This is a genomic window from Streptomyces sp. NPDC026522 (assembly GCF_055567555.1).
The window spans coordinates 1-452,781 of record NZ_JBVHQF010000004.1 but is presented as its reverse complement, the minus strand read 5'-3'; the positions used below and the strand labels follow the sequence as shown (position 1 = coordinate 452,781).

398 protein-coding genes, 14 tRNA genes, 4 pseudogenes and 1 riboswitch (1 of these 417 only partly in view) are annotated in these 452,781 nt (G+C 72.6%); of the genes and pseudogenes, 228 read left to right on the top strand and 188 right to left on the bottom strand.

Features of this window, described 5'->3' with window-relative positions:
• Positions 1–486 carry the start of a hypothetical protein gene (locus ACZ4M3_RS13460; RefSeq protein WP_467732030.1) on the bottom strand. It extends 522 nt beyond the left edge of the window, so only the first 486 of its 1,008 coding nucleotides appear in the window; it begins with the start codon at positions 484–486; the stop codon falls past the left edge of the window.
• A gap of 56 nt (positions 487–542) precedes the next feature.
• Between ACZ4M3_RS13460 and ACZ4M3_RS13455 the strand changes: the two genes are divergently transcribed.
• The 4 genes from ACZ4M3_RS13455 to ACZ4M3_RS13440 all read left to right on the top strand — a co-directional run bounded on the left by ACZ4M3_RS13455 (position 543) and on the right by ACZ4M3_RS13440 (position 3,587).
• Positions 543–1,343, top strand: a complete 801-nt coding sequence (locus ACZ4M3_RS13455; RefSeq protein WP_467732028.1) for a class E sortase — start codon at positions 543–545, stop codon at positions 1,341–1,343.
• Positions 1,340–1,726, top strand: a complete 387-nt coding sequence (locus ACZ4M3_RS13450) for a DUF6412 domain-containing protein (RefSeq protein WP_467732026.1) — start codon at positions 1,340–1,342, stop codon at positions 1,724–1,726. The genes ACZ4M3_RS13455 and ACZ4M3_RS13450 overlap by 4 nt, the downstream gene beginning before the upstream one ends.
• A 144-nt stretch (positions 1,727–1,870) precedes the next feature.
• Positions 1,871–2,545, top strand: a complete 675-nt coding sequence (locus ACZ4M3_RS13445) for a YidC/Oxa1 family membrane protein insertase (protein ID WP_467732024.1) — start codon at positions 1,871–1,873, stop codon at positions 2,543–2,545.
• A 181-nt stretch (positions 2,546–2,726) separates the two neighbouring features.
• Complete coding sequence (locus tag ACZ4M3_RS13440) at positions 2,727–3,587, top strand: fumarylacetoacetate hydrolase family protein (protein ID WP_467732022.1); 861 nt, start codon at positions 2,727–2,729, stop codon at positions 3,585–3,587.
• Between the two features lie 108 nt (positions 3,588–3,695).
• Here ACZ4M3_RS13440 and ACZ4M3_RS13435 read toward each other — a convergent pair whose 3' ends face one another.
• Positions 3,696–4,808: a Gfo/Idh/MocA family oxidoreductase gene (locus tag ACZ4M3_RS13435; RefSeq protein ID WP_467732020.1), complete on the bottom strand. Its 1,113-nt coding sequence runs from the start codon at positions 4,806–4,808 to the stop codon at positions 3,696–3,698.
• A 50-nt stretch (positions 4,809–4,858) separates the two neighbouring features.
• On the opposite strand from ACZ4M3_RS13435, the gene ACZ4M3_RS13430 reads away from it, so the two are divergent.
• From ACZ4M3_RS13430 to ACZ4M3_RS13370, 13 genes are all read left to right on the top strand, one after another.
• Positions 4,859–5,968: an ROK family protein gene (locus ACZ4M3_RS13430; protein ID WP_467732018.1), complete on the top strand. Its 1,110-nt coding sequence runs from the start codon at positions 4,859–4,861 to the stop codon at positions 5,966–5,968.
• A gap of 694 nt (positions 5,969–6,662) precedes the next feature.
• Positions 6,663–7,514 (top strand): hypothetical protein, encoded by an 852-nt coding sequence (locus ACZ4M3_RS13425; RefSeq protein ID WP_467732016.1) that lies wholly within the window; start codon positions 6,663–6,665, stop codon positions 7,512–7,514.
• A 29-nt stretch (positions 7,515–7,543) separates the two neighbouring features.
• On the top strand, positions 7,544–8,314 hold the full coding sequence (locus tag ACZ4M3_RS13420; RefSeq protein ID WP_467732014.1) for a GntR family transcriptional regulator: 771 nt from the start codon (positions 7,544–7,546) through the stop codon (positions 8,312–8,314).
• A gap of 148 nt (positions 8,315–8,462) precedes the next feature.
• A complete protein-coding gene (locus ACZ4M3_RS13415; protein ID WP_467732012.1) occupies positions 8,463–9,584 on the top strand; it encodes a TIGR03364 family FAD-dependent oxidoreductase in 1,122 nt (373 codons plus the stop codon).
• Positions 9,585–9,589: 5 nt separating this feature from the next.
• Entirely contained in the window at positions 9,590–10,306 is a 717-nt protein-coding gene (locus ACZ4M3_RS13410) for a phosphonatase-like hydrolase (protein ID WP_467732010.1), read from the top strand.
• Complete coding sequence (locus tag ACZ4M3_RS13405) at positions 10,303–11,352, top strand: ABC transporter ATP-binding protein (protein WP_467732008.1); 1,050 nt, start codon at positions 10,303–10,305, stop codon at positions 11,350–11,352. The genes ACZ4M3_RS13410 and ACZ4M3_RS13405 overlap by 4 nt, the downstream gene beginning before the upstream one ends.
• A gap of 91 nt (positions 11,353–11,443) precedes the next feature.
• A complete protein-coding gene (locus ACZ4M3_RS13400) occupies positions 11,444–12,310 on the top strand; it encodes a 2-aminoethylphosphonate ABC transporter permease subunit (RefSeq protein ID WP_467732249.1) in 867 nt (288 codons plus the stop codon).
• A complete protein-coding gene (locus ACZ4M3_RS13395; RefSeq protein WP_467732006.1) occupies positions 12,297–13,094 on the top strand; it encodes an ABC transporter permease in 798 nt (265 codons plus the stop codon). Before ACZ4M3_RS13400 ends, ACZ4M3_RS13395 begins: the two co-directional genes overlap by 14 nt.
• A 47-nt stretch (positions 13,095–13,141) precedes the next feature.
• Positions 13,142–14,227 carry a 2-aminoethylphosphonate ABC transporter substrate-binding protein gene (locus ACZ4M3_RS13390; protein WP_467732004.1) on the top strand — a complete coding sequence of 362 codons (1,086 nt, stop codon included), beginning with the start codon at positions 13,142–13,144 and terminating at the stop codon, positions 14,225–14,227.
• A 90-nt stretch (positions 14,228–14,317) separates the two neighbouring features.
• Positions 14,318–15,949, top strand: coding sequence for an alkaline phosphatase family protein (locus ACZ4M3_RS13385; RefSeq protein WP_467732002.1), 1,632 nt, complete (start codon positions 14,318–14,320; stop codon positions 15,947–15,949).
• Positions 15,950–16,140: 191 nt separating this feature from the next.
• Positions 16,141–16,920 carry an HAD-IIA family hydrolase gene (locus tag ACZ4M3_RS13380; RefSeq protein ID WP_467732000.1) on the top strand — a complete coding sequence of 260 codons (780 nt, stop codon included), beginning with the start codon at positions 16,141–16,143 and terminating at the stop codon, positions 16,918–16,920.
• 111 nt (positions 16,921–17,031) lie between these two features.
• The gene (locus ACZ4M3_RS13375; RefSeq protein WP_467731998.1) at positions 17,032–17,634 is read left to right on the top strand and encodes a hypothetical protein; all 603 of its coding nucleotides are present in this window, start codon (positions 17,032–17,034) and stop codon (positions 17,632–17,634) included.
• A 10-nt stretch (positions 17,635–17,644) separates the two neighbouring features.
• Positions 17,645–18,313 (top strand): class F sortase, encoded by a 669-nt coding sequence (locus ACZ4M3_RS13370; protein WP_467731996.1) that lies wholly within the window; start codon positions 17,645–17,647, stop codon positions 18,311–18,313.
• 55 nt (positions 18,314–18,368) lie between these two features.
• Here the strand turns inward: ACZ4M3_RS13370 and ACZ4M3_RS13365 are convergent.
• Positions 18,369–18,442 (bottom strand) — tRNA-Lys (locus tag ACZ4M3_RS13365).
• Positions 18,443–18,671: 229 nt separating this feature from the next.
• Between ACZ4M3_RS13365 and ACZ4M3_RS13360 the strand changes: the two genes are divergently transcribed.
• The 6 genes from ACZ4M3_RS13360 to ACZ4M3_RS13335 all read left to right on the top strand — a co-directional run bounded on the left by ACZ4M3_RS13360 (position 18,672) and on the right by ACZ4M3_RS13335 (position 27,412).
• A complete protein-coding gene (locus ACZ4M3_RS13360; protein WP_467732248.1) occupies positions 18,672–20,027 on the top strand; it encodes a peptidoglycan-binding protein in 1,356 nt (451 codons plus the stop codon).
• A 2,366-nt stretch (positions 20,028–22,393) separates the two neighbouring features.
• Entirely contained in the window at positions 22,394–24,055 is a 1,662-nt protein-coding gene (locus ACZ4M3_RS13355) for an SPFH domain-containing protein (protein WP_467731994.1), read from the top strand.
• 174 nt (positions 24,056–24,229) lie between these two features.
• On the top strand, positions 24,230–24,835 hold the full coding sequence (locus ACZ4M3_RS13350) for a lytic polysaccharide monooxygenase auxiliary activity family 9 protein (protein WP_467731992.1): 606 nt from the start codon (positions 24,230–24,232) through the stop codon (positions 24,833–24,835).
• Positions 24,836–24,861: 26 nt separating this feature from the next.
• Positions 24,862–26,532, top strand: a complete 1,671-nt coding sequence (locus ACZ4M3_RS13345; protein WP_467731990.1) for an AMP-binding protein — start codon at positions 24,862–24,864, stop codon at positions 26,530–26,532.
• Between the two features lie 47 nt (positions 26,533–26,579).
• Entirely contained in the window at positions 26,580–27,275 is a 696-nt protein-coding gene (locus ACZ4M3_RS13340) for a hypothetical protein (RefSeq protein ID WP_467731988.1), read from the top strand.
• Between the two features lie 63 nt (positions 27,276–27,338).
• Positions 27,339–27,412, top strand: a tRNA-Lys gene (locus tag ACZ4M3_RS13335).
• An 85-nt stretch (positions 27,413–27,497) separates the two neighbouring features.
• Here ACZ4M3_RS13335 and ACZ4M3_RS13330 read toward each other — a convergent pair.
• Positions 27,498–28,256 (bottom strand): IclR family transcriptional regulator, encoded by a 759-nt coding sequence (locus tag ACZ4M3_RS13330; protein ID WP_389662630.1) that lies wholly within the window; start codon positions 28,254–28,256, stop codon positions 27,498–27,500.
• A gap of 238 nt (positions 28,257–28,494) precedes the next feature.
• Between ACZ4M3_RS13330 and ACZ4M3_RS13325 the strand changes: the two genes are divergently transcribed.
• Both ACZ4M3_RS13325 and ACZ4M3_RS13320 read left to right on the top strand, forming a co-directional pair.
• On the top strand, positions 28,495–29,697 hold the full coding sequence (locus ACZ4M3_RS13325) for an LLM class flavin-dependent oxidoreductase (protein WP_467731985.1): 1,203 nt from the start codon (positions 28,495–28,497) through the stop codon (positions 29,695–29,697).
• Positions 29,698–29,951: 254 nt separating this feature from the next.
• Entirely contained in the window at positions 29,952–31,646 is a 1,695-nt protein-coding gene (locus ACZ4M3_RS13320) for a glycosyl hydrolase family 18 protein (RefSeq protein WP_467731983.1), read from the top strand.
• 78 nt (positions 31,647–31,724) lie between these two features.
• On the opposite strand, the gene ACZ4M3_RS13315 is transcribed toward ACZ4M3_RS13320, so the two are convergent.
• Positions 31,725–33,638: a putative bifunctional diguanylate cyclase/phosphodiesterase gene (locus tag ACZ4M3_RS13315; RefSeq protein ID WP_467732246.1), complete on the bottom strand. Its 1,914-nt coding sequence runs from the start codon at positions 33,636–33,638 to the stop codon at positions 31,725–31,727.
• Between the two features lie 321 nt (positions 33,639–33,959).
• On the opposite strand from ACZ4M3_RS13315, the gene ACZ4M3_RS13310 reads away from it, so the two are divergent.
• On the top strand, positions 33,960–35,195 hold the full coding sequence (locus tag ACZ4M3_RS13310; protein WP_467731981.1) for a M6 family metalloprotease domain-containing protein: 1,236 nt from the start codon (positions 33,960–33,962) through the stop codon (positions 35,193–35,195).
• 82 nt (positions 35,196–35,277) lie between these two features.
• On the opposite strand, the gene ACZ4M3_RS13305 is transcribed toward ACZ4M3_RS13310, so the two are convergent.
• The 8 genes from ACZ4M3_RS13305 to ACZ4M3_RS13270 all read right to left on the bottom strand — a co-directional run bounded on the left by ACZ4M3_RS13305 (position 35,278) and on the right by ACZ4M3_RS13270 (position 41,654).
• A tRNA-Lys gene (locus tag ACZ4M3_RS13305) sits at positions 35,278–35,351 on the bottom strand.
• Entirely contained in the window at positions 35,342–35,917 is a 576-nt protein-coding gene (locus tag ACZ4M3_RS13300) for a bifunctional DNA primase/polymerase (protein WP_467731979.1), read from the bottom strand. Before ACZ4M3_RS13300 ends, ACZ4M3_RS13305 begins: the two co-directional genes overlap by 10 nt.
• Positions 35,918–36,027: 110 nt before the next feature.
• Positions 36,028–36,375 carry a hypothetical protein gene (locus ACZ4M3_RS13295; protein ID WP_467731977.1) on the bottom strand — a complete coding sequence of 116 codons (348 nt, stop codon included), beginning with the start codon at positions 36,373–36,375 and terminating at the stop codon, positions 36,028–36,030.
• A gap of 112 nt (positions 36,376–36,487) precedes the next feature.
• Positions 36,488–37,045, bottom strand: coding sequence for a hypothetical protein (locus tag ACZ4M3_RS13290; protein WP_467731975.1), 558 nt, complete (start codon positions 37,043–37,045; stop codon positions 36,488–36,490).
• A gap of 23 nt (positions 37,046–37,068) precedes the next feature.
• The gene (locus ACZ4M3_RS13285; protein WP_467731974.1) at positions 37,069–37,485 is read right to left on the bottom strand and encodes a hypothetical protein; all 417 of its coding nucleotides are present in this window, start codon (positions 37,483–37,485) and stop codon (positions 37,069–37,071) included.
• 103 nt (positions 37,486–37,588) lie between these two features.
• Positions 37,589–38,920 carry an AAA domain-containing protein gene (locus ACZ4M3_RS13280; RefSeq protein WP_467731972.1) on the bottom strand — a complete coding sequence of 444 codons (1,332 nt, stop codon included), beginning with the start codon at positions 38,918–38,920 and terminating at the stop codon, positions 37,589–37,591.
• Positions 38,917–40,485, bottom strand: a complete 1,569-nt coding sequence (locus ACZ4M3_RS13275; RefSeq protein ID WP_467731970.1) for a hypothetical protein — start codon at positions 40,483–40,485, stop codon at positions 38,917–38,919. The genes ACZ4M3_RS13280 and ACZ4M3_RS13275 overlap by 4 nt, the downstream gene beginning before the upstream one ends.
• Positions 40,473–41,654: a hypothetical protein gene (locus ACZ4M3_RS13270; protein ID WP_467731968.1), complete on the bottom strand. Its 1,182-nt coding sequence runs from the start codon at positions 41,652–41,654 to the stop codon at positions 40,473–40,475. Before ACZ4M3_RS13270 ends, ACZ4M3_RS13275 begins: the two co-directional genes overlap by 13 nt.
• Before the next feature lie 214 nt (positions 41,655–41,868).
• Here ACZ4M3_RS13270 and ACZ4M3_RS13265 point away from each other — a divergent pair, with 214 nt between their 5' ends.
• A complete protein-coding gene (locus ACZ4M3_RS13265; RefSeq protein ID WP_467731966.1) occupies positions 41,869–42,465 on the top strand; it encodes a histidine phosphatase family protein in 597 nt (198 codons plus the stop codon).
• Positions 42,466–43,526: 1,061 nt separating this feature from the next.
• Here ACZ4M3_RS13265 and ACZ4M3_RS13260 read toward each other — a convergent pair.
• Positions 43,527–44,861, bottom strand: a complete 1,335-nt coding sequence (locus ACZ4M3_RS13260; protein ID WP_467731964.1) for a tetratricopeptide repeat protein — start codon at positions 44,859–44,861, stop codon at positions 43,527–43,529.
• Positions 44,862–45,105: 244 nt separating this feature from the next.
• On the opposite strand from ACZ4M3_RS13260, the gene ACZ4M3_RS13255 reads away from it, so the two are divergent.
• Together ACZ4M3_RS13255 and ACZ4M3_RS13250 are read left to right on the top strand one after the other, a co-directional pair.
• Entirely contained in the window at positions 45,106–45,549 is a 444-nt protein-coding gene (locus ACZ4M3_RS13255) for a hypothetical protein (RefSeq protein WP_467731962.1), read from the top strand.
• A 67-nt stretch (positions 45,550–45,616) separates the two neighbouring features.
• Positions 45,617–46,483 carry a spermidine synthase gene (locus tag ACZ4M3_RS13250; RefSeq protein WP_467731960.1) on the top strand — a complete coding sequence of 289 codons (867 nt, stop codon included), beginning with the start codon at positions 45,617–45,619 and terminating at the stop codon, positions 46,481–46,483.
• Here ACZ4M3_RS13250 and ACZ4M3_RS13245 read toward each other — a convergent pair.
• Positions 46,480–47,979 carry a class I adenylate-forming enzyme family protein gene (locus ACZ4M3_RS13245; RefSeq protein WP_467731958.1) on the bottom strand — a complete coding sequence of 500 codons (1,500 nt, stop codon included), beginning with the start codon at positions 47,977–47,979 and terminating at the stop codon, positions 46,480–46,482. The two genes, ACZ4M3_RS13250 and ACZ4M3_RS13245, sit on opposite strands and share 4 nt — an antisense overlap.
• Positions 47,980–48,023: 44 nt before the next feature.
• Complete coding sequence (locus ACZ4M3_RS13240; protein ID WP_467731956.1) at positions 48,024–48,566, bottom strand: hypothetical protein; 543 nt, start codon at positions 48,564–48,566, stop codon at positions 48,024–48,026.
• A 78-nt stretch (positions 48,567–48,644) separates the two neighbouring features.
• Here ACZ4M3_RS13240 and ACZ4M3_RS13235 point away from each other — a divergent pair, with 78 nt between their 5' ends.
• Positions 48,645–49,331: a response regulator transcription factor gene (locus tag ACZ4M3_RS13235; protein ID WP_453355518.1), complete on the top strand. Its 687-nt coding sequence runs from the start codon at positions 48,645–48,647 to the stop codon at positions 49,329–49,331.
• Positions 49,332–49,341: 10 nt separating this feature from the next.
• Positions 49,342–50,718 (top strand): HAMP domain-containing sensor histidine kinase, encoded by a 1,377-nt coding sequence (locus tag ACZ4M3_RS13230; protein WP_467731954.1) that lies wholly within the window; start codon positions 49,342–49,344, stop codon positions 50,716–50,718.
• Positions 50,719–50,743: 25 nt separating this feature from the next.
• Here ACZ4M3_RS13230 and ACZ4M3_RS13225 read toward each other — a convergent pair whose 3' ends face one another.
• From ACZ4M3_RS13225 to ACZ4M3_RS13210, 4 genes are read right to left on the bottom strand one after another with little or no spacing between them, the layout of a single operon-like run.
• Positions 50,744–52,072, bottom strand: coding sequence for a GH1 family beta-glucosidase (locus ACZ4M3_RS13225; RefSeq protein WP_467731952.1), 1,329 nt, complete (start codon positions 52,070–52,072; stop codon positions 50,744–50,746).
• Between the two features lie 5 nt (positions 52,073–52,077).
• On the bottom strand, positions 52,078–52,902 hold the full coding sequence (locus ACZ4M3_RS13220) for a carbohydrate ABC transporter permease (RefSeq protein WP_467731950.1): 825 nt from the start codon (positions 52,900–52,902) through the stop codon (positions 52,078–52,080).
• Positions 52,899–53,852 (bottom strand): carbohydrate ABC transporter permease, encoded by a 954-nt coding sequence (locus ACZ4M3_RS13215; RefSeq protein ID WP_467732244.1) that lies wholly within the window; start codon positions 53,850–53,852, stop codon positions 52,899–52,901. The genes ACZ4M3_RS13220 and ACZ4M3_RS13215 overlap by 4 nt, the downstream gene beginning before the upstream one ends.
• A gap of 28 nt (positions 53,853–53,880) precedes the next feature.
• The gene (locus ACZ4M3_RS13210) at positions 53,881–55,212 is read right to left on the bottom strand and encodes an ABC transporter substrate-binding protein (protein WP_467731948.1); all 1,332 of its coding nucleotides are present in this window, start codon (positions 55,210–55,212) and stop codon (positions 53,881–53,883) included.
• Between the two features lie 112 nt (positions 55,213–55,324).
• Between ACZ4M3_RS13210 and ACZ4M3_RS13205 the strand changes: the two genes are divergently transcribed.
• Positions 55,325–56,350 (top strand): LacI family DNA-binding transcriptional regulator, encoded by a 1,026-nt coding sequence (locus tag ACZ4M3_RS13205; protein WP_467731946.1) that lies wholly within the window; start codon positions 55,325–55,327, stop codon positions 56,348–56,350.
• Positions 56,351–56,418: 68 nt separating this feature from the next.
• Here the strand turns inward: ACZ4M3_RS13205 and ACZ4M3_RS13200 are convergent.
• The 4 genes from ACZ4M3_RS13200 to ACZ4M3_RS13185 all read right to left on the bottom strand — a co-directional run bounded on the left by ACZ4M3_RS13200 (position 56,419) and on the right by ACZ4M3_RS13185 (position 59,155).
• Positions 56,419–56,491: transfer RNA gene (locus tag ACZ4M3_RS13200), tRNA-His, on the bottom strand.
• A 109-nt stretch (positions 56,492–56,600) separates the two neighbouring features.
• Positions 56,601–57,203, bottom strand: a complete 603-nt coding sequence (gene orn, locus ACZ4M3_RS13195) for an oligoribonuclease (RefSeq protein ID WP_467731944.1) — start codon at positions 57,201–57,203, stop codon at positions 56,601–56,603.
• 88 nt (positions 57,204–57,291) lie between these two features.
• Complete coding sequence (locus tag ACZ4M3_RS13190; protein WP_136214349.1) at positions 57,292–58,458, bottom strand: helix-turn-helix domain-containing protein; 1,167 nt, start codon at positions 58,456–58,458, stop codon at positions 57,292–57,294.
• 376 nt (positions 58,459–58,834) lie between these two features.
• Positions 58,835–59,155 carry a hypothetical protein gene (locus ACZ4M3_RS13185; protein WP_467731942.1) on the bottom strand — a complete coding sequence of 107 codons (321 nt, stop codon included), beginning with the start codon at positions 59,153–59,155 and terminating at the stop codon, positions 58,835–58,837.
• Positions 59,156–59,579: 424 nt separating this feature from the next.
• On the opposite strand from ACZ4M3_RS13185, the gene ACZ4M3_RS13180 reads away from it, so the two are divergent.
• Both ACZ4M3_RS13180 and ACZ4M3_RS13175 read left to right on the top strand, forming a co-directional pair.
• A complete protein-coding gene (locus ACZ4M3_RS13180; RefSeq protein WP_453356308.1) occupies positions 59,580–60,110 on the top strand; it encodes a universal stress protein in 531 nt (176 codons plus the stop codon).
• Between the two features lie 99 nt (positions 60,111–60,209).
• Complete coding sequence (locus ACZ4M3_RS13175) at positions 60,210–60,779, top strand: GPR1/FUN34/YaaH family transporter (protein ID WP_467731940.1); 570 nt, start codon at positions 60,210–60,212, stop codon at positions 60,777–60,779.
• 101 nt (positions 60,780–60,880) lie between these two features.
• Here the strand turns inward: ACZ4M3_RS13175 and glmS are convergent, their stop codons facing one another.
• The 3 genes from glmS to ACZ4M3_RS13160 form a co-directional block, all read right to left on the bottom strand.
• A complete protein-coding gene (gene glmS / locus ACZ4M3_RS13170) occupies positions 60,881–62,698 on the bottom strand; it encodes a glutamine--fructose-6-phosphate transaminase (isomerizing) (protein WP_467731938.1) in 1,818 nt (605 codons plus the stop codon).
• Between the two features lie 77 nt (positions 62,699–62,775).
• The gene (locus tag ACZ4M3_RS13165) at positions 62,776–63,051 is read right to left on the bottom strand and encodes a hypothetical protein (protein ID WP_467731936.1); all 276 of its coding nucleotides are present in this window, start codon (positions 63,049–63,051) and stop codon (positions 62,776–62,778) included.
• Between the two features lie 107 nt (positions 63,052–63,158).
• The gene (locus ACZ4M3_RS13160) at positions 63,159–64,043 is read right to left on the bottom strand and encodes a DUF4429 domain-containing protein (RefSeq protein WP_467731934.1); all 885 of its coding nucleotides are present in this window, start codon (positions 64,041–64,043) and stop codon (positions 63,159–63,161) included.
• Positions 64,044–64,095: 52 nt separating this feature from the next.
• On the opposite strand from ACZ4M3_RS13160, the gene ACZ4M3_RS13155 reads away from it, so the two are divergent.
• On the top strand, positions 64,096–65,706 hold the full coding sequence (locus tag ACZ4M3_RS13155; RefSeq protein ID WP_467731932.1) for a beta-N-acetylhexosaminidase: 1,611 nt from the start codon (positions 64,096–64,098) through the stop codon (positions 65,704–65,706).
• A gap of 39 nt (positions 65,707–65,745) precedes the next feature.
• The gene (locus ACZ4M3_RS13150; RefSeq protein WP_467731930.1) at positions 65,746–66,774 is read left to right on the top strand and encodes a toxin glutamine deamidase domain-containing protein; all 1,029 of its coding nucleotides are present in this window, start codon (positions 65,746–65,748) and stop codon (positions 66,772–66,774) included.
• Here the strand turns inward: ACZ4M3_RS13150 and ACZ4M3_RS13145 are convergent.
• Positions 66,705–67,301, bottom strand: a complete 597-nt coding sequence (locus ACZ4M3_RS13145) for a DUF2867 domain-containing protein (protein ID WP_467731928.1) — start codon at positions 67,299–67,301, stop codon at positions 66,705–66,707. The genes ACZ4M3_RS13150 and ACZ4M3_RS13145 overlap by 70 nt on opposite strands.
• 235 nt (positions 67,302–67,536) lie before the next feature.
• On the opposite strand from ACZ4M3_RS13145, the gene ACZ4M3_RS13140 reads away from it, so the two are divergent.
• Positions 67,537–68,271 (top strand): hypothetical protein, encoded by a 735-nt coding sequence (locus ACZ4M3_RS13140; protein ID WP_467731926.1) that lies wholly within the window; start codon positions 67,537–67,539, stop codon positions 68,269–68,271.
• A gap of 10 nt (positions 68,272–68,281) precedes the next feature.
• Here ACZ4M3_RS13140 and ACZ4M3_RS13135 read toward each other — a convergent pair whose 3' ends face one another.
• The 11 genes from ACZ4M3_RS13135 to ACZ4M3_RS13085 form a co-directional block, all read right to left on the bottom strand.
• Positions 68,282–68,911, bottom strand: coding sequence for a class I SAM-dependent methyltransferase (locus ACZ4M3_RS13135; protein ID WP_467731924.1), 630 nt, complete (start codon positions 68,909–68,911; stop codon positions 68,282–68,284).
• 83 nt (positions 68,912–68,994) lie between these two features.
• The gene (locus ACZ4M3_RS13130; RefSeq protein WP_467731922.1) at positions 68,995–70,776 is read right to left on the bottom strand and encodes an IucA/IucC family protein; all 1,782 of its coding nucleotides are present in this window, start codon (positions 70,774–70,776) and stop codon (positions 68,995–68,997) included.
• Entirely contained in the window at positions 70,773–71,351 is a 579-nt protein-coding gene (locus ACZ4M3_RS13125; RefSeq protein ID WP_467731920.1) for a GNAT family N-acetyltransferase, read from the bottom strand. The genes ACZ4M3_RS13130 and ACZ4M3_RS13125 overlap by 4 nt, the downstream gene beginning before the upstream one ends.
• Entirely contained in the window at positions 71,348–72,649 is a 1,302-nt protein-coding gene (locus ACZ4M3_RS13120; RefSeq protein WP_467731918.1) for a lysine N(6)-hydroxylase/L-ornithine N(5)-oxygenase family protein, read from the bottom strand. Before ACZ4M3_RS13120 ends, ACZ4M3_RS13125 begins: the two co-directional genes overlap by 4 nt.
• Positions 72,633–74,126 carry a pyridoxal phosphate-dependent decarboxylase family protein gene (locus ACZ4M3_RS13115; RefSeq protein WP_467731917.1) on the bottom strand — a complete coding sequence of 498 codons (1,494 nt, stop codon included), beginning with the start codon at positions 74,124–74,126 and terminating at the stop codon, positions 72,633–72,635. Before ACZ4M3_RS13115 ends, ACZ4M3_RS13120 begins: the two co-directional genes overlap by 17 nt.
• A 143-nt stretch (positions 74,127–74,269) precedes the next feature.
• The gene (locus tag ACZ4M3_RS13110; protein ID WP_467731915.1) at positions 74,270–75,187 is read right to left on the bottom strand and encodes a siderophore-interacting protein; all 918 of its coding nucleotides are present in this window, start codon (positions 75,185–75,187) and stop codon (positions 74,270–74,272) included.
• A 49-nt stretch (positions 75,188–75,236) separates the two neighbouring features.
• Positions 75,237–76,277 (bottom strand): ABC transporter substrate-binding protein, encoded by a 1,041-nt coding sequence (locus ACZ4M3_RS13105; protein ID WP_467731913.1) that lies wholly within the window; start codon positions 76,275–76,277, stop codon positions 75,237–75,239.
• Positions 76,278–76,427: 150 nt separating this feature from the next.
• Positions 76,428–77,588: an acyl-CoA dehydrogenase family protein gene (locus ACZ4M3_RS13100; protein WP_467731911.1), complete on the bottom strand. Its 1,161-nt coding sequence runs from the start codon at positions 77,586–77,588 to the stop codon at positions 76,428–76,430.
• 8 nt (positions 77,589–77,596) lie between these two features.
• Positions 77,597–78,529, bottom strand: a complete 933-nt coding sequence (locus ACZ4M3_RS13095) for a hydroxymethylglutaryl-CoA lyase (RefSeq protein ID WP_467731910.1) — start codon at positions 78,527–78,529, stop codon at positions 77,597–77,599.
• Positions 78,526–80,640 carry an acetyl/propionyl/methylcrotonyl-CoA carboxylase subunit alpha gene (locus tag ACZ4M3_RS13090; RefSeq protein WP_467731908.1) on the bottom strand — a complete coding sequence of 705 codons (2,115 nt, stop codon included), beginning with the start codon at positions 80,638–80,640 and terminating at the stop codon, positions 78,526–78,528. The genes ACZ4M3_RS13095 and ACZ4M3_RS13090 overlap by 4 nt, the downstream gene beginning before the upstream one ends.
• Before the next feature lie 16 nt (positions 80,641–80,656).
• Positions 80,657–82,273 (bottom strand): carboxyl transferase domain-containing protein, encoded by a 1,617-nt coding sequence (locus ACZ4M3_RS13085; protein ID WP_467731906.1) that lies wholly within the window; start codon positions 82,271–82,273, stop codon positions 80,657–80,659.
• Positions 82,274–82,385: 112 nt separating this feature from the next.
• Here ACZ4M3_RS13085 and ACZ4M3_RS13080 point away from each other — a divergent pair, with 112 nt between their 5' ends.
• Complete coding sequence (locus ACZ4M3_RS13080; RefSeq protein ID WP_467731904.1) at positions 82,386–82,964, top strand: SACE_7040 family transcriptional regulator; 579 nt, start codon at positions 82,386–82,388, stop codon at positions 82,962–82,964.
• 56 nt (positions 82,965–83,020) lie between these two features.
• A complete protein-coding gene (locus tag ACZ4M3_RS13075; protein WP_467731902.1) occupies positions 83,021–83,842 on the top strand; it encodes a phosphatase in 822 nt (273 codons plus the stop codon).
• A gap of 80 nt (positions 83,843–83,922) precedes the next feature.
• Here the strand turns inward: ACZ4M3_RS13075 and ACZ4M3_RS13070 are convergent, their stop codons facing one another.
• Positions 83,923–84,774, bottom strand: coding sequence for an SDR family NAD(P)-dependent oxidoreductase (locus tag ACZ4M3_RS13070; protein WP_467731900.1), 852 nt, complete (start codon positions 84,772–84,774; stop codon positions 83,923–83,925).
• A gap of 99 nt (positions 84,775–84,873) precedes the next feature.
• Here ACZ4M3_RS13070 and ACZ4M3_RS13065 point away from each other — a divergent pair, with 99 nt between their 5' ends.
• Positions 84,874–85,341 (top strand): MarR family winged helix-turn-helix transcriptional regulator, encoded by a 468-nt coding sequence (locus ACZ4M3_RS13065; protein WP_467731898.1) that lies wholly within the window; start codon positions 84,874–84,876, stop codon positions 85,339–85,341.
• Here the strand turns inward: ACZ4M3_RS13065 and ACZ4M3_RS13060 are convergent.
• The 4 genes from ACZ4M3_RS13060 to ACZ4M3_RS13045 all read right to left on the bottom strand — a co-directional run bounded on the left by ACZ4M3_RS13060 (position 85,313) and on the right by ACZ4M3_RS13045 (position 89,887).
• Complete coding sequence (locus tag ACZ4M3_RS13060) at positions 85,313–86,299, bottom strand: cation diffusion facilitator family transporter (protein WP_467731896.1); 987 nt, start codon at positions 86,297–86,299, stop codon at positions 85,313–85,315. The genes ACZ4M3_RS13065 and ACZ4M3_RS13060 overlap by 29 nt on opposite strands.
• Before the next feature lie 19 nt (positions 86,300–86,318).
• On the bottom strand, positions 86,319–87,197 hold the full coding sequence (locus tag ACZ4M3_RS13055; RefSeq protein WP_467731894.1) for an acyl-CoA thioesterase: 879 nt from the start codon (positions 87,195–87,197) through the stop codon (positions 86,319–86,321).
• A gap of 19 nt (positions 87,198–87,216) precedes the next feature.
• A complete protein-coding gene (locus tag ACZ4M3_RS13050) occupies positions 87,217–88,374 on the bottom strand; it encodes an acyl-CoA dehydrogenase family protein (RefSeq protein ID WP_467731892.1) in 1,158 nt (385 codons plus the stop codon).
• Between the two features lie 106 nt (positions 88,375–88,480).
• A complete protein-coding gene (locus tag ACZ4M3_RS13045) occupies positions 88,481–89,887 on the bottom strand; it encodes a PucR family transcriptional regulator ligand-binding domain-containing protein (RefSeq protein WP_467731890.1) in 1,407 nt (468 codons plus the stop codon).
• Positions 89,888–90,000: 113 nt separating this feature from the next.
• Here ACZ4M3_RS13045 and speB point away from each other — a divergent pair, with 113 nt between their 5' ends.
• Positions 90,001–90,963, top strand: a complete 963-nt coding sequence (gene speB / locus ACZ4M3_RS13040) for an agmatinase (protein WP_136216469.1) — start codon at positions 90,001–90,003, stop codon at positions 90,961–90,963.
• Between the two features lie 25 nt (positions 90,964–90,988).
• Positions 90,989–92,656, top strand: coding sequence for a thiamine pyrophosphate-binding protein (locus tag ACZ4M3_RS13035; RefSeq protein ID WP_467731888.1), 1,668 nt, complete (start codon positions 90,989–90,991; stop codon positions 92,654–92,656).
• A gap of 4 nt (positions 92,657–92,660) precedes the next feature.
• On the opposite strand, the gene ACZ4M3_RS13030 is transcribed toward ACZ4M3_RS13035, so the two are convergent.
• The gene (locus ACZ4M3_RS13030) at positions 92,661–92,957 is read right to left on the bottom strand and encodes a helix-turn-helix domain-containing protein (protein WP_467731886.1); all 297 of its coding nucleotides are present in this window, start codon (positions 92,955–92,957) and stop codon (positions 92,661–92,663) included.
• 103 nt (positions 92,958–93,060) lie between these two features.
• Between ACZ4M3_RS13030 and ACZ4M3_RS13025 the strand changes: the two genes are divergently transcribed.
• The 4 genes from ACZ4M3_RS13025 to ACZ4M3_RS13010 all read left to right on the top strand — a co-directional run bounded on the left by ACZ4M3_RS13025 (position 93,061) and on the right by ACZ4M3_RS13010 (position 99,694).
• Positions 93,061–93,684, top strand: coding sequence for a GntR family transcriptional regulator (locus tag ACZ4M3_RS13025; RefSeq protein ID WP_467731884.1), 624 nt, complete (start codon positions 93,061–93,063; stop codon positions 93,682–93,684).
• Between the two features lie 124 nt (positions 93,685–93,808).
• Positions 93,809–97,648: an ABC transporter ATP-binding protein gene (locus tag ACZ4M3_RS13020; protein WP_467731882.1), complete on the top strand. Its 3,840-nt coding sequence runs from the start codon at positions 93,809–93,811 to the stop codon at positions 97,646–97,648.
• A gap of 90 nt (positions 97,649–97,738) precedes the next feature.
• On the top strand, positions 97,739–98,170 hold the full coding sequence (locus ACZ4M3_RS13015) for a hypothetical protein (protein WP_467731880.1): 432 nt from the start codon (positions 97,739–97,741) through the stop codon (positions 98,168–98,170).
• Between the two features lie 90 nt (positions 98,171–98,260).
• Complete coding sequence (locus tag ACZ4M3_RS13010) at positions 98,261–99,694, top strand: S28 family serine protease (protein ID WP_467731878.1); 1,434 nt, start codon at positions 98,261–98,263, stop codon at positions 99,692–99,694.
• Positions 99,695–99,730: 36 nt separating this feature from the next.
• On the opposite strand, the gene ACZ4M3_RS13005 is transcribed toward ACZ4M3_RS13010, so the two are convergent.
• Both ACZ4M3_RS13005 and ACZ4M3_RS13000 read right to left on the bottom strand, forming a co-directional pair.
• Positions 99,731–101,590: a glycoside hydrolase family 3 protein gene (locus tag ACZ4M3_RS13005; protein WP_467731876.1), complete on the bottom strand. Its 1,860-nt coding sequence runs from the start codon at positions 101,588–101,590 to the stop codon at positions 99,731–99,733.
• Between the two features lie 10 nt (positions 101,591–101,600).
• Positions 101,601–102,584 carry a LysR substrate-binding domain-containing protein gene (locus tag ACZ4M3_RS13000; RefSeq protein ID WP_467731874.1) on the bottom strand — a complete coding sequence of 328 codons (984 nt, stop codon included), beginning with the start codon at positions 102,582–102,584 and terminating at the stop codon, positions 101,601–101,603.
• A 104-nt stretch (positions 102,585–102,688) separates the two neighbouring features.
• On the opposite strand from ACZ4M3_RS13000, the gene ACZ4M3_RS12995 reads away from it, so the two are divergent.
• Positions 102,689–103,615 (top strand): EamA family transporter, encoded by a 927-nt coding sequence (locus tag ACZ4M3_RS12995; protein ID WP_467731872.1) that lies wholly within the window; start codon positions 102,689–102,691, stop codon positions 103,613–103,615.
• Here ACZ4M3_RS12995 and ACZ4M3_RS12990 read toward each other — a convergent pair.
• On the bottom strand, positions 103,566–103,916 hold the full coding sequence (locus ACZ4M3_RS12990; protein WP_467731870.1) for a hypothetical protein: 351 nt from the start codon (positions 103,914–103,916) through the stop codon (positions 103,566–103,568). The two genes, ACZ4M3_RS12995 and ACZ4M3_RS12990, sit on opposite strands and share 50 nt — an antisense overlap.
• 155 nt (positions 103,917–104,071) lie before the next feature.
• Positions 104,072–104,620 (bottom strand): DUF937 domain-containing protein, encoded by a 549-nt coding sequence (locus ACZ4M3_RS12985; protein ID WP_467731868.1) that lies wholly within the window; start codon positions 104,618–104,620, stop codon positions 104,072–104,074.
• Between the two features lie 312 nt (positions 104,621–104,932).
• Here ACZ4M3_RS12985 and recD2 point away from each other — a divergent pair, with 312 nt between their 5' ends.
• Both recD2 and ACZ4M3_RS12975 read left to right on the top strand, forming a co-directional pair.
• On the top strand, positions 104,933–107,176 hold the full coding sequence (gene recD2 / locus ACZ4M3_RS12980) for an SF1B family DNA helicase RecD2 (protein ID WP_467731866.1): 2,244 nt from the start codon (positions 104,933–104,935) through the stop codon (positions 107,174–107,176).
• Between the two features lie 182 nt (positions 107,177–107,358).
• Positions 107,359–108,648: a citrate synthase gene (locus ACZ4M3_RS12975; protein ID WP_030229520.1), complete on the top strand. Its 1,290-nt coding sequence runs from the start codon at positions 107,359–107,361 to the stop codon at positions 108,646–108,648.
• A 398-nt stretch (positions 108,649–109,046) separates the two neighbouring features.
• Here the strand turns inward: ACZ4M3_RS12975 and ACZ4M3_RS12970 are convergent, their stop codons facing one another.
• The 5 genes from ACZ4M3_RS12970 to ACZ4M3_RS12950 form a co-directional block, all read right to left on the bottom strand.
• Positions 109,047–111,338: a heavy metal translocating P-type ATPase gene (locus ACZ4M3_RS12970; protein ID WP_467731864.1), complete on the bottom strand. Its 2,292-nt coding sequence runs from the start codon at positions 111,336–111,338 to the stop codon at positions 109,047–109,049.
• Between the two features lie 92 nt (positions 111,339–111,430).
• Positions 111,431–111,664, bottom strand: a complete 234-nt coding sequence (locus ACZ4M3_RS12965) for a heavy-metal-associated domain-containing protein (protein WP_467731862.1) — start codon at positions 111,662–111,664, stop codon at positions 111,431–111,433.
• 134 nt (positions 111,665–111,798) lie between these two features.
• Positions 111,799–111,999 (bottom strand): helix-turn-helix transcriptional regulator, encoded by a 201-nt coding sequence (locus ACZ4M3_RS12960; protein ID WP_467731860.1) that lies wholly within the window; start codon positions 111,997–111,999, stop codon positions 111,799–111,801.
• Between the two features lie 264 nt (positions 112,000–112,263).
• Positions 112,264–113,277, bottom strand: coding sequence for a Gfo/Idh/MocA family protein (locus ACZ4M3_RS12955; RefSeq protein ID WP_467731858.1), 1,014 nt, complete (start codon positions 113,275–113,277; stop codon positions 112,264–112,266).
• Between the two features lie 28 nt (positions 113,278–113,305).
• Entirely contained in the window at positions 113,306–114,274 is a 969-nt protein-coding gene (locus tag ACZ4M3_RS12950) for a sugar phosphate isomerase/epimerase family protein (protein WP_467731857.1), read from the bottom strand.
• Positions 114,275–114,385: 111 nt separating this feature from the next.
• Between ACZ4M3_RS12950 and iolC the strand changes: the two genes are divergently transcribed.
• Genes iolC through ACZ4M3_RS12930 form a run of 4 tightly spaced genes read left to right on the top strand, consistent with a single transcriptional unit; the run spans position 114,386 to position 119,517 of the window.
• Positions 114,386–115,297, top strand: coding sequence for a 5-dehydro-2-deoxygluconokinase (gene iolC / locus ACZ4M3_RS12945; RefSeq protein ID WP_467732242.1), 912 nt, complete (start codon positions 114,386–114,388; stop codon positions 115,295–115,297).
• A gap of 20 nt (positions 115,298–115,317) precedes the next feature.
• Positions 115,318–116,130 (top strand): 5-deoxy-glucuronate isomerase, encoded by an 813-nt coding sequence (gene iolB / locus ACZ4M3_RS12940; protein ID WP_467732240.1) that lies wholly within the window; start codon positions 115,318–115,320, stop codon positions 116,128–116,130.
• Positions 116,127–118,004 carry a 3D-(3,5/4)-trihydroxycyclohexane-1,2-dione acylhydrolase (decyclizing) gene (iolD, locus tag ACZ4M3_RS12935; RefSeq protein WP_467731855.1) on the top strand — a complete coding sequence of 626 codons (1,878 nt, stop codon included), beginning with the start codon at positions 116,127–116,129 and terminating at the stop codon, positions 118,002–118,004. Before iolB ends, iolD begins: the two co-directional genes overlap by 4 nt.
• A gap of 13 nt (positions 118,005–118,017) precedes the next feature.
• Positions 118,018–119,517, top strand: a complete 1,500-nt coding sequence (locus tag ACZ4M3_RS12930; protein ID WP_467731853.1) for a CoA-acylating methylmalonate-semialdehyde dehydrogenase — start codon at positions 118,018–118,020, stop codon at positions 119,515–119,517.
• Positions 119,518–119,615: 98 nt separating this feature from the next.
• On the opposite strand, the gene ACZ4M3_RS12925 is transcribed toward ACZ4M3_RS12930, so the two are convergent.
• From ACZ4M3_RS12925 to ACZ4M3_RS12905, 5 genes are all read right to left on the bottom strand, one after another.
• Positions 119,616–120,650, bottom strand: coding sequence for a WxL protein peptidoglycan domain-containing protein (locus ACZ4M3_RS12925; RefSeq protein ID WP_467731851.1), 1,035 nt, complete (start codon positions 120,648–120,650; stop codon positions 119,616–119,618).
• A gap of 87 nt (positions 120,651–120,737) precedes the next feature.
• The gene (locus ACZ4M3_RS12920; RefSeq protein ID WP_467731849.1) at positions 120,738–122,030 is read right to left on the bottom strand and encodes a hypothetical protein; all 1,293 of its coding nucleotides are present in this window, start codon (positions 122,028–122,030) and stop codon (positions 120,738–120,740) included.
• Positions 122,031–122,201: 171 nt separating this feature from the next.
• On the bottom strand, positions 122,202–123,434 hold the full coding sequence (locus ACZ4M3_RS12915) for a S8 family peptidase (RefSeq protein WP_467731847.1): 1,233 nt from the start codon (positions 123,432–123,434) through the stop codon (positions 122,202–122,204).
• Between the two features lie 76 nt (positions 123,435–123,510).
• The gene (locus ACZ4M3_RS12910; protein WP_467731845.1) at positions 123,511–123,948 is read right to left on the bottom strand and encodes a GNAT family N-acetyltransferase; all 438 of its coding nucleotides are present in this window, start codon (positions 123,946–123,948) and stop codon (positions 123,511–123,513) included.
• 458 nt (positions 123,949–124,406) lie between these two features.
• Complete coding sequence (locus ACZ4M3_RS12905; RefSeq protein WP_467731843.1) at positions 124,407–125,120, bottom strand: 4'-phosphopantetheinyl transferase family protein; 714 nt, start codon at positions 125,118–125,120, stop codon at positions 124,407–124,409.
• Between the two features lie 91 nt (positions 125,121–125,211).
• Between ACZ4M3_RS12905 and ACZ4M3_RS12900 the strand changes: the two genes are divergently transcribed.
• A complete protein-coding gene (locus ACZ4M3_RS12900; protein ID WP_467731841.1) occupies positions 125,212–125,982 on the top strand; it encodes an alpha/beta fold hydrolase in 771 nt (256 codons plus the stop codon).
• Between the two features lie 48 nt (positions 125,983–126,030).
• Here the strand turns inward: ACZ4M3_RS12900 and ACZ4M3_RS12895 are convergent, their stop codons facing one another.
• Positions 126,031–126,603, bottom strand: a complete 573-nt coding sequence (locus tag ACZ4M3_RS12895) for a hypothetical protein (protein ID WP_467731839.1) — start codon at positions 126,601–126,603, stop codon at positions 126,031–126,033.
• A gap of 412 nt (positions 126,604–127,015) precedes the next feature.
• Between ACZ4M3_RS12895 and ACZ4M3_RS12890 the strand changes: the two genes are divergently transcribed.
• Positions 127,016–127,498 (top strand): phospholipase, encoded by a 483-nt coding sequence (locus ACZ4M3_RS12890; protein WP_467731837.1) that lies wholly within the window; start codon positions 127,016–127,018, stop codon positions 127,496–127,498.
• Positions 127,499–127,619: 121 nt separating this feature from the next.
• On the opposite strand, the gene ACZ4M3_RS12885 is transcribed toward ACZ4M3_RS12890, so the two are convergent.
• A complete protein-coding gene (locus ACZ4M3_RS12885) occupies positions 127,620–128,732 on the bottom strand; it encodes a hypothetical protein (RefSeq protein WP_467731835.1) in 1,113 nt (370 codons plus the stop codon).
• A 266-nt stretch (positions 128,733–128,998) separates the two neighbouring features.
• Here ACZ4M3_RS12885 and ACZ4M3_RS12880 point away from each other — a divergent pair, with 266 nt between their 5' ends.
• The gene (locus ACZ4M3_RS12880) at positions 128,999–130,093 is read left to right on the top strand and encodes a tetratricopeptide repeat protein (RefSeq protein ID WP_467731833.1); all 1,095 of its coding nucleotides are present in this window, start codon (positions 128,999–129,001) and stop codon (positions 130,091–130,093) included.
• A 96-nt stretch (positions 130,094–130,189) separates the two neighbouring features.
• On the opposite strand, the gene ACZ4M3_RS12875 is transcribed toward ACZ4M3_RS12880, so the two are convergent.
• Positions 130,190–130,262: transfer RNA gene (locus ACZ4M3_RS12875), tRNA-Arg, on the bottom strand.
• A 332-nt stretch (positions 130,263–130,594) separates the two neighbouring features.
• Between ACZ4M3_RS12875 and ACZ4M3_RS12870 the strand changes: the two genes are divergently transcribed.
• The 9 genes from ACZ4M3_RS12870 (at position 130,595) to ACZ4M3_RS12830 (ending at position 141,106) form a co-directional block, all read left to right on the top strand.
• A complete protein-coding gene (locus ACZ4M3_RS12870) occupies positions 130,595–132,202 on the top strand; it encodes a dynamin family protein (protein WP_467731831.1) in 1,608 nt (535 codons plus the stop codon).
• A 4-nt stretch (positions 132,203–132,206) separates the two neighbouring features.
• Positions 132,207–134,030 carry a YfjP family GTPase gene (locus ACZ4M3_RS12865; RefSeq protein WP_467731829.1) on the top strand — a complete coding sequence of 608 codons (1,824 nt, stop codon included), beginning with the start codon at positions 132,207–132,209 and terminating at the stop codon, positions 134,028–134,030.
• 97 nt (positions 134,031–134,127) lie between these two features.
• Positions 134,128–134,535 (top strand): single-stranded DNA-binding protein, encoded by a 408-nt coding sequence (locus ACZ4M3_RS12860; RefSeq protein WP_467731827.1) that lies wholly within the window; start codon positions 134,128–134,130, stop codon positions 134,533–134,535.
• A 299-nt stretch (positions 134,536–134,834) separates the two neighbouring features.
• Positions 134,835–135,962: a TQXA domain-containing protein gene (locus ACZ4M3_RS12855; RefSeq protein ID WP_467731825.1), complete on the top strand. Its 1,128-nt coding sequence runs from the start codon at positions 134,835–134,837 to the stop codon at positions 135,960–135,962.
• 98 nt (positions 135,963–136,060) lie between these two features.
• Entirely contained in the window at positions 136,061–137,584 is a 1,524-nt protein-coding gene (locus ACZ4M3_RS12850) for a phosphatase PAP2 family protein (RefSeq protein ID WP_467731823.1), read from the top strand.
• A 29-nt stretch (positions 137,585–137,613) separates the two neighbouring features.
• Positions 137,614–138,000, top strand: coding sequence for a barstar family protein (locus ACZ4M3_RS12845; protein ID WP_467731821.1), 387 nt, complete (start codon positions 137,614–137,616; stop codon positions 137,998–138,000).
• A 243-nt stretch (positions 138,001–138,243) separates the two neighbouring features.
• Positions 138,244–139,908, top strand: a complete 1,665-nt coding sequence (gene ettA / locus ACZ4M3_RS12840; RefSeq protein ID WP_467731819.1) for an energy-dependent translational throttle protein EttA — start codon at positions 138,244–138,246, stop codon at positions 139,906–139,908.
• An 11-nt stretch (positions 139,909–139,919) separates the two neighbouring features.
• Positions 139,920–140,393, top strand: a complete 474-nt coding sequence (locus tag ACZ4M3_RS12835; RefSeq protein WP_467731817.1) for an acyl-CoA thioesterase — start codon at positions 139,920–139,922, stop codon at positions 140,391–140,393.
• A complete protein-coding gene (locus tag ACZ4M3_RS12830; protein ID WP_467731815.1) occupies positions 140,390–141,106 on the top strand; it encodes a DUF8010 domain-containing protein in 717 nt (238 codons plus the stop codon). The genes ACZ4M3_RS12835 and ACZ4M3_RS12830 overlap by 4 nt, the downstream gene beginning before the upstream one ends.
• A 54-nt stretch (positions 141,107–141,160) precedes the next feature.
• On the opposite strand, the gene ACZ4M3_RS12825 is transcribed toward ACZ4M3_RS12830, so the two are convergent.
• Positions 141,161–141,562, bottom strand: coding sequence for a globin (locus ACZ4M3_RS12825; RefSeq protein ID WP_467731813.1), 402 nt, complete (start codon positions 141,560–141,562; stop codon positions 141,161–141,163).
• Positions 141,563–141,688: 126 nt separating this feature from the next.
• On the opposite strand from ACZ4M3_RS12825, the gene ACZ4M3_RS12820 reads away from it, so the two are divergent.
• The gene (locus ACZ4M3_RS12820; protein ID WP_467731811.1) at positions 141,689–142,675 is read left to right on the top strand and encodes a methyltransferase domain-containing protein; all 987 of its coding nucleotides are present in this window, start codon (positions 141,689–141,691) and stop codon (positions 142,673–142,675) included.
• 12 nt (positions 142,676–142,687) lie between these two features.
• Here ACZ4M3_RS12820 and ACZ4M3_RS12815 read toward each other — a convergent pair whose 3' ends face one another.
• The 14 genes from ACZ4M3_RS12815 to ACZ4M3_RS12750 form a co-directional block, all read right to left on the bottom strand.
• Positions 142,688–143,710: an FHA domain-containing protein gene (locus tag ACZ4M3_RS12815; protein ID WP_467731809.1), complete on the bottom strand. Its 1,023-nt coding sequence runs from the start codon at positions 143,708–143,710 to the stop codon at positions 142,688–142,690.
• Positions 143,711–143,725: 15 nt separating this feature from the next.
• Positions 143,726–145,054 carry a vWA domain-containing protein gene (locus ACZ4M3_RS12810; protein WP_467731807.1) on the bottom strand — a complete coding sequence of 443 codons (1,329 nt, stop codon included), beginning with the start codon at positions 145,052–145,054 and terminating at the stop codon, positions 143,726–143,728.
• 11 nt (positions 145,055–145,065) lie between these two features.
• Positions 145,066–147,042 carry a protein phosphatase 2C domain-containing protein gene (locus ACZ4M3_RS12805; RefSeq protein ID WP_467731805.1) on the bottom strand — a complete coding sequence of 659 codons (1,977 nt, stop codon included), beginning with the start codon at positions 147,040–147,042 and terminating at the stop codon, positions 145,066–145,068.
• 3 nt (positions 147,043–147,045) lie between these two features.
• Positions 147,046–149,619 (bottom strand): serine/threonine-protein kinase, encoded by a 2,574-nt coding sequence (locus ACZ4M3_RS12800; RefSeq protein WP_467731804.1) that lies wholly within the window; start codon positions 149,617–149,619, stop codon positions 147,046–147,048.
• Complete coding sequence (locus ACZ4M3_RS12795) at positions 149,616–150,935, bottom strand: hypothetical protein (RefSeq protein ID WP_467731802.1); 1,320 nt, start codon at positions 150,933–150,935, stop codon at positions 149,616–149,618. The genes ACZ4M3_RS12800 and ACZ4M3_RS12795 overlap by 4 nt, the downstream gene beginning before the upstream one ends.
• A 37-nt stretch (positions 150,936–150,972) precedes the next feature.
• Complete coding sequence (locus tag ACZ4M3_RS12790) at positions 150,973–151,908, bottom strand: glutamate ABC transporter substrate-binding protein (RefSeq protein ID WP_467732238.1); 936 nt, start codon at positions 151,906–151,908, stop codon at positions 150,973–150,975.
• Between the two features lie 137 nt (positions 151,909–152,045).
• Complete coding sequence (locus ACZ4M3_RS12785; RefSeq protein WP_467731800.1) at positions 152,046–153,455, bottom strand: hypothetical protein; 1,410 nt, start codon at positions 153,453–153,455, stop codon at positions 152,046–152,048.
• A 242-nt stretch (positions 153,456–153,697) separates the two neighbouring features.
• Positions 153,698–154,756, bottom strand: coding sequence for an N-acetylglucosamine kinase (locus tag ACZ4M3_RS12780; protein ID WP_467731798.1), 1,059 nt, complete (start codon positions 154,754–154,756; stop codon positions 153,698–153,700).
• Positions 154,747–156,018: a 6-phospho-beta-glucosidase gene (locus ACZ4M3_RS12775; RefSeq protein ID WP_467731796.1), complete on the bottom strand. Its 1,272-nt coding sequence runs from the start codon at positions 156,016–156,018 to the stop codon at positions 154,747–154,749. Before ACZ4M3_RS12775 ends, ACZ4M3_RS12780 begins: the two co-directional genes overlap by 10 nt.
• A gap of 5 nt (positions 156,019–156,023) precedes the next feature.
• Positions 156,024–156,929 carry a carbohydrate ABC transporter permease gene (locus ACZ4M3_RS12770; RefSeq protein WP_467731794.1) on the bottom strand — a complete coding sequence of 302 codons (906 nt, stop codon included), beginning with the start codon at positions 156,927–156,929 and terminating at the stop codon, positions 156,024–156,026.
• A gap of 1 nt (position 156,930) precedes the next feature.
• Complete coding sequence (locus ACZ4M3_RS12765; protein WP_467731792.1) at positions 156,931–157,875, bottom strand: carbohydrate ABC transporter permease; 945 nt, start codon at positions 157,873–157,875, stop codon at positions 156,931–156,933.
• A 4-nt stretch (positions 157,876–157,879) separates the two neighbouring features.
• Positions 157,880–159,214, bottom strand: a complete 1,335-nt coding sequence (locus tag ACZ4M3_RS12760) for an ABC transporter substrate-binding protein (RefSeq protein WP_467731790.1) — start codon at positions 159,212–159,214, stop codon at positions 157,880–157,882.
• Between the two features lie 66 nt (positions 159,215–159,280).
• Positions 159,281–160,498, bottom strand: coding sequence for an ROK family transcriptional regulator (locus ACZ4M3_RS12755; protein WP_467731788.1), 1,218 nt, complete (start codon positions 160,496–160,498; stop codon positions 159,281–159,283).
• A gap of 122 nt (positions 160,499–160,620) precedes the next feature.
• Positions 160,621–161,661 (bottom strand): mechanosensitive ion channel family protein, encoded by a 1,041-nt coding sequence (locus ACZ4M3_RS12750; RefSeq protein WP_467731786.1) that lies wholly within the window; start codon positions 161,659–161,661, stop codon positions 160,621–160,623.
• Positions 161,662–161,949: 288 nt separating this feature from the next.
• Between ACZ4M3_RS12750 and ACZ4M3_RS12745 the strand changes: the two genes are divergently transcribed.
• Positions 161,950–162,486 (top strand): HNH endonuclease, encoded by a 537-nt coding sequence (locus ACZ4M3_RS12745; protein ID WP_136216423.1) that lies wholly within the window; start codon positions 161,950–161,952, stop codon positions 162,484–162,486.
• 12 nt (positions 162,487–162,498) lie between these two features.
• Here ACZ4M3_RS12745 and ACZ4M3_RS12740 read toward each other — a convergent pair whose 3' ends face one another.
• Positions 162,499–165,477 (bottom strand): beta-N-acetylglucosaminidase domain-containing protein, encoded by a 2,979-nt coding sequence (locus tag ACZ4M3_RS12740; protein WP_467731784.1) that lies wholly within the window; start codon positions 165,475–165,477, stop codon positions 162,499–162,501.
• 195 nt (positions 165,478–165,672) lie between these two features.
• Between ACZ4M3_RS12740 and ACZ4M3_RS12735 the strand changes: the two genes are divergently transcribed.
• The 3 genes from ACZ4M3_RS12735 to ACZ4M3_RS12725 are packed head-to-tail and all read left to right on the top strand — an operon-like array spanning position 165,673 to position 168,227.
• Positions 165,673–165,900 carry a hypothetical protein gene (locus tag ACZ4M3_RS12735; RefSeq protein ID WP_467731782.1) on the top strand — a complete coding sequence of 76 codons (228 nt, stop codon included), beginning with the start codon at positions 165,673–165,675 and terminating at the stop codon, positions 165,898–165,900.
• Between the two features lie 30 nt (positions 165,901–165,930).
• Complete coding sequence (malQ, locus tag ACZ4M3_RS12730; protein ID WP_467731780.1) at positions 165,931–167,967, top strand: 4-alpha-glucanotransferase; 2,037 nt, start codon at positions 165,931–165,933, stop codon at positions 167,965–167,967.
• Between the two features lie 20 nt (positions 167,968–167,987).
• The gene (locus ACZ4M3_RS12725; protein WP_467731778.1) at positions 167,988–168,227 is read left to right on the top strand and encodes a hypothetical protein; all 240 of its coding nucleotides are present in this window, start codon (positions 167,988–167,990) and stop codon (positions 168,225–168,227) included.
• Between the two features lie 124 nt (positions 168,228–168,351).
• Here the strand turns inward: ACZ4M3_RS12725 and ACZ4M3_RS12720 are convergent, their stop codons facing one another.
• Positions 168,352–168,849, bottom strand: a complete 498-nt coding sequence (locus tag ACZ4M3_RS12720) for a MarR family winged helix-turn-helix transcriptional regulator (RefSeq protein WP_467731776.1) — start codon at positions 168,847–168,849, stop codon at positions 168,352–168,354.
• Positions 168,850–168,999: 150 nt separating this feature from the next.
• On the opposite strand from ACZ4M3_RS12720, the gene ACZ4M3_RS12715 reads away from it, so the two are divergent.
• From ACZ4M3_RS12715 to ACZ4M3_RS12705, 3 genes are read left to right on the top strand one after another with little or no spacing between them, the layout of a single operon-like run.
• Positions 169,000–169,941, top strand: coding sequence for an EamA family transporter (locus ACZ4M3_RS12715; RefSeq protein ID WP_467731774.1), 942 nt, complete (start codon positions 169,000–169,002; stop codon positions 169,939–169,941).
• A 41-nt stretch (positions 169,942–169,982) separates the two neighbouring features.
• A complete protein-coding gene (locus ACZ4M3_RS12710; RefSeq protein ID WP_467731772.1) occupies positions 169,983–170,945 on the top strand; it encodes a DMT family transporter in 963 nt (320 codons plus the stop codon).
• 10 nt (positions 170,946–170,955) lie between these two features.
• Positions 170,956–171,870, top strand: coding sequence for a LysR family transcriptional regulator (locus ACZ4M3_RS12705; RefSeq protein WP_467731770.1), 915 nt, complete (start codon positions 170,956–170,958; stop codon positions 171,868–171,870).
• 57 nt (positions 171,871–171,927) lie between these two features.
• Here ACZ4M3_RS12705 and pepN (ACZ4M3_RS12700) read toward each other — a convergent pair whose 3' ends face one another.
• The 4 genes from pepN (ACZ4M3_RS12700) to ACZ4M3_RS12685 form a co-directional block, all read right to left on the bottom strand.
• Positions 171,928–174,525 carry an aminopeptidase N gene (gene pepN, locus ACZ4M3_RS12700; protein ID WP_467731768.1) on the bottom strand — a complete coding sequence of 866 codons (2,598 nt, stop codon included), beginning with the start codon at positions 174,523–174,525 and terminating at the stop codon, positions 171,928–171,930.
• Positions 174,526–174,692: 167 nt separating this feature from the next.
• Complete coding sequence (locus tag ACZ4M3_RS12695; RefSeq protein WP_467731766.1) at positions 174,693–175,724, bottom strand: aspartate-semialdehyde dehydrogenase; 1,032 nt, start codon at positions 175,722–175,724, stop codon at positions 174,693–174,695.
• Positions 175,725–175,997: 273 nt separating this feature from the next.
• Entirely contained in the window at positions 175,998–179,333 is a 3,336-nt protein-coding gene (locus ACZ4M3_RS12690) for a S8 family serine peptidase (protein ID WP_467731764.1), read from the bottom strand.
• Positions 179,334–179,607: 274 nt separating this feature from the next.
• Positions 179,608–180,177 (bottom strand): CGNR zinc finger domain-containing protein, encoded by a 570-nt coding sequence (locus ACZ4M3_RS12685; RefSeq protein ID WP_467731762.1) that lies wholly within the window; start codon positions 180,175–180,177, stop codon positions 179,608–179,610.
• 150 nt (positions 180,178–180,327) lie between these two features.
• Here ACZ4M3_RS12685 and ACZ4M3_RS12680 point away from each other — a divergent pair, with 150 nt between their 5' ends.
• Entirely contained in the window at positions 180,328–180,786 is a 459-nt protein-coding gene (locus ACZ4M3_RS12680) for a VOC family protein (RefSeq protein WP_467731760.1), read from the top strand.
• Positions 180,786–181,691 (top strand): pyridoxamine 5'-phosphate oxidase family protein, encoded by a 906-nt coding sequence (locus tag ACZ4M3_RS12675; protein ID WP_467731758.1) that lies wholly within the window; start codon positions 180,786–180,788, stop codon positions 181,689–181,691. The genes ACZ4M3_RS12680 and ACZ4M3_RS12675 overlap by 1 nt, the downstream gene beginning before the upstream one ends.
• Here the strand turns inward: ACZ4M3_RS12675 and ACZ4M3_RS12670 are convergent.
• The gene (locus tag ACZ4M3_RS12670) at positions 181,667–182,629 is read right to left on the bottom strand and encodes a hypothetical protein (protein ID WP_467731756.1); all 963 of its coding nucleotides are present in this window, start codon (positions 182,627–182,629) and stop codon (positions 181,667–181,669) included. The genes ACZ4M3_RS12675 and ACZ4M3_RS12670 overlap by 25 nt on opposite strands.
• A gap of 164 nt (positions 182,630–182,793) precedes the next feature.
• Positions 182,794–185,355 (bottom strand): aminopeptidase N, encoded by a 2,562-nt coding sequence (gene pepN / locus ACZ4M3_RS12665; protein WP_467731754.1) that lies wholly within the window; start codon positions 185,353–185,355, stop codon positions 182,794–182,796.
• A gap of 126 nt (positions 185,356–185,481) precedes the next feature.
• On the opposite strand from pepN (ACZ4M3_RS12665), the gene ACZ4M3_RS12660 reads away from it, so the two are divergent.
• Complete coding sequence (locus tag ACZ4M3_RS12660) at positions 185,482–186,129, top strand: mycothiol-dependent nitroreductase Rv2466c family protein (RefSeq protein WP_467731752.1); 648 nt, start codon at positions 185,482–185,484, stop codon at positions 186,127–186,129.
• Between the two features lie 131 nt (positions 186,130–186,260).
• Here ACZ4M3_RS12660 and ACZ4M3_RS12655 read toward each other — a convergent pair whose 3' ends face one another.
• The 3 genes from ACZ4M3_RS12655 to ACZ4M3_RS12645 all read right to left on the bottom strand — a co-directional run bounded on the left by ACZ4M3_RS12655 (position 186,261) and on the right by ACZ4M3_RS12645 (position 190,026).
• On the bottom strand, positions 186,261–186,917 hold the full coding sequence (locus ACZ4M3_RS12655) for a superoxide dismutase (RefSeq protein WP_361311048.1): 657 nt from the start codon (positions 186,915–186,917) through the stop codon (positions 186,261–186,263).
• A 171-nt stretch (positions 186,918–187,088) separates the two neighbouring features.
• Entirely contained in the window at positions 187,089–188,501 is a 1,413-nt protein-coding gene (locus tag ACZ4M3_RS12650) for an amino acid permease (protein ID WP_467731749.1), read from the bottom strand.
• A gap of 115 nt (positions 188,502–188,616) precedes the next feature.
• Positions 188,617–190,026, bottom strand: coding sequence for an amino acid permease (locus tag ACZ4M3_RS12645; RefSeq protein ID WP_467731747.1), 1,410 nt, complete (start codon positions 190,024–190,026; stop codon positions 188,617–188,619).
• A 287-nt stretch (positions 190,027–190,313) separates the two neighbouring features.
• Here ACZ4M3_RS12645 and ACZ4M3_RS12640 point away from each other — a divergent pair, with 287 nt between their 5' ends.
• Entirely contained in the window at positions 190,314–190,895 is a 582-nt protein-coding gene (locus tag ACZ4M3_RS12640; RefSeq protein ID WP_467731745.1) for a biotin transporter BioY, read from the top strand.
• Positions 190,896–190,985: 90 nt separating this feature from the next.
• On the opposite strand, the gene ACZ4M3_RS12635 is transcribed toward ACZ4M3_RS12640, so the two are convergent.
• A complete protein-coding gene (locus ACZ4M3_RS12635; RefSeq protein ID WP_467731743.1) occupies positions 190,986–192,419 on the bottom strand; it encodes an amino acid permease in 1,434 nt (477 codons plus the stop codon).
• 230 nt (positions 192,420–192,649) lie between these two features.
• Between ACZ4M3_RS12635 and ACZ4M3_RS12630 the strand changes: the two genes are divergently transcribed.
• Together ACZ4M3_RS12630 and ACZ4M3_RS12625 are read left to right on the top strand one after the other, a co-directional pair.
• Positions 192,650–193,135, top strand: coding sequence for a ribose-5-phosphate isomerase (locus tag ACZ4M3_RS12630; protein WP_467731741.1), 486 nt, complete (start codon positions 192,650–192,652; stop codon positions 193,133–193,135).
• 115 nt (positions 193,136–193,250) lie between these two features.
• The gene (locus ACZ4M3_RS12625; protein WP_467731739.1) at positions 193,251–194,057 is read left to right on the top strand and encodes an Fpg/Nei family DNA glycosylase; all 807 of its coding nucleotides are present in this window, start codon (positions 193,251–193,253) and stop codon (positions 194,055–194,057) included.
• A 10-nt stretch (positions 194,058–194,067) separates the two neighbouring features.
• Here the strand turns inward: ACZ4M3_RS12625 and ACZ4M3_RS12620 are convergent, their stop codons facing one another.
• Positions 194,068–195,303, bottom strand: a complete 1,236-nt coding sequence (locus tag ACZ4M3_RS12620) for a GNAT family N-acetyltransferase (protein WP_467731737.1) — start codon at positions 195,301–195,303, stop codon at positions 194,068–194,070.
• A 144-nt stretch (positions 195,304–195,447) separates the two neighbouring features.
• Between ACZ4M3_RS12620 and ACZ4M3_RS12615 the strand changes: the two genes are divergently transcribed.
• The 6 genes from ACZ4M3_RS12615 (at position 195,448) to ACZ4M3_RS12590 (ending at position 200,396) form a co-directional block, all read left to right on the top strand.
• Positions 195,448–196,563 (top strand): PP2C family protein-serine/threonine phosphatase, encoded by a 1,116-nt coding sequence (locus tag ACZ4M3_RS12615; protein WP_467731735.1) that lies wholly within the window; start codon positions 195,448–195,450, stop codon positions 196,561–196,563.
• 601 nt (positions 196,564–197,164) lie between these two features.
• Positions 197,165–198,568, top strand: coding sequence for a pyridoxal phosphate-dependent decarboxylase family protein (locus ACZ4M3_RS12610; RefSeq protein WP_467731733.1), 1,404 nt, complete (start codon positions 197,165–197,167; stop codon positions 198,566–198,568).
• Positions 198,565–199,020 carry an HD domain-containing protein gene (locus ACZ4M3_RS12605; RefSeq protein ID WP_467731731.1) on the top strand — a complete coding sequence of 152 codons (456 nt, stop codon included), beginning with the start codon at positions 198,565–198,567 and terminating at the stop codon, positions 199,018–199,020. The genes ACZ4M3_RS12610 and ACZ4M3_RS12605 overlap by 4 nt, the downstream gene beginning before the upstream one ends.
• Before the next feature lie 135 nt (positions 199,021–199,155).
• Positions 199,156–199,350, top strand: coding sequence for a hypothetical protein (locus ACZ4M3_RS12600; protein WP_136216973.1), 195 nt, complete (start codon positions 199,156–199,158; stop codon positions 199,348–199,350).
• 43 nt (positions 199,351–199,393) lie between these two features.
• Entirely contained in the window at positions 199,394–199,714 is a 321-nt protein-coding gene (locus ACZ4M3_RS12595; protein WP_467731729.1) for a hypothetical protein, read from the top strand.
• A gap of 325 nt (positions 199,715–200,039) precedes the next feature.
• Positions 200,040–200,396 carry a hypothetical protein gene (locus ACZ4M3_RS12590; protein ID WP_467731727.1) on the top strand — a complete coding sequence of 119 codons (357 nt, stop codon included), beginning with the start codon at positions 200,040–200,042 and terminating at the stop codon, positions 200,394–200,396.
• On the opposite strand, the gene ACZ4M3_RS12585 is transcribed toward ACZ4M3_RS12590, so the two are convergent.
• On the bottom strand, positions 200,393–200,905 hold the full coding sequence (locus ACZ4M3_RS12585) for a hypothetical protein (RefSeq protein ID WP_467731725.1): 513 nt from the start codon (positions 200,903–200,905) through the stop codon (positions 200,393–200,395). The genes ACZ4M3_RS12590 and ACZ4M3_RS12585 overlap by 4 nt on opposite strands.
• A gap of 31 nt (positions 200,906–200,936) precedes the next feature.
• Positions 200,937–201,656, bottom strand: a complete 720-nt coding sequence (locus ACZ4M3_RS12580) for a GntR family transcriptional regulator (protein ID WP_467731723.1) — start codon at positions 201,654–201,656, stop codon at positions 200,937–200,939.
• Positions 201,657–201,682: 26 nt separating this feature from the next.
• Between ACZ4M3_RS12580 and ACZ4M3_RS12575 the strand changes: the two genes are divergently transcribed.
• Together ACZ4M3_RS12575 and ACZ4M3_RS12570 are read left to right on the top strand one after the other, a co-directional pair.
• On the top strand, positions 201,683–202,021 hold the full coding sequence (locus ACZ4M3_RS12575) for a hypothetical protein (RefSeq protein ID WP_467731721.1): 339 nt from the start codon (positions 201,683–201,685) through the stop codon (positions 202,019–202,021).
• Positions 202,022–202,431: 410 nt separating this feature from the next.
• Complete coding sequence (locus ACZ4M3_RS12570; protein ID WP_467731719.1) at positions 202,432–202,956, top strand: hypothetical protein; 525 nt, start codon at positions 202,432–202,434, stop codon at positions 202,954–202,956.
• Positions 202,957–203,294: 338 nt separating this feature from the next.
• On the opposite strand, the gene ACZ4M3_RS12565 is transcribed toward ACZ4M3_RS12570, so the two are convergent.
• Positions 203,295–203,365: transfer RNA gene (locus tag ACZ4M3_RS12565), tRNA-Gly, on the bottom strand.
• A gap of 179 nt (positions 203,366–203,544) precedes the next feature.
• Between ACZ4M3_RS12565 and ACZ4M3_RS12560 the strand changes: the two genes are divergently transcribed.
• The 5 genes from ACZ4M3_RS12560 to clpX all read left to right on the top strand — a co-directional run bounded on the left by ACZ4M3_RS12560 (position 203,545) and on the right by clpX (position 208,294).
• Positions 203,545–203,621 (top strand) — tRNA-Pro (locus ACZ4M3_RS12560).
• Positions 203,622–203,830: 209 nt separating this feature from the next.
• Positions 203,831–205,225: a trigger factor gene (gene tig, locus ACZ4M3_RS12555; RefSeq protein WP_190182467.1), complete on the top strand. Its 1,395-nt coding sequence runs from the start codon at positions 203,831–203,833 to the stop codon at positions 205,223–205,225.
• A 287-nt stretch (positions 205,226–205,512) separates the two neighbouring features.
• A complete protein-coding gene (locus ACZ4M3_RS12550) occupies positions 205,513–206,130 on the top strand; it encodes an ATP-dependent Clp protease proteolytic subunit (RefSeq protein ID WP_136216948.1) in 618 nt (205 codons plus the stop codon).
• Between the two features lie 48 nt (positions 206,131–206,178).
• Entirely contained in the window at positions 206,179–206,853 is a 675-nt protein-coding gene (locus ACZ4M3_RS12545) for an ATP-dependent Clp protease proteolytic subunit (RefSeq protein ID WP_136216947.1), read from the top strand.
• Between the two features lie 154 nt (positions 206,854–207,007).
• Entirely contained in the window at positions 207,008–208,294 is a 1,287-nt protein-coding gene (gene clpX, locus ACZ4M3_RS12540; protein ID WP_361310959.1) for an ATP-dependent Clp protease ATP-binding subunit ClpX, read from the top strand.
• A 64-nt stretch (positions 208,295–208,358) separates the two neighbouring features.
• On the opposite strand, the gene ACZ4M3_RS12535 is transcribed toward clpX, so the two are convergent.
• Complete coding sequence (locus ACZ4M3_RS12535) at positions 208,359–209,294, bottom strand: hypothetical protein (protein WP_467731716.1); 936 nt, start codon at positions 209,292–209,294, stop codon at positions 208,359–208,361.
• A gap of 93 nt (positions 209,295–209,387) precedes the next feature.
• Entirely contained in the window at positions 209,388–210,029 is a 642-nt protein-coding gene (locus ACZ4M3_RS12530; RefSeq protein WP_467731714.1) for a hypothetical protein, read from the bottom strand.
• Positions 210,030–210,126: 97 nt separating this feature from the next.
• Between ACZ4M3_RS12530 and ACZ4M3_RS12525 the strand changes: the two genes are divergently transcribed.
• On the top strand, positions 210,127–212,748 hold the full coding sequence (locus ACZ4M3_RS12525) for a valine--tRNA ligase (RefSeq protein ID WP_467731712.1): 2,622 nt from the start codon (positions 210,127–210,129) through the stop codon (positions 212,746–212,748).
• A 144-nt stretch (positions 212,749–212,892) separates the two neighbouring features.
• A complete protein-coding gene (locus ACZ4M3_RS12520) occupies positions 212,893–214,041 on the top strand; it encodes a sensor histidine kinase (protein ID WP_467731710.1) in 1,149 nt (382 codons plus the stop codon).
• A gap of 7 nt (positions 214,042–214,048) precedes the next feature.
• Here the strand turns inward: ACZ4M3_RS12520 and ACZ4M3_RS12515 are convergent, their stop codons facing one another.
• On the bottom strand, positions 214,049–215,098 hold the full coding sequence (locus tag ACZ4M3_RS12515) for a rod shape-determining protein (protein WP_467731708.1): 1,050 nt from the start codon (positions 215,096–215,098) through the stop codon (positions 214,049–214,051).
• Positions 215,099–215,216: 118 nt separating this feature from the next.
• Between ACZ4M3_RS12515 and folC the strand changes: the two genes are divergently transcribed.
• From folC to galE, 20 genes are all read left to right on the top strand, one after another.
• Entirely contained in the window at positions 215,217–216,755 is a 1,539-nt protein-coding gene (gene folC, locus ACZ4M3_RS12510; RefSeq protein ID WP_467731706.1) for a bifunctional tetrahydrofolate synthase/dihydrofolate synthase, read from the top strand.
• 3 nt (positions 216,756–216,758) lie between these two features.
• A complete protein-coding gene (locus ACZ4M3_RS12505; RefSeq protein ID WP_467731705.1) occupies positions 216,759–217,109 on the top strand; it encodes a DUF4233 domain-containing protein in 351 nt (116 codons plus the stop codon).
• A 62-nt stretch (positions 217,110–217,171) separates the two neighbouring features.
• Entirely contained in the window at positions 217,172–217,582 is a 411-nt protein-coding gene (ndk, locus tag ACZ4M3_RS12500) for a nucleoside-diphosphate kinase (protein ID WP_136216939.1), read from the top strand.
• Between the two features lie 373 nt (positions 217,583–217,955).
• Positions 217,956–218,975, top strand: a complete 1,020-nt coding sequence (locus tag ACZ4M3_RS12495) for a rod shape-determining protein (RefSeq protein WP_008738981.1) — start codon at positions 217,956–217,958, stop codon at positions 218,973–218,975.
• A 167-nt stretch (positions 218,976–219,142) separates the two neighbouring features.
• A complete protein-coding gene (mreC, locus tag ACZ4M3_RS12490) occupies positions 219,143–220,087 on the top strand; it encodes a rod shape-determining protein MreC (protein WP_467731703.1) in 945 nt (314 codons plus the stop codon).
• 13 nt (positions 220,088–220,100) lie between these two features.
• On the top strand, positions 220,101–220,805 hold the full coding sequence (gene mreD, locus ACZ4M3_RS12485; protein ID WP_467731701.1) for a rod shape-determining protein MreD: 705 nt from the start codon (positions 220,101–220,103) through the stop codon (positions 220,803–220,805).
• Between the two features lie 13 nt (positions 220,806–220,818).
• Positions 220,819–222,993, top strand: a complete 2,175-nt coding sequence (gene mrdA, locus ACZ4M3_RS12480) for a penicillin-binding protein 2 (RefSeq protein ID WP_467731699.1) — start codon at positions 220,819–220,821, stop codon at positions 222,991–222,993.
• Positions 222,994–222,999: 6 nt separating this feature from the next.
• Complete coding sequence (rodA, locus tag ACZ4M3_RS12475; protein ID WP_467731697.1) at positions 223,000–224,202, top strand: rod shape-determining protein RodA; 1,203 nt, start codon at positions 223,000–223,002, stop codon at positions 224,200–224,202.
• Positions 224,203–224,300: 98 nt separating this feature from the next.
• Entirely contained in the window at positions 224,301–225,821 is a 1,521-nt protein-coding gene (locus ACZ4M3_RS12470; protein WP_467731695.1) for a CYTH and CHAD domain-containing protein, read from the top strand.
• An 88-nt stretch (positions 225,822–225,909) separates the two neighbouring features.
• Complete coding sequence (locus ACZ4M3_RS12465) at positions 225,910–227,835, top strand: TIGR03960 family B12-binding radical SAM protein (protein WP_467731693.1); 1,926 nt, start codon at positions 225,910–225,912, stop codon at positions 227,833–227,835.
• Positions 227,836–227,990: 155 nt separating this feature from the next.
• Positions 227,991–228,209: a type II toxin-antitoxin system VapB family antitoxin gene (locus ACZ4M3_RS12460; RefSeq protein WP_467731691.1), complete on the top strand. Its 219-nt coding sequence runs from the start codon at positions 227,991–227,993 to the stop codon at positions 228,207–228,209.
• Complete coding sequence (locus ACZ4M3_RS12455) at positions 228,209–228,640, top strand: PIN domain-containing protein (protein WP_467731689.1); 432 nt, start codon at positions 228,209–228,211, stop codon at positions 228,638–228,640. Before ACZ4M3_RS12460 ends, ACZ4M3_RS12455 begins: the two co-directional genes overlap by 1 nt.
• 93 nt (positions 228,641–228,733) lie before the next feature.
• Positions 228,734–229,384 (top strand): hypothetical protein, encoded by a 651-nt coding sequence (locus ACZ4M3_RS12450; RefSeq protein WP_467731687.1) that lies wholly within the window; start codon positions 228,734–228,736, stop codon positions 229,382–229,384.
• Between the two features lie 172 nt (positions 229,385–229,556).
• On the top strand, positions 229,557–230,336 hold the full coding sequence (locus tag ACZ4M3_RS12445; RefSeq protein ID WP_467732236.1) for a TIGR03936 family radical SAM-associated protein: 780 nt from the start codon (positions 229,557–229,559) through the stop codon (positions 230,334–230,336).
• A 233-nt stretch (positions 230,337–230,569) separates the two neighbouring features.
• Entirely contained in the window at positions 230,570–234,604 is a 4,035-nt protein-coding gene (locus tag ACZ4M3_RS12440; RefSeq protein WP_467731685.1) for an Rne/Rng family ribonuclease, read from the top strand.
• A 277-nt stretch (positions 234,605–234,881) separates the two neighbouring features.
• Positions 234,882–235,202, top strand: coding sequence for a 50S ribosomal protein L21 (gene rplU / locus ACZ4M3_RS12435; RefSeq protein ID WP_030159347.1), 321 nt, complete (start codon positions 234,882–234,884; stop codon positions 235,200–235,202).
• Between the two features lie 13 nt (positions 235,203–235,215).
• On the top strand, positions 235,216–235,470 hold the full coding sequence (gene rpmA, locus ACZ4M3_RS12430) for a 50S ribosomal protein L27 (protein WP_030013081.1): 255 nt from the start codon (positions 235,216–235,218) through the stop codon (positions 235,468–235,470).
• A 167-nt stretch (positions 235,471–235,637) separates the two neighbouring features.
• Entirely contained in the window at positions 235,638–237,083 is a 1,446-nt protein-coding gene (gene obgE, locus ACZ4M3_RS12425; RefSeq protein WP_467731683.1) for a GTPase ObgE, read from the top strand.
• A 69-nt stretch (positions 237,084–237,152) separates the two neighbouring features.
• A complete protein-coding gene (locus ACZ4M3_RS12420) occupies positions 237,153–238,778 on the top strand; it encodes a glycosyltransferase (RefSeq protein ID WP_467731681.1) in 1,626 nt (541 codons plus the stop codon).
• A 59-nt stretch (positions 238,779–238,837) separates the two neighbouring features.
• Positions 238,838–239,839, top strand: coding sequence for a UDP-glucose 4-epimerase GalE (gene galE / locus ACZ4M3_RS12415; RefSeq protein WP_467731679.1), 1,002 nt, complete (start codon positions 238,838–238,840; stop codon positions 239,837–239,839).
• 84 nt (positions 239,840–239,923) lie between these two features.
• Here the strand turns inward: galE and ACZ4M3_RS12410 are convergent, their stop codons facing one another.
• Together ACZ4M3_RS12410 and ACZ4M3_RS12405 are read right to left on the bottom strand one after the other, a co-directional pair.
• Entirely contained in the window at positions 239,924–241,117 is a 1,194-nt protein-coding gene (locus tag ACZ4M3_RS12410; protein ID WP_467731677.1) for a glycosyltransferase, read from the bottom strand.
• Positions 241,114–243,984 carry a bifunctional glycosyltransferase/CDP-glycerol:glycerophosphate glycerophosphotransferase gene (locus tag ACZ4M3_RS12405; protein ID WP_467731675.1) on the bottom strand — a complete coding sequence of 957 codons (2,871 nt, stop codon included), beginning with the start codon at positions 243,982–243,984 and terminating at the stop codon, positions 241,114–241,116. The genes ACZ4M3_RS12410 and ACZ4M3_RS12405 overlap by 4 nt, the downstream gene beginning before the upstream one ends.
• Before the next feature lie 183 nt (positions 243,985–244,167).
• Here ACZ4M3_RS12405 and ACZ4M3_RS12400 point away from each other — a divergent pair, with 183 nt between their 5' ends.
• From ACZ4M3_RS12400 to ACZ4M3_RS12370, 7 genes are all read left to right on the top strand, one after another.
• Positions 244,168–245,157 (top strand): glycosyltransferase family 2 protein, encoded by a 990-nt coding sequence (locus tag ACZ4M3_RS12400; RefSeq protein ID WP_467731673.1) that lies wholly within the window; start codon positions 244,168–244,170, stop codon positions 245,155–245,157.
• Positions 245,154–245,648 (top strand): GtrA family protein, encoded by a 495-nt coding sequence (locus tag ACZ4M3_RS12395; RefSeq protein ID WP_467731671.1) that lies wholly within the window; start codon positions 245,154–245,156, stop codon positions 245,646–245,648. Before ACZ4M3_RS12400 ends, ACZ4M3_RS12395 begins: the two co-directional genes overlap by 4 nt.
• 78 nt (positions 245,649–245,726) lie before the next feature.
• Positions 245,727–246,854, top strand: a complete 1,128-nt coding sequence (gene proB / locus ACZ4M3_RS12390) for a glutamate 5-kinase (RefSeq protein WP_467731669.1) — start codon at positions 245,727–245,729, stop codon at positions 246,852–246,854.
• 42 nt (positions 246,855–246,896) lie between these two features.
• Positions 246,897–247,361: a hypothetical protein gene (locus ACZ4M3_RS12385; RefSeq protein ID WP_467732234.1), complete on the top strand. Its 465-nt coding sequence runs from the start codon at positions 246,897–246,899 to the stop codon at positions 247,359–247,361.
• A 378-nt stretch (positions 247,362–247,739) separates the two neighbouring features.
• Positions 247,740–249,014: a glutamate-5-semialdehyde dehydrogenase gene (locus tag ACZ4M3_RS12380; protein ID WP_467731667.1), complete on the top strand. Its 1,275-nt coding sequence runs from the start codon at positions 247,740–247,742 to the stop codon at positions 249,012–249,014.
• A gap of 77 nt (positions 249,015–249,091) precedes the next feature.
• Positions 249,092–249,649 carry an SCO2584 family spore wall biosynthesis protein gene (locus ACZ4M3_RS12375; protein ID WP_467731665.1) on the top strand — a complete coding sequence of 186 codons (558 nt, stop codon included), beginning with the start codon at positions 249,092–249,094 and terminating at the stop codon, positions 249,647–249,649.
• Positions 249,650–249,729: 80 nt separating this feature from the next.
• Positions 249,730–250,887, top strand: coding sequence for an SCO2583 family membrane protein (locus tag ACZ4M3_RS12370; protein ID WP_467731663.1), 1,158 nt, complete (start codon positions 249,730–249,732; stop codon positions 250,885–250,887).
• Here ACZ4M3_RS12370 and ACZ4M3_RS12365 read toward each other — a convergent pair.
• On the bottom strand, positions 250,874–251,977 hold the full coding sequence (locus ACZ4M3_RS12365; RefSeq protein WP_467731661.1) for a M48 family metallopeptidase: 1,104 nt from the start codon (positions 251,975–251,977) through the stop codon (positions 250,874–250,876). The genes ACZ4M3_RS12370 and ACZ4M3_RS12365 overlap by 14 nt on opposite strands.
• A 140-nt stretch (positions 251,978–252,117) precedes the next feature.
• Here ACZ4M3_RS12365 and ACZ4M3_RS12360 point away from each other — a divergent pair, with 140 nt between their 5' ends.
• The 14 genes and pseudogenes from ACZ4M3_RS12360 (at position 252,118) to ACZ4M3_RS12295 (ending at position 266,045) form a co-directional block, all read left to right on the top strand.
• The gene (locus ACZ4M3_RS12360; RefSeq protein ID WP_453354997.1) at positions 252,118–252,285 is read left to right on the top strand and encodes a hypothetical protein; all 168 of its coding nucleotides are present in this window, start codon (positions 252,118–252,120) and stop codon (positions 252,283–252,285) included.
• 77 nt (positions 252,286–252,362) lie between these two features.
• Positions 252,363–252,980: a nicotinate-nucleotide adenylyltransferase gene (nadD, locus tag ACZ4M3_RS12355; RefSeq protein ID WP_361310888.1), complete on the top strand. Its 618-nt coding sequence runs from the start codon at positions 252,363–252,365 to the stop codon at positions 252,978–252,980.
• A 29-nt stretch (positions 252,981–253,009) separates the two neighbouring features.
• Positions 253,010–254,638 carry an LCP family protein gene (locus ACZ4M3_RS12350; RefSeq protein WP_467731659.1) on the top strand — a complete coding sequence of 543 codons (1,629 nt, stop codon included), beginning with the start codon at positions 253,010–253,012 and terminating at the stop codon, positions 254,636–254,638.
• A 118-nt stretch (positions 254,639–254,756) separates the two neighbouring features.
• Entirely contained in the window at positions 254,757–255,203 is a 447-nt protein-coding gene (gene rsfS / locus ACZ4M3_RS12345; protein WP_136215683.1) for a ribosome silencing factor, read from the top strand.
• Between the two features lie 86 nt (positions 255,204–255,289).
• Entirely contained in the window at positions 255,290–255,910 is a 621-nt protein-coding gene (locus ACZ4M3_RS12340; RefSeq protein WP_467732232.1) for a histidine phosphatase family protein, read from the top strand.
• Positions 255,911–256,023: 113 nt separating this feature from the next.
• Positions 256,024–256,096, top strand: a tRNA-Ala gene (locus tag ACZ4M3_RS12335).
• Positions 256,097–256,239: 143 nt separating this feature from the next.
• The gene (locus tag ACZ4M3_RS12330; RefSeq protein ID WP_136215681.1) at positions 256,240–256,473 is read left to right on the top strand and encodes a hypothetical protein; all 234 of its coding nucleotides are present in this window, start codon (positions 256,240–256,242) and stop codon (positions 256,471–256,473) included.
• A 148-nt stretch (positions 256,474–256,621) separates the two neighbouring features.
• Positions 256,622–256,694: transfer RNA gene (locus ACZ4M3_RS12325), tRNA-Ala, on the top strand.
• A 251-nt stretch (positions 256,695–256,945) separates the two neighbouring features.
• Positions 256,946–259,816: a leucine--tRNA ligase gene (gene leuS, locus ACZ4M3_RS12320; RefSeq protein WP_467731656.1), complete on the top strand. Its 2,871-nt coding sequence runs from the start codon at positions 256,946–256,948 to the stop codon at positions 259,814–259,816.
• A gap of 146 nt (positions 259,817–259,962) precedes the next feature.
• On the top strand, positions 259,963–260,676 hold the full coding sequence (locus ACZ4M3_RS12315; RefSeq protein ID WP_467731654.1) for a hypothetical protein: 714 nt from the start codon (positions 259,963–259,965) through the stop codon (positions 260,674–260,676).
• Between the two features lie 87 nt (positions 260,677–260,763).
• Positions 260,764–261,609 carry a DegV family protein gene (locus tag ACZ4M3_RS12310; RefSeq protein ID WP_467731652.1) on the top strand — a complete coding sequence of 282 codons (846 nt, stop codon included), beginning with the start codon at positions 260,764–260,766 and terminating at the stop codon, positions 261,607–261,609.
• Between the two features lie 143 nt (positions 261,610–261,752).
• Entirely contained in the window at positions 261,753–262,658 is a 906-nt protein-coding gene (locus ACZ4M3_RS12305; protein WP_467731650.1) for a ComEA family DNA-binding protein, read from the top strand.
• Positions 262,655–265,039 (top strand): annotated as a pseudogene (locus ACZ4M3_RS12300) (ComEC/Rec2 family competence protein); the annotation flags it as partial. The gene ACZ4M3_RS12305 and the pseudogene ACZ4M3_RS12300, both read left to right, overlap by 4 nt.
• A gap of 124 nt (positions 265,040–265,163) precedes the next feature.
• Positions 265,164–266,045, top strand: coding sequence for a YceI family protein (locus tag ACZ4M3_RS12295; RefSeq protein ID WP_467731648.1), 882 nt, complete (start codon positions 265,164–265,166; stop codon positions 266,043–266,045).
• Positions 266,046–266,062: 17 nt separating this feature from the next.
• Here the strand turns inward: ACZ4M3_RS12295 and ACZ4M3_RS12290 are convergent, their stop codons facing one another.
• A complete protein-coding gene (locus ACZ4M3_RS12290; protein WP_467731646.1) occupies positions 266,063–266,305 on the bottom strand; it encodes a hypothetical protein in 243 nt (80 codons plus the stop codon).
• A gap of 79 nt (positions 266,306–266,384) precedes the next feature.
• Between ACZ4M3_RS12290 and holA the strand changes: the two genes are divergently transcribed.
• Complete coding sequence (holA, locus tag ACZ4M3_RS12285; protein ID WP_467731644.1) at positions 266,385–267,377, top strand: DNA polymerase III subunit delta; 993 nt, start codon at positions 266,385–266,387, stop codon at positions 267,375–267,377.
• 777 nt (positions 267,378–268,154) lie between these two features.
• Here holA and rpsT read toward each other — a convergent pair.
• Positions 268,155–268,421 (bottom strand): 30S ribosomal protein S20, encoded by a 267-nt coding sequence (rpsT, locus tag ACZ4M3_RS12280; protein ID WP_030159297.1) that lies wholly within the window; start codon positions 268,419–268,421, stop codon positions 268,155–268,157.
• Positions 268,422–268,628: 207 nt separating this feature from the next.
• Here rpsT and lepA point away from each other — a divergent pair, with 207 nt between their 5' ends.
• The 3 genes from lepA (at position 268,629) to hemW (ending at position 273,885) form a co-directional block, all read left to right on the top strand.
• Positions 268,629–270,494, top strand: coding sequence for a translation elongation factor 4 (gene lepA / locus ACZ4M3_RS12275; RefSeq protein ID WP_467731642.1), 1,866 nt, complete (start codon positions 268,629–268,631; stop codon positions 270,492–270,494).
• 239 nt (positions 270,495–270,733) lie between these two features.
• Complete coding sequence (locus tag ACZ4M3_RS12270) at positions 270,734–272,620, top strand: AMP-dependent synthetase/ligase (protein WP_467731640.1); 1,887 nt, start codon at positions 270,734–270,736, stop codon at positions 272,618–272,620.
• 32 nt (positions 272,621–272,652) lie between these two features.
• Entirely contained in the window at positions 272,653–273,885 is a 1,233-nt protein-coding gene (gene hemW / locus ACZ4M3_RS12265; RefSeq protein WP_467731638.1) for a radical SAM family heme chaperone HemW, read from the top strand.
• 257 nt (positions 273,886–274,142) lie between these two features.
• Here hemW and ACZ4M3_RS12260 read toward each other — a convergent pair whose 3' ends face one another.
• Positions 274,143–274,949, bottom strand: a complete 807-nt coding sequence (locus tag ACZ4M3_RS12260; RefSeq protein ID WP_467731636.1) for a DUF3097 domain-containing protein — start codon at positions 274,947–274,949, stop codon at positions 274,143–274,145.
• A gap of 28 nt (positions 274,950–274,977) precedes the next feature.
• Positions 274,978–275,703 carry an MBL fold metallo-hydrolase gene (locus ACZ4M3_RS12255; protein WP_467731634.1) on the bottom strand — a complete coding sequence of 242 codons (726 nt, stop codon included), beginning with the start codon at positions 275,701–275,703 and terminating at the stop codon, positions 274,978–274,980.
• 167 nt (positions 275,704–275,870) lie between these two features.
• Here ACZ4M3_RS12255 and hrcA point away from each other — a divergent pair.
• The 12 genes and pseudogenes from hrcA to ACZ4M3_RS12195 all read left to right on the top strand — a co-directional run bounded on the left by hrcA (position 275,871) and on the right by ACZ4M3_RS12195 (position 286,449).
• Positions 275,871–276,888, top strand: a pseudogene (gene hrcA, locus ACZ4M3_RS12250) (heat-inducible transcriptional repressor HrcA).
• Positions 276,889–278,028, top strand: a complete 1,140-nt coding sequence (gene dnaJ / locus ACZ4M3_RS12245; RefSeq protein ID WP_190182426.1) for a molecular chaperone DnaJ — start codon at positions 276,889–276,891, stop codon at positions 278,026–278,028.
• Positions 278,029–278,175: 147 nt separating this feature from the next.
• Positions 278,176–279,267, top strand: a complete 1,092-nt coding sequence (locus ACZ4M3_RS12240; protein ID WP_467731632.1) for a nitronate monooxygenase — start codon at positions 278,176–278,178, stop codon at positions 279,265–279,267.
• Positions 279,264–280,010 carry a 16S rRNA (uracil(1498)-N(3))-methyltransferase gene (locus ACZ4M3_RS12235; protein WP_467731630.1) on the top strand — a complete coding sequence of 249 codons (747 nt, stop codon included), beginning with the start codon at positions 279,264–279,266 and terminating at the stop codon, positions 280,008–280,010. Before ACZ4M3_RS12240 ends, ACZ4M3_RS12235 begins: the two co-directional genes overlap by 4 nt.
• A gap of 98 nt (positions 280,011–280,108) precedes the next feature.
• Positions 280,109–280,468: a histidine triad nucleotide-binding protein gene (locus ACZ4M3_RS12230; RefSeq protein ID WP_467731628.1), complete on the top strand. Its 360-nt coding sequence runs from the start codon at positions 280,109–280,111 to the stop codon at positions 280,466–280,468.
• 3 nt (positions 280,469–280,471) lie between these two features.
• Positions 280,472–281,377 (top strand): ribonuclease Z, encoded by a 906-nt coding sequence (locus tag ACZ4M3_RS12225; RefSeq protein WP_467731626.1) that lies wholly within the window; start codon positions 280,472–280,474, stop codon positions 281,375–281,377.
• 169 nt (positions 281,378–281,546) lie between these two features.
• Positions 281,547–282,644 (top strand): PfkB family carbohydrate kinase, encoded by a 1,098-nt coding sequence (locus tag ACZ4M3_RS12220; protein ID WP_467731624.1) that lies wholly within the window; start codon positions 281,547–281,549, stop codon positions 282,642–282,644.
• 155 nt (positions 282,645–282,799) lie between these two features.
• Positions 282,800–283,858 carry a PhoH family protein gene (locus ACZ4M3_RS12215; protein WP_467731622.1) on the top strand — a complete coding sequence of 353 codons (1,059 nt, stop codon included), beginning with the start codon at positions 282,800–282,802 and terminating at the stop codon, positions 283,856–283,858.
• 13 nt (positions 283,859–283,871) lie between these two features.
• Positions 283,872–284,369 (top strand): rRNA maturation RNase YbeY, encoded by a 498-nt coding sequence (gene ybeY / locus ACZ4M3_RS12210; RefSeq protein WP_136215662.1) that lies wholly within the window; start codon positions 283,872–283,874, stop codon positions 284,367–284,369.
• The gene (locus tag ACZ4M3_RS12205; RefSeq protein WP_467731620.1) at positions 284,366–285,676 is read left to right on the top strand and encodes a hemolysin family protein; all 1,311 of its coding nucleotides are present in this window, start codon (positions 284,366–284,368) and stop codon (positions 285,674–285,676) included. The genes ybeY and ACZ4M3_RS12205 overlap by 4 nt, the downstream gene beginning before the upstream one ends.
• Positions 285,673–286,026 (top strand): MmcQ/YjbR family DNA-binding protein, encoded by a 354-nt coding sequence (locus ACZ4M3_RS12200; RefSeq protein WP_467731618.1) that lies wholly within the window; start codon positions 285,673–285,675, stop codon positions 286,024–286,026. The genes ACZ4M3_RS12205 and ACZ4M3_RS12200 overlap by 4 nt, the downstream gene beginning before the upstream one ends.
• A gap of 69 nt (positions 286,027–286,095) precedes the next feature.
• Positions 286,096–286,449 carry a cytidine deaminase gene (locus tag ACZ4M3_RS12195; RefSeq protein WP_467731616.1) on the top strand — a complete coding sequence of 118 codons (354 nt, stop codon included), beginning with the start codon at positions 286,096–286,098 and terminating at the stop codon, positions 286,447–286,449.
• A gap of 19 nt (positions 286,450–286,468) precedes the next feature.
• On the opposite strand, the gene ACZ4M3_RS12190 is transcribed toward ACZ4M3_RS12195, so the two are convergent.
• On the bottom strand, positions 286,469–287,119 hold the full coding sequence (locus ACZ4M3_RS12190; RefSeq protein WP_467731614.1) for a class I SAM-dependent methyltransferase: 651 nt from the start codon (positions 287,117–287,119) through the stop codon (positions 286,469–286,471).
• Positions 287,116–288,426 carry an MFS transporter gene (locus ACZ4M3_RS12185; RefSeq protein ID WP_467731612.1) on the bottom strand — a complete coding sequence of 437 codons (1,311 nt, stop codon included), beginning with the start codon at positions 288,424–288,426 and terminating at the stop codon, positions 287,116–287,118. Before ACZ4M3_RS12185 ends, ACZ4M3_RS12190 begins: the two co-directional genes overlap by 4 nt.
• A gap of 70 nt (positions 288,427–288,496) precedes the next feature.
• Here ACZ4M3_RS12185 and ACZ4M3_RS12180 point away from each other — a divergent pair, with 70 nt between their 5' ends.
• From ACZ4M3_RS12180 to era, 3 genes are all read left to right on the top strand, one after another.
• Positions 288,497–289,525 (top strand): GlxA family transcriptional regulator, encoded by a 1,029-nt coding sequence (locus ACZ4M3_RS12180; RefSeq protein ID WP_467731610.1) that lies wholly within the window; start codon positions 288,497–288,499, stop codon positions 289,523–289,525.
• A gap of 47 nt (positions 289,526–289,572) precedes the next feature.
• Positions 289,573–289,833: a hypothetical protein gene (locus ACZ4M3_RS12175; RefSeq protein ID WP_467731608.1), complete on the top strand. Its 261-nt coding sequence runs from the start codon at positions 289,573–289,575 to the stop codon at positions 289,831–289,833.
• 741 nt (positions 289,834–290,574) lie between these two features.
• Complete coding sequence (era, locus tag ACZ4M3_RS12170; protein ID WP_229873350.1) at positions 290,575–291,525, top strand: GTPase Era; 951 nt, start codon at positions 290,575–290,577, stop codon at positions 291,523–291,525.
• Positions 291,526–291,663: 138 nt separating this feature from the next.
• On the opposite strand, the gene ACZ4M3_RS12165 is transcribed toward era, so the two are convergent.
• The 4 genes from ACZ4M3_RS12165 to ACZ4M3_RS12150 all read right to left on the bottom strand — a co-directional run bounded on the left by ACZ4M3_RS12165 (position 291,664) and on the right by ACZ4M3_RS12150 (position 294,691).
• Positions 291,664–292,329 (bottom strand): class I SAM-dependent methyltransferase, encoded by a 666-nt coding sequence (locus ACZ4M3_RS12165; protein WP_467731606.1) that lies wholly within the window; start codon positions 292,327–292,329, stop codon positions 291,664–291,666.
• 132 nt (positions 292,330–292,461) lie between these two features.
• On the bottom strand, positions 292,462–293,283 hold the full coding sequence (locus ACZ4M3_RS12160) for a GNAT family N-acetyltransferase (protein ID WP_467731605.1): 822 nt from the start codon (positions 293,281–293,283) through the stop codon (positions 292,462–292,464).
• A gap of 64 nt (positions 293,284–293,347) precedes the next feature.
• A complete protein-coding gene (locus ACZ4M3_RS12155; protein ID WP_467731603.1) occupies positions 293,348–293,617 on the bottom strand; it encodes a protealysin inhibitor emfourin in 270 nt (89 codons plus the stop codon).
• Positions 293,618–293,626: 9 nt separating this feature from the next.
• Positions 293,627–294,691 (bottom strand): M4 family metallopeptidase, encoded by a 1,065-nt coding sequence (locus ACZ4M3_RS12150; RefSeq protein WP_467731601.1) that lies wholly within the window; start codon positions 294,689–294,691, stop codon positions 293,627–293,629.
• 376 nt (positions 294,692–295,067) lie between these two features.
• On the opposite strand from ACZ4M3_RS12150, the gene leuA reads away from it, so the two are divergent.
• The 6 genes from leuA to ACZ4M3_RS12120 all read left to right on the top strand — a co-directional run bounded on the left by leuA (position 295,068) and on the right by ACZ4M3_RS12120 (position 302,180).
• Positions 295,068–296,831 (top strand): 2-isopropylmalate synthase, encoded by a 1,764-nt coding sequence (gene leuA / locus ACZ4M3_RS12145; protein ID WP_467731599.1) that lies wholly within the window; start codon positions 295,068–295,070, stop codon positions 296,829–296,831.
• 230 nt (positions 296,832–297,061) lie between these two features.
• On the top strand, positions 297,062–297,757 hold the full coding sequence (locus ACZ4M3_RS12140; protein ID WP_467731597.1) for a TerB family tellurite resistance protein: 696 nt from the start codon (positions 297,062–297,064) through the stop codon (positions 297,755–297,757).
• 499 nt (positions 297,758–298,256) lie between these two features.
• Positions 298,257–299,924, top strand: coding sequence for a nucleobase:cation symporter-2 family protein (locus ACZ4M3_RS12135; RefSeq protein ID WP_467731595.1), 1,668 nt, complete (start codon positions 298,257–298,259; stop codon positions 299,922–299,924).
• A gap of 102 nt (positions 299,925–300,026) precedes the next feature.
• Positions 300,027–300,773 carry a DNA repair protein RecO gene (recO, locus tag ACZ4M3_RS12130; RefSeq protein ID WP_329195083.1) on the top strand — a complete coding sequence of 249 codons (747 nt, stop codon included), beginning with the start codon at positions 300,027–300,029 and terminating at the stop codon, positions 300,771–300,773.
• A gap of 11 nt (positions 300,774–300,784) precedes the next feature.
• Complete coding sequence (locus ACZ4M3_RS12125; RefSeq protein ID WP_467731593.1) at positions 300,785–301,609, top strand: isoprenyl transferase; 825 nt, start codon at positions 300,785–300,787, stop codon at positions 301,607–301,609.
• A 43-nt stretch (positions 301,610–301,652) separates the two neighbouring features.
• On the top strand, positions 301,653–302,180 hold the full coding sequence (locus ACZ4M3_RS12120) for a YcxB family protein (protein WP_467731591.1): 528 nt from the start codon (positions 301,653–301,655) through the stop codon (positions 302,178–302,180).
• A gap of 10 nt (positions 302,181–302,190) precedes the next feature.
• On the opposite strand, the gene ACZ4M3_RS12115 is transcribed toward ACZ4M3_RS12120, so the two are convergent.
• The 4 genes from ACZ4M3_RS12115 to ACZ4M3_RS12100 are packed head-to-tail and all read right to left on the bottom strand — an operon-like array spanning position 302,191 to position 305,313.
• A complete protein-coding gene (locus ACZ4M3_RS12115; RefSeq protein WP_467731589.1) occupies positions 302,191–302,643 on the bottom strand; it encodes a Fur family transcriptional regulator in 453 nt (150 codons plus the stop codon).
• 20 nt (positions 302,644–302,663) lie between these two features.
• Positions 302,664–303,530, bottom strand: coding sequence for a metal ABC transporter permease (locus ACZ4M3_RS12110; RefSeq protein WP_467731587.1), 867 nt, complete (start codon positions 303,528–303,530; stop codon positions 302,664–302,666).
• Positions 303,530–304,324 carry a metal ABC transporter ATP-binding protein gene (locus ACZ4M3_RS12105; protein WP_467731585.1) on the bottom strand — a complete coding sequence of 265 codons (795 nt, stop codon included), beginning with the start codon at positions 304,322–304,324 and terminating at the stop codon, positions 303,530–303,532. The genes ACZ4M3_RS12110 and ACZ4M3_RS12105 overlap by 1 nt, the downstream gene beginning before the upstream one ends.
• A 32-nt stretch (positions 304,325–304,356) precedes the next feature.
• Positions 304,357–305,313 carry a metal ABC transporter substrate-binding protein gene (locus ACZ4M3_RS12100; protein WP_467731583.1) on the bottom strand — a complete coding sequence of 319 codons (957 nt, stop codon included), beginning with the start codon at positions 305,311–305,313 and terminating at the stop codon, positions 304,357–304,359.
• A gap of 154 nt (positions 305,314–305,467) precedes the next feature.
• Here ACZ4M3_RS12100 and ACZ4M3_RS12095 point away from each other — a divergent pair, with 154 nt between their 5' ends.
• The gene (locus tag ACZ4M3_RS12095) at positions 305,468–306,850 is read left to right on the top strand and encodes a glycine--tRNA ligase (RefSeq protein WP_453357712.1); all 1,383 of its coding nucleotides are present in this window, start codon (positions 305,468–305,470) and stop codon (positions 306,848–306,850) included.
• 75 nt (positions 306,851–306,925) lie between these two features.
• Here ACZ4M3_RS12095 and ACZ4M3_RS12090 read toward each other — a convergent pair whose 3' ends face one another.
• The 4 genes from ACZ4M3_RS12090 to ACZ4M3_RS12075 all read right to left on the bottom strand — a co-directional run bounded on the left by ACZ4M3_RS12090 (position 306,926) and on the right by ACZ4M3_RS12075 (position 311,643).
• The gene (locus ACZ4M3_RS12090; protein WP_467731581.1) at positions 306,926–307,639 is read right to left on the bottom strand and encodes a VC0807 family protein; all 714 of its coding nucleotides are present in this window, start codon (positions 307,637–307,639) and stop codon (positions 306,926–306,928) included.
• A gap of 133 nt (positions 307,640–307,772) precedes the next feature.
• The gene (locus ACZ4M3_RS12085) at positions 307,773–308,366 is read right to left on the bottom strand and encodes a TetR/AcrR family transcriptional regulator (RefSeq protein ID WP_467731579.1); all 594 of its coding nucleotides are present in this window, start codon (positions 308,364–308,366) and stop codon (positions 307,773–307,775) included.
• Positions 308,367–308,387: 21 nt separating this feature from the next.
• Positions 308,388–309,458, bottom strand: a complete 1,071-nt coding sequence (locus tag ACZ4M3_RS12080; protein ID WP_467731577.1) for an aldo/keto reductase — start codon at positions 309,456–309,458, stop codon at positions 308,388–308,390.
• A 760-nt stretch (positions 309,459–310,218) separates the two neighbouring features.
• Entirely contained in the window at positions 310,219–311,643 is a 1,425-nt protein-coding gene (locus tag ACZ4M3_RS12075; RefSeq protein WP_467731575.1) for an MFS transporter, read from the bottom strand.
• 64 nt (positions 311,644–311,707) lie between these two features.
• Here ACZ4M3_RS12075 and dusB point away from each other — a divergent pair, with 64 nt between their 5' ends.
• From dusB to ACZ4M3_RS12055, 4 genes are all read left to right on the top strand, one after another.
• Positions 311,708–312,850, top strand: a complete 1,143-nt coding sequence (gene dusB / locus ACZ4M3_RS12070) for a tRNA dihydrouridine synthase DusB (protein ID WP_453354155.1) — start codon at positions 311,708–311,710, stop codon at positions 312,848–312,850.
• Positions 312,851–313,226: 376 nt separating this feature from the next.
• Entirely contained in the window at positions 313,227–315,935 is a 2,709-nt protein-coding gene (ppdK, locus tag ACZ4M3_RS12065) for a pyruvate, phosphate dikinase (protein ID WP_467731573.1), read from the top strand.
• A gap of 443 nt (positions 315,936–316,378) precedes the next feature.
• On the top strand, positions 316,379–317,431 hold the full coding sequence (locus ACZ4M3_RS12060; RefSeq protein WP_467731571.1) for an ArsR/SmtB family transcription factor: 1,053 nt from the start codon (positions 316,379–316,381) through the stop codon (positions 317,429–317,431).
• 141 nt (positions 317,432–317,572) lie between these two features.
• On the top strand, positions 317,573–317,983 hold the full coding sequence (locus ACZ4M3_RS12055) for a VOC family protein (protein WP_467731569.1): 411 nt from the start codon (positions 317,573–317,575) through the stop codon (positions 317,981–317,983).
• 12 nt (positions 317,984–317,995) lie between these two features.
• Here the strand turns inward: ACZ4M3_RS12055 and nirD are convergent, their stop codons facing one another.
• The 3 genes from nirD to ACZ4M3_RS12040 are packed head-to-tail and all read right to left on the bottom strand — an operon-like array spanning position 317,996 to position 322,161.
• Positions 317,996–318,334: a nitrite reductase small subunit NirD gene (gene nirD, locus ACZ4M3_RS12050; protein ID WP_467731568.1), complete on the bottom strand. Its 339-nt coding sequence runs from the start codon at positions 318,332–318,334 to the stop codon at positions 317,996–317,998.
• Positions 318,331–320,910 carry a nitrite reductase large subunit NirB gene (gene nirB, locus ACZ4M3_RS12045; protein WP_467731566.1) on the bottom strand — a complete coding sequence of 860 codons (2,580 nt, stop codon included), beginning with the start codon at positions 320,908–320,910 and terminating at the stop codon, positions 318,331–318,333. Before nirB ends, nirD begins: the two co-directional genes overlap by 4 nt.
• A 3-nt stretch (positions 320,911–320,913) precedes the next feature.
• Positions 320,914–322,161: an NAD(P)/FAD-dependent oxidoreductase gene (locus tag ACZ4M3_RS12040; RefSeq protein WP_467731564.1), complete on the bottom strand. Its 1,248-nt coding sequence runs from the start codon at positions 322,159–322,161 to the stop codon at positions 320,914–320,916.
• Positions 322,162–322,332: 171 nt separating this feature from the next.
• Here ACZ4M3_RS12040 and ACZ4M3_RS12035 point away from each other — a divergent pair, with 171 nt between their 5' ends.
• Entirely contained in the window at positions 322,333–323,109 is a 777-nt protein-coding gene (locus tag ACZ4M3_RS12035; RefSeq protein WP_467731562.1) for a sulfite exporter TauE/SafE family protein, read from the top strand.
• A gap of 10 nt (positions 323,110–323,119) precedes the next feature.
• Here ACZ4M3_RS12035 and ACZ4M3_RS12030 read toward each other — a convergent pair whose 3' ends face one another.
• The gene (locus ACZ4M3_RS12030; RefSeq protein ID WP_467731560.1) at positions 323,120–323,755 is read right to left on the bottom strand and encodes a class F sortase; all 636 of its coding nucleotides are present in this window, start codon (positions 323,753–323,755) and stop codon (positions 323,120–323,122) included.
• A 129-nt stretch (positions 323,756–323,884) separates the two neighbouring features.
• Positions 323,885–324,427 (bottom strand): hypothetical protein, encoded by a 543-nt coding sequence (locus ACZ4M3_RS12025; protein ID WP_467731558.1) that lies wholly within the window; start codon positions 324,425–324,427, stop codon positions 323,885–323,887.
• Positions 324,428–324,711: 284 nt separating this feature from the next.
• Here ACZ4M3_RS12025 and ACZ4M3_RS12020 point away from each other — a divergent pair, with 284 nt between their 5' ends.
• Positions 324,712–325,197: a gamma-glutamylcyclotransferase family protein gene (locus ACZ4M3_RS12020; protein ID WP_467732230.1), complete on the top strand. Its 486-nt coding sequence runs from the start codon at positions 324,712–324,714 to the stop codon at positions 325,195–325,197.
• On the opposite strand, the gene dnaG is transcribed toward ACZ4M3_RS12020, so the two are convergent.
• The 4 genes from dnaG to ACZ4M3_RS12000 form a co-directional block, all read right to left on the bottom strand.
• The gene (gene dnaG / locus ACZ4M3_RS12015; protein WP_467731556.1) at positions 325,194–327,092 is read right to left on the bottom strand and encodes a DNA primase; all 1,899 of its coding nucleotides are present in this window, start codon (positions 327,090–327,092) and stop codon (positions 325,194–325,196) included. The two genes, ACZ4M3_RS12020 and dnaG, sit on opposite strands and share 4 nt — an antisense overlap.
• Before the next feature lie 34 nt (positions 327,093–327,126).
• Positions 327,127–328,401 carry an NAD(P)/FAD-dependent oxidoreductase gene (locus ACZ4M3_RS12010; RefSeq protein ID WP_467731554.1) on the bottom strand — a complete coding sequence of 425 codons (1,275 nt, stop codon included), beginning with the start codon at positions 328,399–328,401 and terminating at the stop codon, positions 327,127–327,129.
• Between the two features lie 93 nt (positions 328,402–328,494).
• Entirely contained in the window at positions 328,495–329,823 is a 1,329-nt protein-coding gene (locus ACZ4M3_RS12005) for a deoxyguanosinetriphosphate triphosphohydrolase (RefSeq protein ID WP_467731552.1), read from the bottom strand.
• A gap of 66 nt (positions 329,824–329,889) precedes the next feature.
• Complete coding sequence (locus ACZ4M3_RS12000) at positions 329,890–330,603, bottom strand: sirohydrochlorin chelatase (RefSeq protein ID WP_467731550.1); 714 nt, start codon at positions 330,601–330,603, stop codon at positions 329,890–329,892.
• 391 nt (positions 330,604–330,994) lie between these two features.
• Between ACZ4M3_RS12000 and ACZ4M3_RS11995 the strand changes: the two genes are divergently transcribed.
• The 4 genes from ACZ4M3_RS11995 (at position 330,995) to ACZ4M3_RS11980 (ending at position 335,966) form a co-directional block, all read left to right on the top strand.
• Positions 330,995–331,693, top strand: a complete 699-nt coding sequence (locus tag ACZ4M3_RS11995; protein WP_467731548.1) for a SanA/YdcF family protein — start codon at positions 330,995–330,997, stop codon at positions 331,691–331,693.
• Between the two features lie 39 nt (positions 331,694–331,732).
• Positions 331,733–332,497: a glucose 1-dehydrogenase gene (locus tag ACZ4M3_RS11990; RefSeq protein WP_467731546.1), complete on the top strand. Its 765-nt coding sequence runs from the start codon at positions 331,733–331,735 to the stop codon at positions 332,495–332,497.
• A 112-nt stretch (positions 332,498–332,609) separates the two neighbouring features.
• On the top strand, positions 332,610–334,691 hold the full coding sequence (locus tag ACZ4M3_RS11985; RefSeq protein ID WP_467731544.1) for a molybdopterin oxidoreductase family protein: 2,082 nt from the start codon (positions 332,610–332,612) through the stop codon (positions 334,689–334,691).
• Positions 334,692–334,805: 114 nt separating this feature from the next.
• A complete protein-coding gene (locus tag ACZ4M3_RS11980) occupies positions 334,806–335,966 on the top strand; it encodes an RNA polymerase sigma factor (protein ID WP_467731542.1) in 1,161 nt (386 codons plus the stop codon).
• A 68-nt stretch (positions 335,967–336,034) separates the two neighbouring features.
• Here ACZ4M3_RS11980 and ACZ4M3_RS11975 read toward each other — a convergent pair whose 3' ends face one another.
• From ACZ4M3_RS11975 to ACZ4M3_RS11960, 4 genes are all read right to left on the bottom strand, one after another.
• Positions 336,035–337,957, bottom strand: coding sequence for an ABC transporter ATP-binding protein (locus ACZ4M3_RS11975; RefSeq protein WP_467731540.1), 1,923 nt, complete (start codon positions 337,955–337,957; stop codon positions 336,035–336,037).
• The gene (locus tag ACZ4M3_RS11970; protein ID WP_467731538.1) at positions 337,954–339,687 is read right to left on the bottom strand and encodes an ABC transporter ATP-binding protein; all 1,734 of its coding nucleotides are present in this window, start codon (positions 339,685–339,687) and stop codon (positions 337,954–337,956) included. The genes ACZ4M3_RS11975 and ACZ4M3_RS11970 overlap by 4 nt, the downstream gene beginning before the upstream one ends.
• Positions 339,688–339,807: 120 nt before the next feature.
• A complete protein-coding gene (locus tag ACZ4M3_RS11965; RefSeq protein ID WP_467731536.1) occupies positions 339,808–341,271 on the bottom strand; it encodes an FGGY family carbohydrate kinase in 1,464 nt (487 codons plus the stop codon).
• 103 nt (positions 341,272–341,374) lie between these two features.
• Positions 341,375–341,674: a YtxH domain-containing protein gene (locus tag ACZ4M3_RS11960; RefSeq protein WP_467731534.1), complete on the bottom strand. Its 300-nt coding sequence runs from the start codon at positions 341,672–341,674 to the stop codon at positions 341,375–341,377.
• 145 nt (positions 341,675–341,819) lie between these two features.
• On the opposite strand from ACZ4M3_RS11960, the gene ACZ4M3_RS11955 reads away from it, so the two are divergent.
• The 3 genes from ACZ4M3_RS11955 (at position 341,820) to ACZ4M3_RS11945 (ending at position 342,219) form a co-directional block, all read left to right on the top strand.
• Positions 341,820–341,892, top strand: a tRNA-Asn gene (locus ACZ4M3_RS11955).
• Between the two features lie 5 nt (positions 341,893–341,897).
• Positions 341,898–341,970: transfer RNA gene (locus ACZ4M3_RS11950), tRNA-Asn, on the top strand.
• Between the two features lie 175 nt (positions 341,971–342,145).
• Positions 342,146–342,219: transfer RNA gene (locus tag ACZ4M3_RS11945), tRNA-Ile, on the top strand.
• A gap of 260 nt (positions 342,220–342,479) precedes the next feature.
• Here ACZ4M3_RS11945 and ACZ4M3_RS11940 read toward each other — a convergent pair.
• A pseudogene (locus ACZ4M3_RS11940) lies at positions 342,480–343,625 on the bottom strand (site-specific integrase); the annotation flags it as partial.
• Positions 343,626–343,633: 8 nt separating this feature from the next.
• Entirely contained in the window at positions 343,634–344,386 is a 753-nt protein-coding gene (locus ACZ4M3_RS11935) for a helix-turn-helix domain-containing protein (protein WP_467731532.1), read from the bottom strand.
• Between the two features lie 106 nt (positions 344,387–344,492).
• Between ACZ4M3_RS11935 and ACZ4M3_RS11930 the strand changes: the two genes are divergently transcribed.
• From ACZ4M3_RS11930 to ACZ4M3_RS11905, 6 genes are all read left to right on the top strand, one after another.
• Positions 344,493–344,690 (top strand): hypothetical protein, encoded by a 198-nt coding sequence (locus tag ACZ4M3_RS11930; protein WP_467731530.1) that lies wholly within the window; start codon positions 344,493–344,495, stop codon positions 344,688–344,690.
• Positions 344,691–344,889: 199 nt separating this feature from the next.
• Complete coding sequence (locus ACZ4M3_RS11925; protein WP_467731528.1) at positions 344,890–345,783, top strand: bifunctional DNA primase/polymerase; 894 nt, start codon at positions 344,890–344,892, stop codon at positions 345,781–345,783.
• Positions 345,780–346,877, top strand: coding sequence for an AAA family ATPase (locus ACZ4M3_RS11920; RefSeq protein WP_467731526.1), 1,098 nt, complete (start codon positions 345,780–345,782; stop codon positions 346,875–346,877). Before ACZ4M3_RS11925 ends, ACZ4M3_RS11920 begins: the two co-directional genes overlap by 4 nt.
• 263 nt (positions 346,878–347,140) lie before the next feature.
• Positions 347,141–347,500, top strand: a complete 360-nt coding sequence (locus tag ACZ4M3_RS11915) for a hypothetical protein (protein WP_162688419.1) — start codon at positions 347,141–347,143, stop codon at positions 347,498–347,500.
• Positions 347,500–347,823 carry a hypothetical protein gene (locus tag ACZ4M3_RS11910; protein ID WP_467731523.1) on the top strand — a complete coding sequence of 108 codons (324 nt, stop codon included), beginning with the start codon at positions 347,500–347,502 and terminating at the stop codon, positions 347,821–347,823. Before ACZ4M3_RS11915 ends, ACZ4M3_RS11910 begins: the two co-directional genes overlap by 1 nt.
• Positions 347,824–348,107: 284 nt before the next feature.
• Positions 348,108–349,022 (top strand): hypothetical protein, encoded by a 915-nt coding sequence (locus ACZ4M3_RS11905; RefSeq protein ID WP_467731521.1) that lies wholly within the window; start codon positions 348,108–348,110, stop codon positions 349,020–349,022.
• A 599-nt stretch (positions 349,023–349,621) separates the two neighbouring features.
• Here ACZ4M3_RS11905 and ACZ4M3_RS11900 read toward each other — a convergent pair.
• The 7 genes from ACZ4M3_RS11900 to ACZ4M3_RS11870 all read right to left on the bottom strand — a co-directional run bounded on the left by ACZ4M3_RS11900 (position 349,622) and on the right by ACZ4M3_RS11870 (position 355,916).
• Positions 349,622–350,425: a phosphotransferase gene (locus ACZ4M3_RS11900; protein ID WP_467731519.1), complete on the bottom strand. Its 804-nt coding sequence runs from the start codon at positions 350,423–350,425 to the stop codon at positions 349,622–349,624.
• An 85-nt stretch (positions 350,426–350,510) separates the two neighbouring features.
• Positions 350,511–350,972 carry a glycine-rich domain-containing protein gene (locus ACZ4M3_RS11895; protein WP_112446312.1) on the bottom strand — a complete coding sequence of 154 codons (462 nt, stop codon included), beginning with the start codon at positions 350,970–350,972 and terminating at the stop codon, positions 350,511–350,513.
• Between the two features lie 134 nt (positions 350,973–351,106).
• Entirely contained in the window at positions 351,107–351,298 is a 192-nt protein-coding gene (locus tag ACZ4M3_RS11890; protein ID WP_467731517.1) for a hypothetical protein, read from the bottom strand.
• Positions 351,295–351,594, bottom strand: coding sequence for a hypothetical protein (locus ACZ4M3_RS11885; protein WP_239515950.1), 300 nt, complete (start codon positions 351,592–351,594; stop codon positions 351,295–351,297). Before ACZ4M3_RS11885 ends, ACZ4M3_RS11890 begins: the two co-directional genes overlap by 4 nt.
• A 197-nt stretch (positions 351,595–351,791) precedes the next feature.
• Complete coding sequence (locus ACZ4M3_RS11880; protein ID WP_467731515.1) at positions 351,792–353,021, bottom strand: helix-turn-helix domain-containing protein; 1,230 nt, start codon at positions 353,019–353,021, stop codon at positions 351,792–351,794.
• Positions 353,022–353,151: 130 nt separating this feature from the next.
• Positions 353,152–355,569 (bottom strand): caspase family protein, encoded by a 2,418-nt coding sequence (locus ACZ4M3_RS11875; RefSeq protein ID WP_467731513.1) that lies wholly within the window; start codon positions 355,567–355,569, stop codon positions 353,152–353,154.
• A 5-nt stretch (positions 355,570–355,574) separates the two neighbouring features.
• Complete coding sequence (locus tag ACZ4M3_RS11870) at positions 355,575–355,916, bottom strand: Pepco domain-containing protein (protein ID WP_467731511.1); 342 nt, start codon at positions 355,914–355,916, stop codon at positions 355,575–355,577.
• Positions 355,917–356,198: 282 nt separating this feature from the next.
• Here ACZ4M3_RS11870 and ACZ4M3_RS11865 point away from each other — a divergent pair.
• Positions 356,199–356,284, top strand: a tRNA-Ser gene (locus ACZ4M3_RS11865).
• A 434-nt stretch (positions 356,285–356,718) separates the two neighbouring features.
• On the opposite strand, the gene ACZ4M3_RS11860 is transcribed toward ACZ4M3_RS11865, so the two are convergent.
• The 3 genes from ACZ4M3_RS11860 to ACZ4M3_RS11850 form a co-directional block, all read right to left on the bottom strand.
• Positions 356,719–357,282 carry a DUF6233 domain-containing protein gene (locus ACZ4M3_RS11860; protein WP_467731509.1) on the bottom strand — a complete coding sequence of 188 codons (564 nt, stop codon included), beginning with the start codon at positions 357,280–357,282 and terminating at the stop codon, positions 356,719–356,721.
• A gap of 14 nt (positions 357,283–357,296) precedes the next feature.
• A complete protein-coding gene (locus ACZ4M3_RS11855) occupies positions 357,297–357,536 on the bottom strand; it encodes a hypothetical protein (RefSeq protein WP_467731508.1) in 240 nt (79 codons plus the stop codon).
• Between the two features lie 204 nt (positions 357,537–357,740).
• On the bottom strand, positions 357,741–357,995 hold the full coding sequence (locus tag ACZ4M3_RS11850) for a hypothetical protein (RefSeq protein ID WP_467731506.1): 255 nt from the start codon (positions 357,993–357,995) through the stop codon (positions 357,741–357,743).
• A 146-nt stretch (positions 357,996–358,141) separates the two neighbouring features.
• Here ACZ4M3_RS11850 and ACZ4M3_RS11845 point away from each other — a divergent pair.
• The 6 genes and pseudogenes from ACZ4M3_RS11845 to ACZ4M3_RS11820 all read left to right on the top strand — a co-directional run.
• A pseudogene (locus ACZ4M3_RS11845) lies at positions 358,142–358,356 on the top strand (hypothetical protein); the annotation flags it as partial.
• A gap of 214 nt (positions 358,357–358,570) precedes the next feature.
• The gene (locus ACZ4M3_RS11840) at positions 358,571–359,752 is read left to right on the top strand and encodes a hypothetical protein (protein WP_467731504.1); all 1,182 of its coding nucleotides are present in this window, start codon (positions 358,571–358,573) and stop codon (positions 359,750–359,752) included.
• Positions 359,753–359,819: 67 nt separating this feature from the next.
• Complete coding sequence (locus ACZ4M3_RS11835; RefSeq protein WP_467731502.1) at positions 359,820–361,553, top strand: glycosyltransferase family 4 protein; 1,734 nt, start codon at positions 359,820–359,822, stop codon at positions 361,551–361,553.
• 437 nt (positions 361,554–361,990) lie between these two features.
• A complete protein-coding gene (locus ACZ4M3_RS11830; RefSeq protein ID WP_467731500.1) occupies positions 361,991–363,274 on the top strand; it encodes a cation:proton antiporter in 1,284 nt (427 codons plus the stop codon).
• Positions 363,275–363,465: 191 nt separating this feature from the next.
• A complete protein-coding gene (locus ACZ4M3_RS11825) occupies positions 363,466–363,879 on the top strand; it encodes an SHOCT domain-containing protein (RefSeq protein WP_467731498.1) in 414 nt (137 codons plus the stop codon).
• A gap of 108 nt (positions 363,880–363,987) precedes the next feature.
• On the top strand, positions 363,988–364,668 hold the full coding sequence (locus ACZ4M3_RS11820) for a GAP family protein (RefSeq protein WP_467731496.1): 681 nt from the start codon (positions 363,988–363,990) through the stop codon (positions 364,666–364,668).
• An 18-nt stretch (positions 364,669–364,686) separates the two neighbouring features.
• Here the strand turns inward: ACZ4M3_RS11820 and ACZ4M3_RS11815 are convergent, their stop codons facing one another.
• The 3 genes from ACZ4M3_RS11815 to ACZ4M3_RS11805 all read right to left on the bottom strand — a co-directional run bounded on the left by ACZ4M3_RS11815 (position 364,687) and on the right by ACZ4M3_RS11805 (position 368,671).
• The gene (locus ACZ4M3_RS11815) at positions 364,687–365,661 is read right to left on the bottom strand and encodes a hypothetical protein (RefSeq protein ID WP_467731494.1); all 975 of its coding nucleotides are present in this window, start codon (positions 365,659–365,661) and stop codon (positions 364,687–364,689) included.
• Positions 365,662–365,777: 116 nt separating this feature from the next.
• On the bottom strand, positions 365,778–367,400 hold the full coding sequence (locus tag ACZ4M3_RS11810; protein ID WP_467731492.1) for an MFS transporter: 1,623 nt from the start codon (positions 367,398–367,400) through the stop codon (positions 365,778–365,780).
• Between the two features lie 104 nt (positions 367,401–367,504).
• Positions 367,505–368,671 (bottom strand): carboxylate-amine ligase, encoded by a 1,167-nt coding sequence (locus ACZ4M3_RS11805; protein ID WP_467731488.1) that lies wholly within the window; start codon positions 368,669–368,671, stop codon positions 367,505–367,507.
• A 216-nt stretch (positions 368,672–368,887) separates the two neighbouring features.
• Here ACZ4M3_RS11805 and ACZ4M3_RS11800 point away from each other — a divergent pair, with 216 nt between their 5' ends.
• The gene (locus tag ACZ4M3_RS11800; protein WP_467731486.1) at positions 368,888–370,150 is read left to right on the top strand and encodes an MFS transporter; all 1,263 of its coding nucleotides are present in this window, start codon (positions 368,888–368,890) and stop codon (positions 370,148–370,150) included.
• A 511-nt stretch (positions 370,151–370,661) separates the two neighbouring features.
• Here ACZ4M3_RS11800 and ACZ4M3_RS11795 read toward each other — a convergent pair.
• Positions 370,662–372,014 (bottom strand): carboxyl transferase domain-containing protein, encoded by a 1,353-nt coding sequence (locus ACZ4M3_RS11795; protein WP_467731484.1) that lies wholly within the window; start codon positions 372,012–372,014, stop codon positions 370,662–370,664.
• 51 nt (positions 372,015–372,065) lie between these two features.
• Positions 372,066–372,779, bottom strand: a complete 714-nt coding sequence (locus ACZ4M3_RS11790) for a LysE family transporter (RefSeq protein WP_467731482.1) — start codon at positions 372,777–372,779, stop codon at positions 372,066–372,068.
• A 70-nt stretch (positions 372,780–372,849) separates the two neighbouring features.
• On the opposite strand from ACZ4M3_RS11790, the gene ACZ4M3_RS11785 reads away from it, so the two are divergent.
• Positions 372,850–373,284 (top strand): Lrp/AsnC family transcriptional regulator, encoded by a 435-nt coding sequence (locus ACZ4M3_RS11785; RefSeq protein WP_467731480.1) that lies wholly within the window; start codon positions 372,850–372,852, stop codon positions 373,282–373,284.
• Positions 373,285–373,295: 11 nt separating this feature from the next.
• On the opposite strand, the gene ACZ4M3_RS11780 is transcribed toward ACZ4M3_RS11785, so the two are convergent.
• Both ACZ4M3_RS11780 and ACZ4M3_RS11775 read right to left on the bottom strand, forming a co-directional pair.
• A complete protein-coding gene (locus tag ACZ4M3_RS11780; protein ID WP_467731478.1) occupies positions 373,296–374,912 on the bottom strand; it encodes a sensor histidine kinase in 1,617 nt (538 codons plus the stop codon).
• On the bottom strand, positions 374,909–375,946 hold the full coding sequence (locus ACZ4M3_RS11775; protein WP_453357110.1) for a rod shape-determining protein: 1,038 nt from the start codon (positions 375,944–375,946) through the stop codon (positions 374,909–374,911). Before ACZ4M3_RS11775 ends, ACZ4M3_RS11780 begins: the two co-directional genes overlap by 4 nt.
• A gap of 223 nt (positions 375,947–376,169) precedes the next feature.
• Between ACZ4M3_RS11775 and ACZ4M3_RS11770 the strand changes: the two genes are divergently transcribed.
• The 3 genes from ACZ4M3_RS11770 (at position 376,170) to ACZ4M3_RS11760 (ending at position 377,664) form a co-directional block, all read left to right on the top strand.
• A complete protein-coding gene (locus tag ACZ4M3_RS11770; RefSeq protein WP_467731476.1) occupies positions 376,170–376,478 on the top strand; it encodes a lipase family protein in 309 nt (102 codons plus the stop codon).
• A gap of 162 nt (positions 376,479–376,640) precedes the next feature.
• Positions 376,641–377,486: a recombinase family protein gene (locus ACZ4M3_RS11765; protein ID WP_467731474.1), complete on the top strand. Its 846-nt coding sequence runs from the start codon at positions 376,641–376,643 to the stop codon at positions 377,484–377,486.
• Positions 377,428–377,664, top strand: a complete 237-nt coding sequence (locus ACZ4M3_RS11760; protein ID WP_467731472.1) for a hypothetical protein — start codon at positions 377,428–377,430, stop codon at positions 377,662–377,664. Before ACZ4M3_RS11765 ends, ACZ4M3_RS11760 begins: the two co-directional genes overlap by 59 nt.
• Before the next feature lie 292 nt (positions 377,665–377,956).
• Here the strand turns inward: ACZ4M3_RS11760 and ACZ4M3_RS11755 are convergent, their stop codons facing one another.
• Both ACZ4M3_RS11755 and ACZ4M3_RS11750 read right to left on the bottom strand, forming a co-directional pair.
• On the bottom strand, positions 377,957–378,634 hold the full coding sequence (locus tag ACZ4M3_RS11755) for a class I SAM-dependent methyltransferase (protein WP_467731470.1): 678 nt from the start codon (positions 378,632–378,634) through the stop codon (positions 377,957–377,959).
• Positions 378,635–378,709: 75 nt separating this feature from the next.
• Complete coding sequence (locus ACZ4M3_RS11750; protein ID WP_467731468.1) at positions 378,710–379,177, bottom strand: hypothetical protein; 468 nt, start codon at positions 379,175–379,177, stop codon at positions 378,710–378,712.
• A gap of 380 nt (positions 379,178–379,557) precedes the next feature.
• On the opposite strand from ACZ4M3_RS11750, the gene ACZ4M3_RS11745 reads away from it, so the two are divergent.
• Both ACZ4M3_RS11745 and ACZ4M3_RS11740 read left to right on the top strand, forming a co-directional pair.
• Complete coding sequence (locus ACZ4M3_RS11745) at positions 379,558–380,337, top strand: helix-turn-helix domain-containing protein (RefSeq protein WP_467731466.1); 780 nt, start codon at positions 379,558–379,560, stop codon at positions 380,335–380,337.
• A 151-nt stretch (positions 380,338–380,488) separates the two neighbouring features.
• Entirely contained in the window at positions 380,489–380,713 is a 225-nt protein-coding gene (locus ACZ4M3_RS11740) for a hypothetical protein (protein WP_467731464.1), read from the top strand.
• A gap of 15 nt (positions 380,714–380,728) precedes the next feature.
• Here ACZ4M3_RS11740 and ACZ4M3_RS11735 read toward each other — a convergent pair whose 3' ends face one another.
• Positions 380,729–381,322 (bottom strand): hypothetical protein, encoded by a 594-nt coding sequence (locus ACZ4M3_RS11735; protein WP_467731463.1) that lies wholly within the window; start codon positions 381,320–381,322, stop codon positions 380,729–380,731.
• Positions 381,323–381,400: 78 nt separating this feature from the next.
• Here ACZ4M3_RS11735 and ACZ4M3_RS11730 point away from each other — a divergent pair, with 78 nt between their 5' ends.
• Positions 381,401–382,294 (top strand): SCO2400 family protein, encoded by an 894-nt coding sequence (locus ACZ4M3_RS11730; RefSeq protein ID WP_467731461.1) that lies wholly within the window; start codon positions 381,401–381,403, stop codon positions 382,292–382,294.
• A 3-nt stretch (positions 382,295–382,297) separates the two neighbouring features.
• Here ACZ4M3_RS11730 and ACZ4M3_RS11725 read toward each other — a convergent pair whose 3' ends face one another.
• A complete protein-coding gene (locus ACZ4M3_RS11725; protein WP_361136527.1) occupies positions 382,298–382,720 on the bottom strand; it encodes a MarR family winged helix-turn-helix transcriptional regulator in 423 nt (140 codons plus the stop codon).
• A gap of 115 nt (positions 382,721–382,835) precedes the next feature.
• Here ACZ4M3_RS11725 and ACZ4M3_RS11720 point away from each other — a divergent pair, with 115 nt between their 5' ends.
• The 3 genes from ACZ4M3_RS11720 to ACZ4M3_RS11710 all read left to right on the top strand — a co-directional run bounded on the left by ACZ4M3_RS11720 (position 382,836) and on the right by ACZ4M3_RS11710 (position 385,245).
• The gene (locus ACZ4M3_RS11720; RefSeq protein ID WP_467731459.1) at positions 382,836–383,858 is read left to right on the top strand and encodes an NADP-dependent oxidoreductase; all 1,023 of its coding nucleotides are present in this window, start codon (positions 382,836–382,838) and stop codon (positions 383,856–383,858) included.
• A 64-nt stretch (positions 383,859–383,922) separates the two neighbouring features.
• On the top strand, positions 383,923–384,345 hold the full coding sequence (locus ACZ4M3_RS11715; protein ID WP_467731457.1) for an organic hydroperoxide resistance protein: 423 nt from the start codon (positions 383,923–383,925) through the stop codon (positions 384,343–384,345).
• A 69-nt stretch (positions 384,346–384,414) separates the two neighbouring features.
• Complete coding sequence (locus ACZ4M3_RS11710; RefSeq protein ID WP_467731455.1) at positions 384,415–385,245, top strand: EI24 domain-containing protein; 831 nt, start codon at positions 384,415–384,417, stop codon at positions 385,243–385,245.
• 66 nt (positions 385,246–385,311) lie between these two features.
• Here ACZ4M3_RS11710 and ACZ4M3_RS11705 read toward each other — a convergent pair whose 3' ends face one another.
• Entirely contained in the window at positions 385,312–385,893 is a 582-nt protein-coding gene (locus tag ACZ4M3_RS11705; RefSeq protein ID WP_467731454.1) for a TetR/AcrR family transcriptional regulator, read from the bottom strand.
• A gap of 155 nt (positions 385,894–386,048) precedes the next feature.
• On the opposite strand from ACZ4M3_RS11705, the gene ACZ4M3_RS11700 reads away from it, so the two are divergent.
• Positions 386,049–388,502: a beta-glucosidase gene (locus ACZ4M3_RS11700; RefSeq protein WP_467731452.1), complete on the top strand. Its 2,454-nt coding sequence runs from the start codon at positions 386,049–386,051 to the stop codon at positions 388,500–388,502.
• Between the two features lie 78 nt (positions 388,503–388,580).
• Here the strand turns inward: ACZ4M3_RS11700 and ACZ4M3_RS11695 are convergent, their stop codons facing one another.
• Positions 388,581–389,477, bottom strand: a complete 897-nt coding sequence (locus ACZ4M3_RS11695; protein WP_467731450.1) for an SGNH/GDSL hydrolase family protein — start codon at positions 389,475–389,477, stop codon at positions 388,581–388,583.
• A gap of 250 nt (positions 389,478–389,727) precedes the next feature.
• Between ACZ4M3_RS11695 and ACZ4M3_RS11690 the strand changes: the two genes are divergently transcribed.
• Positions 389,728–390,222, top strand: a complete 495-nt coding sequence (locus ACZ4M3_RS11690) for a DUF3145 domain-containing protein (protein ID WP_467731448.1) — start codon at positions 389,728–389,730, stop codon at positions 390,220–390,222.
• 65 nt (positions 390,223–390,287) lie between these two features.
• Here the strand turns inward: ACZ4M3_RS11690 and fabF are convergent, their stop codons facing one another.
• The 5 genes from fabF to ACZ4M3_RS11665 form a co-directional block, all read right to left on the bottom strand.
• A complete protein-coding gene (gene fabF, locus ACZ4M3_RS11685) occupies positions 390,288–391,553 on the bottom strand; it encodes a beta-ketoacyl-ACP synthase II (protein WP_467731446.1) in 1,266 nt (421 codons plus the stop codon).
• An 81-nt stretch (positions 391,554–391,634) separates the two neighbouring features.
• Positions 391,635–391,883, bottom strand: coding sequence for an acyl carrier protein (locus ACZ4M3_RS11680; RefSeq protein ID WP_053677848.1), 249 nt, complete (start codon positions 391,881–391,883; stop codon positions 391,635–391,637).
• 55 nt (positions 391,884–391,938) lie between these two features.
• Positions 391,939–392,943, bottom strand: coding sequence for a beta-ketoacyl-ACP synthase 3 (locus ACZ4M3_RS11675; RefSeq protein ID WP_467731444.1), 1,005 nt, complete (start codon positions 392,941–392,943; stop codon positions 391,939–391,941).
• A gap of 20 nt (positions 392,944–392,963) precedes the next feature.
• Positions 392,964–393,881, bottom strand: coding sequence for an ACP S-malonyltransferase (locus tag ACZ4M3_RS11670; RefSeq protein WP_467731442.1), 918 nt, complete (start codon positions 393,879–393,881; stop codon positions 392,964–392,966).
• An 89-nt stretch (positions 393,882–393,970) separates the two neighbouring features.
• The gene (locus ACZ4M3_RS11665; RefSeq protein ID WP_453355226.1) at positions 393,971–395,200 is read right to left on the bottom strand and encodes a PucR family transcriptional regulator; all 1,230 of its coding nucleotides are present in this window, start codon (positions 395,198–395,200) and stop codon (positions 393,971–393,973) included.
• A gap of 115 nt (positions 395,201–395,315) precedes the next feature.
• Here ACZ4M3_RS11665 and ACZ4M3_RS11660 point away from each other — a divergent pair, with 115 nt between their 5' ends.
• Entirely contained in the window at positions 395,316–395,972 is a 657-nt protein-coding gene (locus ACZ4M3_RS11660; protein WP_467731441.1) for a pirin family protein, read from the top strand.
• A 7-nt stretch (positions 395,973–395,979) separates the two neighbouring features.
• Here the strand turns inward: ACZ4M3_RS11660 and ACZ4M3_RS11655 are convergent, their stop codons facing one another.
• On the bottom strand, positions 395,980–396,798 hold the full coding sequence (locus tag ACZ4M3_RS11655) for a serine hydrolase domain-containing protein (protein ID WP_467732228.1): 819 nt from the start codon (positions 396,796–396,798) through the stop codon (positions 395,980–395,982).
• Between the two features lie 70 nt (positions 396,799–396,868).
• On the opposite strand from ACZ4M3_RS11655, the gene ACZ4M3_RS11650 reads away from it, so the two are divergent.
• Together ACZ4M3_RS11650 and ACZ4M3_RS11645 are read left to right on the top strand one after the other, a co-directional pair.
• On the top strand, positions 396,869–397,249 hold the full coding sequence (locus tag ACZ4M3_RS11650; protein ID WP_467731439.1) for a MerR family transcriptional regulator: 381 nt from the start codon (positions 396,869–396,871) through the stop codon (positions 397,247–397,249).
• Entirely contained in the window at positions 397,246–398,280 is a 1,035-nt protein-coding gene (locus tag ACZ4M3_RS11645; protein ID WP_467731437.1) for an aldo/keto reductase, read from the top strand. The genes ACZ4M3_RS11650 and ACZ4M3_RS11645 overlap by 4 nt, the downstream gene beginning before the upstream one ends.
• A 740-nt stretch (positions 398,281–399,020) precedes the next feature.
• Here ACZ4M3_RS11645 and ACZ4M3_RS11640 read toward each other — a convergent pair.
• The 3 genes from ACZ4M3_RS11640 to ACZ4M3_RS11630 form a co-directional block, all read right to left on the bottom strand.
• Complete coding sequence (locus tag ACZ4M3_RS11640; protein ID WP_467731435.1) at positions 399,021–399,854, bottom strand: DUF4429 domain-containing protein; 834 nt, start codon at positions 399,852–399,854, stop codon at positions 399,021–399,023.
• A 76-nt stretch (positions 399,855–399,930) separates the two neighbouring features.
• The gene (locus ACZ4M3_RS11635) at positions 399,931–401,097 is read right to left on the bottom strand and encodes an alpha/beta hydrolase (RefSeq protein WP_467732226.1); all 1,167 of its coding nucleotides are present in this window, start codon (positions 401,095–401,097) and stop codon (positions 399,931–399,933) included.
• A 197-nt stretch (positions 401,098–401,294) separates the two neighbouring features.
• Complete coding sequence (locus ACZ4M3_RS11630; protein WP_467731433.1) at positions 401,295–401,960, bottom strand: TetR/AcrR family transcriptional regulator; 666 nt, start codon at positions 401,958–401,960, stop codon at positions 401,295–401,297.
• Between the two features lie 286 nt (positions 401,961–402,246).
• Here ACZ4M3_RS11630 and ACZ4M3_RS11625 point away from each other — a divergent pair, with 286 nt between their 5' ends.
• Together ACZ4M3_RS11625 and ACZ4M3_RS11620 are read left to right on the top strand one after the other, a co-directional pair.
• Complete coding sequence (locus ACZ4M3_RS11625; RefSeq protein WP_467732224.1) at positions 402,247–403,734, top strand: MFS transporter; 1,488 nt, start codon at positions 402,247–402,249, stop codon at positions 403,732–403,734.
• 198 nt (positions 403,735–403,932) lie between these two features.
• The gene (locus ACZ4M3_RS11620; RefSeq protein WP_467731431.1) at positions 403,933–404,328 is read left to right on the top strand and encodes a peptidase inhibitor family I36 protein; all 396 of its coding nucleotides are present in this window, start codon (positions 403,933–403,935) and stop codon (positions 404,326–404,328) included.
• Here the strand turns inward: ACZ4M3_RS11620 and ACZ4M3_RS11615 are convergent.
• The gene (locus ACZ4M3_RS11615; RefSeq protein WP_467731429.1) at positions 404,309–405,145 is read right to left on the bottom strand and encodes a potassium channel family protein; all 837 of its coding nucleotides are present in this window, start codon (positions 405,143–405,145) and stop codon (positions 404,309–404,311) included. The genes ACZ4M3_RS11620 and ACZ4M3_RS11615 overlap by 20 nt on opposite strands.
• Positions 405,146–405,215: 70 nt before the next feature.
• Positions 405,216–407,948, bottom strand: a complete 2,733-nt coding sequence (gene aceE / locus ACZ4M3_RS11610; protein ID WP_467731427.1) for a pyruvate dehydrogenase (acetyl-transferring), homodimeric type — start codon at positions 407,946–407,948, stop codon at positions 405,216–405,218.
• 449 nt (positions 407,949–408,397) lie between these two features.
• Here aceE and ACZ4M3_RS11605 point away from each other — a divergent pair, with 449 nt between their 5' ends.
• The 6 genes from ACZ4M3_RS11605 to ACZ4M3_RS11580 all read left to right on the top strand — a co-directional run bounded on the left by ACZ4M3_RS11605 (position 408,398) and on the right by ACZ4M3_RS11580 (position 413,008).
• Positions 408,398–408,823, top strand: coding sequence for a DUF3052 domain-containing protein (locus ACZ4M3_RS11605; RefSeq protein ID WP_030009300.1), 426 nt, complete (start codon positions 408,398–408,400; stop codon positions 408,821–408,823).
• Between the two features lie 183 nt (positions 408,824–409,006).
• Positions 409,007–409,465, top strand: a complete 459-nt coding sequence (locus tag ACZ4M3_RS11600; RefSeq protein ID WP_467731424.1) for a peroxiredoxin — start codon at positions 409,007–409,009, stop codon at positions 409,463–409,465.
• 127 nt (positions 409,466–409,592) lie between these two features.
• Entirely contained in the window at positions 409,593–410,168 is a 576-nt protein-coding gene (locus tag ACZ4M3_RS11595) for a TerD family protein (RefSeq protein ID WP_136214179.1), read from the top strand.
• A gap of 224 nt (positions 410,169–410,392) precedes the next feature.
• Positions 410,393–410,968 carry a TerD family protein gene (locus ACZ4M3_RS11590; RefSeq protein ID WP_136214178.1) on the top strand — a complete coding sequence of 192 codons (576 nt, stop codon included), beginning with the start codon at positions 410,393–410,395 and terminating at the stop codon, positions 410,966–410,968.
• A 25-nt stretch (positions 410,969–410,993) separates the two neighbouring features.
• On the top strand, positions 410,994–412,112 hold the full coding sequence (locus ACZ4M3_RS11585) for a DUF475 domain-containing protein (RefSeq protein WP_467731422.1): 1,119 nt from the start codon (positions 410,994–410,996) through the stop codon (positions 412,110–412,112).
• Between the two features lie 128 nt (positions 412,113–412,240).
• Entirely contained in the window at positions 412,241–413,008 is a 768-nt protein-coding gene (locus ACZ4M3_RS11580) for a TerD family protein (protein ID WP_467731420.1), read from the top strand.
• Between the two features lie 54 nt (positions 413,009–413,062).
• Here ACZ4M3_RS11580 and ACZ4M3_RS11575 read toward each other — a convergent pair whose 3' ends face one another.
• Positions 413,063–413,845, bottom strand: a complete 783-nt coding sequence (locus tag ACZ4M3_RS11575) for a TerD family protein (RefSeq protein WP_467732222.1) — start codon at positions 413,843–413,845, stop codon at positions 413,063–413,065.
• Between the two features lie 208 nt (positions 413,846–414,053).
• Between ACZ4M3_RS11575 and ACZ4M3_RS11570 the strand changes: the two genes are divergently transcribed.
• The 4 genes from ACZ4M3_RS11570 to ACZ4M3_RS11555 are packed head-to-tail and all read left to right on the top strand — an operon-like array spanning position 414,054 to position 419,330.
• The gene (locus tag ACZ4M3_RS11570; protein ID WP_467731418.1) at positions 414,054–415,220 is read left to right on the top strand and encodes an HpcH/HpaI aldolase/citrate lyase family protein; all 1,167 of its coding nucleotides are present in this window, start codon (positions 414,054–414,056) and stop codon (positions 415,218–415,220) included.
• A gap of 38 nt (positions 415,221–415,258) precedes the next feature.
• Positions 415,259–417,847, top strand: coding sequence for a phosphoribosyltransferase (locus ACZ4M3_RS11565; RefSeq protein WP_467731416.1), 2,589 nt, complete (start codon positions 415,259–415,261; stop codon positions 417,845–417,847).
• The gene (locus ACZ4M3_RS11560; RefSeq protein ID WP_467731414.1) at positions 417,844–418,674 is read left to right on the top strand and encodes an HAD family hydrolase; all 831 of its coding nucleotides are present in this window, start codon (positions 417,844–417,846) and stop codon (positions 418,672–418,674) included. Before ACZ4M3_RS11565 ends, ACZ4M3_RS11560 begins: the two co-directional genes overlap by 4 nt.
• Complete coding sequence (locus ACZ4M3_RS11555) at positions 418,671–419,330, top strand: O-methyltransferase (protein ID WP_467731413.1); 660 nt, start codon at positions 418,671–418,673, stop codon at positions 419,328–419,330. The genes ACZ4M3_RS11560 and ACZ4M3_RS11555 overlap by 4 nt, the downstream gene beginning before the upstream one ends.
• Positions 419,331–419,395: 65 nt before the next feature.
• Here ACZ4M3_RS11555 and ACZ4M3_RS11550 read toward each other — a convergent pair whose 3' ends face one another.
• The 3 genes from ACZ4M3_RS11550 to ACZ4M3_RS11540 all read right to left on the bottom strand — a co-directional run bounded on the left by ACZ4M3_RS11550 (position 419,396) and on the right by ACZ4M3_RS11540 (position 421,610).
• The gene (locus ACZ4M3_RS11550) at positions 419,396–419,614 is read right to left on the bottom strand and encodes an FmdB family zinc ribbon protein (protein WP_467731411.1); all 219 of its coding nucleotides are present in this window, start codon (positions 419,612–419,614) and stop codon (positions 419,396–419,398) included.
• A 78-nt stretch (positions 419,615–419,692) separates the two neighbouring features.
• Positions 419,693–420,262, bottom strand: coding sequence for a DUF4383 domain-containing protein (locus ACZ4M3_RS11545; RefSeq protein WP_467731409.1), 570 nt, complete (start codon positions 420,260–420,262; stop codon positions 419,693–419,695).
• Between the two features lie 103 nt (positions 420,263–420,365).
• Positions 420,366–421,610, bottom strand: a complete 1,245-nt coding sequence (locus ACZ4M3_RS11540) for a hypothetical protein (protein WP_467731407.1) — start codon at positions 421,608–421,610, stop codon at positions 420,366–420,368.
• Positions 421,611–421,715: 105 nt separating this feature from the next.
• On the opposite strand from ACZ4M3_RS11540, the gene ACZ4M3_RS11535 reads away from it, so the two are divergent.
• From ACZ4M3_RS11535 to ACZ4M3_RS11515, 5 genes are all read left to right on the top strand, one after another.
• Positions 421,716–421,790 (top strand) — tRNA-Val (locus ACZ4M3_RS11535).
• 227 nt (positions 421,791–422,017) lie between these two features.
• Positions 422,018–422,728, top strand: a complete 711-nt coding sequence (locus tag ACZ4M3_RS11530; protein ID WP_467731405.1) for an acyl-CoA thioester hydrolase/BAAT C-terminal domain-containing protein — start codon at positions 422,018–422,020, stop codon at positions 422,726–422,728.
• A gap of 129 nt (positions 422,729–422,857) precedes the next feature.
• Entirely contained in the window at positions 422,858–423,445 is a 588-nt protein-coding gene (locus ACZ4M3_RS11525; protein ID WP_467731403.1) for a DUF4352 domain-containing protein, read from the top strand.
• A 114-nt stretch (positions 423,446–423,559) separates the two neighbouring features.
• Positions 423,560–424,204 (top strand): TRADD-N-associated membrane domain-containing protein, encoded by a 645-nt coding sequence (locus tag ACZ4M3_RS11520; RefSeq protein WP_467731401.1) that lies wholly within the window; start codon positions 423,560–423,562, stop codon positions 424,202–424,204.
• A 7-nt stretch (positions 424,205–424,211) separates the two neighbouring features.
• Positions 424,212–424,445 carry a DUF2277 domain-containing protein gene (locus tag ACZ4M3_RS11515; RefSeq protein ID WP_467731399.1) on the top strand — a complete coding sequence of 78 codons (234 nt, stop codon included), beginning with the start codon at positions 424,212–424,214 and terminating at the stop codon, positions 424,443–424,445.
• Between the two features lie 9 nt (positions 424,446–424,454).
• On the opposite strand, the gene ACZ4M3_RS11510 is transcribed toward ACZ4M3_RS11515, so the two are convergent.
• The 4 genes from ACZ4M3_RS11510 to ACZ4M3_RS11495 form a co-directional block, all read right to left on the bottom strand.
• The gene (locus ACZ4M3_RS11510) at positions 424,455–424,949 is read right to left on the bottom strand and encodes a hypothetical protein (RefSeq protein ID WP_467731397.1); all 495 of its coding nucleotides are present in this window, start codon (positions 424,947–424,949) and stop codon (positions 424,455–424,457) included.
• Between the two features lie 205 nt (positions 424,950–425,154).
• On the bottom strand, positions 425,155–425,787 hold the full coding sequence (locus tag ACZ4M3_RS11505) for a DedA family protein (RefSeq protein ID WP_453354575.1): 633 nt from the start codon (positions 425,785–425,787) through the stop codon (positions 425,155–425,157).
• A gap of 215 nt (positions 425,788–426,002) precedes the next feature.
• Positions 426,003–427,664: an alkaline phosphatase D family protein gene (locus ACZ4M3_RS11500; RefSeq protein ID WP_467731395.1), complete on the bottom strand. Its 1,662-nt coding sequence runs from the start codon at positions 427,662–427,664 to the stop codon at positions 426,003–426,005.
• A 129-nt stretch (positions 427,665–427,793) separates the two neighbouring features.
• On the bottom strand, positions 427,794–428,456 hold the full coding sequence (locus tag ACZ4M3_RS11495; protein WP_467731393.1) for an HNH endonuclease family protein: 663 nt from the start codon (positions 428,454–428,456) through the stop codon (positions 427,794–427,796).
• Positions 428,457–428,940: 484 nt separating this feature from the next.
• Between ACZ4M3_RS11495 and ACZ4M3_RS11490 the strand changes: the two genes are divergently transcribed.
• Positions 428,941–429,522 carry a TMEM165/GDT1 family protein gene (locus ACZ4M3_RS11490; RefSeq protein WP_467731391.1) on the top strand — a complete coding sequence of 194 codons (582 nt, stop codon included), beginning with the start codon at positions 428,941–428,943 and terminating at the stop codon, positions 429,520–429,522.
• 146 nt (positions 429,523–429,668) lie between these two features.
• Here ACZ4M3_RS11490 and ACZ4M3_RS11485 read toward each other — a convergent pair whose 3' ends face one another.
• On the bottom strand, positions 429,669–430,361 hold the full coding sequence (locus tag ACZ4M3_RS11485) for an HAD-IA family hydrolase (RefSeq protein WP_467731389.1): 693 nt from the start codon (positions 430,359–430,361) through the stop codon (positions 429,669–429,671).
• A gap of 256 nt (positions 430,362–430,617) precedes the next feature.
• On the opposite strand from ACZ4M3_RS11485, the gene ACZ4M3_RS11480 reads away from it, so the two are divergent.
• Positions 430,618–430,959, top strand: a complete 342-nt coding sequence (locus tag ACZ4M3_RS11480; protein WP_467731387.1) for a DUF5713 family protein — start codon at positions 430,618–430,620, stop codon at positions 430,957–430,959.
• A 34-nt stretch (positions 430,960–430,993) separates the two neighbouring features.
• On the opposite strand, the gene ACZ4M3_RS11475 is transcribed toward ACZ4M3_RS11480, so the two are convergent.
• A complete protein-coding gene (locus tag ACZ4M3_RS11475) occupies positions 430,994–432,016 on the bottom strand; it encodes a peptidoglycan-binding domain-containing protein (RefSeq protein ID WP_467731385.1) in 1,023 nt (340 codons plus the stop codon).
• A gap of 203 nt (positions 432,017–432,219) precedes the next feature.
• On the opposite strand from ACZ4M3_RS11475, the gene ACZ4M3_RS11470 reads away from it, so the two are divergent.
• A complete protein-coding gene (locus ACZ4M3_RS11470) occupies positions 432,220–434,271 on the top strand; it encodes an MDR family MFS transporter (RefSeq protein WP_467731383.1) in 2,052 nt (683 codons plus the stop codon).
• Between the two features lie 63 nt (positions 434,272–434,334).
• On the opposite strand, the gene ACZ4M3_RS11465 is transcribed toward ACZ4M3_RS11470, so the two are convergent.
• A complete protein-coding gene (locus tag ACZ4M3_RS11465; RefSeq protein WP_467731381.1) occupies positions 434,335–434,847 on the bottom strand; it encodes a GNAT family N-acetyltransferase in 513 nt (170 codons plus the stop codon).
• 106 nt (positions 434,848–434,953) lie between these two features.
• On the opposite strand from ACZ4M3_RS11465, the gene ACZ4M3_RS11460 reads away from it, so the two are divergent.
• Entirely contained in the window at positions 434,954–435,349 is a 396-nt protein-coding gene (locus ACZ4M3_RS11460; RefSeq protein ID WP_467731379.1) for a nuclear transport factor 2 family protein, read from the top strand.
• A 66-nt stretch (positions 435,350–435,415) separates the two neighbouring features.
• Here ACZ4M3_RS11460 and ACZ4M3_RS11455 read toward each other — a convergent pair whose 3' ends face one another.
• A complete protein-coding gene (locus tag ACZ4M3_RS11455; protein WP_467731377.1) occupies positions 435,416–435,751 on the bottom strand; it encodes an antibiotic biosynthesis monooxygenase family protein in 336 nt (111 codons plus the stop codon).
• Positions 435,752–435,872: 121 nt separating this feature from the next.
• Between ACZ4M3_RS11455 and ACZ4M3_RS11450 the strand changes: the two genes are divergently transcribed.
• Entirely contained in the window at positions 435,873–437,915 is a 2,043-nt protein-coding gene (locus tag ACZ4M3_RS11450; protein ID WP_467731375.1) for a bifunctional glycosyltransferase 87/phosphatase PAP2 family protein, read from the top strand.
• 41 nt (positions 437,916–437,956) lie between these two features.
• Here the strand turns inward: ACZ4M3_RS11450 and ACZ4M3_RS11445 are convergent, their stop codons facing one another.
• Positions 437,957–438,247 (bottom strand): DUF6193 family natural product biosynthesis protein, encoded by a 291-nt coding sequence (locus ACZ4M3_RS11445; RefSeq protein WP_467731373.1) that lies wholly within the window; start codon positions 438,245–438,247, stop codon positions 437,957–437,959.
• Between the two features lie 453 nt (positions 438,248–438,700).
• Positions 438,701–439,951 (bottom strand): cytochrome P450, encoded by a 1,251-nt coding sequence (locus tag ACZ4M3_RS11440; protein ID WP_467731371.1) that lies wholly within the window; start codon positions 439,949–439,951, stop codon positions 438,701–438,703.
• Between the two features lie 241 nt (positions 439,952–440,192).
• Here ACZ4M3_RS11440 and ACZ4M3_RS11435 point away from each other — a divergent pair, with 241 nt between their 5' ends.
• Positions 440,193–441,362, top strand: a complete 1,170-nt coding sequence (locus ACZ4M3_RS11435; RefSeq protein ID WP_467731369.1) for a steroid 3-ketoacyl-CoA thiolase — start codon at positions 440,193–440,195, stop codon at positions 441,360–441,362.
• A 154-nt stretch (positions 441,363–441,516) separates the two neighbouring features.
• Here the strand turns inward: ACZ4M3_RS11435 and ACZ4M3_RS11430 are convergent, their stop codons facing one another.
• From ACZ4M3_RS11430 to ACZ4M3_RS11400, 7 genes are all read right to left on the bottom strand, one after another.
• Entirely contained in the window at positions 441,517–441,921 is a 405-nt protein-coding gene (locus ACZ4M3_RS11430; RefSeq protein WP_467731367.1) for an aggregation-promoting factor C-terminal-like domain-containing protein, read from the bottom strand.
• 388 nt (positions 441,922–442,309) lie between these two features.
• Positions 442,310–443,116 (bottom strand): ECF transporter S component, encoded by an 807-nt coding sequence (locus ACZ4M3_RS11425; protein WP_467731366.1) that lies wholly within the window; start codon positions 443,114–443,116, stop codon positions 442,310–442,312.
• Entirely contained in the window at positions 443,113–444,921 is a 1,809-nt protein-coding gene (locus ACZ4M3_RS11420; protein WP_467731364.1) for an ABC transporter ATP-binding protein, read from the bottom strand. The genes ACZ4M3_RS11425 and ACZ4M3_RS11420 overlap by 4 nt, the downstream gene beginning before the upstream one ends.
• On the bottom strand, positions 444,918–446,042 hold the full coding sequence (locus ACZ4M3_RS11415; protein WP_467731362.1) for an energy-coupling factor transporter transmembrane protein EcfT: 1,125 nt from the start codon (positions 446,040–446,042) through the stop codon (positions 444,918–444,920). The genes ACZ4M3_RS11420 and ACZ4M3_RS11415 overlap by 4 nt, the downstream gene beginning before the upstream one ends.
• Before the next feature lie 119 nt (positions 446,043–446,161).
• Entirely contained in the window at positions 446,162–446,818 is a 657-nt protein-coding gene (locus ACZ4M3_RS11410) for an SCO2322 family protein (RefSeq protein ID WP_467731361.1), read from the bottom strand.
• Complete coding sequence (locus ACZ4M3_RS11405) at positions 446,818–448,059, bottom strand: prenyltransferase/squalene oxidase repeat-containing protein (protein WP_467731360.1); 1,242 nt, start codon at positions 448,057–448,059, stop codon at positions 446,818–446,820. The genes ACZ4M3_RS11410 and ACZ4M3_RS11405 overlap by 1 nt, the downstream gene beginning before the upstream one ends.
• A gap of 128 nt (positions 448,060–448,187) precedes the next feature.
• Positions 448,188–448,267: riboswitch (cobalamin riboswitch) on the bottom strand.
• Positions 448,268–448,369: 102 nt separating this feature from the next.
• Positions 448,370–449,422 (bottom strand): MBL fold metallo-hydrolase, encoded by a 1,053-nt coding sequence (locus ACZ4M3_RS11400; protein ID WP_467731359.1) that lies wholly within the window; start codon positions 449,420–449,422, stop codon positions 448,370–448,372.
• Positions 449,423–449,603: 181 nt separating this feature from the next.
• Between ACZ4M3_RS11400 and ACZ4M3_RS11395 the strand changes: the two genes are divergently transcribed.
• Together ACZ4M3_RS11395 and ACZ4M3_RS11390 are read left to right on the top strand one after the other, a co-directional pair.
• Positions 449,604–451,076, top strand: coding sequence for an aldehyde dehydrogenase (locus ACZ4M3_RS11395; protein WP_467731358.1), 1,473 nt, complete (start codon positions 449,604–449,606; stop codon positions 451,074–451,076).
• A complete protein-coding gene (locus ACZ4M3_RS11390) occupies positions 451,076–451,309 on the top strand; it encodes a ferredoxin (protein WP_467731357.1) in 234 nt (77 codons plus the stop codon). The genes ACZ4M3_RS11395 and ACZ4M3_RS11390 overlap by 1 nt, the downstream gene beginning before the upstream one ends.
• A 16-nt stretch (positions 451,310–451,325) precedes the next feature.
• On the opposite strand, the gene ACZ4M3_RS11385 is transcribed toward ACZ4M3_RS11390, so the two are convergent.
• Positions 451,326–452,465, bottom strand: coding sequence for an FAD-dependent oxidoreductase (locus ACZ4M3_RS11385; protein WP_467731356.1), 1,140 nt, complete (start codon positions 452,463–452,465; stop codon positions 451,326–451,328).
• Positions 452,466–452,781 lie beyond the last annotated feature (316 nt).

The following is a 452,781-nucleotide window of genomic DNA, read 5'->3' as shown; positions in this document are numbered from 1 at the left end:
GACCATGTCCCAGTCGTCGTGCGGGCGCCCGAGGAGGCGGCGGACGCGGTGCCGGCCCGTGAGGAGGGCGGTGGTGGCCTGGGTGAGGGGGGTGTTCTCCGGGATGAGGAGGGCCGCCGCCTGGGTGAAGCACTCCTCCGAGGCGGTCAACTCGTCGTGGGCTTCGAGGGCTTCCGCGATCACCTCCCAGGGGGCCGGGTCTGCGGGGGCCGCCGTACGGATGCCCTGGATCAGCGCGCGGGCCTCGGCCTCGTGGCCGTACTCCCACAGGTTCGAGGCCTGGAGCGCCTTGATCAGGTGCGGGTCGTCGGGGTCGGAGGCGAGGAGTTGGTCGTAGAGCGCGCTTGCCCGTTCCCGTGCGTCGGCCAGTTCGAGGTGGGCCGCGGCCTGGAGGAGCAACGGCTCCTGGTCCTCGGGATAGCGGGTCGCCGTGCGGATGAGGCGCTCGGCTTCGGCGATGTGCTCGGCAGGCGTGTCGGGGCGCATGGTTCACACCGTACTGCTGCTGGTCAGTTGACGGGGGAGGTCTTAAGGTGCCGCCCGTGCGGGATCACATACCTGTGGTGGTGCAGGGGGGCGGTCGGCGGGGGCGCCGGGCCGGCCTCGCGGCGGTGCTGTGGGCGGCCGCCGAACTGGCCGTCACGGTGGGGGCGGTGGTGATGTTGCTGGTGGTGCACCAGATGTGGTGGACCAACCGGCAGGCGCTGGCGGGGGCGCGGGAGCAGGTCCGGGCGTTGGAGCGGGAGTGGGAAGCGCCCGCGGCGAGGCCGCGGCAGGAGCAGGAGCCGGAGCAGAAGCAGGAGTCACGGCAGGAGCCGGAGGAGCAGCCGGGGCAGGAGCCGGAGCCGGAACGGTCGGGTGTGCCTTCGGCGGCTCCGGCGGCTCCGGTCCGGGCGCCCGAGCGGGACCAGTCGTACGCCGTGCTGCGCATCCCGCGCCTCGGGCTGGTCGTGCCCGTCGCGCAGGGGATCGACAAGAAGGCCGTACTGGACAAGGGGTACGCCGGACACTACCCCGGGACCGCGCAGCCCGGCGCGGAGGGGAACTTCGCGCTGGCCGGGCACCGCAACACGCACGGGGAGCCGTTCCGGTACCTGAACCGGCTCAGGGCGGGGGACGAGGTGACGGTCGACGTGCGGGGGCAGCGGTACACGTACGTGGTGGGGCGGATCCTGCCCGAGACCACCGAGCGGGACACGGGCGTGGTCGCACCCGTGCCGCGCAGCGTGGTGAAGCCGGAGTACGGCTACAGCGCGCCCGGTGCGTACATCACGCTGACCACCTGCACGCCCGAGTACACGTCCAAGTACCGGCTGGTGGTGTGGGGGACGCTGAAACGGTGACGGAAGTCGGGAACACCGCCCCGAGCCGGTCCGTTGTGCGGGTACGGGAGTTCGTACGGGTGGGCCGGCAGCGGAAGGGGGTGGATGGCATGGTCGGGCGTTTCACCGGGATGTTCGTCACCCTGCTGCTGCTCGGAGGCTTCCTCGGGCTGCTGCTCGGGGAGAGCGGGCCGGCCGGTGTGGTGGTGGTCCTCGCGGCCGCCTTCGCGCTGGGCGCGGCCGCCTTGGCGGCAAGCCGGGTCCGGTCGGTGCCGCCGCATCGAATACGTACCGCGATCCGTGATCGCGAGCAGCGCACGGCGTTCCTGCCGCAGCGTGATCCCGACGCCTCGGGCCGGTCGCGGCCCCGGGCTCCAGGCCGCCTCGTCCCGACGGCCGCGTAGGGGCGCGCAATGCAGGGCGGGGCCTTTCGGTCCCGGCCGGTGGCACCGTTCTACCGTTCACTGATCACTGTCGTCGCCCCTCGCGGGTCGTCACGCCGAAATGCATCTCTTTCGACGTTTGACGAGACCCCTCGGAGGGCCCACGTGTCCGTTTTCACCCACCTTGTTGCCCAGTTGGGCCGGCTGTTGGAGCCGGTGCTGGCCGGGTCCGCGACCGCTGTGGCGATCGTGCTGTTCACCGTGCTCGTACGCCTCGCGCTGCATCCGCTGAGCCGTGTGGCCGTGCGCGGTGCCACGCCGGTGGCCGGCTGCCTGCCCGTGCTGTTGCAGCTGCCCGTGTTCTACGTGATGTACCGCGCGTTCTCCTCGGCGGAGGTCGGCGGGGCGGCCAACGAGCTGCTGGGCCACCGGCTGCTCGCCGCGCCCCTCGGGGACCGCTGGGCCGACGCGCTCGGGGCGGGCGGGGTGTTCGGGGCGCCGGGGCTGGTGTTTCTCGCGCTGTTCGCGGCGATCGCGGCAGTGGCGGCCTGGAGTGCGGTGCGCGGGCGCCGGACGGCGCTGGCCGCGGACGGCAAGGCCGGGGTCGGGGCGAAGGCCGTGGCCGGTGGGCGCGGGCTGTCGAGTGGGGCTGCGGGGGCGCTGACCGCCGAGCAGGAGGCGGCGATGCGGAAGCTGAGCGGTGTACTGCCGCTGCTCTCGTTCGGGACGCTGATCACCGCTGCCGTGGTGCCGCTCGCCGCAGGGCTCTACCTGCTGACCACCACCGCCTGGTCGGTCGCCGAGCGCGCCTGGCTGCAACGGGGCGCGGCGCACGGCTGAAGCAGGGCAGCCGGGGCCGGCTGGAGGGGCCGGCTGGAGGGGGGCGTTCCAGTCCGTGAACAGGGTCTTGCGGATTGGCCGGACTTCTTGGAGGATCGGCCAATCCTCCGATGGCCGCAACCCATCGTCCGGCCCGGGGCATGCCCAAGGGCCGACCACCCTCGACCACGGGAGAATGCCCATGAAGCTGCTGCGTGTCGGACCCGTCGGGTCGGAGCGCCCCGCGCTGCTCGACCAGGACGGAACCCTGCGGGACCTGTCCGGGCTGATCACGGATGTGGACGGCGCGCTGCTCGCCGACGACTCCGCCCTGTCCCGGGTACGGGACGCGGCGGCAGCGCCGGGGGACCTGCCCGCGCTCGACGCCGAAGGGCTGCGCGTGGGTGCTCCGGTCGGCCGCATCGGCAAGGTCGTGGGCATCGGCCTGAACTACTTCGGGCACGCCGCGGAGATCGGCGCCGAGCCGCCCGCCGAACCGATCCTGTTCCTCAAGGCACCGGACACGGTCGGCGGCCCGGACGACACCGTCCTCATCCCGCGCGGCAGCGTGAAGACGGACTGGGAGGCCGAGCTCGGCGTCGTCATCGGCGCCACCGCCCGGTACCTGTCCTCCGCCGCGGAAGGCCTGGCGCACGTGGGCGGGTACACGCTGGTCAACGACCTATCGGAGCGCGAGTTCCAGATAGAGCGCGGCGGTACCTGGGACAAGGGCAAGAACTGCGAGACCTTCACCCCGCTCGGCCCCTGGCTGGTCACCGCCGACGAGATCCCGGACCCGCAGGACCTCGGCGTCCGGCTCTGGGTCAACGGCGAACTCAAGCAGGACGGCAACACCTCGGACCAGATCTTCCCGGTCGGCGAGGTCGTCCGGTACCTGAGCCAGTTCATGACCCTGTACCCCGGTGACGTCATCGTCACCGGCACCCCGGCGGGCGTGGCCATGGGGCAGCCGGAGCCCAAGCCGTACCTCCGCGCCGGTGACGTCGTGGAGGTCGAGATCGACGGCCTCGGGCGTCAGCGCCAGGAGTTCAAGGGCGCGTGACCGGGCCGTCGGCCGGCCGGCGGTGCGGGAGGAGCGGACCCCCGGGGGGCGGCCCGCCCCTCCCGGCTGCCGGGCAGCGGCCCCGGACGGCCGGCTGCCGAGCGGCGGCTACGCCGCGTCGCCGAGGGCGAGCGTGACCGTGACGCCCTCGCGCGACGACCGGCGGGCCGCCTCCAGTACGGCCAGGCAGTGCGCCGCCTCACGCGCCGTCACCGGAGCCGGTCCGCCCTCGCGCAGCGCGGCGGCCACCGCCGCGTAGTACGCCGGGTAGTCGCCCGGCACGGTCGGCACCGGACTTCCGCCGCCGGTCAACGGAGATTCCCCGGCGCCCAGCCGGCCCCACAGGTGCTCGGGCTCCAGGCCCCACGCCCCGCCGTCCGCGCCCGGCCGCAGCCCTTCGCGCAGCGCCGCCTCCTGGGGGTCCAGGCCGTACTTGACCCAGCCGGCGCGCGAGCCGAGTACCCGAAAGCGCGGCCCGAGCTGGGCGGTGGTCGCGCTGACGTAGAGGTGCGAGCGGACGCCGCCCGCGTGGGTGATCGCGATGAAGGTGTCGTCGTCCGCCTCCGCGCCCGCGCGGCGCACGTCGGTCTCCGCGTAGACCCGTACGGCCGGGCCGAAGAGCACCAGCGCCTGGTCGACCACGTGGCTGCCGAGGTCGTACAGCAGCCCGCCGATCTCCTCCGGCGCCCCCGACTCCCGCCACCCGCCCTTGAGCTGCGGCCGCCAGCGCTCGAAGCGGGACTCGAAGCGCTGGACGTCGCCGAGTTCGCCGTCGGCCAGGAGCCGGCGCAGGGTGAGGAAGTCGTTGTCCCAGCGGCGGTTCTGGAAGACGGACAGGAAGGTGCCGGTCCGCTCGGCGAGCGCGGCGAGTTCCTCGGCCTCGGCGGCGGTGGCGGCCAGCGGCTTGTCCACGACCACGGGTACGCCGGCGGTGAGGGCGGCGGTGGCGAGCGGGACGTGCGTCTTGTTGGGGGAGGCGATGACCACGAGGTCGACGGGAGCGGCGCCGTCCGAGCCCTCCCAGAGCACGGCGGGGGACTCGGCGATCCGGACTCCGGGGTAGGCCTCGCGCGCCTGGGCCTGGCGGCCGGGGTCGGAGGTGACGACCGCGTCGAGGACGAGCCCTTCGGTGGCGGTGACCAGGGGGGCGTGGAAGACGGAACCGGCCAGTCCGTAGCCGACGAGTCCGACGCGGAGGGGGGAGGTGGCGTTCAGGGGCATGGGTCATACTTTGGCAACAGTGTTGCGTAAGTGCAAGGAGAGGCGGCGGGGTGAACCGGGGCAATCGGGACGGCGAGGGCCGGGGCGGGGTGAACCTGCCCGCGGTGCGCGGGCACAACGAGGCGCTGCTCCTGGGGTTGCTGCGGGGTGCGGGGCCCGGCGGGCTGGGCCGCGCCGACCTCGCGGTGCGTACGGGGCTGACCCCGCAGGCGGTCAGCAAGATCACGGCGCGGCTGGCGGCGGAGGGTCTGGTGGCGGAGGCCGGGCGGGGCGCGTCCACGGGCGGCAAGCCGCGGACGCTGCTGCGGCTGGTGCCGGACGCGGGGTACGCGGTGGGCGTGTACCTGGACCGCGACGAGCTGACGGCGGTACGGGTCGACCTGGCGGGGGACGTCGTCGCGCGGTGGCGCGGGGGGCTGGACCTGGGGGTGGGTGCGGCGCGGCCGGGCGGGGCGCGGCCGGAGGCGGCGGTGGAGGCGGTGCTACGGGGGGTCGCGCGGGTTTCCGGCCGGGGCGGGGCGGGGGCGCCGTTGCTCGGGGTGGGGGTCGCGGCGCCGGGTCCGCTGGACTGGCGGGACGGGGTACTGGGGCGGGTGACGGGGTTCCCGCAGTGGGAGGGGTTCCCGCTGCGGGAGGTGCTGGCGGGGCGGCTGGCGGCGGGGGCCCCGGTGGTGGTGGACAAGGACACCAACGCAGGGGTGGCCGCGGCGGCCGGACGGCACCCGGGCAATTGCGTGTACCTGCACGTCGGGACCGGCCTGGGGGCGGGGCTGCGGCTGGACGGTGCGGTGTTCCGGGGGCCGCGCTCGCTGGCGGGGGAGTTCGGGCACCAGGTGCTGGAGCTGGACGGGCCGCCGTGCCGGTGCGGGGGACGGGGGTGCGTGGAGGCGTTGTGCCTGGCGGCGCTGGAGCGGGGGGACCCGGCGGGGGCGGCGCGGGTACTGGGGGAGGGGGCGGCGAACGTGGTCGCGCTGCTGGATGTGGACCGGGTGCTGTTGGGCGGGCGGGTGGTGGAGGCCGAGCCGGGGGTGTTCGTGGAGGGGGTCCGGGCGGTGCTGGGGCGGCGGCGGGTGGGGGCGGCCGTTGCCCTGGCCGGGGCGGGGGTGGCGGAGGGGGCGGCGGAGCTGGTGCTGGGACCGGTGTTCGGTCGGGGGCGTTGACGGGGCACCGCTGCGCTGCGCGGCCCCGGCTGCGCCGGGCTTTGCGGGCCTCCGCCCCGCGGCCCGCGCCTCAAGCGCCGGCGGGGCTGGGTTTGGCCGGCGTGGGCTGGATGGTGCGGGCGCCCGCGCGGGTCTGGCTGCGGCACCGTTGCGCTGCGCGGCCCTGGCTGCGCCGGGCTTTGCGGGCCTCCGCCCCAGGCCCTGCGCCTCAAGCGCCGGCGGGGCTGGGTTTGGCCGGCGTGCGCTGTAGGGTGCGGCCTCCGCCCCAGGCCCTGCGCCTCAAGCGCCGGCGGGGCTGGGTTTGGGCGGCGTGGGCTGGATGGTGCGGGCGCCCGCGCGGGTCTGGCTGCGGCACCGGCTGCGCGGCCCCGGCTGCGCCGGGCTTTCTGGGTCCGCCCCAGGCCCTGCGCCTCAAGCGCCGGCGGGGCTGGGTTTGGCTGGCGTGGGCTGTAGGGTGCCGCCTCCGCCCCGCGGCCTGCGCCTCAAGCGCCGGCGGGGCTGAAATTGGCCGGGGACACCGCCCGCCTGAAGGGGGTGGCGTCCGATCAGGCGTAAAGGGGGGTTACCTGCGCGCCCCGGGATCGGGTGGGGTGGGCGGCGTGGGAGAGTGCGGGCGGGGGCGGGGTGATTGTCGCCTCGTCCGGTCATCGTCCGATCACCCCTGTTTCCGTCCGGCGAGCTGCGAAGGTCCTCCATGCGACTGCGCGAAGCCCTTGCCCCTCCCGCCCTGCTGGCCGCCGTGGTCCTCTCCCTCCTCGCACCCGGCCCCGCCACCGCCGACGTCGGCAACGGCTCCCTCCTCGCGACCGGCCCCGCCGCCGACGTCGGCAACGGCGGCGGGGCCCGCCCGGCCCCCGCGCCCGCGCTGCCCTCGCGCGCGAAGGCCACCTGCGGGGACGCCAAGAGCAGCGCCTTCCCCATCGGCGCCCGGATCCGCGGCGGGCCGGCCGTGTACCGCACCGGCGACGGCCCGCAGACCTGGTACCTGGACCTGACCAACACCACCTCCGGCGCCTGCACCGCCATCCACCCGGTCGTGGTCTTCACGGACAAGGCCCGCACCCTGCGCCCCGCCCACCTCCGGATGGACTTCGAGACCCCCGGCGGCCCCCGCCCCGTCACCCTGGAGCGCAGCGACCGCGACGAGATCATCGCCGTGTTCGACGGCGACGGAGGCGGCGGCGGTAGCGGCGGCGGTGGCGGCGGCGGTGGCGGCGAGGCCTTCCCCGGGTTCACCATCGGCGCCGGCGGCTCCCGTACCGTCCGCGTCTCGCTCGCCTTCTCCCCCGACGCCCCCCACGGCGAGGTCCTCGCCGACGCCGCCGTCGTCCAGCGCAAGGGTGACGACGGGGACTGGGTCGGCGAGGCGGGCGGCTACCGGTTCTCCGTCGAGGGGCCGCAGGACGACGAGGCCGGCGAGGCGGGCTCGCTCGCGCACACCGGTCCGCGCCCCTGGGTGGCCGCCGCGGCGGCCGTCGCCACCCTCGCGACCGGCGGCGCGCTGCTGCTCGGCGCCCGCAGGCTGCGCCCCCGCGCGGGAGGCTGACGTACACCTGGTCCACGTACAGTCCGAGGGTGGAACATCAGAGCCAGAGCCCGCCCCACCGCCCCGGTCAGGCCGTGCGGTCCGGCATCCCCGAGCACGGGCGCATCCCCAAGTACTACGCGGTCAAGGCCCGTATCTCCGTTCTGGTCGAGGAACTCGGAGAGGGCGGCCTGCTGCCCACCGAGCGTGATCTCGCCGAGCAGTACGAGGTCTCCCGCGAGACCGTCCGCCAGGCCCTGCGCGAGCTGCTGCTGGAGGGCCGGCTGCGCCGCTCCGGGCGCGGGACCGTCGTCGCCGGGCCCAAGCTGGAGCAGCCGCTGTCCCTCGCGAGCTACACCGAAGGCGTGCGCCGCCAGGGCCGCCGGCCGGGCCGTCACCTCATCGGGCTGGAGCGCTTCCCCTGCCCGCCCGAGCTGGCCCGCGGCATCGGCGCAGAGACCGGTGAGCCCGTCTGGCACCTGGAGCGCGTCCTGCTCGCCGATGACGAGCGGGTCGGCCTGGAGAGCACGTACCTGCGCGTCGCCCGCGCGCCCCGCCTCGACAGCGATTTCCAGCCGGACTCCTCCTTCTACGGATACCTCCGCGAGCGCCTCGGCATCTCGTTCGGCGACGCCGACGAGAAGCTGGAGACGGTCCTCGCGACCCCCCGCGAAGCCCTGTTGATCGGCACTCCCCCCGCCCTCCCCATGCTGCTCATCCACCGGTTCTCCCGGGACCAGGACGGCCGCCCGCTGGAGCGGGTGCGTTCGCTCTACCGTGGTGACCGGTTCAGCTTCACGACCCGTCTGCGTCCCGAGTAGCCTCGGCCATTCCGCCACCAGAACGAGCGAAAGGGACGTACTCATGTCACGGGAAGATAACGGGTCTAGTCCAAGCGTCGAGGCTTGTTCACCCGCACGCCACCACGCCGCCCCTCCCGGGCCACGGTCCGCCCGCACCGTGGACGGCGTGAGAGTCATAGTCGTCGGAGGCGGCGTGGTCGGCACCATGCACGCCTGGCAAGCAGTCGAACGCGGCCACGAGGTCGTCCAAATCGAACGGGAAGCCGAGGCCCGCGGCGCGTCCCTGCGCAATTTCGGCCAGATCTGGGTCAGCGGCCGCGCCGGGGGCGAGGAGCTCGACACCGCCCTGCGGGCCCGCGAGCTCTGGGAAGGGATCGGCGCGCGGGTGCCCGGCCTGGGCTTCCGCGCCATCGGCTCCCTGACCCCCGTCCGCAATTCCCGCGAACTCGCCGTCGCGGAAGCGGCGGTGGCCGGCCCGGACGCCGCCGCCCGCGGCTACAAGCTGGTCACCGCCGAGGAGGCCCGGGCGGTCAACCCGGCCCTGCGCGGCGCGTTCGAGGCCGCCCTGTGGTGCGAGCGGGACGCGGCCGTCGAGCCGCGCACCGCGCAGCTCCACCTGCGCGAGGCGCTGCGCGCCACCGGCCGGTACACCTTCCTGCCGGGACGCGAGGTGCGCGAGGTCGTGGGGACCGGCGCGGTCCGCGACGACCACGGCGACGTCCACCGCGGTGACGCCGTCGTCCTCGCCACCGGCGCCTGGCTGTCCGGCCTGGTCCGCGAGCTGGTCCCCGACCTGCCCGTGCGCCGCGTCCGCCTCCAGATGATGCAGACCGCCCCGCTCGGCGAGCCGCTGACCACCTCGGTCGCGGACGCCGACAGCTTCCGCTACTACCCGGCGTACCGGTCGCCGGCCCTCGACGCCCTCAACGCCGGGCAGGAGCAGGCGCCGGTCGCCGCCGCGCACAAGATGCAGCTGCTGATGGTCCAGCGCCAGGACGGCGGACTGACCATCGGCGACACCCACGAATACGAGCACCCGTTCGCGTTCGACACCGTCGAGGACCCCTACGAGCACCTCACCGGGGTGGTCGAGTCCTTCCTGGGGCGCCCGCTGCCCAGGATCCAGCGCCGCTGGGCGGGCGTGTACGCGCAGTGCACCGACACCACCCGCGTCGTCCACCGCCAGCAGGTCGCCGACGGCGTCTGGCTGGTGACCGGACCCGGCGGGCGCGGCATGACCTGCTCGCCCGCCATAGCCGAAACCACCGCGAACGAACTGGGCTGGTAGCCGACATGACCGACAAGACCACCGAGAACACCACCCCCGGGACCCGCAACCTGGTCGTCCTCGACATGGCCGGCACCACCGTCTCCGACGGCGGCCTCGTCGAGCGGGCCTTCGAGCGGGCCGCCGAGCGCCTAGGCGTCGAGCCCGGCAGCGCGGACCACGCCGCCAAGCTCCAGTACGTCCGCGACACCATGGGCGAGTCGAAGATCTCCGTCTTCCGCCACCTCTTCGGTACGGAGGACCTCGCCCAGCGCGCCAACTCCGCCTTCGAGGAGGCGTACGGGGAACTCGTCGACGGGGGCCTGATCGCCCCGGTCGCCGGCGCCCGCGCGGCCGTCGAGAAGCTCCGCGCCGACGGCCGCACCGTCGTACTGACCACCGGCTTCGCCCGGGTCACCCAGGACGCCATCCTCGACGCCCTCGGCTGGCGCGACCTGGCCGACCTCACCCTCTGCCCGGCCGACGCCGGCGGCCGCGGCCGCCCCTACCCCGACATGGTGCTGGCCGCGTTCCTGCGCACGGGCGCGGTGGCCGACGTACGGGAGACCGTGGTCGTGGGCGACACGGCGTACGACATGCTCAGCGGGGTCCGGGCCGGCGCCGGGATCGTGGCCGGCGTCCTCACCGGCGCCCACGGCCGCGAGGCGCTGACCGGCAACGGCGCGACCCACGTCCTCGGCTCCGTCGCCGAACTCCCGGCCCTGCTGGCGGAGTCGGCGTGAGCGGCATCCGCTTCGACGCGGTCTCGGTCGCCTACCACGGCACCACCGTCCTGGACCGGCTCGACCTCACCGTCGAGCCGGGCGAGGTGATGGCGCTGCTCGGTCCCTCCGGTTCGGGCAAGACCACGGCGCTGCGCGCGGTCGCCGGATTCGTGCGGCCCGTCTCCGGCCGGGTGCTGATCGGCGGCCGCGACGTCACCGGGCTGCCGCCGCACAAGCGCGGCATCGGCATGGTCGTCCAGCAGTACGCGCTGTTCCCGCACATGCGGGTGGACGAGAACGTCGCCTTCGGCCTCAAGGCGCAGAAGGCGCCCAAGGCCGGGATGGCCGGGCGGGTCGCCGAGGCCCTGGAGATGACGGGGATGGCCGCCTACGCGAAGCGCTATCCGCGCGAGCTCTCCGGAGGGCAGCAGCAGCGCGTCGCCATCGCCCGCGCCCTCGCCATCCGCCCCGGCGTCCTGCTGCTGGACGAGCCGCTGTCCGCGCTCGACGCGCAGCTGCGGTCCGGGATGCTCGCCGAACTGGCGCGGCTGCACCGCGAGCTGCCGGACGTCTCGATCCTGTACGTCACGCACGACCAGGTCGAGGCGCTGACCCTCGCCGACCGGATCGCGGTCATGGACCGGGCCCGGCTGCAGGACTGCGGCACCCCGCAGCAGCTGTACCGGACGCCGGGTACGGAGTTCACCGCCTCCTTCGTCGGCAACGCCAACCTGCTCCCGGTGACGGTGGCCGACGGCGGCGCGGTCTTCGAGGGGCACGCGCTGGAGCTCGACCGGGGTCTCGCCGCGCCCGGCGCGGGGGCCACCCTGTGCCTCCGGCCCCACCTGCTCGCCCTGGGCGAGGGCCCGAACGCGCTGCGCGGCACGATCACCGAGGTGCAGTGGCGGGGCTCGACGCACCGGCTGTACGTCGACATCGACGGCCACCGCGTCAAGGCGGACCTGCCGGAGCTGCGCGAGACCCCGGCGCTGGGCGACGAGGTGACCCTGCACTTCGAGCCCCGGGACGCGGTGCTGCTCTCGGCGGGGGTGTCCGGTGCCTGAGGTCACGGACAGCCGCCCGCCGGGCCCGGCGCCGACGGCGGCCGCCACACCGCCCGCGCCGGGGTCCGCCGCCACGCCAGCGGCGGCCCCGCTGCCCGCCCCGCGCGGGGCGGTCCCGGCCCGGGCCCCGCGCCCGCGCGGCGTGCCCGCCTGGGGGTGGTCCCTGCCGCCGCTCGCCGCGCTCGCGCTGGTCTTCCTGTACCCCCTCGCCCTGGTCGTCCAGCAGTCCTTCACCCCCGACAACGGCGGCGGCGCCCTCGACGCCTACTCCGCCGTCTTCGCCTCCACCGCCTTCCGCGAAGCGCTCGGCACCACCGTCTGGCTGGCCGCCGGCGCCACCGTCGGCTGCCTCGTCCTCGGCTTCGCCCTGGCGCTGGTCATCGCGTTCGTGCCCTTTCCCGGGGCGAAGGGGGTGGCCAAGTTCATCGACGTCTTCCTCTCCTTCCCCTCCTTCCTCATCACCCTCGCCCTCCTCTTCGTCTACGGCACCGCCGGTATGGCCAACGGGCTGTGGAGCGACGCCTTCTCCACCCCGGAGGGTCCGTTCCACTTCCTCACCACCCCCTGGGGCGTGCTGCTGGCCGAGATCACCTACTTCACGCCGTTCGTGATGCGCCCGCTGCTCGCCGCGTTCTCCCAACTGGACACGGCGCAGCTGGAGGTGGCCTCCTCGCTCGGCGCGCGTCCGGCCCGGATCATCCGCAAGGTGATCCTCCCCGAGGCCCGGCCGGCCCTCGCCGCGGGCGGCAGCCTCGTCCTCGTCATGTGCCTCAACGAGTTCGGGATCGTCCTGTTCACCGGCGCCAAGGACGTCACGACGCTCCCGATGCTCATCTACGGCAAGGCGATCCTCGAATCCGACTACGCGGGCGCCTGCGTGGTCGCCGTCGTCAACATCGCGATCTCCGTCGGCCTGTTCGGCCTCTACCGGGTGGTGAGCAAGCGTGCTGGTGCATAGCAAGGCGGGCCGCTGGGCCGCCTGGGGGCTGTTCGGCTGCCTCTTCCTTCCGATCTTCGCGCTGCCCCTGCTCGTCGTGGTGGCCGCCTCCTTCGCCACCCACTGGTCCGGCGCCTTCCCCTCCGGACCGACCACCCAGAACTACGCCTCCGCCGTGCAGGGCGAATCCCTCCAGGCGCTGACGGCCTCGCTGGTCACCGCCCTGGTCGCGAGCCTGCTCGCCCTCACCGTCGGCAGCTGGGCCGCACTGGCCGCCGCCGGGCTGGGCAAGCGCGGCAGGCGCTCGCTCGACGCGCTGTTCATGCTGCCGGTCGCCGTGCCGTCCGTCGTCGTGGGCCTGGCCGTGCTCGTCGCGTTCAGCAAGCCCCCGCTGCTGCTCAACGGCACGAGCTCCATCGTCATCCTGGCGCACACGATTCTTGTCACGGCGTTCGCCTATCAGTCGGTTTCGGCCGCCATCGTTCGTCTCGATCCCGCGTACGAGCAGGCGGCGGCCTCCCTGGGCGCCCGTCCCTCGTACGTCCTGTGGCGGGTCAAGCTCCCCCTGCTGCTGCCCTCCCTGACCGCGGCCGCCGGGCTCTGCTTCGCCCTGTCCATGGGTGAGCTGAGCGCCACGATGATGCTCTACCCGCCGGACTGGATGCCCCTCCCGGTCCGGATCTTCACCGCCACCGACCGCGGTTCGCTGTTCAGCGGCTCCGCGATCGCGGTGGTCCTCATGGCCGCCACCCTGCTGGTCCTGCTGGCCGTCTCCCGCGTCCGCACCAAGGCGTCCTACCGCTGAAGCCCCGCTCCAGACCACCAGACTCCCTTTCCCCGTAAGGAAGTTCCATGCCCAGCACCCGCATGCCCCTGCGCACCGCCGCCGCCGTCACCGGCAGCCTCGCCCTCGCCGCCTCCCTCACCGCCTGCGGCGGCGGATCCGCCTCCTCCGCCGCGGGCGCCGACAACGCGGAGAAGATCGTCACCGTCTACAGCGCCGACGGCCTCAAGAGCGACAAGGGCGACGGCTGGTACGACAAGGTCTTCGCCGACTTCACCAAGAAGACCGGCATCGAGGTCAAGTACGTCGAAGGCGGCTCGGGCGAGATGGTGCAGCGCGCCTTGCGCGAGAAGACCAACACCCAGGCGGACGTCCTCGTCACCCTGCCGCCCTTCATCCAGCAGGCCGACGGCAAGGGCCTGCTCCAGGCGTACAAGCCGCAGGGCTCCGACAAGGTCAACGGCGGCGACAAGGCCGCCGACGGCAAGTGGACCTCGGTGGTGAACAACTACTTCGGCTTCGTCCACAACAAGAAGGAGCTGACCGAGGCCCCCAAGACCTGGGAGGAACTGCTCGACGCCAAGTACAAGGGCAAGCTCCAGTACTCCACCCCGGGTGTCGCCGGCGACGGCACCGCCGTGCTCGTCAAGTCGATGCACGACTTCGGCGGCAAGGAGCCGGCGATGGAGTACCTGAAGAAGCTCCAGGCCAACAACGTCGGCCCGTCGTCCTCGACCAGCAAGCTCGCGCCCAAGACCGACAAGGGCGAGCTGCTCGTCGCCAACGGCGACGTCCAGATGAACTTCGCGCAGTCCAAGTCCATGCCGAACCTCGGTATCTGGTTCCCGGCCAAGGACGGCGGCAAGCCGACCACCTTCGCCCTCCCGTACGCGGCCGGTCTGGTCGACAAGGCCCCGCACACCGAGAACGGCAAGAAGCTCCTCGACTACCTGCTCGGCGAGGACGCCCAGAAGCTGGTCAGCGAGGTCGGCGGCGGCTTCCCGGCCCGTACCGACGTCAAGCCCACCGACGCCAACGCGGTCGAGCTCGCCAAGATCATGACCGGCGTCGAGGTCTTCGAGCCGGACTGGGCGGACATCGACAAGAACCTCTCGGGCTACGTCGACGCGTGGAAGTCGGCCACCGGCAGCTGAGCGGTCGCCTCCAAGTCACCTGTGACCGGCAAGGTGTCTTTTGGATAACGGGTCTGGACCGAAGCCGCGCCTTCGGTCCAGACCCGCCGCGTGTCCCCCGTGCATGCACCAGCCCTGCGCATCCACCACGACCACTCCCCGGAGGAGTACGTGCCCCCTGTCCTGTCCGGACGGACCCTCGCCGTGGCCGCCACCGCCACCGCCCTGCTCGGCACCGCACTCGTCACCGTCCCGGCCACGGCCGCCGTCTCCGGCGCCGCCACCACCGCCGCCGCCGCCGTCGCCACCACCGCCACCACCGACAAGGTCCTCGTCATCGGCCTCGACGGCGTGGTCCTCGACCGCCTCAAGGCCGCCAACGCCCCCAACCTGCAGGGTCTGATGAGCCAGGGCCTGACCGCACGCAGCACCCTGTACGCGAGCCCGATGGCCGCGACCTCCTCGGGCCCCGGCTGGTCCACCATCGCCACCGGCGTCTGGCCCGACAAGCACGGCGTGAAGGACAACACCTTCACCGGCAAGAACTACGCGGCCCACCCGGACTTCCTGACCCGCATCGAGAACGCCGACCCGGCGCTCAACACCTACGCCGCCGCCGACTGGGAGCCCCTCACCTCCACCGACCAGAACGGCCCGGTCTTCTCCGCCAAGATCGACAAGCGGCTCAGCCTCAAGGGCGACCGCGACGGCTACGGCAGCGAGGACCCCAAGATCGCCGACGCCGCCTCCGCCGAACTGCGCGACCAGAACCCCGACGCCGCCTTCGTCTACTTCGGCGAGGTCGACCACGCCGGGCACGCCTACGGCGCGGCCAGCCAGCAGTACCTCGACACCATCGCGCGCGTCGACACCCTGGTCGGCCGGCTGCTCACCGCCGTCCAGGCCCGCCCGACCTACGCCCGGGAGAACTGGAAGATCCTGGTCACCACCGACCACGGCCACACAGACGCCGGCGGCCACGGCGGCTCCACCCTCCAGGAGCGCGGCACCTTCGTCATCGCGAAGGGCGCCGGGATCCCGGCCGGTTCGGTACGCGACGACGTACGCCTCGTCGACGTCGCCGCCACCGCCCTCGCCCAGGTCGGGGTGAACCCCGGCCCCGCCGTCGACGGCATCCCCCTCAACGCCCCCGACGACAACGACCCCTTCGACACCCTGCGCCCCAAGCTCCAGGGCCGCGTGGACGAAACGGGCATTCCCGCTTCCACGAAGGGCTTCACCCACACCCCGCCGTCCGGCTGGGCCGTCGACAACTCCAAGATGGGCACGGGCGGCGTCACCGAGTGGGCCGGCTGGGCCTTCACCACCGACGAGTTCTGGACCCAGTCACAGCGCGACCAGTGGCGCGAGCTGAACGTCCGCTCCCGTGACGTGTTCGCCGTCGCCGACTCCGACGAGTGGGACGACAAGAGCCACACCGGCTCCTTCGACTCCACGCTGATCACCCCCAAGTGGCCGGTCACCGGCGGCCCGACCGGTTCCACGGTGAACCTCACCTACCGGACCCACTACCGCCACGAGGCCGGCCAGACCGCCCAGGTCCTGGTCTCCTACAACGGCGGTACGCCGGCGGTCGCCAAGAGCTACACCGCCGACGCCGTCGCGAAGGGCGAGTCCCTCACCCTCCAGGTCCCGGCCGGAGCCACCGACGTACAGGTCCGGTTCCGCTACAGCGGCACCAACAACTGGTACTGGACGGTCGACAACGTGAAGCTCGGCTGACGCCGGTCTCCCGCCGGTCTCCCGCCGGTCTCCCGCCGGTCTCCCGCCGGTCTCCGGCCGGTCTTCCGCCGATCTCCCCGTCCCGGTCCGGGCCGTGGACGCGCCCCGCGCCCACGGCCCGTTCCCGGTTAGGGTGGTACGGACCGGAGGCCCCCCGAGGTCAGAGGCACCGCAGAGCGGAGAACAGTCCCGTGGCAGAGCGCAAGCCGATCGAATCCTGGCTCACCGACATGGACGGAGTCCTCATCCACGAGGGGACCCCGATCCCCGGCGCCGATGCCTTCATCAAGCGGCTGCGCGAGTCCGGCAAGCCCTTCCTGGTCCTGACCAACAACTCCATCTACACCCCGCGCGACCTGCACGCCCGGCTCAACCGGATGGGCCTGCACGTCCCCGTCGAGAACATCTGGACCTCGGCGCTCGCCACCGCCAAGTTCCTCGACGACCAGCGCCCGGGCGGCACGGCCTACGTCATCGGCGAGGCCGGCCTGACCACCGCCCTGCACGACATCGGCTACATCCTGACCGACCACGAGCCGGACTACGTGGTCCTGGGCGAGACCCGTACGTACAGCTTCGAGGCGATGACCAAGGCCGTCCGCCTGATCAACGGCGGCGCCCGCTTCATCTGCACCAACCCGGACGAGACCGGCCCGTCCACCGAGGGTCCGCTGCCCGCCACCGGCGCCGTCGCCGCGCTGATCACCAAGGCCACCGGCAAGCAGCCGTACTTCGCGGGCAAGCCCAACCCGCTGATGATGCGGACGGGCCTGAACGCGATCGGCGCGCACTCCGAGAGCAGCGCCATGATCGGCGACCGGATGGACACCGACGTGCTCGCCGGCCTGGAAGCGGGCATGCAGACCTTCCTCGTCCTGACCGGCCTGACCACAGTCGAGGACACCGAGAAGTTCCCCTACCGCCCCACCAAGACGGTCGACTCCATCGCCGACCTGGTCGATCTCGTCTAGCTCCGGTACCTACGGCTGGGGCGTACGGCTGACTCGTACGGTCCAAGGGCGCGCCGCTCCGGATGCGGAGCGGCGCGCCGCGCGTGAATCTCCTTGTTGAGGAGGTTCACCATGCGCAGTGCTCTGATCGCTCTCCGTGCCACCGGGGTGGCCGTCGCCCTGACCGCCCTCGGCGCGGTGACCGCGCCCGCAGCCGTCGCCGAGGACTGGGGCCGCGGCGGCGTCTCGGTCAGGCCGGATCCGGCCGAGCCCGGCGACCTGGTCAAGCTGGAGGTGCGGGGCTGCGACGGCGGCTGGGCGTCGGCCAGGTCCTCCGTGTTCGTGTCCGAGGTCCACCTGTCCGCCGGGCACGACGACCGCCGCGTCCTGTGGGGTGACGCGCTCATCGCCACGCACGCCCGGCCGGGCTCGCACGAGATCCGGGTCAAGTGTGACGGCCGCGACGACCGGGTCAGCGGCTCCGTCCGGATCCGGGAGGGGCACCACCCCGACCCGCACCACTCGCCCGTCCGGCCGGTCCACGCGGGCGGTGGCGCGATGGCCGCCGAGGTGGCCAGGACGACCGAGCTGGCGGCCGCGCCCGCGAAGAAGAACCACGGCGGCGACGGCCCGGGGCTGCCCCAGACGGTGATCGGCGCCGTCCTCGCCGCCGTGGCCACCCTCGCCGTCGCGGGCAGGGCGCTGGCGCTGCGCCGTCGTCGCGGCAGCGAGTGAGGGCCTGCCGGTGAACGAGGAGCCCCGCGGCTCCGGCGGCTCCCGCCTGCTGACGTTCGCCGCGTGGACCGTGCTGGTGCTCGGGCTGTGGCTGTGGGGGCGGGAGATCACCGGGGTTCCCGTGCCGCCCGGGGGGCAGGCCGGCGGCGCCGGGACCGCGGCTCCCGGCCTGCCCGTGGCCCACGCCCCGCTGGCGGCGGCCCCGCCGGCGCGGCTCGACGTACCGTCCCTGGGCATCCAGGCGCCGGTGATCTCGCGCGGCCTGGACCGCGAGGGGGCGATCGAGCCGCCCCCGTACGAGAACCCGGGCACGGTCGGCTGGTGGAGCGGCGGCACCCAGCCGGGCAAGGCCGGTACCGCCCTGCTGATCGGCCACGTGGACACGCGGTCGAAGCCGGCGGTGTTCTACGGGCTGAGCACGGCGCAGCGGGGGGACAAGGTCGGCGTGGTCCGGGCGGACGGGTCGGTGGCCGAGTTCACGGTCGAGGAGGTACGGGTCTACGAGCGCGCGGGCTTCGACCCCCAGAAGGCGTACGGCCCGAAGGTGCCGGGCCGCGCCGAGCTGCGGCTGGTGACCTGCGGCGGAACGTACGACAAGACGGCCAAGCAGTACTCGGCGAACGTGGTGGTCGCCGCCTACCTGACGGGCGTGCGGGCCAGGGCCGGTACGCCCGTATGAGGGACGGGAACGAAGAAACCCCCGCAGCTTTCGCTGCGGGGGTTTCTCCCGTCTGTGCGCCGCCAGGGACTCGAACCCCGGACCCGCTGATTAAGAGTCAGCTGCTCTAACCAACTGAGCTAGCGGCGCTTGCTGACAGGGAAAACTCTACCCCACCTGCGGGGGTGCTCAGGACCAGCCGCGCCCGCGTTGTCCGATTAACCCATGTTTGAGGGGTTTGTCGTGCACGATATGTCTGGGCCGAGCCGAATCTGATGCCCCGCCAGATGCGTGCCCGGCCGGACGAGTGGACGAGCAAGGGGAGTGGACGGAACGCATGACGACGCAGCCTCCGATGCAGGTGCAGATGGCGCCATCGATGCCGATGCCGGTCTTCGAGGAGTACGAGCCCGCGGGCGACTGTGGCTGCCCGGGCTGCGTGCACCGGCGGCGCACCCTCGCCCGCGGGCGGGCCATACCGCTCCGGGACGGCGGGCACCCCGCCGCGCGCGGCGCGCGCCGCGCGCTGGTACTGGCCACGGCGGCCGGTGTGGTGCTGAGCGGCGGCGGCGCGACCGCCGTGGCGACGGCCCGCCCCACCCCGGGCCCGGGCCCGGCGCAGCCGACGCCGCCGGGGCCCGTGAAGCCGGACGGGCCGGGGTCCCCGCAGGGCGGCCGGGCGCCGCTGCACGGGCCGAAGGGATCGCCGGCCAAGCCGCCGGGCCTGCCGGGGGCGCCCACGGCGGTGCGCCGGATCGACCGGTCGACGATCATCAACCGGGCCAAGGTGTGGCTGGACGAGCAGGTTCCGTACAGCATGAACGACTACTGGTCGGACGGATACCGGCAGGACTGCTCGGGCTTCGTCTCCATGGCCTGGAACCTCGGTACGAATGAATGGACCGGCAGCCTCGACAAGTTCGCGAAGAAGATCACCAAGGAGGAGTTGCTGCCGGGGGACGTGCTCCTCTTCCACAACCCCTCCGACCCGAACAACGGCTCGCACGTCACCCTCTTCGGCGGCTGGGTCGACGAGACGCGCACGCACTACATCGCCTACGAGCAGACGCGCCCGACGACGCGCAGGCTGGCGACGCCGTTCGGGTACTGGAGCAACGCGACCAAGTACCTCCCGTACCGCTTCACCGGGGTGACCGGCGGGTTGGTGCCGGACGGCCCCGGGACGGACCCGAAGCCGGCGGTTCCGTCCGCCTTCCCCGGAGCGAAGATGTTCGGGCCGGGCGCCGACAACCAGTACGTGGCGCGGCTGGGCCGGATGCTGATCGACCGGGGCGGGCGCCGCTTCTACCCCAAGGGCCCGAGTACGAAGTGGAGCGAGTCCGACCGGCTGGCCACCCAGGCCTTCCAGACGGCCCAGGGCTGGACGGGAGCCGAGGCCGACGGCATCCCGGGCGCGCACACCTGGCGGCTGCTGGTCGAGGGCCAGGGCAACGACATCGTGCCCACGCCGGACGCCGCGCCGGGCCCGGGCGGCCACCCGGCGTACCCGGGCCCGGCGGCCTTCCGGCCGGGGCAGTCCGGCCCGGCCGTCGCCGCCCTCGGCCGCCGGCTGGTGGCGAAGGGGTTCGGCAAGCACTACACCTCCGGCCCGGGTTCCGTCTGGAGCGAGGCCGACCGCCGCAACGTCGAGGCGTTCCAGCGCGCGCAGGGCTGGCGCGGGGCCTCGGCCAACGGCTATCCGGGCCCGGAAACCTGGCGCCGGCTGTTCGCATGACGGAGGCAACCATGTACCCCACGCGCACCACGACCACGACGGGCACCTTCACCGTCCCCCCGTCGCGCCCCGGCCGACCCCCCCGCCCGGGCCGCTGGACCACCCGCTTCCGCCCCACCCCGGCCCCGGCCCCGATCCCGGCCCACCCGGAGGCGCCTTGGCCGGTGGCCCCGGGTGAGGCCGGGGCGGCCCCGGTCCCGGCTCCGGCCGAAGCCCCGCTCCCGGACCCGGCCCGTACGGAGGCCACGCCTTGGGCGGCCCCGGGCAAGGCCGGCGGGGCGGCCCCGATCGCGGCTCCGGCCGAAGCCCCGCTCCCGGACCCGGCCCGTACGGAGGCCACGCCTTGGGCGGCCCCGGGTAAAGCCGGCGGGGCGGCCCCGGTCCCGGCTCCGGCCGAAGCCCCGCTCCCGGACCCGGCCCCGGGCGAAGGGTCGGCTGCCGAGCCGACCGTGCCCCGTTCCCCCGTCCGCGGGGTGGCCGCAGCCCGGGCGGAGACCTCGGCGTGGCCTCCGCCTCCGCCCCCGGCCTCGGTACCCCACCCGAGCCTGACGCCGGCGGCAGCCCCCGGCGCGGACCCGGCGCGGCCGAACGAGTCCTCCGCCCGCCCTGCGACGCCGCAGGCGGTGTCGGTGGCGGAGCCGGGCGCGTCCCCGTACTCGGCCGCCGTCCCGGGCGAGGCCGCGGCCCGGAACGCGGGGACCCCTGCGACGGTGCCGCCGTCCACCGCCCGGTCGGCACCCTCGGTGGCTCCGGATCAGGCGCCGGAGCCGGCTGCGGCTCACCTCCCGACCCGGGACCCGAACCCGGCGGGCCCCGGCGGAACTCCCGCGACGGTCCCGGGCCCGACTCCGCCTGGGTCCCCGGCCCCACCTGTGGCCCCGTACCTGAGTTCCGCTCCCGCAGCGGCGGCCTCCGCCCCGCAGCCGGGCCAGTCCTCCGCCCGGGCGTCGGCCCCGTACGCCGCGCCGACGGTTGCCGCGGCTGCGGGCCCGGAACCCGCCCGGACGGCCGCTTCCGCTGCGGCTCAGGCTCCGGCCCCGGACATGTACACGGCTCGCCCGACGGCCTCCGGCCCGCAGCTGGGCCAGTCCTCTGCCCGGACGGCAGCCCCGTTCTCGGTGGCGCCCCCGGGCGCGGCGGCATCAGCGGCGGCTCCGGTCTCGGACGTGAGCGCGGCCCGTGCGGCGGCCTCCGGACCCGGCCAGGTCCCGGCTCCGCAGCCGAGCCGGTCCTCTGCCTGGACGGCAGCCCCGGACGCCGCTCCGGCACCCGCCCGGCCGGCGGCCTCGCCTCAGGTCCCGGCCTCGGGTGCGGACTTGAGCTCCGCCCGCGCGGCGACCTCCGCCGGGACGGCGGCCCCGGCCGCGACCTCGTCCCTCGCCTCGACGGTGGCTCCGTCTCAGGTCCCGGCCTCGGCCGCGGTCTCGGACCTGGGCGCGGCCCGCGCGGCGGCATCCGCCCCGAGCCGGTCCTCGGCCCGGCCCGAGGTCCCGTACGCCGCTGCCGCTCCGGCACCCGGCCGGGCGGCGGCTTCCGCTGCGTTCCCGGGCGGGGCCCCGGCAGCCGGTTCGCCTCAGGGCCGGGCCTCCGACGTGGGCGCGGGCCCTACGGCGGCTTCCGCCCCGGGCCAGGTCTCGGCTCCGCAGGAGAGCCGGTCCCCGGCGCTGACAGCGTCCCCGTACGCCGCTTCGGCCGCGGCTCCGGCACCCGGCCGGACCGCAGCCTCCGCTGCGGTCCCGGGTGACGCCTCGTACGCAGCTTCGCCGCAGGGCCGGCCCTCGGATGCGGGCCGCGACGTGAGCGCGGGCCGCGCAGCCGTCTCCGGCCCGGGCCAGGTCTCGGCTCCGCCGGCGAGCGGGTCCTCTCCCTGGACGGCAGCCCAGGTCTCCGGGGTGGCTCCGGCCGCGAACTCGTACCCCGCCTCGGCGGTGGCTTCGCCTCAGCTCTCGGCCCCGGACACGGCCCGCGCAGCGGCCCCGGGCCCGCAGTCGAGCCAGTCCGCTGCCCGGTCGGCCGCTTCGTACTCGGTACCGGCCCCGGGCGGGGCCGGTACGGCGGCCCCCGGCCCGCAGCCGAGCCGGCCCTCCGGCCGGTCGGCGGCTCCGTACGCCGCGCCCGCATCTGTTTCGGCTGCGGCCGCCGACCCCGCCTCGGCGGTGGCTTCGCCTCAGGCTCCGGCCCCGGATGCGGGTCCGGACCTGAGCGCGGCCCGTGCAGCGGTGTCCGGCCCGGGCCACGCCTCGGCGACGCAGGCGAGCGGGCCCTCTCCCCGGGCGGCCGCCCCCGGCTCGGCCGCCACCTCGGTGGCGGCCCCGGATGCAGCCCCCGCCCCGGACGCCCCGGGCGCGGCCCGTGACGGTGGGGCCGTGCGGGTGCCGGTGCCGGGCGATGGCGAGCGGCACGACCGGCCCGCCGGGTCGTCGGAGCCGGTGCTCACCGCGGTGGGCGGGTCGGGACCGGTCCCCGAGGCCCCGGACGGAAGCCATGCCGGGGCCGAGGACCCGCGTCGGCACCCGGACGGGATCCGGGCCCCCGGGGCCGAGGACCCGCGTCGGCACCTGGACGCGATCCGGGCCCCCGGGGCCGAGGACCCGCGTCAGCACCCGGAGGTCCCGGCCGCCGGGGCCGAGGGCTTGCGTTCGCACCCGGCCGAGGACCCGCGTCGGCACCCGGACGGGGTCCGGGCCCCCGGGGCCGAGGACCCGCGTCGGCACGCGGAGGGGGTCCCGGCTGCCGGGGCCGAGGGCTTGCGTTCGCACCCGGCAGAGGACCCGCGTCGGCACCCGGACGGGATCCGGGCCCCCGGGGCCGAGCAGCCGCGTCCGCACCCCGACGGGGTCCCGGCCGCCGAGGTCAGCGATGGGATTCCGGCCGCCCGGGTCCAGGGGGAGGACGGGGCCGGCCCGCGGCAGGGGATCGTCGCCGAGCTCGTCGGCCGGGCCGTCGCCCGCGTCATCAGCCCCGGGGACGAGGGCGAACGCGACGACACCCGCCGCCCCGCCGCCACCGAGGTCCCCGTGCACCTGCCGTTCCTCGGCCGGGGCCGGCCGCCGCTGCCCGCCCCGCAGCCCCGGCCGCAGCCCCCCGCGCGCCCGGCCAAGCCGGATGCCGCCGACCGCCGCGTCCCCCGCGGGGACGACGGCCTGCGTGAGCACCGCGGCCCCGTCCTGCCCGGCTGGGTCGCCGTCGGCACCGGCGCCCTCGCCCTCACCGGCTGCGCGGCAGTGCTCTGGCGGGCCGGCGCCGTCCCCGACGTCCTCGCCGTCGCCTTCGGGTTGGCCCCCCGCCCCTACCACGGGCTGCCCGCCACCTCCTGGCCCCCGCTCGCCTTCCTCGGCGTCGTCGCCCTGCTCGCCCTCGGCGGACTCGGCCGCGCCAAGACCGGTCACGCCTGGGTGCTCACCCTCTTCGGCCGCTACCGCGGCACCGTCCGGCGGACCGGGCTCACCTGGGTCAGCCCGCTCCTGCTGCGCCGCCGGGTCGACGTCCGGCTGCGCCACTGGCGCAGCGAGCCGATGCCCGCCGTCGACGCCGGCGGCCTCGCGCTCCAGGCCGTCGTCCAGGTGGTCTGGCAGGTCAAGGACACCGCCCGGGCGGCCCTCGCCGTCGCCGACCACACCGCGTACCTCTCCGAGCAGGTGGAATCGGCCATGGCCCGGGTCCTGTCCCGGCTCCCCGCCGACGCCTTCCACGAGGACGCCCCCACCCTGCGCGACGCCGAGGCAGTCGGCGACGCGCTGACCCGGATGGTGGCGGCCGAAACCGAGGCCGTCGGGATCGAGGTGTTCTCCGCCCAGCCCACCCGCATCGAGTACGCCCCCGAGGTCGCCCAGGCGATGCGCCGCCGCCGGATCGCGGCCATCGACGCCAAGCACCGGGATACCGTCCTGACCTCGGTCGTCGACGCCGTCGACGACACCGTCCACCGGCTCACCTCGCGCGGCATCGTCGAGCTCGACGACTACGAGCGCAAGGCCCTGGTGAAGGACCTGACCGTCGCCTTCTACACCGGGCGCGCGGACCAGTAGCCGCACGGAAGGCAGGGGAACGGGTGGCCGGTCACGACCGGACCACCCGTTTTCCCGTTGGTATGGACATGGCCAACTCCCGTCAATAACCTGAACTTGGTCTAGACCTGAATGTCATCCCCACCGCGTGCGCACGCTCTCCCGGCTGACTCCCCCCCACGTCCAAGGAGCATCATGCGTCTCCTCCGCATGCCCAAACGGTCCGCCGCCGCGCTCGGTCTCGGCGTCCTGGCCACCGTCACCCTCACCGGCGCCCCCACCGCCAGCGGTCACGGCTACACCGACACCCCCATCAGCCGCCAGAAGCTCTGCGCCAACAAGACCGTCCCCGACTGCGGCCCCATCCAGTGGGAGCCGCAGAGCGTCGAGGGCTACAAGGGCTTCCCGGCGGCCGGCCCCGCCGACGGCCAGATCTGCTCCGGCGGCCACAGCGAGTTCGCCCAGCTCGACGACCCGCGCGGCGGCACCTGGCCCGCCACCAGCGTGACCAGCGGCCAGAGCTACTCCTTCCGGTGGCAGTTCACCGCCAACCACTCCACCACCGACTTCAAGTACTACGTCACCAAGAACGGCTGGGACCCGAAGAAGCCCCTCACCCGGGCCGCCCTCGACCCCCAGCCCTTCCTCACCGTCGCCTACAACGGCGCCCGCCCCGCCATGACCACCGTCCATCAGGGCACCATGCCGGCCGGGAAGACCGGCCGCCACATGATCTTGGCGGTCTGGACCGTGAACGACACCCCGATGGCCTTCTACGCCTGCTCCGACGTTCAATTCTGACGCAACGTCAGCTAACCTCCGGCGGCATGCGGACGACACCCGAAACCGTCGCGGAGCTCATAGCGCGCCAATGGGGCGACCATCGGCCCGGGCTGAAGTACGAGCACACCGTCCTCACCCACCACCAGAGCGCCCAGCAGGCCGCCGCGCGCGCCGCGCTGCTCGTCGACCTCCTGCCGCCGGGGGCCGAGCCGCACATCGGGGTGCTGCTCGACAACACCCCCGAGTTCCCCTTCTGGCTCGGCGCGGCGGCCCTCGCGGGGGCCGCCGTCGCCGGGATCAATCCCACCCGGCGCGGCCCCGAGCTGGCCCGCGACATCCTGCACACCGACTGCCGGATCCTGGTCACCGAGCCCGCCCATCTACCGCTGCTGCGCGGCCTCGACCTGCCCGGCGTACGGATCCTGGTCACCGGCGGCGAGGAGTACGCCGGACTCCTCGCCCCCTTCGCCGCGGCCGCCCCCGGTGACGCGGTCCTCGGTGGCGGCCCGGGACCCGGCTCCCGCCTCCTCCTCTACTTCACCTCCGGCTCCACCGGCGCCCCCAAGGCGGCCCTGTGCAGCCAGGGCCGGCTCGCCGCCGCAGGCGCCTCCCTGGCCCGCACCTTCCGGGTCACCCCGGACGACGTCCACTACGTGTGCATGCCGCTCTTCCACGGCAACGCCGTCATCGCCGACTGGCTGCCCGCCCTGGCCGGCGGCGCCTCGGTCGCGCTGCGCCGCCGCTTTTCGGCCACCGCCTTCCTGGACGACGTACGGGCGTACGGGGCGACGTACTTCACCTACGTCGGCCGGGCCGTCCAGTACCTCCTCGCCACCGAACCCCGCCCCGACGACCGCGACCACCCCTTGCGCGTGGGCTTCGGCACCGAAGCCGGCGCGGTCGACGCCGCCCGCTTCGCCGAGCGGTTCGGGGTCCGGCTGGTGGAGGGGTACGGGGCGACGGAAGGCGGCGCCTCCGTCCAGCGGACCCCGGACACCCCGGCGGCCGCGCTGGGCCGGGCCGCGCCCGGCGACGACCTCGCCGTCATCGACCCGGAGACGGGCCGGGAGTGCCCGCCGGCCCGACTGGACGGACGGGGCCGCCTCCTCAACGGGGAGCAGGCCATAGGCGAGCTGGTCAACCGGGGCCGCAGCCTGTTCGAGGGCTACTGGCGCAACCCCGAGGCGGAGGCGGCCCGCACCCGCGAGGGCTGGTACTGGACCGGGGACCTCTTCTTCCGGGACCCCGAGGGCTTCCTCTACTTCGCGGGCCGCACCGACGACCGGCTGCGGGTCGACAGCGAGAACCTGGCCGCGGCGGTGATCGAGAACGTCCTGGCCCGCTGGTCCGACGCCTCGGCGGTCGCCGTGTACGCGGTCCCGGACGAGGTCGCGGGGGACCAGGTGATGGCGGCCGTCGCCCTGCGCGAAGGCGCGTCCTTCGACCCGCGGGCCTTCGCGGCCTTCCTCGCGGCCCAGCCCGATCTCGGGACGAAGATGGCCCCGCGCTACGTACGGGTCCTCGACGCCCTGCCGGTGACGGCCACGAACAAGATCCACCGGGTGGCCCTGCGCCGGGCCGGCTTCCGCGTCCCCGAACCGGTCTGGTGGCGCCCGCCGGGCACCGGCGCATACCGCCGCCTGGACGCGGAGGACCTGCACGCGCTGCTGGCGGCGTACGGGGCCCAGGGCCGCCGCGACCTGCTGGACCGCTGAGGCAACCGGCCGGGCCGGGTGCCCGTCTTCGATGCGGAGGGGGTGCGATGAACACGAAGACGACGGCCGCCGTCGCCCGGTCGGTGGCGGCCGGGGCCCTGTGCGCGCTGCTCGCCGGGTGCGGCACGCAGGTCGCGGGCCGGTCGGCCGCCCCGCCGGCCGCCGTCCCGGCCCCGCCCAGCTGCGCACCGAACCTCCCCACCGAGGAGGAGACGGGCGGTCCGCCGAACCTCCCCACCGAGGAGGAGACGGGCGGTCCGCCGAACCCGCCCACCGGGGAAGAGACGGGAAGCACCCCGAACGTCCCGACGGAAGAGGAGACCGGCACCGGCCCGAACGTCCCTACCGAGGAGGACCCGGGCCCGCCGAACCCGCCGACGGTCCCGCCCACCGACCAGGACGACGGGGTGCCCGGGCCGCCCACCGACGGTGCGCCGCCCTGCCAGGTGGTCGACGGCTGGTACGACATGACCCGCGAGTTCAACGAGTACTACGCCCGCCACCGCACGGACGAGGACGTCTTCATGCCCGCGGGCAGCGTCACCCGGGTGCGGATCCGCAAGGCGGCCGGGACCAACGAGGCGTGGATCACGTTCGCCACCGGAGCGGTCGGCAAGGGCGAGGGCGAGGACGCCCGGCGGGTCGCCCGGGTCTTCGGCGCCTGGCGGCGGGAGGTCTTCGGGGACCGGGGCACGGTCGGGGTGCGGACGGAGCAGGATGTGAAGGTCACCACGTCCTGGTGATCGCCGGCGGCCCGGAACCGGTTTTGAGCACCCCTGGGGACCAGGTAGTATTTTCTCTGTCAGGCGCCGCTAGCTCAGTTGGTTAGAGCAGCTGACTCTTAATCAGCGGGTCCGGGGTTCGAGTCCCTGGCGGCGCACCTGTACTTCGGGCGGTTACCGGTTCACGGTAACCGCCCGAAGTGTTTCCGGCCTTGAAATCCCGTCCCCCCCGTCGCACCGTTCTCACAGCGTCAGCGACAGCAGCAGCGGCGCGGCCTTCCGGTTCAGCGCGTCCGCGGCGGCCCGCAGCCGGTGCGCGTGCTCGACCGGCATGGACAGGGCCAGGCAGCCGACGGAGGCGCCGGCGGTGATCGGGACCGCCGCGCAGACCGTGCCGACCGCGTACTCCTGGAGGTCGAGCACCGGTACGGTGGCCGGCTGGCTGTCGAGCTTCGAGAACAGGATCCGCTCGTTCACGATGGTCTTCGACGTGAGCCGGGCGATCTTGTGCCGGGCCAGGTGGTCGCGGCGCCCGTTCTGGTCGAGCTGGGTGAGCAGGCACTTGCCGACCGCGCTGGCGTGCGCCGCCGAGCGGAAATCGACCCACTCGTGCACCTTCGGGGTGCGCGGGCTGTCGGCGAACTGCGTGATGCGGACCTCGCCGTCGACGTACCGGCTGATGTAGACCGCCGCGCCGACCGAGTCCCGCAGCCGGTCCAGGGTTTCCTGGAGCTTCTCCTGCAGCGCCTGTTTCCGGTCGGTCCCCGAGCCGAGCAGGACCAGCGAGTCCCCTATGGCGTAGGCGCCGTCGGACACCTGCAGGACGTATCCCTCCCGGCGCAGCATGAGGAGCATCGGCGCGAGATGGGCCGCGGGCAGGCCGGTCTCACGCGCGATCTGCGCGTCCGTCACACCACCGGTGTGCCGGGCGATCGTTTCGAGTACGCGAAGTGCGTACTGCACCGAGTGGAACGGCGCGGTCGGCTCGGGCTTCAGCGCCACGGTTTCCCCCTACCAGGTTGTTACCGCTTGCCCTACCACGATAGCCATCAAGAGGCCCATCCGGAGCGCCTGTTGATGAGATTGATGGCTCAATCAAGTCGCTCCGCCAGCAGGTACCCCTCTGGCATATGCCTGGGGCATTGACATCCTTCCGGTCTGCCGGGAATGCTCCGCCCCGGCCCATGGTTCGACTTCTTCGTACGGACGTACAGGAGAGCGGCATGGGACGGGAGCGACGATGAACGACGCCGGGGACGCCGGGGACGCCGGAACGGGCGTGGATGCGGCCGGGGGCCCGAACGTGAGTACGGGGACGGGGTCCGGCGTACGAGGGGGCGCGGGCGCGGAAACCGGCGCGGCCCCGGCGGACGCCGTCCGCGGGGTGGCCCGGGGCCGGGCGCCGGTGCCACTGTCGGTGCTGGACCTGGTCACCGTCGGGGCGGGCAGCACCGCGCACGAGTCGCTGCGCACCAGCGTGGCGATCTCCCGGCTGGCGGAGTCGCGCGGCTACCACCGCCACTGGGTCGCCGAACACCACTCCATGCCCGGGGTGGCCAGCTCCTCCCCGGCGGTGATCCTGGCCCACCTCGCCGCGCACACCTCCCGGATCCGGCTCGGATCGGGCGGCGTCATGCTGCCCAACCACGCCCCGCTGGCCGTCGCCGAGCAATTCGGCACCCTGGAGGCCTTCGCCCCGGGCCGGATCGACCTCGGCCTCGGCCGCGCCCCCGGAACCGACCCCGGTACGGCGGCCGCGCTGCGCGGGCCCGCGCGGGCGGAAGAGGCGCACGACGAGTTCCCGCGCCGCCTGGGGGAGCTGATCCGCTTCCTCGACGACAGCTTCCCCGACGGGCACCCGTACGCCCGGGTGCACGCCGTACCCGGACCGGTCCAGGGCCCCGCCGGGCGGCCGCCGGTGTGGCTGCTCGGTTCCTCCGGGTTCAGCGCCCGGCTCGCCGGCGAGCTGGGCCTGCCCTTCGCGTACGCCCACCACTTCTCGGCGGCCGGGACGCTGCCCGCGCTCGACCTGTACCGGCAGAGCTTCCGCCCCTCGGCGGTGCTGGACGCCCCCTACGCCGTCATCGGGGTCTCGGCGCTGGCCGCGGACACCGGGCAGGAGGCGCGGGCCCAGGTGCTCACGGGCGCGCTGTCGATGCTCCGGCTGCGCTCCGGCCGGCCCGGTCTCGTCCCGACGCCCGAGGAGGCGGCCGCGTACCCCTTCTCCCCGCTGGAGCGGGAGTTCGTCGACGGCTGGATGGCGAACATCGTCCACGGCACGCCCGAGGAGGTCCGCTCCGGGCTCGACGCGCTGGTCGCGCGGACGGGGGCGGACGAGCTGATGCTGACGGCCAACGCCCATGGCGGAGCGGTCCGGTTGCGCTCCTACGCGCTCGTAGCAGATGCGTACGGGATGCCGGTGGAGGGATCGCTTCCGGCTTGAGCGGAGGTGAACGGGGTTCGGCTGGTTCATTGCGGAAACCTTGCCGGAGTGTGGCTTAGGGGAGGCTTAAACCGCTCGTCACCTGGGGTGGCGGGCGGTTTCTGATGTGCGCTCAGGTCTCTGACGAGCGGATTTGACCGGCGAGTGGTCTAGTCCTTCTTTGGTCCAAACCATTGACTGGGGTACGAAGTGATCGCTATCACTTCTCTCACCCGAAGCTGACGCATCCCCTCCCACCCCCACGGAGTCAGTTCATGCACATCCGTAAACCCCTCATCGCGGCCGCCGCCACGGCCGCGCTGGCAGCCGGAGCGCTGGCCGCCTTCGCGGGAATCGGCACCGCACAGGCCGCGGGCACCGCCACCGCCGCCACGGCCGCGGGCAACGTCAAGATCGCCTACTACGACCAGTGGAGCGTGTACGGGAACGCCTTCTACCCCAAGCACCTCGACACCCGTGGCATAGCGGGCAAGCTCGACGTCATCAACTACTCGTTCGGCAACATCCACCCCACCGACCTCACCTGTTTCGAGGCCAACAAGGCGGCGGGCGACGACAACAACGCCAGTGCCGGTGACGGTGCGGGCGACTCCTACGCGGACTACCAGAAGTCGTTCAGCGCGGCCGACAGCGTCAGCGGGGTCGCCGACAAGTGGGACCAGCCGATCGTGGGCGTCTTCAACCAGTTCAAGCAGCTCAAGGCGAAGTACCCGAACCTCAAGATCAACATCTCGGTCGGCGGCTGGACGTACTCGAAGTACTTCAGCGACGCGGCGAAGACCGACGCCTCCCGCAAGAAGCTCGTCTCGTCCTGCATCGACCAGTACATCAAGGGCAACCTGCCGGTCGAGGGCGGCTACGGCGGCCCGGGCAGCGCGGCGGGGATCTTCGACGGCATCGACATCGACTGGGAGTACCCGGGCTCGGCGGGCGGCCACCTCGGCAACCACTACGCCCCCGAGGACAAGCAGAACTTCACGCTGCTGCTCAAGGAGTTCCGTACCCAGCTCGACGCCTACGGCCAGGCCAACGGCAGCAAGAAGTACCTGCTCACCGCGGCGCTCCCGGCCGGCCAGGACAAGATCAAGTACATCGAGACGGACAAGATCGGCGCGTACCTCGACTACGCGAACATCATGACCTACGACATGCACGGCGCCTGGGACGGCGACGGGCCGACCTACCACCAGTCCCCGCTCTACCCCTCGGCGGCCGACCCGACCGACCCGATCGCGCCCGGCACCGAGAAGTACAGCATCAAGAACGCCGTCGACTCCTGGCTCGACGGCAACCCGGCCTACGGCATCGCGGGCGGATTCCCCGCCGGGAAGCTGACCCTGGGCTACGAGTTCTACTACCGCGGCTGGAAGGGCGTTCCCGCCGGGACCACCAACGGCCTGGCCCAGTCGGCGACCGGTCCCTCCGCCGCCCGGCCCACCAGCCAGCAGGCCGGCATCGCGAACTACAAGGAGCTCGGCGGGATCGTCGACAACCCGGCGACCACCTTCTGGGACGACCAGGCGAAGGCCTCGTACTTCTACAAGGACGGCGAGTTCTTCACCGGCCTGAACCAGAAGTCCGTCCAGGCCCGGGTCGACTACGGCAAGCAGCGCGGCCTGGCCGGCGCGATGATGTACTCCCTGCTCGGCCTGGACGACAAGGCCACGCTGCTGAGCCAGATCTCCACCGCCCTCGGCGGCCCCACCCAGCCCCCGGTCACCCCGACCGCGACCCCCACGCCGACGGCGACGCCGACCGCGACCCCGACGCCCACTGCCACGCCCACGACGGGCTGCACCGCCCCCGCCTACGTCGCGGGCACGGTCTACACCGGCGGCAGCGAGGTCTCGCACAAGGGCCACAAGTGGAAGGCCCAGTGGTGGACGCAGAACGAGGAGCCCGGCACCACCGGTGAATGGGGTGTCTGGAAGGACCTCGGCGCCTGCTGATCTCCCCCCACCCCGCGCCGAGCGCACCTCCGCCCCGCCCCCCACCCAGGGGGTGCGGGGCGGAGGTGCGCCCACGGTCTAGCGCTGGTCCCCCGCCTCCGGGCGGGTGCCGATCATCTCCGCGATGCGTTCCGGGGCCACCGCGCGGGAGTAGAGCCAGCCCTGGCCCGTGTCGCAGCCGACGCGGCGCAGCCGGGCCGCCTGGCCGGCCGTCTCCACGCACTCCGCCGTCACCGTCAGGCCCAGCCGGTGCGCCAGCTGGACCAGGGCCTCCACGATGGTCTCGTCGGCCGGGTTGGGGTGGGCGCCCTCCTCGTAGCGGAAGCCGCGCACGAAGGAGCCGTCCAGCTTGAGCACCGACACCGGCAGCCGGCTGAGGTAGGCGAGGTTCGAGTAGCCGGTGCCGAAGTCGTCGATGGCGATCCGTACGCCCATGTCGCTCAGCGCCTGGAGCGCCTGGAGCGGCCGTCCCGCCGAACCCATCACCGCCGACTCCGTCAGCTCCAGCTGGAGCAGCTGCGGCGCGAGGCCCGTCTCGGCGAGGATCTCCGCGACGTCGCCCACCAGGTCCGAGTCCCACACCTGCCGCACGGCCACGTTCACCGACACGAACACCGGCGAGTCGCTGGGCTGCTCGATCTGCCAGCGCCGCGCCTGCCGGCAGGCGGTCCGCAGCACCCACTGCCCCAACTGGACGATCGACCCGTCCTCTTCCGCAATTCCGATGAACCGATTCGGCGTCAACGTCCCGAACTGCGGGTGGTTCCAGCGCACGAGCGCCTCCACCCCGCGCACCGCGCCGCTCTCCAGGTCCACCAGCGGCTGGTACTCCAGCGCGAACTCGCCCCGCTCCACGGCCGGCCGCAGCGTGGAGGAGAGCGCCTGCCGGGTCATCCGGTGGGCGTTGCGCTCCGGGTCGAACAGGGTCCAGCGGGCCTTGCCGTCCGCCTTCGCCCAGTACAGGGTCGTGTCCGCGGCCTGCATCAGCCCGGTCGCCGAGGTCCCGGCGGCGGCCCGTTCCACCACGCCGATGGACGCCGACACCGACAGCCGCTGCCCGGCCAGGTCGAACGGCTCCTGTACGGCGGCCAGTACGCTGCGCGCCAGCTCCGCCAGCTGCTCGGTACCGGTGGAGTCCTCGACGAGGAGGGCGAACTCGTCGCCGCCGAGCCGCGCCACCAGGTGCCCGCTGGTGCGCCCGTAGCCGGACTGGTCGGCGCACTGGGTCAGCCGCGCCGCCACCGCGGTCAGCAGCCGGTCGCCGACGCGGTGGCCGAGGGTGTCGTTGACCGCCTTGAAGCCGTCCAGGTCCAGGTAGCACAGGCCGATCCGGCCCGTGCCGCCGTCCTCGTACGAGGCGGCCTCCAGGGCGGCGGAGAGCCGTTCGAAGAACAGGGCCCGGTTGGGCAGGCGGGTCACGGGGTCGTGCATCTGGAGGTGGCGCAGCCGGGCCTGGAGGTCGCGCCGGTCGCTGATGTCGGCGACGGACAGCAGTACGTCCCGGGTTCCCGGCACCGGCCCCAGCGTCACCTCGGTCCACAGCGAGTGCCCGTCGGGGTGCTTGAGCCGACGGGTGCAGCGCAGCCGCGCCTGGCGCCCGCGGAGCACCTCCTGGTACGCCTGCCAGGTGCGGGCCTCGGTCGCCAGGTCGACCAGCTCCGCCGCGGCCCGCTCGACGAGTTCGTGCGGGGCGGAGCCCAGCAGTGCGGCCAGGGCCCGGTTGGCGGCGACGACGTAGCCCTCGCGGTCGACGACGGCCATCGCGAGGTGGGCCGCGTCGAAGGCGGCCCGGAAGTCGCGGGCTCCCGGCGCGGGCCGGGCGGCCGAGCTCAGCATGGGCGGGACCTCCGGCTCGCTCGACATGCCCGGCAGGGCCGGCACTGCTGGGTGACGCTCCGTAATGGCCGATCGGGTGCGGTCGGCCGCCGAACCGGTTCCCTCTGAGGTTCCGCTCACCGTTGGCTCCCGCAGTGCTCGTGAGTGTCCGTGCAGGAAAGTGTGCCGATCATAGAGGCTGCCGGACGGCCCTATCCAGCGGCGTCGCCGGGTGGAGGAACCTACTTCGGCGGGATGACGCCGTGATGACGGTGCGTCGGGCCGATCGGGGGCGATCGTTTCTGCGCGGCTGTGAGCGCGCCCGGCCCGTCGTTGATCTCGGGTGATCGGTCGTGACGTTCTGTAGACGGGGCCGTGAAGCGCGGGGGTCACCGACTTGCCCTACTGCTCACTCATGTGGGGCACCGGAACAGGGCATAAGTAAGACAATCGCCTCAAGGTGGACGGGAGGGTACGAATCCACCACCGGAGGTCGATGTGCCGCCCCAGCAGACACCCGGGGGAGTGGACCATCCCGGCATCCGAAGTGCCGCGGCGGTTCTCACCTCCATGGCGGCGGTCGCCGCCATGTCGCTCGTCGCCACCCCCGCCGCCGCCGCGTCCGGCGCCGGCCCCTGCACCCTGACCCGTACGGCCGCACACCACTCGCTCGGCCTGGACACCTGGAACCGCGCCTACCCCAGACCCGTCCGCACCCTGAACGCGGTGATGGTCTTCCTCTCCTTCCCCGACCACCGCGCCGCCGTCACCCCCGACGAGCTGACCGCCGACTACTTCCCCGCCACCAGCAACTTCTTCGAGCGCGCCTCCTACGGACGGTTCCGGCTGGTCCCGCACCCGCAGAAGCAGTGGATCGCGATGCCCAAGCCGTCCACGGCGTACGGGATGCAGCGCGACTGGGCCCCGGAGGACCGGGCGGCCTACCTGCGGGACGCGGTCGCGGCCGCCGACCCCGCGGTGGACTTCAGCCGGTACGACGTCGTGTACTTTGTCGCCGACCCCAACGCGCCCGGGGTCGACTCCGACGCCACCAAGGTCGTCAACTTCGACCGGCCGCTCATCGCCGACGGCACGGAGCTGCGGCGGATCGTGACCGTCTTCGAACGGCACCCGCCGGACCGCAACGTCCTGGCCCACGAGACCGGGCACGTCTTCGACCTGCCCGACCTCTACCACCGGCCATCGGACGGCAAGGGCGACTGGGACACGTACGTCGGTGACTGGGACGTCATGGGCAGCCAGTTCGGGATGGCCCCGGACCTGTTCGCCTGGCACAAGTGGAAGCTGGGCTGGCTCGACGCCTCCCAGGTGGACTGCGTACCGTCGGGCACCTCCCTGCACACCCTCCAGCCGATCGCCGAGGGCGTCCCGAGGGGCGGTTCCGGCGGGACCCGGCTCGCGGTGGTCCGCACCGGACCGGGCAGCGCCATCGCGATCGAGGCCCGCGGCTCCGCCGGCAATGACGGGGACACCTGCACCGAGGGGGTACTGGTCTACCGCGTCCGCAACGAGGCGGCCTCGGGCGGCGGCCCCATCGAGGTGATCGACGGCCACCCGCGCACGGAGGCGTGCTGGGACCGCTCGGTCTACCCGCCGCTGGCGGACGCCCCGCTGGAGGTGGGGGAGGCGTTCACGGTGCCGGGCGAGCGGATCCGGATCGAGGTGGCGGACCGCACCCCGTCCGGCGCGTACACGGTCAAGATCACGACGTAGCGGTCCGGTCGCCGGGGGTCCGCACCGGGCGGCCGGGCACACGAAAGAGGCCCCCACTCGCGTGGGGGCCTCTTTCCGTCTGTGCGCCGCCAGGGACTCGAACCCCGGACCCGCTGATTAAGAGTCAGCTGCTCTAACCAACTGAGCTAGCGGCGCCTGCTGACGTCGTAGACATTAGCATCCCGATCGGCGGAACGAAAAATCGATACCTGCAGGCGGGCGGCGTGCAGGAACGCCCAGAGCAGGGCGTCGGGCCCGGGCAGCCAGGGCCGCCGGGAGTCCGGCGCCACCAGCCAGCGCGCCGGTCCGGGCGTCGCGACGAGCGGCGGCACGGTGACGGCGTCGCCGAGCCCGTGGCAGATCGGCGCGGCCACGTCCGGGTTCCACTCCTCCCAGGCGAGCAGGGCGGGCACCCGGTGCGCCGTACCGGGGGCGCCGAAGATCAGCATCCGGCCGCGGTGCACGGCGGCGGGCCCGCAGCCGGGGCCTTCGGCCCAGAGCAGGTCCAGCATCCGCCGGCCGAGCACGAGCGGGACGTTGACGACGTCGAACGCGGTCCCGCAGGGCAGTACCGCCGGAGCGGCGGGCCGCTCCTCCCAGGCCGCGAGGGCGCCGCGCGGGTGAGCGCACGCGGAGGTGAGCCAGGAGGCGCCCTCGTGGGTGACCTCGGTGGCGGGAGCGGGCCGGACGTGGAGGGCGGAGCAGCCGGTCAGGGTCGTCATGCCCCAGGTCTACCGTGGGTAGCGGGACAACTCCCCGGAGTTACCGAATTCCGGGACAGGACGGTGCGGCCCGGAGTATGGTGCGCCCCGCATATGCCACGGGCGCGGCCCTATGCCTCTTCCGGCCCGCCGCCGCGCAGCAGGCTCTCGCCGAACTCGATCATCTTCACGGCGTAGTCCTCGGTCCACTCCGCCTGCTCGGCGATCGCGGAGGCGGGCAGCCGGTCGAACCGCCGCGGGTCCGCCAGCTGGGCCGCCGCCAGCGCCTGGAACTCGACGGCCCGGTCCTGCGCCGCCCGGAAGGCCAGCGTCAGCTCGGTCGCGCGGGCCAGCAGCTCCCGCGGGTCTTCTATCGACTCCAGGTCGAAGAAGTGTTCCGGGTCCGAGGTCGCCTCCGAGGGCTCGAAGAGCAGCGGCGCGGGCCGCAGCCTCCGCCGGGTCCGCTCGGGCTCTGCCATGCCTGTCCTCCTGGGTGCTGCGCGCGAATCCTTCCGGGCCACCCTCCATTGTCCAACGCCCCGCAAGGGCGCACGCGTGCCCCCGCGCGCCGCACCCGCCGGCCGCCCGCCGTCACCCGTGCCGGGAACGCCCGCGCAGCCGGTCCGCGCCGAGCAGCAGTTCGTCCGGTGAACCGTCCCGCGTGTCCACCAGGAACTCCGCGATGACCTGTCCGTCGTGGTGCACGAGCACCAGCTCGCCCTCCGCCCTCAGGCGCAGCGTCCGCCAGGGATGGCTCCAGAGCTGCTCGGCCCCGTCCCAGAGGCGGAGCCCCCGGTTCGTCACCCACAGCTTGAAGCGGGCGCTCTCGTACGTCGTGTGCACGCGCCCGCCCGCGCCGAGGGGGTGGACGGCGTAGGGGGTCAGCAGGATCCCGCCCGGTTGGAACGCTTCCTCGCGGGTGCCCTCCATCCGGCCCGTCCGGGCGCCCGCCACCGCCCCGCCGACGCCGAAGAGGAGGGCGAGCGGCGCCGCGATCCACCAGGCGAACCCGGCGGACCATGACGCCAGCGCGATCTTCGCGGCGAACACCGCGCCCATGGAGCACGCGCCGACGATCGCGGAACGGCGGATGCGCCGCCGGCCCGCGGCCGCGGCCTCCGTGTCCGCGACATCCCCGACCGTCGCCACGCGGCATCCCCCCGAACCGTCCGTCACAGCGACGGTGTCCCCATCGGACCAGTTCGGTGATCGGTACGGAGCACCTGGACGGCCACGGGCTGCGACGCGAGGGCCGCGACCTCGTCCAGCTGGGCGGTGAGTTCGGCGGCCAGGCCGTCCGGGGCGCGGAAGCCGTCCGGGCCGATCAGGGCGTTGATGCGGGGGACGGCCGGGCGGCGCTCGGTGGGGAGCATGCCGAGGCGGGTCAGCACCGGCAGCAGCATCTCGGCGGCCGGGGCGCCGCCCGTGGGGCCCGCGCTGTAGCTGAGCAGGGCGATCTCGGCGAGGCCGACCGCGGTGACGTCGAAGCCGCCGCGGGCGCGGGCCTGTTCGCTGACCCGGGCGGCGAGCGGGCGGCCCGAGGAAGCGGGGCGGGTGGCGGCGGAGACGACGTGCAGGCGGATCCTCATGGGCGGGAACTCCCGTAAGGCGTGGGCGACGTGGTCCGGCGCGAGTCCGCGGGCCGCCGCGCCGCCGAGGAAACCCGCGGCGGCGCGGCTGGCTCCGGGCGGCTCACGGGCGCCAGGGGATGCGGTGGTCGGACCAGAAGTCCCAGGTGGACATCATCGCCTCCCAGCCGTCCGGGAACTTGACCGTCACCCCCAGTTGGACCGGCTCCGTCGAGGGGTGGTCGTCCAGCAGCGAGGCGACGCCCGCGCGGGCCACGATCACGCAGGCGTGCCGGTGGCGGGAGGCCAGGACGCACAGGCGGCCCGTCTCCAGGTGGAAGGCCGTGGCGTCGGGGCGGCCCGAGAGGGGGTGGAGCACCACCGTCAGGTCGTACTCACGGCCCTGGAGGCGGTTCGCGGTGTCCACCGTGACGCCCGGCACGCCCAGGCCGGCCAGGGCCGCCCGGACCGCGGCGGCCTGGTCGCGGTGCGCGGTGCCCACGGCGATCCGGTCCGCCGTCAGCGGGGCCGGGCCGCCGGGGTGCTCGTCCTGCGTCACCGCCCCCCGGTCCAGGGCCCGGCGGACCACCAGCGCCACCGCCGCGACCGCCTCCGGATCGGTGCGCGGGGTGTGCCGCGCGGGCAGTTCCAGCAGGCCCCACCCCGACTCGGCGGCCTCGTCCAGGACCCGGTCCGGGCCCGACCCGTCGGAGGCGACCCCGTACGACAGCAGCCGCTCGCCCGGGCCCGTACCGCTGCGGAACTGGCTGTACGGGTAGAAGGCGCGCGAGACCAGCGGGGCCGCCGACGCCGGGAGCCGCCACGACACCGGCAGCCGGTGCTGCGGCAGCTGCGGGTTGTGCGCCAGCAGGGTGGAGACCGCCGACGCCGAAGGGTCGTAGGACAGCCCCGCCCACTGCTCGGCGCCGACCACGCTGAACGGATCCAACTGCCCCGGGTCGCCCACGAACAGGGCCCGTTCGAACAGCCCGGCGACGGCCAGCAGCGCGTCCGAGCGCATCTGGTAGGCCTCGTCCACGATGGCGTGCTCCCACGGCTCGACGTCCTTCACGTACGCCCACTTCGCCGCCGTGGACACGGTGATCGGCAGCTCCGCGAGCTCCCCCGGCTTGGCCGAGAGGGTGACCGAGGGCAGTTCGCGCAGCGCCGGGTCGTAGGCGTCGCCCTCGCTGCTGTGCAGCCGGCCGACCTTCAGCCCCGGGTCCTTCTCGTGCAGCCGCAGCACCAGGTCGTCCACCTGGGCGTTGGTCTGCGCGACCACCATCAGCCGGCGGCCCGCGGCGGCCAGTTCCCGCGCGGCCCGCACCACCAGGGTGGACTTGCCGGCCCCGGGCGGGGAGTCCACGACGACACCCCGCTCGGTGCCGTGGAGGGTGTCGTGCAGGATGGCGGCGTTCGCCCGGGCGGCCGCCGCCCCCGGGTCGAAGGCGGTCAAAGGATGTCTCCGTCGGTGACCGGGTCGGGGAGGGGGAGCGCGGCGGTCGCCGATCCCGGCGGCCCGCCGTGGGTCCAGGGCGTCTGCTCCGGGTCCGGCAGCTTCGGGCCGCCGCGCGCGTCGTGCTCGAACAGCGTCCAGCAGAGCCGGTCGCCCTTCTCCGGCACCGTGCCCGGCGCCGGCTCCCGGCCCGAGCCCATCTTGTCGAGCAGTCGCAGCACGATCCCGCCGGACTCCTCGAAGCCCACGAACTCGGCGGCCTGCGGGCGCCCGTCCAGCGACCGGAACACCTTTCCGCCACCCCCGTCGGCCAGTTGCGGGCGGTCCTCGGTGACCACCGTCACCAGCGGCCGCGGGCGCGGGCGCGCCGACTGCGTCCACTCCATGACCACTTCGGTCACCTCGCCCGCGAACGCCTCGCCCGCGAGCCGCCGCCCCGCCATCACCAGCGGGTCGTCCAGCGCCTCCTGGGCGTCGAGCCGCACCTGTTCCGTCTCCCGGGTGGCCAGCTTCTGCGCCGCGGTCACCGCGTCGTCACGGCGCGGCTGCGGCGGCTCGCCCGCCCGTACCCGGTCGCGGTGGCCGGTGTACGACCAGCGGTCGCGGGTCCAGCGTTCCCCGGTCCGCTCCCCGGCGGGCAGGGTGCGCAGCAGGTCCAGGGAGCGCCACACCGCGTCCCAGGTGGGCCGGAGCTGGCCGCCGACCAGCTCGCGCACCGTCCGCTCGGCCTGCTCGGCGGCCGCCCGGTCGCCCGCTGCGCGCGCCGCGTCGTAGCGCGCCATCGCCGGGGCCAGCAGCTTGTTGTCGAAGGCCGGGTCGGTGGCGGGCCCGGCGGGCGGGACCAGCAGCTGCCCGTCCCGGTCGCGGGCCAGTTCCGCGCGCAGGGCGGCCTCCGCGCCGCTCTCCCCGTCGGGCGGTGCGATCCAGGCCAGCAGGGCGCCCAGGTGCTGGTCCTCCACGCTGCTCTGGCCGGTCGCCCAGTGCCGGGCGAGCAGCTCGGTCGCCGACAGCAGGAGGGCGGAACCGGGCACCCGGGAGCGCTCGGCGAGATGCGTGAACCAGCGTCCCAGCAGCGGAACTTGGGTCGGTACCGGGTAGGGGTTCGCGGGGTCCTCCTCGGCGGTGCGCCGGAACCGCATCGACCGGCCGAGCAGCCGGACGTACTCCACGCCCGCCCGGCTCGGCACGATCAGCTGCGGCGCGTCCACGCACAACTCGGTCTCCACCTTGACCCGCTTGCCGCTCTCCGGGTCGGTCTCGGTGCGTTCGGCCGGCTCGACCGCATCGGCGTACCCGTCGATGTACGGCATCACCTGGCGCGCCAGCTCCGCCAGGAACTCCCAGCGCAGGTCCCGGTCGCGCGGCTGCGGTATGACCAGCAGACGGGGGTGGTTCCGGTCGGTGCCGACCAGCGCTCCGAGCGGCGCACCGGCCTCACCGGAGGTCGTCAGCGGTACGAGGACCAGCGGGCGCTCGCTCAGGTGCCGGTGCCGTACGGTCGCCAGGGCCCGGGCCCGGCCCGCGCGGACCGCCTCCAGCCGGGCGAGGGTGGTCAGCAGGGGCATGCGGAGTCCTCCGACGGGGTGCGGGCGGGCGCGAGCGCCAGTGCCTCGGCGCGCAGCCGGGCGGCCTGGCGCAGCGCGGCCGCGGCCGGGTCCTCGGCGGGTCCGGCGCCGGCGGCGGCCGCCAGGGCCTCCTCGACGGTGCCCAGGCCGCCCAGTTCGGCCCGCAGCGACCGGCCGAGGGCGCCCACCTCGTCGGCGGCGCGGGCCCGCCGGCGGCAGTGGAAGGCCAGCTCGCAGGCGGCCAGACACTCCGGGGCGTAGGCGGCGGGGACCGCCGAGACGGCCTCGGTGAGCTCCTCGGCCGGCCGGGAGGGGTCGAAACACAGGCCCGCGGGCAGCAGGGCGGCCAGCTCCTCGACCCGGGTGAGCCGCTCCAGCTGGCGCCGGGTGACGGAACGCTCCCGGCGGACGTCGACCAGCGCGGCGGTCGGGAGATTGGAGAAGTCCTTCGGGCAGACCAGCACCACCTGGTGGCCCACGGTGGCCCCGGGCAGCTTCCCGGCGGTGCTCTCCAGGGCCAGTACGTACACGGCGGCCTGCCGGGCCGCGGCGCCGACCTTCGCCGGGTCGGCCCTCCCGTCGATCATCGGGAACGACTTGATCTCCACCACCGTCCAGCGGCCGTCGGGGTGCACGACGACGGCGTCCGGCTCCAGGTACGCGGGGGAGCCCGCGACCTCCAGGGCCAGCATCGGGTGGTCCAGCAGGGTCCAGGCGCCGGCGGCGGTCGCCTCGCGCAGCGCGAGCGCGGTGCGGGCGGCGCGGCCCTGGGGTCCGGCGGCGGTCAGGTCGGGGACGAGGGCGGCCGGGCCGGGCGGCCCGGGCGGCTCGGCTCCGGCGCCGAGCCGCTCGTACACCAAGCGCAGCAGCTCCGCTCCGCCGTCGCCCTTGACCTTGGCCTCGAAGGAGTTGCCCCGGATGATGGCGAACTGCGACTGCCCGAAGGCGGAGGGCGAGCCGAGGGCCGCGGCGAGGGCGGTCTTGTCCACGCCGGCGCCGTCGAGCAGGGCGCGTCTGCCGCAGCCGGGGTTGGCGGCGAGGGCGGCGAGCGCGCGGGCGTCGAGCGGGCGGGGCGGCACGGCCGGGCCGCGCAGGTCGGCGAGCCGCTGCCGCAGGGGTGGCGTCTGCGGTGTCGTCTGCGGAGGGACGCTGGGCGGGTAGGAGCTCACGGGCGGAAGTGTCCCATCCGCCACTGACAATCGTGGCCCTACGTCCGAAATCCGGCTGCGTCGCGGCAACGGGGCGGCGGCGGGGGCGGGACGCGGCGCGGTGGCCCGTTCCCGCGTCATGGATGATGGACGGACGCATCCGTCCCGATATGCGGGTGTATCCGTACATCGCGTACATCGGTGTATCCATCCACCCGGACCGGGAGAAAAGCACATGGCCCCCCGCATCCTGCTGGCCCGCCACGGCCAGACGGCGTGGTCCCAGCTCGGCAAGCACACCGGCCGCACGGACGTGCCGCTGCTGGAGGAGGGCCGGCAGGGCGCGAAGCTGCTCGGCGAACGGCTGGCCCGGGACCCGTGGGCGGGCCTGCGCGGCGTGGAGGTGCGCACCAGCCCGCTGGTCCGGGCCAGCGAGAGCTGCGACCTGGCGGGCTTCGGAGCGCAGGCCGAGCCGTGGGACACCCTGATGGAGTGGGACTACGGCGACTACGAGGGCATGACCCCGGCCGAGATCCAGGCGGTCCGGCCGGGCTGGCTCATCTGGCGCGACGGGGTGCCGGGCGGTGAGTCCGTCGCCGATGTGGCGGCCCGCGCGGACGAGGTCGTCGCCTGGGCCCGCTCGGCCGAGCGGGACGTCCTGGTCTTCGCGCACGGCCACATCCTGCGCACCCTCGCCGCCCGCTGGCTCGGCTTCGACGCCTCCTTCGGCGGCCGCATCCGGCTGGACCCCACCTCCCTGTCGGTACTGGGCTGGGCCTACGGCGCCCCCGCACTGGAACGCTGGAACGACACGGGCCACCTGGACGGGTAGCACGGCCGCTCGCCAAGTGCCTTTCCCGGCGAGGCCCTTGGGGGTCGGCCGGAGAACTGGGCGGCCGCCGCCCGGTTCGCCGGGGTGTCGCGATGGCGGCGCCCGGCGCAGGCGTCGACCGTACCGTCGCCACCCCGGCGGCGGGGTGTCCGCGCGCGTCGGCGAAGCGTCCGCCCGGGCCCCGGGGCGCTCTTCGACGGGCCGCCCGAGCTGCGCGGCCGCCGCCCGGTTCGCCGGCGCGGTGGCGGCCGGCGTGGACGGCGGCGCCTGAGCGGGCACGTCCGACGGGCGTCGACCGTACCGGCGGCGGGGGTAGGCGTATGCCGGCAGCCGTCCGCCCGGGCGCCGGGGCGTTCTTCGACGGGCCGCCCGAGCTGCGCGGCCGCGGCCCGGTTCGCCGGCGCGGTGGCGGCCGGCGTGGACGTCGGCGCCTGAGCGGGCACGTCCGACGGGCGTCGACCGTACCGGCGGCGGGGTAGGTGTATGCCGGCAGCCGTCCGCCCGGGCCCCGGGCCGCTCTTCGACGGGCCGCCCGAGCTGCGCGGCCGCCGCCCGGTTCGCCGGCGCGGTGGCGGCCGGCGTGGACGTCGGCGCCCGAGCGGGCATGCCCGACGGGCGCCACCCCGGCGGCGGGGTGTCCGCGCGCGTCGGCGAAGCGTCCGCCCGGGCCCCGGGGCGCCCGGGCAGTGCGGCCGGCCGGTTCGCCGGCCCCGACGCGGTGGTGGCGGGCGTGGACGCCGCCCCAGTGCTGCGCCACCCCCGGCGGCGGGGGTAGGCGTATGCCGGCCCGCCGACCCGGGTCCGGGGCGCTCTTCGACGGGCCGCCCGAGCAGCGCGGACGCGGCCCGGTTCGCCGGGGAAGAGGCCGTCGGGCTGCGGCGGGCACGCCCGACGGGCGCCAGTACCGCGCCACCTGGCGGCGGGGGTAGGGGTATGACCGGCGAGGTCGGCCCGGTAGCCAGCGAACGCGATCTTCCCCGCGGCGCGGCGCGGTGCGGTTCGGCCGCCGGGACGCCCCGCCGCCCCGCCGCCCCGCCGCCCCGCCGGGCCGGGCGGGGGCGTCAGGGGGTCGACTGGCGGGACAGGAACGCCGCCACGCGTGGGGAGCGCTGGTGGGGGAGCAGGGCGCGGGCCGTCGTCGCCAGCATGGAGCGGATCCGCGTCGACTGGACCTCGGCGAGCAGGTCCAGCACCCGGCCCCCCGCCCAGGCGGCCTCCTCGGGCGCCCCCGCGTGGGCCAGGTCGCCGGCCAGTTCGGCGGTGTAGAAGGCGACGTTCCGCGCGAAGTGCGGGTCCTGGAGGTCCGCCGCGCGCCGGGCGTGCCGGGCCGCGCGCGCGTGCTCCCCGAGCGCTGCCCAGCACCGGGACTCCAGGGACTCCAGTTCGGCCTCCCCGAAGAAGCTCATCCACTCCGGGTCGGCGCTCGCCGCGCCCCGCGCGAACTCCGTGTGCGCCCGGGTCAGCGCCTCCTCGCAGGACTTCCGCTCGCCCAGCCCCGCCCAGCCGCCCGCCTCCCGCAGCGCGAGGAGCGAGAGCAGCCGCGGGGAGCCCAGCGAACGCGCGGCGCGGCGGCCCGCCTGGGCGGCCCGCACCGACTCGCGGGGCCGCCCGCAGTCCCGGGCCAGGAACGCCATGTTGCTGAAGGCGTGCGCCTCCAGCCCCGCGTTCCCCGCCACCCGGGCCGTCGCCAGCGCCTCCGCGTAGTGCGAGCGGGCGTCCTCGAAGCGGCCCGAGTCGTGGGCCAGCCAGCCCACCGAGACGGCCAGTTCCCCGGCGCCGGCGTGCAGCCGGTCCTCGGTCGACTGGCGGGTGGCCCCGGCGTCGAGCAACGCGTAGGCGGCGCGCAGCGGTTCGGCCGCCCGCCGGTAGAGGGCGTCGGCGCCGTGCCGGTCGTCCAGCAGCCGGATCTGACGTACGGCGTCCTCGACGGCGGCGGCCTCCGCCGCCCCGGCCCGGGACGGCGGCCGGCGCGAGTCGCCGAGCACGGTGAGGCCGAGCGTCGCGGCCGCCACGGTCGCGGAGCCGCCGGCCATGAACGCGCGACGCAGCACGTCACTCTCCTTGGAACGGTGGACGAGGTGGGAGGGGGCGGGGACGGGGACGGGCGGCGCGGGTGCGGCGCGCCGTCCCGCGCGGCCGCGTACCGACTCGCGCGGGCAGAACCCGAGATCGGCCGGCGTACGGCCGGGGAACATGTGCAGGAACACCCGCTCGTAGGCGTAGTTGGGGCAGCGGATCTCCCCCGACTCGACCCGGCCGATGTAACGGGCGTCGCAGGAAACCGTTTCGCCGATCTCTCGTGCCGCGCGGCGCACCATGGCCGCGAACTCTGCGGGGGAGTGGGCGCCGCGCAACCGCCGGAACGCGGTGTTGGGTGAGTGGGGGGACGCCGCCATGGACGTGGCCTCTCTGGACTTCGGGCTTTGTACACACTGGTGCCCGGCGGGCACGAACGTACCGCCGCCGGAGGACCGTTCATGCGATGTTTGCCTACAAAACGGATATCTCACCCGCGATCTGCCATGAACTGCCATCCTTTGCGGCAACGTTGCGCCGCACCCGTTGACGTTCCGCCGCGTTGAACCCATGCGGAGTGGCTCGTACGCGGATCGAGGAGGGGTTCCCTTGATGGAGGGCGGCATGGAGAGCACTGGAACGAACACCGCGCCCCGGCCGGGCGCAGCCCTGACCGCGGGAGGGCCGGCCGACGCGCCCGACCTGGTGACCGTGCCCACCCGCCAGGGCCTGGAGGCGGTCGACATCATCCGCCGGGCGACCGGCCGTACCGCCCCCGGGGTCGGCCCCGTCCTGCACGACGGCTCCGGCGACACCCTGGGCTTCCTCGTCCCGCCCGGCACCGCCGACGCCTGGGACCTGCCCGGCAGCGCCTGTACGCAGACCAACGGGCGCGGCATGCGCTTCGGGGACCTGGTCGGCGGCGCCGCGGACGCCCCGCCCGCGGCCGGGGACACCGCCTGGCTGCTGCCGCCGGAAGCCGTGGGCCCGGTCACCGATCCGGAGGTGCTGCGCGCCGCGCTCGGCGAGGCCGCCCGGCTGATCGAGGCGGCGGACAACTGCCGCTGAGCCCCCGACCGGCCAGGACACCCACGGGCCCGGCGGTCCGGGCGGCCCTGCCGGTCATAATGGGGCAATGGCCGGTAAGAGCAGGGGCAAGCGGCGCGGGGCCGACGAGGCGCTCGTCGGGCAGGTGGACGGTGGTCTGGCGGAGCTGGCGCCCGACCGCGAGCGCGCCCGGGCCTGGACCCTGCTGATCGACGGGGCCCCGCAGTCACACGTCGACCTGGCCGACCCGCTCCACCTCGACTTCGCCTACCAGCGGCGGATCGGCCACCTCATCGACCTCGCCGCTCCCGCCCGCCGTCCGCTGAACGTGGTGCACCTGGGCGGCGGAGCGCTGACCCTGGCCCGCTACACCGCCGCGAGCCGCCCCCGCTCCACCCAGCAGGTGGTGGAGATCGACGCCGCCCTGGTGGCCTTCGTACGCGAACACCTGCCGCTGGACCCCCAGACACGGGTCCGGATCCGGGCGGTGGACGCGCGGGCCGGGCTGGCCAAGGTGCCGGACGGCTGGGCGGACCTGGTCATCGCGGACGTGTTCAGCGGCTCCCGCACCCCCGCCCACCTGACCAGTACCGAGTTCCTGGACGACGTACGCCGGGCTCTGGCGCCGGCCGGGTGGTACGTGGCGAACCTGACGGACGGGCCGCCGCTCGCGCACCTGCGGGGCCAGATCGCCACCGCCGCCTCCCGGTTCGCCGAACTGGCCCTGGCGGCGGACCCGGTGGTGTGGCGGGGAAAACGTTTCGGCAACGCGGTCCTCGTCGCCGCCGACCGGGAGCTGCCCGTCGCGGAGTTCACCCGGCGGGTGGCGAGCGACCCGCATCCCGGACGGGTGGAGCACGGCCGGGCCCTGGCGGACTTCGCGGGCGGCGCCACCCCCGTCGCGGACGCCTCGGCGGTGCCCTCGCCCGAGCCCCCGCCGTCGGTGTTCCGTTAGCTCCCCGCCGCGGCCGCCGTCGCGCGCAGGCGGCGCTTGTCCGGCTTGCCGCGGTCCGTCAACGGCAGGGCCGGTACCCAGAACACCGCCGTCGGCCGGTGGCCGGGAGCCAGCTCGGCGGCCACCAGCGCGCACGCCGCGGCGGCGGCCGCGTCGCCGGGGGCGGGCCCCGGGGCCGGGACGAGGAAGGCGCACACCTGCTCGCCGGTGACCGGGTCCGGCCGGCCGACCACCGCCGCCTCGGCCACCGCGGGGTGCCGGGTCAGGGCCGCCTCGACCGGGCCGCAGTAGATGTTCTCCCCGTCCACCATCACCACGTCCTTGACCCGGTCGTCCAGGTACAGGTAGCCGTCCGCGCCGAGGTGCCCGAGGTCGCCCGTCCGCAGCCAGGCGTCGCGCAGCACCCCGGCCGTCAGCGCGGGCCGCTTCCAGTAGCCGGCCATCACGGTCCGGGAGCGCACCCACACCTCACCGGTGGTCCCGGGCGGGAGCGCCGCCGCCCCGTCCGCGCCCCGCACCTCCACCTCCACCCCGGGAGCGGGCCGCCCGACCGACCCCAGCAACTCGGGCCGGGTGGCCCGGGCGGCGTCGTGGTCGGCCTCCGAGAGCCGGCACACGACCCCGGCCTCGTTCATCCCGTACCCCTGCCGCCAGCGCACGCCGGGACCCCAGCGGGTCAGGGCCTGCCGCAGCCGGTCCGGGGCGACGGGGGAGTCGCCGTACGAGACGCGCTCCAGGCCGGGCACGCCGTCGGCGGTCACCGGGTCGTCCAGCAGCCGGTACACCATCGAGGTGGTCAGGTACGTGGAGACGGGCCCGAGCCGCCGGCACGCGGCGGCGAACCCGCGCGGGACGAACGGGCCGCCGAGGATCTCCGAACGCCCGCCGGCCCGCAGCTGCTCCAGGCAGCGGCCCCCCGAGCGCTGTGCCAGGGAGGTCACCGACAGGTACACCGTGTCCGCGCTCCGGGCGGCGTCCCGGGCCGCCAGCGCGGCGAACGTGGAGGCGACCCCCTTGGGCCGCCCGGTCGTACCGCCGGTGTAGGTCACCCGGGCCAGGTCCTCCTCGCGCGCCCGCACCGGCACGGGGCGCGCGGCGCCGGCGGCGGCCCGCTCCAGCAGCGCCGCGAGGGGGGTCCGCGCGGCGCCGGTGTCCGGGACCGGGGTGTCGTGCACCACCAGGACCGGCTCGCAGTCGCGCAGCAGGAAGTCCATTCCGTAGGTGGCGGGGCCCACGCTCACCTGGGTCAGCCGCGCCCCCAGCACGTGGGCGGCCAGCCGCACCAGCAGCGCCTCGTACGGGTTCCCGGCCGTCACACAGGCCAGCCCCGTCCCGCGCCGCACGCCGAGCTCCTCCAGGGCGCCCGCCAGCCGGTACGTCCACGCCAGCACGTCGGCGTACGACAGCAGCACCGGACCGGCGCCGAGCGCGGGCGCGGCGCCGAACCGTTCGCACGCCGCGACCAGCTCCGTGACGTACCGCGCCCCACCAGCCATGCCCACCGCTCCCGCCGTCCGCCGTGCCCGGGGCGACCGTACCCCTACCGCTCGTCGAGCTGCACGCGCGGCGCCTCGTTGTACCAGGTGCAGAACACCGATGCCTCGCGGCCGTCGCGGGTGAAGGTGACCCGGATCCAGTACTCCTGCTTCCACACCTGCATGCGCCAGCCGCCCGCCGGGGTCGCGGAGACCAGCTCGGCCGAGGAGTCGCCGAGGTCGAAGACCACCCGGCCGCCCGAGACCGTGTAGCCCTTCACCTCCCCCGACTCCCCGTCCGCCGTCCGGCGCGGCGGCTGCGGGGAAGCCGCCCTGGCGGCGGACGAGGGCGGCACGGAGGCGGCCGCGGACGGCGACGGCGACGGCGACGGGGAACCGGACGCGGGCGCCGGCGCATCCGTGGGCGTGGGCGCGGGCGCCCGCGAACCCTGCGTGGCGGAGGACAGCGGCAGCGCGGCCAGCGGAACGGCGCGCGGCGGATCGTAGGCCGTTCCGGACATGACGGTATGAACGCCCCACCACGACAGCGTCACCGCCGCCCCCGTGGCGAGCGTCCAGGCGAACGCGTGCAGAAGTCCCCGGTGCATCAGGGCACATACTGCACCACCCGCCCCAAGGGTGGACCGACACCCCGCCCGGTCGCCCGGATGGACTACGGTGCCGCCATGGCAAGTGTGCTCGTGGTCGAGGACGACCAGTTCGTACGTTCCGCCCTCATCCGGCACCTGACCGACGCCTCCCACACCGTGCGCAGCGTCGGCACGGCCCTGGAGGCGCTGCGCGAAGTCGCCCACCACCGCTTCGACGTGGTCATCCTGGACCTCGGGCTGCCCGACCTCGACGGGTCCGAGGCGCTCAAGATGCTGCGCGGCATCACCGACGTACCGGTCATCATCGCGACCGCCCGGGACGACGAGGCCGAGATCGTCCGCCTGCTCAACGACGGCGCCGACGACTACCTCACCAAGCCCTTCTCGGTCGAGCACCTGTCCGCCCGGATGGCCGCCGTGCTGCGCCGCTCCCGGGCCGCCGGGGCCGAACCGCCCTCGCGCGTCCTGCGGGTGGGCGGGCTCGCCATCGACCCGCTGCGCCGCCAGGCCGAGCTCGACGGGGCGGTACTGGACCTGACCCGCCGGGAGTTCGACCTGCTGGCCTTCCTCGCCGGGCGCCCCGGGGTCGTGGTGGCCCGGCGCGAGCTGCTCGCCGAGGTGTGGCAGCAGTCGTACGGGGACGACCAGACCATCGACGTCCACCTGTCCTGGCTGCGCCGCAAGCTCGGCGAGACCGCCGCCAGCCCCCGCTACCTGCACACCCTGCGCGGGGTCGGGGTGAAGCTGGAGCCACCTCGGTGAGGCGGCAGCCGTGAGGTGGGCGCTGGTCAAGGTGTGCCTCGCCGTCACCGCCATGGTGGTCATCGCCTTCGCCGTGCCGCTCGGTCTGGTGGTCAAGGAGATGGCCCGGGACCGGGCGTTCTCCAACGCCGAGCGGCAGGCCGCGAGCATGGCGCCGACCCTGTCCATCACCACCGACCCCGGCCAGCTGCGCAAGGCGGTCGAGTCCACGCTGATGGGCGCCGCCCGGCGGATGGCCGTCCACGTCCCGCCGGTCGGCGGCCGGCCGGCGGTGGACGTCGGCGCGGGCTGGGCGGGCCCGCACGCCGTGGAGGAGACCCGGCGGATGGGCCGCGCCACGACCGCCTCGGTGGCCGGCGGCGGCTCGGCGCTGCTCCAGCCGACCGCGCTGGGCTCCGGCGACATCGCGGTGATCGAGATATACGTACCGGAGCGCGAGGTCAGCAACGGCGTCACCACCGCCTGGCTGGTGCTCGCCGGGGTCGGGCTCGCCCTGATCGTGGGCTCGGTGGCGGTCGCGGACCGGCTCGGCGCCCGCCTGGTACGGCCGGCGGAACGGCTCGCGGACGCCGCGCACCGGCTGGGGCAGGGGCGGCTCGGGGTACGCGTACCGGAGCAGGGGCCGAAGGAACTGCGCTCGGCGGCCGTCGCGTTCAACGCGATGGCGGACCAGGTGGTGGAACTGCTGGCCAACGAGCGGGAGCTGGCGGCCGACCTCTCGCACCGGCTGCGGACGCCGCTGACGGTGCTGCGGCTCAACGCGGCCTCGCTCGGGGACGGCCCGGCCGCCGAGCAGACGCGGGAGGCCGTGGAGCAGCTGGAGCGGGAGGTCGACACCATCATCCGGACCGCCCGCGAGCAGCGCGCCCCGGCCGTCTCGGGCGGCCCCGGGGCGGGGGCCGGGTGCGACGCCTCGGAGGTGATCCGCGACCGGATGGCGTTCTGGTCGGCGCTCGCGGAGGACGAGGGGCGCGAGGTCCGCCTCGCCGGGGTGCAGCGACCCGTACGGATCCCGGTGGCGCGGCCCGAGCTGGCGGCCGCCCTGGACGCCCTGCTGGGCAACGTCTTCCGGCACACCCCCGAGGGCACCCCCTTCGCGGTGGACGTGCACGACGCGGGGGACGCCGTGATCGTGCTCGTCTCGGACGCCGGTTCCGGGATCGCCGACCCGGACGCGGCCCTGCGGCGCGGCAACGACGGCGGCCGGGACGGCTCCACGGGGCTCGGCCTGGACATCGTGCGCCGGGTCGCGGAGTCGACGGGCGGCGACGTCCGGCTGGGCCGCTCGGTGCTCGGCGGCACCGAGGTCCGGATGTGGATCGCCCTGGACGGCCGGACGCGGGGCGAGGGCCGCCGCAGCCGCCGCAAGGCCCGCGGCGCCAAGTAGGCGCCCCCGCCCCGGCGGTCCCCGCTCAGACCAGTCGGCCGCTACGGGCCAGGGCGGCGTACCAGCGGGCGCTGGAGCGCGGGGTGCGGGCCTGGGTCGCGTAGTCGACGTGGACGATGCCGAACCGCTTGGCGTAGCCGTAGGCCCACTCGAAGTTGTCCATCAGCGACCACAGGAAGTACCCCTCCACCGGAGCGCCGTCCGCGAGGGCGCGGTGGACCGCCGCGAGGTGCTCGCGCACGTACCGGATGCGCTGCGGGTCGTGCAGGTCGGGGCCGTAGGCGGCGCCGTTCTCGGTGACCAGCAGCGGCAGGCCCGGCGCCTCGCGGGAGAAGCGCACCAGCAGGTCGTGCAGGCCGCTGGGGTCGATCGACCAGCCCATGTCGGTCAGCTCGCCCGGCGGCTGGTGGAAGGCGACCGAATCCGCCCCCGGCCAGGGCGTGTGGCCGCCCGCGCCGTGCCCGTCCGCCCGCGGGCCGCCCGGGCCGGCCGCCGCCGACACCACCGCCGGGGTGTAGTAGTTGACGCCGAGGAAGCCCAGCGGCTGCCGGATCAGTGCCTCGTCGCCGGGCCGGACGAACGCCCAGTCCGTCACCGCGGCGGTGTCCTCCAGCAGGTCCTGGGGGTAGCCGCCGTGCAGCAGCGGCCCGGTGAAGATCCTGTTCGCCAGGGCGTCGATCCGGCGCGCCGCGTCCGCGTCGGCCGCCGATCCGGTCAGCGGCCGTACCGCGCTCGGGTTGAGTGCGATGCCGGTCCGCGCCGAGGAGGGCAGGACGGCCGCCGCCAGGCCGTGGGCGAGGTTCAGGTGGTGCGCCGCGCGCAGCGAGTCGGCGGGGGAGGTGCGGCCCGGGGCGTGCACCCCGGCGGCATAGCCCAGGAAGGCGCTGCACCAGGGCTCGTTGAGCGTCGTCCACATCCCGACCCGGTCGCCCAGCGCCCGCCCGACCTGCTCCGCGTACGCGGCGAAGGCGTAGGCGCTCTCGCGCTCCGGCCAGCCGCCCGCGTCCTCCAGCTCCTGCGGCAGGTCCCAGTGGTACAGGGTCGGGCAGGGCTGGATCCCGCACGAGAGCAGCTCGTCCACGAGCGCGTCGTAGAAGCCGATCCCGCCCGCGCGCACCCGCGGCCAGGACACCGAGAACCGGTAGGCACCCAGCCCCAGTTCCGCCATCAGCGCCACGTCCTCGCGCCACAGCCGCAGGTGGTCCGTCGCCACGTCCCCGGTGTCACCGCCGCGCACCTTGCCCGGCGTGCGGCAGAAGGTGTCCCAGATGCAGGGGCCGCGCGACCCGGCGCCGCCCTCGATCTGGAACGCCGCCGTGGCCGCCCCCCACAGGAACCCCTCGGGGAACTCCATCGCGCTCAACCCTTCACCGCCCCCTGCATGATGCCGCCGACGATGTGGCGGCCGAAGACCAGGAACACCAGCAGCAGCGGGAGCGTGCCCAGCAGCGCACCCGCCATGATCACGGACTGGTCGGGGATGTAACCGCGGCCCAGTCCGGTCAGGGCCACCTGAACCGTCGGACTGCCGTTCTGCGTCAGCGCGATGATCGGCCAGAAGAAGTCGTTCCAGGTCATCACGAAGGTCAGCATCCCCAGCACCGCCATCGCCGGACGGGCGGTGGGGAACACCACGTGCCACACGATCCGCAGCGAACTCGCCCCGTCCGTCCGCGCCGCCTCCACCAGCTCCACCGGCAGCGCCTGCGCCAGGTACTGCCGCATGAAGAACACCCCGAAGGCGGACACCAGCGCCGGCAGGACCACCGCTTGGAGCCGGTCCGTCCACGACAGCTCGGCGATCAGCATGTACAGCGGTACGACGCTCAGCTGCGGCGGGATCAGCATCGTCGCCACCACCAGCGCCAGCAGCCCGCGGCTGCCCCGGAACCGCAGCCGCGCGAACGCGAAGCCAGCCAGCGTGGACAGCAGCACGGTCCCCGCCGCGACCGTGCCCGCGACCACCAGCGTGTTCAGCAGGGCGGTACCCATGTGGGCGTCGGTCCAGGCGATCGACAGGTTGCGGCCCAGGTTCCCGCCGAACCAGAACGGCGGCGGGGTCTGCGCGAGCCGGGTGTTGGTGCGGGAGGCCGCGATCGCCGTCCACACCAGGGGGAAGAGGGAACCGGCGGTGAACAGCGCCAGGACGACGTACGTGGGCTTGCCGGCCCGCAGGACCTTCACCGGGAACCTCCCCGCACCAGCCGGGCCGCGCCCGCGATCAGCAGCAGCATCAGGAACATCGCCCACGCGATCGCCGAGGCCCGCCCCAGGTGCAGGTTCACCCAGCCCTGCTCGTACAGGTACAGGCCCAGGGTCTGGAACTGGTGGTCCGATCCGCCCGTGGCGCCCGAACCGCCGTTGAACAGCAGCGGCTCGCCGAACAGCTGGGTGGCCCCGATGGTCGACACCACACACGTGAAGAAGATCGTCGGGCGCAGCGAGGGCACCGTCACGTGCCGGAACTGCTGCCACCGCGAGGCCCCGTCCAGCGCGACGGACTCGTACAGGTCCGCCGGGATCGCCTGCATGGCCGCCAGGTAGATCAGCGCGTTGTAGCCGGTCCACCGCCACACCACGATCGTGGACACCGCCACCTGGGAGGCCAGGGTGCCGTTCTGCCAGTCGACCGGCCCGAACCCGACCGCCGACAGGGCCCAGTTGACCATGCCGTAATCACGGCCGAACAGCAGCACGAACACGAGCGTGGCGGCGGCCACGGAGGTCGCGTACGGGGTCAGCACCGCGACCCGGAAGAACGCCGAGCCCCGCAGCCGGTGGTTCAGCAGGTGGGCCAGGCCCAGCGCGATCAGCAGCTGCGGCACCGTCGACAGCAGCCCGATGGTGACCGTATTGCGCAGCGCGTTCCAGAAGAACGCGTCGTCCCACAGCCGGGTGAAGTTCCGCAGCCCCACCCAGGTCATCGAGGTCGGGTCGGTCAGCTCCACCTGGTGCAGCGCCGCCCACCCCGTGTACAGCAGCGGGAAGAGCCCGAAGGCGGTGAAGAACAGGAAGAAGGGCGCCACGAAGGCGTACGGACTGAAGCGCAGGTCCCACCGGTAGCGGCGCGAGCGCCACAGCTGGCCCCGGCCGCCCGCGTCCGCCCCCGCCGAGGGGGAGGACGCGGGCGACAGCAGGACGGTCTCGTCGGTCACCGCCGCCTCACTGGTCCAGGGCGTTGTCGATCGCCGCCACCGCGGCGTCCCAGCCCTCCTGCGCCGACCGGCCCTTCTGGTCGACCTGGAGCATCCCGACGTCCGCCAGGTTCTGCGCGATGACCAGGTCCTTCGGACCGACCACCGTCACCGGCACGCCCTCGGCCGCCCGGGCGAAGATCTCCCCGATCGGGGCGTCGCCGAAGTACGGGTGGTGCGCCCCGGCCACCGCCGGCAGCTGGTACGCGGCGCTCGCGCTCGGGAAGCTCCCGCGCTTCTCGAACAGCTTCGCCTGCTGCGCCGGAGCCGTCAGCCAGGCGGCCAGCTTCGCCGCCTCCTGGGCGTGCTTGCCCGCCTTGGGCACCACCAGGAACGAGCCGCCCCAGTTGCTCGGCTTCGGGGCCGCCGCGACGTCCCACTTGTCCTTGCCGTCCGGGCCCGCCTTGTCCTGGATGTAGCCGAGCATCCAGGCCGGACAGGAGACGGTCGCGAAACCGCCGTTGGAGAAGCCCTGGTCCCAGGCCGGGGTGAACTGCTGGAGCTTCGCGCTCAGCCCCTCGGAGGCGAACCGGGCCGCCAGGTCGAAGGCGCCGCGCACCGCGGGGTTCGTCTTGTAGACGACCTTGCCCTGGTCGTCGTAGTACCGCTGGGCGTTGCCGCCGGTGACGGCCGCCATCACGCCGGAGGCCGAGTCGACGAAGGCCTTGCCGTCGGCCGCCTTCGCCTTGTAGGCCTTGCCCGTCTCCAGGTACTTGTTCCAGTCGCCCGCCCAGAGCGCGCCGACCGCCGCCCGGTCGGTGGGCAGTCCGGCCGCCGCGAAGAGGTCCTTGCGGTAGCAGATGCCCTCGGGGCCGATGTCGGTGCCCAGCCCGACGGTGGCGCCGCCCTTGGCGGTGCCCTGCGCCCACTTCCACGGCAGGTACGCCGCCTTGTCCACACCGGGCGCCTTGCCCAGGTCGACCAGCTTGTCCGCCTGCGTCGCGGTGATCTCCGCGATGTTGTTGACCTCGACGGCCTGGACGTCGGCGAGGCCGCTGCCCGTGCCCAGGTGCGTCAGCAGCTGCGGGTAGTAGTTCTCGTTGCGCTCGATGGAGGTCTGCTCGATCCGCACGCCCGGGTTCTGCGCCATGTACTCGTCGTACAGGCCGGCCTCCTTGAGCCCGAACGCGCCGAACACCCCGACGGTGAGGGTCGTCGTCGCCTTGCCGCCGGCCCGGGCGTCCTGCCCGGGGGGATCGGCGGGGTCCTGGGAGCAGCCCGCGAGGAGCAGGGCCGCCGCGGCGGCGACGGCCAGGGCTCTGAGGGGCGTGGGGCAGTGGGGCCGGGATCGGGCTCGCATCAGGATCCTCCTGAAGGACAGGACGTGCCGGGTGTCGTGTGCCACAGTGTGGGAGCGCTCCCACGGTCGTCAAGAGGCGGTCGAGAGGTAGATTCGCAGCCGGGAGGAAGCCATGAGCGGGCAAGGGCGCAGCGGGGGACGGCCGACCCTGGAGGAGGTCGCGGTCCGCGCCGGGGTGGGGCGCGGCACCGTCTCCCGGGTGATCAACGGCTCCGCCAAGGTCAGCGAGCACACCAGGGCCGTCGTGCAGGCCGCCGTCGCCGAGCTGGGATACGTACCCAACCGCGCGGCCCGGGCCCTGGCCGCCAACCGGACCGACGCCGTCGCCCTCGTCATCCCCGAACCCGAGGCCCGTTTCTTCGCCGAGCCCTACTTCTCCGACGTGGTCCGCGGCGTCGGCGCCACCCTCGCCGAGACCGACGTCCAGCTGGTGCTCACCCTCGCGGGCGGCGAGCGGGAGCGCCGCCGGCTGGCCCAGTACCTGTCCGGGCACCGCGTCGACGGGGTGCTGCTGGTCTCCGTGCACGCCGGGGACCCGCTGCCGGAACTGCTGGCCGAGCTGGGCATCCCGGCGGTGATCAGCGGCCGCCGCTCGGCCGCCGAGGCGCTGCCCTGCGTGGACTCCGACAACCTGGCGGGCGCCGCCGCGGCCGTGCGCCACCTCCTCGGCCGGGGCCGCCGGGCGATCGCCACCATCACCGGGCCGCTGGACGTGTACGGGGCGCAGTGCCGCCTCGACGGCTACCGGCAGGCCCTCGCCGCCGCCGGGCACGCCGCGGACGAGTTGCTGATCGCCACCGGCGACTTCACCGAGGAGGGCGGCCGGCGGGCCATGCGGGAGCTGCTGGAGCGCCGCCCCGCCCTGGACGCCGTCTTCGCCGCCTCGGACGTCATGGCGGCGGGGGCCCGGCTGGAGCTGCGGGCCGCGGGCCGCCGGGTACCCGAGGACGTGGCGCTGGTGGGCTTCGACGACTCGGTGGTCGCCAGGCACATGGACCCGCCGCTGACCAGCGTGCGCCAGCCGATCGAGGAGATGGGCCGGACCATGGCGCGGGTGCTGCTGGAGCGGATCGCGGGCGGCCCGGCGGACGCCGCGGTGGTGCTGCCGACCGAGCTGGTGGTCCGGGAGTCGTCCTGACGCGCCGGCCGACCCGCCGGACATGCGGAAGGCCCCGGCCGCTTCCGCGTACCGGGGCCTTCCCACAGGGTGAGTGACGGGACTTGAACCCGCGGCCACCTGGACCACAACCAGGTGCTCTACCAACTGAGCTACACCCACCATGCCCGGTCGCGTGAGCGACCGGCCGAAGAAAAGGGTACAGGGTCCGGGAGGGTGCTCGCTCCCCCCTTTTCCCCGCGCCCCCCTCCGGCGGAGCTGTCCAGTGCTCCTATTCGCCGGCGACGACGTACTTCGCGGCGATGGTGCGGGCCGTGTCGGAGTCGGGCCCGGGCTGCGGGACGAACACCGCCTCGCGGTAGTAGCGCAGCTCGGCGATGGACTCCTTGATGTCCGCGAGCGCCCGGTGGTTGCCGTTCTTCGGCGGGCTGTTGAAGTAGGCCCGCGGGTACCAGCGGCGCGCCAGCTCCTTGACCGAGGACACGTCCACGATCCGGTAGTGCAGGTAGGACTCCAGCGCGGCCATGTCCCGCAGCAGGAAACCGCGGTCGGTGCCGACCGAGTTCCCGCACAGCGGCGCCTTGCCGGGCTCCTTGACGTGCTTCCGCACGTACGCCAGGACCTGCGCCTCGGCGTCCGCGAGGGTGGTGCCGCCGGCCAGCTCGTCGAGCAGGCCGGATGCGGTGTGCATCTGGCGCACCACGTCGGGCATGGTCTCCAGGGCCGCGTCCGGCGGGCGGATCACGATGTCCACGCCTTCGCCGAGCACGTTGAGCTCCGAGTCGGTGACCAGTGCGGCCACCTCGATAAGTGCGTCGTCCGTCAACGAGAGCCCGGTCATCTCGCAGTCGATCCACACCATGCGATCGTTCATGGGCCCCAGCTTATGCCGCGCGACGCGAAGGTCCCCCACATCGGGGACACCGATGTGGGGGACCTTCGTCGCGCGTTCGCGGTACGGACTACGCGTGCTCGCGCAGGACCCGGCCCGGCGAGTACAGCTCGGTGACCGTCGGACCGGCCGCGGCCAGGGCCGCCGCCGCCCGCTGCGGGGTGCGCTGGTGCGGCACCGGACCGCCCGACAGCTCGGCCACGTGCGGTACGTCGGCCTGCGGCCGGCGCGCCCGGTAGGCGGAGCGGTAGGCGGCCGGGGAGGACCCCAGCTGGCGCCGGAAGTGCCCGCGCAGCGCGACGGGCGAACGGAACCCGCAGCGTCCGGCGACCTCGTCGACCGAGTAGTCGGAGGTCTCCAGCAGCCGCTGTGCCTGGAGCACCCGCTGGGTGATCAGCCACTGGAGCGGCGCGCTGCCGGTGAGCGAGCGGAACCGGCGGTCGAAGGTCCGCCTGCTCATGTAGGCGCGGGCGGCCAGCGTCTCCACGTCGAACTGCTCGTGGAGGTGTTCCAGCGCCCAGGCGACGACCTCGGCGAGCGGATCGGCGCCGATCTCCTCCGGCAGCGACCGGTCGAGGTAGCGCTCCTGGCCGCCGGTGCGGCGCGGCGGGACGACGAGCCGGCGGGCCAGTGCCCCGGCCGCCTCGCTGCCGTGGTCCGTGCGCACGATGTGCAGGCACAGGTCGATTCCGGCCGCGGTGCCCGCGGAGGTCAGTACGTCGCCGTCGTCCACGAACAGCTCGCGCGGATCGACGTGGACGGACGGGTACCGCTTGGCCAGCGTCGGCGCGTACATCCAGTGCGTCGTCGCGGGCCGGCCGTCCAGCAGACCGGCGGCGGCGAGCACGAAGGCCCCCGTGCACAGTCCGACGATCCGGGCCCCTTCCTCGTGCGCCAGACGCAGTGCGTCGAGCGCCTCGGGCGGCGGCGGTGAAGTGATGGACCGCCAGGCCGGAACGACGACCGTGCCCGCCCGGGCGATCGCCTCCAGCCCGTACGGCGCGGTCAGTTCGAGTCCGCCGGTGGTCCGCAGCGGACCGTCCTCACCGGCGCACACGAGCAGTCGGTAGCGTGGAACTCCCGCGTCCTGCCGGTCGATGCCGAACACGGAAAGTGGAATGGAACTCTCGAAGATCGGCCCGCCGCTGAACAGCAGCACCGCGACGATCTCCCTGCGGCGACGCCCCGCGAGTTTCCGGCCCGCGTCCGCGACGACTGCGGTGGAATCCTGGCTCATGGCGCTAAGCCCCCCTTGGGTGTCGCGACTCCTTGGTCTGGTCGCACCTGCACGTTTCCCCTCGGCCTTGCACGTGGATCCCCCGCCGTAAATACATGATCGAATCTACTGCGTCCCGTGGTGTCGGCGTGACAAGTTCAGCACGCAGCGCTATGTCGACTTGGCAACTTGGCGAAAAGCATTCGATCAGTAAGCGTTCCACTCCGCTACCCGTTCAGGAAGCGCTCGGTCCGGCCATGGCCAGTACTCATGGGGTCGACAGCGCACCGGTGCTCCGTCGTCGCTGGTGGTAGGGGGGTCGGGGGGACATTCCGGCAAGGAACGGACCCTGCCGGGAAGTTGGCCGAAAACCGCTGGGTGTGTACGTGCGAACCGGTCAGTCGTGCGGGGACAACGCGCCGGGAGCGTGACAGCCGCGGTGCGAACCGGCCCCGCCGCGCGAATGCCGGCCGCGGTGCGTGGAGGGGGGTCCTTCCTCGGTGCGGACCCGGGCGGCGGCCCGCTCCGCCTTCTCGGAGTGCCGCAGCAGCACCCGGCAGGCGGCCGTGACGGCCGCCAGGCCGAGCGTCGCGACGGCGGCCCCGCCGAAGGAGGTTCCGTAGACCACCAGCACCACGGGGACGAGCAGACAGCTGAACGCGGCCCAGCGCACCACCTCCCCGGCCGGGTCGTCATGGGAGTGCCGCGCCGAGCGCACGGACGGGTGAACCGCAGAAGGGATGAAACGGGGTCCCGGTCCGGCGGACCGGGTGGGCTGGGTAGGCGGAGCGGGCTGGACGGGGTGATCCGGGTGGCCGGGCACGGCGTACTCCCTGCGGGCTCTTCCTGGACGGTCGGACCCTTGTCCAACGGCGGGCGGCGCGGCTCGGTCACTGCGCGCACGGGTGGCGCGCGGCGCCCTCGTCACTGGCTGTAGGGGGCAGTCGCCATTGCCAACGCGCCGCCCCTCGGGCATGCTCCCTGGGACGCTCCTCAAGGGCGGCAAGCCCTGTGCAGGACAAGGGTGTCGCCGTACCCTGAGGGGTAAGGGCTTGGGAAGATGCTTCCCGGACAGAGCTCCGTCACAGTGCGTCGCCGAAACCCCCTGTCGCTTCCCCCGAGGACCCTTCGCCGAGACATCCATGGCCGGTCACGAATACTCCGAACCCGCGGACCGCAAGCGCAAGCGCCTCGCCGACTCCGCGTCGGCCGACCTGCGCGCGGTGGAACAGACGCGCCACCCCTGCGACCCGGCCTTCCGGCACGGCGTCGTGGTCGGCTTCGACGGCTCCACGTCCAGTGAGCGCGCCCTCGCGTACGCCATCGGGATGGCCCGGCGCTCCGGCTCCGGTCTGATCATCGTCCACGTGGCCAACCGGCTGCCCACCACCGTGTGGGCCGGCTGTGAGCCGCCCGTCTTCGTGGACGTCCCGGACCACCGCACCGAGGTGCTGGGGCTGGAGCTCGCCTGCGCGGACTACCTCACCGAGGTGCCGTGGATCCTGGTCGAGCGGGGCGGCGACATCTGCCACGAGTTGGAGGAGGTCGGCCGCGAGTACTCGGCGGACGCCATCGTGGTCGGCTCCACGCACGGCATCGTGGGGCGGATCTTCGGCTCGGTGGCGGGACGGCTCGCCAAGCGCGCCCAGCGACCTGTTGTTGTGATTCCGTAACACTCCGTTCGCCGGTTGTGCGGTTGTGAACCCCGGTGTAAGGGGTAGATAAATGCTGCTGGGACGCAGCAAACAACTGCAGATCGAAGGGAGCCCGCCGTGGACAATGGTGTCTCTGCGGGAAGCACGGCCTCGACTTCGACCCTCGGGCACATAGCCCTGGGTCTCACCCTTCTCGCATTCGGTATCGGCCACACCGGCATCATCAGCGGCGTGAGCGCGGCAGACTCCGTATCCCTCGCGATGTACGTGGGCGGTCTCGCCCTCTTCGCCCTCGGACTCCTGGAGTTCCGCGGCGGCAACGGCTTCAACGGCACCGCGTTCGCGGGCCTCGGGGCCTTCTGGTTCACCTGGGCCGGCGGAGCCGACGCCAAGGTGTCGGCGCACGCGGCCGGTCTGTTCCTGGTCCTCTTCGCCCTCCTCGCCCTCACCCTGACGGTGGGCGCGGCCGGCGGACCCTTCGGGCAGGGCGTCTACGGCCTGCTCACCCTCTCCCTGGTGCTCCTCGCGGTGGGCACCTTCGCCGGCAGCGGCGGACTGGGCAAGGCCGCCGGCTGGGTGGCGGCGGTCGCCGGCCTGCTGGCCTGGTACGGGGCGACGGCCGCCCTGGCCCATTGGCCGGTGGCGGTCGGCCGGGGCTCCCGGCGCGGCGCCGTCGCCGCCGGGTGAGGACCCGCGGATGAGAACGGGCCCCGGGGAAATCCCCGGGGCCCGTTTCACGTGCCGGTGTGCCGCGCAGGTGCGATGTGCCGCTGCGATGCGCCGTGTGGCTACTCGACCGTGACCGACTTGGCCAGGTTGCGCGGCTTGTCGATGTCCCGGCCCAGGGCCAGGGCGGTGTGGTACGCCAGCAGCTGGAGGGGGATGCCCATCAGGATCGGGTCCAGCTCGTCCTCGTTCTTGGGGACGACGATCGTGTGGTCGGCCTTCTCCTGCTCGCGGTGGGCCACCGCCAGGATCCGGCCGCTGCGCGCCTTGATCTCCTCCAGCGCCGCGCGGTTCTTGTCCAGCAGGTCGTCGTCCGGGACGATCGCGACCGTCGGCATCGCCGGCTCGATGAGCGCGAGCGGACCGTGCTTGAGCTCGGAGGCGGGGTAGGCCTCTGCGTGGATGTAGGAGATCTCCTTCAGCTTGAGGGAGGCCTCCAGGGCCACCGGGTAACCGCGCACCCGGCCGATGAACATCATCGACTTGGCCTCGGCGTACTCGGCCGCCAGCTTCTTGATGTCCTCCTCGCCCTCCAGGATCTCCTGGATCTGGGCGGGCAGCTTGCGCAGGCCCTCGATGATCCGCTTGCCGTCGGTCACCGACAGGTCCCGGATGCGCCCCAGGTGCACGGCGAGCAGCGCGAACGCCACGACCGTGTTGGTGAAGCACTTGGTGGACACGACGCAGACCTCCGGGCCGGCGTGCACGTACACGCCGCCGTCCGCCTCGCGGGCGATGGCGGAGCCGACCACGTTGACCACGCCGAGGACGCGGGCGCCCTTGCGCTTGAGCTCCTGGACGGCCGCGAGGACGTCGTACGTCTCGCCCGACTGGGAGACCGCGATGTACAGGGTGTCCGGGTCCACGACCGCGTTGCGGTAGCGGAACTCCGAGGCCGGCTCGGCGTCGGCGGGGATGCGCGCCATGCCCTCGATGAGGCCGGCGCCGATCAGACCCGCGTGGTACGAGGTGCCGCAGCCCAGGATCTTGACCCGGCGGATGCCGCGCGCCTCGCGCGGGTCCAGGTTCAGGCCGCCCAGGTGGACGGTGGAGAAGCGGTCGTCGATCCGGCCGCGCAGCACGCGGTCGACGGCTTCCGCCTGCTCGGAGATCTCCTTGTGCATGTACGTGTCGTGGCCGCCCATGTCGTAGGAGGCGGCCTCCCACTCCACGGTCTCCGGCGTGGCGGTGGTCGTCGTACCGGTGGTGGTGTACGTACGGAAGTCGTCGGCCTTCAGGGTGGCCATCTCGCCGTCGTCCAGGGTGACGATCTGGCGGGTGTGGGCGACCAGCGCGGCGACGTCCGAGGCGACGAACATCTCCTTCTCGCCGATGCCGAGCACGACCGGGGAGCCGTTGCGGGCGACGACGATGCGGTCCGGGAAGTCGGCGTGCATGACGGCGATGCCGTAGGTGCCCTCGACGACCTTGAGCGCCTCGCGGACCTTCTCCTCCAGGGAGTCGGCCTGGGAGCGGGCGATCAGGTGGACGAGCACCTCGGTGTCGGTCTCGGAGAGGAAGACGACGCCGTCGGCCTCCAGCTTGGCGCGCAGCTCGGAGGCGTTGTCCACGATGCCGTTGTGGACGACGGCGACCTTGTTCTCTGCGTCCAGGTGCGGGTGGGAGTTGATGTCGCTCGGGGCGCCGTGGGTGGCCCAGCGGGTGTGGGCGATACCGGTGGTGCCGGCGAACCGCTTGGGCACGCGGGACTCCAGCTCGCGGACCCGGCCCTTGGCCTTGACGACCTTGAGGGCCGCGGACTTCGGGCTGTTGACGACGATGCCCGCGGAGTCGTAACCCCGGTACTCCAGGCGCTGGAGACCCTCCAGCAGCAGCGGTGCGACGTCACGCTTGCCGATGTAACCCACAATTCCGCACATACGGTCTTGCCCCTCCTGAAGTCCGGTGGATCGTGCTCGTACCTGGCCCGGTGGGGCCCGGCCCTGGTGGGGCCCGCTCAGCCGTAGACGATGCGGCGCAGCTGCCGGAGCGAGAGCTCCGGGGGTGCCACGGCGCGGTGCGGCAGTTCGGCCGCGATGCGTTCGAAGATCTCCGCGTTGACGGAGCCGCCGGACTGCAGTTCGCGGTGGCGGCGGCGGACGAACGCCTCGGTCGTCTCGTCGAAGTAGGCGAGTACGTCGAGCACCACCCGGGTGGCTTCGCCTCGCTGGAGCGAGGTGCTGCGCACCAGGTGGTCGACGAGGTCGTCATGCGACGGGCGGCGGTCGAGCACGGGTAGATACTGACGGCCAACGGGCCGGAACGCAAAAATTCTGCCCGGAAGCGGGCAGGATCCTGCTGGTCTGGACCACAGGAATGTCTGGTTCCGATCTGGCTCGGTTAGAAATGCCCCAAAATGGCAGCTTTCGCGGTGAGGAACTCCTCGGAGGTGAGGACGCCCTCCTTGTGCAGCTCGCCGAGCTCGCGCAGCCGGCGCAGGAGTGCGTCGTGGTCGGCGGAGGCGGGGCGGGGAAGCGCGGCGGGGGCGGTCGCGGTGAGCGCGGGGGGCGGGTCGGCCGCCGCGGCCGGGTGGGGGAGGCGTACGGTCACGGCCGCCGCGACCAGCGCGGTCAGCAGCTCCTTCTTGCCGAAGCCGAAGAGTTCGGCCGCGTAGGGGTCGTACTTGGCGGCGGCCGCCGCCTGGCCACCCGTCAGAGTGAACCGGAGCCAGCCATTGGAGAGGCCCTTCGCCGGGACCCAGTCCACCGCCCGTACGTCCGCCACCCGGAACCGGCTCGGGCCGGCCGAGTGCTTGGCGTCCTCCGCCGTCCAGTTCCAGTCCAGCGTGATCGTGTCGCCGTCGAAGGACACCGTCGCGTCGCCCGCCTCGGCCGTCACCGGCACCGGCGGCCCGGGCAGCAGGTACGCGTCCGCCGGGCCGGGATCGACCTGGTCGAGCAGCAGCGCGTTGCGCACCTCGTCCACGAAGTACTCCGCGACCCCGGCCCGGGCCGCGTCCACGGCCAGCTTGTACGGGTCGGCGGCGTCGGGCAGCCGGCCGCCGGTGCCCTGGGTCAGCGGGTCGGCGCCGTCGCGGAGCCGAAGGCGCAGCCGGCCGGACTTGCGGCCCGGCTCATAGGAGACCCCGGCGATCGCGTGGAGCGGTACCGAGAGTTCCCCGAGGGCCTGGCGCAGCGGGCCGACGTCCTTGTCCCGGCCCGGGACGATGCGCACCGCGTCCCCGTCGAAGGTCCATGTGCCGTCCTTCTGGATGATTTCCGCCATCTTGTGATTCTGTCACCGGTGTTGACGGCCGCGGTGGCCTATACCTGGGCGCATGAGAGTCCTGCGACGCACGCTCGGTACCCTCCTCGTCCTCGGCGGCGCCGCAGCCGCCCTTTCCTGCGCCGCCTTGTCCTGCGCCGCCGCCCACGGCGCGGATGCCGGGGACGGCCGCCCGGGCGCCGCCCGTCCCGCCGCGCCGGCCCCGTACGCACGGCTGCTGCCCGCGCCGGCCTCCGTACGGGTGGCGGGCGCCGGGTACCGGTTCGGGGCGGGCACGGTGATCCGTACGTCCGGGCCGGACGAGGAGGTCCGCCGGGTCGGCGAACTCCTGGCGGAGCAGCTGCGCGGGCCGAGCCGGCTGCCGCTGCCGGTGGTCGACGGGGTGGACGGCGACGGGGTCCGGCTGCGGCTGGATCCGACGGCGCCCGGGCTCGGCGCGGAGGGCTACCGGCTGGAGACCCGGGCGGACGGGATCACCCTCACCGCCCGGACCCCGGCCGGGCTGTTCCACGCGGGGCAGACGCTGCGGCAGCTGCTGCCGGTGAGCGGCCCGGGGACGGTGCCGGGCGGGACGGTCACGGACGCGCCGAGGTTCGCGTACCGCGGCGCGATGGTCGACATCGCGCGGCACCACTTCACGGTCGAGCAGGTCAAGCGGTACGTGGACCAGCTCGCCCAGTACAAGGTGAACACCCTGCACGTCCACCTCACCGACGACCAGGGATGGCGGCTGGAGTCCGCGTCCTGGCCGAGGCTCGCGGAGTACGGCGGCGGCAGCGAGGTGGGCGGCGGACCGGGCGGCCACTGGACGAAGGACGAGTACCGGGACCTGGTGGCGTACGCGGGCGAACGGTACGTGGACGTGGTCCCGGAGATCGACATGCCGGGCCATGTGAACGCGGCGCTGGCCTCGTACGCGGAGCTGAACTGCGACGGCAGGGCGCGAGAGCGGTACACGGGGACGAAGGTCGGGTTCAGCTCGCTGTGCGTCGGCAAGGAGCGGACGTACGAGTTCATCGACGACGTGCTGGGGGAGCTCGCGGAGCTGACCCCGGGCAAGTACCTGCACATCGGCGGCGACGAGGCGCACGCGACGCCGGCGGCGGACTACGCGGCCTTCATGGACCGGGCGCAGGCGGTGGTGGGCAAGTACGGCAAGACGGTGGTGGCCTGGCACCAGCTGGCGGCGGCCCGGCCGGCCCCGGGGGCGGTGCTCCAGTACTGGGGCCACGGCGGGACCCCGGTGAAGGAGAAGGAGCGGCTCGCGCAGGTGGCGCAGGCGGGCCACCCGTTGATCCTGTCCCCGGCGGACCGGCTGTACCTGGACATGAAGTACGACGTGACGACGAAGCCGGGCCTGGCGTGGGCGGGCTACGTCCCGGTGAAGCGGTCCTACGACTGGGACCCGGGGGCGTTCCTGCCGGGGGTCCCGGAGTCGGCGGTCCTGGGCGTCGAGGCGCCGCTGTGGACGGAGACCATCGGAACCCGGGCCGACTGGGAGCTCATGGCCTTCCCCCGCATGCTGGGCCTCGCGGAACTCGGCTGGTCCCGGGCGGCCTCCCACGACTGGCCGTCGTACAGCCGCCGCCTGGCAGCCCAGGCCCCCCGCCTGGACGCCCAGGGCATCACGTACTACCGCGCGCCGGACGTACCGTGGGGATAGCGGCCGGGGGGCCGGTCGGCGCGCGGCAAACGGGCGTACGTGCGCCACGGTGGCTGGGACACGGCAGCCAAGGCGAAGACCCGTAAGGCCGAGCCGTGGCAGCGGGGCCTGGAGTGGCTCCTCACCGCTTACCACGGGCTGGTCGAGCTGGTGGGGATCGAGCCGGTCGCCGAGGACGCCGGTACGTGGTTGTTCGCTTGCCGGACCAGAGAGCAGCCGGCGTACCCGAGGACGCCCATGCTGGCCGCCTCCGTGGTGGTGCCCAAGGACCTCGGACGGCCCTTTCATCCCGCCTCGAACGACCCGTGGGGTGACGCGGCGGCGTACGCCAGGACTCAGTCGGAGCCGGACCCGGAGGAGCGGGCGCGGCGGCTGAACTCGCGCGGGTGCGTGGTCACGGTGGCCGCCATGATCGCCGGGGCGCCGTCGTCACCGTTGCCCTGGCAGCCGGCGCACGAGGCGCCGGGGTGGTGGGAGTTGCTGCTCAAGCGGTACTTCCCGACCGCCGAGCAGCTGCGGTGCGCGAGCTGGGACGAGGTGATCCAGCGCGCCGAGGAGACCGGGCCGCAGACCCAGGGAGTGGTATGGGTGCGCCGGGCGATCGGCGGCACCGAGGTCAGCGGGCACCTGGTGTACGTGCACAACAAGCACGGCAGCGTCGTGTTCCTGGACGGCATGACCGGCGGCCTGGCCCGGCTGGACACCGTCGGTGTACTGGGTCTGGTGTTCGCCCGGTTCCGCCCCGCGCCCCCCCGGCCCGGCTCTCTACCTCGTCGCCGCCCTCGCCGACCGGTGGGCCGTCGGGGAGCGGGTCGGGCCCGGGAAACGGGTGTGGGCCGAGCTGGAAGGGAAGAAGGTCCCCCGGTGAGGGGGGTGGTGAGCCCGTCCGACTGGCTGCTGATCGCCGACCGGACCGGAAGCAGCCCCGTCCACGAGGTCGAGTGCACCACCTGCCTGGCCGGCTCCGGCCCCGACGCCTGGGTCCTGCACCACACCGGCTACCGCCGCAGCGGCCCGGACGCGCGTTCCCGCCACGCACGCTCCCACTGGCGGGTCAGTCCCGGGTAGATGACCAGGCGGCGGAACGGCGCGATGAGGGCCATGTAGAGCCGGCCGAACCGGCCGTTGGGCTTCACCAGCACCGTCATCCGCAGCTCGTACCCGCCGTCGCGGGCCGGCACCCAGCCCAGGTGCATGAGGGCGTGGACGGTCCTGTTCGCCAGTTCGCGGACCGCCTCGTCGTGGGTCTCGTACACGGTGGTGAACGGGCCGTCCGCACCCGAGCCGTCCGCCGTTTCGCGCAATTCGGCCGGAACGCGGTCGCGCAGGGACTCGACCCGCGCGCCCACGCCCGTACCGGGCCGGTCCCAGTCGAGGAGGTCACCGAGCTTCCGGCGCACCGCGAACAGGGCGCGGGCCAACGGGCCCTGCTGGTCAGGCCGGCCGGCCGCCGAGATCGCGGCGAGCATCACGGGGAAGTCGTCCGGTCCGGCGCCGGGCGTTCGGTACGACCACACGTCCTCGACGTCGAAGTCACGGGCGAACTCGTGGATCCGCCAAGGCTGCTCGGTGTGGGCTGTGCGGGGAAGCTTCATGCTGCCGCCACCTCTTGTGCGCACGAGATGGTCCGCCCCGGTCCGGAACGTCCACGCCATCCCGTTCAGGAGTTCGGCGGCGGACCTTAGCAGAATCCAATCCCGGACGGGCGGATTCCGGTAAACGTTTCCTATCTTCTGGCAAAGCATGTGCCGGGCTCTTGTCCTGCTGGGAGCAACCCGATGGGATGCGCGAGTCTCTTGCTGCATACGAACATCGAGGTCGAGTCACATCGTGCGTCAGATATCCCCCGCCGTCAGACTGCTCACCGTCGCGGCCCTTCCGCTGGCGCTGACCGCCTGCTCCTTCGCCATCCCGAAGGCCGCCCCGAAGCCCGCCGCGTCGGCCACGGGCTCGCCGAAGGCCACCGCGGCGCCGGCCGCCGGCCCGAACAAGGGCCTGCTGACGGGCGAGCAGCTCAAGGCGGCGCTCGCGCCCGCCTCGTTCTTCCCGGCCGGCTTCGCCGTCGAACCGGAGGGCGCGCGCGACACCGGCAAGGGGTACCAGCTGCCGGCCACCGCCGACGTGCCCACCCCCGACTGCACCAAGCTCGGCGGAACCTCGTGGGTGGAGATCACCGGGATCGACGGCGTCTCGTTCGCGCAGAACGACTACGTGAACAAGAACTCCTCCGAGGAGTTCGCCCAGGAGATCGACGTCTACCGGGACACGACCGCCACGACCGTGCTCGACGCGCTGGGCAAGATCTCCAAAGCGTGCCCCAGCTATACCGACAGCGATAGCCACGCCAAGGTGACGGTCACCGAGAAGCCTCTGGCCGGCGTCGGTGACGGCGCCTGGACCATCACCCTGACCAGCAGCGCCTGGAAGGGCGGCACGACGCTGGTGGCCGCGCGGGTCGGCACCTCGGTGGCGACCGTGCTCGTCAGCAGCAGCACCGACAAAGGCCTGGCGGGCGGCACCAAGCTGACGAAGCAGCTGGTGTCGTCCCTCACCGGCAAAGCCTGACCGCAGGGGCCTACGGGCGCCGCGCCAGCAGGTGCGCGTCGAGGAAGCCCCGCTCGGAGACCGGGTCGTGGAGCAGCCGGGCGAACGGGACGAGCCCGGCCCCGGTCAGCAGCTCCGCGAACCGGTCCACCGGCCAGCTGTAGGCGGGCGTCACCTTGTGGTCGAAGCGGACCGGCTCCGGCCCGTCCGTCGCGAAGAACGAGACCAGGAGCAGGCCCCCCGGCGCCAGGACCCGCGCCTGCTCGGCGAGCAGCGCGGGCAGCTCATCGGGCGGCGTATGGATCATCGAGTAGTGGGCCAGTACGCCGCCCAGCGCGCCGGCCCCGACCGGCAGGGCCTCCATCCGCGCCTCGTCGAACCGCAGCGCCGGATGGGCCCGCCGGGCGTGGTCGACCATGCCCGGGGAGAGGTCGAGCCCGAAGGCGTCCAGCCCCAGGTCGTGCAGCATCGCCGTCAGATGCCCCGGCCCGCACCCGACGTCGGCCGCCCGCCGGTTCCCCGTCCCGCGCACCAGCTCGGCGAAGGTGGCGATCATGTTGCGCGTGAACGGCCGGGTCACCAGCCGGTCCGCGAACATCGACGCGTACAGCCCCACGACCCCGTCGTAGGCCGCCCTGGTCTCGTCCTGGTGCTCCGCCACGGGGACGAAGCTAACACCCGGGGCACGTTCGCGGCCGGGGCGGGCGCCGAGGGACCGTATCGGCGCCCGCCCCGCCTCCCCGGTCAGCGCCGGGCGAAGGGCGCGACGGGGTTCTTGAGGGTGCCGACCAGCTGGAGGGCCGCCGAGGGGTCGGCGAGGTCGACCATCTGCCGGTTGTTGCGCAGCTGGAGGCGGTTCAGGCAGGACAGCTGGAACTCCGGCGCGAAGAGGTCGTAGCGGGCGAATCGTTCCGCCAGCTCCGGCACCGAATCCTGGTAGGCGTGGGCGCAGTCGGCCACCGCCCGCCAGAAGGTTTCCTCCCCGCAGATGCCCTCCGCCGCCAGGATCGGGCCGAGGAAGCGGAAGAAGCAGTCGAAGACGTCCGTGAAGACCGACAGGAGCTTCATGTCCTCCGGGACCTCCACCCGGATCCGCTCGACCGCCGGCGGCAGGACCGCGTCCGGGTCCATGACCACGATCTCCTCGGCGATGTCCTTGAAGACCGCCCGCTTCACCACACCGCCCTCGATGACGAGGATCGTGTTCTCCCCGTGCGGCATGTACGCGAGGTCGTACGCGTAGAAGCAGTGCAGTAGCGGGACCAGATAGGCGCGCAGGTACGCGGCCAGCCAGTCCTCGGCCGGCAGCTTCGACTCCTCGATCAGGGCGCCGACGAAGGACCGGCCCTCCGCGTCGACGTGCAACAGGGACGCCATCGTGGCGAGCCGCTCGCCCTCCCGCAGCGAGGCCACCGGGGACTCGCGCCACAGCGCCGCCAGCATCTTGCGGTACGGCGAGTAGCGGTCGGTCGCGCGCTCGTACTGGCGGTGGTGGTAGCCGATCGCCGCCCGCTCTCGGATGATCGAGAAGTCCACCGACCGCAGCACCGCGTCGGACCCGATCAACTGGTGCAGCCAGTCGTTGATGGCCGGGGTGGCCTCCATGTACGCCGCCGACAGGCCCCGCATGAAGCCCATGTTCAGCACCGAGATGGCGGTCTTGACGTAGTGCTTCCCGGGGGCGGTGGTGTTGAAGAACGTCCGGATCGACTGCTGGGCCAGGTAGGCGTCCGGGCCCTCGCCCAGTAGGACGAGCCGGCGGTTGGCGATCTCCGCCGCGAAGGTGACCGTCGTCTTGTTCCACCACTGCCAGGGGTGGACGGGGAAGAGGTGGTAGTGCGCCGGGTCGAGGTCCAGCGCGGCGAGACGGGCGGCGAAGTCAGCGACGGTCTCCCCGCCCAGCTCCTCGCGGATGAAGGAGTCGTAGTCCAGGCCCGCGCCCGCCGTGAAGGTGGAGACGTCCTTGTGGGCCGCCACCCACACCAGGTGGACCGGGCTCGCCGCCTCCGGGGCGTACGCGAGGTAGTCGTGCACGCCGAAACCGAGGCGGCCGTTGTTGGCGACGAAGCAGGGGTGGCCCTCGGTCATGCCGGTCTCGATGTCCTGGAAGGACGACTTGGCGAGGACGGCGGAGGAGACCTGCGGCTTCGTGTACTTGAATCCGGCGCCCGCCAGGGTGGAGGAGATCTCCTCCAGGTACACCGGCAGGACCTCCGCGCCCAGACCGAGGGTCTCGCGCAGCTCGATGTGGAAGTCCAGCGCGTCGAGCGGCAGCTCGGCCCCGGCACGGTGCCGGGTGATCGAGGACTCGTCCACCGCCCAGTGGTCCAGCGCGTACCGGACGGCGCGGAAGCGGTACTCCACGCTGCCGTCGTCGCTCGTGACCGCGTACTGCTGGTCGTCCAGCGGCCGGGGGGTCAGCAGGCGCTCGTGGGAGAACTCCGCGAGGGCCTTGCGGACCAGGGCGCGGTTGGCCCGCGCCCACAGCTCCGGGGAGAGGTGGGCGACGGCGTCGGCGAGGCTCATATGGATCCCTCCCGGGTGGCCGCTTCGAACTGCTCACGGGTGCAGAAGCTCAGCAGGGCGTCCTTCTCGGGCTTGCGCACCGGGCCGTCCGCCACGAAGCCGACGGCCGCGTTGAGCGCGTGGACGGCGGTGTTGCGGACGTCCGGCTCGACCACCACCCGGCGGGTGGCCGGGTCGGCGAACAGGGCCGCCATGACGGTGGTGATCACCGCGCGGGTGAAACCGTGGACGGGCGTGTCGCTGGGGGCGACCAGGAAGTGCATGCCGACGTCGCCCGGTCGGGCGTCGTACAGGCCGACCAGCTCCAGCCGGCTCGGATCGTACGTCTCCATCAGGAAGGCGGGCCGGCCGTCGTGCAGGCCGATGAACGCCTCGTGGTGCGCGGCCGCGGCGATCCGCATGTACTCGCGTTCCACGTCCGGCAGGGAGGCGCCCCCCATCAGCCAGAAGGCCGCCTTGGGGTGGGTGACCCAGCCGTGCAGCAGCTCCGCGTCGGAGAACGGGTCGAGCGGGCGCAGGGCGAAATCACCGAGGGCCGGATCGGTACGGGTGAAGAGGAGTTCGGTGGTGCTCATACCAGGGTGCCTTCCGGGGCGGCGAACTGCTGGAACGCGATGGACTTCTCGACCTTGTAGTGCTCGCGCCCGAGGAGCTCGCCGATGATGTACGCGTTGCGGTACGCGGCCATGCCCAGGTCGGGCGCGGTGACGGAGTGGTTGTGGACGGTGCCGTTCTGCAGGAAGATCCCGCGCCCGGTGACGTCGATGCTGTAGTTGCGGGCCGCGTCGGGCCGGCCGTGTCCGTCGAAGCGCAGCCGCTCGCGCACGGGCGCCAGGAACTCGGGCAGCGCGTAGCGGTAGCCGGTGGCGAGCACCAGGCCCTCGGTGCTGAGGGAGAAGTCCCGCTCCTGCTCCTCCTGGCGCAGGCCCAGCGTGTACCGGCCCGACGTGGTGTCGTACGCGGCGGAGTTGAGGGAGGTGTTGGTGAGCAGGGTGGTCGGGACCTGGCCGGGGCTGCTGATCCGCTTCTGGTAGAGCAGGTCGAAGATGGCGTTGATCAGCTCGCCGTCGATGCCCTTGAACAGGTTCTTCTGTTGCGACTCCAGCCGGTAGCGGGTCTCCTCGGGCAGCGCGTGGAAGTAGTCCACGTACTCGGGGGAGGTCATCTCCAGCGTCAGCTTCGTGTACTCCAGCGGGAAGAACCGAGGGGAGCGGGTGACCCAGTTGAGCCGGTAGCCGTGTACGTCGATCTCGCCGAGCAGGTCGTAGTAGATCTCGGCGGCGCTCTGCCCCGAACCGACGAGGGTGATCGACTCCTTCTGCTGGAGCTGCGCCTTGTGCTCCATGTAGGCGCTGTTGTGGGTGAAGTCGCCGCCCAGACCCGCGCAGGCGGGCGGGACGAACGGCGGGGTGCCGGTGCCCAGGACCAGGTGGCGGGCCAGGTGGGTCTCACCGCGGTCGGTGTGGACCTCGTACAGCCCGGCCCGTTCGTCGTAGGTGACCTCGGTGACGGAGGTCGAGTACCGGACGTTGTCGAGGCGGTCCGCGGCCCAGCGGCAGTAGTCGTTGTACTCGGCGCGCAGCGGGTAGAAGTTCTCCCGGATGTAGAAGGAGTACAGCCGGTCCTTGTCCTTGAGGTAGTTCAGGAAGGAGAAGGGCGAGGTCGGGTCGGCGAGGGTGACGAGGTCCGACATGAACGGCGTCTGGAGGTGGGCGCCGTCCAGGAACATCCCGGCGTGCCACTCGAAGTGCGGCTTCGACTCGATGAAGAGGCCGTCGAGTCCGTCGATCGGCGCGGTCAGGCAGGCGAGTCCCAGGTTGAAGGGGCCGAGGCCGATGCCGATGAAGTCATGGGGCTCACGAGTGGACGGCAAGGGATTCTCCCAGGTACTGCTCGGCGTGTGCGGCGAGGAGGTCGAGGACGGCCGTGATGTCGGACGTCGTGGTCTGCGGGTTGAGGAGGGTGAACTTCAGGTACTGCCGGCCGTCGACCTTGGTGCCGGCGACGACGGCCTCACCGGAGGCGAACAACGCCTTGCGGGCGTGCAGGTTGGCCTCGTCCACCAGGTCGGGCCGCAGGTCCTCGCCCACGGGGACGTAGCGGAAGACGAGGGTGGAGAGCTGCGGACGCACGACGACCTCGAAGCGCGGGTCGGCGTCGAGCAGCTGCCAGCCGGCCGCGGCCAGCTCGATGACCTCGTCGAAGAGCGAGCCGACGGCGTCGGCGCCCATCACGCGCAGGGTCATCCACAGCTTGAGGGCGTCGAAGCGGCGCGTCGTCTGGATGGACTTGTCGACCTGGTTCGGGATCTTCTCCTGCACCATGCGGCGCGGGTTGAGGTAGTCCGCGTGGTAGGTGGCGTGCTGCAAGGTGTCGCGTTCGCGGACCAGGACGGCGCTGGAACTGACGGGCTGGAAGAAGGACTTGTGGTAGTCGACGGTGACGGAGTCGGCGTGCTCGATGCCGTCCAGGAGGTGCCGGCGGGTGGGGGAGACCAGCAGTCCGCAGCCGTAGGCGGCGTCCACGTGCATCCACGTGGAGTGCTCGGCGGCCAGGCGGGCGATCTCGGGGAGCGGGTCTATGGACCCGAAGTCGGTGGTGCCGGCGGTGGCGACGACGGCCATCGGGATCAGGCCTTCGCGGGCGCAGCTCTCCAGTTCCAGGGCCAGGGCGGAGGTGTCCATCCGGCGGTTCCGGTCGACGGGGACGGAGATGACGGCCTGGTAGCCGAGTCCCAGCATGGCGGCGGACTTGCGGACGCTGAAGTGGCTCGCCTCGGAGGCCAGGATGCGCAGCCGGGGCAGCAGCGCGGCCTTGGTGAGGTCGCGTCCCTCGGTGCGGGCGCGCTGCGCGGCGATGCGGCAGGCCTCGTCGCGGGCGAGCAGCAGGGCGTGGAAGTTGGACTGGCTGCCGCCGGAGGTGAACACGCCGTCGGCGCGCGGGCCGAGGCCGATGCGCCCCGCGGTCCAGCCGATCAGGCGGCGCTCGATGAGGGTGCCGCCGATGGACTGGTCCCAGGTGTCCAGCGAGGAGTTGACGGCGGAGAGGATCGCCTCGCCGAGTACGGCGGGGATGACGACGGGGCAGTTGAGGTGCCCGAGGTAGCGGGGGTGGTGGAAGTACACCGTGTCCCGCAGATAGACCTCTTCGAGTTCGTCGAGGGCGGCAGCCGGGTCTTCGAGGGGCTTGTCGAGGTCGATCCCGTTGATGACCGGGGCGAGTTCGGCGACGGAGATACCGGTGTGGGGCCGTTCCGTGGTGGCCAGTTTGGCGGCGACGCGGTCGACGCCTTCGGTGACGGAACGCCGGTAGAGGTCCGCGGTCGTCTCATTGAGCAGATGCGAACGCATCAACTTTCCTCCGGGCAAGGGCAAGTGGGGGTGGGCTGTGCTGCTTAGGTTAGCCTAACCTAACTTCCCCACCAAACGGAGAGGGCCCCGGCCGACCGGCCGGGGCCCTCTCTGAAATGGGGCGTACGTGGAGCGCGTTGGGGCTACAGCTCCGCGCTCGGGTCCTCGCTGGGAGCCGTGCCCGAGTACGCCTCCGCGAGGAGCTCCTCCTCGCTCGCGCCGAGCCGCCAGTAGCCGGTGAACCGCACCCGGCGCCGGTCGACCCCGCGTTCGCGCACCAGGTGGCGGCGCACTGCGCGGACCGTGCCGGACTCGCCCGCGATCCAGGCGTACGGGGCTTCGGCGGCGGGCGGTTCGGCCGCCCGGACGACCTCCAGCAGTTGCCCGGTCCGCTCCCGGCCGGGGCCCGCGGCGCGCACCACCCAGGTGATGTCGGCGTCCGCGAGGGTGCTCGGGGTGAGCCGGTCGTCTTCGTGCGGGACTTCGAACCAGGCCTTGACGCGCGTGCCGGAGGGGAGCCGGTCCAAGATCGCGGCCGCGGCGGGCAGCGCCGTCTCGTCCGCGTACATGAGGATCATGTCGGCGTCGGCCGGCGGCTGGAACCGTACGGACTTGTTCTCCGCGACGGCCGGCCCGATCGCCAGGATCCGCCGGCCGGTGACCGCCCGCCCGGCCCAGGCGGAGGCGGGGCTCGTGTCCCCGTGGAGCACGAAGTCGATGTCGACCTCGTCCACGCCCTGCGGCGTACGCCGTTGCTCGCGCACGGTGTAGGAGCGCATCACCGGGCGCTCGGCCTCCGGCAGGGCGCGCCAGGCCCCGAACCAGGTGTCCTCATCGGTGGACGGGAGCTCGGTGTGTTCCCGGTGCGGGGGCGGGAGGAAGAGGGAGAGGCTCTGGTCGTAGCCGCCCGAGCGGAAGCCGGCGAGGGCCTCGCCGCCGAAGGTGACCCGCAGGAACGAGTGGCCGAGCCGGCGGGTGCGGAGCACTTCGAGTGCGAAGAACCGGAAGTGCGCGACGTCGGTGGCGGTGGCGGTACCGGTATCGGCGTGGGTGGCGGTCATGCGGCGGGTCCCCCTGGGAGTTGATCGGCGGCGCCGGAAGGCAGGCGGGTCAGCTGACCTTCTTGGCGTTCTGGATCGACGTGGCGAGGTCTTCGAGGATCTTGGCGCACTTGTCGTACGAGTAGATCGGCTCGGTGACGCGCGGGGTGATCTGGCCGGCCTTGACGGCGGGCAGCTCGGCCCAGGTCGGCTTGGCCTTGAGCTCCTCCGGCTGGAGGGTGCCGGTCCGGTTGTCCAGGAGGATCACGTCGGCCTTGTACTTGCCGGCGTTCTCCCAGCTCAGGCTCTCGTAGAAGCCGCCCTGGTCCAGCTTCTCCGGGACGACGAACTCGACGCCGAGCGACTCGAAGTACTTGAGGTCGGCGGAGGTCTTCGGGGTGGAGACGTAGAACAGGTCGGCGGCCCCGGAACCGACGAGCACCTTGATGCCCGGGTTGGCCTTGGTGGCCTCGCGGACCTTGGCGGAGGCGGCCTCGAAGCGGGCCTTGGCGTCGACGGCGGCCTTGGAGTTCAGGTCGGCGCCCAGCGACTTGGCGAGGGCTGCGGTGCGTTCCAGGGACTTGTCGAGGGAGGCGTCGCCGCCCACCGAGATCGCGGCGGCCGGGGCCAGCTTGAGGATCTTGTCCTTGGCAGCCTCGGGGACGTACCAGTAGCTGCCGTCCCAGGTGTTGGTGACGAGCAGGTCGGGCCGCAGGGCCGCGTACTTCTCGACGTTGAACTCGTCGTAGACGTTGCCCAGGATCTCGACCTTGGAGATGTCCATCGTGCCGGCCTGGACGTCGGGCTTGCCGTCGGCGGTCTTGGTCGGGCCGAACACGCCCTTCACCTTGACGCCGTAGTCCGAGAGCGCGGCCGCGGTGCCGGTGAAGGCGACGATGTTCTTCGGCGTCGACTTGGCCGTGACCTCCTTGCCCAGGTCGTCCTTGAAGCTCCAAGGGCCGGAGGCCGCGGCGCCCTTGTCCGATTCGCCCGCGCCGCCCTTGGCCTGGTCGGTGCCGCCGCAGGCGGAGAGCGCCGCGACGAGACCGAGGGCGCCGCCGGCGGCGATGAGGCCGCGACGGGTGAGGGGGGAGGTCCGGGACTTGGGCATGTGGATGTCCGCTTTCGTGCGTGGTGCGTGCCGGGCGGCCACGAAGGCCGTTCGAGGGAAGGTTAGCCTAACCTTGCTCGAAATGAGTAAGGGGGCCCTAACTTCCGCCGGGCCCCCTCGTCCGTCACGCGTCCGCGAGCGGACCGGCCGTCAGCCCGCGAAACCCAGTTCGCGGGCGATGAGCATGCGCTGCACCTCGCTCGTGCCCTCGCCGATCTCCAGGATCTTGGAGTCGCGCCACATCCGCGCCACCGGGTACTCGTTCATGAAGCCGTAGCCGCCGTGGATCTGCGTCGCCTCACGGGCGTTGTCCACGGCGACGGTGGAGGAGTACAGCTTCGCGATCGCCGCCTCCTTCTTGAACGGCTCGCCCGCCACCAGCCGCGAAGCCGCGTCACGCCAGCCGACCCGGGCCATGTGGGCGCGCATCTCCATGTCGGCCAGCTTGAACTGGATGGCCTGGTTGTCCCCGATCGGCCGGCCGAAGGCCTGCCGCTCCTTGGCGTACTTCACCGACTCGTCCACGCAGCCCTGCGCCAGACCGGTGGCGAGCGCCGAGATCGCCACCCGCCCCTCGTCCAGGATGCGCAGGAACTGGGCGTAGCCGCGGCCCTCCTCGCCCACCAGGTTCGCGAGCGGGACGCGTACGTTGTCGAAGGCCAGCTCGCGGGTGTCCGAGGAGTTCCAGCCGACCTTGGAGTACGGCGCCGCGACCGTGAAGCCGGGGGTGCCGGACGGGACGATGATCGAGGAGATCCGCGGCCGGCCGTCCTCGGTGCGCCCGGTGACGGCGGTGACGGTGACCAGGCCGGTGATGTCCGTACCGGAGTTGGTGATGAAGCACTTCGAACCGTTGATCACCCACTCGTCGCCGTCCTTGACGGCGGTGGTGCGACTGCCGCCCGCGTCCGAGCCCGCGCCCGGCTCCGTCAGCCCGAAGGCGCCGAGGATCTCGCCGGAGCACATCCGCGGCAGCCACTCCCGCTTCTGCTCCTCGGAGCCGAACCGGAAGATCGGCATGGCGCCGAGGGAGACCCCGGCCTCCAGGGTGATGGCGACCGAGGAGTCGACGCGGGCCAGCTCCTCCAGGGCGATGCCGAGGGCGAGGTAGTCACCGCCCATGCCGCCGTACTCCTCGGGGAACGGCAGGCCGAACAGGCCCATCCGGCCCATTTCGCGGACGATCTCGTACGGGAACTCGTGCCGCTCGTACAGGTCGCCGATCTTCGGCGCGATGACGTCGTGGGCGAACTCCTCCACGGTGCGGCGGAGTTCCTCGTGCTCGGGGGTGAGCCGGTGGTCGAGGGACATGGTTCTCGTTACTCCTTGTGGGAGAGGGCGCGGACGGTACGGGATGGGCTCGGCCGGCCCAACTGCTCGGCCATCCACACGCTCGTGGCGGTGAGGGCGGCCAGATCGACCCCGGTCTCGATGCCGAGGCCGTCGAGCATCCACACCAGGTCCTCGGTGGCGAGGTTGCCGGTGGCGCTCTTCGCGTACGGGCAGCCGCCGAGGCCGCCGGCGGAGGCGTCGACCGTGGTCACGCCGTGCTCCAGCGCGGCGAGCGTGTTGGCGAGGGCCTGGCCGTAGGTGTCGTGGAAGTGCACCCCGATCCGCTCGGTGGCGACGCCTTCCGCGTTGAGGGCGGACAGCAGCGCCCGGACGTGGCCGGGGGTGGCGACGCCGATGGTGTCGCCGAGGCTGAGTTCGTCGCAGCCGAGGTCGAGCAGCGCCTTGGCGGTGCGGACCACCTGGGGGAGCGGGACCGCGCCCTCCCAGGGGTCGCCGAAGCACATGGACAGGTAGCCGCGGACGTGGGCCTTTTGGGCCTTGGCGCGGGCCACGACGGGCTCGAACATGGCGAGGGACTCGGCGACGGTGCGGTTGAGGTTGCGGGCGGCGAAGGTCTCGGTGGCCGAACCGAACACCGCGATCCGGGAGGCGCCGAGGGCGAGCGCGCGGTCGAGCCCGCGCTCGTTGGGGACGAGGACGGGCAGGGCCGCGTCCAGGCCGGCGAGGAGGGGGAAGAGCTGCTCGGCGTCCGCCAGCTGGGGCACCCACTTGGGGTGGACGAAGCTGGTGGCCTCGATGGTGGTCAGCCCGGCCGCGGCGAGGCGGTGGACGAACTCGGCCTTCACGGCGGTCGGGACCGTGGTCCGTTCGTTCTGGAGGCCGTCGCGGGCGCCGACCTCGTGGATCCGGACGCGGGTGGGGAGGCCGGTGCCGGGGACGGTCATGGGGAGGCCGTTCATGCGCTCTCTCCCTCCGCTTCGGGGGTGACGACGGCCAGGACCTGGTCCATGGCGACGGTGGTGCCGGGCGAGACGTCGAGCTCGGTGACGGTTCCGGCGTGCGGGGCGGAGATGACGTGCTCCATCTTCATCGCCTCGACCACGAGGAGGCTCTGGCCGGCGGTGACGCGGTCGCCGACGGCGACCTTGACGACGGTGACGGTGCCGGGCATGGGGGCGGCGAGGGTGTCGGCCCCTGCGCGGCCCGCTCCGCTGAGGTTGGCGGTGACGGGGTCGTGGGTCTGGACGTGCCAGGTGTCGCCGTCGCGGCCGAGCCAGGTCCCGTCCGGGGAGGTGGCGTGGGTGAAGCGGTGGGTGACGCCGTCGAGTTCGATGGTGACGGTGTCGCTGGTGCCGGTGACGATCCGGCCGCGGGCCGGTGCGCTGGGGCTCTGTCCCAGACCCCGCGCCTCGAACTCCCCCAGACTCCGTCCGGGGGTACCCCCACGCGAGGCCGGGTTCGGCCCGGCGCCGTCGTCGGCTGACAGGAGCAGTTCCGTTTCGGCGCCCAGAGGGCGGGTGCGGACCTGGACCGGGTCCTGGCCCGGGAGGCGGAAGTGGTGGACCGTCCAGGCGGGGGTGCCGCCCAGGCGCCAGCCGTTGGCGGCGTCGAAGGGGTCCACCCAGCCGGTGCCCCCGGCGGGGTTCCGCGAAGGGGCGGGGCGGCGGAGGTTGAGCAGCGCGGCCGCCGCGTAGACCTCCGGCGGGACGCCGTCCGGCAGGAGCCGGTCCAGGTCGCGCTCGACCAGGCCCGTGTCCAGGTCGCCCGACACGACGTCCGGGTGGGCCAGCAGGCGCCGCAGGAAGCCCGCGTTGGTCTGGACGCCCAGGATCACGGTGTCCGCCAGCGCGCCGCGCAGCACCCGCAGGGCCGTTGCCCGGTCCGGCCCGTAGGCGATGACCTTCGACAGCATCGGGTCGTACGTCGACCCCGTGTCCACCCCGGCCACCAGGCCCGAGTCGGTACGGACCGCCCCGCCCGACGGCTCCGCCAGCGCCAGCACCGTACCGCCCGACGGCAGGAACCCGCGCGCCGGGTCCTCGGCGCAGATCCGGGCCTCGATCGCGTGGCCGGTCAGCGTGACCTCGGCCTGCGTGAAGCCCAGTTCGGCCCCGGCGGCCACCCGCAGCTGCTGCTCCACCAGGTCCAGCCCGGTGATCAGCTCCGTCACCGGGTGCTCGACCTGGAGCCGGGTGTTCATCTCCATGAAGTAGTACGAGGACGGGTCGCCGCCCGGCACGATGAACTCCACCGTGCCCGCGCCGACGTACCCGCAGGAGCGGGCCGCCTCCACCGCCGCCGCGCCCATCGACGCCCGCAGTTCCGGCGTCAGCAGGACCGAGGGGGCCTCTTCGATGACCTTCTGGTGGCGCCGCTGGAGCGAGCACTCGCGCTCGCCGAGGTGCACCACGTTGCCGTGGGCGTCCGCCAGCACCTGGATCTCGATGTGCCGCGGCCGGTCCACCCACCGCTCCACCAGCAGCGTGTCGTCACCGAACGACGAGCGGGCCTCGCGGCGGGCCGCCGCGATCTCCTCGCCGAGCAGGTCCGCGTCCCGCACCAGGCGCATGCCCTTGCCGCCGCCGCCCGCCGAGGGCTTCAGCAGCACCGGCATGCCGATCTTCTCGGCGGCCGAGACCAGTTCGGCGTCGCTCAGGCCGCTCCCGGACGAGCCGGGGACGACCGGGACCCCGGCCGCCTTCACCGTCTCCTTGGCCCGGATCTTGTCGCCCATGAGCGAGATCGCCGAAGCCGGCGGCCCGATGAACGCGAGGCCGGCCTCCGTGCAGGCCGCCGCGAAGGCCGCGTTCTCCGCGAGGAAGCCGTAGCCGGGGTGGACCGCCTCGGCGCCGGTGCGCCGGGCGGCGTCCAGCAGCCGCTCCACCGACAGGTAGCTCTCGGCGGCGGCCGCCGGGCCGATCCGGACGGCCGTGTCGGCCTCCCGCACATGGCGCGCGTCCGCGTCCGCGTCGCTGAAGACGGCCACGGAGCGGATGCCGAGCTCCCGCAGGGTGCGGATGACGCGTACCGCGATCTCGCCCCGGTTCGCGACCAGAACAGTGCTGAACATCAGTGTGGTCCTCACGTCACATACGGAAGATGCCGAATTGCGGGTCGCCCAGCGGGGCGTTCGCGCACGCGGTCAGGGCCAGCCCCAGCACCTGCCGGGTCTCCAGCGGGTCGATCACCCCGTCGTCCCACAGCCGCGCGGTGGCGTAGTAGGCGTTGCCCTGCTCCTCGTACTGCGCGCGGACCGGGGCCTTGAAGGCCTCCTCGTCCTGCGCCGGCCACTCCTGGCCCGCGCCCTCGATCTGGTCGCGCTTGACGGTCGCGAGGACGGAAGCGGCCTGTTCGCCGCCCATCACCGAGATCTTGGCGTTCGGCCACATCCACAGGAAGCGGGGCGAGTACGCGCGGCCGCACATCGAGTAGTTGCCCGCCCCGTACGAGCCGCCGACGACCACGGTCAGTTTCGGGACCCGGGTGCAGGCCACCGCCGTGACCATCTTCGCGCCGTGCTTGGCGATGCCGCCGGCCTCGTAGTCGCGGCCGACCATGAAGCCCGAGATGTTCTGGAGGAACAGGAGCGGGATGCCGCGCTGGTCGCACAGCTCGATGAAGTGGGCGCCCTTCTGGGCGGATTCGGAGAAGAGGATGCCGTTGTTGGCGACGATGCCGACGGGGTGGCCGTGGATCCGGGCGAAGCCGGTGACCAGCGTCTGCCCGAACTCCGACTTGAACTCCTGGAAGCGGGAGCCGTCCACGATCCGGGCGATGATCTCGCGGGCGTCGTAGGGCGTGCGCGAGTCGACGGTGACCGCGCCGTACAGCCCGTACGGGTCCGCCTTCGGCTCCTCGGGCGCCTCGACCGGCCAGGGCAGCGCCCCGCGCCCGGGCAGGGTCGCCACGATGTTGCGGACGATCCGCAGCGCGTGCGCGTCGTCCTCCGCGAGGTGGTCGGTGACGCCGGAGATCCGGGAGTGGACCTCGCCGCCGCCGAGCTCCTCCGCCGTGACGACCTCGCCGGTGGCGGCCTTCACCAGCGGGGGGCCGCCCAGGAAGATCGTGCCCTGGCCGCGGACGATGACGGCTTCGTCGCTCATCGCCGGTACGTAGGCCCCGCCCGCGGTGCAGGAGCCGAGGACGGCGGCGATCTGCGGGATGCCGGCGCCCGACATGCGGGCCTGGTTGTAGAAGATGCGGCCGAAGTGGTCCCGGTCGGGGAAGACCTCGTCCTGCATCGGGAGGAAGGCGCCGCCGGAGTCGACCAGGTAGAGGCAGGGGAGACGGTTCTCCAGCGCCACCTCCTGGGCCCGCAGGTGCTTCTTGACGGTCATCGGGTAGTACGTGCCGCCCTTGACGGTGGCGTCGTTCGCGACGATCACGCACTCGCGGCCGCTGACCCGGCCGATGCCCGCGATGACCCCCGCGGCCGGGGCCGCGCCCCCGTACATCCCCTCGGCGGCCAGCGGGGCCAGCTCCAGGAAGGGGGAGCCCGGGTCGAGGAGGGTGTCCACGCGCTCGCGCGGGAGCAGCTTGCCCCGGGCGGTGTGGCGGGCGCGGGCCTTCTCGCCGCCGCCGAGGCGGGCCGCTTCCAGCCGGGCGCGCAGGCCCTCGGCGAGTTCCCGGTGGGCGGCCTCGTTGGTCCGCCAGGCCTCGGACGCCGGGTCCGCGGCGCTCGTCAGCACTGGTGCCTGCTGCATCGGTCGAGCTCCCTTGCTCGGTCCACGTAAACCGGTCACGCCGTTAATGAGCGTTAACGCTTGTGGGGCTTAGGTTAACGAGCGCTAACGGCCCTGTCTAGAATGGATTCCCATGAGCACCAGAGCGGCCGCCCCGACCCGTCGCGAGCAGATCCTCAGTGAGGCCGCCCGCCTCTTCGCCGAGCGCGGCTTCCACGGCGTCGGCGTGGACGAGATAGGGGCCGCGGTGGGCATCAGCGGACCCGGCCTCTACCGCCATTTCGCGGGCAAGGACGCGATGCTCGCCGAGCTGCTCGTCGGGATCAGCGAACGGCTGCTCACCGGTGGCCGGCGCAGGGTGGAGGAGGCGGCCGGGGACCCGGCGGCCGTGCTGGCCTCCCTGGTGGAGGGGCACATCGACTTCGCGCTGGACGACCGCGCGCTGATCACCCTGCACGACCGGGAGCTGGACCGGCTGCGCGAGGCCGACCGCAAGCTCGTGCGCCAGCTCCAGCGGCAGTACGTCGAACTGTGGGTGGACGTCGTCCGGCAGCTCCATCCGGAGGTGGGCGAGGCGGAGGTACGGGTCTCGGTGCACGCCGTCTTCGGCCTGCTGAACTCCACCCCGCACCTGGCGGCCCCGGGCCGGGAGGCCACCGAGTCGCTGCTGCGCCGGCTCGCCAACGGGGCGTTCGGAGCGCTGTCGGGGTGACCCCGGGTGTCCGCCGACCGGGATGGAACAGACGGCTCCGCCCGGGCGGCGGCAGAATGACCCGTATGCCTAAGCCGATAGAGACGCCCGCCCAGCCCGAGGGAACTCCCAGCCGCGCCGAACTGGTCGACCACCTGGTCCGCACCCGGATCGCGGGCGACGTGGCCACGGCCCGCGAGAACAACCTCTCCCACTACCGCAAGCTCGCCAACGGCGACCGGCACTACTGGCTGGGCCTGGAACTCGGCGACCGCTGGACGGACGAGCAGGACGTCCTGGCCGTGATGGCCGAGCGGTGCGGGGTCGTCGACGACGCGGAGCACCGGTACGGGCAGGACACCATCGACCCGGAACTGACGGTCGCCGCCCTGGACCGGATGGCGGCCCGGCTGCGCAAGGCGGCGGCGGACCGCCAGCGCGTGCTGCTGGCCACCGGTCACCCGGGCGGCCTCCTGGACGTGCACCGGGCGACGGCGGCCGCCCTGCGCGGGGCGGGCTGCGAGATCGTGGTGGTCCCGCCGGGCCTGACCGCCGACGAGGGCTCGGTGTGGCAGTTCGCGGACGTGGCCGTACTGGAGCGCGGGGCCACGCTGTGGCACACCCACTCCCCGGCGCCGATGGCGGCGATCCTGGACGGCCTGGCGGCGACGGGCCGCCCGCAGCCGGACCTGGTCGTGGCCGACCACGGCTGGGCGGGCTGCGCGGCGCAGCGGGGGATCGACGCGGTGGGCTACGCGGACTGCAACGACCCCGCGCTGTTCCTCGGCGAGGCGGAGGGCACCCTCCAGGTGGCCGTCCCGCTGGACGACCACGTCCGCGACCCGCGGTACTACGACCCGATGGTGGCCTACCTGCTCGCGACGGCGGGCCTGCGGTAACGGCCCCCGGGGCGGGGCGGGTTCCGGCGGCGGGCCTTGCGGCGGAGCCGGCCGCCCCGTCGGCGGAGCCGGCCGCCCCGTCAGCGCAGCCAGCCGCCCGTGACGGCCTGCACGGCCGAGCCGTCGAGGTCGGCCAGCTTCGGGGCGACGAACTCCCGCGCCCAGTCCGAGGTCTGGACCCGGAACGGCACCTGCGCCGCGTCCAGCAGGGCGACCACGGGCTCGGCCGCCTCCGCCGAGGTCTGCGAGGTCTCGGCCCCGTACGACTTCATCGTGCGCTCGACGTACGCCTGGAGCGCGCCCCCGTACGGACCGGCAGCCTCCACCATCGCGGGCACGTCGAGCTGCTGGTTGGCCACGAACTCACTGGTCACGGCGCCGGGTTCGACCACCGCCACCCGGACGCCGACGCTCGCCGCGACCGGTGCGAGCGACTCCATGAACCCCTCCACGGCGAACTTGGCCGCGCAGTAGGCCTCGTTGAACGGCTGGCCGACCACTCCGCCGACGCTGGTCACCGTGACGATCCGGCCGCCCGACGCCCGCAGGTGGGGCAGCGCCGCGAGGGTGAGTTCCACGACCCCGAAGTAGTTGACCTCCATCGCGGCCCGGACCGGGCCCATGCCCTGCTGTTCGACGGTGCCGGCGAACCCGGCGCCCGCGTTGTTGACGACCGCGTCCAGCCGGCCGTGCTCGGCGACGACCTCCGCCACGCACCCGGCCACGGACCCGGCATCGGTCACGTCCAGCCGCTTGACCTGGACGAGGTCGGCGACGCCGGCCTCGCGGGCGGCCGCCAGCAGCGCGTCCGCCCGGCCCGGGTCGCGCATCGTCGCGACGGTGTGCCAGCCGGCCCGGGCGGCGCCGACGGCGGCGGCCAGGCCGATGCCGGAGGAGGTGCCGGTGATGAGGACGGTCTTGGTGGTGGTCATGGGGATCTCCGTGGGGCGTCGGGCACGCATAAGTGCGTGTGCACACACATTATCTTTGTGTGCGTGTGCACGCAACCTTCCTGCCGGTAGGCTGCCCCCATGGCGCAGAACAACCTCACCCTGGGCGACCTCACCCCCCGCGACCACGCCTTCTACGGCCTCGTCTGGGCGGGCTCCACGCTCAGCGCCCGCGTGGACCAGGCCCTCGCGCGCCGCCACGACCTGCCGTTGTCGTGGTTCGAGGTCATGCTGTGGCTCCGCGCGCAGCCCGAGCCGGTCGCCGCGTCCGAGCTGGGCGCGATGACCCTGCTCAGCCGCAGCCAGGTCTCCCGGGTCGCCGACTCCCTCCAGGCGCGCGGCCTGGTCGAGCGGATACCGTCCCCGACCGACGCCCGCTCGGTCCGCATCGCCCTCACCGAAGCGGGCCGCCGCGCCTTCGAGGAGGCCGACGCCACCCGCCGCGAAGTCCTCGCCGAGGTCTTCGACGACCTCCTGGACGACGCGGACATCGCCGCGCTGGAAGGCATCTGGGCCAAACTCAAGTCCCGTCCGGCGCCCCGGGGGTAGGCGGGGTCGGGTCCAGGTACACGCGGCGGACCGCCGGCCAGCGCTCGCGCAGCTGCGACTCCGCGTCCTCGCAGGCCGCCTCCACCTGGCGGGCCGACGCCAGGTCGTGGAAGTCGATCTTCGCCGCGATCAGCACCTCGTCGGGGCCCTGCACCAGCGTGGTCAGCTCCAGTACTCCCTCGATGTGCGGCACCGAGAGCAGTTCCTCCCGCACCTGCGCGCGCGTCGCCGCCGGCAGCGGCCGCCCGATCAGGTACTGCGCGTTCGAGCGGCCCAGCTCCCACGCGACCCACACCAGCAGCAGGCCGATCAGCAGCGACGCGACGCCGTCGTACCCGCCCGAACCCGTCAACTGCGCCCCCAGCAGCCCGCCGGCCGCCAGGACCAGGCCGATCAGCGCGGCGACGTTCTCCAGCAGGACGGCCTTCACCGCCGTGTCCGGGGTGTGCTTCACGTACCGGACCAGCGGCGCCCGCAGCCGCGCCGCCTCGCCCCGCACCTGTCGCCAGGCCACGAGCAGCGAGTAGCCCTCCAGCAGGAAGGCCACCGCGAGGATGACGTACGAGACCGTCGGATCGCCCGGGTCCTCGCCCTGCACCAGGGTGTGGACGCCGTCGTACACCGCGAAGACCGCGCCGCCGACGAAGGTCGCGATCGAGGCGAGCAGCGCCCAGATGTAGCGCTCCGGCCCGTACCCCAGCGGGTGCGCCTCGTCCGCCGGGCGCGCGCTGCGTTTCAGCGCCGCCAGCAGCATCACCTCGGTGACGGTGTCGGCCACCGAGTGCGCGGCCTCCGACAGCATCGCGCTCGACCCGCTGACGATCCCGCCGACCGCCTTGGCGGCGGCGATGCCGAGGTTGGTGACGACCGCGACGACGACCGTCCCCACGCTCTCCGAATGCGCGTCCGACGGCGCCGCTCCGGTCGCTTCCGGTGGTCCGGGTGCTTCTGAGGCCATGCAGCGACGGTAGGCGCGGCTATCCGCGCGGGACGCGTACGACACCCTCCTGGATGACCGTCACGGCCAGCCGGCCGTCCTGCGTCCAGATGCGGGCCTGGCCGAGGCCCCGGCCCGCGGCCGCCGTGGGCGACTCCTGGTCGTACAGCAGCCACTCGTCGGCGCGGAAGGGCCGGTGGAACCACATCGCGTGGTCCAGGGAGGCGCCGACCACGTCGCCGACGGCCCAGCCGCCGCGGCCGTGCGCGAGCAGCACCGAGTCGAGGAGCGTCATGTCGGAGACGTACGTGGCCAGGCAGGTGTGCAGCAGCGGGTCGTCGGAGTCGAGCTTGTCGGCCGTACGGAACCACACCTGCGAGTGCGGCTCGCGCGGCTGCCCGACCGAGCCCCACGGGGGAGTCGTCGCGTACCGCAGGTCCACCGCGCCGCGGGCGTCGATCAGCCGCTCCACCGTGCCCGGGTCGCGGAAGACCTCGCGGTACAGGGGGAGCGACTCGGCGGCCGTCGGCAGGGTCTCCGGGTCGGGCGCGGCCGGCATGACCGCCTGGTGGTCGAGCCCTTCCTCGTACGTCTGGAAGGACGCGGAGAGGTGGAAGACGGGCTGTCCGTGCTGGACGGCGACGACCCGGCGGGTGGTGAAGGAGCGCCCGTCGCGGATCCGGTCGACCGAGTACACGATGGGCGCGCCGGGGTCGCCGGCCCGCAGGAAGTACGAGTGCAGCGAGTGCGCGGCGCGGTCGGCGGGCACGGTACGGCCGGCCGCGACCAGTGCCTGGGCCGCGACCTGACCGCCGAAGACCCGCGGTACCAGCGACGGACGGCTGGTACCGCGGAAGATGTCCTCCTCGATCTGCTCCAGGTCGAGCAGGTCGAGGAGGATCGTCAATGCCTCGTTCATGGGACGGGGACTGGCCTCCCTACAGGCCCATGGACTTGGCGATGATGGACTTCATGACCTCGCTGGTGCCGCCGTAGATGCGGTTCACGCGGTTGTCGGCGTACAGCCGGGCGATCGGGTACTCGTTCATGTAGCCGTACCCGCCGTGCAGCTGGAGGCACTTGTCGATCACGCGGTGCGCGACCTCGGTGCAGAACAGCTTCGCGGACGCGGCCTCGGCGGCCGTCAGCTCACCGGCGTCCAGGGCCTCCAGGGCGCGGTCGGCGACGGCCTCGGCCGCGTCCACCTCGGCCTGGCAGGCGGCCAGTTCGAACTTGGTGTTCTGGAAGTGGGCGACCGGCTTGCCGAAGACGGTGCGCTCCGTCACGTACTGCTGGGCGAACCGTATGGCGGCCTTGGCCTGGGCGTACGCGCCGAACGCGATGCCCCAGCGCTCGGAGGGCAGGTTCGCGCCGAGGTAGTAGAAGCCCTTGTTCTCCTCGCCGAGCAGGTCCTCGACCGGCACCTTGACGTCGACGAACGCGAGCTCGGCGGTGTCGGAGGTGCGCAGGCCCAGCTTGTCCAGCTTGCGGCCGATGGAGTAGCCCTCGGACTTGGTGTCCACGGCGAAGAGGGAGATGCCGAAGCGGCGGTCGTCCTCGCGCGGGGCGGAGGTACGGGCGCAGACGATCACGCGGTCGGCGTGGACGCCGCCGGTGATGAAGGTCTTGGCGCCGTTGAGGACGTAGTGGGTGCCGTCCTCGGAGAGCTTGGCGGTGGTCTTCATGCCCGCGACGTCGGAGCCGGTGCCGGGCTCCGTCATCGCCAGCGCCCACATCTCCTCGCCGGTGACGAACTTCGGCAGGTAGCGCTTCTTCTGCTCGTCGCCGGCCAGCATCTTGATGTACGGGAGGGCGAGCAGCACGTGCACGCCGGAGCCGCCGAAGTTGACGCCCGCGCGCGAGGTCTCCTCGTAGAGGACGGCCTCGAACTTGTGGGTGTCCAGGCCGGCGCCGCCGAACTCCTCGGGCACGTTGATGCCGAAGACGCCGAGCTCGCCGAGCTTGTAGTAGAAGTCGCGCGGCGCCTGGCCGGCCTGGAACCACTCGTCGTAGACGGGGACGACCTCGGCCTCGATGAAGGCGCGGATGGTCTCGCGGAACGCCTCGTGGTCCTCGTTGAAAACGGTGCGGCGCACGGCCGGCTCCCCTCTGCGGCTCAACCGCCGCCCGCTTCGTGCGGAGGTGGTCGCGCGCCGTCGTGGTGGCTCAATTCGATGGCATGCGTCTAAGCGCTTGCTCAGATTAAGTTACCGGCGAGTTGCCGCCGCTGTCCAGGGTGCGTAGCGCGAACCACAGTTCCATCCGGGTGTCCGGGTCGTCCAGGTCGCGCCCGAGCAGGGCGGCGCAGCGGGCGATGCGCTGGCGGACCGTGTTGCGGTGGACCCCGAGGGCGGCGGCGCTGCGGTCCCAGCTGCCGTGGTGGGCCAGCCAGCCGCGCAGGGTCGCCGCCTGGGCCGGGCTCAGCGGGGCGAGCAGGGCCTCGGCGTGCGCGCGGGCCCGCGCCGGGTCCAGCAGGCCGGGGAGGCCGCCCTCGGAGTGCCGCACCAGCGGGGCCCGGGCCGCCTCGGCGCGCTCCAGCGCCCGGCGGGCCTGGGCGTCGGCCGCCGCCAGCGCCCCGGGGGCGGCCGGGGCACTGACCCCGAGCCGCCACCCGGGCTGCGCGGCCGGGTCCCGGTCGGTGAGCAGCCGCAGCTCCGGGCCGTGCGCGTCCAGCAGTACGGTGCCCAGCGCGCCCGCGAGGGTCTGCGGATCACCGCCGCCCCGGGCGTGCACCACCTGCCAGGGCCCGGCCGCCAGGGCCGCGGCCGGGTCCCCGTCCAGCAGCAGCCGGGTCAGCGCGGCCGCCTCCGTCCCGGCCGGGCGGTGCGTCGTGAGCAGGCCCAGCAGCACGGCGGCGATGGCCGTGATGGCGTGGTCCCCGGCGGTGCGCTCCGGGACGGCGACGCCCAGCACCGGGCCGGGCCGCGGCCCCGGGCCGCCGCCCAGGGCGTACGCCGCGAGCTGCCAGCCCGCGGCGGAGTCGGTCGCGGTGGCCGGCCCGCCCGGTGCGGCGACCCGCGCGAGCAGCGCCTCCTGCGCCGCGCCGGCCCCGGACGGCAGCTCCCGGCCCGCCTCCCGCCCCCCGGGCAGCAGGACGACCCGGCCGCCCAGGCTCGCCGCCAGCCGGCGCAGCACCGCCGGAACCGGATCCGGCCGGGCGGCCGCCGCGGCCAGCGCCTGCTGCGCCTCCGTGACCCGGCGCAGCTCCCGCGTCCGGGCCTCCGCCATCAGCCGCCACACGGTCCGGGCGACGGCGGTGAACGGGGTCCCGGGCGGCACCTCCAGCAGCGGCAGCCCGTGCCGCGCGCAAGCCGCCACCAGCTCCGGCGGCACCTCCTCGTACACCGGCGCCACCCCGAAGCCGAGCGCCGCCGCGCCCGCCGCGACGAGCCGGGCCACGTACCCGTCGGCGTCCGGACCGAGCTGTGCCCCGGCGGTGAGCAGCAGTTCCCCGCCCAGCAGGTACGGCGAGGGGTCGGCCATCTCGGAGGCGTGGACGGCGTGCACGGCGGCGGAGCCCCCGGCCGCGTGCAGCCCGCGCAGGCCGAGCTCCCGGTCGGCGAGCAGGGCGGAGAGCGCGACGCCCGGGGTCGGCGGTTGGTCCGGCATGGATACTCCGTACATATGTGAGCTGCCCGATGGAGGAAACGTACACTCCGCGGTCCCCGGGTGTCCGCTTACGCTCGAAGGACCGCACACCCCCTCCGGAAGGCACCCCCCCCATGAGCACGCAGCCGCGCGGACCCGTCGACTCCTCCCGCATCCCGCGCTACGCGGGTCCGGCGACCTTCGCCCGGCTGCCGCGCCTGGACGAGGTCGGCTCGGCCGACGTGGCCGTGGTCGGCGTCCCGTTCGACTCCGGTGTCTCCTACCGGCCGGGCGCCCGCTTCGGCGGCAACGCCATCCGGGAGGCCTCGCGCCTGCTGCGCCCGTACAACCCGGCGCAGGACGCCTCCCCGTTCGCGCTCGCGCAGGTCGCGGACGCCGGCGACATTGCCGTGAACCCCTTCAACATCAACGAGGCCGTCGAGACGGTCGAGGCCGCCGCCGACGAACTGCTCGGCGCCGGCTCCCGCCTGATGACCCTCGGCGGCGACCACACCATCGCGCTGCCGCTGCTGCGCTCGGTCGCCAAGAAGCACGGCCCGGTCGCGCTGCTGCACTTCGACGCCCACCTGGACACCTGGGACACCTACTTCGGCGCCGAGTACACGCACGGCACCCCGTTCCGGCGCGCCGTGGAGGAGGGCATCCTCGACACCGAGGCGCTCTCGCACGTCGGCACCCGCGGCCCGCTCTACGGCAAGCAGGACCTGGACGACGACGCCAAGATGGGCTTCGGCATCGTCACCTCGGCCGACGTCTACCGGCGCGGCGCCGACGAGGTCGCGGACCAGCTGCGCCAGCGCATCGGCGACCGCCCGCTGTACATCTCCATCGACATCGACGTGCTGGACCCGGCGCACGCGCCCGGCACCGGCACGCCGGAGGCGGGCGGCATGACCTCCCGCGAGCTGCTGGAGATCATCCGCGGGCTGTCCTCCTGCAACCTGGTCTCCGCGGACGTGGTCGAGGTCGCCCCGGCGTACGATCACGCCGAGATCACCTCGGTCGCGGCCTCGCACACCGCGTACGAGCTGACCACCATCATGAGCCGGCAGATCGCGGCGTCGAAGACGAAGTAGGACCCGAGAAGGGCGAGCAGCACACGTGACGCACGACCACGACCTGGTACTCCGTCCCACCGAAGCCCAGACGGCCGCCGCGCTCGCGCCGCCGCCCGGGCGGACGGGCGGGGACCTGGTCGTGGAAACGCTGCGCTCGCTCGGCGCCACCACCGTGTTCGGACTGCCCGGGCAGCACGCGCTGGCCGTCTTCGACGCGGTGGGCCGCTCCGACCTGCGGCTGGTCGCCCTGCGGACGGAGAGCAACGCCGGGTTCGCGGCCGACGCGTACGGCCGGCTCACCGGCGAGGCCGTCCCGCTGCTGCTGTCCACCGGCCCGGGCGCGCTGATGGCCCTGCCGGCGCTGGCGGAGGCGGCGGCCGCCTCGGCCCCGGTGCTGGCCATCTCCTCGCAGGTGCCGAGCGCCGGGCTGGGCGGCGGGCGGCGCGGGCACCTGCACGAGCTGCGGGACCAGTCGGCGTCGTTCCGGGACGTGGTGAAGTCGGTCCACACCGCCCGCACCCCGTCCCAGATCCCGTCCGTCATCGCGGCGGCCTGGGAGTCGGCGCTGAGCGCCCCGCACGGGCCGGTCTGGATCGAGATCCCCGAGGACGTCCTGCGCGCGGAGACGATGATCCCCCAGGTCACGGGCGTGGACGCGACCCCGCACGAGCTCGTCCCGCGCCCGGAGCTGACGGCCCTCGCGGCGCACTGGCTGTCCGGGGCCGCCCGCCCGGTGATCATCGCGGGCGGCGGAGTGGTGCGCGCGGACGCGGCGGGCAAGCTGAAGCAGCTCGCGGAGCGGCTGGACGCGCCCGTCGTCACCACCTTCGGCGGGAAGGGCGCCTTCCCCTGGAACCACCCGCTGTCCCTCCAGTCCTGGCTGGAGGACCGCCACATGACGGACTTCCTGGAGGACGCGGACGTCCTGCTGGTGGTGGGCTCCGGGCTCGGGGAACTCTCCTCGAACTACCACACGTTCTTCCCCACGGGCCGGGTCATCCAGATCGAGGCGGACCTCGGCAAGCTGGAGTCCAACCACCCGGGCCTCGGCATCCACGCGGACGCCCGGACGGCGTTGCAGGCCCTGCTGGAGACGGTCGCGGAACGGGACGACCCGTCGGCCCCGGCTCGGGTCCGGATGGTGCTGGACGAGATCACGGCCCGCCTGGCCGACCAGGACGTGGCGCTGGAGCAGGAGCTGCTGGCCTCGGTCAGGTCGGCCCTGCCGCCGCGCTCGCCGTCGTTCTGGGACATGACGATCCTGTCCTACTGGGCGTGGTCCGCCTTCGACGCGAAGCACCCCAACACCATGCACTCGGCGCAGGGCGCGGGCGGCCTCGGCTACGCCTTCCCGGCGGCCCTCGGAGCGTGCGTCGCGGAACCGGGCACGCCGGTGCTGGCCGTCTCGGGCGACGGGGGCGCCATGTACTCGGTCGCTGAACTGGCCACGGCGAAGCAGCACGAGCTGGACGTGACCTGGCTGATCGTCGACGACGGCGGCTACGGCATCCTGCGCGAGTACGGCTGCGCGACCGGTACGGACCTCACCGGCCCGGACTTCGTCGCCCTGGCGGCCTCCTTCGGCGTCCCGGCCGCGATCACCTCGGCCGCCACCCTCCGCGAGGACCTGGCGACGGCCCTCGCCTCCCCGGGTCCCTCGGTCCTGGTCCTCCCGACCACCCTCAAGATGTTCGCCCCGACCCACCTCTGACGGGTCATGCGGCGGTGAAGGTCACCCGGGCCGTCTCGCCGACGAGCTTCAGGGTCAGCTCCGACTCCATGGCCCGGGCCAGCCGTGCGAGCAGCGGCACGGTCGGCACGGTCCCGCCCAACTCCAGCTTCGACACCTGCGGCTGCGTCATCCCGGCCCGCCGCGCCAGCTCGGTCTGCGACATCCCGAGCCCGGTCCGCCGGTCGTGCACGGCCCGCCCGAGGTCCCGGGCGAGCCGGATCTCCTCGCGCCGCCGGGCCGGCTCGGGGCCGAGTCCGCGTCGGAGTGGTTCAGCGGCCACGGCCGAACCTCCGGTTCAATACCGGTATCGGTTGGTACGTCATGCATCGGAACGTATGGCTGCTCCGGTGCATGGCACTCGGGAAAGGGAGGGAAACCCCCGAATGGGTGAGGATCGCATGCAGGGTGACGACGCCGCCGAAGGGCGGCCCGCGGAGGCGCGCAAGGACGCCGGGGTGTTCGTACCCGAGGCGCCGGCCGGCGTCCGGCGGCGCGGCATCCAGCGGCTGGGCACCGACGTCTGGGGTGCGGGCCGGTCCATCTGGGCGGCCGATACGGAGGACCGTGACACCGAGGTCGAGCTGCTCGGGATCACCGAGGAGGCGCCGCCCGAGGCCGTCGCCGGGGTGCTCGGGGCGGCGGCCGGGGCGGTGGCCTGCGTGCGGCGCCGCAGGTTCCTGCTCGACGGCAAACCCGTCATGCTGGCCACCTCCTACCTCGACGCCGACCTGGTCGCCGGCACCCCCGTCACCGAGCCCGACACCGGCCCCGGCGGGATCTACGCCCGCCTCGCCGAGCTCGGCGTCGCACCCGCCCGGTTCCGCGAGGAGATCCGCTCCCGGATGCCCGCCCCCGACGAGGCCGCCCGGCTCGGCCTGGCGGCCGGCACCCCGGTCCTACTGGTCTGCCGTACCGCCTTCGCCGCCGACGGCCGGGTGGTCGAGGTCAACGAGATGGTGCTCGACGCCTCCGCCTACGTCCTGGAGTACGCGTTCGACGCGCCCTGACCCGGACGGCCCGGCGCGGCTCGCCCGGCGGAGCGGAAAGCCGTTCGATTGTTGCCGCGGGATGAAATCCGCCGGTCGCGGCGTTGGGGCTTCCGGCAGGGCAGGATCGACGGGGAGGCACGACGTGGCGGCGGCGGAGACGGCAGCGGGCGGGAAACGGGGCTGGGGCAAGCGGCTGGCCGGCTACACCTGGCGGTACAAGGCCAACGTGCTGCTCGCCCTCGGGTCCTCGCTGGCCGGCATGGCCGTCATGGCGCTCGTACCGCTCGTGACCCGGACCATCATCGACGACGTCATCGGCGACAAGAGCAAGCCGATGGGCCCCTGGGCCGGCATGCTCATAGCCGCCGCCCTCCTGGTGTACGTACTCACCTACATACGCAGGTACTACGGCGGGCGCCTCGCCCTCGACGTCCAGCACGACCTGCGCACCGACATGTACGCGGCCATCACCCGGCTGGACGGCCGCCGCCAGGACGAACTGTCCACCGGGCAGGTCGTCGGCCGGGCCACCAGCGACCTCCAGCTGATCCAGGGCCTGCTCTTCATGCTCCCGATGACCATCGGGAACTTCCTGCTCTTCGGGATATCCCTCGGCATCATGCTGGCGCTGTCCCCGCTGCTGACCGTCGTCGCCCTGCTCATGGCCCCCGCCCTCTGGTACATCGCCAAGCGCAGCCGCAAGAAGCTGTTCCCCGCCACCTGGTACGCCCAGAGCCAGGCCGCCGCCGTCGCCGGGGTCGTCGACGGGGCCGTGACCGGCGTCCGCGTCGTCAAGGGCTTCGGGCAGGAGGAGCAGGAGACCGGCAAGCTCCGCGAGGCCGGCCGCCGCCTGTTCGCCGGGCGGATGCGGGCCATCCGGCTCAACTCGAAGTACACCCCCGCCCTCCAGGCCGTGCCCGCGCTCGGACAGGTCGCGATGCTGGCCCTCGGCGGCTGGATGGCCACCCGCGGCCAGGTCACCCTCGGTACCTTCGTCGCCTTCTCCACCTACCTCGCCCAGCTCGTCGGCCCCGTCCGCATGCTCGCCATGGTGCTCACCGTCGGCCAGCAGGCCCGGGCCGGCGTCGAGCGCGTCTTCGAGCTGATCGACACCGAGCCGGTGATCGAGGAGGGCACCACGGAGCTCCCCGCCGACGCGCCCGCCACCGTCGAGTTCGAGGACGTCCGCTTCGGCTACGACCCCGAGCGGCCCGTCCTCGACGGGTTCTCGCTGCGGATCGCGGAGGGCGAGACCGTCGCCCTCGTCGGCTCCTCCGGCAGCGGCAAGTCCACCGTCTCGCTGCTGCTGCCCCGCTTCTACGACGCCGACGCGGGCGCCGTCCGCGTCGGCGGCCGGGACGTGCGCGAGCTGACGTACGCCTCGCTGCGCGGCGCGATCGGCCTGGTGCCCGAAGATTCGTTCCTCTTCTCCGACACCATCCGCGCCAACATCGCCTACGGGCACCCCGGGGCCGACGAGGAGCAGATCCGGGCCGCCGCCCGCGCCGCCCAGGCCGAGGGGTTCATCGAGGCCCTGCCCGCCGGGTACGACACCAAGGTCGGCGAACAGGGCCTGACCCTCTCCGGCGGCCAGCGCCAGCGCATCGCGCTCGCCCGGGCCCTGCTCACCGACCCCCGGCTGCTGCTCCTGGACGACGCCACGTCCGCCGTCGACGCCCGCGTCGAGCACGAGATCCACGAGGCGCTGCGCGCCGTCATGGCCGGCCGCACCACCCTGCTCATCGCGCACCGCCGCTCCACGCTCGCGCTGGCCGACCGGATCGCCGTACTCGACCGCGGCCGCCTCTCCGACATCGGCACCCACGAAGAGCTCGAACGCCGCTCCCCCCTCTACCGCAGGCTGCTGACCGACCCCGAGGCCCTCGGTGCCGCCTCGCCGCGCGTCCCCGAGGCCGCCGCGATGGCCGAGTTCGAGCGCGACCTCGAACGGGACATCGAGATCGAGGCGGAGATCGACTCCGAGCCGGTCAACTCCAAGCGCCGGGTCTCGGGCGGGATCACCCCCGAGCTGTGGCGCCGCGAGGACCAGGCGAAGGCCGACTCCCCGGCCCCCGCCGGTACGCCCGTCGCGGTCGCCGTCGGCGGTCCCCCCGCTGCCGCTGCCGCCGCCGGCGGCCCGGCCACCCCCGAACTGCTCGCACAGGTCGCCGCCCTGCCGCCCGCCGACGACCTGCCCGACGTGGACGAGGACCGGGCCGCGTCCGCCGAGGAGAGCTACGGCCTGCGCCGGCTGCTGCGCGGCTTCTGGGCGCCGCTCGCCATCAGCCTCGGCCTGGTCGCCGTCGACGCGGGCTCCGGACTGCTGCTGCCGATCCTGATCCGGCACGGCATCGACAAGGGTGTCGAACAGGCCGCGCTCGGGGCGGTCTGGGTGGCCGCGGGCCTGGCCCTGGTTGTCGTCCTCGGCCAGTGGGCCGCCCAGTTCGCCGAGACCCGGATGACCGGGCGGACCGGCGAGCGCGTCCTGTACGCCCTGCGCGTCAAGATCTTCGCCCAGCTCCAGCGCCTCGGGCTCGACTACTACGAGCGCGAACTGACCGGCAAGATCATGACCCGGATGACCACCGACGTGGACGCGCTGTCCAGCTTCCTACAGACCGGGCTGGTCACCGCCGTCGTCTCGGTCCTCACCTTCTTCGGCATCCTGATCGCCCTGCTCGTCCTCGACGTGGAACTGGCGCTGATCGTCTTCGCCACGCTGCCGCTGCTGGTCATCGGCACCGTCGTCTTCCGCCGCAAGTCCGTCGCCGCGTACGAACTCGCCCGCGACCGGGTCAGCGGCGTCAACGCCGACCTCCAGGAGTCGGTGGCCGGGCTGCGCATCGTCCAGGCGTTCCGCCGCGAGGGCGACGGTGCCGTCCGCTTCGCCGGGCGCAGCGAGTCCTACCGCGAGGCCCGGGTCCGCGGCCAGTGGCTGATATCCGTCTACTTCCCCTTCGTGCAGCTGCTGTCCTCGGGCGCCGCGGCCGCCGTGCTGATCGTCGGCGCGGGCCGGGTGGAAGCCCAGACGCTCACCACGGGCGCGCTCGTCGCCTACCTGCTCTACATCGACCTGTTCTTCGCGCCGGTCCAGCAGCTCTCCCAGGTCTTCGACGGCTACCAGCAGGCCACCGTCTCCCTCGGCCGGATCCAGGACCTGCTGCGCGAGCCGACCACCACCCCCCGGCCCGCCGACCCGCGCCCGGTGGCGGAGCTGCGCGGCGAGGTCGCCTTCGAGGACGTGCGCTTCGCCTACGGCACCGCCGAGGAGCGCGGCGAGAAGGGGGAGGCGCTGGCCGGGATCAGCCTGCGCATACCGGCCGGACAGACCGTCGCCTTCGTCGGCGAGACCGGCGCCGGAAAGTCCACGCTGGTCAAGATGGTGGCCCGGTTCTACGACCCGACCTCCGGCCGGGTCACCGCCGACGGCACCGACCTGCGGGAGCTGGACCTGACGGCGTACCGACACCGGCTGGGCGTCGTCCCGCAGGAGGCCTACCTCTTCCCGGGGACGGTCCGTGACGCCATCGCCTACGGTCGGCCCGCGGCGAGCGACGCCGAAGTGGAGGCTGCCGCCCGCGCGGTCGGCGCGCACGACATGATCGCCACCCTCGACGGCGGCTACCTGCACACCGTCGCCGAGCGCGGACGCAACCTCTCGGCGGGCCAGCGCCAGCTGATCGCGCTGGCCCGCGCCGAGCTGGTGGACCCGGACGTCCTGCTGCTGGACGAGGCCACGGCCGCGCTCGACCTGGCCACCGAGGCGCAGGTCAACCTGGCCACCGACCGGCTCGCCGGCAAGCGCACCACCCTCGTCGTGGCCCACCGCCTGACGACCGCCGCCCGCGCCGACCGGGTGGTGCTCCTCGACCGCGGCGCGGTCGTGGAGGACGGCACGCACGCCGAGCTCCTGGCGCGCGGCGGCCGGTACGCCGAGCTGTGGCGGACCTTCGCGGGAGAGGACGAGCGGGCCGCCGCCTGAGACCGCCGCCCGACGGCCCGGTGCAACCTTCCGGGGACCCGGGGCGTCGTACGGACGTACGTGTTACGTACGACTGATCGGGGGGCCGGGATGTTGACGCAGGCGTGGCGGCGGGGGAGCGGGGGGCGCGGCCAGGGGCGTGCCCTGGCCCTGGGGGCGTTCGCGGCGGCGTTGTCGCTCGCCGGGGGCGCGCTGCTCACGGCGGCTCCGGCGTGGGCCGCCGCCGAGGACGAGCTCTGCCCGGGCCGGCTGGTCAAGGTGCTGCCGTTCCCGGCCGGCGAGGGGGAGGTGCGCGTGTACAAGAGCCGCGCCCACGTGTGCGCCCTGACGGTCGCCACCAGGCCGGGCGGGCGCCGCCGGATGGTGGTGAGCGTTCAGCCGCGTGGCGGTGTCCCGGTCGCCGATGCGGGGCGGTTCACCCGTTACGCGGGCCCCGTCACCGTCGGCGCGATCAGCCGGTGCGTGTATGTAAGGGGGAACGTAGCGGCCGGATCGGTCGATACCGGCTGGATCCTGTGCTGACGAGTTCCCCGCGGCCCAACTTGGTCTGTTCAGAGGCGCGTTGGCCCCGCTAGGTTCACGGCGACCGAAGTGAACGCAAGGGGAGGGCGAATGCGCAAGACGCTCGGATGGCTGCTGTCGCTCGTGGTGCTCATCGGCACCATGGGCGCGGCCGGCACCACGGCACAAGCGGCCACCGCCGCGGGGCCGGCCGCCGCCGCGGACATCAAGGACCAGATCCTCGGCATCCCGGGGATGAGCCTGATCGAGGAGAAGCCGTACCCCGGGTACCGCTTCTTCGTGCTCGACTTCGAGCAGCCGGTCGACCACCGCCAGCCCTCGAAGGGCACCTTCAAGCAGCGCCTGACCCTGCTGCACAAGGACACGTCCCGGCCCACGGTCTTCTACACCTCCGGCTACAACGTGAACACCAGCCCGCGCCGGAGCGAGCCGACGACCATCGTCGACGGCAACCAGGTGTCCCTGGAGTATCGATTCTTCACGCCCTCCCGGCCCGACCCGGCCAACTGGGCGAACCTGGACATCTGGCAGGCCGCCAGCGACCAGCACCGCATCTTCACCGCTCTGAAGAAGATCTACAGCAAGAACTGGATCGCCACGGGCGGCAGCAAGGGCGGCATGACGGCGACGTACTACGAGCGGTTCTACCCGCGCGACATGGACGGCGTCGTCGCCTACGTCGCACCGAACGACGTCAACAACAAGGAGGACTCGGCCTACGACCGGTTCCTCGCCAAGGTCGGCACCAAGGAGTGCCGCGACAAGCTCAACGCGGTGCAGCGCGAGGCGCTCGTCCGCCGCGAGCCGCTGGAGGCCAAGTACGCGGCCGCGGCCGCCGAGAACGGCTGGACCTTCACCACCGTCGGCAGCCTCGACAAGGCGTACGAGGCCGTGGTGCTCGACTACACCTGGGCCTTCTGGCAGTACAGCCTGCTCGCCGACTGCGCCGGCATCCCGGCCGCGGCGACCGCCTCCGACCAGGAGATCTGGGACACCGTCGACACCATCTCCGGCTTCTCGGCCTACACCGACCAGGGGCTGGAGACGTACACGCCGTACTACTACCAGGCGGGTACGCAGCTCGGTTCGCCCGACATCAAGCAGCCGCACCTCAAGGGGCTGACCCGCTACGGCTACCAGCCGCCGCGCGACTTCGTACCGCGTGACATCCCGATGACCTTCCAGCCGGGAGCCATGGCCGACGTCGACGCCTGGGTGCGCACCCACGCGGACCGGATGCTGTTCGTGTACGGGCAGAACGACCCGTGGGGCGCCGAACCGTTCCACCTCGGCTACGGGGTCAAGGACAGCTACGTGATGATCGCGCCGGGCGCCAACCACGGGGCCAACGTCGCCAAGCTCCAGGACGGCGAGCGGACCCTCGCGACCGCGCGGATCCTCCAGTGGGCCGGAGTGGCCCCGGCCGCCGCCCTCGCCGACGCGGGCCGCGCGGCGCCGCTGGCCAAGCCGGACCCGCGGCTCGACCAGCAGGACCTCCCGCGCGAGGCGCAGTTGCGCCCGTAGCTCCGGGGCCGCGGGGCCGCGGGCCGGCGCACGCGCTCAGTCGTACGCCAGCCCGTGGCCCAGCGGGTAGCGGCCCGGCACCGCGACCGGCAGCCGGCCCGCCGGGCGCCGCGCACCGGTGAGCACCCGGGCCGCCGCCCGCATCTCCACGTCCGTCCAGCCGTACGTGGCCACCTCCGCGGCGCACTCCGGGAGCCGGGCGCCGTCGTAGGGGTTGCGGACCGCGACGGCCACCACGGGTACCCCGGTGGCCAGCAGGTCCGCCACCAGCGTCCGCTGCGGGCTGTCGCCCTCCGGGACGTCGTACGTGCACACCAGCACCGCCGCGTGGCCCGGCGCGGCCGCCACCGCCCCTTCGGGAGGCACCGCCGTGGCCCGGCAGCCCAGGGCCGCCAGTTCCCGCGCCAGTACCTCCGTAGGGGGCCCGGTGGTACCGCTGGGGGAGGGCGGGGCGGCGCCCGTCACCAGTACCCGGGGCGCGGCCGCGGCGTCCAGCGGCAGCAACCCGGCCGGATTGGCCAGCAGGGTCGTGGTCCCGGCCGCGATCTCGTCGGCGGCCGCCAGGTGGCCGGCCGGCCCCACCACGTCCGCCAGGTCCGCCGCCGCGGTGTACGGCGCGGCGAACAGGCCCCGGCGCGCCTTGAGTTCCAGGATCCGCAGCACCGACTCCTCGATCCGGGCCACCGTCAGCTCGCCCGACTCGACGGCGGCCAGCACGCTGCGGTACGCCAGCGCCAGGTCCGGCGGGTTCAGCAACTGGTCGCAGCCCGCCTTGAGCGCGAGCACCGGGATCCGGTCGTTGCCGTACTTCTGGCGGACCCCGGCCATGTCCAGCGCGTCGGTGACCACCACCCCGCCGAAGCCGAGCCGGTCGCGCAGGATGCCGGTCACGATCGGCCGCGAGAGGGTCGCCGGGTCCCCCGAGGGATCGAGCGCGGGGAAGACGATGTGCGCCGTCATGACCGCGTCCACGCCGGCCGCGACGGCCGCCCGGAACGGCGGCTCGTCCAGCTCCTCCCACTCGGCGCGGGTGTGCCGCATCACCGGGAGCCCCACATGGCTGTCGGTCCCGGTGTCCCCGTGCCCGGGGAAGTGCTTGGCGGTCGCCGCCACCCCCGCGCCCTGGTAGCCGCGCACCTGGGCGGCGGTCAGCGCTGCCACCGCCAGCGGGTCGGCGCCGAAGGACCGTACGCCGATCACCGGGTTCGCCGGGTTCACGTTCACGTCCGCGACCGGCGCGTAGTCCTGCCGGATGCCCAGCGCGGCCAGCTCCGCGCCGGCGATCCGCGCGGCCCGGCGGGCCTCGGCGGTCGAACCCGTCGCGCGGTGGCCGGCGCCGAGCGCCATCGCCCCCGGCAGCAGGGTCGCGGGCTTGCCGATCCGGGCGACCGCGCCGTGCTCCTGGTCGATGGACAGCAGCAGCGCGACGCCCGAGCCGGAGCCGGTGGCCGCCTGCTGGAGGCCCTGCGACAGCGCGGCGATCTGCTGCGGGCCGCGGGTATTGTGCGCCCACCCGAAGTAGATGATCCCGCCCAGGTGGTAGCGGGCGACGAGCTCCGCGGCGGTGCGCACCCCGAACTGCGCCAGGTTCAGCTCCGCGTCCGCCGGGTCGGGAGCGGTCGCGGAATGCCCGTAGGCCCGGGACACGAACAGCTGGCCGACCTTCTCGGCCAGGCTCATCCCGTCCAGCAGCCGGCGCAGCGCCGCCCGGTCCGGGTAGCGGCCCGGCGCGCCCCCGGGCCCGGAGTCCGGTGGGTGCGGGTCGTCGGTGGCACCGTCAGGGCTGCTGTCAGGTCTGCTGCGGACGCCCGAGGCGGAGGAGGCGGCCCCGGTGGCCGTGACGGCGGCCAGGGCGGCCGCGGTGAGCAGGGACCGGCGGGAGGCGTGGTTCGGCACGCGCCGGACCCTACTGCCGGGCGGCCTCCCCGCAGCCGCGGACACTCGCGCGGTCCCCCGGAAGTGGCCCCTCGGGAGCAGCGGAGCGGCCGTCCGCCCGGCCCGTCCAGTGCGCCTGGAGCGCGTGGACCGCCGCGGTGATCGCCGGGCGGCGGGCCGCCCCCGTGCGCCACAGCGCGTACAGCCGCCGGACCGGCCCCGGCTCCAGCGGCACGGCCACCGCCCCCTCGGGCAGTGTGCCCGTGCCCAGCCGCGGTACGACCGCCACCCCGAGCCCCGCCGCCACCAGGGCGACGATGGTGTGGTTCTCCTCGGCGACGTGCGCGATGTCGGGCTCGAACCCGGCCGAGCGCAGGGTCCGCACCAGCCAGTCGTGGCAGACCCGCCCCGGGGGCTGGCACACCCACCGCTCGCCGCCCAGGTCCGCCCGGCGGACCACGGCGCGCGCGGTGAACGGATGCCCGGCCGGGACCACCAGGTCGCAGTGGTCGTCGCCGATCACCGCCTGCTCGATGCCCTCGGGGGCCGGGAGCGGGGCGATGTCCCAATCGTGCGCCACCGCCAGGTCGGTGACCCCGCGCGCCACGAGGTCCACCGACAGGTGCGGGTCCACCTCCGTCAGCCGGACGTCCAGCGCCGGATGCCGCGCGGCCAGCTCGGCCAGCACCCCGGGCAGCAGCCCGCGCGCCGCCGAGGCGAAGGCGGCCACCGTCAGCAGCCCGCTCGGCTGTCCCCGGCGCTCCTCCAGCGTCGTCTCCGCCCGCTCCACGATCGCCAGCAACTCCCGTGCGGTATCGGCGAGATGGCGGGCCTCCTCGGTGAGGGCGACCCCGCGCCCGCGCCGCTCCAGCAGTGTCGTGCGGGTCTCCCGCTCCAGTTTGGCGATCTGCTGCGAGACGGCCGAGGGGGTGTAGCCGAGGGCGGCCGCCGCGCCCGCGACGGAGCCGTGGACCGAGACGGCGTGCAGGGCGCGCAGCCGGGAGAGGTCGAGCATGCCGCGATGGTAGCGCCGCCCGACCGGACGCGTAAGCGTTGCTTCATCCATATCGGAAGAGATCCGCGCTGGTGCTACACGGTCCGGCCGCCGATGCTCGGAGCATGCGTCCCGTACACACCGCACTCGCCGTACTGGTCACCGCCGTATGGGGGTTCAACTTCGTCGTCATCCAGATCGGGCTCGGCCACTTCCCGCCGCTGCTCCTGTCCGCCCTGCGGTTCCTCGTCGCCGCGCTGCCCGCCGTGTTCTTCGTCGGCCGCCCCAAGGTGGCGTGGAAGTGGGTCGCGGGCGTCGGAGTGGCCCTCGGCATCGCGAAGTTCGGCCTGCTGTTCACCGGCATGGCCGCCGGGATGCCCGCCGGGCTGTCCTCGCTCGTCCTCCAGGTCCAGGCCGTCTTCACCGCCGTCCTCGCCGCCGTCGTGCTGCGCGAGCGGCCCGGGCCGCTGCGGGTGCTCGGCATGGGCGTGGCGCTCGCCGGGATCGTGGTCGCCGCCCTGGACGAGGGCGCCTCGGGGCCGGTCACCGGCTTCACGCTCGTCGTGGCGGCCGCCGCCTGCTGGGGCGTGTCCAACGTACTGACCCGCAGGGCCGCGCCGCCCGACGCGCTGAACTTCATGGTGTGGGTGTGCACCGTCCCGGTGCTGCCGCTGGTCGGGCTGTCGCTGCTGCTGGAGGGGCCCGAGCGGGACCTGGCGGCGCTGCGCGCCCTTGACTGGTCCGGCCTCGCCGTCATCGGGTACGTCGCCTGGGTGTCGACGGTGTTCGGCTTCGGCGCCTGGGGCTATCTGTTGCGCCGCTACCCGGCCTCCGCGGTGGCCCCGTTCTCGCTGCTGGTTCCGGTGTTCGGCATGTCGTCGGCCGCGCTGGTGCTCGGCGAGGGCGTCTCGGGCCCGCGCTGGCTGGCCGCCGCGCTGCTCGTCGGCGGGGTGGGGCTGACGTCACTGGCCCCCGCGCGCGCGAAGCCCCGTACGGCGGCGGTCAGCCCGGCGGCTCCTGCCGCAGCGGCAGCCGCCAGTCCCGCCCCGTGAGGGCGACGCCGCAGGACCGGCGCGGAGGCTCCGCGACCAGCGTGAAGCCGGCCCGCTCGTACGACGCCGTGGCCGCGCGCCCGCGGCTCGACCCGGAGCAGCCGCAGTCGCGCCGTGCCCGCCCGCCCTCGGGTACGCACATCACCGAGCCGACCGGCCGGCCGTCGAGCTCGGCGGTCCAGACCCGCTCCACGTGCGGGTCGTGGTCCTCGGCGAAAGCGGCGACGATCCGGGCCACCAGGCCCTCGAACTCCTGGTTCCAGCCGTACTGGGCGGCGTAGAGCGCGCCGTGCCGCTGCACGACCCAGCCCAGCTCGCCGGGCTCCGGGCCGCGCAGCCGTACCGGCCCGGCCGGCGGGTCTCCAGGGGCCTCATGGGGCCCGAGGACAGCGAGGCCCAGGGCCCCGCTCCCGGCCCGCTCCCCTCCGGCTCCGGCCCGGTCCGCTCCCGTTCCGGTTACTTCTTCCCGCCGCCCAGGATCTGGCCGAGCAGGTCGCCGAGGCCGCCGCCCGCGGACGGGGCCGTGCCGGGGGCCGGGGTCCCGGCACCGTTGCCGGCCGCGCGCTTGGCGAAGACCGCGAGCACCGCCGGGATCAGCATCTCCACGACCCGGCTGACGGTGGCCGCCGGGATGCCCGTCTTCTTCGAGACGGCGTTCGCGACGGGCCCGCTGGCCTTGGCCAGCACCCCGGCCATCATCGAGCCGCCGAGCAGGCCGCCGAGGCCGCCGCCCAAGGTGGCCACGCCCTGGAGCGGGGCGCCCGCCCCTGCCGTCCCTCCCGGCCCTTGCGCCCCGCCCACCTCGGCGAACGCCTGGCGCACCGAGCGGCCCTCGTCGTCGTCGGAGCCGGCCTTCTGCCGCAGGTCGCCGGTCATGGCGCCGACCGTGGTGGTGACGGTTTCGCGCGCGCCGTCGGTGTCCGTGCCGAGCAGACCGGCGATCTCGGTCAGCCGGTCGTCGCCGAGCTCGGTCAGCACGTCGTCCTGGAAGGAGGATTCGCTCATGCCGGAAACGCTACGTGCGGCCCGGTTTGCCGGCACCCCGGACGCGCCGGTCGCCGTACGACGGACGCCTTGAGTAATGGTGAAGTAAAGACCTGGGTCCGGGTGCAACCACCGGTGGCGGAGGCGGGTCGTATGGAGCGTCGGTACTTCCGGGAGGGGATCTGGGGGGATCGGGAAGTCCGGCACGGGAGGGGTAACCGTGAGGGGGTCCGGCCGCAAGGCCGGGCCCCTTTTCGGTTCACCGCCGGGGCCCCCGTTCCGGTTCGTCCACAGGCGCGGCGCGCTGTCGGCGGCGACCGGTACTTTCTTGGCATGACGAGCAACGGGGCAGTGCAACTCGCGGTGGTCGAGGGGGTGCTGGAACGCATCACGTACGCCAACGAGGAGAGCGGCTACACGGTCGCCCGGGTCGACACCGGCCGGGGCGCCGGAGACCTGCTGACCGTCGTCGGGTCACTGCTCGGCGCGCAGCCCGGCGAGTCGCTGCGGATGGAGGGCCGCTGGGGCTCCCACCCGCAGTACGGCAAGCAGTTCAGCGTGGAGAACTACTCCACCATCCTGCCCGCCACCATCCAGGGCATCCGGCGCTACCTCGGCTCCGGCCTGATCAAGGGCATCGGCCCGAAGATCGCCGAGCGCATCGTCGACCACTTCGGCACCGACACCCTCGATGTGATCGAGGGCGAACCGAAGCGGCTGATCGAGGTCCCCGGCCTCGGCCCCAAGCGGACCAAGCTGATCGGCGCCGCCTGGGAGGAGCAGAAGGCCATCAAGGAGGTCATGGTCTTCCTCCAGGGCGTCGGCGTCTCCACCTCCATCGCGGTCCGCATCTACAAGAAGTACGGGGACGCCTCCATCTCCGTGGTCCGCAACCAGCCCTACCGGCTCGCCGCCGACGTCTGGGGCATCGGCTTCCTCACCGCCGACCGCATCGCCCAGGCCGTGGGCATCCCGCACGACAGCCCGGAACGGGTCAAGGCCGGGCTCCAGTACGCCCTGTCCCAGTCCACCGACCAGGGCCACTGCTTCCTCCCGGAGGAACGGCTGATCGCCGACGGGGTCAAGCTGCTCCAGGTCGACACCGGGCTGGTCATCGAATGCCTGGCCGAACTGGCCGCGGACCCGGAGGGAGTCGTCCGTGAGTCCGTACCCGATCCGCAGGGCGGTCCGCCGCTCACCGCCGTGTACCTGGTCCCCTTCCACCGGGCCGAGCTGTCGCTGGTCGGCCAGGTCCGCCGGCTGCTGCACGCCGAGGAGGACCGGATGCCCGGCTTCCAGGACGTGGACTGGGACAAGGCCCTGGCCTGGCTGGCCACCCGCACCGGCGCCACGCTCGCCCCGGAGCAGCGGGACGCCGTCCAGCTGGCCCTCACCCGCCGGGTAGCCGTCCTCACCGGCGGGCCCGGCTGCGGCAAGTCCTTCACCGTGCGCTCGATCGTGGAACTGGCCCGCGCCAAGAAGGCGAAGGTGGTCCTGGCCGCGCCCACCGGTCGGGCCGCGAAGCGGCTCTCGGAGCTGACCGGGGCCGACGCCTCCACCGTGCACCGGCTGCTGGAGCTCAAACCAGGCGGTGACGCGGCCTTCGACCGGGACCGGCCCTTGGAGGCGGATCTCGTCGTGGTGGACGAGGCCTCGATGCTCGATCTGCTGCTGGCGAACAAACTGGTGAAGGCGGTGGCCCCCGGCGCGCACCTGCTGCTGGTCGGGGACGTGGACCAGCTGCCGTCCGTGGGCGCGGGCGAGGTGCTCCGGGACCTGCTCGCCGAGGGCGGCCCGGTGCCCGCCGTCCGGCTGACCCGGATCTTCCGCCAGGCCCAGCAGTCGGGTGTGGTCACCAACGCCCACCGGATCAACACCGGTGTGCCGCCCATCACCGACGGGCTGCCGGACTTCTTCCTCTTCCCCGAAGAGGACACCGAGGAGGCCGGCCGGCTCACCGTAGACGTGGCCGCACGGCGGATTCCGGCCAGATTCGGCCTCGACCCGCGCCGCGACATCCAGGTGCTCGCGCCGATGCACCGGGGCCCCGCCGGGGCCGGCAACCTCAACGGCCTGCTCCAGCAGGCGGTCACCCCGGCCCGCCCCGGCCTGCCCGAGAAGCGGTTCGGCGGCCGGGTCTTCCGGGTGGGCGACAAGGTGACCCAGATCCGGAACAACTACGAGAAGGGCGCCAACGGCGTCTTCAACGGCACGGTCGGTGTCGTCACCGGCCTCGACCTGGACGAACAGCGCCTGACGGTGCGCACGGAAGAGGACGAGGAGGTCGCGTACGAGTTCTCGGAGCTCGATGAGCTGGCCCACGCGTACGCCGTCACCATCCACCGCTCGCAGGGGAGCGAGTATCCGGCCGTCGTGATCCCGGTCACCACCGGCGCCTGGATGATGCTCCAGCGAAATCTGCTCTACACGGCGGTGACGAGGGCGAAGAAACTGGTCGTCCTGGTCGGGTCACGCAAGGCGCTCGGCCAGGCGGTGCGTACCGTTTCCGCAGGCAGGAGGTACACGGCGGTCGCCCCCAGGCTGTCCGGCCGGATACCGGTGGGAAACATCACCTAGATGATCGATCATTTGGGGTTCCCGGCAGTGCGCGCAGGGGGCAGGATATTCAGATTGAAGGCACTCAGTGCCGTCAGAAGCACCAAAGGCCGACCCCGAGTGCACTCTCCTGCGCCAAATGGGGGAAGGTAGAGGCAGTCAGGGCACCTCGAAGAAGAGGCACTACGTCGGTGAGGGATGACGTGAGCGACAACTCTGTAGTACTCCGGTACGCGGACGGTGAATACACCTACCCGGTGGTCGAGAGCACCGTCGGTGACCAGGGCTTCGACATCTCGAAGCTGCGGGCCCAGACCGGGCTCGTCACCTTGGACAGCGGCTACGGCAACACCGCCGCCTACAAGTCCGCGATTACCTACCTCGACGGCGAGCAGGGGATCCTGCGCTACCGCGGCTACCCGATCGAGCAGCTCGCCGAGCGTTCGACCTTCATCGAGGTCGCCTACCTGCTGATCAACGGGGAGCTGCCGACCGTCGACCAGCTCGCGTCGTTCCGCAACGAGATCACCCAGCACACGCTGCTGCACGAGGACGTCAAGCGGTTCTACGACGGCTTCCCGCGCGACGCGCACCCGATGGCGATGCTCTCCTCCGTGGTCAGCGCGCTGTCGACGTTCTACCAGGACAGCCACAACCCGTTCGACGAGAAGCAGCGCCACCTCTCGACGATCCGGCTGCTGGCCAAGCTGCCGACGATCGCGGCGTACGCGTACAAGAAGTCCGTCGGCCACCCGGTGGTCTACCCGCGCAACGACCTCGGCTACGTCGAGAACTTCCTGCGCATGACCTTCTCCGTGCCGGCCCAGGAGTACGACCTGGACCCGGTCGTGGTCTCCGCGCTCGACAAGCTGCTGATCCTGCACGCGGACCACGAGCAGAACTGCTCGACCTCCACCGTGCGTCTGGTCGGCTCCTCGCAGGCGAACATGTTCGCCTCGATCTCCGCCGGCATCTCGGCCCTGTGGGGCCCCCTGCACGGCGGCGCCAACCAGTCGGTGCTGGAGATGCTGGAAGGCATCAAGAACGACGGCGGCGACGTCGACGCCTTCATCCGCAAGGTGAAGAACAAGGAAGACGGCGTCCGCCTCATGGGCTTCGGACACCGCGTCTACAAGAGCTTCGACCCCCGGGCGAAGATCATCAAGGCTGCGGCGCACGATGTCCTCTCGGCGCTCGGCAAGAGCGACGAGCTGCTCGACATCGCGCTGAAGCTGGAAGAGCACGCGCTGGCCGACGAGTACTTCGTCTCGCGCAACCTCTACCCGAACGTGGACTTCTACACCGGTCTCATCTACCGGGCCATGGGCTTCCCGACCGAGATGTTCACCGTGCTCTTCGCGCTCGGCCGGCTCCCCGGCTGGATCGCCCAGTGGCACGAGATGATCAAGGAGCCCGGCTCCCGCATCGGCCGCCCGCGGCAGATCTACACCGGCGAGGTCCTGCGCGACTTCGTCCCGGTCGAGGCCCGCTGACCCGAGGCACCCCCAGCCTGAAAAGGCCCGCGCAACGAAAAGCGCCCCGCCGTCGATCCCCCCACGGGTCGACGGTCGGGGCGCTTTCCTTTCCCCGGAACGGATTCCCCCCACGGGACCCGGACCGGGGTGTCGGCGAGGAGTGCGGACGCGAAGCACTCCGACGGGGTTTCTGCCGGGACCCGTACGGGTCGGGAGGGCCGCTCAAAGCTCCCCGGGGCGCACGTGTCCCGGCCGGCTGATGCCCGGGACGTCCCCCAAGACCTCCCGCGAACGTCCCCCAAGACGTTCCTGGCATCACCCCATTAGACCCGCGCATCCGCCGGATGGTTACGTTCGAATCACTGTGATCTGCGTCTCCTGTGAAGGACTTGTGTGTGCGGTGCGAAGGCAATCCTCTAGCGGAAGGACCGCAACCGCAGGCTGTTGGTCACCACGAAGACCGAAGAAAAGGCCATGGCCGCCCCGGCGATCATCGGGTTGAGCAGCCCGGAAGCCGCCAGCGGCAGTGCGGCCAGGTTGTAGCCGAAGGCCCAGAAGAGGTTGCCCTTGATGGTGGCCAGGGTCCGGCGGGAGAGGCGGATGGCGTCCGCCGCCACCCGCAGGTCGCCCCGGACGAGCGTGAGGTCGCCCGCCTCGATCGCGGCGTCCGTACCGGTCCCCATGGCCAGGCCCAGATCCGCCTGGGCGAGGGCCGCTGCGTCGTTGACGCCGTCCCCCACCATGGCGACCGTACGGCCCTCGGCCTGGAGCCGGCGCACGACCTCCACCTTCTCCTGCGGGAGCACCTCGGCGATCACCTCGTCGATGCCCACCTCGCGGGCCGCGGCCTCGGCCGCGGCCCGGTTGTCGCCCGTCAGCAGCACCGGGGTGAGCCCGAGCGCCCGCAGCCGGGTCACCGCCTCGGCGCTGGTCCCCTTCACCGCGTCGGCCACGCTCAGCACCCCGCGCGGCTGCCCGTCCCAGGCGACCAGCACGGCCGTGGCGCCCGCGGCCTCCGCGGCGGCCAGGGCCCCGGCCAGGGCGGCCGGCAGGGCGGCGACGCCCCGCTCCGCCAGCAGCCGCTCCCGGCCCACCAGTACGGAGCGCCCGCCGACCACGCCCCGTACGCCGAGCCCGGGGAAGTTCTCGAAGTCCGCGGGGACCGGCAGGGCGCCCACCCGCTCGGCGGCGCCCTCCGCGACGGCCCGGGCGACGGGGTGCTCGGAGGCGTGCTCCAGGGAACCGGCCAACCGCAGCAGCTCGGCTTCGTCCACGCCCGGGGCGGGGTGCACCCCGGTCAGGGTCATCCGGCCGGTCGTGACGGTGCCGGTCTTGTCCAGTACGACGGTGTCCACCCGCCGGGTCGACTCCAGCACCTCCGGCCCCTTGATCAGGATGCCGAGCTGGGCGCCCCGGCCGGTGCCGACCATCAGCGCGGTCGGGGTGGCCAGTCCCAGGGCGCAGGGGCAGGCGATGATCAGGACGGCCACGGCGGCGGTGAACGCGGCCGTCGGATCGTCGGTGATCAGCAGCCAGGTCACCCAGGTCCCGAGGGAGAGCAGCAGGACGACGGGCACGAAGACGGCGGAGATCCGGTCGGCGAGGCGCTGCACCCCGGCCTTGCCGTTCTGCGCCTCCTCGACCAGCCGGGCGATCCGGGCCAGCTGGGTGTCCGCGCCGACCCGGGTCGCCTCGACGAGCAGCCGCCCGGAGGTGTTGACGGTGGCGCCGGTGACGGAGTCGCCGACGCCCACGTCGACGGGGAGGGACTCGCCGGTCAGCAGGGACACGTCGACGGCGGAGCTGCCCTCGGCCACCGTGCCGTCGGTGGCGATCTTCTCGCCGGGCCGGACCACGAACCGGTCGCCGACGGCGAGCGCGCCGACCGGGATCCGCACCTCGCGGCCGTCGCGCAGCACGGCGACGTCCTTGGCCCCCAGCTCCAGCAGCGCCTTGAGGGCCGCGCCGGCCTTCCGCTTGGAGCGGGCCTCCAGATAGCGGCCGAGCAGGATGAAGGTGACGACGCCGGCGGCGACCTCCAGGTAGAGGGAGTCGCCCGTCCCGGACGCGGTGAAGGTGAAGCCGTGCCGCATCCCGGTCATTCCGGCGTGGCCGAAGAACAGCGCCCACAGCGACCAGCCGAAGGCGGCGAGCGTGCCGAGCGAGACCAGGGTGTCCATGGTGGCCGCGCCGTGCGTCGCGTTCGTCCAGGCGGCCCGGTGGAAGGGCAGGGCGCCCCACAGGGCGACCGGCGTGGCCAGGAGCAGCGAGAGCCACTGCCAGTCGTCGAACTGGAGGGCCGGGACCATGGCCAGGACCACGACCGGCAGCGCCAGGGCGGCGCTGACAACCAGGCGCCGGCGCAGCGCGGCCGGCGCCTGGTCGGCGGCGTCGGCGGCGCCGGTGGCGGCGTCGGCGCCGTCGGCGGTGGCCTCGCCGGGCTCCGGTGCGGGCGGCGGGGGCTCCTCGGCGGTGTAGCCGGTCTTCACGACGGTCGCGATCAGGTCGGCCACCCGCACGTCACCCGCGTACAAAACCTTCGCCTTCTCGGTGGCGTAGTTCACCGTGGCGCTGACCCCGGCCATCCGGTTCAGCTTCTTCTCGATGCGGGCGGCGCAGGAGGCGCAGGTCATCCCGCCGATGGCCAGCTCGACCTCGGCGGTGCCGGCCACCGCCACCGGTCCTTCGTGCACTGCGCTGCCGCTCATTTCCGGCTCCAAGGGAAAGGCCGGGCCGTACGGGACCAGTATGAGCGGTCCCGTACGACCCGGCGGGGGTCCTTCCGCTGTTCTACCGGGCCTCAGGCCCGGCCGGCCAGCTCGTACCCGGCCTCGTCCACGGCGGCGCGTACGGCCTCCTCGTCGAGCGGGGCGGCGGAGACCACGGTGACCTCACCGGTCGCGGCGACGGCCTTGACCGAGGTCACCCCCGGCAGCGCCGAGAGCTCTTCGGTCACCGCGCCCTCGCAGTGCCCGCAGGTCATGCCGGTCACCCGGTAGACGGCGGTGGTCTGGGTGTCCGTCTCGGCGCTCATGTCGTTCTCCTCTTCGAGGGCGGGTCGGTCGGGGGCGGGGAGGCGTCTTCCACCCTCCTCCCCGGTCCTTTCGCCAGTGTACCCCCAGGGGGTATTCGGGGAAGCGCGGCGCGGTGCGGTCGAGGCATCGCGGCTCACGCGTCGCGCCGGCCCCGGTTCCCTGGTCGGCGAGCCACCCAGGCGCGGATCGTATCGTCGTACCAGTAGGGCTTGCCGTGCTCCACCTTGTCCGGGGCCGGCAGCAGTCCGTGCTTGCGGTAGGAGCGCACCGTGTCCGGCTGGACCCGGATGTGGGCGGCGATCTCCTTGTACGACCACAGCTGTCGGTCGCTCATGCACGACACCTCCTTGTCCACGGCGCCGGGGCCGGCCGGGGAGGCCGTCGGGGGAGCCGGCGCGTGGACGGACGATCACTCGGGTTGTGCCCGGGGAACGACTTTCGGTGACCGCAGGGGAGGGGCTGTCGACCGGCTGTGACGGAAAGCCCGCGTAACGCGGACATGCGTGACACACCGGGGATCTCTGTGACCGGTGTGGCACACCGGCCGGGGGGCTCAGGGATGGGGCGCGGCGACCGGTGTGGCACACCGGCCGGGGGCTCAGCGGTAGAGCGCGGGCCGTTCCACGAGCTCCACCGGGGTCCGGGCACCGCTGCGCGCAGCGGCCAGGCCCGCCTCGGAGACGGCGGCGGCCGCATAACCGTCCCACACGTCGGGCCCGTCGATCCGGCCCCGCGCGGCGGCCGCCACCCACCGCCGCACCTGGCGGTCGTAGGCATCGGCGAACCGGGTGAGGAAGTCCTGGGCGATCTCCCCGCCCCACCGGCCCGCCGACTGCACGACCATCGCGTGGGCGTCTCCGATCCGGGCGCTGCCCGACTCGCCGACCGCCTCGCACTGCACCTGGTAGCCGAAACCGCAGTTGACGAAGATCTCCACGTCGACGATCGCCCCGCCCGAGGTCTCCAGCAGCACGAAGCGGGGATCGCTCAGGCCCTGCGGCGCGGCCGCGGACGGGGCGGGCGCAAGGACGGTCACCGCGGTGATCTCCTGCTCGAGCAGCCAGCGGGCCGCGTCCACCTCGTGCACCACGGAATCGCTGATCAGCATGTCGCTGGTGAAGAACGACGGCGAGGCCGCGTTGCGGTGCCGGCAGTGCAGGAACAGCGGCCGGCCGATCCCGCCCCCGTCCAGCAGCGCTTTCAGCCGCTCGTACTCGGCGTCGTGGCGCCGCATGAAGCCCACCTGGACCAGCCTGCGGCCCAGCCTCAGCTCCGCCTCCAGCACCCGCAGGGCGCCCGCCGGATCGGGGGTCAGCGGCTTCTCGCACAGCACCGGCAGCTGCCGGGCCAGGGCGTGCAGGAGCGCCTCCTCGTGGGCGGGCCCGGGCGAGGCGATCAGTACGGCGTCCACCCCGGGCGCGGCCATCGCCGCCGCCGCGTCGGTGTGCGCGCTCACGCCGTCCAGACCCGCCACGGCCTCCTTGACGCGGTCGCCGTCCGGGTCCGCCACGGCCACCACCCGCGCCCCGCCGACCGTCCGGCCGATCCGGCGGACGTGGTCGGCGCCCATCCTCCCGGTGCCGATGACGGCGATGCCGAGCGTACTGGTCATGTGGGGTCCCCCTCGATGTGTCGGGTGGTCAGCGGGCGCCGCAGGAGCGCAGGTAGGCGCGGGTCCGGCGGGCGATCGGCAGCGGCCGGTCCGGCGGACACGGGTACATGTCCTGCTCGACGATCGCGAACAGGTCCGCGCCGAGCGCCTGCGCGGCGGCCAGTACGGGTTCCAGCGCGGGTACCCCCGCCGGCGGCTCGCACATCACCCCGCGCGCCACGGCCGGCCCGAACGGCACCTGACCGGCGACGACTTCGGCGAGGATGCGCGGATCCACCTGCTTGAGGTGCAGGTAGCCGATCCGTTCGCCGAAGGTCTCGACGGCCCGGACGCTGTCCCCGCCGCAGTACGCGTAGTGCCCCGTGTCCAGGCAGAGCGAGACCAGCTCCGGATCGGTGGCGTCCAGGAACCGGGCGACGTTCTCCGGGGTGTCGATGTGGGTGTCGGCGTGCGGGTGGACCACGATCCGCAGCCCGTACCGCTCGCGCACCTCCCGGCCCAGGCGCTCGGTCTGCGAGGTCAGTTCGCGCCAGCCGGACGCCGAGAGGGTCCGGTCCTCCAGCACCTCGCCGGTCTTGTCGTCGCGCCAGAACGACGGGATGACCACGAGGTGCGCCGCCCCCATGGCCCGGGTGAGTTCCGCGATCCGCGACACGTGCTCCCAGGTCTGCTCCCACACCCCCGGCCCGTGATGGAGTCCGGTGAAGACGGTGCCCGCGGACACCCGCAGGCCGCGCTTGGCGGTCTCGTCGGCGAGGCGGGCCGGATCGGTGGGCAGGTAGCCGTACGGGCCGAGTTCGATCCACTCGTACCCGGCGTCCGCGACCTCGTCCAGGAACCGCTCCCACGGCGTCTGGCGGGGATCGTCCGGAAACCAGACGCCCCACGAGTCCGGAGCGGAACCGACGCGGATACGGGTCAGCGCGGGTGGGGAGGACGGGGGTGGGGAGGACGGAGGAGCGGAGGGCGGGGGAGTGGAAGACGGCGAGGACGTCATGGCGGCCACCTTAGGGTGCGAGGCTCGAAAGGGGACGGGGAAGCAGTGGGAGAGGAAGTGGCAGCAGTGGCACCGACCAGCGCGGACGGGGACGCGTTCGACCTGATCACGATGGGGCGCATCGGGGTGGATCTCTACCCGCTGACGACCGGCGTACCGCTCGCCGAGGCGGACACCTTCGGCAAGTTCCTGGGCGGCTCCCCGACGAACGTCGCGGTGGCGGCGGCCCGCCTCGGCCGCCGGGTCGCCGTGATCACCCGGACCGGAGCCGACCCCTTCGGCGCGTACCTCCGCGCCGAGCTGCGCGGATTCGGCGTCGATGACCGGTGGGTGCGCGAGGTGGCGGCCTACCCGACGCCCGTCACGTTCTGCGAGATCTTCCCGCCGGACGACTTCCCGCTGTACTTCTACCGGTTCCCGAAGGCGCCGGACCTGGAGATCGCGGCCGACGAGATCGACGCCGGCGCGGTACGGGCCGCCCGGGTGTTCTGGATGACGGGTACCGGCCTGAGCGCGGAGCCGAGCCGGAGCGCCACCCTGGCCGCGCTCGAAGCCCGCTCGAAATCCGGGACCACGGTGTTCGACCTCGACTGGCGGCCGATGCTGTGGAGCGACGAGCCGGGGCCCTGGTACGAGCGGGCGCTCGGCCTGGCCACGGTGGCCGTCGGCAACGCCGAGGAGTGCGCGATCGCGACGGGCGAGCGGGAGCCGTACGCGGCGGCGCGGGCGCTGCTGGCGGCCGGGGTGGAACTGGCCGTCGTCAAACGCGGCCCGGCCGGGGTGCTCGCCGTCCACCGCGACGGGACGGCCGTGGCGGTGCCGCCGGTGCCGGTGGAGGTGGTCAACGGCCTCGGGGCGGGCGACGCCTTCGGGGGCGCGCTGTGCCACGGGCTGCTCGCGGGCTGGGACACGGAGCAGGTGCTGCGGTTCGCCAACGCGGCGGGCGCCATCGTCGCCTCCCGGCTGGCCTGTTCGACCGCGATGCCCTACCCCAAGGAGGTCGAGGAGGTGCTGGAACAGTGACGGTGACCGCCTCCCACGCGATGGCCTCCACGGCCCTGCGGGTGCTCGACCTCGCCCCCGGCGAGACGTACGCGCACTCCTGCGGCGACCACGAGTGGATCGTCCTGCCGCTGGCGGGCGGCTGCGCGGTCGCCTGCCGCGCCCCCGACCCGCAGGTCATCGAAGTACGCGGCCGGGAGGACGTGTTCGCTTCGGTGAGCGACTTCGCCTACCTGCCGCGCGACGGCCGCGCCGACATCAGCTCCCCGGGCGGGGGCCGGTTCGCGCTCGTCGGGGCGCGCTGCGAGCGGGCGCTGCCCGCCCGGTACGGGCCGGCCGAGCAGGTGCCGGTCGAGCTGCGCGGCGCCGGGCAGTGCTCCCGCCAGGTCAACAACTTCGCCGCCGCCGACGTGTTCGCCTGCGACCGGCTCATCGCGGTCGAGGTGCTCACCCCCGGCGGGAACTGGTCCTCGTACCCGCCCCACAAGCACGACGAGCACCGGCCCGGCGAGGAGTCCCGGCTGGAGGAGATCTACTACTTCGAGATCGCCCCGCACGACGGCACGCCCGGCGTCGGCTACCAGCGCGTCACCCCCTCCCCGGCCGGGAAGACCGACATCCTCACCGAGGTGCGGACCGGGGACGCGGTGCTCATCCCGGACGGCTGGCACGGGCCGTCCATCGCCACGCCCGGGCACGACATGTACTACCTGAACGTGATGGCCGGACCCGAGGGCCCGCGGGAGTGGCTGATCCGCGACCACCCCGACCACGGCTGGATCCGGTCCACCTGGGCCGCCGGGGAGACCGACCCCCGACTGCCGTTCTACCGAGCGGAGGACCCCCGCCCATGACCACGATCAGGCTCACCGTGGCGCAGGCCCTCGTCCGGTTCCTCGCCCGCCAGTACACCGAGCGCGACGGGCACCGCCGCCGGCTGGTCGCCGCCACCTGGGGGATCTTCGGGCACGGCAACGTCGCCGGGATCGGGCAGGCCCTGCTGGAGAGCGGCCGGGCGGAGATGCCCTTCCTCCAAGGGCGCAACGAGCAGGCCATGGTGCACGCGGCCGTCGGGTACGCCCGCCAGTCGGGGCGGCTGTCGGCGCACGCCGTGACCACCTCCATCGGGCCCGGCGCGACCAACCTCGTCACCGGGGCCGCCCTCGCGACCGTCAACCGGCTGCCGGTGCTGCTGCTGCCCGGGGACACCTTCGCCACCCGGCCCGCCGATCCGGTGCTCCAGCAGCTGGAGGTGCCCCACGCCGGCGACGTCTCCGTCAACGACACGCTGCGGCCCGTGTCCCGCTTCTTCGACCGGGTCGGCCGCCCGGAGGCGCTGATCCCCGCCGCCCTCCAGGCGGTACGGGTGCTCACCGACCCCGTGCAGACCGGCGCCGTGACCCTCGCGCTGCCGCAGGACGTACAGGCCGAGGCCCACGACTGGCCCGAGGAGTTCTTCGCCGAGCGGGTGTGGCGGGTGCGCCGGCCCCGGCCCGACCGGGACGAGCTGGCCGCCGCCGCCGGAGCGGTACGGGGCTCCGCGCGCCCGCTGCTCATCGCCGGGGGCGGCATCCGGCACAGCGCGGCCCAGGCCGCCCTCGCGGAGTTCGCCGACGCGACCGGGATCCCGGTCGCGGCCACCCAGGCCGGCAAGGGCGCCCTGCCCTTCGACCACCCCGCCGAGGTGGGCGGCGTCGGGCACACCGGCACGGCCACCGCCGACGCGCTCGCCCGGGACGCCGACCTGGTGATCGCCGCGGGGACCCGGCTGACCGACTTCACCACCGCCTCCGCGACCCTGTTCCGGAACCCGGCCGTGCGCTTCGTCGGGCTGAACCTCGACCCGTACGACGCCCACAAGCTCGCCGCCCGGCCGCTGGTCGGCGATGCGCGGGTGGGCCTGGAAGAACTCCGGGTCGCGCTCGCCGGGTACCGCGTGGACCCCTCGTACGAGACGACGTACAAAGAGGGCAAGCGCGGCTGGGAGCGGCTGGTCGAGCAGGCCTACGCGAGTCCCGACGAGGACGCCGCCCCGACGCAGGCCCAGGTGCTCGGCCTGCTCGACGCCACCGTCGACGACTCCGACATCCTGATCAACGCGGCCGGCTCGCTCCCCGGGGACCTGCACAAGCTGTGGCGCGCCCGTTCCGCCGACCAGTACCACGTCGAGTACGGCTACTCCTGCATGGGTTACGAGATCCCCGCCGCGATCGGGACGGCGCTCGCCGCGCCCGGCCGGCCCGTGTGGGCGCTGGTCGGCGACGGCACCTACCTGATGAACCCGACCGAGCTGGTCACCGCCGTGCAGGAGGGCGTCCCGGTCAAGGTCGTCATCCTCGACAACCACGGCTACGCCTCGATCGGCGGCCTGTCGGCGGCGGTGGGCGGCGAGGGCTTCGGGACGGCGTACCGCTTCCGGGCGGCCGACGGCGGGTACACCGGCGCCCCGCTGCCGGTGGACCTCGCGGCCAACGCGGCCTCCCTGGGAATGGCCGTCATCCGCGCCGAGACCGTACGTGACCTGCGGAAAGCCCTCGTGGAGGCGCGGGCTTCGGACCGTCCCACATGTGTCTACACGCAGACCCGAACACCCGACACTGTGTCGGGCCCACCCCCGGCACAGGCGTGGTGGGATGTTCCTGTGGCCGAGACCGCGACCCGTGCGGCGGCGGCCTCGGCCCGCGAAGAGTACGACCGGCAAGCCGCGCAGCGACGTCGCCATCTGTGAAGGAGCAAGGCACATGAAGACCGTCAACCACTGGATCGGTGGCAAGACCGTCGAGGGCGCGTCGGGCAACTACGGCCCGGTCACCGACCCGGCCACCGGCGAGGTCACCACGCAGGTCGCGCTCGCCTCCGCGGCGGAGGTCGACGCGGCCGTACGGGTCGCCGCCGAGGCCTTCCAGAGCTGGGGCCAGTCCTCGCTGGCCGCCCGTACGAAGGTGCTGTTCGCCTACCGCGCCCTGCTGGACGCCAACCGCGACGCGATCGCCGAACTGATCGTCGCCGAGCACGGCAAGGTGCACTCGGACGCGCTGGGCGAGGTCGCGCGCGGCCTGGAGATCGTCGAGCTGGCCTGCGGAATCACCACGCAGCTCAAGGGCGAGCTGTCGACGTCGGTCTCCAACCGCGTCGACGTCTCCTCCATCCGCCAGCCGCTTGGCGTGGTCGCGGGCATCACCCCGTTCAACTTCCCGGCGATGGTGCCGATGTGGATGTTCCCGCTGGCCGTCGCCTGCGGCAACACCTTCATCCTCAAGCCGAGCGAGAAGGACCCGTCGGCCGCCAACAAGCTGGCCGAGCTGGCCACGGAGGCCGGTCTCCCGGCGGGCGTGCTGAACGTCGTCCACGGTGACAAGGTGGCCGTCGACGCGCTGCTCGCCCACCCCGGCATCGCCGCCGTCTCCTTCGTCGGCTCCACGCCGATCGCCCGCCACATCCACACCACCGCCGCCGCCAACGGCAAGCGGGTCCAGGCGCTGGGCGGCGCCAAGAACCACATGCTGGTCCTGCCGGACGCCGACCTGGACGCCGCCGCCGACGCGGCCGTCTCGGCCGCATACGGTTCGGCGGGCGAGCGCTGCATGGCCATCTCGGCGGTCGTGGCGGTCGGTTCGATCGCCGACGAGCTGGTGGACAAGATCCGCGAGCGCGCCGAGAAGATCAAGATCGGCCCCGGCAACGACCCGACGTCCGAAATGGGCCCGCTGATCACCGCCGCCCACCGCGACAAGGTCGCCTCCTACGTCAAGGGCGCCGCGGCCCAGGGCGCGGACGTGGTCCTGGACGGCACCGGGTACACGGTCGAGGGCAACGAGAACGGCCACTGGATCGGCCTGTCGCTGCTGGACAACGTCAGGACCGACTCCGACGCCTACCGCGACGAGATCTTCGGCCCGGTGCTGTGCGTGCTGCGCACCGAGACCTACGAGGAGGGCGTGGCGCTCATCAACGCCTCGCCGTTCGGCAACGGCACCGCGATCTTCACCCGCGACGGCGGCGCCGCCCGCCGCTTCCAGCTGGAGATCCAGGCCGGCATGGTCGGCGTGAACGTGCCGATCCCGGTGCCGGTGGGCTACCACTCCTTCGGCGGCTGGAAGGACTCCCTCTTCGGGGACCACCACATCTACGGCAACGACGGCATCCACTTCTACACCCGCGGCAAGGTCGTCACCACCCGCTGGCCCGACCCCTCCGAAGCCCCGGCGGGCGTCGACCTCGGCTTCCCGCGCAACCACTGAGCCGCCCTCTCCTTCGTCTTTCCCCCGCTTCGCCGGACCGCCCGCCCCCCGCACCCTCACGCGGGGGGCGGGCCCCGTTCCGCCAGGCCCCCGGGCCGTCAGCGGGCTGCGGCCAGGTCCTCCGCCGGAGCGGGCGGGCCGGGGGCGGGCCGGCGGCGGTGGTGGAGGGCGCGGCGGGTGAGGGCGGCGGCCGTCAGGAGGAGGACGGCGCCGACGGCGGGCCAGGGGACGGCGAGGAAGTCCGTACCGCCCTGCGCGCGCAGGTCCGGCTGGGCGGCCCCGTCGGCCTTGACCCGTACGTGCACCCGGTCCGACTGCGGGGCGTCCGGCCAGGGCTCGGTCAGCTCGATCCGCTCGCCCGGGAGCAGCACCAGCTTGAGGTCACGGGCCGGCCGGTTCAGTACCGTACGCCCGAACAGCCCCCCGGCGGTCACCGCCACCCGCGGCTCGACCACCACGTTGCCCCGGTTGACCAGGCTGTACGAGATCCGCGCCGAGGCGCTCATGACCCACGGCAGCAGCGGCGCGTCCCGTTCGACCCTGACGTCCTCCACGGACAGCGCCGGAGTCACCGGCCCCGGTACCCGGAAGTACAGGCGGGCGCCGACCGAACGCTTCACCCCGACCTGGACCTTGCCGTCCTGCTGCACCCCCTCCACCGCGGTGTTCAGCGCCACTATCCCGCCGACGTGGTCACCCGGAGCGGCGTCCGCGGGGACCCGCACGGTGAACGGGAGGTCCTTGCGGCCCTTGGGCGGGACGGTGACCGTCCGCGCCGTCTCCGGCGGCAGGGTGATCCACGCGCCGACGTCCTTCGGCTTCGTCTCGACCGGCAGCAGCGCGAAGGCGCCGCCGACGGGGGTGTTCATGGCGTCGGTGGCGAAGACCTGGAAGGTCAGCTCCTTGTCGGAGGAGTTCAGGACCGTCACGCTGTCGGCGACGGTGGTCCCGGCGGCGCCCTGGTGGAAGAAGTACGCCCGGTCCGACAGCGCCGCGCCGGGAGGCGGCGTCGGGAAGACCCCCCACGTGCCGTTGTCCGCGGCGCTCGCCGCGGGCCCGCCGAGCAGGAGCGCCACGACGGGCAGCAGCAGGGCGAGGAACAGACCGTACGGGGAAGCGGTGCGGGGGCGCATGTCGGTCCTCCAGTCACGCCACGGCTGCGGGCGGGGCACCACCGGGGACGGCACGGCAGGTGCCGCACCGACCCCGGTGGCGGTGGATCAGGCGATCGAGAAGGTCACGACCGACCGGTAGGTGTCGGCGAACATGAACGGCGGCAGCTGGAGCATCGCCGCGCCGCCCACCGCGAACTCGCCGCCGGTCAGCTCGTCACCGCCGGCCGCCTGCGAGGCGATCTTCATCGGGGTGTCCGTGATGGCACCCGGCGCACCGGCGGTGCAGGTGCTCGGGCTGTCCGGGTTGGTCACCGTGCAGGACGGCTGGATGCCGAGCTGCGCCTTGGCCATGGAGTGGCCCGTGGCCGCGTTCAGGAACGGCGTACGGGTCGCCGTGACGTCCCAGCCGAGCGAACCGCCGCGGAAGTCCTGCACGGTGGCGGCGTTGAACGCGCCGAACACCGACTGCGCCTTGCCGTTGATGGTGACCGCACCGAAACTGACGGCCGGCTGGCCGTCCTTCGGGCCGAGGGCCAGCGGACCGGGCAGCACCTCGACGTCGACGGGGTTCTTGACGCCCGCCTGGTCCTCCACGAACACGAACGACTTGTACGGGGTGACCGAGCCGTCGATCCTGATCGCGTCGGCCTTCTTGGTGACCGTCAGGTTGCAGGTCGCGGCGCCGGACGCGTCCGCCGTGCCGCTGCCGGTGTCACCCGTGGCCGCACCCGCGAGGAGCGCGGAGCATGTGACCGGGCCGGCCGGGAAGTTGGCACCCGTCACGGCGACGGCGGTGCCCGCCTTGCCGCTGTTGGGCGTGACCTTGGTCGTCACCGGGTCCTTGGGCAGCGCCTCGACCGCGATCGACGCGACGGAGGCGCTGGGCCGGGGCTCCGGCGTGCAGGTGGTGGTGTAGACGGTGCCGCCGAGGTCGGCGTCCGTGATCACCTGGTCGATGGTGATCTGCAGCGTCGTGCCCTCGCTGCCTTCGGGGATGGTGACGGTCCCGCTGAAGGCGGGCGGGTCGGACTTCTTGTTGGCCTCTTGGTGGCTGGGGACGGCGGGGCTGGTGACCGTCTGCGCGACCCCGCCGACGAGCAGCTTCGCCTTGATGGTGTTGACTGTGTCGATGGTGAACATCGGGATGACCGGGGTCTCGCCCGGATCGATCGTGATGGGCACGCTCTGACCGGCCTTCGCCGTGTCCGGCACCGTGATCGTGTAGTCCTGGGTGCCGTTGGCGCCCGGCTGGGGGGCGGGGGCGACGCACTTCACCGGCACCGGGGTGGTCTTGGTCGCGGCCTGGGCCGTCCCCGTCATGGCCACGACACCACCGGTCAGGGCCAGGGACAACGCGGCCGCCCCGGCCAGCACTCTTCGTCGGAACGTCGTACTCACTGGGTCGCGACTCCTTCGTCAGACGAACCCTCCCCCCACCCGCTGTGAGGGGGAGGCCGAGCCGGTGCGGAGGCCGACATTGACGCGTCGCGGTGATGAGAAGTCAATGACTTGCTTCGGGCCGAAGCGCACACACATTGATGTCCCATCAGGCCGGGTGAGGACGAGGGGCTAGCGGGTGGTCGGGGTGTGCAGGAGGAGGTTCGGGGTGCCGGCCGGGAGACCGGTGATCCGGCCGGGGCTGGCGTCGCGCAGGAGGCTCTGGGTGACCTGGGCGGGCGTCCTCGGCGTGCCGTCCGCCAGGAGCAGCGCGGCGGCGCCCGCGACGTGCGGGGCGGCCATGGAGGTACCGGTGGCCCGGGCGAGGGCGGTGGCGGAACCCTTCCAGGCCGAGGCGATGCCGACGCCGGGGGCGGAGAGGTCGACGCACGGCCCGTACGCGGAGAAGGCGGCGCGGTGGTCGGCGGTGTCGGTGGCGCCGACGGTGACGGCGTCCGGGACGCGGGCGGGCGAGCCGGTGCAGGCGTCCTTGCCGGAGTTGCCGGCGGCCACGGTGAAGGTGATCCCGGCGGCGACGGCATGGGTGACGGCCGCGTCGAGGGCGTAGCTGCGGGTGCCGCCCATGCTCATGTTGGCGACGGCGGGCGCGGCGGCGGTGGCGGTGAGGGGGGCGGGGGCGGGGGTGCCGGCGGTTCCCTTGGCTGCCTTCGCCGCTTTGGCCGCTCTGGTGGCGTCCTTGACCATCCAGTCGATGCCGTTCACCAGGGACGACAGGCGTCCGCTGCCCCGGCAGTTCGCCACCTTCACCGAGACGAGCGAGACCCCCTTCGCCACCCCGTACGTCGCCCCGCCGATCGTGCCCGCCACATGGGTGCCGTGGCCGTTGCAGTCGTCGGAGCCCTCGAACCACACGGTGTTGACGCCGGCCCGCGCGCGGCCCCCGAACTCCTGGTGCACGGTGTTGATGCCGGTGTCGACGACGTACACGGTGACGCCCTCGCCGTTGGTGGCGTACGTGTACGAACCGTCGAGCGGGAGGTCGCGCTGGTCGATCCGGTCGAGGGACCAGGGGGCCAGCGGCTGGGTGTCGCTGGTCCGGAACTCGGTGTCCGGCTCGACGGACGCCACCCGCGGGTCGGCGGCCAGTGCGGAGGCGCGGGCCGCGGTGGTGCGGACCGCGAAGCCGTGGAGGGCGGTGTCGTAGACGGCCATGACCTCGTCGCCGGCCCGCTCCGCCTCCGCGGCCATGGCGCGGGTCGCGGCCAGGGCGCGGGCGTCGCCGTCCTTGAGGACCACGACGTAGGGGGCGGTGGGGGTTTCGGGGGCGTCGGGGGCCGGAGCCGTGGACAGGGCGGCCGTCGCCAGCAGGGCGGCGGCCGGGAGCAGCGTGCTGAGTGCGGTCATGCCGCGATCCTCGGCCGGGTGGGGGGCGCCCGCGCGGGGGGTGCGCCGACTGGCCCCCGACACGCCGCCGCACGGGTTACGGGGTGTCAGGCGCGGCGGCGTCCGGCGAGAGCGGCCAGCCGCGCATGGCGAAGACGCCCTCGTCGCGCGCGCCGGCGGAGGCGTAGGTGGCGAGGGCGGCCTCGTTGTCGGTGTCGACCCCCACCCACATGCCGTAACAGCCACGCGCCCGGGCCTCGTCGGCGAGGGCCAGGGCGAGCTGGCGGCCGATGCCGCGGCGGCGGTAGCCCTCGTCCACCGCGAGCTCGTACAGGCACATCTCGGTGCCCTTGTCGGGGTGGCTCATCTCGACGCCGGAGACCATGCCGGCGGGGACGCCGTCGACGTAGGCGATCAGCATCAGGTGGCCGGGCGCGGCCAGGAACCGGGTGGCCCACTCGGCGCGGACGGGGCCGTCGAAGAGCCCTTCGGCGGCGGTGAGCTCGGCAACGCTGCGGGCGCGGCGGATATCCACACGGCCGATGCTAAACCGCCCCGGCCGCCCGCTACGGCTGGACGCCGCCCGCCCGGCCGGTCAACCCGTCTGCTGGACGGTGCCCGCTCGCCGCGCCCCTTGTCCCGTCCGGCCGCGCCGCCTACCGCCGGGCGGGGCATGCGACCCGGCACGCCACCGCTCGCGGAAGCTGCCGTGAACGCGCTCGGGCCCCTCGTTCTTCCGCTGGAAGAGGCCCGCTCGACCGGGGGCGGCACCCCCTACGCGGTAAGCGGCGACGAAGCCGAACGCGCGGGCCCGGCGCAGGCGGCGGCGCAGGCCGCACGGGCGGTAGCCCGGTTCATCGAGGGCGAGCCGAGGTTCTCGCTCGCGAACGGGACGCCAAACCGGTGGGCACACTGCACCGGTAGCGCCTGCCGCCGGGCCGGGGCCGTGGCAGCTGTGAAGGCCGGCCGCCGGCCGCGTCCCGACCCGCTGCGTCAGCGCCCGGCCGGGGCAGTGGCCACAGCGACGGCCGCCGCGTAGCCCGGAGGGGCCGGAAGGTCGCGCAGGGTCCACTCCGGCACCTGCGCCGGGGCCGGGCCCGAGCCGACGTACGGTTCGGCCACGCCCCGCGCGAGTCCCGCGCCCGTCGCCTTGAGGACGGCCTCCTTGCGGGCCCAAAGACGGCCCAGCGCCACCGGGCGGTCCGCCTCCGCCAGCGCCGTGAGTTCCGCCGTCTCGGCCGGATGCAGCGTGCTCAGTACGTCCGTCACCACCGCCGCACCCGGGGTGCCCTCCACGTCCACCCCGATCGGCGTCGCGGCGAAGGCCAGGTACGCCAAGCCCGCGGTGTGCGACAGCGAGAAGTGCACCCCGCCGCCCGCCACCGCCGGGCGCCCGTGCGGACCGCCGCAGCACGGGCACTCCTCGCGGATCAGCGAGACGTCCGCCGGAGCCGTCCCGAGGTACGCGCCGAGCAGCGCCCGCAGCCCCAGGTGGGAGGCCAGGTAGCCGTGCCGGTCGGCGGGCCGGACCAGTCGCCCGGCCCGCTCCCGCTCCGCCGCGTCGAGTACCGCCGCGGCCTCTTCCACCGCGTGCCCGGCCACGACGCCGCGCCGCGTGTCCAAGGCCCACACGGTCAGGCCCCCGCCCTCGGGCGGCGGGCCGACGCGCGGTGGGTCACCGCCGAGTTGGTTCACGTACACCGTCACCTGACGAGGGTAGACGAGGCGGCCACCGCCCTCAGCGCCCCGGTTAGCCTCGTGCCAGCTCCGCCGCACCACCGTTCCAGGGGGAAACACCGTGCACAGTGCCGTCGTGACACCGCAGGACGACCGCATCCGCTGGGTCGAACTGCCCGGGGAGGAACCCGCGCGGGTCTACCTCCACGGGCTCGGCGCCACCTCCCCCGCCTACTTCGCGGCCGCCGCATGCCACCCGCTGCTGGCCGGCCGGCGCTCGCTGCTCCTCGACCTGCTCGGTCACGGACACAGCGACCGGCCCGAGGAGTTCACGTACACCCTGGAGGCGCACGCGGACGCCCTCGCCAGCGCTCTCGGCCAGGCCGGTGCCACGGGCGCCGAGGTGATCGCCCACAGCATGGGCGGTGCCGTGGCCGTCGTACTGGCAGCGCGCCACCCCCGACTGGTCTCCCGGCTCGTGCTGGTCGACGCCAATCTGGACCCCGCGCGGCCCGACCGGCGCACGGCAGGCAGCGCCGGCATCGCCTCCTACACCGAGGAGGAGTTCCTGGCCCGCGGCTGGGCCGAACTGGCCGACCGGGTGGGCCCGCACTGGTGGTCCACCGTGCGGCTGGCCGGCCGTACCGCCCTGTACCGCTCCGCCGTGCACCTCGTCGCGGGAACCACACCCACCATGCGAGAGCTGCTTGTGGAACTGGAGATCCCACGCACCTTCCTGCTCCCGGAGGCGGACGGGCCGCTGCCCGGAACCGAGGCTCTCACGGCCGCCGGCGTCGTGGTCGTCCCGGTCCCCGGCTGCGGGCACAACATCATGCTGGACAACCCCGACGGCTTCGCCCGGGCCACCGCCGAGGCCCTGCGAGCGGCCTGACCGGTCGGCGACCCGCGCGGCGCCGGCGGGTCACCGCACGGGCACGGCCTACCGCTGGGCTGACGCCCGCACCGCCGGGGTGGCCTGCCGGGTCGCCTGCTGGGTCGCCTGCTGGGTCGTCGGCTGGGTCGTCGGCTGGGATATGTGGCCGCCCGGCGAAGCCGTTCCGTCGGTCCAGGCGTAGACCCGCTTGCCGCGTACCGCGACCTGGTACTGGTACTGGTCCCGGCACTCGGGCCGCGCATCCTGCCGGGTGTCACCCGGCCACCACCGGGCGTTCAGGACCGGCCCGCGGACCTTGCTCGGCGTCCCCGCGGCACACTGCGGGCCGTCCAGCGGAGTCGCGCCGAGGGTGAACCGGATCAGCCGGGCCTGGCCATCGGTCCGCACCCGTACCCGTATGTCCGTGGCGTCCTTCGGGACCCAGCTCGGCAGGGCGAACGCCCGGTCGCCGCGCGCGGGCGCATCGGCGGCGGTCGCGAAATGCTTCCCCTTCTCCTTGAACACGCTCTCGTTGAAGGAGTCCGAGACCGGGTTGGGCGGAAGGTGGGGCAGGGCGAGGGCGGCGGTGGTCAGGACTCCCGCTGTGGCGGCGACGAGGACGAGCGGACGGCGGTTCATGACGACAAGTGTTCGCCCGGGGGACCCGTTCGCGCGTCCCTCCGCAGGACGAACCGAGAATCTGCCGTAAGTCTGACGGGACTCATACCTGAGAGCGGTGTCCGTTCCCCACGCGCCCTCCGCCCCTGCGCGGAACTCGCTCGTCCGCCCACGCCCCGGCGCGCCCTCCCTGCCCCGCCGGCCGAACGGCCCCGGTCACGGCCCCGGTCACGGCCTCGCCTGCCGGCGCGCCTGGCCGGCCGACGCCCCCGGCCGGCGTATCGCCGTCGAGTGACGCGCTGTCATACCTGAGGCGTACACACCCCGCCGCCCTGCGACACCCGCGCCGCCGCGCAGCGTTAGAGGAGCCGTACCCGCCGGCGCCGCCCCCGTCCGGCACGTCCCCGCCGCCGTCGCCCTCCGGAGGACCGCCTTGCGCCTCATCGCCCCGCTCCTCGCCTCCGCCGCCGCAGGCCTGCTGGCCCTCACGCCCCCGGCGGACAAGCCGCAGGTCCTGAACGGCTGGACCAGCACCAGCGCCGCGAGCTACGACGCCTGGGCCGCCGCCCGCGCGAACCGGCGCGACTGGGCGGCGTACGCCTTCGACTGGACGACGGACTACTGCACCACCTCCCCGGACAGCCCGTTCGGCTTCCCCTTCCGGATGGCCTGCGCCCGCCACGACTTCGGCTACCGCAACTACGGCGCGGCAGGCCGCTTCCGCGAACACAAGCCGCGCCTGGACGATGCCTTCCACGCCGACATGAAGCGCGTGTGCGCCCATTACGCGGGGGCCCGCCGAGCCTCCTGCCTCAGCACCGCGTGGACCTACTACCAGGCCGTCAAGACCTTCGGCGTCGCCCCGGGCACCGCCGTGCCGACCGCCACCGGCCCCGCCGCCGCCCCCGTCTCATGACCCGCCCCCCTGACGCCCCCGGACGCGACAGTGTGCTGCGTCCCCGGCATACCGGCGGACACAGCACACATCACCGCACTACCTCAGTGCTTCGGTACCTCGTACGCCACGACCCGACGGGTCAGGGGCGCTTCATGCCCTTCGGGGCGGCCTTGGGCATCGCGGCGCCCTTGGGCCCGGCGGCGGGCTTCATCGCTGTCGTGTGCTTCTTGGCCCGGAGCGGGTTCACCGGAGTCGGGGTCGTCTGCTGGACCCACGGCTCGTCCCAGGTGAAATTGGTGTCGTTGACGTCGCCGTGTGTCTGCCACACGGTTCCGCTCACCGTCACCGCCTTGACGTAGGCGTCGGCGCCCTGCGCCTCAATGGCGATGCCGCAGACGCCGGCGGGGTAGTTCGGGTTCGCGGGGTCGGTCATGGTGCCCGTGGTGTTGCTGAGGTCCTGCCAGACGATGGTCCCGCCCAGCGAGGGCCCCCTGCCGACGAACGTCCTGCCGTTGGTGAGCACGGCCTGGAAGTCCTCGGTGGCCGAGGGCGCAAGGGCGTCGATGTCGGAGCACGGGCCGGTGGCGCCCGTCGCCCCGGTCGCGCCGGTCGCCCCTGCCGGTCCGGCAGCACCTGCCGGGCCCGCCGGTCCGGCAGCGCCCGCCGGGCCCGCAGGCCCCGCCGGTCCGGCCGCACCCGCCGGGCCGGCCGGCCCGGCAGCGCCCTCAGGACCCGCAGGTCCCGCCGCGCCCGCAGGTCCCGCCGCGCCCGCCGGGCCCGCAGGTCCGGTGTCACCCGTCGGACCGGTGTCACCCGTCGGTCCGGTGTCGCCGGTCGGACCGGTGTCACCCGTCGGTCCGGGCGGCCCGGTCGGACCCGTCGGTCCGGTCGGGCCCTCGCACTGGTCGCCGTGGACCGCCTTCCCGGCCGTCTGCTGGCCGGGAACCACCTTCTCCGGGCCCGGCTGACCGAGGCGGGCCTGCCCGTGGTCCTCCTGCCCGTGGCCGTCCTCCGGACGTCCGTCGTGGTGGTGCGGCGGCCTGCCCTGGCAGTGGTCTTCGTCGCCACCGTTCATCGGACCCGACAAACGGATGTCGGCTGTGGTCGTGATGGCGTTCGGCGCCATGGCGATCGCGGGACTCGCGATTCCCGTCAGCAACAGGGCGAGCGACGCGACGACGCCGCCTTTCAGCCAGCTGCCGCGTTGGGGAAGCGGTCCAAGAGAGGACCGGTTCGTGGGCCCAGGACTCATTCGTGTGCTCCTTGTCGAGCCGGATCAGGGGTTGGTGCCGGAAGCGGGTTCACGCTTCCCCTGCCGTCATCGGAGTCCTGATGTGGTGACTTGAGAGTTTTGTCGGCCTATTAACGGATTGGCCTACAAGGCGAGCTCCAACGGGCGCGTGCCCTCCGGCGAACCCGCCCGGGTGGTCGGCGCGGCGCCCGTGGTCCTTCCGGACCGGTCCCTAAGGTCGCATCTCGCCAGGTCGCCCGGCCCGTCCCGCACGAAATGGTGATGCCGTGAAGCCGTCCGTCTGCCTCTGCATGATCGTCAAGAACGAGTCGAAGGTCATCGACCGGTGCCTCGCAGCCGTCCGCGACCTCATCGACACCTGGGTCATCTCCGACACCGGCTCGACCGACGGGACCCAGGAGCTCATCCGCGCGGCGCTCCAGGGCATTCCGGGCGAACTGTACGAGGAGCCCTTCCGCGACTTCGGCCACAACCGGAGCCTGAACATCGCGCGCGCCCGCGGCCGCGCGGACTACCTGCTCCTCCTCGACGCCGATCTGGTGATCCGGCGCGAGGGCCCGCTCCCCGCGCTGACGGCCGACTCCTACATGCTCCGTCACGAAGGCCCGACCGAGTACCGCATCAAGCGCCTGGTCCGCGGTGACCTGCCCTGGCGCTACGAGGGCGTCACCCACGAGTACCTGACCGCCGACCAGGAGCACTCCCAGCAGAACCTGGACGCGCTCGTCATCGAGGACTACGGCGACGGCGGCTCCAAGCACGACAAGTTCGAACGCGACGAGCGGCTGCTGAGCGCCGAGCTGGCACGCGACCCCGGCAACGCCCGGACCGTCTTCTACCTGGCGCAGACCCTGCGCGACATGGGCCGCAGCGACGAGGCGATCACCCTGTACGAGCGGCGGGCGCAGATGGGCGGCTGGGCCGAAGAGGTGTACTTCGCGCTCCTGCAGTCCGGGATCCTGCGGGCCGACTCCGGTGACTGGCCGTCCGCCATGGACGCCTTCTCGCGCGCCTGGGAGTGCCGCCCCCAGCGCCTGGAAGCCTGCTACGAACTGGCTTCGCGGCTGCGCCGGATGGGCCGGCACCACTCGGCGCACGCCTTCGTCCGGTCCGCGCTCGGCCGGCCGAGACCGGACGACCTGCTCTTCGTCCAGCCGTGGGTGTACGGCTGGGGGCTGCTGTTCGAGTACTCGATCACGGCTTACTGGGTGGGCGACCACGCGGCTTCGCTCGAAGCCTGCGACCACCTGTTGACCCTGCCGGAGCTCCCCCCGGCGTACCGCGAGCAGACGATCGTCAACCGCGAATTCGCCGTCCGCCGGCTCGCCCAGGTCCCCGAACCGGCCACGGCGCCGACCTGACCCCAGCCGCCCGTGCCGGCTCGCCCGAGTGCCGTCCACCCCGGTACGCACGGAAGCCCTCCACGGGGGAGGGCTTCGGGGTGGGGAAGTGGAGAGTGCCCCCGGCAGGACTCGAACCTGCGGCCAAGTGCTTAGAAGGCACCTGCTCTATCCACTGAGCTACGGGGGCCGGAAGGTGGCCGTGGTGGCCTGGAGCCCCTGGGTGGGGGTGGGACTGTGGTCCGTGCCGGGTCAAGGATAGGGCTCCGGTCGCCTTGTCCCGGTTGCTTCACCCGCGTGCCACGATGTGGAGGTTCGGTGAAGCGGTCCGATAATCGCAGGCAGGTGCGATTCTCGCATCGCTTTTGCGCCGCGGCGCCCCTGGGTGTTGTGCACTCGTTATGCCTGCGTCCCACTCGTCCGCCGTGTCCATGATGTCCCGCTGGAGTCGCGGTCGGCGCGCAGAGGGCGTATAAGCTTCAAAAATGGCCCTAAATTGGGCATTCTTCGCATGTGGTGACCTTGGATGTTCGGCCTCAGCTGCTCGATGCCCTGTCCGCCCTGCGCGACCGGGTCGCGTCCGTGCGTCTGCCGCTGCCCCTGCCCGGCGCCCCGCGCGCCCGCCAGACGAGAGCCGAGCTGCTCGCGCAGCTCGACGACTACCTCGTACCCCGGCTCAAGGCGCCCGAGGCGCCGCTGCTCGCCGTCGTCGGCGGGTCCACCGGGGCCGGTAAGTCCACCCTCGTCAACTCCCTCGTAGGACGCCAGGTGAGTGAAGCCGGTGTGCTGCGCCCCACGACGCGCGTCCCCGTACTGGTCTGCCACCCGGACGACCACCACTGGTTCGCGGGCATGCGGGTCCTGCCCGACCTCACCCGCGTATGGGCGCCGCAGGACGAGGAGGACGTACGCCCCGCACCCAGAAGGACGAATCCGCGCGCACCTCACCACGCCACCCGCGAACTGCGGATCGAGACCGTCTCCACCCTCCCCCGCGGCCTCGCCCTCCTCGACGCCCCCGACATCGACTCCCTCGTCGTCGAGAACCGGACCCTCGCCGCCGAGCTCATCTGCGCCGCCGACGTATGGGTCATGGTCACCACCGCCTCCCGGTACGCGGACGCCGTCCCCTGGCACCTGCTGCGTACCGCCAAGCAGTACAAGGCCACCCTCGTCACCGTCCTCGACCGGGTCCCGCACCAGGTGCTCGCCGACGTCTCACGGCAGTACGGGGCCCTGCTCACCCGGGCCGGACTCGGCGACGTACCGCGGTTCACCGTCCCCGAGCTGCCCGAATCGGCCGGTGGCGGCGGACTGCTGCCGGCCAGTGCCGTCGCGCCGCTGTTCGAGTGGCTCAGCCACCACGCCACGGACCCGGCGGCCCGCCAGTACGCCGTCGGACGGACCGCGCTCGGCGCGCTCGACTCCCTCGGCCGCCGCATGCCGGAGCTCGCCTCCGCCGTCGCCGCCCAGCACGCCGCCGCCGTACGGCTGACCGCCGCGGTCGAGGACGCGTACAAGCGCGAGGGCCGGCGGGTGCGCAACCGGCTCGACCGCGGGGCCGTACTCGCCGGGGACGCCCTGACCCGCTGGCGCGGTTACCCCCTCGACACCACCGCCGACGAACTGCTCGACTCGCTGGCCGAATCCCTCGCCGCACTGCTCCAGTGCGCGGTCGCCGCCGCCGACGAGCGGATCGCCGAAGCCTGGCGGCGCGAACCCGCAGCCGCGGCCGTACCGCTGCCCGCCCCCGACCGCGAGGCGGCGGAACGTATCGGCATGGCCGTACGGCGCTGGCGGCGCGTGCTGGAGGAACTCGCGGAGGAAGAGGTCGCCCAGCTCGACCGGCAGCCCGCGCCCGACCCCGACGGCGTCGCCGCCCTCCTGGTCTCTGCGCTCCTCGGCGGCAAACGGGCCCGGCCGGCCGGGGAGAAACTGGCCGAGCGGATCGGCGCACAGGCCGCCCTGCGCCTGCGCGACCGGGGCGGGGAACTCGTCGGCGAACACCTCGACCAGGTGCTGCGCGCCGAACGGGACCGCCGGCTCGCCCCGTTGGAAGCCCTTGAAGTGACCCCCGAACCACAGGCCGAGCTGATCGCCGCGTTGTCCGTACTGCAGAAGGAGAGGTGACACGGTGAGCGCCTTGACCGACCGCAGCGAGGAACGCTGGGACGACGGCTTCATCGCACGCTCGCGCCCCCGCCCCAACGGCGAGGGCCCGGACGGCGACGGCGACGACAGCGACGAGGCGCTCGTCCGGGCCGTCTCGGGAGCCGACAACGACGCCGGCAAGGCGCCCGCGCCCCCCCTCAGCCCCGAGGCGCAAGCCCTGCGCACCCGGCTGGACGCGCTGCGCCAGCTCGTCGGGCTGTCGCGGACCCGGATCCTCGACGGCAAGAGCCTCGCCGAGGCCGGCCGCGTGCTCGACGAGGCGGCGGCGCGGCGCGGGCTCTCCCCCCAGCACACGGTCGTCGCGATCGCCGGAGCCACCGGAAGCGGCAAGTCCACCCTCTTCAACGCCCTCGCCGGAGTACAGATCTCCGAGACCGGGCTGCGCCGCCCGACCACCGCCGCGCCCATCGCGTGCAGCTGGTCGGACGGGGCCGCCGGGCTGCTCGACCGGCTGGAGATCCCGGGCCGGCTACGGCGCCGGCCTCGGGAGACCTCGGAGGCCGAGGCGCTGCGCGGGATGGTCCTCGTGGACCTGCCCGACCTGGACTCGGCGGTCGTCGCGCACCGCGAGCACGTGGACCGGGTGCTGGCGCTGGTCGACGCGGTGGTGTGGGTGGTCGACCCGGAGAAGTACGCCGATGCGGTGCTGCACGAGCGGTACCTGCGGCCGCTGGCCGGGCACGCGGAGGTGACGTTCGTCGTACTGAACCAGGTGGACCGGCTGCCCGGGGAGGCCGCCGACCTGGTCCTGGACGATCTGCGGCGGTTGCTCGACGAGGACGGCATGGCGCTCGGCGAGCACGGCGAGCCCGGCGCCACCGTCCTCGGCCTGTCCGCGCTGACCGGCGAGGGGGTCGGGGAACTCCGTGAGCTCCTCGGACAGTTCACCCAGGAGAAGGGCGCCGCGACCCGGCGGATCTCCGCCGATGTCGACCGGGCCGCGGCGCACCTGCATCCGCTGTACGTCGCCGGCGGGCACTCCGGGCCCGAGATCGGGGAGGCGGCGCGCGCCGCGTTCGAAGACCGGCTCGCGGAGGCGGTCGGGGCGTACGCGGCGGGCCTCGCCGCCGAGCGGGCCTGGCGGCGCAACGCCGGCAAGGCGTGCGGGACGCCGTGGCTGCGGCTGTGGCGCTGGTACGAGAGCAGGCGCGCCCCGCGCTCCCTGTCGGGCCTGGCCGCCCTCGCGGCGATCGGGCGCTCCCCGGGAGCCGGACCGGCGCCGGCCGAGGAGGAGGTCACGGCCCGGCAGCGGGTGGAGCAGGCGGTACGGACCGTCGCGGACGAGGCGGCCGTAGGACTGCCCGAGCCGTGGGCGCAGGCGGTACGGGAGACCGCGGTGCGCGGAGCCGAACGGCTGCCGGAGGCGCTGGACGAGATCGCGGTGACCCTCGGCACGGCCCTGGCCGTGCCCAAGGTCAAGCCGCCGCGGCCCAAGTGGTGGCCGGCGGCGGTACTGGCGCAGGCGGCCATGACGCTGCTGCAGGTCTTCGGCGGGGCGTGGCTGACCGGGCAGATCATCGGGGTCCTGGAGCCGCGCCTGATGCCGCCGGTGCTGCTGATGGTGGCGGGCATCGTCGGCGGGCCCCTGGTCGAATGGGCCTGCTCGATGGCGGCGCGGGGCCCGGCGCGCCGGTACGGGCAGGACGCGGAGCAGCGGCTGCGGCAGGCGGCGGCCGGGTGCGGGCGGGCCCGGGTGCTGGAGCCGGTCGCGGCGGAGCTGCTGCGGTACCGGGAGGTGCGCGAGCAGTACGCGACGGTGGCGAGGTTGTCCACAACCCGCCAGTAATCCACAGGCCCGAGCGGGATCGGGGGCGGCGGCCCAGCATGGTCCTACCCCGTGCGGACGGTCCGGGCGGGGGCGGATACGGGGGAGGGCAGCCGGGATGAACGACACCCTGGTGACGCTGGTGGGCCATGTGGCGACCCAGATCGACTTCAAGGAGACGCCGACGGGTCCGTCGGCGAGGTTCCGGTTCGCGGTGACACCGCGGTACTTCGACCGGCGCAAGGAAGCCTGGTCCGACGGCTCCACCAGCTTCTACACGGTGTGGGCGCGGCGCACGCTGGCGGTGAACCTGGCGAGTTCCGTTTCGGTCGGCGAACCGCTGGTGGTGCACGGGCGGCTGCGGGTCCGGGAGGACCCGCCCGACGGGGACGGCGTCCGGTGGTTCTCGGCGGAGATCGATGCCTTCGCCATCGGACACGACCTCAACCGCGGGACGGCGGCGTTCCGCCGGGTCGTCGGAACGGACGTCCCGCTGATGGGTCCTCAGAAGGCGGCGGTGGTCTGAGTGTTCGAGGCGGCTAAGATCACCCGGTACTCACGGGCACCTGGGCCTTCGGCCCGAAGGGGAAGACTGTGTCGATCGCTGTTCCCGCATCCTCCGTTCCTGCTCCCGCTGTTGTTACTGTCACCGGTCCGCCGCCGGTCCCGCCCGTCCCAGGGGCCGACGGTGGTCCGGTCCGCCCTGACGGTGGTCCGGCTCCTCTCGGCCGTGGTCCGGCCCCTCTTGACGGTGCTCCGGTCCGGATTCCGGTTCCGGTCTCCGGCCGGGCTTCCGTACGGGCCTCCGCGCGCCGGCCGCTGGCGGTGGCGCTGCTGGCGGCGGCGCTGGCCGCCGCGCCCGGAGCGCAGGCCGCGGCCGACTCCGGTTCGGCGTCGGAGCGGGCGCCCGGGGGCGCGAGCGCCGTGCTGGACGGCCTGAAGACGTACGGGCAGGCGGTCCTGCGCGGCGGGGACGGATCGGTGCGGCAGATCCCGGCCGGCCTGTGCGAGATGCGCGTCGACGGCGGCGGCATGCTCCAGACGTACGGAGTCGGGGTGGCGGGCTACGCGCAGCCCGAAGCCCGGTACACCGAGAGCGAATGGGGCGGGACCCCGCTCGCCGCCAACCAGGAGGCGGGCCGGATCCGCTGGGTGCTGGAGCACTCCTACCCGCAGCTCAACGATCTGGCCGGGCTCGCGAAGGCGGCCGGGGCCGGTTCCCTCACCGCCGAGAGCGCGGCGGCCGGCACTCAGGTGGCGATCTGGCGGCTGGCCGACGGGGCGCAGGTCGAGGCGGCGGACCCGGCGGCGGAGAAGCTCGCCGACTACCTCCAGCGGGAGGCGGCCCGGCTGCCGGAACCGCCGGCGTCGCTGGGGCTGGACCCCGGGGAGGTGTCCGGTCCGGTGTCCGGGCCGACGGGCGCCCGGCTCGGGCCGGTCACGGTGCGGACGGGCGCGCAGAGCGTGACGGTCACCCCGGACGCGGCGGCCGTGGCCATGGGGGTGCGGGTGGTGGACGCCGACGGGCATCCGCTGACCACCGCGGCCAACGGGACCCGGCTCTACTTCGAGGTGCCCCCGGGCACCCCGGACGGGCACGCCTCGGTCATCGTCCAGGGCTCCACCAGGGTCCCGGTCGGCCGGGTCTTCGCCAACGGGGTCCCGGGGCAGGCGCAGATCGTGGCAGGCTCCAGCGCGGTCGCGACGGCCGCCACGGCGACGGCGCTCTGGCCCGCGCCCGGGACGGCCCCGATGGGCGGGGCGGCCGCGGTGGCGCTGACGTCGCCGGACGACTCCGCCGCGGGGGAGCGCCTCGCCACCAGCGGCAGCTCGGCGGCCACCCCGGTGATCGCGGCCCTGGCGGTCGGCCTGGTGGTACTGGGCGGCATGGTGGTCCTGCTCCTGCGCAAGCGCCCCCTGGAGGACGAGCCCGGCCCCCAGGACGACCTCTAGGAACCGCCGGAGCTGGGCGCGCCCGCGGCCGGTCCGGCCTTAGGGGCGCGGGCGGGACCGGGCTGATTGAGATCACGTTCGCCGGGTAGGCGGTGGCAATGGCTGATCAGGAGCTGACCTGGCAAGGCGCGCTCGCGCGATGGGACCGGCGGCTGTTCGACGCGGTGGCCCAGCGGCACTGGCCGGGGGCCGACCGGGTGCTGCCCCGCCTCGGCCGGGCCGCGAACCACGGCGTGCTGTGGGGCGGGGCCGCCGCGGCGATCGCCGTGTTCGGCTCGACCCGGTCCCGGAAGGCCGCCGTACGCGGCGCGGCCTCGCTCGCGCTGGCTTCGGCGGCCATCAACACCGTCGGCAAGTGGTCCGTGCGCCGTGCCCGGCCGGTGCTGGACGGGGTCCCCGCCGTCCGCCGACTGAGCACCCAGCCCTGGACCACCTCCTTCCCGTCGGGCCACTCCGCCTCCGCCTTCGCGTTCACCACCGGGCTCGCTCTGGAGGCCCCCGGCTGGGGCGCGCTGCTGGCGCCGGTGGCCGTCTCCGTGGCGTTCTCCCGCGTGTACACCGGGGTGCACTACCCCTCCGACGTGGTCGCGGGCGCCGCCCTCGGCGTCGCCGCCGGGCTGGTCGTCCGCCGGCTCGCCCGCGGAGTGGAGGAGGCGCGGGTCGTACCCGGCGACGAGCGCAAGGTGGTCGGGGCGCCCGCCCTGCCCGACGGCGACGGGCTCACCGTCGTGGTGAACACCGACTCGGGCACGGCCGCCCGCGCCGGACTGGACTCCGTGCTGGACCGCCTGCCCAAGGCCGAACTCGTCGAGTGCGCGGGCGCCGACCTGCCCGCGGAACTCGCCGCCGCGGCCGCCGGCGCCAAGGTGCTCGGCATCTGTGGCGGAGACGGCACCATCAACGCCGCCGCCACCGCAGCCCTGCGCGCCGGGATCCCGCTGGCGGTCTTCCCCGGCGGCACCCTCAACCACTTCGCCCTCGACCTCGGGCTCGCCGGAGCCGAGAACACCTGCCGCGCCCTGGCCGACGGGCACGCGGTCCGCGTCGCCGTCGGCCGCTTCACCCCCGGCCCCCACCCCACCCCACCGGGGGCCGGCTCCGAGGACGGCGCCCCCGCGCGGCCCGCGGAGTCCGGGTACTTCCTGAACACCTTCAGTGTCGGCGCCTACCCCGAACTGCTGCGGCACCGGCTGCGCTGGGCGCCCCGGATCGGCGGCGGCCCCGCGGCGCTGCTGGCGGCCTGGCGGGTGCTGCGCGCCGAGCACCCCGTACCGCTGCGGCTCGCCGGCCGCCCCCGCAAGGTCTGGCTGCTCTTCGCGGGCAACGGCACCTACCACGGCACCGGCCCCACCCCGCGCCGCCGGGACAGCATCGGCGAGGGCCTGCTCGACGTGCGCATGGTCTACGGCGGCGGCCGCCCCGGCCCGCGCCTGCTCGCCGCCGCCTTCGCCGGCCCGCTCAGCCGTTCCCCCGTGCACACCGCGACCAAGCTGCGCAGCCTGCGCATCGCGGACATCCCCGAGGGCACGCCCCTGGCCTACGACGGCGAGTACGCCCATGCCCCCTCCGCCCTCGTCCTCGACGCGCTGCCCCACGCCCTCACCGTCTACCGCCCGCACTGAGGTCAGCCCCCAGCCCCTACGCTCGGCCCGTGACCACCACCTACGTGCTCGACGGCGCCCGGATCCACAGCCTCCAGGACTTCTGGACGGTGATCGGCGAAGCCGTCGGCGGCCCCGGCGGCTACTTCGGCAGGAACCTGGACGCCCTGAACGACTGCCTCCGGGGCGGCTTCGGTACGCCCGAGGACGGCTCCTTCGTCTTCGAGTGGCGCGACCACGCCGCCTCCCGGCTGGCCCTCGGCCACCCCGAGACCGCCCGCTACCTGGAGGGCGTCCTCGCCCGCTGCCACCCCACGAACCGCGAGCGCGTCGCCGCGGAGCTCGCCCAGGCCCGCGCGGGCCACGGCCCCACCCTCTTCGACCGCCTGACGGAGATCTTCGCGGGCCACGCCCCGGACCCGCTCCGCCTCCTCTGACCTCCTCTTCAGCCCACGGGCTACCTGGACTGATACGCGGCACGGCGTTGACGTGGCGGCCTGTGACACCGTCGGAGCGCCTCCGGCGGCTACCGGTGACGACGGATGGTGACCAGAGCGTGAGACCGGGCCCGGTGGGCGGCCCGGCTCAGGGGGCCGGGAGCTTACGCGTTTCCCCCGGGGGATGGACGTCAGGCAAGATGGGGTGTATCTGCCCACCATCGATCTGCCGGACGGTTTCTCTTGGCTGAGTTCATCTACACCATGCGCAAGACGCGCAAGGCGCACGGCGACAAGGTGATTCTCGATGACGTCTACCTGAACTTCCTGCCAGGCGCCAAGATCGGTGTGGTCGGCCCCAACGGCGCCGGTAAGTCCACCGTTCTGAAGATCATGGCCGGGCTGGAGCAGCCGTCCAACGGTGACGCCTTCCTCTCGCCCGGTTACAGCGTCGGCATCCTCATGCAGGAGCCCAAGCTCGACGAGTCGAAGACGGTGCTGGAGAACGTCCAGGACGGCGCCGCCGAGGTCATGGCCAAGCTCAAGCGCTTCAACGAGGTCGCCGAGCTGATGGCGACCGACTACACCGACGCGCTCATGGACGAGATGGGCAAGCTCCAGGAGGACCTGGACCACGCCAACGCGTGGGACCTGGACGGTCAGCTGGAGCAGGCCATGGACGCCCTGGGCTGCCCGCCCGGCGACTGGCCGGTCACCAACCTCTCCGGTGGCGAGAAGCGCCGTGTCGCGCTCTGCAAGCTGCTGATCGAGGCGCCTGACCTGCTCCTCCTCGACGAGCCCACCAACCACCTCGACGCCGAGTCGGTGAACTGGCTGGAGCAGCACCTGTCGAAGTACGCGGGCGCCGTGGTGGCCGTCACCCACGACCGGTACTTCCTGAACAACGTCGCCGAGTGGATCCTCGAACTCGACCGCGGCCGCGCCCACCCCTACGAGGGAAACTACTCCACCTACCTGGAGAAGAAGGCCGCGCGCCTCAAGGTCGAGGGCCGCAAGGACGAGAAGCGCCAGAAGCGCCTCAAGGAAGAGCTGGAGTGGGTCCGCTCCAACGCCAAGGGGCGGCAGACCAAGTCCAAGGCCCGCCTCGCCCGCTACGAGGAGATGGCGGCCGAGGCGGACAAGATGCGGAAGCTGGACTTCGAGGAGATCCAGATCCCGCCGGGCCCGCGGCTGGGCTCGATCGTGGTCGAAGTCAACAACCTCTCCAAGGCGTTCGGCGACAAGGTCCTCATCGACGACCTGTCCTTCACGCTGCCGCGCAACGGCATCGTCGGCGTCATCGGCCCGAACGGCGCCGGCAAGACCACGCTCTTCAAGATGATCCAGGGCCTGGAGACGCCGGACTCCGGCAGCATCAAGGTCGGCGAGACCGTCAAGATCTCGTACGTCGACCAGAGCCGCGCCAACATCGACCCCAAGAAGACCCTCTGGGCGGTCGTGTCGGACGAGCTGGACTACATCAACGTCGGCCAGGTCGAGATGCCGTCCCGCGCGTACGTCAGCGCCTTCGGCTTCAAGGGCCCGGACCAGCAGAAGCCGGCCGGCGTGCTGTCCGGCGGTGAGCGCAACCGCCTGAACCTGGCGCTGACCCTCAAGGAGGGCGGCAACCTGCTCCTCCTCGACGAGCCCACCAACGACCTCGACGTGGAGACCCTGTCCTCGCTCGAGAACGCGCTGCTGGACTTCCCCGGTGCGGCCGTGGTCATCTCCCACGACCGCTGGTTCCTCGACCGCGTCGCCACGCACATCCTGGCGTACGAGGGCGAGTCCAAGTGGTACTGGTTCGAGGGCAACTTCGAGTCGTACGAGAAGAACAAGATCGAGCGTCTCGGCCCGGACGCGGCCCGCCCGCACCGTGCCACCTACAAGAAGCTCACCCGAGGCTGAGGTCTGAGGCCATGGCCAGACACCACTACCGGTGCCCGCTGCGCTGGGCGGACATGGATGCCTTCGGGCACGTCAACAACGTCGTCTTCCTCCGCTACCTGGAGGAGGCGCGCATCGACTTCATGTTCCGCTTGGCGCCGGGGGAGGGCAGCGAGTCCTTCACGGGCGGCTCCGTCGTCGCCCGGCACGAGATCGACTACAAGCTGCCCCTCGTACACCGGCACGAGCCGGTCCTCATCGAGAGCTGGGTGACCCGGATCGGCGCCGCGTCCCTGACCATCCGCTACGAGGTCAAGGACGAGGCGACCGAGGACGCACCGGAGACGGTCTACGTGCGCGCCGAAACCGTGGTCGTGCCGTTCAACCTCGCCGAGGGGCGGCCCCGCCGCATCACGGCCGAGGAGCGGCGCTTCCTGGAGGAGTACCTCGACGAGCCGGCTCCGGCCGGTGCCCCGAAGCGCAGCGAAGGGCGCATCGCGGCATGAACGAGCAGTTGCGCTTCGCCGATTCCGGGGAGGCGGCGGACCTCGCCGCCTTCCTGGGCCGGCTGGTGCACTACGACCGCGCCGCCGCCGTCCGCCTGCAGGCACCGGCGGCCGGCGGCGCGCTCGCCGTCTTCGGCCGGCCGCCGTCCTTCGACGTCCTGGCCGTCCGTACGGTGCGGCTCGCCGCGCCCGTCGGCCGGCCGCTGGACCTGACGGTGTCCGCGGGCGAGCTGCTGGAGTCCGTGGACGAGGGCGCCGCCGGCGCCGTCGTGCCGCGGCCGGTCACCGGGCCCCCGTGGGCCGGTGTGCTGCCGCCGCGGGGCGGCTGGGAGCAGGTGCCCGGGCTGCCCGGCGCCGAAGCGATGCGGGCCGCCGTGGCCGGGGCCGTCGCGGAGTTCCGCTCCCGCGACGAAGCGCTGCCGCCGCAGCACCGGACCCGGTCCGAGCGCGACCGGATCGGCCGCGACATCTGGTCCCGGACCCTCGGCGACACCGAACTGCCGCTGCGCGCCGTGCACGCGGCCCAGTCCCTGGGCTTCCTGCGGCCGGTCCGCACCACCGTCCCGGCCCAGGCGGGCCAGGAGCGCCCCGAGCCGGTGGCGCTGTTCACCTCCGGGGGCTGGCTGCGGCTGCGCACCCCGTACGGGTCCGTCGCCATGCGGCGTCCCGGGCGGACCGGGGGGCTCGGCGCCCTGCTGGTCCGGCCCGTCTGAGCCGCTCGGCCCCCGCCGCCCCCTCGGCCTCCGCCGCCCCCTCGGCCGTACCGGTCAGGCCGTGTTGATCATCGAGGCGGCCGCGTACGTCAGGTACCGCCACAGCTGCGCCTCGTGCTCCGGCGCCAGCCCCAGCTCGTCCACCGCCACCCGCATGTGGCCCAGCCACGCGTCGTGCGCGGCCGCGTCCACCTGGAACGGGGCGTGCCGCATGCGCAGCCGCGGGTGGCCGCGGTTCTCGCTGTACGTGGTCGGGCCGCCCCAGTACTGCATCAGGAACAGCGCGAACCGCTCCTCGGCCGGGCCGAGGTCACCCTCCGGGTACATCGGACGCAGCAGCGGGTCTTCGGCGACGCCCTGGTAGAAGCGGTGGACGAGCCGGCGGAAAGTGGCCTCGCCGCCCACCAGCTCGTAGAAGGTCTGCTCCTGGACCGTGCCCTGCGGATTGTCATTCACCCGACCATCGTCTCAGACACCCGGACGGAGGACCGGGGTCCTAGGACTCCCTTGGCGGGTACCGGGCGGTAGCCGGGCCGGGGACCACCGCTCGCCTTCGCCGCCGCCGGGCAGGACAGTGGAGGCATGGGAGCACACACCGCGGGACGGGACGTGCGCGAGGTCGCGCACGCCGCCCAGGTGCGCGAGCTGACCGCCGCCGGGGTCCTCCAGGACCCGGCCTGGCGGGCGGCCTTCGCAGCCGTGCCCCGGCACGTCTTCGTGCCGTACTTCTGGACCGGCCGCGGCGCCGGGCACGAGCGGCTGTGGGGCGAGGACCCGGACCCCGAGCGGCGGGCCCGCTGGCTCCGCGGGGTGTACACGGACACGCCCCTCGCGACCCGGCTGCGCGACGGCGAGCTGCTGTCCTCCAGCAGCCAGCCCTCCCTGATGGCCAAGATGCTGGAGGCGCTGGAGGTGCGGGACGGGGACGACGTGCTGGAGATCGGCGCGGGCACCGGCTACAACGCCGCGCTGCTCTGCCACCGGCTCGGCGACGAGCACGTCACCACGGTGGACCTGGACGAGGAGATCACCGAATCCGCCCGGTCCCACCTGGCCCGGCTCGGCTACCGGCCGACCGTGGTCACCGGCGACGGGGCGCGCGGCTGTCCCGCGCGCGCCCCCTTCGACCGGATCCTGGTGACCTGCACGCTGCCGATGATCCCGTCGGCCTGGCTCGGGCAGTGCCGGCCCGGCGCGCGCATCCTGGCACCCCTGTCGACGGGCCTGATCGCGCTCACCGTCCAGGGCGCCGACTTCGCCGAGGGCCGGTTCCTGCACACCCCCGCCTACTTCGTCCCGCTGCGCGGGGCCACCGCGGCGGCGCCCGGCTCGGCCGCCGCGCAGGAGGCGCTCCCGTACGAGCTGGTGGAGAACGAGCGCTTCCAGTTCATGCTGATCCTCAGCGGGGGCGCGCTGCACCCCCGGGAGGCGCTGGACCTCTGGCGCGGCGAGGGCCGCCCCGGCCGCGAGCGGTTCGGCGTGACGGTCACCCCGGAGGGCCAGTGGTCCTGGCTGGACGATCCCCGGGGCCCGTACGTATGGCCCCTGGGGGAAGCCGCGTCCGTGTGACGCCCGGGCCGGCTAGCCGCGCCGGACGGTGATGGTGGTCCAGGCGCCCACGTGGACCCGGTCGCCGTCGGCGAGGGGGACCGGGACGTAGGGCTGGATCGGTTCCTCGCCGCCGTTGATGGTGGTGCCGTTGGTCGAGTTCTGGTCCACCACCGCCCAGCTGCCGTCGGGCTGCTGGACCAGGACGGCGTGCTGGTGGGAGACGCCCGGGTCCTCCGGCGGCACCGAGAGGTCGATGTCGGGGGACTCGCCCGTGGAGGCACGGCGGCGGCCGATGGTGATCTGGCCGCCGGCGAGCGGCAGGTGCTGCTCCGGGGAGTAGGCGGGGAGGTTGAGCGCCGCCGCCTCGGGGCCGCTGCGCTGCATCATCGCCATGAAGTACGACCGGTCCGGGCCGACCGTCGCGCTCCAGGCCCCGCCGCCCTGGGACGGGAAGGGCTGCTGCGGCTGGTGCTGCTGCTGGTGTTCCTGCTGGGCCGGCTGCGGCGCGTACTGCTGCTGCTGGAACTCCTGCGGCGCCTGCTCCTGGTAGTGCTGCTGCTGCGGGGCGTACTCCTGCCGCAGCGGCTGCTGCTCGTGCGCCGGGGGCGGCAGCAGCCAGTCGTCCTCGCGCTGGAGCGGCTCGGCCGGGCGGTTCACCCGGGACGGACGGGAGCCCTGGTAGTCGAAGTGGTCCTGCGAGTAGGCCGGCGGCGCCGGTACCGGCGGCGGGGGCACGGGCGGGTGCCCCTGGCCGGCCGGCGCCTCCGGCGCGAAGGAGGCGGGCGTCGGCGTGCGCGTCAGGAAGTTGAACCGGCACTCCTCGCAGAACGGCGCCATCGCCTCGCGCGGGGTGCGGCACTGCGGGCACAGCTCGGCCTGCGCGGTCGGCTCACCGGCGGTGGGAGGGTAGCCGTAGCCGTAGGAGGGCGCCGCGGGAGCGCTCGTAGCGGCAGCCATGCGGTGGCCGCAGACCTCGCACCAGTCGTCGGAGGCGGACCGGTGTCCGTTCGGGCAGGTCGGCATGGCGACGCTTCCCCCTTCTCCCTGCGTCATCGCGTCAGGTTCTTCTCAGGTCTTCTTCACTCGGACGGTCTGCGTCGAACGCGTTTCAAGGGTCATCTCGTCGGCATCGGCGACCTTCGCTTTCAGCCGCACAGTACCCGCCGCCGCATCCACGACATCCACCACCTTCGCCAGAAGCCGGGCGGTGTCGGCGTTTCCGGACGCGCTCGCCAGCTGCACGGCACGCCCCAACTTGGCCGTCGCGCCGTCGACGTCGCCCAGTTTGCGGGCTTCCAGGCCCTGCTGGATAGCCTGAGCCAGCTCCGCCTGTCCCGTGTAGTGCGCCACCTGCGGGCTGATGGCGGTGGAGGCGGCGAGGTCGTCCGTCCACACCGCCCGGACCAGGCCCTGGGCGAGCGTGGCCGACGGCTCCCCCGGAAGCCCCGGCAGGACCAGCATGGCCCGCGCGGCCAGCATCTCCTGGCCGACGGGCGCGCCCGGCACCCGTACGCACACGTGGTACTCGCGGGACTCGTCGCCCCACGAGCCGGTCGGGTAGTCGCCGGCCCGCGGCCCGGCCTCGGTCCGGCGGCCGGTGAGGTCCTGGACGGAGGGCGCGACCTGCTTCACGTACTGGATCTCCGCGCCGACCGGGGTCCAGAGGCGCAGCGAGACGTCCGCGACCTCCTTGCCCATGACGTTCTCCATCATGCGCGTGAAGTCCTCGCTGAGGTGGGCCGGATCGGCCACGATGTCGGCGGTACCGAGCAGCGCGCCCGCGATGTCCGTGACGTCCTTGACCTCCCAGTCGGTGCCCACCCCGCGCGCGTCGCAGGTGAAACGGCCCGCGCAGGCGTCGAGGGTGGCGCGCAGGGCGGCCGGCTCCTCGTGCTCGTTGCGGCCGTCGGTGAGCAGGATGCCGTGCCGGATGGTGGCGCCGGACCCGCGCAGCAGGCCGTCGGCGAGGCGCAGCCAGGTGCCGATGGCGGTGCCGCCGCCGGAACCGAGGCCGCGCAGCGCCTCCTTGGCCTCGGCGCGGGTGGCGGGGCCGGCGGTGGCGAGCCGGCCCTGGCCGGGATAGACCTCGCGGGCCACGTGGGTGCCGGCGATCACCGCGAACGAGGTGCCGTCGCGCAGGGTGTCGATGGCGGCGGCGGTGGCCTCGCGGGCGCCGCGCATCTTGGCCGGCGGGTGCTCCATCGAGCCGGAGCAGTCGACCATGATCACGACGGCGGCGCCGCCGGGTGCGAGGGCGGCGGAGCGGGTGGCGGTGGCACCGCCGGTGGAGGTGACCGTGACGATGGCGTGGACGTCGCGGCCGCCCTCGGGAAGGAACTCGTTCTGGTACACCTCCACGCTGAAGCGCGGGGCGCTCGGCTTGGCGAAGTTCGCCATCGGGGGCACTCCTAGGAAGTCGGTCGAGGGGCGGCGTCAGGCCTGGGGCGGGGTTCCGTTTCCGCTTCCGCTTCCGCTTCCGGTACCGGTCCCGCGTGGGCCGGGGGGCGCGGCGGGGCGCTCGGCGTCGGCTCGGCGAAGGGGACGACGGCCACGGTGACGTTGTCGTGGCCGCCCCCGTCGAGGGCGTGACCCACCAGGACCTGCGCGCTGTGCAGCGGCCGGGTCGCCGCGTCGGGGGGAAGGACCTCGGCCATCTCCCGCGCGGACTCGGCGTAGTTCCACAGGCCGTCGGTGCAGACGACGACCACGCCGGGGTGGTCCGGCTTGAAGCTGGCGGTGTGCGGTTCGAGCTCGTACGCGTCGGCGCCGAGCCAGCCGGTGATGGCGTGGGCGCGGACGTCGGCGTAGGCCTCGGCCTCGCCCATCAGCCCGGCCGCGACCATCTGGGCGGCCCAGGAGTCGTCCTCGGTGAGGCGGCGGGGGAGGGCGGCGCGGTCGTCGGGGACCCAGTAGGCGCGGCTGTCGCCGACCCAGCCGATGGTGAGCACGCCGCCGCTGACGACGGCGCCGACGAGGGTGCAGGCGGGGGCGTTCTGGGCGCCGGGCACCTCCGGAGCCAGGGCGTTCACGGCGGCGGCCGCAGCCAGGATCGCCTCGTGCATGGCCTCCTGGGGGTGGGCGCCGCGGGGCAGGGCGTCGAGCAGCGCCTCGTTGGCGGCGCCGGCGGCCGCGGCCGAGGCCTCGTCGGGGCGGCTGGCGGAGGAGACGCCGTCGCAGACGATGGCCACGGTGGCGGCGGACCCGTCGGGGAGGGCGGTGGCGGCCACCGCGAAGGAGTCCTCGTTGCGGTGGTGGCGCAGCCCGCGGTCACTGACGGCGGCGACGCTGCCGAGCTCCTCTTCGAGGTGGTCCCGTTCCCGTGGCTGCGCGTGGCCGCAGTTCTCGCAGTACCCGTCGGTGTCGACCCGCCCGGCGCGGCAGGCGACGCAGGTCTTGCCGTCGCCCTGCGGGGCGGCGTACGGGGCTTCTTGGGCGGGGCCGTTGTCCTGCGGGGCGGTGTACGGGGGCTCGTGGGCGGGGCCGTTGTCCTGCGGGGGGCTGTACGGGGGTTCGTGGGCGGGGCCCGATGGCCAGGGGGCGGCGTGGCCCGGGTCGGAGGGGGTGGCGGACCAGTCGCCCGCGTCCCCGACCAGCGTCGGGGCGGCGCTGGTCACACTGCCCCAGCCGGGCGCGGGCGCGGCGGGCGGTTCGGGGTGCTCGCCGTACGGCCGGCCCCCGCCGGGCGCGGATGCCGGGTGGCTGGCCGGCGGCTCCTCGGGCTGGTCGAAGTGGCCGCGGGCCCGGTACCCGCCCGAACCGGCCGCGGTCGGCCCGTCGGGAACTCCCGCCCCCCAGCGCCCTGCCCCGCCCGGATCGGGGTGATCGACCCCTGTCGGGGCCCCGGCCGGGACGTAGCCGCCCCGGTCATCCCCACCGGGGTGGCCGTCCGCGGCCGTGGCGTAGCCGGTCCGGGCGGGGCCACCGGGGTATGCCGCTCCGTCGGGGCCGTTGGGCACGGGCTCGGGGACGGTCGCTCCGGCCGGTCCGGATTCCGCCGGTCCGGATTCTGCCGGGCCGGGGTAGCCGTCCGGGCCGGGCTGGGCGTGCGGCCTGCCGGGGCCGGCTTCCTCGGCACCGGCCAAGAAGTAGCCGCCCTGGTCGAAGCCGGTGGAGGCCGCACCGGCGCGGCCACTGGCGTCGGGCGCGGCCGGGCTTGAGCCGCCCGGGGCTTGCGCCTCGGGGTGGCCGTCCGCGGCCGTGGCGTAGCCGCCCCGGGCGGGGTCGGTGGGGTAGCCCGCTCCGGTAGGGGCGTTGGGCGTGCCGGGGGCGGGCGCGGGGGCGCCCGCCGGGATGGGGACCGGGGAGCCGCAGACTCCGCAGAAACGGTCACCCTCTTCCAGGGGCTCCGCGCAGCTGGGGCAGCCCGACAGCCGATGCATCGACATCAATCACACCCACGTCCGGGGACGGAAACGGTTTGCCCGCTCCACCAGTTCGATCCTCTCCTCGCCCCGCTGCGCCAGCCGAGCGAGGACGCGGTACGAGCGCTCCAGGCCGAAGCGCAGCCCCCGCTCGTCCAGTTGGCTGCCGAGCAGCGAGGTCCGGCCGGGGTCGGCACCCCGGCTACCCGACAGTACCCAGTCCAGGGCCGAGCCCAGAACCTCCACCGAGAGCCGTTCCCGCCGCACCGAGTCCAGCCCGAACCGCCCCAGCGCCTCCACCTGCGCGGCAGCAGCCACGAGATCCGGCAGCAGGGGCTCTTCCGGGGACCGGTCGCGCAGGCGTGCCCGTACCGCCGCCACCCGGGCGGCGGTGTAGTGGATCGACACCTCCGGCACCGACTCCAGCGTCCGCACCGCCCCCGCCCGGTCGCCGGCGGCCAGTTGCACCCGGGCCAGCCCGAACGCCGCGCTCACGAAGCCGGGATCGGTGATCCAGACGAGCCGGTAGTACTCGGCGGCGTTGTCCAACTGCCCCAGGACCTCGGCGCACAGCCCCAGCGCCAGCTTCGGCGCCGGCTCGCCGGGGAAGGCGTCGTAGACGGCGTCGAAGGACAGGGCGGCTACCTCGTCGTCCCCGGTGGCCAGGGAGGCGATGCCGCGCGCCCACACCACCCGCCAGTCGTCGGGGTGCCGGACCTCCAGCTCCGCCAGCGCCCGCCCCGCCACCGCGAGTTCGTCGAGCTCCAGCCGGGCCCGCAGCTCCCGCAGCCGCAGTTCGGCGGAGTCGGCCGGTGCCGAGCCCAGCGCCCCGAGGAGTTCGGCGGGCGCGGCGGTGAGCAGGCCGGCCAGGAACCCGGCGTTCGGGTCGGCCGGGTCCACCAGCGGGACCGGCAGCGCCAGCGCCGTGTCCCGGGCGTCCAGCGCCGCGAGCCCGCTGCCGCTGTGCCGCACCAGCGGTACGGCGCCCGTCGGCTCCCCGGCCCGGCGCGGCGCCGGCACCACCGCCGCGACCGCACCCGCCGGCCGCCGGCCGAACAGCCGGCCCCGCCCGGCCCCGGTCCCGGCGTCGGCGCGCACGCCCAGCCGGGACGCGTCCGCCCCCGGCTCGTCCGCGTACAACCGGGTGTCCGGAACCCGCAGCTCCGGCCCGAACAGCGTCGACAGCTGGGGGTGCGGCCGGCCCGTCTGGAGCGCGACGACCTCCCGCAGCACGCCCGTCAGCTGGTCCGCCATCTCCTGCGCGGACGCGAACCTGCGCCCCGGATCCGGGTCGGTGGCCCGTACCAGCAGCCGGTAGAACGACTCGTACCGGCGGAAGACCTCGATGTGCTCCGGATCCGGCAGCGCGTCCACGAACACGTTCGTGTAGCCCTGGAAGTCGAAGGTCAGCACCGCCAGGGTGCGCGCCACCGTGTACAGGTCCGACGCCACCGAGGGGCCCAGCTCCGCGACCTCCGGCGCCTGGTAGCCCACCGTGCCGTAGATGGCGGACTCCACGTCGTCCATCCGCCGGACCGCGCCCATGTCGATCAGCTTGAGCTGGTCCTGCTGCTGGATCGCGTTGTCGACCTTGAAGTCGCAGTACAGGAGGTTCCTGCTGTGCAGGTGGCCCAGCGCGTCCAGCGCCTCGATGCCGTACGCGCACGCCTGCTCCACCGGCAGCGGGTCACGCCGCCCGTCCGGCCGCCGCCGCTCGTTGGCGATCTCCTTGAGCGACTTGCCGCCGACGTACTCCATGACGATGTACCCGTCCAGCGAACCGGTCCGCTGGTCCAGGTGCTCCACGAAGTTGTAGATCCGCACGATGTTGGAGTGCTCGATCTCCGCGAGGAAGCGGCGCTCGGAGATCGCCGCCTCCATCGCGTCCTGGTCCCCGGTGTCCAGCAGGCCCTTGAGCACCACCCACCGGTCGGAGACCGCCTTGTCCACCGCCAGGTACACCCAGCCGAGGCCGCCGTGGGCGAGGCAGCCCGCCACCTCGTACTGCCCGCGCACCACATCGCCCGGGTTCAGCTTGGGCACGAAGGAGTACGGGTGCCCGCACTTGGTGCAGAACCCTTCCGTCCGGCCGGGCCGCTCCCCCCGGGCGCGCCCCACCGGTGCCCCGCAGTCCGAGCGGGAGCAGAACCGCTTGCGCTCGGGCACCTCCGGGTTCTCCAGCACCGCCGCCGACGGGTCCGGCCGCGGCACCTGCGGCACCGTGACCAGTCCGGCGCCCAGGCGGCCGCGGCCCGAGGCCGAGCCGGCCGAGCCCGAACTGCGCACCGACACCGACCGGCTGGACGCCGTCCCCGGCAGGGAGCGCGACAGCCGGCCGGACACCGAGCGCCGCGAGGAGGACGAACGCGAGGAGCGCGAAGAGCGGGCCGACGCCGACGAAGAGCGCCCCGAGCCGCGGGAGTCACCGTGCCGTGCGGCGCTGGTCATGCCCGTGGGCGGCGACACCAGTTCCTCCGCGCCCGCCGCGACGACCCCGATCGGCGCCAGCCCGCAGGTGTCGCAGTAGACCTCGCCGCCCCCCATGTCCTCGTACGTCCCGGGGCAGCCCGGGCGCACGCACGCGGTTCCGATCAGGCTCATCCGTCTTCCCTCTCCGCCCCGTCCACGGCCGGCCGCGACTCCCGCGGCTGCGGCGCCAGTGACTCCGCCGCCGCCCGCTGGTAGCGCAGGACGGCCTGCTCGGCGGCCCGCAGGTCGCAGGGCGCGCTCCACAGCATCCGCCGGGCGGTGTCGTAGCGCTCCATCAGCAGCGGATCCTCCGCCAGGCCGTGCCGGGCGACCTTCGCCCGGTACGCGTCGAGCCGGCCCCGCAGCTCCGCCCGCACCGCGAGCGGCGCGGTCACGGCCGTCAAGGACTCGCGGGCGCGGCGCAGTTCGTCCTCGGCCCGCTCCTCCAGGGACTCCAGCAGCGGGGACAGCCGGTGCCACTGGGCCTGACGGCGGTACTCGGCCGCGGCCGCGAGCTGCTCCTGCAACGCCGTCGGCGGACCGCTGACCGCCGGCACCTCCGACGCGGCGATCTTCGCCAGTACCTCGCCGCGCGCCGTCCGCGCCTCCGCGAGGGTCCGGTCGGCCCGCGAGAGGACGTCCCGTACGCCGATCAGCCGCTGCTCGGCGTCCTGTCGCACCGCCAGCACCGCCTCGATCTCCCGCCGTACGTCATCCAGCGCGCGCGCCGCCCGGTCGTAACGGGCGGTGTCCGGACGGCCGCCGCCCGGGGCGGAGCTCCCCGCCACCGGGACCCAGAACGCCAGCGGGTCCGCGATCACCTGCTCCCGCAGGTGCGACAGTTCGGCCGTGATGTCCTCCAGGTCGTCCCCGGAGGGGTGCTCACCGGGCCGAACGCCCACCGAGCGCGCCAGCGAACGCGTCCGGTGCAGCTCGGCGGCGAGCAGGTCGATCCGCGCGGGCAGCGCCGACCAGACCGCGTCCGCGGCGACCACCACGTCCAGGGAGCCGGCGTACAGCTCGTTCATCCGCACCACCAGCTCCGCGAGGGAGAACCGCTCCGCGAGGGCGGCGCCCTCGGCCCCGGCCCCGGCGATCACCACGCCGGGCCCGCGCAGCCGGTCGGTCAGCTCGACGAGGTCCTCGCGGCTGGGCCAGCGCCGCCGCTCGCGGATCTGCCGGGCAGCGGCCAGCGCACCGCTGTAGGCGTCGAAGTACGTCCAGAGCCGGGTGATCGCCGCGTCGGCGGCCGTCCACCGCTCCTTGGTCACCCCGGTCAGCCCCGCGCCTTCCAGCAGCCGCCGGCCGGCATGGTCCTGGAGCGCGAGCAGGGAGGTCTCCACGGCCTCGTGCTCCGCGCACAGGCGGGCCAGCGCCCGGTCGACCTCGTCCCGGTCCATCACCGCCGGTCCCGGTTGCGGTCGGCCCACCCGGCTCTCCCCGCTCATGTAGGGCTCCGATCCCGATCCCGATCCCGCCACGGTCTCAGCCGTCCCGGTACTTGGGCTCGGGCGGCGCGGTCACGTTCGGCAGCACGGCCGCCAGGTGGGTGCGGTAGGCCTGCATCCAGGGACTGTCGTTGCCGCCCGCGCGATAGTTCTCCAGCACCTTGTTGACCCGGCGCACCAGGTCGCCCGCGTCCTTGTTCATCGCGACCCCGTAGAACTCCCGGGTGAACGGCGAGCCGACCAGTTGTACGGACGGGTCCTGGGCGGCCTGGCCCGCCGCGAGGGCGTTGTCGGTGATGATGCCGTCCACCTCGCCCAGCTGGAGCCGGACCAGGCAGTCCAGCTGGTTCGCCACGGAGACCGGGACCGCGCCGTACGACTGGGACTTGAGGGCCGCCTCCGCGGTGGAACCGGCGGCCGTGCAGATCTTGCGGCCGTTCAGCGAGGCGTCGTACCCGGTGATCGGGGAGCCCTTGGGGGCCAGCACCTGCTGCCCGGCCTCGAAGTACGCGGTCGAGAAGGCGACGTCCTCCAGCCGCTTGCAGTTGATCGTCATGGTCCGCACCACGATGTCGACGCGGTTCTCCTTGAGCGCGGGGATGCGCTGGCTGGTCGGGATGGCCCGGTAGATGACGGCGTTCTCGTCGCCGAGGATGTCCTTGGCGATGGCCTTGACCAGCGCGATGTCGAAGCCGTCGAGGTGGCCGTCCGGCTTGCGGTAGCCCCACTTGAAGCTGTTCTGGTCCACACCGGCGACGAGTTTGCCCGCCTTGCGGATCCGCTCGATCGCCGGGCCGTCCACCCCGGAGGGGCGCAGGCTGGCCTCCGGGTCCTGGCAGGTGTCGACGGGGGCGGCCGGAGCCAGCGCCATCGTGGCCGGCGGGCGGACCGCGCCGGGCCGGACGCCCTCCGGCGCGGCCTGGGCCAGCGGGAGCAGCACGGCCGCCGCGGTGAGCGCGCAGGCGGCCGCCATCGCGGCGACACCGCCCCAGCCGCGCAGCCGCCCCGCGGACCGCCGGGCCGGGGGGAGCCCGGCCCGCCCGGCCCCGGCGGCCGGGCTCCCGTCGCAGCCGTACCCCTGGTCCCGTCCCGCGCGTATCCGCATCGATCTCACCTGTACTCCGAAAGCCTGCGACCGATGCCGAGCAGTGCCGCCGCCGCGCCGACCACCGCCAGGGCCGCCGAGCCGGTCACCAGACCGCCCAGCGCCCCGAGTCCGCCCCGGGCCGCCTGGGTGAACTGCTGCTGTTCGTGGGCCACGGCCTGCTCCAGGGAGGTGTCCACCGTGTCGAACGAGGCCCCGCTGCTGTCCTTGTGGTCCTTGTCGCCGATGACCTGGGGCAGCGCCAGCTCGTAGTCGCCGCGCAGGTCGGTCTCCCGGGCCGCCGCGTGCCGCTGCTTCCACTGCGCCACGCCGTCGATGGCCTGCTGGACGGGCCGGCGGCCACTGCCGTCATCGGCCAGCCGCAGCGCCGTCGCCAGCCCCGCGTCCAGCTCCTTCATGTTCTTCGTGAACTCCACGTCGTACTTGTCGGAGGTCTTGTCCTCGGCCAGTACGGCGCCGCGCGCGATCAGCGTCAGGTTCTCGCCGGCCCGCGCCTGGAGTGAGGCGATCCGGGCGTCGTTCAGCACTTTCAGCGACTCCTGCCCGCCCGACCGGGCCTCGCTCAGATCCGACCGCACCAGCGTCTGCCCGACCGTCAGCCACAGCAGCACCACCACCGCGGCGGCCGTCGCCGCGACGAGACCGTGGTTGAAGACGCGGTTCGTCCGAAGGTAGTTGCGCCGCTGCGCCCACACCAGGGCGCCGAGGGCGAGCAGGCCGGTGACCGTCGCGGCCGGAGGCCAGGAACGGGCGTCGTCGTAGTCCGCGTAGAGCCGGCCGGTCTCCGCCTCGTAGAGCCGCTGGGCGGCCGGCAGCAGCACCGTGCTCATCTGCTCGTTGGCGTAGCGCAGGTACGCCCCGCCGAGCGGCAGGCCCTGCCGGTTGGTGGCTCGCGCCTGTTCGATCAGGCCCGTGTAGCGCGGCAGCTGCTCCCCGAGGAGGGCTATCTCCTTGCGGGAGTCGCCGCCGGCGTCGGTGTTGGCGGCCGCGTTCACCAGCAGCCGGGAGGCGTTCGCGATGTCCTTCTCGTACCGCTCGCGGACCTCGCGCGGCTCCTGCGCGCCCGCGAGGAAACCGCTGGAGGAGGCCGTGTCGGCGTCCGCGAGGGAGCGGTAGATGCTGGCCGCGTCGGCGCTCAGCGGCTGGCTGTGGTCCACCACGTCCGCGGCGGCGGTCACCCGGTCGGAGACCTCCCACACCGCCGCGGTGCCGAACAGCAGTACCAGGGCGGCGAGGACGGCCCCGATGATGCGCAGCCGGCCCGGTTCGGTCATCGCCGCCGCGCGCAGCCGGGCGACGCCCTCGGCCCAGGCGGTGCCCGGTTCGGGCGCCGCGGGCTCCCGCGCGGGCGGTCCGGCGGGCGGCGTCGAGGAGACACCGCCGCCGGGCGCGGGCGCGCGTGCTGTGATGGCCACCGTGACCTCCCCCTCGGTCGTGACTTTCCCCCGGCTGCCGGGCCGGGACGTCCCCCGGCTGTCACCGGGGGAGTACTCGTCGCAGCAGTATGGCCGCATCGGAGGTCAACCACAGCACCCGGTACCGGATCTTGGACGATCCTTCCCCCGGTCCGGCGCCGCGGCCGCTTCCGTCTCCCCTTCACCGTCAATACGTCCGCACGCCCGCCACGGTTCCAGACCGGCCGCGCCCGCGGGCAGGTTCACCCGAAATGGGCACGGAGTTTGCCGTACGCCTCGGGCGGCGCTCCCGCCGCGTCCAGCCCCAGCAGCCCCGCGCCCAGCACCGGCGGGGCCACCACCACCGACACCCGGGCCAGCGGTGCCACTTCCGCCAGCCCCGCCCCGATCGCCCCGGTCAGCTGCGCGTGCCCGGCGGCGAGCACCCCGCCGCCCAGCAGTACGGGCACCTCTTCGGCCAGCAGTCCGAGCCGCCGCAGCGCCACCGACGCCATGGCCACCACCTCGCGGGCCTGCCGCTCCACCACCGCCGCCGCCACCGGATCCCCGGCCGCGGCCACCGCGAACAGCACCGGCACCAGCTCGTGCGTGCGCTCGTACGCCACTGCGCCCAGGTGCAGGGCCTCGATCAGCTCGCCCATCGTGGCGAACCCGAAGTGTCCCGGCACCGCCGACGCCAGCTCCGTCGGGCCGCCGCGCCCGTCCTCGGCCCGGGCCGCCCACCACAGGGCCTCCGCGGCCAGCCCCGAACCGCCGCCCCAGTCGCCGGAGATCTTCCCGAGGGCCGGGAACCGTGCGGTCCGGCCGTCGGGCGCCACTCCGACGCAGTTGATCCCGGCCCCGCACACCACGGCGACCCCGTAGGGGGCTCCGGGCCCGGTCAGCCCGGCCCGCAGCACGGCGAAGGTGTCGTTGCGCACCTCGGTCGCCCCGCCCCAGCCGCGGGCGCCGATCGAGTCCGCGAGCCGCCGTTCCTCCACCGGCAGGTCCGCGTTGGCCAGGCAGGCCGACACCTGCCGCGCGTACGGGCGGCCGGGTCGCAACGGGGGCAGCCCGGCGGCCTCGGCCGCCTCCGCGACGGCCTCACCGAGCACGTCCACGGCCGCCTCGACCCCGGTCCGGGGCGGCTGGAAGCCGCCGGAGCGGCCGGTTCCGAGCACCGTGCCGTCGGCGCCGATCAGCGCCGCGTCCGTCTTGCTGTTCCCGGCGTCGACGGCGAGCACGGCCGCCGGCAGCGGGGCGGTGGGGTGCGCGGCGCTGGGGTGCGGGGCGGCGCGGGCCGCGGCCGGGTTCACGCCCATGCCAGGTGCTCCTTGTTGTGCGCGAGCAGCCGGTCCGTCAGCCCTTCGGCGAGGTCGAACTGCCCGACCAGCGGGTGCGCCAGCAGCGCCCGGAACACCCGCTCGCGCCCGCCGCGCAGCGCCGCGTCCAGCGCGAGTTCCTCGTACGCGGTGACGTGCGAGACCAGCCCGGCGTACAGCGGATCCAGCCGGGGCACCGCCAGCGGTACCGGGCCGGCGCCGTCGACGCGCGCCTGCACCTCGATGACGGCGTCGTCCGGGAGGAACGGCAGGGTACCGGCGTTGCGGGTGTTGACGACCTGGACCGGGGAGGCGCCCGAGCCGTCGCCCAGCAGGGCCGCCGCCAGGTCCACGGCCGCCTCCGAGTAGAACGCCCCGCCCCGCTTGGCCAGCAGGGCGGGCTTCTCGTCCAGCGCCGGGTCCGCGTACAGGGCGAGCAGCTCCCGCTCCATGGCCGCGACTTCGGCCGCCCGCGAGGGCTTCGAGCCGAGCTCCCGGACCACCTCGTCGTGCGCGTAGAAGTAGCGCAGGTAGTACGACGGCACCACGCCGAGCCGGTCCAGCACCACCCGCGGCAGCCGCAGATCGGCGGCGACGGCCCCGCCGTGCTCGGCGAGCAGCCCGGGCAGCAGGTCCTCGCCGCCCGGGCCGCCCCGGCGCACGCCCAGCTCCCACGTCAGGTGGTTCAGGCCGACGTGGTCGAGGTGGATCTCGGACGGGGCCAGTTCGAGCAGCGCGGCGAACTTCCGCTGGAGGCCGATGGCGACGTTGCACAGCCCGACCGCCCGGTGGCCGGCCGCCAGCAGGGCCCGGGTGACGATGCCGACCGGGTTGGTGAAGTCGATGATCCAGGCGTCGGGGCTCGCCCGCCGGACCCGTTCGGCGATGTCGAGGACCACCGGGACGGTGCGCAGGGCCTTGGCGAGCCCGCCCGCGCCGGTGGTCTCCTGGCCGACGCAGCCGCACTCCAGCGGCCACGTCTCGTCCTGGAGCCGGGCCGCCTGCCCGCCGATCCGCAGCTGGAGGAGGACCGCGTCGGCGCCCGCGACGCCCGCGTCCAGGTCGGCGGTGGTGGTGATGGTGCCCGGGTGGTCCTGCTTGGCGAAGATCCGCCGGGCCAGGGCGCCGACCAGCTCCAGCCGCTCGGCGGCCGGGTCGATCAGCACCAGTTCGCTGACGGGCAGGGTGTCGCGCAGCCGCGCGAACCCGTCGATCAGCTCGGGGGTGTAGGTGGAACCGCCGCCCACCACTGCGAGTTTCATCGTCGCTAGCCTTTCACTCCGGTCAGGGTGACTCCCTCGACGAACGCCTTCTGGGCGAAGAAGAAGAGGACGATCACCGGCGCCATGACCAGCACGGTCGCCGCCATGGTCAGGTTCCAGTTGGTGTGGTGCGCCCCCTTGAAGGACTCCAGGCCGTAACTGAGGGTCCAGGCGGCGGGATTGTCGGAGGCGTAGATCTGCGGGCCGAAGTAGTCGTTCCAGGCGTAGAAGAACTGGAACAGCGCGACGGCGGCGATCCCCGGCCTGGCCATCGGCAGGACCACCCGCAGCAGCGTGCGCACTTCGCCGCAGCCGTCGACGCGGGCCGCGTCCAGGTACTCGTCGGGGATCGTCAGCAGGAACTGGCGGAGCAGGAAGATGGAGAACGCGTCGCCGAACGCCATGGGCACGACCAGCGGCCACAGCGTGCCCGACAGGTCCAGCTGCTTGGCCCAGAACAGGTACATCGGGATGACCACCACCTGCGGCGGCAGCATCATCATCGCGATCACCAGCAGCAGCGACAGCCGCCGCCCGCGGAAGCGGAACTTGGCGAGCGCGTACGCCACGGGCACCGAGGAGACCACGGTCAGCAGTGTGCCGACTCCCGCGTACAGCAGCGTGTTGCGCCACCAGGTCAGGAAGCCGGGGGTGTGCCACACCTTGGCGTAGTTGTCCCAGTGCCAGGTGTGCGGCCACAGGTCGCGGGTCAGCGCCTGCTGGTCACCCATCAGGGAGGTCAGGAAGAGGAAGACGAAGGGCAGGACGAAGAACAGGGCGGCGGCCACTCCCAGGCTGTGCACGGCCAGCCAGTGCAGCAGCGCCCTGCGGTCGCGCCGGGGCGGGGGCGCCGCCGGTGCCGCGGTGCTCCGCGCGGCGGGCGCGCCGGTCGCCGTCGTGGTCACGGTCATGTCAGTCACCTGATCCGATCAGTCCGCCGCGGCGGCGCATCAGCAGCGCGGTGAAGGCCATGGAGAGGGCGAAGAGGACGAGGGCGACCGCACACGCCGTGCCGTAGTCGAAGCGCTGGAAGCCCAGGTTGTAGACGACCTGCGGCAGGGTCAGCGTGGACTTGTCCGGGTAGCCGGGCTCGAACTGCTGGCCCGAGCCGCCGATCACCCCGGCCGCCACCTTCCCCGCGACCAGCGGCTGCGTGTAGTACTGCATGGCCTGGATGACCCCGGTGACCACGGCGAACAGGATGATCGGGGAGATGTTCGGGAGGGTGATGTGCCGCAGCCGCGCCCACGCCCCGGCCCCGTCCAGCTCGGCGGCCTCGTACTGCTCCTTCGGTACGTCGAGCAGCGCGGCCATGAAGATGACCATCAGGTCGCCCACCCCCCACACCGCGAGCACGGTCAGCGCCGGTTTGGACCAGTCGGCGTCGGTGAACCAGCCGGGCGAGTGCAGCCCGATGCCCTCCAGCAGCACCCCGGCCGGCCCGGTACCGGGGTTGAGCAGGAAGACGAACGCCAGCGTCGCGGCCACCGGCGGGGCCAGGTAGGGCAGGTAGAACAGGGTCCGGAAGAGCCCGGGCGCCGTCTTGATCTTCGTGATGAGCAGTCCGGTGCCGAGGCCGAAGACGACCCGGCAGCCGACCATCACCACGACCAGCCACAGGGTGTTGCGCATTGCGGGCCAGAACAGCGGATAGTCGGTGAAGAGGTACGTCCAGTTGCGCAGGCCGTTGAAGACGGGCGGGCGGAAGCCGTCGTACTTGGTGAAGGAGAAGTACGCGGTGGACAGCAGCGGGTAGGCGAAGAACAGCGCGAACCCGATCAGCCAGGGCGCCATGAAGGCGGCGGTGCGCAGCGCCGAACGGCGCCGCTTCGCCTGCGCGGTGCGCGGGGCGGCCATCGGCCTACTCGGCCTTCGCGATGTCGGTGTCGATCTGCTGGTCGGTGCGGGCGAGCCCGGCCGGGACGTCGGCCACGTCGCCCTTCTCGACCCCGTACGCGAAGTCCTCGAAGGTCAGCTGGTAGGTGCCGCCGTCCGCCTGGGCCGGAGTGGTGGCGGACTTCGGGTGCCGGGCGATGTCTATGAACGTCTTGAACTCCGGGGTGACCTGGAGCTGCGGCGATGCCAGCGCTTCCAGGGTGGAGGGCACGTTGTGGATGGCGTTGGCGAAGGCCACCACCGCGTCGGTGTCGGTGGTCATGTACTTCACCAGCTCCCAGGAGGCGTTCTGCTTGCGGCTCGCCGAGGAGATGCCCATGACCGTGCCGGAGACGTAGCCCTTGCCGTAGTCGGCCACCTGCTCGTCCGGCACGGGCAGCGGCGCGGTGCCTATGTCGAAGGCGACGCCGGCCTCCTTCGCCATCGCGGGCCGCCATTCGCCGTCGATCTGCATGGCGACCTTGCCGGTGTGGAAGGGGTGTTCGGCGCTCCACTCGTCCCCGAAGGTGGCGCGGTACTTCTCCAGCTTCTCGTAGCCGCCGAGCTTGCCGACGAGGTCCCGCTGGGCGCTGAGCATCTTCGCGAAGGCCGGGTCCTTCGCCAGGTTCGACTTGCCCCGGGCGTCGAAGTAGGTCCCGCCCCACTGGACGGCCAGCCGGGTCGGCTTGGTCTCGTAGCCGTGGAAGGTGGGCATCACGCCGAGCTGGTCGTAGGTGTCGCCGCGGGCCACCGTGAGCTTCTGGGCGTCCTCGGTGAACTGGCTCCACGTCTTGGGCGGTTCGGTGATCCCGGCCGCCGCGAAGGCGTTCTTGTTGTAGACGAGGCCGTACGCGTCGCTCAGCAGCGGCAGGGTGCACTGGTTGCCGTTGAACTGGGTGTACTCCAGCAGCGTCTCGGGGAACACCTTCGCCTTGTCGACGCCGGACTTGTGGAGGAAGGGGTTCAGGTCCGCGAAGGCGCCGGAGTTGCAGAACTTGCCGACGCTGTCGGTGGTGAAGGAGGAGACCACGTCGGGCGCCTTGGTCCCGCCCGCGCGCAGCGCCTGGTTGATCTTGTCGTCGGTCATGTTGGCGGTGACCTGGACCTTGATGTTCGGGTGGGCCTTCTCGAACCGGGCGATGTTCTCCTCGATCGCCTTCACCTCTCCGGGCGCGGACCAGCCGTGCCAGAAGTTGAGCGTGACCTGCGCCTTCGGGTCGTCGTCGGCGGAGCTGCCGCTCTGGCTGGTACAGGCGGTGGCGAGGGCGGACAGCGCCGCGAGGAGGGCGAGGGCGGTGGTCGGGCGTCCGGTTCTGGGCATGGCGGGGCTCGCTCTCTGGGTGAGGAACTTCCGTGGGGGTGCCGTGGACGGGGTGGGGGAAAAGGGTCAGCGTCGGCGGGAGGTGTCGAACACCTCGTCGCGGGTGGTGATCAGGGCGCTCTCCAGTGCGCCGCGCAGCACGGGCCGCTCGCGCACCTGGCCGGGGACCAGGCGGGGCCGGGAGGGAGCCAGTTCGGCGAGTTCCGCCTCCAGCAGCGCGCGCAGCGGTTCGCCGCCCGCGCCGATCGCGGAGCCCGCCAGCACCACGATCTCCGGGTCGAGTACGGCGACCAGGGAGGCCAGGCCGGTCGCGAGGACGGTGGCGTACGACTGGAGGAAGCGCAGCTGCGCGCCCTCGGGCCGGGCGGCGGCCCGCTCCAGCAGGGCGACCCCGGCGGCGACCTGCGGGCCGTCCGGGTCCTCGGTCCCCGCCGGGGTGTCGATCCCCAGCTCCCGGGCGAGGCGGGGCAGCACCTGTACGCCCGCCAGCTCCTGGTAGCCGCCGGTGTTGGCGCGGGTGACCTGTCGGACCAGGGGGTGGCCGGGTACGGGCAGGAAGCCGACCTCGCCGGCGCCGCCGGTCCAGCCGCGGTGCAGCCGGCCGCCGAGCACGAGCGCGGCGCCCAGCCCCTCCTCGTTCCACAGCAGGACGAAGTCCTCGTGGCCGCGGGCCGCGCCGAGCCGCTGCTCGGCGATCGCGGCGAGGTTCACGTCGTTCTCGTACTCGACCGGCATCGGCAGGGCCGCCGCCAGTTCGTCGAGGAGGGTCGGGGAGTGCCAGCCGGGCAGGTGGCTGGCGTAGCGCAGCTGGCCGGTCTGCGGGTCGAAGGCGCCCGGCGTCGCGATGACCAGCCGGTGCAGATCGGTGCGCCGGAGCCCGGCGGCCTCGACGGCCGCACCCAGCGCCTCGGTGACCTGCTGGACGGCGTCGCTGCCTTCGGCGTAAGGGAGTTCGAAGCTGCCGACCACCTCGCCCGCCAGGTCGGAGACGGCCGCGGCGACCCGTTCGGGGGTGACGTCGAGCCCGCCCACGTACGCCGCGCGGGCGTTCAGCGCGTAGAGCTGGGCGTTGGGGCCGGGCCGGCCGCCGTCGGTGCCGGTGGCCACGACCAGCCCGGCGGCCTCCAGCCGGGCCAGCAGCTGCGAGGCGGTGGGCTTGGACAGTCCGGTCAGGTGCCCGATCCGGGTCCGGGACAGCGGTCCGTGCGTCAGCAGGAGCTCCAGCGCGGCGCGGTCGTTCATGGCGCGCAGCAGGCTGGGAGTGCCGGGGGTGGTGGCGGGCATGGGGCTGTTTTCTCCCTCACCGGAGTGAACTGTTAGGTAAGTTTCCTATTGGGGTCCGAGCCGTGTCAATGCCGCTGCCCCGCAGGTTGTGACCTGCGGGGCAGCGGGAGAGAACGACGGGCCTACTTGGTGATGCGGGGGTTTCCCGGTGCCTGCTGCGGCGGTATCGGGCTGGTGGCCAGGGACTGCACGGAGGCCGGGTTGGCGAGCGCCGAGGGCGGTGCGACGGCGGCCGCCGGGTCGGGGGCCTCCTCCTCGCCGTCGGCGGCCGGCAGACCGCCGATGATGCCGATGCCCGCGGCGTCGAAGGCCTCCTTGATCCGCCAGCGCAGCTCCCGCTCCACGGCGAGCTGCCGGCCCGGCATCGTCTTCGCCGACACCTTCACCGTCATCGAGGCCAGCAGCACCTCGTCCAGACCGAGCACCTCCACCGGGCCCCACAGCCGCTCGTCCCACGGCGACTCCTTCGCCATCCGGTCGGCGACCTCCTGGACCACCTCGCGCAGCCGGGCGAGGCTCTCCGACGGCTTGACCTGGATGGCCACGCCCGCCGTGGCCCAGCCCTGGCTGAGGTTGCCGATGCGCTTGATCTCACCGTTGCGCACGTACCAGATCTCGCCGTTGTCCCCGCGCAGCTTCGTCACGCGCAGCCCGACCTCGACGACCTCGCCCGAGGCCACCCCGGCGTCGATCTTGTCGCCGACGCCGTACTGGTCCTCAAGGATCATGAACACACCGGACAGGAAGTCCGTCACCAGGTTCCGGGCACCGAAACCGATTGCCACACCGGCCACACCCGCACTCGCCAGCAGGGGCGCGAGGTCTATCTGGAGCTGGGCGAGCACCATCAGCACGGCCGTGCCGAGGATCAGGAACGAGGCCACCGAGCGCAGCACCGAACCGATCGCCTCCGAGCGCTGGCGCCGCCGCTCCGCGTTGACGAGCAGCCCGCCCAGCGCCGTTCCCTCGACGGCCTCGGCGCCCCGGTTCATCCGGCTGATCAGCTTGGTCAGCGACTTGCGGATGACCGAGCGCATGGCGAAGGCGATGACCAGGATCAGCAGGATCCGCAGGCCCATGGCCAGCCAATCGGCCCAATTCTTCTGGATGAAGTCCGCGGCGTTCGTCACGCTCTCGGTCGCGTCGTCAGTGGTCGCTGCCATCGGTAGCAAAGTGGCGGGCGAGGGCACGGCGGGGAACCTCCAGGCATAGCGGTCCGCCCGCGGGGGAAAAGCGGACGGCCCAACCACACTAACGGTGCGGCCGCCCCGACCACGTTGCCGTGTCCGGGGGAGAGACCCGGCTCACGCGCGGACGGCGGCGGGTGTGGTGGAAAACACTTCCGACCCGTTACGAGCGCGTGGTGGCGCTTCGACCAGCCGTAAGGGGAGACTGGAGAGCAGATCGTCCCGGCGCGAGCCACGCGCCGCCGGCGTACAAGGAGGCAGTCCGTGCCGCACGTCCTGGTCCTCAACGCGTCGTACGAGCCCCTCGGCGTCGTACCGCTCCGCCGCGCGCTCGTCCTCGTCCTGGAGAACAAAGCGGTCTCCCTGGAGGAATCCGGCGCCTTTCTGCACAGCGCGACGAGAGCCGTCCCCGCGCCCAGCGTGGTCAGGCTCAAGCGCTTCGTGCGGGTCCCCTACCGGGGGCCCGTTCCACTCACCCGGCGCGCGCTGTTCGCCCGTGACGGCGGCCGCTGCATGTACTGCGGGGCCGTCGCGACGAGCGTCGACCACGTCGTCCCGCGCAGCCGGGGCGGCCAGCACGCCTGGGACAACGTGGTCGCCGCGTGCCGCCGCTGCAACCACGTCAAGGCCGACCGGCACCTGCTGGAACTCGGCTGGCGACTGCGCCACCAGCCCGCCCCGCCGTCGGGCCTGGCCTGGCGCATCATCGGGACGGGCCACCGCGACCCCCGCTGGATGCCGTACCTGGAGCCGTACGGGGCGGAGGCGGCGCTGGACCGGATCGGGGTGGCGGCGTCATAGGGGCCGGGAGAACTACGGCGTGACGGCATTGGCCGACGCCGACCAGAGGCTGCAGCCGAACCGGGTCGCGCGGGTCTCGCAGGTGACGCGGAGGAAACGCGTGTCCGGCGCGTCCAGCCGGACCGCGTCCACGCCGCCCCGCGAGGTCACGGACGCCGCCCGGCGCCACGACACGCCGTCCGCGGAGGTCTCCACCCGGTACGCCGAGGGGTAGGCGTCCTGCCAGTGCAGGGTCAACAGGCCCACCCGCGCCGGGGCCGCCAGTTCGGCCTGCCACCACGCGCCGTCCACCGCCGGGGACGACCACCGCGTGGTGTCCGAGCCGTCGACCGCCGCCGAGGCGGGGAACGCCGGGGTCTCGTTCCCCGAGGAGGTGGCCCGCGCGCCCCGCAGCAGGTCCGGGCCGCCGGTGCGCGGCACCGCCCGCACGGTGAGCACCCGTGTCTGCCCGGCGAAGGTGACCGGGACCGGGTACTCCCCGGCCGGGGTCCCCGCCGGGACGGTGACCTCGACCGGGACGGCGACCCGCGTGCCCCGGGGCGCCTTCGCCTCGGCCGGCAGCCGCACCCGCACCCCCGGTGGGGGCGCCGCCGACAGCGGCCCGCGCACCTCCCGGGGGCGCTGCGCGGACAGCTCCGCCGACACCTGCCGCGGGGCGCCGCCGATCTCCACGTCCGTGCGCGCCCCGTCGGGCAGTTCGAAGCGGGCCTCCGGCTCGTCCGCGAACCACGGCACGACCTGCCGCACCGCCGGGGCGGCGCCCTGCCAGGACAGCCGGACCGCGTCGGCCCGTACGCCGCTCGTGTCGGCCTGGGTCCAGCCGGAGGCGGCGGCGTCGGCGAGCTTGCGCCAGCCCTCGCCCGGAACGTGCGCCTCGACCGCGCCCCGTACCCCTTCGGGCAGCGGATCCGTCATCACCGTGACCGCTGCCACGGGCCGGGGCGCCGCCAGCCGGACGGTCCAGGAACCGGGTTCCCGCTCCACGGTCCCGGCCGGCCGGGACGCGCCCGTCCAACTGTCGGACTCCGCCGCCGCCCTCGTCAGGAACGGCTCCAGCACGGCCGTGTCCACCCGGGCCCCGGCGGCCCCCGCGAGCTCCTGCCGGACCTCGGTCAGCGCCCGCGAGGCCTGCCAGGCGGCCGCGCCGTCGCCCCGGGCCTGGGCGGTGAGCACGTCCACCGCGAGTTCCCCGGCGGCCCCGTACCGCGAGAGCCGCTCCAGCCAGGGGCCGGCCTCCGCCGACAGTCCCGGCAGCCGCCCCGGCGCCTCCCGCAGTTCCGAGAACGCCGAGCGCAGCCGCGCTCCGGCCGCCGGGTCCCCGCCGGCGCGGGCCCGCCAGAACTCCTCGACCAGCGGTTTCAGGTACGAGGACTCCTCCACCCTGAGCCCCGACGACGCGGTGTTCCCCGCGAGGGCGCCCAGCGCCGCCCGGGCCCGCGGGTCGGGCCCCGCCAGCTCGCGCACCGCCGCCGCCCAGGACGCGCCCTCCCGGTAACCCCGCGGGTTCCACGCGTAGTCCGCGGCCGTGAACACCGGGATCCGGGACAGGGCGGCCTCGGGCATCGCGTTCAGCAGCAGTCCCGCCGAGCCGCCCGCCACCGCCGGGTCGCGACCCGCGTAGGGGCCGAGGAAGATCCGGCCCGGATCCCAGTCGTTCACCGGGTAGTTGTCCATCGTGACCAGCGGGTGCCCCAGGGCCGAGCGGGCCCCGGCCAGTTCCCCGCCGGTGATGGTGCGCGGCACCACGCCGACGCCCGTCCACGCGACCTCGACCCGCCCGTCCAGCGCCCCGGCCAACGCGGTCCGGTAGGCGGTGGCGCCCTGCTGGTGGTACTCGGTCGGCAGCAGCGACAGCGCCGGCGCACCCGGGTAGCGGGCCGCGAGGTGGGCGGCCAGGTCGTCCGCGACCTCCGCGTGGGCCTTCGCGGCCGCCTCCGGGCCCTTCCCGTACCGGTCGCGGTCGGCGTCGCAGCCCCACTCGGTGTAGCTGACGTCCGGGAACTGGAGCTGGAAAGCCCTGAACCCCAGGTCCCACATCGCGTCGACCTTGCGGGCGAGCGCAGCCCGGTCGGCCGCCGACGACAGGCACATCGCCTGCCCGGGCGCCACCGCCCAGCCCAGCACCACCTTGTCGGCGCGGGCCCGCTCGGCCAGCGTCCGGAACTCCGCGCGCTGCCCGGCCGGATAGTCCTGGCGCCAGGCCGTGGTGCGGTACGGGTCGTCGCCCGGCGCCAGCAGCAGCCGGTTCTGCTTGGTGCGGGCCATGAAGTCCAGCTGCGCCAGGCGCTGTTCCAGCGTCCAGGGCGCCCCGTAGAAGCCCTCGGTGATCCCGCGCACCGGCGCGGACGGCCAGTCCCGCACCAGCACCCCGGGCACCTTCGCAATGCCCGGCGCCAGCAGCCGGCGCAGGGTCTGCGCCGCGTGGAACAGCCCGTCGTCGCCCACGCCGGCCAGCGCGACGGTGTCCCGGCCGCCGGTCCGGCCCACCGCGAGCCGGTAGCCCCCGGCCGGCAGGTCACCGGCGTCGGCCGCGCCCAGCGCCCGCAGCGCGGCCAGCGCGTCGGGACCCTGGAGCCGGACGACCGGGCCGCCCGCGGGCAGTTCCGCGCCCGGCGCGCGCTCGTGCAGGGTGGTGACGCCCGCCTCGCGCAGCCCGGCCCGTACCACCGCGACGGCGTACGGGTCCGCGTCCGCCGGCGCGACCAGTACGGCCTGCGCCCCCAGCGGCACCTCGCGCGCCGTATCTGCGGTCATCGCCTGCGGCCGCGGCCACACGGGCGGCCCCTCGGCGGCGGCTCGGGGAGCGTCGGAGCGGGGATCCAGGACCGGTCCGGCAACGGACTGCCGCGGGCGCGCCGGCGGGCCGGCCGCGGCGGGCTGCGCGGGCCCGCCGGAGGACCCCGGCGGGCCGGTGACGACGGAGCCGCCGAGCAGCGACCCGAGCACGGCCACCGCCGCCGCCGTGGTCAGCCTTCTGCTCCTGAGCTGCACGGAGCCTCCCCGTCCCGAGTCGTCCCCCGCCCGTACGAATCCGCCGAGCCCACCACCCGGGCGGCAGAGGTGTCAACGTGCGCGGGTGATCTTGGACGGATACGCCAGGAATGCCGGGCGTTCGACGGGGTAGTGCTGCGGTGTTCGCCGGGCGTGCTACATCGGTCCCACGAACCCGCGCGAAGGAGTGCTTCCATGAAAGCCCGACCCGTCCGCACCTCCACCGGCCACCCCTCGACCACCCGCGCCCCGCTCCGCCACCTCCGCGCCCAGAGCGGTCCGGCGGACGTGTCCTGCACCCCCCTCACCAGCGAACCCCCGCTCGCCTGCACCGCGTACGCACCGCTGACCAGCGAACCCCCGCTCAGCTACGAGGCCGCGCTGACGAGCGAGCCCACCGTGCCCGCCCGCGCGGGCGACTGACCCCCATCCAGCGATCAGACAGGGACTCATATGGACGACCTCGACCGGCTCGCGGCGCTGCACGGCGTCGCCACCGCCTACCAGCCCTCCGAGGACGTCACCCTGCGGGTCCCGGAGACCACCGTCGCCGCCGTGCTCGGCCGACTGGGGGTGGCGGCCGCGGACCCGGAGTCCGTACGCGGCGAGTTGGCGGCGGCGGAGCGGGCCGCGGCGCAGCGGCTGCTGCCGCCGGTCCTCGTCAGCTGGGCCGGAGCGACCCCGGACGCCCTGGCCGCGCTGCCGCCCGGCACCGCGGTCCGCGTCGCCCTGGAGGAGGGCGGCGAGCTGCCCTGGGGGCCCGGACTGCCGCTGGGGGTACACCGCCTGACGGCCGACGCCCCGGACGGCCGCACCGCCACCGTCACCCTGATCCTGGCCCCGGACCGGGCCCCGGCCGCGCCCGGCCGCACCCACGGCCTGCTCGTCCAGCTCTACTCCCTGCTCTCCGAACGCTCCTGGGGCATGGGCGACCTCGGCGACCTGGCGGCGCTGGCCGACTGGGCGGCCCGCACCCACGGCGCCGGGTTCCTCCAGGTCAACCCGCTGCACGCGGCCGTTCCCGGCAGCCCGACCGACCCGTCCCCCTACCGGCCGTCCTCGCGCCGCTTCCCGGACCCGGTCTACCTGCGCGTCGAGGACGTCCCGGAGTACGCCGCCTGCCCCGACCGCGAGGCGCTGGCCGGACTGGCCGCCCGGGCCGGGGAGCTGCGCCGCGCGGTGCTGGAGAAGGGCGCCCTCATCGACCGGGACGCGGTGTGGGCGCTCAAGCGCGCCGCCCTGGAACTGCTGTACGCGGTTCCGCGCACGCCCGCCCGGGACGAAGCGTTCCGCGCCTTCCGTACGGCCGGCGGCTCCGCGCTGGCCCGGCACGCCACCTGGTTCGCGCTCTCCGAGCGGTACGGCAGCGACCGCGCGGGCTGGCCCGAGGGCGTCGAGGACGCACCCGAGACGGCCCGGTCCGCGGAGTTCCACTGCTGGCTCGCCTGGCTGACCGACGCTCAGCTGACCGCCGCCCAGCGCGCCGCCCGGGACGCCGGCATGACCGTCGGCCTGGTGCACGACCTGGCCGTCGGTGTGCACCCGCAGGGCGCGGACGTCTGGGCCGCGCCGGACACGCACGCCGAGGCGGTCACCGTCGGCGCCCCGCCGGACGCCTTCAACGCGCGCGGCCAGGACTGGGGGCTGCCGCCCTGGCGCCCGGACGCGCTCGCCGCCTGCGGCTACGCCCCCTTCCGGGCCCTGCTGCGCGGGGTGTTCCGGTACGCGGGCGCGCTGCGCATCGACCACGTCATGGGCCTGTTCCGGCTCTGGTGGATCCCGCGGGACACCCCGCCCGCCGAGGGTACGTACGTCTCGTACGACGGGGAGGCGATGCTGGCCGTGCTGGTCCTGGAGGCCCACCGGGCCGGAGCCCTGGTCATCGGCGAGGACCTCGGCACGGTCGAGCCCGGGGTGCGCCGGGCGCTCGCCCGGCGCGGGGTGCTCGGCACGTCCGTGCTGTGGTTCGAGCGGGACTGGCAGGGCGACGGGCAGCCGCTGGAGCCGGCGGACTGGCGGGCGGACTGCCTGGCCACCGTCACCACCCACGACCTGCCGCCCACCGCCGCCAAGCTGGCCGGGAGCCACGTCGAACTGCGCGACCGGCTCGGCCTGCTGACCCGGCCGGTGGACACGGAGCGGGCCGAGGACGCCGCCGACACCGCCGAGTGGCTGGCCGTGCTGGACCGGCTGGGCCTGGAGGCCAAGGGCGAGGAGGCCGCCGTCCGGGGCCTGTACGCCTTCCTGCTCCGCACGCCCGCCCGGCTGGTCGGGGTGTGGCTGCCCGACGCGGTGGGGGACCGGCGGCCGCAGAACCTGCCGGGCACCTGGGACCAGTACCCCAACTGGCGCCTCCCGGTCGCCGACGCGGCGGGCCGGCCGGTGACGCTGGAGGCGCTGATGTCCGCACCCCGCGCGAACGCGCTGTTGAGCGCCGTGCGGGAGGGCGCGCGCACCCGTACGGCACCCCCGGGCGCGCGCCCCCTTTAGGTGTTCGCTACGTTTGCACCGTGGACAAGAAGAACGCTCTGCGCGCCGGCGCCGTCACGGCCGGAACGACGCTGATGATGCTGCTGATGACGTCTCCCGCCCTCGCGGCGATCCGCGACGACGGCGATGACCCGGGTCCGGGCCTGAGCGTCGGCGAGACCCTCGGTCTGTTCGTGGGCCTGCCGATCGCGCTGTTCCTGATCATCGCCGGTCTGGTGGTCGTCGGCGACAAGTCGCGCAAGCAGCGTCCGACCGCCTGATCCGGCCGCCCCTTGACGGGCGGTCCCATAGAACTTCCGGGGCGCCGGAGGTCCGTACGACGGCATGTAGCCGTGGGTGCGCGGCCTTCGGCGCCTCGTCGTGCCCCGGCGCCGGCGGGGAGGCTCAGCCCACGCCGGCCATGAGCTTGCGGAGCAGCCCGCTGAGCGCCTCGACCTCTTCGCCGTCCAGCCCGGACAGCGCGGCACGCTGCACCTCCAGGCCCGCGGCGACGGCCTCGTCGATGAGCTTGAGCCCGCGCTCGGTGATCGTCACCTGGAGCCCGCGCCGGTCGTTCGGGTCGGGGTTGCGGCAGAGCAGCCCGGCCTTCTCCAGCTTGTCCAGCCGCCCCGTCATGCCGCCGCTGGTGAGCATCAGCGTGGCCGAGAGCTGGCGCGGCGAGAGCGTGTAGGGGGCTCCGGACCGGCGGAGCGTCGCGACCACGTCGAACTCGCCGAGGGAGACCCCGTAGCGGTTGTAGGTCCGTTCCATCTCGTCGCTGACGGCCCGCGCGATCCGGTTGATACGGCCGAACACGGCCATCGGGACGGTGTTCAGATCCGGTCGCACCGCGTGCCACTGGTCGGTGATCGCGTCGACGGCGTCCTTGCTGGCCTCGGTCATGAGCACAGTATCCGGCCTCCTCTTGTTGGATCACCAAAAGTCGCTTGACGAAAAGTAGCTTAGCGCTAAGCTACTTACAAGCAACCTAAACGAGGGATTGGGCAGCCGACCCGCCGCCCCTCGTCGCCGTTCCCCTCCCGAGGAGTCGCCGTGAACCGCCTCGCCACCGTCGCCCTGACCGCACTGGCCCCCATCTCCTGGGGCTCCACCTACGCCGTCGCCACCGAACTGCTGCCACCCGACCGGCCGCTGTTCACCGGCGTGATGCGGGCGCTGCCCGCGGGGCTGCTGCTCACCGTCCTGTCCCGGCGGCTCCCCAAGGGCGAGTGGTGGTGGAAGTCCGCCGTCCTGGGGGCGCTCAACATCGGCGCCTTCTTCCCGCTCCTCTTCCTCGCCGCCTACCGGCTGCCCGGCGGCGTCGCGGCCGTCCTCGGCAGCGCCGGCCCGCTGTTCGTCGTCGGCCTCGCCGCCCTGGTCCTGGGCGAGCGGGCGAGCCTGCGCACGGTACTCGCCGCCGTCACCGGCGCGCTGGGCGTCAGCATGGTGGTGCTGACCGCCGCCGCCAAACTCGACCTCCTCGGGATCATCGCCGGTGTGGTCTCCTCCGCCTCCATGGCCGCGGGCACGGTGATGACCAAGCGCTGGGGCCGCCCGGACGGCGTCGGACCGCTGGCCATGACCGGCTGGCAGCTCACCGCCGGCGGGCTGATCATCATCCCGATCGCGGCCCTCCTCGAAGGCGCCCCGCCCGCACTCGACGGCAAGGCCTTCCTCGGCTACGGCTACATGATGCTCATCAACACCGGCACCGCGTACTGGCTCTGGTTCCGCGGCATCGGCAAGCTCTCGGCCACCTCCGTGACCCTGCTCGGCCCGCTCTCCCCGCTCACCGCCGCCGTCATCGGCTGGGCGGTCCTCGGCCAGGCGCTCTCCCCGGTCCAGCTCGTCGGCATGGCGATCGCCTTCGGCGCCACCGTCGCGGGCCAGCTGTTCGCCGCCCGAGCCGCCCGCCCCTCCGAACCGTTCACTTCTACTGAAAAGACCGATCGGAACATTTCGATGGACCTGACGGCTGAGCCGGTGCGACCGTAGCCACACGAACCGTCGACCGAATCCCGAAGGGGAGACTCCCAGTGGCCGTCCTGGACCGCGCACCGACCGCTTCACCCGCCGAACAGCCCGCCGGCGCCCGCCCGCCGGCCGGCCCGGGGAAGATCCCGGGGAAGAAGGGAGCCGCCGGCCTCGGCGTCCTCCTGGCGCTGGTCGCGACGGTCGTCTGGTCCGGCAGCTTCGTCGCCACCCGGGGAATGGCCGAGACGGTACCGCCCGTCCAGGCCGTGTTCTGGCGCTGGGTCATCGCGGCCCTGGCAGTCGCCCCACTCGCCGCCCGCCAGGCCTGGCAGCAGCGGACCCTGGTCCGGCGCAACCTGCGCTACATCGCGCTCGCCACCCTCTTCGGCGTCACCCTCTACAACACCCTCGTGCACCAGGCGGGCCTGACCACCTCCGCCTCCAACATGGGCATGATCATGGCGGCCTCACCGGTCGTCATGGCGCTCTACGCCCGCCTCGGCGGCGAACGGCTCGGCGCCCGCCGCGTCCTCGGGATGCTGCTCGCCGCCTTCGGGGTCCTGCTCCTGGTCGGGGACGGCTCGCTCGGCTTCGACTTCACCGCCGGCGACCTGTGGATGTTCGGCGCCGCCCTCTCCTTCGCCACGTACAGCGCACTGCTCAAGCGCAAGCCCGCCGAACTGGGCGGCCTGGCCTTCCTGCTCACCACCTTCGTGCTCGGCGCGCTGATGCTGGCGCCCGCCTACGCGGTGTCCGTCACCGTCCAGGGCGGCTTCCGGCTCACCCCCGGCACCGGCGGCATGCTGCTCTACGTCGGCGTGATGTCCTCCGCCGTCGCCTTCTTCGCCTGGAACAAGGCCGTCTCCCTGATCGGCGCCGCCCGGGCCGGCGTCGTCTACTACCTCCAGCCGGTCTGCGTCGCCGGCCTCGGGCTGCTGCTGCTGGACGAGCGGACCGGCCCGGCGCAGCTGCTGTGCATGGCGCTGATCCTGCTGGGCGTGGGGCTGGGGAGTGCCCGCCGGTAGGTTCGGGCCCATGACCGAGTGGGACATCAAGAAGCTGCGGATCCTGCGGACCCTGGCCGACCGGGGAACCGTGACCGCGACGGCCGGGGCGCTGCACATGACGCCTTCGGCCGTCTCGCAGCAGCTGACCAACCTGGGCCGGCAGCTGGGGGTGCCGCTGCTGGAGGCCCAGGGGCGCCGGGTGCGGCTCACGGACGCCGCCCACCTGGTCCTGCGGCACGCCGAGGCCGTCTTCGCCCAGCTGGAGCGCGCCGACGCCGAGCTCGCCGGGTACCTGTCCGGGGAGGTGGGCGAGGTACGGATCGGCGCCTTCTCCACCGCCGTGCCCGCCCTGGTGGTGCCGGCCGTCGCCGCGCTGCGCCGGACCCGGCCCGGGGTGGAGGTGCGGGTGTGCGAGACCGAGGCCGCCGAGTCCTACGAGCTGCTCTCCGCCGGGGCCGTCGACCTCGCGCTGTCCCTCGCGGCCCACGCGCCGACCGCCCGCGACCCCCGCTTCACCCGGGTCACCCTGCTGGAGGACCCGCTGGACGTGGCGCTGCCGCCCGACCACCCGCTCGCCGCCGCCCCGGTGCTGCGGCTGGCCGACCTGTCGGGGGACCGGTGGATCTACGGAGGCAGCGGGCCCTGGTCGGAGATCACCCGCTCCGCCTGCGAGGCGGCCGGGTTCGTCCCCGAGCAGGCGCACTCGGCGTCCGGCTGGAGCGCGATCCTGGCCATGGTCGAAGCGGGCATGGGGGTGGCCCTCGTACCCCGCATGGTGAGCGAACGCGCCTGCGGCACGGCGGTCCGCGTACTGGCCCAGGACCGCCCCGCCCGGCACGTCATCGCCGCCACCCGCAGCGGCGCCGAGTCGGCCCCCGCGCTGGCCCCGGTGCTGGAGGCGCTCCGGGACGCGGCCGCCGCGCGCGGCGCGCCCGCCAGCTGATCCGGGTCCGGACAGCCGGGTGCCCCGGCCGCCGGGGCGGGCCGGGGCACCCGGGACTCAGGACGCGGCGGCCGCGTCCGCCGCCTGGGCCTTGAGGGCCCGCTCCACACCGGAGCGCGCCTCCGAGACCAGCCGGCGCAGGCCCGCGTTCGGCTCGGCCGAGGCCAGCCAGGCGTCCGTCGCGTCCAGCGTTTCCCGCGACACCTGGAGGGACGGGTAGAGCCCGACCGCGATCTGCTGGGCGATCTCGTGGCTCCGGCTGTCCCAGACCTCCTTGACCGCCGCGAAGTACTTCTCCGCGTACGGCGCGAGCAGCTCGCGCTGATCCATCTGGACGAAGCCGCCGATCACCGCCTCCTGCACCGCGTTCGGCAGGTCACCGGAGTCCACGACCGACGCCCAGGCCTCCGCCTTGGCCTCCGCCGTCGGGCGCGCCGCCCGGGCGGTGGCCGCGTGCCGCTCGCCCGCCGCCGTGGCGTCCCGCTCCAGCTCGGCCGCGATCGCCGCCTCGCCGGCCACGCCCGTCGCCACCAGGCGCTCCAGGAACGCCCACCGCAGCTCGGTGTCCACGACCAGGCCCTCGATCTCCGCCGAGCCGTCCAGCAGCGCCGACAGGTACGTCAGCTGCTCCTCGGTGCGGGCCGTCGCCGCGAAGGCGCGGGCCCACGCCAGCTGGTGGTCGCTGCCCGGCGCCGCCGCCCGCAGGTGCTCCAGCGTGGCACCGGTCCAGATGGCCAGGCCCTGCTCGCGCCAGGCCGGGTCGGCGTACAGGTCGACGGCCAGCTTGACCTGGCGGTGCAGCGACTGCACGACGCCGATGTCCGACTCCTTGCCGATGCCCGACAGGACGAGGGCCAGGTAGTCGCGGGTGGCCAGCTCGCCGTCACGGGTCATGTCCCAGGCGGAGGCCCAGCACAGCGCGCGCGGCAGCGACTCGGTGAAGTCGCCCAGGTGCGCGGTGACGTTCGCCAGCGACACCTCGTCCAGGCGGACCTTGGCGTACGACAGGTCGTCGTCGTTCAGCAGCACCACCGCGGGCCGGGCGCGGCCCACCAGCTCGGCCACCTCCGTCAGACCGCCGTCGATGTCCAGCTCGATCCGGTCCGTACGGGTCAGCAGACCGTCGCGCAGGTCGTACAGGCCGATCGCGATGCGGTGCGGGCGCAGCACCGGCTCGCCCTTGGCGCCCGCCGGCAGGGCCGGGGCCTCCTGGCGGACGGCGAAGGCGGTGATCACGCCCTGTGCGTCCGTCTCGATCTCCGGACGCAGGACGTTGATGCCGGCCGTCTCCAGCCACGCCTTCGACCAGGTGGTCAGATCGCGGCCCGAGGTCTGCTCCAGGGCGCCCAGCAGGTCGGACAGGCGCGTGTTGCCGAAGGCGTGCGCCTTGAAGTACGCCTGTACGCCCTTGAAGAAGGCGTCCATGCCGACGTAGGCGACGAGCTGCTTGAGCACCGAGGCGCCCTTGGCGTACGTGATCCCGTCGAAGTTGACCAGGACGTCGTCCAGGTCGCGGATGTCCGCCATGATCGGATGCGTGGACGGCAGCTGGTCCTGCCGGTACGCCCAGGTCTTCATGGAGTTGGCGAAGGTGGTCCACGCCTGCGGCCACTTCGAGCCCTCGGCGTAGGCCTGGCAGGCGATCGAGGTGTAGGTGGCGAACGACTCGTTCAGCCACAGGTCGTTCCACCACTCCATGGTGACCAGGTCGCCGAACCACATGTGCGCCAGCTCGTGCAGGATCGTCTCCGCACGCACCTCGTACGCCGCGTCCGTCACCTTCGAGCGGAAGACGTACTGGTCGCGGATGGTGACCGCCCCCGCGTTCTCCATCGCCCCCGCGTTGAACTCCGGCACGAAGAGCTGGTCGTACTTGGCGAAGGGGTAGTCGTACGCGAACTTCTCCTGGAACCAGTCGAAGCCCTGCCGGGTCACGTCGAAGATCGCGTCCGCGTCGAGGAACTCGGCGAGCGAGGGCCGGCAGTAGATGCCGAGCGGCACGAACTGTCCGTCCTTGCCCTCGTAGGAGCTGTGCACCGCGTGGTACGGGCCGGCGATCAGCGCGGTGATGTACGTCGAGATCCGCGGGGTCGGCTCGAAGCGCCAGACGTTGTCCTTGACGTCCGCGGGCTCGGCCCCTTCCGGCGTCTCCCGCGGCGAGTTCGAGATGACCGTCCAGCCCTCGGGCGCCGTCACGGTGAACCGGAACGTGGCCTTCAGATCGGGCTGCTCGAAGCTGGCGAAGACCCGCCGCGCGTCCGGCACCTCGAACTGGGTGTACAGGTACGCCTGCTGGTCGACCGGGTCGACGAACCGGTGCAGGCCCTCACCGGTGTTGGTGTAGGCGCAGTCCGCGACGACGCGGAGCTCGTTGTCGCCCGCCGCCAGGTGCTCCAGCGCGATCCGGGAATCCCGGAAGACGGCGGCCGCGTCGAGGGCCTCGCCGTTCAGCACGACCTCGTGCACGGCCGGCGCGACGAGGTCGATGAAGGTCGCGGCGCCCGCCTCGGCCGACCGGAAGCGCACGGTGGTCACGGACCGGTAGGTGCCGCCCTCCTGCGCACCGCTGAGATCGAGTTCGATCTCGTACGAGTCGACGGTGAGCAGCTTCGCCCGCTGCTGAGCCTCTTCACGGGTGAGATTCGTGCCTGGCACGCGGTCATCTCCTTTGATGGTGACGTTGCCGCCCCATCCTTCCACGCGCCCCGCACCACCGGGCCGGAGTAATCCACGGGCGAACAGGGGCGGCGCGCGGCCGCCCTCCGGGCACGCCGGAGGGCGGCACCCGAGCGGTGCCGCCCTCCGTGGGAACGCGCGCGGGATCAGCCCTGCCGGAGCTCCTCGGCGACCAGCTCGGCGATCTGGACCGCGTTCAGCGCGGCGCCCTTGCGCAGGTTGTCGTTCGAGAGGAACAGCGCCAGGCCGTTGTCCGCCGTCTCGTCGGCGCGGATGCGGCCGACGTACGAGGCGTCCGTGCCGGCCGCCTGGAGCGGGGTCGGGATCTCGGAGAGCTCGACGCCCGGGGCGTCCTTGAGGAGCTCGTAGGCGCGCTCCACGCTCAGCGGACGCTCGAAGCGGACGTTGACCTGGAGCGAGTGGCCCGAGAAGACCGGTACGCGCACGCAGGTGCCGGAGACCTTGAGCTCCGGGATCTCCAGGATCTTGCGGGACTCGTTGCGGAGCTTCTGCTCCTCGTCGGTCTCGAAGGAGCCGTCGTCCACGATGGAGCCGGCGAGCGGCAGCACGTTGAACGCGATGGGCCGCTTGTAGACGCCCGGCTCGGGGAACTCGACGGCCGCGCCGTCGTGGACGAGCGCGGTGGCCTCGCCGGCCACGGCCTTGACCTGGCCGTCGAGCTCGGCGACGCCGGCCAGGCCCGAGCCCGACACGGCCTGGTAGGTGGTGGCGATCAGCGCGGTCAGGCCGGCCTCGTCGTGCAGCGGGCGCAGCACCGGCATCGCCGCCATGGTGGTGCAGTTCGGGTTGGCGATGATGCCCTTGGGGCGGTTCTTGACCGCGTGCGGGTTCACCTCGGAGACGACCAGCGGGACCTCCGGGTCGCGACGCCAGGCCGAGGAGTTGTCGATCACGACGGCGCCCTGGGAGGCCACCTTCTCGGCGAGCGCCTTGGAGGTGGCGCCACCGGCGGAGAAGAGCACGATGTCCAGGCCGGAGTAGTCGGCCGTGGAGGCGTCCTCGATGGTGATCTCGCGGCCTTCCCACTCCAGGGTCGAGCCGGCCGACCGGGCCGAGGCGAACAGCCGCAGCTCGTCCACCGGGAACTTCCGCTCGGCGAGGATGCCGCGCATGACTCCGCCGACCTGTCCGGTGGCTCCGACGATTCCGACCCTCACGGTGACTCCCTCATGTGTGCGTTCGACGCGTGCGCGCGTAAGGCCATCATGCGTTCGACCCCACGAGCCTTGTCCAATCCATTGTCCGAGGAACGGACGGTGTCCCCGGCGCGCACCCCGGTGACCTTGGTGCGACGGGCCGGCCGGGGCCCGTGCGGAAGTACGTCCTGCCTGGTCAGGGGCGGGGCGGGGACGTCCGCTCGGGAGGCGGGAAGCCCAGAGGGGCGGTGCTCGGTCGAGCACCGCCCCTCCGGGATCCCTACTGCGGCCGGACTACGGCAGGACCTTCTCGATCTGCACGCTGCCGGTGCCCGCGGCGGTGCCGCGGCCGTTCAGCAGCTGGACCTGGCCGAAGAACTGCCGGCCCTCGGGGGCGGCACTGCTGACCAGGACGTTCGCCGAGACCTGCGCGCTCGCGCCGGTGGCGAGGTTCACCGCGGCGGCCTCGTCGACCTGGACGGAGCCCAGGGCGGCCGAGAAGTACACGTCGCGGTAGTCGTACGTGGTGCTGCCGGACGGGACGGCGTAGCCGATCACCTTGATGCTGTAGGTGCCGGCGGCCGGGTTGAGCAGGGTCACGGCCTCCTCGGAGTCGCCGTCGGCGGAGGAGCCGACCTTGACGCCGTCCTTGTAGACCTCCAGGTCGAGGTCGGCGGCGGCGTCGGAGACCTTGCCGATCGCGACGTCGAGGCGCGAGACGCCCTCGCCGACCGTGACCTCGGTGGTCTGGGTCTCACCGGCGGCGATGGTCGGCTTGGCGACCTTCGCGGAGCCGAGCGGGCCGCCCTTGAGCTTGCCGCCGGCGATGGCCGCGGCGTCGTTCTTGATGCTCCACTGGACGGGCGCCGGGGTGCCCTGCTTGACCTCGGGGAGCACCTTGACCGCGGGGTCGAAGGAAGCGCCGAGGACCGAGACGTCCAGCTTGAACGGGTTGTCGAGCAGCGGCGACGTACGGCGCGACTCGACCTCGATCTCCCAGACGCCCGGGGTCGGGTCGGCGTAGGAGCGCAGGTCGGGGCGGCACTGGTTCGCCGGGTTGTCGTAGTTCGGGTAGCACTGGGTCGTCGCGCTGTCCTCGACGCCCACACCGTACGGGTGGATCGAGATGAAGCGCGTCTGGCTGCCCGCCGCGAGACCGCCGAGGGCGACCTCAAGGGTCTTGGCGCCCTGCGGGACCGTGACGAAGTACGACTTGGTGCTGTTGCGCTGCACCGAGGAGGTCTGCGACAGCGCGAACGAGGGGTTGCTCAGCGGGGTCGAGGCGATGACCGTGGTGAGGATCTGCTTGTCGATGCCCTCGGTGGTCTCGTCGTCCAGCTGGAGGATCCCGCTGTGCACGCCGGCCGACTTGGGGTTGGCCTCGACCTTGATGGTGACGGGCTTGTTCAGCGGCAGGGTGACGTAGTCGTAGCCGCCGACGACCTTGAAGGTGCCGTCGTTGTTGCGCCAGGTCAGGTTGTGGCGGGTGCCGTACTTGACGCCGGTGGTGCGGGTGACGACGACGTCGTAGACCTTCTTCTGGCCGACCTTGAGGCCGCCCTCGCGGTCGTACAGGCCGGTGCCGAAGCCCGGCGTCTTCAGGAACTGGTCGATCGCGGTGTCGACCGGCGCCTTGACGGTGAACTCGTTGGCCTTCGCGCCGCGCTGGAGGGACTCCCACGCGCCGAGGACGTTGATCAGACCGGAGCCCTGGGCGTGCGCCGGGACGTCGGCGATCTTCTTCGCGGTGCTGGTGAGCGCCACGCGCAGGCTCGCCGGGGTCACGGCGACGTGCTGCTGCTTGGCCGCCGAGAGGAGCAGGGCGCTGGCGCCCGTCGCCTGCGGCGAGGACATCGAGGTGCCCTGCAGCATGGAGTAACCGGCCGGGAGGCTGTAGCCGGCCTCCTTCACCGGGGAGCCGGGCAGCCAGGTCTGCGTGGTGTTGATGGCCGCGCCGGGGGCGCTGATGGTCGGCGTGAACCCGCCGTCCTCACGCGGACCGCGCGAGGAGAAGGGGAACATGTCGTACTTCTTGGTGACGCCGGAGCCGTAGTTGGCCGCCCAGGTCTCCTTGGAGACCGCCGCGCCCACGGAGATGACCTTGTCCGCGAGGCCGGGGTCGCCGATCGTGTTGACGCCGGGGCCCTCGTTGCCGGCCGAGATGACCAGCTGGACGCCGTAGGTGTCGATCAGGTTCTTGTAGAGCTCGGCGCGCGCGTTGTTGCCGTCGTTGAGCGCCGGCAGACCGCCGATGGACATGTTGACGATGTCCACGCCGCGGTTCGCGACCAGGTCGATCATGCCCTCGGTCAGCGCGACGTTGGTGCAGCCGCCGGACCAGGAGCAGGCGCGCGAGGAGACGATCTTGGCCCCGGGCGCCTCGCCGTTCATCTTGCCGCCGAAGAGGCTGTTGGCGGCGGTGATGCCCGCGACGTGCGTGCCGTGCTCGGACTCGATGATGCCGATGTTGACGAAGTCGGCCTTCTTGCCGACCCAGTCACCACCCAGCGGGTCCATCGGGACGTCCTTGCGGATCTGGATCACGAACGGGACGCGCTCGACGACGTCGGTCGCCGGGTTGTCCGTGCCGAAGTAGCCGATCTGGTAGCCGTCCTTGTACGGCTTCATCGGCTCGTTGTTCGTGAAGTCGCCGTCCTGGTCGGTGTCGACGCGGACGGTGCCGGCGACCGGGTCGTAGAGCATGCCGAACTTGTCGGTCGTGTCCCCGTCGCGGTTGACGTCGCCCTTCTCGTCACCGGTGGCGGTGATCGACTCGCTGAAGCGGCTGAACTGGAAGGAGCCCTCCGGGGCCTTCCAGCTCTGGCCGCCCGCGGTGAAGGTGCCGCCCGTGGCCGTGACCGGGGTGATCTGGGCGCGCCAGGTGGCGTCGTTGTCCGTGATCGGGTCGGTCGCGGTGACCCAGTCGACGATCTTGCGCTCGCCGGTGGTGGTCTTCTGGAGCGCGGGGTGACCGAGGTCGACGCCGGAGTCCAGGATGCCGATGGTCACGCCGCGGCCGTCGGCCTGGGGGTTCTTGGCGACGAAGTCGACGGCGCCCGTCTCGAAGGACGGGTTGTACGGGTTCTTCGCCGGGGTGTCCTTGCCCGGCCCCGGGTAGGTCTCGGCCGCGGTCTTCTGGCTCGCGCCCGCGTCCTTGCCCGAGTCCGGCCGCGGGTCCGGCAGCTGGATCTCGTGCTTGAGGTCCATGGCGTGGACCGAGGACAGCTTGCCGGCTTCCTTCAGCGCGGCCTCGGCCTTGCCGGTGGGGATCGTGGCGCGCACGTAGCCGAGCTTGTCGTTCGTCTGGCCCACCGAAGCGCCCTGTACGGCGCCCAGCTGATCGGCGACCTGCTTGGTCTGGCCGGGCGCGGTGGCCACCATGACGGTGACGGTCGCGTCACCCTTGGCCTTGGCGTCCTGGAGCAGTTCCGCGTCGGACGAACCGAGCTTCTGGTCCGCGGACTTGACCGCCGCCGGGGCGCCGGGGTCGGTGGTTCCCGTCGCGGCGAAGACGGGCATCGCCCCGGTCGCGCAGAGCGCGGCCACCAGGCCTGCGGCCGCCGCGACGCGGGCGACGCGCCTGGAGGCCGGTATTGCCCCGGATATGGAGCTGGGGGATTCGAGGGTCATCAGCATCCCTGGCTAAGTGAAAGATACGGTCCGGATTTCGGTGCCGGATGACCGGTCAGCCTTGCGCAAGTGACCGCTGTTTGGGGAGACATGTCATTGACCGATACCTGACATGGCGGACTCCCGCCACTGCGGAGCATGTGCCAGTGGGGACGCACTCGGGCATAGCGGTGCGACTCGCAGAGGTCGGCGAGTGGCTTTGTCGATATTTCGACGGCGTGTCAGGCCTGCGCGGGCGCCCGGACCTGCCGCAGGTGTGACAACTTTCGCCCGTTCAGCGCTCGCGCGTGCGCGCGTAATGTCGCGAGGCCTTCGCCCGGTTTCCGCAGACGGCCATCGAGCACCAGCGCCGGGTGCCGTTGCGCGAGGTGTCGTGGAAGTGCAGTACGCAGGTCTCGGAAGCGCACTTGCGGATCCGGTCGGGTGCGGAGGCCAGCAGTTCCAGGTAGTCGCGGGCCGCCGTCCAGGCCGGCCCCCAGGCGGGATCGGCGAATTCGGCCCGCTCGCCCGGTCCTTCGGCGGTCAGCGTGGCCCGGATCCGGCCGTGCTCCAGCACGGCGTCGACGAGTGCGCGCGCGCCCTCGTCGGCGGGGTCCGCCACCGCGCGGGCCAGCGACTCGCGGGCGGTCAGCAGGTGCACCAGGGTCGGGGCGTCGGCGCGGAAGCGGCCGGCCAGCCCGCTGCTCTCCAGCCAGACGGCGAGCCCTTCGAGGCGGGTCAGCCCGAAGGCCCCGCCGAAGAGGTCCGCGACCTCGCCGTCCGCCATCCAGCGCGTGTTCAGCAGGTTGAGGGAGACCGGCTCGCCGGTCAGCGGGCGCGGATCCGCCGGACTCTGCGCCGTCATGAAAGGCCTCCTCGCCCGGTCCGCGGCCCGTCTCCCGCGCCTTCGCTAACCCGTCAAGCGTACGTGACCGGTTGACGCCGCCACCTCTAACCTCTAATTTTAATTAAGAAGGTTAGAAACCTCGCTGGACAACTCCGGAAGGGGGCAGCCGTGACGGCTGTCATCAGCACGCTGCGCACCGGCCACGTGGGCCTGAACGTCACCGATCTCGACCGCTCGCTCGCGTTCTACCGGGACGCCCTCGGCTTCGAACTCCTCGGCGAGGGCAAGGAGGACGGCCGCCGCTTCGCCTTCCTCGGCCAGGACGGCGCCCTCGTCCTCACGCTCTGGCAGCAGGCCGCGACCGGCTACGAGCCCGCCTCCGCCGGCCTGCACCACCTGGCCCTGTCCGCCGGCACCATCGAGGAGGTGCGGGAGTACGAGACCCGGCTGCGCCACCTCGGCGTCGACTTCGCCCACGACGGCGTGGTGGCCCACCGCGAGGGCGCGGCATCGGGCGGCATCTTCTTCCACGACCCGGACGGGACCCGCCTGGAGATCTCCGTCCCCAACGGCGCCGAGGGTGCTCCCGTACCCACCCCCGGGGCCCCGACCTGCGGATTCTTCTAATGCCCGGGTACCACTGGGGCTCCCTGGCCGTACAGGAGCAAGTCGGTGTCCGAGACCTCGCCGAGCACGTCGGCCGCTCGATCGGCGCCGACATCCGCGACGTCGCCGCCGCCTTCCTCGCCCAGCAGCCGCACCTCGTCGTCGGCGCGGCCGACGGCGGGGGCCGGTTGTGGGCCTCCCTGCTCACCGGCGCCCCCGGCTTCGTACGGGCCACCGGCCCGCGGCGGATCGAGGTCGAAGGCGGCCTGCCGGAAGGCGATCCCCTCGCCGGAGCCCTCGCGACCACCGGTACCGCGGTCGGCACCCTCTCGCTCGACCCGCGCACCCGGCGCCGGATGCGCCTCAACGGGACCCTGGAGGCCACGCCGGGCGGGTTCGCGGTGGCGGCCGAGCAGGTCTTCGCCAACTGTCCGAAGTACCTCCAGAAGCGGCAGCCGCTGCTGCGCGAGCAGGCGGGCCGCGGTGTCGTCAGCCGCACGGGCGTGCTCGCCCCGGGCCAGGCGCGGGCCGTCCGGGCCGCCGACACCTTCTTCATCGCCACCACCGCCGGGCGCGACGGGACCGACGCCAGCCACCGGGGCGGCCTGCCCGGCTTCGTGGAGGTGCACTCGCCGACCGAACTGTCCTGGCCGGACTACCCGGGCAACGCGATGTTCATGACCCTGGGGAACCTGGTCGCCGACCCCCGGGCCGGACTGCTGTTCCCCGACTGGGAGAGCGGGGCGGTGCTCCAGCTCAGCGGGCGGGCCCGGACCGAGTTCGGGGCCGGCGGCGAGCGGCGGGTGCGCTTCGTGGTGGAGTCGGCGGTGCAGAGCCTGCATCCGGGGCGGCTGCGGTGGAGCGCCCCGGAGTACTCCCCGGCCAATCCGGCGCTCCCGGCTCACCGGGGCAGTACGACCAGGTAGGCCGCGGGTTCCCGGTCGCCGGAGGCCGTCAGGGCGGTCCGGACGACCGCGGCCTGCTGCTCGGGCCAGTCGCGGAGCTTGCGCGGGGTGATGTGGATGACGGTCACCCCGAGCCGCTCCAGGGCGTCGCGCTTGCGGACGGCCTCCGACCACTGCTCGTCCTCGCCCTGGCGGGGCGCCCGGGTGTCGATCTCGACCGCGACGGCGTGGTCGGGCCAGTACGCGTCGACCCCGCCGACGTGGGGGCCGCCGGGCAGCCGCAGGTCCACGTTCCAGACCGGCTCCGGGAGCTCGTAGCCGCGTACGAGCTGGTAGAGCCGGTCCTCGGCGATGGCCCGGCCCTCGGCGAGGAGGGCCTCGACCGCGTCGACCACGTGCGGCCGGTTCAGCAGCCGGGCCATCGTCAGCTCCCGGACGAGCGCGGCCGGTTCGCAGTGCCCCGCGCGGACCGCCTCGCTCAGCAGGCGGCGTACGGCAACGGCGTCGGAGAGACGGGCGACGGCGTCGGCGACGGCCCGGGCCACCGGGGCCACGGGCAGGCCGGTCACCTCCACCGGCCGGGGCGGGGTGTGCGCGCGGATGATCCGGACGCCCCCGGTGGAGCGGAGCCGACGGGTGTTCGAGACGAGTACGTCGATGTGCGAGAGCGCCGTGAGCGCGGGGGCCGCGCTGAACCGGTACAGGGCGAGGGCGGCGAGCCCGGTGATCATCGCCTCGTCGGCGGTGCGCCGCCCGGCGTACAGCAGGGCGGCGTGCAGCCGCTCCTCGCTGGTCGCGGCGCCGGAGTGGAGCAGGAACACCCCGGGCAGGATCTGCTGCCACGGCCGGCCCGCGGCGTCGGAGGCGCTGACGCCGTGCTCGCGCAGCTGCGCGAGGGTCAGCACGCGGGGGCGGCTGCCGGTGAGGTGGGTGAGGGGGAGGGGCGTGTTGTGGTTCATGCCGCGGAGATTCCCGCGCGGCGGGGGCCTGCTAACCCCTGTTACATGCCCGTCGACAAATCGGGACAAGACCGCACTAAAGTACGGCCGTTCGAAAGCCGATACCGCCGTTCGCTTCCCGTCCGGAGCCGGACGCCCCGGTCCGGACGGGAAGCGCGTCCGCGCTATCCGGCGGTGCCGGCGCCCGCGTCACAGGCCTGCGCACGCAGCGCGCGGGCCAGGTCGTCGCGGGACTCGATCACCAGCCGCCGCAGCGCGGGCGGGGCCGACTCGTGCGCGCCCAGCCAGGCGTCCGTCGCGTCCAGCGTGGCCTGCGAGTCCTGCAGGGCGGGGTACAGGCCCTTCACCACGTCCATCCCGATCTGGATCGACCGCTGTGCCCACACCCGCTCGATCGCCTCGAAGTAGCGCGGGGTGTGGGACGCCAGCAGGGCCCGCTGCGAAGACTGCTGCATCCCCGCGATCGTGGCCTCGACCAGTGCGTTCGACAGCGCGTCCGACTCCACCACCGCCGCCCACGCCTGGTCCTTGACCGCCGCCGACGGCCGGGCCGCCAGGCACCGCACGTGGTGGCGGCGCCCCGACGCCGTGTCGTCGCGCGCCAGTTCCGCCGACAGGGCGCCCTCGTCCACCGCCCCGTGCGCGGCCAGCGGCAGCAGGAAGTCCCAGCGCAGCTCCTGGTCGACCTCCAGCCCGTCGATGCGCGCCGAACCGTCGAGCAGCCCCAGCAGCAGCTGGAAGTCGCCCTCCGTGGTCGCGCCCGCCGCGAAGAACCGGGCCCAGACCAGCTGGTGCTCGGACCCCGGCTCCGCGAACCGCAGTTCCTGGAGCGCGACCGCCGACAGCGCCCGGCCGCCCTGCTCGCGCCAGTCGGGCGCCGCGTAGTGGGTGACGGCCGTCAGCGCCTGGGCGTGCAGCATCTGGAGCACGCCGAGGTCGCTCTCCCGGCCCGCGTGGGCCAGGACCAGCGAGACGAAGTCGCGGGCCGGCATCAGGCCGTCGCGGGTCAGGTTCCACAGCGCCGACCAGCACAGCGCCCGGGCGAGCGGGTCCCGTACGCCGCCCAGGTGCGTGCGCAGCGTCGCCAGCGAACCCTCGTCGAAGCGGATCTTGCAGTAGGTGAGGTCGTCGTCGTTGACCAGGATCAGGTCGGGCCGCTCCTGCCCGGCCAGCTCCGGCACGGCCGTACGCGCCCCGGCGACGTCCGCCTCGGTCCGCGCGTACCGCACGAGCGCGCCGTCCTCCAGCCGGTACAGGCCCACCGCGACCCGGTGCGGGCGCAACGGGTCGCCCTCCTGCACCACCGCGAGTTCGGTGATCCGGCCGGCCGCGTCGTAGGCCGTCACCGGCGTCAGCGCGTTCACCCCGGCCGTCTGGAGCCAGGCCCGCGACCACGCGGCCATGTCCCGGCCGGAGACCTCCCCGAGCACCGACAGCAGGTCGTCCAGGGTGGTGTTCCCGTACGCGTTGGCCTTGAAGTAGCGCCGCGCGCCCTCCAGGAACGCCTCCCGGCCGACGTACGCGACGAGCTGCTTGAGCACCGCCGCGCCCTTGGCGTAGGTGATCCCGTCGAAGTTCAGCTTCGCGGCCTCCAGGTCACGGATGTCGGCCGTGATCGGGTGCGTGGAGGGCAGCTGGTCGGCCCGGTAGGCCCACGCCTTGCGGTTGTTGGCGAACGTCACCCACGCCTGGTCGAACCGGGTCGCCTCGACCAGCGCGAACGAGCCCATGAAGTCGGCGAAGGACTCCTTCAGCCACAGGTCGTCCCACCACTTCATGGTGACCAGGTCGCCGAACCACATGTGCGCCATCTCGTGCAGGATGACGTTCGCGCGCCGCTCGTACGAGGCCTGCGTGACCTTTCCGCGGAAGATGTACTCCTCCCGGAACGTCACCATGCCCGGGTTCTCCATCGCGCCCAGGTTGTACTCCGGCACGAAGGCCTGGTCGTACTTGCCGAACGGGTACGGGTAGTCGAACAGCTCGTGGAACAGGTCGAAGCCCTGCTTGGTGACGAGGAAGACGTCGTCGGCGTCGAAGTGCTTCGCCAGGCCCTTGCGGCACATCGCGCCCAGCGGGATCGTCAGGTCCCCGCGCGTGTAGGTGTCGGTGACGTAGTGGTAGGGGCCCGCCACCACACAGGTGATGTACGTCGAGATCGGGGCGGTCTCGGCGAAGCGCCGGGTCTGCCCCTCCCGGGACTCCTCGACCCCGTTGCTCCACACCTGCCAGCCCTCGGGCGCGGTGACCTCGAAGCGGTAGGGCGCCTTCAGGTCCGGCTGCTCGAAGTTCGCGTACACCCGCCGGGCGTCGGCCGGCTCGTACTGGGTGTAGAGGTAGACCTCGCCGTCCTCCGGGTCCACGAAGCGGTGCATGCCCTCGCCGGTGCGGCTGTAGGCGCAGTTCGCGTCGACCACCAGCACGTTCTCGGTGGCGAGGCCCTCCAGCGCGATCCGCGAGCCGTCGAAGACGGCGGCCGGGTCCAGGGCGCGCCCGTTCAGGGTGATCGCGTTCACCGAGGGGGCGATCAGGTCGGCGAACGTGGCGGTGGCCGGAGCCGCGGCCCGGAAGCGGATCGTCGTCACCGAGCGGAAGGTGCGCGGCCCCTCGGCCGGTTCGGCCTCGTCCACCGCCGACCTCAGGTCGAGGGACACCTCGTAACCGTCGACGGACAGCAGCTCGGCCCGTTCGCGGGCCTCGTCACGGGACAGATTCTCTCCGGGCACGTGCACTCCTTCGTGCGTGATCGCGGTCTTGCGTCGAATCCTCGCACGGGGGGAATGTGAGCGGCCCGGTGCTGGTTGGGCTGGGGGCAGGCTGACCGGATACGGGTGTATGACTTGAGGAGAGACATGGCCGACACGCAGGTGCGCGGGAAGACCCCGGTCGATTTCTGGTTCGACCCGCTCTGCCCCTGGGCGTGGATGACCTCGCGCTGGATGCTCGAAGTCGAGAAGGTGCGCGACGTCGAGGTGCGCTGGCACGTGATGAGCCTTGCCGTCCTCAACGAGAACAAGCTCGAAGAGCTGCCCGAGCGCTACCGCGAGATCCTCGGCCCCAAGGGCTGGGCGCCGGTGCGGGTGGTCATAGCGGCCCAGCAGAAGCACGGTGACGAGGTCACGGGCAAGCTCTACACGGCTCTCGGCACCCGCATCCACAACGAGGACAAGGGCGCGACCCGCGAGGTCATCGCGGAGGCGCTGGCGGAGGTCGGGCTCCCGGCCGAGCTGCTCGCCTACGCCGACTCCGACGAGTACGACGAGGTGCTGCGCGCCTCGCACAACAACGGCATCGAGCGCGTCGGCCAGGAGGTCGGCACCCCGGTGATCTCCGTACCCGGTGCCGACGGCGCCGAGGTGGCCTTCTTCGGGCCGGTCGTGACCCCGGCCCCGCGCGGCGAGGCCGCCGCCCGGCTGTGGGACGGGACGCTGCTCGTCGCGTCCACCCCGGGCTTCTACGAGATCAAGCGCACCCGTACCCGGGGCCCCGTCTTCGAATAGGCGCAGCTCCCGCGGATCCCGCGCACAGAAGACCCCCCCTGAGTCACGTCCTCAGGGGGGTCTTCCGCTCTGCACGCCCGCCGGTGAAGGCTGAGAAGACGATCACGAGGCGGACGGGCCGGTGCCGCCGATCAGCCCTTGGCGGGGATCAGCAGCGGGGTGTTGGCCTTGGCGTCGGCGTAGCGCTTGGCCACGTCCTGCCAGTTGACGACCTTCCACATCGCCTCGATGAAGTCGACCTTCTGGTTCTTGTACTGGAGGTAGAACGCGTGCTCCCAGGCGTCGAACACGAGGACCGGCACCGAGGCCTGGCCGACGTTGCCCTGGTGGTCGTAGACCTGCTCGACGATCAGCCGGCCGCTGATCGGCTCGTACGCGAGCACGCCCCAGCCGGAGCCCTGGGTGGCGGACGCGGCGAAGGTCAGCTGCTTCTTGAACGCGCCGAACGAGCCGAAGGATTCGGTGATCGCGTCGGCCAGGTCGCCCAGGCCGTCGGCGGCGGTGGGCTCGCCGCCGCCCTCGCCGGTCTTGGGGCTGGCCATGTTGTGCCAGTAGATGCTGTGCAGGATGTGGCCGGAAAGGTGGAACGCGAGGTTCTTCTCCAGGCCGTTCAGCGCGCCCCAGTTCTCCTTGTCGCGCGCCTCCGCCAGCTGTTCCAGCGTGGTGTTGGCGCCGGCGACGTAGGCCGCGTGGTGCTTGTCGTGGTGCAGCTCGATGATCTGCGGGTTGATCACCGGCTCAAGTGCCGCGTAGTCGTACGGAAGCTCAGGAAGCGTGTAGATGGCCATGCGTGTATCCGGTCCCCTCAGCGTGCCAACTGCTTATTGCAATCCATGCGCAACTGCACGCTAACAGTATCTATTCCTGAACACACGTAAGGGTCACCTGCCTTCCACCGGCACGCGAAAGGCGCGCCCCGTGCCTTCGCGCGGGACGCGCCTGGGGACGCGCGGCAGGGGTCAGGTCCGCGCGGCGGCGGACGCGGCCCAGCGCTCGCGCACCCGGCCGGTCACCGCGAGGGCGGCGGTCAGCCCGCCGGTGAAGAGGACCTGGACCCGGGTGTCCTGGCCCACGGCCATCAGCACCAGCACCCCGGCGACCCCGGCCACTGCCACCCACGTCAGGTACGGGAAGCCCCACATCCGCACGACCAGCTTGCCCGGCGCCGCCCGCTCCAGGCGGCGCCGCAGCACCGCCTGCGAGACGCCGATGAAGCCCCAGACGACGAGGATCACCCCGCCCACCATGTTCAGCAGCCAGGCGAACAGGGTGTCCGGGTACCAGTAGGACAGCAGCACGGTGACGAAGCCGAACCCGGAGGAGGCCAGCACCGCCCGGCGCGGCACACCGCCGCTCACCTTCCCCAGCGCCCGCGGCCCCTGGCCCCGGGACACCAGCGAGTGGGCCATGCGCGAGGAGCCGTAGATGTTGGCGTTCATCGCGGACATCAGGGCGATCAGGATGACCACGTTCATGATCTGGCCGGCGCCCGGGATGCCCAGGCGGTCCAGGGCGGCTGCGTACGGGCCCTGTTCGACCACCGCCGGATCGTTCCACGGCAGCAGCGTGACGATGACCAGCATCGAGCCGACGTAGACGATCGCGATCCGCCACATGGTGGTCCGCACCGCCCGGGCCACCCCCTTGACCGGGTCCCGCGACTCGGCGGCCGCGATCGTCACCGTCTCCAGACCGCCGTACGCCACCACGGACGCGAGCAGGCCCACCAGCAGCCCGTCCACCCCCCGGGGCAGGAAGCCGCCTTCGTGGACGAGGTGCGCGGCACCGGGGGAGGCGGTCCCGGGCAGCAGCCCCAGGACGGCCAGCACCCCGAGGCCGAGGAACAGGGCGATCGCGCCGATCTTGAGGGCGGCGAACCAGAACTCGAACTCGCCGAAGTTCTTCACGGCGGTCAGGTTGCTCACGGTGAACACCACCATGAAGAGCAGCACCCACAGCCACGACGGGGTCCCCGGGAACCAGCCCGTCATGATGTGCGCCGCGCCGATCCCCTCGATGGCCACGCCGACGCACAGCAGCGTCCAGAACATCCAGCCCGCCGTGAACCCCGCCCAGGGGCCGATGGCCCGCTCGGCGTGGACGGAGAACGAGCCCGAGGCGGGATTCGCCGCGGACATCTCGCCCAGCATCCGCATCACGCACATCACCAGCAGCCCGGACACGGCGTACGCGAGCACGATCGAGGGGCCCGCGGCCGCGATGCCGGCGCCGGAGCCGACGAACAGCCCGGCGCCGATGACCCCGCCGAGCGCGATCATCGACAGGTGGCGCTGCTTGAGGCCGCCCCCGAGGGGCGACCCGGCGGGGTCCGCGCCCGGGGCGCGGGGCGGAGTGACGGTGGTACGGCTCATGGGCGAGTGCCTGTCCGGTGTGCGGGTGGACGGGGTGAAGTGCCCCAGCTTCACCTCTGTCCGCTCTCCGGATGGTTGGCGTCCGCTATCCGGACACCCGGATGACCGGGCGTGATCATTCCGGTACGCGGCTCCGGCGGGCGCGCAGTTCCCGTACGCCCGCGATCACCAGCACCGCCGCCGCCGCACCGGAGGACCACAGCAACTGCGGCCGCGCCGAATCGTCGAACAGCATCAGCACCAGCACGGCCGCCATGCCGAGCAGCGCCACCCAGGTGAGGTACGGGAAACACCACATCGGCAGCGTCAGGCGCTCCGGCATCTCCCGCTCGATCCGCCCGCGCAGCCGCAGCTGCGAGACCGCGATCAGCGCCCACACGAACAGCAGCACCGCGCCGACCGCGTTGAGCATGTAGAGGAACACCGTGTCCGGCCACAGCAGGTTCAGCAGCACCGACACGAACCCGAACGCCACCGAGGCGAACACCGCGCGGCGCGGCACCCCGCCCTTCGACACCTTGAGCAGTCCCGTGGGCGCGTCGCCGCGCTCGGCCAGCGAGAAGACCATGCGCGAGGCGCCGTAGAGATTGGCGTTCAGCGCCGACAGCAGCGCCACGAACACCACGATCTCCATGATCTGACCGGCCGACGGGATGCCGATGGAGTCGAGCACGGCCACGTACGGGCTCTGTCCCGGCTCCAGCGAGTCCCAGGGCAGCAGGGTCACGATCACCACCATCGAGCCGACGTAGAAGAAGAGGATGCGCCACACCGCGCTGCGCACCGCGCGGGCGACCGAGCGGGCCGGGTCGTCGGACTCGGCGGCCGCGATGGTGACGACCTCCAGGCCGCCGAAGGCGAAGACGACGGCGAGCAGGCCTGCGACCACCCCGCCGAACCCCTTGGGGAAGAACCCGCCGTGGCCCCTCAGGTTCTGCACGCCGACGGGGTCGGTGTCGGGCAGCAGGCCGAAGACCGCCAGCGTCCCCAGGATCAGGAACAGCACGATGGCCCCGACCTTGAGGGCCGCGAACCAGAACTCGAACTCGCCGAAGTTCTTCACCGCGGTCAGGTTGGTGACGGTGAACACCACCATGAAGACCAGCACCCAGACCCACTGGTCGACCGACGGCAGCCAGCCGTGCGCGATCTTCGCGGCGCCGGTCGCCTCCACGGCGAGCACCACGACCAGCAGGAACCAGTACAGCCACCCCGCCGAGAAGCCGGCCCAGCGCCCCAGCGCCTTCTCCGCGTAGACCGAGAACGAGCCGGAGGCGGGCATCGCGGCCGACATCTCGCCGAGCATCCGCATCACCAGCATCGCGAGGGCACCGGCGAGCAGGTACGAGCAGATGATCGCCGGTCCGGCGATGGAGATGCCGGCGCCGGAGCCGACGAAGAGCCCGGCACCGATCACTCCGCCGAGACCGAGCATGGTCAGGTGGCGCTGCTTGAGGCTGTGGCTCAGGGGTTCGGGGGAAAGCCCGTCCGCGGGGGCGGGCGAGTCGGTCAGGCGGTCGCGCATGAGGGTGGGCTCGTACTCTCGTTCGGCCTGGTGGCGATGGGTATTCGCGCAGATTGGAGGGACCCTACAGTCTCGCTGGAGGGCGTCCGTCTGCGCAAAACGGGCGTGAAGTCTCTACTGGGTCGTGATGGGGATCACTGCAACTCTGGTGTGGTGAAGGGTTTTTGTCTACTCCCCACCAAACCGGGCGGTACGCCTTGTCCCTGGCGGCGGTGGGGCGGCGACCGGCCCCGGACTAACGTCGATGATCGTCCCGTCACCCGTTCACCCCCACCCGGAGTCCCCTGATGAGCACTGCTTCCGTCACCTCCCGGCCCGGCGCCGTCCTCGCCGACCTGCTGCCCGCGAGCCGCGTCCGCGACGCCGCGCTCGTCGTCGGCTCGGCCGCGCTGATGGGCGCCGCCGCCCAGGTCGCGGTCAAGGTGCCGGGGCTGATCGTGCCGATCACCGGCCAGACCTTCGCCGCGCTGCTCATCGGCGCCGCGCTCGGCCCCGGCCGCTCCTTCCTCTCCATGGCGCTGTACACGCTCGTCGGCATGGCCGGCGTGCCGTGGTTCGCGCACGGCGCCTCGGGTGCGGGCGGCGCCACCTTCGGCTACGTCCTGGGCATGCTGCTCGCCTCCACCGTCGTCGGCGCCCTCGCCCGGCGCGGCGCCGACCGCTCCGTGCCGCGTACGGCGGCCGCCATGGTGCTGGGCTCCGCCCTCGTCTACGCGGTGGGCGTCCCGTACCTGGCGCTGGCCGCCGGGATGTCCTTCGGCGCGGCCGTCGCGGGCGGCATGATCCCGTTCCTGATCGGCGACGCCCTCAAGGCGGCCCTGGCGATGGGCCTGCTGCCCGCCACGTGGAAGCTGCTCGACCGCGGCTGACCGGCCCGCGCACGGACGCGCGTACGAAGCAGCCCCGGACCACGAGCGGTGGTCCGGGGCTGCTTCGTACGCGCGGGAGGTCGCCCAGGACTACGCGGCCGTGACGGCCTTGCGGCGCCAGTTGCGGACCACGCCGATCACGATGACGACCGCCGCGACGAGCAGCGACAGCATCACCGTCTCGCGGTTGTCCTTGTCGTAGACCATGTAGGCCAGGACGAAGGTGATCATCGCGGCGGTGATCCAGGTCAGACCCGGGAAGAGCCACATCTTGACGGTGAGCTTCTCCGGCGCCTCGCGCTCCAGGATCCGGCGCATCCGCAGCTGGGTCAGGCAGATGACCAGCCACACGAAGAGCGCGATCGCACCCGAGGAGTTCAGCAGGAAGTTGAAGATCGTGTCCGGGAACGCGTAGTTGAAGTACACGGCGAGGAAGCCGAAGACCACGGACCCCAGGATCGCGGCGGTCGGCACGCCGTTCTTGCTCACCTTGGCGAACGCCTTCGGGGCGTCACCGCGCTCGCCCAGCGAGAACGCCATGCGCGAAGCGGTGTACAGGCCCGAGTTCAGGCAGGACAGCACGGCCGTCAGGACGATCACGTTCATGATCTGACCGGCGTGCGCGATGCCGATCGAGTCGAGGGCGGCGACGTAGGAGCCCTTCTTGACGATCGACGCGTCGTTCCACGGCAGCAGGGTCAGCACGATGAAGATCGAGCCGAGGTAGAAGACGCCGATGCGCCAGATCACCGAGTTGGTGGCCTTGGTGACCGCGCGGCGCGGGTCCTCGGACTCGCCGGCCGCCAGGGTGACGATCTCACTGCCCATGAAGGAGAAGACGACCATCAGCACACCGGTGAGGATCGAGCCCCAGCCGTTGGGCATGAACCCGCCCGCGTCCGTGAGGTGCGCGAAGCCCGCGCCCGGGTTGTCCGAGCCCGGCAGCACGCCGAAGACGGCGAGCATGCCGACGATCACGAAGGCGCCGATGGCGACGACCTTGATGCCGGCGAACCAGAACTCGAACTCGCCGTAGGAGGCGACCGAGCCGAGGTTGGTGACGGTCAGGACCGCCATCACGATCAGGGCCCAGCCCCACTGCGGGACGGCCGGGATCCAGCCTTCGAGGATCTTCGCGCCGGCGGTGGCCTCCACGGCCAGGACGACGACCCAGAAGAACCAGTACAGCCAGCCGATGGAGAATCCGGCCCAGCGGCCGAGCGCGCGGTCGGCGTACGCGGAGAAGGAGCCCGAGTTCGGGCTCGCGGCGGCCATCTCGCCGAGCATGCGCATCACGAAGACGACCATCGCGCCGACGAGTGCGTACGACACGAGGATGGCGGGACCGGTCTTGGCGATGCCGCCGCCGGAGCCGACGAAGAGTCCTGCTCCGATGACGCCGCCGATGGCGATCATGGACAGGTGGCGGTTCTTGAGACCGGCCTTCAGACCATCGGAGGGCTGGGCGTCGCCGGGGGTTCCGGAGGGGTCGCCTGCCTTCTTTAGGGTCGTCGTGGAGCTCATGGACGATTCCTTAGGTTCTCGGGTTGCGAGTCCCGGCATTGAAACCTGAGATGAACGTCAGACGGAAGACCTGGTTCCGGAAGGTTGCCCGGGGCTAAAGTCCGGGACCTTCGTCCCACCCCGTCCCGTCTGGGTTGTTGGGGATAATTTGAGCTTGCCGAGTGACCCATGCCACACCCCGCCCGGCACCCTCCAGCGGCGGTCCAGGGCGGCCGTGCCACACTCGGACCATGCGCGTGTACCTCGGATCTGACCATGCCGGCTTTGAGCTGAAGAACCACCTCGTGGACTGGCTCAAGAGCAACGGCCACGAGCCCGTCGACTGCGGGCCCCACATCTACGACGCCGTCGACGACTACCCGCCGTTCTGCCTGCGCGCCGCGGAGAAGACCGCCGCGGACGCCGACGCCCTCGGCATCGTCATCGGCGGCTCCGGCAACGGCGAGCAGATCGCCGCGAACAAGGTCAAGGGCGTCCGCGCCATCCTGGCCTGGAGCGTCGAGACCGCGAAGCTCGGCCGTGAGCACAACAACGCCAACGTGATCTCCGTCGGCGGGCGCATGCACACCCAGGACGAGGCCGTCAGCTTCATCGAGGCCTTCCTGGCGACCCCGTACTCCGGCGAGGAGCGCCACACCCGCCGCATCGACATGCTCACCGCCTACGAGACCACCGGCGAGCTGCCCCCGATCCCGGCCCACCACCCGCAGGGCTGACCCGCCCCACCAGCCGGAGCCGTGCCGCCGGACCACCGGCGGCACGGCTGCTCCGCTGCTCGTCGCCTTACCGCTCGTACCGCTCGTACCGCTCGTCGCCGTCAGGAGCCTCGCCGTGCCCGAGGGGCATACGATCCACCGCCTCGCCCAGGACCACACCGAGCGCTTCGCCGGCCGCCCGGTACGGGTGAGCAGCCCGCAGGGCCGGTTCGCCGAGAGCGCCGCCCTGCTCGACGGGCGCACCCTGGAGAGCGCCGAGGCCCACGGCAAGCACCTCTTCCTGGAGCTCGGCGACGCCTGGATCCACATCCACCTCGGCCTCTTCGGCAAGCTCGGCTTCGGCCCCGCCCCGGCCCCGCCCGCCACCGACACCGTCCGGCTGCGCCTGGCCAACCCGGACCACTGGGCCGACCTGCGCGGGCCGACCGCCTGCGCGCTGCTCGGCGAGGGGGAGAAGAAGGCGATACACGAGCGGCTCGGCCCCGACCCGCTGCGCCCGGCCGACGACCCCGACCGGGCGTGGCGGCGGATCTCCCGCTCCCGGACGACCGTCGCCGCGCTGCTCATGGACCAGAAGGTGATCGCGGGCGTCGGCAACGTCTACCGCGCCGAGGTCCTCTTCCGCCACGGCGTGGATCCGTACCGGCTCGGCAAGGACCTGACGCGGGCCGAATGGGACGCGATCTGGGCCGACCTGGTGGACCTGATGCGCGAGGGCGTACGGAACAACCGGATCGACACCGTCCGTGACGAGCACCTCCCCGAGGCCATGGGCCGCCCGCCCAGGGTCGACGACCACGGCGGCGAGGTGTACGTCTACCGGAGGGCGAACCTGCCCTGCCACATCTGCGGCGGCGAGATCCGCACCGCCGGTCTCGCCGCCCGCAACCTCTTCTGGTGCCCGGCCTGCCAGGCCCGCTAGGAGCGGCTCACTAGAACCCGTGCGGGAGCCAGGGCGCCAGATCTCCGGTGAACGCCCGCGAGGCGCGCGCCAGCGCGCCCGGGCGCAGCTCGCGGACGCGGCCCGCCCCGGCCAGCGAGGCCAGCGTGGTCCCGCCCAGGTACGCCGAGCCCAGGTCCCGCACCGACAGCTCCAGGTCCACCGGGTCCGCGCTGCGCACGCAGGACGCCGTCCCCTCCGGCCCGGCGCGCAGCCGCCAGCGGCCCTCGTTCCACGGGCAGAACGCGTCCTCCACCTCCAGGACCACGTCCAGCGGCGTCGCGTACCGCCGTGCCTCCAGGGCCGCCCCGAGGTCCACCAGCCGCACGTACAGCGCGTCGCGCGGGCTCGGCCGGCACCGCCGTACGTCGTTCACCAGGTGCAGCACCGGATCGTCCGCCGGGCGTCCCGAGGCCCGGACCGTCCAGGTCAGGTCGATCTCGCAGAGGTAGCGCCACAGCGCCGCGTACGCCGCCGGGTCCAGCGCGTCCAGATCCGCCACGTCCACCGTCCCGGCGGCGCCGGTGGGCTCCCAGTCCACCTTCACCCGGTAGCGGGCGTACCCGATCACCTGACCGTCCGGTGCCTCGGCGACCACGCACTTGAGCGGCGAGGCGCCCGCCCGTCCGGCCTCCGGGTCCAGCAGCGCCTGCCGCTCCCAGCCCGGCTGCCGGGCGGGCATCCCGGGCCGCCGCGGCACCAGGGCGGCGTAGACCCGCTCACAGTCGGCCAGGGCCTTGTCCGGGTCCACCAGGCGCAGTCGGACCGCGTCCGTCCCCGGCGGCACGCCGAGCCGTACCCGGCTGGTGTCGATCTCCAGGGCCAGCGCGCAGGTGGCGGCGCCGTAGCCGAACCGCCCGTAGATCTCCGGCTCGGAAGCCGTCAGCACGGCGAGCGGTTCACCACCCGCCCGGACGTCGTCCAATTGGCGGCGCATCAGCGAGGTCAGCACCCCGCGCCGGCGGTGGGTCGGCGCGACGCCCACCATCGTGACCCCCGCGGCGGGCACCAGGACCCCGCCCGGCGCCGAGATCCGGAAGCTGAACGCACCCGCGGAACCCACGCAGTCCTCGCCGTCCCAGACGCCCAGCGAGCGCTCCAACTCCGTGAGCGACTTGTACAGTTCGCGCTCCTCGGGGGACTCGGGCACACCGCCGAACGCCAGTTCAAGGTGGTCGTACCAGACATCCCACTCATCAGCCTGCAATACCCGCGTCTCAAGAGCCATATGGGCATCCTTACCAGGGCAATCCCGTCCAGTCGAAGCGATATCGACCTTCGGCGGCCCCCAGGTCCGGGGGTACCCCTGCGCACGCACAGCCAGGATGGATAGGGTCCCGAAGCAATGGCCGGAGCACGTGTGGAGACGCTCATGGCCCGGACGCGCATGCTGTCGCACCGGGCCCGCACCGGCGTGCGCAAATCCGCCGTGGACTACTTCCGCGGCGACGCCTCCGACTGGCTGGCCTTCGCGGGCCTGCTCCTCACCGTGCCCGCCTTCGCCTTCGGCACACTGATGGTGCCCGTCTGGTTCTCGCCGTCGGTGCTCGTCCTGCCCATCGTGGCGGGGGGCCTGCTGCTGCGGCCGGCCAGCCTGCTCGCCCTGTACGCCGCCTCCGCCGTCGCCCTGATCGTGGAGGCCCTCGTACTCGGGCCGTACACGGAAGGACCGGCCCGGGTCACGCCCGGCACGGTGCTGGTGGTCGCGGCCTGCGGGTTCTTCGGGCTGGTCATCGCCCAGTTCCGCAGCCGGGTCGGCGTACCGTGGCGGCGCGGCGGCACCATGCTGTTCGACCTGCGCGAACGCATCCGGGTGCAGAGCAAGCTGCCGGCCCTGCCGACCGGGTGGCACCGCGAGATGGCCCTGCGGCCGGCCGGCGGCCAGTCCTTCTCCGGGGACTTCGTCGTCGCCGCGCGCACCAACGGCGGGCGCACCCTGGAGATCGTGCTGACCGACGTCTCCGGCAAGGGCATGGAGGCGGGCTCGCGGGCCCTGTTGCTCTCCGGCGCCTTCGGGGGCCTGCTGGGCGCGCTGCCCCCGCACGGATTCCTGCCCGCCGCCAACGGCTACCTGCTCCGCCAGGACTGGGAGGAGGGCTTCGCCACCTCCATCCACCTCGTCCTGGACCTGGAGACGGGGGACTACGAACTCCTCTCCGCGGGCCACCTGCCCGCCCTCCAGCTCTCGGCGGGCACCGGCCGCTGGCGGGAGGTCTCCGGCGAGGGGCCGCTGCTCGGCGTCTACGACGGCGTCGAATTCACCCCGGCGCGCGGCAACCTGCGCCGCGGGGACGTCCTGATGCTCTTCACGGACGGCCTGGTCGAAACGGCGGACCGGGACATCAGCGAGGGCATCGACCGCCTGACGGGCGAGGCCGACCGCTACGTCGCCGCCGGCTGGGAGGGCGCGGCCTGGCACCTCATCGAAAAGGTCGCCAAGGACGTCAACGACGACCGCGCCCTCCTCCTCATCCGCCGCTCCCCGTAACCCACCCCCAGCCCCGCCCCACCCAGCCCTCGCTCACGTTTGAGGCGCGCCCATTCCGAGCCGCGCCGGGGTCCGAGGCCCGCCCATTCCGAGCCCGGCCGGGGTTCGAGGCGCGCCCATTCCAGCCCCGCCGGCGTTTGAGGCGCGGGGTCCGGGGCGGATCCCTGGAAGGCCCGGGCGCAGGCCGGGGTCGCTTGCGCTACGGCGCCGCAGTCGCGTGCTCCCGCCAAGCCCAAGCCCGGCCGGCGTTCGAGGCGCCGCCCAATCCAGCCCCGCCGGCGTTTGGGGCGCGGGGTCCGGGGCGGAGCCCTGGAAGACCCGGGCGCAGGCCGGGGTCGCTTGCGCTACTGCGCCGCACCTGCCCGTAGGCGCTCGCCCATCCCAGCGGCCGGGGTCCGAGGCCCGCCCGTTCCAGCCCCGCCGGCGTTTGAGGCGCGGGGTCCGGGGCGGAGCCCCAGGAGTCCCGGGCGCAGTCCCGGGTCGCTCGCGCCGCGGCCCCGCACCCGCCCGCCCCCCTGCCCCCGGCGGAGCCACCGGCCCCCGGCCACCGCCTCCGGATTGGCCCGCCCGCACCGCCCCGCCGCCCCCTACCGTGCCCCCCATGCACCCCACCCTCGCCGCCGACCTCGCCCGCCTCCCCGCCCTCCTCGACGCCACCCGCCGCGCCGCCACCGAGGCCCTCACCACCCTCGACGCCCGCCCCGTACTCCCGACCACGGCCACACCCTCGGCCACGGCCCCCCTCACCCCCGAGCCCCTCCCCGACCACGGCTCCGGCGCCGAAGCCGCCCTCGCCGTCTTCCGACACCGCTGGGAGCCCCGCCTGTCCGCCTCCGCCGGCCCCCGCTACCTCGGCTTCGTCACCGGCGGCGCCACCCCCGCCGCCCTCGTCGGCGACTGGCTGACCGCCGCCCACGACCAGAACAGCAACTCCGCCCTCGACGGCGCCGGCCAGGACCTCGAACGCGAAACCGTCGGCTGGCTCCGCGACCTCTTCGGCCTCACCCCCGCCCACACCGGCACCTTCGTCAGCGGCGCCACCATGTCCAACACCGCCGGCCTCGCCATCGCCCGCGAATGGCTCGGCGAGCGGACCGGCGTCTCGCCCTCCGACGACGGGGCGGCAGCCCTCGGTCCGGTCCGCGTCCTCTCCGGCGCCCCGCACTCCTCCATCGCCAAGGCCCTCTCCCTCCTCGGCCTCGGCCGCAATGCCCTGGTCCCCGTCCCCACCCTCCCCGGCCGGGAGGCCGTCGACCCCGCCGCCCTCGACCGCGCCCTGGCCGACACCCCCGGCCCCGCCGTCGTCGTCGCCAACGCCGGCACCGTCAACACCGTCGACTTCGACGACCTCCGCGCCGTCGCCGCCCTCAAGACGCGGCACGACTTCTGGCTCCACACCGACGCCGCCTTCGGCGCCTTCGCCGCGCTCTCCCCGGAGCACGCCCACCTCACCGCCGGCCTCGACGCCTCCGACTCCGTCTGCGTCGACCTGCACAAGTGGCTCAACGTCCCCTACGACAGCGCCGTCCAGTTCACCCGCCGCCGTGACCTCCAGGCCCGCGTCTTCCAGAACGCCGCCGCCTACCTCGGCCCCCTCGGCGACCACCCCGACCTGGTCCACCTGACCCCGGAGAACTCCCACCGGCTGCGCGCCCTCGCCGCCTGGTTCACGCTCCGCGCGTACGGCCGCCAGGGCCACCGGGAGATCGTCGAGCGCGACACCGCCTGCGCCCGCGCCCTCGGCGCCGAGCTCTCCGCGGACCCCGCCTTCACCGTCCTCGCCCCGGTCCGCCTCAACGTCGTCTGCTTCACCCTCGCCGACGCCCCCACCACCGCCCGGCTCACCGCCCTGCGCGAGTCCGTCCGGCAGGAGGTGTTCGTCACCCCCACCGTCTACGCGGGAACCCCCGCCCTGCGCGCCGCGTTCTCCAACTGGCGCACCACCGAGGCCGATGTGCGCCGGGCCGCACAGGCTCTGCGGACGGCAGCAAGGGAGCTCACATGACGGACCGGGCCCTGACCCTCCTCGAAGTGGAGGCCCTCGCCCGCGCGGCGCACGAGGGCCAGACCGACAAGGCCGGCCGTCCTTACGCCGAGCACCTCGCCGCCGTGGCCGAAGGCGTCCGCCTGCGCGGCGGCACGCCCGAGCAGCAGGCCGCCGCCTGGCTCCACGACGCGATCGAGGACCACGCCCTCACCCCCGACTGGCTCGAATCGGCCGCCTTGCCCGAGGAAGTCAAGTCGGTGGTCCGCGCGCTGACCAAGATCCCGGGCGAGCCGGTCGAGGAGTACACGGCCCGCATCCTCGCCACGCCGGGCGCCCTGCTGGTCAAGGAAGCGGACCTGGCGCACAACGCCGACCCCGCCCGCCTCTCCGTCCTGGACCGCCCCACCCGCGAGCGGCTGTCCGCGAAGTACGCGTATGTCCGCTCCCTCCTCGGCCTGCCCACCTCTTGACCCCGTCCCGCGGGCGAAAACCCGCCATGGCGATTCGTCACGAGACGGATAGCCGGGCCCGGTTGGTGGGAGGATGGTCCTTGTGGGGGCATGCGCCCCAGGCCGACCAGGGGACGACAGAAGGTGTGATCAGTAGTGGCCATTTCGCTGTCAGTGGTGGTTCTGTTGGCGATCATTTTGGTGGTGCTGATCCGTGGCAGCCACATCAAGGCCGGTCCGGCGATCGTCGCGGTCCTCTTCGGCTTCTTCCTGGCGTCCAGCTCGATCGCCCCGGACGTCAACCGCTTCCTGAACTCCCTGGCGGACACCATCGCGGGCATCAAGCTCTGACCCCGGCCGCGCCCGCCGACGGGCGACTCGGTAGCTTCGGCGCATGCCCGCCGCACTTACCGGCGTAGACGCCGCGTTCGCAGTCCTGTGCGGCCTGCTCGCCGCGCTCAACGCAGCTCAGGTCTTCCTGGGCCGCCAACTCGTCAAGCCCTCGGCGAGCAGGCGCTCACCCCGACAACTGCGCATCGAATCGGCGGCCGCCGCCGTGGCCATGGGCGGCGCTTTCCTGGTGGCCCTCGCCATGTTCACGCAGAAGGGCCCCCTCCTCGTATGCGGCGGCCTCCTCGCGCTCTCCGGCTGGACCGCACTCACGGTGGCCCGCGAACGCGCCTCGGCCCTCCCCGCGGCCGGCACCCGGACCTGAAACGGCCCCCGGGAATGACCAAGGGCCAGGTCGAGGAGACATCCTCTGACCTGGCCCTTGAGTGCTCAGAGCGGGTGACGGGAATCGAACCCAGCGTAGCTAGTTTGGAAGACCGCGTACGCGCGTCCGCCCTCACCAGCCAAGCTCCTGACCTGCACGTCCCCGCCCGCCTCTCCGACATTCCCTGAGGCTCCCCGCAGAAGCCCTCCCGTTCGGGCAGGCGGGAGACACGGCCCGCTGAGCTCTGGGAGACAGCGATGGCGAGCGCTATACGCGGTGGCGGCACATCACTGCTGCATCGCAGGATGCCGCCCAGGGAGGAACCATGGAACGGCCTGATCCGATGAGGCTGCTGGCCGGTGACGATGCGGCATCCAAGGCTGCTCTGGTGGCCCTCGCCGACGGCGCCGACTACGACGTATGGGAGGCCGGGACGAGGCTCTCGGACGGCCATGCAGGGATCTTTGCGATCCGACTTCGGTGCATGCAGCGGAAGGGCGCCGACAACCTGGGATGGGAACGAGCGCTGGAACTCCTTCGTGAGCGGGCTCAGCCCATCCGCATCGGCCAGATCACGTCCTCCGACAGATCATGGGTCTACACGATCTTCCTCACGGAAGACGGTGGCGCACTGGGGGCGTGCGCCGGCGTGCGGCGGGCGAACCCGTATTCAGCGCCTTAGGCGTTCGATCCGCCCTGGCACTGCTGGTGGCGGCAGGCGTCGTTTCGCTGGTGCAGCCGCCGAAGGTCTTGCAGAGCGACGACGGGGAAGGGGTGCTCTCCCCACTTCTTCAGATACCCGGCCTCGCCGTGGGTCCGCAACACCTCTTCGGCGGCCTCCATCACCGCATGGCTCAGCACGCTGCGGGGCTGTGTCGTGCTCCAGGAGAGGGTGCCCGCTTCGTCGGGCGCGTCCCAGCTCGTCGTCATGTCCGGGAAGCGGTAGATGGCGACGGAGACGTTCGCACCTTGGCGCCGCAGTCGCCACCTTGCTTCGGCCGGTTCGAGGTCGAAGGAGATCCGCTGGACGGCCGAGGGTCCGTAGAGCCCGACCATCGCACGCAACGTGTCGGCCAAGGCGTTCGTGAGGTAGCTGACGATGTCCTTCCACTCCGAAGCGCCCTCGGCGATCCGGCACGTAGCCCACCCGGAGCCGTCCAGTTCCCAGCTGAACCGGAGATCACCCGTCATCTTTGCCCTCCCCATTCGATCAACGGCGCCATCAACGGTTGACGCGGACCTCGTACACGATCTCGCACAGTGCGGCGGGGATGACGATGTCCGCGGTCTCCACGGGCTGCCCCTGGTCGCTGTAGTACGTCCGCCGGATGTGCGTGACCAGAGCGGCCTTCTGGATCCCGAGGAGGGATGCCTCCTCGGCACTCGCCTGCCGCGGTTCCGGCTGCTCCACGGCATGGCTGACGGTGATCCCGATCGCGGCCATCCGGTTCACGACGCCGACGCCGGCGTGCGGTCCGCCTTCCGGCAGTACGACGAGCGTCCCCGCGGTGAGCTCGTACGGCTCCCAACTCGTCGACAACTGCACCGGCCGACCATCAGCAAGGAACTCGTAGACCGTACGCACGCACAGCTCGCCCTCGGCAATCCCGAGCCGCGCCGCGATCTCGTCCGGCGCGGGCACCTTCGCCTCGGTCCGGCTCTCCCAGTTCCCCTGCTTGCCCAGGGCCTGCATGTCCGCGCGGAACGGGGAGCTGCTGAGCGGCTCGCGGGCAGAGGAGCGCACCACTCGGACGCGCTGACGGGGCTCCGCCACGTACGTACCCGAGCCCGCGCGGCCTTCCAGCACACCTTGCGAAATCAGCAGTTCCTGCGCCCGGCGTCGATCAGGCGCGTGGCGACCGACACCGCCGGTCGCGTGGTCGAAGCAGCCCTTCTGCTGCTTCCCGGCGACCGAGCTGACGCCCACTTCACCACGCGCCACCCGAGACAAGAGAGGAGTTCGAACACATGACGCCCCACAACGAACTGCGACTCCTCCCATGGTCGGGCCCAGACGGCAAGCCCTGCTTCCTGAGCGCCGACACGAGCGACGGCTACCTGTCGCGTCTGGCTGATATCTCGGAGGCAGCTCAGCTAGACCTGGGGACCGAACTCCTGGAACACGCCCTCGAACTACTCGCCGACAAGGAGGCGGAGCCAGACGAACTGCACACCCTGGCCACCGACCTGACCAGAGCCCTACGAGATGCGGTCCGCGTAGCAACCCGCCGCGGCCACCGCCTACCGAGATGGGCTCCTTCACCTCACGAGGAAGCCGGCCACATCGACGACCCGTCGGCCGCCTAGCGGAACGGACCATCCAGGACATTGAAGCCCCGGACCTCGTCTGGGGCTTCACTGCTTAGCTTCCATACAGACGACACACGGCTCCGGAGGCCCCGTACGGCTCGCGCGTTTCACCTGGTCAGAGGCTTAGGGTGCGATTGATTGCTACTCCCCGTCCAGGAGTAGGCCACGGCTCGCGGAACCCCGGAGATCAACCGCTGGAGACGTGTGGGCGCAAGGAACGGCGCTCGTATCCACCTGGTACGCCGTTGCCGACGGATGCGTGGCATCCGGCCGTTGATCCTGGCTCCGCTGAGAGGCCGTTCAGCTCTCATACCAGCCTGAGGCCCTTACGCGTCAGAGCCTCCGGCCGTATGTTCCCTCCTGACAGATACATGATAGGCGGGGACATGTCAGGACAATTGTTCACCTTGATCGGTGTGCTCGTCGGCGCGGTTGCGTCGTACGTCGGTGGAGCCCTGATGGAGAGATCTCGGTGGCGGCGCCAACTTTCCACACGGTGGGACGAACGTCGCCTGGAGTGCTATCTCCGGTTTGCCGACGCGGTCAAGAGGTTCACCTCGCTGGCAGGTCGTCTGGCTGCAGGCAAGGGACTCTTCGACCGGCCTCAGCCACTCGCCAGGGAGGCCGGCCTGGAGCTGCTGGCCGAAGCTGAGCTTGAGCGTGGCTATGCGTTCGAAGCCGTGCTCCTTATGGGAGACGCGGAATCCATCTCGGCAGCCAGATCGCTACAGCGGCACGCCTGGGTACTGGAACAGTTCGTTCGAGACATGCGCCCAGGTACGTCAGACGACTGGATGAGGGCGTTCCGGGAGTTTCAGGAGAAGCGTGATGAGTTCTACATTGCCGCACGCAACAGCCTTGGCGTCCATGCAAAGTTCCGGCTGCGATCCGAAGATCCAGCCATCCTCAGCCCGGACGCCCGCCACTTGTAGCCACGTCTGGCCGGCGAACAGCACTCTTTCCAAGTCTGTTGACGCAGGTCAGGGGTATGTCCGGGGCCGTTCACCTGCGTTCATGCCCAGATGGTGGCCGTCCTCCCGGCGGCTCTTGGTCCCGTCTGAACGGAACTGAACGGAGCTGAATGAGACGGAGACTGAGACGGAGGGCGAACTGATCGCCGATGCACTGAGCGGGCTCGTGGAGAGGGGCAGAAAAGACACGGACGAGCGCAAGGGGCACGCGGGGGACACGGACGGCTGATCACAGCCCCCGGGAACGACTCAGGGCCAGGCGGAGGAAATGTCCTCTGACCTGGCCCTGAACTGTAGAGAGCGGGTGACGGGAATCGAACCCGCGTAGCTAGTTTGGAAGACTAGGGCTCTACCATTGAGCTACACCCGCAACGCGCGCGCCGCAGGTCCGAGGACCGGGGCACGGAGAGCATCCTAGCGGGTCGGGCAGGGGGATCGCACACCGCATTTCGGTCCGCCACCCGCGGGCGGGGCCGTCGGCGCGGCCGGATCCCCGGGAAACGCGCGTGTCGGACCGTCTTCGGGCATGTACCCTACGTGTCGCACCGACGGGGTGTGGCGCAGCTTGGTAGCGCGTCCGCTTTGGGAGCGGAAGGTCGTCGGTTCGAATCCGGCCACCCCGACCAGTAGCACCTTCTCCACACACGGTCCCGGGCCCCGTCCCGGGCCCGCCCGCCGAAGATCGCCCCGGTGATCGCGTTGTGGGCTGATTGCCGCTTGCGGTTACTATGCAAGCTGCGTGCCCGTGTGTCTGATGCCGGGCCGAATCCGCTGAACCGCTGAATCGCAGCGTGACGGCAGAACCCCCAGCAGTCAGCCACAAGGAGACCGAACCGTGAAGAGCGCCGTGGAGACCCTGAACCCGACTCGGGTTCGGCTCACTGTTGAGGTGCCCTTCGAGGAGCTCAAGGACAGCCTCGACGCGGCCTACAAGAAGATCAACCAGCAGGTCACGGTGAAGGGCTTCCGCAAGGGCAAGATCCCGGCCCGCGTCATCGACCAGCGCTTCGGCCGCGGTGCGGTGCTGGAGGAGGCCGTCAACGACGCCCTCCCGAAGTTCTACACCGAGGCCGTCAACGAGGCCGACCTGAACCCGCTGGGCCAGCCCGAGGTCGACATCACGGAGCTGAAGGACGGCGAGCTGCTGGCCTTCACCGCCGAGGTGGACGTCCGCCCCGAGATCGAGATCCCGGACTACTCCGGCATCGAGGTCACCGTGGACGCCGTCGAGGTCACCGACGAGGACGTCGAGAAGTCGGTCGAGCAGCTGCGCGGCCGTTTCGCGTCCACGAAGGACGTCGAGCGCGCCGCCCAGGACGGCGACGTCGTCACCATCGACCTGGAGGCCAAGGTCGAGGGCGAGGTGCTGGAGGACGGTGTCGCCCAGGACGTCTCCTACACCATCGGCTCGGGCGAGCTCCTCGACGGCATCGACGAGGCCGTCAAGGGCCTGGAGGCCGGTGGCGAGGCCACCTTCACCTCCCAGCTGAAGGGCGGCTCCGCCGAGGGCAAGGACGCCGAGGTCACCGTCAAGGTCACCAAGGTCTCCGCTCGCGAGCTGCCGGAGCTGGACGACGAGTTCGCGCAGATGGCGAGCGAGTTCGACACCCTCGAAGAGCTCAAGGCGGACAGCCGCAAGCGCCTCGAGAACATGAAGCAGTACGACCAGGCCACCCAGGCCCAGGAGCGCGTCCTGGAGAAGTTCCTGGAGCTCGCGGAGATCCCGGTCCCCGAGAAGCTGCTCGCGGACGAGGTCCAGACCCGCAAGCACAACCTGGAGCACCACCAGCTCGGCCAGATGGGTCTGAACCTCGAGAAGTTCCTCGAGATCCAGGGCAAGACGGCCGAGGAGTTCGACGCCGAGACCGCCGAGCAGGCCGTCAAGGGCATCAAGACCCAGTTCCTGCTGGACGCCCTGGTCAACAAGGAGAAGCTGGGCGTCAACCAGGAGGAGCTCACCGAGCACCTCATGCGCCGCGCGCAGTCCTCCGGCATGTCCCCCGACCAGTTCGCCCAGGCGGTCGTCGAGGGCGGCCAGGTCCCGATGCTGGTCGGCGAGGTCGCCCGCGGCAAGGCCCTCGCGGTCGTCGTCGAGGCCGCCAAGGTCCTCGACACCAACGGTGAGGTCGTCGACCTCTCCGACGACGAGGACGAGGTCGAGACGGCCGCCGAGACGGTCGAGGCGGCCGTGGAGGCCGACGCCGAGACCGAGGGCGACGAGGCCAAGTAACACCCCCGGGCGGACCGCAGGTCCCGCCCGCCCGGCAGTGCCCCGGAGGGCCCGGACGCAGTCGCGTCCGGGCCCTTCGCCGTACCGCGCGAAGGGCCCGGGACCTTGCGCTCCGAGCGAACAGTTCGGGAAGCGGGATGGCGTTGTCCGACCTGCGCGTTAGGGTCCATGAATACGAGGGCACGGGAGTACCCGACGCCGGCGGACATCGTTCGCACCGGCTGGTCCGCGCCCCAGAACGAGACGCTGAGACGGCATGTGGCCGTCGGAGACGAGCAGGTGGATACGTGACGAATCTGAAGCCTTACGCCGCGGGTGAGCCGTCCATCGGTGGTGGCCTCGGCGACCATGTCTACAACCGGCTGCTCAGCGAGCGCATCATCTTCCTCGGCCAGCAGGTCGACGACGACATCGCCAACAAGATCACCGCGCAGCTCCTGCTCCTGGCCGCCGAGCCGGAGAAGGACATCTACCTGTACATCAACAGCCCCGGCGGCTCGGTGACGGCCGGCATGGCGGTCTACGACACCATGCAGTACATCAAGAACGACATCGTCACCATCGGCATGGGCATGGCGGCCTCCATGGGCCAGTTCCTGCTCACCGGCGGTACGGCCGGCAAGCGCTTCGCGCTCCCGAACACCGACATCCTGATGCACCAGGGCTCCGCCGGCATCGGCGGCACCGCTTCGGACATCAAGATCCAGGCCCAGTACCTGCTGCGCACCAAGCAGCGGATGGCCGAGATCACCGCTCACCACTCCGGCCAGACCGTGGAGGCCATCATCCGCGACGGCGACCGCGACCGCTGGTTCACGGCGGAGGAGGCCAAGGAGTACGGCCTCATCGACGAGATCATCTCCGCCGCGTCCCTGGTCCCCGGCGGTGGCGGCACCGGGGCCTGATCCCCGGCCCCGCACCAGGCAAGCCTCAGCCCGCAGAACGCCACCAGGATGGTGAACACCCAGATGCACATGAACAACCTCTCTCCCGCGAGCGGCCTCTACACCGGCCCTCAGGTGGACAACCGGTACGTGATCCCGCGCTTCGTCGAGCGCACCTCGCAGGGTGTGCGCGAGTACGACCCGTACGCGAAGCTCTTCGAGGAGCGCATCATCTTCCTCGGCGTGCAGATTGACGACGCGTCCGCCAACGACGTCATGGCGCAGCTGCTGTGCCTGGAGTCGATGGACCCGGACCGCGACATCTCCATCTACATCAACAGCCCCGGCGGCTCCTTCACCGCGCTGACGGCGATCTACGACACGATGCAGTTCGTGAAGCCGGACATCTCCACGGTCTGCATGGGCCAGGCGGCCTCCGCCGCGGCGGTCCTGCTCGCGGCCGGCACCCCCGGCAAGCGGCTGGCGCTGCCGAACGCCCGTGTCCTGATCCACCAGCCGTCCGGCGGCACCGGCCGCGAGCAGCTCTCCGACCTGGAGATCGCGGCCAACGAGATCCTGCGCATGCGCGACCAGCTGGAGACCATGCTGGCCAAACACTCGACCACGCCGATTGAGAAGATCCGCGACGACATCGAGCGCGACAAGATCCTCACTGCCGAGGACGCACTGGCGTACGGCCTGATCGACCAGGTCGTCTCCACCCGCAAGAGCACCGCGGTCTGATCCTTGCCGCCAGTTGGCGTGGTCACGCTGTCGCATTCGGCGATGTGAACCACGTCAAGGGGGCCCCGTTCGGGGCCCCCGGCAAGGTACCGTCGGATATGAGGCACCAGGAGCCGCTGAACCAGGCGTCTCCCAGGCGAAGGGGAAGCACCTCGTGGCACGCATCGGTGACGGCGGCGATCTGCTCAAGTGCTCGTTCTGCGGAAAGAGCCAGAAGCAGGTGAAGAAGCTCATCGCAGGACCCGGTGTGTACATCTGCGACGAGTGCATCGACCTCTGCAACGAGATCATCGAAGAGGAACTCGCGGAGACCTCCGAGGTCCGGTGGGAAGAACTCCCCAAGCCGCGTGAGATCTACGAGTTCCTGGAGAGCTACGTCGTCGGCCAGGAGCCGGCGAAGAAGGCGCTCTCCGTAGCGGTCTACAACCACTACAAGCGGGTCCAGGCCGGCGAGAACGGCGGCGCGCAGGGCCGGGACGACGCGATCGAGCTCGCGAAGTCCAACATCCTGCTGCTCGGCCCCACCGGCTCCGGCAAGACCCTGCTGGCCCAGACGCTGGCCCGGATGCTCAACGTCCCGTTCGCCATCGCGGACGCGACGGCGCTCACGGAGGCCGGGTACGTCGGCGAGGACGTCGAGAACATCCTGCTCAAGCTGATCCAGGCGGCCGACTACGACGTCAAGAAGGCCGAGACCGGGATCATCTACATCGACGAGATCGACAAGGTCGCCCGCAAGAGCGAGAACCCGTCGATCACGCGCGACGTCAGCGGCGAGGGCGTCCAGCAGGCGCTCCTGAAGATCCTGGAAGGCACGACGGCCTCCGTCCCGCCGCAGGGCGGCCGCAAGCACCCGCACCAGGAGTTCATCCAGATCGACACGACGAACGTGCTCTTCATCGTGGGCGGCGCCTTCGCCGGCCTGGAGAAGATCATCGAGTCGCGTGCGGGCGCCAAGGGCATCGGCTTCGCGGCGACCATCCGCTCGAAGCGGGAGATCGAGGCGAGCAACCAGTTCCAGGAGGTCATGCCGGAGGACCTGGTGAAGTTCGGGATGATCCCCGAGTTCATCGGCCGCCTCCCCGTGATCACCTCGGTCCACAACCTGGACCGCGAGGCGCTGCTCCAGATCCTGATCGAGCCGCGCAACGCGCTGGTGAAGCAGTACCAGCGGCTGTTCGAACTCGACGGTGTCGAGCTGGACTTCGAGCGCGAGGCGCTGGAGGCCATCGCGGACCAGGCGATCCTGCGCCAGACCGGCGCGCGCGGCCTGCGCGCCATCATGGAAGAGGTCCTGATGTCGGTGATGTACGAGGTCCCGTCCCGCAAGGACGTGGCCCGCGTGGTCATCACCGCGGATGTGGTCCGCTCCAACGTCAACCCGACGCTGGTGCCCCGCATCGTCCCGAAGGACCAGGGCCCGCACGAGAAGTCGGCCTAGCCGCAACGGACATGCGCGAAGGGGCGCCCCGGACGACCGGGGCGCCCCTTCGCGGCGCTTCCGGTCAGACCTTCACCCGGGCGGTCTTGTAGAGCTTCGCGGTGAGGTCCGCGGTCTGCTCCAAGGTGTAGCCCGGCCTGCCCGCGAGTATGGAGGCCACGTCCGAGGCCATGACGACGCTCAGCGTGCTGTAGTCGCCCCAGATGCAGATGGGGAGGGTCATCTCCTTGGGGCCCTTGGACGTCGTGTCCTTGGAGGTGATCTTGACCTCCTGGCACTTCAGCACTGCCCCCTTGAATCCGGCCGGGTTGATCGCCTTGGGGCTTCCGACCAACTCTGCCGTCGAGTCCTTGCCGTTCTTGCTGGCCTTCAGCTTGGCCATTGCGAAGTACCCGTCCACGGCTTTCTCCGGGTCTGCGATCTGGCCGTAGACACCCTGGAAGTTGAGGCCCTTGAGTGACAGCGGGTTCTTCGGGTCGCCCGACAGGTAGTCCATGCCGACCTGGGCGGCATTCTTGATGCCCGCCGCTTCGGCCTGCTTCTTGTCCTCGTCGCTGAAGGGCTTCTGCTGGTACTTCGGGTCCTGCTGGAAGTCGTCCACCGACTGCGGTGCGACCAGCTTGTAGCCCTTCGTGTCCGCGGCCACCGGGCCCGAGGCGCCGGCGCCCTTGGTGAAGTACCAGCCGGCGCCCGCGATCACGCCGAGTACGACGATCACCGCGATCACCGCGCCCGCCTTCGACTTCTTCTGCGGCTGCTGCGGGGGCATCCCGCCGTACGGGGCCTGCGGGGGCATGCCCGGCTGCTGGTAGCCGCCGTACGGGGGCTGCGGGGGCTGCTGGGGGTAGCCCGGCTGCGGGGGGTAGCCCGGCGGGGGCTGCTGCGGGTAGCCGTAGCCGGGCTGCGGGGCGGGCTGCCCGCCGTAGGGGCCCGGCTGCTGACCGTACGGTCCCGGCTGCTGCGGTTGCTGACCGTACGGTCCCGGCTGGTTGTAACTCATGACCCGCGTCCCCCTCTAGGAACTTCTTATGTTGGTCATATCTTGGCCGAAGGCCCCGCAGGTCCAGGCTCCGGGGCCGCAGGCGTTACCGAACTACGACGCCCGGACCTCCATGACGCCCCGCAGCGCCCGGGTCTGTTCCGCGAGCGCGGCGATCGTCACGGGCTCGTTCTCCACCGGGACGGTCACCGTCACCAGCGAGCTGTGGTCCGCCCACATGCACACCGGGAGCGCACCGGCATCGACGTGGACCGTGCCGCACCGCATGGCAGCGCCCTCCGGCGTCCCGGCCGGCTGCGGGGCCGCGTCCACCGTGCCCATCTCGTGGAGGCCGCGGGTCAGCACCGCGCCCGGGTCCCCGTCGCCGAACCGGCCGGCCGCACCGCTGACCACCAGCCGCGCGGTGCCCGACCGGTCGGCGTAGACCACGGCGACCTGCTTGGTGCCCGGCTGCTGCGGGCCCTGGCCCAGCTTGATCGCGTCGACCCGCGGTCCGGAGTCCTGGAGCGTCAGGCCCTGGAAGGAGGTGGGCGGCGCCAGCCGGTACCGTCCGGCGTCGGACGGGCCGCCGTCGAGGACCGCGGTCACGGCCGCCTTGCCGGCCACCACACCCACGACCGCACCCAGCGCCACCCCGACCTTCACGAGCAAGCGTTTCTTCGGCGCGACATTCGGGACGGACGCGTAGGGATGTACCGAAGGGGCCGGCGTGGGCTGCCCGGTGATCTCGTTCATGCGCCCAGTCACGCCGATCGGTCATGGCCCGGTCAAGGCTGGCCGGAGGGCGGAACGGATTCGTAACGCGGGTGGGACCGCCCGTATCCTGTGGTGCGTGACCGAGAACACGCAGACACCCAGCAGCCCCAACTCCGAACTGCCGACCCAGTACGCGCCGGCCGAGGTAGAGGGGAAGCTCTACGAGCGCTGGGTAGAGCGTGGGTACTTCGAGGCGGACGAGAAGAGCGAGAAGCCCCCGTACGCCATCGTCATCCCGCCGCCGAACGTCACGGGCAGCCTCCACCTGGGGCACGCCTTCGAGCACACGCTGATCGACGCCCTCACCCGCCGCAAGCGCATGCAGGGCTACGAGACCCTGTGGCAGCCCGGTATGGACCACGCGGGCATCGCCACCCAGAACGTGGTCGAGCGCGAGCTCGCCAAGGAGGGCAAGTCCCGCCACGACCTCGGCCGGGAGGCCTTCGTCGAGCGCGTCTGGCAGTGGAAGGCCGAGTCCGGCGGGCAGATCTCCGGCCAGATGCGCCGGCTGGGCGACGGTGTCGACTGGTCGCGCGAGCGGTTCACCATGGACGAGGGCCTGTCCGAGGCCGTCCAGACGATCTTCAAGAAGCTCTACGACGACGAGCTGATCTACCGCGCCGAGCGCATCATCAACTGGTGCCCGCGCTGCCTCACCGCGATCTCCGACATCGAGGTCGAGTACCAGGACGACGAGGGCGAGCTCGTCTCCATCCGGTACGGCGACGGGGACGCGTCCATCGTCGTCGCGACGACCCGCGCCGAGACGATGCTGGGTGACACGGCCGTTGCGGTCCACCCCGAGGACGAGCGCTACGCGCACCTGGTCGGCACCGAGATCGAGCTGCCGCTCACCGGCCGCCGCATCCCGATCGTCGCCGACGCGCACGTCGACCCCGAGTTCGGCACCGGCGCCGTCAAGGTGACCCCGGCGCACGACCCGAACGACTTCGAGATCGGCCAGCGCCACGGCCTGCCCAACCTCGCGGTCATGGACGAGCACGCCATCATCACCGCCCACGGCCCCTTCCAGGGCCTGGACCGGCTGGAGGCCCGCTCCGCCATCGTCGCCGCGCTGCGCGCCGACGGCCGGATCGTCGCCGAGAAGCGCCCGTACACCCATTCGGTCGGGCACTGCTCGCGCTGCAAGACCACCGTCGAGCCGCGGCTGTCGATGCAGTGGTGGGTCAAGGTCGGCCCGCTCGCCAAGGCGGCCGGTGACGCCGTCCGCGACGGCAAGGTCAAGATCCACCCGCAGGAGATGGAGAAGCGGTACTTCGACTGGGTCGACAACCTCCACGACTGGTGCATCTCGCGCCAGCTGTGGTGGGGCCACCGCATCCCCGTCTGGTACGGCCCGAACGGCGAGATCGTCTGCGTCGGACCGGACGAACAGCCGCCGAGCGGCGAGGGCTGGACCCAGGACACGGACGTCCTGGACACCTGGTTCTCCTCCGGCCTGTGGCCCTTCTCCACCCTCGGCTGGCCGCAGCAGACCGACAGCCTGGCGAAGTTCTACCCGAACGCCGTCCTGGTCACCGGCTACGACATCCTCTTCTTCTGGGTCGCCCGGATGATGATGTTCGGCCTCTACGCGATGGACGGCACCCCGCCCTTCCACACCATCGCCCTGCACGGCATGGTCCGTGACGAGCGCGGCAAGAAGATGTCGAAGTCCTTCGGCAACGCGGTCAACCCGCTGGACTGGATGGACAAGTACGGCTCCGACGCAGTCCGCTTCACCCTGGCGCGCGGCGCCAACCCGGGCGTCGACGTCCCGATCGGCGAGGACTGGGTCCAGGCCTCTCGCAACTTCGCCAACAAGATCTGGAACGCCACCCGCTTCGCGCTGATGAACGGCGCCACGATCGAGGGCGAGCTGCCGGCCGCCGAGCAGATGTCGGCGACCGACCGCTGGATCCTGTCGCGGCTCAACAAGACCGTGGCCGAGGTCGACGCGTACTACGAGGACTACCAGTTCTCGAAGCTGTCGGACTCCCTCTACCACTTCGCGTGGGACGAGGTCTTCGACTGGTACGTCGAGCTGTCCAAGACGACGTTCTTCGCGGGCGGCGAGGGCGCCCGGGTCTCCGGACGGGTCCTGGGCGAGGTCCTCGACGTCACCCTGCGCCTGCTGCACCCGGTGGTCCCCTTCGTCACCGAGACGCTGTGGACCACGCTCACCGGCCGCGAGTCCCTCGTGATCGCCGAGTGGCCGACGGACAGCGGGTTCCGCGACGAGGCCGCCGAGGCCGAGATCGAGAACCTCCAGGCCGTCGTCACCGAGGTCCGCCGCTTCCGCGCCGACCAGGGCCTCCAGCCGGGCCAGAAGGTCCCGGCCCGCCTGGACCTCGCCGGTACCGCGCTGGCCGCGCACGAGGGTGCCATCCGGCAGCTGCTGCGCCTCCAGCCGGAGGGCGACGACTTCAGCGCCACCGCGACCCTCCCGGTCGCCGGCGCCACGGTCGCGCTGGACCTGTCGGGCACCATCGACGTGGCGGCCGAACGCAAGCGGCTCTCCAAGGACCTCGGCGCCGCCGAGAAGGAGAAGCAGCAGGCCGAGGCGAAGCTGGGCAACGAGGCCTTCCTGGCCAAGGCGCCCGACAACGTCGTGGACAAGATCAAGGCCCGTCTCGCCAAGGCCGAGGCGGACATCGCCCGCATCCAGGCCCAGCTGGCCGGGCTCCCGGCCGCCTAGCGCCGTGACCGCGAAGGCCCCCGTACCGTCCGCCGGTACGGGGGCCTTCGCCGTGCGGCCGCCCGGTGCGGAGTGCGGGACATCACCCGCCGCGCCCCGCAGCCCCGATCCGATCGCCGGCGCCGACCACGCATGATGGAAGGCATGCACGTCAAGCCCGTCGCCTCGGCGTTCCACCGGGTCGTGGCCGCCGGCCGCCGGGTCACCGAGGGCTGGGCCGGGTCGCCGCGGGCGCTGGACGTCCTGACCGCGCTGAGCTGCCTCGGCCTGATGGCGCTGGACCTGCCGGGCCTCGCCGCCGCCGACAACTCCCTGAACGGCCCGGCCGCCGCAGCCGTCCTCACCGCGGGATGCGCGAGCCTGCTGGTCCGGCGGCGGCTGCCCTGGGTCGCGTACGTCACCGCGCTGCTGTTCATCGGCTGGCTGCACGAGCTGACGCTGATCCAGTTCGCCCTGTACTCCGTCGGCCGCTACCGGGGCCGCCGGGCCGGGATCCTCGCCACCGCCGGCTACGTGGTCTTCGCGCTCGCCGTGTTCAGCCTGCCGGGCTGGCCCGAGCCGAGGGCCGAGACCCTCAGCGCCTTCCTCAGCCTGGTGGTGCCGATCGGGGTGCTCGCCTCCGCCGTCGGCATCGCCGCGTACCGGCACGACCTCGTGCGCGAACTCGACACCCGCCGGGCCGAGTCCGCCGTGCTCCAGGCGGTCCAGGACGAACGGACCTCCGTCGCCCGCGACGTCCACGACTTCGTCGGGCGGGAGCTGACCCTGCTGACGGTGCGCTCGGAGGTGCTGTCGGTGCGGGCCCGCGACAGCGCGTACGCCAAGGACTTCGAGGAGCTCGCCGACACGGCGCGCCGCGCCCACCTGGTGCTGAACGAGATCATCGTGCAACGCGGGGAGCGGGCCGCGACCCCCGGCGTGGACGGGCTCGAAGAGCTCGCCCGGCAGAGCGGACGGGCGGGCTCGCCGGTACGGCTGGTGATGGACCCTCAGGCGCGGGCACTGTCGCCGCTGCGCCAGGCGGCGGTCTACCGGGTGGTGCAGGAGTGCCTGACCAACGCCGCCAAGCACGCCCGCGGCCAGACCATCGAGGTGTCGGTGACGGCCGACGGCCGGTGCCTGCGCATCCGCGTCGCCAACGGCCTCGCCGGCCGCAATCCGGCCCGCGCCCCCGTCTCGGCCGGCTCGGGCACGGCGAGCATGGCCGAGCGCGTCCACAGCCTGGGCGGAACCCTGACGACGACCCGCACCGAGGACACCTTCGTCGTAGAGGCGACCCTGCCGCGCGGCTAGGGAGTCGTCAGCCCTTCGCCGGGGCCAGCAGGCTGCTGAGGCTGTCCATGTCCTCCACGCACCGGCCCGAGCCGAGCGCCACGCAGTCCAGCGGCGCGTCCGCCACGAACACCGGGATGCCGGTCGCGGAGGCGATGCGCAGGTCCAGCCCCGGCAGCAGGGCCCCGCCGCCCGTCAGGACGATGCCGCTCTCCATCACGTCACCGGACAGCTCGGGCGGGCACTCCTCCAAGGTGGCGCGCACGGCCGCGATGATCGCCTCCACCGGCTCGTCGAGAGCGGCCCGCACGTCGAGCGCCGTCAGCTCCAGCGTCTTCGGCATGCCGGCGACCTTCTCGCGCCCGCGCACGGTGTGGGTGCGGTCCTCCAGCTCGGGCAGGCCGGGGACCGGCCAGGCCGAGCCGATGGCGACCTTGACGTCCTCTGCGGTGCGCTCGCCGATGAGCAGCGCGTGCTCCTTGCGCACGTGGTCGGTGATCGCCGTGTCCATCCGGTCGCCGCCGACGCGCAACGACCGCGAGGTGACGATGCCGCCCAGCGAGATGACGGCGACCTCCGAGGTGCCCCCGCCGATGTCCACCACCATCGAGCCGCGCGCCTCGGAGACCGGTAGCCCTGCGCCGATCGCCGCCGCCATCGGTTCCTCGATCAGGTGTACGGACTTGGCCCCGGCCCGGGTGGCGGCCTGGACGATGGCCCGCCGTTCGACCTGGGTGACGCCCGACGGTACGCAGATCACCATCCGGGTGCGCGGTCGGCGGCCGGGGACCGCCTTGCGCACGAAGTGCCGGATCATCTCCTCGGCGGCCTCGAAGTCGCAGATCACGCCGTCCCGCAGCGGGCGGATCGCGGTGATGGAGCCCGGCGTGCGGCCGATGGTCTCCTTGGCTTCCGTCCCCACCGCCAGGGCCGTCGTCGTACCCGCCCTGACCGCCACCACGGACGGCTCACTGAGGACGATCCCGTGCCCCCGGGCGTAGACGAGGGTGTTCGCGGTTCCCAGGTCGATCCCTATGTCACGGCTGGAAGCCGTCCTGTCCGTGCTGGCCTGCGGCATTCGTTCCCCTATCTGCTGCCCGCAAGGCTTGCATAACGAAACGGTCGCGAAGGCAGTCGAAGGTCCCGAAACGGCCGGGCCGAAGGTCCCCCGGGTCCTCGTCCGTAGACTGGTCCTCGTGAGTGAGCAGCAGCCCGACAGCCACGGCCCCGACGACCTCGGCCGGCCCTTCCACGCGAGCGACGAGTTCGACCGGATCGTCGCGGAGGAGTCCGACCGCGACCCCGACCTGGCGGTGATCGAGGCCGGCAGCCGCACCCTGCGCGCACACGGCGGAGCGCCGCAGGGCGAGCAGGTGCCCGCCGCGCCCGCCGACCCGGAGGTGGCGAAGGCGCTGCAGGAGGTGGAGCAGGAGCTGTCCACCCGCTGGGGCGAGACGAAACTGGAGCCGTCCGTCTCGCGCATCGCCGCGCTGATGGACGTCCTGGGCGAGCCGCAGCGTGCCTACCCCTCCATCCACATCACCGGCACCAACGGCAAGACCAGCACCGCCCGCATGGTCGAGGCCCTGCTGAACGCCTTCGACCTGCGCACCGGCCGCTACACCAGCCCGCACGTCCAGTCGGTCACCGAACGGATCAGTCTGGACGGGGCGCCGATCAGCGCCGAGCGGTTCGTCGAGACGTACCACGACATCAAGCCGTACGTGGAGATGGTCGACGCCGCCGAGGAGTACCGCCTGTCGTTCTTCGAGGTGCTCACCGGGATGGCGTACGCGGCCTTCGCGGACGCGCCCGTCGACGCGGCGGTGGTCGAGGTCGGCATGGGCGGGTCCTGGGACGCGACCAACGTGATCGACGGCGCGGTCGCCGTGATCACCCCGATCAGCCTGGACCACACGGACCGGCTCGGCTCCACTCCGGGCGAGATCGCCCAGGAGAAGGGCGGCATCATCAAGCAGGGCGCCACCGTGATCCTGGCCCAGCAGCCGGTGGACGCGGCGCAGGTGCTGCTCAAGAAGGCCGTCGAGGCCGATGCGACCGTGGCCCGCGAGGGCATGGAGTTCGGCGTCGTCTCCCGCGAGGTGGCGGTCGGCGGCCAGATGCTGACCCTGCGCGGCGTCGGCGGCGAGTACGACGGCATCTTCCTGCCCCTGTACGGCGCCCACATGGCGCACAACGCGGCGGTGGCGCTGGCCGCGGTCGAGGCGTTCTTCGGCGTCGGCGGCGAGCACGCCCGGGAACTGGACGCGGACACCGTCCGCCGGGCCTTCGCCTCGGTGACCTCGCCGGGCCGCATGGAGGTCGTCCGGCGCAGCCCGACCGTGGTCCTGGACGCCGCGCACAACCCGGCGGGGGCGCAGGTCACCGCGGAGGCGGTCACCGAGGCGTTCGGGTTCAGCCGGCTGATCGGAGTCGTGGGCGCGAGCGACGGCAAGGACGTGAAGGGGGTCTTCGAGGCATTCGAGCCGATCTTCGCGGAGGTCGTCGTCACGGAGAACACCAGCCACCGGGCGATGTCGGCCGACGACCTGGCGGCCATCGCGGTCGAGGTCTTCGGACCGGACCGGGTGCAGGTGGAGCCCCGGCTGGACGACGCGCTGGAGGCGGCCATCACCCTGGCGGAGGAAGAGGCCGAATACGGTGGGGCCGGGGTCCTGGTGACCGGGTCCGTGATCACGGTGGGCGAGGCCCGCCTGCTGCTGAAGAGGGGCTGAGGAATGCGCACGCTGTGTGCTTCGACGCTGATCGGCGAGTTCTTCGTGATCGGTTTCGCGGGCCTGGTGGCCATGAAGGACCCGGACCTCACCCAGGCGACGGTGTGGACGGTGTGCGGGATCGCGATGCTGCTCTCCGTGCTGCTGTGCGGGATGCTGTCGCGCCCCGGCGCCGTCGGGCTGGGCTGGGCGCTGCAGATCGGGCTGATCCTGAGCGGGTTCGTCGTCCCGACGATGTTCTTCCTGGGAGCGGTCTTCGCGGGCCTGTGGTGGTGCTCGGTGCACTACGGCCGCAAGGTCGACGCCGCCAAGGCCCGCTGGGCGGCGCAGAGCGAGGCGCAGGCCGAGGCGTAGCCCGCCCCGGGCCCCCATGTAGCCTCGTCGGACCGCACCCGTATGCCGCAAGGAGTTACCACATGACCCAGCGCACTCTCGTCATCCTCAAGCCCGACGCCGTCCGTCGTGGCCTGATCGGCGAGATCATCGGCCGGATCGAGCGGAAGGCCGGCTGGACCGTTCCCGCCCTGGAGCTGCGCACGCTGGACCAGGAGACCCTGGAGACGCACTACGGCGAGCACAAGGGCAAGCCCTTCTACGAGCCCCTCATGGGCTTCATGGCGAGCGGCCCTGTCGTCGTCCTCGTCGTCGAGGGCGAGCGCGTGATCGAGGGTGTCCGCCAGCTGGCGGGTCCCACCGACCCGATCGCGGCCGCGCCCGGCTCCATTCGGGGTGACTTCGGCACCATCACCCGGGAGAACCTCATCCACGCCTCGGATTCCGAGGCGTCGGCGGAGCGCGAGCTGAAGCTCTTCTTCCCCGCCCTCTGAGCCGATCCGGAGCCCGCGGCGAGCTGATCCGGAACCCGTGCCGCGCCGATCCGGAACCCGTGCCGGGTCGCCGACGCGCCGGTCGCCCCGCCGCGAGATCAGCCAAACAGCGCTCATGACCTGGGGCGACCGAAGTAATTTCGGTCGCCCTTCGGTATGACGGGCGGCGAACGGGAACGCATGTGCAAGACACGACGTCACCACTAAGGGGGCGGGTATCCGTTCCGGCGGGATTGCCGGAGTCCCGTCGCGCGATGTCCGTACCTGCGGCACTACGATGGGGCCTCCACCCACACACCCACCTCGCCGACCTGACAGCAGCCGCTATCAACTGGAAGGCCAGACGCTCCTCATGGGGAACAAGGGGAACAACATGTCGTTCATCGGCCGTGACATGGCGATCGACCTCGGGACCGCCAACACGCTGGTGTACGTGAGGGGCCGGGGGATCGTCCTGAACGAGCCGTCCGTGGTCGCCATCAACACGAACACCGGCGGAATCCTGGCGGTCGGCTCCGAGGCGAAGAAGATGATCGGCCGGACGCCCGGCAACATCGTCGCCGTACGGCCCCTCAAGGACGGCGTGATCGCCGACTTCGAGATCACCGAGCGCATGCTCCGGTACTTCATCCTCAAGATCCACAAGCGCCGCTACCTGGCTCGTCCGCGCGTCGTGGTCTGCGTCCCCTCCGGCATCACCGGAGTGGAGCGCCGCGCCGTGATCGAGGCGTCCACCCAGGCCGGCGCCCGTCAGGTACACATCATCGAGGAGCCGATGGCCGCCGCCATCGGCTCGGGCCTGCCCGTCCACGAAGCCACCGGCAACATGGTCGTGGACATCGGCGGCGGCACCACCGAGGTCGCCGTCATCTCCCTCGGCGGAATCGTCACGGCACAGTCCATCCGGGTGGCCGGCGACGAGCTGGACAACGCGATCATCCAGCACATCAAGAAGGAGTACTCGCTCCTCCTCGGCGAACGCACCGCCGAGCAGATCAAGATCACCATCGGGTCGGCGTACGACCTCGACAAGGACGAACACACCGAGATCCGGGGCCGCGACCTCGTCTCCGGCCTGCCGAAGACGGTCGTCATCTCGGCCGCCGAGGTCCGCAAGGCCATCGAGGAACCGGTCAACGCCATCGTGGACGCAGTGAAGACCACCCTCGACAAGTGCCCGCCGGAACTCTCCGGCGACATCATGGACCGCGGCATCGTCCTCACCGGCGGCGGCGCCCTGCTGCGCGGACTCGACGAGCGGCTGCGCCGCGAGACGGGCATGCCGATCCACATCGCCGAGGACCCCCTCGACTCCGTGGCCCTCGGCTCCGGCAAGTGCGTCGAGGAGTTCGAAGCACTCCAGCAGGTCCTGGACGCCCAGCCCCGGCGTTGATCGAAATCCCCGTAACGGGGCATGTGGAACACAAGGATCCGCCGTACGGGTGCTACCGCGCCTGTGCGGCGGATCGTTGATATACAGGCACAGTCCGGTGCGAGCCCCGGCTCCGTCGGAGCGGCTCCGGCACCGCGAATACCTACGAGGAAGGCACGCCGCCGCACGTGAGGGACACACGAGAGAGCCGGCTGCTCCTGGTGCTGCTGATCGCCATCGCGTTCGCTTTGATCACGGTGGACATCAGGGCGGGCGAGGAGTCACCGGTCGACGGTGCCCGGCAGGCCGCCGCGGCGGTCTTCGGCCCCGTGGAGAAGGGCGTGGCGACCGCGGTCGACCCCGTCGCCCACGCCATAGGCGCCGTACGGGACTCCGACGAGCGCCACAACCGGATCAAGACGCTCGAACGCGAGAACACCGCGCTCAAGGCGAAGCTGGGCAGCGACGACCAGACCCGCAGCCGGATCCACGAACTCGACGACATGCTCAAGCGGGCGGGCGCCGGGCAGTACGGCATCAAGGGCGCCGAAGTCATCGGGATAGGAGCGGCCCAGGGCTTCTCCTGGACCGTCACCATCGACGCCGGCAGCAAGGACGGCATCGAACGCGACATGACCGTCCTCAACGGCGAGGGCCTCGTCGGCCGCGTCGCGACCGTCGGCCCCGACACCGCCACCGTGGTCCTCGCCAACGACCCCAACTTCACCGTGGGCACCCGCCTGGAGAAGACCGGGGAACTCGGCTTCGCCACCGGCCAGGGCGACCGCGCACTGTCGGTCCAGATGCTGAACGGCAAGGCCAAGATCGCCCCCGGCGACCGGCTCGTCACCTTCGGCTCGCGCGGCAACAAGCCCTTCGTGCCGGGCGTCCCGCTCGGCGAGGTGGTCAAAGTGGACCCCTCGCGGGGCGACCTGACCCGCACCGTGTGGGTGCGTCCGTTCGTCGGCTTCTCCCGCCTGGACATCGTCGGCGTCGTCGTGATGCCGCCGCGCGAGGACCCGCGCGACGCCGTCCTGCCGCCCAAGCCCGAAGTGAAGCCCACCCCGACCGTCACCGTCACCGTGACCCCGTCGGCGTCCGCCAGTGCCCCCGCCAAGCCGGCCGACGAGTAGGAGCTGACCGCCCATGCGCTTCAACCGGATCCTGCTCTCGGCCACGCTGCTCGTGGTCGCCCTCGTCATCCAGGTCACCGTCCTCGGCCGGCTCCAACTCCCCGGCGCCGTACCCGACCTGCTCCTGCTCACCGTCGTCGCCCTGGCCCTGGTCTACGGACACGTCAGCGGCGCCCTGGTCGGCTTCGGCGCGGGACTGCTCGCCGACCTCGCGCCCCCCGCCGACCACGCCGCCGGACGGTACGCCCTCGTACTCTGCGTCATCGGCTACCTCGTCGGCCTGGCCCGCCCCGACAACGGGCGGTTCCGCTCCGCCTGGGGGCCGATGACGACCGTCGTCGCCGCCGCGATCGGCTCCACCCTGCTGTACGCGAGCGTCGGCGCCCTCGTCGGCGACACCGCCGCCCGGCACGTGGGCCTCACCGAACTGCTCTTCACCGCCACGCTCTACGACCTGCTCCTCGCGCCCTTCACCGTGCCGCTCGTCATGGCCCTCGCCCGCCGCGCCGAGAACGACCCGATGGCCGTCGACGCGGGCGGCGGACCGCCGCAGGGCAAGGACGTGTCCTCCGGCTGGCTGGCCGGCGGCACCGGACTGCGGATCGGCAGCCAGCGCGGCGGCCTGCGGCTGAAAACGGCGCGCGGCCGCGCCAACCGGGCCGGCCGCATAAAGGGCGTCAAGGGTGTCAAAGGCGTGAAGAGCGTCAGGAAGCTGTGACGGGGGACCAGGCGTGACCAACATTCCGGAGACCGGCCGCACCCCCCGGGTGCAGATCCGGCTCGTCATCATCCAGGTACTCGTCTTCTCGCTGCTGCTCACCCTCGGCGGACGCCTGTGGTACCTCCAGATCCGCAACGGCGCCGAGTACGCCGACGAAGCCAAGAACAACCACGTCCAGCAGGTCGTCCAGCCCGCCGTGCGCGGCTCGATCCTGGACGACCGCGGAGTGCCGCTCGCCGACAACGAGACGCGCCTGGTCGTGTCCGCCAGCCGGACCGAGCTGATGAAGATAAAGGACAAGGGCAAAGGCGTCCTCACCCGGCTCGCCGGCGTACTGGACATGAAGCCGCAGGACGTCATGGACAAGGTCCGGCTCTGCGACTCCAAGACCCCGCAGCCCTGCTGGAACGGTTCCCCGTACCAGCCGATCCCGGTCACCCTGGAGGCCACCACCCAGCAGGCCCTCCAGATCCGCGAACGCCCCGAGGACTTCCCCGGAATCACCGCCGAACCCACCGCCGTACGCCGCTACCCGGCCCCCGGCGGCGCCAACACCGGCCAGGTGCTCGGCTACCTCTCCCCGGTCACCGACGACGAGATCCAGAAGGCCAAGAACACCAACTCCCCGTTCCTGCGCTCCGACCAGGTCGGCCGCTTCGGCCTGGAACGCACGTACGACAAGGAGCTGCGCGGCAAGTCCGGCGTCACCCGCTACGAGGTCGACAACCTCGGCCGGGTCATCGGCGAGGCCAAGAACGACCCGGCCGTCCCGGGCGCGCACGTCATCACCAGCATCGACGCCCGGGTCCAGGCGGTCGCCGAATACGAGCTGAACGCGGCGATGGTCGAGGCGCGCAAGCAGATCGACCGCAACACCGGCGTCCCCTACAAGGCCGACGCCGGAGCCATCGTCGTCCTGGAGTCCAAGACGGGCCGCGTCGTGGCCATGGCCTCCAACCCCACCTACGACCCCAACGTCTGGGTCGGCGGGATCTCCGGCAAGGAGTACGCCAAGCTCACCGCCAAGGAGTCCAACGTCCCGCTGATGAACCGGGCGATCCAGGGCCAGGCCGCCCCCGGCTCCATCTTCAAGGTCATCCCGACCACGGCCGCCGTCAACGCCGGGTACAAGTTCGACGGCAGCTACCCCTGCCCCAGCTCGTACTCCATCGGCGGCCAGGTCTTCAAGAACTTCGAGTCCCAGGGCCACGGCTCGATCACCCTCGGCCAGGCCCTCGAAGTCTCCTGCGACACCGTCTTCTACGGCCTCGCCCACCAGCAGTGGCTCAAGGACGGCGGCCTCAAGCCCGTCAAGCAGCCCGGCGACATCTTCTTCAAGGCCGCCCACCAGTTCGGCCTCGGCGCCGAGACCGGCGTGGACCTGCCGGGCGAGGAGACGGGCCGCGTCCCCGACCGCCAGTGGAAGCAGCGGTTCTGGGCGGCCAACAAGGACCAGTGGTGCAAGACCGGCAAGAAGGGCGGCACCTACGTCGAGCTGCTCAACTACGAGAACTGCCTCGAAGGCAACCTCCTGCGCGCCGGTGACGCCGTCAACTACTCCATCGGACAGGGCGACACCCTCGTCACCCCGATCCAGATGGCCACCATCTACGCGGCCATCTCCAACGGCGGCACCATGTGGAACCCGACCATCGGCAAGGCCATCGTCAGCGCCGACGGCAAGAGCGTCCAGGAGATCCAGCCCAAGGCGCACGGCAAGCTGCCCATGGACGAGAAGACCCGGCAGCAGATAGGAGAAGCGCTGGAGGGCGTCGCCACCCGCGGCACCGCCGCCTGGCGCTTCGGCGGCTGGCCGCAGAAGCAGATCCCGATGCACGCCAAGACCGGTACCGCCGAGGTCTACGGCAAGCAGACCACCTCCTGGTTCGCCACGTACACCGACGACTACACGATCGTGATGACGATCTCCCAGGGCGGCACCGGCTCCGGCGCCTCCGGCCCGGCCGTGCGCAACGTCTACAACGCCATCTACGGCCTCGACATGGCCGGCAAGCAGGACCTGTCGAAGGCCCTGCTCCCCAAGCCGCAGGCGCAGCTGCCGGCCATCCAGCCGGACGGCTCCATCGACGCCCCCGAGATCAAGCCGTACGTCCCCCCGTCCCCGGAGGACGCGCCGCCGCCCCTCGCCGGACCGCCGGCCCCGCCCGTCGCGAAGCAGGACTGAGGACCGATGCAGACCGCCAACAAGTTCTCCGTCTCCCGGTACACGCCCCAGCAGCGCGGGGCGCTGAACAGGCTCACCGCGCGCGACTCGGTGCTGCGCCGGCTCGACTGGCCGATACTGCTCTCCGCGATCGCGCTGTCCTTCATCGGCTCGCTGCTGGTGTGGTCGGCGACCCGCAACCGGACCAACCTGAACCAGGGCGACCCGTACTACTTCCTGGAGCGGCACGCCCTGAACACCGGGATCGGCCTGGTGCTGATGATCGGCACCGTCTGGCTCGGGCACCGCACCCTGCGCGGCGCGGTGCCGATCCTGTACGGACTCTCGCTCGTGCTGGTCCTGGCCGTCCTGACCCCGCTCGGCGCGACCATCAACGGCGCGCACGCCTGGATCGTGATCGGCGGCGGGTTCTCCCTCCAGCCCTCCGAGTTCGTGAAGATCACGATCATCCTGGGCATGGCGATGCTGCTGGCGGCCCGGGTGGACGCCGGCGACCTCGAACACCCCGACCACCGCACGGTCGTGAAGGCGCTGTGCCTGGCCGCCGCCCCGATGGGCATCGTCATGCTGATGCCCGACCTCGGCTCGGTCATGGTCATGGTCGTCATCGTGCTCGGCGTGCTGCTCGCCTCCGGCGCCTCCAACCGCTGGGTGCTGGGGCTGATGGGCGCGGGCGCGGCCGGGGCCGTCCTGATCTGGCAGCTCGGCATCCTGGACGAGTACCAGATCAACCGTTTCGCGGCCTTCGCCAACCCCGAACTCGACCCGGCGGGAGTCGGCTACAACACCAACCAGGCGCGCATCGCGATCGGCTCCGGCGGACTGACCGGCTCCGGGCTGTTCAAGGGCTCCCAGACCACCGGGCAGTTCGTGCCCGAGCAGCAGACCGACTTCGTCTTCACGGTGGCGGGGGAGGAGCTGGGCTTCATCGGGGCCGGGCTGATACTGGTCCTGCTCGGCGTGGTGCTGTGGCGCGCCTGCATGATCGCCCGGGAGACCACCGAGCTGTACGGGACGATCGTCGCGGCCGGGATCATCGCCTGGTTCGCCTTCCAGGCCTTCGAGAACATCGGGATGACCCTGGGCATCATGCCGGTGGCGGGCCTGCCGCTGCCGTTCGTCTCCTACGGAGGATCGTCGATGTTCGCCGTGTGGGTCGCGGTGGGGCTGTTGCAATCGATCAAGGTACAGCGGCCGCTGTCGGCCTGATCCGGGGGCGGCGACCGCCGGCGGCCCGATCCGGCCGATCGGTGGGCAACCTTCCGTTTCCGTTCACGTCGTGATCCGTTCAGAGCTACGTTCGAAGCATGGCGGACACGAAACGAGAGATCGAACGGAAATTCGAGTTCACCGCGGCTGCGGCCGAGCGGCTGCCGGACCTGACGGGCACGGCCGGGATCACGGCCGTGCGCAGGCAGGGCACCGCCCGGCTCGACGCCGTCTACTACGACACCCCCGACCTGCGGCTCGCCGCCGACGGCCTGACCCTGCGCCGCCGCACCGGCGGCGCCGACGAAGGCTGGCACCTCAAACTCCCCGTCGCCCCGGGCGTCCGCGACGAGATCGCGGCCCCGCTCGGCGACGACACCGTCCCCCGCCCGCTCGCCTCCCTGTTGCGCTCCCGCACCCGCGAAGCCGACCTGGTACCCCAGGTCCGGCTCCGCTCCAAGCGCAAGGTCAAGCACCTCCTCGACGCCGACGGAACCCTGCTGGCCGAACTGAGCACCGACACCGTCACCGCCGAGCGCGGCCCGGCCACCACCGCCTGGACCGAAGTCGAGGTGGAACTCGCCGACGGCGCCGACCCGGCGCTCCTCGACGCCGTCGAGAAGACCTTCCGCAAGGCCGGCCTGACGGTCAGCGACGCCCCCTCCAAACTGGCCCGGGCCCTCGCCGAAACCGGCGTCACCCCGCCCGCCCGGCCCGCACCCGGCCCCGCCGACGACACCGCGGGCGAGCGGGTCCTCGCGTACCTGCGCGAACAGCGCGAGGCCCTGATCTCCTACGACCCCGCCGTACGCCGGGACCTGCCCGACTCCGTCCACCAGATGCGGGTCGCCACCCGCCGGCTGCGCAGCGCCCTCGCCACCTACCGCACGGTCCTCGACCGCACCGCCACCGACCCGCTGCGCGCCGGACTGCGCTGGCTGGCGGCCGAACTCGGCGTCGACCGCGACCAGGAAGTCCTCCAGGAACGCCTGCGCACCCGGCTCGGCGAACTCGACGTCACCCTGCTGCTCGGCCCCGTCCGCGCCCGCTTGCGCGCCTGGGACACCGCCCGGCGCACCGAATCCCGGCTCCGGGCCCTCGCCGCGCTCGACAGCGAGCGGTACCTGACCCTCCTCGACTCCCTCGACGCGCTGCTCGCCGACCCGCCCCTGCGCCAGGCGGCCGCCCGCCCGGCCGCGAAGCTGCTGGCGACGGCGGTCCGGCGCGACCACGACCGACTCGCCCGCAAGGTCGAACGCGCCCTGGCCCTGGAGGCCGGCCACGAACGCGACCTGGCCCTGCACGAAGCCCGCAAGGCCGCCAAACGCGCCCGCTACGCCGCGGACGCCGCGGCCCCCGCGCTCGGCAAGCCCGCCGAACGCCTCGGCAAGGCCACCAAAAAGGTGCAGAGCCTGCTCGGCGACCACCAGGACAGCGTCGTCGCCCGCGAGGCCCTGCGCGGCCTGGCCGCCCAGGCGGCCGGCGCCGGCGAGTCCGCCTTCACCTGGGGCCTGCTCTACGGCCGCGAGGAAGCCCTCGCCGAGCGGTACGAACGGCAGCTGCCGCGGGTGTGGGCGAAGACCTCCGACCGCGGCGCGGCCTTCGCCCGCCGCCGGTGATCACTCCGCCGGTGATCACTCCGGCGGGGGGCGGCCGAGGCGCGCGGTACGCTTGAGAGTCGCCCCCTGCCCGCTTCACGAAAGTCGCGTGATGTCCGAGTCGGTCTTCCCACAGCTCGAAGCGCTGCTCCCGCATGTGCAGAAGCCCATCCAGTACGTCGGTGGTGAACTCAACTCCACCGTCAAGGTCTGGGACGAGTGCGACGTCCGCTGGGCGCTGATGTACCCGGACGCGTACGAGGTCGGTCTGCCCAACCAGGGCGTCATGATCCTCTACGAGGTGCTGAACGAGCGGGAGGGCGTGCTCGCCGAACGCACGTACAGCGTGTGGCCGGACCTCGAAGAGCTGATGCGCGAGCACAAGGTCCCGCAGTTCACCGTCGACTCCCACCGCCCCGTCGGTGATTTCGACGTCTTCGGGCTCTCCTTCTCCACCGAGCTCGGCTACACCAACATGCTGACGGCGCTGGACCTCGCGGGCATCCCGCTGGAGGCCCGCAACCGTACGGTCGAGCACCCCATCGTGCTCGCCGGCGGCCACGCGGCCTTCAACCCCGAGCCGATCGCCGAGTTCATCGACTGCGCGGTCATCGGCGACGGCGAGCAGGCCGTCCTCGACATGACCGAGATCATCCGGACCTGGAAGGCCGAGGGCCGCCCGGGCGGGCGCGAGGAAGTCCTGCTCCGGCTGGCCAGGACCGGCCAGGTCTACGTCCCCGGGTTCTACGACGTCGACTACCTGCCGGACGGCCGCATCGCGCGCGTCGCCCCGAACCGGTCGGGCGTCCCGTACCGGGTCTCCAAGCACACGGTCATGGACCTCGACGAGTGGCCGTACCCGAAGCAGCCGCTGGTCCCGCTCGCCGAGACCGTCCACGAGCGGATGTCCGTAGAGATCTTCCGCGGCTGCACCCGCGGCTGCCGTTTCTGCCAGGCCGGCATGATCACGCGCCCCGTGCGGGAGCGAAGCATCACCGGCATCGGCGAGATGGTCGAGAAGGGTCTCAAGGCCACCGGCTTCGAGGAGGTCGGCCTCCTGTCGCTGTCCTCCGCGGACCACACCGAGATCGCGGACATCGCCAAGGGCCTGGCCGACCGCTACTCGGACGACAAGGTGGGGCTGTCCCTGCCGTCGACCCGGGTGGACGCGTTCAACGTGGACCTGGCCAACGAGCTGACCCGCAACGGTCGCCGCTCCGGCCTGACCTTCGCGCCCGAGGGCGGCTCCGAGCGGATGCGCAAGGTCATCAACAAGATGGTCTCGGAAGAGGACCTCATCCGCACCGTCGCCACCGCGTACGGCAACGGCTGGCGCCAGGTGAAGCTGTACTTCATGTGCGGCCTGCCGACGGAGACCGACGAGGACGTCCTGCAGATCGGCGACATGGCGGTCAACGTCATCGCCAAGGGCCGCGAGGTCTCGGGCCAGAACGACATCCGCTGCACGGTGTCGATCGGCGGCTTCGTGCCGAAGCCGCACACCCCCTTCCAGTGGGCGCCGCAGCTGTCGGCGGAGGAGACGGACGCCCGCCTGGGCAAGCTCCGCGACAAGATCCGCGCCGACAAGAAGTACGGCCGCTCGATCGGTTTCCGCTACCACGACGGCAAGCCCGGCATCGTGGAAGGCCTCCTCTCGCGCGGCGACCGCCGCATCGGCGACGTCATCCGCGCGGTCTACGAGTCCGGCGGCCGCTTCGACGGCTGGCGCGAGCACTTCTCGTACGACCGCTGGATGCAGGCGGCGGAGCAGACGCTGCCCGCCTACGGCGTGGACGTGGCCTGGTACACCACCCGCGAGCGCACGTACGAGGAGGTCCTCCCCTGGGACCACCTCGACTCCGGCCTGGACAAGGACTGGCTCTGGGAGGACTGGCAGGACGCCCTCGACGAGACGGAGGTCGACGACTGCCGCTGGACCCCGTGCTTCGATTGCGGCGTGTGTCCTCAGATGGACACCCAGATCCAGATTGGGCCGACGGGGAAGAAGCTGCTGCCGCTGTCGGTCGTGAAGTGACCTGAGCCCGCGGTCCGCGATGTGCCCCTCACCGGGATCCGGTGAGGGGCATATTCATTGGAGGGGGGCGTGAAGGTTAACTGCATGAGGGGGGCGCGGATATCCTGTAGGGGCATGTGTGGGAATACTCTGCTCCCCGTCAGGAGGTCGCCGGTATGGCCAAGACCGTGATCGACATCAACGAGGAGGCGCTCACGCTCGCCGCGGAAGCGCTCGGGACGACCACGAAGAAGGACACGGTCAATGCCGCGCTGGTGGAAATAGGAGCGCGGCTCCTTCGGCAGCGTGCTCTGGAGCGGCTCCTCAAGCTCGACGAGGAAGGCGCCTTCGACAAGGGTCGGGAAGCGGGATTCAAGCAGGAGGTGCGCGGATAGTGGGGGAGGCGGCCGAGGGCGTGTTCCTGATCGACACCTCCGCCGCGCACCGGATCACCCTGCCGGGGCCGTTCTCCGTCTGGCGCCCGGCGCTCGCCGCGGGACGGATCGGCATGTGCGCGGTGACCGAGGTCGAGGCGTTGTGCTCCGCCCGCTCGGCTGCCCAATACGCCGAGATGCGGCGGGCGTTCGCCGATCTCTACGCGTGGCACGCCATCCCGGACGACGTGTGGGAGAGGGTCCGGGCCGTGCAGGGCATCCTGGCCGAGGCCGGGTGCGTGCGCTCGGCAGGAGTGGTCGACCTGGTGCTGGCGGTCACGGCTGCCCGGCACCGGCTGACCGTGCTGCACTACGACCGCGCCTTCGAGACGCTCGCCAAGCACATGGACCTGCGGACCCAGTGGCTCGCCGAGCCCGGGTCCATCGACTGAGCGGGCGCCGTGCGCAACGGGGTGGGGGTTCTGGGCGTCCCCGACGGTATGGGAGATGAAGTGCGGCAGGGGGGCGGGTGCCTGGTGGTGCCCGTGAAGATCGTGGCGGTGCTCGTCGTGCTGCCCGTACGGGTGGTGTGGGACGTGGTGGCCGGCGCCGCCCGGGCGCTGCACCGGTATGTGCTGGGGCCCCTGTACACCTACGTCCTCGGGCCGGTGCTGCGCGCGCTGGGGCAGGTGGTCTCCGTCCTGCTCAGGCTGGTGTTCGTCTGGCCCTGGGTCGGGTTGTGGCGGTACCTGCTGGGGCCGCTGGCGCGGGCGCTGTACGACTACCTGCTCGCGCCCGTCGGATGGGCGTTGTACGCCTACCTGCTGCGGCCCCTCGGGCTCGTGGTGTGGCGGTACCTGCTGGTGCCGGTCGGGCAGGGGCTGGCCTGGGGCTGCGTACGGCTGTACCGGTACGTGCTGCGGCCCCTGGGGGAAGTGCTCGGCTGGGCGTGGGGGGTGGCCGGGCGGGTGCTGCGGGCCCTCGGGCGCGGGTTGCGGTGGGCCGGGTGGGTGCTCCTCGGGTGGCCGCTCTCGCAGGTGTACCGGTACCTTCTGACCCCGGTGGGACACGCCCTGCGCGCGGTGTGGCGCCCGGCCCGCGCCGCGGTGCGCGAGGCGCGGGCCGAGGTGCGGCGGATGCTGTTCGGTACTCCTCCCGGGGAAACCGGCGAGGTCACGGGCGCGTACTCTGAGTAGTACGACAGCCGCCGACGCGGCTCCCGCCGCAGAGTTCTCCCCGCCGCGATGAGTGGGGGTGAGCCGCGGCGGGTCGACGGACCTCAGGGCGACGCGCGAGCCGCGGAGCCCCGCACAAGGAGAAGAACCACTGGGCAAGCGACAGCCCGAAGGCCCGCCTCCGGCACCGGTGGTGCAGCGCATCCGACTGCGCTACACCAAGCGCGGACGCCTCCGGTTCACCAGCCACCGGGACTTCCAGCGTGCCTTCGAGCGGGCCCTGCGCCGCTCCGAGGTGCCCATGGCGTACTCGGCCGGCTTCACCCCGCACCCCCGGGTCTCGTACGCGAACGCCGCGCCCACCGGCACCGGCAGTGAGGCCGAGTACCTGGAGATCGCCCTCGCCGAGCCCCGCGACCCCGCGAAGCTCCGCGAGCTGCTGGACGAGTCGATGCCGGTAGGGCTCGACATCGTCGACGCCGTCGAGGCCCGGACCTCCGGGCTGGCCGAGCGGCTCACGGCCTCCGTGTGGGAGCTGCGCCTGGACGGCGTGGACCCCGCGGACGCCGAGCGGGCCGTGACCGCCTTCCTCGCCGCCGAAACCGTCGAGGTCCAGCGCCGCACCAAGAACGGCATGCGGACCTTCGACACCCGAAGTGCGGTCGTCAGCCTCGCAGCGGATCCCGCTCCGGCTGATAGGCCACTGGACAATGCCTGTGCGATACTGCGGCTGGTTGTTCGGCATCTGACACCTGCCGTGCGACCCGACGACGTCCTGTCCGGTCTCCGAGCTGTGGCCGACCTGGCGCCGCCGGTCCCCGCAGCGGTGACCAGGCTGGCGCAGGGGCTCTTCGACGAGGAGTCCGGCACGGTGACCGACCCGCTCGCGCCCGACCGCGAGGCTGTCACGGCCGCCCCACCCACGGCCGCCGTAGCAGCCGACGCGAAGGCTCTGGAAGGTCCCGCCGCGTAAGGATCGCCGTCGTCGCGCCGCCCTGGCACCCGGGAGCCAACCGGGTCGGGCAGCGCACAGACCTGAAGACTTCCGCCAGGCCGTACCGACAACGCGTACGGAACCGGCGGCCACGAACTGAGCTCCCGTGTGGCGAACGCGCCCCGGAGGCCGGCTCCGCGCCCATCGCGCGAAGCCGTGCCGGACCGGATGTCAGCCGCGGCGCCCGGGAGCGTGACGGGAGAACCGCCCGCATGCTCGACAACGAAACCGAGAACACCAACCCCACCGCCGCCGGCCACGCCGACAGCGGAACCCCGAGCGACAGCCTGCCGCCACGCAGGCGTCGTCGCGCCGCGTCCCGGCCCGCCGGGCCGCCCGGTGCCACGGCCGCCGAGGCCGCCCCGGCCGCCGCCGCGCCCGTCGAAGCTCCCGCCGAGGAGGCCGCTCCGGCCGCCGCCCCGGCCCGGGCCCGCCGCCGGGCGACCCGCGCCGTGGCCGCTCCGGCCGCCGAGACCGTGGCCGAGGTGGTGGTCGAGGCTCCGGCCGCGCCCGTCGCGCCCGTCGAAGCTCCCGCCGAGGAGGCCGCTCCGGCCGCCGCTCCCGCGCCGCGGGCCCGTCGTCGTGCGACCCGCGCCGTGACGGCCCCCGAGGCCCCGGCCGCCGAGGCCGTGCCCGTGGTGGAGGAGCCCGGTGTGGCGGAGTCCGCCGCTCCCGCGCCGCGGGCCCGTCGCCGTGCGACCCGCGCCGTGACGGCCCCCGAGGCCCCGGCCGCCGAGGCCGTGCCCGTGGTGGAGGAGCCCGCCGAGGCCGCTCCCGCCGTGGCGGAGCCCGCTGCCCCGGCCCGGGTCCGTCGCCGTGCGACCCGCGCCGTGTCCGCCCCGGAGGCTCCGGCCGCCGAGAGCGCCGCGGCCGCGCCCGCCGCCGAGGAGCCGGTCGCCGCCAAGGCCACCGTCACCGTCGCCGACGCCGTCGACTCCCCGAAGCGCGGCGGCCGCCGCCGCGCGACCCGCTCCACCGCGCCGGCCGCCCCCGCGCAGCCCGTCGCCGCCGCCGAGCCCGAGGCGCCCGCCGCCCCGGCGCCGGCCCGTGGCGCCCGCCGCGCCGCGCGTCCCGCCGTGGCCGTCTTCCAGGCCCCGGTGTTCGCCGAGCCGATGTTCCAGACGCCGGAGACCGCCGCCATGGCCGCCGCGGCCGCGGCCGCAGCCTCCCAGGCCGAGGAAGCCGAGGAGGAAGAGGAGATCGAGGCCGAGGCCCCGGCCGCCGCGGCCCCCGCCGCGCAGCCGGCCGGCCGTCGCCGCCGCCGCGGCCGTGGCGCCGTCGAGGCCGCTCCGGTCGCCGAGCCGGCTCCCGTCTCGTCGGGCCCCGTCTCGCTGGCCGACGTAGAGACGCACGAGGTCGAGGAGGCGGAGGCCGAGGCCGAGGCCGCCGACCTGGACGACGACGAGAGCGACGGCGAGCGTCCGTCGCGTCGCCGCCGTCGCGGTGGCCGTCGCCGCCGTCGCGGTGAGGCCGCCGACCTGGACGAGTCCGCCGATGCGGAGGCCGAGGCCGAGGCCGCCGAGCAGGAGGCCGACGAGGAGGCCGAGGACGACGAGGCAGACGAGTCCGGCGCCCTGGGCTCCAGCTCCAGCCGTCGTCGCCGTCGTCGCCGCCGTCGCAGCGGTGACAGCGGTACGGACGTCGAGGCGTCCGAGGACGACGGGGTCCGCACCGTCGTCAAGGTCCGCGAGCCGCGTCCGGCCCGCGAGAAGGCCGAGCCGTCGGACGAGGTCCAGTCCATCAAGGGCTCGACCCGTCTGGAGGCGAAGAAGCAGCGCCGCCGCGAGGGCCGCGAGCAGGGCCGCCGCCGCGTCCCGATCATCACCGAGGCCGAGTTCCTGGCCCGCCGTGAGGCCGTCGAGCGCGTGATGGTCGTCCGCCAGGCGGGCGAGCGCACCCAGATCGGCGTCCTCGAGGACAACGTGCTCGTCGAGCACTACGTCAACAAGGAAGAGGCCACTTCGTACGTCGGCAACGTCTACCTGGGCAAGGTCCAGAACGTGCTGCCGTCGATGGAGGCCGCCTTCATCGACATCGGCAAGGGCCGCAACGCCGTCCTGTACGCCGGTGAGGTCAACTTCGAGGCGCTGGGCATGGCCAACGGCCCCCGCCGCATCGAGTCCGCCCTCAAGTCGGGCCAGTCGGTCCTGGTGCAGGTCACCAAGGACCCGATCGGCCACAAGGGTGCCCGGCTGACCAGCCAGGTGTCGCTGCCCGGCCGGTACCTGGTCTACGTGCCCGAGGGCTCGATGACCGGGATCAGCCGCAAGCTGCCCGACACCGAGCGCGCGCGCCTGAAGACCATCCTCAAGAAGATCGTCCCCGAGGACGCGGGCGTCATCGTGCGCACCGCCGCCGAGGGCGCGAGCGAGGACGAGCTGCGCCGTGACGTCGAGCGTCTGCAGGCCCAGTGGGAGGACATCCAGAAGAAGTCGAAGCAGATCACGACGTCTTCGCCGAGCCTGCTGTACGGCGAGCCGGACATGACCGTCCGGGTCGTGCGCGACATCTTCAACGAGGACTTCTCGAAGGTCATCGTCAGCGGTGACCAGGCGTGGGAGACCATCCACGGCTACGTGTCCCACGTGGCGCCGGACCTCGCGGACCGGCTGTCGCGCTGGACCTCCGAGGTGGACGTCTTCGCGACGTACCGGATCGACGAGCAGCTCGCCAAGGCGCTCGACCGCAAGGTGTGGCTGCCCTCGGGCGGCTCCCTCGTGATCGACAAGACCGAGGCGATGATCGTCATCGACGTCAACACCGGCAAGTTCACCGGTCAGGGCGGCAACCTGGAGGAGACCGTCACCAGGAACAACCTGGAGGCGGCCGAGGAGATCGTGCGCCAGCTGCGGCTGCGCGACCTGGGCGGCATCGTCGTCATCGACTTCATCGACATGGTGCTGGAGTCGAACCGGGACCTGGTGCTGCGCCGCATGCTGGAGTGCCTGGGCCGGGACCGGACCAAGCACCAGGTGGCCGAGGTCACCTCGCTGGGCCTGGTGCAGATGACCCGCAAGCGGGTGGGCCAGGGTCTGCTGGAGTCCTTCTCCGAGACCTGCGTCCACTGCAACGGCCGCGGTGTGATCGTGCACATGGACATCCCGACCGCGGCGGGCGGCGGCGGCAACGGCAAGCGCTCCAAGCGCCGTGGCGGCCGCGGCCACGAGCACGACCACGAGATCGAGGCCGTGGACACGGTCGAGACCGTCGACGCCGAGGAGTACGAGGCCGAGACGGAGGCGGAGCTGGCGGCCGAGGTCGCGGCCCCGCGTGCGCTGCCCGAGCCGGAGTTCGCCGCGGGCGAGGAGCTGTACGGCAGCCCGGCCGAGGCGGAGGCCGCCGCGGGCATCAGCAGCCGGCGCAACCGTCGCCGGGCCACCCGTAAGGCGACCGCTCCGGCGGGCGCCCCGCGCGGTGCGGCGGCCGTCCCGGCGCAGGCCCCGGCCGAGCTGGCCCCGGTGACCCCGGTCATCGAGGAGGAGCCGGTGACGGCGCCGGCCGACACCGTGCTGGAGCCGGCCGCCGAGGTCGTCGCCGAGGCCGTGGAGGCCGCCGAGACGGTCGTGGCCGCCCCGGTGGAGGAGGCCCCGAAGGGCCGTACGCGTCGGCGTGCGACCCGTAAGGCCACCGCCCCCGCGGGTGCTCCGGCGGCTTCGGCCGAGCCGGAAACGGTGGTCGAGACCGTGGTGGAGGCCGTGGTCGAGCCCGAGCCGGCCCCCGTGGTCGAGCCCGAGCCCGCGCCGGTCGCCCCGGAGGAGGCCCCGGCCGAGGCCGTGGCCGAGGCCGTGGCCGAGGCCGTGGCCGAGGCCGTGGCCGAGGCCGCTCCGGCCCGTCCGCGCCGCCGCGCCACCCGTAAGGCCACCGCCCCGGCCGGTTCCCCGGCGGGTGCGGCCGAGGCTGCGGTCCTGGTCGTGGAGACGCCGTCGGCGGAGCCGCAGGCGCCGGTGGAAGCGGAGCAGACCGCGGCCGGGGCCGAGGAAGCCGCTCCGGCCGTCGCCAAGAAGGCGGTCCGCAAGACGGCCGCCAAGAAGGCGACCACCACCGCGGCCAAGAAGGCCCCGGCGAAGAAGGCCCCGGCCAAGAAGGCGGCGGCGACCAAGACCGCCACCGCGAAGAAGACGGCCGCCAAGAAGGCCACCACGGCCACCACGGCGGCCAAGAAGGCCCCGGCCAAGCGGGCGACGAAGAAGACCGCGGCGGCCGAGCAGCAGACGCCGCCGTCGGTCTCGGCTCCCACCGAAGGCTGATCCGTCGTACGGCCGTGGGCCCCGCCGAACGGCGGGGCCCACGGCCTTGCGGAGGCCGGTTTGACCCCCCGGAACCAGCCCCGTAACCTAGACCGTCGGCATGTCCTAGACGATTTGACGTCTAGTGCGCGTCGCGCTCCTGAGCACCTTCCTCCCAACCGCTGCGCCTGTGCGCCGCACGGGAGAGGCCGCTCGTCCAATCCGGATCACCGTGGGCCCCGGCCCATGTGAGCGGCTGGCTTCAGGAGCATCCGTCCCGAGTGAGAGAGAGATCCGCGTGTACGCCATCGTGCGCAGCGGTGGTCGCCAGCACAAGGTTGCTGTTGGTGACATCGTTGAGGTTGACAAGATTTCCACTGCCAAGGTTGGCGACACGGTCGAGCTCTCGACCCTGCTCGTTGTCGACGGCGACGCCGTGACCAGCGACCCGTGGGTGCTGGCCGGGATCAAGGTTCAGGCCGAGATCGTGGACCACCACAAGGGCGCCAAGATCGACATCCTGCGCTACAAGAACAAGACCGGCTACCGCCGTCGCCAGGGTCACCGCCAGCAGTACACGGCGATCAAGGTCACCGGTATCCCCACGGCTGCGAAGTAAGAGGGACTGAGACATGGCACACAAGAAGGGCGCATCGTCCACCCGGAACGGGCGCGACTCCAATGCCCAGCGGCTCGGCGTGAAGCGCTTCGGCGGTCAGGTCGTTTCCGCCGGCGAGATCCTCGTCCGCCAGCGCGGCACCCACTTCCACCCGGGTTCGGGTGTCGGTCGTGGTGGCGACGACACGCTGTTCGCGCTGCAGGCCGGTTCGGTCGAGTTCGGCACGCACCGTGGCCGCAAGGTCGTCAACATCGTTCCGGCCGCCTGATCTCAGCTCTGCTGAACAGGCGTACGTAACTTCCCGAGGGCGGATCTCAGCTCTTCCCGGCGCGAGCCGGGAAGAGAGGTCCGCCCTCGGCGCGTTGTCACATAGACACGTTTAATGGGCAGCAAGGCCTGCCCGGGACATTCCCGTATGTATCTGGAGGAACACCCATGACCACCTTCGTGGACCGCGTCGAGCTGCACGTCGCCGCGGGTAACGGGGGCCACGGCTGCGCCTCCGTTCACCGGGAGAAGTTCAAGCCGCTCGGCGGCCCCGACGGCGGCAACGGCGGCCGTGGCGGCGACGTCATCCTGGTGGTGGAGCAGGCGGTCACGACCCTGCTGGACTACCACCACAGCCCCCACCGCAAGGCCACCAACGGCAAGCCCGGCGAGGGCGGCAACCGCTCCGGCAAGGACGGCCAGGACCTGGTCCTGCCCGTGCCGGACGGCACCGTCGTCCTCGACAAGGAGGGCAACGTCCTCGCCGACCTCGTCGGCCAGGGCACCACGTACGTCGCCGCCGAGGGCGGCCGCGGCGGTCTGGGCAACGCCGCGCTGGCCTCCGCGCGCCGCAAGGCGCCCGGCTTCGCGCTCCTCGGCGTCCCCGGCACCACCGGCGACATCGTCCTGGAGCTCAAGACCGTCGCCGACGTGGCGCTGGTCGGCTTCCCGAGCGCCGGCAAGTCCTCGCTGATCTCGGTGCTCTCCGCCGCCAAGCCGAAGATCGCGGACTACCCCTTCACCACCCTCGTCCCGAACCTGGGCGTGGTCACGGCCGGCTCGACCGTCTACACCATCGCCGACGTCCCGGGTCTGATCCCGGGCGCCAGCCAGGGCAAGGGCCTGGGCCTGGAGTTCCTGCGCCACGTCGAGCGCTGCTCGGTGTTGGTGCACGTACTGGACACCGCCACCCTGGAGTCCGACCGCGACCCGGTGGCCGACCTCGACGTCATCGAGGAAGAGCTCAAGATCTACGGCGGCGGCCTGGAGAAGCGCCCGCGCCTCGTCGTCCTCAACAAGGTCGACATCCCCGACGGCCAGGACCTCGCGGACATGGTCCGCCCCGACCTGGAGGCGCGCGGCTACAAGGTCTTCGAGGTCTCCGCCGTGGCCCGTACGGGCCTCAAGGAGCTCTCCTACTTCCTCGCCGAGGTCGTCGCGAAGGCGCGCGCCCGCAAGCCGAAGGAGGAGGCGACCCGTATCGTCATCCGCCCGAAGGCCGTGGACGACGCCGGCTTCACCGTCACCTACGACGAGGTCGAGGACGTCTACAACGTGCGCGGCGAGAAGCCCGAGCGCTGGGTGCGCCAGACCGACTTCAACAACGACGAGGCCGTCGGCTACCTCGCCGACCGGCTCAACCGCCTCGGTGTCGAGGACGCGCTCAAGAAGGCCGGCGCCCGCGCCGGTGACGGCGTGGCCATCGGCTCCGACGAGAACGCCGTCGTCTTCGACTGGGAGCCGACCATGATGGCCGGCGCCGAGATGCTGGGCCGCCGTGGTGAGGACCACCGTATGGAAGCCCCGCGCCCGGCCACGCAGCGGCGCAAGGAGCGGGACGCCAAGCGCGGCGACTCCGCCCAGCAGGAGTACGACGAGTTCCGCCCCTTCTGAGGCGGCACTGCGGAGGCGTGAGCGGTCCTGTTGAGGTGGCCTTTACCCGGGTCGCCTAGGATCCACTGGGTGACCCGCACCAATGCCGCCACCGTTTCCGTCGTGGTGATCGCGTACAACGACGCCGGGCTCGTGGGCGAGGCCGTTACCTCGGCTCTCGCCCAGGGCCCGGTGGTCGCCGAGGTCGTCGCCGTCAACGACGCCTCCTCCGACGACACCGCGCGGGTGCTGGACGAACTGGCCGCCCTGCACCCCCGGGTGAAGGTCCTGCACCGAACCGAGAACAGCGGTGGCTGCGGAACCCCGCGCAACGACGGGATCGCGGCCGCGGCCGCCCCGTACGTCCTCTTCCTCGACAGTGACGACGTCCTGCCGCCGGGCGCGGCCGAAGCCCTGGTCAGCGCCGCGCGGGAGCAGAAGACGCCGGTGACCGTGGGCGCGTGCGTACGGCGCGAGCTGCCGCAGTACCAGGACGTGCCGTGGGTGCCGGGGCTGTACACGCCCGGTGACGTGATCGAGCGGCCCACGCAGCGGACCGAGCTGGTCCGCGACACCCTGTGCGTCAACAAGCTCTACGAGCGAGCCTTCCTGGACGAGCACGCGATCCGGTTCCCCGACGGCCGCTTCCGCTACGAGGACTTCGTCTTCACCGCCCGCGTGCTGGCAGCGGAGCCCCGCGTCGCGGTGATCGGCGACCTCGTCTACGTCTGGCACGTACGCCGCGACGCCGCGCGGGTGTCGATCTCCCTCGACCGCAAGGACGTCGGCAACTGGCGTTCGCGCATCGAGGCCCACCGCACCGCTTCCCGGATCCTGTCCGAGGCCTCGCCGGAGCTGGGGCACGCCTGTCGGGTCAAGTTCCTGGAGTACGACCTGCGCATGTACCTGCGCGAGATCGGCCGGGACCCCGAGTACCAGACGGCCTGGTGGACCCTGACGCGGGATTACCTGGCCGGCTTCGCCGACGCCGACATCGAGGCCGCCGGGGCGCACGCGCGCTGGATCGTCCGGCTGCTGCGGGCCACCGCGACGCCGCCCGCCGACCTCGCGCGGCTCGCCCGCTTCGCCGCCGAACCCCCGCGCCTGGAGCCCCCGTACGCGACGGCCGCCGACGGGCTGCCGGTGTGGAGCGAGGAGCTGCCCGTGGAGCTGGACCGGCTGGCGCACCTGCCGGTGGCCGAGCTGCCCGTCACCATCGACGCCCGGGCGGCGGGTGTCGCGGGGCTGCGCCTGCGGGTGCACGACCTGTACGGGCGCCTCGCCGCGGCCGGGCCGCTCAGCGCCCGGCCGGTGTTCCTGCCGCGGTCGGGCGGGGAGGCCGTCCGGGGGGAGCCGGTGGAGCTGCGCGCGGCGCCGGACGGCGACGGCTGGGTCTGTGACGTGCCGTTCCGCCTGACCATGCTGGCCGAGTCCGGGCGGCGCCAGGGCCGGCGCGGGATGCAGGCCTGGGGCGTGCAGATCGGCGTGGAGTGTGCCGACGGGAGCTCCGTACTCACCTCCCCGCGCCCCCTCGATGACCTGCTGCGTCGGCGCGCCCTGTTCAGCAGCCGGTACGGTGTTCTGCTGGCGCAGCCCTACCGCACGGCCGGCGGTTCGCTGGCGGTGCGGCTCGCGCCGGGTGCGGCGGGTGCGCTCAGCTTCGTGCGCAACCGGCTCGGCAGGGCCAGGGCCAAGGCGGCGCTGCCGTCGGGCTGACCGGCGTCGCAGGCACAGGGCTGAACCCCACAGGACAGACAGGACTCGGGAGACTAGGCATGACTTTTCTGATCACCGGCGGCGCCGGGTACATCGGCGCGCACGTCGTCCGGGCGATGCTCCTCGCGGGCGAGCAGGTCGTCGTCCTCGACGACCTCTCCACGGGCGACCAGAGCCGGGTGCCGGAGGGCGTGCCGCTGGTGATCGGCTCGGTCCTGGACCGGCTGACCCTGGACGAGACCATCGCGCAGCACGAGATCACGGGTGTGGTGCACCTCGCGGGCAAGAAGCAGGTCGGCGAGTCCGTCGAGAAGCCGCTGTACTACTACCACGAGAACGTGCAGGGCCTGACGGTCCTGCTCCAGGCCGTGGCCGCCGCCGGCATCCGCAACTTCCTGTTCTCCTCCTCCGCCTCCGTCTACGGGATGCCGGACGTTGACCTCGTCACCGAGGACACCCCGTGCCTGCCGCTGAGCCCGTACGGCGAGACCAAGCTGGCCGGTGAGTGGCTGGTCCGCGCGGCCGGCAAGGCCCACGGCATCTCCACCGCCTGCCTGCGCTACTTCAACGTGGCGGGCGCCGCGACACCGGAGCTCGCCGACACCGGCGTCTTCAACCTCGTCCCGATGGTCTTCGAGCGCTACACCGCCGGTGAGGGCGCGCGGATCTTCGGCGACGACTACCCGACGCCCGACGGCACCTGCATCCGCGACTACATCCACGTCGAGGACCTGGCGGACGCCCACGTGGTGGCGGCCCGCAAGCTCGCCGAGTGGGGCGCGCAGGGCCAGTACCAGGACCTCACCGTCAACATCGGCCGCGGCGAGGGCGTCTCCGTCCGCGAGATGGTCGAGCTGATGAACGCCCACACCGGGCACGACCTCGCGCCCGTGGTCACCCCGCGCCGCCCCGGTGACCCGGCGAAGGTCGTGGCCTCGGCCGACAAGATCGCCGCCGAGCTGGGCTGGAAGGCCAAGCACGACGTCCGCGAGATGATCACCTCGGCCTGGGCGGGCTGGGAGGCCAACCGGGTGGGCGCCGTGGAGCAGGTGGGCAGGTAATCCGCTCGTACGAGAGCGCCCGCCCCGGATCCGGTCCGGGGCGGGCGCTCTCGTACGTACGCGCGGAGGTCAGCGCTCCAGGAATCAGCGCTCCAGGAAGGAGAACAGCTCCTCCCAGCGGTCGGTGATCTCGGCACTGGAGTAGCGGCGGACATCGCGGAACGCGGTGTCGCCCAGCCGGTCGCGCAGCTCGCCGTCCGTCATCAGCACGTCCAGGTGGCCCGCCAGCTCCATCGTGTTGCCGAGCCGGGCCAGCAGCCCGTCCTCACCGTGCCGCACGATCTCCCGTACGCCCGGCGCGCAGTCGAAGGCGACCACCGGCAGGCCCGCGGCCATCGCCTCCAGCAGCGTGATGGGAAACCCCTCGGCCCGGGAGGCCTGCGCGAACACCGAGGCCGCGCGCAGCGAGCCGAGCACGTCGTCGGTGCTGCCCATCCACCGCACGGACTCCTCGATGCCGAGTTCGGCGGCGTGCGCCCGCAGCTTGGGCTCCTCCACGCCCGCCCCGTAGATCCGCAGCACCCAGTCCGGGTGGCGTGGCACGGCGTCCGCCCAGGCGTCGAGCAGCAGGTCCATGCCCTTCTCGAACGCGAGACGGCCCACGGTCGCCACGACCTTCTCGGTGCGCGGGGCGGGGGAGTCCGGCATGAACGGCAGCGGGTTCGGCATGCTGTCCACGTTCTGCACGCCCGCCCGGATCCAGAGGTCCGCGTCCTCGGGCGTCAGCACGAGCAGCCGGTCCGCGTCCTGGTAGAAGCGCCGTACCCGCTCGCCGCGGGAGGACGTGTGGCTCGCCTCGTAGGACTCGTGGCTCATGCCGATCAGGGTGAGCCCCTTGGTGTCGGCGAGCGCCACCCACTCCATCGCCCACACCTGCGTGACGATGACCACCGCGCCCGGGCGGGCGGCGCGGAACAGCGTGTTCAGCGTCTCGGCCTTGGCCCGCATCCCCGCGCGCCGGGCCGCCTGGCGGCGCCGCTCCGGGGCGTTGAGCCGGCCCTTGAGGCCGCTCAGCCGGCGCGCGGCCGGCGGACGGGACGTGTACAGGGTCGTCGTCTCGTACGGGAGGTCCGGCGGGAACTTCTGCCGCAGCTCCTCCTCGACCGGCGCGATGCCGATGACGTGCACCCGGTGCCCGCGGTCGGTGAAGAGCCGGGCCATCTGGTGCGACCAGGTGGTCACACCGCCGAGCTCGTCCACGCTGTTGGAGACGAGGAAGATGTCACGGCCGTCCGGCGCGGACGCGGCGGCCGGGTCGGCGGCGCTCTGCTGGCTCACTTGCCGCTCCTGGTGAAGAACTTCTCGACGATCTGGCGGGCGGCGTCCCCGCGGTCGTACTCGCCGAACTCGGTGAGGAAGCGCTGGCGCGCCTCCGCGTACTTGGCGTCGGCCTCGTCGAAGGCGGAGACGGCCTGCATCAGCTCGTCGGCGGTGGCCACCACCGGCCCCGGCGCCTTCTCCTTGAGGTCGAAGTAGGTGCCGCGGATGTCCGTCGCGTACGCCTCGTAGTCGTAGGCGAAGAACAGCATCGGCCGGTCCAGCACCGCGTAGTCGAACATCACGGACGAGTAGTCCGTGATCAGGCCGTCGGCGAGGGCCAGCAGCGGGGTGATGTCGTGGTGCCGGGAAACGTCGATCACCCGGCCGGCGACGGACGGCGGCAGCGAGACGCTGTTCAGGTAGTGCGTGCGCACCAGCAGGACGAAACGGTCACCCAGCCGGTCCGCGAACTCCTCGACGTCGAAGGGGAAGGCGAAGTTCTCCACCGCGCCGTCGGCGGCCGCCCGGAAGGTCGGCGCGTACAGCAGCACCCGCTTGTCCGGGTCGATGCCCAGCTCGGCGGCGAGCGGCCCGCGGATCCGCTCCCCGCTCTGCACCTCGGCGCGGTGCGCCTCGACCAGGGCGTCGTTGCGCGGGTAGCCGCTGCGCATCAGCACCTCGTCACGCAGCCGGAAGCCCTTGGCGAGGGTCCGGGCGTCGTGTTCGGAGCGGATCAGGAAGTGGTCGAAGCGGTCCACGGCCGCCTGGAAGCGGTCCTGGCCTGCCTTGCCCTGGGCCTTGGTGCGGGGCTCGTGGAAGCCCATCCGCTTGAGCGCGGAGCCGTGCCAGGTCTGGATGTACGTGGTGCCCGCGCGCTTGGTCAGCGCCAGCGGGAAGCCCTGGTTGTCGACCCAGAACTCGGCCTGCGCCAGCGCCCGCAGGTACGGCCAGCCCCAGCGGCGGACCAGCGTGGCCTCCTTGGGGAAGCCGGTGGGCTTGGCGCCCGCGTACGACCAGATCGCCTCGAACGGCACGCCCTGGCGCACCATCTCCTCGTAGATCGCCTTCGGGCTGTCGCTGTACTGCTTGCCCATGTGGCTCTCGAAGACGACGGTGCCCTTCTTGACCGGCAGCTTCGAGAAGACCTCGTGGTAGACCTTCACCTTCTGCTCGCCCGAGCCGATGTTGCGGCGGGCCCGCAGGGCCTTGCGCAGGCCGCGCTTGACCACGCCCGCGGCCTTGCCGTGCATGGCGCTGTCGATCAGCGTCCGGGTGCGGACGGCGGCGGCGCTCTCGGCGGTCAGGACGTAGGAGAGGTTGCCCTTCTTGGTGACCTCCGGCTCGAAGCGGTCGGAGACCAGCCGGGTCAGCCGCGGCCGCACGCGCAGCCGGGCCGCCGACTCCAGGTCGACCCCGCCGACCGAGACGCGGGTGGTGATCCGGTCGCTGCCGGACGTCAGCTTCAGCCGGACGTCCCATACGGCGTCGATGATGCCCAGCGGGCGGACGGTGCTCGCGACGTCGGCGGTCGCGGTCCACTCGATCGTGTCACCGGCGTGGCGCACGGTTGTCACCGGGAAGCTGAACGAGCGCACGCCGATCTGCCGGCGGGCGCGGAACTCCAGAGTGGCCTTCAGCTCCTGCCCGTCCTTGATGCGGCCGAGCGGGTTGACGACGGCGCCGGACAGCGTGACCGTGCCGCGCCCGTCGTCCTCGTACGAGGTGAGGCGGTTGCCCAGGGAGAGCGAGGAGAGCGCGGTGGTGTGGAAGCCCTGCTCGGTGACGTCCAGTATCCGGCGGCCCTCGGCGTCGTCGAGGTGCCGGCCGCACCAGTAGACGCGGCCGTCGCGCTCGGCCAGCGGGGACGTCAGCCGTCCCTTGTTGGTCATCGCGTCCGCGGCCGGCAGCAGGTTGTCCCAGTCCTCCTTGCCGAGCAGGTAGGCGCAGATGGCCTGGAGGTGGGTGACGCTCTCATAGGCGGCGGGGTCGATGCCGGCGAGGTAGCCGTTGGCCAGCCGGGCGAACTCCTGGCGGTACGCGTCACCCAGCAGGGGCAGGTCGCGCAGGTGCAGCACCAGGTCGTGCTTGAGGAACTTGGCGTCCTTGGCCGTCTTGATGTCGGTGTGGCCCTTGGCGGCCAGCAGCTCGTCGACCCGGCGGTGGATCTCCATCCGGTGGACGAAGTTCGCGATCTCGTGGCGCCGGTTGCTGATCGACTTCGCCTCCGCCTTCTCGACCACGTTCCAGAAGTAGACGTGGTTCGGGATCAGCGTGATGCGGCGCGCGGCGACGTACGCCTGCGCGGAGAACAGCAGGTCCTCGTAGTGGATGCCGACCGGGAACTCCAGGCCCTGCTCCAGCAGGAACGCGCGCCGGTAGCACTTGTTCGTGGAGAGGGTGTCGTACACCAGCAGGTCCGGGTACTCGGTGATCGACTCCAGCGTGCGGGTGCGCGAGTAGATCCAGGGGTACCACTCGGTGGTCTTGCCCCACCGGTTGTCCAGGTGCACCCGGACGCACATGCCCGAGACCAGGTCGGAGCCGGTCCGCTCGGCCGCGGCCAGCATGTTCCGGCAGGCGTTTCGTTCCAGCACGTCGTCGCTGTCCAGGAACATGACGTAGGTGCCGGTGGCCTGCTGGATGCCGTGGTTGCGGGGCGCGCCGCAGCCGCCGCTGTTCTCCGGCAGGCGGAAGGCGCGTACCCGGCCCGGATGCGCCGCCTCCAGTTCCTGGGCGACCGCGTAGGACCGGTCCTTGCTGCAGTCGTCCACGATCACGACTTCGACCCCGTGAAGGGTCTGGTCCAAAACCGACTGGACGGCTGTCGACAGACGCTCTGCGTCGTTATAGACGATGACGACCACGGAGACGTCAGGCACGTGCACCTCGATCCCTTTGTTCCATTCCGCCCCCGGACTCCGTCCGGGGGGACCCCCCGCCCGTCAAAGCTACCGTGTGTCACGCGAGACTCCGGCAGGCCGGTCCCGGCCGTGCATACTTCTAAGGAAGAGGTGTGTGGCGGGTCCGGTCGCCGACAATCACCCGTTCGGACCCAGCAGGAAGTGTTCATGACCAAGCTGTCGGTAGTTGTCCCTTGCTACAACGAAGAAGCAGTCATCGACAGTTTCGACGTCGAGATCCGCAGGGTCCTGGACGCGCTGCCCGTCACCTATGAGGTGTGCTACGTCGACGACGGCAGCCGCGACGGGACCCTGGAGAAGCTCCGCAAGATCGCCGCGGAGCACGGCGAGCAGACCCGCTACGTCTCGTTCAGCCGGAACTTCGGCAAGGAGGCCGGCATGCTCGCGGGCCTGCGCGAGGCCACCGGTGACGCGGTGGTCATCATGGACGCCGACCTCCAGCACCCGCCCGAGCTGATCGCCACCATGCTCGACTACTACCGGCAGGGTCACGACCAGATCATCGCCCGGCGCACGCGCGAGGGGGACAAGAAGGTCCGCTCCGCGCTCAGCCGGCTGTACTACCGCGGCGTCAACCGCTGGGTGGACGTCGAGCTCACCGACGGCGTCGGTGACTTCCGGCTGCTCTCCCGCCCGGCCGTCGACGCCCTGCTGTCGCTGCCGGAGTACAACCGGTTCTCCAAGGGGCTCTTCTCCTGGATCGGCTTCGACACCGTCCACTTCGACTACCGCAACGCCCAGCGCGAGGCCGGCGAGACGAAGTGGAAGTTCGGCTCCCTGCTGAACTACGCCATGGACGGCCTGATCTCCTTCAACAACCGGCCGCTGCGGATCGGGATCTGGCTCGGCGTGTCCCTCGTGGGCCTCACCGGGCTCTACGCGCTGTGGATCACCGTGATGGCGATCACCCACGGCGTGGAGTCCCCCGGATACGTCACCCTCGTCGCCCTCATCACGGGCCTCGGCGGGGTGCAGATGATCATGCTGGGGCTGATCGGCGAGTACATCGGCCGCATCTACTACGAGACCAAGCGCCGGCCCCACTTCCTGGTCAAGGAGGCGCACGGCGCCGGGCGCCCGCAGGCCGGGCGGGCGGACGCCGCCGAGGCCGTCATCGTGGAGCGCAGCCGCGGATGACGGCCGACGGCACTCCCGCGCGCGGCGACGGCGCCCCGGCCCAGGGCGACGGCACTCCCGCCCGCAGCACCCGGTGCGAGCAGCTCGGGCAGGTCCTCCGCTTCGGCCTCGTGGGCGGGGTGAACACCGCCACCTTCTTCGGCATCTACCTGCTCCTGCACCCGTGGATGCCGTACTTCGCCGCCTACACCCTGGCCTTCCTGCTCTCGATGGTCGGCTCGTTCTTCATGAACACCTACTTCACCTACCGGACCCGGCCGACCTGGAAGAAGTTCGCGCTCTTCCCGCTGACCAACGTCACCAACTACGTGATCCAGTCGGCCGGCCTCTACGCCCTCGTCACCTGGGCCGGAATGGACACCCGGATCGCGCCGCTGGTCGCGGCCGTCGTGGCGATCCCGTTCACCTTCCTGCTCTCCCGCAAGATCCTCGTCCCCGGGGCGGCCCGCGCGGCCGCACAGGACCCGGCCCGGAGCCCGTCCACGCTCTGAAACCGGCGCGCGGGCGCGCCCGGCCACCCCGTAGATTGAGGGCGCAAGGGTCAGCAGGGCAAGGGGCAAGGGGAACACGTGTCAGCGGCTAGGCAGAGCGTCGTGGACGCCCGCAGGATCGTGGTCAAGGTCGGCTCCTCCTCGCTCACCACCGCGGCGGGCGGGCTCGACGCCGACCGGGTGGACGCGCTGGTCGACGTACTGGCCAAGGCTCGCAGCGGCGGCGAGAAGGAGATAGTGCTGGTCTCCTCCGGAGCCATCGCCGCCGGGCTCTCCCCCCTCGGACTGCGCCGCCGCCCCAAGGACCTGGCCCGCCAGCAGGCCGCCGCGAGCGTCGGGCAGGGCCTGCTCGTCGCCCGGTACACCGCCTCCTTCGCCCGCTACGGCATCCGCGTCGGCCAAGTGCTGCTGACCAGTGACGACACCAGCCGGCGGGCCCACTACCGCAACGCCTACCGGACCCTGGACCAGCTCCTCGTGATGGGAGCCCTGCCCGTCGTCAACGAGAACGACACCGTGGCCACGGACGAGATCCGGTTCGGCGACAACGACCGGCTGGCGGCCCTCGTCGCCCACCTGGTCCGGGCCGACCTGCTGGTGCTGCTGTCCGACGTCGACGGCCTCTACGACGGGGACCCGTCGCTGCCCGGCACCACCCGCGTCGAGGAAGTGCGCGGCCCCGAGGACATCGCACACGTCTCCATCGGCAGCGCCGGCAAGGCGGGAGTCGGCACCGGCGGCATGGTCACCAAGGTCGAGGCCGCCCGGATCGCGGCCGCCGCCGGGATCCCCGTGGTCCTCACCTCCGCCAGCCAGGCCGCGGACGCCCTCGCCGGGCGCGGCACCGGCACCCTCTTCCACCCGACGGGCCGCCGCTCGGCGGACCGGCTGCTGTGGCTCCAGCACGCCTCGGCCCCGCAGGGACACCTCGTACTCGACGACGGCGCGGTGCGCGCGGTCACCGAACGCGGCAGCTCGCTGCTGCCCGCCGGGATCGCCGCGGTGGAAGGGGAGTTCGTCGCCGGGGACCCTGTGGAACTGCGCTCCGCGGACGGCCGCGCGGTGGCCAGGGGCCTGGTCAACTTCGACGCCAAGGAGCTTCCGAGGCTGCTGGGGCGCTCCACCCGCGAGCTCGCGCGAGAGCTCGGACCCGCGTACGAGCGCGAGGTCGTCCACCGGGACGATCTGGTGCTGCTGGAGGGCTGAGGTTCGGTAAAACCGCCGCACGGCAGGCCAAGGACTGGTCAACTGTCAGAGGCAGACGGACCCGCGGGGCGTGGCGGAGCAGACAGGAGGCGGCTGGTGAGGCGAGCGCTGACCAGCGTCGGCACCGGGGACGGTGACGGCGGCGGAGGCGGGGACCAGGGCGACACCTCCCGTCTCTGGCACGTGACCCTGAGCGTCTCCGGCAAGCCGGCCCCGCTGTGCGAGGTGCGGCGCGGGCTGGAGCAGCTGGCGCATGATCACCCGTTTCTGCTGACCAGCCGGTATGCCGATGACCATGCGGAGATCCGGTACTGGGAGGAGGCCCGCGACCTGCACGACGCGGCGGCCGTCGCCCTGCGGCTGTGGGGCGAGCACCGCTCGTCGGCGCGGCTGCCTCCGTGGGAGATCGTCGGTCTGGAGGTCATCGACCGCGCGACCTACCACCAGCGGGTGGCGGAGGGCTACGGCCCACCCCCGGCCCACCCGGTCGGCGTGCATCCTTACTAGACGCGGCCCTCGCACCGGTCAGCGCCGGGGCGCTTCCCGGGCTTCGGGCCGCTGCGGCGAACTCCGTCCGCCGACGGCCGGGCGGAGCCCGCGGCCCTTCCCAACCCGTCCGGGCGGGGCCCGGGGTGCTTCGGGCCGTCCGGCGTTTGAGGACGGGGTCCGGGCGGGGCCCGGGGTGCTTCTGGCCGTCCGGCGTTTGAGGACCCGGTCCGGGCGGAGTCCGGAAGGGCGGGGTGGGGTGAGGCTCCGCGCAGCGGACGGCCGGGCCACCGGCCCCGCGGACCGGCCCGACCCGCCGCAGGCGCCCCGGCAGGCGACCGGCGTCTCGCGGGGTGAAACCCCACCGGCCCGCACTCCGCCGGCGACTACCCTGGCCGCATGACCTCGTACGACGCCCCCAGCCCCGTCACCGCCACCGCGCAGGCCGCCCGGACCGCCGCCGCGGCCATCGCCCCGCTCCCGCGGTCCGCCAAGGACGCCGCCCTCCTGGCCATCGCGGACGCGCTGGAGGCCCGTACGGCCGAGATCGTCGAGGCCAACGCCGTCGACACCGCCAAGGCCGCCGCGGCCGGCACGAGCGAGACCGTCATCGACCGCCTCACCCTCACCCCCGAGCGCGTCCGCGCCATCGCCTCCGACGTGCGCGACGTCGCCGCCCTCCCCGACCCCGTCGGTGAGGTCGTCCGCGGCTCGACCCTCCCCAACGGCATCGACCTCCGCCAGATCCGCGTCCCGCTCGGCGTCGTCGGCATCATCTACGAAGCCCGCCCCAACGTCACCGTCGACGCCGCCGCGCTCTGCCTGAAGTCCGGCAACGCCGTCCTGCTGCGCGGCAGTTCCTCCGCCTACGCCTCGAACACCGCCCTCGTCGGGATCCTCCGCGACGCCATCGTCTCCACCGGCCTGCCCGCGGACGCGATCCAGCTCGTCCCCGGCGAGTCCCGCGACTCCGTCCGCGAGCTGATGCGCGCCCGCGGCCTCGTCGACGTCCTCATCCCGCGCGGCGGTGCCTCGCTCATCAAGACCGTCGTGGAGGAGTCCACCGTCCCGGTCATCGAGACCGGTACCGGCAACTGCCACGTCTACGTCGACGCCCAGGCCGACCTCGCCATGGCGGTGGACATCCTCGTCAACTCCAAGGCCCAGCGGCCGTCCGTCTGCAACTCCGCCGAGACGCTGCTGGTCCACCGGGACATCGCCGCCGCCTTCCTGCCCCTGGCGCTGGACGCCCTCGCGGACGCCGGCGTCACCGTCCACGGGGACGGCGAGGTGCTCTCGTACGCCGAAGGCACCAAGGTGACCGCCCTGCCCGCCACCGACGAGGACTGGGCCGCCGAATACCTCTCGTACGACATCGCGGCCGCCGTCGTGGACTCCCTCGACGAAGCCGTCACCCACATCCGCCGCTGGACCTCCGGGCACACCGAGGCGATCGTCACCACCTCGCAGGCCGCCGCCCGCCGCTTCACCCAGCTGGTCGACTCGACCACGGTCGCCGTGAACGCCTCCACCCGGTTCACGGACGGTGGTCAGTTCGGCTTCGGCGCGGAGATCGGCATCTCCACGCAGAAGCTGCACGCCCGCGGCCCGATGGGCCTTCCCGAGCTGACCTCCACCAAGTACATCGTCACCGGTGACGGCCACGTGCGGTAGTCGCCCGCCGTACACGGTGTGGCCGGAATTGCGCTCACACCCTGCCCAAAGCAGTCCCCCAGGTCTACTCTGGTCGCGTGCCGGACGACGTGGGGGACAAGCCGTTCCCGGACGACGGTGAGCCCGACGACGACCGCGGAGGCGCGGATCAGGACTTCGCCTCCGTGGTGTTCGACGAGGCCTTCGTCCGGAACGCCGAGATTCACGAACCGAGCGCGGCCGAGCGCCAGCGGGCCGCCGACCGGGCCCGCGCCGAGGCCGCCGAAGCCGCGCGCGTGGCCGGCGGCCGGCCCGGCGAGGACGACTACGACGGCTACGGGTACGTGCCGCCCGGCGCCTACGGCCTCGACGAGCCCGGCTGGGAGCAGGCCGGCTACGGCCACGGATACCCGGAGGGCCCGTACGGCGCCTACGGGGGCCGGTTGCGGCCCTACCGCGGCCGCTCGCCGTGGCTTCGGCCGGTCGCCTGGATGCTGGCCGTCGTGATGGGCCTGGGCATGGTCGCCCTGGCGTTCAGCGCGGTGTACCGCAGCGCCGACGGCGACCCGGACCCGGCCCCCGCCCCGTCCAGTACCCCGCTGCGCGAAGTCACCGGCGCCGGGGCGTTTACGTACCCCGTCGGCCGCCAACCCTGAAAGTACGACCCCTGAGCACGACCCCACTCGCGTGACCGGAGCCGGGGGCTTCTCTGAAGCGGGGACAGCGGGGAGAAGCGATGGCCGTTCCAGGAGATCCGCCCAACGGCACCCCCGACGGCACCGGCGGTGGCGACGACGACTTCCGGCCGGACGAGTACCGGTCCGTGGTGTTCGACGAGGACTTCGTCCGCGCGGCCCGGCTCCAGGAGTACTCCGCCGAGGAACGCATGGGCGAGCACGCCCGGGCGGTCCGCAGCCGTTCCCTCTGGTCGGGCGGCGGCGTCGGGCACCGCACCAGCACGCCCGGCAGGGGCGCCCGGCAGGGCATGCTGCTCGTGCTGCTCATCGCCACGGCCTTCGCGGTCGCCGTGTACATGGGCCTGCGCAACCCGTACGTGCCCACGCCCGAGACCGAGGCCCGGCCGCTCGGCAGCATCGTCGTGCCGCTCGCGCCGACCGCCCCCGTGCCCGGCGGACGCCCGGCCGATCTGTTCGCCGACAGCCCGGCGGCGCAGTACCCGGTCGGCGCGGCCGGAATCACCCTGCCCGCGGTGCGCCGTACCGCGCACTTCAGCGAGAGCCAGATCGTCTCGGCGCTGTCCATCGCGAAGGACTACCTGGTGCAGTCCTCCCTGGACCCGGACGTCCTGGCCGGGACCGCCACCCGGCCCGTCCGGGTCCTGCTCGACCCGGACCAGCTGCCGCAGTTCGACCACAGCATGACCTCACCCTCCGGGGACGGCCGGCACGCCGCCACCGGGTGGCTGGTCCGCTTCGACCCGGGCACCGCGGTGGTCGTCGATCCGCGCGTGCGGGTCAGCGGCATCCTCGCTTTCGAGGAGGTCACCCCCGACGCCCTGGAGGTCACCACCGACCACACCTTCGTGTACGCGGTCGGACCCGCCGGCGGGTCCCCGGCGGCCGCCGCCGGGGCCTCGCTCTTCACCGTGCGGCGCGAGCTGCAACTGCGCTTCGACCGCACGGACCTCACGGCCCGGCGCGCGGAGCTGGTCTCGGCCTACGTGGTGGCCGGACCGCAGGACTGCGCCACCGACCCCGCGGCGGCGTTCCGTCCGCTGCTCGCCGGGGCCGGCCCCACCACCGTCGGGCCGCCGGCCAGCGACCCGTACGCCAGCGGTCAGCCGAGGCGCACGGCCGGGCTGTGCGGTGTACTGGCGAGGCCCGCCTCCCCGGACGCCCCGGCGTCGCCGGACGGCGCGACTAGCGCTCCGTAGCCCCGCCCTCGCCGCCGTCGCGGGCGCCGCCCTTCGGGTCCCGGCCCGTCCCGGGGCCGGCGGGGGAGGCTGCGCCGGTGAACACGTCGCGGAGCTTGCCCCCCAGGTCGCCCGCGCCGCCGGCTATGTCGCCGACCAGCTTCATCAGCGGATCCTTACTGCCGCGCACGGATCCGGCGTAGTGCGCGGCGGACTCCCGGAAGGAGTCGGTCACCGAGGTGTCCTTGTCCTCGTCCCGCCGCGGGTAGTGGCCGTCCATGATCCGCTGGTAGTCCCGGTGCTGCGACCACTTCTTCAGCTCGGCCGCGCGCACCGTGGTGAAGGGGTGCGTACGCGGCAGCATGTTGAGGATCTTCAGCACGGAGTCGCGCAGGTCACCGCTCGCCTCGTACTCCTCGGCCTGGGCCAGGAAGGCGTCCACGTTCATCTCGTGCAGGTGGTGGCCGCCCGCCAGCTTCATCAGGCCGCGCATCGAGGCGTGCACGTCCTGCCCCACCAGCAGCCCGGCCCGGTCAGCCGACAGCTCCGACTTGCGGAACCACTCGCGCAGCGCGGTGACGACCGCGGTGATCGCCACACTGCCCAGCGGGATCCAGGCCACCTTGAGCGCCAGGTTCGTCAGGAACAGCAGGACCGTGCGGTACACGGCGTGCCCGGACAGCGCGTGGCCCACCTCGTGGCCCACCACGGCCCGCATCTCCTCCTCGTCGAGCAGCTCGACCAGGCCCGTCGTCACCACGATGATCGGCTCGTCCAGCCCGATGCACATGGCGTTCGGCTTGGGGTCCTGCTGCACGTACATCTGCGGGACCCGCTCCAGGTCCAGGATGTAGCAGGCGTCGCGCAGCATTTCGTGCAGGTGCGGGAACTGCGTCTCGCCCACCCGGACCGAATCCGACAGGAACAGCAGCCGCAGGCTCCGCTCCGGCAGCAGCCCGCTGAGCGCCTTGAACACGGTGTCGAAGCCGCTGAGCTTGCGCAGCGCGACCAGCGCCGAGCGGTCCGCCGGGTGCTCGTACGCCCGCGAGGAAATGCCGGGGAACCTCCTGCGGTTCCGGGCCGGTACCTTCTCGGTTCCGGTGTTCGTCATAGCGCCCTCCCCCTGGATAGACCTGTCTGCTCGCGCGTCCATCCTCCCCAACGCCTGAGTCGGCGTGAGCGTGCCCCGGGCCCCCGCATACGATGTGAGGGAAGTCTCCGCTCCCTCCCGACTCGATAGGTATCTGCCTGATGAGCCTCTCCACCACCACCCACAACCTGGTCGTTCTCGCGTCGGAGGGTGCCGAGCAGCACGGCGGCAACCACGACAGCCTGAGCCCTTACCTGACCGGTGGCGGCGCGTTCTTCATCCTGCTGCTCCTGCTCTGGATGACGACGCGCCTCAACCGCGACCGCTAGGGGGTGTCCGGCGCGGCCCCCGGCACCGCTCGGACGCGGGTCGGGGACGGGCCACCGGGCCAGTAGGCTCTGCGCTCATGGGAGAGCAGGGAACGCCTACCGGCCCGGTCAAGCGCCGCCTCGGCGTGATGGGCGGGACATTCGATCCGATCCACCACGGACACCTCGTGGCCGCCAGCGAGGTGGCCGCCCTCTTCCACCTCGACGAGGTGGTGTTCGTACCGACCGGCCAGCCGTGGCAGAAGTCGCACAGCGTCGTGTCACCGGCCGAGGACCGCTACCTCATGACGGTGATCGCGACGGCCTCGAACCCCCAGTTCTCGGTGAGCCGCATCGACATCGACCGCGGCGGCCCGACGTACACCATCGACACGCTGCGCGACCTGAGCGCCCTCAACCAGGACTCGGACCTGTTCTTCATCACCGGTGCCGACGCCCTCGCGCAGATCCTGACCTGGCGCAACGCCGAGGAGCTGTTCTCCCTCGCGCACTTCATCGGAGTGACCCGGCCGGGCCACGTACTGACCGACGACGGCCTGCCCGAGGGCGGCGTCTCCCTGGTCGAGGTGCCCGCGCTCGCGATCTCCTCCACCGACTGCCGGGCGCGCGTGGCGCAGGGCGATCCCGTCTGGTATCTGGTGCCGGACGGTGTGGTGCGCTACATCGACAAGCGTGAGCTGTACCGGGGAGCCTGAGCTTCCGGTTCCGGAGAGAGGGGCCCGCGGTGACCGACCGACAGGATCCGTACGACCCGTACGCCGCCCAGGAGCAGCAGCTCATCGGCTACGACCCGTACGGCCGGCCCGTGTACGGGCAGGCGCCCGCCCAGGCCCCCGCGCCCGCGTACGGGCAGCCGTACGGCTACGAGCACGAGGGCTACGCCCCCCAGCAGCAGCCTTACCCGCAGCAGGAGTACGGCTCACAGGACGGGACGCACGGCCAGGAGCAGTACGCCCCCGGCCCCGGGTACGACACCCGGCAGGCGCAGCAGTGGATCCCGCAGCAGCAGGCGCCGCAGCAGCCCGCCCCGGACCCGCAGCCCGCACCCCAGATCCCCGAGCCGCGCCGGGCCGCCCCCGAACCCGAGGCCGGCCGGGACTACCGCACCGAGATGTTCGCCTTCATCGACCAGCCGGACGAGGAGTCCGAGGACGTCATCGACTGGCTCGCCTTCACCGAGAGCCGCACCGAGCGCCGCGAGGAGGCGCGCCGCCGCGGCCGCAACCGGATCGTGGCGCTGGTCGTCGTCATCGCCCTGGTCGTCGTCGGCGGCGCCGGCTACCTCTGGTACGCGGGCGAGCTCCCCTTCCTCGACGGGCCGGGCGGTCAGAAGAAGACCGCGGCCGCCACTGGGGCGCAGAAGCGCGACATGATCGTCGTCCACGTGCTCAACACGAAGAAGGGCGGCTCCTCCACGGCGCTGCTCGTCGACAACGTGACCACGAAGCAGGGCGCCACGCTCCTGGTGCCGAACACGCTGACCGTTCCGCAGCAGGACGGCACCGACCAGCCCCTGTCCAAGGCGGTCGAGGGCGGCGGCCTCGGTACCCGCGAGGCGCTCGACTCGGTCCTCGGCACCCGCATCGGCGGCACCTGGCGCCTGGACACCCCCTTCCTGGAGCGGCTCGTCGAGCTGGTCGGCGGCATCGAGGCCGACACCGACACCGCCGTTCCCGCCGACGACCAGGCCAAGACCCCGGCCGTGGCCCAGGGCGCGAAGCAGAGCCTGACCGGTGCGATGGCCGTCGCGTACGCCACTTACCGCGCCCCGGGCGAGCCCGAGACCAAGCAGCTGGAGCGGCTCGGCAAAGTGCTGTACGCCGTCCTGCGCAAGGTCCCCGGCGACCCGAAGGCGGCGGCGGTCACCGTCGAGAGCATGGGCCAGATCCTGGACCCGGCCCTCAACGCGCAGAACCTGGGCGCGCTGCTGTCGCGGATCGGCGAGCACGCCAAGGTGGGCGCGTACCGCACCGAGGTGCTGCCGGTGAAGCCGGACGGCCGCCTCGGCGACGACGCGGGCAGGAAGGCCGTCGACGAGATCCTCGGCGGATCCGTCGCGGCGGTCCCCGGCGCCGCCCCCCGCATCGGCCTGAGGGACGCCACCGGAGACGAGAAGGCGCAGCTCGCGGCGAAGGCGGCGCTGCTGAACGGCGGCTACACGCTGGTGGAGGGCGGCAAGGCCGACAAGGCCGCGGCCGTCTCGCAGATCACCTACCTGGACGAGGCGCAGCGGGCGAAGGCGGTCGAGGTGGCCAAGACGCTGGGGCTGCCGGAGACGGCCGTGAAGAAGGCCGGAAGTTCGGTGAACGCGGACGTCGTGGTGCTCCTGGGCAAGGACTACAAGGTCTCCTGAGCCGTCGCGCCGCGCCTTTGAGCTGCGGCCCCGCCCGCGCGGAACGTATCGCGCGGGCGGTGTCGGCGGTACATGAGACCCTTGAGAGGATCTGCCCGCCAACCCGAAAGCATGGCCAGTGACCGCCACGGACCGCTCCATCGAGCTCATCACCGCCGCCGCCCAGGCCGCGGCCGACCGGCTCGCGCACGACATCATCGCGTACGACGTCAGCGACGTGCTGTCGATCACCGACGCCTTCCTCCTCGCCTCCGCGCCCAACGACCGCCAGGTCAAGTCGATCGTGGACGAGATCGAGGAGCGCCTGCTCAAGGAACTCGGCGCCAAGCCGGTGCGCCGCGAGGGCGACCGCGACGCCCGCTGGATCCTGCTGGACTACGTCGACATCGTCGTGCACGTCCAGCACAGCGAGGAGCGGGTCTTCTACGCGCTGGAGCGCCTGTGGAAGGACTGCCCCGAGATCGAGCTCCCCGAGGACGCGAAGCTCACCATCGGCAAGGCCGAGGAGCACGCGAAGCTGCGCGAGGCGCAGGGTGACGACGAACTGGACGGTGATCTGTTCTGAGCACGACCGACCCGGGTACGACCGGTACGGCCACCTCCACCGCACCGGCCGCATCGGACGGCAAGAACGGCAGGACCGGCCGGAAGATCGTCCTTTGGCGGCACGGACAGACCTCCTGGAACCTGGAGCGGCGCTTCCAGGGCTCCACGGACATCGAGCTGACCGAGACCGGTGTGGCGCAGGCGCGCCGCGCCGCCCGGCTGCTCGCGTCGCTGGGGCCGGACGCCATCGTCGCCTCCGACTTGCGGCGCGCCTCCGCCACGGCCGCCGAGCTGGCCACCGTCACCGGCCTTCCGGTGGCGCATGACGAGGCGCTGCGCGAGACGTACGCGGGCGAGTGGCAGGGGCTCACGCACGAGGAGATCCTCCACAAGTACGGCGAGCAGTACGCGGCGTGGAAGCGCGGCGAGCCCGTGCGGCGCGGCGGCGGCGAGCTGGAGACCGAGGTCGCCGACCGGGCCGCGCCGGTCGTGCTGCGCCACGCCGGCCTGCTGCCCGAGGGCGGCACGCTCGTGGTGGTCAGCCACGGCGGGACGATCCGTACGACCATCGGCCGCCTGCTGGGCCTGGACTCGTCCTCCTGGGAGAGCCTGGGCGGGCTCTCCAACTGCTGCTGGTCGGTCCTCGGTGAGGGCGCGCGCGGCTGGCGCCTCATGGAGCACAACGCCGGCACGCTGCCGGAGCCGGTGCTCGGCGACGACGACTGAGCACCGCCGATGCGGGCCCACCGGCCGGATTTCACTTTCCGGCTGGTCACAGGCTAGAGTTCTTCTTGTTCGCAGCGCGGAACGCCGGAAACGGGGGGAGCGCGGCGAGGAGCGGGGCTATAGCTCAGTTGGTAGAGCGCCTGCATGGCATGCAGGAGGTCAGGAGTTCAATTCTCCTTAGCTCCACAATCGGTATCCCGTCCCCAACAGGGGGCGGGATACTCGCGTTTGTTCCTTTTGTGCTTGCTGACCCGGCCCGTACCGGCATGGCAGAATCGGACGGCCGGAGGGGGACACGACGGCCCGACGCGGGAGGGAGTCGCTGACGGATGGGTGCACACCGGCGGCGGTGCGACTGGTGCAACAACGGCACGCCGATCGTGCGGGACATGGAGCCGGTCAATCCCGACTACCAGTACTGGTGCGAGGAATGCGCGCGGGCGCTGATCATAAAGGGCGACCCCATCGAGACGTACCGCGAGCTGGAGGGTGAGCCGATCTACGGCCGGCTGCTCGACGAGCACTGCACGCTCAAGCGGTTCTACCAGTTCGCCAAGGCGTGATGAAGCGGATGTAGTGGTACATATCGGGCATGGCCCCGGGGTCGCGGAAACCGATTTTTGGACCAGGGCCATGACCGTGTAATGTTTGGGACGTCGCCAAGGGGAACCGGCAAGGGAAACCGAAACGGCAGGCAGTACAGCGATACAAGGGGCTATAGCTCAGTTGGTAGAGCGCCTGCATGGCATGCAGGAGGTCAGGAGTTCAATTCTCCTTAGCTCCACAGTGAACAGAAGCGGGTCACCCGGATCGGGTGGCCCGCTTCTCGTTGTGCGGAACGTCCGAGCGGGCGTCGGGGCCGCTGCGGTACCCTGACGCCATGCGTGCCGTACGCCTTCTGCTTACCGAGCCGCGCTGATCAGTACCGACCCCTTCGAGACGGTCGGCATCGGCGCGGCGTCCCCTCCTGTGCGAGGGGTTTTTTCGTTTGGGCAGGCAGAGACGGCAGAGACGATCGATGGAGCTTCAGAAATCATGAGCGAGACGAACACCCCGGCCCCCGAGGCGGCCGAGGCGCACCGCTACACGGCTGCCATGGCCGCCGACATCGAGGCACGCTGGCAGGACGTATGGGACGCGGAGGGCACCTACGAGGCCCCCAACCCGACCGGTGACCTGGCCGGGGACCAGGCCGTCGTCGCGCGCCCCAGCAAGTTCATCATGGACATGTTCCCGTACCCGTCCGGTGCGGGCCTGCACGTCGGCCACCCGCTCGGCTACATCGCCACGGACGTCTTCGCCCGCCACCAGCGGATGAGCGGCCACAACGTCCTGCACACCCTGGGCTTCGACGCCTTCGGCCTGCCGGCCGAGCAGTACGCCGTGCAGACCGGCACGCACCCGCGCGTGTCCACCGAAGCCAACATCGAGAACATGAAGGTCCAGCTGCGCCGGCTGGGCCTTGGCCACGACAAGCGCCGCTCGTTCGCGACGATCGACCCGGACTACTACAAGTGGACGCAGTGGATCTTCCTGCAGATCTACAACTCCTGGTACGACGCCGACGCGAAGCGGGCCCGCCCGATCGCCGAGCTGGTCGCCGCCTTCGAGGACGGCTCCCGCGAGGTCCCCGGCGGCCGGGCCTGGGCGGAGCTGGACGCCGGCCAGCGGGCCGCCGTGCTGAACGAGTACCGGCTGGCCTACGCCTCGGACGCGCCCGTGAACTGGTGCCCGGGGCTGGGCACCGTACTGGCCAACGAGGAGGTCACCGCCGACGGCCGGTCCGAGCGCGGCAACTTCCCCGTCTTCAAGGCCAAGCTGAGCCAGTGGAACATGCGGATCACGGCCTACGCCGACCGCCTGCTGGACGACCTCGACGCGCTGGACTGGCCCGACGCCATCAAGCTGCAGCAGCGCAACTGGATCGGCCGCAGCGAGGGCGCGCGCGTCGACTTCGCCGTGGGCGCCGACGCCATCACCGTCTTCACCACCCGCCCCGACACCCTGTTCGGCGCCACCTACATGGTGCTGGCGCCCGAGCACGAGCTGGTCGAGAAGATCGTCCCGGCCGCCTGGCCCGAGGGCACCCACCAGGTGTGGACCGGCGGCGCCGCGACCCCGCACGAGGCGGTGGACGCGTACCGCAAGCAGGCCGCGGCCAAGTCGGACGTCGAGCGGCAGGCCGAGGCCAAGGACAAGACCGGTGTCTTCACCGGCGCCTACGCCACCAACCCGGTCAGCGGCGACCAGGTCCCCGTCTTCATCGCCGACTACGTCCTGATGGGCTACGGCACCGGCGCGATCATGGCGGTCCCGGCGCACGACAGCCGCGACTTCGCCTTCGCCCGCGCCTTCGAACTGCCCATGCGCTGCGTCGTGGAGCCCTCCGACGACCGCGACGCCGACCCGGCGGAGTGGGACGACGCGTTCTCCTCCTACGACGGCACGATCGTCAACTCGACCGGCGAGGGCATCTCGCTGGACGGCCTGGGCGTCGTCGAGGCCAAGGCCCGGATCACCGAGTGGCTGGCCGGACGGGGCATCGGCGAGGGCACCGTCAACTTCCGCCTGCGCGACTGGCTGTTCAGCCGCCAGCGCTACTGGGGCGAGCCCTTCCCGATCGTCTACGACGAGGACGGGGTCGCGCACCCGCTGCCCGAGTCGATGCTGCCGCTGGAGCTGCCGGAGGTCGAGGACTACTCGCCGCGCACCTTCGCGCCGGACGACGCCGCGTCGAAGCCCGAGACCCCGCTGTCGCGCAACGAGGACTGGGTCTTCGTAGAGCTGGACCTGGGCCGCGGCGAGGGCGTCAAGCGCTACCGCCGCGAGACCAACACCATGCCGAACTGGGCCGGCTCCTGCTGGTACGAGCTGCGCTACCTGGACCCGCACAACGACTCGGCGCTGGTGGACCCGGCGATCGAGCGGTACTGGATGGGCCCGCGCGAGGGCGCCCCGCACGGCGGTGTCGACCTGTACGTGGGCGGCGCCGAGCACGCGGTGCTGCACCTGCTGTACGCGCGCTTCTGGTCCAAGGTGCTGTTCGACCTGGGCCACGTCTCGTCCGCCGAGCCGTTCCACAAGCTGTTCAACCAGGGCATGATCCAGGCCTACGCGTACACCGACGCGCGCGGCGTGTACGTGCCGGCGGCCGAGGTCGAGGAGCGCGACGGCGGCTACTTCTACCAGGGCGAGCCGGTCAAGCGTGAGCACGGCAAGATGGGCAAGTCCCTGAAGAACGCCGTCACGCCGGACGAGATCTGCGAGGAGTACGGCGCCGACACGCTGCGCCTGTACGAGATGGCGATGGGCCCGCTGGACGTGTCGCGTCCCTGGGACACACGGGCCGTGGTGGGCCAGTACCGGCTGCTCCAGCGCCTGTGGCGCAACATCGTGGACGAGGAGACGGGCGCGGTGACGGTCGTCGACGCCGAGCCCGCCGAGGACACGCTGCGCGCGCTGCACAAGGCCATCGACGGGGCCGGCGCGGACCTGGCGGGGCTGCGCTTCAACACCGCCATCGCGAAGATCACCGAGCTGAACAACTTCCTGACGAAGGCCGGCCGGCCGCTGGAGCGCTCGGTCGCCGAGCGGCTGGTGCTGCTCGTCGCCCCGCTGGCGCCGCACATCGCGGAGGAGCTGTGGCACCGGCTGGGGCACAGTGACTCGGTGGTCCACCAGGACTTCCCGGTCGCGGACCCGGCGTACGTGGTGGACGAGAGCGTGACCTGCGTCGTCCAGGTCAAGGGCAAGGTCAAGGCCCGCCTGGAGGTGCCGCCGACGGTCTCCGAGGCGGACCTGGAGCAGCTGGCGCTGGCCGACGAGGCGGTCGTGGCGGCGCTGGGCGGGGCGGAGATCCGCAAGGTGATCGTGCGCGCGCCGAAGCTGGTGAACATCGTCATCTGAGGGCCGGCGGCCTGGTTGCCGGGCCGGTCGCAGGCCTGGTTGTAGGGGTCTTCCCGTACGGGCAGGTTGGGGGTTCGAAGGGAACCCCCGACCTGCCCGCTGCGTTTACGGTGGAAGGGACGGAATAGGCAGGGGAAGGGAGCCTCATGGAGGCGGGCGCGTTGGTCATCTTTGCCCTGTTGGTGCTGTTCGCCTTCCTGGGGCTGGGCGCGTGGGCCGCGGCGAAGGCGGTGGGCGCGGCGAAGCGCGGCGTCGACAGGTCGATCACGCAGGCCCGGCGGAGGGTGGAGGACACGACCCTCAGGGCCAGGAGCCTCGGCCAGGTGGGGGTCACCGCGGGGCTGGCGCAGCTGCGGCTCGACCTGCGGACCTCGATGCGGGCGACGCAGCAGGCGCTGTACCAGGGCGTGCAGACGGACGGCTCGCTGCGGGAGTCGATCGGCCTGTTCGAGCGGCTGAGCGAGCACGGGCACGACCTGGACGCCGAGCTCAAGCGGCTGGAGCAGGAGCCGGACCGCAAGCGGATCGCGGAGAGCCTGCCCGACCTGCGGGCCCGCACCCGCAAGATCACGGAGTCGGCGGACTCGCTGCGGTGGGCGGCGCGGGAGCGCGCCCGGCGCTTCGCGGAGGACGACCTGTCCGCGCTGTCCGCGCAGATCGAGGTGGAGTCGGGTGCGCTGCGCGACTGGTCGCGGCAGTCGGTGGACGACCTGGCGGCGGCCGCGGCCGCCTGGGACGCGGGCGAGCCGGAGAGCCGGCCCGGCACCCCCGCGAAACCCCGCCCCGCGGCCCTGAACCCGTCCTCCCCGCCGCGCCGCCACCCGTGGGAGAAGCGGCCGAAGCCGGAGGCGACGGCCTGAGGACGGTCGCGGGCGGGGGTGACCCTGCGGGGGCCCGGGAGGGGCCCGCGCTGCAGGAGGGGGGCCGCTGGCGGTAACCTCCCGCTCATGTCCCGCCATGTCGCGATCGTCACCGATTCCACGGCCTACCTGCCCCCACCGGCGATGGCGCGGCATCGGATCACCGCTGTCCCGCTGACCGTGGTGCTCGGCGACGAGGCACTCGAAGAAGGCACCGAGATCTCGGCCCGCAGCCTTGCCGTGGCCCTGCAGAAGCGCCGCTCGGTCACCACGTCCCGCCCCAGCCCGGAGGATTTCGCCCGGGCCTACCAGGCGGCCGCCGACGCGGGGGCCACCGGCATCGTCAGCCTGCACCTCTCCGCCGAGTTTTCGGGCACCTGTGACGCCGCCGTGGTCGCCGCCAAGACCGCCCCCGTCCCGGTCCGGGTGGTCGACACCGGCATGGTGGCCATGGCGCTCGGCTTCTGCGCGCTCGCCGCCGCCGAGGTGGTGGAGACCGGCGGCTCGGTCGACGAGGCCGTGGCCGCCGCGGAGAAGCGGGCCGCCGACATGTCGGCGTACTTCTACGTCGACACCCTGGACTACCTCCGCCGCGGCGGCCGGATCGGGGCCGCGCAGGCCCTCCTCGGCTCGGCGCTCGCCGTCAAGCCGCTGCTCACGCTGGACGGCGGGCGGATCGAGATGCTGGAGAAGGTGCGTACGGCGTCCAGGGCCATCGCCCGCCTCGAAGAACTGGCCGTCGAACGCGCGGGCTCCGGCAGTGTCGACATCGCCGTGCACCACCTCGCGGCGCCGGAGCGGGCCGAGAAGCTCGCGCAACGGCTCCGGGAGCGGGTGCCCGGGCTGGTCGAACTGCACGTCAGCGAGGTCGGCGCGGTCATCGGCGCGCATACCGGGCCGGGTCTGCTGGCGGCCGTCGTCTCGCCGCGCTGAACGGCGGAGCGAACGGGTGGGTCACCGTGACGGGCGCCGGTCGGTTCACCGGAACGGGTGAGCGGGTTATCCACAACGGGCGGCTCATCCACCGGAATTGAACCCTCCGAACGGAGATCGGAGGAGGCCCCTACCGTCGTGGCATGACTCTGCGAACGCGTACCGCGTCCCCTTCCCGAGCCGGCGCCACCAGTGGCCCCGGCCGTCCCCGCCGGTCCGACGGCCGGTTCCGCGACCGCCCGCGGCGGCCGTACCCCGACCCCGTGACGGTGCGGCGCCGGGCCGAAGCCATCCTGACGGCGCCGCCGCCCGACCCCGTGCGGGAGGTCCGTGCACCCGACCCGGTCAGCGGGCCCGAGCCGGTGGCCGTGCGGGAGACGGCCCCGCCGGGCGGCCGGGGGACATGGCGGCTCGCGGTCCGGGAGCGGCTGCCCGGGTGGGTGCAGGCCCGGTGCGGGCTGGAGCCGCGGACGGTGGCGGCGCTGAGTGTGGTGCTGGTCGCGGCGCTGGGCTTCGCCGCCCAGCAGTACTGGTCGGCGCGGCCGGGCCCGGTGACCGCGCCGGCCGTGGTCGCGCCCGCCTCGGCACCCGGCCCCGCCCCGGCGCCGCCGGCCCCCACCGGGGGTACCCGCGTCGTGGTGGACGTCAGCGGCAAGGTCCGGGAGCCGGGGGTGCGGACACTGCCCGCCGGAGCCCGGGTGGAGGACGCCCTGGCCGCCGCCGGGGGAGTGCGGCCGGGTACCGATACCACGGGGCTGAACCGGGCCCGGGTACTGGTGGACGGCGAACAGGTGGTGGTGGGCGCGCCCGCGCAGCTTCCGGCGGGGGGCGGCGGCGCGGGCCCCGGGCCGGGTGGTGGCCCGCTGAGCCTCGGCAGTGCCACCGTCGCCCAGCTCGACGGGCTGCCCGGGGTCGGCCCGGTGCTCGCGCAGCACATCGTCGACTTCCGGACCGCGCGGGGCGGTTTCCGCTCCGTGGAGGAACTCCGGCAGGTCAACGGCATCGGCGAACGCCGGTTCTCCGACCTGCGCAAGCTGGTGCGACCGTGAACCCGCCCGAGGGGTCCCGGCCGGTGGACCTGCGGCTCGCCGGGCCGGCCCTGGCCGCGTGGGCGGCCGCCGCCGTCGCCCTGGACGCGCCGGCCGGGTGGACCGCCGCCGGGGTGGGCCTGGCGGTGGTCGCGGCAGGGCTGCTGTTGTGGGCCGGCTGCCGCGGGCCGGGTGCGCTGTGGCGGGTGGGCACGGCCGCTGCCGCCGGGTTGCTCTGTGCGGGCGCCGCCGCCGGGGTGGCCGGGCTCCAGCGGGCCGAGGACCGGGCCGGTCCCGTCGTCGGGCTGGCCGGGGAGCACGCCCGGGTCCTGGCGGAGCTCACCGTCGGCTCCGATCCCCGGAGCGTCGGGGCCGGGAACGGGCCGCCCGTGGTGGCGCTGGACGCGGTGCTGACCCGGGTGACCGCCCCCGACGGTGCGCGGAGCCGGGTCGAGACCCCGGTCCGGGTACTGGCCGGGCATCCGGCGTGGGCGGCCCTGCTGCCCTCGACGCGGGTCGAGGTGGTGGGGCGGCTGTCCCCGGGCCGGGGCGGGGAGCGGGGCGTGGCGTTGCTCCGGCCGGCCGGGGACGTGCCCCCGAGGGTGATCCGTGGCCCCGGCGCGGCGCAGCGTCTCGCCGGAACCCTGCGGGCCGGGCTCCGGGAGGCGACGCGGGGGCTGCCGCCCGACGCCCGGGCGCTGTTGCCGGGCCTGGTGGTCGGCGATGTGTCCCGGGTTCCGCCCGACCTGCACGAGGCGTTCCGCGCCACCGACCTGCTGCACCTGCTGGCGGTGTCCGGCTCCAACCTCACCGTGGTGCTGTTCCTGCTCATCGGGCCTCCGGCCGCCGCGCAGCACGCGGAGCGGCGCGGGCTGGCCCCTCGCCTGGGGCTGTCGCTGCGGGCGACGGCCCTGTGCGGGGCGGCGCTGACGCTCGCCTTCGTGGTGGTGTGCCGGCCCGAACCGAGCGTGCTGCGGGCCGCCGCCTGCGGGTCGGTCACCCTGCTGGCGCTGGCCACCGGCCGGCGCAGGTCGCTGGTGCCCGCGCTGGCCGCGGCCGTTCTGCTGCTGGTGCTGTACGACCCGTGGCTGGCCCGCAGTACCGGCTTCCTGCTGTCCGTGCTGGCCACCGGGGCGCTGCTGACGCTGGCGCCGCGGTGGGGCGAGGTGCTGCGCGGGCGGGGGGTGCGGCCCGGGCTCGCCGGTGCGCTGGGGGCCGCCGCGGCCGCCCAGGCGGTGTGCGCCCCGGTCGTGGTGGTGCTCTCCGCCCGGGTGAGCCTGGTGGCGGTGCCGTGCAACCTGCTGGCCGAACTCGCGGCGGGCCCCGCCACCGTGCTGGGCTTCGCGACGCTCGCGGTGGCTCCGCTGTACCTGCCGGCGGCGGAACTCCTGGCGCGGTGCGCGGGGGTGCCGGCCGGGTGGATCGCGGGGGTGGCCCGCACCGGGGCGGGACTGCCCGGGGCGGAGCTGACCTGGCCCGACGGGTTCGTGGGCGGTGCGTTGTTGGCCGCGGCCACGGCCGGCGTGCTCGGCCTGTGCCTCCGGTGGGGCCGCAGGTGGTGGTTCTGCTCCGCGCTGGCCGTGGCGCTGCTCGTCGCGGTACTCAGGCCGCCGGCGCTCGTTCGTACGTTCAAAGGATGGCCGCCGCCCGACTGGAATTACGTCCAGTGCGCGGTGGGGCAGGGGGACGCGGCCGTGCTCGCCGTGGGACCGGGCACGGCGGTGGTGGTGGACGCGGGACCGGAGGCCGGCCCGGTGGACGCGTGTCTGCGGAGCCTGGGCGTGCGCAGGATCCCGTTGCTCGTGCTGACGCACTTTCACGCGGATCATGTGGGCGGCCTCGCGGGCGTGCTGCGGGGCCGGGCCGTGGGTGCGATCCAGACGACGACGCTGGCGGAACCGGCGGGCCAGGCCGAGTTCGTGCGGCGTACGGCCGCCGGAGCCGGGGTGCCCGTGCTGGCCGCGGCGGCGGGTGAGCGGCGCCGGACCGGACCGCTGGAGTGGCGGGTGCTGTGGCCGCCGCCCGCCGGGCTGCCGACGCAGGGACCGAACGACGCGAGCGTCACCCTGCTGGTGCGAACCTCCGGCCTGACCCTGCTCCTCCTCGGTGACCTCGAACCGGTCGCCCAGCAGGCCCTGTTGCGCGATCATCCGGAACTCGGGCCGGTGGACGTGCTGAAAGTCGCCCACCACGGCTCCGCACACCAGGACCCGCAGCTCCAGGCGCGGGTCAGGCCGCGGATCGCGCTCGTACCGGTCGGCGCCGGAAACCGGTACGGCCATCCCGCGTCCGCTACCCTCACCAGGCTGCGGGCCATGGGTGCGGTCGTGCTGCGCACGGACACGGACGGCAGTGTGGCCGTCGCGGGGAGCGGGCCAGGGCTACGGGCGTTCCCGGCCGGCCGGCGGCGCGAACGGCGTGGGCATACCGGGCGCGGCCGTGCCGTTTGCCCACAACCCGGCAGCATGATCGAATGCGTCTTCGCCAGAACGGTCCGAGTCCACACTGCACGGGGGTGCACCAACCATGTTCGGACGCCGACGGGGGATGGAGCCGGGCGGCAGCGCCGCCTCTCATACGGCCGCGACGCTCACGCTGCCACCAACGGCCCGGCTGCTCAGCTGCCGGGTGCTCGACACGGTCCACCAACCGGTGCGCCAGGCGAAGTTCGAGGTGACCGATCCGATAGGCCGCCGGGTCGTCAGCGGGGAGACGGACCCGTACGGCGGGTTCACCGCCGCCGTCCCGGAGGGGGAGTACCGGCTCTCCGTCACGGCCGCGGGCTACGCCCCCTTCCACGGCGCGACGCTGGTGGGGGACCCGGCGCAGCCCGGCACGGCGGAGATCGTCCTCGACGCGGTGGAGCCGCCGCGGCTGCCCGCGCCCGGGCACTGGGAACTCGACCCGACGCACTCCTCGATCGGCTTCACCGCGCGGCACATCGGCTTCGCCCGGATCCACGGCCGGTTCACCACCTTCGCCGGCGCGGTGCGGATAGCCGAACGCATGGAGGACTCCTCCATGCGCGTGATCATCGATGCGGGCAGCATCGACACCGGGCTGCGGATGCGGGACGACCACCTGCGCTCCGCCGACTTCCTGGACGCCGCGCGCCATCCCACGCTGGAGTTCTACAGCGAGCGCTTCATCCACCGCAGTGGCAGCCGGTGGGCCGTCGCGGGCGCCCTTACCCTGCACGGCGTGAGCCGCTCCGTCACCCTGGACACCCAGTACCTGGGCAACGGCACGGGACTGCAGGGCGAGCCGCGGGCCGCTTGCCGGGCCACGGCCGAACTGAACCGCGAGGACTTCGCGCTGAACTGGCAGTCGGTACTGGCCCAGGGGGTCGCGGCGATCGGCGCGAGCGTCGAGGTCGAGCTGGACATCCAGATCGTCCACAAGGCCTGAGGGGGCCGGGGCGGGGCTCAGGGAGCCTCCAGCCACCCCTCGTAGGCGGCGGCGAGGTCGTCCAGCGAAGCGGAGTCGAGCTTCTGCTGCGGGTCCTCGACGACCACCAGCCACTGGGCGTCCTCCGCGTCGTCCTCACCGGCGAGGGCGTCGCGGACTAGTTGGGGCTCCTCGGGCAGGCCGAAGCGGTCGACGAGCTCGGTCGCCACCTCTTCGGCGGCGTCGCGGTCGGGCAGGACCAGTACATGTCGCGGGTTCACCCGACCATTCTCCGGGACGGGGCCGCCGCCCCGGATCGGGGGAGGGGGGCTGTCGGTGGGGCGTGGGATGCTGGAGGCGATGGCCACCAGGAAGAACCCCACCGACGATCCGCTCGCCCCGCTCACCCTCGCGGTGGGCCAGGAGGATCTGCTGCTCGACCGCGCCGTACGGGAAGTGGTGACGGCGGCGCGTGCCGCCGATGCCGACACCGACGTGCGGGACCTCGCCTCCGAGCAGCTCCAGCCCGGCACGCTGGCGGAGCTGACGAGCCCTTCGCTCTTCTCCGAGCGCAAGGTCCTGATCGTGCGCAACGCGCAGGACCTGGCCGCCGATTCGGTGAAGGAGGTCAAGGCGTACCTCGCGGCGCCGTACGAGGAGATCACCCTCGTCCTCCTGCACGCCGGCGGGGTCAAGGGCAAGGGCCTGCTGGACGCGGCCCGCAAGGCCGGCGCCCGGGAGGTCGCCTGCCCGAAGATGACCAAGGCGGCGGACCGGCTGTCCTTCGTGCGGGGGGAGTTCCGGACGCTGGGGCGTTCGGCCACCCCCGAAGCTTGCCAGAGCCTGGTCGACGCGATCGGCAGCGACCTGCGGGAGCTGGCGAGCGCGGCGGCGCAGCTGTGCGCGGACGTCGAGGGAACCATCGACGAGGCCGTGGTCGGGCGCTACTACACCGGCCGGGCGGAAGCCTCCAGCTTCACCGTCGCCGACCGGGCGGTCGAAGGGCGGGCGGCGGAGGCGCTGGAGGCCCTGCGCTGGTCGCTGTCCACCGGGGTGGCGCCGGTCCTGATCACCAGCGCGTTGGCCCAGGCGGTCCGGGCCATCGGGAAACTGGCCTCCGCTCCGCGCGGTGCCCGGCCGGGCGACCTCGCGCGGGACCTGGGCATGCCGCCGTGGAAGATCGACCGGGTCCGCCAGCAGATGCGCGGCTGGTCCGCGGACGGCGTCTCGGAGGCGTTGCGTGCGGTGGCGCTGGCCGACGCGGGGGTGAAGGGCGGCGGCGACGACCCGGAGTACGCCCTGGAGAAGGCGGTCGTAGCGGTCTGCCGCGCGGCCCGCCCCCAACGCCGCTAGCCTCCCGGCGGGCCGGTCCCGAGCCCGGTCCCGGTCCCGGTCCGTCGGGCCCAGGTGCGGTGCCCCCCCGGCGGGCCGGTCTCGGAGCCCGGACCCGGCCGTCGGGCCCTTGCGGTGCCCCCCGGCGGTGGCCGGGCTACGAGGTGCCGTAGCCCACCCAGTCAAGGCGTGCGGCCCCCGTCGGGGTGGCGGCTGCGCCCCCGCCCGGGCGGAAGGCGCCGGCCCTGCTCGCGGAGCCGGGCCGCCAGCTGCGGCTCGCCGAGGTCACAGCACTAGCAGGCGTAGCCCGCCAGCGTGGGCGCTGCCGCACTGCCGGTAGTCAGGCCGGGCGCGGGCGGTGAGGCGCTGGACCCGTATGCAGGCCGTACCGGCGCCGGCGGCTCGGGACCGGTTCTGCCCGCGAAGCGTCCAGGCGGCGCCGGCCTGCGCGCCCGCGGGTGGTGGCGCGCTCCGCTGCCGGGGTCGGCCGACCGTGGGCCTGACGGGAGACGGGGGTGGTCTGCGCGCCGGGCAGGGGCGTCCCGGCGGCCGGTGAGGCCGCGCCGGGGCGCAGGCCGGCGCTTCGGCGGGCCGGCCGGGGTGGGGGGCAGAGGGGCCGGGCAGGCCGGGCATGACGAAGGCCCCGGCGCACCCTGGGGAAGGGTGGCGATCGGGGCCTTCGGTTACTTCTGGGTGCGCCGCACCCGCGTGGCGAACGCTTCGCGTGCGGCGCGGTTGGCCGGTCGGGAGCGGGAGAGAGGGCCCGCTGGATCCCTACCCGGCGATCACATCAGGAGCTCAGCCCTGGAGGGTGGCAACCTTGGTGGCCAGCGCCGACTTCTTGTTGGCGGCGGCGTTCTTGTGGATGACACCCTTCGAGACAGCCTTGTCGAGCGCACGCGCGGCGGCGCGGGAAGCCACGGTGGCCTTCTCGACGTCACCGGCGGCCACGGCCTCGCGGGCCTTGCGGATCGCGGTCTTGAGCGAAGACTTGACGGCCTTGTTGCGCAGGCGCGCCTTCTCGTTCGTCTTGTTCCGCTTGATCTGGGACTTGATGTTCGCCACGAAAGAGCCTTTTCAGGTTCAGAGTTTGATCTTCGGATTGTGTCCCGGACGGTGAGAGGCCATACGAGACACAGCTGCCCAGGCTACCAGGCACGCTCGGGGCAGCCCAAACCGAGCGCACTGCGCCGTCCATGGGACCATGGGACCCTGCATATACGAGATATCCGAGACCACGTTCCGACTGCGACCCGAGAATCAGGACACTGCGTGCCCGCGATCCCCAGCCACGTGCCCGAGCCGAGCCGTACCGACCCGGCTCTGATCCGCAATTTCTGCATCATCGCGCACATCGACCACGGCAAGTCGACCCTCGCCGACCGGATGCTCCAGCTGACCGGCGTCGTCGACCAGCGGCAGATGCGCGCCCAGTACCTCGACCGCATGGACATCGAGCGTGAGCGCGGCATCACGATCAAGTCGCAGGCGGTCCGCCTGCCCTGGGCGCCCACCGAGGGGCCGGGCAAGGGCAGCACGCACATCCTGAACATGATCGACACCCCCGGTCACGTCGACTTCACGTACGAGGTCTCGCGCTCCCTCGCGGCGTGCGAGGGCACGATCCTCCTCGTCGACGCCGCCCAGGGCATCGAGGCGCAGACCCTCGCCAACCTGTACCTGGCGATGGAGAACGACCTCGCGATCGTCCCCGTCCTGAACAAGATCGATCTGCCGGCGGCCCAGCCGGAGAAGTTCGCCGAGGAGCTCGCGAACCTGGTCGGCTGCCAGCCCGAGGACGTGCTGCGGGTCTCCGCGAAGACCGGCCTGGGCGTCGACGCCCTGCTCGACAAGGTCGTCGCCACCGTCCCGGCCCCGGTCGGCGTCAAGGACGCCCCCGCCCGCGCGATGATCTTCGACTCGGTCTACGACTCGTACCGCGGTGTCGTGACCTACGTCCGCGTCGTCGACGGCCAGCTCAACAAGCGCGAGCGCATCCGGATGATGTCCACCGGCGCCACGCACGAGCTGCTGGAGATCGGCGTCTCCTCCCCGGAGATGACCCCGGCCGACGGCATCGGCGTCGGTGAGGTGGGCTACATCATCACCGGCGTCAAGGACGTCCGTCAGTCCAAGGTCGGTGACACGATCACCAGCCTGCACAACGGCGCGACCGAGGCACTCGGCGGCTACAAGGACCCGAAGCCGATGGTCTTCTCGGGCCTGTACCCGCTCGACGGCTCGGACTACCCCGACCTGCGCGAGGCCCTGGACAAGCTCCAGCTCAACGACGCCGCGCTGGTCTACGAGCCGGAGACCTCGGCGGCGCTCGGCTTCGGCTTCCGCGTCGGCTTCCTCGGCCTGCTGCACCTGGACGTGGTCCGCGAGCGGCTGGAGCGCGAGTTCGGCCTCGACCTGATCGCCACCGCCCCGAACGTGGTCTACCGCGTCGTGCTGGAAGACGGCAAGGAAGTCACCGTCACCAACCCGAGCGAGTTCCCCGAGGGCAAGATCTCGGACGTGTTCGAGCCGGTCGTCCGGGCCACGATCCTCGCGCCCAGCGAGTTCATCGGCGCGATCATGGAGCTGTGCCAGACCCGCCGCGGCACGCTGCTCGGCATGGACTACCTGTCCGAGGACCGGGTCGAGATCCGCTACACGCTCCCCCTCGCGGAGATCGTGTTCGACTTCTTCGACCAGCTGAAGTCCAAGACGCGCGGTTACGCCTCCCTCGACTACGAGCCCACCGGCGAGCAGTCCTCCAGCCTGGTCAAGGTCGACATCCTGCTGCACGGCGACAAGGTCGACGCCTTCTCCGCCGTCTGCCACAAGGACGCCGCCTACGCCTACGGCGTGCGGCTCGTCGCCAAGCTGCGCGAGCTCATCCCGCGCCAGGCCTTCGAGGTGCCGATCCAGGCGGCCGTCGGGTCGCGCGTCATCGCCCGCGAGACCATCCGCGCCATCCGCAAGGACGTCCTCGCGAAGTGCTACGGCGGTGACATCTCCCGTAAGCGGAAGCTGCTGGAGAAGCAGAAGGAAGGCAAGAAGCGGATGAAGATGGTCGGCTCCGTGGAGGTCCCCCAGGAGGCCTTCATCGCCGTCCTGTCCAGCGACGAGTCCGCAGGCAAGAAGAAGTAGCCCCCCGGCGACCCCAGTCGTGACAAACGGGCCCACATGCGGACGCATGTGGGCCCGTTTCGTTATGAACCGGCCGCTCGCCGCCCCTTACGCGCAGCCCGGGCGGCCTTTAGTCTGATCACTGCTCGATGGTTACTCGCCAGTCACAAACTCGCCAACAGCATGTGCGCAGGTCCCCACCCCGCCAGCCCCAAGCGCCCCACGCCCACGCTGCCGCGTGGACCGGTCCGGAGGATGTCGTGAGCGACACACAGACCTTGATCGAGAACCGCCCGCCCACCGTGGCGGCCCTCTTCCTTGAGCGTGTCGCCGCCACGCCGGACGGGGAGGCCTACCGGTACCCCGTCCCCTCCGCCGACGGCGGCCCCGACGCGTGGAAGTCGCTCAGCTGGGGCCAGGCCGCCGACCGGGTGTTCGCCATCGCCGCCGGCCTGGCCGACCTCGGCCTCGGTGCGGAGGACCGGGTCGCGCTCGCCTCCGGCACCCGGGTCGAGTGGATCCTGGCCGACCTCGGCGTGATGTGCGCCGGCGCCGCGACCACCACCATCTACCCCAGCACCAACGCGGAGGAGTCGGCCTTCATCCTGGCCGACTCCGAGAGCCGGGTACTGATCGCCGAGGACGGCAAGCAGCTGGCGAAGGCCCGCGCGCACCGCGCCGACCTGCCCCGCCTCGCCCACGTCGTCGTCATCGACGCCGAGGACGCGCAGGAGGCGGCCGGCGACCCCGAGGGCTGGGTGCTCTCCCTGGACGCCCTGGAGGCCCGCGGCAAGGAGTACCTCGCCAAGCACCCCGAGGCGGTCAAGGAGCGGATCGCCTCCATCACCGCGGACCAGCTCGCCACGCTGATCTACACCTCCGGCACCACCGGCCGCCCCAAGGGCGTGCGCCTGCCCCACGACAACTGGTCGTACATGGCCAAGGCGACCGTGGCCACCGGCATGATCACCGCGGAGGACGTCCAGTACCTGTGGCTGCCGCTGGCCCACGTCTTCGGCAAGGTCCTCACCTCCGGCCAGATCGAGGTCGGGCACGTCACCGCGGTCGACGGCCGCATCGACAAGATCATCGAGAATCTGCCGGTGGTGCAGCCGACCTATATGGCAGCCGTCCCGCGCATCTTCGAGAAGGTCTACAACGGGGCCGCCGGGAAGGCCCGGGCCGCGGGCGGAGCCAAGTACAAGATCTTCAAGTGGGCCGCCGAGGTCGCCCGCGAGTACGCGAAGACCAGCCAGGACAACCACCGGCGCACCGGCAGCACGAAGGTCCCCCTGGGCCTCGCCGCCAAGCACAAGGTCGCCGACGCGCTCGTCTACTCCAAGCTCCGCGAGGCCTTCGGCGGCAAGCTGCGCGCCGCCGTGTCCGGCTCCGCCGCGCTCTCACCCGAGATCGGCTACTTCTTCGCGGGCGCCGGCATCCACATCCTGGAGGGCTACGGGCTCACCGAGTCCAGCGCCGCCTCCTTCGTCAACCCCGGCGAGGCCTACCGCACCGGCACCGTCGGCAAGCCGCTCCCCGGCACCGAGGTCCGCATCGCCGACGACGGGGAGATCCTGCTGCGCAGCCCCGGCATCATGGAGGGCTACCACCGGCTGCCCGACAAGACCGCCGAGGTGCTGGAGGCGGACGGCTGGCTGCACACGGGCGACATCGGCGAGCTCTCGCCCGACGGCTACCTGCGCATCACCGACCGCAAGAAGGACCTGATCAAGACCTCGGGCGGCAAGTACGTGGCCCCGGCGGAGGTGGAAGGCCAGTTCAAGGCGATCTGCCCGTACGTCTCCAGCATCGTCGTGCACGGCGCGGACCGGAACTTCTGCTCGGCGCTGATCGCGCTCGACGGCCCGGCGATCCTGCTCTGGGCGGCCGAGCACGGCCTGGAGGGCAAGACGTACGCCGAGGTCGCGGCCGCGCCCGAGACCAACCGGCTGATCGAGACGTACGTACAGACCCTCAACGAGGGCCTCCAGCGCTGGCAGACGATCAAGCAGTTCCGGCTGCTGCCGCGCGACCTGGACGTCGAGCACGGCGACCTCACCCCCAGCCTGAAACTGAAGCGGCCGGTCGTCGAGCGCGAGTTCAAGCACCTCATCGACGAGATGTACGCCGGGGCCAACGAGGCGTAAACGACCTTGGGGCAGTGCGGGACAATGGGCACATGCCTTCCGCACTGCCCGACGGTGAACCCATGCCCGAAGACGGCTCGCTGCCGTCGCACGCCCTGGCGGGTGCCGGGGACCGGCCGCTCGGGTTCTACCTGCACGTCCCGTACTGCGCCACGCGCTGCGGCTACTGCGACTTCAACACCTACACGGCCACCGAGCTGCGGGGCACCGGAGGCGTGCTCGCCTCCCGGGAGAACTACGCCGACACCCTGATCGACGAGGTCCGCCTCGCCCGCAAGGTGCTCGGGGACGACCCCAGGGCCGTGCGCACGGTGTTCGTGGGGGGCGGTACGCCGACGCTGCTGCCGGCCGCCGACCTCGTACGGATGCTCGCGGCGATCCGGGACGAGTTCGGCCTGGCACCGGACGCGGAGGTCACGACGGAGGCCAACCCGGAGTCGGTGAACCCGGAGTACCTCGCCGAGCTGCGCGCGGGCGGGTTCAACCGGATCTCCTTCGGCATGCAGAGCGCGAAGCAGCACGTCCTCAAGGTGCTGGACCGTACGCACACTCCCGGGCGGCCCGAGGCGTGCGTCGCGGAGGCCCGGGCGGCGGGCTTCGAGCACGTCAACCTGGACCTGATCTACGGCACGCCGGGAGAGTCCGACGAGGACTGGCGGGCGTCGCTGGCGGCGGCGCTGGGGGCCGGCCCGGACCACATCAGCGCGTACGCGCTGATCGTGGAGGAGGGCACCCAGCTGGCGCGGCGGATCCGGCGCGGCGAGGTCCCGATGACGGACGACGACGTGCACGCCGACCGGTACCTGATCGCGGACGCGGTGATGGCGGAGGCCGGGTACCACTGGTACGAGGTGTCGAACTGGGCGACGTCCGAGGCCGGCCGGTGCCTGCACAACGAGCTGTACTGGCGCGGCGCGGACTGGTGGGGCGCGGGGCCGGGGGCGCACTCGCACGTGGGCGGGGTGCGGTGGTGGAACGTGAAGCACCCGGGGGCGTACGCCGCCGCGCTGGCGGAGGGGCGGTCGCCCGGGGCGGGGCGGGAACTCCTGTCCGAGGAGGACCGGCGGGTGGAGCGGATCCTGCTGGAGCTCAGGCTGGTGGACGGCGTGCCGTTGTCGCTGCTCGCGGAGGCGGGGTTGGAGGCGTCCCGGCGGGCCCTGGCGGACGGGCTGCTGGAGCCGGGTCCGTACGAGGCCGGGCGGGCCGTGCTGACGCTGCGCGGGCGGCTCCTGGCCGACGCGGTGGTCCGGGACCTGGTCGACTGACGCGGGGCGACTGACGCGGGCGGCGGGTGCGGGGTCGCCCGGGGGGCGTGCGGGGTGCGGCGCCCTCGCGCTGCGCGGCCCCGGCTGCGCCGGGCTTTCCGGGGCTCCGCCCCGGACCCCGCGCCTCAAACGCCGGCGGGGCTGGATTGCCCGGCCTGCGCCTCACGTCGGCGGGGCTGGGTTTGCCCGGCCTGCGCCGCAAACGCCGGCGGGGCTGGGTTTGCCCGGCCTGCGCCGCAAACGCCGGCGGGGCTGGGTCAGGCCGGGGTCGTGACGTGGTCGATGAGGTGTTCCACGGCGCCCAGGAGCGTGGGGTCGAGGTCCTTGTAGGACGTCACGCGGGACAGGATGTGCTGCCAGGCCGCTCCCGTGTTCGGGGGCCAGCCCAGGGCGTGGCAGACGCCCGTCTTCCAGTCCTGGCCCGGGGGGATCACCGGCCAGGCCGGGATGCCCAGCGCCGACGGTTTCACCGCCTGCCAGACGTCCACGTACGGGTGGCCCACCACCAGGACGTGCGGCGACGTCACCGATGCCGCGATGCGGGACTCCTTCGAGCCCGGCACCAGGTGGTCGACCAGCACGCCCAGGCGGGCGTCCGGTGCGGGTGCGAAGTCCGCCACGATGGCGGGGAGGTCGTCGATGCCTTCCAGGTACTCCACGACCACCCCCTCGATCCGCAGGTCGTCGCCCCACACCCGCTCCACCAGCTCCGCGTCGTGGCGGCCCTCGACGTAGATCCGCCCCGCCCGTGCCACCCGCGCCCGCGCCCCGGGGACGGCCACCGAGCCCGACGCCGTACGGGCGGGCGGAGCCGACGCCGTACGGGCCGGGCGGGTCAGGGTGACCACCGCGCCCTCCAGCAGGAACCCGCGGGGCTCCAGCGGGAACGCGCGGCGCTTGCCGAAGCGGTCCTCCAGGGTCACCGTGCCCGCCTCGCAGGCCACCACCGCGCCGCAGAAGTCGGTGGCCGCCACCTCCACCACCAGGCCGGGGTCCGCCGGCACCTCCGGCACGGCCTTGGCGCGCTTCCACTGCGGGGTCAGATCGGGGGAGTACTCACGCATCCGGCCGACGGTACGAGACGGCCCGCGCTCACGCGCCCGACACGCCGAACCGCCCCACCAGTGTGGCGCGTTGCGCACGTACGAAGCCCGCGTCGACCACCGCTCCGTGACCCGGCACGTACAGCGCGTCATCCCCGCCCAGCGCGAGCAGCCGGTCGAGTGCGGCCGGCCACTGCGCCGGGACCGCGTCCGGGCCCGCCTGCGGTTCGCCCGACTCCTCCACGAGGTCCCCGCAGAAGACGGCCTCCCGCTCGCCCGGCACGAAGACCGCCAGGTCGTGCCGGGTGTGCCCCGGCCCGACGTTCGCCAGCAGCACCTGCACGCCGCCCAGCTCCAGCGTCCACTCGCCAGAGACCAAGTGCCGCGGCAGCGGCAGCAGGTCCGCCGCCTCGGCCGCCGCCGCCTCCGCCAGTCCCTGCCGGACCGCGTCCTCCTGCAGGGCGTTCCGCTCCAGCGAGAGGTGCGCGTCCAGGCCGACCGCACCGTAGAACTCGGCCCCCGAGAACGCGGCGCCGCCCAGCACGTGGTCGAAATGTCCGTGCGTGAATGCGATATGGGTCACGTGGCGGCCCGTCAGCCGCTCCGCCTCCGCCCGGATCCCGGCGCCCTCGCGGACGCTGGATCCCGGGTCGATCAGAAGGACCGACTCGTCCCCCACCACCAGCCCCACCGTGCAGTCCCACACCGGGAGCCGGCGCCTTCCGGCCCGCCCGGTCAGCCGTTCCCAGCCCGCCTCTTCCCAACGCACGTCCATGCGGCGACGCTACCCTGGCGGGCCGCCCTTGCCCGCGGCGTACTACCCGGCCGTACACTGACCGGGGGATCTCTGGCACTCGGATGCGCAGAGTGCCAGTAGGGCCCGCCCCGGGCGACCGGAAGAACGACCGCAGCGACGACCCACCGCACTGGAGGTGTGCACGAGTGCTCAGCGAACGCAGGCTCGAAGTATTGCGCGCCATCGTCCAGGACTACGTGGGGACGGAGGAGCCGGTCGGATCGAAGGCGCTCACCGAGCGCCACCGGCTCGGCGTCTCCCCGGCGACGGTCCGCAACGACATGGCGCTGCTGGAGGAGGAGGGCTACATCGCCCAGCCCCACACCAGCGCCGGGCGCATCCCCACCGACAAGGGCTACCGGCTCTTCGTCGACAAGCTGGCGGGGGTCAAGCCGCTGTCGACGCCCGAGCGCCGGGCCATCCAGAACTTCCTCGACGGCGCCGTCGACCTCGACGACGTCGTGGGGCGCACCGTGCGGCTGCTCGCGCAGCTCACCCGGCAGGTCGCAGTCGTCCAGTACCCGAGCCTGACCCGTTCCACCGTCCGGCACGTGGAGCTGCTGTCCCTGGCGCCCGCGCGGCTGATGCTCGTGCTGATCACGGACACCGGCCGGGTCGAGCAGCGGCTCGTCGACTGCCAGACCCCCTTCGCCGAGACCTCGCTCGCCGACCTGCGGGCGCGCCTCAACAGCCGGGTCGTCGGCCGTCGCTTCACCGACGTGCCGCCGCTCGTGCAGGACCTTCCGGAGTCCTTCGAGGCCGAGGACCGGGCGACGGTCAAGGCCGTCCTCGCGACCTTGCGGGAGACGCTGGTGGAGGAGGCGGAGGAACGGCTGATGATCGGCGGTACCGCCAACCTCACGCGGTTCGGACATGATTTTCCCCTGACGATCAGGCCGGTGCTGGAGGCGCTGGAGGAGCAGGTCGTGCTCCTCAAGCTGCTCGGCGAGGCCAGTGAAGTCGGGGATGGCCGTGAAGATCGGGCATGAGAATGCCTACGAGGGACTGAACTCCACGTCCGTCGTCTCGGTCGGTTACGGTTCGGGCGGCGAAGCAGTCGCCAAACTCGGCGTGGTCGGACCGACCCGCATGGACTACCCCGGAACGATGGGAGCGGTACGCGCAGTGGCACGTTACGTCGGACAGATCCTGGCGGAGTCGTAAGTGGCCACGGACTACTACGCCGTTCTCGGCGTGCGCCGCGACGCATCGCAGGACGAGATCAAGAAGGCCTTCCGCCGCCTCGCGCGCGAACTCCACCCGGACGTGAATCCGGATCCGAAGACGCAGGAGCGCTTCAAGGAGATCAACGCGGCCTACGAGGTGCTCTCGGACCCGCAGAAGAAGCAGGTCTACGACCTCGGCGGCGACCCGCTGTCCTCCTCGGGCGGTGGCGGCGGCGCGGGCGGATTCGGGGCGGGCGGCTTCGGCAACTTCTCCGACATCATGGACGCGTTCTTCGGCCAGGCCTCGCAGCGCGGACCGCGCTCGCGCACGCGCCGCGGCCAGGACGCCATGATCCGCCTGGACCTGGAGCTGGACGAGGCGGCCTTCGGGACGACCAAGGACATCCAGGTCGACACGGCCGTCGTCTGCACCACCTGCTCGGGTGAGGGCGCCGCCCCCGGCACCTCCGCGCAGACGTGTGACATGTGCCGCGGCCGCGGTGAGGTGTCCCAGGTCACCCGGTCCTTCCTGGGCCAGGTCATGACCTCGCGGCCCTGCCCGCAGTGCCAGGGCTTCGGCACCGTCGTCCCGACCCCGTGCCCCGAGTGCGCGGGCGACGGCCGGGTGCGCTCCCGCCGCAGCCTCACCGTCAAGATCCCGGCCGGTGTCGAGAACGGCACCCGGATCCAGCTGGCGGGCGAGGGCGAGGTCGGCCCCGGCGGCGGCCCCGCCGGCGACCTGTACGTGGAGATCCACGAACTGGCGCACCCGACCTTCCAGCGGCGCGGGGACGACCTGCACTGCACGGTCACCATCCCCATGACGGCGGCGGCCCTGGGCACCAAGTGCCCGCTGGAAACGCTGGACGGGCTGGAGGAGATCGACATCCGGCCCGGCACCGGATCCGGCCAGGCGATCCCGCTGCACGGCCGCGGCGTCACGCACCTGCGCGGCGGCGGCCGGGGCGACCTGATCGTCCACGTCGAGGTCACCACCCCCGGCAAGCTGGACGCCCAGCAGGAGGACCTGCTGCGCCAGCTGGCCAAGCTGCGCGGCGAGGAGCGGCCGATGGGCCAGTTCGCGCCGGGCCAGCAGGGTCTGTTCAGCCGCCTCAAGGACGCGTTCAACGGCCGCTGACCGGCCCGCCGCACCGCGTACGAGCCCGGCCCGGGAAACACCCCGGTCCGGGCTCGCGGCGTGCCCCGCGCCCGCGCCGGGAAGCGGACTATGCCAGGCGAATGCGGTGATTCGGCCCGGTGCGCCGGACGTGGCACGATGCAGGGCATGTCCACCGCGCCGAACGGTCTCTCCCCCTACCCGATCGTGCAGGCACCCATGGCGGGCGGCGCCTCCTGTCCGCCGCTCGCCGCCGCCGTGTGCGAGGCGGGCGGGCTGGGCTTCCTGGCCGGCGGCTACAAGACCGCCGACGGGATGTACCAGGAGATCAAGCAGCTGCGCGCGCTCACCCGGCGGCCCTTCGGCGTCAACCTCTTCATGCCGCAGACCGGCTACGTCGACCCCGCGGCCGTCGAGACGTACCGGGGCCAGCTGGCCGGTGAGGCGAGCTGGTACGAGGTGTCCCTGGCGGCGGACGACATCGTTGCCAGCTACGACGACGGCTACGACGCCAAACTCGCCATCCTGCTGGAGGACCCCGTCCCGGTGGTGTCCTTCACCTACGGCTGCCCCCCGGCAGCCGTCCTGACCCGGCTGCGCGAGGCCGGTACGTACACCGTCGTCACCGTGACCGCCGTCGAGGAGGCCCGGACCGCCCAGGCCGCGGGCGCCGACGCGGTCTGCGTCCAGGGCGTCGAGGCGGGCGGCCACCAGGGCACCCACCGCGACGACCCGGAGACCGACGGCACGGCGGGTGTCGGCCTGCTCGTACTGGTCACGGCGGTACGGGAGGCGGTGGCCCTCCCGATCATCGCGGCGGGCGGGGTGATGCGCGGGGCGCAGATCGCGGCGCTGCTCGCGGCGGGCGCCGCGGCCGCGCAGCTCGGCACGGCCTTCCTGGCCTGCCCCGAGTCGGGCGCCGACCCGCTGCACAAGCGGGCGCTGACGAACCCGCTGTTCCCGCACACCGAACTCACCCGGGCCTTCTCCGGCAGGCCCGCCCGGGGGCTGGTCAACCGCTTCATGCGCGAGCACGGCCCGTACGCCCCGGCCGCCTACCCGCAGGTCCACCACCTGACGGCGGGACTGCGCAAGGCGGCCGCCGCCGCAGGGGATCCGCAGGGCATGGCGCTGTGGGCGGGACAGGGGCACCGGCTGGCGCGGGCGCTGCCGGCCGGGGAACTGGTGGAGGTGCTGGCGGCGGAACTCGTCGAGGCACAGAGTGCGTTGCAGGTCATGCAGATGAGGAGAGCGTCATGACGGCCCCGGTGTTCGTGGTCGAGGAGGTCCCCGCGGGGCCGGAGTTCGTGCTGGACGGCCCGGAGGGCCGTCACGCGGTCTCCGTGAAAAGGCTGAACCCCGGCGAGGACGTCGTCCTCACCGACGGGCGCGGCCACTGGGCGGAGGGCGTCGTCAAGGCCGCCGAGGGCAAGGACCGCCTCGTCGTCAGGGACCTGGAGTCCGTCCAGGAGGAACCGGAACCGGCCGTCCGGATCACCGTCGTGCAGGCCCTGCCCAAGGGCGACCGCGGCGAGCTCGCCGTCGAGACGATGACCGAGACCGGCGTCGACGCGATCGTGCCCTGGCAGGCCTCGCGCTGCATCACCCAGTGGCGCGGCGAGCGGGGCGCCAAGTCGCTGGCCAAGTGGCGGGCCACCGCCCGGGAGGCGGGCAAGCAGTCCCGGCGGGTGCGCTTCCCGGAGGTCGCCGAAGCCCTGTCCACGAAGCAGGTGGCGGCGCTGCTCGCCGGGGCCGACCTGGCCGTGGTCCTGCACGAGGACCGCGACACCCCCTCGGGCGCCCTGGCCACCGCCGAGCTGCCCGCCTCGGGCTCCATCGTCCTGGTGGTCGGCCCGGAGGGCGGGGTCTCGCCGGAGGAACTCGCCGCGTTCGCGGCGGCCGGGGCCCACCCGTACCGCCTGGGCCCCTCGGTCCTGCGGACCTCCACCGCCGGTACGGCCGCGACGGCGGTCCTGCTGGCCCGGACGGGCCGCTGGGGCTGACGCCCGGGCGGGGCCGCGGGATCGAGCCGGTCGCGAGCCGGGGGATCACCGCGCCGGTTACGATGCCCGGACCGATCAACGTCACGAGAGGCGCAGCAATGGCCGGGGAACCGCAGGCGGACTGCCTGTTCTGCAAGATCGTGGAGGGGAAGGTCCCGGCGACGGTCGTCCGCGAGTCCGAGACGACGGTGGCCTTCCGGGACATCAACCCGCAGGCGCCCACGCACGTGCTCGTCATCCCGAAGGTGCACTACCCCGACGCCGCGTCGCTCGCCGCCGCCGAGCCGGCGATCGCCGCCGACGTGCTCCGCGAGGCCGGGCAGATCGCCGCCGACGAGGAAGTCGCCGGCCACGGCTACCGGATCGTCTTCAACACCGGCGCCGGCGCCGGGCAGACCGTCTGGCACGCCCACGCGCACGTCCTCGGCGGCCGCGGCCTCCAGTGGCCCCCCGGATAAGCCGTGTCCGTACGCGAGTTCGTGGTCCTGGGAACCGCCAGCCAGGTCCCGACCCGGGCCCGTAACCACAACGGCTACCTGCTGCGCTGGGACGGCGAGGGCATCCTCTTCGACCCGGGCGAGGGCACCCAGCGCCAGATGCTGCGCGCCGGGGTCGCCGCGCACGACATCAACCGGATCTGCGTCACCCACTTCCATGGTGACCACAGCCTCGGCCTGGCCGGGGTGATCCAGCGGATCAACCTCGACCAGGTCCCGCACCCGGTCACCGCGCACTACCCGGCCTCGGGGCAGAAGTTCTTCGACCGGCTCCGCTACGCCACCGCCTACCGGGAGACGGTACGGCTGGGCGAGGAGCCGGTGGCCGGCGACGGGACGCTGGCGCGCGGGGCCTCGTACACCCTGGAGGCCCGGCGGCTCTCGCACCCGGTGGAGACCTTCGGCTACCGGATCACCGAGCCCGACGGGCGCCGGATGGTGCCGGAGCTGCTGGCGCGGCACGGGATCAAGGGGCCGGACGTGGGCCGGCTCCAGCGCGAGGGGAACCTCGGCGGGGTCAGTCTGGACGAGGTCAGCGAGCACCGGCGGGGGCAGCGGTTCGCCTTCGTGATGGACACCCGGCTGTGCGCGGGCGTGGACGCGCTCGCCGAGGGCTGCGACATGCTGGTGATCGAGTCGACGTTCCTGGACGAGGACGTGGCGCTGGCCACCGACCACGGCCACCTCACCGCCGGACAGGCGGCCCGGGTGGCCCGGGACGCGGGCGTCCGGCACCTGGTGCTGACGCATTTCTCGCAGCGCTACTCCGACCCCGGCGAGTTCGAACGGCAGGCGCGGGCCGCGGGGTTCGAGGGCGAACTGACGATCGCCGCGGACCTCGTCCGGGTGCCGCTGCCGAAGCGGGCCTGAGATCCCGGATCCGGCCGGATCCGAGCGCTCGTATGGTGATGTGCGTCACACTGGGTTCCGGTTCGTCCGCGCTCGGACACCGGCGACGGCCGTTCCCCGGAGCCCGGCGGGCGCCGGGGAACGGACCCTGCGCACACCGGCCGCACAGGAATGAAACGGAGAGCACACCGTGACCAGTCGGGAAAGCCGCACCAGCCCGGAATCGAGACTGGACCCGCTCGGTCCGGTGCGCGATCCCCACGAACCGGGCTGCGACGTCTTCCTCACCGGCACCGTCTTCCTCGACATCATCCTCACCGGCCTCGACTCGGCCCCCGTCCGCGGTACCGAGTCCTGGGCGCGGGGCATGGGCTCCAGCCCGGGCGGAGTCGCCAACATGGCCGCCGCGCTGGCCCGCCTCGGCCTGCGCACCTCGCTGGCCGCGGCCTTCGGTGACGACCACTACGGCGAATACTGCTGGGACGCGCTGGAACAGGGCGAGGGCATCGACCTGTCGATGTCCCGCAAGATCCCCGGCTGGCACAGCCCCGTCACCGTCTCCATGGCGTACGAGGGCGAGCGCACGATGGTCTCCCACGGGCACGAGCCGCCCCTCCCGGCGGGCCCCGGCCGCTTCCCGCAGTGCCCGCCGCGGGCCAGGGCGGCCGTGGCCTCGCTGGGCCCGGGCGCCGGCGAGGAGTGGATCGCCCAGGCCGCCCGGCAGGGCTCCCGGGTCTTCGCCGACGTGGGGTGGGACGAGAGCGGCCGCTGGGACCTCGGGGCGCTGGCCGACCTGGAGCACTGCGAGGCCTTCCTGCCGAACGCGGGCGAGGCCATGCGGTACACCCGCACCGAGTGCCCCCGCGCGGCTGCCCGGTTGCTGGCGGAGAAGGTGCCGGTGGCGGTGGTGACCATGGGCGCGGACGGCTCCTGCGCGGTGGACGGCCGCACCGGGGAGACGGCGGAGGTCCCGGGGATCATGGTGGACGCCCTCGACCCGACCGGAGCCGGCGACGTGTTCGTGGCGGGTTTCGTCACGGGCACCCTGGCGGGGTGGCCGCTCGCGGACCGGCTGGCCTTCGCCGGGCTCACGGCGGCCCTGTCGGTGCAGGAGTTCGGCGGCTCCCTGTCGGCCCCGGGCTGGCCGGAGGTGTCCCACTGGTGGCGCGCCGCCCCGGCGGACCTGCGGGACCGCTACGCCTTCCTCGACGCCCTGGTCCCCCCCGGCGCGCCGCCGGGCCCCCGCCGCCGGGCCGTCCCGACGATCGGCTTCCGGCCCTCCCTGTAGCGCGGCGGCGCGGGCCTGGACCGGGGGGCCCGGGGAACCGGGCCCGGTAAAAGCCCTCGGGGATGGCGGCGGGGAGTCGTACCCTTGGTAGTCCGGAGGTCGACGATCGGCGCGACCCCTCAGTGGGAGGTATGCGCAGGCCACAGTGCCGGCCCATGACTCAGACACCGACAGCCCGTACCCCAGCGCCGGGGCAGGCGCGAGCCCACTTCACCGTTCCGGCCACGCACCCGATGGTGACCGTGCTGGGCTCTGGTGACGCCCTGCTGCGCGTCATCGAGAATGCCTTCCCGAAGGCCGACATCCATGTTCGGGGCAATCAGGTCAGCGCGATCGGCGACGCGGTGGAAGTCGCCCTGATCCAGCGCCTGTTCGACGAGATGATGCTGGTGCTCCGCACCGGGCAGTCGATGACGGAGGACGCAGTGGAACGCTCGATCGCCATGCTCAAGGCGAACGGCAGGGGCAACGGCGGCGACAGCGGCCACGACGAGACCCCGGCCGAGGTGCTCACGCAGAACATCCTCTCCAGCCGCGGCCGGACCATCCGTCCCAAGACGCTCAACCAGAAGCGTTACGTGGACGCGATCGACAAGAACACCATCGTCTTCGGCATCGGCCCCGCCGGTACCGGCAAGACCTACCTCGCCATGGCCAAGGCGGTCCAGGCCTTGCAGTCCAAGCAGGTCAGCCGGATCATCCTGACCCGGCCCGCCGTCGAGGCCGGCGAGCGCCTCGGCTTCCTGCCGGGCACCCTGTTCGACAAGATCGACCCGTACCTGCGTCCGCTCTACGACGCCCTGCACGACATGCTCGACCCGGACTCGATCCCCCGCCTGATGGCCGCCGGAACCATCGAGGTGGCGCCCCTGGCGTATATGCGCGGTCGCACCCTCAACGACGCTTTCGTCGTACTGGACGAGGCGCAGAACACGACCGCCGAGCAGATGAAGATGTTCCTGACCCGGCTCGGCTTCGATTCGAAGATCGTCGTCACCGGTGACATCACGCAGATCGACCTGCCGGGCGGGGCCAAGAGCGGCCTGCGCCAGGTGCAGGAGATCCTCGACGGGGTGCCGGACATCCACTTCTCGCGGCTCACCTCCGAGGATGTCGTCCGGCACAAGCTGGTCGGCCGTATCGTCGACGCGTACGAGAAGTACGACGACAGCCAGGACTCCCCGCAGTCCCGGAACGGCTACCAGCGGAAGTAGAACTCAGCGCACCATGTCGATCGACGTCAACAACGAGTCCGGGATCGAGGTCGACGAGCAGGCGGTCCTCGACATCGCCCGCTACGCGCTCACCAGGATGCGGATCCACCCGCTGTCCGAGCTGTCCGTCATCGTCGTCGACGAGGAGGCGATGGAGCAGCTGCACATCCAGTGGATGGACCTGCCCGGTCCCACCGACGTCATGTCCTTCCCGATGGACGAACTGCGTCCCCCGGCGAAGGACGACGAGGAGCCCCCGCAGGGGCTCCTCGGCGACATCGTGCTGTGCCCGGAAGTGGCAAAGCGGCAGGGCGAGGAAGCGCCGACGCGGCACTCCATGGACGAGGAGCTCCAGCTCCTGACCGTCCACGGGGTGCTGCACCTGCTCGGGTACGACCACGAGGAGCCGGACGAGAAGGCCGAGATGTTCGGCCTCCAGGCGGCCATCGTCGACGGCTGGCGCGGTGAGCGCGGCCTGACCGGCCCGTCCCCCGCCCCCACCGTCTCGTGACCGGCGCACCGCAGCTGATCAGCGGCGCGGTGCTGCTGGTCGTCGTGGCCTGGTTCGCGGCCTGCGCGGAGTCCGGGATCGCCCGCGTCTCCAGCTTCCGCGCGGAACAGGCCGTACGGGAGGGCCGGCGCGGCAGCGCCAAGCTGGCGCAGGTCGCCGGGGACCCGACCCGCTACGTCAACGTGGCGCTGCTCGTCCGGGTCACCTGCGAGATGGCGGCGGGCGTGCTCGTCACGTACGTGTGCCTCGACGAGTTCGGCGAGAACTGGACCGCGCTGCTCGTGGCCATCGGCGTGATGGTGCTGGTGTCGTACGTCGCGGTGGGGGTGTCCCCGCGCACCATCGGCCGCCAGCACCCGCTGAACACGGCGACCGCGGCCGCGTACGTACTCGTACCGCTCGCGCGGATCATGGGGCCGATCCCGCAACTGCTGATCCTCCTCGGCAACGCGCTGACCCCGGGGAAGGGCTTCCGCAAGGGGCCCTTCGCCTCCGAGGCCGAGCTGCGGGCGATGGTCGACCTGGCGGAGCGGGAATCGCTGATCGAGGACGACGAACGCCGGATGGTGCACCAGGTCTTCGAACTCGGCGACACCCTCGTGCGCGAGGTGATGGTGCCGCGCACCGACCTCGTGTGCATCGAGCGGTACAAGACGGTCCGCCAGGCGACGACGCTCGCGCTGCGCTCCGGCTTCTCGCGCATCCCGGTGACCGGGGAGAACGAGGACGACATCGTCGGCATCGTGTACCTGAAGGACCTCGTCCGCAAGACGCACATCAGCCGGGAGGCGGAGTCCGACCTCGTCTCGACCGCGATACGGCCGGCCGTCTTCGTGCCCGACACCAAGAACGCCGGTGACCTGCTCCGCGAGATGCAGTCCGTACGCAACCACGTGGCCGTCGTCATCGACGAATACGGCGGCACGGCCGGCATCGTGACGATCGAGGACATCCTGGAGGAGATCGTCGGCGAGATCACCGACGAGTACGACCGCGAACTCCCGCCGGTCGAGGAACTGGGCGACGACCGCTACCGGGTCACGGCCCGGCTCGACATCACCGACCTCGGGGAGCTGTTCAAGGTCGAGGCGTTCGACGACGAGGACGTGGAGACGGTCGGCGGACTGCTCGCCAAGGCGCTGGGCCGGGTCCCTATCGCGGGCGCGTCGGCGGTGGTGGAACTGCCCGACGGGCGGCCGCTGCGGCTGACGGCGGAATCCCCGGCGGGGCGGCGGAACAAGATCGTGACGGTGCTGGTGGAGCCGGTGGTCACGGAGCCGGACGAGGGCGCGGAGGTGCCGGAATGACCCCCGCGGAACTGCGCGCGTTCTGCCTGGGCTTCAACGCGGCGGTGGAGGAGTTCCCCTTCACGCCGGAGACCTCGGTGTTCAAGGTGCTCGGGAAGGTGTTCGCGCTGACGGCGCTGCACGCCGAACCGTTGAAGGTCAACCTCAAGTGCGAGCCGGAGGCGGCGGTCCGGCTGCGGGCCGAGCACGAGGCGATCGTGCCGGGCTGGCACATGAACAAGCGGCACTGGAACACGGTGACGGTCGGCGCGCTGCCGGACGAGCTGGTCCGGGAGCTGGTGGAGGACTCGTACGACCTGGTCGTCGCCGGACTGCCGAGGGCCGTGCGGCTGCGGCTGGACCGGCCCTGAACGGCGGGCCGTAGCGGCTCGGCGGGGTCGTCCTGCGACGTCGCCGGGGCGCTCCCTATGCTTTCGCCCATGAGCGACAACAGTGGGATCGACCCCGAGGACAGCAAGATCATCACACTGGCGCGCAGCGCCCGGGCCCGTAACGGGGTGCCGGAGGGTGCGGCGGTGCGCGACGAGACGGGCCGCACGTACGTGGCCGGGACGGTGGAGCTGGACTCCCTCAAGCTCAGCGCGCTCCAGACGGCGGTCGCGATGGCGGTGGCGAGCGGGGCCCGGTCCCTGGAGGCCGCCGCCGTCGTGAGCGCGGCCGAGGCCCCGGCCGACGCCGACCGCGCGGCGGTCCGCGACCTCGGCGGCCCGGACACCCCGGTTCTGCTGGCGGCCCCGGACGGCACTCTGAGGTCCACGACCCCGGCGGGCTGACGGGTCTAAGGGCTGTCTCTTAGGGGGCGCGCCAGACGAGCGTGTACCGCCAGAACAGGCGCCGGCGCAGGCGGGCGCCCGGCAAAGCCGCGCGGGCCTGGTCGCGGATCTCGGTGAACGTCATCACCGGCGGGCGGGTCGGGGCCGTCATCGCGTCCGGCCGGGGCGCCGGGCGGCCCCGGTTCCTGAGCCAGCCGAGGGCCGCGTTCAGCGGGACCGCGAGGAGGCCCAGCAGGTGATCGCCGACGCTTCCGGCCCGCGGGACTCCGACGATCACCAGTGTCCCGCCCGGGGCGAGGCGGTGGCGGAAGACGGCCAGCGCCTCGCCGAAGGGCATGTGGTGGACGGCGGCGACGCAGGTGATGACGTCGTACGGGCCCTGCGGTACCGCCGTCAGCGCGTCGCCGACGGCGAAGGCCACCCGTTCGTCCGTGGTCAGCGCGCGGGCCCGGGCGACGATCGCCGGGTCCGCGTCGATCCCGAGCACCGCGGCGGCCCGGCCGGCCAGGAGCCGGGCCAGGTCGCCGCTCCCGGAACCGACGTCCAGCGCCCTCGCGCACCGCTTCGGCAGCTGCCGCAGGATCCAGCGGTGGTAGTGGGCGTTGTGGTCCCACGGGTAGGCGGCGTTGAAACGGTCGAGGGTGGCAAGGACGCGGCGCGGCAGGGTCATACCGCCACAGTGTCCACGACCCGGCGGCGGATGATCATGGCCATCAGCGCGGCCACCGCGCACAGCGCGCCCGCCGCGTACCAGACCAGGTCGTACGAGCCGAAGGCGTCCCGCGCCAGGCCGCCCAGGAAGGCCACCAGCGCCGCGCCCACCTGGTGCGAGGCCAGGACCCAGCCGAAGACGATCGCGCCGTCCTGTCCGTAGTGCTCGCGGCACAGCGCGATCGTCGGCGGGACCGTCGCGACCCAGTCCAGGCCGTAGAAGACGATGAAGAACACCATCGGCGGGTGCACGGACGGCGCCATCAGCATCGGCAGGAACAGCAGGGAGACGCCGCGCAGGGCGTAGTACACCGCCAGCAGCCGGCGCGCCTCGAACCGGTCCGTGAACCAGCCGGAGGCGACGGTGCCGACCACGTCGAACACGCCGACCACCGCCAGCAGCCCCGCCGCCGCCGTCACCGGCATGCCGTGATCGTGCGCGGCCGGCACGAAGTGGGTCTTGACCAGACCGTTGGTGGAGGCGCCGCAGATCGCGAACGTTCCGGCCAGCAGCCAGAACGGCCCGGTCCTGGCCGCCCGGAACAGCACCGTCACCGCGCGGCGAGCGGCGCCCGGCACCGGCGCCGGCTTCGGCGCGTAGGTACCTCCGTACGGTGCGAGCCCCACGTCGGCCGGGTGGTCGCGCAGCAGCAGCCAGACGAACGGGACCACCACCAGGGCGGCCAGGGAGACCGTCACCGCCGCGGGGCGCCAGCCGTGGTGCTCCACCAGCCAGGACAGCAGCGGCAGGAAGATCAGCTGGCCGGAGGCGCCGGCCGCGGTCAGGATCCCGGTGACCAGCCCGCGCCGGGCGGTGAACCAGCGGTTGGTCACGGTCGCCGCGAAGGCCAGCGCCATCGAGCCGCTGCCCAGGCCCACCAGCACGCCCCAGAACAGCACCAGCTGCCAGGAGGCGGTCATCCAGATCGTGGCCGCGGTTCCGCCGGATATGACGAGCAGGGCCAGGGCCACGACCTTGCGGATGCCGAAGCGGTCCATGAGCGCGGCGGCGAACGGTGCGGTCAGCCCGTAGAGGGCGAGGTTCACGGAGACGGCGAAGCCGATGGTGCCGTGCGACCAGTCGAACTCCTGGTGCAGCGGCTCGATGAGGAGCCCGGGCAGGGAGGCGAAGGCGGCCGCGCCGATGATCGTCACGAAGGCCACGGCCGCGGCGAACCAGGCGCGGTGGACGCGGCCGGGCGGGCGCGGAGCGCGGAGGGAACCGGGGTCGGCGGCGGGGGCGGGCGTGGGCGCTGTCTGAGTCACGGGGACAGCATCCGGTCGCCGGGCCGGCCCCGACAGTGGCCTGACTGTCATGCTTCGCTACGATCGGGCCATGAAGCCCCGGACGACGCACCGGGTCGTGGTCCTCGCCCTCGCCGGACTGCTGCCCTTCGAGCTCGGCATCCCGCACCGCATCTTCGGTCGGGCCAAGGATCCGGCCGGGCGCCCGCTGTACGAGATCCTCACCTGCGGGCTGTCCGCCGGGCAGGTGCCCACCGACGCCGATTTCGCGATCCACGTCGAACACGGCCCGGAGCTGCTCGGCACGGCCGACACCGTCGTGGTGCCGGCCTCGTACGAACTCGGGCCGGTGTACGAACACGGCAGGCTGACGGAGGAACTCGCCGCTGCCCTGACCCACATCCGGCCCGGCACCCGGCTCGTCTCCATCTGTACGGGTGGTTACGTACTGGCCGCCGCGGGGTACCTGGACGGCCGCCGCGCCACGACCCATTGGGCCTCCGCCGAGCACTTCCAGCGGCTGTTCCCGCGGGTGCTCGTCGACCCCGACGTGCTCTACACCGACGACGGGGACGTGCTGACCTCCGCCGGGGTCGCCGCCGGCATCGACCTGTGCCTGCACATCGTGCGCCGCGACCACGGCGCCGCCGTCGCCAACGAGGTCGCCCGGCGGACCGTGGTGCCGCCGCACCGGGACGGCGGGCAGGCACAGTTCATCGAGCGCCCGGTGCCCGAGCCGCAGCTGGCCAGCACCACCGCCGCGCGGGCCTGGGTGCTGGACCGGCTGCACGAGCCGATCCGGCTGAGCGACCTGGCCCGGCAGGAGGCCATGTCGGTACGGACGTTCACGCGCCGGTTCCGCGAGGAGGCCGGGGTGAGCCCCGGGGAATGGATCGTCGCGCAGCGCGTGGAACGGGCCCGGCGGCTGCTGGAGCTGACGGAGCTTCCGGTGGAACAGGTCGCGCGGGAGACCGGGTTCGGAACGGCGCAGTCCCTGCGCAAGCACGTACGGGACGCGCTGGGGGTGAGTCCCACCGTGTACCGCAGGACGTTCCGGGCGGTCGGGAACTCCCTGGCGTCCCCTGCCGGCCCCTCAGGTGATGCGGGGTCCGCGCATTGACTTCTCCCGCCGCCCGCCCGTGAACGGCGCGCGGCAGCGGAGGACCGATGGTGCTCGCCGGACTGGCGTCCTGGCGGCCGTCACCGCGACCCGCGCCGGCCGCGACCCCGGTCGTGCACCCCGTCCCCGGCGCACGCCCGGCGGACGCGCTGACCCCGACGGGGCGGGTCGGGCCGGCGGCGGACCTGCGCGCCCTCGCGCTGGGCTCGGCGTACGGGAAGCCCGGCGCCGGGGTCGAGGTCACCGGCGCCGGCTTTGTCCTGGCCGCGGCCGTCACCGTGGCACGGCCTGGCCGATCGGCACCCTGACGGTCAAGGACGCCCGGGGCGGCCCGGCGGGGTGGACGCCGGTTCGGCTGGATCACCGACTTCATGGCGCCGGGCGGCGTACACGGCGGTGCTGACGCTGTCGTGAACGCGGCCCCGGCCCGGTGGGTGCTCGGCGTCGCGACCCTGCCGCCAGGACGGCGTGGGGCGCCGGGAGTGGTCGATACGGCCGGCCGCCGGCGCCGTCGGGCAGCGCCCCTGCCTCTACCTCGCCGCCGCCCCGGAACGGCCGCCCGGGACGCCGTCACCGCCGCCGACCGCAGCGACCGGCCCCACACCTTCCGCCTCCATGCCCGACGGCGGCTTCGCCGTGCGCGGCCCCGACGGACCGCGCCGCGCCACCACCACCTGGACCGGATCCGCCCGGAAGCGGGCCGGGCCCGGGGACCATCCCGGCTCCGTCGTCGCCGGGGCGGACGCCTCCGGGGCACCGGGCCCACCGCACCCGCGTTCGCCGTCCGGGACGTCCGGGTCCGCGCCGGCGGCCAGGGCGCGCAGCCCACGTACACCCTCGGGCCCCGCGCCACCCTCGGGCCCCGCGCCACCCCCCGCGCCACCCCCGGCGCGACCGGCCGCACCCTGGCGGCCCGTCGGCTCACCGGCCAGGAGGTGCGCCTGAGCACGGCGTGGGCCGATCCGGCCGCCCTGGAACGGCCCCGGCTCACCGCCGCTCTGGCCCTCGCGGCCGCGGCCTGGTCGGCGCTGGGAGCGGCATCGGGGAGAATGGCCCGTATGAGCGATCGTTCCCCCGAGCCCACCGCCCCGCACCGCGCGGGCTTCGCCTGTTTCGTCGGCCGCCCCAACGCGGGCAAGTCGACCCTGACCAACGCGCTCGTGGGCACCAAGGTCGCGATCACCTCGAACCGGCCGCAGACCACCCGCCACACCGTTCGCGGCATCGTGCACCGCCCCGACGCCCAGCTGGTGCTGGTCGACACCCCCGGCCTGCACAAGCCCCGCACCCTGCTCGGCGAGCGCCTGAACGACGTCGTACGGACCACCTGGGCCGAGGTCGACGTCATCGGCTTCTGCCTGCCGGCCGACCAGAAGCTCGGCCCCGGCGACAAGTTCATCGCGAAGGAACTCGCGGGGATCAAGAAGACCCCCAAGATCGCCATCGTGACCAAGACCGACCTGGTGGAATCCAAGCAGCTGGCCGAACAGCTCCTGGCCATCCACCAGCTCGGCGCGGAGCTCGGCTTCGAGTGGGCCGAGATCGTCCCGGTCTCGGCGGTCGGCGACAGCCAGGTCCAGCTGCTGGCGGACCTGATCGCGCCGCTGCTGCCGGAGAGCCCGCCGCTGTACCCCGAGGGCGACCTCACCGACGAACCCGAGATGGTGATGGTCGCGGAACTCATCCGCGAGGCCGCGCTGGAGGGCGTGCGCGACGAGCTCCCGCACTCGATCGCGGTGGTCGTGGAGGAGATGATCCCCCGGGAGAACCGTCCGGCGGACCGCCCGCTGCTCGACATCCACGCGAACGTCTACATCGAGCGGCCCAGCCAGAAGGGCATCATCATCGGCCCGAAGGGCTCCCGCCTCAAGGAGGTCGGGATGAAGTCGCGCAAGCACATCGAGGCGCTCCTCGGCACCCCCGTCTTCCTCGACCTGCACGTCAAGGTGGCCAAGGACTGGCAGCGCGACCCGAAGCAGCTGCGCAAGCTGGGCTTCTGAGCTGTCCTTTGGGGCTCGGTTCGGTCCCCCGGCCTCCGGCCGGGAGGTGCCCCCGCCGGCGCGCGCCTTCGCCTCAGTCGCCCGTGCCGACTTCGGCCGGACGAAGGACGGCGTCGGCCCTCCGCCGCCCGGCCGGGGCTACGGCAGGCGTCGGACCTTGACCGCGTTGTCCGTGCGGGGGCCCGGCCGGCCGTCGGGGCGGGTCTGGATCCGCTCGTGTTCCTCCGCGAGCAGCACCTCCCACCGGCCGTCCGGCAGCTCCAGCTGCGCCACGACCTCGTCCGGGGTCGGGAAGTGCACCGAGTGGTCGGGGTGGTCGTGCCAGGACGGCCAGCCCGCGTGACCGACCACCAGCAGGATGCCGCCCGGGGCCACGGCGGCGGCCGCCCGGCGCAGGACCCGCTCGCGCGGGAAGTCCCCGTACGTGTGCAGGAAGCAGGCGGAGACCAGGTCGAACTCCCCCTCCGGGAAGGACACGGCGAGGTCGTGGCGCTGCCAGTCGACCCGGTCGCCGACCCCGGCCTCCTTCGCGTGGGCCGCCGCGCGTTCCAGCGCGACGCCGGAGATGTCGGTCGCGGTGACCCGCCAGCCCTGCCGGGCCAGCCACACGGCGTCGGCGCCCTCGCCGCAGCCGAGGTCCAGTGCGCGGCCCGGGGCGAGCCCCTCGGCCTCCCGGACCAGGACGGCGTTGGCGTTGCCGCTCCAGACACGGCCGCTCTCGCGGTAGCGGGAGTCCCAGTACTCCTCGCCGCCCTCGGGGACGGTGTGCGCGCCGTGTTCGGTGTGCGCGGTTTCTTCGGGCATCGGGGTCTCTCTTCCTGTGCGGTGACCGGTCCGCCGATGGTCGGCCCGGCCGCCGGGGGAGGGCAAACAACCTTGCCGTTCCGGCAAAGGCCGGCCCCGCGCTCCGCTCCCCGCCCCCGGCCGGCCCGGCCGTCAGGCGCCGTCCGCCGCCGGGGGTTCCGCGATCAGGGCCGTCCCGACCCGGCGGAAGCCGGCCCGGCCGTAGATCCGGGCCACGTCCTCGTCGCCCGCCGAGAGGAACACCGTACGTATGCCCCGCGCGAGCGCCTCGGCGACCAGGGCCGCCGTCACCGCGAGGGCCAGCCCCTGGCGGCGGGCCGCCGGGAGGGTGCCGACCCCGACGATCTCGGCCACGTCGCCGACCGGGTTGTACTGGCCGGAGCACAGCACCACGCCGTCCCGCACCGCGGCGGCCAGCACGGTGCGGCCCGACGCGATCTTCTCCGCGATCGAGGCGCGGCTCACCTCCACCGCCGGATCCACGGCAGCCGCGGCGAGTTCCGCCGGGCCGGCCGCGCCCAGGGCCGTCCCCGGTGCCGCGAAGGCCAGCATCGGCACCGTCACGGCGGTGGCCAGCAGGGGGTCATCGGCGCCGAGCACCCGAGCCGCCCCCGGCTGCGGCGGGAGCGGCTCGGAAGTGTCCAGGACCATGAGCGGGTGGGCGTGCACATGCAGCCCGGAGGCCTCCACCGAGGCGCGGAGGGAGGGGCTGTTTTCGGCCACCCATTCGAAGGACTCGGGCACTCCCAGCTCCCGCTGGCGGGCCAGTACCCGTTCGACGTCGGCCACGGAGGCGCCGGCGCCGCCGAGCGTGGGCCGCGCGTAGTACTGCCAGCCCGCGCCCTCCTGGACGAACAGGGTCAGCGGACCGAAATCCTCCGCCCGGGCGCCGCCCGCGCGCGGCGCCGCGTCGTAGTACCGCTCCAGCGAAGTCAAGATCGTTTGTGTGGTCATCCGGTCATCCAAGCAAAGCCCCGGCTACCGGTCATCCGACTTTCGGCGCGGCACCGTCACGCAGTTACGCGCCCTCCTTGAGCACCCGGGTGATCAGGCTCCGCTGGGCCTCCGACAGGTACGGCTCCGCGCAGGACACGGTGCGCCCGTCCACCGTGATCCGGTACGAGAACCCGTCCCGTACCCGGTCCGGCCCGTGCCCCGGCGGACCGGGCCGCAGTGCGAGCAGCGCCAGTGCCCGCCACTCGTTCTCGTCCGGCCGGCCCGCTGTGTCCACCTCGGCCCGGCGCTCGATGCCCGCGAAGCCGCCCGTCCGTACCACCAGAATCCGCATTCCGGGCTTCTACCCCAGGCCGACCGCCGACCACGCCTTCTGCATGGCCTGGTGCTCCGCGCCGCCTTCCCCGTACCGGGCGACGGCCGCCGCCACCGAGAGCCGGGCGAAGTCCGCGAAGCCGGCGTCGGAGGCGAGTTCGCCGCCGGTCAGCGTGTCGTACCAGATCCGCCCGGCCCGCTCCCAGGCCTTGCCGCCCAGTTCGCTCGCCACGATGTAGAACGCGTGGTTGGGGATGCCGGAGTTGATGTGCACGCCGCCGTTGTCGCCGTGCGTGCTGACGTAGCCGTCCATCGTCGCGGGCTGCGGGTCCTTGCCGAGTTCGTCGTCGTCGTACGCGGTCCCCGGCGCCTTCATCGAGCGCAGGGCGACCCCGGTGACGTTCGGCCCGAGCAGGCCGGCGCCGATCAGCCAGTCCGCCTGGTCGGCGGTCTGCCCGAGCGAGTACTGCTTGATCAGCGAGCCGAACACGTCCGACATCGACTCGTTCAGCGCGCCCGACTGGCCCCGGTACTCCAGGTTGGCCGTGTACTGGGTGACGCCGTGGGTCAGCTCGTGTCCGATCACGTCCACGGCCACCGTGAAGTCGAGGAAGAGGTCGCCGTCACCGTCACCGAAGACCATCTGGCGGCCGTCCCAGAAGGCGTTGTCGTAGTCCTGGCCGTAGTGGACGCTCGCGTCCAGCGCCAGGCCCGCGTCGTCGATCGAGTGGCGTCCGAACCCCTTGAGGAACAGTTCGTACGTGGCTCCGAGCCCGGCGTAGGCGCGGTTGACGCTCGCGTCGCCGGTCGGCTCGTCGCCCTCGGCGCGCACCTTCGTGCCCGGCAGCCGGGTGCGGTGTCCGGCGTCGTACACCGTCCGTTCGGGCTCGTCGGAGACGGGAGTGCCGAGCGAGGGGGCGATGCCCCGGACGGTGGTGACCCGGCGGCGGGTGCGCAGCGCGGCGTCGTGTTCGAGGGTCCGCTGGGCGGTGTCGGCGCGGCGGGTGTCCTGGGACCGGGCGATCCGGTCCAGGAGGTGGGGCGGCACGACCGTGCAGAAGACGGGGTGGGCGGGGCGAAGAGTGGCATCCATGTGCGCAATGTGGCAGTGCGTAACGAACCTGTCACTAATCGCGACCATGATTCATTCGGTTGTCTGAAAGCCGTCGCACCGCGTTGACGGATCGGCCGGACATTCCGCGCGTACGCAGTTCCATAAGGAGTCTTAACTCACAAAGGGGTACAAAACGGACCAGGGGGTCTTGCATACTGAAACAGGTCCTCGCATCACGGCGCGGCTCCGCTAGGCTCGGCCCATCATGCGTTTCGGGCTGCTTCTCCTTAGCTGCCGCGGCGAGGGTCTGTAGTCGTAGGCCGGCCCCCTCCCCGCGGAGTCTGGTGTTGCGGATTTACGACCGCCGTCGGCCGTCCCAGCGAACTACACGCGGACACGCGAGGAGCCCCACGCCATGAGTCAGCACACTTTCGCAGGTCGCCCCACGCCCATCACGAACGCGACCCATACGCAGAAGCCGTCCGGGATGCCCATCCACAAGTACGGCTTCTACGAGCAGGTGGAGATCCCGGACCGCACCTGGCCGGACGCCCGTGTCACCAAGGCCCCCCGCTGGCTGTCCACCGACCTGCGGGACGGCAACCAGTCGCTGATCGACCCGATGACCCCCGCCCGCAAGCGCGAGATGTTCGACCTGCTGGTGCGCATGGGCTACAAGGAGATCGAGGTCGGCTTCCCCTCCTCCGGTGAGACGGACTTCGCCTTCGTCCGCTCCATCATCGAAGAGGGCGCGATCCCCGACGACGTCACCATCTCCGTACTGACGCAGGCCCGCGAGGACCTGATCGAGCGGACCGTGGAGTCGCTGGTCGGCGCCAAGCGCGCCACCGTGCACCTGTACAACGCGACCGCCCCGACCTTCCGCCGGGTCGTCTTCCGCGGCTCCAAGGAGCAGATCAAGCAGATCGCCGTCGACGGCACCCGCCTGGTCATGGAGTACGCCGACAAGCTGCTGGGCCCCGAGACCGTCTTCGGCTACCAGTACAGCCCCGAGATCTTCACCGACACCGAGCTGGACTTCGCCCTGGAGGTCTGCGAGGCCGTCTGCGACGTGTGGCAGCCCGGCGAGGGCCGCGAGATCATCCTGAACCTGCCCGCCACGGTGGAGCGCTCGACGCCGTCCACCCACGCGGACCGCTTCGAGTGGATGGCCCGCAACCTGACCCGCCGCGAGCACATCTGCATCTCCGTACACCCCCACAACGACCGCGGCACCGCCGTCGCCGCCGCCGAACTGGCCCTGATGGCCGGCGCCGACCGCATCGAGGGCTGCCTGTTCGGGCAGGGCGAGCGCACCGGCAACGTCGACCTGATCACGCTGGGCATGAACCTGTTCTCGCAGGGCATCGACCCGCAGATCGACTTCTCGCAGATCGACGAGATCCGCCGCACCAGCGAATACTGCAACCAGATGGAGGTCCACCCGCGCCACCCCTACGCGGGCGACCTGGTCTACACCGCCTTCTCCGGCTCCCACCAGGACGCCATCAAGAAGGGCTTCGACGCCATGGAGGCCGACGCGGCCGCCCAGGGCAAGACCGTGGACGACATCGAGTGGGCCGTGCCGTACCTGCCGATCGACCCGAAGGACGTCGGCCGCTCCTACGAGGCGGTCATCCGGGTCAACTCGCAGTCCGGCAAGGGCGGCATCGCGTACGTCCTGAAGAACGACCACAAGCTGGACCTGCCGCGCCGCATGCAGATCGAGTTCTCCCGGATCATCCAGGCCAAGACCGACGCCGAGGGCGGCGAGGTCACGCCGAAGGCGATCTGGAACGTCTTCCAGGACGAGTACCTGCCCAACCCCGAGAACCCGTGGGGCCGCATCCAGCTGCGCTCCGGCTCGACCGCCACCGACAAGGACGGCACCGACACGCTGACCGTCGAGGCGGTGGTGGACGGCGCCGAGACCGTCCTGACCGGCACCGGCAACGGTCCGATCTCGGCCTTCTTCGACGCGCTGGCCGGCATCGGCGTCGACGCCCGCCTGCTGGACTACACCGAGCACACGATGAGCGAGGGCGCCTCCGCCGTCGCCGCCTCGTACATCGAGTGCGCGATCGACGGCCGCGTCCTGTGGGGCATCGGCATCGACGCGAACACCACCCGCGCCTCGCTGAAGGCCGTCATCTCCGCCGTCAACCGCGCGGGGCGCTGATCCCACCGGCTGTCCGCGCCGAACCCCGCACCTCCCCGAGGGGGTGCGGGGTTCCGCTTCTCCCGGGCCCGGCCGCGCCCCTGGCGCGCCTCACGGCGGGGGCGCAGACCGGCCAACTCCGGTTCCGGGGCCAGGTTGTCTTGTCACACGACTGACACACACTCACGGATGTGGCTAACATCACGCCAACCCGGCGATGGTGCCATGGGGTCCGTATACGGAGGTGCGACGTGCTGCCAGTTCGGGGTGGGGACGGCCGGAAGCTGACCGTATGGGGCATCCGTACCACCTGGAGCACCGTGGCCGACGGGGAGTTCTTCTGCCCCGGCTGCGGCGGTGACCGCAACTACCGCCGGCGCACCGGACGGCGCCGGTTCGCGGTCCTCGGCGTGCCGCTGCTGCCCCGCGGGTCCGCGGGGCCGGTGGTCGAGTGCCAGGCCTGCAAGGCGCGCTTCGACACCGATGTGCTGGACCACCTGACCACCACCCGGTTCTCGGCGATGCTGCGCGACGCCGTGCACACCGTCTCGCTGGCCGTCCTCGCCGCCGGCGGGACCGCCTCGCGCAGCGCCCTGGAGGCGGCCGCCGGCGCCGTACGGGGCGCCGGGTTCCAGGACTGCACCGAGGAGCAGCTGGAGTCCCTGGTGGACGCCCTCGCGACCGACGAGGGCCGGCTGGGCCTGTACGACGGACCGGAGTGCCGCGGGGCCGCGCTGTCGATAGAGCTCCACGAGGCGCTGGAACCGCTCGCGCCGCACCTGGCCGGACCGGGACGGGCGTCGCTGCTGCTGCAAGGCGCCCGGATCGCCCTCGCCGACGGACCGTACATCCCGGCCGAGCGCGAGGTGCTGGCCACCGTGGGCGCGGCGCTGCGGATGGACGCCGATGAGGTCACCCGGCTGCTCTCGGCGGTCCGCGCCCCGTAACGATCCGGCCACGCGAGGCCGGACCGGCCCCTCCGTCATCCGTGTCACGGACGGAGGGGCCTTACCGTCCGGGGCGGTGCGTCCACCCCTCGGACGGCTTTGACGACACGCCCGGCGGTGGGCGTGATGGTGCCTGCGCAACGCTGCGCCGCAGGTCGGAGTGGGTGCGCAGGGCAGGCGGGCGCGGCGCCGGGCACGTTCGCGGGCCGTCGCCCTTATGCCTGCCGGCCGCATGTGCGCCAGTGGAGGAACCTCTAAATCGGGCGCCCCAGAACGTCAACACTTTGTCGAAGTCGACGATATCTGTGAGCGCGCCCACAGGCGTTCAATTCCGGTCACACGACGAGACGCCGCCGGTAACACAGCGGGGCTTCGATTCACGTGAACTCCACTGCAACCCCGCCGGATCAACGGAGCCCAGCACGCGCTGGGGGAGACCACTCCGGCCGGGGACAACCAGATCTCCTCTCACTTACCTACCTTGAAGGGCAAGGCAGAGATGGCACGTGTCGCCGCCCGGCTTTCCGCCGCCGGAGAGCAGAGCACGCACCCGGTCGACGAGGTGCTCCCCCTCCCCAAGCTCGCGCTGTACGGCTTCCAGCACGTACTCGCCTTCTACGCCGGCGCGGTGATCGTTCCGATCCTCGTCGGCAGTGCGCTCAAGCTGAGTCCGCATGACCTGATCTACCTGATCAACGCGGACCTCTTCACCTGCGGAATCGCCTCGATCATCCAGGCGTGGGGCATCGGCCGGGTCGGCGCCCGGCTGCCGATCATCCAGGGCGTCACCTTCACCGCCGTCTCGCCGATGATCGCGATAGGCCTCGGGGCGGGCGGCGGGACGGCCGCCCTGCTGGTCATCTACGGCGCCGTCATCACGGCCGGTCTCGCCACGTTCGCCTTCGCCTGGATGCCCGCCCGGGTCTTCCGCGTGGTGATGTCGCTGTTCCCGCCGGTCGTCACCGGTACGGTCATCACCATCCTCGGCGTCGTCCTGCTCCCGGTCGCCCTCAAGGACGCCGTCGGCGGCGCACCGCTCGTCGGCGACGGCGGAGACCCGCGGCAACTGGCCTACGCGGTCGGCACGATGCTCTTCGTCCTGGTGGTCATGCGGCTGCGCCGGCCCTTCCTGTCCAGCATCGCGGTCCTGCTGGGCCTGGTGGCCGGCACCCTGCTCGCCTTCGTCCTCGGCGACGCGAAGCTCGACGCGGTCAAGACCTCCGACTGGGTCGGGGTGACCACCCCCTTCCACTTCGGCGCCCCCAAGTTCGAGTGGTTCCCGATCTTCCTGATGCTGATCGTCATGCTGATCACCATGGTGGAGACCACCGGTGACACCTACGCCATCGGCGAGATCGTCGGCAAGGACATCGACAGCGAGACCGTGGCCCGCGCCCTGCGCGCCGACGGAGCCGCCACGGCCATCGGCGGTCTGCTCAACTCCTTCCCGTACGTGGCCTTCGCGGAGAACGTCGGCCTGGTCCGGGTCACCAAGGTCAAGAGCCGGTTCGTGGTGGTCGCGGCCGGCGTCATCATGATCGTGCTGGGCCTGTTGCCGAAGGCGGCCGCCGTGGTCGCCGCGATCCCGCCCGGGGTACTGGGCGGCGCCGCCACCGTGATGTTCGGCATGGTCGCGCTGGCCGGCATCCAGACGCTGGGCAAGGTGGAGCTGCGGGAGGAGAAGAACGCGCTCATCGTCGGCGTCTCCCTGGCCTTCGCCCTCTTCCCGGCCACCGTCCCGGCCTACTTCGACAAGCACCTGAGCGCGGACCTGTCCTCGCTGCTCAACAGTGGTGTCACGCTCGGTGCCACGGCGGCGATCGTCCTGAACCTGCTCTTCAACGGCCTGGCCAAGGGGGACGCGCACAACGTCCCGCAGCTCGCCCTGCCGGCCCAGGCGGCGGCGGACGGGGCCGACGCCCGGGCGGCCGACGCGCAGACCGTGCCCGAGGCCGGCGCCGGAACTACGCCGCGGGCCGCTGCGGACACCGGTGCCGATGACCACGCCGGCGCCGCGGCCGGCGCGGAAGCGGAAACGGAAGCGGAAACGGAAGCGGAGCCCGGATCCCGCCCCGCGGCGGAGCCCGAGGCGGTTGAGGAGAAGAAGCCGGTACGGGCCGTCGCCGCCGCGGACCCGGCGGACGAGGCGGCCGCCCCCGCCTCCTGATCCTCCCCGAAGACCGAGGGCCTCCTCTTCCCCCCCGGAGGAGGCCCTCACCGTCTTTCCCGGCGGCCCCGAGCGGGTCCCCGCACAGGGGACAATGGGTCCATGAGTCTGTTCCGCGACGACGGCATCGTGCTGCGCACCCAGAAGCTGGGTGAGGCGGACCGCATCATCACCCTCCTGACCCGGGGCCACGGCCGGGTCCGGGCCGTCGCGCGCGGAGTGCGGCGTACGAAGTCCAAGTTCGGCGCCCGGCTGGAACCTTTCTCCCACGCCGACGTGCAGTTCTTCGCCCGCGGCAGCGACCTGGTCGGCCGCAGCCTGCCGCTGTGCACTCAGACCGAGATCATCGCCCCGTACGGCAACGGCATCGTCACCGACTACGCCCGCTATACCGCCGGCACCGCGATGCTGGAGACCGCCGAGCGCTTCACCGAGAACGAGGGCGAGCCGGCCGTACAGCAGTACCTGCTGCTCGTCGGCGCCCTGCGCACCCTCTCGCGCGGCGAACACGAGCCGCACCTCATCCTGGATGCCTTCCTACTGCGCTCGCTGGCCGTCAACGGCTACGCGCCGAGCTTCGAGGACTGCGCGAAGTGCGGTATCCACGGCCCCAACCGGCACTTCTCCGTCGCCGCGGGCGGGGTGATATGCGGGGACTGCCGGGTGCCCGGCAGCGTCGTACCCTCGTCGGAGGCCATCGCCTTGCTCAGCGCGCTGCTGACGGGCGACTGGGGCCACGCGGACGCCTGCGAGGCGCGTCACGTGCGGGAGGGCAGCGGGCTGGTCTCGGCCTATTTGCACTGGCATCTGGAGCGCGGGCTACGCTCCCTGCGATACGTCGAGAAATAGGAGCTGGGCACATGGCACGACGCGGGATTCTGGGGCGCTCTCGCCGCGAGTACAAGGTTCCCGAGCCGCACCCGTCCGGTGAGCGCCCGCCGAAGATCCCCGGCGAGCTGATCCCGAACCACGTCGCCGTCGTCATGGACGGCAACGGCCGCTGGGCCAAGGAGCGCGGGCTGCCGCGCACCGAAGGCCACAAGGTGGGCGAGGGCGTCGTGCTCGACGTGCTCAAGGGCTGCCTGGAGATGGGCGTCAAGAACCTGTCCCTGTACGCCTTCTCGACGGAGAACTGGAAGCGCTCGCCCGACGAGGTCCGCTTCCTGATGAACTTCAACCGGGACGTCATCCGGCGCCGCCGGGACGAGATGAACGAGCTGGGCATCCGCATCCGCTGGGTCGGCCGGATGCCGAAGATGTGGAAGTCGGTGGTCCAGGAGCTGCAGATCGCGCAGGAGCAGACCGTCGACAACGACGCGATGACCCTGTACTTCTGCGTCAACTACGGCGGCCGCGCCGAGATCGCGGACGCGGCGCAGGCCATCGCCCGTGACGTCGCCGCGGGCAAGCTGGACCCCTCGAAGGTCAACGAGAAGACCTTCGCGAAGTACATCTACTACCCGGACATGCCCGACGTCGACCTGTTCCTGCGGCCGAGCGGCGAGCAGCGCACCTCCAACTACCTGATCTGGCAGAGCGCCTACGCCGAGATGGTCTTCCAGGACGTGCTGTGGCCGGACTTCGACCGCCGCGACCTGTGGCGGGCCTGCCTGGAGTACGCCCAGCGCGACCGCCGCTTCGGCGGCGCGGTCCCCAACCAGCCGGCCCCGAACACCCCCCGCTGACCCGAATCGCCCAGCCGACCAGCCGCCCGTAGGGTTCGCTGCCATGGACATAGCAGCAGATCGGGCGGTCGAGCTCGTTTTCCGGACCACCACGGCGGACGTCGCGGAGGCACTGCGCGCCCGGAGCACCCGCACCAGGTCGGGACGCCGTAGCCGATGGATGTTCCCCACGATGGGGACGGTGGCGGTGCTGTCCGCCGTCCTGCTGATCAGGCAGGGCGGCCACTTCCCCGGCGCGGTGGGCTTCCTCGTGGCCGGGCTGACGTTGTGGGTGATCGTGCTGTTCGGCCCCCGGCTCACCGCCCGTGCCTTCGGCGGGCTGTTGGAGAGGGCGGGGGAGACGCGGGCCGTCGTGGACGATTCCGGGGTCCGTGTGGCGACGGAGGTCACCGAGACCCGTGTCGGCTGGGCCGCGCATCCGACGTACGCGGAGACAGCCGGCCTGTTCGTCCTGCTCAGTGACGACAAACGCGCCGTGGCCTTCACCGTGCTGCCCAAGCGGGGCGCCCGGGTCCCGGCCGACATCGACCGGCTCCGGGCGATCCTCGACCGTAACCTGCGGCGGGTCTAGCCGACCGCGGCTAGCCGGCCGCCGCGCAGTCCGCGCAGGTGCCGAAGATCTCCACGGTGTGGGCGACGTTCACGTAGCCGTGTTCGGCGGCGATGGCCTCAGCCCACTTCTCCACGGCCGGGCCCTCGACCTCGACCGCCTTGCCGCACTTGCGGCACACCAGGTGGTGGTGGTGGTCACCCGTGGAGCAGCGCCGGTAGACGGATTCGCCGTCACTGGTGCGCAGCACGTCCACCTCGCCGGCGTCGGCGAGGGACTGGAGGGTGCGGTAGACGGTGGTCAGGCCCACGGAGTCACCGCGGTGCTTGAGCATGTCGTGCAGCTCCTGGGCACTGCGGAACTCGTCCACCTCGTCCAGTGCCGCTGCCACGGCGGCACGCTGCCGGGTGGATCGTCCTCGTACTGGCGCGGTCTCGCCAGGCGCAGTCGCCACCGGTTCCTCCTCGTGTCGGCCTCGCCCCATTGTGCCAGGCCGCCGAAGGGCTAGACCTTCACGTCGTCGCGTGTGCAGACCTCTTCGGCCAGCCGGGCCGCACGCGCGCGGCGCCGGGCCAGGGGGGTGGACAGGGCCGTCATGACCATGAAGACGCCGATGGCGAGCAGCACGATCGTGGCGCCCGACGGTACGTCGATGTAGTACGTCGCCGCCGTCCCGGTCAGGGACACGGTCAGACTGATCGCGATGGCCACGCCCAGCGTGGCGGCGAAGCCGCGCGTCAGCCGCTGCGCGGCGGCGACCGGGATCACCATCATGGCGCTGACCAGCAGCAGGCCGACGATGCGCATCGCGACGGTCACGGTGATCGCGGCGGTGACCGCGATCAGCAGGTTCAGGGCGCGCACCGGCAGGCCGGTGACCCGGGCGAACTCCTCGTCCTGGCAGACGGCGAAGAGCTGCCTGCGCAGACCGATGGTCACCGCGATCACGAACGCCGCCAGGATCACGACGGCGGTCACGTCCTGGGACGAGACCGTCGTGATCGAGCCGAACATGGCGCTGACCAGATTGGTCGTGGAACCGCCGGGAGCCATGTTGATGATCAGGACACCGCCCGCGAGCCCGCCGTAGAAGAGCATGGCGAGCGCGACGTCGCCGCTGGTCCTGCCGCGCGAGCGGATCATCTCCATGGCGACGGCGCCCAGCACGGCGACCAGCGTCGCCATCCACACCGGGCTGGTGTTGAGCAGGAAGCCGAGGGCGACGCCCGTCATCGCGACGTGGCCCAGGCCGTCGCCCATCACGGCCTGGCGGCGCTGGACCAGGTACGTGCCGATCGCGGGAGCGGTGATGCCGACCAGCGCGGCGGCGATGAGCGCCCGCACCATGAAGGGGTAGTGGAGGAGGTCCATCAGCTCAGCAGTCCCGTCCGCAGGGGCTCGGCGTCGTGCGCCGCATGGGGGTGTACGTGGTCGTGGCCGGGCAGCGCGTGCTGGCCGACGGCCTGCGGGGGCGGGCCGTCGTGCACGACGCAGCCGTCCCGCAGGACGACCGCCCGGTCGATCAGCGGCTCCAGGGCGCCCAGCTCGTGCAGGACGAGCAGTACGGTCGTGCCGGCGGCCACCTGGCCGCGCACGGCCTTGGCGAGGACCTCCTGGTTGACCAGGTCGACGCCGGCCATGGGCTCGTCCATGATCAGCAGTTCGGGTTCGACGGCGAGCGCCCGGGCGATGAGCACGCGCTGGTGCTGCCCGCCGGACAGGGCGTTGACGGAGGCGTCGGCGTACGTACCCATGTCGACGAGGTCCAGCGCGCGCTCCACGGCGAGCCGGTCGGCCTTGCGCAGGACGCCGAAGCGGGAGCGGGCCAGCCGGCCGGCGGAGACGACCTCCCGGACCGTGGCGGGGACGCCGCTGGCGGCGGTGGTGCGCTGCGGGACGTAGCCGATCCGCGACCACTGCCGGAAGCGCTTGAAGTCGGTACCGAAGAGCGAGAGCTCGCCGTCGGTGAGCGGGACCTGGCCTACGACGGCACGGACGGCCGTGGACTTGCCCGAGCCGTTGGCGCCGAGGAGGGCGACGACCTCGCCGCGGCGCACGGTGAGGTCGATCCCGCGCAGCACGGGGCGCGAGCCGAGCGAGGCCGTGGCCCCGCGCAGGGATATGACGGGCTGGTCGGCCGCCGATGCGGCTGTGCCGGACTCCATGGCTCGCGCCTCCGTTGCTGCTACTGCTGTCATTACTTGGCGCCCAGGGCCTTCTGCAGGTTCTTGAGGTTGGACCGCATGACCTCGAAGTAATCAGCGCCCTGCGACTTGTCGGTGATTCCCTCGAGGGGGTCGAGGACATCGGTCTTGAGGCCGGTGTCGGTGGCGAGGGTCTTGGCCGTCTTGTCGCTGGCCAGGGTCTCGAAGAATACGGTGGACACCTTGGCCTGCTCGGCGATGGCCTGGAGGTCCTTCATCCGGGCCGGGCTGGGCTCGGACTCGGGGTCGACGCCGGAGATGCCCTCCTGGTCGAGGCCGTAGCGCTCGGCGAGGTAGCCGAAGGCGGCGTGGGTGGTGATGAAGGTCTTGGAGGCGGTGTCGCCCAGGCCGTTCTTGTACTCGGTGTCCAGCGCGGTCAGCTTGGCGAGCAGCTCGTCGGTGTTCTTCCGGTAGTCGGCCGCGTGGTCGGGGTCGGCCTTCTGCAGCGCGGCGCCGAAGCCCTTGGCGATCTCGGCGTACTTGTTCGGGTCGAGCCAGACGTGCGGATCCGTGCCGGCCTCGCCCGCCTCGCCGCCGTCCTCGGCCGCGTGGTCGCCGTGGCTGGAGGCGGTGTGCTTCTCCAGCTTGGTCAGGGCGGCGGCGTCGACGGTGTTCTTCACGCCGGCCTGGGCCACCGCCTTGTCGACGGCGGGCTGGAGGGACTTGAGGTAGAGCACCACGTCGGATTCGCCGAGCTGGGCGGTCTGCTTCGGGGTGATCTCCAGGTCGTGCGGTTCGACGCCCGGCTTGGTCAGGGTGTCGACCTTGACGTGCTCCTTGCCGATCTGTTCGGCGAGGTACTGGAGTGGGTAGAACGACGCCATCACCGTCAGTTTGCCGTCCTTGCCACCACCCGCGGCGCTGGCGCCGGAACAGGCGGTGAGTGCCGTAGCGGCGAGGGCCACGGCTCCGGCGAGGGCGGCGTTCGGTATGAGGCGTCGTGCGTTCATGACATCCATTTTCATCAAAGATGGAAACGGTTGTCAAAAACCCTGGTGGGCGGGCTGCGGGAGGCCGTTGAAGGGGGTCCCGATTTGAAAGCGGGGGTGCGGGCGCCGGTAACCTAAAGGCTTCGCCGTTCGTCCTCGTAATGAAGAGAGCACCGTGGCCGCCGACAAGATCGAAACCATCGTCAGCCTGAGCAAGCGCCGTGGCTTCGTTTTCCCGTGCAGTGAGATCTACGGCGGCTCCAGGGCTGCCTGGGACTACGGCCCGCTCGGTGTCGAGCTCAAGGAGAACATCAAGCGTCAGTGGTGGAAGGCCATGGTCACCGGGCGTGAGGACATCGTCGGCCTCGACTCCTCCGTCATCCTGGCCCCCGAGGTCTGGCAGGCGTCCGGCCACGTCGCGACCTTCTCCGACCCGCTGACCGAGTGCACCTCCTGCCACAAGCGGCACCGCGCGGACCACCTGGAAGAGGCGTACGAGGCCAAGCACGGCCGCCTCCCCGCCAACGGCCTCGCCGACATCAACTGCCCCAACTGTGGTGTGAAGGGTCAGTTCACCGAGCCGAAGCAGTTCTCCGGCATGCTGGAGACCCACCTCGGCCCGACCCAGGACACCGGCTCCAAGGCGTACCTGCGCCCCGAGACCGCCCAGGGCATCTTCACCAACTTCGCCCAGGTGCAGACCACCTCGCGCAAGAAGCCGCCCTTCGGCATCGCGCAGATGGGCAAGTCCTTCCGCAACGAGATCACGCCCGGCAACTTCATCTTCCGCACCCGCGAGTTCGAGCAGATGGAGATGGAGTTCTTCGTCAAGCCGGGCGAGGACGAGCAGTGGCAGGAGTACTGGATGGCCGAGCGGTGGAACTGGTACCGCGACCTCGGCATCCGCGAGGAGAACATCCGCTGGTACGAGCACCCGAAGGAGAAGCTGTCCCACTACTCGAAGCGCACCGCCGACATCGAGTACCGCTTCAACTTCGGTGGCAATGAGTTCTCCGAGCTGGAGGGCGTGGCCAACCGTACCGACTACGACCTGAAGGCCCACTCCGCCGCCTCCGGCCAGGACCTGTCGTACTTCGACCAGGAGGCCGGCGAGCGCTACACCCCGTACGTCATCGAGCCGGCGGCCGGTGTCAACCGCGCCATGCTCGCCTTCATGCTCGACGCGTACAACGAGGACGAGGCCCCCAACGCCAAGGGCGTCATGGAGAAGCGCACGGTCATGCGCCTCGACCCGCGCCTGGCGCCCATCAAGGTCGCCGTCCTGCCGCTGTCCCGCAACCCGCAGCTGTCGCCGAAGGCCAAGGGCCTCGCCGCCGACCTGCGCAAGAACTGGAACATCGAGTTCGACGACGCGGGCGCGATCGGCCGCCGCTACCGCCGCCAGGACGAGATCGGTACGCCGTTCTGCGTGACCGTCGACTTCGACACCCTGGACGACAACGCGGTGACCGTGCGCGAGCGCGACACCATGAAGCAGGAGCGCGTCTCCCTGGACCAGATCCAGAGCTACCTCGGCAGCCGCCTGCTCGGCTGCTAGGTCCCGCCGGTACGACGGTGGCCCGGTACGCGTCCTGCGTACCGGGCCACCGTCGTACGTGCCGGTCAGACCCGGTCAGACCGCCGCGGTCTGGGCCGCTGCGGTCTCGGCGGCCCGACGCTCGCCCTCGGCCTTCGAGCGCTTGCCGTACCACGCCGTCCACACGGCCAGCGCGCCGAGCACCCCGTAGATCATGATCGGGCTGATCACCACCATGGTGTCGGTGGGCAGCGTGTACGCCAGGGCGACCCGTACCGACGCCTCCACCAGGTAGGCCACGCCCCACACCGTAGTCATCACGGTCATCGTGCGGCGGAACCCCTCGAACTGCCACAGACCGTTCCACCACGCGGTGCTCTCCGGCGTGCCGTCGGTGGCGAACTTGCGGCCGAAGTAGAACATCAGCGGCCGCGGTGTGAGCAGGGTGGCGAGGCACAGCAGGCCGAACATCCCCGTCACGCCGGAGTCCTTGATCAGCAGCGCTTGGGCGGAGTGCGCGCCCAGGAGCGAGACGACGGCGGTGATCACGAGGAACACCAGGGTGACGACGGCGAACTCGTCGAGCTTGCGGCGCCACGCCAGGCTGACCATGCTGTCGAGCACCGGCCAGGCGCTACTGACCAGCAGCGCACCGAACTCGCTCCAGCCGTGGTCGTGCAGCTGGTTGTACGTGATGATCGGCGCGACCACGTTGAGACCGATGGTCAGGATCCAGCCGAGCGCCGCAGCACCCCCGGAGCGTCCCGGCGGGGCCGGCTGGTGGTCCGGGAGTTCTTGGGCAGCGGACATCTTTCCCCCTGAGTTGTTCCTGGTGAGTGCGGTCGGGGGGAACGTAGGTCAGGTGTGCGGCCCGCGACAGGCCCCCCGGGCCAAATGATCACCAAGTTGCCCGGAATCGCACACTCCGGCTCCGGGGGCGGGTTCAGGCCCGCAGACCCCGGATGATCAGCGAAGTGACCGCCTCGAACTCCGCGATGATCGAGGGGGAGAGCCAGTCGGCCGCGTACTGCGGATCATGGAAGCGCCCGGTGGCGTCGAACACCGCGCGGGCGGCGGACGGCACGTCCTGCGCGGCCAGCGTCCCGTCGGCGACTCCCTCGGCGATGATCCGGGTCAACTGTCCGATCAGCGCGTTCAGGTGGTGGTCCACCACCCCGCTGTTCTCGGCCAGCAGCACCGTGTACGTCGCGAACAGCTCCGGGTCGTCGCCCGCCTTGTGCCGCTTGGCTTCGAAGAGCGCCTCCAGCCAGGCCTCCAGCTTTGAGGGGGCCGGCTCGGCCGGCGCCGAGGCGATCTCCTCCAGCCGGACGACGCTCTTGGCGAGCCAGCGGTCCGTGACGGCCTCACGCAGCGCCGCCTTCGACGGGAAGTGCCGGTACACGCTGCCGTGGCTGACGCCCAGCGCGCGCGCCACGTCCACCACGGTCGCCTTGGTCGGGCCGAAGCGGCGCAGCACCTCCTCGGTGGTTTCGAGGATGCGCTCGGGGGTCAGGGGCTCGGCAGCAGGGGATGGCATGGGTACGACCGTACCGCCAGGTCAGTGTTCGCTGTCGAGGTGGGCCATCTGCTCCGCCGGGTAACGGTCGCCGGCCGCGGCCCCCGCGGGTATCGCCGCTTCGATGGCTGCCAGATCGGCGGGGCTCAGTTCCACCTCCAGGGCGCCCAGGGCCTCCTCCAGCCGGTCCCGGCGCCGGGCGCCCACCAGCGGAACGATGTCGACCTGGTGCCTCGGGCCCTGCGCGAGCACCCAGGCGATGGCGGCCTGTGCGACGCTCACTCCCTTCTCCTGCGCCACCTTGCGCAGCGCCTCCACCAGATCGAGGTTCCGGTCGAGGTTCTCTCCCTGGAAGCGGGGGCTCATCCCGCGGAAGTCACCGGGGGCCAGCTGCCGGTCGCGGCTGAAATGGCCGCTGATCAGACCCCGGGACAGCACCCCGTACGCGGTGATGCCTATGCCGAGCTCGCGCGCGGTCGGCAGGATCTCCGCCTCGATGCCACGCGATATCAGCGAGTACTCGATCTGGAGGTCCGCGATCGGAGCCACCGCGGCGGCCCGGCGCAGGGTGTCCGCGCCGACCTCGGAGAGCCCGATGTGCCGCACGTGCCCCGCCTCGACCGCTTCGGCGATCGCGCCGACCGTCTCCTCGATCGGCACGGCCGGGTCGAGACGGGCGATGCGGTAGATGTCGATGTGGTCCCGGCCCAGCCGCTGGAGCGAGTAGGCGAGGAAGTTCTTCACGGCCTCGGGCCGCCCGTCGATGCCGGTGAAGCCGCCTTCGACGGTCCGCAGGGCGCCGAACTTCACGCTGGTCAGCGCCCGCTCGCGGAGCGCCGCGGGAGCGCTGCGCAGGGCTTCGCCGATCAGCAGCTCGTTGTGGCCCATGCCGTAGAAGTCGCCGGTGTCGAGCAGGGCGTCCGTACCTTCGGGCACGGCTTCCAGGTAGGCGTGAATGGTCGCGATCGACTCGGCCCGGTCGGCCTCCCCGTACAGCGCGGACATGCCCATGCAGCCGAGCCCGAGCGGGAAGACGGCGGGTCCGGTGGCGCCGAGGGGCGTCGTCGCGGATGCCGTAGTGGATGCGTTGCGGGTGTTCTCGTTCGTCGTCATGCAACAACCATGGCATGACGGGTGACAGATTTCAATATCTGTCACCCGTAGGGTTGAGGGGGCTGCCGGGGCCCGGTCCGGGACGGCGCCGGCCGGGTGCGGTGCAGCGCGACGTTCTCGCCGCCGCGGCCCCCGACACCGGCAGGACGACCCTCGCGCTGACGCTCGACTCGGCTGTGTCCCCAGGCTCGCCCAGCGCAGATGGTGGCCGGGATCGTGATGGTGGCGGGCTAGGGGCCGGCCGGCCGCCGCCGCAACGCGGCCCCCACCGACGCGGGCGGGCCGCCCCCGGCAAGACGTACGCCGCGCTGGGCGCGGCCGGGCTCGTGCCGTTCTCGGGGCTTTCGGGGCGCGCGCAGGACGCCCTGCGCGGCCTGCTCGCCCGCAGCGACGCGTCCGCCGAGGACTTCGACCGCGCCGAACAATGCGGCACCGCAAGGGTGCGCATGGTGCGGTCGACGACGACCAGACCGTTCTCGGTCACCTCCAGCCCAGCAGCGGCAGCGATCGGGTTGACCGCGAACCCTGCCGTCCGCACGGAGGCGTCGGACGCCAGGGCGGTGCGTCGGCGCACAGTACCCGCGTCGCTTCGACGGCGCGGACCAGGGCCGTGAACGGCACGATGCCAGTGGTGGCCCCGCCGCGCCCCCGGGGCGCCCGGCGTCCGGGGGTCGTTGTCGGCCTACCCGCCGCGCCCCGAGGCCCGCGAGCGGGGGAGGCGGCCGGGGGAGCCGCCCGCCGCGTACCGCGGGCGCCGGCGCTACGTCGCGGACACGCCCTGGCCCAGGGCGCGGGCCGTCCGGTTCGCCGTGCCCAGGGCCCAGCGGCCGGTGGTCGCGACGCCCACCGCCAGCACCAGCACCCCGCACAGCGTGATGATCCACCAGGCCGGCAGCGCCGCGGCGACGAAACCGCCCCCGCCGGCCAGCCCGGCCGCCAGTACGGCGCCGATCACGGCCACGCCCAGCGTCCCCCCGGTCTGCCGGCTGGTCGACGCCACCGCCGCCGCCACCCCCGCCTGAGCGCGCGGCATCCCCGACACCGCCGTATTGGTGATCGGCGCGTTGACCATGCCGAAGCCGAGCCCGAACAGCACGTACCCGGCGAACATCAGCGGGTCCGACCCCTCCGCCGAGAACGCCGCGAACAGCAGCCCGCTCGCCCCCATCGCCACCCCCGCGATCACCAGCGGCACCCGCGGCCCCACGGCGCCGACCAGCCGTCCGGACAGCGGCGCGCACAGGAAGGCGGGCGCCGCCATCGGCAGCATGTACAGCCCGGCGTGCAGCGCGTCCAGCCCCCGTACCTCCTGCAAATAGAGGGTGTTCAGGAAGAGGAACCCCGAGAGGGCGGCGAAGGCGCTCACCGCGATCACCGTCGCCCCGCTGAAGGGGGCGCTGCGGAAGAACCGCGGGTCGATCAGCGGCTCCGCCCGCCGCGGCTCGTACACCAGCAGCCCCACCAGGGCCGCCACCGCGAGCGCGGCGCACCCGAGGACCGTCGGCGAACTCCAGCCGGCCGCCGGGGCCTCGATGATCCCGTACGTCACCGACCCCAGCAGCGCCACGATCAGCACCTGCCCGACCGGGTCCGGGCGGCGCGGGTGCTCGGCCCGCGACTCGGGGATGTAACGCAGGGTCAGCACCAGGGCCGTCAGCCCCACGGGCAGGTTGACCCAGAAGATGGACCGCCAGCCGACCGAGTCCACCAGCAGGCCGCCGATCAGCGGTCCGGCGGCCATGGAGATGCCGACGACCCCGCCCCAGACGCCGATGGCGCGGGCCCGCTCCTTGGGGTCCGTGAACGTGTTGGTGATGATCGACATGGCCACCGGGTTGAGCATCGAACCGCCCACGGCCTGGACCATCCGGAACCCGATCAGCCACTCCAGGCTCGGCGCCAGCGAACACAGCACCGAGCCCGTCGTGAAGACGATCAGGCCGGTGCTGAACACCTTCCGGCGCCCGATCCGGTCGCCCGTCGACCCGGCCAGCATCAGCAGCGAGGCCAGGACCAGCGTGTAGGCGTCGATCGTCCACTGCATCCCCGCCACCGAGGCGTTGAACTCCTCGCGCATGGAGGGGAGGGCGACGTTCAGAACGGTGGTGTCCAGGCTCACGATCAGCAGGCTCATGCAGCAGATGGCCAGCACAAGGCTGCGTCGCCTGGGGCTCAGGGTACGCATGACTCCGATAGTACGCCTAACTAATGAAATGCGGTTCACTGCCCGGCTGGGCGACAATGGGGGGATGACCACGCTCCCCCCGCCCCTCGCGATCGGCCCGCACACCGTGCAGCCCCCGGTGGTGCTCGCACCCATGGCCGGTATCACCAACGCCCCGTTCCGCACCCTGTGCCGCGAGTTCAGCGGCGGTAAGGGGCTGTTCGTCAGCGAGATGATCACGACGCGCGCACTGGTCGAGCGCAACGAGAAGACCATGCAGCTGATCCACTTCGACGAGACCGAGAAGCCCCGCTCGATCCAGCTGTACGGAGTCGACCCCGCGACGGTCGGCAAGGCGGTCCGCATGATCGTCGAGGAGGACCGCGCCGACCACATCGACCTCAACTTCGGCTGCCCGGTCCCCAAGGTCACCCGCAAGGGCGGCGGCTCGGCCCTCCCCTACAAGCGGAACCTGCTGCGCGCGATCCTGCGCGAGGCCGTGGCCGGCGCAGGCGACCTGCCCGTCACCATGAAGATGCGCAAGGGCATCAACGACGAGCACCTCACCTACCTCGACGCCGGCCGGATCGCGGTCGAGGAAGGCGTCACCGCCATCGCCCTGCACGGGCGCACCACCGCCCAGCATTACGGCGGCACCGCCGACTGGGAGGCCATCGCGCGCCTCAAGGAGCACGTCCCGGAGATCCCGGTGCTCGGCAACGGCGACATCTGGTGCGCCGAGGACGCGCTGCGCATGGTCCGCGAGACCGGCTGCGACGGAGTGGTCGTCGGGCGCGGCTGCCTGGGGCGGCCGTGGCTGTTCAACGACCTGGTCGCCGCCTTCGAGGGGCGCCCCCAGGACTTCCACAAGCCCACGCTGCGCGAGGTCGCGGCCACCATGCACCGGCACGCCCAGCTGCTGGGGGAGTGGATCGGCGACGAGGCGCGCGGGGTGATCGACTTCCGTAAGCACGTGGCCTGGTACCTCAAGGGCTTCGCAGTGGGATCCGAGATGCGCCAGAAGCTGGCGGTGACGTCTTCCCTCGCCGAACTGGACGCTCATCTGAGCGAGCTTGATCTGGACCAGCCCTGGCCCGAGAGCGCCGACGGTCCGCGCGGCCGGACGTCCGGAAACAACCGGGTTGTCCTGCCCGAGGGCTGGTTGAAGGATCCGTACGACTGCGCCGGCGTGACCGAAGACGCCGAGCTGGACACGTCCGGGGGCTGACGGAGGCCGACAAATCGCCCTCGGTGTAGCGTGATATACGCCACGCATGGGAGAGGTTTCGCTCAGATGAGCAGTTAAGTCACGGGTAAGACTTCCAAAGGGTGGCACTGGGTGCCACCCTTTGTGCATTCAACTCTTGAACGCAAATGTATCGATGATCGCTCATCCGAGCGGCAGTAGGCCTCAAACGCCCCCTCACCCTTCGGGATGTGAACGCTGTTCGCCCGTCGGCATTACTTACCGGTTACTTTCGATTGGCTGGCACACGGGTGGTTACAGCCTCATGACGCCCAAGTGGACATACCCAGACGCCTTCGATCTGGGTATGTTCCTGGCCGTCAGGGCAGCCACCCGAGTCCTCGAGGAGTCGAGACCCGTGTCGGAAAACAAAGATCAGAAGTTCGTCTACGACTTCACCGAGGGAAACCGCGACCTCAAGGACCTTCTCGGCGGCAAGGGAGCCAACCTCGCCGAGATGACCAACCTTGGTCTCCCGGTGCCTCCCGGCTTCACCATCACCACCGAGGCCTGCAAGGTCTACCTCGAGAGCGGCGCGGCCCCGGCCGCGCTGCGCGACGAGGTCAGCGCGCACCTGGCCGCCCTCGAAGCGAAGATGGGCAAGAAGCTCGGCCAGTCGGACGACCCGCTGCTGGTCTCGGTCCGGTCCGGCGCCAAGTTCTCGATGCCCGGCATGATGGACACCGTCCTCAACATCGGCCTCTCCGACGAGTCCGTGGCCGGCCTCGCCGCCCAGGCCGGCGACGAGCGCTTCGCGTGGGACTCCTACCGCCGCCTGATCCAGATGTTCGGCAAGACCGTTCTCGGCGTGGACGGCGAGCTCTTCGAGGACGCCCTCGAGGAGGCCAAGGCCGCCAAGAAGGTCACCGTCGACACCGACCTCGACGCCGCCGACCTCAAGAAGCTGGTCAAGGGCTTCAAGAAGATCGTCGCGAAGGAGGCCGGCCGCGAGTTCCCGCAGGACGCCCGCGAGCAGATGGACCTCGCCGTCGAGGCGGTCTTCAACTCCTGGAACACCGACCGCGCCAAGCTCTACCGCCGCCAGGAGCGCATCCCCGGCGACCTGGGCACCGCCGTCAACATCTGCTCCATGGTCTTCGGCAACCTCGGCCCGGACTCCGGCACCGGCGTCGCCTTCACCCGCGACCCCGCCAGCGGCCACCAGGGCGTCTACGGTGACTACCTGCAGAACGCGCAGGGCGAGGACGTCGTCGCGGGCATCCGCAACACCGTCCCGCTGGCGGACCTGGAGACCATCGACAAGGCCTCCTACGACCAGCTCATGACGATCATGGAGACGCTGGAGACCCACTACAAGGATCTCTGCGACATCGAGTTCACCATCGAGCGCGGCCAGCTGTGGATGCTCCAGACCCGCGTCGGCAAGCGCACCGCCGGCGCCGCGTTCCGCATCGCCACCCAGCTCGTGGACCAGGGTCTGATCGACGAGGCCGAGGCCCTCCAGCGCGTCAACGGCGCCCAGCTCGCGCAGCTGATGTTCCCCCGCTTCGACGAGGGCGCCGCCACCACGCTGCTCGGCCGCGGTATCGCCGCCTCCCCGGGCGCGGCGGTCGGCAAGGCCGTCTTCGACTCGTACACGGCCGTCAAGTGGTCCCGCTCCGGCGAGAAGGTCATCCTGATCCGCCGCGAGACCAACCCGGACGACCTGGACGGCATGATCGCCGCCGAGGGCATCCTGACCTCCCGCGGCGGCAAGACCTCGCACGCCGCCGTCGTCGCCCGTGGCATGGGCAAGACCTGCGTCTGCGGCGCCGAAGACCTCGAAGTCGACACCAAGCGCCGCCGCATGACGGTCGGCGGGACGGTCATCGAAGAGGGCGACGTCGTCTCGATCGACGGCTCCACCGGCAAGGTCTACCTCGGCGAGGTACCCGTCGTACCGTCCCCCGTGGTCGAGTACTTCGAGGGCCGCATGCACGCCGGCGCCGACGACGCCGACGAACTGGTGGCCGCCGTGCACCGGATCATGGCGTACGCGGACCGCGTCCGCCGGCTGCGGGTGCGCGCCAACGCCGACAACGCCGAGGACGCCTCGCGCGCCCGCCGCTTCGGCGCCCAGGGCATCGGCCTGTGCCGCACCGAGCACATGTTCCTCGGTGAGCGCCGCGAGATGGTCGAGCGCCTGATCCTCGCCGACACCGACGACGAGCGCGAAGCGGCACTCAGTGCCCTCCTGCCGCTCCAGAAGAAGGACTTCGTCGAGCTGTTCGAGGCGATGGACGGGCTGCCCGTCACCGTCCGCCTGCTCGACCCGCCGCTGCACGAGTTCCTGCCCGACATCACCGAGCTGTCGGTGCGCGTCGCCCTCGCCGAGTCCCGCAAGGACGCCAACGAGAACGACCTGCGCCTGCTCCAGGCCGTGCACAAGCTGCACGAGCAGAACCCGATGCTGGGTCTGCGCGGTGTCCGACTCGGCCTGGTCATCCCCGGCCTGTTCGCCATGCAGGTCCGGGCGATCGCCGAAGCCGCGGCCGAGCGCAAGAACGCCAAGGGCGACCCGCGCGCCGAGATCATGATCCCGCTCGTCGGCACCGTCCAGGAGCTGGAGATCGTCCGCGACGAGGCCGACCTGGTCATCGCCGAGGTCGAGGCCGCCACCGGCACCAGCCTCAAGCTGACCATCGGCACGATGATCGAGCTGCCGCGCGCCGCGCTGACCGCCGGCCAGATCGCCGAAGCGGCACAGTTCTTCTCCTTCGGTACGAACGACCTGACCCAGACGGTGTGGGGCTTCTCCCGCGATGACGTGGAGGCCAGCTTCTTCACCGCGTACCTGGAGAAGGGCATCTTCGGGGTCTCGCCCTTCGAGACCATCGACAAGGACGGTGTCGGCGCGCTGGTCCGCAGCGCGGTCGAGGCCGGCCGGGCCACCCGCCCCGACCTCAAGCTCGGTGTCTGCGGCGAGCACGGCGGCGACCCCGAGTCGGTGCACTTCTTCCACGAGGTCGGCCTCGACTACGTCTCCTGCTCGCCGTTCCGGATTCCGGTGGCGCGTCTGGAGGCCGGCCGCGCGGCCGCCGAGTCGAAGGGCTCCGACAGCCGCTGAGCCCCCCCGTGCCGGGTTCCGGCGCGGCTCGACCGGGCACGAACCCGGCCGGGCGGCACCGGTTCCTGAGGCTGCGCCTGCTTCCGGTTTCCCTGACCCCCGGAAGCGGGCGCAGCCTGCTTTGCGTTTAAGGCCCGTATTCAACCAAGTCGCCATTACGGCACCAGGCGGTGGACGGATCCCCACCCGTCCACCGCCTGCCGCCTATCGCCAGGCACGTCGGCGCTTCCCGGTGCGACCGACCGCCAGGCCCCGCAAAGCCCCCCACGGCCTTCACGGAGCGTTTCGGTCGCACTGGAGTGTCCCTGGCGGAGTACAGGATTTCGGTTGTCACGCTCCTGCCGAAAGGGGTTTCAACTGTGGCTGAAAGGGCGTGGTGACCACGTGTGACGGCGTGCATACTCATAGGGCGGGGGGATTGCGGTTGCACAGGTGGGGGTTCGGTGCTTCGTATCCATTTCACGGGAGTGGACCTCGCACGCGTACGGATGGCGGGACGTCCGGATGCGTTGTGGGAGACGATTCTCAGTTTTCACCGTTTAAGGGACCGGCGTGATGCCCGGCTGTTCGGTGAATGGCGTACGGAAACCCGTAGCCGGTTGAATAGTGAAACAAGGCTCCTCGGCGCGCTGATACCGGGCCGCGGCTATTTCCCCGATTTCCTCACTCCGGTCGAGGGCCAGTACGGGTGGGACCTCGGGCTGGACGCGCTGCGCGGCATCCGCCCCGAGCGAATACGGCGGGAGCTGTCGCTGCTGGGTGCCGGAGCGCGCGTCGGCGCGGCCTTCGGCATGCCGCCCGGAGCGAGCGGCGGGGTCGACACCCTCGTCCCGCGCCGGCTGCGGGAGTTCATGGAGGACGCCACCGCGCACATGCCGCGGCTGCTGGGCGAACTGCGCGCCTACCACCGGGTGGCCGTGGAGCCCTACTGGACCCACATCCAGGCCCAGATCGAGGCCGAGCGGGCCGCCCGGGGCCGGGCGCTGCTCGACGGCGGCGCCGACGAGCTGCTCGCCTCGCTGCCGCCGATGCTGCGCTGGCGGGCGCCGGTCCTCGAATGCGACTACCCCGTGGACCGGGACGTCCGGCTGCGGGGGCGCGGGCTGCTGCTCCAGCCGTCCTTTTTCTGCCGCCGCACCGCCGTCACCCTGCACGACCCGGAGCTGCCGCCGGTCCTGGTGTACCCGGCGGCGGCGCAGCTCGCCTCGGCGCCCGCGCAGGGGGAGGGAGCCCGTCCGGCGGAGGAGCAGCGCCAGCGGACCCTGGGCAAGCTCGTCGGGCACACCCGCTCGGTGGTGCTGCGGGCCATCGGCGACGGAGCCACCACCAGCGAACTGGCCCGCCGGGCCGGGGTGTCGCTGGCCTCCGCGAGCCAGCACGCCTGCGTGATGCGGGAGGCGGGCCTGGTCACCACCCTGCGCCGGGGCAACGCCGTGCTCCACACGGTGACCCCGCTGGGGGCGGCGCTGCTGAAGGGCGGCGCGGTGGCGTCCTGACGGCCGTGGCGGCGTCCGGCGCGGGGCGGCGGAGCGGCCGGGCCGATAAAACCTTCCCCGCGGCGATGAGTTCCGCGGGGACGCCCGGTCTACCCCTTCGAACGCACCGCCACGACAGAAGCACAAGAAAGAGGGACCGAGATGTCCGCCACCATGATCTTCGTCAACCTGCCGGTCAAGGACCTGGAGGCGAGCAAGGCCTTCTGGGGCGAGCTCGGATACTCCTTCAACGCCCAGTTCAGTGACGAGAAAGGCGCCTCCCTGGTCATCAGCGACACCATCTACGCGATGCTGCTGACCGAGGCCCGCTTCAAGGACTTCACCCACAAGGCCATCGCGGACACCTCCACCACCACCGAAGCCCTGCTGTGTCTGAGCGCCGAGAGCCGCGAGGCGGTGGACGCGCTCGTCGACGCGGCCGTCGGCGCGGGCGGCACCGAGCCGCGGGCCGCGCAGGACCACGGCTTCATGTACGGGCGGGCCTTCGAGGACCTGGACGGCCACACCTGGGAGATCATGTGGATGGACCCGGCGGCCGTCCAGGCCCAGTAGGTCCTCCGGCCGCTACGCGGGCGAGGTCACGGCGGTCCGTACCGGATAGGTGGGGACCGCCACCGCGTCGTCGTCCAGGCAGCGCCCCGACTCCAGGTCGAAGCGCTGCTTGAGCAGTGGCGAGGCCACGAAGGGGCGTCCCGCCACGGCGCCCACCAGCCCCCGGGCGAGCACCTGCGCGCCGGTGAAGGGGTCCCGGTTGCCGATGGCGTACGGGCGGCCGGTGCGGTCGACGAACACCGCGGCCTGGCTCCCGTCGGGCAGCAGGGCCGCGACCCCGCGCCCCGGCGTCAGCTCCGCCAGCGCGCACACCGTCAGCCAGCCGCCGTTCACCTCCAGCTCGATGGTCACCGGTTGCCTCCCACGGGCTCAAGGGTCAGGGCGGTCAGGTCGGGCTTGACCTGGTCGCGTTCCGGCACGAACCGCACGCTGGGGTCCGGGGTACCGGGCGCGTTGACGAAGGTCACGAACCGGCGCAGCCGCTCGGGGTCCTGGAGGGTCTCGGCCCATTCGTCGCGGTAGTGGGCGACGTGGTCGGCCATCAGGGACTCAAGCTCCGCGCACAGGCCGAGCGAGTCGTGCACGATCACGTCCCGCAGGTGGGCCAGGCCGCCCTCCAGCCGCTCCAGCCAGGCCGCGGTCCGCTCCAGCCGGTCGGCGGTGCGGACGTAGAACATGAGGAACCGGTCGACGAGCCGGACCAGTTCGGCGTCCGAGAGGTCCTGGGCGAGCAGGTCCGCGTGGCGCGGGGCGGCCCCGCCGTTGCCGCCGACGTAGAGGTTCCAGCCGTTCGCCGTCGCGATGACCCCGAAGTCCTTGCTCTGCGCCTCCGCGCATTCGCGGGTGCAGCCGGACACCGCCGACTTCAGCTTGTGCGGGGCGCGCAGCCCCCGGTAGCGCAGCTCCAGGCCGATGGCCATGCGCACGCTGTCCTGGACCCCATAGCGGCACCAGGTCTGACCGACGCAGGACTTCACCGTGCGCAGCGCCTTCCCGTACGCGTGCCCGGACTCGAACCCGGCGTCCACCAGCCGCGCCCAGATCCGCGGGAGCTGGTCGACCGCGGCTCCGAACAGGTCGATCCGCTGCCCACCGGTGATCTTCGTGTAGAGGCCGAAGTCGCGGGCCACTTCGCCGATCACGATGAGCTTCTCGGGGGTGATCTCACCGCCGGGGATCCGGGGGACGACCGAGTACGAGCCGTTGCGCTGCATGTTGGCGAGGAAGTGGTCGTTGGTGTCCTGGAGGGCGGCCTGCTCCCCGTCCAGTACGTAGCCGCTCGCCCCGAGCGTCGCGGCCAGCGAGGCGATGATCGAGGCGACGGCCGGCTTGCAGGTCTCGCAGCCCTCGCCGCCCCGGGCGGCCTCCCGGCCGTGGCCGTCGAGGAGCTCCCGGTAGGAGGTCAGCCGACGGGTGCGGACGATCTCGTACAGCTCGGCGCGGGTGTACGGGAAGCAGCCGCACAGCCCCTTGTCGGGCGCGGCGGGCAGCAGCTGTCCGATCACCTTGAGGCAGCCGCCGCAGCCGGTGCCGGCCCTGGTGCACGCCTTGACCTCGGGGAGCGAGGAGCAGGCGGTGATCTCCTTCTTGGTGACGTTGTGGCAGGAGCAGATCACCGCCGAGTCGGGCAGCGCGGCCGGGCCGAGCCGCGCGGCCGGGCCGGTGCCCGCGGGCAGCACCAGCTGCTCGGGGGTGACGGGCGGCACGCTGCCGGTCAGCGGGCGCAGCAGCCCGTAGGAGTCGGCGTCCCCGACGAGGACCCCGCCGAGCAGCACGCCGTCGGGGGAGACGACCAGCTTCTTGTAGACGCCGGAGCGGGAGTCGGAGTAGACGACGTCGAGGCTGCCGGGGGTCGCGCCGTGGGCGTCGCCGAAGGAGGCCACGTCCACGCCGAGCAGCTTGAGCTTGGTGGACAGGTCGGCGCCGGTGAACTCCCGGTCGCGGCCCAGCAGGTCGTCGGCGGCCGTCTCGGCCATCTCGTAGCCGGGTGCGACCAGGCCGTAGACCCGGCCGTCGGCGGCCAGCGCGCATTCGCCGATGGCGTAGACGCGGGGGTCGCAGGTGCGGCAGCGGGCGTCGACGGAGATCCCGCCGCGTTCGCCGACCGTCAGCCCGGCGGCGCGGGCGAGCTGGTCGCGGGGGCGGACGCCGGCGGAGAAGACGACCAGGTCGGCGGGGACGGTCGAGCCGTCGGACAGGCGCATCCCGCTCACCGAGCCGTCCTCGGCGGTCAGCACCTCCTGGGTGCCGACGCCGGTGTGCACGGTCAGGCCCATGGACTCGATGGTCCGCAGCAGCGCGGCGCCGCCCCCGTCGTCGACCTGGACGGGCATCAGGCGCGGCGCGAACTCCACGACGCGGGTGGCCAGCCCCAGCCCTTGCAGCGCGCCCGCCGCCTCCAGGCCGAGCAGCCCGCCGCCGACGACGGCTCCGCTGCCGCGGCCCTTCGCGTACGTCTCGATCGCGAGCAGGTCCTCGATGGTGCGGTACACGAAGCAGCCGGGGGCGTCCTTGCCGGGCACGGGCGGCACGAAGGGGTGGCTGCCGGTCGCGAGGACGAGGACGTCGTACGGGAACACCCGCCCGGAGCGGGACGTGACGGTGCGGGCGCCGCGGTCGATGCGCTCGGCGGGGTCGCCGAGGTGCAGGTCGATCCGGTGCCGAGCCATGAAGCCGTCCGGGACCAGCGACAGCTCCTCGGCGGTGCGGCCGGAGAAGTAGGAGGTCAGGTGGACCCGGTCGTAGGCGGGCCGGGGCTCCTCGGACAGGACGGTGACCCGGTGCGTGGCGGTGATCCCGCGCTCGGCGAGGGCCTCCAGGTAGCGCTGGCCGACCATGCCGTGGCCGACGAGCACGAGGGCGGGGCCGGCGGCGGCTGCGGCGGCGGCCGTGGGTGCGGGGGTGGGCGCGGGCGGGACTGCGGCCATGATTCAGGAGCCTCCGTCGTCGGTGAGCAGGTGCGAGAAGTCGGTCAGGGCTTCCCCGTCCGCCCAGGAGCGGGCCAGGGCGCCCACGGTGGACAGTTCGCCGAGGAGGACCCCGCCGACCACCCGGTCGCCCCGGACCACGACCTTGCGGTAGGTCCGGCGGGTGGCGTCGGCGAGGCGGATCACGTCGTCCCCGGGCAGCGGGGTCGCCTCGCCGAAGGCGGCGAGGTCCAGCGGGCCGTCGCCGCCGGTGGGGAGGGTGAGCCGGGTCAGGGCGCGGGTGCCGGTGTAGCCGCCGGCGGGGTCGCCTCCCCCGGTCAGGACGGCCGCGACGGCGTCGGCCTGCTCCAGCGCGGCTCCGGCCAGCCCGTACACGCGGCCGTCGTGCTCGGCGCAGTCGCCGATGGCGTGGATGCGGGGGTCGCAGGTGCGCAGCCGGTCGTCCACGACGATGCCGTCGCGCACGTCGAGCCCGGCGGCCCGGGCCAGCCCGGTGCGCGGGCGCACCCCGCAGGCGAGCACCACGAGGTCGGCCCCGAGCCGGTAGCCGTCGGCGAGTTCGACGCCGGCGACCCGGCCTCCGGCCCCGGCGCGGGCGTCCGCGGTCCCGGTCAGGCCGCGTACCCGGCACTCGGTGTGGATCTCGACGCCGAGGGCCGTCAGGTGGGTGTGCAGGAGGGCCGAGGCATCCGCGTCCAGCTGCCGTTCCATCAGCCGCTCGGCCTGCTGCGCGAGCACCACCTGGGCGCCGCGGGCGGCGAGGGCGCGGGCCGCCGAGACGCCGAGGAGCCCGCCGCCGATCACCACGGCGCGCACGCCGGGACGTACGGCCGCGGAGAGGGCCAGGCAGTCGTCCATGGTGCGGAACGCGTGCACCCCCGCGGGGAGTTCCCGGCCGTCGGCCTCGAACAGGCCGCGCAGCGGGGGCAGCACGGGGTTCGAGCCGGTGGCCAGGACGAGGGCGTCGTACCCGAGCACCGCCCCGTCGTCGCAGTGCACCACCCGGTCGGTGCGGTCGATACGGACCGCGCGGACGCCCCGGCGCAGCGCCGGACCGGGGTCCGGGAGGGCGGTCACCTCGGGTGCGTACCGGCCGGCGAGGATCTCGGCCAGCAGCACGCGGTTGTACGGGGCGTGCGGTTCCTCGGCGAGGACCGTGACCGCCGCCGCACCGCCGGCGGTCAGCCGCGCGGCGCACCGCAGGCCCGCCAGGCCGCCGCCGATCACCACCACACGCCGGTTCGAGGTCATGGCACGAGCGTGCGGGGCCGCTGTTTCCCCGCCGCATCGCCGCTGTTACCCGGACGGAACGCGCACCTCAGCGGCCGGCCGGGCGGCCCGTGAGGCGGCGAAGCTCAACCTTTGCGCAAGTTTCCGGGCTTCCGTGGCCATTGCAGCCAACGGCTCCATAGGGTCGGAGCCGTGCCTGACATATCAACCGCGATGATCATCGTGCTGTGCGTGGCCGCCGCGGCGGCCGGTTGGATCGACGCCGTGGTCGGCGGCGGGGGACTGCTCCTCCTGCCCGCGCTGCTGCTCGGCCTCCCGCACGCGCCGCCCGCCGCCGTCCTCGGTACCAACAAGGCGGTGGCCATCGTCGGCACCACCGGAGCGGCCGTGACCTACGTCCGCAAGGCGCCGGTGAACGTGAAGCTCGCCGTCCGCATCGGCCTGGCCGCCCTGGCCGGCTCCATGGGCGGCGCCGCGCTGGCCGGGGGGATCAGCAAGGACGCCATGCGCCCGCTGATCATGGCGGTGCTGGTCGTCGTCGCGGGGGTGGTGATCTTCAAGCCCGGTTTCGGCGCGGCCGCGTCCACCGCGCCCGTCAGCCGCCGCCGCGTGCTGCTCGCCATCGGCCTGGCCGGACTCGGCATCGGCTTCTACGACGGCCTCATCGGGCCGGGCACCGGCACTTTCCTGGTCCTCGCCCTCACCGCGCTGCTCCACCTGGACCTGGTCACCGCCTCCGCCACCGCCAAGATCGTCAACTGCTGCACGAACGCCGGGGCGCTCGCCATGTTCGCCTACCAGGGCATGGTGCTGTGGCAACTGGCCGCGCTGATGGCGGCCTTCAACCTGGCCGGAGGCATGATCGGGGCCCGGATGGCGCTCACCAAGGGCAGCGCGTTCGTCCGGACGGTGCTGCTGACGGTGGTCGGGGCGCTGGTGGTCAAGCTCGGCATCGAGCAGTGGGGCTGACCAGCGCCGTTCAGTACGTACCCGTCAGGTGGGCGAAGACGACCACGTTGCCCTCGTAGCCGGTCCGGGGGGAGAAGCCGCCCCCGCAGGTGATGACCCGCAGCTCGGCGCGCGGCGAGGGCCCGTACACCCGGGAGTCGGGGAAGGCCCTGGCGTCGTACACCTCGACCGCGTGGACGGTGAACACGGCCGTACGTCCGTCCGCGCGCGCCACCTCGATCGAGGCCCCGCGGCGCAGTGCGCCCAGGTGGTAGAAGACGGCCGGGCCGGTGGCGTGGTCGACGTGGCCCGCGATGAGGGCGGTGCCGGTGGCGCCCGGCGTGGTGCCCTCGCGGTACCAGCCCGCGAGGTCGCGCCGGGCGGGCGGCGGCACTTCGAGACTGCCGTCGGGCTGGAGCCCCAGCCCGGTGAGCGGGGCGTCCACCCGGATCGACGGGATCCGGATCCGGGTGGGCGGGGAGCCGGGCAGCGGGGCGATGCTCCCGGCGTACGAGGCCTGGCCGCTGAGCGTGCTCAGCGCCTCGGCGGGGGACGGCAGCGGCGGCCCCACGGTCTCCGCGGAGCCGCTGCCGACGAGCCAGATGCCCACGCAGGCGGCCAGGGCCAGGAGCCCGCCGCGGCCGGCGACGCCGGAGGTGCCCGTCATGCCTGCCCCCTCGTGCTCGCTTCCCGTGCGTATGACTGGCCGTCGCCCGGCCCCGCGAACGGGGGGACCTCGCGGGGCGGGGCGACGGGGGCGGTACCGCTCGGACCGCGGCCGGGGCCGCGGGGTCCGTCAGCTCCGCGTGCCGCTCGCCCGGCGACGCAGGAGCCAGGTACCGCCGACGGCGACCGCGGCCAGCACGACCGCTCCCGCCGTGATCTTGGCGGGGTCGGCGGTGGTGGTCGTGCCACCGCCGACCCCGGTCCGTACGTGGCCTTGGGGGCCACGGTCGGTGACGACCAGGTCGCCGGTGGCGAACTTGCCGTTCGCGCAGGTCGCGCCGATGTCGTAGGTGCCGGGCCGGAGGTCGCGGGCGACCTGGAACTGCCCCACCACCGTGTCCTTGCGGGCGCCGGGCAGCAGCTTGAAGCGGCCCCCGCCGACGGTGCTCGCATCGCCCTCGGCGCGGCCCGAGGGGCCACAGGCGCTGGTGTTCACCGTCACGGTCACCCCCGGGGCGGCGGACTTCGGCCAGACCTCCAGCGCGGCGAAGTCACCCGGCGCGAAACCGGGCATGCCGAGTTCCGCGGCGGCCACCGCGCCCGCGACCGGCCCGGCGAAGGCGACGGCGGTCAGCGCGGTGGCGGTCAGCACGTGGGCGGTGCGGCGGCGCATGGGGGCTCCTGGGAACGCGGGGTCGTGCTCCGAGATAACCCGGCCCGCCCGCGCCGCGCCTCCTGATGTACCGTCAGCTCCGTCGGGTCCGCCGGTGTTCCCGCAGCTCACCCCGGCCCGCTTGGGCCGTCCGGGGGACCCTGCCCGTCCGGGTGACGCCGCCTTCCGGCCCGCGCGGGGGCGGGCTTACGGTGCGCCCCCGCGCTGCGTACGGTGGGGGTGCGCGGGCGGAGCCGGCCCGTACCGCGCCGGCAGCCCAGGGAGGGCCCGTGACACCGTTCGACGTGACCCCGCTCGATGCGCCGCCGCCCCGCGGGCCGGGAACCGCCGCGGCCGCGCTGCCGTTCTTCGTCTACGGGACCCTGCGGCCCGGCCAGGTCAACCACGGCCTCTTCCTGCGGGGCCGCACCGCGGCCGAGGAACCGGCGCTGCTGCCGGACGCCGCGCTCTACGAGGGCCCCGGCTACCCGTACGCCGTCGCGCGCCCGGGACCGGGCATACGCGGCGAGCTGATCACCCCCGCCCCCGGCTCCCACGCCGAGCTGCTGGCCGCCCTGGACCTGCTGGAGGAGTACCACGGCCCCGGTCGCCCGGGGAACGTCTACGACCGGGTCGCCCGCCGGGCCCTGCGCCCCGACGGCACCCCGGTCCTGGCCTGGGTCTACCTGGCCGCCCCCGCCCTGGCCCGCGCCCTCGCCCGCTCCGGTACCGAGATCCCGGGCGGCGACTGGCTCGTCCGCGACCGGCCCGGCCGGCCCGGCACCCCCTAGAGCCCTTCGGCCCCGCGGTTGCGCAGCCGCTGCCCGTACTGCTGGAGGACCCACAGCTCCTCCTGGACGGCCGCCAGCTGCTCCGGCGGAGCCTGCGGTCCCAGGCGGGCCAGGGTGCCCTGGATCTCGTGCACCCGGCGGTCGACGGCGCGCAGCCGCACCTGGACCAGCTGGCCCCCCGCGTAGACCTCGTCCACCGTCTTCGCGTGGATGGCCTCGACCGCCAGTTCCGTGACCAGCGCGCGCACGGTGTCGTTGGGCGCGGCCGCCCGGACCCGGGCCAGGTAGTCCTCCGTGCCCAGGGCGGCGCCCCCGGCGTCCTGGATGGCCTGGCGGACCGCCGCGTACGGCGGGGCGGTGAACTCGTCGATGCCGTACGCGTCGAAAGCGGGGGAGACCAGGGCCGGTCGCTGCAGGGCCAGCTTGAGCAGCTCGCGTTCCGTGCGGTGGGCGGGGCTGCGCAGGTTCAGCGCCGGGCCGCCCGCCGCCGCGGGGGCGGGCGCGGGGGCCGCCTCGTACGCCCGGCCGCGGCCGCTCTGCTGGGGCTGGCCGCCCCGCTCGCGCGCCCAGCGGGCGAGCTGTGCGACCCGCTTGACCACGAACTGCTCGTCGCGGATGCCCAGCATCCCCGCCAGCTGGACCGCCGACTCGTGCTGGATCGCGATGTTCTTGATGTTGGCGACGACCGGGGCCGCCTCGTCGAGGGCTGCTGCCCGGCCCGCCGGGTTCTCCAGGTTGTGCCGGGCCACGATGTGCCGCAGGGCGAACTCGAACAGCGGGGTCCGGGACTCCACCAGCCCCGACACGGCGGCGTCGCCCTGGGCGAGCCGCAGGTCGCAGGGGTCCATCCCGCCCGGGGTGACCGCGATCGAGGTCTCGGCAGCGAACTTCTGGTCGTCCTCGAAGGCGCGCAGCGCGGCTTTCTGGCCCGCCGCGTCCCCGTCGAAGGTGAAGATCACCTCGGCCGTCGCGTTGTCCATCAGCAGCCGGCGCAGGATCTTGATGTGGTCGCCGCCGAAGGCCGTGCCACAGGTCGCGATCGCGGTGGTCACCCCGGCCAGGTGGCAGGCCATCACATCGGTGTAGCCCTCGACCACGACGGCCCGCGAGGTCTTCGCGATCTCCTTCTTCGCCAGGTCGATGCCGTACAGCACCTGGGACTTCTTGTAGATCGCGGTCTCGGGGGTGTTCAGGTACTTGGGGCCGTTGTCGTCGTCGCGGAGCTTGCGCGCGCCGAAGCCGACGACCTCGCCGCTGATGTCCCGGATCGGCCACATCAGCCGCCCGCGGAACCGGTCGATCGGCTTCCCGCTGCGGCTGTCCTGGGCCAGGCCCGAAGTGATCAGCTCCTTGTCGCTGAAGCCCTTGCCGCGCAGGAAGCGGGTCAGGTGGTCCCAGCCGGCCGGGCTGTAGCCCACGCTGAAGTGCGCGGCCGCGGCCTGGTCGAAGCCGCGCTCCGCGAGGAACTTGCGGCCGATCTCCGCCTCGGCGCCGCCCAGCTGGTCGACGTAGAACTGTGCGGCGGCCTTGTGCGCCTCGACCAGCCGGATCCGCTCGCCGCGGCCGCTGGTGCCGGCGGTGTAGCCGCCCTCCTCGTACCGCAGGGTGATGCCCGCCTGGCCGGCGAGGCGCTCGACCGCCTCCGAGAAGGAGAGGTGGTCGATCTTCATGATGAAGTCGAGGGTGTCCCCGCCCGCCTGGCAGCCGAAGCAGTGGTACAGCCCCTTGCTGGGGCTGACCTGGAAGGACGGGGATTTCTCGTCGTGGAAGGGGCAGAGGCCCTTGAGGTTGCCGCCGCCGGCGTTGCGCAGCTGGAGGTAGTCGGAGACCACGGCGTCGATCGGGACCGCGTCCCGTACCGCCTTCACGTCGTCGTCGTTGATCCGTCCTGCCACCCGTGAAGTCTACGGCCGGGCGCCGGCAAAACCGTCAGGCCCCCTCCGTCGCCACCAGGGAGGAGAGCGGAACCGACGGGTCCGCCAGTTTGTCCCGGTCCACCGGCGCGTGGGAGCGGATCAGGGCCTGGATGTGCTCGGTGACGTCCCACACGTTCACGTTCATCCCGGCCAGCACCCGCCCCTGCGACAGCCAGAACGCGATGAACTCCCGCTTGCCCACGTCCCCGCGGATCAGCACCTGGTCGTAGCCGCCGACCGGTGCGTACCCGGAGTACTCCAGGCCCACGTCGTACTGGTCCGAGAAGAAGTAGGGGACCCTGTCGTACGAGACCTCCTGCCCCAGCATCGCCTTGGCGGCGGCCGGGCCGCCGTTGAGCGCGTTGGCCCAGTGCTCGACCCGCAGCCGGGTCCCGAGCACCGGGTGGTGGGCGGCCGCCACGTCCCCGACGGCGAAGACGTCCGGATCCGAGGTCCGCAGCGACGCGTCGACGGCGATCCCGCCGCCGTGCTCCCGGTCCACCAGGGCCAGCCCCGAGATCTCCGCCAGCGCCGTGCGGGGTGCCGCGCCGATCGCGGCGAGCACCGCGTGCGCCGGGTGCTCCTCGCCGTCGTCGGTGCGGGCGGCCAGCACCATCCCGTCCTGCCCGACGATCTCGGTGAGCCGGGCGCCGAAGTGGAAGCGGACCCCGTGCTCGGCGTGCAGGTCCGCGAAGAGCCGGCCGATCTCCGGGCCGAGCACCGCGTGCAGCGGGGTGGCCAGCGGCTCGACGACGGTCACCTCGGCGCCGTACCCGCGGGCCGCCGCCGCGACCTCCAGGCCGATCCAGCCGGCGCCCGCGATCAGCAGGTGGCCGTTGTCCCGGCCCAGCCCGGCCAGCACCCCCTTGAGCCGCTCCGCGTGCGCGAGCCGCCTCAGGTGGTGCACCCCCACCAGGCCGGTGCCTGGGACGTCGAGGCGGCGCGGCTCGGCCCCGGTGGCCAGCAGCAGCTTGTCGTAGTGCAGCGCCGTGCCGTCACCCAGGACGACCTTCTTCGCGTCCCGGTCCAGCTGGACGGCGGGCTGGCCCAGGTGCAGCTCGATGTCGGCGCGCGCGTACCAGGACGGCTCGTGGACGAAGACGCTGTCGCGCTCCTCCTTGCCCGTCAGGTATCCCTTGGACAGGGGAGGGCGTTCGTAGGGATGGTCCCGCTCGTCGCCGATCAGGATCACCCGGCCCGTGAACCCCTCCGACCTCAGTGTCTCGGCCGCTTTGGCCCCGGCCAGACCCGCGCCGACGATGACGAACGTCCGGTGTGCGTCGACCACCTGATGCCTCCTCATAACCTCTGCGCCACATGCGGCCACATGCGAGCGTCCCGCACCGAGCCTGCCCCGTGAAGGGGGAGTGGCCCGATCAGCTCACCCTTCGGCGCGTCGGGCGCGCCTGGTGAGGCGGGCGTGCAACGAGCGGGCCGAGGCGTCGGTGAGGGCGGCGATCTGGTCGATGACCGCGCGTTTCCTCGCCTTGTCGTCCGGCGCGGTCTCGAAGACCGCCCGGAACTGGGGGTCGAGGCCCTCGGGCGCCCGGGCACTGAGCGCCTCGGCGAGTTCGGCCAGGACGATGCGCTGATCCGCGCGCAGCCGCTCCTGCTCGTCGCGCTGCATCACGTACAGGTCGGCGACCGCCTTGAGGACGGCGCACTCGTTGCGCGCCTCCCGGGGGACCACCAGCTCGGCCGCGTACCGGGTGAGCCGGCCGGTCCCGTACGCCTCCCGCGTCGCCCCCTCGGCGGCCAGGCAGAATCGGCCGATCAGCTGGCTGGTGGCGTCCTTGAGCCGGGCCTGGGCGACGGCCGAGCCGTCATAGCCGTGCGGCCACCACTCCTGCCCCATCAGCCGGTCCAGCGCCTCCCGCAGCTCCTGCGGCGCGGTGTCCGCGGGCACGTACCGGCCGATCGCGACCCGCCAGATCGCCTCGCGGTCCGGCTCGGCGAAGAGCATGTTCGGGTCGAGGTGTCCGGCGTGCAGACCGTCCTCGAAGTCGTGGACGGAGTACGCGACGTCGTCCGCCCAGTCCATGACCTGGGCCTCGAAGCACTTGCGGTCGGCGGGCGCGCCCCGGCGCAGCCAGGCGAAGACCGGCAGGTCGTCCTCGTACGCGCCGAACTTCACCGAGTCGGGGTCGGAGGGGTGCCCGCCGCGCGGCCAGGGGTACTTGGTCGCGGCGTCCAGCGAGGCCCGGGTGAGGTTGAGACCGACGCTGACGAGCTCACCCGTGCCCGGATCGGGCACGAACCGCTTCGGCTCCAGCCGGGTCAGCAGGCGCAGCGACTGGGCGTTGCCCTCGAAGCCGCCGCAGTCCTTGGCGAACTCGTTGAGGGCTTCCTCGCCGTTGTGCCCGAAGGGCGGGTGGCCCATGTCGTGGGAGAGGCAGGCGGCCTCGACCAGGTCGGGGTCGCAGCCGAGGGCCAGCCCAAGCTCGCGTCCCACCTGGGCGCATTCCAGGGAGTGGGTCAGCCGGGTACGGGGGCTCGCGTCCCAGTCGTAGGAGCGGGTCCCGGGGGTGACGACCTGCGTCTTGCCGGCGAGGCGGCGCAGCGCGGCGGAGTGCAGCACGCGGGCGCGGTCCCGCTGGAAGGCGGTGCGGCCGGGCCGTTTGTCGGGCTCGGCGGCCCAGCGTTCGGTGTCGGCCGGCTCGTAGGGGGCGGTGTGCGCGGTGGTGAGGGGGGTGCCTTCCATGCCTTCCATGCTCAGACGTTAACCGGAAGAGCCGACAAGGCGGGTGATCCGGGTGGCCCGGACCCGCGCGCTGGCTCACGCGGTGGCCAGTTCCAGCGCTGTCCGGCGCCGGGCGAGGGCCTCCTCGTAGCGCAGCAGGACGAGCCGGGCCAGGGCCGGGTGGTCGCCGAGCGGCGCCGCGGCCGGGCCGGGCGCGGCCGCGGCGCTCTGGGCGGCGAAGCGGCCGGGGGCGGTGAAGTACGAGGCCACGGCAGTCCGGTGGTGGCCGCGGGCGGCGAGGGCGCGCAGGGCGTCGGGGACCGTGGGGGCGGCGGCGCAGGCGTAGGCCGCTACGACGGGCACCCCGTCGAGCCGTTCGGACAGCAGGGCGGCGGTGCGGCGGGTGTCCGCGGCGGCGTCCCGGTCGCGGGAGCCGGCGGCGGCCAGCACGACCGCCGTCCCGGGGACCCAGCCGGCCTCCAGCAGGCGCTCGTACAGGACCTCGACCAGCAGCGGGTGCGGCCCGAGCGGGGCGGCGACCCGGGTGCCGGGGTGGCCGGCCCGGGCGGCCGCGGCGGGCAGGTCCCGTTTGACGTGGTACCCGCGGCTCAGCAGCAGCGGCACGAGGACGGCCGCACCGGTGGCCCGGTCCAGGGTCTCGCCCAGCAGCGGCCGGTTCAGCTCGATGTGCCCGAGGCGGACGTCGAGGCGGGGGCGGAGCTCGCGGACCCGCTCCAGCAGGGCCCGGACGCCCTGAAGGGCGCGCGGGTCACGGCTGCCGTGGGCGACGGCGACGAGGGTGGGCTGCACGGGGGGCCTCCGTGGGACCGGGCCCCCGGCGGACGCACGGCGTCCAGCTGCGCCCCGAGCTGGGCGGTGATCCGGGTCAGCAGCTCGGCGGCGGTGGCGGGGGGAAACGGGAAGGACGGGAATTCGGGAGGGCGCGCGGGCTCCGTCATGAACCGATCATGCAGGGCGGAGATTGCCGCCGCGTTGCGCCGCGGTGACGGGTCTTTGCGGGCTGCTCACAGCGGGCCGCGCGGCCGCACGGCGCCGCCCGCGCCGCGGGGGAGGGCCCGGCCGTCTTCGGGGGCCTCGGCAGCGCCGCCGGGCGGCGGCTGAAACCACACCGGCCCCTCCGGCGTCCTGACCTGCGACCCCGGGGCGACGGCCGGCCGGGCGACGACCAGGGGGGAACGTCATGCGCCGAGCGCGCCTGAACCGGATCGCGGGCGGGGTGCGCGGGCTGCTGCCCCGTACCGTACGGGCCCGGCGGCGCGCCGTACGGGCGGTGATGACGCTGTGCGTGCTGGCGCTGCTGCCCTCGGCGTGGACGCACGCGGCCGCCGCCGGCCGGCTCGGCAGCACGGCCCAGGCGCCCGCCGCCCCGGTGGCCGTGGTGTTCGGCGCGGGTCTGCTGGGCGCCCGCCCCACCCCGTACCTGGCCGACCGGCTCGACGCGGCCGCCGAGCTGTACCGCGCCGGGAAGGTCAGGGTGGTCCTGGTCACCGGGGACAACGGCCGCACCGGCTACTCGGAGCCGGACGTGATGCGGGCCTACCTGACCCACCACGGGGTGCCGGACGAGCGGATCGTCAGCGACTTCGCCGGGTTCGACACCTGGGACTCCTGCGTACGGGCCCGGCGGATCTTCGGTGTGCAGCGTGCGGTGCTGATCAGCCAGGGCTTCCACATCCGGCGGGCCGTCGCCCTGTGCCAGGCGGCGGGAGTGGACTCGTACGGGGTCGGGGTGGCGGACGTACACGACGCGACCTGGTACTACGGCGGCGCCCGCGAGGTGTTCGCGGCCGGGAAGGCGGCCCTGGACGCGGTGTTCAAGCCGCGGCCGACCTTCCTGGGACCCAAGGAGGACGGGGTGTCGCGGGCACTGACGCTCTGACAGACTGGCACGTATTGTCAGATGCGAGGGGTGGGCACCGTGGTGGATCTGAAGGGCAAGGCCGTCGTCGTCACCGGAGGCGCGCGCGGACTCGGCGCCGCGGCCGCCCGGGCCGTCGTGGCCGGCGGCGGCCGGGTGCTGATCACCGACGTGCTGGAGACGGAGGGCGCCGCGACGGCCGCCGAACTGGGCGACGCCGCGCACTTCCTGCGCCACGACGTCACGAGCGAGGACGACTGGCGGGCCGCGCTGGAGTACGCGGGCGCCGCCTTCGGCCGGGTGGACGGACTGGTGAACAACGCCGGCATCGCCACCGGCCGGCTGCTGGAAGAGGAGAGCGTCGAGCACTTCCGCCGGGTCCTGGAGATCAACCTGGTCGGCGTGTTCATCGGAATCCAGACCGCCGTGCCGCTGATGCGCGCGGCCGGCGGCGGCTCGATCGTCAACATCTCCTCCGCGGCCGGGCTCACCGGGCTCCCGCTCACCGGCGGCTACGGGGCGTCCAAGTGGGGCGTGCGCGGCCTGTCGAAGATCGGCGCCGTCGAACTCGCCGCGTCCCGGATCCGCGTCAACTCCGTACACCCCGGCATGACCTACACCGAGATGACCGCCTCCACCGGCATCCGCACCGGCGAGGGCAACTACCCCGGCACCCCGATGGGCCGCGTCGGCGTCCCGGACGAGATCGCCGCCGCCGTCGCCTTCCTGCTCTCCGACGCCGCCGCCTACATCACGGGCGCCGAACTCGCCGTCGACGGCGGCTGGACGGCCGGCCCGACCCTCCAGCAGCTGACCGGCCGATGACACCCGGCGGCCCGGTCCTCACCGGGCCCCGGCGCGAGCGCTGAGGCCGCCGTACAAGAGCCGTAACCGCCAGGCGCCGGCCCGTGTAACACCGGCGGCGCACGGTGGCCGCATGAGCACCGAAGCCGCCGCCGGCCCCGTGACCGCCACGCACTGCCCCTACTGCGCCCTGCAGTGCGGCATGAACCTGCGCGCCGGGACGGACGGCGGCGTCACGGTGGAGGAACGGCCCGGCTTCCCCGTCAACCGGGGCGCCCTGTGCGGCAAGGGGCGCACCGCCCCCGCCGTGCTCTCCGCGCGGGTACGGCTGACCCGGCCGCTGGTGCGCACCGGCTCCGGACGGCTGGAGCCGGCCGACTGGGAAGAGGCCCTCGACGCCGTCGCGGCGGGCCTCGCCCGTACCGGCCGGACCCACGGGCGGGACGCCGTCGGCGTGTTCGGCGGCGGCGGGCTGACCAACGAGAAGGCGTACGCCCTCGGCAAGTTCGCCCGCGTCGCCCTGCGCACCTCCCAGATCGACTACAACGGCCGCTTCTGCATGTCCTCCGCGGCCGCCGCCCACCAGCGCGCCTTCGGCCTCGACCGCGGCCTGCCGTTCCCGCTGGAGGACGTACCGCGCACCGGCTGCGTGATCCTGGTCGGCTCCAACCTGGCCGAGACCATGCCGCCGGCCCTGCGCTTCCTGCGGGAACTCAAGGACAACGGCGGCACGTTGATCGTGGTGGACCCCCGCCGCACCCGTACCGCCGAACAGGCCGACCTGCACCTCGCCCCCCGCCCCGGGACGGACCTCGCCCTCGCCCTGGGCCTGCTGCACCTCGTCGTCGCCGAGGGGCGCACCGACGAGGCGTTCATCGCCGAGCGCACCAGCGGCTGGCCCGAGGCGCGGGCCGCGGTGATGGCCCACTGGCCGGAGCTGGTGGAGCGGATCACCGGGGTCCCCGTGCCCCGGCTGCGGGAGGCGGTACGGATGTTCTGCGCCCCGGAGTCCGCCATGGTGCTCACCGCCCGCGGCCCGGAGCAGCATTCCAAGGGCACCGACACCGTCGGCGCGTGGATCAACCTCTGCCTGGCCACGGGCCGGGCCGGCCGGCCGCTCTCCGGCTACGGCTGCCTCACCGGCCAGGGCAACGGCCAGGGCGGCCGCGAGCACGGCCAGAAGGCCGACCAGCTCCCCGGCTACCGCAAGCTGACCGACCCGGCGGCGCGGGCCCACGTCGCCGGAGTCTGGGGCGTCGACCCCGACACCCTCCCCGGCCCGGGCCGCAGCGCCTACGAACTCCTCGACGCCCTCGGCACGGACGTGCGGGCGCTGCTGCTGATGGGCTCCAACCCGGTGGTCTCCGCGCCCCGCGCCGCCCACATCGAGGGCCGGATCCGCTCCCTGGACTTCCTCGCCGTCGCCGACGTCGTCCTCTCCGAGACCGCCGAACTGGCCGACGTGGTGCTCCCCGTCACCCAGTGGGCGGAAGAGACCGGCACCACCACCAGCCTGGAAGGCCGCGTCCTGCTGCGCCGCCGGGCGCTGACCCCGCCGCCGGGCGTCCGCACCGACCTGGAGGTCCTGCACGGCCTGGCCGCCCGCCTCGGTGTCGAGCAGGGCTTCCCCACCGCCCCCGAGGAGGTCTTCGACGAACTCCGGCGCGCCTCGGCGGGCGGCCCGGCCGACTACTCGGGGATCTCCTACGCCCGCGTCGAAGCCGAACAGGGCGTCTTCTGGCCCTGCTCCGAGGGCACGCCCGGAACGCCCCGCCTCTTCCTGGACCGGTTCGCCACCGACGACGGCCGGGCCCGCTTCGTCCCCGTCGCGCACCGGGACGCGGCCGAGGTCCCCGACGCGGCGTACCCGCTGCTGCTCACCACCGGCCGGGTCGTGGCCCAGTACCAGTCCGGAGCCCAGACCCGGCGGGTCGCGGAGCTCAACGCCGCCGCCCCCGGCCCGTTCGTGGAGCTCCACCCCCGCCTCGCCGCGCGGCTGGGCGTGACCGAGGGGGACCCGCTGGCGGTGGTCTCGCGGCGCGGGCGGGCGGTGGCCCCGGCCCGCATCACCGATGCGATCCGCGCGGACACGGTGTTCATGCCGTTCCACTGGCCGGGGGAGGGGCGGGCGAACACCCTCACCAACCCGGCCCTGGACCCGATCTCGCGGATGCCGGAGTTCAAGACCTGCGCGGTGCGCGTCGAGCCGGCCTGAGCCGCGGGTCCGCTCGGACATGCGTCCGGACGGCTTCGCCCGGCCCGGCGAGGGGTAACCATCCGGTCACGCACCGGACTCAGAAAGTGCTCGCACGCCCCTCGTGGCCGCGCTGTGCCGTACCCCACACTGAAATCCGGTGCCCCCGTCCTCGGAGCCCTGGAGGTCGCCCCCGTGCAGACCCAGACCCTGACCGTGAACGTGAGTCACCCCGCCCAGGCCGACGAACCCGCCGACGCGGAGCCCGAAGCCGTGGACGCGGACCCCGCGGAACCGGAGGCGCTCGACCTGGTCGAGCAGGTGCCCGAGCAGCGCGGGCGCGGCGGCGAACGGGCGGGCGGGCCGGGCGGGACGAGCGGGGCGGGCCCCTCCGCGGACCTCTTCCGGCAGTACCTGCGCGAGATAGGCAGGATCCCGCTCCTGACCGCCGCCGAGGAGGTCGAACTCGCCCGGCGCGTCGAAGCGGGACTCTTCGCCGAGGAGAAGCTCGCCGCCGCCACCGGCCTCGACCTCCAGCTCACCCTCGACCTGGACAAGCTGGTCGTCATGGGCCGGATGGCCAAACGCCGCCTCATCGAGTCGAACCTGCGGCTCGTCGTCTCCGTCGCCAAGCGGTACGTGGGCCGCGGACTCACCATGCTCGACCTCGTCCAGGAGGGGAACCTCGGACTGATCAGGGCCGTTGAGAAGTTCGACTACGCCCGCGGCTACAAGTTCTCCACCTACGCCACCTGGTGGATCCGGCAGGCGATGTCCCGGGCCCTCGCCGACCAGGCCCGGACCATCCGCGTCCCCGTACACGTCGTGGAACTGATCAACCGCGTCGTGCGCGTACAGCGCCGCATGCTCCAGGAGCGCGGCTACGAGCCGACGGCCGAAGAGGTCGCCGCCCACCTGGAACTGACCCCCGAACGGGTGCTGGAAGTGCTCCGCCTCGCACAGGAGCCGGTCTCGCTGCACGCGCCGGTCGGCGAGGAGGACGACGTGGCGCTCGGGGACCTCATCGAGGACGGGGACGCGGCCTCACCCGTCGAGTCCGCCGCGTTCTTCCTGCTCCGCGAGCACCTCGAAGCCGTGCTGTCGACGCTCGGTGAACGCGAACGCAAGGTCGTCCAGCTCCGCTACGGCCTCGCCGACGGCCGCCCGCGCACCCTGGAGGAGATCGGCCGGATCTTCGGCGTGACGCGCGAGCGCATCCGCCAGATCGAGTCCAAGACGCTCAACAAACTGCGCGACCACGCCTTCGCCGACCAGCTGCGCGGCTACCTCGACTGAGCGGCCCGGCCGGGGACGCGAAAGGGGTGCCCCCGTACGAGGGCACCCCTGACGGCCGGTGACGAGAGCTAGTCGACCTCGGCCACCGCCTGCGCGAACTGCGCCGCGTACAGCCGGGCGTAGGCGCCGCCCGACTCCAGCAGCTCGTCGTGCGTGCCCTGTTCCACGATCGAGCCGTTCTCCATCACCAGGATCACGTCCGCGTCGCGGATGGTGGAGAGCCGGTGCGCGATCACGAAGGACGTACGGCCGTGCGCGAGGCGGGCCATCGCCTTCTGGATCAGCACCTCGGTACGGGTGTCCACCGAGCTGGTCGCCTCGTCGAGCACCAGGATCACCGGGTCCGACAGGAACGCCCGCGCGATCGTGATCAGCTGCTTCTCGCCCGCGCTGACGCCCGCGCCCTCGTCGTCCAGCACCGTGTCGTAGCCGTCCGGCAGGGTGCGGACGAAGCGGTCCGCGTGCGCCGCGCGCGCCGCCTCCTCGATCTGCTCGCGGGTGACCTCGCGCGAAGCGCCGTAGGCGATGTTCTCCGCGATGGTGCCGCCGAACAGCCAGGTGTCCTGGAGCACCATGCCGATGCCCGTGCGCAGTTCCTCGCGGGTCATCTTCGCGACGTCCACCCCGTCCAGGGCGATCCGGCCGCCCGTGACCTCGTAGAACCGCATCAGCAGGTTGACGAGCGTGGTCTTGCCCGCGCCCGTCGGACCGACGATCGCGACCGTCTGGCCCGGCTCGACGCTCAGCGACAGGTCCTCGATGAGCGGCTTGTCCGGCTCGTAGCGGAACGCCACCTTGTCGAGGGTGACCCGGCCCCGCAGCCGCTCCGGCCGCTCGGGGACCGCCACGTCCGGCTCCTGCTCCTGCGCGTCCAGCAGCTCGTACACCCGCTCCGCCGAGGCGACTCCGGACTGCACCAGGTTCGCCATCGACGCCACCTGCGTCAGCGGCATCGAGAACTGGCGCGAGTACTGGATGAAGGCCTGCACGTCACCGATCGACAGGGTGCCCGAGGCCACCCGCAGACCGCCGACCACCGCGATCAGCACGTAGTTGATGTTCGAGATGAAGAACATCACCGGCTGCATGATCCCGCTGACCAGCTGCGCCTTGAACGAGGCCCGGTACAGCGCCTCGTTCTGCTCGGCGAAGACCGCCGCCGACTCCTTCTGCCGCCCGAAGACCTTGACCAGCGCGTGCCCCGAGTACATCTCCTCGATGTGTGCGTTGAGCACGCCCGTGGTCTTCCACTGCGCCACGAACTGCGGCTGCGACTTCTTGCCGATCTTCGCCGCGACGAAGACGGACACCGGTACGGTCACCAGCGCGACCAGCGCCAGCAGCGGCGAGATCCAGAACATCATCGCCAGCACACCGACGATCGTCAGCAGCGAGTTCAGCAGCTGCCCCATCGTCTGCTGGAGCGTCTGCCCGATGTTGTCGATGTCGTTCGTCGCCCGGCTCAGCACCTCGCCGCGCTTCTGCTGGTCGAAGTACGACAGCGGCAGCCGCGACAGCTTCGCCTGGAGCTCCTCGCGCATCCGGTACACGGTGCCGTTCATGACGTGGTTCGACAGCCGCGTCGCGACCAGCATCAGCAGCCCCGCCAGCGTGAACACCAGCAGCGCCCAGAGCGCCACGACCCCGACGGCGCCGAAGTCGATGCCCTGCCCCGGCGTGAAGTCGGTGCCGGACAGCATGTCCGCCATGCCGCCCTGACCCCTGGCCCGCAGCCCGTCCAGCGCCTGCGCCTTGGTGATCCCGGCCGGCATCTGCCGCCCGACGAGACCCGCGAACACCAGGTCGGTGGCGTTGCCCAGGATCTTCGGCCCGACCACCGAGCAGGCGACGCTGCCGACGACGGCGGCGACCATGCCCCAGATCTTGACCCGGTCCTGCGCGAGCTGGCCCAGCAGCCGCTTGCCCGATCCCTTGAAGTCCATGGACCGCTGGACCGGCCCCATCATCATCCGTCCTCCGGGCCCGCTCATGCGGCCTCCGCCTCCGTCAGCTGGGAGAGCACGATCTCCCGGTAGGTCTCATTGCCGGCCATCAGCTCCTGATGGCGCCCCTCGCCCACCACCTGGCCCTCGTCCAGAACGATGATCCGGTCGGCGTCGCGGATCGTGGACACCCGCTGGGCGACGATGACGACGGTCGCCTCCTGCGTCTCGCGGGCCAGCGCGGCGCGCAGCGCCGCGTCCGTCGCGTAGTCCAGGGCCGAGAAGGAGTCGTCGAACAGGTAGATCTCCGGACGCTGCACCAGCGTGCGGGCGATCGCCAGGCGTTGGCGCTGCCCGCCGGAGACGTTCGTACCGCCCTGGGTGATCGGCGCGTCCAGACCGCCTTCGAGCTCGGAAACGAACCCGCTGGCCTGGGCCACCTCCAGGGCGTGCCACAGCTCCTCGTCCGTCGCGTCGGGGCGCCCGTAGCGCAGGTTGGAGGCGACGGTCCCGGAGAACAGGTACGGCTTCTGCGGAACCATGCCGACCGTCTTGGCCAGCAGCTCGGGGTCGAGCCGGCGCACGTCCTCCCCGTCGACGAGCACCTGGCCGCCGGTCGCGTCGAACAGCCGCGGGACCAGCCCGAGCAGCGTCGACTTGCCGCTGCCCGTGGAACCGATGACGGCGGTCGTCTCGCCCGGCCGGGCCAGCAGGTGCACTCCGCGCAGCACCGGCGCTTCGGCGCCCGGGTAGCGGAAGTCGGCGCCGCGCAGCTCCAGCTGCCCCTGCCGCAGGAGCTTGCGCACCGGGTCGGCGGGCGGGACCACGCTGGAGTCCGTGTCGAGGACCTCCTGGATGCGCTCCGCGCAGACCTCGGCGCGCGGCACCATCATGAACATGAAGGTGGCCATCATCACGGACATGACGATCTGCATCAGGTAGGCGAGGAAGGCCGTCAGCTGGCCGATCTCCATGCCGCCGCTGTCCACGCGCATCGCGCCGAACCAGATGACGGCGACGCTGGAGATGTTCACGACGACGATCACGACCGGGAACATCAGCGCGAGCAGCTTGCCGGAAGCCAGCGACACCCCGGTGAGCTCCGCGTTCGCCTCCCGGAAGCGCTCCTTCTCGTAGTCGTCGCGGACGAAGGCGCGGATCACCCGGTTGCCGGTGATCTGCTCGCGCAGCACCCGGTTGACGATGTCCAGCCGCGTCTGCATCTTCCGGAACAGCGGGCGCGTCTTGTAGACGATCGTGCCGACGGAGAGGCCGAGGACGGGGACGACGGCGAGCAGCACGCCGGACAGCTTCACGTCGAGCGACAGCGCCATGGCGATGCCGCCGATGCACATGATCGGCGCCGAGACCATCAGGGTGAAGGTCATCAGCACCAGCATCTGGACCTGCTGGACGTCGTTCGTCGTACGGGTGATCAGCGACGGGGCGCCGAACTGGCCGAGCTCCCTGGCGGAGAAGCTCTGCACCCGGTCGAAGACGGCGGCCCGGACGTCCCGCCCGACCGCGGCCGCGGTGCGGGCGCCGAAGTAGACGGCGCCGACGTTGCAGGTGAGCTGGACGAGCGAGACGCCCAGCATCAGCGCGCCGAAGCGCAGGATGTAACCCGTGTCACCGTTGACGACACCGTTGTCGATGATGTCCGCGTTGAGCGTGGGCAGGTAGAGGCTCGCACTGGTCTGCAGCAGTTGCAGCAGCACCAGGAGGGCGATGGGTTTCCGATAGGGACGCAGGTGCGTCCCCAGCAGTCGTATGAGCACGCGCAGGCTCCGGTCGGCAAGATCGAGGGGGGTTCACCCCATCTTCGGCCAACCGGCGGCCCGAACCCCAATGCTTTTCGCAAAGCCCGGTCAAAAGGAGTAGGTCTCCCGGCGGTGGTCCTACGCCGGGGCGCCCTGGAAGGCCCCCGGGTGGATCTGCTCGCGCGTCGCCACGTACTGCTGGCGCACCGCCTGCCACGCCGGGAACTCCTCGCCCGGCTCGAAGGTCTGGCCGGCCGGGGCCGGCCACACCGGCGGGGTGTGCGGTGCCAGCGTGCCCTGCGCCACACCGAGCGCCCACGCCGCCTGGCGCGCGGAGCCCAGCGCGGCGTAGTCGGCCGGGGCCGGGACGACGACCTGGGTACCGAACAACCCCGGCGCGGCGGCCTGTACGGCGGGCAGCCCGGCCGCCGCCCCCAGCAGGAACACCCGGCGGATCTCCACCCCCCGGTGCCGCAGCACGTCCAGGGCGTCGACCAGCCCGCACAGCATGCCCTCGAACGCGGCCCGCGCCAGGTGTTCGGGTTTCATCGAGTCCCGGCGCAGGCCCGCCAGGGTCCCCGCGGCGAGCGGCAGGTTGGGCGTCCGCTCCCCTTCCAGGTACGGCAGGAGTACGAGGCCGTGCGCGCCCGGCGTCGACTTGAGCGCGAGCGCGCTCAGCCCCTCCAGGTCGGTGCCCAGCAGCTCTGCGGTGCCGCGCAGGGCCCGTACGGCGTTGGAGGTGTTCACCACCGGCAGGTGCATGCCGCTGGCGTCGGCGAGCGAGGTGATCAGGCCGCCCGGATCGAAGACCGCCTGGTGGTGCACGGCCATCACCGACCCCGAGGCGCCCAGCGAGACCACCGCGTCACCCGGGACCAGGCCCAGTCCGAGCGCGGCGGCCATGGTCTCCCCGGTCCCGGCCGAGATCAGCAGCCCCTCGGGGGTGGTCCCGGCGGCGTCGGCCGGACCGAGCACCTCGGGCAGCAACGCCTGGTGCCCGAGCGCCAGCTCGACCAGGTCGGGGCGGTAGGAGCCGGCGGCCGGCGACCAGTAGCCGGTGCCGGAGGCGCCGCCCCGGTCGGTGGTGCGCCGCGCGGGCCGGCCCAGCAACTGCCAGACGAGCCAGTCGTGCGGGGACATCAGTACGGCCACCCGCCGGGCCGCCTCCGGCTCGGTCCGGGCCAGCCAGGCGAGCTTGGCCAGCGGCTGCGCCGCGTGCGGGACCGAACCGACGGCCTCCGCCCAGGCCTGCCGACCGCCGAGGGCCTCGATCAGGTCGGCCGCCGCGACCTGGCCCCGCTTGTCGTTGCCGACCAGCGCCGGACGGACCAGGCCGCCCTGCGCGTCGAGCGGGAGCAGGCCGTGCTGCTGCGCGGAGACGCCGATGGCCTGGACCCCTTCGAGGAGTCCGTTGCCGGCCGCCTCCCCGAGCGAGAGCAGCCACGCCTGCGGGTCGGTCTCGTGGGGGCTCGACCCGGCGGCTTCGCCGGTCGGCTGCGGGTGGGGCGCGTAGCCCTGGCGCAGCACGGCCCCCGTGTCGGTGTCGCAGACGACGATGCGAGTGAAGGCGGAAGAGCTGTCCAGCCCGGCGACTATCCCCATGCGGAGAATTCTGCCGCACCGCGGGCCGGTCCTGACCGCCGAGTAGGCACGCAACCGCCGCGGGCCCCGGAAAGTTCCGGGGCCCGCGGCGTCACCAACGCCGTCAGGTGTTGCTCGTACCCCACTCGTCCTCGCCGCCGGAGCCCCGGCCGCGCAGCGTCCGTACCCGGTCGGTCAGGGAGTCGGGCAGGGCGTGGCCGACCTTGTTCCCGACCACGGCGAACGCCTTGCCCGTGTAGGCGCGCCCGGCCTGCCCGGCGGTCTCGGCGGCGTTGCGCACCGCCGGGGTCTGCGCGACCTGGCGCGCTGACTTCTTCAACTGCTCGTACCGCTCGCGCCCGGCCCGGGTCCCGAGCACGTACCCGACGGCCAGTCCGATCACGAACGTGACCTTGTACCGCATGCTTGCCACCCTTCGTCGTGTGGTGCCCGGCCCACTGCCGATACCGATTGGCGGAGCACCCCCCTGCTTGCGCTAATCTATGACTCGCACCGGGCGCTCGCCCTTCGGCAAGGCCGGAGGTGGGCTGTTCGGCGCACCGCAGCAATCCCCTGTAGCTCAATTGGCAGAGCAGCCGGCTGTTAACCGGCAGGTTACTGGTTCGAGTCCAGTCGGGGGAGCGCGATCCCCTGTAGCTCAATTGGCAGAGCAGCCGGCTGTTAACCGGCAGGTTACTGGTTCGAGTCCAGTCGGGGGAGCACGGAAGACGAGGGCCCCAGGGTGGGTCCTCTTCTTTTTTGCCCCGAACCGGAACCGGGCAGCGCTCGGCACGGTCTTCCTGGGCAGGCGAAGCCGATCATGCGAGGCAGCAGATCGTATGAGCGGCTATGCTGCGGCAGACGGCGCGCACACATGTACGCGCCACGCCGTAGAGGGGCGGTAGCTCAGCCGGTTAGAGCAGCGGACTCATAATCCGTCGGCCGTGGGTTCGAGTCCCACCCGCCCCACTGCGAGCCGCAGGTGAAGAAACGATCTCACCTGCGGCTTTGGCGTTTCCGGGGTCTGTCGTGCCATCAGGCGAGCCGAGCTCAAGCCTTTGGCTGGGAATCACCTGGGAACCAGAGTCCCCCGGCTGGCCCTCATCGCGACGCCGGCGCGGCACGAGCGCCGCCGCCTTCTCGGCCGCGTCCCGCCCGACTCCACCGAGTAGGTGCGAGTACAGGTCCGTGGTGATCGTCACCGTGGAGTGCCCGAGGCGCTTCGACACGATCGCCATGTCGACCCCGGCGGCGAGCATCAGCGAAGCCTGCCCGTGCCGGAGGTCGTGCAGCCGCACCCGTCGCAGCCGTCGGCGCTCCCCGTCGGGCAGGTGCGCGTCGTCCTCGAACCTGACGGCGTCGATCAGGGCACCGAAGAGCTTGGAGACGTGATCCGGGCGCAGGGCGTCGCCGTCGTCATGGGCGAACACGAGCCCGTGGTCCCGGTACGCAGACTTCCACTTGCGGCGCTCCTCCTCCTGCCGCAGCTTGTGACTCAGGAGCGCACCGACGGTCAGCTCGTCGAGGTCGATGATCCGATCCTCGCCGCTCGTCGTCTTTGGCCGGGAGAACATCAGACCGATGTGTCCCCTTTCGCAGTACGGACACGCCACGGGCGGCATGTCCCGCTTCTTGAGCCCGGACACCTGCACGATCTGCTGCCGCACGACGATCACCCGCCGGGCGAAGTCGACGTCGTCCCATCGGAGCCCGCACGCCTCACCGCGTCGCAGGCCCGTTCCAGCGATCACCTCGAAGAGGGCGCCGAGGCGGTGCGTGCCGATGTGGTCGAGGAAGGCGCCGAGCTCGGCCGGCTCCCACGGGATGACCTTGGGGCGCTGAGAGGTCGGCAGCTCGACGTTCTTCGCCATGTTGAAGGTGATGAGCTGCTGCTTTACCGCGGTCGTCAGGGCGCTGCGCAGCGTCGCGTGAATCCGGCGAACGGTCGCTGTCTTCCGCTTCCCGTCGTTGACCTCGGCGAGCAGCTTGTCGACGTGCGAGGGCCGCAGGTCGCGCAGGCGTATGCGGCCGAGGTGCGGCACGAGGTAGTCGTCGATGTGGTGCCGGTACGAGCGGACCGTCGTCGGGCGCCGGCCCGCCCGCTCCTTGAGCTCCATCCACTTCTTGAGCCACTGCTCGACGGTCTGCCCGTCGTCGTGGGTGTAGCTGCCCTCACTGATCCGGGCGAGGACCGTGCTCAGCTCGCGCTCGGCCTCGTCGGCCGTAGCGAACCCGCCCTTCTTGAGCTGTTGCCGCTTGCCGTCCTTCTCGATCCCGGTGTCGGCGGCGTAGTACCAGGAACCGTGGGCCTTCTTGCAGTTCTTACGCCGGCCCTTGGCGTCGTACTGGGCGATGCACTGGCACCGCTTGAACACGTGGCCTTTCAATCTGCCTCCTTGGGGGGTTCTGGGTCGGTTGGACGATCGGCCATGGCGAAGAGCTCCTCGGCTGTGCGGGGTGGGTCGATCTCCTCCTGAAAGTAGGGAGCCAGGTAGTACGGGAGGGCGGGGGGCTCCATGCCCAAGGTGCGGATCTCGGTCCTGATCCCCTCCACCTCTTCCGCCGTCCGGTACGTGGTGTCCGTCATCGCGTCGGCTACTTGGAGCAGGGCGCCGCGAAGTTCGGAGTCGAAGTCGTGGTCCAGCTGGGCGGCTCGCTTGATCTTTTCGTCGGTCCGCAGTTGGTGCGATACGAGAGCACGCACCAACCGCTCGTGCTCGCGGACCAGGTCCGCACCGACGGGCGCGCTGTGGAAGAGCTCCCGCTCTTCCTCGGTTGCGCGCTCGGCCTCGGGGTGAGTGTGTTCCAGACCCTCGCCGCCGAACCACTGGGTGGCCTGAAACGTGTCGATCTTTCGGCCAGGCAGCACTTCAACCCTTGCTTGATAGCCCACAGGGAAGACGAGGGCGGCCGGTGGTACACGCAGGGCCTGCGCGATGACCAAGAGTTCGGCAACGGAGAGGGTCGGTCGCCGACCGCTCTCGAAGTTGGCCAGCACGGATCGCGCGATGGGCATGCCGAGTTCGGCGCAGCGGTCTGCGAGCTGCTGCGCGCTCATTCCGCGGACCTGGCGGAAGCGCCGGACCTCAGTCGCCATCGTGCGGGCCAGTCGAGCAGGCCATTCTTCTTGTGTCATGGAAGCACAGTATTCAAGTTGATTGACACTGTCCAGCATCGAAGTGCATTCTGTGCTCACCTGTCACCAAAACTGAAGAGGTAGTGACTCAGTGACACAGCCCAGCATGACCCGATCGGATCTCTTGGCTCTCCCGCCCGCGGTCGACCTTGTAACAGCAGGTCGCGCACTCGGTCTGGGGCGGAGCAAGGTCTACCAACTGGCCCAGCGCGGCGAGATGCCCGTACGGACGCTGCGCCTGGGCAGCGCCTACCGCGTGGTCACGGCCGAACTGCTCGAACTCCTCGGCGTTCAGCCGGATTAGACGGGCCCCGGCCGGTGCGCTAACACCGAGCCGAGGCCCCGAAGCCCCTCAGCACTGCCCAGCTCTGAACAGTCACGGCGAGCGCGAGGTCTCTCACCACCTTGCGCCGCCAGTAAGGAAGCTTCATGTCCCAGGCTACTGAGCGCGCGCGTCGCTCGTTGCCGTACCTGCCCACCGGACGCCGGTCCGGGGCCACCCGATGAACGAGACCGACACCGCACGGCGGGTCGAGCAGGTGCTCGACCTCGCCAGCCACGGCATGCACGTATTTCCCCTCCGCCCCGACGACAAGCGACCCGCCGTGAAGGAGTGGCAGCAGCGGGCCACGACCGAGAGGGACGCGATCGTACGGGCGTGGTCGCACGGGCCGTATGGCGTCGGCATCGCCTGCGGTCCCTCCGGTCTCGTCGTGGTCGACCTCGACACGGCCAAGGGCGACACCCCGCCCGACGAGTGGACCCTGCCCGGGATCACCGACGGCGCCGACGTTCTCGCCGAGCTGCATGCCCGCCACGGGGCTCGGTGGCCGTTCGGCACCACCCCGGCGGTTCGCACCGCATCGGGCGGCCAGCACCTCTACTACCGGGCGCCGGTCGACGGCGAGATCCGCAACAGCGCCGGCCGCCTCGGGTGGAAGATTGACGTACGTGCGGTCGGAGGGTACGTCGTCGCCCCGCCCTCAACCGCGAACGGCGCCCCGTACCGATGGCTGACCGGCCTCGACGCCGAGGTCCTCGCCTTGCCCGATTGGCTCGGCGAGCTCGCCGCCCCGGCGACGCCCGAGCCAGTGCACGCGGTAGTGCTGCCGCTGACCCCGCCGCGCACCACCCGCCCGGGGTACGCCGCCGCCGCACTGCGCGCCGAGGGCGACGCCGTCCGCACGGCCGCCCCCGGAACCCGGAACGACACCCTGCACCGGGCCGCGTTCAAGCTCGGCACGCTCGCCGGCCGCGGTGACCTCACCCCCGCCGAGATCGTGGACGAGCTGCTCGCCGCGGCAGCAGCCAACGGCCTCGGCCCGACGGAAACGGAGAAGACCATCACCTCGGGCCTGCGCTCGGGAATGCACCACCCGCGAGGGGCCGCCGTATGACCGCCCCGACCGCGCGTGAGCGCATTCTCGCTGCCGTCCCGGCCCAACCGAGCGAGGCCGCCATGACCGACCGCACCACATGGCAGCGCGTCGACCTCGGCCCCGTGCTTGACGGCACCCACAGCGCGCCGCAGCCGACCATCGGCCGCCGTGACGACGGCGCCGGTCTCTTCTACCCCGGTCGCCTGCACAGCATCTTCGCCGAACCCGAAGCCATGAAGACATGGCTCGCGCTCACCGTTGCGACCGCGGAACTCGCCCTCGGCAATGCTGTGATGTACCTCGACTTCGAGGACGAGGAAGGCGGCATCGTCTCGCGCCTGCTCGCCCTCGGAGCCCCGTCCGCCGCCATCGCCGAACGCTTCCACTACTTCCGCCCCGACGGGCCGCTCGGCGACGCCGGCCGCGCTGCTCTGGCCCCCTACCTCACCAGTCCGACCACCTTCGCCGTCATCGACGGCGTCACCGAAGCGATGGGCCTCTTCGGCCTCAAGCCGAAGGACGACACCGACGTCGCTGGCTTCTGGCGCATCCTGCCCCGATGGCTCGCCGAGCAAGGCCCGGCCGTGCTGCTGCTCGACCACGTCAACAAGGACCGTGAGAACCGGGGCCGCTGGGCGACCGGCTCACAGCACAAGCTCTCCGGACTCAACGGGTGCGCCTTCGTACTGGAGAACATCACACCCCTTGCCCCCGGACAGACGGGCAAATCCCGCGTACGCGTTGCCAAGGACCGTCCCGGACAGGTCCGCAAGAACGCGCTGCCAGGCAGCAACGGCGCGTTGCACTGGTTCGCCGACTTCATCGTCGAGTTCCAACTCGACGGCTCGGCGCTCGTGAGCCTGCCGGCGCCCGTGCAGCGTGATGGGCCGTTCCGGCCGACGGCGCTCATGAAGCGGGTGTCAGACGTTCTCGCTACCGCGAGGGAGCCGCTCAGCGTGCGCGGTGTCCTCGACCGTGTGTCCGGCAAGCAGGATGCCGTACGCCGGGCGCTCGCCCTGCTCGTCGACGAGGGGTACGTGAGCGTCACGCCCGGCGCCCGAAACGCGCAGCTTCACGAGTCGAAGCGCCCGTTTACCGATTCCACCGACTGACCGTACGACCGTGTCCCACCGTGGCCGACCGCTTCCCCGGCCACGGTGGCCCCGACCGTATGACCGTGTCCCAGTGTCCCTATAGGGGACACGGTCAAACGGGCCACACTCGCGGCCCGCACTCACCCTCGGGACACGCTCAGCGTCTCCCCGATCACCAGATGCCCGGATGTCGCCTCCTCCGGTCTCCCTGCCGTCGCTGGGAACGCCCACCCACGCCTCATTACGTCCTCACGCGCGCGTGAGGAGAGAAGGACCCCGAGATGACCAGTAAGAATCGCCCCGCCGCTGTGGTCGCCCTGGCCCGCGGCAACACGGCCGAGCAGGCCGCCCGCGAGGCCGGCGTCTCCGGCCGCACCATCCGCCGTTGGATGGAGGACCCCGGGTTCGGTCGACAGGTAACGGCGACTCGAACCGAGCTGCTACAGCTCGCAGTCGGGCAGCTCGCCGCCGCCTCGACCAAGGCCGTGGCCACCCTCGTCGATGCGCTCGACAACGAGAAGGGGCAGGCCCGCGTGCAGGCTGCCCGTGTGTTGCTCGACGCCGTCCTCGCCCTGCGCGAGTCCCTCGACCTCGAACAGCGCCTCGCCGCCCTCGAAGCAGCCGGGGGTGACGCGCGCTGATGGCCCGTAGGAAGAACAAGCTCGCCGACCGCCTCGCCCGCCTCGAAGACGCGTCCCGGGACAGCATGTGGCAGCTCACCCTCGAAGACGGCACCACCGCCGCTCTGCCCGTGCTCACCGTCATGGACGCGCTCGCCGAGCTGTTCGGCTTCCCCGTCGACGGGGACCAGGAAGATGACGAGCGGTCGCCGGGACCGCCCCGACTGACGTTGAAACGCGAGATACGGCTGCTCGCTCGCGTGGCAGAGGGCTCAGAGACGTCGATGCTCGGCCGTACGGTCGTAGCGCTTGCCAAGGAGGCAGTTCGGGAGATCGGCGAATGAACGCCCTCGACCGTTCCCAGCGCGTTCCCAACCCCCTCGCGACCTGCGCTGATGATGCCGGTAGCGGATACCAAATCCGTCGGCGACGGGCGGCACCAGGTGCTCGCTCGAAGTGCTGAGCGCAACCCCCTATCAGTGGGCGATTGTGAGAACGGCCTCCAACACGCCCGCCTCACATCCATACTTACGACCAATAATGTGTAGCTCGTGCTACATGCTGACCGTTCGTGTGGGGGCGCGCGTTGGGTGGAGAGCGTAAGAAGACGGTTGCGTTCTATGAGATCGTGCGCGCGAAGGAGGCAGGGCAGCTTCGGTTTGATCGACTTGACTGGCCGCTGGTCTTGAAGAACCTCAGTGATCGCCCTGTGCAGGGTCGCCAGATGGCCCACGGCGATGACATCTACGTTGGAGAGCCCATCGAGTTGTCCGGCACCAGGCATCTCGTCTTAGCGCGACTCCGGGATGGCGACCTTCAGCAAATCGACTGGGATCGCCAGCGGATCGATTCCCTGCGGCTCGACGGAAACCGGAGTGTCGTTGATACGACGATCATCTGTTTCTTGCCCTATGGCAACGTGATCGGAGTGCTCCAGGGGAGTGCGTCAGCTCCCCGCCCGACTGCTCTCCAACGGTGGCTGAATTCGGTAAACTCCGGGATTGGCGAAGATCTTGCGATCGTCCCATTGGTCGGTCAGAATGCCTGGGAGAAATTGAAGAGGGCTGAGGCGATCAACTTTTTCGAAATGCGCCTGCGCCCTAGTCGCGATATGTTCCCCGGTGCCGTCGAAGGGCTGGGGAGTTTCGCCAGGCATGCGCACAAGCAGAATCCAGATGCGCTGATTACTCTCACGATCAAGATCCCCAAGGGTCGGGGGCTCTCTCGGTCTTCGGCGAGGGCGCGAGGGGAGCGACGTTTGCACGCAAGCGTTCGGGAATTCCTTTCTGATTTCGGGAGCCTTGTGGGGCCGCACGGTGCTATTGACCGAGCGGTGGCAGACGTAATGCTGTCGGCCGCGGATGGAAGTGTAGAAGAAGATAAGATCAATTTCGTGAGTGACCACATCACTGCACAGAAAGTCGTGAGTGTTCCCCGCGGCTCTGCGGCCGCTCCATGGTATGAGGCGGCCGTGCAGGCAGTGCTCCAGGTTGCTACCGAGCACGATGGCGAGCTCAGGTCGGCTGTCAGTGCCATGCACTAGTGTCATGCGCGGCTGAAGGGGGTTCGCCATGGGTGCCGTGCGGGCGTTGTGGGATCGTCTTTATAATCTGTGGAGCCATCATCCATCGTTGGATTGGCTCCTGGCGACCCTGTCAACGTCTGCGTTGGGCGTATGGGCGGGTCGGCACATTCTCGCCCAACACTCGTCAGACCACCGCATGGATATTTATGCCACGGTCTCATCGGTGGCGGCAATTGTGGGCGGATTTGGTACCGCTGCAATCAGTCAATATGCCACGAGCTCGGGAAGTCGCATGGCCTTCCTGCGGCAAACATACGGTGCGCACCTTCGAAGAAACTGGGTTGGTCTCCTCACCTCAATGCTATCGGTGGCAGGCGGCTGCCTTGGTGTCATGTTTAGTGACACCGGGGACAATATTGGCTGGCCCGGGTGGTTGGTGGAAGGGCTGATTTTTCTAGGGGTTTATAGATCCCTCCGCCTCGTGTGGCTATTCAGATTACTGATCGACGTGTCTGACTATGACGCAGAAAATCGGACCCGGGATCTAGGGTCGAAGTCGTGGAAATTCCACCAGAGCGGCAACCCTGAGCCAGGGGTGGGGTGTCGACGGAGCCGTTCTATGTAGTGGCGAGCGCCCGTTGCATGCACCAAGTGCGAGCGGCGGAAATCAGCGGTGCGCGGTGCGGCGCAGGGTCCGACTTCGCGCGCCCTTCCCATACTGCGCACATAGTGTGCGCGAACGTGCTCACAGCTGAGGGGCTGGCGGTTCGGTAGGCGGGCACCGATCGGGCGAGGACTTCCGCTTGTTCAGCGGTGTGGCCAGCATGGACCAACCTGGGGATGGCGAACGCGGTGTCGGCCCACGCCGGCCCCGGACACGCAAGAGCCCAGTCCAGTACGCGGATTCCGTCCCCAGTGGCGAGCATGTTCAGCGGCGACACGTCGGAGTGAACGAGGGTTTGGCCTTCGAGGTCGAGGGAGCGGTTCGACGGGAAGAAGCCCGCCCAGCGGGCATGTAGCGGCTTCTTGCGTACCTGCTCGGGCCACGGTGTCTCGGACATGACGGCGAGCGCGTCGAGGAAGGGTTCGAGGTCGGGTGAGCCGGGGCTGAGGTCCGGGTGCGGGCCGACGAGGTACTCGTACCCGGTGAGCAGCCACCCGCCGGCGTCCACCTGCCAGAGCACGCGGGGGGCGAGTGGTGCGACTTGGGTCACGCACGCTTCGTAGTCGTACATCCACGCTGTGGGCTCATCGCTGCGGGTGCCCTTGACGAAAACGGGCCCGGCGGCGGTGTGCAGGGTGCAGGCGAGGCGGGCCATGACGCCGGTCTCTGCGGTCTCGGCGTGCTCGACGGGGCCGGTGTAGGCCTCGACGGCGCTACGGGCCTCGGGTGGGAGTTCAAGCCATGCGGTGCGGTCCACCCGCTTACTCCTCGTGCAGAACGGAAGCCGGTCCCCGGCTCGGCCACAGAGTGGCACAAGCCGAGGACCGGCCGCAGGCGGTACGTCAGGCGTACTTGGGGCTGTTGTGGCAGTTGGCGTGGCACTGCGAGCAGTCGGCGAGGTCCAGCTCGGGCCAGAACTCCATGTCGATCACGAAGCCGGACGCGACGATCGCGTCGACCGTCCGGGCGCGCAGGGCCTTGCCGCCGCCGTGTTCCTCCTTGTCGAGGAACCCGGGCTGGTGGTGGACGAACTTGCCGATCGTCCCCGAGCAGAAGTCCTGGTACGCCTGCGTGTGCAGCAGGAAGGCGTGCCAGAAGTCATCGACGAGCGGCGACGGGCTGAGCGGGGTGTCGCTGTACGCGCCCGCCGCGAGGAAGGCGATCATCTGCCCGACGCCGCGGTCGGCCTTGTCATCGGTCAGCTCGGGGAACTTGGCCTGCATGTTGGACACGAGCGTCGCGCGCAGCTTGGCGCCGATCAGATTCCGCGCGTCGGTCGCGGGACGCTCCTGGATTACGGTCACGGTCCTTGCCTCCTTGGTCAGTGGTGCATGGGACGTGCTGTGAAGCGCCTCGGCCGGCGCGACTGGGGACGGTGCCTACCGAGGCGTGCCCCGCCCGCCCGGGTCTTGTCGGGTCATCCGAGCGGGCGGGGAGATCAGAGCGCCGGGAATCCGGCGTCGGGGATGGCCATGGCCGACAGTGCGTCGCGGTGCCCGAGCTCAGCGGTGGTCACGGTGGCGAGCGCAGCGAATCCTGCGGCGGTGCCCAGCACCCATATCCAGCTCAGGAAGCGGCCCACCGGATCGCCGGATGCGGTCCCGCGCTGCGCAGCATGGCGCGCGGTCATGCTGCGTTCTCTTGTGCCTGCTCGCGCTGGGAGATGAGTCGCTCGAACTGGATCGCGTACAACTCGACCTGGTCCGGGGTGAGGACGAGCAGGGACTCGGCCGTACCGCCGTCGTCGTAGTGGACCAGGACCGGCAGCGCGCTCTGCTGGGCCCGGTGGTCGTACACGGCGTCGCGCCGCATCGGGGTCACGTACGTGGCCTGCGCCGGGACGGGGCGCAGGGTAGTTCCGTCTGCCGGCGCCGACCACTCGTCGCCACCGCCCGGCGGACGCAGGTGGTAGGTACTGGCGCCCACTCTGGGCAGCGTCACGATGACGCCGATTCGCCCTTCCTTGGCGGTGTCGCGGGCGAGGTCGCCGAGTCGTGGGTAGAACGGTCCGGCCGTCCCTAACGCGATACCCTGTGAAGGGATATGGGGTGTTGGTCGTCCTGTCATGACTCAGAAGTTAGGGGCGCGTCAGGGGCCCAATATGAATCGGAGGAATACCGCCCTCATCCGTCCAGGTGGAAGCGGTCCGACATGCGGCGCAGCTTCTCGCGGGTGGCGATCCGCTCGGCGTAGACGATGCCGCGGAGGGTCGACCGGGCGATCGGATGGTTCCGGACGAGCTGGGGGGCGATCCGCTCCGCGGTCTCCAGCTCGGCGAGCGCGCGGTCGCGGTTGCCGTCCCACAGCCACGCGCGGGCGAGGTCCATGTGGTGGTGGCCCTGGCGGGAGTTGGGAAGGGCCGCGACGAGCTCGGGGGCGGTGCGACGGTTTATGGCGAGCGCCTTGGTCTGCTCGCCGGTCTCCAGGGCGACGCTGATGGCGTGGATCTGCACGTTGCCGGGGGAGAAGGTGACCGAATGCCGGTCGTAGATCGGTGGGTTGTGGTGGCCTGCCATCCGGCGGGCGGCGTCGCGGGCGTGGTTGATCCGCTCGTCGGCCTCAGCCGGTCGGCCGGCGCGGGCCGCGGCGACGGCGGCGCGCAGGTGGAGCGTGCCCCACATTCGCAGGGCCAGCGGCTCGCCGAGCTCGTACTCGCGCTGCACGCTGGCGATGGCCTTGTCGGACAAGGTGAGCGAGTCGTCCCAATCGGCTGTGGCCCACATGTCCCAGACGCGCATCCAGTCGGCGAGGGCGGGCATGACGGGGTCGGCCGAGAGGCGGGCCGCCCATGCGGCGCGCTCGGCCGCCATGGCGACGAGTTCGGGGTGCCCGAGGGCGTGCGCGGCGGTGTGGGCGAACTTGCACGCCACGGCGTAGATCGCGAACGCTTCCTCGCGCTCGTGGCCGTTCGCGGCCTCGGCCAGGGCGCGGGCCTCGCGGAGGAGGTCGGGGAGGGTGGCGAGGATCGCCGTGTTGGCCGCCGCATCTCGCAGGCGGTGCAGGCGGGTCATGTCCCGCCACAGCTCACCGGACGCGCGCGGGGCGCCGTCGAAGACCGGCGCGAGGTCGTAGCGGCGCAGCTCGCGCAGGATGGATGCGGCTGAGACCTGCCACTGATTCTCGGCGGGGCTGCTCGCGTACGGCCGGCCGATCAGGTCATTGGGATGCACGTGCAGCTCGGCGGCGACGAGGTTGAGCAGCCCGACCCGGTCCAGCTCGATCAGGCCGCGTTCCATCTTCGACACCCAACCCTGGGTCTTGCCCAGTGAGGCGGCGAGGTCTGCCTGCGGCATCCCAAGCCGCAGCCGTGCCCGCCGGACACGACGACCGATCTCCTCGGCCTCCTCCAACATTGGATTAGTCCCCCTGTACGAGTGAGCCGATGCGCGGGTCGGTTCTGGAACGCTTACGTAGCACGGTACCGAGGTTGGGCAACAGAAGGGCGGTCAGTGGCCTCACTCACCTACTGTCCCGAGACACCAGTCACAGAGCAGCAGATCCTCTCTTCTTCAGGCCCAAGACGTACTGTTGAAGGGTCCAAAGCTCAGTCTGGACGGCCTCCGTCTCAGTTGTATAAGGCTCATTTGAAACTTCTGCTAGTTTTCCGTAGAGAGATTCCATACGGCGAGAAGCTGAACGGATTCTGAGGGCGACTAGCTGTGACCCTGCATATTCGGAATTCACGACTCTCGCGTGTATTTCCTCCTCGATCAGTTCATTGATCAAGGCGCGAACCGTGTCGTTCGCTGCGGCCGCGAGTATCGACGACTTGTACCCTGGCCCCTCCTGTTCGGTCCCACCGGCGCGCTGAATACATGAATGAATTATCGAGTACGGTAGAGCCGTGAACTCGGAAGGCTCGAACGAGCTGAATGTCGGTGTGACGAGGGCTGGAAATTGAAGAGCAATCTTTAGGACCTCGCGCTCGGTTCGATGGGCAGGGCTCTTGAGGTTGAGTGACGCGATGTGATTCTCAGTGGCTTGACGCCTGCTCAGGCTGACCGGAGGGCGAGGTCCGCTACCTGACTTTCGCGCAAGGCGCACCCTGGTTAGCACATCAGAATGCGGGAGTTTGAGACTATCCGCCAAGCTGATTCCAGCTTCGTGCATCAGGGACAAGAGAGGGATTTTGGCAACGAGTTCGATCGCCTCTTGTAGCGCCCTTTCCTTTTCCTTCTCACTTCCCCCTTGGCTGCGCTCGTCGAGAATGCCGCGAAGTAGCACGGTGATTAAATCGGTCCCGGAGCTGAAAAGTTCCTCTATCGCCTGTTGGCCTTGGGCGGCGACGATCCCCCAGAGCTCTCCCTGAGAAGAATGCTCGTAACCAATTACGCACCGAATGGCGAACTCTGGATCGAGGTTAAATATTCGCCTTACTTCCGCATCCCCGCCGTCGATTGAATCGCGGTCGAGAAGTATTCTTACTGTGGAATTATGCGTCAGTATGGACTTCAGGAGTTTGATGTGATCTGAACCCAAGGCAGTCGTCCCGCAGGTAGAAACGGCGTCTGTAATCCCGGCCAGATGGCAAGCCAGCACGCTCTCGCATCCAGGCACGATTGTCACGCGATCAGCCCGCGCGATCTCATACTTGGCGACCTCAATTCCGTATAGAGCCTCCTTCCTCTTGTAGACTGAGGTGTCAGGTCCCGTGATGATTGCTGGGCCATCGTGGTCGCTATTTAGACTCCTGGCTGAGAAGCCAATCACCTCACCGCCGTAGTTTCTAATAGGCCACATCAACCGACCGCGGAATCGGTCGTATAGACCGTTCTTCCCTGCGATGGCCAGACCGGAAGCGAGTATCTCCTCCGTTGTGTACCCTCGCGACGCGAGTCCCTTAACTAGATGGTTCCAGCGTGGAAAGCTAAAACCGATCCCCCTTATAGAGGTGATCGATTTGTTGTCGAAGCCGCACCCTTTTAGGTAATCAACCGCCGACTCTGCCTCTGGCGTACCGAGTTGGGCGGCGTACATGTTTGCCGCATACTTAAGAATGTCAGTGATGCGGCCCCTGTTTTCCTTCCCGGATCCTCCCGTGAGGCCCATGGTTTGCGAGATCGATTGGTGAGGGCCCGTGGACTCGATAACTATGCGTGTCGAGTCCGCCTGCCCTGGGGGCAAAGGTAGAACAATGAAGTTGTGCTTATCTACGTCCGATACTACGTGGATTCTCTGAGGCGTCTGCGGCTTCCGATGGTCTCTGTGGAGCTCGCTGACCCTATCCTGAATTTTCCTCTCAAAGTCATTCAAATTGATGACACTGTCATCAATCACTGCATCGCGAACTGCGCGCGAGAAAAGACTGAACGAGCTCCATTCCGTGCTTGCGTCGTGTGCGTCGGAGAGGTCATTATCCGCGTTGCGTACAAAGAGGGAGTATTGGCCTCGCGAGCACCCGTAGATATAGGCAACCTTGCGGCGTAGTGATGCCTGAACCTTTCGGTGGCTCCACTGCCTAATCCGCGACGCCGGTGTCATGGAGTCGCTCTCCACGCCCTCTCGGCAAGCATCTATCAGAAATGCAACTTGACTGGCGGGTGAATTCTCGAGCTGGCTCGACCAGTCAATTTTGATGCAGCTCTTGTCGATGGAGCTCGCGTTTAGATGTGCATCCTCGGGTACCAGGTAATCTGCTCCGGCGTAATGCAGTCCATGTCCGCTCAGCATGATTAGCAAGGAATCGCCAGGCTGGGCGCTCCAGAGAAAATCGCTGACCTGTCTGTCCACGAAATTTGGAGTGATCCCTCGACGTGACTTTGCCACTGTCACCAGATGGAAGCCTCTATCTTTGAGGGACTTCTCAAGTTGGTGCAGATCTGCTGGGATGAAGGGCAATGACTGGATTGCGGGGTCGTCGTACTCGCTGGCGCCGATCAGTAGGGCCTTGTGTCGTGCCATCGACGCTATGGGCGCTTGAAAGTCAGAGTGAGGCCGCGACCACTTTGAACCTGACCAGTTCCGATCAGTTGAACGCCGCCAGATGCGGTAACTTGGAACGTTAGCTGGGCTTCGGCCAGCTGAAGGGTTCCGGTTTGGGCCGCGACGTCAGCGAACACCTGCTGAAGTGCCTCGACGGTTGCGACCAAGTTGGAGCGCAGCGGCCCAAGCGGTACAGAACGGAGAACGGCGTCTCCGTCACGGCTGAACAGTCCCATGGTGTCGTTGTCTTGGAGTGCCTCGCCTTCGTCAGTGGCAACCCAGATAGGCAGCGCCGGCTCTCCGGTCGGTTCGACAACCCCGTTCATGCGGACCCCCAAGTGTGTCCCTGATGCGCAACTAGTCCAGCAACTTTAGTCCTGCTGCTGCGGTTTGGGGCGAAGATGAGGAAGGCGCATCTGGGGGTGTGGCCCGGCCACACCCCCAGGGGGAAGCTCCGCGGGGTCCCTTTGTTACGCGGCAGGGACCCAGGTGCGAGCGCCGAGCAGCCTCATGTGCTGGGAACGAGATGGGAACGCACGCTGTGTAGCCCGGCGGCATCAGGCGGTCCCCGCTGAACCGGTGTGTGCCTGTGAGCGGCCTGATCGACAGGGACGATCACTTGGCGAGACCCTGCGGATCGTCTTCTACCGGACTCATAATCCGTCGGCCGTGGGTTCGAGTCCCACCCGCCCCACTGCGCACCAGGTGTGCAGAAACGATCTGACCAGCATCTTTGCTGGCGACGTGAGTCACTTCGGTGATCCAGGCGGCCCTCCGGGGCCGCTTTTCGCGTTCCAAGGGCGCTTGCGGGGACGCTGCGGGGACGCGGCGGCAGCGACGCGGGGACAGACGTGACCCGGCGCTGACGGAAGCCTTGCGGGCGCCCGTTAGCAACCACGGCGACAGTGGGCCGGCATGCGGCAAACTCACCGCAACGAGCGACATGGCTGCCACACGTCCCGCCGCCAGATCGCGGCGCCCCGGCCACCCTCACAACCGTCTGAAGGTCAAAGCGGTACCGCTGTTCGGGACAGCGACCATCGACGCCCACCCGAACGGCAAACAGGATCGCGGCCTCCTTTCATATCCGGGACCTGCGAAAAGGGGATGTGAAACAGCTTCTGACGCTCAGCCGTCGCCGATGCTGTCGAAGCCCTTCAGCAGGGGCTCCAGTTCGTGGGCGGCGCCGCATGGTGCGCACAGGCGGGTGCCCGGCCGCTCAGCGTGGTCAAGAGCCTGCTGCCAGGTCAGAGCCGGTCGGCCAGCCGGAGCGTCGGGGCAGTCGACAGCGTGGATGACGGCACGGTCGGGGCCGCGACGGCGCAGGGGCTCCACGACCCAGCCGGGAGGCCGCCTGGGGCCGAGCTGCCGTTCCACGGAGTCCGGTGTCGGCAAGGGCTGGGCGGGCACGGCCGTGTACGCGGTCGGGTCGACGCCGTCGCTGGGCCGGGCGTGGCCGGGGGCGTCCACCCACATGCGGGTCGACGCCGTACTCATGGCACCGTCCTCGTCGCAGACCCACAGGTCGAAGGAGACGAGGTAGATCCATCCGCCGGGCAACTGTCGCCGTTCCCACAGCAACCCCGTGACCTCGCCTTGGGGGAGCAGGATCTGCACCGGGGGCGGGGTGAAGTGGACGGGCTGGTCGTTCCGGGGGGTCGGCGGTTCGGTTCCCGGACGAGGGGCTGCCACGGCGAATCGCCTCCTTACGCGGCCGGCACCCACAGGCGGGCGCGGGCCTGGCGGCGGAGCTCGACTATGCCCGTCGGGGACGTGCCGGGCGTGGCCCAAAACGGGTGGCCGTACAGACTGCGGAGCGCCTCGACGAGCTCGTGCCGCAGCAAGGCGGTGGGTGCGCTCGCAGGCTGCTGTGCCAGGGCATCGTAGGCCCGGATGGCCCGGACCTGGGCCTGTACGAGGCCGGGTGGGAAGGGCGGTCGCGCCATAGCCGTATTAGGCCATCTGTTCGATTTTATGTGCAAGTCGGATCGGCCCCCTCGCGTGGGGCACGTCTGTGCGGGTGTCCTGTGCCACCGGAGTTTGAGCGCGTGCCGTCGAAGTCTGGGCAACGATGCCTGGCGCAGCCGGACGGTTCTGGCCACCGCCGCGCACGGCGGTGGCCAGGACGCAGTTTCGCGACCGCGTCGCGGCTAGTTGATGTTCCTCTCCGCGGTTTCGACTACGAAGCCGTTGTTCTGGCCGTCGTCGCTGCCGACGCCGGTCCGTTCGACGCTGGTGACCTGGATGTTGTCCGCGCTGGTATCGCCCTCCGAGAGAACGGACACCGGGATGCGCTTGGCGTTGACGAGGTTGAGGATGTCGGTGTCGGCGAACGCCGGCGCGGTGGCCGACAGCAGGGCAACGCTCACAGCCGCCACGGCAAGGATGCGGGAAATGATCTTCATGGCCTGGGTAACGACCAGACCGTATGGCCGTCACCTGTGACCAGCACACAGCGGCGGCGCTCAGACTTCGGTATCACGAACTCCCGTTGATCAGCCTTCGGTGGCACGTCCTCGAACTGCGGTGACACGGGACATCGATCACTGTCAGCGGGCTGCTGATCATCCGCTCCGACGCGCCGGGGGCCTCCCGGCTCGGCTGGGGGTCCTGGGCAGCTCGCACCCGGTCCGCTTCCCGGAGGGCCTGCGGCTGGAGGACGCGGTCCCGTTCGCGCTGCAGCCGGACCAGGCGCTGATGCCGGAGACCTGCGGGGTGGCGCTGCGGGTGTCCGAGGGGATCGCGCCGTGGCGGCCGGCCGACCGGCCCGCGCGCATCGGCGACTTCACGCGGCTCCACCCGGCACATCACTGGAGCGGGCGCCGCGTCGTCGTTCGGTCCTCCGGCACGGGCTGACCTGGTCGGGGGACTCGTTGGCCGGGCCCCGACAGCCGAGGTCCGTCCCGGCTCCCACCACGGGGCGGGGCCGGAAACCGGTCAGTGAGTGCGGACCGGGTCGTGAGCGGAACGATGTGAGAACGTGGGTGAGTTGATCAGTCGTGAAGGGAGCCGGATGAGCGGCCAGATGAATCTTGCCGACGCATACGACGCCGTGTATTCGGCGGCGTCGAGGATGATGTGGGTACAAGAGAACCGGGTGTGGCGGCTGGACAGCCCGGGAGGCGGCTGGCCAGAGGACCGTCGGCAGGCGTGGCGGGAGCTGGAGGCGGCGCTGCGCGTCTCCGAGCAGGGGCTGGAGCCGCAGGCAGGCGAACCGTCGGATCCGGCACGTCATTTGATCTCCCGTCGGGCCGCGGGCCCGATCGACCGACCGGTCACGTTTCCTGAGGCGGTCGCGGAGTGGAAGGCCCGGATGGCCGAGGATCTCGGCCCCCACGAGCCGCGGATGGAGCCGTATCCGGACGACTACCTGGTACCGGGGCGGGCGGTGGTCGTTCCGGAGAACCACATGCTGGCGCTGACCAGCCCGCTCCGGGACTTGGCCTACCGGCTGGCGCCGGGGCGGCCTCCGGTGACCATCACCGGAGATACGGCAGAGCTCAGCCGGCTGGCGCACGAGGCGGCCGACGGACTGCGGGAGGCGTTGGGGGCGAGCGTGCCGACTCCGCACCCTGCCGGTGCGGTCAACGTGGCGCGCATGTCCCACCGGCCGTCCGATGTGGACGATTTGCAGACGCGGTACGACGCACTGGCCCGGGCGGCCTGGCACGCATCGGAGAACATGCCCACCCTGAAGGACATCCGCGAATCGGGAGATTTCTCGGTGCGTCCTGCTGCGGCGAACGCCGCTCGGGACCTTCAGGATCTTCTGGCCGGGAGGTCGGGTGTGTTCTGGCGGGAGGAGCACGAGCTGATCGATCCGCGCGTACACGACGTCTCGGGGGTGGACTGGCCGGAGGGCCGGCCCGTTCCCACGTTGATCGAAGCCGAGGCCAACAACCTCAAGCAGAGCGTGGTTTCCGGGCTGAAGCCGAGTGCTCCGCGGGCCGGCCAGCGCCGTTTCTACCGCGAGAAGGGAGAGCTGGAGAACGTCGCCATCTCTGCCGTCCGGGCGGGAATCCTGGCGGAGATCCTGGACGAGTACGCCGCGAGGATCCACCCGGGGGCGGAGTCCGGCACCGTGCACTTCTCCGCTTACGACCTGACGGAATTCATCACATCGGGAATCGGCCGCGAGTTGCGGGAAACCGTCGGCTTCTGACACGGGACAGATGATGGCTGAGGAATACGGGGGATCGGTGTCAGAGCCGAGGTACAACATTCTCGTCGTGTCGGACAACAGCGGCCGGGGCGAGGGGGGTGTGGAGGTATTCAACCAGGAGCTGTCCGAGGCTCTCGCCCGTCGGCACAACGTCACGCTGTTCACCGCCAACCCTGGGATGCCCCAGCACCAGGGCATCCAGAAGGTGGTGACGACACAGCCGCCCGTACTCGATCCCGGGCCGGGGGTGGAAGGCGCGCCGAAGGGAATGGAGCGCCGGGACTGGATCAAGTATCTCGCCGGCCAGGAACCGAGGCAGTACGGGCTGGAGGATCCGGCAAGCAAGCCGTACGACATCATCGTCGCGCACTCGCGCTTCTCCGGACCGGCCGCTGCCGAGTTGCGCGAAAACTGGTATCGCGATGCGCGCGTGGTGCACTTCCTGCACACGAGCGCCGAACGGCTTCCCCATGTGAAGGGCCTCGCGCCCGAGGAGGCCGAATACAAGGCGGTCAGGGACTCTTCGGTCGAGCGTGCCGCGATGGGGCGTGCGGACGTCGTGGCCGGAGTCGGTCCACTCCTGTCGGAAGTGAGCAGGGAGCTCTCCGCGCAGGGCGTGAACGTTCCGCATTCCCACGAAGTCATACCGGGCAGCAGGGTTCACGATCCGGTGCAGCACGACCCCGCGCCCGAGAGGTTGAACCTCTTGGTCATGGGGCGGGTGGATGACCCCCTCAAGGGCGTGGCGGACGCCGCGGAGGCAGTGAGGTTGCTGAACGAAGCCGGCACCTCCGTCCACCTCACCGTCCGTGGCATCCCCGTGGAACAGATGCAGGCGCAGTTGGTGAATCTCCGCAGGCTCACCGGAGGAAACGTCACCGTCAAGCCCCGTACCAGCAGCGTGGACGAGCTCAACGAGGACATCAGGGGCTCTCACGCAGTGATCATGCCCTCGAAGCACGAGGGTTTCGGCATGGTGGCGCCCGAGGGGCTGGCTCACGGTGTTCCCGCACTGGTGAATGAGGAGAGCGGCGCCGCTCGGTTCCTCCAGGATCCCGATCGGGTTCCGCCGGAGATCGGCGGACCGTGCGTGGTGGCCGAGCCGACCGACGGCAGCAGCCGTGCAGACGCCTGGGCCAAGGCGATCAATCGGCTGAAGCAGGAACTGCCGCAGCGCCAGGCCGGCGCGCTGCACCTGCGGGAGACCCTGCGGGAGTACACCTGGGACCACGCTGCGGAGGCCACGGTCGAGGCGGCGATGAGCCAGACGCCGCTGACCCGGCGGGACCCCCGGTCACTGCTCACGGCGCAGGAACGGGACGCGGCCCGCACGGTCCAGGGGCCGAACGGGCAGTTGCTCCGGCCCGAGGCGCCGGAACGGGTGCCACAGACGCCGGAGCAAGCGGTGCCCGCGGCCGGTGCGCAGCGGGACGCGCCGGGGCAGGACGTTCCGGCGCCCGAGAAACCGGTGCCGGTGTGGCAGGCGGGCTTCACCCAGGGCCGATCCGGGGCCGCTAGCCCCCGCCCTGCCGCTGGTCCGGAAAGCCCGGCACCCGTCTGGCAGACGGGCTTCACCCAGAACCAGCCGTCGGCCGCTAGCCCCCGCCCTGCCGCTGGTCCGGAAAGCTCGGCACCCGTCTGGCAGACGGGCTTCACCCAGAACAAGCCCGGCGCCGGAAGTCAGCGCGGTACCGCTTCCCCGGGGCGCAGTGCGGCAGAGAGCGGTCCGGGACGGTCCGGGACCGGGCACCAGCCGCCACCCAGTCTGCCGGAGCCCCGTGGCGGGGGAGTCGAAAGATGACCTGACGGCCTCGGCGGACAGGTCAGTTGCTGGCCTGTCCGCCAGGATCAGGCGCTCGTGGACTCATGGCGGCGGCGAGCTGCCCGACTGCGAGCGACGGCACGGGAACCGCTCAGCCCGGCCAGGGCACAGCGACTGTGCAGACGCCGAACGCCATGGCGCGGGTGGCGCGGGCGGAAACGGCCGGAGCTGGCGGGGTGTTCCGGCTTGAGGCGGCGCGGGCGGCCGCCTGAGGATCGTCACGGCACGTCAACGGGCGACTCGGCGGGCACTCGTGCCGGGGCGTCAGTCGGTTGCCCCTCCTGGAACGTCCGACGCGTGCGGCCGGGTAGGCCGGCCGGGGTGGGGGAGAGGCGGGGGCGGAGTGGGGTTCCTGCCGTGCGCCGGGGCGGGACGTAGCGTCGCTGCGTCGGCGGTGTCCCGGGTGAGGAGTGCGGATGAGCGGCTGGGCCGTCGTGATCGCCGGGACTGTGGTCGCCGGCTACGGGGTGGTGTCGCGGCGGCTGTCGACCACGGTGATCTCGGGACCGCTGGTGTTCATGCTGTGCGGGCTGGGCATCGGTCCGCTGGGCCTGGACCTGCTGGACCGGGCGCGGGATCCCGAGGTCACGCGGGCCCTGTTGGAGAGTGCGCTGGTACTCGTACTGTTCACGGACGCGTCCGGGATCCGGGACCGGGACCTGCGTCGGGAGGAGTTCCTGCCGCTGCGGCTGCTCGCGGTGGGCCTGCCGCTGACGATGGCCCTCGGGTGGCTGGCGGCCTGGCCGCTGCTGCCCGGCCTGAGCGGGTGGGAGCTGGTCCTGCTCGGCATCGTCCTGGCGCCGACCGACGCCGCGCTCGGGCACCAGGCCGTCGCCGACGAACGGGTGCCGGCGCTGGTCCGCGGCGGGCTGACCGTCGAATCCGGGCTGAACGACGGCTTGGCGCTCCCGTTCTTCGTGCTGGCACTGGCGGCGGCGGGGGAGGGCCACGGCCGGCCGGGCGCCGCCGAGACGTTCCTGCGCGCCCTCCTGCTGAGCGGCGCGATCGGGATCGCGGCCGGCTGGGCCGGGGCGCGGCTGCTGCGCTGGTCGCTCTCCCGCGGGTGGAGCAGCTCCGACTGGCGGCAGTTCGTCGCGCTCGCCGTTCCGCTCATCGCGTACGGGCTGTGCGTCATCGGCGAGGGCAGCGGCTTCATCGGCGCCTGGGCCGCCGGCCTGGCCTTCGGAGTGCACCTGCGCAGGGCGCCCGACGACGGGAGCGTCCCGGCCCGGGAACGGGATCCCGCGCGGCGCACCAGGTTCACCGAGGGCCTCGGCCTGCTGCTCGCCTCGCTCAGCTTCCTCGTCTTCGGCGCCGTCATCCTGGGGCCCACACTCGAACACCTGACCTGGCGTGTGGTCGTGTACGCCCTGCTCAGCCTGACCGTCGTCCGGATGCTGCCGGTCGCCCTCGCGCTGCTCGGCACCGGTCTGCGCCCCGCCTCGGTGGCCTACATCGGCTGGTTCGGCCCCCGTGGCCTGGCCTCCCTGGTGTTCGGCCTGCTCGCCTTCGAGGAACACCTGCCAGGGGGGACCCTGCTGGGTGACGCCGTCGCCGTGACCGTGGGCCTGAGCGTCCTGCTCCACGGGGCCTCCGCCCCCTTCCTGGGAAACCGGTACGGGCAATGGTTCACCAGGACCCTCCGCGGCACGCCTGACCTGCGCGAGAACGCCCTCGCGTCCGACGCCGCGCCGCACTGACCGTCCTCGGGGGCCCAGGGTCGCCCGCGTGGCGATCACCACGGGATGGGTTGACCATGAAACTGCCGTCAGGTCCGGTCGGCGACATCCTCGGCCAGGTGGCCGGGACCCGGGTGCCGCCGACCGTCGTCCGTCAAGCGGCCTGACGCCGCGGTCGATGTCTGTGCCCACGGCAGAGTAGGAGACGGGCCATGAACGAGTCGTTGGTGAACCTGGCGGTGGACTACCCGCTGCTGAACATGTTCTGGACCATGATGATGATCTTCCTCTGGGTCCTCTGGTTCATGTTGCTCTTCCGCATCATCGGCGACATCTTCCGTGACGACGGGCTGGGCGGCTGGGGCAAGGCGGGGTGGACCGTCTTCGTCATCCTGCTGCCCTTCCTGGGCGTGTTCGTGTACCTGATCGCCCGCGGGCGCGGCATGGGCGAACGGGAACTTGCGCGGGCCCAGCGCGCCGAGGAGGACTTCCGCACCTACGTCAAGCAGAGCGCCGGCACCGGCAGCCAGGCGGAGGAACTCGCCCGGCTCGCCGAGCTCAAGAACCGGGGCGACATCACGGCCGCCGAGTTCGAGCAGGCCAAGGCGAAGGTACTGGCCGGATAAGCGGATCCCGGCAGCCGGCAGCCGGCAGCAGGCAGCCGGCAGCAGGCAGCCGGCAGCCGGCAGCCGACAACGGGTACGGCAGCGGTGCCGGGATGAAGGTGCGTCGCCATGGTGCTCGACCTGCTCCTCATCGGCCTGGTCATCACGCTGTACCCGCTGCCGATCCTCGCGTTCGTCCTGGTCGTGTCGGCCCCCCGCGGAGTGTGGAAGGGACTGGCGTTCATCCTCGCCTGGCTCGCCTGCCTGCTGGCCGTCATCGCCGTCGTCCTGCTCCTCACCGACGGGCAGCCGCCACCGCCGCGCTCCCCGCCCTCCACCGCCGTACTCGCGCTCAAGCTGGCCCTCGGGCTGGGGCTGATCGTGTACAGCGAACGCCGGCGGCGCCGCCGGCGTACGGCTGAAGCCCGCGACCACCCGACGGACGGCGGACCGGCGGCCTCCGAGACCCCGATCACCTCCCGGACGGACGAGGCCACGGTGTGGTCCGCGGCCTCACTCGCCGTGCTCCTCCAGCCCTGGGGCATGGTCGGCCTCGCCGCCACCACCGTGGTCGAGGCCGACCTCTCCCACACCGCCTCGTACCTGGCGCTCCTGGGCTTCTGCGTCCTGGCCACGGCCAGCCTGCTGGCCATGGAGCTCTACATGGTGTTCGCGCCGCGGCGGGCCCAGGTCGCCCTGGCGGACCTGCGTGCATGGCTGGACGGCCACAAGGACCCGGCGATCGTCGTCACGTGCCTGGCGCTCGGGCTGTGGATCGTGGGCCGGACCCTCTACCAGCTCACCGCCTGAGGCCGGCCGGGGCGGACGTCAGTGGCAGCCGGCGGCCGGGTCGTCGTGGACGAGCGCGCACACCATCTGGGCGCCGCGCCGGTGGTCGGGGTACCGCGCGAGCAGCTCCGCCTGGAAGGCGTTCCACTGGCGGGTGATCTCGGCGGTCGCGCCGGCCACCGCGTGCCGGAAGTCGTCGCCCGTCCTCGACCGGGCCGATGCGGGCGTGTCCTTGTTCAGGGCGCGGTTGTGGGAGACGCGGCCGTCGCAGTCGGCGGGCTTGACGCCGGTGGAATCGAAGTCGGTGTAGCAGCCGGTGGCGAGGTCCGCCGGGACGTGCCCGCGCGCCTCCCGGGTCCAGTCGGCGTCGGCCATGCGGCTGTAGCGGCGGACGTCGAAGAACGGCGCGGGGCCCGTACGCTCCAGACCCGGCGGGTTGTCGAGGCCGATCGGGCCCGGCGCGGGGCGGTCGCTCCAGTTGGAGTGCGCGTAGAAGTCCTCCAGCGGGTGCCAGCCGCGGCCGAGCTGTTCGAGGACCGCGCACTTGGCCCGCCCGGGCTTCTCGTCCCACGTACAGGGGGAGGACAGGTCGCTCTGGTCGGCGCGCACCCCGCCGTCGGCGTCCACGAGGCCGTCGGCGGCGGCGACCGCGTTGCGGAAGCGGGCGACGGCTGTCCGTACGCAGGCCAGCAGCTCGGTGGTGGCCTGGTCCCGGGTGCGGGGGTAGCCGGGGGCGTACCGGGGGGCGAGGTAGTCGGCGTTGTCGCAGTGCAGCGGGCCGACGTCGAAGTAGGGGCGGTGGTCGTCGGCGTTGACCGCCCCGTCGCGGGCGTCGGCCATCGCGGTCAGCGTACGGGGCTCCCAGCGCAGGGCGGCCCGGGTGATCTCCTCGTGGTTGCCGCCGGTGAAGGCACGGGCGGGGGCGCCCGGCACGGCGGTCAGGGCGGCCGCGAGCAGGACCGCGACGGCTGCGGAGGCACTCCGGGACCTGCCCGGCGGCTGGCGGTGGGACATCCGGGGCTCCATGCGTAGGGGATGCGGCCCGGCGGCGGGACGGCCGTGCCTCCATGCTGCGCGCCCGGCCCGGGCCCCGCACGCCCGCGCCGTACGTACGCCGGGCGCGGGCACCGCTACGGCTGCGGCTCCGCCGAGCGCGGCTGGACCGACGGGATCCGCTGGGTGAAGAACAGGGCGATGAGCGCGGCGAAGGCCAGGACGGCGAGCGCCGCGCGCAGGCCGTCGAGCCGCGCTTCGGCGTTCGCGTCCCGGGCCGCCCGGGACACCTCCGCGCTCACGCCGGCTTCGCCGAGCGCGGTGTCGAGCTGGGCGTCGGACAGGAACGGCGCACCGCTCTCCAACTGGACCGTCGCCTGGTTCTTGACGGTCTCCGGAACCGCCGGGTTCGCCGTGATGCTGGTCAGGAACGAGGACGTGAGCGCCGCGATCAAGATCGATCCGGCGAGCGCCGTACCGATCGAGGCGCCCAGGTTGGTGACGGCGTTCTGCACGCCGCCGACCTCGGCGCTCTGCGCCTGCGGCACCGCCGACACGGTGACCGACCCGAGCTGGGACGCCAGCGCGCCCATGCCGAGCCCGATCAGCAGGAGCGGGACGGTGACGACTTCCGCGCCGGCGTCCGCGTCGAGCGCGGCCATCAGGACCACCGCCCCCGCGAGCAGCGCGAGGATCCCGAGCCGCACCACCCGCCGCGGCGAGACGTCCGGGAGGAAGCGCGGGATCAGCGTCGCGGCCGCCAGCAGGCTCACCGAGAGCGGCAGCAGGCGGGCGCCGGTCGCCAGCGCCGACAGGCCCAGGGCGACGGACAGGTAGAGCGGGACGACGAAGAACACGCCCATCTGCACCAGGTACTGGAAGAAGAACATCGTCAGACCCCCGGTGAGCTGCCGGTTGCGCAGCATGCCGGGATCGAGGAGGGGATCCCCGCCGCGCTCCGCGACCCGGCCCTCCCAGCGGAGGAAGAGCCAGAGCAGCAGCAGACCCGCCAGCATCAGCCACGTCGTCAGGGACACCCCGAGCCACGAGGGCGCGTCGGCCTTCGGCTGGAACCAGCCCCATTCGGCCGAGCGGAGCACCCCGTAGACGAAGACCCCCAGCCCGAGCGCGGAGAGGACGGCGCCCACGAAGTCGATGCTCCGGCGCTCACCGGGCGGGGCGTCCGCGATGCGGCGCGCCAGCACGAGGATGCCGAGCACCACCAGGACCTCTCCGGCGAAGACCCACCGCCAGGAGAAGTACGTCGTCGCCAGGCCGCCGATGAGCGGACCGACCGCGATCGCCACGGCCCCGGCCGCCACGACGAGCCCGTAGGCGGCGGGGCGGCGTTCGACGGCGAAGTTTCCGGCGACCAGGGCGACGATCGCGGGCAGGATGAGCGACGCTCCGATTCCCTCCAGGAACGACCAGCCCAGCAGCAGTACGGGGAGGTTCGGTGAGAGCGCCGTGGTGAGGGACCCGGCGCCGTAGACGCAGCAGCCGATCATGAAGGAGCGCTTCCGCCCGATCAGCGCCCCGACCTTGCCGCCGGGGATCATGAACATCGCCATGACCAGGGTGTACGCGGTGATCGCGCCCTGGATGCCGGTCACGGTCGTGCCCACGTCCGCGGCCACCGTGGCGATGGAGACGTTCATGACGGAGCTGTCGAGCGCCATCAGGAACTGGCCGGACGCGAGCGCGAGCAGGACCAGTCGCGCCGTCGCCGGCTTCTGCGCCGTACCCGCCCGGGATGACATGGACGCATGCTCCCAGCCGCCCGGGGCGGCGCAGGGCCGACCCGCCCGGCAGTCAACCGGACGGGGGCGGCCTGACGGGCACAGAAGGGGGCGGCGGCGGGCGCCTAGAAGTTCTCCGTTTCGTCCGCCAAGTGGCGCAGTACGTCGTTCAGGTCCTGGCGCCGGGCGAACGCCGCGCGTTGGCGGTGGGCGCCCGAGCCGTCGCGCAAGAGGCCCCCCAGGGTCTTGGCCGCGTGGTCGAGCTCGCCCGACACCGCCAGTTCCGGGGCGACCAGGTCCAGCAGGGACTCCGCCAGGTCCGCCGCCGGGAGTTCGGCGCCCGTGTACGGGTCGAGGCCGAAGCCCTCCAGCCCGTCGTGGGCCGCCCGCCAGCGCGCGAGGCGCAGTACGTCGTCCCGCAGCGCCGGTTCGGGACGCTGTTCCGCGATGTCCCGCAGGACGGTGGCCACCAGGGCGCGCACCAGCTCGGCCTGGAGGATCGCCGTGTCGATGTCCGGCGACATGTCGGGCGCCCGGATTTCGAGCGTCGGCCAGTGTCCGGACGGGCGGAGGTCCCAGTAGACCATCTTGGTGTCCAGGGCCGCCCCGGAGCCGAGCAGGGTCTGCACCGAGCGCCGGAAGTGGGCGGTGGACGTGAAGTGCGGGGGCAGGCCCGCCGAGGGCCAGCCCGACCAGGCCATCGCCCGCCAGCTGGCGTGACCGGTGTCACGGCCGCCCCAGAACGGCGAATTGGCGGCCAGCGCGATCAGCGTGGGCAGCCACGGTCTGACCCGGTTCGACACCGCCACCGCCGTGTCCACGTCGAACGTGCCGATGTGGATGTGGCGGCCGCAGCTGACCAGGGTGTCGGTGAGCGCGCCGAACCGGCGGTGCTGTTCGCGCTGGCGCGGCTCGTCGTCGGTCAGGTGCAGCGGCCCCTCCACGGCCACGACCGGTGAGGGGGCGGCCAGCAGCCGGCAGCCGTGGGCGCGGGCGGCCCGGGCGAGGGTGCGGCGCAAGGTGGCGAGCTCCTCGCGCAGCACGGGCGCCGAATCGGCGACCGGGGTGGAGATCTCCACTTGGTAGCGGGTGCCCTCGGGGTGCACTTCGTGGGGCAGGCCCGCGGCGGTGGCCAGGACGAGCGGGGCGGCCGGGACCACCCGGAAGGTGCGGGCGTCGACGAGGAGGAACTCCTCCTCGACACCGACGGTCAGCGGGGCCGTGAGGGGGACCGCGTGGACTCCGTTGTCCGCGCTTCCGGTGCTCGTGGTGCTGTTGCCAGGTTCGATCACTACGCCTCCCTGGACATACGAGTCTTTTCATCATGAGCTGAACACCAGGCGGGGAGCGCACGTCGATTCAGTCAAATGTCCGGCGCCAGTGGCGGGTTACCGGCAAGGACCGGACCGGCCTGGGGCCGCGGATCCGGGTGGGGCGACTGGTGCGGGTGCGCGCACCCGCACCGGCTCGGGGCCGCCCGCCCGGCGGGCCGCCGGTTATCATCCGCTGTGACCGCTACGAGCACCCCCACCCGGCCCCCGCGGCGCATATTCGCCGACCTGACCCCGCTGCGCACCTCCCCGGACTACCGGCGGCTGTGGATCGGCGGCACCATCTCCTGGATGGGCCAGGCGATGACCGCCCTCGCCATCTCGCTCCAGGTCTACGACATCACCGGCTCCAGCTTCTCCGTCGGGCTGGTCGGACTCTTCTCGCTCGTCCCGCTCGTCGCCTTCGGGCTCTACGGCGGGGCCATCGCCGACACCGTGGACCGCCGCAAGCTCGGCCTGTACAGCTCCCTCGGCCTGACCGCCCTGTCGATCGCGCTCGCCGGCGCCGCGCTGCTCGGCTACCACCGGGTCTGGCTGCTGTACACGGTCGTCGCGCTCCAGGCGGTCTGCGGCGCGCTGAACGGGCCCGCCCGGTCGGCGATGATCCCGCGGCTGCTGCCGGCCGGGCAGCTGCCCGCCGCCAACGCGCTGAACTCGGTGACGATGACCTCCGGGACGATGATCGGCCCGGTGCTCGGCGGTCTCGCCGTCGGCTGGTGGGGCTACCAGTCCGCCTACCTGATCGACGCCGTCACCTTCTGCGCCGCCCTCTACGCCATGTGGCGGCTCCCGGCCATGCTGCCCGACCGGACGGACGGCAAGCGGGGCCGGGCGTCGGTGCTGGACGGGCTGCGCTTCCTCGGCACCCGGCCGAACATCCGGATGACCTTCTTCTCCGACATGGCCGCCATGGTGCTGGCCCAGCCGAAGGCACTGTTCCCGGCGATCGCCGTGCTCTGGTACGGCGGCGACGCCAAGACCGTCGGCCTGCTGGTGGCCGCGCCGGCCGTCGGGGCGCTGCTGGGCGGGCTGTTCTCCGGCTGGCAGGGCCGGATCCGCCGGCACGGGCTGGCGATCCTGCTCTCGGTGGCGGCCTGGGGCCTGGCCATCGCCGTCTTCGGACTCACCCGCAACCTGTGGCTCGGGCTGTTCTTCCTGGCCCTGGCCGGCTGCGCCGACACCATATCCATGGTGTTCCGCTCGACGATGATGCAAGCCGCGACCCCGGACGAGATGCGCGGCCGCCTCCAGGGCGTCTTCATCGTGGTCGTCGCGGGCGGCCCCCGGCTCGGGGACTTCCTCGCCGGGACCGCCGCCGACCTCAGCTCGCCGGCCGTCGCGATAACGGGCGGCGGCCTCGCCTGCGTGCTGGTGCTGGGCCTGCTGGCGGCGCGCTGGCGCGGGTTCGCCCGGTACGACGCGCGGAACCCGCAGGCCTGACCGCCGGTACGGGCGCGGCGCGGTACTCAGGCGGGCCACAGCGCGGCGGTGCCGGGCCGGCGCGATGTCCGCCTCTTCGGCCCGGGCCAGGTCGAGCCGTCGGCCAGGGCCGCGGTCCGTGAGCCGGAGCAGCGTACGGGCGCCCGCGAGCAGCGTACGGCCGCCCGCGCGCAGCCGCTGTCGCGCACGGCGTTCCTCTTGCGCGGCCGAGCGGGACACGGAGCGGTCGCGCAGGACGCGCGGCAGGCGGCGTACGACGACGCGTCGGCGTACGGCCTGTGGTCGGGGACGCCGGCCGGCGCGGGCCGCTTCGGCGCGCCGGCCGGCGCGGTGGCGGAGGCCGTGCACCAGCACGAGACGCAGAGCGGATCGGCCGTGTCGTCGGCCCGACGGCGGGAACGGATGTGGTGGGCGGTACGCGACATGGACGGCTCCGGGGTCGGGGCGCCGCCGGGGGAGTCCGGCGGCCACTACCGGAAGCGGTACGGGCCCGCTCCCCGGGGGCTGCCGGTCATGCGCCCGCCTGCGGGGCCACCACACCCCGGGCGACGCCGAGGGCGACCAGGTCGTGGGGGCGGATGCGGAGCTGGCACGCCGTCGCGGGGGCCTCGGAGGCGGGGCGCTTGAGGATGGCCGCCGCCAGTTCCGGGGCGATGACCGAGAAGTAGCTGTCCGGGGTGACCCAGGTGTTCCCCGGCGCGGCCAGCGCGAGGGCGCCGCCCGAGCCGCCCTCGCCGATCAGCAGCGTGGTCACCGGGACGGTGGCCGACGCCACCGCCGCGAAGGCGTCCGCGATGGCCGCCCCGGCCCCGGCCCGTTCGGCGGCGGCGTCGTTGGCGGCGCCCGGGGTGTCGACCAGGGTGAGCACCGGGATCGCGAACCGGTCCGCGAGGCGGATCACCCGGGCCGCCGTGCGGTAGCCCGCCGGGAGGGTGGCGGTGCCGCACTGGGCGACGTAAGCGACCGCCCGCCCCTCCCGCAGGCCGAACCCGCACAGCATCCCGGGGTCGGTGCCGCCGGCCCGGTCGCCGTGCAGAGGCAGGCGGAGCCCGAAGTAGGCGTCCAGGTACGCCCCGGCGCGCGGGCGGTCCGGGTGGCGGGCCAGCCGGACGGCGTCCCATCCGGTCGCGGGCGCCGCTACGCCGGCCAGCGCGGCCGGGGGCTCCACGGGCCCGGCGGGGCGGGGCGCGGCCAGCAGCCGGAGCCAGTCGGTCACGGTCCGGGCCAGCTCCGGGGCGGGCACGACGGCGTCGACCTGCCCGGCCGCGTACTGCCCCTCGGCGGTGTAGGCCGCGGGGTCCGCCTCCGGCGGGCGCACCCGGGACCCGGCGAAGCCGACCTGGGCGCCCGGGAGGGCGAGCACGACATCGGCCCCCGCCCCGAGGGTGGCCCAGCCGCCGCCGGTCGTGGGGTCGCGCAGGACGGCGATCTGGGGGAGCCCGGCGGCCCTGGTGAGGGCGGACTGGGCGGCCACCCGGTGGAGTTGGGACAGCGCGAGCATCCCCTCCTGCATCCGGGAGCCGCCGGTGGCGATGAGGGAGACCAGGGGGAGCCGGTGCTCGCGCGCGTACCGGTAGGCGGCCTCCAGCCGGTCCCCGGTCCGCAGGCCCAGCGAACCGCCCAGGAAGCCGAACTCGAAGGAGATGAGGGCGGTTTCGTGGCCGCCGATGCGCGCGGCGCCGACGACGACGGACTCCCGCTCACCGGTCGCGGCGGCGGCCCGGGCCCGGGAGTCGTCGTAGCCGGCCCAGGCCAGCGGCCCGTCCGGGGCCGACTCCCGCTCGGGAACGTCGAGTTCGGCGAAGCTGCCGGGGTCGGCGAGGGAGGCGATGGCCGCGCGGGCCGACAGGCGGGTCGTGGTCACGGGGCCACCTTAGGGCGGCCGGTGGCGCCGCGGGCCGGTGTGTGGGGCGGTTCACGGGAGCGGGAACGCGATCTTGAGGGCGTAGCCGGCGACCAGGCCGTAGCCGAGGCGGAACGTCCAGACGCGGACGGTGGTGGAGATCCGGGCGGCGGCGAAGGAGCCGACCACGACCAGCAGTTGCTGCCACCCGAGGGAGGCGGCGCCGACGCCGGCGAGGAAGGCGGCTCCGGCCGTGCCGGTGCGCAGGGCCGCGCCCTGGGCGGTGGTGAGGGCGGCGAAGTAGAGGGCGGTGGTGGGGTTCACGGCGGTGAGGCCGGCGAAGCGCACGAACGCGGCGCCCACCGGCCCCGCCCCACGGCCGGCGGGCCGGGGCGGGCCGGGGATGCCCGCCTCCGGCACCGTGGCGGCGGGCCGGGGCTCCGGCCCGGGCCGGACCGGGCGGGTGGCCCGCAACCCACGGGCGGCGATCGTCAGCAGGACGGCGGCGGCCGCCAGCCGGACCCAGGCTTCGACCGGGCCGACGTGCGCGGACACCCGGGGGCCGAGCGCGGTGGCCAAGGCCGCGTAGCCGAGGTCCACCACGGCGATGCCCGCCGCCGCGGCCATCGCCGCCCGGCGCCGCCGCATCGCCTCCTGGAGCAGCAGCACGCTCATCGCACCCATCGGCACCGCCACGCCCAGGCCCGCCACCGCCCCCGAAACGGCGGGCGCCAGCAGCCCGCCCGGCCCGCTGCCCAGTGCGCCCAGACCACTCAGCTCGTTCATGGGAGGGAGCCTGGTCCGAGCGGGCACCGGCACGGCGGCGGATACCGGCCCCCACTGCGACAATCGCGGTATGGACCGCCTCGACAGCGAAATCCTCGGCATCCTGCAGCTGGACGCGCGGATCTCGTACCGCGACCTCGGCGTCCGCGTCGGGCTCAGTGCCAACGCCACCGCCGACCGGGTGCGCCGGATGCGCCGGGACGGGGTGATCCGCGGGTTCACCGTCGTGGTCGACCCGGCCGCCGACACCCGCGGCGGGCTCGTCGTCTTCATCGACCTGACCCTGCGCGAGGGCGTCACCAACGAGGAGTTCGAGCAGCGCGTCGTCCGGCTGCCCGGGATCACCGAGGTCGTCCACGTCACCGGCGCCTACGACTACCTCGTCCGGGCCCGCGCCGCCGACCCCGCCGCCCTCGACGCGCTGCTCCGCCGCCTCAAACTGGAGGCCGGGGTGGCCCAGTCCAGTACCCGGATCGCGCTCCGGGCCGCGAACACCACCGGATAGCGGGGGAGCCGTCAGAGCGGTGACTCCCAGGTGAGCGTCGTGCCCCGGGCGCCCTCCCGCGTGCGGCCGTCGTCGGAGACCGTCAGGCGGACCCGGCCCGGGACGGCGTCCACCTCCACCTCGATCGAGGTGACGTCCGCCCGGCGGTGGGCCGCGGCCAGGGCGCCCCGCAGGGCGGAGAGCAGCTCGGCCGCCACCGGCTCCGGGAGCAGGGCGTCGACGGCCCCGGCGAAGCGCACCGACGGCTGGAAGCCCAGCAGTACCGCTGCCCCGCCCGTCTCGCGCAGCACCCGGCCCCGGAAGGTCGCCGGGGCGTCCGTCGGGGGCTGCTGGAGCGCGAAGATCGCGGTACGGACCTCCTGGATGGTGGAGTCCAGTTCGTCCACGGCCCGCCCGAGTTCGGCCCCGACCGGGTCCCCGGCGGCGGCTGCCGCCGAGCGCTTCTTCGTGCTCTCCAGCATCATCTCCGTCGCGAACAGCCGCTGGACCACCAGGTCGTGCAGGTCGCGCGCGATCCGGTCGCGGTCCTCGTAGACGGCCAGCTGCTCCCGGTCGTGCTGGGCGTCCGCCAGGACGAGGGCCAGCGCGGCCTGGGAGGCGAACTGCGAGGCCAGCAGCCGGTCCACGGCGTCGTACGGGCGCCCGCCCCGGGCCCGCGGCAGGGCCAGGGTGCCGATCAGCCGGCCGCCGCTCTGCAGCGGCAGCATCATGCTCGGGCCGAACCGTTCCCGGACGTGCGTGGTCATCCGGGGATCGGTCGCCGAGTCCTCCAGGAAGACGGGCTCGCCGCCGAGGAGTTGCTCCAGTACCGCCGAACCGGGGGCGATCGTGGTGCCGACCAGGTCGCCGGGGTCGCCGTGCGTCGAGGCGGCGACGATCTCCATGCCGCCCTCGGCGGTGGGCTGGAGCACCACCCCGGCCGTCGCGTCCGCCAGCAGCCGGGCCCGGTCCGCGACGCACATCAGCGCGTCCGCCGCCGGGCGGCCCGCCAGCAGCGCGGTGGTCACCGCGGCGGCGCCCTCGATCCAGCGCTCCCGGCGGCGGGCGGTGTCGTAGAGGCGGGCGTTGCCGATCGCTATCCCCGCCTGCGAGGCCAGTACCCGCAGCAGCGACAGGTCCTCGTCGGTGAACGGCCCGCCGTCGCGCTTCTGCGTGAGGTAGAGGTTCCCGAAGACCTCCGTGTGCACCCGGATGGGCACGCCCAGGAAGCCGCGCACCGGGGGGTGCCCGGGCGGGAAGCCGACGCTTCGGGGGTCCAGGATGAAGTCGTCGAGCAGCAGCGGGCGCGCGTCGGCGAGCAGCGCTCCGAGCAGGCCGGTGCGGCCGTCGGGCAGCCGGGGCAGCGCGGCCCGCTCGGCGTCGCTCAGGCCGGAGGTGAACAGCTCGGTCAGCCGGCCGCGCTCGGGGTCGAGCACCCCGAGCGCTGCGTAGCGGGCCGCGCACAGCTCGGCGGCCGAGTCCACCAGGTGTTGGAGGGTGCTGTGCAGCTCCGGCTCCGACCCGACGGCCAGCACCGCCTCCAGCAGTACCGGCAGCGCCGAGACCTCACCGCCAGAGGTGGAGGCGGCCGCGGGGCCTGCCGGGCGCGGTTCGCGGCCCGCCGGGTCTCCGGCTGCGTGCGGGGTCATTCGGTCAAGGGGTTGAGGACCATCGGGGCGATCTTCCCTTCGAGCATCATGCCGAGACCGAGTACGGCGCACACGTCCGGCCGTTCCGCGATGGCGACGGGCATGCCGGTGGCGTCGCGCAGCATCTGGTCCAGGCCCGGCAGCAGGGCGCTGCCTCCGACCATCATGATCCCCCGGTCCGTCAGGTCGGCGACCAGGTCCGGCGGGCAGTCCCGCAGCACCTTGCCGATGCCGTCGAGCACCGCCGTCAGCGGCGTGTGGATCGCGTCGCGCACCGCCGCGGTGTCCACGTGCACGGAGCGGGCCAGCCCGGTGGCCACGTCCCGGCCGTGGATGAGGGTGGAGGCGGGGCCCTCGGCGGTGATGCCGTTGCCGTGCAGGGCCAGCTGGAGCGGCCGGACGGCCTGGCTGGGGAGCATCAGCTCGTGCGCGTGCCGCAGGTGCTGCACCACGGCGTGGTCGATCGCCTCGCCGCCGACCGGGATCCGCTCGGCGGTCACGATGGACCCCAGGGACAGCACCGCCACCTGGGTGGCCGCCGCTCCGCACACCATGATCATGGTCGCGGTCGGCTGCTCCACGGGCAGGCCGCAGCCGACGGCCGCCGCGATCAGGGTGTCGACCAGCTCGACACGCCGGGCGCCGAGGCCGACCAGCGTCTCCACCGCCGCCCGCTGCGCGAGCGGATCGGCGTCGTGCGGGGTGCAGGCGGCGGCGCGCAGCCGGGGCTTGCGCCGCAGGGCCCGGCGCAGCTTCTCGCCGAGCAGGTGACGCAGCATCCGCTGCGCCATCTCGATGTCGACGACGGTGCCGCCGGAGACGGGGCGCACCACCCGGATGTAGTCGGGCGTACGGCCCGTCATCCGTTCGGCGAAGGTACCGACGGCGATGAGGGCCCCCGTACGGGTGTTCACCGCGGCGACGCTGGGCTCGTCGACGACCAGGCCGGCGCCCTTCACGTAGACGCGGGTCCTGGCCGCCCCCAGGTCGACAGCGACGTGGCAGCGGCGCAACTGCTCAAGACTGACGGTCACGGCAGATCCCTCCGAGAGCGCTGACGCAAGAAGACCGGCGACTGCCGGTCGGACAACTCATATCTTCTCGGGACATCGGGGTCGGGCGCCTGTTGGGATGCTCCGGCCGGGGTGGGTCGCATGTGCCGGACGGTGCTGCACAGGGGTGGTCTTCTGTACCGACAGGCGCCACGATGCGCGCACTGTCCGCGCTACCGGCGCGTAACAAGGTAAAGGGGAGCCGATGCTGACGCCCCGCCAGGGACTGCCGGCCCTCCTGACGCTCTGCCTGACCCTTCGCGCCGCCCTGCTCGCCGCCCTCCTCGCCCCCGTCCAGGCCCAGGCGGCCGCGCGGGCGGCCGTCCGCAATCCGGTGGTCTTCGTGCACGGCTACAACGCCGATCCGGGAGTGCGGGGATCCCTGCGCGAGGACCTGCGCGCCGACGGGTACGCGGACGCGGAGCTGTTCTCCTGGGGCTACGACACCCACCAGTCCGTCAACGAGGTCCTCGCCGGGCTGCGCCCTCTGGGACCAATGGGTACCCCCCCCTAGGACATCCAGGGGACACCCTTGCGCTCCAGCACCCGCATGACGACGAAGACCGCTGCACCCCGTACATCCGCCCAGCTCGGCGCACCTAGCAATCGGCACCCCAGACGGCGGGCATGACCACCCCGAAGCCGTCTGCGAACGTCAAGGGGCATGTACCCGGGCATGGCCCGCATCCTCGTGGACCGCCCGCGCGTCGTGATCGCGTGGAAGCTGGACCGCTTCGCACGCTCTGTGTCGGAGTTCCTGAAACTGGTCACGTGGTCCGAAGAACACGGCGTCGCCCTGGCGACGGCTGACGGGGCCCTGAACACGTCCACGCCCGGCGGTCGCCTCGTGGCCACCATCCTGGCGGCTCTCGCCCAGTGGGAGCGGGAGATGATCCAGGACCGTGTCACGGCGGCGCACGCGGAGCGGCGGGAACAGGGCCGCTGGATCGCCGGTCGCGCACCCTTCCCGTACGTGATGGAACGCCGGGACGGGAAGGCGTACCTCGCTGAGGACCCCAAGGCGTTCGCCCTGGTGCGCACAGAGATAGAGGCGCTCCTCGCGGGTGGCAAGAACGGCACGCTGTCAGCGACGGCAGAAGCGTTGCCCATCGGGCGAATCCATTGGCGCAACCTGCTGCGCGGGGCCGTGCTTCGCGGGTGGAGGGAGCACAAGGGTGGGCTTGTCACTGAGCCGGATGGAGTAACCCCGGTCCAGTTCGGCCCCGAGGTCGTCGACGCTGCCACGTACAAGCGCGTCAAGGATCGGCTCAGCGAATTGGAGGCCGGGGAGCGTGCCCCGCGCCGGAATGCCCCGTGGTTGGCGGACATGGTCTTCTGTGCCGACGGGTGCAAGATGAACGGCGGGATGAACGACTGCAAGAGGTCGCTCTACAAGTGCAGCAAGGGCCACGGGTCGATCATGGCTCACTTCCTTGAGCCGGAAGTGACGGATCACGAAGGCAGTGGCCCAGGTGGACGGCCCGGCGCTCGAAACCCTCACCGCCAAGCTCACGGAGCTTGAGACGACCTACGCCCGGCTGAAGGCCGAACACGCCCCGGACGTGACGGAGGCGTGGACGCTCACGGACAAGAAGCTCTGGGAGGCGTGGAACGAGGCCACGGAGGACCAGCGGCGCAACATGCTCGCCGCCATGAGGGCAGCTGCCCGTGCTGCCGTAGAGGAGTCCCGCCGTGCCTGAGACCCTGTACGACCGTCAACGCCGATGGGTCGACAGTCTTCCGCCGTTGAGTGGCGAACTCGCGTAATTGCCTCGCGTGTTGGCCGATGGAGAGGGTCGGAAGATCGGTGCGCATCCGTTGTGGCCGCTCTTCGTGGAGCTGTTCCGTGCTGAGGCGCGCCGCGATCCGGACCCTGCCGCCCTGGGGATCGTCTGCGGTTGCCCGGAACACTTCTGACCACCGCCCCCGGCGGCTTCCCTGACCGGGTGGCCGTCGGGGGCTTCTTCGATTTCCGGCTGATGCAACCGGCTCCTAGCCTCCCTGGACACCCCGCACGAGCAGCGTGCCCGTGCGTCGGGTTCCCGGGGGCGGAGCGATGACGGAGGCCGACACGTCTACGTATCCGTACTCCTTGAGGATCAGCACCCAGAGATCTGGTTCGTAGTCCCACCGTTTGACGACGGCGGGGTCTTCGTCGGGCCCGCGAGGGATGTACGACGCCTGGCAGCCGTAGCACCCCTCGATCGGGGGGCGCTGGGACATGGCGAACACGCCGCCGGGCTTGAGGTTCGCGTGCACGATCGGCAGCAGTAGACCGGGGTCCGAGAACCAACCCGCGCCGAAGACGCTGTAGATCGCATCGAAGACCGTATAGGTCTCTCCCAGATAGGCGAGCGCGTCGCCCTGGTGCAGCTCCATCCCGTCCACATCCGCCCAGCGGTCCCGCGCCTTCGCGAGCTGCTTGGGGGAGAGGTCGATGCCCACCGCCCGCATGCCGAGGCTGGCGAGGTGCGCCGCGTTCCCGCCTGCGCCACAGCCAAGGTCAAGCGCGGTCTCACCCGGCTCCAGGGCGAGCACCTCGGCCCCGGGGCCGTGGTCGGCGTACTGCGTCCAGTTGAACCACGTCGATTCGCCACGGGCGTTCGTCGGGCGCCTCTGGGGCTTGGTCTGCGCGTACTCGTCCCAGGCAGCGCTACGGGTGTCAGACACTTCGCTTCCGTTCTCGTTCGCGGCACAGCCGCCCGGCGTGAGGAACCGGGCGACTGGCCGACTGGGTGTGCGGTGCTACTTCTTCCCGCCGACGGGGCTGTCGGTGCAGCCAGCGTGGCACTGCGAGCACTCCGCCGCGCCCTCGTTGGGCCAGAACTCGGCATCGACGGTGAACCCGGCCGCACGGATGGCAGACGTGGTCAGGGCCATGGCGGAGCGGCCGGCCTCGGGGTCCGAGCCGCCCTCGTCCTCGTCGGGGACGTGGTGGACGTAGTCCACGCCGAGCGACCTGGAGAAGGCGACGTAGGGCACGGTGCGCTGTACGAAGGCGTGCCAGAACAGGTCCACCCGAAGGGACGGGGTGAGCGGCTCATCGCTCCGGGTGCTGGTGGCCAGGAAGGCCACCGTCTGGTCCACACCGTGCTCGCCCAGGTCGTCGGTGAGGTCGGGCCAGGTCCTGCGTACGTCCTTGATGAGCAGCGCCCGAAGTTCCGGGCTGATGCGGCTCTGAACCTCGGTGGGGTTGTACTGCGTGATCGTCACGTCTGTGCCTTCCTCGTCAAGGGATGGCGGTAGCCGGTCCCTGCGGATGGTGCGTGAGCGGGGCTGGTGCACCGAGGGCATTCGCAGGCGGCCCACATGGCGGAAGCCATGGGTGTCAGCGGCTTGATCGTCCGGTTGGACGGGTAGACGGCTTCGCCGCCGTATGTCCGTCCGCTGTTGCGGGACACCCGCGTGGTCATCGTCATACGCTCGCCTCCCACGTAGCTGCCCTCGGTGCGCCTTGATGTTCCTGCCGGGAGGTAGGACAGAGCGACGACGGAAAGGGCGTCGCCGGGGTGTCACTCGGAGGGACGTGAATGACGCCTCCAAGGGCGTCAATTGGGTGTCATTGGACGTCGGTTCGGTCTAGCTTTGACGTCATGACGACGACCGCCGTGGTGCCGAATGATGTGCTGCGGGCCGTGCGTATCGGCCTGCGCTTAAGCCAAGACGACTTCGCCAAGGCCATCCGCCGAGCGGGCGAAGAACTGGGAGAGCCCAACGAGGCTTCGAAGCGCTTGGTGCAGCGCTGGGAATCCGGAACGAGCAGGACACCCCGGGGTGTGTACTCCAGGGCGTTGGAGCGGGTCACCGGTCGCCCGGTGGAAGCTCTGGGCTTCACGCTGCCGGTACCGATGGCAAGAGTTCGCACGGACGGCAAAGGAGGGCACGACATGGACGCAGGAGCAGGCGGGGTCACCTCCGCCTCTGTAGGTGCGCAGAAGGCCGTACAGACGACTGACGACACATTCTCGGGGGTGTGGCTCAGCCGCTATGAGTTCTACTCATCCAGCCGGGCGGGGTCGTACGAGGGCAAGCACTATGTCGTGATCGTCCAGCACGGGAACCGGCTGACCGCTCAGAGCCTGCCCGGGGCCAGCAGCAACCCGGACAGCCCGCTCACGCTGGATCTGACCGTTGACCGCAACGTGGTCACCGGGTCGTGGGTCGAGCAGACCGCTTCGGACGGCTACTACAACGGCGCCCGATACCACGGGGCCGTTCAGCTCCTCGTAGAGCCGACCGGCCGACGTATGGCCGGGAAGTGGGTCGGGTTCGGGAAGGACTTCGACGTGAACACAGGACCGTGGGAGCTGCGCCTAGTTGACCGGTCCACCAGCAAGGCGACGTTGGAGCAGTACGGCAGCCCGCCGGAGTGAGGCTCCGCCCGTCCCCTGCCCAGTCTGGCAGCCACCGGGCGGGGCTTCGTGCTGTCCGGGCGGCTCTCGGCACGCGCGCCAACCACCGGTGTACGGTGCCCCGGTGGGCATATCCCGAGGGCGTACCTGATGGGACCAGGCGTGCCGGGACATGACCCCCGGGTCGTACGTGGTGAAGAACCTGGCCGCCGGGGACGAGACGCCGGGGGCGGTCGCGTACGCCACCTTCTGGTCGGACTGCGACGAAGTGGTCAACCCGGACGACAGCGTCCCGCTGGCCGGCGCCACCAACGTGGCCGTGGGCTGCCTGAAACACAACGACCTGCTCGGCGACGACGCCACCTCGGCCGGCGTCCGGGCCTTCCTGCGCTCCTGAACCGGGCCGGCGGCCTCAGGCCGTCCCCGGCCGGACCTCCTGGAGCAGGCCGTACGTGAACTCCGCCACCAGCGGCGCCGCCGACGCGGTGAAGGCCAGCCGCCACCGCGTCGGGGCCGTGCCCTCCAACGGGCGGACCGGCGCGAAGGCCCGCGCCACCTCGTCCACCGTCGCCGACCAGGGCCGCAGGTCCCGCTCCGTCTCCAGTACGGGTCCCCGCGCGCCCGGGGCCCGCACCAGCCACTCGTTCCACACCGCCCCGTCCGGCCCGGCCAGTACCTCGAAGCGCAGGTCGGGCCAGAGCGGCAGCGGCCAGAGCAGCGCCTCGCACTCCAGGTCGCCGATCCGCCGGGACCCGGTCGACTCCGGCGGCCCGAGCACCGAGCGGTAGCGGGCCAGGGCCCCGCGGGACCGGGGCGAGCGGACCATGGCCTGCCAGCGCTTGTTGGCCTGACGCTGCTCGGCGAGCGAGGCGCCCAGACGCAGCCGGGCCCGCTCGGCGAGCTCCGGTTGGAAGTCCGCCATCCTGCGCAGCAGTACGAGTTGGAAGGCGGCCGGGCCGAAGGCCCCCGAGGCGGCCTGGGGCGGGTCGGGCGGGGTCGCGGTCATGGAAGCCACGATTCCACACAGGATCCTTACGTTCCCGGAATCCCGCTGTTGCCGATCACCACGTAGCCTGCGGGCCCTATGAATTACTGCCCTGCCTGCCGGAGGCACCTCAACGGCGCGCTCGCCTGCGCCGGATGCGGAACCCCGGCCGAGTACCTCATACCCGCGCCGCCGGTCTCCGCCGCGGCGCCCGGCCATGAGCGGCCGGGCCACGAGCAGCCGGGGTTCGAGCAGCCGGGGTTCGCGGCGCAGCCACCCGGCTACGCGTCGCCGGGCTACGCGGGCCACGGCGGCTACGGCGACCCGGAGCACCCGGGTGGGGCCGGGCATGCCGGTCCGGGGTACGGCGGCTACGCGGACCCCGCCCCGGAGCCGGCCGATCCCTATGCCGAGTCGATCGTGCTGCTGTCCCGCCCGGTGGACGGCCGGGGCCGGGCGCGCGGCCGGGGTGCCGCCCGGGCCGGCCGGGGCCGCCGGACCCTGCTCAGCGTCGGGCTCGGGCTGCTGCTGGCCACCGGCGGTTCGGTGGCGCTGGCCCGGATGACGACGGACGACGAGGGGGGCGGCCGGGCCGCCAAGGTGGTGCTGACCGACGAGGTCGGCCCCGAGAAGCCGGAGCCGGCGCCGGACGCGCCGAGCGGGGCCGCGCGCTCCGGTGCGGCGGGTACCGGCAAGGGGGCCGGGGGTGCGAAGGCCGCCGCGGGTGCTTCGAAGCAGGCCGGGCCGAGCGGGGGGCCGAGTGGGGGGCCGAGCGGGTCCGCGCAGCCGGGCGCCGGGGCGAGCGCCTCCGCCTCCGGGAAGCCGGGGCCGACGCCCACCGGCTCCGGGCCCGGGGCATCCGTACAGCCCACGAAGCCGGGGCAGCCCGCGCCCAGCACGTCCGGCTCGGCGACGGCGGCTCCGCCCGCGCCGCTGCCCACCCCCACCAGGACGAAGAAGCCCAAGCCGACGTGCTGGCTCTTCTGCTGGTGAGGCTCAGCCCAGCATCCGCCTGAGCAGGTCCCGGAGCATGCCCCGCTCGGCGTCGGACAGCCCGGCCAGCGGTTCGCGGGCGAAGTCGAGCGACTCGCGCAGCCGGTCCGCGGTCAGCAGCCCCTCCTCGGTCGGAGCGGCCAGCTTCACCCGGCGGTCCGCCGGGTCCGGCCTGCGTTCGACCAGGCCGCGCGACTCCAGCCGGTCCACGATGCCGGTGATGTTCGAGGGCTCGCACTTGAGCTTCTGCGCGATCCGGCGCATGGGCATGGGTTCCAGGGACAGCAGGTTCAGCACGCGGGCCTGGGCGCCGGTGAGCTGGTGGCCGGCGGCCGCGTGCTCGTACTCCTGGTGGTAGCGGGCCACGACGTCGCCGATGAGTTCGACGACCTCAAGGGTCAGGGGGTCTGTGCGACGACTGGGCATGGATCCAGCGTACCCACTTACTTGACAACATGAAATATCCAGGAGCATGGTTGTTTCAGATAGTGAAGTATTTCGCCGCCGGATTCCGTTTCTCCCCATGCCTCAGGAGCACCCCATGTCCCAGATCCCCGCCGTGAGCCGCGAGTGGCACCTCGTCCGCCGCCCGCAGGGCTGGCCGGTCGCCGAAGACTTCGCCCTGCGCGAGGTCCCGGTGAACGCCGAGCCCGCGCCGGGCCGGATCCTGGTGCGCAACCTCCACATGTCGGTCGACCCCTACATGCGCGGCCGGATGAACGACGTGAAGTCCTACGTCCCGCCGTTCCAGCTGGACCAGCCGATGGACGGCGGCGCGGTCGGCGAGGTCGTCGCCTCCGCCGCCGAGGGCATCGCGGTCGGCGACCACGTCCTGCACGGCCTGGGCTGGCGCGAGTACGCCGAGCTCGACGCCAAGCACGCCACCAAGGTCGACGCCTCGCTCGCCCCGCTCTCCGCCTACCTCGGCGTGCTGGGCATGCCGGGCCTGACCGCCTACGCGGGTCTCTTCGAGGTCGCCTCCTTCAAGGAGGGCGACGCCGTGTTCGTCTCCGGCGCCGCGGGTGCGGTCGGCAGCCTCGTCGGCCAGTTCGCGAAGATCAAGGGCGCCTCCCGGGTGATCGGCTCGGCCGGCTCGGACGAGAAGGTGACGCTCCTCACCGAGAAGTACGGCTTCGACGCCGCCTTCAACTACAAGAACGGCCCCGTCGCCGAGCAGCTCAAGGACGCCGCGCCCGAGGGGATCGACGTCTACTTCGACAACGTCGGCGGCGACCACCTCGAAGCCGCCATCTCCTCCCTCAAGCTGCACGGCCGGGCCACCCTCTGCGGTGCGATCGCCCAGTACAACGACACCGAGCCGGCGCCCGGCCCGCGCAACCTCGTGCAGGTCATCGGCAAGCGGCTGCGGCTCCAGGGCATCCTCGTCAGCGACCACGCCGGGATCCAGGACCGGTTCGTCCAGGACGTGGCCGGCTGGCTGCGCTCCGGTGAGCTGCGCTACGACGAGACGGTCCAGGAGGGCGTGGAGAACGCCGCCGAGGCCTTCCTCGGAATGCTGCGCGGTGAGAACACCGGAAAGATGATCGTTTCCTTCACCCGTTAGGCTCACTCCACACCGTCGTGATCGTGGGCGCGAGTCACGGCGATTCATCTGGAGGATCCACTTCATGTCCATCACGCAGTCCGACGTCGCGTACACCGCCGTGGCCACCGCCGAGAACGGCCGTGACGGCCGCGTCGCCACCAACGACGGCAAGCTCGACGTCGTCGTGAACCCGCCGAAGGAGCTCGGCGGCAGCGGCGCGGGCACCAACCCGGAGCAGCTGTTCGCCGCCGGCTACAGCGCCTGCTTCCAGGGCGCCCTCGGAGTCGTCGCGAAGAACGAGAACGCCGACATCTCCGGCTCCACCGTCACCGCCGAGGTGGGCATCGGCAAGAACGAGGACGGTTTCGGCCTGATCGTCAAGATCTCCGCCGTGATCCCGAACGTGGACGCCGCCACCGCCAAGGACCTCGTCGAGAAGGCCCACCAGGTCTGCCCGTACTCCAAGGCGACCCGCGGCAACATCACGGTCGAGCTGGCCGTCTGATCGCACCGCGCTCGAAGCGAAGGCCGCACTCCCTCCGGGGGGTGCGGCCTTCGCCGTAAACTGGCCCGCATGGGTGATCTTGTGGGGGGCTTCCGGTACCTGCTCGCCGGACAGCGGTGGGTGTTCGGCCACGGGCGCTGGCTGGGCTTCGGCCTGCTGCCGGGGCTGGTCTCGCTGGTGCTCTACGCGGGCGCGCTGGTCGGCCTCGGCTTCGGCGCCGACGACCTGACGGCGTGGGCCACTCCCTTCGCCGACGACTGGTCCTCCCCGTGGCTCGGGCTGTTCCGGGGCTTCCTGACGGCCCTGGTCTTCGCCCTCGGGCTGTTCCTCGCGGTGATCACCTTCACCGCCGTGACCCTGCTGGTCGGCCAGCCCTTCTACGAGTCCCTCTCCGAGCAGGTCGACCGGACCGAGGGCGGCGAGGTGCCCGAGTCCGGGCGGAGCCTGTGGCAGGACGTGTGGATCTCCGGCCGGGACAGCGTGCGGCTGCTGCTGCGGGTGGCGCTGTACGGGGTCCTGCTGTTCGCCCTCGGGTTCGTCCCGGTGGTCGGGCAGACCGTGGTCCCGGCGATCGGGTTCTGCGTGTCCGGCTACTTCCTCACCCAGGAGCTCACCTCGGTCGCCCTCCAGCGGCGCCGGGTGGACCTCGACGAGCAGCTGGCGCTGCTGCGGGGGCGGCGGGCGCTGGCGCTCGGGTTCGGGGTGCCGCTGGTGCTGGCGTTCCTGGTGCCGCTGGTGGCGGTGTTCCTGATGCCGGGCGCGGTGGCGGGGGCCACCCTGATGGCGCGGCACCTGGTCGGGGCGGACGCCGAGCGGGACGTCGAACAGGAGGACGCGGCGGAGGACGCCCGACAGGACTCCGTGCCGGCCGGGGAGTTCGGGCCGCCGCCGTCCTGGTAGGACCGCCCCTGGCCGGCGCGGCTGCGCGTACTGCCGCCGGGTGCCCGCCGTGCGCCCCACGACCGGCTAGCCGGCGGCGGCCGGGCCGCGCAGCAGGGTCAGGAAGGAGCGGAACGCGGCCGGCATGTCCACCGACTGCGGGGCGAGCAGCCACTGGTACTGGAGCCCGTCCATCACCGCCGTCAGCAGCGGCGCCGCCTCCTCGGGGGAGAGCCCGGAGGGGAGGCGGTCGCCGAACTCCGCCCGCAGCACCGCGGCCATCTCGGTGCGGACCTGCGCGTAGCGGTCGGTGAAGAACTCCCGGGCCGGGTGGCCGTCGGTGACGCTCTCGCCCAGCAGCGCCGAGAAGGTCTGCACGATGCCCGGGCGCATCGCGTTGTAGTCGACGAGCGACGCCAGCAGGTCGAGCCGCCAGGTGTCCGCGGAGGCCCGTGAGCCGCCGCCGGTGTCCCACCGGTCGCGCTCCTCCAGCACCGCCACCAGCAGGGCCTCCTTGGTGGGGAAGTAGTGCAGCAGCCCCTGCTGGGTCAGGCCGACGCGTTCGGCTACCGCGCCCAGGGACGCGCCGCGGTAGCCGCGCTCCGCGATCACCTCGACGGCGGCGCGCACGATCTCGCCGCGCCGTTCCTCGCTCCTCGTCCTCGCCATCGCCCCGGCTCCCCTTCCGCTCGCACCCTGCCAGCAGGACCGTACGCCATACGGATATCACAAGAACATAACAAGACCTACCGCTCTACAGGGAACGGGTCCACGATGGGCGGACCGCACCGCACACCGCACGCACTCGATGAGGAGGCACGGCCGTGACCGATGCCGATCAGGCCCGCGAAGACGCCGTAGAGGCCGCGCTCGACAAGCTGGACCTCGACACCAAGACCCGGCTGCTGGCCGGCCAGGACATGTGGTCCCTGCCCGCCGTCCCGGAGATCGGGCTGGCCTCCCTGGTCATGTCGGACGGGCCGATCGGAGTCCGCGGCGTCCGCTGGACCGCCGACGACCCGTCCGTGGCGCTGCCGTCCCCCACCGCGCTCGCCGCCTCCTGGGACCCCGCGCTGGCCCGCCGGGCCGGCCGGCTCCTCGCCCAGGAAGCGCGCCGCAAGGGCGTGCACGTACTCCTGGCCCCGACCGTCAACCTGCACCGCTCCCCGCTCGGGGGGCGGCACTTCGAGTGCTACTCCGAGGACCCGTACCTGACCGGCGCCATCGGCACCGGCTACGTGAGCGGCGTCCAGGACGGCGGCGTCGGCACCACCGTCAAGCACTTCGTCGGCAACGACGCCGAGACCGAACGGTTCACCGTGGACGCCGTCATCGCGCCGCGACCGCTGCGCGAGCTGTACCTCGCGCCCTTCGAGGCCATCGTCAAGAACGCCCGCCCCTGGGGCATCATGACCGCGTACAACCAGGTCAACGGCACGACGATGACCGAGCACCAGCACCTCGTCAACGACGTCCTGCGCGCCGAGTGGGGCTTCGACGGCTACAACGTCTCCGACTGGATGGCCGCCCGCTCCACGGCCGGCGCCATCCTGGGCGGCCTGGACGTGGCCATGCCCGGCCCGCAGACCGTCTACGGGACCGCCCTCGCCGAAGCGGTCCGCGCCGGGGAGGTTCCGCAGGAGGCGGTGGACGGCGCCGTGCGCAACGTCCTGCGGCTCGCCGCCCGGGTGGGCGCGCTGGCCGGCGCGCCCGCCGTCGTCACCGACCCCCCGGCCGGGATCGACGGCGAGGCGCTGGCCCGGGAGATCGCCGCCCGCGGCTTCGTCCTGGTCCGCAACGAGGCCGGGTCCGGCGGGCGGCGCGCGCTGCCGCTGGACCCCGCCCCCGGCCGTACGGTGGCGCTGATCGGCGCCGCCGCCCGCGACGCCCGCGTCCTCGGCGGCGGCTCCGCGACGGTCTTCCCCGAGCGGGTCGTCTCCCCGCTCGACGGCCTGCGGGCCGCGCTCCCAGCCGGGTCGCTCACCTTCAGCGTCGGCGCCGACCCCAGCGAGGAAGTCGTCCCCGCGGACAAGGGCTTCGCACTGCGCGCGATCTGCCGCGACGCCTCCGGCGCCGTCCTCGGCGAGGGCAGCCTGCCGTCCGGCCAGGTCCAGTGGATCGGCGAGGACCTGCCCGCCGGCGCCACGTACGAGACCATGGCGAGCATCGAGGTCACCGGTACGTTCGTGCCCCGCGAGAGCGGCGAGCACGCCTTCGGCACCCGGGGGCTGGGCGCCTTCGCCCTCGCCGTGGACGGGCGGACCCGCTGGGAGGGCGTCCAGCGGATGGGCGACGAGGCCGACCCGTTCGAGGCTTTCTTCGGCGCGCCCAGCGAACGCGCCCGGGTCGCGCTGACCGAGGGCGAGCCCGTTGAGGTGTCCCTGACCTTCCAGGTCCCCGACGTGACCGCCCTCCCGCTCAAGGCGATCATGTTCTCGCTGCTCCACCTCGGCCCCCGGCGGGACCCGGACGAGCTGATCGCGGAGGCGGTGGCGGCCGCCCGGTCCGCCGACACCGCCGTGGTCGTCGTCGCCACCACCGAGCGCGTCGAGTCCGAGGGCTTCGACCGGAGGGACCTGAGACTGCCCGGGCGGCAGGACGACCTGGTCCGGGCCGTGGCCGCCGTGAACCCGAACACCGTGGTCGTCGTCAACGCCGGTTCCCCGGTGGAGCTGCCCTGGCGCGACGACGTGGCCGCCGTGCTGCTGACCTGGTTCCCCGGGCAGGAGGGCGGCGCCGCGCTGGCCGACGTACTCCTCGGCGCGGCCGAGCCGGGCGGCCGGCTGCCCACCACGTGGCCCGCCGAGCTCGCCGACGCCCCCGTCACGGAGGTCGTCCCCGCCGAGGGCCGGCTGGAGTACCGCGAGGGCCTCCTCGTCGGGCACCGGGCGTACGAGGACCGGGGGGTGGCCCCCGCCTACCCGTTCGGGTACGGCCTCGGCTACACCGAATGGGCGTACGAGTCGCTGGAGGTCACCGGGCCGGTGGCGCAGGTGCGGCTGACCAACACCGGAGCCCGGCCGGGCCGGGAGGTCGTCCAGGTCTACCTGGCCCCGCTCGCGGACAGCGTGGAGCGCCCGGCGAGCTGGCTGGCGGGCTTCGCGTCGGTGGCGGCGGGCCCCGGGGAGAGCGTCGAGGCGGAGATCACCCTGCCCGGCCGGGCCTTCGAGATCTGGGACGAGGCGGCCGGCGCCTGGCGGCGGATCGGCGGCGCCTACGAGGTCCGCGCGAGCCGCGCGCACGGCGACACGCGGCTGACCGCCACGGTGCAGGCGTAATGGCGTAATGGCCGGAAATCGCCCGTGAACCGGACCGGTGGAGGCCCCTGACAGCCTCCGCCGGTCCTCCCCGCGCGCTCAGCGCGGCGGTGCGGGAGCCGTCACCTGCCGGTGCGCGAGCTCCGCGAGCCGGGCCTGGCCGGCCTTGCCCGGATGGAACCAGTCCCAGCGGCTCAACTGCTCGGTCCCGAAGGGGTACTGGAACACGGCGCCGCCGTCGTAGCGGCACAGCGGATCCTTCGAGCAGACCGTGCGCAGCACCTCGTTGTACTCGACCACGCGCGCCCGGACCCGCTCGCGCCGGGCCGTGGCCTCCTGGGTGGACGACAGCGGCTCCGCCAGCATCGACTGGCAGATGCCGAGCTTCCAGACCTGCCGCACCATCGGGGCGTCCTTGCCCTGCTCCCACAGCCGCTGCAGGTCCGGCACGGAGGACACGTACACCTGGGTCGCGGGAGAGGCGGCCCGGAGGCCGGCGAGGGCCTTCTCGAAACCGGCCTTGAAGGCGGCGACGGAGGTCATCGAGGAAGTCGTGGGCCGGCAGGCGTCGTTCGAGCCGACCATCACCGTGACCAGGTCGGGCTGGTGCGCGGCCGCCGAGGTCAGCTGGGCCGCCAGGTCCGCCATCCGGGAGCCGGTCACCGCGTAGTTCCAGCTGTGCGCGGGCGCGTCGGCCCGGCCGAGCAGCCGGGTGGCGAGGGAGTCGACCTCCGGGTCCGCACCGGTGGCCCAGGAGACCTCCGGGCAGTCCGCCAGGACCGAACAGGCGTCGAACCCCCGGGTGATGGAGTCGCCCACGGCGACGATCGACTTCGGGGAGGTGTTCCAGCGGGGTCCGGCCTGCGCCCCGCGGCCGCCCTCGGAGCCCGGGCCGCCCGAGTCGCAGGCCGTCGCGCCCCCTGCCAGCAGGGCGGCCGTCGCGACCGCCGCCACGAGGGTCCGGCGGGTGCGTCGGCGCGGAGCGGTGGTGCCCATCGGGGTGGTCCCTCCCTCGTCGCCCCCCGTCCCGCGGGGGCGTCCTGCTGAGTGAATGCTCTGTGTTCACGGGGTTCTGGGCGACCGTACGTCACACCAGGACCCCTGGCGCACGGTAGCTTTTTCCCGTGGCGTTTCGGCCGCAGGTCCCGCGACGCAATGTCAGATCATTTCCGTTAGATTACATCTCGTCACATACTGTCCGTTTTCTGGAGTTTATTCCCGACCTCGTCCCACACTGGAGGTCCCGGTGACGACACGTGGAGTCCTGTACGTGCATTCCGCACCGCGCGCGCTCTGCCCGCACGTGGAATGGGCTGTTGCGGGGGTGCTGGGGGTGCGGGTGAACCTCGACTGGATCAGGCAGCCCGCCTCCCCCGGCACCTGGAGATCCGAGTTCTCCTGGCAGGCCGAAGCGGGCACCGCCTCGAAGCTCGCCTCCGCGCTGCGCGGCTGGCACCTGCTGCGCTTCGAGGTGACGGCCGAGCCCTGCCCGACGGCCGAGGGCGAGCGCTACAGCTCCACCCCGGAACTCGGCATCTTCCACGCCGTCACCGGCCTGCACGGCGACATCCTGATCCCCGAGGACCGGCTGCGCGCCGCCGTCGCCCGGTCCGCGAGCGGCGAGAGCGACCTGGAGACGGAGATCTCCACGCTGCTCGGCAAGCCCTGGGACGACGAACTGGAGCCCTTCCGCTACGCGGGCGAGGGCGCCCCGGTCCGCTGGCTCCACCAGGTGGTCTGAGCCCGGCACGCGAAAAGCCCACCCGGCATCCGGGTGGGCCCTTCGCGGTCTTCGGGGGCGGGGCGTCAGACCGTACGGAACGCGAGCGTCACGTTGTGGCCGCCGAAGCCGAACGAGTTGTTGATCGCCGCGATCGGGCCGTCCACCGGCAGCTTGCGCGGCTCGCCGCGGACGATGTCCGCGTCGATGTCGTCGTCCAGTTCTTCGACGTTGATCGTCGGCGGGGCGATCCGGTGGTACAGGGCCAGCACCGTCGCGACCGTCTCGATGCCGCCCGCGCCACCCAGCAGGTGGCCGGTCATCGACTTCGTCGCCGAGATCGCGATGTGGTCGAGGTCACCGCCCAGGACCTGGCGCAGCGCCTTGAGCTCGGCCGTGTCACCCTGCGGGGTGGACGTGGCGTGCGCGTTCAGGTGCACCAGCTCGGCCGGGTCGAGGTCCGTGTTGTCGAGCAGGTTGCGCACCGCGGCCGCGACACCGCGGCCCGTGGGCTCCGGCTGCGCGATGTGGTGGCTGTCCGCGGACAGGCCCTGGCCCAGCACCTCGCAGTAGACCCGGGCGCCGCGCGCGGCGGCGTGCTCGGCGGACTCCAGGACCACCACGCCCGCGCCCTCGCCCAGGACGAAGCCGTCGCGGGCCTTGTCGTAGGGGCGGGAGGCCTGGGTGGGGTTCTCGTTGTTCTTGGACATCGCCATCATGTTGGCGAACGCGGCGATCGGCAGCGGGTGGATCGCCGCCTCGGTGCCGCCGGCGACGACCACGTCGGCGCGGCCGGTGCGGATCATCTCGACGGCGTAGCCGATGGCCTCGGCGCCCGACGCGCACGCGCTGACCGGCGTGTGCACACCGGCGCGGGCGTTGACCTCCAGGCCGACGTTGGCCGACGGGCCGTTCGGCATGAGCATGGGGACGGTGTGCGGGGAGACCCGGCGCACGCCCTTTTCCTTCAGTACGTCGTACTGGTCGAGCAGGGTGGTGACGCCGCCGATGCCGGAGGCGATCACGGTGCCCAGCCGCTCGGGCACGATGGCGGCGTCCTCGCCGGCCGGGGCGGTGTAGCCCGCGTCGGCCCAGGCCTCACGGGCCGCGATCAGCGCGAACTGCGCCGATCGGTCGAGCTTGCGCGCCAGCGGCTTGGGCAGGATCTCGCTCGGGTCCACGGCGGCCTGAGCGGCGATGCGGACCGGGAGTTCGGCGAAACGTTCGCCCTCCAGGGGCTTGACGCCGGAACGGCCGGCAAGCAGACCTTCCCAGGTCGAAGCGCTGTCGCCACCCAGCGGAGTGGTTGCGCCGATACCGGTGACGACCACGGTGCGATTGGTCGGGCTCACAGGAATTCTTTCTCCACGTCTCAGGGGGTGCTGAATTGTCACGGCGCCACCGCGGGGTGGCGACAAACGCTCGGCAGGCTCTTAGGCCTGGTTCTTCAGGATGTAGTCCGCGGCGTCGCCGACCGTCTTGAGGTTCTTGACGTCCTCGTCCGGGATCTTCACCTCGAAGCGCTCTTCGGCGGCGACGACGACCTCGACCATGGACAGCGAGTCGACGTCCAGGTCGTCGGTGAAGGACTTGTCGAGCTGGACGTCCTCCTGCGGGATGCCGGCGATCTCGTTGACGATCTCCGCGAGACCTTCGAGGATCTCTTCCTGCGTGGCGGCCATGAGGCGCTCCTTCTCTAGCTAATTGATGATCAGGGAGGGAAAAACGATCCCGGCCCTAGGGGAGGGTAACGACCGTCGCGGCGTAGACGAGCCCCGCCCCGAAGCCGATGACGAGCGCGGTGTCGCCGCTCTTCGCCGCTCCGGTCGCCAGGAGCCGCTCCATGGCGAGCGGAATCGAGGCGGCCGACGTGTTGCCGGTGGTCTCCACGTCACGGGCGACCGTGACGTGCTCCGGCAGCTTGAGGGTCTTCACCATCGAATCGATGATCCGCATGTTCGCCTGGTGCGGGATGAAGACGTCCAGGTCCTCCGCGGCGATCCCGGCGGCGTCGAGCGCCTGCTGGGCCACCTTGGCCATCTCGAAGACGGCCCAGCGGAAGACCGCCTGGCCCTCCTGGGTGATGGCCGGGAACTTCTCCCCGCCGCCCTTGCCGAGGTACTGGTCCCAGGGCACGGTCTGCTTGATCGTCTCGGACTTGTCGCCCTCCGAACCCCACACCGTGGGGCCGATGGCCGGCTCGTCCGAAGGGCCGACGACCACCGCGCCGGCGCCGTCGCCGAACAGGAAGGCCGTCGCCCGGTCCTCCAGGTCGGTCAGGTCCGACAGCCGCTCGACACCGATGACGAGGACGTACTGCGCCGACCCCTCCACCACCATGCCCTTGGCGAGCGTCAGGCCGTAACCGAACCCGGCGCAGCCGGCGGAGATGTCGAACGCGGCCGGCTTGACCGCCCCGACCAGGTGCGCGATCTCCGTCGCGACGGCCGGCGTCTGCTTGAAGTGCGAGACCGTGGAGACGATCACGGCGCCGATCTGCTCCGGCGAGACACCGGCATCGGCCAGCGCCTTGCCCGAAGCCTCCACCGACATCGCGGTGACGGTCTCCTGGGGCGAGGCCCAGTGCCGGGTCGCGATGCCCGAACGCGAGCGGATCCACTCGTCGGACGAGTCGATCGTCTCCAGGATGACCTCGTTGGGCACCACCCGGGTCGGGCGGTAACCGCCGACACCGAGGATGCGGGCGTACGGGGAGCCCTTGGCAGGCTTGATCTTCGACATGCTGAGGTGGGCTCCTTCTCTCAGGCCGCGTGCCCGGCGAGCAGCTCCGCGGCCTTCTGGAGATCGTCCGGGGTCTTCAGGGCCACGCTCGGCACGCCCTTGAGCGCGCGCTTGGCCAGCCCCGTCAGGGTCCCGCCGGGGCACAGCTCGATGATCCCGGTGACGCCCAGTGCGGCGAACGTCTCCATGCACAGGTCCCAGCGGACCGGATGGGCGACCTGGCCGACCAGGCGGGCGACGACATCGGCGCCCGAGGTGACGACCCCGCCGTCCTTGTTCGACACGTACGTCAGCGCCGGGTCCGCCGGGTCGAGGGCCTGTGCGGCCTTCTCCAGGGTGGCGACCGCCGGGGCCATGTGATGCGTGTGGAAGGCGCCCGCGACCTTGAGGGCGACGACCTTCATGGAGCCTTCGGGCTTGTCGGCCTCCAGAGCGGCGATCTGCTCCAGGGTGCCGGCCGCCACGATCTGGCCCGCGCCGTTGATGTTGGCCGGGGCGAGCCCCAGCTTCTCCAGGTGGGCCACGACCACGTCGCGGTCACCGCCCAGTACCGCGGCCATGCCCGTCGGGACGACGGCGGCGGCCTCGGCCATGGCCAGGCCCCGGGTCCGTACGAACGACAGCGCGTCGGCCTCGCTCAGCACACCGGCGTACGCGGCGGCGGTGATCTCACCGACGCTGTGGCCGGCGACCGCGCCGAAAGCCGCCGGTGAACCCAGCGCCGAAGCGGACAGCAGACCCGCCGCGACCAGCAGCGGCTGGGCCACCGCCGTGTCGCGGATCTCGTCCGCGTCGGCCTTCGTGCCGTAGTGGGCGAGGTCGAGCCCGAGCGCGTCGGACCACCCCGCGACGCGCTCGGCGGCGCCGGGGAGTTCGAGCCAGGGAGTCAGGAAGCCGGGCGTCTGAGCGCCTTGGCCTGGAGCGACGAGTACGAGCACCCTCACACTCTCTCTTGTATCCGGCCCGCGCCGCCCGTGGGGACAGGGACGAAGAACCGTCGGGGTAATTGTTGATGTCTGACAAAAGTCTAGGACTGGAGATCGCCGTCGGCCAGACGCCCGAGGATCAGGGCGATCCGCAGCGTGAACGCCGAACGGACATCGGAGGGTGACCAGCCGGTGACGTCGGTCACACGTCGGAGCCGGTAGCGCACCGTGTTGGGGTGCACGAACAGCATTCGCGCGGCCCCCTCCAGGCTGCTCGCCTGCTCCAGGTAGACACTCAGCGTCTCCAGCAGCGCCGAGCCCGCCTCCTCCAGCGGTCTGTAGATCTCCTCCACCAGCTGCTCCCTCGCGGAGGGATCAGCGGCGATCGCGCGCTCGGGAAGGAGATCGTCCGCCAGCACCGGGCGGGGGGCGTCCTGCCAGGCCGTACAGGCCTTCAGGCCGGCCGCGGCGGCCTGCGCCGACTTCGTCGCGTTCAGCAGGTCGGGGACCACCGGACCGGCCACCACCGGACCGGCCGCGAACGGCCCGATCAGCGATTTCGCCACCTGCAACGGGTTGTCGCTGCCACCCGCGATGACCACGAGCCGGTCGCCCAGCACCCCCGTCAGCACCTGGAGCTTGTGGTGGCGGGCGGCCCGCCGGATCGCCTCGACCGTCAGCTCGCTGTCACCGTCCGGGGCCGTGCCCAGGACGACGCACACGTGCTCCGGCGAATTCCAGCCGAGCGCCGCCGCCCTCGACAGCGCGCCCTCGTCCGCCTCGCCCGACAGCACCGCGTTGACGACGAGGGACTCCAGGCGGGCGTCCCACGCCCCGCGCGCCTCCGCCGCCTGGGCGTACACCTGGGCCGTCGCGAAGGCGATCTCCCGCGCGTACACGAGCAGCGCCTCGCGCAGCACCGACTCGTCGCCCGGGGCCGCCACCTCGTCGATCGCGGTCTCCATGACCTCGATCGTCGTACGCACCATCTCCACCGTCTGGCGCAGGGTGATCGCCCGGGTCAGCTCGCGCGGAGCCGTCCCGAACACGTCCGTGGAGATCGCCTGCGGGGTCTCCGGGTGCCGGAACCACTCCGTGAACGCGGCGATGCCGGCCTGGGCGACCAGGCCGATCCACGACCGGTTCTCCGGCGGCATCGCCCGGTACCACGGCAGGGTCTCGTCCATGCGCGCGATCGCGTTGGCGGAGAGCCGTCCGGCGGACTTCTCCAGCCGGCGCAGCGTCGCGGGATGCGGGTGGGCGGGATGCGCGGCGTGCGCGGGACGCGCCGGGCCGGTCTCGGGGGAATGCTCACGTTCGGGTTGGGGCACGGGACAAGACTGCCTTATCGGCGCCCCGGCGCGGAGCCGGGTCCACGGGCACCCGTCCGCCGCCCCCGCCGCGGCCGGTCCCGGAAGGACGCCCCCGGGGTCTACGGTGGCCACCATGATTGATGTACGCCGCGCCGCGGACCGGTACGAGGGCGGGAACCCGGCCGCCGGGATCACCACCCGGCACGCCTTCTCCTTCGGCTCCTCCTACGACCCGGACAACATCCGCTTCGGACCCGTGCTCGCCTGCAACGAGGAGCTCCTGCAACCGGGCTCCGGTTTCGACGAGCACCCGCACAGCCAGACCGAGATCGTCACCTGGGTGGTGGAGGGCGAGCTCACGCACAAGGACAGCACCACCGGCGACACCGGCCTGGTCCGCTCCGGCGACGTACAGCACTTCACCGCCGGGTCGGGCGCCCGGCACATCGAACGCAACGACGGCCCCGTGCCGCTGCGCTTCGTCCAGACCTGGCTGGCCCCGCTGGCGGCGGCCGGCGAGCCCGCGTACCGGCTGGTCCGGGGCCTCGCGGACGGGCAGCCGTACGAGATCCCCGCGGCCGGCGCCGTGCTGCACGTGCGGCGGCCCGGCGCGGGGGAGCGGATCGCCGTACCGGAGGCGCCCCGGGTCTACCTGCACGTGGTGCGCGGCGACCTGCGCCTGGACGGCGAGGAACTCGGCCCCGGCGACTCGGCGCGGATCACCGGCGAGACGGGACTGCGGATCGTCGCCGGCTCCCCGGGCGAACTGCTGATCTGGGAACTGCCCTGACTCCTGACTAACGCGCGCGGAGTTCGGCGAGGACCGCGTCGGTGAACGGGGTCCAGGCCGCCACGGCCCACGGGCCGAAGGCGCGGTCGGTCAGCGCCACGCACGCGGCGCGCGCGTCCGGGTCCACCCACAGGAAGGTGCCGGACTGGCCGAAGTGCCCGAAGGTGCGCGGCGAGGACGTGGTGCCCGTCCAGTGCGGGGACTTGCCGTCGCGGATCTCCATGCCGAGCCCCCAGTCGTTCGGGGACTGGTGCCCGTAGCCCGGCAGTACGCCCTTGAGGCCCGGGTGCACGACGGAGGTGGCCTCCGCGACGGTGCGGACGTCCAGCAGCCGGGGCGCCTGGAGTTCGGCGGCGAAGCGCACCAGGTCGGCGACGGTCGACACGCCGTCCTTGGCGGGGGAGCCCTCCAGCGCGCTCGACGCCATGCCCAGCGGCTCGAAGACGGCCTGGTGCAGGTACTCGGCGAAGGGGATGCCGGTGGCCTTGGCGATGTGGTCGCCGAGCACCTCGAAGCCCGCGTTGCTGTACAGCCGGCGCTGCCCGGGCGGGCCCATCACCCGGTGCTCGTCGAACGCGAGGCCGCTGGTGTGGGCGAGCAGGTGCCGGACGGTGGAACCCTCCGGACCGGCCGGCTCGTCCAGTTCGACCGCGCCCTCCTCGTACGCGACGAGGGCGGCGTACGCGGTGAGCGGCTTGGTGACCGAGGCCAGGGGGAAGCGGTGGTCCGCGGGCCCGTGGGAGCCGGCGAGGCTCCCGTCGGCGCGCACGACGGCCGCCGCGGCGGTCGGTACCGGCCAGCTCTCGATGGTCCGCAGGGTCTGCAAGGTCTCCGGGCTCTCCATGCGGCCGAGCCTACTTGCTTGGAGTGCACTCCAAGGTTTTAGCGTGGTCGCCATGAGCCTGACGCAGACGCGGTACACGATCAGCGAAGTCGAGGCGCTGACCGGTCTGACCCAGCACACCTTGCGCTGGTACGAGCGGATCGGCCTGATGCCGCACGTGGACCGTTCCCACTCGGGACAGCGGCGGTTCAGCGACAAGGACCTCGACTGGCTGGCCTTCGTGGGCAAGCTGCGCAGCACCGGGATGTCGGTGGCGGACATGGTGCGGTACGCGGAGCTGGTCCGCGAGGGAGAACACACCGTCGAGCAGCGGCGCGAGCTGCTGGAGCGGACGCGCCGCGAGGTGCGGGCGCGGATCTCGGAACTGACGGACGCGCTCGCCGTACTGGACTACAAGATCGATCACTACGCGGGGAAGGCTGTACGGCAATGACGCAGGACACGGAGCACGGCACGGAGCAGATCGAGCGGGTCGAACTCGGCAAGGGCGGCCCCATAGTCGGTGTGCAGGGCCTCGGCTGCATGGGCATGAGCGAGTTCTACGGGGACACGGACGAGGAGGCCGCCCGGCAGACCCTGGACGCGGCACTGGCCGCCGGGGTCACCCTCTTCGACACCGCGGACGTGTACGGGCGCGGGGCGAACGAGGAGTTCCTCGCGCCGTTCGTCGCGGCGCACCGCGACGAGATCACCCTGGCGACGAAGTTCGCCATCGAGCGCAGCGACGACCCGCAGTACCGCGGCATCCGCAACGACCGCGGCTACCTCCGGCAGGCGGTCGAGGCCAGCCTGCGGCGGCTCGGCACCGAGGTGATCGACCTCTACTACATGCACCGGCGCGACCCGGCCGTGCCGCTCGCCGAGTCGGTGGGCGCGATGGCCGAACTCGTGCGGGAGGGCAAGGTGCGCCACCTCGGTCTGAGCGAGGTCACCGGAGCCGAGCTGCGCGAGGCGCACGCGGTGCACCCGATCGCGGCGCTCCAGTCGGAGTGGTCGCTGTTCAGCCGGGACGTGGAGCGCAGCGCGGTGGGCGCGGCGGCGGAGCTGGGGGTGGCGTTCGTGCCGTACTCGCCGCTCGGACGCGGGTTCCTGACGGGCGCGTTCGCGGACGCGGCGGCGGAGCTGTCGGAGGGCGACTTCCGCAAGCACCAGCCGCGGTTCACGGGCGACAACGCGAAGGCGAACGCGGCGCTGCTGGCGCCGGTGCGGGAGATCGCCGCGGCGCACGGGGCGACCCCGGCGCAGATCGCGCTGGCCTGGGTGCAGCAGCGGGCGCAGGTGCACGGGCTGACGGTGGTGCCGATCCCGGGCACCCGCAAGCCCGGGCGGCTCGCGGAGAACACGGCGGCGACCCGGATCACCCTGACGGAGGCGGAGCTGGCCCTGCTGGAGCCGATCGCCTCCCAGGTCACCGGCGACCGCTACCCGGACATGTCCTCCACCTCGGCGGCCCGCGAGGCCTGACCCTTCGGTGCCGGGGCAGCGGGCCCCGCATCTCAGCGTGTCGGCCTCGGCACGCCGGAGGCGGGGCCGGCGCCGGGGCATCCGGCCCGGCGATTCAAGCCTCGCCGGAGAGGCGCGGGGTGTGGGGCGGAGCCCCACGGGCCCGGCGCAGCCGGGGCCGTTTGCGCGGCGGCGCGCCCGGACGGCCGGACCGGGGCTGGCCAGCCTGTCCGCGCTGGGTTAGCCGGGGCATCCGGCCCTGCAAGTTCAGCCTGTCGGCGCTGGGGGACCATGTCAGCCTCGTGGGGGTTCCCCCGGACGGAGTTGTGGGGCGGAGCCCCACGGCCCGGCGCAGCCGGGGGCGCTTGCGCGGCGGCGCGCCCGGACGGCCGGACCGGGGCTGGCCAGCCTGTCCGCGCTGGGTTAGCCGGGGCATTCGGCCCTGCAAGTTCAGCCTGTCGGCGCTGGGGGACCATGTCAGCCTCGTGGGGGTCCCCCCGGACGGAGTTGTGGGGCGGAGCCCCACGGGCCCGGCGCAGCCGGGGCCGTTTGCGCGGCGGCGCGCCCGGACGGCCGGACCGGGTCTGGCCAGCCTGTCCGCGCTGGGTTAGCCGGGGCATCCGGCGCGCCATCCCGGCCCGTCGGCTCGGCGCGCCGGAGGCGGGGCCGGCGCCCGGGGCAGCCGGCCCCGCCATTTCAGCCTCCCGGACGGAGTCCGGGAGTGCGGGGCGGAGCCCTGCCGGGGCCGGCCGGGACCCGGGCTAGCTCAGCCGGTCGCGCAGGGCCGAGTATTCGGCGTCCGTCAGCAGCCCCGCGCTGTGCAGCTCAGCCAGGTGGTGCAGCCGGTCCCCGCCGGAGGACTTCGGTACGGCCGCCGTCACCGGCGTCCGCCGCCCCCGCAACGCCGCCAGCACGGCCGCCGCGAACGGCAGCGACTCGTGCACCGCCCCGTACCCCACCCCGAACACGGCCGCCGCCAGGTCGTGGTCCGGCCGGTCCCCGCCGACCGCGCCCGCGGCGGCGTCCCGCAGCACCAGTCGCAGGTGCCCGTCCGGCCCCTCGGGGGAGCGCCACACCACCCCCGTCACCTCCGCCAGCGGATACCGCTGGTCGCCCGCCTTCCACTTCGCGCTGCTGGCGCCCGTACGCGACCAGTGGAAGGTGACGGCCGCCCCGTCGAAGCCGACGCGCGCGTCGTACGCCTTGAGGTGCGCCGGCGCCTGCGGGGCCGCGACCAGGAAGCGCTCCGCCGCCGTCGCGGGCCCGAGCCGGTCCCGTACGTCGTCCGCCAGCGCCGCCGCCCGCGGGGCGCACCCGCCGGGCAGCACCAGCCGGTACGGGTCGCAGCTCTCCTTGAGCTGTCCGGCGGCGGCCTCCATCAGCGGATCCGCCCCGGGCCGGGGCACGGCGCGCAGCACCACGGCGTCCCGCCTGCCCACCGTCAGACTCAGCTCGGACAGCGCCTCCAGCGGGATCCGGCGCTCCCTCAGGGCGTGCCAGAGCCTTGGCGTCCGCAGCCCCCGCGCGAAACGGATGATCACCGAGTCGGAGTCGAACTCCCAGACGGCATGGTTTCCGGCCAATACGTCCCCCATGCGGCTCATGGTAAAGGGACGTGCCCCCGCTCGTCCCCCTCACCGCAGAGACGGTTCTGCGGGACCTGTGGGCCCGTCAGTCCCCGGAAACGCCCTGTCGGCACGTGTCGTCCCCGGTCACGCACACGACCGAACCGAACGCGCCGGTTCCGATCTTCGCGAAGTTGTCCAGCGAGGCGGTTCCTGGCTCGAAATAGCCGGTGTGGTTGCGGGCCCCGGCCGAGGACAGCAGCCGCGCCCCGAAGTCCGGCGACACGGGGTCCGCCCCGTGGCCCAGGCCGCCCAGTTCCAGGTGCGGCACGTCCGCGATCCAGTCCCCGGAGTCCCGCATCGCCCACACCCGGGCCGCGGTGTGCAGCTCGGCGGCGTTCGACACGCGCATCCCGGGGCTGCCGGCCACCACCACGTCGGTCACCCGCGGCGGCAGTTCGTGCGCGGCGACCCCGCACACCACCGAGCCGTAGCTGTGGCAGATCAGCGCCACGCTGGACCGCCCGGGCAGGGCCGCGGCCAGCGCCCGCAGCCGTACGGAGCCCTCCACGGCGAGCTTCCCGGTTGCGGCGTCCATGCCGACCCCGGTCGGTGCGGTGTACCCGGCCCAGGCGATGACCGCCGTGCTGCTGTCCGGCGCGCTCGCGCGTTCCGCCTCGTAGAGGGACCGCGCCATACCGGACGGCGCGGTCAGCCGGCGCTGCGTCCGCTCGAAGGTGAGCAGGTCGGTGTCGACGCCGGGCACGATCACCGACACCCGGCGGGCCTGGTCGAGGTCGCCGAAGACCTCGGCGACGAGCCCGTCGCCGGTGGGGTCGAACAGGAGGATCTGCCGTCCCGGTTCGGCCAGCGATTCGAGCCGGTGGGCGCGCCGGAGCGCGGTGGCGCGGTCGGCCGGGGTCAGGGCGACGTCCCGGCTGCGGTCCTCCTCCACGCGCCGGGCCTGCTCCAGGGAGTGCTGGTTGGCCCGGTAGCGGGTGGTGGCGGGCACCCCGTCGAGGTTGCCGACGACGAGCGGGTAGCCGTCCGCGAGCCGGGCGCGCTGGGCGCCGTCGAGTCCGGCGAAGAAGCGGGAGACCGCGGCGACGGGGGCGTCGGCGGCGGGCAGGGCGCGCCCGTCGATCCGGGCCAGGGACCAGGCGGAGAGGGCGGCGGCCCGCGGCGAGATGCCCGCCTCGGGCCGGTGCACGGAGGTCCAGCCGGTGATCACCAGCATGACGAGGACGACCGCGAGCGCGAGCAGGGTGCGCATGGCGGCGGGGGGCGCTGTGGCGCCGGCGGTGTGGTGGACGGAGCCGGGCAGATTCACTGGAACCAGCCTAGGAGACCGCTGGAGCCCCTGGCGCGCCGGGTGACGGGTCTCACCACCGACCGTGTCACAGACGCCCGGACCGTCACGCTCGGCTACTGCCCCGGGCGCCGCACGTACGCCCCCGCGGGCGGCTTCGCTCAGTGCCAGTCCGCGGCCAGCGCCGGGCCGATCTGGTCGAGGTAGGCCTCCGTCATCCGCCGGATCGCCGCCACGCTGGTGTCGTGCCCCTGCCCCCACAGCCGTCCGGTGACCCGCATGACGCCGGAGAAGGCGGCCACCGCCACCCGCGGCCGGGGGTCGGCGTCCACGTCCAGTCCCTCGCGTTCCGCGACGAGCCGCGCGATGCGCTCCTCCAGTTCGGTGGAGCGCCGCAGGTGGACGGCGAGCAGTGCCGGGGTCGACTCGATGAGCTGGTAGCCGCGCATGTAGAGGTCGACGGGCACCACGTCGGAGATCGCCTCGTCCACGGTGTCCCAGGCCACGAGCACCGCGTTCCGCATCGCCGTCAGCGGCCCCTCGGCGGCCGGCCGCGCCCGCAGCGCCGCCACGAAGTGCGATTCGACCAGGTCCTGGACGGCGAAGGCGACCTCCTCCTTGTTGGCGAAGTAGCGGAAGAAGGTGCGCTGGGAGACCTCCACGGCATCGGTGATCTCGTCGACCGTCGTCTTCTCGTAGCCCTGCGAGAGGAACAGGAGCAGGGCCGCGCGCAGCAGCGCGTCCCGGGTGCGCCGCTTCTTGCGTTCGCGCAGTCCGGCCGCCGGGACGGCCGCCGGGACGGCCGGCGCGGGCCGGTGTTCGGTCATCACCGCGGGGTCCCCTTCCGGTGTTGCTGCCGGGATCCGATACCGGGCTGTTCCGACGCCGAGTTCTGACGCTGAGTGAGCGGTCAGGGTACCTGTGACCCAGCTGACAGCGGCTGTCCCGTTAAGCCGTTTGTGAAGTGTCAGTCGCTGTCACTAGCCTGTTCGCATGACTAGTCAGATCACCGCCGACGGCCGGGTGACCCTGGACAAATCCGGCCCGGCGCCGTCGGGTTCAGGACTGCGCGGCCATCCGTGGCTCACCCTCTTCGCCGTTGCGATCGGCGTCATGATGGTGACCCTGGACGGCACGATCGTCGCGGTCGCCAACCCCGCCATCCAGAAGGACCTCGGCGCCAGCCTCGCCGAGGTGCAGTGGATCACCAACGGCTACCTCCTGGCCCTCGCCGTCTCCCTCATCACCGCCGGCAAGCTCGGTGACCGCTTCGGTCACCGGCAGACCTTCCTCATAGGCATCGCCGGCTTCGCGCTCTCCTCCGCCGTGATCGGCCTGTCCACCGGCGTCGAGCTCGTCATCGGCTTCCGGGTCGCCCAGGGCCTGTTCGGCGCGCTGCTGATGCCCGCCGCGCTCGGCCTGCTGCGCGCCACCTTCCCCGCCGAGAAGCTGAACATGGCCATCGGCATCTGGGGCATGGTCATCGGCGCCTCCACCGCCGCCGGGCCGATCGTCGGCGGTCTGCTCGTGGAGCACGTCAGCTGGCAGTCCGTCTTCTTCATCAACGTCCCCGTCGGGATCGTCGCGCTCGGCTTCGGCCTCTTCACCCTGCTCGACCACCGGGCCGAGAACGCCCCGCGCTCCTTCGACCTGCTGGGCATCGTGCTGCTGTCCGGCGCGATGTTCTCGCTGATCTGGGCCCTGATCAAGGCTGCTGAGTGGGGCTGGGGCGACACCAAGACCCTGGTCTTCCTGGGGGCCTCGGTCGTCTGCTTCGTGCTCTTCGCCCTCTGGGAGAACCGGGTCGCCGAACCGCTCATCCCGCTCGGGATGTTCCGTTCGCTGCCGCTGTCCGCCGGCACCGTACTGATGGTGCTGATGGCCTTCGCGTTCATGGGCGGCCTGTTCTTCGTCACCTTCTACCTCCAGAACGTCCACGGCATGAGGCCGGTCGACAGCGGCCTGCACCTGCTGCCGCTCACCGGCATGATGATCATCGGTTCGCCCCTGGCGGGCGCCGCGATCACCAAGATCGGCCCGCGGATCCCGCTGGTCGCCGGCATGGTCGCCACCGCGGTGGCCTGCTTCGGGATGGCCCAGCTGACCCCCGGCACCGGCACCATGGTCATGTCGCTCTGGTTCGCCCTGCTCGGCCTCGGTCTCGCGCCCGTCATGGTCGGCGCCACCGAGGTCATCGTCGGCAACGCCCCGCTGGAGCTGTCCGGGGTGGCCGGCGGGCTCCAGCAGGCCGCGATGCAGGTCGGCGGCAGCCTGGGCACCGCCGTGCTCGGCGCCGTCATGGCGGGTACCGTCCGTGACACGTTCGGGGACAACTGGCAGCGCGCGCAGCTGCCGCCGCTCAGCCCCGAGCAGCTCGACCTCGCCGAGAAGGGCGTGCAGGTCGGCATCGCGCCCGTCCCGCCGGGCGTCCCGCAGCAGGTCGCGCAGGCGGTCACCACGGTCGCGCACGACACGTTCGTCTCGGGCATGAGCACCGCCTTCAGCGTCGCGGGCGTGGTCGCGGTGCTCGCCGCGATCGTGGCCGGCTTCACCAAGCGCGGCGAGAACGCCGCCGCGGGGGCGGGCGCGGCCCACGTCTGAGCCGGCCACCCGGGCACCGCGCAGGCGTCAACCCGGTACGCACGACAGCCCCGCCGGACGGTTCCGGCGGGGCTGTCGCCTATCCGGGTGGACCCGTCCGCACCCCCTTCCGTACGCACGTCGCCGCAGGTCAGCGTGGGGTCGTCGGAGCTTCGGAAACGGTCCGGGGCCCGCTTGTCCACAAGGAGTTGACCCGTCATGCGTACGTGTATCCCCGCGCAGCGCAGTACTTTCCTGGCCGCTCTCGCCCTGGCCGCCGCCGCCCTCGTCCCGGGCACGGCCGGCCCCGCGCACGCCGCCGGGCCACCGACGCTCGGCGCCTGCGCCACCGGGCAGCTGTGCCTGTGGGCGAAGCCGGACTTCAAGGGCGCCCGGCACACCTACGAGCTCAGCACCCTCGACATCAACAGCTGCACCGCGCTGCCCGCCGGGACCAGCGCCCAGGCCCTCACCAACCGGACCGGCCGCCCGGTGACCACGTACCAGTCGGCGGAGTGCCAGGAGACGGGAGAGTTCCAGACCTACCCGGGCGACGGCGTCTGGCTGCCGCAGTCGCCCTACCAGGTACGGGCGTTCAAGGTCTGGGAGCGCTGACCGGCCCGGGGAACGCGTGCTCGTCCGCCGCCCCCGCCGGGGCCCCGGCGCGGTCCTCCCGCACCGGGGCGCCGTCCGGCTCCGGCGCCGCCGCGCCGCCTCCCAGCCGGGCGACCTCGGCGCGCAGCGCCCGTACCTCCTGGGCCAGCTCCGCGATCGCCGCGGTCTGCGCCCGCTCCACCTGGTCGTCGCGCTCGAACCGGGAGATGAACCAGGCGGCGATGTTGGCGGTGACCACACCCAGCAGCGCGATCCCCGACAGCATCAGCCCGACCGCCAGCAGCCGCCCCAGCCCGGTGGTGGGGGAGTGGTCCCCGTACCCGACCGTCGTCATGGTGGTCACCGACCACCACAGCGCGTCCCCGAGGTTCTTGATGTTCCCCCCGGGCGCGTCCCGCTCCACGCTCAGCACCGCCAGCGAGCCGAACATCAGCAGTCCCACCACCGCGCCCGCCACGTACGTGGTCAGCCGGACCTGCGGCGCCATCCGGGCCCGCCGGCCCACCAGCAGCAGCGTCGACACCAGCCGCAGCAGCCGCAGCGGCTGGATCATCGGCACCAGCACCGCCGCCAGGTCCAGCCAGTGGCCCCGTACGAACGCCTTCCGCGACGGCGACAGGCTCAGCCGGACCAGGTAGTCGGCGGCGAAGGCGCCCCACACCACCCACTCGGCGTGCGTGCACGCCCGGTGCACCGCGGGGCTCGCGTCCGGCGCCACGATCGGCACGGCGTACGCGACGGCGAACGCCACGGCGAGCACGAGCAGCGGGGTCTGGCTCCGCCGCTCCCACCGGGCCTGGCGGGAGGGTTCTTTCATGCCCGCATAGTAAAGAACGAGTAAGGGGCGTTGGGACAACTGTCCCAACGCCCCCTCGGAAGAGTGACGGTTACGCGTCGCCGCCCGCCGCACCCGGGTCGGCCGCCGCGACGTCCAGCAACTGGTAGCGGTCGATGGCCTGCTTCAGTACCGAACGGTCGATCCGGCCCGCCTTCGCCAGTTCGGTCAGCACGGCCAGCACCACCGACTGCGCGTCGATGTGGAAGAACCGGCGGGCCGCGCCACGGGTGTCCGCGAAACCGAACCCGTCGGCGCCGAGCGAGGTGTACGGGCCGGGGACCCAGCGCGAGATCTGGTCCGGCACCGACCGCATCCAGTCCGAGACCGCCACGAACGGCCCCTCGGACCCCGAGAGCTTGCGCGTCACGTACGGCACGCGCTGCTCCTCCTCCGGGTGGAGCAGGTTGTGCTCCTCCACCTCCACGGCCTCGCGGCGCAGCTCGTTCCAGGAGGTCGCCGACCAGACGTCCGCCTTCACGTTCCACTCCGCGGCCAGCATCCGCTGCGCTTCCAGGGCCCACGGCACGGCCACGCCGGAGGCCATGATCTGCGCCCCGATGCTGCCCTCGGTGCCCGCCGACACCCGGTGGATGCCCTTGAGGATGCCGTCGACGTCGACCCCGGCCGGCTCGGCCGGGTGCTGGATCGGCTCGTTGTAGACGGTCAGGTAGTAGAAGACGTCCTCCGACTCCGGGCCGTACATGCGCCGCAGACCGTCCTTGACGATGTGCGCGATCTCGTACCCGTACGCCGGGTCGTACGCCACGCAGCCCGGGTTGGTCGACGCCAGCAGCTGGGAGTGACCGTCGGCGTGCTGGAGGCCCTCACCCGTGAGGGTGGTCCGTCCGGCCGTCGCGCCGAGGACGAATCCGCGCGCCAGCTGGTCGGCCATCTGCCAGAACTGGTCACCGGTGCGCTGGAAACCGAACATGGAGTAGAAGACGTAGACCGGGATCAGCGGTTCGCCGTGCGTCGCGTACGCCGAACCCGCCGCGATCAGCGAGGCCGTGCAGCCCGCCTCGGAGATGCCGTCGTGCAGCATCTGGCCGGTCGGCGACTCCTTGTACGCGAGCAGCAGCTCGCGGTCGACCGCCTCGTACTGCTGCCCCAGCGGGTTGTAGATCTTGGCGCTCGGGAAGAAGGCGTCCATACCGAAGGTGCGGTACTCGTCGGGCGCGATCAGCACGAACCGCTTGCCGATCTCCTTGTCCCGCATCAGGTCCTTCAGGATGCGCACGAACGCCATCGTCGTCGCGATCGACTGGTGGCCCGAGCCCTTCTTGGCCGCCGCGTACGCCGTGTCGTCGGGCAGCTGGAGCGGCTTCGCGCGCACCACGCGGGTCGGCACGTAGCCGCCGTGCGCGTTGCGCTGGTCGTGCATGTACTGGATCTCGGGGGAGTTGCGGCCCGGGTGGTAGTACGGCGGGGCGCCGCGCTCCAGCTGCGCGTCCGTGATCGGGATGTGCAGGCGGTCGCGGAAGCGCTTGAGGTCGTCGACCGTCAGCTTCTTCATCTGGTGCGTCGCGTTGCGGCCCTCGAAGTTCGGGCCCAGCGTCCAGCCCTTGACCGTCTGGGCCAGGATCACCGTCGGCTGGCCCTTGTGGGCCTTGGCCGCCGCGTACGCCGCGTAGACCTTCTTGTGGTCGTGGCCGCCGCGCCCGAGGTGCTGGATCTGCTGGTCGCTCATGTTCTCGACCATCGCGCGCAGCCGCTGGTCACCGCCGAAGAAGTGCTCGCGGATGTACGCGCCGGACTCGGTGGCGTACGTCTGGAACTGCCCGTCGGGGGTGGAGTTCATCTTGTTGACCAGGATGCCGTCGCGGTCCTGGGCCAGCAGCGGGTCCCACGAGCGGTCCCAGATCAGCTTGATGACGTTCCAGCCGGCCCCCCGGAAGATCGACTCCAGCTCCTGGATGATCTTCCCGTTGCCGCGGACCGGGCCGTCCAGGCGCTGGAGGTTGCAGTTGACGACGAACGTCAGGTTGTCCAGACCCTCGCGGGCCGCGATGGACAACTGGCCCAGCGACTCCGGCTCGTCCATCTCGCCGTCACCGAGGTACGCCCAAACGTGGGACTTGGAGGTGTCCGCGATCCCGCGCGCCTCCATGTACCGGTTCATCCGGGCCTGGTAGATCGCACCGAGCGGGCCGAGGCCCATCGAGACGGTCGGGAACTCCCAGAAGTCGGGCATCAGCCGCGGGTGCGGGTAGCTGGACAGGCCGTACGGGGCCTTCGACTTCTCCTGCCGGAACGCGTCGAGCTGCTGCTCGGAGAGCCGGTCCAGCAGGTAGGCGCGGGCGTAGATGCCGGGCGAGGCGTGGCCCTGGAAGAAGATCTGGTCGCCGCCGTCGCCCTCGTCCTTGCCGCGGAAGAAGTGGTTGAAGCCCACGTCGTAGAGGGAGGCGGAGGAGGCGAAGGTCGCGATGTGGCCGCCGACCCCGATCCCGGGGCGCTGCGCGCGCGAAACCATGACGGCCGCGTTCCACCGGGTCGCGTTGAGGACCTTGCGCTCGATCTCCTCGTTGCCGGGGAAGAAGGGCTCGTCCTTGGTGGCGATCGTGTTGACGTAGTCCGTGCTGCGCATCTCCGGCACGGCCACGCGCTTCTCGCGGGCCCGCTCGATCAGGCGCAGCATGAGGTAACGGGCGCGTTCACGGCCGCGCTCGTCGACGGCCGCGTCCAGGGAGTCGAGCCACTCCTGCGTCTCTTCCGGATCGAAGTCCGGGACCTGGCTCGGCAGGCCGCCAATGATGATCGGATTGCGATCGGATGCGGAAGCCACGCTGTTCCTTCGCTGTCGGGGGAGTCGTGCCTTGGGGTCGCCGCCTCCCATGGTCTTACGCTCGGCCGAAATCTTCACCTCTACCACTGGGTAACCCCTGGAAAGCCTGGGCACCGCCGGTGGAGCGGGTGGAAACGACGTCGGAGCGGGTCCAGCCGGACCGCCACCTTACGCCCAAGTCGATCAGCCCCTTCGTAAGGCCGTTCGTCCCTCAAACAGGTGGGAAGTCCCGAGCGATGCCGAATGAGCCGGAATGGTGTGGGATGAATCACCACAAGGCCGTACGGGCACGCTCAAAGTTGCGGCGAGACGGCCGCAATCGTCACCGTTTCGACGGTCTCGGCGGCCGGGTACTTGCGCGATCCGCCGCGCCCGTGTGGACTACGCCCAATGCTGCGCGTACGCGCGCCGCCGAAAGACATTCACCGAACATGAGCAGGAGGCACCCCGTGAGCGCGACCGCGGACCACGCGGAGAGCCTGGCCGCCCGGCTGGGTTTCCAGTCCGAACAGGTGGTCCAGGAGATCGGCTACGACGACGACGTCGATCAGGAATTCCGTGACGCCGTCGAGAAGCTCGTCAGCGAGCTCGCCGACGAGGACTACGACGACGTCGCCGACGCGGTGCTGTTGTGGTTCCGCGACGAGGACGGCGATCTGACGGACGCCCTGGTCGATGCGACCGAGCTGGTCGAGGACGGCGCACTGATCCTGCTGCTGACCCCCAAGACGGGCCGTGACGGCTACGTCGAGGCCAGCGACATCAGCGAGGCCGCCGAGACGGCCGGCCTCTCGCTTGCCAAGGGCCTGCCCGTCGGCAAGGAGTGGACCTCCACCAAGCTGGTGACGCCGAAGGCCGCCAAGGCCAAGCGCTGAGCCGCGCCCCGCAGCCGAGCGGACACACCCCGCCGACCGGAATCACCACGGTCGGCGGGGTGTGCGCGTTCCGGCGGCGGTCCGGCGGCGTACGCGCGTTCCCCTCCCGGAGGCCGCACCCCATAGGCTGGCCACACCCGAACAGCCCACCGCAGGAATGCGGGAACGAAGGGAATGCGAGAGATGGCGATCGAGGTCGGCAGCAAGGCCCCGGACTTCGAGCTCAAGGACAACCACGGCGCCACCGTGCGGCTCTCCGACTTCCGGGGAGAGAAGGCCGTCGTGCTGCTCTTCTACCCGTTCGCCTTCACCGGCGTCTGCACCGGTGAGCTGTGCGAGCTGCGCGACCAGCTCCCCCGCTTCCAGAACGACGAGGTCCAGCTCCTGGCCGTCTCCAACGACTCGGTGCCCACCCTCCGGGTCTTCGGCGAGCAGGAGAACCTGGACTACCCGCTGCTGTCCGACTTCTGGCCGCACGGCGAGACCTCCCGCGCCTACGGCGTCTTCGACGAGGACAAGGGCTGCGCGGTCCGCGGCACCTTCATCATCGACAAGGAGGGCGTCGTGCGCTGGACCGTCGTCAACGGGCTGCCCGACGCGCGTGACCTGAACGAGTACATCAAGGCCCTCGACAGCCTCTGACGGGTACGGCGCCCGATCCGCGGGAAATCCGGTGACGGGCGGGAACCCGTCACTAGGATCGAAACGTTGATCCGACAGCAACCGCACGAAGGGGCGCAGCCCCACATCGAAACCCAATGGAGGACCCGTGGGAGTCAGCCTCAGCAAGGGCGGCAACGTCTCGCTGACCAAGGCCGCGCCTAACCTGACGGCGGTCATCGTCGGTCTGGGCTGGGACGCTCGCACCACCACCGGAGTCGACTTCGACCTCGACGCCAGCGCGATCCTGACCAACGACCAGGGCAAGGTCGCCAACGACTCGAACTTCGTGTTCTTCAACAACTTGAAGAGCCCGGACGGCTCGGTCGAGCACACCGGTGACAACACCACCGGTGAGGGCGAGGGCGACGACGAGGCGATCAAGGTCAACCTCTCCGGCGTCCCGGCCGATGTGCACAAGATCGTCTTCCCGGTCTCGATCTACGAGGCCGAGACCCGCCAGCAGAGCTTCGGCCAGGTGCGCAACGCCTACATCCGCGTCGTGAACCAAGCCGACAACAGCGAGCTCGCCCGCTACGACCTCTCCGAGGACGCCTCGACCGAGACCGCCATGGTCTTCGGCGAGCTGTACCGCAACGGCGCGGAGTGGAAGTTCCGCGCGATCGGCCAGGGCTACGCCTCGGGCCTGCGCGGCATCGCCCAGGACTTCGGCGTCAACGTCTGAGTCCTGGCCTCAGCCAGCCGGCTGTGACCCACAGCCGCTTCCTGTCCGGCGTCGTGCACTGTGTGTACGGCGCCGGACCGGCTTTACCCGCTCCACCGGAACCACCGGTTCTACCGATGGCACCCAGTACGGCCGCAGCACCAGTACGGCCGCAGCACCCAGCACCACCGCAGGGCCGGCACCACCGCACCACCATCACCACGTCGTCCGGGGAGGACCACAACATGGGCGTCACACTCGCCAAGGGGGGCAATGTCTCCCTGTCCAAGGCCGCACCGAACCTCACCCGGGTCCTGGTCGGTCTCGGATGGGACGCGCGCTCCACCACGGGCGCCGACTTCGACCTCGACGCCAGCGCGCTGCTGTGCCGCGACGGCCGGGTGCTCGGCGACTCGTACTTCGTCTTCTACAACAACCTCAAGAGCCCCGAGGGCTCCGTCGAACACACGGGGGACAACCTCACCGGCGAGGGTGAGGGCGACGACGAGTCGATCATCATCGACCTCACCAAGGTGCCGGTGGAGGTGGACAAGATCGTCTTCCCCGTCTCCATCCACGAGGCGGAGGCCCGCCGGCAGAGCTTCGGCCAGGTCAGCAACGCGTTCATCCGCGTGGTGAACCAGGCCGACGGCCAGGAACTCGCCCGTTACGACCTCACCGAGGACGCCTCCAGCGAGACCGCGATGATCTTCGGCGAGGTCTACCGGTACGGGGGCGAATGGAAGTTCAGGGCAGTGGGACAGGGGTACGCGTCGGGGCTGCGGGGCATCGCTCTAGACTTCGGGGTCAACGTTTCGTAAAGCCGTACAACACGATGGGGTGCCAGTGGTTCTCAAAACCTTCGGCTGGTCGTTCGCAGTCACTGCGCTCGGTCTGGCCGCAGCGGTGTTCTACGGGGGGTGGACCGCTTTTGGGATCGTGGCGATCCTGTCCGTCCTTGAGATCTCGCTGTCCTTCGACAACGCGGTGGTCAACGCCGGAATCCTGAAGAAGATGAATGCCTTCTGGCAGAAGATCTTCCTCACGGTCGGTGTGCTGATCGCGGTCTTCGGCATGCGGCTGGTGTTCCCCGTCGTGATCGTCGCGATCACCGCCAGCCTGGGGCCGATCGAAGCCGTCAATCTGGCGCTGACCGACAAGGACCGCTACCAGCAGCTGGTCACGGACGCCCACCCGGCGATCGCGGCTTTCGGCGGAATGTTCCTGCTGATGATCTTCCTCGATTTCATCTTCGAGGACCGGGACATCAAGTGGCTCGCCTGGCTGGAGCGCCCGCTGGCCAAACTCGGCAAGATCGACATGCTGTCGGCGTGCATCGCGCTGATCGCGCTGCTCATCACCTCGGCGACCTTCGCGACGCAGGCCCACCAGCACGGCGGGGCCCACGTCGACAAGGCGGAGACGGTCCTGGTGGCCGGCATCGCCGGTCTGATCACCTACATGATCGTCGGTGGTCTCTCCGGCTACTTCGAGAACAAGCTCGAAGAGGACGAAGAGGCCGAACACGAGGCCGAGGAAGAAGCGAAGCGGAGCGGCAGCGCCGTCCCCGCCGTCGTCATGGCGGGCAAGGCCGCGTTCTTCATGTTCCTCTACCTCGAAGTGCTCGACGCCTCGTTCTCCTTCGACGGGGTCATCGGCGCCTTCGCCATCACCAACGACATCGTGCTCATGGCCCTCGGCCTCGGCATCGGTGCCATGTACGTCCGGTCGCTGACGGTCTACCTGGTCCGCCAGGGCACCCTCGACGACTACGTGTACCTGGAGCACGGCGCGCACTACGCCATCGGCGCGCTCGCCGTGATCCTCCTCGTCACCATCCAGTACGAGATCAACGAGGTCATCACCGGCCTCGTCGGCGTCCTGCTGATCGCCTGGTCCTTCTGGTCCTCCGTGCGCCGCAACAAGCGCCTGGCCGAACTGGAAGGAGTTCCCGTCGAGGCATGAGCCCGGCGGGAATGCGGAACGCTCCATGTGCGGGGCGGCCTGAGGGTCCACGGACCCTCCCCCGGACTTCGTCCGGGGCCCCGGCCGCCCCGCTTCCGTACGTGCGGGGTCTCAGGGGGGTAGGGGAAATGGGTCTCTTCGACAGCATCTTCGGCAGCGGCTTCTTCGACGGCATCAGGGGCGCCCGCGCCATGCGCTTCGACTCGGGCAGCGCCTCGTCCAACGCGATCGAGCTGACCAGGCGGCATCCGACGGTATCGCTCACCAAACAGGGGGCAGTCCACGGAAACCTGCGGGTCAACCTCTCGTGGCGGATGCGCACCTCCGACATCGGCGGCCGCTCCGGCCAGAGCGGCCGGCTGCTGCGCCACCCGTTCAAGCTCTTCAAGCCCGACATGGTGCAGGCGCACACCCAGGGCATGGTCAACGTCGACCTCGACATCGGCTGCCTGTACGAGCTGACCGACGGAACGCGGGGCGTCGTCCAGCCCCTGGGCAACCTGCACGGCGACATCAACAGTCCGCCGTACGTGAAGCTCAGCGGCGACGACCGGTTCGGCGCGCCCTCGGGCGAGACGATATTCGTCAACCTCGACCACGCCGACGAGATCAAGCGGCTGCTGGTCTTCGTCTACATCTACGACCAGACCCCGGCCTTCGACCGGACGCACGCCGTGGTCACCCTGTACCCCAGCACCGGCCCGCGGATCGAGATCCAGCTGGAGGAGCGCCACCCGCAGGCCCGGTCCTGCGCCGTGGTCTCGCTGGAGACCGTCAAGGGCGAGCTGACCGTGCGCCGCGAGGTGAAGTTCGTCTACGGGTTCCAGGCCGAGCTGGACCGACTGTACGGGTGGGGGCTCCAGTGGGGCCGCGGCTACAAGAGCACCAAGGCCTGACCAGCGCCGCGTACGCGCCCCCGGTCAGGCTCCCGGGCGGGTTCCCGCCCGGTCTCAGCGGCGGATGAACTGCGGACCCTGCGCCGGGAGCCGGAAGGCGGAGTCGCCGCCCGGCCCGGGCACCGGGGACACCGGCTGCGGGTAGCCGTAGGCCGGCTCGACGGCCGGCGGGGCCTGGGTCGGCGGCGCGGGCGCCGGGCGCACCGCGGGCATCGCAGGCACCGGCGGCGCCATGGCGGCCGTCCGCTCGTCGGCCGGCCCGGGCTCGGGGCTCGCCGCCTGGTCGGGGGCGTTCTCGTCGACCGAGATCCCGTGGTCGGTCGCCAGCCCCACCAGGCCGTCCGAGTACCCCTCGCCCAGGGCGCGGAACTTCCACCCCTCGGCCCGGCGGTAGAGCTCGCCGCAGATCAGCGCCGTCTCGGCACCCGTCTCCGGGTGCACGTCGAAGTACGCCAGCGGCTCGGAGCCGCCGGTGGAGGTGGCGTCGTACAGCAGGATGCGCAGGTCACGGACCCGCTCGAACGGTACGTCCTCGGCGGAGGCGACCACCAGGACCCGGTCCACCACGGTGGGCACCGTCCGCAGGTCCGCCTGGACGGCGTCGGTGATCGCATCCCCGATCTGCTTCTTGCCCAGGCGCCACACCGCCCCCGAGGGGTGCCGGGGCTGGTTGTAGAAGACGAAGTCCTCATCGGAGCGCACCCGCCCGTCCGCCCCCACCAGGAGCGCGGACGCGTCCACATCCGGCACCTCGGGCCCGGTGGTCCAGCGCAGCACCGCCCGGACCGCCACGGCGGACACCGGGATGTTCGAGCCCTTCTGCATCGCGTGCGTCATGCCGGTCATCCTGCCCTCCCGGCCGTGACCTGGACAATGCGGCCCCCCGTAGTCGCTTGCCCGTAGCCACTTGTACCGAACCCGAGACCTGGGCATGGTGCAAGAGGGTTACCTGAACTTCATGTGCTTGCGGAACTCTTGACTTGTATTCGTACGTACTATTACCGGCCACGCCAGTTGGGCCGCCGAGGCAGTACGGGGGAAGCACATGCGTCACTTCGGGCACATTTCGCCCAGCGTCCGCAAGGACCTCTTCCACCAGGAGCCGGCCGAGTTCACCGCCGCCTCCCCCGCCCGTACGCTCGCCGCCGGTCTCGGCGCCACCCTCTACAGCCCCGCGATCCGCCCCCGCCTCGCCCACGACATCCGCAAGCAGCAGGCCCGCGGAGTCGTCTCCATGGTCCTCTGCCTGGAGGATTCCATCAGCGACGGCGAGGTGACGGAGGGCGAGGCCAACCTGATCCGGCAGTTCGCCGAACTCGACGAGGACGGCGCGGAGCCGCCGCTGCTCTTCATCCGGGTCCGGACGCCCGAGCAGATACCCGACCTCGTGCGCCGCCTCGGCGGCTCCGCGCGGCACCTGGCCGGATTCGTACTGCCGAAGTTCACGGAGAGTCGCGGAACCGCCTTCCTCGACGCCGTCGCCCAGGCGGAGCAGGCGAGCGGCACCGCCCCCCTGTACGCCATGCCCGTCCTGGAGACCCCCGAGCTGCTCCACCTCGAAACCCGGGTCGAAGCACTCGCCGGGATCTCCCGGACCGTGAACCGCTACCGCGAGCGCGTCCTCGCCCTGCGCCTCGGCGTGACCGACTTCTGCTCCGTATACGGACTGCGCCGCACCCCCGACATGACCGCCTACGACGTCAAGATCGTCGCGGGCGTCATCGCCGACGTCGTCAACGTCCTCAGCCGCGCCGACGGCACCGGCTTCACCGTCACCGGCCCCGTCTGGGAGTACTTCCGCAGCCAGCAGCGCCTCTTCAAACCGCAGCTGCGGCGCAGCCCCTTCCTCGCGGAAGGCGTCGAGGAGCTGCGCACCGCCCTGATCGAGCACGACCTCGACGGGCTGCTGCGCGAGATCGAGCTCGACCGGGCCAACGGACTGCTGGGCAAGACCTGCATCCACCCCGCGCACGTCACGCCCGTCCACGCGCTGTCGGTGGTCTCCCACGAGGAGTTCAGCGACGCCCAGGACATCCTGCGCCCCGAGCGCGGCGGCGGCGGCGTCATGCGCTCCGCCTACACGAACAAGATGAACGAGGTGAAGCCCCACCGGGCCTGGGCCGAGCGCACCATGCTGCGCGCCGAGGTCTTCGGTGTGGCGAGGGAGGAGGTCGGCTTCGTCGACCTGCTCACGGCCGGGCTCAAGGTATGAGCCCGCCGCCGTCGCACACGCAGTTTTCGGAGCAATCCATGAAGAAGGGCAAGACGATCGACGAGGTGTGGTCGGGAACCTGGGTCGCGGACCGGCTGGGCGTACGCCTGGAACAGGGCGCGGCGCCCGGGCAGCGGCAGCCCGGGCAGCCGCGGGCCGAGCAGCCGCCGTTGCGTGACCTGCTCGGGCTCGCCCTGCGGCGCAACCCCAAGCGCGCGCACCTGCTGGTCTCCCGGATCCTGGGCAAGCACGTCCCGCAGTCCCCGGCGGTCGTCCACGCCGCCGGCCACGGGCTCGGCGAACGCGTCCGGGAGCTGCTGGGCGGGGCGGCCGCCGACGCGGTCGTCCTGGGGTACGCGGAGACCGCCACCGGCCTCGGCCACAGCGTCGCCGACGGCCTGCGGGCCGCCCCCTACCTGCACTCCACCCGCCGCCCGGTGCCCGGCGTGGCGCCCGCGGGCGGCTTCGAGGAAGCCCACTCGCACGCCACCTCGCACCTGCTGCTCCCCGAGGACCCGAAGCTGCTGACCGGCGGCGGACCGCTGGTCCTGGTGGACGACGAGTTCTCCACCGGCAACACCGTCCTGAACACCATCCGCGACCTGCACGCCCGCCACCCCCGCCGGCACTACGTCGTGGTCGCCCTCGTGGACATGCGCTCCCCGGCCGACCGCGCGCGCCTGGATGCCTTCGCCGCCGAGCTCGGGGCGCGGATCGACCTCGTCGCCCTCGCCACCGGCACGGTCGGCCTGCCCGAGGACGTCCTGGCCAAGGGGCAGGCGCTGGTCGAGGAGTACGAGTCCCAGGACGCCCCGGGTGCCCCGCCCGCCCCCGCCGGTACCGGCCCGGCCGCGCCCGTCCGGCGGGTCGGCCTGGACTGGCCCGCCGGGCTGCCCGACGGGGGCCGGCACGGCTTCACCCCCGCGCACCGGGCCCGGCTGGAGGCGGCGTTGCCCGCGCTGGCCGCCCGGATCGACGCCGAGCTGGGGGCCGGGGCCCGGCGGGTCCTGGTGCTGGGCAACGAGGAGCTCATGTACGCGCCGCTGCGGCTCGCGCGGGCCCTGGAGGAGTCTGGGGCCCGCGAGGTCCGCTTCTCCACCACCACCCGCTCGCCGGTGCTCGCCGTGGACGACCCCGGCTACGCCATCCGGACCCGGCTGGCCTTCCCGGCGCACGACGAGCCCGCCGACGGGCCGGGGGAGCGGTACGCGTACAACGTCGCGGGCGCCGGCTTCGACGCCGTCGTCGCCGTCGTCGACTCCCACGGCGACACCGACGCGCTGCACGCCCCCGACGGGCTGCTCGCGCGGCTCGCCCCGCACACCGGGCAGGTGCTGCTGGTGGTGGTTCCGTCGTACGTACCGGGGGCGGGGGCGGTGCCGTCCGCGGCACAGCGGCCCCCCGCCGCGGCCGCGCGTCGTCCCGCGCATCCCGCGCATCCCGCCCTCTCCGCCCGTCCCGCCCTTTCCGACCGGCAGGAGCCGATCATGACCGAGCCCCTGCGCGGGCCCGCCTTCTCCTCCTACCCGGCCGAGGACGTCGGCTGGCTGCTCCAGGACTTCTCGGCGGTCGAACTGGAGGCCCCGACCGAGGAGCGCGAGGAGGCCATCCAGGCGGGCGGCGCGCACTACGCCGAGTCGCTGCCCGTGGAGTACCAGCCGTCCCCCGACTACCAGCGGCTCTACCAGAGCGCGCTGACCGCCTCCGCGGCCCGAATAGCCCGCGCCGTGGGCACCGTCACCGAAACGGTGCTCGCCGAACGGTCGCCGTCCCCCGTGCTCGTCTCCCTCGCCCGCGCCGGTACGCCCGTCGGTGTGCTGATGCGGCGCTGGGCGCAGGCCCGGCACGGCCTGGACCTGCCGCACTACGCCGTCTCCATCGTGCGCGGCCGCGGCATCGACGCCAACGCGCTGCGCTGGCTGGCCGCCCACCACGACCCCGCCGACGTCGTCTTCGTCGACGGCTGGACGGGCAAGGGGGCCATCACCCGGGAGCTGCGCGACGCGCTGGCGGAGTTCGACGGCTTCGACCCGGAGATCGTCGTCCTCGCCGACCCCGGCTCGTGCGTGGCGACGTACGGCACCCGCGAGGACTTCCTGATCCCCTCCGCCTGCCTCAACTCCACCGTCTCGGGACTCGTCTCGCGTACGGTGCTCAGGTCCGACCTGGTCGGGCCCGCCGACTTCCACGGCGCGAAGTTCTACCGCGAGCTCGCCGGCGCGGACGTGTCCGTCGCGTTCGTCGACGCCGTCGCCGCCCGCTTCGACGAGGTGGCCGAGGCGGTCGACGCCGACGTCAAGGAACTGCTGGCGGCCGACCGGACCCCCACCTGGGAGGGCTGGGCGGCCGTCGAGCGGATCAGCGAGGAGTACGGGATCCACGACGTGAACCTGGTCAAGCCCGGCGTCGGCGAGACGACGCGGGTGCTGCTGCGCCGCGTGCCGTGGAAGATCCTCGCCCAGCGGGGCGCGGGCGCCGACCTGGACCACGTACGCCTGCTCGCCGAACAGCGCGGAGTGCCGGTCGAAGAGGTCGACGGGCTGCCCTACACCTGCGTGGGACTCATCCACCCCCGCTTCACGCGCGGCGCCACCGGCGCCGACGGAAAGGCCGTGGCCGCCAAGTGACCGTCCTCGTAGCCAGTGACCTCGACCGCACCCTCATCTACTCGGCGGCCGCGCTCGGCCTGACCATGCCCGATCCGGTGGCGCCCCGGCTGCTGTGCGTGGAGGTCCACGAGAGTAAGCCGCTGTCGTACATGACCGAGACAGCGGCGGGCCTGCTGGCGGAGCTGACCGCGGACCCGGGCGTCGTCTGGGTCCCCACGACGACCCGGACGCGCAAGCAGTACCAGCGCATCCGCTTCCCCGGCCGCCAGGCGAAGTACGCGATCTGCGCCAACGGCGGACAGCTGCTCGTGGACGGCGTGCCGGACCGGGACTGGCGGCGGCAGGTCGCGGCACGGCTCGCCGAGGAGTGCGCCCCGCTCGCCGAGGTGCACGACCACCTGCTGGCGACCGCCGATCCGGCGTGGCTGCGCAAGGCGCGGGTGGCCGAGGACCTGTTCGCGTACCTGGTCGTGGAACGGGCGCTGGTGCCGGACGAGTGGCTCAAGGCGCTGGTGTCCTGGGCGGAGCCGCGCGGCTGGACGGTGTCCCTCCAGGGCCGCAAGATCTACGCCGTCCCGCGGCCGCTGACCAAGAGCGCGGCCATGCGGGAGGTGGCCCGCCGTACCGGGGCCACCACCACCCTGGCCGCGGGCGACTCGCTGCTGGACGCCGATCTGCTGCTGGCGGCGGACCGGGGGTGGCGGCCGGGCCACGGCGAACTCGCGGACGCCGGCTGGACCGCCGGGTCGGTCACGGCACTGGCCAAGTCGGGTGTCCTGGCGGGCGAGGACATCGTGCGCGCGTTCCGGCGCGCGGTCGGCGAACTCGGCACACTGGGCGCATGACCAAGGGCAACAGCACCAAGATCACTGACGAGCTCTACCAGTACGTGCTCGACCACAACCCTCCGCTGGACGCCATCCAGCGCGGGCTCGTGACGACCACGTACGAGAAGTTCCCGGAATCGGCGGGGATGCAGTCGGCGCAGGAGCAGGGGCCGCTGCTGGCCTTCCTGGTCCGGCTGACGGGGGCCCGCCGCATCGTGGAGATCGGCACCTTCACCGGCTTCTCCACCCTGGCCATGGCACAGGCCCTGCCCGCGGACGGCGCGCTGATCGCCTGCGACATCTCCGAGGAGTGGACGGCGTACGGCAGGCAGGCCTGGGAGGCGGCGGGCGTCGCCGACCGCATCGACCTGCGGATCGCCCCGGCACTGGAGACGCTGCGCGCCATGCCGGGGGAGCCGCACATCGACATGGCCTACATCGACGCCGACAAGGAGAACCAGACCGCCTACTGGGAGGAGCTCGTGCCGCGGATGCGGCCGGGCGGGCTGATCGTCAGCGACAACACCCTCTTCCACGGGCGGGTGCTCGACGAGACGGCGACGGGCGCGGCGGCGGCCATCCGGGCGTTCAACGACCACGTGCTGGCCGACGACCGCATGGAGTCGGTGCTGCTCGCCATCTCGGACGGCCTGACCCTGTCGCGCAAGCGGTAGCGCGGCCCGGCGGCCCGATCCGGCTTGTGCCAGGTCGCTCCGGGCCGCCGGCCTGCTCCGGCCGGTCAGCCGCAGCCGCCTCCGCCGCAGCAGCCGCCACCCATGGCGGGCGCGGGGCCGGCGGGAGCGCTGCGGGCCGCGCCGCCGACGGCGACCGCGGAGAGCAGCTTGACGGTGTCGGCGTGACCGGCGGGGCAGTCGGCGGGCGCGGCGGACTCGGCCATCGGACGGCTCACCTCGAAGGTGTCGTCACAGGTACGGCAGCGGTATTCGTAACGAGGCATGCGGACAGGCTAGCCGCACCGCCGTCGCGTTCGGCACTGGTGCGTCGGCACTCGTGCGTGCGGCACGGCCGTCCGGCGTCACGGGTCGGGGCGGTGCCCGGTGCGCAGCGCCCGCCTGGCCGCGGCCCGGTCCTCGCGGGCCGCCTCCTCGGGATGGCGGGCCCGCCAGTACGGGTTGTCGTGCGACAGGCCGCCGCCGACCCGCCCGTACATCCCGAACCACATCAGCATCACGCCGACCACGAAGCTGAACAGCACGTTCGGGATGTGGAACGCCAGGAAGTTGATCCCGGTGTCCAGCAGCGCGAGGTTCACGAACCCGCTCGCGATGAACAGCAGACCCAGCACGATGTTCAGGGTCGAGGCGAAGTTCCCGCCCACCACCATCCCGCAGAACAGCAGCGCGCCGATGCAGATCGACAGGACGCTCAGCGCCCCGTTCGTGTTCAGCGCCAGCACCGTGTCCCCGCCGGTGTCGAAGAACCCGATCCGGTGCACCAGCCCGAGGATGCCGAACACGACCAGGAGCAGCCCGGTCAGGCCCGCGCCCACCCGGTACACCTGGCTGAGCTTGTGATCGACCGGCAGGTGCTCGTCGAGCCGGGCACCGACCGGCCGCCGGATGTGCGGAGCAGCGTGAGTGGCCACGGCGGCCTCCTCTGCCTGACCTCTGCCTGACGTCCTTTCCAGCATCCGCCGCGGACACCGCCCGGACAACCCTGCATCCCGGTCGGCCCCGGCCGCCCGGGCCTCAGGCGTGGCCGCGCTCCACCCGGATGTCGTTCACCACGCGGTTCACGGACGCCCGTACGCCCTCCATCTCCTGGAGGAACTGCCAGTAGTCGGGGTGGCGCCCCTCCAGCCCGGCCAGCGCCCGCTCCACCCGCGCCACCGACTCGTCCAGCGGCCGCGCGTGGCGCGGATCGGGCACGCTACGGCCCTCCATCGCCAGCCGCTGCGCGTCCCGGATCGCGAACCGGGTCCGGCGCACCTCGTCCTGCGGGTCCCGGGCGACCGCTTCCAGCCGCGTCAGCCGGTCCTGCGCCGCCGACACCGCCTCGTCGGTCGCGTCCAGGCCGGTCCGCACCTCCTCGATCAGCGCCCCCACCTCGGCCCACCGCTGGCCCTCCCGGGCCCGGCCGGCCTCCGCCAGCTTCTCCTCGGCCCGCGCGACCTCACGTACCGCCTGCTCGGGGACGTGCTGCAGGTCCTGCCAGCACGCCGCGCTGAACCGGCGGCGCAGCTCGCTGAGCACCGGATCCACCCGGTCCGCCCGGTTGCGCACCGCCTGCGCCCGGGTCCGCAGGCTCACCAGCCGCCGGTCGACCTCCGCCGCCCGCTCCGGCAGCCGGGCCGCCTCGGCCCGTACCGCCTCCGCGTCGCGCAGGATCCGGTCGGCACGCTGCACCGTCTCCTGCACCCCGTGCCGGGCCGCGCCCTGGTTCAATTTGGTCAGCTCCGGGCCCAGCGCGGCGAGCCGGGCCGCCAGGTCGTCGGCCCGCATCCCGTTCGCGCGGACCGAGTCCAGCGCGTCGCTCGCCGCCAGCAGCGCCGCCTTCGCCCGCTCCCGGGCCGGCGCGACCCGGGCCAGCTGCGTCTCCGCCTTGTCCAGCAGCGGCTGCAGCCCCTGCTGGAACCGGTCCAGCTCCCCCTTGACCCGGACGAGCTCGTCCCGCGCCCGCGTCAGCTGCTGCCGGGCCTGCGCCGCGACCGAACCCTCCAGGTCGACGCGGTCCAGGTCGTGCGCGTCGACGGCCTCGATGTACACCTGGCTGACCTGGTCGATGCGCTGTCCGAGCGCGACGAACCCCTCCGCCGCCTGCCGCGCGGCGGGCGACCCGTCCGCCGCGGCGATGGTCTCCATCGAGATCCGCAGGTCCCGCTGCGCCGTATCCAGCTCGTAGAACGCGGCCGCGGCGGCATCCTTCGCCGCCTGCGCATCCGCCCGCCGGCCCTCGTCCCGCCCACCGAACCACCGCCGGGATGCCGTTGTCACAATCCCTCTCCCGTACCGCGTCCGCCATGCCCCGCTCCATTCTCCCCTACGGCAACGGGTTTGCGCCGGGGGTGCGCCCTCCATGTAGGCTGTCCACTCATCCACGGGTGCGTAGCTCAGGGGTAGAGCGCTGCTCTTACAAAGCAGATGTCGGCGGTTCGAAACCGTCCGCGCCCACCAGTGAAAAGACCCCCCGCCGGTCCCGGCGGGGGGTCTTTGCGCATGCGGTTCCGGTGGCGGTGGGGGAGTGTGTGGAGGTCATCGAGCGGGCGGTGAAGGGGCCTTGGGAGGGGGTCGTCGTCGCTCCAGTGGGGGGCAGTGACGTGGGGGTGCTGGTGCTGGCCGGGTCCAGTGGGCGGGTAGAGCGGGAGCGGGCGCGGCTTCTCGCCCGGCAAGGTTGCGCAGCCATGGCGATCCGCTGGTTCGGGGGGCCCGGCCAGGTGCCGGGGATATGTGAAGTCCCCTTGGAGACCTTCACCGCCGCCGTCGACCACCTTCGGCTGGGCGGGGCGCGACGCATCGCAATCCTCGGTGTCTCCAAGGGGGCCGAGGCGGCTCTGCTGACGGCGGTGCACGACCCGCGGGTGGACGTGGTCGTCGCGCTGTCGCCCACCTCGCGGGTCTGGTGCAACGTCGGCCCCGGCCGGGACGGCGCGCATCAGCCGTACCGTTCCTGCTGGACCTGGCGGGAGCGGCCGCTGCCCTTCGCGCCGATGGACGACGCGTGGGCGCCCCGGGAGCCGGATACGGGTCCTGTCGCCCTCCGCGGGTGGTACGAACGCAGCGAGCGGACCTTCGCCCACCTGCTCGGGCCGGCCGAGATCCCCGTGGACGAAACCAGGGCAGGCCTGGTGCTGGTCGCGGGCGGGGACGACGCGATGTGGCCGTCGCTGCCCTTCGCCGAGCACCTCGCAGCACGCCGGCGCTCGGCCGGGGCGCCCGTGCGCCTCATCGCCCGCGACGACGCCGGCCACCGGCCCCGTCTCCCCGGCGAGGGCCCGGCCCCGGCGTCGCCGCGCTTCCGGTACGGAGGAACCCCCGAAGCCGACGCGCTCCTCGGCGAAGCCGCCTGGCCGCACATCCTGGCGGCCCTCGGCGGCGGCCGCCCGGCCGCTTGACGGTGATCCTGTGCGGGGTGGGACGCCAGGCGGGTCCGCGCAGGGAATGTCACGGTTCGGGCACACCGCCACGCGCACGCTCACGCCCCCCTACGGTGGCCGGATTCGCACTCGTCCCGTGGGGGTCTCATGTCCCATCAGTTTCCGCCGTCCGGCCCGCCCCAGCCCGGATACGGCTACCCGCCCCCGCCGGCGCCGAGGAAGTCCAACGCCGGGAAGATCGTCGGGTTCTCGTGTCTGGGTGTCGTGGGAGTGGTCGTCCTGCTCGCAGTGGCCGGCGCCTTGATCTCCGGTGGCGACGGTCAGAAGAGCCCCGCGCAGCCGGCCGCCGCCGCCTCCCAGCCCGCGAAGGTCCCGGAGGCACAGCCTTCCAAGGCGCCGGAGAAGAAGCAGCCGGTCGCGGTCACCGCCCAGAAGACGGACTTCAAGGCGAGCGTCCTCGCCCAGGGCGACGGCTACACCAGCGTGTCCGTCACCGTCACCAACAACTCGACGAAGCCCATCAACGTCAACCCGCTCTACTTCACCATCACCGACACCAACGGCACCAAGCACGCCTCCCAGCTCGCGGCGGACGAGAACCAGATCGACACCGTCGAACTGGCCCCGGGCGAGAACATCAGCGGCGCCGTCACCGGCAAGGGCGCGTTCACCGCGAAGACGGTGACCTATACGGACGGGCTCATTGGCGAGGTCGTGCGCGCCGACGTGTCGTAGCGCACGCGCGGCCACCACGCCTCCGTGCCCGCCGGCACGGAGGCGTCGTGATGTCGCGGGGAAGGGCGCGGCCGCGGTCTTGGCCGCGGGGGTGGGGCGTGGGATGGTCGGGGGATGGGGGAGTGGGGTCGGTGGGCCGCCTTGGTCGCGGTGCTCGTCGCGGTGCTCGTCGGCGCGGTGGCGTACGTCGTGCTGGAGCGCCGGGCCGCGCAGGGGTTCGAGCGGCGGCGGGAGGCCGAGCGGGAGCGGTTGCTCGCGCTGCTTCCGGCGCCCGGGACGGAGGCGGGCGATCCGAAGTACGCGGACGTCGGCGGGCTGCCGGTCAGGACCGCGGCCCGGGGCGACGACTTCACGCCCCTCCTCGTCGAGTACTACGCCTACGGACTCACCCAGGCCCGCAGCAGCTTCGTGACCAGCCAGCGCTTCGCCGGGGCCGGGGCGGTGATCCTGCTGGGCGGGGTGGCGCTGGCGGTGTGGAAGGCCGAGAGCAGCGGGGACCTGTACCTCGGGGTCGTCACCAGCTCCGTCGGCCTGGTCGTCACCCTCATCGGGCAGCTCTTCCACCGCCGGGCCGACGTCGCGCTGCGGCACATGTCCGGGCAGACCGCCTCGCTGCGCGACGACCGGCGCGCGGCGGAGTCGCTGGCGCAGGCGGTCCGGCTGCTGGACGAGGTCGCCGATCCGGAGCTGCGGGGACGGCTCCAGGCCGGTCTGATCATGAAACTGTCCGGGGCCGAACTGCCTGGGTCCGAGCGATAGTGGAGGTATGTGCCGTTCCATCAAGACCTTGCGCCCGCCCGCCATCCCCGAAAAGGCCACCGAGGAGGAGATCCGCGCCGCCGCCCTGCAATACGTGCGGAAGGTGTCCGGGTTCCGGGCGCCCGCCGCGCACAACCGGGAAGTCTTCGACGCCGCCGTGGACGCCATCGCCGAGGCGACGGCCGCGCTCCTCGACGGCGTGCACGTACGCGGCCGGGAGCCGGTCGCCCAGAGCCGGTGAGGCAGGGCGTCAGGCGTGCGGCTCCCGGCGTCGGCGCAGCACCCACAGACCCGCGCCCAGCGCACTCGCGACGAGTGCGCCGCCGACGGCGACCGCGCCCGTACCCATCGAGTCCACGCTGCCGCCCAGGCCGCCACGGGCGGCGCCGAGGCTGACGTTCAGGGTCGCCGTGACGCGCTCACCGCCGGCGCCGCCGCATTCGAACGTGACGGGGTGCGAGCCGGTCGCGGCGCTGCCGAAGACGATGGCACTGCCGGACAGCCGGGTGGCCTGACCGTTGCCGGGGCTCAGCTGGACGTTACCGAAGGCGGGCGAGGACGCCCTGCCGGTACGGGTGCCGCAGCCCGTGACGCTGAGGCTGACCCGGCTGCCCGGGGCGACGACGCCGGGCGAGACGGACGCGGTCGCGTTGGCGTGGGCGAGCGTGGCGGGAGTCGCGGCGGTGATGACGAGCGTCGCGGCAGCGGCCCCCATCAGGCGGTACCGCTTACGGGTAGCGGGCATGGAGTGAACTCCTCGGGCTCCTCGGAACGGCGCGGCCAGGACACGGGTGTGACGCGGATTCGGTCGCGCTCCGTGCTCAGGACGCTAGAAGCCCCGGCCCCGCCCGGCGATCGCTGCCGGGTGAACGGGTGACCCGCTGCCCCGGCCGGCCCACACCTGCCCCCGCGCGCATCCCGGCCGGCAGGTCCGGCGGACGGCCTACGCGCTACGCGGCCGGCGCCGCCGACGGGACCGGCCGGCGCAGCAGGAACACCGCGAGGGACCCCGCCGCGAACAGGGCGATCACCGAGACCGCCGTGCCCAGCCAGGCCGCGCCCAGCCACTGCGTGCCGAAATAGCCCAGCGCCACGCTGTACCCGGCCCACGCCATGCCCGCCAGCACCGACCACGGCAGGAACTCCCGCACCTCGCGCTGCGTCTTGCCCGCGCCCAGGGACACCACCGAGCGGCCCGCCGGGGCGAAGCGGGCGATCACCACCAGTGCGCCGCCACCGCGCGCCAGAGCCGCGCCGAGCCGCTCGTGGGCCCGGGTCAGCCGGCGCGAGCGGGCGATGGCCCGGTCCAGGCGGGCCCCGCCACGCCGGGCCAGCCGGTACGCGGCCATGTCACCCAGCACCGAAGCCGTCGTCGCGATCACCAGCAGCGCCATGATGTCCGGCACCCGCGCGGGCACCGGCGCCGGCGAACCCGCGGCCCCGGCCGCCGCCGCGGCGGCCGCGGAGGTGATCACCAGAACGCCGCTCGGCAACACCGGCAGGAACACGTCGAGCACGACGGACGCCGCCACCACGGCATAGATCCAGGGGCTCGTGGTCAGCGAACCCAGAGTCTCAAGCACAGCGGGACTCCCCAGTCCGAAGCGCCGCGTCGTCGCGGGGAGCGGCAGGGGCGGCTTGACAGCCATACAGCGTACGCCGCGCACCACCGCCCCCGAGCCCCGGGGCCGCCGGTCCGTCAGCCCCGCGCGCACGGGCCGCCCGCCCCGGCCGCCGACAGCCGCGCCCCACCCCGCCGCCCGGCCGCCAACACCCGGCGCAGGTCCGGCCGTACGCGTTACTCCGGTCCGGTGAGCCGCCGGTCCAGCACCGTCACCAGCCGGGCGCCCGAGCCGCCCGAACGGGCCTGGTCCAGCCACAGCCGGGCCGTCCGCCCCGCCAACGCCAGCGTCATCAGCTGGTTGCCGAACCACGGTCCGCCCGTACGCCGCCAGCTCAGCGGCGGCCGGCCCGTACGGCCGTGCCGGGAGAAGCCGCGCCCCAGCCACCGCCCCACCCGCGACCAGCCCAGCCGGAAGCCGAGTTTCACCGCCAGGTGGATCGAGTTGTGGACCGGCGAACAGGTCAGCTGGAACACCCGCGAGGTGCTGGGTATTCGGGGCTCGGCCACATACGCGTGGTGCACGTCCCCCGACAGGACCATGACGGTCGCCGGAGCCCGCGGGCCCGTCCCCACCTCCTCGACCAGATCGCTCAACGCCGCGAACGAGCCCGGGAACGCCGCCCAGTGCTCCAGATCGGCGCGCCGGCGCAGGTCCTCCCCGATCCGCGCCCACCGCGGCCCGCGCTCCCCACGGCACAGCGCCGCGTTCCACACCTCCGCGTCATGGATCAGCGGCGGCATCAGCCACGGCAGCGAGGAGCCGATCAGCAGATGGTCGTAACCGCCGTGCCCGGCCAGGGCGTTCTCCCGGAGCCACTGCTGCTCCGCCGGGTCCAGCATCGCCCGGCCGTCCTCGGTGAGCACCCGCGCCGCCCGGGTGTCCACCATCAGCAGGCGTGAGCGGCCGAAGTCCCGCCGGTAGCTCCACCGGACCGAACCCGGATCGGCGTCCGCCCGGGCCGCGAAGGCGCGCAGCGCATCCGTACCGTCCGGGCAGGCCCGTACCGCCGCGTACAGCTCGTCGGCCGCGAGTTCGGCGGGCGAGAGATTGCCGAGATGCTGGTACACCCAGTACGACATCAGCCCGCTGAGCACCCGCTCCTGCCACCAGGGCGTCGCCCGCATCCCCGCCAGCCAGGCCGCGCTGGTGTTCCAGTCGTCCACGACGTCGTGGTCGTCGAATATCTGCAGGCTGGGCACCGTCGACAGCAGCCAGCGGATCTCCGGGTCCAGCCAGGACTCGTAGTAGAGCCGGGTGTACTCCTCGAAGTCCGCGACCTGAGCCCCGGGCGCCTCCCGCAGGTCCCGGCGGGCCGCGAGCCAGCGCCGGGTCTCGCGCGAGAGCTGGTCGGCGTACACCTGATCGCCCAGTAGGAGGAGGACGTCGGGCCGGACCGCCTGCGGCTCGGCCGCCAGCCGCGCCGCGAGGGTGTCGAGCGCGTCGGGACCGTGCGGCCCGCGCCGGCCTGCGGGCGGGGCCGCCTGCCGGCAGGACCCGAACGTCACCCGCAGCTCCGGGGCGGCAGCCCGGCCGGACCCGCGGACCGCGGGCGTGGTGATGGTGCTCGGCGGGAACCCGCTGCCGGACAGCGGCCACCCGCGGACGCCGTCGAGCAGCACCTCGTACGCCGTGGTGGTACCGGGGGTCAGGCCCGTCACCGGGACCAACGCGTAGTGGTGGCCGGCTATCTGGAAGGTGCGCACGCTCCCCGCGGCGCCGTCCGCACACCGCACCTCGGCGGTGCACGGGCGGTCCGCCTCGATCCATACCGTGGCGGAGCCGCCGTCCTCCCAGTCGACGTAGCGCAGCAGCGGCCCCAGACGCAGTCCGGCCATCGAACTCCCCCTCCTCCTCATCCCCTTCGGTCACGGTACGGGGTGGAGGGGGACCTGGGCCTCCCCCTGACGGGGGAGAAAGATCGCCGCGCGTTTCCGGTGGCGGGGAGCTTGCGGCGGGAGCCGGTGTCAGCAGCCGTTGAGGACGTTGACCAGGGCGGTCTTTTCACCGGAGTTCATGCTCAGGCCCCAGTACTGCTTCACGTCGACCCACATCCGCGCGTACGTGCAGCGGTAGGCGGTCCGGGGCGGCAGCCAGGTGCCGGGGTCCTGGTCGCCCTTGGACTGGTTGACGTTGTCGGTGACCGCGATGAGCTGCGGCCGGGTGAGGTCGTTCGCGAACTGCTGCCGCTTGGCGGTGGTCCAGGAGGATGCGCCCGAACGCCAGGCCTCGGCGAGCGGCACCACGTGGTCGATGTCGACGTCCGAGGCGGCGGTCCAGGTGGCGCCGTCGTACTCGGAGTACCAGCTTCCGCTGACGGCCGCGCAGGAGGAGGAGACGACCACGCCCGAGCCGTCCCGCTTGAGGACGGTCTCGCGGGTGTCACAGGTGCCGGAGATGGTGATCCAGTGCGGGAAGAGGGTGCGGCTGTAGCCGGTGAGGGAACCTTCCGCCACCGGCGTCACCGTGGCCAGGTACGAACGGGCCGCCGCGGCGCTGATGGGGGTGGGCGGGGAGGCCTGGGCGGCGGGCGCGCTGACGAGGGAGGTCAGGGCGGCGAGCGCGGCGGCCGTGGCGAGGACGCCGATCCGGCCGGCCCGTCGCGCGGAGACGGAAGGTATGAGCGCCATGGGGGCTCCCTTGATGTGGGGGGTGGCCGTGCGACCCCGGCGGGTCGCGGTCATCGTGGCGGCGCCAGATGTCCGCCGGGTGGGCGCCAGATGACCGGTTCTAGACATGGGCACGTCACATCGACGCGGTCAAGCCGCCTGCTCGGCAGGAGAGTTGAGCTCGCGGGGCGAGACGGCTGGGCGAGCTGGGGTGAACGTCACATTCCGGACGCTCGCGCGGGCTGGCCGGCATCACGTACGCTGGAAGCGCAGAAGGGGAGTAGCTCTTCGCCGGACCGTCGACATACTGCTGGGTCACACCAGCCGGCGCCCGGAAGCAGGCCGCGTCAGCGGCCGGCCAGCGAGACCTTCGGCCGCAGTGTCCTGGAGCCGCGCATTCCGCGTGGTGACGTACCAGGGCGCCGCCGAGCCGAAGCGACCCCCGATCCACCCAGGTCTCTCGGTGCCGACGGCGTCCTGCCCGACCGATTGAGGTTCTGCCCCAGTGTTCAGTTTCACCGTCCTGGCGATCGCCTTCGGCGTCGTCTTCCTCGCCGAACTCCCCGACAAGACGGCCCTGGCCGGACTGATGCTCGGCACCCGCTACCGCGCGTCCTACGTCTTCGCGGGCGTCGCCGCCGCCTTCGCCCTGCACGTCGGGCTCGCCATCGCGGCGGGCAGCGTGCTCACCCTGCTCCCGCACCGGCTGGTGCAGGCCGTCGTGGGCGTGCTCTTCCTCGCGGGCGCGGCGATGCTGCTCCTGAAGAAGGGCGACGACGAAGAAGAGGTCAAGCCGCCCGCCGACCAGTCCTTCTGGAAGGTGTCGGGCGCCGGGTTCATGCTGATCCTGGTGGCGGAGTTCGGTGACCTCACCCAGATCATGACCGCCAACCTCGCCGCCCGGTACGACAACCCCGTCTCGGTCGGCATCGGGGCCGTGCTCGCCCTGTGGGCGGTCGCCGGCATCGGCATCCTGGGCGGGCGCACGCTCATGAAGCACGTGCCGCTGAGGCTGATCACCAAGGTGGCGGCGGGCGTGATGGCGGCGCTGGCCGGGTTCTCGCTGTACGAGGCGATCACGGGCTGAGCCGGACGGACCGGCTGGGCGCGGCGGCGCGGGCGGGGTGCGCCGCCGCGCCCGGCGCGGTGGCGGTGCGGGGGGCCCGCGGCGGTACGGCCTGTCGCCCGGCGGCCCGCAGCGCCGCTCACGTAGCGGGCGGGGGCCGGTGGCGCTCAGGCGGTCGTGGTGAGCGTGAGGCGGAGGGTGCCGTCCGGCGCGGCGTCCACGCGCACCGACCGAAGGTCCGGGACATGCACCGTCGGGGCGTGCGCAGCCGCGCGCGGGCCGATCCCGACCACCCGCATACCGGCCGCCTGACCTGCGGCGATTCCGGCGGCCGAGTCCTCGAACACGATGCAGTCGGCCGGCTGCACGCCCAGCTCGGCGGCGCCCTTGAGGAACCCTTCGGGGTCGGGCTTGCTGGCGCCGACCGACTCGGCGGTCACCCGCACGCGCGGCATCGGCAGTGCGGCCGCCGCCATGCGGGTGCGGGCCAGAGCGGCGTCGGCTGACGTGACCAGCGCGTGCGGCAGGCCGGCGATGGCGGCCATGAACTCCGGGGCCCCCGCGACGGGGACCACGCCGTCGGTGTCGGCCGTCTCGCGGGCGAGCATCTCGGCGTTCTCGGCGTGGTTGAGCTCCATCGGGCGCCCGGGCAGCAGGATCGCCATGGTGGCGTAGCCCTGGCGGCCGTGCACGACCTTGAGCGCTTCCTGCGGGTCCAGCCCGTGGGCCACTGCCCAGTCGCGCCAGCAGCGTTCGACCACCGCGTCGGAGTTGACGAGCGTGCCGTCCATGTCCAGGAGCAGGGCCTTGGCGGAGAGGGCGACGGTGGTGGGTGCGTTGCTGGTGGTGCTGGCCGACATCGGCGGGACTCCAGACAAAGGGGCAAACGAGAACAAGTGGTTCCGTCCACCGGTCAGGGAGTGAGGACGGAACCACTTTGTTCCATCACTATACAAAATCTGCCGGCCCTCGGCCACCGCCCTCCAGACGTGCGGTGCCGTCCGGGCTCGCACCGGTCGAGGACGTGGACGGGTGGGACGCCAGCCCCGCCGGGCCTGTCAGACCCGCGGTGCATGATCGGCCCACCGGTCCTCGAAAAGACGATGGGATGGCGCCATGCCGATCACGAACCAGCAGGTGGCGGGCCACGGCTTTCTGCGGCGGCTGTACGCCGACCCGTACTTCCCGCATCACGTCCTCGACAAGGGCCGGGCGATCCTCGTGGGGCTGTGCGGGCGGATAGAGGCGGAGCGGCCGCCGGACCTGGCGGCCCTGTACGTACTCACCCACGCGGCGACGGAGGACTTCAACCTGCTGGAGGCCGACTTCGAGGCGGCCGGGAGCGAGATCGAGACCGTCGCGCGCGAGGAGATCACCGAGGACTTCCGGTTCGTGGCGGCGGCCTACGGGTTCGCGGAGGCGGACATCGAGGAGCTCGTCGCCCCCCGGGAGTGGTGAATCCGGCGGCGACGCTCCGCCGGCGCTCCGGACGCTAGCCCTCCAGGGCCTTGCGGGTCGCGGGGCCGTAGACGCCCCAGGGGTCCGCGGTGATGTCGTTGTACCACTGGAACTCCGACACGGCGTCCTCCGTGGACTTGCCGTACTTGCCGTCGGCCTTGCCGCGGTACAGGCCCTGGCCGGCCAGGAGCTGCTGGAGCTTCTTCACTTCCGGGCCCGAATCGCCGTAGCGCAGGGTCGGGCCCTGGGCGGCGGGCGGAGGCGGCGGGGCCGCCGAGGTGCGGCTCGGCGGGGCCGAAGGGGTCCGGGACGGCGCCGCCGAGGAACGGGACGCGCTCGGTGACGCGGACGGCGACGGCGAACGCGACGCGCTGGGCGACGGCGAAGCCGATACGGACGCCGAAGCCGAGCGGCCGGCCGACGCGCTGGGGGAGCTCTGCGACGGCTCGGCCGGGGCGATGCCCACCACCGGCGCGGAAGGCTTCGCGTCGAGCAGCGCCGCATCGCCCGACCCGGAACCGGCGGACACGCCGAAGGCCACGGCGACCCCGCCGACGGCGACGAGCGCGGCGCCGGCCAGCAGCAGGGGCAGCTTTCGCCGCTTCTCCGGGCCCCTGCCCCCGCCCCCACCCGCCCCTCCCGCTGTGGTCTTCGTGGTGCCCGGGGCCGGGCGGACCGCACGGAGCGGGACCGTGTGGTCCGGCCAGGGCTGCGCCGGCGCTACGGGGGTTCCGTACGCCGGGGTGTCCTCCCCTGCCGGCGGCGCGGGCGGGACCGGGGGCAACAGCTGTGTCGCCTCGGCGTCACCGGGCTGCGCCGACGCGGGCGGCGCCGGCAGAACCGGGGGCAGCAACTGTGTCGCGTCGGCGTCGCCGGATGGTCCCGGCTGCGCCAGTGCGCCCAGCACCGGCTGCGGGGGCGGCCCGGTATCACCCGCCTGGCCGGTTTCGGGCAGGCTGACGTACGGACGGATGCGCAGGGGGTCGAAACCCGCCGCCGGAGCACACCCGCAGCCGGCGCCCGGGGCGCCGCAATCTGGACAGCGCTCAGCGCTCACTGGAAAACCCTCCCTGGCCAATGCCAGCGATTATGCAGACCCGCCAGGGCGCGCCCAACCTCCCGAGAGGCCATAACCGGACACACCGCTCAGGATGTAAATGTTGATCCCGCCCGAGGGGCCCGCCCCGGGGCAGGCCGTCCGCCGTGGCCGACGGCCGCCCTCCCGGACGCCCGAGGGCACCGACACCTACGGAGGAGCCGATGGCACAGGAAGTGACCACCTCGGCCGTGGGCCCCCGCCCGGGCTCGGAGCACACCTCCCGAGAGGTACTCGTCGCCATCGGCGCGCTGCTCCTCGGCCTGCTCCTGGCGGCGCTCGACCAGACCATCGTCTCCACCGCGCTGCCGACCATCGTCAGCGAGCTCGGCGGCATGGAGCACCTGTCCTGGGTCGTCACCGCCTACATGCTCGCCTCCACCGCCGCCACTCCGCTGTGGGGCAAGCTCGGTGACCAGTACGGGCGCAAGAAGCTGTACCAGGGCGCCATCGTCATCTTCCTCATCGGGTCGGCGCTGTGCGGACTGGCCCAGAACATGCCGCAGCTCATCGGATTCCGGGCCCTGCAGGGCCTGGGCGGCGGCGGGCTGATGGTGCTGTCCATGGCGATCGTCGGCGACATCGTCCCGCCCCGCGAACGCGGCAAGTACCAGGGCCTCTTCGGTGCGGTCTTCGGCGCCACCAGCGTCCTCGGCCCGCTGCTGGGCGGCCTGTTCGTGGACCACCTGTCCTGGCGCTGGGTCTTCTACATCAACCTCCCCATCGGTCTCGTCGCGCTCGTGGTCATCGCGGCCGCCCTGCACATCCCGAGGCGCTCCTCGAAGCACACCATCGACTACCTCGGCACCTTCCTCATCGCCTCCGTCGCCACCTGCCTCGTGCTCGTCGCCTCGCTCGGCGGCACCACCTGGGCCTGGGGCTCGGCCCAGACCATCGGTCTCCTCGTGCTGGGCGCCGTACTGCTCGTCGCCTTCATCGCCGTGGAACGGCGGGCGGCCGAACCCGTCCTGCCCCTGGGGCTGTTCAAGATCCGCACCTTCACCCTCTGCTCGGTGATCAGCTTCGTCATCGGCTTCGCGATGTTCGGTGCGATGGTCTACCTGCCGACCTTCCTCCAAGTCGTCCGGGGCGTCTCACCGACGTTGTCCGGTGTCCACATGCTGCCGATGGTGTTCGGTCTGCTGATCTCCTCCACCGCCTCCGGCCAGATCGTCAGCCGCACCGGCCGCTGGAAGGTCTTCCCGATCGCGGGCACCGCCGTCACCACCGTCGGACTGCTGCTCCTGCACCAGTTGGAGCGCACCAGCTCCGACCTGGTCATGAGCATCTACTTCTTCGTCTTCGGCGCCGGCCTCGGCCTGGTCATGCAGGTCCTGGTCCTGGTGGTGCAGAACGCCGTCCGCTACGAGGACCTGGGCGTCGCGACCTCCGGTGCCACCTTCTTCCGCTCCATCGGCGCCTCCTTCGGCGTGGCCATCTTCGGCACGATCTTCAACAGCCTGCTGGGCGGCAAGCTCTCCACCACCCTCACCGGGGTGCCCCTGCCGCCCGGGGTGAGCGTGAACGGGCTCGAGGCCGACCCGCGGGCGATCGCGAAGCTGCCCGCCGATCTGCGGCCGCGCGTGCTCGACGCGTACTCCTCCGCCATCACCGACGTGTTCCTCTACGCCGTGCCCGTGGTCCTCGTCGCCTTCGTCGTCGCCTGGTTCCTCAAGGAGGACAAGCTGCGCGGCTCGGTCACCGCACCCGACGCGAGCGAAACCCTCGCCACCAACCCCGTCGAACGCTCCTCACGGGACGAGGTGGCCCGGGCGCTGTCGGTGCTCGGCAACCGCGAGGGCCGCCGCCACGTCTACGAGAAGATCACCGAGAGGGCCGGTTTCGACCTGCTGCCCGCCGCCAGCTGGATGCTGCTGCGGATCAACAGGTACGGATCGGTGGAGCCGGCGGTCCTGGCGGAACGCACCACCGTCCCGATCAAGACCGTCACGGAGGCCGCCCGCCAGATCGAGGAACGCGGGCTCGCCGTCCGCGACGGACTGCCGCTGATCCTGACCGACCGGGGCCGCGAGGCTGCGGCCCGGCTGGCGCAGGCCAGGCAGGAGTCCCTCGCCGAGCTGCTCGGTGATTGGTGGGGTCCGGACCGGCCGACCGACCTGGCCGACCTGGTCAAGGAGCTCAACGAGGAACTCTGCGGCTCCGAGGCCGAGGAGCCCTACGACACCTTCGCGCGCCGCGACCACTCCAACCACTGACCGGTGCGACCGCCGTCAGCTGTGCCGCAGTCCGCAGCCGCCGCGGTTCCTGCCGAAGAGGCGCTACACGCGGGATATCCGCTTCTCGAACCAGTGCTCCGCATACGGGCCCGAGTTGTAGGCCGGTATCTCCGCATACCCCTGCCGCGCGTACAGGCGCCGGGCCTCCACCAGGTCGGAGCGGGTGTCCAGGCGGATCCGCTCGGCGCCCAGGCCCCGGGCCGCCTCCTCAAGGGCCCCGAGGAGGGCCGCCCCGCCGCCGGTACCGCGGGCGCGCGGGTCGACGTACACCCTCGTGAGCTCGGCGGTCTCCGCGTCCAGGAGGCGTATCCCGCCGCAGGACAGGGGCCGTCCGTCATACCGGCCGACCAGGAACGCGCCCGTCGGCGGGGCGAGTCCGTCGGCCGGGTCGTCGCACAGGCCCTGGTCGATCTCGGCCTCGGTGACGGGCCTGTGCCAGTACCGGCCGGCGACCTCGGCGTAGTAGGCGCGGCGCAGTGCGGTGGCGTCGGCGGTGGTGAACGGTTCGGGGGCGACCTGCCAGGTGCCCGTGGCGCTGATCTGTTCGCTGCTCATGGCGTCATTCTGGGTCGGCCGCCGGGCGGCCGCGCTGGAATATCCACAGGCACGGCCTGATGATGTGAAAAGGGGTAAATCGCTTCGATCAGAGGATGTGGGCGCCATGTCCGAACACCCCGACGCCGCCTTGGTCCGCCGCGGCTACGAGGCCTTCAACAAGGGCGACATGGAGACGCTCGGCTCCCTCCTGACCGCCGACGTCATCCACCACATGCCCGGCGACAACCCGCTCTCCGGGCACCACAAGGGCCGTCAGGCCGTCCTCGACCTCTACCGGGCCTTCGCCGAGGAGACCGGCGGCACCATGCGGGTCGAGCTGCAGTCCGTACTGGTGGACGGCCGCGGCCACGCCATGGCCTTCCACACCACCCGCGCCGACCGGGCCGACCGCGGCATCGAGATCCACCAGGGCATCTTCTTCACCATCGTCGGCGGCAAGGTCAGCGACATGGACCAGTGCACGCAGGACATCGACGAGGAGAACACCTTCTGGAGCTGACCACGCCCACACCCCGAGCCAGGCCTGGCGGCCGCCCGGGTCGGACCCGGCGGCCGCCCGACCGTCTCAGCCCTGCGGCTTCGGTGCCGCCTGCTGCACGACCTCGAACGACCACACCGACGAACCCGACGCCGCCGGCTTGGGCCGGTCACCGCCCGCGCCGCCGCCACCGCCCTGGTGCGCCGCCTTCATCGGCCCCTCCATCCACGCCTGGAAGTCCTCCTCGGACCGCCACCGCGTGTACACGAGGTACTGGTCCGTGCCCTCCACCGGACGCAGCAGCTCGAACCACTCGAACCCGTCCGAACCCTCCACGGCCCCCGCCCGCGAGGCGAAACGCCGCTCCAGCACCTCCCGCTGCTCGGCGGGAACGGTCAGCGCGTTGATCTTCACGATGCTCATGCCCGCCATCCTAGGGATCCCGCGCGGGATATCGTCGTCCCCAGGTAATCAAGTGGTGCATGAAGCGCGGCAGCCAGGCGAAGTCAAGGTTGCGGTCAACAGGGCGGGAGGCCGGCGAGGCGTGGCTAACGCGGCGGAGCACAGGGGTGGACCCGGACATGCCGGGGTCATAGGCGATGGCGGAAGGCTCGGGGCGGCCCGCCTCCTGCTGTGGGCGCTGGCGGCGGTGCTCGCCGTCAGACAGGCCGCCGTCGTGCTGCGCGTCCCACCGGGCGAATGGCTCAGCGCCTTCCACCTCCCCGGCAGCCTCCCCGGCTCGCTCTACGACAGCGGCTCCGGCCAGTTCACCGGCACGCCCTTCGCCGGGCTGGTCCTCAAGCCGTTCGCCGGGTTCGCCGCGCCCTCGCTGGAGGTGGCGTGGACCTGCGTCACCCTCCTGTTCGTCGCCGCGATCGGCCTCGTGGCCGCTCGGGCGCTGCCCGATCCCGTGCCGCGCCGCACCGCGCTGCTGGCGGCGCCCGTGCTGGTCGCGCTGATGATGGTCTCGCTGCCCGTCCGCGAGGCCGCCTCACCCGGGCAGACCGCCGTGCTGCCGGTCCTGCTGGTGCTGCTGGCCGTCTTCCGGGTGCCCGCCGAGCGGCCGGCCGGGTTCCTCGTCGGCCTCGCCGCCGCGCTGCAGCCCGGGCTGCTGCTCTTCGCGCCGCTGCTGTGGCTCACCGGCCGCCGCGCCGGGGCCAGGGCCGCCGCCGTGACCTTCGCCGGCGCCACCGCGCTGTCCTGGGCGTCCCTGCCGCGCGACTCGTGGACGTACTGGGTGCACGACATCGCGGGCACCGGCCTCGGCGGAGCCCCCGACGGCCTCGCCAACCAGTCCCTGCACGGCGCCCTACTGCGGCTCGGCCTGAGCGGCCCCGGCGAGATCGTCCTCTACGCCGCCCTCGCCGCCGCCGTCATGTGGACCGGCCTGCGCCGCGCGGTCCGCTACGCCCGCGACGGACAGCTGCTGCTCGCCGCGGCGATCACCGGCTGCGTGGCCGTCGCCGTATCCCCGGCCGGCTGGCGCCACCAGCTGCTGTGGGTCCTGCTCGCGGTCGCCGGCAAGGTCGGCAAACGGGCCGCCGACCGCACGGTGTGGCCGGTGGCCGTGGTCCTGGCCATGACCCTGTCCGCGGACGTGCTGCTGCCGAACCTGGCCGCGCTGGCCCCCGTACGCGACAACGTGCTGCTGCTGACGGCGCTGGCGGCGGCCTGCGCCGTACCGTTCCTCCCGCGGTCGTCCCCGTACTGGCGCGAGCCCGTCCCGACGGCTTACGGGCGGCCCGCGGCCGCCCGCTGGTCGCGCGTGCCGCTGATGCCGTTCTGGCGGCGCGTGCTCTCACGCCCCAACCTGTTGCTGGAGCTGCTGCTGATACGGGTGGGGTACTCGCTCTACTCGCACATCCGGGCCGCCGCACCCACCAGCCGCAGCCTCGCCGAGCGCAACGGCAGCCTCATCCACCACATGGAGAAGGCACTCGGCATCGACATCGAGCACGCCGTGAACCACGCCGTCGTGAACGCGCCCCCGGTGAAGGCGTTCTTCAACTTCTACTACACCTCCTTCCACTTCGTGGTCCCGCTGGCCATCCTGGCCGTCCTGTACTGGCGCCGCCCCGGCGACTACCGCTGGGCGCGCGCCTCGCTGGGCCTGGCCACCGTCCTCGCGCTCGTCGGCTTCTGGCTGTTCCCGCTCGCACCGCCGCGCCTGATGCCCGACCTCGGCTTCGTCGACACGGTGCACGGGGTGCAGGACCTGGCGCACCCTCAGTACGGGGCGATGACCGCCATCTCCAACCAGTACGCGGCGATGCCCTCGCTGCACTTCGGCTGGTCGCTGTGGTGCGGGATCGTCATCATCGTGCTGGCGCCCAGGACCTGGCAGAAGCTGCTGGGGGCGCTGCACCCGCTGATCACGGTGTGCGCGATCGTCGCCACCGCCAACCACTGGGTGCTCGACGCGGTCGGCGGCGCCCTCGTCGTCGCCGCCGGGTTCGGGCTGGTCTACGTACTGTCCGGGCCGCGCGGCGCGCTGGCGCCGGCCGACGTCAGCCTGTCGATGCCGCGCCCGCGCACGCCGGAGCGGGTGGGCAGCGCGAGCCCGTCGGGGGAGCGCACCAGCGCCTGACCGCGCGGGCGTACGCGGGGGTATGCGAGCGGCGCGACCGGCTACGGCCGCCCGTCCGCCGGGAGATGGGCCACCACGAGCGCGATGGCGGCCTCGGCGGTGTCGGTCTCGCCGAGCACCTGCGCCGGACGCGGGCCGCCCACCCGGAACCGGCCGTCGGGCAGCGGCTCGACGGCCGGTACGTCGACGTTGAACGGCGGGCTGGTACGGGAGCTGAACCACAGGGTCCACTGCTTGGTGAACGGGTACAGCCGGCGGAGGCGGCCGCCAGCAGCGACAGGACGCCCTGGCTCAGCGTCTTGGACTCGGCCCGGTCCCGTACCAGCCGCCACGTCAAGGGCATGCGCTGCCAGCGGGCTTCCACCGCGTCGGCGGTCCCGCTTTCCTGCTGAAGGTTCATCCGCGCAGTGTGCTGCCCCGACGCCGCCAGGACAACGGTTTCGCAGGTCACGAACCGGTAGACCAGCGGACGGCAGGGGCCGGGGCGTGGGCGGGAGCGGCCCCTGCCGCCCTGGATCCCGGGCCGGCCGCGCGGCTCAGCCGCGGCCGTGGCTGACCCGGAGCTCCTTGATGCCGTTGAGCCAGGCCGCGCGCAGCCGCCGCGGCTCTGCACCGCGTCGGCGGTCCCGCTTTCCTGCTGAAGGTTCATCCGCGCAGTGTGCTGCCCCGACGCCGCCAGGACAACGGTTTCGCAGGTCACGAACCGGTAGACCAGCGGACGGGAGGGGCCGGGGCGTGGGCGGGAGCGGCCCCTGCCGCCCTGGATCCCGGGCCGGCCGCGCGGCTCAGCCGCGGCCGTGGCTGACCCGGAGCTCCTTGATGCCGTTGAGCCAGGCCGCGCGCAGCCGCCGCGGGCCCGCCGCGGCGAGCCGCAGGTCGGGCAGGGAATCGGCGAGCGCGTTGAAGATCAGGTCGATCTCCATGACGGCGAGGGACTTGCCCAGGCAGAAGTGCGGTCCGCCGCCGCCGAACCCCAGGTGCGGGTTGGGGTCGCGGGTGATGTCGAAGACGTCCGGGTTCTCGAACACCTCGGGGTCGTGGTTGGCGGAGGAGTAGAACAGCCCCACCCGGTCACCCGCCTTGATCTTCTGCCCGCCGAGTTCGGTGTCCCGGGTGGCGGTGCGCTGGAAGGACACCACCGGCGTGGCCCAGCGCACGATCTCCTCAGCCGTCGTCGACGGGCGGGTCGCCTTGTAGAGCTCCCACTGCTCGGGGTGGGTGAGGAAGGCGTGCATGCCGTGGCTGATGGCGTTGCGCGTCGTCTCGTTGCCCGCGACCGCCAGCAGCAGCACGAAGAAGCCGAACTCGTCGGAACCCAGGTTGCCCTCGCCCTCGGCGGCCACCAGCTGCGTCACGATGTCCTTGGCCGGGCAGTCCTTGCGGGCGGCGGACAGGTTCATCGCGTAGCCGATGAGTTCCATCGCCGCGTTGGCGCCGACCTCCTCGGTGATCGCGTACTCCGGGTCGTCGTAGGCGATCATCTTGTTCGACCAGTCGAAGATGCGCGAGCGGTCCTCCTGCGGCACGCCGATCAGCTCGGCGATGGCCTGGAGGGGGAGCTCACAGGCCACCTGGGTGACGAAGTCGAAGCTGCCGTCGGCGGAAGCGGTCAGCGCCTCCGCCACGATCTTCCGCGCCCGGTCGCGCAGGGCCTGCTCCAGGCCGCGGATGGCCCGGGGAGTGAAACCGCGCTGCACGATCTGGCGTACGCGCGTGTGTTCCGGCGGGTCCATGTTCAGCATGATGAGGCGCTGGGCATCAATGGCATCACGCCGGATGTGCTCGTTGAAGCGGATGATCGCCGTGTTGAGGGTCGAGGAGAAGAGCTCCGGGTGCGTGGAGACGTACTTGACGTCCGCGTGCCGGGTGACGGCCCAGTACCCCTCGTCGTCAAAGCCGGTCACGCCCCGCCGCTGGGCGCACCACCACACGGGGGCCGTCTGCCGCAGCCGCGCGAACTCCGGGAGCGGGACGCGGTCGTGGAGGAGGTCGGGGTCGGTGGCGTCGAAGCCTTCGGGCAGCGCGGGACACGACATCGGGCGACTCCAAGGTCTGACGGCCCATCAGAAGATGGCTCGAAGGTAGTAACGAGTTCTAGAAGTCACAAGGGCCGCGGCGTCAACTGTTGCGTGTGGAATCCGTGTAAGCAACGTGCAAGACCCTTGCGTGCCGGGCCTCCGGGTCATAAGACTGCGCAGAGAAGTAGAACGCGTACTAGTTCGGGCGGGACGCCGGGACGGCCCGCCGCGCCGGCACCGTGCAGGAGAGGACGAGCTCATGGCCGCGGAACCCGTCATCGTCGAAGCCGTACGCACCCCCATCGGAAAGCGCGGGGGCTCGCTCGCCAACCTCCACCCCGCCTACCTGCTCGGCGAGACGTACCGCGAACTGCTCGCCCGGACCGCGATCCAGCCCGACTGCGTCGAACAGATCGTCGGCGGCACCGTCACCCACGCCGGCGAGCAGTCGATGAACCCGGCCCGCAACGCCTGGCTGGCCATGGGCCTGCCGTACGAGACGGCCGCCACCACCGTCGACTGCCAGTGCGGCAGCTCGCAGCAGGCCAACCACATGGTCGCCAACATGATCGCCAGCGGTGTCATGGACATCGGCATCGCCTGCGGGGTCGAGGCCATGAGCCGGGTGCCGCTCGGCTCCGGCTCCAAGCACGGCCCCGGCAAGCCCTTCCCGGACGAGTGGAACGTCGACCTCCCCAACCAGTTCGAGGCCGCCGAGCGGATCGCCCGCCGCCGGGGCCTGACCCGCGAGGACGTCGACCGGCTCGGCCTGCTGTCCCAGGAGCGGGCCGCGGCCGCCTGGGCCGAGGAACGCTTCAAGCGCGAGACCTTCGCCGTACAGGTGCCGACCACCGAGGCGGAGCAGGCGGCCGGGCAGGGGATGTGGCGGCTGGTCGACCGGGACGAGGGACTGCGGGACACCTCCATGGAGGCGCTCGCCCGGCTCAAGCCGGTCATGCCGACCGCCGTGCACACCGCCGGGAACTCCTCGCAGATCTCCGACGGCGCCGCCGCCGTGATGTGGGCCTCGCGCAAGATGGCCCGCGCCCTCAAGCTCAGGCCGCGGGCCAGGATCGTCGCCCAGACCCTGGTCGGCGCGGACCCGCACTACCACCTGGACGGCCCGATCGACGCGACCCGGGCCGTCCTCGGCAAGGCCGGGATGTCGCTGCGGGACATTGATCTCGTCGAGATCAACGAGGCGTTCGCCTCGGTCGTCCTCAGCTGGGCCCAGGTCTTCGAGCAGGACCTGGAGAAGGTCAACGTCAACGGCGGCGGCATCGCGCTCGGCCACCCCGTCGGCTCCACCGGCGCCCGGCTGATCACCACCGCGCTGCACGAGCTGGAGCGGCGGGACAAGGAATTCGCGCTGATCACGATGTGCGCGGGCGGCGCGCTGGCCACCGGCACCATCATCCAGCGGCTGTGAAGGCGCGCGGCCGGGCCCCGGTGCGGGGGCGCGGCCACTGAACCCAGTGGGATGGGAAAAAGCCGAAGGCCCCGGTGGCCGGCCTGGGGAGGCCGGCCACCGGGGCCCTCGCACGCACCGGGTGCGTCATGCGGCGTCTGCTGCCACTGGCGGCTTAGTACCAGTGGTGCGACTGCCAGAAGTTCCAGGCGCCCACGGGGCTGCCGTAGCGGGAGTTCATGTAGTCCAGGCCCCACTTGATCTGGGTGGCCGGGTTGGTCTTCCAGTCGGAGCCCGCGGAGGCCATCTTCGAGGCCGGCAGGGCCTGGACCAGGCCGTACGCGCCCGAAGAGGAGTTCGTGGCGGTGTGGTCCCAGCCGCTCTCGCGGGAAACGATGTTGTTGAAGGCCGCGAACTGCGCCGGGTCCTTGATCATCTGGCGCGCGATGGACTTGGCGTCCATCGGGGCCGCCTGGGCGGGCACCGTGGCGAGCATGGAACCGGCGACGCCAAGGGCGAGGACGGAGCCCGCGAGGGTCTTCTTGGAGGCGGCGATGCGGCGGATGACGGCGTTGGACACGGAGGGAACCTTCCGAAGGGGACAAGGGCGGTCGCGGCATGCCGGAGCATGCGTGAGCCACTCACGCGAGGGAGAGGGGTTCGTCTGGCGGGGGGCGGTTGCCCCTGCCGCCGTGGCGACGTCAACCAGTTAGCCAGGTCCGGGCGGCCCTGGCAACGACCCCTGTTACTAGGCACTTTCATAGTCCGCGCCCTCCGGCCCCTGGTGGGCGACAGGTGGATCCGGCCAGGTCAGTGGGCGTTTGCGGGGGTCCGGAGGGGGCCCGCGGAGGCTACTAAAGAGTGCCGTATGTGACGTGGGTCCTGTGGGGCGCCTCACCCCGGAAGGGCCCGGATCTCACGCAGGGTGACCGAGCGTACAACGAAATAGCGTGTGGCCGGGGCCACTTTCAACGCATATCGAAGGAAACCGGGGCATCGAACGCCGCTTTCCGTGTCGCCCGGCGGAGCGCTTTCAGCAGGGTCCCGCCGAGCGCCAGGGTCAGTACGACGGTCAGCACCGCCCGGCCCAGGTCCCAGCCGACCGAGGTGGCGAGGCAGTACGCGAGGAAACGCGCCAGGTTCGCGGGCACGGGGTCGCCCGGGTGGAACGAGATGCCCTGGCCCATGCCCTGGAGGAGCACCCAGCCCTGCAGGTTCATCACCGTGCCGTACGCGAACGACCCCAAGAACCCGTACGCGGCGAGCATCCACAGCTCGGCCCGCCCCCGGATCCGGTCCGGCCCCGGCAGCAGCCCGGCACCCAGCGAGAACCAGCCCAGCGCCAGCATCTGGAACGGCATCCACGGCCCCACACCCCCCGTGAGCAGCGCGGACGCGAACATCGTCACGGAGCCGAGGACGAAACCGAAACCGGGACCCAGGACACGGCCGCTGAGCACCATCAGGAAGAACATGGGTTCCAGGCCGGCCGTACCGGCGCCCAGCGGCCGCAGCGCGGCCCCCACCGCGGCGAGCACGCCCAGCATCGCCACGGCCTTGGAGTCCATGCCCTGGTCGGCGATCGTGGCGACGACCACCGCCACGAGGAGCGGCAGGAGCGCCGCGAAGAGCCAGGGGGCGTCCTGCGCATGGGACAGGCCCGAGCCGGCGTCGGCGAGCAGCGGCCAGCCGAAGGCGGCGATGCCGATGAGGGTGACGAGGACCAGCGCGGCGGCGGCGCGGGGGCCGACGCGCAGGGGGCGGGCCGGGGTCATACGGGGCGGCCCTCCCGGGACAGGGCGGCGGCGACCTGGGAGACCGTGAGCCAGTGGCCCGGGGCCAGGACCTTGGCCACCTGCGGGGCGAAGGCGGGGGAGGAGACGACCACCTCGGCGGTCGGGCCGTCCGCGACGATCTCCCCGCCCGCCAGGATCAGCACGCGGTGGGCCAGCTCGGCGGCCAGCTCCACGTCGTGGGTGGCCAGGATGATGGCGCGGCCGTCGGCGGCGAGGGCGCGCAGGATCTCGATCAGGCGGCCCTTGGCGGCGTAGTCGAGGCCGCGGGTCGGCTCGTCCAGCAGCAGCAGGGCCGGTTCGCCGGTCAGGACCAGGGCGAGGGCGAGGGCCAGGCGCTGGCCCTCGGACAGGTCGCGGGGGTGGGTGTCGTCGGGGACGCCGGGGAGGAGCGAGGTGACCAGGGCGCGGCAGGTGCCGGGGGTGGCGCCGGCGTCGGCGTCGGCGGCGGTGCACTCGGCGGCGACGGTGTCGGCGTACAGGAGGTCACGGGGGTCCTGGGGGACGAGCGCGACGCGGCGGACCATCTCCCGGGGCGGCGTGCGGTGGGGGGTGCGGCCGCCGACGAGCACCTCGCCGGTGGTGGGGGCGAGGGTGCCGGCGAGGGCGGCGAGGAGGGTGGACTTGCCGGCGCCGTTGCGGCCCATGAGGGCGATGGTTTCGCCGGGGGCGACGGTGAGGGTGATGCCGTGGAGGATTTCGGCGCGGGCGCGGCGGAGGGTGAGGTCGGTGGTGCGAGCCGGTTGCTCCGCGGGGGTCGTGGTGGCGTTCGGGGCCGGGCCCGGGGCCGGGGCCGGGGCGGCGGCGGGCTTGCGGCGGAGCCGGGCCCAGCGGGAAGTGCGCGGCGCCGTTGCGCTGCGCGGCCCCGGCTGCGCCGGGTTTTCGGGGCTCCGCCCCGCGCCCCGCGCCTCAAACGCCGGCGGGGCTGGAATTGCCGGCCGGGCCGGTGCGGCTGGGTGGGGCGGTGGGACCGCGCCGAGGCGGCCCTTCAAAGGGGGTGAGAGGCGGCGGGCGTCGCGGATGGAGAGGGGGAGGGGGGACCAGTCGGCCAGGCGGCCGAGGGAGACGACCGGGGGGTGGACCGGGGAGACCGCCATGATCTCGGCCGGGCTGCCCAGCACGGGGGCCGCGCCCGGGGCGGCCAGCAGCAGTACGCGGTCGGCGTACTGCACCACCCGCTCCAGCCGGTGCTCCGCCATCAGCACGGTGGTGCCGAGGTCGTGCACCAGGCGTTGCAGGACCGCCAGCACCTCCTCCGCCGCCCCCGGGTCCAGTGCCGACGTCGGCTCGTCCAGCACCAGCACGCGCGGGTGCGGGGTCAGCACCGAGCCGATCGCCACCCGCTGCCGCTGGCCGCCGGACAGCGTCGCCAGCGGGCGGTCGCGGAGTTCGTTCAGGCCCAGCAGGTCCAGGGTCTCCTCCACCCGGCGCCGCATCACCGCAGGTGGCAGCCCAAGGGACTCCATCCCGTAGGCCAGTTCGTCCTCCACCACGTCCGTCACGAAGTGGGCCGACGGGTCCTGCCCGACCGTGCCCACCACGTCCGCGAGCTCCCGCGGCCGGTGCGTGCGCGTGTCCCGGCCCGCGACGGTGACCCGGCCCCGCAGCCGGCCGCCGGTGAAGTGCGGGACCAGCCCGGAGACGGCCCCCAGCAGGGTCGACTTGCCGACCCCCGACGGGCCGACCAGCAACGTCAGCTCCCCCTCCGGCACGGTGAAGTCCGCGTCCCGCAGGGCAGGGGCCGAGGCGCCCTCGTAGGTGACCGACACCTGCTCGAACCGGATCACAGCGACGACGCCTCCTTCGGCGGTACGGGTGCCACGAGGGCGGGGAGCAGGCCGATCAGGATCGCCGCCGCGGGCCACAGCGGCAGCGCCGGGGCGACCAGCGGCACCACCCCCGGCCGCAGGGCCTGCGGGTCCAGCGCCCCGGCGTAGCCCAGCAGGGCCGCCACCGCCGCACCCGAACCGGCGACCAGCCAGGCCCGGCCGCCCCACCGGTCGGGCCGGTACCGGGTGCGGACGCTGCGCCGCCCGCCCAGGCGCAGCCCGGCCAGGGCCAGGGCGAGGCCGATGAGGAGGACGGGCAGGCCGAACACGGCGCCCTCCGCCGCGAGCAGCCCGTACGTACCGGCGCACATGCCGAGCAGCCCGCCCAGGGTGAGGGCGTTGGTGGTGCGGCGCACGGCGGGCGGAACCTGCGCGGTGCGCCCGTAGCCGCGGGCGTCCATCGAGGCGGCCACCGCCACCGACCGCTCCAGGGCGCCCTCCAGCACCGGCAGGCCGATCTGGAGCACGGCCTTCACCCCGCCGGTGGGGCGCCCGCGCAGTCGCCGGGCGGTGCGCAGCCGGGCCACGTCGGCCACCATGTTCGGCGCGAAGGTCATCGCCACGACCACGGCCACCCCCGCCTCGTACAGGGCGGCGGGCAGCGACTTGAGCAGCCGGGCCGGGTTCGCGAGCGCGTTCGCGGCGCCGACGCACACCAGCAGGGCGGCCAGCTTCGCGCCGTCGTAGAAGGCGAAGACCAACTGCTCGGCGGTGACCCGGCCGCCGAGGCGGATGCCCTGCGCCCAGGCGGGCAGGGCCAGTTCGGGGAGGGTGAGGAGGGTGTGCGCGCCGGGGACGGGCGAGCCGAGGAGGGTGGAGAAGAGCAGGCGCAGGCCGATGACGACCAGGCCGAGCCGCAGGAACGCGCCGTAGGAGCGCGCCCAGGGCGCGGCGGTACGGCGGGCGGCGACGACGTAACCCGCTACGGCCACGATCAGCCCGAGCAGGAGCGGGTTGGTGGTCCGCGAGGCGGCGGTGGCGAGCCCGAGCGCCCACACCCACCAGGCCCCCGCGTGCAGGGCGTTGCCGCGACGCGCCTCGGGGGCGCCGCGAAGGCCCTTCTTTTCGTACGTCGGCACGCGCGGGCGCCCACCGGCCGCGACCGGACCGCCCCGCGCCGGGGCCCCGTGCCCGGGTACGGGGCCGTGCGTGGTCGCGGCGCCGTGGGTGGTTTCCGGGCGCGGGCGCGGGAGGCGGTTCATCGCGAGCGGCGGCGGGACTGCCAGACGGCGGCGCCCGCGAGGGCGGCTACCGCCGCGATGCCCGCGAGCAGGCCCGCCGACGGCCCGCCGTCGCCGTCGCGGCCGTTGCCGGCGGTGGCGGTCTTCGGCGCGTCCTGCGCGCCCTCGGCGAGCGGCTCGCCGCACCCCTGCCCCGGGTAGCCGGAGATCGCGCACAGCAGCGCCGCGCTGTTGTAGCGCAGCGGCTTCGCCACCGAGGCCAGCGCCTCGGCGGTGGTGGCTTCCGGCGCCACCTGCGCGCAGGCGGTGCGCGGCCCGGCCTGCGGCGGGGCCTCACCGGAAGGAGAGTCGCCGGGCAGACCGAAGTCGATGACCAGGGCCACCCGCTTCTTGCCGGCCACCGCCGGGGTGGACGCGCAGAGCGCCGCGAAATCGGGCTCCGTACGCGGCCGGGACGCCTCGTCCCCGGCGTCCTTGCTCACCGCGAAGCGGAAGCCCTGCACGGTGCCGTCCGCCGGGCGGGCCGACGTGCCCTGGGTCGCGTACGTCCAGGGGCCCTTGGCGCCGCCGTCCCAGAACGACCAGTAGCGGTAGCTCGACGCCAGCGCCGGGGCCGCCGCGAGCAGGGTGAACAGGACGCCGAGCGCGACGGCGGAAGCGGGCAGCCTGCGCATCAGGCCTGGTTCTTCTTGCGGCGGCCGCTCAGCAGGAAGCCGATGCCGACGCCGGCCGCGGCGCCGGCGCCGATGATCCAGCCGAGGCTGCCGTTGCCGGGGCCGTCGTCCTTCTTGTCCTCGGCCTTGGCCATGGCGCCCGTCGCCGGGGTCTGCGGGGCCGGGCCCGTCCCGTTCAGTGCCGCGACCAGGTCGGTGCCGCCGAAGGCGCGCGGGTCGGTGCCCGTCGCGTGCGCGGTGAGGATCAGGGTGCCCAGGGCCGCCGGGTTGCCCTTGGCCCACTGCGCCGCGTTGGCCTTGAGCCACTCCAGCGCGCCCGCCGCCGACTGCTTGTGGCCGGCTGCGGCGAGGGCGATGACGGCGTCGGCGGTGTTGCCCGTGTCGGGGGTCGGCTGGTCGGCGCCCGGGGTGGCCGCGGTGAGGTGGCCGTCCTTCTTGAGGGCCTCGGCCAGGTAGCCGGCCGCGCCCTGGGCGGCGGCCGCCGGGTCGGCGGCGCCCGCCGGGCAGGCCAGCGCGGCCGCCGGGGTGTCGCCGGCTGCCGGGGCGACGACCGCGCCCTTGCCGAGGCCGGCCAGGGTCGCGGCGGCCGTCGCGTCGGCGTTGGCGGGGAGCTTGCCGTCGGCCGGCTGGTACCCGAAGGCGCCCCGGTCGGAGGCCGGTTCGGCGGCGCAGCCCAGCTGGAAGGAAAGGAGGCCGTCGTACGCGGACTTGCCCGCCTTCGACTTCACGTCGGCCGGCTTCTCGCCCGCCGCGGCGAGCGCGCTGATGACGACGGAGGTGGAGCTCGCCTCGCTCGGGGAGCCCGGAACGTACGCCCAGCCGCCGTCCTCGTTCTGGACGGACTTCAGCCAGTCCACGGCCTTCTTGACGGCCGCGTCGTGGCCGCCGAGCGCCTTGAGGGCCTGCACGGCCACCGCGGTGGCGTTCGTGTCGAGCGGCGCCGCCGGGTCGCAGGCCTTCGTCGCGTCCGCGCGGAAGGAGGAGAAGCCGCCGTCGGCGCACTGCTGCCCGGTGAGCCAGTCGACGGCCTGCGGGGCGGGCCGCAAGCCGACCGTGTGCTGGGCGAGCAGCGCGAACGACTGGCGCCAGACGCCGTCGTAGGTGGGGTCGGCCTGGCCGAACAGGCCGGAGGGGATGACCGGTGCCGGGGAGGGGGCGGGGGCGGCGAGGGCCGCGGGGGCGGCGCCCACGCAGAGCACGGCGGAGGCGGCGAGCGCGGCGGCGCTGCGGCGGACGTTCATGGCGGGGCGGGTGCCTCTCGTGCTGGGGGAGCGGAGGCAGGCACACGCGGGTACCGGGCTCCGGCTCCGTATACCTCGACGGTGCCGGCCGCCGGGGCCCGGCGGCACGAGCCGCGCACTCCCGACGGGGCATCCCGGCTCCCCGCCCCGGCGGCGCCGGGATGCGGGTCACGGTTGCGGGTCAGCGCCGGATTCGCACCGGCTTCCCCCCGTACGGAGTGTGGACGACGGCCTTACTGTACCGGCCCGGGCCGGCCCGGGCGGGGGGCGACGGCCAGGAGCGCCCCTTACACCCGGCCGCGCCGGTACGTCACACCGCCCGGTACGTGACCGGGTCCGTGCCCGGGACCGCTTCCGCCCGGCCCTGTTTCACCAGCCGCCGCAGGTGGGCCTCCGCCTCCGAGACGGCGATGTTCCGGGACCCGTACGGGATCTGCTCCCAGGGCCGGTTCCACTGCATCCGCTCGGCCAGCCCCCACGGCGTCAGGGGCTCCGCGAGCAGCTCCCACAGCCCCGCCAGCCGCTCCTCGTGGTGGGCCAGCAGCTCCCGCACCCGGGCCGGGGCGTCGGTGAAGGGGTGCTGGTGGGCGGGCAGCACCTCGGCGGGGCGCAGGCGGCCGACGCGTTCGAGGGAGGCGAGGTAGTCCCCGAGGGGGTCGGTGACCCGCTCGTCCTGCGGGTCCTCGTAGAGCCCGATGTGCGGGGAGATCCCGGGCAGTAGGTGGTCGCCGGAGAAGAGGCGGCCGTTGCCGGGGAGGTCGCCCGGGTGGGCCTCCTCCAGGTGGAGGCAGACGTGCCCGGGGGTGTGGCCCGGGGTCCAGATCGCGCGCAGCGCGCGCCCGGCGAGGGGCAGCAGCTCGCCGGGGACGATCTCCCGGTCGGGGACGGCGGCCCGCAGCCCGGGCAGGGTGCGCAGCCGGCCGCCCGCCCGGGCCGCCCGCAGCGGGGCGATGTGCTCCTCGGGGGCCCCGGCGGTGGCCAGCTTCCCGCTCATGTAGTCGAACCAGACGCCGGGTTCGGCGGAGCGGGTCCGTACGACGACCTCGGTGTCGGCGGCGTGCATGGCGATCCAGGCGCCCGACACCTCCCGGACCCGCCCCGACAGGCCGTGGTGGTCGGGGTGGTGGTGGGTGATCACCACGCCGTGGACGTCGGCGGCGGCGATGCCGAGCGCGGCGAGCCCGGCCACGAGGGTGTCCCAGGACTGGGGGTCGTCCCAGCCCGTGTCGATCAGGACGGGTCCGCGGCCGGTGTCGAGGACGTGGACGAGGGTGTGCCCGAGCGGGTTGTCGGGGATGGGGACCTTGATGCTCCACACGCCTCCGCCGTGGTCGGTGACCTGAGGTGGGGCGAGGGGTGTCATGCGGGCTCCCTGGAACGAGAACGTGTTGCATTGGTCGCCCCAGTCCACCATTGGGGAAGGGGTTCTGACTAGTCGTCGGATCTCCGTCCCGTCGGTCGCGTCCGCGCCGTGGACTCCTGGAACTAGAACTGGTATCAGTTCTCCGACGCCCAGCCCGCTGGTAGCCGCAGGAGGCCTTGCCATGACCGAGCTCGTGGAACACGGACAGCTGTTCATCGGCGGGCAGTGGACGGATCCGCTGGGCGACGCCACCATCTCCGTCGTCTCGCCCCACACCGAGCAGGTCATCGGCAGCGTCCCGCACGCCTCGGCGGCCGACGTGGACCGCGCCGTCGCCGCCGCCCGCAAGGCCTTCGACGAAGGGCCCTGGCCCCGGATGACCCTGGAGGAGCGGATCGCCGTCGTCTCCCGGATCAAGGACGCCATCGCCGTCCGGCACGAGGAGATCGCCCGCTCGATCAGCTCCCAGAACGGTTCCCCGTACTCCTGGAGCGTCCTCGCCCAGGCGCTCGGCCCGATGATGGTCTACGACGCCGCGATCACGGTCGCCCGCGACTACCCGTACGAGGAACACCGCCAGGGCGCGCTCGGACCCATCCTGGTACGGCGCGAACCGGTCGGCGTCGTCGCCGCCGTCATCCCGTGGAACGTCCCGCAGTTCGTCGCCGCGGCCAAGCTCGCGCCCGCGCTGCTCACCGGGTCGGCGGTGATCCTCAAGCCCTCGCCGGAGTCACCGCTCGACTCCTACATCCTGGCCGACATCGCGCGGGAGGCCGGCCTGCCGGAGGGAGTGCTGTCGATCCTGCCCGCCGACCGGGAGGTCAGCGAGTACCTGGTCGGCCACCCCGGCATCGACAAGGTCGCCTTCACCGGATCGGTGGCGGCCGGCAAGCGCGTCATGGAGGTCGCCGCGCGCAACCTGACCCGGGTCACCCTCGAACTCGGCGGCAAGTCCGCCGCCGTGATCCTCCCCGACGCCGACCTGGAGACCACCATCGCCGGGATCGTCCCGGCCGCCTGGATGAACAACGGGCAGGCGTGCGTGGCCCAGACCCGGGTCCTGGCGCCGCGCAGCCGCTACGGGGAGATCGCCGAGGCCCTCGCCGCCGCCGCCGGGGCGCTGGTCGTGGGAGACCCGCTCGACCCGGCGACGCAGCTCGGGCCGCTGGTGGCCGAGCGGCAGCAGCGGCGCTCGCTGGACTACATCCGCATCGGGCAGGAGGAAGGCGCCAAGATCCTCACCGGCGGCGGCCGCCCGGCGGCCCTGGAGCGGGGCTGGTACGTCGAACCCACCCTCTTCGGCGACGTCGACAACTCGATGCGGATCGCCCAGGAAGAGATCTTCGGACCCGTGGTCTGCCTGATCCCGTACGGGGACGAGGCCGAGGCGGTACGCGTCGCCAACGACTCGGAGTTCGGCCTCAGCGGCAGCGTCTGGACCGCCGACGTGGAACACGGCCTCGACTTCGCCCGCGGCGTGCGCACCGGCACCTTCAACGTGAACACCTTCAGCCTGGACATGCTGGGGCCGTTCGGCGGCTACAAGAACAGCGGCGTGGGGCGCGAGTTCGGCCCCGAGGGGCTGAGCGAGTACCTGGAGCACAAGATGATCCACCTGCCGGCCGGGTACCGGGCCCCCGGGGCCGGTGCGTGATGGGCGACCGCTGGCGGATCGAGGTCGACCGCGGGGTCTGCATCGGCTCGGGCATGTGCGTGAACCACGCCCCGGCGGGCTTCACCCTCGACTCGGCCCGCCAGTCCCACCCCCGCGAGGCGGAGGCGGACGCCAACGAGCCGGTCCTGACGGCGGCCGAGGGCTGCCCGGTGGAAGCCATCACGATCACCCTCCTCACCACGGGCGAAGCGGTCTTCCCGCCGGAGGACTAGGAACCGCCGGGCTGGTTCAAGGGGCCTGCTGCCCCTGCCCGGTGAGTGCCTTGAGCAGCGCGGGGGCGGTGTCCTCCTCGGAGTCGGCCCCGTGCGCTTCGGCGCCCCCGAAGGTGACGGGCTCGGCGCCGCGGGCGAACAGGGCCCGTTCGTACGCGGTGAGCGCCGCCTCGACGTCGTCGGGGTACGCGGCGAGGGCCTGGCCGAGTTCGGCGCCGTCGAGCATGGCCAGGTTGGCGCCTTCGCCGTTCGGCGCCGCGAGGTGGGCGGCATCACCGAGCAGGGTCACCCCCGGCACCCGGTCCCACCGGTGTTCGGCCGGCAGGGCGTAGAGGGGACGCAGGACCGGCGCGGTGTCGCTGTCCGTGATCAGCGCGGTGAGCTCCGGCGCCCAGCCGTCGAACTCCCGGGCGATCCGGGCGGTGGCCGCGGCCGCGTCGGTGAAGTCGACCGCGGCGAACCAGTCCTGCGGCTCGGACAGCCCCAGGTAAGCGTGCAGGGTGTCGTCCTTTTCCCGGTGGGCGAAGATCTCCCTGCCCGGCGCGTGCGCGATCAGCGACCCGCCGCCGACCGCTTTCGCGGCGGCCGGATGCCGGGTGTCGGCGTCGAACAGGTAGGTCTCGACGGCCGACTTCCCTATGTACTCGGGTGTGGCGGCGGAGAGCAGCGGCCGCACCCGCGACCACGCGCCGTCCGCGCCGACCAGCAGCCGGGTGACGACGGTGCTGCCGTCGGCGAACGTCACCTCGTGGCGACCCGCGCCGAGGGGGCGGGTGATCTCGACCTTGCGCCCCCACTGGACGGTGTCGGCCGGGAGGGAGTCGAGCAGGATCCGCCGCAGCTCGCCGCGCAGTACCTCGGGGCGTCCGCCCGTGCCGTCGTCGGCGATCTCGTGCAGGACGGTCCCGTCCGGGTCGAGGACCCGCATGGCCTGGCGGCCCTCCAGGACGATGGCGTGGAACTCGTCCATCAGACCGGCTGCCTGGAGGGCGAGCTGCCCGTTGTAGTCGTGGATGTCGAGCATCCCGCCCTGCGTGCGCGCCGTCGGGGAGGCCTCGGCCTCGTAGACCGTGGCCGGTATTCCGTGGACGTGCAGGACGCGGGCGAGCGTGAGGCCGCCGAGTCCGGCGCCGATGATCGTGACGGGGTCGTGCATCGTGGCTCCTCCGGGTCGGGGCCGCCGGCGATCTCCGGCGGCCGTCTCCGGAAAGGTGCCAGGGGCGGCCGACAGGGGGCCGACAGGCTGCCGATAGGGCGCCGACAGGTCACCGACGGCACCGACGGCACCGACGGCACCGACGAGCGGCACGTATGGGAGGGGGCGTGCCCTGTGGGGCGGGGGCTTCGGGGGGCGGGATACGAGCCGGGCCGGGTCGCGGAGGGTATGGGGGTTTCCCGTCAGTCCCATCGTCTCTCCGGGGCGGCCCGGCCCCTCAAGGGCGCTCCTCCTCGTTCCTCGTCGTCGCGTCGCT

What these genes read in the sequence shown, in the direction of transcription:
- ACZ4M3_RS13440 (WP_467732022.1), top strand. Translation starts at nt 2,727, where the DNA reads ATGAAGCTGCTGCGTGTCGGACCCGTCGGGTCGGAGCGCCCCGCGCTG.
- ACZ4M3_RS13435 (WP_467732020.1), bottom strand. Translation starts at nt 4,808, where the DNA reads ATGCCCCTGAACGCCACCTCCCCCCTCCGCGTCGGACTCGTCGGCTAC.
- ACZ4M3_RS13425 (WP_467732016.1), top strand. Translation starts at nt 6,663, where the DNA reads ATGCGACTGCGCGAAGCCCTTGCCCCTCCCGCCCTGCTGGCCGCCGTG.
- ACZ4M3_RS13410 (WP_467732010.1), top strand. Translation starts at nt 9,590, where the DNA reads ATGACCGACAAGACCACCGAGAACACCACCCCCGGGACCCGCAACCTG.
- ACZ4M3_RS13390 (WP_467732004.1), top strand. Translation starts at nt 13,142, where the DNA reads ATGCCCAGCACCCGCATGCCCCTGCGCACCGCCGCCGCCGTCACCGGC.
- ACZ4M3_RS13375 (WP_467731998.1), top strand. Translation starts at nt 17,032, where the DNA reads ATGCGCAGTGCTCTGATCGCTCTCCGTGCCACCGGGGTGGCCGTCGCC.
- ACZ4M3_RS13360 (WP_467732248.1), top strand. Translation starts at nt 18,672, where the DNA reads ATGCCGATGCCGGTCTTCGAGGAGTACGAGCCCGCGGGCGACTGTGGC.
- ACZ4M3_RS13350 (WP_467731992.1), top strand. Translation starts at nt 24,230, where the DNA reads ATGCGTCTCCTCCGCATGCCCAAACGGTCCGCCGCCGCGCTCGGTCTC.
- ACZ4M3_RS13345 (WP_467731990.1), top strand. Translation starts at nt 24,862, where the DNA reads ATGCGGACGACACCCGAAACCGTCGCGGAGCTCATAGCGCGCCAATGG.
- ACZ4M3_RS13340 (WP_467731988.1), top strand. Translation starts at nt 26,580, where the DNA reads ATGAACACGAAGACGACGGCCGCCGTCGCCCGGTCGGTGGCGGCCGGG.
- ACZ4M3_RS13325 (WP_467731985.1), top strand. Translation starts at nt 28,495, where the DNA reads ATGAACGACGCCGGGGACGCCGGGGACGCCGGAACGGGCGTGGATGCG.
- ACZ4M3_RS13320 (WP_467731983.1), top strand. Translation starts at nt 29,952, where the DNA reads ATGCACATCCGTAAACCCCTCATCGCGGCCGCCGCCACGGCCGCGCTG.
- ACZ4M3_RS13300 (WP_467731979.1), bottom strand. Translation starts at nt 35,917, where the DNA reads ATGACGACCCTGACCGGCTGCTCCGCCCTCCACGTCCGGCCCGCTCCC.
- ACZ4M3_RS13295 (WP_467731977.1), bottom strand. Translation starts at nt 36,375, where the DNA reads ATGGCAGAGCCCGAGCGGACCCGGCGGAGGCTGCGGCCCGCGCCGCTG.
- ACZ4M3_RS13285 (WP_467731974.1), bottom strand. Translation starts at nt 37,485, where the DNA reads ATGAGGATCCGCCTGCACGTCGTCTCCGCCGCCACCCGCCCCGCTTCC.
- ACZ4M3_RS13275 (WP_467731970.1), bottom strand. Translation starts at nt 40,485, where the DNA reads ATGCCCCTGCTGACCACCCTCGCCCGGCTGGAGGCGGTCCGCGCGGGC.
- ACZ4M3_RS13265 (WP_467731966.1), top strand. Translation starts at nt 41,869, where the DNA reads ATGGCCCCCCGCATCCTGCTGGCCCGCCACGGCCAGACGGCGTGGTCC.
- ACZ4M3_RS13260 (WP_467731964.1), bottom strand. Translation starts at nt 44,861, where the DNA reads ATGGCGGCGTCCCCCCACTCACCCAACACCGCGTTCCGGCGGTTGCGC.
- ACZ4M3_RS13255 (WP_467731962.1), top strand. Translation starts at nt 45,106, where the DNA reads ATGGAGAGCACTGGAACGAACACCGCGCCCCGGCCGGGCGCAGCCCTG.
- ACZ4M3_RS13250 (WP_467731960.1), top strand. Translation starts at nt 45,617, where the DNA reads ATGGCCGGTAAGAGCAGGGGCAAGCGGCGCGGGGCCGACGAGGCGCTC.
- ACZ4M3_RS13245 (WP_467731958.1), bottom strand. Translation starts at nt 47,979, where the DNA reads ATGGCTGGTGGGGCGCGGTACGTCACGGAGCTGGTCGCGGCGTGCGAA.
- ACZ4M3_RS13240 (WP_467731956.1), bottom strand. Translation starts at nt 48,566, where the DNA reads ATGCACCGGGGACTTCTGCACGCGTTCGCCTGGACGCTCGCCACGGGG.
- ACZ4M3_RS13235 (WP_453355518.1), top strand. Translation starts at nt 48,645, where the DNA reads ATGGCAAGTGTGCTCGTGGTCGAGGACGACCAGTTCGTACGTTCCGCC.
- ACZ4M3_RS13225 (WP_467731952.1), bottom strand. Translation starts at nt 52,072, where the DNA reads ATGGAGTTCCCCGAGGGGTTCCTGTGGGGGGCGGCCACGGCGGCGTTC.
- ACZ4M3_RS13210 (WP_467731948.1), bottom strand. Translation starts at nt 55,212, where the DNA reads ATGCGAGCCCGATCCCGGCCCCACTGCCCCACGCCCCTCAGAGCCCTG.
- ACZ4M3_RS13205 (WP_467731946.1), top strand. Translation starts at nt 55,325, where the DNA reads ATGAGCGGGCAAGGGCGCAGCGGGGGACGGCCGACCCTGGAGGAGGTC.
- orn (WP_467731944.1), bottom strand. Translation starts at nt 57,203, where the DNA reads ATGAACGATCGCATGGTGTGGATCGACTGCGAGATGACCGGGCTCTCG.
- ACZ4M3_RS13190 (WP_136214349.1), bottom strand. Translation starts at nt 58,458, where the DNA reads ATGAGCCAGGATTCCACCGCAGTCGTCGCGGACGCGGGCCGGAAACTC.
- ACZ4M3_RS13180 (WP_453356308.1), top strand. Translation starts at nt 59,580, where the DNA reads ATGGCCGGTCACGAATACTCCGAACCCGCGGACCGCAAGCGCAAGCGC.
- glmS (WP_467731938.1), bottom strand. Translation starts at nt 62,698, where the DNA reads ATGTGCGGAATTGTGGGTTACATCGGCAAGCGTGACGTCGCACCGCTG.
- ACZ4M3_RS13160 (WP_467731934.1), bottom strand. Translation starts at nt 64,043, where the DNA reads ATGGCGGAAATCATCCAGAAGGACGGCACATGGACCTTCGACGGGGAC.
- ACZ4M3_RS13155 (WP_467731932.1), top strand. Translation starts at nt 64,096, where the DNA reads ATGAGAGTCCTGCGACGCACGCTCGGTACCCTCCTCGTCCTCGGCGGC.
- ACZ4M3_RS13145 (WP_467731928.1), bottom strand. Translation starts at nt 67,301, where the DNA reads ATGAAGCTTCCCCGCACAGCCCACACCGAGCAGCCTTGGCGGATCCAC.
- ACZ4M3_RS13130 (WP_467731922.1), bottom strand. Translation starts at nt 70,776, where the DNA reads ATGAGCCTCGCCGACGCCGTCGCCCACCTCTCCCCGGAGCTGTGGGCG.
- ACZ4M3_RS13125 (WP_467731920.1), bottom strand. Translation starts at nt 71,351, where the DNA reads ATGAGCACCACCGAACTCCTCTTCACCCGTACCGATCCGGCCCTCGGT.
- ACZ4M3_RS13115 (WP_467731917.1), bottom strand. Translation starts at nt 74,126, where the DNA reads ATGCGTTCGCATCTGCTCAATGAGACGACCGCGGACCTCTACCGGCGT.
- ACZ4M3_RS13110 (WP_467731915.1), bottom strand. Translation starts at nt 75,187, where the DNA reads ATGACCGCCACCCACGCCGATACCGGTACCGCCACCGCCACCGACGTC.
- ACZ4M3_RS13105 (WP_467731913.1), bottom strand. Translation starts at nt 76,277, where the DNA reads ATGCCCAAGTCCCGGACCTCCCCCCTCACCCGTCGCGGCCTCATCGCC.
- ACZ4M3_RS13100 (WP_467731911.1), bottom strand. Translation starts at nt 77,588, where the DNA reads ATGTCCCTCGACCACCGGCTCACCCCCGAGCACGAGGAACTCCGCCGC.
- ACZ4M3_RS13095 (WP_467731910.1), bottom strand. Translation starts at nt 78,529, where the DNA reads ATGAACGGCCTCCCCATGACCGTCCCCGGCACCGGCCTCCCCACCCGC.
- ACZ4M3_RS13090 (WP_467731908.1), bottom strand. Translation starts at nt 80,640, where the DNA reads ATGTTCAGCACTGTTCTGGTCGCGAACCGGGGCGAGATCGCGGTACGC.
- ACZ4M3_RS13085 (WP_467731906.1), bottom strand. Translation starts at nt 82,273, where the DNA reads ATGCAGCAGGCACCAGTGCTGACGAGCGCCGCGGACCCGGCGTCCGAG.
- ACZ4M3_RS13080 (WP_467731904.1), top strand. Translation starts at nt 82,386, where the DNA reads ATGAGCACCAGAGCGGCCGCCCCGACCCGTCGCGAGCAGATCCTCAGT.
- ACZ4M3_RS13075 (WP_467731902.1), top strand. Translation starts at nt 83,021, where the DNA reads ATGACCCGTATGCCTAAGCCGATAGAGACGCCCGCCCAGCCCGAGGGA.
- ACZ4M3_RS13070 (WP_467731900.1), bottom strand. Translation starts at nt 84,774, where the DNA reads ATGACCACCACCAAGACCGTCCTCATCACCGGCACCTCCTCCGGCATC.
- ACZ4M3_RS13065 (WP_467731898.1), top strand. Translation starts at nt 84,874, where the DNA reads ATGGCGCAGAACAACCTCACCCTGGGCGACCTCACCCCCCGCGACCAC.
- ACZ4M3_RS13060 (WP_467731896.1), bottom strand. Translation starts at nt 86,299, where the DNA reads ATGGCCTCAGAAGCACCCGGACCACCGGAAGCGACCGGAGCGGCGCCG.
- ACZ4M3_RS13055 (WP_467731894.1), bottom strand. Translation starts at nt 87,197, where the DNA reads ATGAACGAGGCATTGACGATCCTCCTCGACCTGCTCGACCTGGAGCAG.
- ACZ4M3_RS13045 (WP_467731890.1), bottom strand. Translation starts at nt 89,887, where the DNA reads ATGCCGGACCAACCGCCGACCCCGGGCGTCGCGCTCTCCGCCCTGCTC.
- speB (WP_136216469.1), top strand. Translation starts at nt 90,001, where the DNA reads ATGAGCACGCAGCCGCGCGGACCCGTCGACTCCTCCCGCATCCCGCGC.
- ACZ4M3_RS13025 (WP_467731884.1), top strand. Translation starts at nt 93,061, where the DNA reads ATGGGTGAGGATCGCATGCAGGGTGACGACGCCGCCGAAGGGCGGCCC.
- ACZ4M3_RS13015 (WP_467731880.1), top strand. Translation starts at nt 97,739, where the DNA reads ATGTTGACGCAGGCGTGGCGGCGGGGGAGCGGGGGGCGCGGCCAGGGG.
- ACZ4M3_RS13010 (WP_467731878.1), top strand. Translation starts at nt 98,261, where the DNA reads ATGCGCAAGACGCTCGGATGGCTGCTGTCGCTCGTGGTGCTCATCGGC.
- ACZ4M3_RS13000 (WP_467731874.1), bottom strand. Translation starts at nt 102,584, where the DNA reads ATGCTCGACCTCTCCCGGCTGCGCGCCCTGCACGCCGTCTCGGTCCAC.
- ACZ4M3_RS12995 (WP_467731872.1), top strand. Translation starts at nt 102,689, where the DNA reads ATGCGTCCCGTACACACCGCACTCGCCGTACTGGTCACCGCCGTATGG.
- ACZ4M3_RS12985 (WP_467731868.1), bottom strand. Translation starts at nt 104,620, where the DNA reads ATGAGCGAATCCTCCTTCCAGGACGACGTGCTGACCGAGCTCGGCGAC.
- recD2 (WP_467731866.1), top strand. Translation starts at nt 104,933, where the DNA reads ATGACGAGCAACGGGGCAGTGCAACTCGCGGTGGTCGAGGGGGTGCTG.
- ACZ4M3_RS12970 (WP_467731864.1), bottom strand. Translation starts at nt 111,338, where the DNA reads ATGAGCGGCAGCGCAGTGCACGAAGGACCGGTGGCGGTGGCCGGCACC.
- ACZ4M3_RS12965 (WP_467731862.1), bottom strand. Translation starts at nt 111,664, where the DNA reads ATGAGCGCCGAGACGGACACCCAGACCACCGCCGTCTACCGGGTGACC.
- ACZ4M3_RS12960 (WP_467731860.1), bottom strand. Translation starts at nt 111,999, where the DNA reads ATGAGCGACCGACAGCTGTGGTCGTACAAGGAGATCGCCGCCCACATC.
- ACZ4M3_RS12955 (WP_467731858.1), bottom strand. Translation starts at nt 113,277, where the DNA reads ATGACCAGTACGCTCGGCATCGCCGTCATCGGCACCGGGAGGATGGGC.
- ACZ4M3_RS12950 (WP_467731857.1), bottom strand. Translation starts at nt 114,274, where the DNA reads ATGACGTCCTCGCCGTCTTCCACTCCCCCGCCCTCCGCTCCTCCGTCC.
- iolC (WP_467732242.1), top strand. Translation starts at nt 114,386, where the DNA reads ATGGGGCGCATCGGGGTGGATCTCTACCCGCTGACGACCGGCGTACCG.
- iolB (WP_467732240.1), top strand. Translation starts at nt 115,318, where the DNA reads ATGGCCTCCACGGCCCTGCGGGTGCTCGACCTCGCCCCCGGCGAGACG.
- iolD (WP_467731855.1), top strand. Translation starts at nt 116,127, where the DNA reads ATGACCACGATCAGGCTCACCGTGGCGCAGGCCCTCGTCCGGTTCCTC.
- ACZ4M3_RS12930 (WP_467731853.1), top strand. Translation starts at nt 118,018, where the DNA reads ATGAAGACCGTCAACCACTGGATCGGTGGCAAGACCGTCGAGGGCGCG.
- ACZ4M3_RS12925 (WP_467731851.1), bottom strand. Translation starts at nt 120,650, where the DNA reads ATGCGCCCCCGCACCGCTTCCCCGTACGGTCTGTTCCTCGCCCTGCTG.
- ACZ4M3_RS12915 (WP_467731847.1), bottom strand. Translation starts at nt 123,434, where the DNA reads ATGACCGCACTCAGCACGCTGCTCCCGGCCGCCGCCCTGCTGGCGACG.
- ACZ4M3_RS12895 (WP_467731839.1), bottom strand. Translation starts at nt 126,603, where the DNA reads ATGAACCGCCGTCCGCTCGTCCTCGTCGCCGCCACAGCGGGAGTCCTG.
- ACZ4M3_RS12885 (WP_467731835.1), bottom strand. Translation starts at nt 128,732, where the DNA reads ATGAGTCCTGGGCCCACGAACCGGTCCTCTCTTGGACCGCTTCCCCAA.
- ACZ4M3_RS12860 (WP_467731827.1), top strand. Translation starts at nt 134,128, where the DNA reads ATGAACGACACCCTGGTGACGCTGGTGGGCCATGTGGCGACCCAGATC.
- ACZ4M3_RS12850 (WP_467731823.1), top strand. Translation starts at nt 136,061, where the DNA reads ATGGCTGATCAGGAGCTGACCTGGCAAGGCGCGCTCGCGCGATGGGAC.
- ACZ4M3_RS12835 (WP_467731817.1), top strand. Translation starts at nt 139,920, where the DNA reads ATGGCCAGACACCACTACCGGTGCCCGCTGCGCTGGGCGGACATGGAT.
- ACZ4M3_RS12830 (WP_467731815.1), top strand. Translation starts at nt 140,390, where the DNA reads ATGAACGAGCAGTTGCGCTTCGCCGATTCCGGGGAGGCGGCGGACCTC.
- ACZ4M3_RS12820 (WP_467731811.1), top strand. Translation starts at nt 141,689, where the DNA reads ATGGGAGCACACACCGCGGGACGGGACGTGCGCGAGGTCGCGCACGCC.
- ACZ4M3_RS12815 (WP_467731809.1), bottom strand. Translation starts at nt 143,710, where the DNA reads ATGACGCAGGGAGAAGGGGGAAGCGTCGCCATGCCGACCTGCCCGAAC.
- ACZ4M3_RS12810 (WP_467731807.1), bottom strand. Translation starts at nt 145,054, where the DNA reads ATGGCGAACTTCGCCAAGCCGAGCGCCCCGCGCTTCAGCGTGGAGGTG.
- ACZ4M3_RS12805 (WP_467731805.1), bottom strand. Translation starts at nt 147,042, where the DNA reads ATGTCGATGCATCGGCTGTCGGGCTGCCCCAGCTGCGCGGAGCCCCTG.
- ACZ4M3_RS12800 (WP_467731804.1), bottom strand. Translation starts at nt 149,619, where the DNA reads ATGAGCCTGATCGGAACCGCGTGCGTGCGCCCGGGCTGCCCCGGGACG.
- ACZ4M3_RS12795 (WP_467731802.1), bottom strand. Translation starts at nt 150,935, where the DNA reads ATGAGCGGGGAGAGCCGGGTGGGCCGACCGCAACCGGGACCGGCGGTG.
- ACZ4M3_RS12790 (WP_467732238.1), bottom strand. Translation starts at nt 151,908, where the DNA reads ATGGCGGCCGCCTGCGCGCTCACCGCGGCGGCCGTGCTGCTCCCGCTG.
- ACZ4M3_RS12780 (WP_467731798.1), bottom strand. Translation starts at nt 154,756, where the DNA reads ATGGGCGTGAACCCGGCCGCGGCCCGCGCCGCCCCGCACCCCAGCGCC.
- ACZ4M3_RS12775 (WP_467731796.1), bottom strand. Translation starts at nt 156,018, where the DNA reads ATGAAACTCGCAGTGGTGGGCGGCGGTTCCACCTACACCCCCGAGCTG.
- ACZ4M3_RS12770 (WP_467731794.1), bottom strand. Translation starts at nt 156,929, where the DNA reads ATGACCGTGACCACGACGGCGACCGGCGCGCCCGCCGCGCGGAGCACC.
- ACZ4M3_RS12765 (WP_467731792.1), bottom strand. Translation starts at nt 157,875, where the DNA reads ATGGCCGCCCCGCGCACCGCGCAGGCGAAGCGGCGCCGTTCGGCGCTG.
- ACZ4M3_RS12760 (WP_467731790.1), bottom strand. Translation starts at nt 159,214, where the DNA reads ATGCCCAGAACCGGACGCCCGACCACCGCCCTCGCCCTCCTCGCGGCG.
- ACZ4M3_RS12755 (WP_467731788.1), bottom strand. Translation starts at nt 160,498, where the DNA reads ATGCCCGCCACCACCCCCGGCACTCCCAGCCTGCTGCGCGCCATGAAC.
- ACZ4M3_RS12750 (WP_467731786.1), bottom strand. Translation starts at nt 161,661, where the DNA reads ATGGCAGCGACCACTGACGACGCGACCGAGAGCGTGACGAACGCCGCG.
- ACZ4M3_RS12735 (WP_467731782.1), top strand. Translation starts at nt 165,673, where the DNA reads ATGAAAGCCCGACCCGTCCGCACCTCCACCGGCCACCCCTCGACCACC.
- malQ (WP_467731780.1), top strand. Translation starts at nt 165,931, where the DNA reads ATGGACGACCTCGACCGGCTCGCGGCGCTGCACGGCGTCGCCACCGCC.
- ACZ4M3_RS12720 (WP_467731776.1), bottom strand. Translation starts at nt 168,849, where the DNA reads ATGACCGAGGCCAGCAAGGACGCCGTCGACGCGATCACCGACCAGTGG.
- ACZ4M3_RS12705 (WP_467731770.1), top strand. Translation starts at nt 170,956, where the DNA reads ATGACCGAGTGGGACATCAAGAAGCTGCGGATCCTGCGGACCCTGGCC.
- ACZ4M3_RS12690 (WP_467731764.1), bottom strand. Translation starts at nt 179,333, where the DNA reads ATGACCCTCGAATCCCCCAGCTCCATATCCGGGGCAATACCGGCCTCC.
- ACZ4M3_RS12685 (WP_467731762.1), bottom strand. Translation starts at nt 180,177, where the DNA reads ATGACGGCGCAGAGTCCGGCGGATCCGCGCCCGCTGACCGGCGAGCCG.
- ACZ4M3_RS12675 (WP_467731758.1), top strand. Translation starts at nt 180,786, where the DNA reads ATGCCCGGGTACCACTGGGGCTCCCTGGCCGTACAGGAGCAAGTCGGT.
- ACZ4M3_RS12670 (WP_467731756.1), bottom strand. Translation starts at nt 182,629, where the DNA reads ATGAACCACAACACGCCCCTCCCCCTCACCCACCTCACCGGCAGCCGC.
- ACZ4M3_RS12660 (WP_467731752.1), top strand. Translation starts at nt 185,482, where the DNA reads ATGGCCGACACGCAGGTGCGCGGGAAGACCCCGGTCGATTTCTGGTTC.
- ACZ4M3_RS12655 (WP_361311048.1), bottom strand. Translation starts at nt 186,917, where the DNA reads ATGGCCATCTACACGCTTCCTGAGCTTCCGTACGACTACGCGGCACTT.
- ACZ4M3_RS12650 (WP_467731749.1), bottom strand. Translation starts at nt 188,501, where the DNA reads ATGAGCCGTACCACCGTCACTCCGCCCCGCGCCCCGGGCGCGGACCCC.
- ACZ4M3_RS12645 (WP_467731747.1), bottom strand. Translation starts at nt 190,026, where the DNA reads ATGCGCGACCGCCTGACCGACTCGCCCGCCCCCGCGGACGGGCTTTCC.
- ACZ4M3_RS12640 (WP_467731745.1), top strand. Translation starts at nt 190,314, where the DNA reads ATGAGCACTGCTTCCGTCACCTCCCGGCCCGGCGCCGTCCTCGCCGAC.
- ACZ4M3_RS12635 (WP_467731743.1), bottom strand. Translation starts at nt 192,419, where the DNA reads ATGAGCTCCACGACGACCCTAAAGAAGGCAGGCGACCCCTCCGGAACC.
- ACZ4M3_RS12630 (WP_467731741.1), top strand. Translation starts at nt 192,650, where the DNA reads ATGCGCGTGTACCTCGGATCTGACCATGCCGGCTTTGAGCTGAAGAAC.
- ACZ4M3_RS12620 (WP_467731737.1), bottom strand. Translation starts at nt 195,303, where the DNA reads ATGGCTCTTGAGACGCGGGTATTGCAGGCTGATGAGTGGGATGTCTGG.
- ACZ4M3_RS12615 (WP_467731735.1), top strand. Translation starts at nt 195,448, where the DNA reads ATGGCCCGGACGCGCATGCTGTCGCACCGGGCCCGCACCGGCGTGCGC.
- ACZ4M3_RS12610 (WP_467731733.1), top strand. Translation starts at nt 197,165, where the DNA reads ATGCACCCCACCCTCGCCGCCGACCTCGCCCGCCTCCCCGCCCTCCTC.
- ACZ4M3_RS12605 (WP_467731731.1), top strand. Translation starts at nt 198,565, where the DNA reads ATGACGGACCGGGCCCTGACCCTCCTCGAAGTGGAGGCCCTCGCCCGC.
- ACZ4M3_RS12595 (WP_467731729.1), top strand. Translation starts at nt 199,394, where the DNA reads ATGCCCGCCGCACTTACCGGCGTAGACGCCGCGTTCGCAGTCCTGTGC.
- ACZ4M3_RS12590 (WP_467731727.1), top strand. Translation starts at nt 200,040, where the DNA reads ATGGAACGGCCTGATCCGATGAGGCTGCTGGCCGGTGACGATGCGGCA.
- ACZ4M3_RS12585 (WP_467731725.1), bottom strand. Translation starts at nt 200,905, where the DNA reads ATGACGGGTGATCTCCGGTTCAGCTGGGAACTGGACGGCTCCGGGTGG.
- ACZ4M3_RS12575 (WP_467731721.1), top strand. Translation starts at nt 201,683, where the DNA reads ATGACGCCCCACAACGAACTGCGACTCCTCCCATGGTCGGGCCCAGAC.
- ACZ4M3_RS12545 (WP_136216947.1), top strand. Translation starts at nt 206,179, where the DNA reads ATGGTGAACACCCAGATGCACATGAACAACCTCTCTCCCGCGAGCGGC.
- ACZ4M3_RS12535 (WP_467731716.1), bottom strand. Translation starts at nt 209,294, where the DNA reads ATGAGTTACAACCAGCCGGGACCGTACGGTCAGCAACCGCAGCAGCCG.
- ACZ4M3_RS12530 (WP_467731714.1), bottom strand. Translation starts at nt 210,029, where the DNA reads ATGAACGAGATCACCGGGCAGCCCACGCCGGCCCCTTCGGTACATCCC.
- ACZ4M3_RS12520 (WP_467731710.1), top strand. Translation starts at nt 212,893, where the DNA reads ATGCACGTCAAGCCCGTCGCCTCGGCGTTCCACCGGGTCGTGGCCGCC.
- ACZ4M3_RS12515 (WP_467731708.1), bottom strand. Translation starts at nt 215,098, where the DNA reads ATGCCGCAGGCCAGCACGGACAGGACGGCTTCCAGCCGTGACATAGGG.
- ACZ4M3_RS12505 (WP_467731705.1), top strand. Translation starts at nt 216,759, where the DNA reads ATGCGCACGCTGTGTGCTTCGACGCTGATCGGCGAGTTCTTCGTGATC.
- ndk (WP_136216939.1), top strand. Translation starts at nt 217,172, where the DNA reads ATGACCCAGCGCACTCTCGTCATCCTCAAGCCCGACGCCGTCCGTCGT.
- ACZ4M3_RS12495 (WP_008738981.1), top strand. Translation starts at nt 217,956, where the DNA reads ATGTCGTTCATCGGCCGTGACATGGCGATCGACCTCGGGACCGCCAAC.
- mreD (WP_467731701.1), top strand. Translation starts at nt 220,101, where the DNA reads ATGCGCTTCAACCGGATCCTGCTCTCGGCCACGCTGCTCGTGGTCGCC.
- rodA (WP_467731697.1), top strand. Translation starts at nt 223,000, where the DNA reads ATGCAGACCGCCAACAAGTTCTCCGTCTCCCGGTACACGCCCCAGCAG.
- ACZ4M3_RS12470 (WP_467731695.1), top strand. Translation starts at nt 224,301, where the DNA reads ATGGCGGACACGAAACGAGAGATCGAACGGAAATTCGAGTTCACCGCG.
- ACZ4M3_RS12460 (WP_467731691.1), top strand. Translation starts at nt 227,991, where the DNA reads ATGGCCAAGACCGTGATCGACATCAACGAGGAGGCGCTCACGCTCGCC.
- ACZ4M3_RS12440 (WP_467731685.1), top strand. Translation starts at nt 230,570, where the DNA reads ATGCTCGACAACGAAACCGAGAACACCAACCCCACCGCCGCCGGCCAC.
- rpmA (WP_030013081.1), top strand. Translation starts at nt 235,216, where the DNA reads ATGGCACACAAGAAGGGCGCATCGTCCACCCGGAACGGGCGCGACTCC.
- obgE (WP_467731683.1), top strand. Translation starts at nt 235,638, where the DNA reads ATGACCACCTTCGTGGACCGCGTCGAGCTGCACGTCGCCGCGGGTAAC.
- galE (WP_467731679.1), top strand. Translation starts at nt 238,838, where the DNA reads ATGACTTTTCTGATCACCGGCGGCGCCGGGTACATCGGCGCGCACGTC.
- ACZ4M3_RS12400 (WP_467731673.1), top strand. Translation starts at nt 244,168, where the DNA reads ATGACCAAGCTGTCGGTAGTTGTCCCTTGCTACAACGAAGAAGCAGTC.
- ACZ4M3_RS12395 (WP_467731671.1), top strand. Translation starts at nt 245,154, where the DNA reads ATGACGGCCGACGGCACTCCCGCGCGCGGCGACGGCGCCCCGGCCCAG.
- ACZ4M3_RS12380 (WP_467731667.1), top strand. Translation starts at nt 247,740, where the DNA reads ATGACCTCGTACGACGCCCCCAGCCCCGTCACCGCCACCGCGCAGGCC.
- ACZ4M3_RS12370 (WP_467731663.1), top strand. Translation starts at nt 249,730, where the DNA reads ATGGCCGTTCCAGGAGATCCGCCCAACGGCACCCCCGACGGCACCGGC.
- ACZ4M3_RS12365 (WP_467731661.1), bottom strand. Translation starts at nt 251,977, where the DNA reads ATGACGAACACCGGAACCGAGAAGGTACCGGCCCGGAACCGCAGGAGG.
- ACZ4M3_RS12360 (WP_453354997.1), top strand. Translation starts at nt 252,118, where the DNA reads ATGAGCCTCTCCACCACCACCCACAACCTGGTCGTTCTCGCGTCGGAG.
- nadD (WP_361310888.1), top strand. Translation starts at nt 252,363, where the DNA reads ATGGGAGAGCAGGGAACGCCTACCGGCCCGGTCAAGCGCCGCCTCGGC.
- ACZ4M3_RS12330 (WP_136215681.1), top strand. Translation starts at nt 256,240, where the DNA reads ATGGGTGCACACCGGCGGCGGTGCGACTGGTGCAACAACGGCACGCCG.
- leuS (WP_467731656.1), top strand. Translation starts at nt 256,946, where the DNA reads ATGAGCGAGACGAACACCCCGGCCCCCGAGGCGGCCGAGGCGCACCGC.
- ACZ4M3_RS12315 (WP_467731654.1), top strand. Translation starts at nt 259,963, where the DNA reads ATGGAGGCGGGCGCGTTGGTCATCTTTGCCCTGTTGGTGCTGTTCGCC.
- ACZ4M3_RS12310 (WP_467731652.1), top strand. Translation starts at nt 260,764, where the DNA reads ATGTCCCGCCATGTCGCGATCGTCACCGATTCCACGGCCTACCTGCCC.
- ACZ4M3_RS12305 (WP_467731650.1), top strand. Translation starts at nt 261,753, where the DNA reads ATGACTCTGCGAACGCGTACCGCGTCCCCTTCCCGAGCCGGCGCCACC.
- ACZ4M3_RS12295 (WP_467731648.1), top strand. Translation starts at nt 265,164, where the DNA reads ATGTTCGGACGCCGACGGGGGATGGAGCCGGGCGGCAGCGCCGCCTCT.
- holA (WP_467731644.1), top strand. Translation starts at nt 266,385, where the DNA reads ATGGCCACCAGGAAGAACCCCACCGACGATCCGCTCGCCCCGCTCACC.
- hemW (WP_467731638.1), top strand. Translation starts at nt 272,653, where the DNA reads ATGCCTTCCGCACTGCCCGACGGTGAACCCATGCCCGAAGACGGCTCG.
- ACZ4M3_RS12260 (WP_467731636.1), bottom strand. Translation starts at nt 274,949, where the DNA reads ATGCGTGAGTACTCCCCCGATCTGACCCCGCAGTGGAAGCGCGCCAAG.
- ACZ4M3_RS12255 (WP_467731634.1), bottom strand. Translation starts at nt 275,703, where the DNA reads ATGGACGTGCGTTGGGAAGAGGCGGGCTGGGAACGGCTGACCGGGCGG.
- ACZ4M3_RS12240 (WP_467731632.1), top strand. Translation starts at nt 278,176, where the DNA reads ATGTCCACCGCGCCGAACGGTCTCTCCCCCTACCCGATCGTGCAGGCA.
- ACZ4M3_RS12235 (WP_467731630.1), top strand. Translation starts at nt 279,264, where the DNA reads ATGACGGCCCCGGTGTTCGTGGTCGAGGAGGTCCCCGCGGGGCCGGAG.
- ACZ4M3_RS12230 (WP_467731628.1), top strand. Translation starts at nt 280,109, where the DNA reads ATGGCCGGGGAACCGCAGGCGGACTGCCTGTTCTGCAAGATCGTGGAG.
- ACZ4M3_RS12215 (WP_467731622.1), top strand. Translation starts at nt 282,800, where the DNA reads ATGACTCAGACACCGACAGCCCGTACCCCAGCGCCGGGGCAGGCGCGA.
- ybeY (WP_136215662.1), top strand. Translation starts at nt 283,872, where the DNA reads ATGTCGATCGACGTCAACAACGAGTCCGGGATCGAGGTCGACGAGCAG.
- ACZ4M3_RS12200 (WP_467731618.1), top strand. Translation starts at nt 285,673, where the DNA reads ATGACCCCCGCGGAACTGCGCGCGTTCTGCCTGGGCTTCAACGCGGCG.
- ACZ4M3_RS12195 (WP_467731616.1), top strand. Translation starts at nt 286,096, where the DNA reads ATGAGCGACAACAGTGGGATCGACCCCGAGGACAGCAAGATCATCACA.
- ACZ4M3_RS12190 (WP_467731614.1), bottom strand. Translation starts at nt 287,119, where the DNA reads ATGACCCTGCCGCGCCGCGTCCTTGCCACCCTCGACCGTTTCAACGCC.
- ACZ4M3_RS12180 (WP_467731610.1), top strand. Translation starts at nt 288,497, where the DNA reads ATGAAGCCCCGGACGACGCACCGGGTCGTGGTCCTCGCCCTCGCCGGA.
- ACZ4M3_RS12175 (WP_467731608.1), top strand. Translation starts at nt 289,573, where the DNA reads ATGGTGCTCGCCGGACTGGCGTCCTGGCGGCCGTCACCGCGACCCGCG.
- era (WP_229873350.1), top strand. Translation starts at nt 290,575, where the DNA reads ATGGCCCGTATGAGCGATCGTTCCCCCGAGCCCACCGCCCCGCACCGC.
- ACZ4M3_RS12165 (WP_467731606.1), bottom strand. Translation starts at nt 292,329, where the DNA reads ATGCCCGAAGAAACCGCGCACACCGAACACGGCGCGCACACCGTCCCC.
- ACZ4M3_RS12160 (WP_467731605.1), bottom strand. Translation starts at nt 293,283, where the DNA reads ATGACCACACAAACGATCTTGACTTCGCTGGAGCGGTACTACGACGCG.
- ACZ4M3_RS12155 (WP_467731603.1), bottom strand. Translation starts at nt 293,617, where the DNA reads ATGCGGATTCTGGTGGTACGGACGGGCGGCTTCGCGGGCATCGAGCGC.
- ACZ4M3_RS12150 (WP_467731601.1), bottom strand. Translation starts at nt 294,691, where the DNA reads ATGGATGCCACTCTTCGCCCCGCCCACCCCGTCTTCTGCACGGTCGTG.
- leuA (WP_467731599.1), top strand. Translation starts at nt 295,068, where the DNA reads ATGAGTCAGCACACTTTCGCAGGTCGCCCCACGCCCATCACGAACGCG.
- ACZ4M3_RS12135 (WP_467731595.1), top strand. Translation starts at nt 298,257, where the DNA reads ATGGCACGTGTCGCCGCCCGGCTTTCCGCCGCCGGAGAGCAGAGCACG.
- recO (WP_329195083.1), top strand. Translation starts at nt 300,027, where the DNA reads ATGAGTCTGTTCCGCGACGACGGCATCGTGCTGCGCACCCAGAAGCTG.
- ACZ4M3_RS12125 (WP_467731593.1), top strand. Translation starts at nt 300,785, where the DNA reads ATGGCACGACGCGGGATTCTGGGGCGCTCTCGCCGCGAGTACAAGGTT.
- ACZ4M3_RS12120 (WP_467731591.1), top strand. Translation starts at nt 301,653, where the DNA reads ATGGACATAGCAGCAGATCGGGCGGTCGAGCTCGTTTTCCGGACCACC.
- ACZ4M3_RS12115 (WP_467731589.1), bottom strand. Translation starts at nt 302,643, where the DNA reads ATGGGGCGAGGCCGACACGAGGAGGAACCGGTGGCGACTGCGCCTGGC.
- ACZ4M3_RS12110 (WP_467731587.1), bottom strand. Translation starts at nt 303,530, where the DNA reads ATGGACCTCCTCCACTACCCCTTCATGGTGCGGGCGCTCATCGCCGCC.
- ACZ4M3_RS12105 (WP_467731585.1), bottom strand. Translation starts at nt 304,324, where the DNA reads ATGGAGTCCGGCACAGCCGCATCGGCGGCCGACCAGCCCGTCATATCC.
- ACZ4M3_RS12100 (WP_467731583.1), bottom strand. Translation starts at nt 305,313, where the DNA reads ATGAACGCACGACGCCTCATACCGAACGCCGCCCTCGCCGGAGCCGTG.
- ACZ4M3_RS12090 (WP_467731581.1), bottom strand. Translation starts at nt 307,639, where the DNA reads ATGTCCGCTGCCCAAGAACTCCCGGACCACCAGCCGGCCCCGCCGGGA.
- ACZ4M3_RS12085 (WP_467731579.1), bottom strand. Translation starts at nt 308,366, where the DNA reads ATGCCATCCCCTGCTGCCGAGCCCCTGACCCCCGAGCGCATCCTCGAA.
- ACZ4M3_RS12080 (WP_467731577.1), bottom strand. Translation starts at nt 309,458, where the DNA reads ATGACGACGAACGAGAACACCCGCAACGCATCCACTACGGCATCCGCG.
- ACZ4M3_RS12075 (WP_467731575.1), bottom strand. Translation starts at nt 311,643, where the DNA reads ATGCGTACCCTGAGCCCCAGGCGACGCAGCCTTGTGCTGGCCATCTGC.
- dusB (WP_453354155.1), top strand. Translation starts at nt 311,708, where the DNA reads ATGACCACGCTCCCCCCGCCCCTCGCGATCGGCCCGCACACCGTGCAG.
- ACZ4M3_RS12055 (WP_467731569.1), top strand. Translation starts at nt 317,573, where the DNA reads ATGTCCGCCACCATGATCTTCGTCAACCTGCCGGTCAAGGACCTGGAG.
- nirB (WP_467731566.1), bottom strand. Translation starts at nt 320,910, where the DNA reads ATGGCCGCAGTCCCGCCCGCGCCCACCCCCGCACCCACGGCCGCCGCC.
- ACZ4M3_RS12040 (WP_467731564.1), bottom strand. Translation starts at nt 322,161, where the DNA reads ATGACCTCGAACCGGCGTGTGGTGGTGATCGGCGGCGGCCTGGCGGGC.
- ACZ4M3_RS12030 (WP_467731560.1), bottom strand. Translation starts at nt 323,755, where the DNA reads ATGACGGGCACCTCCGGCGTCGCCGGCCGCGGCGGGCTCCTGGCCCTG.
- ACZ4M3_RS12025 (WP_467731558.1), bottom strand. Translation starts at nt 324,427, where the DNA reads ATGCGCCGCCGCACCGCCCACGTGCTGACCGCCACCGCGCTGACCGCC.
- ACZ4M3_RS12005 (WP_467731552.1), bottom strand. Translation starts at nt 329,823, where the DNA reads ATGGAAGGCATGGAAGGCACCCCCCTCACCACCGCGCACACCGCCCCC.
- ACZ4M3_RS11995 (WP_467731548.1), top strand. Translation starts at nt 330,995, where the DNA reads ATGCGCCGAGCGCGCCTGAACCGGATCGCGGGCGGGGTGCGCGGGCTG.
- ACZ4M3_RS11985 (WP_467731544.1), top strand. Translation starts at nt 332,610, where the DNA reads ATGAGCACCGAAGCCGCCGCCGGCCCCGTGACCGCCACGCACTGCCCC.
- ACZ4M3_RS11975 (WP_467731540.1), bottom strand. Translation starts at nt 337,957, where the DNA reads ATGAGCGGGCCCGGAGGACGGATGATGATGGGGCCGGTCCAGCGGTCC.
- ACZ4M3_RS11965 (WP_467731536.1), bottom strand. Translation starts at nt 341,271, where the DNA reads ATGGGGATAGTCGCCGGGCTGGACAGCTCTTCCGCCTTCACTCGCATC.
- ACZ4M3_RS11960 (WP_467731534.1), bottom strand. Translation starts at nt 341,674, where the DNA reads ATGCGGTACAAGGTCACGTTCGTGATCGGACTGGCCGTCGGGTACGTG.
- ACZ4M3_RS11935 (WP_467731532.1), bottom strand. Translation starts at nt 344,386, where the DNA reads ATGACACAAGAAGAATGGCCTGCTCGACTGGCCCGCACGATGGCGACT.
- ACZ4M3_RS11930 (WP_467731530.1), top strand. Translation starts at nt 344,493, where the DNA reads ATGACCCGATCGGATCTCTTGGCTCTCCCGCCCGCGGTCGACCTTGTA.
- ACZ4M3_RS11925 (WP_467731528.1), top strand. Translation starts at nt 344,890, where the DNA reads ATGAACGAGACCGACACCGCACGGCGGGTCGAGCAGGTGCTCGACCTC.
- ACZ4M3_RS11920 (WP_467731526.1), top strand. Translation starts at nt 345,780, where the DNA reads ATGACCGCCCCGACCGCGCGTGAGCGCATTCTCGCTGCCGTCCCGGCC.
- ACZ4M3_RS11915 (WP_162688419.1), top strand. Translation starts at nt 347,141, where the DNA reads ATGACCAGTAAGAATCGCCCCGCCGCTGTGGTCGCCCTGGCCCGCGGC.
- ACZ4M3_RS11910 (WP_467731523.1), top strand. Translation starts at nt 347,500, where the DNA reads ATGGCCCGTAGGAAGAACAAGCTCGCCGACCGCCTCGCCCGCCTCGAA.
- ACZ4M3_RS11890 (WP_467731517.1), bottom strand. Translation starts at nt 351,298, where the DNA reads ATGACCGCGCGCCATGCTGCGCAGCGCGGGACCGCATCCGGCGATCCG.
- ACZ4M3_RS11880 (WP_467731515.1), bottom strand. Translation starts at nt 353,021, where the DNA reads ATGTTGGAGGAGGCCGAGGAGATCGGTCGTCGTGTCCGGCGGGCACGG.
- ACZ4M3_RS11875 (WP_467731513.1), bottom strand. Translation starts at nt 355,569, where the DNA reads ATGGCACGACACAAGGCCCTACTGATCGGCGCCAGCGAGTACGACGAC.
- ACZ4M3_RS11870 (WP_467731511.1), bottom strand. Translation starts at nt 355,916, where the DNA reads ATGAACGGGGTTGTCGAACCGACCGGAGAGCCGGCGCTGCCTATCTGG.
- ACZ4M3_RS11855 (WP_467731508.1), bottom strand. Translation starts at nt 357,536, where the DNA reads ATGGCGCGACCGCCCTTCCCACCCGGCCTCGTACAGGCCCAGGTCCGG.
- ACZ4M3_RS11850 (WP_467731506.1), bottom strand. Translation starts at nt 357,995, where the DNA reads ATGAAGATCATTTCCCGCATCCTTGCCGTGGCGGCTGTGAGCGTTGCC.
- ACZ4M3_RS11830 (WP_467731500.1), top strand. Translation starts at nt 361,991, where the DNA reads ATGAGCGGCTGGGCCGTCGTGATCGCCGGGACTGTGGTCGCCGGCTAC.
- ACZ4M3_RS11825 (WP_467731498.1), top strand. Translation starts at nt 363,466, where the DNA reads ATGAACGAGTCGTTGGTGAACCTGGCGGTGGACTACCCGCTGCTGAAC.
- ACZ4M3_RS11820 (WP_467731496.1), top strand. Translation starts at nt 363,988, where the DNA reads ATGGTGCTCGACCTGCTCCTCATCGGCCTGGTCATCACGCTGTACCCG.
- ACZ4M3_RS11815 (WP_467731494.1), bottom strand. Translation starts at nt 365,661, where the DNA reads ATGTCCCACCGCCAGCCGCCGGGCAGGTCCCGGAGTGCCTCCGCAGCC.
- ACZ4M3_RS11810 (WP_467731492.1), bottom strand. Translation starts at nt 367,400, where the DNA reads ATGTCATCCCGGGCGGGTACGGCGCAGAAGCCGGCGACGGCGCGACTG.
- ACZ4M3_RS11790 (WP_467731482.1), bottom strand. Translation starts at nt 372,779, where the DNA reads ATGAACGAGCTGAGTGGTCTGGGCGCACTGGGCAGCGGGCCGGGCGGG.
- ACZ4M3_RS11785 (WP_467731480.1), top strand. Translation starts at nt 372,850, where the DNA reads ATGGACCGCCTCGACAGCGAAATCCTCGGCATCCTGCAGCTGGACGCG.
- ACZ4M3_RS11780 (WP_467731478.1), bottom strand. Translation starts at nt 374,912, where the DNA reads ATGACCCCGCACGCAGCCGGAGACCCGGCGGGCCGCGAACCGCGCCCG.
- ACZ4M3_RS11770 (WP_467731476.1), top strand. Translation starts at nt 376,170, where the DNA reads ATGCTGACGCCCCGCCAGGGACTGCCGGCCCTCCTGACGCTCTGCCTG.
- ACZ4M3_RS11765 (WP_467731474.1), top strand. Translation starts at nt 376,641, where the DNA reads ATGGCCCGCATCCTCGTGGACCGCCCGCGCGTCGTGATCGCGTGGAAG.
- ACZ4M3_RS11745 (WP_467731466.1), top strand. Translation starts at nt 379,558, where the DNA reads ATGACGACGACCGCCGTGGTGCCGAATGATGTGCTGCGGGCCGTGCGT.
- ACZ4M3_RS11740 (WP_467731464.1), top strand. Translation starts at nt 380,489, where the DNA reads ATGACCCCCGGGTCGTACGTGGTGAAGAACCTGGCCGCCGGGGACGAG.
- ACZ4M3_RS11735 (WP_467731463.1), bottom strand. Translation starts at nt 381,322, where the DNA reads ATGACCGCGACCCCGCCCGACCCGCCCCAGGCCGCCTCGGGGGCCTTC.
- ACZ4M3_RS11730 (WP_467731461.1), top strand. Translation starts at nt 381,401, where the DNA reads ATGAATTACTGCCCTGCCTGCCGGAGGCACCTCAACGGCGCGCTCGCC.
- ACZ4M3_RS11725 (WP_361136527.1), bottom strand. Translation starts at nt 382,720, where the DNA reads ATGCCCAGTCGTCGCACAGACCCCCTGACCCTTGAGGTCGTCGAACTC.
- ACZ4M3_RS11720 (WP_467731459.1), top strand. Translation starts at nt 382,836, where the DNA reads ATGTCCCAGATCCCCGCCGTGAGCCGCGAGTGGCACCTCGTCCGCCGC.
- ACZ4M3_RS11715 (WP_467731457.1), top strand. Translation starts at nt 383,923, where the DNA reads ATGTCCATCACGCAGTCCGACGTCGCGTACACCGCCGTGGCCACCGCC.
- ACZ4M3_RS11710 (WP_467731455.1), top strand. Translation starts at nt 384,415, where the DNA reads ATGGGTGATCTTGTGGGGGGCTTCCGGTACCTGCTCGCCGGACAGCGG.
- ACZ4M3_RS11705 (WP_467731454.1), bottom strand. Translation starts at nt 385,893, where the DNA reads ATGGCGAGGACGAGGAGCGAGGAACGGCGCGGCGAGATCGTGCGCGCC.
- ACZ4M3_RS11695 (WP_467731450.1), bottom strand. Translation starts at nt 389,477, where the DNA reads ATGGGCACCACCGCTCCGCGCCGACGCACCCGCCGGACCCTCGTGGCG.
- ACZ4M3_RS11680 (WP_053677848.1), bottom strand. Translation starts at nt 391,883, where the DNA reads ATGGCCGCCACGCAGGAAGAGATCCTCGAAGGTCTCGCGGAGATCGTC.
- ACZ4M3_RS11675 (WP_467731444.1), bottom strand. Translation starts at nt 392,943, where the DNA reads ATGTCGAAGATCAAGCCTGCCAAGGGCTCCCCGTACGCCCGCATCCTC.
- ACZ4M3_RS11660 (WP_467731441.1), top strand. Translation starts at nt 395,316, where the DNA reads ATGATTGATGTACGCCGCGCCGCGGACCGGTACGAGGGCGGGAACCCG.
- ACZ4M3_RS11650 (WP_467731439.1), top strand. Translation starts at nt 396,869, where the DNA reads ATGAGCCTGACGCAGACGCGGTACACGATCAGCGAAGTCGAGGCGCTG.
- ACZ4M3_RS11645 (WP_467731437.1), top strand. Translation starts at nt 397,246, where the DNA reads ATGACGCAGGACACGGAGCACGGCACGGAGCAGATCGAGCGGGTCGAA.
- ACZ4M3_RS11640 (WP_467731435.1), bottom strand. Translation starts at nt 399,854, where the DNA reads ATGGGGGACGTATTGGCCGGAAACCATGCCGTCTGGGAGTTCGACTCC.
- ACZ4M3_RS11635 (WP_467732226.1), bottom strand. Translation starts at nt 401,097, where the DNA reads ATGCGCACCCTGCTCGCGCTCGCGGTCGTCCTCGTCATGCTGGTGATC.
- ACZ4M3_RS11630 (WP_467731433.1), bottom strand. Translation starts at nt 401,960, where the DNA reads ATGACCGAACACCGGCCCGCGCCGGCCGTCCCGGCGGCCGTCCCGGCG.
- ACZ4M3_RS11625 (WP_467732224.1), top strand. Translation starts at nt 402,247, where the DNA reads ATGATGGTGACCCTGGACGGCACGATCGTCGCGGTCGCCAACCCCGCC.
- ACZ4M3_RS11620 (WP_467731431.1), top strand. Translation starts at nt 403,933, where the DNA reads ATGCGTACGTGTATCCCCGCGCAGCGCAGTACTTTCCTGGCCGCTCTC.
- ACZ4M3_RS11615 (WP_467731429.1), bottom strand. Translation starts at nt 405,145, where the DNA reads ATGAAAGAACCCTCCCGCCAGGCCCGGTGGGAGCGGCGGAGCCAGACC.
- ACZ4M3_RS11600 (WP_467731424.1), top strand. Translation starts at nt 409,007, where the DNA reads ATGGCGATCGAGGTCGGCAGCAAGGCCCCGGACTTCGAGCTCAAGGAC.
- ACZ4M3_RS11590 (WP_136214178.1), top strand. Translation starts at nt 410,393, where the DNA reads ATGGGCGTCACACTCGCCAAGGGGGGCAATGTCTCCCTGTCCAAGGCC.
- ACZ4M3_RS11580 (WP_467731420.1), top strand. Translation starts at nt 412,241, where the DNA reads ATGGGTCTCTTCGACAGCATCTTCGGCAGCGGCTTCTTCGACGGCATC.
- ACZ4M3_RS11575 (WP_467732222.1), bottom strand. Translation starts at nt 413,845, where the DNA reads ATGACGCACGCGATGCAGAAGGGCTCGAACATCCCGGTGTCCGCCGTG.
- ACZ4M3_RS11570 (WP_467731418.1), top strand. Translation starts at nt 414,054, where the DNA reads ATGCGTCACTTCGGGCACATTTCGCCCAGCGTCCGCAAGGACCTCTTC.
- ACZ4M3_RS11565 (WP_467731416.1), top strand. Translation starts at nt 415,259, where the DNA reads ATGAAGAAGGGCAAGACGATCGACGAGGTGTGGTCGGGAACCTGGGTC.
- ACZ4M3_RS11555 (WP_467731413.1), top strand. Translation starts at nt 418,671, where the DNA reads ATGACCAAGGGCAACAGCACCAAGATCACTGACGAGCTCTACCAGTAC.
- ACZ4M3_RS11550 (WP_467731411.1), bottom strand. Translation starts at nt 419,614, where the DNA reads ATGCCTCGTTACGAATACCGCTGCCGTACCTGTGACGACACCTTCGAG.
- ACZ4M3_RS11530 (WP_467731405.1), top strand. Translation starts at nt 422,018, where the DNA reads ATGGCGATCCGCTGGTTCGGGGGGCCCGGCCAGGTGCCGGGGATATGT.
- ACZ4M3_RS11525 (WP_467731403.1), top strand. Translation starts at nt 422,858, where the DNA reads ATGTCCCATCAGTTTCCGCCGTCCGGCCCGCCCCAGCCCGGATACGGC.
- ACZ4M3_RS11520 (WP_467731401.1), top strand. Translation starts at nt 423,560, where the DNA reads ATGGGGGAGTGGGGTCGGTGGGCCGCCTTGGTCGCGGTGCTCGTCGCG.
- ACZ4M3_RS11515 (WP_467731399.1), top strand. Translation starts at nt 424,212, where the DNA reads ATGTGCCGTTCCATCAAGACCTTGCGCCCGCCCGCCATCCCCGAAAAG.
- ACZ4M3_RS11510 (WP_467731397.1), bottom strand. Translation starts at nt 424,949, where the DNA reads ATGCCCGCTACCCGTAAGCGGTACCGCCTGATGGGGGCCGCTGCCGCG.
- ACZ4M3_RS11500 (WP_467731395.1), bottom strand. Translation starts at nt 427,664, where the DNA reads ATGGCCGGACTGCGTCTGGGGCCGCTGCTGCGCTACGTCGACTGGGAG.
- ACZ4M3_RS11495 (WP_467731393.1), bottom strand. Translation starts at nt 428,456, where the DNA reads ATGGCGCTCATACCTTCCGTCTCCGCGCGACGGGCCGGCCGGATCGGC.
- ACZ4M3_RS11485 (WP_467731389.1), bottom strand. Translation starts at nt 430,361, where the DNA reads ATGTCGGCCAGCACCACCAGCAACGCACCCACCACCGTCGCCCTCTCC.
- ACZ4M3_RS11480 (WP_467731387.1), top strand. Translation starts at nt 430,618, where the DNA reads ATGCCGATCACGAACCAGCAGGTGGCGGGCCACGGCTTTCTGCGGCGG.
- ACZ4M3_RS11470 (WP_467731383.1), top strand. Translation starts at nt 432,220, where the DNA reads ATGGCACAGGAAGTGACCACCTCGGCCGTGGGCCCCCGCCCGGGCTCG.
- ACZ4M3_RS11465 (WP_467731381.1), bottom strand. Translation starts at nt 434,847, where the DNA reads ATGAGCAGCGAACAGATCAGCGCCACGGGCACCTGGCAGGTCGCCCCC.
- ACZ4M3_RS11460 (WP_467731379.1), top strand. Translation starts at nt 434,954, where the DNA reads ATGTCCGAACACCCCGACGCCGCCTTGGTCCGCCGCGGCTACGAGGCC.
- ACZ4M3_RS11455 (WP_467731377.1), bottom strand. Translation starts at nt 435,751, where the DNA reads ATGAGCATCGTGAAGATCAACGCGCTGACCGTTCCCGCCGAGCAGCGG.
- ACZ4M3_RS11440 (WP_467731371.1), bottom strand. Translation starts at nt 439,951, where the DNA reads ATGTCGTGTCCCGCGCTGCCCGAAGGCTTCGACGCCACCGACCCCGAC.
- ACZ4M3_RS11435 (WP_467731369.1), top strand. Translation starts at nt 440,193, where the DNA reads ATGGCCGCGGAACCCGTCATCGTCGAAGCCGTACGCACCCCCATCGGA.
- ACZ4M3_RS11425 (WP_467731366.1), bottom strand. Translation starts at nt 443,116, where the DNA reads ATGACCCCGGCCCGCCCCCTGCGCGTCGGCCCCCGCGCCGCCGCCGCG.
- ACZ4M3_RS11410 (WP_467731361.1), bottom strand. Translation starts at nt 446,818, where the DNA reads ATGCGCAGGCTGCCCGCTTCCGCCGTCGCGCTCGGCGTCCTGTTCACC.
- ACZ4M3_RS11405 (WP_467731360.1), bottom strand. Translation starts at nt 448,059, where the DNA reads ATGAACGTCCGCCGCAGCGCCGCCGCGCTCGCCGCCTCCGCCGTGCTC.
- ACZ4M3_RS11400 (WP_467731359.1), bottom strand. Translation starts at nt 449,422, where the DNA reads ATGACACCCCTCGCCCCACCTCAGGTCACCGACCACGGCGGAGGCGTG.
- ACZ4M3_RS11395 (WP_467731358.1), top strand. Translation starts at nt 449,604, where the DNA reads ATGACCGAGCTCGTGGAACACGGACAGCTGTTCATCGGCGGGCAGTGG.
- ACZ4M3_RS11390 (WP_467731357.1), top strand. Translation starts at nt 451,076, where the DNA reads ATGGGCGACCGCTGGCGGATCGAGGTCGACCGCGGGGTCTGCATCGGC.
- ACZ4M3_RS11385 (WP_467731356.1), bottom strand. Translation starts at nt 452,465, where the DNA reads ATGCACGACCCCGTCACGATCATCGGCGCCGGACTCGGCGGCCTCACG.